Genomic DNA, 450,748 nt, shown 5'->3' with positions numbered 1-450,748 from the left:
CGCCGGCTACTATTCGACGTCGCGCGGGGAGATGCTGTCCTTCCCGTTCAACTCGTCGTCCTCGGTCATGTGGTACAACAAGGACGCCTTCCGCCGGGCGGGGCTCAACCCTGACCAGCCGCCGAAGACCTGGCCGGAAGTGTTCGAAGCGGCCAAGAAGCTGCGCGCCGCCGGCTATGACAAGTGCGGGTTCTCCTCGGCCTGGATCACCTGGCTGAACCTCGAGCAGTTCTCGCTCTGGCACAACGTGCCGCTCGCCACCCGCGCCAACGGCATCGACGGCTTCGACACAGAGCTGAAGTTCAACTCGCCGCTGCACGTGCGCCACCTGCAGAACCTCATCGACCTGCAGAAGGACAACACCTTCTCCTATTCGGGCCGCACCAACACGGGCGAGGGCCGCTTCACCTCCGGCGAGTGCCCGATCTTCCTGACCTCGTCGGGCTTCTACGGCAACGTCAAGGCGAACGCGAAGTTCGACTGGGCCAATGCGCCGATGCCCTATTATCCGGATGCGCCCGGCGCGCCGCAGAACTCGACGCTGGGCGGCGCCTCGCTCTGGGTCATGGGCGGCAAGCCGGCGGCGGAATATCGCGGCGTGGCCAAGTTCTTCGCCTTCCTGTCGCAGACCGACCGCCAGGCGAAGCTGCACACCGACTCCGGCTACCTGCCGATCACACAGGCCGCCTATGAGCAGGTGAAGGCCTCCGGCTTCTACCGCGAGAACCCCTATCTCGAGACGCCGATCCTGCAGCTCAACAACAAGCCGCCGACCGAGAATTCTCGCGGCCTGCGCCTCGGCAACATGGTGCAGATGCGCGACGTCTGGGCCGAGGAGATCGAGGCGGCGCTGGCCGGGCAGAAGAGCGCCCAGGCGGCGCTGGACGCAGCGGTCTCGCGCGGCAACGTGATGCTGCGCCAGTTCGAGCGCACCGTCACCCGCTGACCTCACCACACGTTCGGCACCGGGGCGGGCCCGACCCGCCCCGGTCCGTCTTTTTCGGGGAACCTGCATGGAAAAGCGCGTTGTCTTCGACGGCAAGCTGCTGCCCTACGCGCTTCTGATGCCGCAGCTCCTCATCACCATCGTCTTCTTCTACTGGCCCGCGGCGCAGGCGGTCTGGCAGTCCTTCTTCATCCAGGACGCCTTCGGCCTGACGATGCAGTTCGTCTGGTTCGAGAACTATCAGGTCCTGTTCGCCAATCCCGACTATTACCGCTCGATGCTGACGACGCTGGTCTTCTCCTGCCTCGTCACCTTCTTCTCGCTGTCGATCGCGCTGATGTTCGCGGTGCAGGCGGACAAGCAGATCAAGGCCGCCGGCGCCTACAAGACCTTCCTGATGTGGCCCTATGCGGTGGCTCCGGCGATCGCCGGCGTGCTCTGGCTCTTCATGTTCCAGCCCTCGCTCGGCCTGGTGGCGCAGGCGATCCGGGCGCTCGGCATCGACTGGAACCCGCAGCTCAACGGCGGCCACGCCATGACGCTGGTGGTGATGGCGGCGACGTGGAAGCAGATCAGCTACAACTTCCTCTTCTTCCTCGCCGGCCTGCAGTCGATCCCGAAGAGCGTCATCGAGGCGGCCGCCATCGACGGGGCGCGCCCGGCGCGGCGGTTCTGGACCATCATTTTCCCGCTGCTGTCGCCGACCACCTTCTTCCTGCTGGTCGTCAACATCGTCTACGTCTTCTTCGACACGTTCGGCATCATCGACTCGGTCACCGGCGGCGGCCCCGCCCAGGCGACGACGACGCTCGTCTACAAGGTCTTCTCCGACGGGCGCCTGGGCGGCGACCTCGGCGGATCGGCCGCGCAATCGGTCATCCTGATGATCCTCGTCATCGGGCTCACCGCCATCCAGTTCCGCTACATCGAGCGCAAGGTCCAGTACTGATGGTCGAGCGCAAGACGATCTTCTCGTTCCTGCCGCACGTGATCCTGCTCGCGGGCATCTTCATCGTCGCCTTCCCGGTCTATGTGGCCTTCGTCGCCTCGACCTGGGATCCGGCGACCATCTCCAACGGCCAGATGCCGCTGGTGCCGGGCCCGCATCTCCTGGAGAACTATTACCAGACGATCTTCGTCGGCACCGCGAAGTCCTCGCGCGAGCCGGTCGGCATGATGATGCTGAACAGCCTGATCATGGCGCTCACCATCGCCATCGGAAAGATCGCCATCTCGATCATCTCGGCCTTTGCCATCGTCTATTTCCGCTTTCCCTTCCGGATGACCGCCTTCTGGGTGATCTTCGTCACGCTGATGCTCCCCGTCGAGGTGCGCATCTATCCGACCTACAAGATCGTCGCCGATCTCGGCCTGCTCGACAGCTATCTCGGCCTGACCGTGCCGCTGATCGCCTCCGCGACGGCGACGCTGCTGTTCCGGCAGTTCTTCATGACCGTGCCCGACGAGCTGGTGGAGGCCTCGAAGATCGACGGCGCCAGCGCCATGCAGTTCTTCAAGGACACGCTGCTGCCGCTGTCGATCACCTCGATCGCGGCGCTGTTCGTCATCCAGTTCATCTACGGCTGGAACCAGTATCTGTGGCCGCTGCTGATCACCACCCGCGAGAGCATGCAGACCATCGTCATCGGCATCAAGAAGATGATCGTGACGCAGGACGCCCTGACGGAGTGGCAGATCGCCATGGCCACGGCGGTGCTCGCCATGCTGCCGCCGGTGCTGGTGGTGATCCTGATGCAGCGGCTCTTCGTCAAAGGCCTGGTCGAGACCGAGAAGTGAGGCAATTCCGATGAGCGAGGTCGTTCTCGACAAGGTCCGCAAGGTCTATGCCGGCGGGGTGGAGGCCGTGCGCGGCGTCGACATCCACGTGCCGGCCGGCGCCTTCTGCGTGCTGGTGGGACCGTCGGGCTGCGGCAAGTCCACGCTGCTGCGCATGATCGCGGGGCTGGAGACGATCACGTCGGGCGAGTGCCGCATCGGTCCGCGGCGGGTGAACGAGCTCGAGCCGGCCGAGCGCGACATCGCCATGGTGTTCCAGAACTACGCGCTCTATCCGCACATGAGCGTCTACGACAACATGGCCTATGGCCTCAGGAACCGCGGGACGCCCAAGCCGGAGATCGACGAGCGGGTGAAGGAAGCCGCGCGGATCCTCGAGATCACGCCCTTCCTCGACCGCAAGCCCAGGGCGCTCTCCGGCGGCCAGCGTCAGCGCGTCGCCATGGGCCGCGCCATCGTGCGCAAGCCGCAGGTCTTCCTGTTCGACGAGCCGCTCTCCAACCTCGACGCCAAGCTCCGCATCCAGATGCGCGTCGAGATCAAGAAGCTGCAGCGGGCGCTGGCCGTCACCTCGGTCTACGTCACCCACGACCAGCTCGAGGCGATGACCCTCGCCGATGTGCTCGTGGTGATGAACAAGGGCGAGGTGGAGCAGACCGGCGCGCCGCTCGATATCTACGAGACGCCGGCCTCGACCTTCGTGGCGAGCTTCATCGGCGCGCCGCCGATGAACCTCATCCCGGTGGCGGCGGGTGAGGCCGGGCCGAGGGCCGACGGGCTGACCGGCGGGCGGGGCCTCGCCATTCCGGCGGGGGGCGCGATCCTCGGTGTCAGGCCGGAGCACCTGATGGTGGTCACCGGCGCCGTGCCGGAGGATTCCCTCGGCATCACCTTCCCCGTCTCGGCGGTGGAGGCGGTGGGCGCCGAGACCTTCGTCTACGGCCCCATCGGGGGCACGGGGCAGGACATCATCGCCCGCCTGCCGGGCAAGGCGCTGCTGGCGCCGGGAACGCCCGTGTCGGTGGCGGCGAGTGCCGAGCACCTTCACCTCTTCGACCGGCAGACGGGCAAGCGCTTCGGGCCGTGAGGCCCGCGGCACGGCCGCGCACGGCCTCGCCGGCTCCGTCCTCCCCAACCTTGCGAGCGGGCGGAGCCGTCGCCATATTCGGGAAGCGCCGGAGGTTTCCGGCGCACCGGGTGCCTCCGGGGCCCGGCCGATGTCGCTCACACGAGGACTTCGCCCATGTCGCGCGTGCCATCCCTGTCGTCGCCGTTCCTGCTGGGTTTCGACCAGCTGGAAAGGGTGCTGGACCGGGTCACCAAGGGGGCCGAGGGCTATCCGCCCTACAATATCGAGCGGATCGCCGCATCGACCCAGGGGCCTGAACGCCTTCGCATCACCCTCGCCGTCGCCGGCTTCACCCGCCAGCAGCTCGAGGTGACGGTGGAGGAGAATCAGCTCCTCATCCGCGGCCGCCAGATGGACGATGCCGAAGGGCGCGACTTCATCCACCGCGGTATCGCGGCACGCCAGTTCCAGCGGGTCTTCGTTCTCGCCGACGGCATGGAGGTCATGGGAGCCGACCTGAAGAACGGGCTCCTCTCCGTCGATCTCGCCCGCCCCGAGCCCGAAAGGATCGTCCGGCGGATCGACATCGCGGCGCAGGACTGACCCCGGAAGGGTTCACCGCCCGCACCAACCTGCCTTCAAGGAGGTTAGACCCATGATCGACCGTTCCCCCATCACCCCGGAGCTCCTCGCCCAGCTCGGCGTCGCCAAGGTCGCCTATGTGAAGCCGATGCGCTCCGACGAGATCACCCGCATGTTCCCGCAGGCGCCGGCCCTGCCGCCGGGGCTCGACCTCTTCGCTCTCGTGTCGGCCGACGGCATGCCGATCATGGTCACGGACCGCCGCGAGGATGCGGTGGCGAATGCCTGGCAGAACGAACTGGAGACCGTCAGCCTGCACTGAGGCTCCGGCGGGGGCGGGCGGCGCGGCCGCCCGTCAGCCGCTGGCGGCCGAGCTCTCGCGCACCTGCCAGAAGCGCAGGACCCTGAGCGCGGTGTGGGTCGTCAGCTTGGCATAGCTCTCGCGCGCCTCTTCCAGCGCCGCGGGAGCAAGACCGCCGGAGCCCGGCCGGGTCTGCAGGATGGCGCGCAGCGTCGCCCAGGACAGGCCCGCGGCGCGGGCGAGGATCAGGATCGGGTCCGGCCGGTCGCCGACGAAGAGACGCTCCACCATGTCCAGCGGCACGCCGCAGAGGACCGAGAGGCTGCAGACGGTCTCGTCGAACTTGCCGGCCTCGGCATAGGCGCGCAGCTCGTTCTCGCCCAGGGCGCCGCGGCCGTGCTGGACGACGATCGCCCGGTGGATGGCGGTATAGTCCCGCGCGCCGTCGGCGGTGCCCACGGCGATGCGGTCGGCGACGCCGGCGAGGGCGCCGGAGAGCTGGACCTTCTCGCGCGCCGTCGTCGTGGCGACGAGGCGCTTGCGCACCTCCTCGCGGGCGGTGGAGAGGATGACGCGGAAGAGATAGGGCGGGATGTCCTTGCGCAGGCCCACGCATTCGGCCAGCAGGTCGTCGTCCTTCGACCGCTCCACCAGCGCGTCGTAGCCCTTGGTGGAGAAGCGGGCGCCCTCGTTGGCGGCCACCGACATGGCGACCCGCGAATCACCGCGCTCCACGAGGACGTCGGTCACCGTCTCGCCGACCGTCTTGCGGCCGGCGATGGCCAGCATGTGCTCCTGGCTCTTGGTGCGGGCGATGGCGGCGAGGGTGGTGTCGTCGAGCTGCGCCGACAGCATCAGGATGGGTCGGGCGACGTCGATCTCGTCGTCCTGCGCCAGACTGCGGATGATCGTCTTCGGGGCGCTCATCACCGGGGCCAGCCGCTCGGCGAGCTCCCGGCGGACCGCCTTCTCCATCGCGCTCGACAGACGCAGGATGACGTCGTCGAACAGTTCGATCTGCGCTTCGGTGTAGCGCTCGGCATCGCGAAGGAAGAGGTCCGTCACCCGGCGCAGCGTCTCGACGCGCCGGCCGCTGGTGCCGCGGGAGATCGCGTCTTCAAGTTCCTCGATGATGGAGGCCGACGGCATTTCCCGGTAATTCCCTCACAATACTTGCGAAATAGAGACGGGGGGATGGTATCGGCGGCGCCTTAAGAAGAGGTTGCGGGAAACGTACAGAAGCACGACTGTCGCTCGCGGAGCGGCTGGCGGACCCCTCCGGAAGGGCGGTTTCAGGGGGGTGTGAAAAACTTCGCCGGATGCGCTTGATGACCGGAAAGAAATGTGCAAAACACGCGCTCCTTGAGCGGCGAGCCCGCTCGAGCACCCGGCGGATGACCCACGATCCGCCTGTTCCCGCGGGGACAAACGGGGCCATAGCTCAGCTGGGAGAGCGCTTGCATGGCATGCAAGAGGTCGGCGGTTCGATCCCGCCTGGCTCCACCAAACACCCGCTGCTAACCTCTGACTGTCTTTGGTGGCGCAATCTCTGCGCCTTTCCGGGTGGTTAGCGCCCCGTTTGGGCATTCGAGCGAACCTGAGACGCCGGTCGGCGCCGTTTCGGCCTCTGCGCTCAAGCGTCTCAAGCACCAGATCGCGCCGCCCGGTGTCATCGTCATCGATGTCGAGACGGGCGACCTTCAGCTACCCGGAGCCGTCAATCCCGCCATGGCCGTCTATGCTCCGGCCAAGGCCAGGCTGGAGGCTCTCACCGAGAATGTCGAGGATCTTGCAGTCGATAGCATCCATTTGCGCGACCCGCTGCGGCAAGAGGAAGTGGCTCCTTCAGCGAGCAAGGGCAGTGCCGCGGCCTGCCAATATCACCATACCAGCCGCAACGGGGCTCCTTCCGCCGTGTCCGGCTTCCCGTCAGCGCTCCACCTCCAGCCCATCCGGCGTTCAGCGGCAAAGCCGATCGTTCCCGAGGGATATCGGCATCGGAGGTCTTCTCCACGGCGACGGCGACGACGACCCGTGCGGCTGTTTGGAGCCGCTCCAAGTTGCGCTGGGGCTCTTGCCGGAAAATGGCAGTTGAGACATAGATGCCGTCGCCCTTCGCCTGCCGTTCGACAGACGAATAGCCTAAGCCTGACTGACCCGCTGCGCATCGCGCAGCGGGTCTTTTTTCTTTATTCAAATATTTCTTGTTACATGGGCGAAAAATACGCAAAATGGGCGACTGTCATCCGTTTGCCACATCGGTATACACGAAGACAGCGGGCTTTCCTGCCGCACGGATCGCCCATGGTGCGCCAGTCCTGCCGATGGGCGGACTGCATCGGCTCCCCATACGGGAAGTGAATGGCGATATCGGGCCAGATGAATGCGCCGGCCTAACTTCAAGACACCCTGCCACAATGGTTATGCGACAATAATATCGCTGTCACACGGCGAGGTATGACTGCCGAAAACGTGATATGACTGCGAATTTCCGAATTATAATAGCTCAAAACTGATTATCATCTTTGTCGTCAGGATTGGAATCGGTCGTTCTGCCTGTTAAGCGCGGCTCAGGGCCCGTTCATCCTGCCGGCGCACGGCCCCGGTATCGCCCTCAGAATTCAAAGGTTCCGTTCCATGACACGCTTTGCCCGTTCCCTGACGGCCAGCACGGCCGTCGGGTTGATCGTCGCGGCAGGTTGCCTGCCCTCCCTCGCCCAGGACAGCGCCGGCGGCGCCACGTCCGAAATCGTCGTCGTCGGCCGCGGCGAAAGTGAAGGACCCGGCACGCCCGCCACCCAGGTGAACACCGAAAGGCTCAACCAGGAAGGCCGCGAGCGCCTCGACAACACGCTGAGGACCGTGCCCGGCGTCTTCACCCGCCAGAACGCCCAGCAGCCCGGCGTCGCGGTAAACATCCGCGGCTTCGAGGGATCGGGCCGCGTCAACATGACGATCGACGGCGTTCGCCAGAACTTCCGCTTCACCGGCCACGAGGCGGGAGGGTTCACCTATGTCGACCCCAATCTGCTGGCCGGCATCGACGTGGTGCGCGGCGAGGTGACGGGGGTCGGTGGCGGCGCCCTCGCCGGCCGGGTCAATTTCCGCACCCTCGACGTGCAGGACGTGGTCTTCGGCAACAAGAACTGGGGCGTGCTCAGCCGCTTCTCCATCGGCAGCAACGGTGCCGGCCTGTCGGAGATGATCTCGGGCGCCTATCAGGGTGCCAATGTCGGCGTCATCGGGGCGATCAGCAAGCGCAACTCGACCGACTACCGCAGCGGCGACGGCACGCGCGTCGCCAATTCCGGCCAGGACCTCGTCTCGGGCCTGTTCAAGACCAATCTCGCCTTCGGCGAGGGCCACACGCTGCAGCTCGGCGGGGTCGTCTACAACAACGACTTCTTCGCCAACTCCTACTTCCAGACGCTGCAGAACCAGACCTTCACGCTGAAATATCGCTACGACGCGCCGAGCCCGCTCGTCGATGTCAGGATCAACGCCCACTACAACAACCTGCGCATGCACTACACGGGATCGACCTCCGGGACCGGCTCGGCCCTCGGCCGCAAGATCCAGGACACCGGCCTCGGCTTCGACGTGTCCAACGTGGCGCTCTTCGACGTCGGGCCCGTCGGCATCCGCAACCAGACGGGCGTCGAATATTTCCACGACACCGTCACCGGCGACACGAGCGGCGTGAACCCGTCGAGCGGACGCAGCTCCGTCGGCGGCGTCTTCACCGACACGACGTTCCGCTATGGCATCGTCGATGTGGTCGCCGGCCTGCGCTACAATTTCTACACGCTGCGCGGCGAGGGCACGCTGCCGCCGCTCGGCAATTACAGCGTCGACCAGTCGCGCGGCAGCGTCGATCCCAAGCTGACCCTGGCGGTGAACGTGCTGCCCTGGCTGCAGCCCTATGTCACCTGGGGCCGCTCCATGCGGGCGCCCACCCTGCAGGAGACCATGCTGGGCGGCAGCCATCCGGGCGGAGCGACCGCCACCATGTATCCCAATCCCAACCTGGTGCCCGAGAAGTCACAGGGCTGGGAATTCGGCTTCAACATCCGCCGCGAGGGTCTCTTCACGGCGACCGACCGCTTCCGCGGCCGCGCCAACTATTATCTGAAGTCGATCGAGGATTACATCGTCGGCCAGTATCTGAGCACGGCGAGCCCGGCCGGCACCTATTACGTCAACGTGCCCGGCACCAGCCGCGTCCAGGGCATCGAGCTGGAGGCCGACTACGACGCCCGGGTGGTTTTCGCGCGGCTCGGCTATGCCTATGCGGACAGCAAGCTGCCTTCCCAGTTCGCCGGCCTCGGCGCCAGCCAGTACCTGCCCAAGCACACACTGACCGTCACCGCAGGCGCCCGGTTCCTCGACGAGCGGCTGACGGTCGGCGCCCAGTACAAATATGTCTCGGAGGGCCTCGTCGCCGGTTACAACGCCACCTTCACCGGCGGCGTCGCGGTGCAGGGAGGCACGCCCTACCATCTCGTCGACCTGTTCTCGACCTACAAGGTCAGCGAGCAGGTGGAGGTGTCGCTGAAGGTCAACAACCTGTTCAACGTCCAGTACACGCCCTTCCTCAACACGACGGGGGCAGGCCCTGGCCGGACCTTCCTGGCCTCCACGCAGGTCAGGTTCTGAACCAGCGGCGGCGGGTCTGAAAGGCCCGCCGCCCGCCGCAGGACTGGCCTGCCGGGCCTGCCGTCCCGGCCGGCCCGATCCAATGCTAAAGGCGGCGCATGGACGCCGCCCCATGACATCGATCCCCGACGCAGCGCCGGTCGCCGCGACCGCCCGGCCCGCCGAGCGCCTCCTGCTCGGGCAGGTGTCGCTCGCCCATCTGGTCAGCCACGTCCACATCATGACGGTGCCGGCCCTGCTGCCGCTGCTGCCCGGCCATTTCGGCTCGAGCTTCATCGAGATCGGCGCGGCGCTGACGCTGTTCAACCTGGTGTCGCTGGTGGTGCAGGCGCCGATGGGCTTCGTCAGCGACAGGCTCGGCGCCCGGCGGGTGCTGGTGGCCGGGCTGATCCTCGGGGGCCTGAGCTTCACCGGCCTCGCCATGGCGCCCGGTTACGGCATGCTGCTCGCGGCCATGGCGGCGGCGGGGCTCGCCAACGGCGTCTATCACCCGGCCAACTACGCCCTGCTCGCCCGCGGCATCGACGGCGCCCGCATGGGCAAGGCCTTCTCCCTTCATACCTTCGCTGGCTATCTCGGCACCGCGATCTCGCCGCCGCTCCTGCTCGGCGCGGCCGCCCTGTCTGGCGTCTCCGGGGCGTTCGCGGTGGCGGGGGCCCTGGGGCTCGGCATCGGCCTGCTGCTGCTGGTGACCGGTCGGGAGCCGCGGCAGGCGCCGCAGCCGCGCAAGGACGAGCCGGACGGCGCCGCGGCCCGGCCGCCGCGCGCACGCCTCCTCACCGGCACGGTTCTGGCGCTGACGGCGATGTTCGTGCTGCTCAACCTGTCCACCGGGGGCATCCAGTCCTTCTCCGCCTCGGCCCTGGTGATGGGCTACGGCATCGATCTCGCCGGCGCCAATGCGGCGCTGACGCTGTTCCTGTTCATGAGTGCAGGCGGCGTGCTGGCGGGAGGGACGCTCGCCGACCGCACCAGCCGGCACGGCCTGGTGGCGGCGGGCGCCTTCCTCGCCACGGCCGTCATCGCGACCGTCATGGCGCTCACAACCCCGTCGGTGCTGGTCGCGACCCTGCTCCTCGGCCTCGCCGGCTTCCTGTCGGGGATCATCACGCCCTCGCGCGACATGCTGGTGCGGGCGGCGGCCCCCAAGGGCGCCGAGGGCATCGTCTTCGGCATCGTCTCGACGGGGTTCAATATCGGCGGGCTCGTCGGCCCGCTGCTGTACGCGGCGCTGCTCGACCAGGGCCAACCGCGGGCGATCTTCGCAGCGGCGGCCGGGTTCATGGTGCTGACGGTCGTGTTGACGGTGATCCAGGACAGGCGGGCGCGCGGCTAGCCTGCCGGGGGCTCGGAATCCTTGGTGCCGGGCTTCGGGAACATGCCCGATCCCGGGGTCTTTTCGGGGTCGATCTGATCCTCACGTGCGTGGGGACCCTCCGGCGGTACCTTGGGCTTGTGGGTGCCGGGATCGATATGGGGCTTCTTCGGGTCCTGGGTCATGCTCATCAATGCGCGGTGCCCCCGCCGGTTCCGCGGATCGTCGGACGACTCGACGGCGCGCGCGGCTGCCGGCATGCTCGCGCGCCGCCTTCAGCCATCCTGCCCCGGCGCCATGAGGATCCTGCCCGTGAAACTCTTCTTCTCCCCCGCGTCCCCCTTCGTCCGGAAGGTCATGGTCTGCGCCATCGAGCGCGGCATCGACGGCCAGATCGAGAAGCTCGGCTCGGCCGCCCATCCGATCAACCAGGACGCCTCGATCAAGGCGCACAATCCGACCGGCAAGGTGCCGACGCTGGTGACCGACGACGGCACGGCGATCTACGACAGCCGCGTCATCTGCGAGTTCCTCGACTCGATCGGCGGCGCGCCGGGCCTCTTCCCCGCCTCCGGCGCCGAGCGCTGGAAGGCGCTGGTGCTGCAGTCGGCCGCGGATGAGATGCTGGATGCCGCCCTCCTCGCCCGCTACGAGACCGTGGCGCGCCCCGAGGCGCTGCGCTGGGCCGACTGGCACAAGGGCCAGATCACCAAGATCCACACGACCGTGAAGGCCTACTCCGACGAATGGATCGGCCATCTGGAGAGCCGCCTCGACATCGGCACCGTCGCGGCCGGCGTGTCGCTCGGCTACCTCGACTTCCGCTTCCCCGACATCGGCTGGCGCGACGGCAACGCGCGGCTCGCCGCCTGGTATCAGGGCTTCGCCGAGCGGCCCTCGATGAAGGCGACGCTGCCGGTGGGCTGAGGCGCGCGGGCCGGCTCAGGCGGGGGCGGCGCCGCCGCTCCGGCCGGGGGTCAGGGCCCTCAGGGCGTTGAGGATCACCGCGACGTCGATCACCTCCTGCATGACCGCGCCTTGAACCGGCGTGATCAGGCCGAAGGCCGCCGCCGTCATGCCCGCGACGGAGAGGCCGAGGCCGGCGACGACGCTCTGGAGGGCGATGGACCGCGAGCGGGCGGCGATCGCCAGCGCTTCCGCCAGCCGGTCGAGCTGGTCGACCAGCAGCACCACGTCCGCCGTCTCGGCGGCTGCGGCGGAGCCCGTGGCGCCCATGGCGACGCCGATCTCGGCCGCGGCGAGGGCGGGGGCGTCGTTGACCCCGTCGCCAACCATCATCACGGCGCCGAAGGCGCGCTCGGCGACGACGATGGCGACCTTGTCGCCGGGGGCGAGATCGGCGTGAATGGCGTCGACCGGCAGGTCGGCGGTCACCGCCTCGGCCACCGCCCGGCGGTCGCCGGTGGCGAGCACGATGCGGACGATGCCGAGGCCGCGCAGGCGGTGGAGCAGGTCGGCGGCGCCGGGTCTGAGCTCGTCCACCATGAGGAGGCCCCCGGCCAGCCGCCCGTCGACCGCCACGGCCACGACGATGCCGCGGTCCTTGCCCAGCATCCGCAGCGGGTCGGCATCGTCCCCGTCGGTGAGAGCGGTGACGAAGCCGACGCCGCCGACGGCGACCTCGCGCCCGTCGATGGTGGCGACGACGCCCTCGCCGGGGACCTCGCGGGCCTCCGACGGCACGGCCAGGCCGAGGCCCCGGGCCTCCGCGGCCGCGACCAGCGTGCGGGCGACGACGTGCTTGGACACCTGGTCGGCGGAGGCGGCGAGGCGGAGCAGTTCGCGGGGAGAGAGTCCGCCGAAGACGATTTCCGAGGTGATCTCGGCCTCGCCGCGGGTGAGGGTGCCGGTCTTGTCGAAGACGAGCACACGGACGCGTGCCAGAGCCTCCAGCGCCTTGCCGCCCTTGATGAGGATGCCCCGGGCAGCCGCCCGCGACAGGCCGGAGACGATGGCGACGGGCACGGCGAGGATGAGCGGGCAGGGCGTCGCGACGACGAGGACGGCGACGGCGCGCACGGGATCGCCCGACAGCAGCCAGGCGCCGCCCGCCATGGCGACGGCGAGGCCGAGGAAGGCGAGGGCGAAGCGGTCGGCGAGGCGGGCCATCGGCGCCTTCGAGCGCTGGGCGCCCTCCACCATGCGGACGATGCCGGCGAGGGTGCTGTCCTTCGCCACCCGGCCGGCGGTCATGTCGAAGGGGCCGCCGACATTGACCGTGCCGGACAGGACCGCCTCGCCGTCGCGCCGCTGGACGGGGACGGATTCACCGGTGATCGCCGCCTCGTCCAGGACGGCGAGGCCGCCTGTCACCGTGCCGTCGACGGCGACCACGTCGCCCTGGCGCACCAGCAGGCGGTCGCCGATCGCGACCTGCGCCAGATCGACCTCGGCGAGGCCGGCCGCCTGATAGCGCATGGCCGTGTGCGGGGCGCGCCCGAGGAGGGCCGCCATGTCGCGCCGGGCGCGACGCTCGGCGAAGGCTTCGAGGTTCTGCCCGCCGGCATACATGAGGGCGACGACGGCTGCAGCCAGGGTCTCGCCGACGAGGAGCGCGGCGGTCATGGAGAGGAAGGCGACGAGGTCGAGGCCCACCTCGCCGCGCCGGAGGCTGGTGACGATCTCGACGGCGAGGGCGAGGAGGACGACGAGGGTCGCGGCGCTCCAGAGCGCGCCGGAAACGGCGGGGTGGCCGAGCCAGCCGGCGAGGAGGCCGCCCGCGAGCCCTGCGGCCGGCACGACGGGCAGGAGCGCCTTGATCCGGTCCGCCGCCATCGAAGCCCTCCCGGCACGGCGCGCGGGGGGCACCGCCGTCGCGGCAGGACTAGCAGCGACGGCATCATTTTGGAATGATTCAGAACAAGCGCCGGCGACCGCGGGGCCGCCGGTGCGGACCCGGCGTCACTGGGGCCGGGCGAGCGGGCAGGCGCTCTCCGCCAGCGGCTGGATCATGTCGGCCGCGGCGATGGTGGAGCGAACGTGCAGCAGGTCCCAGGGGCCCTTGGATTCCGCCGGCGCCTTGACCTCGACCAGCAGCATGTCGCGCATCAGACGGCCGTCGGCGCGCAACTGGGCGTTGTTGGTCATGAAGTCCTGCACGGGCAGCTCCTTCATCTTGGCCATGACGCGGTCGCCGGCATCGGTGCCGGAGGCCTGCACGGACTTCAGGTAGTGCAGCACGGCGCTGTAGACGGCGGCCTGGGCATGGGTCGGCGGGCGGCCCATCTTCGCCTCGAAGCGGCGGGAGAAGGCGCGGCTCGCGTCGTCGCGGTCCCAGTAGTAGCCGGCGAGGAAGGTGGTGCCCTGGGCGATCTCGTTGCCGATGCCCTTAACGTTGACGAGGGTAAAGATCGGCACGGCGAGCTTCACGCCCTGGCGCATCAGGCCGAACTCGGAGGCCTGCTTGATGGCGTTGGTGGTGTCGGCGCCGGCATTGAGCAGGGCGAGAACCTGCATGTTGCCGCCGCCCTGCATCAGGAAGGAGGAGAAATCCATCGAGTTGAGCGGATGGCGCACGGCGCCGATCACCTCGCCGCCGCGGGCGCGCAGCGTCTCGGTCATGTCGCGCTGCATGGCGTGGCCGAAGGCATAGTCGGCGGTGAGCAGGAACCAGCGCTTGTGGCGGTCGCTCAGCAGGGCGGTGGCGAGGCCCTTGGCCAGGGCATAGGTGTCGTAGAGCCAGAGGGCGCTATTCGGCGTGCAGGACTTGCCGACGAGGTCGACATTGCCCGAGCCGACGTGGACCACGACCTTGTTCGACTGGCGGATCATGTCCTGGATCGCCAGCGACACCCCGGAATTGGCGATGTCGAAGAAGGCGTCGGCATTGTCGCCGTCGATCATGCGCTTCACCAGGGTGGCGGCGATGTCGACCTTGTTCTGGTGGTCGGCGCTCATCACCTGGATCGGCTTGCCGGCCACCGTCGGGCCGAAATCCTCCACCGCGAGTTCGGCGGCGACCACCGAGCCGCGGCCGGACGTGTCGCTGTAGGCGGAGGACTGGTCGTTGAGCACCACGAGGCGGACGGTGTCGTTCGAAATCTGGGCGGAGGCAGGCAAGGCTGCCGCCGCCAATAGGGCGGCGCCGGCGCAATGCCGGAACAACGTCTTCAACATCACGGGATCTCCTTGGATGTGGTCTCGGGGGCGGACGATCAGGCCTTGGCGGCGGCCGCCTTGTAGCGGTCGGCGAGGTGGCGCTTCACCAGCTTGCCGGTCGGCGTGCGCGGCAGTTCGGCGAGGAATTCGATGCTCTTCGGGCACTTGATGGCCGAGAGCCGCGACCGGCAGAAGACCTGGAGCTCGGCGGCGAGGTCCGGGCCGGCGAGGCTCATGTCGCGCGGCTGCACGACGGCCTTCACCTCTTCGCCCATCTCGGCGTTCGGGATGCCGAAGACGGCGACGTCGGCGACCGCCGGATGGAGGATCAGCACGTCCTCGGTCTCCTGCGGGTAGATGTTCACGCCGCCGGAGATGATCATGTAGGCCTTGCGGTCGGTGAGGTAGAGATAGCCCTCGGCGTCGACGAAGCCGATGTCGCCGAGGGTCGACCAGCCGCGGTCGTTGTGGGCGCCGGCCGTCTTCACCGGGTCGTTGTGATAGGCGAAGGCCGGGCCGTCGGCGAAATAGACCGCGCCGATCTCGCCCGTGGGCATTTCGGCACCGTCATCGCCGAGGATCTTCACCTTGCCGACGAAGGGGCGGCCGACGCTGCCGCGATGGCCGAGCCATTCGGCGGAGTTGATGACCGTGACGCCGTTGGCCTCGGTGCCGGCATAGTACTCGAGCAGGATCGGACCCCACCACGCGATCATCGCCTGCTTGACGTCCGGCGGGCAGGGGGCTGCCGCATGCACCGCGGCCTTGAGGGAGGAGACGTCGTAGCGGGCGCGAACCTCCTCGGGCAGCTTCAGCATGCGCACGAACATGGTCGGCACCAGCTGCGAATGGGTGACGCGATGGACCTCGACGAGGCGCAGGAACTCCTCCGCGTCGAACTTCTCCATGATGATGGAGGTGCCGCCGAGAGCGGCGACCATCATGTTGAAGCGCAGCGGAGCCGCGTGATAGAGCGGTGCCGGCGAGAGATAGACGCTGTCAGGCCCCATGCCGGACATGTCCTGGCAGAGGACCTTGAGCAGCGGGTTCAGCTTGTCGATGGGTTCCAGGGCGAAGGGCTTCTTCACCCCCTTCGGCCGTCCCGTCGTTCCCGAGGAATAGAGCATGTCCCAGCCGGCCGTCTCGTCGGCGATGGGCGTCTGCGGCATCCCTGCCCGCTCGGCGTCGAAGTCGCGGAAACCGGGGGCGGCACCGCCCGCCATGAAGAGCGCCAGGCCGGGCTCGCCGGCGAGCGGGGCGGCCTGGCCGGCCGTCTGCGACGTGACGATCAGGGCCCGGGCGCCGCAGTCGCGGACGATGTAGCCGATCTCGTCGGGCGTGAGGTAGCGGCTGATGGCGGTGTAGTAGATGCCTGCGCGCTGGGCGGCCCAGCACACCTCCATGAAGGGGATGCCGTTCTCCATAATGAGGGCGATGTGGTCGCCGGCCTTCAGCCCGAGCGAGCGCAGCAGATGGGCGCCCTGGTTGGAGCGGCGGTCCAGCGCGCCGTAGGTGATGGCATCGCCCGAGCCGGCCATGCGATAGGCGACCTTGTCGGGATGGGCTGCCGCATGGGCGCACGGATGGGTGGCGTACATGGACGCAAAGATCCTCTCGGGAGGTGGTTCCTCAAGCGGCAGCTTGGCGCTGCTCTTGGTGGCTGCGCCGCGGCGGGTCGATCCGCCGCGGCGGGGGCGTCAGAGCGCCTCGACGATGGTGACGTTGGCGATGCCGCCACCCTCGCACATGGTCTGCAGGCCGTAGCGCTTGCCGCGGGCCTTCAGCGCATGGATCAGCGTCGCCATCAGCTTGGTGCCGGAGGCGCCGAGCGGATGGCCGAGCGCGATGGCACCGCCGTTGACGTTGAGCTTCGACGGGTCGGCGCCGGTGTGGCGCAGCCAGGCGAGCGGCACCGGCGCGAAGGCCTCGTTCACTTCGTAGAGGTCGATGTCCTCCATCCGCATGCCGGCGCGCTTCAGGGCGCGGTCGGTGGCGGGAAGGGGCTCCTCCAGCATGATGACGGGGTCGCCGGCGGTGACCGTGAGGTTGTGGATGCGGGCGATCGGCTTCAGGCCGTGGGCCTTCACCGCGCGCTCGTTGGCGATGAGGACCCCTGAGGCGCCGTCGCAGATCTGGCTGGCGTTGGCGGCGGTGATGACGCCGCCCTCGACGAGCGTCTTCACGGAGCCGATGCCCTCCAGCGTCGCGTCGAAGCGGATGCCCTCGTCGCGCCGGTGCGGCTCGCCGTCGACGTCCACCGCGACGATCTCGCGGTCGAAGGCGCCGGCTTCGGTCGCGGCGATGGCGCGGCGATGGCTCTCCAGCGCGAAGCGGTCGAGCTCGTCGCGGGTGAAGCCGTATTTCTTCGCGATCATCTCGGCGCCGGTGAACTGGCTGAAGCCCTCGACACCGAAGCGCTGCTGGATGCGCTTGGAGAAGGGGCCCTCGCCGATGCCGGCCTTGGCGTAGAGGCCGGTGACCGAGCCCATGGGCACGCGGGTCATGCTCTCGACGCCGGCGGCGATGACGAGGTCCTGGGTGCCGGACATCACCGCCTGGGCGGCGAACTGCATGGCCTGCTGGGAGGAGCCGCACTGGCGGTCGATGCTGACCGCCGGCACGCTCTCGGGGAGCTTGGAGGCGAGCACCATGTTGCGGCCGATGTGGAAGGCCTGCTCGCCGCCCTGGCTGACGCAGCCGACCACGACGTCCTCGACGGCGGCGGGGTCGATGCCGGTGCGGTCGACAAGGGCGTTCAGCACCTCGCCGCCGAGATCGGCCGGGTGCCAGCCTGCGAGCTTGCCGCCGCGGCGGCCGCCTGCGGTCCTGACGGCTTCAACGATATAGGCCTCGGCCATTGTCGATCCTCCATGGGCGCCGGTTGTGGCGTCTTCATCCTGCCGCGTCAGCCGGCGCGTGCGTGTTTCCAATCGCGCTTGATCTTCTTCGCCAGCGACCATTTGTGCACTTCGGTCGGGCCGTCATAGATGCGGAAGGCGCGGACCTCGCGGAACACCTGTTCGACCATGGTGTCGCCGGAGACGCCCATTCCGCCCATGACCTGCACGCAGCGGTCGGCGATGCGCATCAGCGCCTCGGAGACGGCGACCTTGGCCATGGAGCTCTCGGCGGTGCCGAGCGAACCGCCGTCGAGGACGCCGGCGCACCAGTCGATCATCAGCTCGGCCTGTTTCAGGTCGATGAGGTTCTCGGCCAGCATGAAGCCGACGCCCTCGTGGTCGATCAGCGTCTTGCCGAAGGCCTCGCGGCGGCAGGCATAGTCGGTGGCGATCTCGTTGGCGCGGGTGCAGGCGCCGAGCCAGCGCATGCAATGCGACAGGCGGGCGGGCGACAGGCGCACCTGGGCATATTTGAAGCCGTCGCCGCTCGCCCCCAGCATCTGGTCGGCCGGCACGCGCAGATTGTCGATGGTGACGACGGCATGGCCGCCGGGCATGGAGGAATCGATGGTGTCCAGCACCCGCTCGAGGCGGATGGCGGGGTCCGGCAGGTCGACGAGGAACATGCAGGCGCCCTCGTCGGACTTGGCCATGACGATGCCGACCTTCGCGCCCTCGGCCCCGGTGATGAAGGCCTTGCGGCCGTTGATCACCCAGTGGTTGCCGTCGAGCCGGCAGGTGGTCTTCATCATCGAGGGATCGGAGCCGGCGCCGCCATCGAGGGCGGGCTCGGTCATGAAGAAGGCGGAGCGGGCGCGACCCTCGACCAGAGGCTTGAGGAAGCGCTCCTTCTGCGCGTCCGAGCCGACCTTGCCGAGGAGGTACATGTTGCCCTCGTCGGGAGCTGCGGTGTTGACCGCCGTCGGGCCGAGGATGGAGAGCCCCGAGCGGATCAGCACATAGGCCGTCTCCGCCTGGGTCAGGTGGTCGCCGTCGCCGAGGATGTGGGGGGTCAAAACGCCCGCGGCGCGCGCCTTGGCGCGCATTTCGTGGACGAGCTCCTCGGTCGGCCCGTGCGGGCCCTGCCGCGGATCCTTCTCGTAGGGCACGATCACGTCACGGACGAAGGCCTCGACCTTCGCCGCGATGGCCTTGGCCCGCGGCGTGGCGCCGGCGGGCTCGACGGCGGCATGGGCGCTCATTTCGGGCTCATGCGGATGGCGCCGTCGAGGCGGATGGTTTCGCCGTTCAGCATGGGGTTGGCGACGATGGCCTCGACCATCATGGCGTACTCGTCCGGGTGGCCGAGGCGCGAGGGGAAGGGCACCTGGGCGCCGAGGGAGTCCTGCGCCTCCTTCGGCAGCGACCCCATGAGCGGGGTGAGGAAGAGGCCCGGCGCGATGGTGACGACGCGGATGCCGAAGCGGGCGAGCTCGCGGGCGATCGGCAGGGTCATGCCGACGATGCCGCCCTTGGAGGCCGCATAGGCCGGCTGGCCGATCTGGCCGTCGAAGGCGGCGACGGACGCGGTGTTGACGATGACGCCGCGCTCCTCGCCGAGCGGGTCGGCGGTGTGCAGGCGGGCGGCGAACTTGGACAGCACGTTGAACGTGCCGAGGAGGTTCACCTGGATGATCTTGTTGAAGTCGGCGAGCGGCAGGGGCGAGCCGTCGCGCGCGATGACCTTGGCGGGCGGGCCGATGCCGGCGCAGTTGACGCAGATGCGCGCCTTGCCGTGCAGGCCCTCGGCCTCGGCGAGGGCGGCGTCGACGGCGGCCTCGTCGGTGACGTTGACCTTGACGAAGTGGCCACCGATCTCGGCGGCGAGCTTCTTCCCCAGATCCTCGTTGAGGTCGAAGATGGTGACCTTGGCGCCGGCCTTCGCCAGGCGCGTCGCCGTGGCGCCGCCGAGGCCCGAGGCTCCTCCCGTGATGATCGCTGCCGAACCCCGTGCGTCCATGGTGTCGTTCTCCCGCGCTTGCCGGTCAGGCCGGGCGTCGCGCCCTGATGTCTCGATGCGGCCCGCACCTTTGTCAGCGATGACCGCCGGGTCAATCGGCCGAGCGGGGGATGGCCGAAAGTCAGCGGCTCAGAAGTTGCAGCAAAGCGAGAATGACGACGACGGCGGTGAGGACCCAGCGGGCACCGGACCCGAGGAAGCCGATGCTGAGCGCGGCGCCGAAGGTTCCGATCGCGGCCACGCCGCCGATGATCGTGCTGTCCCGCGCCGAGGCCCCCTGCAGCGCGGCCAGCACCCAGCACAGCACGAAGGCGACGGGCGTCAGCACCAGCAGCACCTTCACGAGCCGCTTCTTCACCAGGGGATCGTCGAGGTCCTGGGCCATGGGACGATGGTGAACCCGCCGGCGCTCCCCGTCCAGCAGGTGGGCTGCTGCCATGACGGGGCTCGTGCCCATGCATGATGGTGCCGGCGGTGTTGACGTGGTGTTCACCATGACGCCGCGGCCGCCCTCACATCCGGGTGATGTTACCGCGGTGGCCTTGCCGCAGTGCAGCGGGTCGTTTACATGCGCCGCTGTATGTATTTTCGCTTGTCTGGCGATCCGCCCCGTCGGAGGGGCGGGGACTGGGGCCCCCACATGTCGTTCAATCGCTTTCTTGCCGTGTCCGCGATTCTCGTCGGCCTCGCCGCAGCCGCACCTGCCGGAGCCCAGGCTCCCGGCCAGGCACCGCCGCCGCCGGTCGGCATCGTCACGGTGACGGCGGGCCCGGTGCCGATCATCAGCGAATTGCCCGGCCGCATCGCGCCGACGCGCATCGCGCAGGTGCGCCCGCGTGTCTCCGGCATCGTCATCGCCCGGGTCTTCCAACAGGGCAGCCTGGTGAAGGAGGGCGACGTCCTCTACCGCATCGATCCCGAGCCGTTCCGCGTCGAGGTCGAGCGCTCGAAGGCGACGCTGCAGCGCGCTCAGGCGACGCGGCTGCTCGCCCAGCAGCAGAGCGACCGCGTCGAGCAGCTCCGCGAGCGCAACGTCGCCAGCCCGCAGCAGCTCGACAGCGCGGTGGCGACCCTCGCCCAGGCGGAGGCCGACGTCGCCAGCGCCCGCGCCGGCCTCGCCTCGGCCGAGCTCAACCTGAAATATGCCGACATCACCGCGCCGATCAGCGGCCGCATCGGCCGTGCCCTCATCACCGAGGGCGCCCTGGTGGCGGCCAACGGTGCCGAGGCGCTGGCGACCATCCAGCAGCTCGACCCGATCTATGCCGACTTCACCCAGTCGGCGACCGACCTCATCCGCCTGCGCCGCGCCATGCAGGCCGGCGCGGTGACGCCGGACAAGACGGACGAGGCCGCGGTGAAGCTGATCCTCGACGACGGCAGCCCCTATCCGCACACCGGCCGGCTGCTGTTCTCCGAGGCCACCGTCGACGCCGGCACCGGACAGGTGACGCTGCGCGGCGAGTTCCCCAATCCGAACGGCGACCTCCTGCCGGGCATGTATGTGCGCGTGCTGATCGAGCAGGGCATCCAGCAGAACGCCATCACCGTGCCGCAGCAGGCGATCCAGCGCGACACGGCGGGGCGTGCGCAGCTCTGGGTGGTGAAGGCCGACGATACGGCGGAGGTCCGCGTCGTGCGTACCTCGCGCGTGGTCGGCACCAATGCGGTGATCGACGACGGCCTCGCCCACGGCGACCGGGTCGTGGTGGACGGGTTCCAGCGCCTGCGCCCCGGCACCAAGGTGACCCCGCGGCCCTGGGCTCCGCCGGGCCAGGCGGCCCCCGGCGCCGCGCCGGCCTCCCGCTGAGGACCGCGCAATGCCGCAATTCTTCATCAACCGGCCCATCTTCGCCTGGGTCGTCGCCATCCTGATCATGCTCGGCGGCGTGCTCGCGATCCCGCAGCTCCCCATCGCCCAATATCCGGACGTCGCCCCGCCGCAGATCACCATCAACACGGCCTATCCAGGGGCCGCGCCGGAGGATGCCTATCAGGCGGTGACACGGCCCATCGAGGAAGAGCTCAACGGCATCGAAGGCCTCCTCTATTTCGAATCCGTCGCCGACACGACCGGCTCCATCCAGATCACCGTCACCTTCCGCCCCGGCACCAATGGCGCCGCCGCGGCGGTAGAGGTTCAGAACCGCGTGCGCCGGGTCGAGCCCCGCCTGCCCCGCTCCGTGAGCCAGCAGGGTGTGCAGGTCGACCAGGCCCGGTCGAACTTCCTGTTGGTGGTGACGCTGACCTCGACCGACGGCACGCTCGACGATATCGGCCTCGGCGACTACATGAGCCGCAACATCCTCGGCGAGATTCGCCGCGTGCCCGGCGTCGGCCGCGCCCAGCTCTTCGCCTCCGAACGGGCCATGCGGATCTGGCTCGATCCGGACAAGATGGTGGGCCTGAACCTCACCGCCGCCGACGTCACGGCCGCGGTGACGGCACAGAACGCGCAGGTCGCAGCCGGCTCCATCGGCGCCTTGCCGAACCCCATCAACCAGCAGGTCACCGCGACCGTCATGGTGAAGGGGCAGCTCGTCTCGCCCGATGAATTCGGCGCCATCGTGCTGCGCGCCAACCGCGACGGTTCGCTGGTGCGGCTGCGCGACGTCGCCCGCATCGAGGTCGGCGCCCAGGCCTACGCGACGTCGGCGCGCCTCAACGGCAAGCCGGCGGCGGCCATCGCGGTGCAGCTCTCGCCCACCGGCAATGCGCTCGCCACCGCCGAAGCTGTGAAGAAGCGGATGACCGAGCTGTCGACCAGCTTCCCGCCCGGCGTCGAGTTTGCGGTGCCCTACGACACCTCGCCCTTCGTCAAGGTGTCGATCGAGAAGGTGCTGCACACGCTGGCCGAGGCCATGGTGCTCGTCTTCCTGGTGATGTTCCTGTTCCTGCAGAACCTGCGCTACACGCTGATTCCGGCGATCGTGGTGCCGGTGGCCCTGCTCGGCACCTGCGCCGTGATGTACGCCACGGGCTTCTCCATCAACGTGCTCACCATGTTCGCCATGGTGCTCGCCATCGGCATTCTCGTCGACGATGCCATCGTGGTCGTGGAGAACGTCGAGCGCATCATGTCGGAGGAGGGGCTGTCGCCGAAGGAGGCGACCCGCAAGGCCATGGGCCAGATCACCGGCGCCGTCATCGGCATCACCGCCGTGCTGGTGTCGGTGTTCATTCCTCTCGCCTTCTTCCCCGGAGCGGTCGGCGTCATCTACAAGCAGTTCAGCCTGACCATGGTGGTGTCGATCCTGTTCTCGGCCTTCCTGGCACTGTCGCTGACGCCGGCGCTCGCCGCGACCTTCCTCAAGCCCGTCCAGGCCGGTCACCACCACGCCAAGCGCGGCTTCTTCGGCTGGTTCAACCGCGGCTTCGACAGGACGTCGCACGGCTATTCGGCCGTGGTCGGCCACCTGGTCCGCCGCGGCGGGCGCTACATGATCATCTATCTGGCGCTGCTGATCGGCCTCGGCTGGCTCTATGTGCGCCTGCCCACCTCGTTCCTGCCGAACGAGGATCAAGGCTACATCATCGTGAACTTCCAGGCGCCCTCGGACGCCACGGTCAACCGCACCATGGCGGCCATCGAGGCGGCCGAGAAGCACTTCATGGCCGAGCCGGGGGTCGCGCGCATCGTCACCGTGCGCGGCTTCTCATTCTTCGGCCAAGGCCAGAATGCTGCGCTCGCCTTCGTCACGCTCAAGGATTGGAGCGAGCGCGGACCGGCTCAGGCCGCCTCCGCCATCGCGCTGCGCGGGACGATCGCCCTGTCGCAACTGCGGGACGCCATCGTCTTCTCGCTATCGCCGCCGCCCATCCAGGGCCTCGGCAATTCCAACGGCTTCGCATTCCGCCTGCAGGCGCGCGGCGGCCAGACGCAGCAGCAACTGGCCGCCGCGCGTGACCAGCTCGTCGGCGCCGCCATGCGCAGTCCGAAGCTCGCCCAGGTCTTCGTCGAAGGCCTGCCGGACGCGGCCCAGATCGCCCTCATCATCGACCGCGAGAAGGCCAATACATTCGGCGTCACCTTCGCCGACATCAACGCCACGATCTCGACGACGCTGGGCTCGTCCTACGTCAACGACTTCCCCAATGCGGGCCGTCTCCAGCGTGTCCTCGTGCAGGGCGATACCGCCTCGCGCATGCAGATCGCGGACCTGTTGAACCTCAACGTGCGCAACTCCAACGGCGGCATGGTCCCGCTCTCGGCCTTCGCGCGCGCCGAATGGCAGCGCGGCCCCTCGCAGATCGTCGGCTACAACGGCTATCCCTCGGTGCGCATGTCGGGCGCGGCGGCGCCGGGCTTCTCGTCGGGCGACGCCATCGCCGAGATGCAGCGCCTCGCGGCCGACCTGCCGCCGGGCTTCGGCTACGAATGGACGGGCCAGTCGCTGCAGGAGATCCAGGCGGGCTCGCAGGCACCGCTCCTCATCGCGCTGTCCTGTATCCTCGTGTTCCTCTGTCTCGCCGCGCTCTACGAGAGCTGGTCGATCCCCATCTCGGTGCTGCTTGTGGTGCCGCTCGGCGTCATCGGCTCGGTGGCGGCGGTGACGCTGCGCGGCATGCCGAACGACGTCTATTTCATGGTCGGCCTCGTGGCGATCATCGGCCTGTCGGCGAAGAATGCCATCCTCATCATCGAGTTCGCCAAGGACCTGAGGGCGGAGGGCAAGGGCCTCCTCGAGGCGACGATCGAGGCGGCGCACCTGCGCTTCCGACCGATCATCATGACCTCGCTCGCCTTCGCGCTCGGCGTGCTGCCGCTCGCCATCGCCTCGGGCGCCAGCGCCGCGAGCCAGCAGGCGCTCGGCACGGGCGTGCTCGGCGGCATGATCTCGGCCACCGTGCTGGCGGTGTTCTTCGTGCCGGTCTTCTTCGTGGTGGTCACCCGCCTGATGGGCGGGCGCGACAAGCCTGCGCCCACGCCGGCGGCGCCGTCCGCGCCGGAACCGGGGCATTAGGGCCGATGGCCCGGCGCACCAAGGCGGAGGCGGAGGAGACGCGCCGCCGGCTCCTCGAAGTCGCCGAGCGTATCTTCCACGCCAAGGGGGTGGCGACGACCTCGCTGGAGGAGATCGCCAGCGAGGCGGGTGTGACGCGCGGCGCGGTGTACTGGCACTTCGCCAACAAGGCCGACCTGATCATGGCGCTGTTCGAGGACGCGCCGCTGATCCACGAGGACCTGCTGGCGCCGCAGGCGCTGGGCGACCATCCGGACCCCCTGGCGCTGGTGGAGCGGCTCGCGGTCGACGCCCTGACTCTGCTGGCCGCCGACGAGCGGCGCCAGCGCGTCTATACGATCCTGATGCTGTGCGAGTATCGCGACGACCTCGGCCCGGTCCTCCAGCGCAAGACCGAAACCATGGACAGGGCGCATGCCCAGTTCGCCGGCGCCTTCGCGGAGGCGGCGCGGCGCGGGTCCCTCGCGCCCGGCTGGACGTCCGAGGCGGCGGCCGCCACCTTCCACTGGCTGCTCCAGGGCATCATCGTCGACTGGCTGAAATATGGCCGGCGCTTCGACCTGGTGGCCCGCGGCACGGCGGCGATCGGAGCGCAGTTCAGCGCCTATCGCGGCGCTGCCGCGCCGGTCGCCGAAAGGGTCCGGCGGCCGGCGTGAGGAGCCGCGCCCGCGGCCGCCGTGAAGCGGCGCGCGGACGCTGCGAGGGTCAGGCGAGATCGAAGCGATCCGCGTTCATCACCTTGGTCCAGGCGGCGACGAAGTCCTTGACGAACTTCGCCTCGGTGTCGGACTGGCCGTAGACCTCGGCGAGGGCGCGCAGCTGCGAGTTCGAGCCGAAGACGAGATCGACGCGGGTCGCCGTCCACTTCACCGCGCCGGTCTTGCGGTCGCGGCCCTCGAAGGTGTCCTCCTCGGACGAGACCGGCCGCCAGACCGTGCCCATGTCGAGCAGGTTGACGAAGAAGTCGTTGGTCAACGCGCCCGGCCGGGTGGTGAAGACGCCGTGGGGGGAGCCGCCGACATTGCCGCCGATGACGCGCAGGCCGCCGACGAGCGCGGTCATTTCCGGCGCCGTCAGGGTGAGGAGCTGCGCCTTGTCGATGAGCAGTTCCTCCGCCGAGACGGTGAAGGCCGTCTTCTGGTAGTTGCGGAAGCCGTCGGCGAGGGGCTCGAGGACGTCGAAGGAGTCCGCGTCCGTCGCCTCCTGGCTGGCGTCGGTGCGACCGGGCGTGAAGGGCACCTCGACGGCATGACCCGCCGCTTTCGCCGCCTGCTCGATGGCGACGCCGCCGCCGAGCACGATCAGGTCGGCGAGCGAGACCTTCTTGCCGCCGGCAGCCGTGGCGTTGAAGGCCTGCTGGATGCCCTCCAGCACCGTCAACACCTTGGCGAGCTGGGCCGGCTGGTTGGCCTCCCAGTCCTTCTGCGGCGCGAGGCGGATGCGCGCGCCGTTGGCGCCGCCCCGCTTGTCCGAGCCGCGGAAGGTGGAGGCGGAGGCCCAGGCGGTCTGGACGAGCTCTGCCTGGCTGAGCCCGGAGGCGAGGATCTTCGCCTTGAGGGCGGCGATGTCGGCGGCGTCCACCAGCGGATGGTCGACGGAGGGCACCGGGTCCTGCCAGATCAGGTCCTCGGAGGGAACCTCGGGGCCGAGGTAGCGGACCTTCGGGCCCATGTCGCGGTGGGTCAGCTTGAACCAGGCGCGGGCGAAGGCGTTGGCGAACTGGTCGGGGTTCTGGTGGAACCGGCGCGAGATGGCCTCGTAGGTCGGGTCCATGCGCATGGCCATGTCGGCGGTCGACATCATGATCGGCACGCGCTTCGTGGCATCATGGGCGTCGGGCGCCATGTCCTTCTCGGCGAGGTTGCGGGCGTGCCACTGGTGGGCGCCGGCCGGGCTCTTCACCAGCTCCCACTCGTAGCCGAACAGGACGTCGAAATAGCCGTTGTCCCAACGGATCGGGTTGGAGGTCCAGGCGCCTTCGAGGCCGCTGGTGATGGTGTCGGCGCCCTTGCCCGAGCCGTGGCCGGAGATCCAGCCGAGGCCCTGCTCGGCGAGGGGGGCCGCCTCGGGTTCGGGGCCGACGAGGGCGGCGTCGCCCGCGCCGTGGGTCTTGCCGAAGGTGTGGCCGCCGGCGACGAGGGCGACGGTCTCCTCGTCGTTCATCGCCATGCGGCCGAAGGTCTCGCGGATGTCGCGGGCCGAGGCCAGGGGATCGGGACGGCCGTCCGGGCCCTCCGGGTTCACGTAGATGAGGCCCATCTGCACGGCGGCGAGCGGGTTCTCCAGCACGCGATCACCGGTGTAGCGGCTGTTGGCCTTGTCGGACCCTGCGAGCCACTCGGTCTCGGCGCCCCAGTAGATGTCCTCCTCGGGCTCCCAGATGTCCGCCCGGCCGCCGCCGAAGCCGAAGGTCCTGAAGCCCATGGATTCCAGCGCGGCATTGCCGGCGAGGATCATCAGGTCGGCCCAGGAGATGGCGTTGCCGTATTTCTGCTTGATGGGCCAGAGCAGGCGGCGGGCCTTGTCGAGATTGGCGTTGTCCGGCCAGCTGTTCAGCGGGGCGAAGCGCTGCGTGCCGGAGGAGGAGCCGCCGCGGCCGTCGCCGGTGCGGTAGGTGCCGGCGCTGTGCCAGGCCATGCGGATGAAGAAGGGGCCGTAATGGCCGTAGTCGGCCGGCCACCATTCCTGGCTGTCCGTCATCAGGGCGTAGAGGTCCTGCTTCAGCGCCTTGTAGTCGAGACGGCCGAAGGCGGCCTTGTAGTCGAACTCGGCGCCCATGGGGTCGGAGAGCGCGGAGTTCTGGTGGAGGATCCTGAGATTGAGCTGGTTCGGCCACCAGTCGCGGTTGGAGCGAATCGTGTTGTTCGTCGCCCCGTGCATGACCGGGCATTTGCCGCCGGCCTCGATGTTCATTCCGTCCATGGTGCTCTCCGATCGTCGGTCCGACCTGCCGCCCGTGCGGCGCGCCGTCGCCTGTGAACCCTGTCTGATGCCGCAGCCGGCCCTGACGACCGCGCCGACGCGCGCCCTCGATGGCCGCCGGGGGACGGCCACCGCTGGCCGCAGCGGGGTAGCCGCATCCGGCCGGCGACGCCCTGTTCTAGCGAAGGTATCTCATTAGACTAAGTTGAATTATCTGATTATGACAATAAGCTGAGATTATGATCAACATCACATTCAAGCAGCTGCGCTACGTCGACGCGCTGGCACGCCACGGCCACTTCGGCCGCGCCGCCGAGGCCTGCGCCATTTCCCAGCCCGCGCTCTCCATGCAGATCCGCGAGCTGGAGGAGGGGCTGGGGGCGGTGCTGTTCGAGCGGGGAGCCCGGCAGGTGCGGCTGACCTCCCTCGGCGAGGCTTTCGCGGCGCGCGCCCGTGACATCCTGCGCGCCGTCGACGAGCTGGGCGATCTGGCGCGGGCCTCGAAGGCGGGGCTGGTGGGGCGCCTTCGCATCGGCATCATCCCGACGGTCGCGCCCTATCTGCTGCCGGCGGTGATCGGCGATCTTAGCCGCAGCCACGCCGGGCTCGACCTCAGCGTGCGGGAGACGCAGACGCCAAAGCTCATCCAGGAGCTGACCGATGGCAAGCTCGACACCGCCATCGTCGCCCTGCCGGTCTCCGAGCCGTCGATGACCGAGGTGGCGCTGTTCCGCGAGGATTTCGTGCTGGTGCGCCCGCAGGGCGATTCGGCGGAGCCGGTGCCGAGCCCGGAAATGCTGCGCGAGATGCGGCTGCTGCTGCTCGAGGAGGGGCACTGTTTCCGCGACCAGGCGCTGTCCTTCTGCGGGTTGAGCACCACCAGGCCGAAGGAAATGCTCGACGGCAGCACCCTGTCGACGCTGGTGCAGATGGTTGGCGCCGGCGTCGGTGTGACGCTGATCCCCGATATGGCCGTGGCGGTGGAGACCCGCTCGGCCCCGGTCTCCGTCGCCCGCTTCGGCGAGCCGCGGCCGTCGCGGACCATCGGCATGATCTGGCGAGCGACCAGCCCTCTGTCCCGCCAATTGAGCGCCATCGCCGAGGTGGTGCGCCGCTCCGCCGAGACCATGCGGCGGATTCATGCGGGGCTCGGCCCGGGCGAGGCGCAGCAGGGAACGTTAAGGACCGCACCCTAGAACGGCTTGGTGTCAACGCTCGTTGAGGCCCCCCATGAGCTGTGCCGGCTGCCGCGACGGGCGCGCCTTCCCCCTCGCTTTCTCCATGGCCTTCCAGCCGATCGTCCATGCCGGAAGCGGCGAGGTCTTCGCCTATGAGGCGCTGGTGCGGGGGGCGGCGGGAGAGGGCGCTGCCACGGTTCTCGGCGCTGTCGATGCGGGCAACCGCTACGCCTTCGACCAGCAGTGCCGCGTCAAGGCCATCGAACTGGCCGCGGCAGGCGCACCGGCGTCGGCACGGCTCTCCATCAACTTCATGCCCAATGCCGTCTATGAGCCCCGCGCGTGCATCCGCCTGACCCTGGCGACGGCGGAGCGGGTCGGCTTTCCCCTCGACCGCATCATCTTCGAATTCACCGAGAACGAGCAGATGGATCCGATGCATGTCGCCGACATCGTCCGGACGTATCGGGACATCGGCTTCGCCACGGCGATCGACGATTTCGGCGCGGGTCATGCCGGGCTCGGCCTTCTGACCCGCTTCCAGCCGGACATCGTCAAGCTCGACATGAACCTCATCCGCGACATCGATACGGACGGCGCGAGGCGGATTCTGGTCCGGCATACGCTCGCCATGCTCGCCGACCTCGGCATCACCACCATCTGCGAAGGCGTGGAGACGCCGGGCGAGCTGGCGGCTCTGCGGGATCTCGGTGTGGACCTGATCCAGGGCTATGTGCTGGCCCGCCCGGCTTTCGAACGGTTCGAAGCGCCGCGCATGGCAGCCTAGCGCTCGCCGGCGGACGACCCGCACCGCCGCCGAGCATCGCACAAATTACCGATCTGCCCTGCTAGTTTCGCAGAGCAATTCCGGGCAATGGGGTCCGCCGTCCCTGCCGGAGCTTCACGAAGTCCGGCCGGCGCCCGACAGAGTCAACAAAGTCCGAACCGGCCGCGGCGGTTTTTACAGTCATAGAACGGCAATCCGTTTTCTCTGTAGCGGCCGCGGCGTTGACTATCCCCGAACTTGTCTTATTTGCCACGCCCTCTTGGGCATGGGTGCCGGATACGGGCGAGGGATACAGCAGGAGACCGTTTCTTTCTGAAAAGGAGCTGCGTCATGTCCTGTATATTCGTCGAATGTCTAAGCGGTTCCTCAAGGAAAACACGGGGACTTAACGTGTTTTCAAGCAATTTTGGTCTATCTGACCGGCGCATCTAGCGGGAGGCAAACAATGTTCGGAATGAAGTGGCTATCGGGCGGAGACGCCGCTGCGACCGTGGCGGCGCTTGATCGGTCGCAGGCGGTCATCGAGTTCAGGCCCGACGGCACGATCGTCACGGCCAACCGCAACTTCCTCGACGCGCTGGGCTATTCGCTCGCCGAGGTGCAGGGCAAGCATCACTCGATGTTCGTCGATGCCAAAGAGCGCGACAGCCAGGACTATCGTCGCTTCTGGGATGATCTCAGGGCCGGCAAGTTCCAGCAGGCCGAATACAAGCGTATCGGCAAAGGCGGCAAGGAGATCTGGATCCAGGCCACCTACAATCCGTTGCTCGACGCGTCCGGCAAGACCTACAAGGTGGTGAAATACGCCACCGACGTGACCGCCGAAAAGCTGAGGAACGCCGATATCGAAGGCCAGTTGGCCGCCATCGACCGGTCACAGGCGGTGATCGCCTTCGACCTGACCGGCAAGATCCTCACCGCGAACGACAATTTCCTGAACACGCTGGGCTACCGGCTGGACGAGGTCGTCGGCCAGCACCACCGGATCTTCGTGCACCAGGCCGAACGGGATACGCCCGCCTACCGCGACTTCTGGGCGATGCTGAACAAGGGCGAGTTTCAGACGGCGCAGTACAAACGCATCGCCAAGGGCGGCCGCGAGGTCTGGATCCAGGCCACCTACAACCCGATCTTCGACATGAACGGCAAACTGTTCAAGGTCGTGAAGTTCGCCACCGACATCACCGCCAAGGTGTTCGAGGACGAGCGCCGCAAGCAGGTCCAGGGGCAGATCGATACCGACCTGGAGTCCATCGGCGAGGCCGTGACCAGCGTCACCGGCGAGGCGACGGAAGCCGCCGCGGCCTCGACCCAGACCAGCGGCAACGTGCAGGCGGTCGCCGCCGGCGCCGAGGAGCTCGCCGCTTCGGTGAGCGAGATCAGCCGGCAGGTCACCCATTCCCGCGAGATCTCCGTTCAGGCGGTCGATCAGGCGCGCAAGACCAACGACATCGTCGCCGGCCTCTCGGTCGCCGCCCAGCGCATCGGCGACGTTGTGCAGCTCATCAACAACATCGCCGGCCAGACCAACCTGCTCGCGCTCAATGCCACGATCGAGGCGGCCCGCGCCGGCGAGGCCGGCAAGGGCTTCGCGGTGGTCGCCTCGGAGGTGAAGAGCCTCGCCAGCCAGACGGCCAAGGCGACCGACGAGATCAGCGCGCAGATCGCCTCGGTGCAGTCGTCGACGGAGGGCGCGGTCCAGGCAATCGGCGACATTTCCTCGACCATCTCGACCATCAGCGAGATCGCCACGGCCATCGCCACGGCGGTGGAGGAGCAGAGCGCGGTGACGGCCGAGATGTCGTCCAACATGCGCACGGCGGCCGAGGGCGTGACGGCGATTTCCCAGTCGATGGGCGCCATCGCCCGCTCGACGACGGATATCGACATGGCCGCCCGCAAGGTGCGCGAGGCCTCGCGCTCCATCGCGTGAGAGGGCGGCTCATCGAGGCCGCCGCCACGGCGCGCGGCCTTCCGGAATCTTCTCCAAACGGGGGCGGCCACGGCCGCCCCCGTCGCCGTTCGGGCGCCTGCCAAAGGAACGGCCGCCTCTCCCGTGGCGTTGGGTCGGCGACGCAGGGCGGCCGTGCGCGCCCGGCCTTTCCCCCAAACCGGAGACGAGACGATGTCCGACACCCGCCAGGCTTCCGAGCAGCAGCGCGCCATCCAGGCGCAAGTCGATGCACGGGATCGCGAGAGCGGCGGCGGGTCTTCCTCCTCCGCCGCCATGCAGGCAGGAGCGCGGCGCTATCCCGAGCCGCCCTTTCCCGAACAGCACCACGCCAAGCCCGGCCTCGAATCACGCATCGATCCCGCGCCGCTCTACGACGCTCCGTTCTGGAAGGGCTCGGGCAAGCTCGAGGGCAAAGTGGCGCTGATCACCGGTGGCGATTCCGGCATTGGACGGGCGGTGGCCGTGCTCTTCGCGCGCGAGGGGGCCGACGTCGCCGTGAGCTATCTCGACGAGCACGAGGACGCCGAGGCAACCAAGGCGGCGGTGGAGGCCGAGGGCCGGCGGTGCATCCTCCTGCCCGGCGACGTCAGCCAGCGCGCCGCCTGCCGCCAGGCGGTGGAGGAGACGGTGAGGCAGCTCGGCGGGCTCGACGTGCTGGTGAACAACGCCGCCTTCCAGATCCACACCACCGATTTCGAGGATCTGACGGAGGAGCATTTCGACACGACGTTGAAGACCAACCTCTACGGCTATTTCCACATGGCCCAGGAAGCGGTGGCGCACATGAAGCCGGGCTCGGCCATCATCAACACCGGTTCGATCACCGGCATCGACGGATCGAAGGAACTGATCGATTATTCGATGACCAAGGGTGGCATCCACGCCTTCACGCGCGCGCTGTCGGGCAACCTCATCGGCAAGGGCATCCGCGTCAACTGCGTGGCGCCGGGTCCGGTCTGGACTCCGCTCAACCCCTCCGACCGCCCGGCCGACAAGGTGGCGCAGTTCGGTGCCCAGACGACGATGAAGCGGCCGGCCCAACCGGAGGAGATCGCGCCGGCTTATGTCTTCCTCGCCTCGCCGCAGTGCTCCAGCTACATCACCGGCGAGATCCTGCCGATCATCGGCGGCTACTGACGGTGCCAGGGGCGCGGCGGCTCAGTCGGGGTCGCCGGGCCGCCACAGCCGGCCCTCCCGGGCCTTGAAATAGTACTGGCTGGCCGCGAGCCAGCCTTTCAGGGGGCGCAGCGGCAGGATGCAGGTGACGAGGCCGAAGGGCAGCGTCACCAGGAGGTGGGTGGTGAGCGACGCCTGATATTGCACCTCCAGCATGATCGCGAGGATCACCACCGGCAGGCAGCCGAACATCATGACGAAGAAGGCCGGGCCGTCGGCGGTGTCGACATAGGAGAAGTCGAGACCGCAGACGTCGCAGCGCGGCGCGATGGTGAGAAAGCCGGAAAAGAGATGACCGCGTCCGCAGCGCGGACACCGGCCGCGGACGCCCGTAGCGAACGGGCTCAGCCGGGGCCAGTCGCTCCCCTCCTGGGAGGGTTCCGCCATGGATTACCTGCGGAGGGCGAAGACATAGCCGACGAAGGCGGCGGCCATGATCGCCTGAAACGGTCGCGCGGCGACCTCGTCCTTGAGCACCTGCGTCAGCTCGCCGGCCCGCGAGGCCATGCGGTCGGTGTCGATGCCGACGGACTTGAGCTGAGAGGTCGCGCCCGCGTCCGTGGCGTTCCCGCCCCTGTCGGCGTTCGCGCCACTGTCGGCATTTCCGCGCATGTCGGGGGTGTCGCGCATATCGGGTGTGTCGATCATCGTCTCGCTCCTGGGTTCGTCAGGGAGAACGGCGGGCGGGGCTACCCGTTCCTAAGGCGGGGGCCGGACGGATAGGAACAGTCGGACCCGGCACAGGTTGGCCCTCCATCACCGGAGGACCCCCATGTCGCAGAACGATGACGAACGCCTGGACCAGTGGCTGCGCGATGCCCACGCCATGGAACAGCAGGCGGTGAAGATGCTCGACAGCATGGCCGGGCGGATCGAGAACTATCCCGAGCTCAAGGCACGCATCGCCCGCCATGCCGAGGAGACGCGCCTGCAGGCGGCGAGCCTTGAGGATTGCCTGAAGCGGCGGGGCAGCGACGTGTCGACGCTGAAGGACATGGCCGGCAAGTTCATGGGGATCGGCCAGGGCCTCAGCGGGCTCGTCGCCGGCGACGAAATCGTCAAGGGCTCGATGGCCGGCTACACCTTCGAGCACATGGAGATCGCCGCCTACAGGGTGCTGATCGCGACCGCCGAGCGCGCCGGCGACACCGAGACGCGCGATGCCTGCCAGGCCATCCTCCGTGAGGAGGAAGAGATGGCGGACTGGCTCGCGGACCATCTCGGACCGACGACGCTGCGCTATCTGGAGCGCGAGGCGAGCGGCCAGACCGCCAAGCACTGATCCCCCTGCTCTTCAGGCATGGAACAGCATCGACGACGGCCCGTTGGTGGCCGGACACAGGAGCTCCCGAATGAAGGCACTGACCTGGCACGGCAAAGGCGACATGCGCTGCGAGAGCGTTCCGGACCCGACGATCCAGGACGGTCGCGACGCCATCATCAAGGTCACCGCCTGCGCCATCTGCGGCTCCGATCTCCACATCTACGGCGGAATCATTCCGGAGATGCGCTCGGGCGACGTGATCGGCCACGAGACCATGGGTGAGGTGGTCGAGGTCGGCAAGGACAACAAGGCGCTGAAGGTCGGCGACCGCGTCGTCGTGCCCTTCACCATCTCATGCGGCGAGTGTTTCTTTTGCCGGCGAGGTTTCTTCTCCGGCTGCGAGCGCACCAATCCCGACGCCTCCAAGGCGGAGAAGCTGTGGGGCCATGCGCCCGGCGGCCTGTTCGGCTATTCGCATCTTCTCGGCGGCTATGCGGGCGGTCAGGCGGAATATCTGCGGGTGCCCTTCGCCGACGTCGGCCCCATCAAGGTGCCCGACCATCTCACCGACGAGCAGGTGCTGTTCCTCTCGGACATCTTCCCCACCGGCTTCATGGCGGCGGATTTCTGCAACATCCAGAACGGCGACACGATCGCCATCTGGGGCTGCGGCCCGGTCGGGCAGATGGCGATCCGCAGCGCCTTCCTGCTGGGGGCTGAGCGGGTGATCGCCGTGGACACGGTGCCGGAGCGGCTCGAGCTCGCCCGCGCCGCGGGGGCCATCACCATCGATTTCATGGACGAGGACGTCTACGAGCGAATTCAGGACCTCACCCGCGGCCGCGGCGCCGACGCCTGCATCGACGCGGTAGGAACCGAGGCCGAGACCATGGCGAGCTTCGATTCCATGCTGGACCGGGTCAAGGTCGCCACCTTCATGGGCACCGACCGGCCGCACGTGCTGCGCCAGGCGATCCACTGCTGCCGCAATTTCGGGACGGTGTCGATCGTCGGCGTCTACGGCGGCTTCCTCGACAAGATTCCCATGGGCTCGGCGATCAACCGCGGGCTCACCTTCCGGATGGCCCAGACGCCCGTGCAGCGCTACCTGCCGGACCTGCTGCGACGGATCGAGGAAGGGCAGATCGACCCGTCCTTCGTCATCACCCATCGCGGCACGCTGGAGGACGGACCCGAGCTCTACAAGACGTTCCGGGACAAGAAGGACGGCTGCATCAAGGTCGTGCTGAAGCCCTGAGGAGATCACCATGGCCCATCGCACTCTCGCCGTCGTCACCGGCGCCTCCTCCGGCATCGGGCTGGAACTGGCGCGGCTCGCCGCGGAGAACGCCTATGACCTCGTCCTCGCCGCCGACGAAAGCCTCGACACGGTGGCGGACGAGTTGCGCGGGACGGGGAGCGAGGTCGAGACGGTGGTGGGGGATCTCTCCACCATCGAGGGCGTAGACCGGCTCTGTGCGGCCGTGCGCAGCGGCGGCCGGGTGCCGGAGCTCCTGATGGCCAATGCCGGCCACGGTCTCGGCCACGCCTTCTTCGACCAGCCGGTGGCGGACTGGCGCCACGTGATCGACACCAACATCACCGGCACCATCTACCTGATCCAGCAGCTCGGACCCGAGATGTGCGCCCAGGGCAGCGGCCGGATCCTGATCACCGGATCCATCGCCGGCTTCATCCCCGGCACGTTCCAGGCGGTCTACAACGGCACCAAGGCCTTCATCGACTCCTTCTCCTTCGCCCTGCGCAACGAGATCAAGGACAGCGGCGTCACCGTGACCTGCCTGATGCCCGGCCCGACCGAAACCAACTTCTTCCGCCGGGCCGACCTGATGGACACCAAGGTGGGCCAGCAGGAGAAAGACGACCCGGCCTTCGTGGCGCGGGTGGGCTTCGACGCCATGATGAACGGCGAGGGCGACGTGGTGGCCGGCTGGAAGAACAAGCTGCAGAGCGCCATGGCCAACATCACGCCCGCCGGGCTTCTGGCCGAGCAGCACCGGCGCATGGCGGAACCGGGATCCGGCAAGCGCTGAGCGTCGGGATCGACAAAGGAACAACCGGTTTCCCGTCCGGTTGACGCTCGCATGCCGGAGCCGCCGGGCAGACATCGCCGCGATCCGCCATGCTCCCCGCGAGCCCTGCCGTGGGCCAGATGCAAGGGCCGCCCCGTGATGACGCCGGCCTTCCTCGACACCGGCCCGAGCGTGACGCAGTGAGACCGTCCCGTCGAGCGACGGCAGACTCGTCCTTAGCGGCCTCGGCGGCTGCGTCGCGACGCCTATCATGGACTCGGCCCATGTCGCGACTTCCGCCGCAGCGCCTTCTCGCTGGCGCGGCGTGACCATTCGAGGTTCGCGGACCGGAAAAGCCGGCTGTGGCAGCCGCCGGCGTTCCGGTCAGGGCACGGCGGGCATCTCCGCCACGGCGCCGTTCCAGGACCGGCCGGCGGCGCGGGCGCGGTCCTCGCGCGGCAGCTTCTCGTCGATGCGGCGGAAGGTGGCGAGCGCCTGCCCGACGACCTGGTCCATGTTGTAGTAGCGGTAGGTGGCGAGACGGCCGACGAACCAGACGTCAGGGGTCGCCCGCGCCAGGGCCTCGTAGAGGCCGTAGCGCTCCTGGTTCTCCGGCCGCGGCACCGGATAATAGGGATCGCCGTCGGCGGTCGGATATTCGTAGGTGATGGCCGTCTTCGCGTGCTCCTGGCCGGTCAGGTATTTGTACTCCGTGACGCGGGTGAAATCCTCGGTCTGCGGATAGTTCACCACCGCGACGTTCTGGTGGCGCGGCGTGTCCAGCGTCACATGGTCGAAGCGCAGGGACCGATAGGGCAGCCGGCCGAATCGGAAGTCGAAGAACTCGTCGATCTGGCCGCTATAGATCACCCGCCGGTGCGGGATCAGGTGGCGGATGTCCCGGTAGTCGGCCTGCACCATGACGGTGATGTTCGGGTGGGCAACCATCGCCTGGAACATGCGCGTGTAGCCGTGCTCCGGCATGACCTGGTGCTTGTCGGCGAAGTAGCGGTCGTCCGTGTCGGTGCGGGTGGGAACGCGGGCGGTCACGGATTTGTCGAGTTCGGAGGGGTCGAGGCCCCATTGCTTGCGGGTGTAGCCGCGGAAGAACTTCTCGTAGAGCTCGCGCCCCACCTTGCTGACCACCACGTCCTCGGAGGTCTCGATCCGTTCGGCCGGCTCGGCGCGCGCGGCGAGCCAGGCCTCCATCTCCTCGTCCGTGCCGAGCGACAGGCCGTAGAGCCGGTTGACGGTGGTGCGGTTGATCGGGATCGGCACGCGCTGCCCGTCGACCTCCGCCAGCACCCGGTGCGTGTAGTCCCGCCAGGTGGTGAACTGCGACAGATAGCTGAGGACCATGTCCGAATTGGTGTGGAAGATGTGGGGCCCGTATTCGTGGATGAGGAGCCCGTCCTCGTTGTAGCGGTCATAGGCGTTGCCGCCGATATGCGGCCGCCGGTCGACGATGAGGACGCGCTCGCCACGCTGGGTGGCGAGACGTTCGGCGAGGACGCAACCGGCGAAGCCGGCCCCCACCACAAGCCAATCAAACATGGGCGGTTTCCCCGACGAGGGTCGGGAGCGACCGGCCGCGAAGGCCCGTGGGCTGGCGCCGGGACTGGAGCGTACCCTGGATGAGACGCTGCATGCCGGCCCAGGTCCGGTTCCAGGACATGCCGGCGAGGTGCGCGTCCACGGCGGCGAGCCAGGAACCCCTCGGCCGGGCACGGAGCCGGTCGAGGCCATCGGCGAGGCCGGTTGCGTCGGAGACGATGTCGACGAGGCCGCGCTCGCCATAGGGAGAGATCACGTCGGCGATGGCGGTGGAGAGCACGGGAAGGCCGGCGGCGAGGAATTCGGGGGTCTTGGTGGGGCTGATGAAGCGGGTGGATTCGTTCAGCGCGAAGGGCATCAGGCCGACGTCCCAGCCGCCGAGATAGGCGGGAAGCTCGCGGTAGGACTTGCCGCCGAGCCAGTGGATGTTCGCGGCCCTCGGCAGGCTCGCCGGATCGATCTTCACTACAGGGCCGATCATCACGAACTGCCAGTCGGGCCGCAGCCGCGCCGTCTCGGCGACGAGGTCGAGATCCATGCGCTCGTCGATGACGCCGAAGAACCCGGCCCGCGGACCGCCGATGACAGCCTGGTCGGCGGGCTCAGCGGGCCTGCGGCGCGCCTGGTCGAAATGGGCGACGTCGATGCTCGACGGGAAGGGATGGACGTTGCGGTGGCGCCGCCGCTTGGCGGCATAGAGGCTCATGCCGCCGGTGAAGACCATGTCGGCGCGCGAGAAGAGTTCGGCCTCAAGGTCGAGGAGACGCGGCGGCGCGCCGCGGAAGGCGGAGAGTTCGTCCATGTTGTCGTAGACGACGACGTCGGCTTCCAGATCGCGGCTGAACGCCATGGCCATCGGGGTGTAATACCAGAGGATCCTTTGCCGGCTCGACGGCTGCAGGATCGGCTTCAGAAGGCCGGCGATGAGGGACGCCGCCGTATCCTCGTCGGAGGGGGGCAAGACCGGAACGAGGACGGTGACGCCTTCGGGGCGGCGGCTCGCCTGCAACTGCGGGCAGGCGCCGTCGTCGAAGAGCGGCTCCTCGATGAAGTATACGTCATGATCCAGCGCGGCACGCGACAGAAGATGCTGCGGGCGCTGGAAGACGAAATCCCACCGCAAGTGGGAAAAGCACACGAGCTGGGGGCGGCGATTGATGGCGTTCATGCGCAACCTTCACATTCACTACAGCTGATAACTGGGTGATCCGGTCGCGGGGCTGTGGTCCTCGGCCGTGGGGTGAACGGGGGGCGGGGCAGCGGAGTTCCTATTGATGGAAGCCCGCGGTCGAAGCGTCCGCCGGGCAGCCGCCCGCTCTGGTCGGCACCCCAAAAGGAACGGGTCGGCCAGGTTCTCGTTGTCGAGGGGTCCGTCGTTCCCTCCCGAAAGGCACTGGCCGCTTGGCAGACGCGCCCCTGTTCAAGAGCTTCTTCATGGCGGGGTTCGAATGTGCCACGCACCGACGCCGGGACGGCCGGAGGCTCGACCTCCTGGCCGCGACCGGCCACGACCGGCTGGCGGCGGGCGACTACCGGACGATGGCAGGCCTCGGGCTGCGGACCGTCCGCGACGGGCTGCGCTGGCACCTCATCGAACAGGCCCCGGGCGTCTACGACTGGTCCAGCGCCCTGCCGATGCTGCGCGCCGCGCGGGAGGCCGATGTCCAAGTGATCTGGGACCTCTTCCATTTCGGCTGGCCGGACGGGCTCGACATCTGGTCACCGGACTTCGTCGAGCGCTTCGCCCGGTTCTCGGCGGCCGCGGCCGAACTCGTGGTCGCCGAGAGCGACGGCATTCCGCTCTTCTGCGTGGCCAACGAGATGTCGTTCCTCGCCTGGGCGGGCGGTGATGTGGCGGCGATCAATCCCTGTGCCCGGCAGCGCGGCCGGCCGCTGAAGGAACAGCTCGTGCGGGCCGCGGTGGCGGCGATCGACGCGATCAGGGCGGTTCAGCCTTCAAGCCGGTTCCTCTCCGCGGAGCCTGCCATCCACATCCACAGCTATTCGCGCAGCGCCGCGGTGCGCCGGGCCGCGGAGACGTACCGCCTGGCCCAGTTCGAGGCCCTCGACATGATGGCCGGCCGCGTGGCGCCGGAACTCGGCGGTCGCGAAGACCTCGTCGACATCGTCGGGCTGAACTACTACCCGCGGAACCAGTGGCTGCACCGCAGCTCGACGCTCCCCCTCGGCCATCACGGCTACCGCCCCTTCTCCGAGATCCTGCAGGAGACATTCGCCCGCTACGGCCGCCCCATCATCATCGCCGAGACCGGGGCGGAGCGAAGCGCCCGGTCGTCCTGGCTGCACTATGTCTCATCCGAGGTGCGGCGGGCCCGGGCGGAGGGCGTGCCGGTGGAAGGCATCTGCCTCTATCCGGTGCTGGACTATCCCGGCTGGGACGACGGGCGGCTGTGCGAGACGGGCCTTCTCACCATGCCCGACGCGCGGGGCGAGCGGAGCTTGCACGCCGAGTTCGCCGAGGAGCTGGCGCACCAGCAGGCCCGCTTCGCCCAGCCTACGAGCCGGAGCGGGCGAGGGTGATCCAGGCGGGGGCGTGATCGCTCGCGCCCTCCTCGCCGCGCACCGCCCGGTCGACGCCGGCGCCGACGAGCCGCGGGGCGAGGGCCGGCGAGAGCAGGATGTGGTCGAGCCTCAGTCCGGCGTCGCGCGGCCAGCGGTTCCGCTTGTAGTCCCAGAACGTGTAGAGCGGAGCGTCTGGATGCAGTTTGCGGAGCGCGTCGGTCCAGCCCGCCTTCACCAGCCGGGCGAAGGCGGCGCGGCTCTCCGGCTGGAGCAGGGCATCGTCGTCCCAGGACCGAGTGGGATAGATGTCGGCGTCGGTGGGCACGACATTGTAGTCGCCAGCCAGCGCCACGGGATGGCCGGCCTTGCGCAGCCGCGCCGCATGGCGGCGCAGCCGCTCGAACCAGGCGAGCTTGTAGGCGAATTTCGGTCCCGGCTGCGGATTGCCGTTCGGCAGGTAGATGCAACCGACGAGGATGCCGCCCACCGCCGCCTCGATGTAGCGGCTCTGGTCGTCGTCCGCGTCGCCGGGGAGGCGGTCGGCGGTCTGCACCGGCACCGCGTCGCGGGCGAGGATGGCGACGCCGTTCCACGTCCGCTGCCCGCGCCAGACCGCGCCGTAGCCGGCCTCCTCCAGCGCTGATGCCGGAAAGCGGTCCTGCTCGGCCTTCAGCTCCTGGAGGCAGACGGCGTCCGGCCTTGCCGCCTCCAGCCACGCCAGGAGGTTGGGCAGGCGGCGGTTGACGCCGTTGATGTTGAAGGTGGCGAGCTTGAAGGTCTCGGTGTCGCCGGGCGCCGCCCGCCTGCCTCTCGCCATGGCTCCGCCCGGTTCCGACCCTCGCCCCGACCTCGACAACGCGTTGCCGCGGCCGCCGTTCCGGCCGGACCTCCGGCACTCATTGCCAGGCGGCGATGAGGGCGTCGGCGTCGGTCACCACGGCGACGTTCTGCAGGGCGTAGTTGACCGAGGCGGTGTGCCATTCGGCGTTCATGGTCGAACAGCAGTCCTCCGGCACCATCATGTAATAGCCCTTGTCGGCGCCGGTGCGGGCCGTGTGCTCGATGGACATGTTGGTCCAGGCGCCGGTGACGACGACGATGTCGCGGCCGAGCGCCTTGAGGACGGTTTCGAGCCGCGAGCCTTCCCAGGCGCTCATGCGCTGCTTCTCGACCACGTGGTCGCCGGCCACCGCCTCCAGTCCCGGCACAGGCGCCGCGCCCCAGGTGCCGCGCACCATGGCCTTGGCGTCGGCGAGGCCCTCGAAGAGCGGCGCGTTCATGGTCACGCCCGGGCAGCCCGCCTCGACGATGAACCAGACGTGGATGATCGGCACGCCCTTGGCCCGCGCCGCGGCGGCGAGGCGGGCGGCATTGGCGACGGCGTTCTGCTCGCGGCAATGGGCGGGCGAGCCGGAGGCGGCGAAGGCCCCGCCCTCCATCACCACGTCGTTCTGCATGTCCTGGACGATGACGGCGCAACGGCCGGGGTCGAGGACGTAGCCGGGGGCGCATTTCAGCGCGCCGTTGCGGGCGACCGATGCAGCGGCCTGCCCGCCCGGCTTCGCCGCGGTGCCCGATCGTCGGCCGCCTCCGGCTGCGATCATGTAGGGCTCGGCGCGCGGGCCGACCCTGGTCTCGACGGCATAGAGCGAATGGGTGGCGGTGAGGAACAGCGTGCGGAAATCGGGTCCTCCCCAGGTCAGGTTGCCGACGAGCTCGGGCACCCTGACCTTGCCGATGAGCTCGCCGCCGGGCGCATAGACCCAGACGCCGCCGGGCCCGCAGACCCAGACATTGCCCCTCGCGTCGCATTTCATGCCGTCGGGCACGCCGGGCTCGGAGGGGGAGGCGATGCCGGAGGCGAAGACGTGGCCGACCCCGAGCGAGCCGTTGGGCAGCACGTCGAAGACGCGGATGAGCTGCTGGACGGTGTCGTTGACGTAGAGCCGCTTCTCGTCGGGCGAGAAGCAGAGGCCGTTCGGCTGCTCGAACAGGTATCGGTCGACGAGCAGCTGCGGCGGGCCGCCGCCGGGGGCGATGCGATAGACGCCCTGGAAGCCGAGCTGGCGCGGGCGCTCGACGCCGTAGACCGGCATGCGGCCGTACCAGGGGTCGGAGAAATAGATGGCGCCGTCGGACTTCACGACGACGTCGTTGGGGCTGTTGAGCTCGCGGCCGTCGACATGGGAGGCGAGGACCTCGCGCCGTCCGTCCGGACGTTCGCGCACCAGCGTCGAGGTGGCATGTTCGCAGACGATCAGGTTGAGGTCCGCGTCATAGGTCATGCCGTTGCACTTGTTGGCGGGGCGCATGACCTCACGGATGCCCGTCCGGTCCCAGCGCCGGCGCACGTCCCCGGGCATGTCGGAGAACAGCAGGAACCCCTCCTTCGGATGCCAGATGGGCCCCTCGGTGAACTGGAATCCGGTGCCGAGCTGGCGCACCGGGGCCCAGGGGTCGATGAGGGTCTCGAAGGCCTGCGTGACGGCGACATGGGTGGTCATGGGCGATCTCGCTTGCGGGGGAACTCCGACGGGCGGGGCGTCTCAGGCGGGGAACCAGGACCGCGCCGGCAGGGACTGGGTCACCGGCCCCGGCACGGCCATGTCGAGGCGCGCCACGACCTGACCGGCCTCGACCTTGGCTGGTTTGTCGTGCACCGGCAGGAGGAAGCGGGAGGAGTTCAGCAGCTTTTTGATCGCCGCCTTCTCCTGGCGCTTGGTGGTGCCGTGGTTGCCGGTGACGCGGGGCTCGTCGGCGTGGATCTCGTGGTACGGATTGATGATCTGGTCGTTGAAGTCGTAGATGACGTCGCCGCAGATCGTCGCCCGGCCCTCGACCGTGTCCACATGCACGTTCATCGAACCCTCGGTATGGGCGCCGGCAGCCTCGAGATAGCAGCCGGGGAAGAGCTCGATCATGCCGGTGAGTTCCAGATCCTCGAGGCGCAGCGCGTGTTTCGTGTGCAGCCGGTCGATCAGGTGCTTGATGTCGGGCGCCGGATATTGCGGGTGCATCAGGCCGGAGACGGAGTATTCGAGTTCGCGGCGGTTGACGATCACCGTGGTGTTCATCGGGAAGAGTTCGTCCTTGCCGGCATGATCGATGTGCAGATGGGTGTGCGCGACATAGCGGACGTCGCCCATGCGCACGCCGTATTTCATCAGCTGGTTCTCGATCATGTTCTCGTGGAACTGGAGCCCGCGCATGCCCAGGCTCTCCATGATCTGGTTGTGCCGGTAGCCGGTATCGACGACGACCGGCCAGGGGCCGCCGAGGATCAGGAAGCCGTAGGTATAGGTGCGCTTGCGCTGGCCGCAGCCGCGGCCGAGCACCAGGAAGCTCGATTCCAGTTCGATGTCGCCGTAGTCGAGGACCTTGATCTCGAGTGGCATCGTTCCCTCCGAATGTGTCAGGCCAGCCGGTAGACCCGCTTGGCGGTTGCAGAAAAGACGGCGGCGCGGTCCCCCTGGGGAACGGCGGCCCGATGGGCGGCGAAGAGGTCGGCGTAGCTCGTCCAGAGCTTTTCGATCGGGAAGTTCGAGCCGAAGAGGCAGCGGTTGGCCCCGAACAGCGCCAGCGTCTCCCGGGCGACCATGGCGACGTGGGCGGCATCGTTGCGGCGCAGGAAGGTGCCGAGGCCGGAGAGCTTGCTGACGACGTTTGGCCGCTCGGCGAGCCGCGCCATGCCGGCGCGCCAGGCTGCGATGCCCTCCGGGGTCAGGTCCTCCAGCATCCCGGCATGCTGCAGCACGAAGGTCACGGCGGGACAGGCGTCGGCGAGTTCGGCCGCTCCCGCCATCTGGCCCGGGAAGACCTGGAGATCGAAGCTCCAGCCGTAGTCGGCGAGCCGTGCGACGTTGCTCTGGAGCAGGGGATCGCGGGCGAGGTCCGGCCCGGCGGCGAAACGGTAGAGCGGGTTCTCGTGCCAGTGGAGCTGCATGCGCACGCCGCGGACGCGGGCGTTGGCGGCGAGGGCGTCGAGCTGCGGTCGCGCATCCCCCGCCAGCATGTCGGCATAGGCAACGATGGCGATGGGAAAGCCGCTTTGGTCCGACGCCTCGGCCACGAAGGCCGCCTCATCGACATAGCGGTCGACCGGCCAGTTGGCCTGGACATAGACGGCGCCGGTCATGCCGGCCGAGGTCGCGTCGGCCACGTATTCAGCGATCGGATAGTCGCGTCGGATCGGCTCGTAGGGGCCGAAGATGCGCGGCTGCATGGGGCCGGTGAGCCAGGGCAGGTCCGCCTGCCGCCAGATGTGGAAATGGGCGTCGATCATGCGGCGCGCTCCCGGCCGAGTGACAGGACGTGGCGGCAGACGGCGGCGGTGGAGCCGCCGTTCGTCAGCGAGGCGAGAAGCGGCCGGATGGCGGCGAGGCCCTCGGTTTCCGGGCGATAGGCGCCATCCGCGGCGAGCGGCGAGAGCCAGTCGATGCGATGGGCGCGGGCGGCCAGCCGCCCCACCGCCTGGATCATGGCGCGGGGGTCGCCGCGCTCCAGCCCGTCGGAGAGGACGAGGACCACGGCGCCGCGGGCATAGCCGGCAAAGCGCGGCACGGCGAGGAAGGCCTGCAGCGCGTCGCCGATGCGGGTGCCGCCGTCCCAGTCGGCGACGAGATCGGCGGCGAGAGCGAGCGCCCGGGCGCGGTTGCGGCGCTTCAGCACGGTGGTGAGCCGCGTCAGCCGCGTGCCGAAGGTGAAGACCTCCACGCGCGGCGTCCCGTGCACCAGCGCATGGGCGAAGGCGAGATTGGCGTCGGTGCGTTGCTTCATCGAGCCGGAGACGTCGATGAGCAGCAGGACCGGCCGGACCCGCGTGTTCCGCCGCCAGCGCTTCAGCGCCATGACCTCGCCGTCGTTGCGGATGGCGGCCTTGAGGCTCGCCGCGAGGTCGAAGCCGGGTCCGCGCCGGGCGCTGCGGCGGCGATAGCCGCGGCGGCGTGGCAGGGCGTCTGGCAGGTCGCGGGCGAAGCGGCGGAGCGTCTCGCCCTCGTCGGGCGGGGTGAGGCGGCGCACGGCCAGGGCCTCCGCCGCCGTCGCCTCGCGGCCGGTCTCGTGGATCTCCTCGCCGATCAGGATCTCCTGATGGGCACCCTCCTCTTCGACCTTTATCTCGTCGTCCGGCTGGAACTCCTCGTCCTCGCCGGGTTCACCCGCCGCGCCGAGGAAATGGGCGTCGAAGAGAGCGTCGAAGGTCTCCCGTCGTTCGAGAGGCGGGGCGAGGGTGGCTGCGGCCGCGCGGCGCACGTGATCAATGGAGCGGGGACCGAGCAGGTCGACGGCGGCGAGGAAGGCGACGGTCTGCTCCGGCGCCACGGCGAAGCCGTTTGCGCGCAGCAGGCCGGCGAAGGCGACGAGGGGCCGTGTCGCGGCGGGGAGCCTTGGAAGGGCGGGCGGGGTCGTCATGCCGCCACCGCCCGGATGAAGGCGTCCATGCGCGGGCGCATCAGGGCGAGGTCCTCCTCGTCCTTCAGCGCCGTGCCGATGGAACGGCGGAACGCCTCCGGCCAGGGCGCGCCGGTGCGGGCGAGGGCGGTTGCCGCCTCCGCCCAGTCGACGGCCTCGGCGACGCCCGGCGGCTTGGTCAGCGGCTCCTGCCTGAGCAGGCCGACGGCGTGGACCACGGCGCGGGCCGTTCCCTCGGCCACGGCCGAGGCGCGCAGCATGATGATGGCCGCCTCCCGCGCCGGCTCGGGATAGGGAATGTAGTGATAGACGCAGCGTCGCCGCAGCGCCTCGTGCAGGTCGCGGGTGCGGTTGGAGGTGAGGACGACGACCGGCCGGTCGGCAGCCCTGAGCGTGCCGCGCTCGGGAATGGAGATCGAGAAGTCGGAGAGAAACTCCAGCAGGAAGGCCTCGAACTCGTGGTCCGAGCGATCGATCTCGTCGATCAGCAGCACGGTGGAGTCGGGGCGGCGCAGGGCGGCGAGCATCGGCCGCTCGATGAGGAAGTCATCGCGGTAGATGTCGACGCTCTCGCCCTCGCGGGCCTGGCGGATGGCGAGCATCTGGCGCGGATAGTTCCACTCGTAGAGGGCGGCGGAGGCATCGATCCCCTCGAAGCATTGCAGGCGGATGAGCTGCCGCCCGAGGATGCCGGCGAGGGCCTTGGCCGCCTCGGTCTTGCCGACGCCCGGTGCGCCCTCAAGCAGCAGCGGCTTACCGAGGGCGAGGGCGAGGAAGGCCGCCGTGGCGATGCCGTCGTCGGCGAGGTAGAGCGCCGAGCGCAGCGCCTCGGCCAGCGCCTCCGGGCTCGACAGGCCGGCGATGGGCGGTTGCAGCGCCATGGCGTCAGCCCCCGCCGCGGCGTGGCTGCGGCCGTGCGCCGCCATTGGCCTTGATGCCGCGCAGAATCTTCTCCGGCGTGATCGGCAGGTCGTTCACGCGCACGCCGACGGCGTTGTAGACGGCGTTGGCGATGGCCGGCAGCACCGGATTGGCGCACATCTCGCCGGGGCCCTTGCCGCCGAAGGGGCCGTCCGGCGCCGGCCGTTCGAGGATGGTCACGGAATAGGGCGCGATGTCGCCGGGACCCGGCATGAGATATTCGTTGAAGTCGCGCGGCCCGTGGCTGGGATCGGGATAGTAGGGCTCCGGCGTCTCGTAGAGGGCGTGGCTGATGCCCATCCAGGCGCCGCCGACGAGCTGCTGCTCGACCATCTTCGGGTTGATCGCCCGTCCCAGCTCATAGGCCGAGGCCATTTTCAGGACGGTGACCTCGCCGGTCTCGTCGTCCACTTCCACGTCGGCGACGAGGCTGGCATGGGCGAAGGCGGTGTTGGGGTTCATCTCTCCGGTCTGCGGATCGACGGTCGACAGCGGGATCAGGAAAATTCCGCGTCCGGCGATGGTCTTGCCCTGCTTGAACTGCGCCGCCTGGGCGGTGGCCTTGACGGTGATGGAGCGGGAGGGCGCTCCCTTCACGTGGATGTTGCCGCGCCCGTCGGTGACGAGGTCGCCGGCATTGACCTCGAGCTCCTCGGCCGCCGCCTCCAGGAGGACGCCGCGCGCCTCGCGGGCGGCGGCGATGACGGCATTACCCATGCGGTGGGTGCCGCGCGAGGCGAAGCTGCCCATGTCGTGGGGCCCGGTGTCGCTGTCGGCGGTGTCGACATAGACGTCCTCCATGGGCACGCCGAGCGTCTCGGCGGCCACCTGGCGGGTCACCTGCTTCATCCCCTGACCGAGGTCGATGGCGGAGAGGGCGACGGTGAACTTGCCGTCGGGATTGGAGTGGATCAGCGCCTGGCTCGGGTCGCCGCCGAGGTTCATGCCGATGGGATAGTTGACGGACGCCATGCCGCGTCCCCGGTGGCGGGCCATGTCAGCGCCTCCTCGTGCCGAAGACGGAGGAAAAGCGCACCGCGCCGTGCTGCGTCGGTGGCGCAGCCGGCGGTGGGGGCGCGGGAGGTGGCGGCGGGGGCGCAGCCTGGGCGGGCTGTGGGGCGGCCGCGGGCATCGGCTGGTAGGCCGGCTGGTAAGCGGGCGGGGCGCTCGGCGGCGTCGGCCGGTAGGGCTCGTATTGCGGGACGGCGGCCGGCGCCGGTCGGCTCTCGGCCGCCCCTTCCATGACCGGCTGCTTGGTCAGCGGAATGCGGGTGGTGCCCGCCGGCAACGTCTCGGTGGCGGGGCCGACACGCGTCTCCGGCCGGCCGATGCGGCCGTTGTCGTCGATGGGCGTCGCCGGGATCAGCGCCCGGGCGCCACCACCGCCGGTGAGCGAGGACTGGCGGCGCGCCTCGTCGGAAAGCGGCCAGCCTGTCTTCTCCGCGACGACCTGCACGCATTCGATCAGCGCGGTGTTCTTGGCCACGCGCCGGTGCGCCTTCATGTCGTCGTCGCGATAGGCGTTGAGAATGCGGAACTCCATCGGGTCCAGGCCGCAGGCCTCGGCGCCCTTGTCCATGTGGACCTCAAGGGCGAAGTCGACGGCGGTGATGCCGAAGCCGCGCATGGCGGTGGAGGGGCAGCGGTTCGTATAGGCGACGTAGACGTCGGCGCTGACGTTCGGGATCGTGTAGGGGCCGGGCAGGTGCGCCGTGCACTTGATGGCGGCGTAGCTCGACAGCCGCGTATAGGCGCCGGCGTCGAAATAGCTGCGGATGCGGCGGGCGGCGACGCGCCCGTCGCGCATGATGCCGTCCTTGATGTAGATGCGCTCGGCGCCGCGCGGCGAGCCGTAGAGCATCTCCTCCTCGCGATCGAGCACGTAGCGGACCGGCTGGCCGGTCATCATCGCACCGAGGATCGACAGGGGCTCGGTGAGGGAATCGACCTTGCCGCCGAAGCCGCCGCCGACCGTGCCGCCGACGAAGTGCAGGCGGTTGGATTCGAGGTCGAGAATCTTGGCGGCCGTGCCGAGGGAGAAGAACAGCCCCTGCGCGCAGGAATGGACGACGAAGCGGTCGTTCTGCTCGGGCGCGGCGATGGAGCCGTTGGTCTCCGTCGGCGCGTGCTCGATCGGCGACATCTGGTAGCGGTCCTCGACGATGAAATCGGCCGAGGCAAAGGCGCGCTCGACGTCGCCGAAGCGCAGCTTCGAATGGTCGTAGCGGTCGTGATATTCGAAGTAGTTGTGCGGGTAGGTCTCGTTGACGACGGGGGCGCCGGGCTTCAGCGCCTCCTCGACGTCGAAGACATGCGGCATCACCTCGTAGTCGACGCGCACCAGGGCCCGCGCAGCGAGGGCCTGGTGCTCGGTCTCGGCGATGATGGCGACGACGGGCTCGCCCTTGTAGGAGACCTTGCCGACCGCCAGCGTCGGCTCGTCGTCCTTGCCGAAATTGATGAGGCTGAGCAGCGTGTTCCTGTTCACCGGCACGTCGGCGCCGCGCAGGATGCGCTTGACGCCGGGCGCGCGCTCGGCCGCCGCCGTGTCGATGTGGCGGATGCGGGCGTGATGGTGCGGGCTGCGCACCACCTTGAGATGCAGCAGGCCCTCGAAGGCGTGATCGTCGAAGAAGGGCGAGCGGCCCGTCACGTGGCCCGGCATGTCCTGGCGCTGCGTGCCCTTGCCGACGACGTTGAGGTTGTCGTCCCGTTCGGCGGCGAAGAGGTCCTTGCGGAAGTCCAGCATGGTGCCCTCCTCAGGCGCGCCTGGCCTGCCCGGAGCGGGCGGCGGCCAGGATGGCCTCGATGATGGATTCGTAGCCGGTGCAGCGGCAGATGTTGCCGGAGATGCCGTCGATCACCTCCTCGCGCGTCGGGTTCGGGTTCTCGGCGAGGAGCGCCCGTGCCGCGGTGAGCATGCCCGGCGTGCAGAAGCCGCACTGGGCGGCGAAATGGTCCATGAAGGCCTGTTGCAGCGGGTGCAGCACCGGCCCGTCCGCCATGCCGGAGACCGTCTCCACGTGGCGGCCCTCGCAGGTCGCGGCGAGCGTCAGACAGGAGAGCTGCAGCTCGCCGTCGACCAGCACCGTACAGGTGCCGCAGGTGCCCTGGCCGCAGCCGTATTTGGGGCCGAAGTCGTTGAGCCCCCGGCGCAGCAGGGTGAGGAGATTGTCGGCGGGGCCGACGAAGGCGGCGCGCTCGGAGCCGTTCAGGCGGAACTGGACGGGGATCTTGGCCATGTCAGCCTCCTCATTCCTGGCCCGAGAGCAGCCGCGCCAGATGCACCGGCAGGACCTCGCGCCTGTACCATTCGCTGGCGATCGCGTCCGTCGCCGGGCGCGTGCCCTCCGCGGCCGCAGCGCGGGCGGCGGCGATGGTGGCAGTGTCCAGCGCCTTGCCTTCCACGGCGCGCTCGGCCGCCTTGGCGCGCATCGGTGTCGGGCCCATGGCGCCGAGGGCGATGCGGGCGCCGGTCACGCGGCCGCCCGACGTCGGCAGGAGGGCGGCGATGGACAGCACCGCCATGCCCTTCGGCTTGACGCGGCTGACCTTCCTGAAGCGGAAGTCGCCGGGGTTCTGCGGCAGGTTGACCTGCACCGCCACCACCAGGCCCTGGCTGCCGCGCGCACGGGCGGCGAGGAACTCCTCCAGCGGCACGGCCCGCGGGGCGCCGTAGCCCTGCATGACCATGACCTGAGCGTCGAGGGCGAGGAGCGCCACGGTGAAGTCGCCATAGGGCGTCTCGGCGAAGAGATTGCCGCCGACGGTCGCCATGGTGCGAACGGCGGGGCCGCCGATCGCCCGTGCCGGCGCGTGCAGGCAGGCGAGCTCCCGGCGCTTGAGCACGGCGGCCATGGTGACGCCGCCGCCGAGCTCGGCTCGGGCGCCGGAGAGGCTGATCTGCCGGTAGGCCGGGTCCGTGACACGCAGGATCAGCCCCTCGGTCAGGCGTCCCTCGTTGACCTCGCGCATGAGCAGCGTGCCCCCCGACAGGAGGCGGGAGCCGCGGTCGCCGGCCAGCACGCCGGCGGCTTCCGAGAGGGTGGAGGCGGTGCGGATTTCGATGGGCATGGTCAGGGCGCTCCACCCTGGAGTTCGGGGAGTTGGCGCACGGCGTCCATGCCGGCGGCATAGACGTCGTTGCCGACCTTCTCGGCCAGCTCCGCCTCGCGCCCGGGCGGCGTGGTGAAGCGGCTTTCCCAGTGCCAGAAGCTGCGGTTGCCGTCGGTCACCGGCAGGAGGCGCAGGTGGGCGACGTAGTTGAACAGCGGGATCGGCGTGTCGAGCAGGCAGTAGCTGTAGGCCATCTCGAGATCCGAGAGGGACAGGAGCTGCTCGCGCAGCTCGCTGCCGTCCTGGAGGGTGAAGCGGCGCACACAGCCGATCCTGTCGGAGGGATGGCCGCGCTCGATGGCGCTGGCGGCGACGATGGGGTGGTACTGGTCGTGCCCGTTGAAATCCCGCAGGACCGCCCAGAGGCGGTCCACCGGCGCGTCGATGATGGTGCTGCGGACGACCTTCGGCACGTCAGCCTCCGAAGGCGCGCTTGAGCGAGTCGAAACCCGCCTGGAAGACGTTGGCCCCGATGCCGCTGACGAGCTCCTGCTCCTTGTCGGGAGCGCAGTCGAACTCGGCCGACCATTCCAGGAAGGTGCGGTCCTGATCGGTGACCGGGGTCAGCCGAAGGGTCGCCACGTAGTTGGTGAGCGGCATGGGGCTGTCGAGGATCGAATAGGTGCAGAACATGTCGAAGTCCGACAGGCCGAGCAGCTTCTCGCGCAGCTTGTCGCCGTTGCGCAGCGAGAAGGCCCTGACGCAGCCCACCTTGTCGGCGGGCTCGCCGTTCTCGATGCGGCTCTCTGCCACCGGGGGGACCCAGTTGGGCAGGCCGTTGAAGTCGCGCACCCGGGACCAGACGCGGGCGGCGGGGGCATTGACGACGGTGGAGACGTAGACGCGGGCCATGATCCGTCTGCCTCACTTCTTCTCGCCGTCGTCTTTGGGCTTTGGCGGCTGGGCGTCCTTGGCGACGCGCTGCATGTCGGAGGCCTCACGCATGAGGCCGCCCATCTTGGCGAGATTGCCGCCCTCGATGCCGATCTCCTTCAGCACCTGATCGATCAGCGGTGCCTGGACGCGGTAGCGCAGCGCCGATTCGATGACCTCGTCGGTGGGGGTTCGGGAGGAGCCGCCGCCGCCCGCGCCGCCCATGCCCTGCAACCCGTCGACATGGAGGATGCGGATGCCCTCGATCTTCTCCATGGGCTTGACGCTCTCGCGCACGATGCCTTCGATCCGGTCGAGCAGGCGGCGGCGGAACAGGCCGTAACGGGCGCCGTCGGTGAGCAGGTTCTCCGCTTCGTAGAGAAGCTTCTGCGCCTCGGCGTCCACCGCCTTGCGCACCTTGTCGGCTTCGGCGGCGATGCGGACCTCTTCGGCTTCGCGCTCGGCGTTGATGACCTCGACGGTCTTGCGCCTCTTGGCGGCCTCGCTCTCCTTCACCGTCTGCACGAGCTCGGCGGCTTCCGTCGCCTTGGCACGGGCGATCTCGGCCTGGACGGCGGCGGCGCTCTCCTCCAGCGACTTCACATAGAGGGTGATCGCCTTGTCCATCGCGGCGTTCTCCACGTCGCGCTCGCGCTCGATCTCCAGCTTGCGCAGGTCGCGCTGGCGGCCGACGCGGGCCTCGTCCAGGCCGCGGTCTGAGGCGATACGGGCGCGCTCGACCTCTTCGTTGGAGGCGATCTGCGATTCCTGCAGCGCCTGGGCGCGCGCGATCTCGAGCTGCTCTATGGCCCGGCGGCGCTCCAGCCGGGCCGCCTCCAGCGCCTGTTCGCGGGCGACGTCGGCCTTCTCCACCTCCTGCTTGGCGACGATCTCCGTCTGGCGCAGGGCCTTGTCGGCATCGGTGCGTTCGGCCCGCTTGGCGGCCATGACGATGGCGCGGTCTTCCTCCGCCACCTCCACCGCCTTCTTCTGCTCGATCTGCAGCACCTCGCGGGCGCGGGAGGCGGCGATCCGTTCCTCCTCGATCTTCAGTTCGGCGGCGATGCGCTGGCGCTCGACCGCGTCGCGGCGCTGGATCTCGGCCGCCTCAAGCTGCTCGGTGCGCCGGATCTCGAGCTGGCGGGTGGCGAGCTCGGAGGCGATGCGCTCGGCCGCCGTCGCCTTCTCCTGGGCGATCCTCGAGGCCTCCGTCGCCTCGCGGGCGGCGATCTCCGCCTCCTCGATGGCGCGGTTGCGGGCGATCTCCAGCTTGCGCTTGCCCTCGTCGGAGGCCACGCGCTCGGCGGTGAGGGCGTTGTCCTGGGCGATGCGGGCCTTCTCGACCGCCTCGCGGGCGGCGATCTCGGCTTCGTCGAGGGCCTTGTTGCGGGCGATCTCGAGGTTCTTGATCTCCTTCTCGCGGTCGATCCGCTCGGCGCTGACCTGCGCCTCCTGGGCGATGCGCGAGCGCTCCACCGCCTCGCGGGCGGCGATCTCGGCCTGTTCGAGCGCCTTGGTCCGCTCGATCTCCTTCTGGCGGGTCTCGCGGTCGGAGGCGATGCGGGCGGCCTGGATGGCCTGCTCGTTGGCGATGCGCGCCTTCTCGATCTCCTCGCGTGCCGCGATCTCGGCGGCCTCCACCGCCTTGGTGCGGGCGATCTCCTGCTGGCGGATGTCGCGTTCGGAGGCGATGCGCGCCTCGCTGATGGCACGCTCGTTGGCGATGCGCGCCTTCTCGATCTCCTCGCGGGAGATGATCTGCGCCTGTTCGGCCTCGGTGTCGCGGGCGGCCCGCTCGCGGGCGATCTCTGTGCGCTGCATCGCGCGCTTGATCTCGATCTCGCGCTGCTGTTCGAGCCTTGCGGCCTCGCTCTCCCGCTCGATGTCGAGGGCCTGGCGCTCGGCCTCGAGGTTGCGGCTGCGGATCCGGATCATAGAGTCCTGCTCGATGTCGTTGCGGACCTTCCGCTTCTCCTCGATCTCCTCGATGATCCGCGTCAGGCCTTCCGCGTCGAACCGGTTGGACGGGTTGAAATATTGCAGGTCGGTCTGGTCGAGGTCGGTGATGGCGACCGACTCCAGCACGAGTCCGTTCTGGTCCAGGGCCTCGGCAGCGGCCTCCTTGACGCGCTGGACATAGATGCCGCGCTGCTCGTGCATCTCCTCCATCGACATTTCGGCGGCGACGGTGCGCAGCGCCGAGATGAACTTGCCGGAGAGAAGTGTGTTGAGCTGGTCCGGCTGGAGCGTGCGCCGGCCGAGCGTCGCCGCGGCGATGGCGACCGAGGGCCGGTCGGGCCGCACCCGCACGTAGAACTCGGCGTCGATGTCCACGCGCATGCGGTCGCGGGTGATCAGCGCCGTGTCCTTGGCCCGCGTCACCGCCATCTGCAGCACGTTCATGTTCACCGGCGTGACGTCGTGGATGATCGGCAGGACGAAGGCGCCGCCGTTGATCACCACGCGCTCGCCGAAGAGGCCGGTGCGGACGAAGGAGACCTCCTTGGAGGAGCGCCGGTACAGCCAGTTGACGAGATAGACGATGATCGCGATGGCGATCACGGCCACGATCAGCCAGAGGATGAGGGCTCCGATGAGCTGTCCCGTCATGGTATGGTCCTCCCGACGTTTCTTCTGTCCGCGTCGTCTGTCTGCTGTGCCGGCTCAGCGGCTGATCATCTTGAAGGCGCGGGTCTGGTCACGGATCGCCACCTCCACCGGCAGGCGCTCCATCGAGGAGGCGCCGTAGAAGCCGTGGCAGTGGCGGGTGTTCTTGAGGATGAAGTCGGCGTCTGCCGGTTCGGCCACCGGCCCGCCGTGGACGAGGATGATGGCGTCCGGCTTGACCGCCAGCGCCGCCGCCGCCCAGGCGTCGACCATGGCCGGGCAGTCGGCGAGCTTCAGCGCCGTCTCGGCACCGATGGAACCGCCGGTGGTGAGGCCGAGATGGCAGACGATGATGTCGGCGCCAGCGCCGGCCATCCGCCGGGCGTCCTCCTCGGAGAAGACGTAAGGGGTGGTCAGCAGGCCCTTGGCGTTGGCGAGCGCGACCATCTCGACCTCGAGGTCGTAGCCCATGCCGGTCTCTTCGAGATTGGCGCGGAAGACGCCGTCGATGAGGCCGACGGTCGGGAAATTTTGCACGCCGGAGAAGCCGATGCGCTTCACCTCGTCGAGGAAGGCGTCCATCTGGCGGAACGGATCGGTGGCGCAGACGCCGGCTATGACCGGCGTCTTCCTCACCACCGGCAGGACCTCGCCCGCCATCTCCATGACGATCTGGTTGGCGTCGCCATAGGGCATCAGGCCAGACAGCGAGCCGCGGCCGGCCATGCGGAAGCGGCCGGAATTGTAGATGACGATGAGGTCGATGCCGCCGGCCTCCTCGCATTTGGCCGAGAGGCCGGTGCCGGCGCCGCCGCCGACGATGGGCTCGCCGCGGGCGATCATGGCGCGGTAGCGGGCGAGGAGTTCGGACTTGTCGAAGCGCGCCATGTCAGGGCCTCCTGCGCGCGGCGCCGCGGCGGCCCTGGTGCAGCGCGAGGAATTCGCGCACCAGCGCCTGGGCGAAGGCGGGATCGTTGATGTGATGGGGCAGGCGGAGGAGCTGCCGGTTCGCGGTGGGGCGGATGGTGGCGGCCAGCGCCTCGAAGAGCGCCGCGTCGGCATCGGGATCGAAGAAGGGCTTGCCCGGCGCGTCGAGGGCGGAGACGCCGCCTTCCGGAATGAGAAACCGCACCGGCCCCTCCATCAGGTTGAGGCGCTCGCCGATCCAGCGGCCGATGCGGGCGTTCTCCTCGGGCGTGGTCCGCATCAGCGTGACCTGCGGGTTGTGCGGGTAGAGGTTGCGGCCGCGATAGTGCGCGGGGACCGTGTCGGGCGCTGCGAAATTGACCATGTCGAGGGCGCCGACCGAGCCGACATAGGGCAGCTTCGTCCGGATCACGGCGCCGAACCGGTCCTCGCTCGCCGGCAGGATGCCGCCCAGCAGCATGTCGCAGACTTCCGTCGTCGAGACGTCGATGACGCCCTGGAGCAGGCGGGAATCGACGAGCTTCTCCATGGAGCGCCCGCCCACCCCGGTGGCGTGGAACACCAGCGCCTCCCATTCGGGGTCGAGGAGCCGCGCCACCTGCTGGACGCAGGGGGTGGTGACGCCGAACATGGTGAGGCCGACGAGGGGCCGCTCCTGGGCGGTAGCCGGCCGCGCGGCCGCAAGATGCGCGGTCGCCAGATGCGCCTTGGCCATGGCCGCCATGGCATGGGCGGCATTGCCGAGCACCGCGCGCGAAATGCGGTTCAGGCCCTGAACGTCGGTGACCGAGTGCATCATGGTGATGTCGGCCGAGCCGACATACTCAGCGACATTGCCGGCCGCCATGGTGGAGACCATGAGCTTGGGGACCCCGACCGGCAGGACCTGCATGGCCGCGGTGGCGATGGCGGTGCCACCGGAGCCGCCGGCCGAGATCAGGCCGGCGACGCCCTGTTGGGCTCCGATCCAGGCGGCGAAGGCGTCGGTCATGGCGGCGACGGCGGCGCCGCGGTCGCCGGAGGCGAGGCCCGGCAGGCCGCGGGGCGAGGCGAGCGCCACCTCCTGCGGCGAGACGTCGGCGCCGTGGTTGCGGCCCTGGGTCGAGACGTCGACGAGGCGCGTGCGCAGGCCCGCCGCCTGGATGATGTCGCGGATGTAGCGGAGTTCCTCGCCCTTGGTGTCGAGCGTCCCGGCGATGACGACATGGGGCTCGCCGGGGCCGCGGGCCGCGAGGGCCGAGGTGTCGCCGATGCGCCGGCCGTCGATCGTCGCCAGGGTGGGCCTGGAGACGGTGCGCGCGGCGGCCTCGATCTGGGCGGCCGGCACGTCCTTCGACCAGCGCGTGGGGATGGCGGGATTGGCCACATAGACGCGGATCGGCCCCTCCGGAACGGGCGCCGGCGCGGCGGCGGATCCGGACGGGGCGTCTTCGGTGAAGGCGGGGTCCTCGTGGCCGTGGCGGCCGACGCCGAGCAGGCGCTGCTGGAGGTCGCGGTCGGCGGCCAGCGTCGCCGAGGCGATGACCCGGTTGATGCGGCCGTTGACCATGATCGCCACCGGGTCCGACATCTGGGTGGCGACGCCGATGTTCTGCTCGATGACGAGGATCGAAACGTCGCCCTCCGCCGCCAGGCGCACCAGCGTCTCCTCGACATGGGCGACGATGACCGGCGCCAGCCCTTCGGTCGGCTCGTCCATGATGAGGAGGCGCGGGTTCATCAGCAGGGCGCGGCTGATCGCCAGCATCTGCTGCTCGCCGCCGGAGAGCTGGGCGCCGCCATTGTTGCGCCGCTCGGCGAGACGCGGGAAGACCTCGTAGATGCGCTCCGGCGTCCACCGCCCCTTGGACCGCGCCATGAGCCTGAGGTGCTCGTGGACGGTGAGCGAGCGCCAGAGGCGGCGTCCCTGGGGGACGTAGCCGATGCCGAGCCGGGCGACGTCGGCCGGGGCGCGGCCGGCGATCTCCTCGCCCATGAAGCGGATCGAGCCGGAGGCGATCGGCACGAGGCCCATGATCGCCTTGCACATGGTCGTCTTGCCCATGCCGTTGCGGCCGACCACCGACAGCACGCCGGACTGCAGCGTCAGGTCGACGCCCTGCACGGCGTGGCTGCGGCCGTAGAAGACGTTGACGCCCTGCAATTGCAGGACCGGGGCGCCCGTCTTGGGCGGCACGGGGAAGCGCTCAGCCATGGCCGCCCCCCAGGTAGAGTTCCTGGACCTCCGGGTCGTCCTCGATCTCGCTGGGCCGGCCTTCCTTGAAGATGCGGCCGTTGTGCATCATCGTCACGCTCTCGACGACGCGCAGCGCCACGTCCATGTCGTGTTCGATGATGATGTAGCCGATATGGGCGGGGAGCGAGGTGAGGATGGCGACGAGGTCGCGGCGCTCGGTGGGCGACAGGCCGGCCGCCGGCTCGTCGAACAGGATGAAGCGCGGCGCACCCGACATGGCCAGGGCGATCTCGAGCTGGCGCTGCTGGCCATAGGCGAGTTCGCCCACGAGGCGGTCGCGCACGGCGGTGAGATGCACCGCCTCCACCAGCGTCTCCGCGGCATGGACGAGGGCGTCGTCGGCGCGCGGGCGCAGCAGCGAATAGCGGTTCCGCGAGACGCCGCGGCAGGCGAGGTAGACGTTGTCGATGACCGTCAGGCCGGCGAAGAGGGAGGAGATCTGGTAGGTGCGGCGAAGCCCCCGGCGGATCCGCTCGTAGGGGGGGAAGGCGGTGACGTCCTCGCCGAAGAAGCGGATGATGCCGGAGGTCGCGGGGAAATCGCCGGTAATGCAGTTGAACAGCGTCGTCTTGCCGGCGCCGTTGGAGCCGAGCACGGCCCGCCGCTCGCCGGGGCGCACCGACAGGGTCACGTCGGCGATGGCGGCGAGCGCCCCGAACATCTTGGTGATGCCGCGCAGCTCCAGGGCATTGCCGGTGTTCATCTGTACCGGGCGGTCGGCGGCTTCGGCGAGGGTCATCGCGGCACCCCCGTCAGGGGATCGACGCGGCGGGCGGTGCGGGCGCGCCAGCGGTCCCAGAGGCCGAGCACGCCGTCGGGAGAGAACAGGACGACCGCGAGGAAGCCGATGCCGATGATCAGCTTGAAGCGCTCGGCGGAGAAACCGAAGGCGCCGAGCACGTCGGGCGAGAAGACCTGCAGGATGACATAGATGAAGGCGCCGACGAAGGCGCCGAGCGGCCGGCGCATGCCGCCGATGACGGCGACGACGAGGACGTCGATGGCGGCCGGGATGCCGATGGTGCCAGGTGCGATCTGGGCGTTCTGCCAGACCAGCAGGATGCCGCCGGTGGAGGCGAAGACGCTGGCGAGCGCATGGGCGGCGACGCGGTGGGCGGTGACGTTGAAGCCGAGGGCGGCCATGCGGCGCGGGTTGTCGCGCACGCCCTGGAGGGCGAGGCCGAAGGGCGAGCGGGAGATGTAGACGACGGCGCCGTAGCACAGCGTCGCACAGCCGAGGCACAGGTAGTAGAACGGCACGGGATCGCGCCAGTTCACCCCGAAGAGCCGCGGCGGCAGGACGAGGTTGAAGCCGGAATAGCCGTTGAAGATCGTGTAGTTCTGGCGGGTGAAGTAGAAGAAGGCGGCGGCGATCGCGAGCGTGATCATGATCGTGTAGATGCCCTCCGTGCGGACCGCCAGGGCGCCGAAGAGGGTGGCGGCGATCGCCGCGACGAGGAAGGCGGCGGGCAGCACGATCCACCAGGCGAGGCCGAGGCTGATGGAGGTGGTGCCCGAGGGGCCGAGGATGGCCACCATGTAGCCGGCGAGACCGGCAATGCTCATCTGCAACAGGCTCACCATGCCGCCATAGCCGGCGAGGAAGGTGAGGCTCACGGCGATCATGCCGAGGATGAAGCTCCAGCCCATCACCTGGAAGAGCCAGAAATTGTTGGCGACCAGCGGCAGGGCGAGGAGGATGAAGGCGGTGATCCACCAACCCGCGGGGATGCGCTCGATCCAGGACCGGCCCGGCGCCGCGGCGGTGGTCATGCGCGCCCCGAGGGGGGCCTGGTCAGCCAGCGCCATCGCTCACCGCCCCGCGCCGAGAAGGCCCTGCGGCCGGAAGGCGAGCACCGCCGCCATGATGAGGAAGGTGAAGACCACCGAATAGGTCGGCGCGTAGACAAGCCCCATCTGCTCGGTGACGCCGATCACCGCCGCCCCGATGGCGGCGCCGACGATGGAGCCCATGCCGCCGACGATGACGACGACGAGACTGGCGAGGAGAAAGCGGGTGTCCTCGCCCGGCGACAGCGACTGGAACGTGCCGCCGACGATGCCGGCCATGCCGGCGAGGCCTGCGCCGAAGACGAAGACGGCGAGGAAGACGAGCTGGATGCGCACGCCCGACGCGGCCAGCATCTCGCGGTCGTCGACGCCGGCGCGGATCAGCATGCCGAGCGAGGTGCGGTTGAGCACCAGCCACATGGCGATGCCGATGACGATGGCCGCCACCAGGATCCAGACGCGCACCGAGGGATAGCGGATGAAGATGGCCTCGCCGCTGGTTGGATTGATGGAGGAGATGAGGGGCAGTTCCACCGGGCCGCGCAGGAAGGCGGGGGCCAGGGTGGTGTAGGACTGGCCGCCCCAGTACCAGAGCATCAGGTCGGCCAGCACCACCGACAGGCCGATGCTCACCAGGGTCTGGCGCAACTCCTCTCCCTCCATATGGGCGAAGATGAAGCGCTGCATGGCGAGGCCGACGAGGCCGACCACGACGAAGACGATGGGAAAGGCGAGCAGCCAGGATCCGGACCAGGTGGCGATTTCGTAGCCGAGATAGCCGCCGAGCAGGAACAGCGAACCGTGGGCGAGATTGACCGTGCGCATCAGCCCGAAGATCAGCGTGAAGCCGGAGGCGACGAGGAAATAGAGGGCGCCGAGGGTGATGCCGCCGAGCAGCGCGTTGAGGAACACGCGCTTGCGCCCGATCGCCGCCTCGAGCTCGGCCGGCCATGGCGCGACGACGAGCCAGAGGAAGGCCACCACCACGATCGCGATCACCAGAGCCCAGACAGGATGGTTCTTGGCGAATTTTTCCATCACACCCGTCGACACCCGAATTCCGCGGTCTCGTCCCCGCCCGTCAGGGGAAGGCTATGCCGACCGCGCGAGGCCGGCTTTACCGAGGGTCTTTTCTTTCGCGGCCCGCGCCGCCCCCTCACTGGGTGGCGTGGGCCATGACGCTGCGGCGATAGGTGCTGGGCGGGACGACCCCGTTGGCGATGAAGAAGCGCGAGAAGCTCGCCGGCGTCGAGAAGCCGAGGTCGAGGCCGATATCGGCCACCGTTTCCTTGCCCAGCGCCAGCCGCTCGATGGCGCGCTCCATCCTGAGCGCGTTGAGATAGATGGTCGGCGGCAGGCCGAGCTGTTCGCGGAAGAGCTTGAAGAAATGCGGCCGCGACAGGCCTGCGGCGCGCGACAGCCGCGCGAGGTCGATGGGCTCGCCCAGCGTCTCGTCGAGCAGACGCAGGGCGCGGCGGATGCGGAAGTCGCGCAGCGGGCGCTCCTGGCCGATGAAGTGCTGGCCTTCCGCGGTCCATTGCCAGGTCTGGTCGAACGAGGCCTGGGTCAGGGCGCTCAGGCGGTCCTCGAAACCTCCGTCGGTGCCGCCATGGGCGGAGAGGAGGTGCCCGGTATCGGTGACCAGCCGGGCGAGGCGATCGGTGACCTCGACCCCGACGCGTCCGAAGCGGAGGATTTCCGAGGCCTGGCGGCTCGCCTGCACGAACCAGCCCGGGCGGATGTAGAGGACGAGGACCAGCACGTTGTCGCGATGGTCGAGCGGCCGGTAGTAGTGCGGCTGCCAGGGGCTGATCGCGACCGCCTGGCCGGGCGACAGGGGATAGGGCCGGCCCTCCACCACCACTTCGGCCGGGGGGCCGAGAATGTGGAAGATGAGATGGCCTTCCCGATGCGCATGGGGCGCCATGGCCTTGTCCATCACGTAGAGGCAGACGCGACCAAACACGCCGTGCGCGACAGCGTGAGCAACACTCACAACGCTCCTCCCTGATGAACGGGCGTCTTTTCTTGTTTTCGTGTCGGTCTCTTCTTGACGAGCTTATCGCAGGCGACGGCGCAGGCAACGGGCGATTCGCCGCGTCGGCGCGCCGGGCCGCGCGGGCGGACAGGGCTTGCGGGTGCGGGGATCACCATGCGGCCTCCAGGATGCGTTCGCAGTCGCCGCGGGTGAGCAGGCGCGGATTGGCGAGGGATGCGGGATCGTCGGCCGCCCGTTCGGCGACGGCGGCGAAGCGGGCGGGGTCGGTCGCCGTCTCGCGCAGCGCCGCGGGCAGGCCGAGCACCCGCGCGAAGGCGGCGAGCTGGACCTCGAGCCCGGCCGCCCCGCGGCCCTGGCCCATCGTGTCGGACAGGGCGCCGTAGCGGGCGCCGACGGCGCGGGCGTTGAAGGCGACGAAGGCGGCGAGGACCGGCGCGTGGAGTTCGCCGGGGAGGGCGGCGTCGGCGAGGTCGTCCTCGAGCGGATGGGCGAGGGCGTCGACGCCGCCGGTGCCCTTCTCCATGGCGAGGCCGGCGGTGAGGGCCCCGGCCAGGGCCTCGCGCCGGGCTTCGGCATTGCCGGGGGCGGCGACGGCGACCGGCAGCCACCGCGCGAGGAGCCGCACGGCCTCCAGGGCGAGGCCGTCGGCGGGCGGATTGTAGGTCGGGCTGGCATAGGCCTCGATGGCGTGGACGAGGATCTCCATGCCGGCTGCCGCCAGCCTCCGTGGCGGCACCTGGGCGAGGGCGGTCGGATCGGCGATCACCCGGTCCGGGCGCGGGCAGGGGATCGGCTCGCCGTCGCGGGGGCGCACCTGGCGGCCGAGGCCGAGGTCGAACAGGTTCGCCGGCACGGCGATGACGGCGCAGGGCGCCCCGCGGCGGACGGAGGCCTCGGCGACCAGCCGCGCCTGACCGATGGCGGCGGCGCCGCCGACGGCGATGATGGTGGAGGCCTCGGCCCGCTGGAGCGCCGCGGCGACGCGCGCCACCTCGCCCCGCAACGGCGCTCCGCCGCCGACGGAACAGGTGGCGAGGCGGACGCGCGGCAGGGCATCCGCGACGCGGGCCAGGGTCTGGGCCGCGGCAGGTTCGGTGTCGATGAGCGCCAGCGCCTTGCCCAGGCGAGAAGCTTCCTCGGGCAGGGCGTCGTCGATGGCGCCATCGGCGAACTGGGTTCGCGTGAGATAGCCGATCAACGTCATGCGGGCCGCCTCGTCACCCCAGGGCCGAGGCCCCGGGACTTTCCGCACAGCGGGCGGCGGGGGCGGACGGCACGGGCCGGCCGCCCCCGGACGGTCGCGAGGGGTCAGCCGCCGGCGCGCAGCCTGGCGCAGTCGACCACGGTGCGGGACGGCAGCCCGAGGGCCCGGAACTGCTCGGCGGTCATGCCGAGGGTCTGGGTGACGTTGTCGGCGCGCCCGACCATCTTGCTGGTCAGGTTGCCGTCGGAGCCCTCGACCACCTCGGTGATGAACACGGTGCCGGTGGCCTGGCGGTTCTCGTTGAGGGTGATGCGGCCGATCGGGCTGTCGAGCTGCAGCTTGTTCAGGGCTTCCTTGAACCGCGCCTGACCGTTGCCCAGGTCGCCGCCCACCGCCTCGAGACCGCGGATGGCCGCGAGGGTCGCGACGTAGTAGCCGAGGCCGAAGAGCGAGGGCGTCGGGAAGCGCTGGTTGGCCGGGAAGGCGTCCTGGTAGAGCTTCACATAGGACTGCCAGGCCGGATCGGGGTTGTCGATGGCGAAGGGCCCCGAGGTCGGCGTGCCCGTGAGCACCTCCTTGGCGCGGCCGCGCGCGGTCAGCACCGTCTGGTCGGCCATGATGGTGCCGCCGATGAGGCGCGTACGCTCGCCGGCCTGCTGGTACTGGTTGAGGAAGTTGATGGCGTCGGTGCCGCCGAGCCCGAGATAGATGGCGTCGATGTTGTCGGGGAGCTGCGCGATGATGGCGCCGAAGTCCGACTGGCCGAGGGGCTGCCAGAAGCGCTGGACGATGTCGCCGCCCGCCTTGCAGTAGTCGACGGCGAAGCCCATGAAATTGGTGTAGCCGAAGGAATAGTCCGCGGCGATGGTGACGACGCGGCGCCAGTTCTTCTGCTTCACCACATAGCTGCCGAGGCCGTAGCCCCACTGCGCGCCGTCGAGGTTGAAGCGGTAGAAGTTCGGGGCGGGATCGACCCAGGTGGTCTCCAGCGCGCCGGAAATGCCGTTGATCACGACGTTGCCGGGAATGGTCTTGGCGAAGTCGCGCATGGCGATGCCTTCGGAGCCGGACAGCGGGCCGATGATGATGTCGACCTTGTCCTGCTCGATGAGCTTGCGGGCCATGCGGACGGTGGTGTCCGGACGGGTGTCGGTGGGCGCCACCACGGTCTCGATGCGGCGGCCGGCGATGGTGTTGTTCACCTGCCGGAGCGCGAGTTCGACATTGCGCACGCCGTCGGCGCCGCCGGCGGCGAAGGCGCCCTCGAGCGCGACGAGAATGCCGATCCTGATGGTGCCGCCACTCTGGGCCATGGCGGCGCCGGGCAGCATGAAGGCAAAGGCCGATACGACGGCGAGAACTGCTTTTCGCATTGAACATCCTCCCTGTTCGACGGCTCGTCTCGTCTGCGGATCGGGCCGCAGCCGGCGAGGTCTGAAGCGCGAACTGACCTGCCACGCCTTCCGGCGAGGCTGCGGCGCGGACCGTTTCCGGCCCATACCCAAGCGTCTTCTTTTCGCGTCAGGAGTGTAGCCGGGCGGCGAAAGAACCCCCGCGCCTGCCATCAAGGGCGGCCCGTCATGGCTCCGGAACCGACCGGGACGTGGCGCCCCCCCTTTTCGTGGCCCCGGCTTTGGTCATGGCGGCGATGCATGGCCGCGCGGTCCACCGAACACCTTGAATTGCCGGCGGCTTCGCGGCATTCGGTCGGCCAGATCGAAACGAGCAGGACGGCAGATGCGCGACGGCCTCTATCGCCTCAGGTTCCAGTCGGCGCGCGGCTGGGGATCCGGGGTTCTCTACATGGCCGGCGGCAGGGTCTGGGGCGGCGACGGCGTCATCTTCTACACGGGGGCGATCGCCGAGGCCGACGGCATGGTCGAACTGGTGGTGACCACCGAGCGTCACACGGCCAATCCGGCGGTGCAGACCATTTTCGGCGCCGACAACGGGCGGCTCGTCCTGCGCGGCGCCGCCGGCGAGGGGACCCTGCGCCTCGACGGATCGCCCGACGACGCGCCGGGGCTCCTCATCATGACGGAGATGACCTGGCTCACCGACTAGGCGAGGGCCTCGCCCTGCCGAGGAGGTGCAGCGTCGCGATGACCGCCACCGCCGAGAGGGCCGTCGAGATGGCGAAGAGCCAGCCGTAACCGATCCAGTCGGCGATGCGCCCGGACAATAGCGAACCCGCCAGATAGACGACGAGCTGGGCGCAGGCGAGGATGGTGAAGTCCGTTCCGGGTTGTTCGGAGGACGAGACGGCCATGAACAGGCTGTAGAGCGCAACGATCTCCATGTAGCGGATCAGCGTCTGGAATCCGGCTGCTCCGAACAGCGCTTCCTTTCCCGTGACGACGCCGAAGGCGTGGAGGGCGAAGAGCAGGAAGCAGAGGGTGCGCATGCCGCCGAGCAGGCTGAGAACGAAGGAGAGCCCGCGGGTGCGGATGATCCAGGCTGCGATGGCCGATCCCGCAAGGCCGGCGGTCGCCGCGGAGAGGCCGGAGAGATAGCCGATCTGGTTGAGCGGCACGCCGGCATCGACGAGATAGGGGCCTTCCATGGCCTTCACGAAGCCCTCGCTCGCCCGGTAGACGAGGGCGATCCAGAGGATCTGCCTCGCCTCGGGACGGCGCAGGAAGGCCATGATCGAGGGCCGCGGAGCGGGTGCCGCGCCGGCGGGCCCGTCGTCCTCGCGCATCATGAAGGCGGCGACCAGCGGCAGGGTGGAGACGGCGGCGATGGTCAGCAGCATCCACGTCCAGCCGACGTGGTGGTAGAGCACGAGACCGAGCGTGCCGCCGACCACCACCCCGAGCGCCACAGAGCCGCCCTGGATGGCGTTTCCGACGGCGCGGTCCTCTTCCGGCAGGTATTTGGCCGCATAGCCGTCGGTGGCGATGTCCTGGGTCGACAGGAGGAGCGAGGCCACCATGCCGATGGCGAGCACGGCGCGGACGTCGCGCACGTCGACCCAGAGCAGGGCCAGGATGGACAGGATGATGCCGGACTGGGTGATGATGACCCAGCTCGCCCGGTGGGCGCGCGCGACGGGGCGGATGCGGTCCACCCACGGCGCCCAGAGGAACTTCAGCACCAGCGGCAGGAACAGGATCGAGACATAGCCGATGGCGGTGCGCGAGACGCCCTGCTCGCGCATGATCGGCGGAATGGCGGCGGCGAAGAGATAGGAGGGGATGGCCTGCGCCACGTAGAGACCGGCGAGGACGGCGAAGAGGCGCATGCGGCCGGGGCGCGGGGCGGCAGCGGCGGGAACGGCTGTCATGGCTGGCTTCCCAGATAGGTGGCGAGGCGGCGACGGGCCGAGGTCTCGTCGGCCTCGAGCGTGACGGGAAAGGTCCAGAGTTTGCCGAAGGTGTCGGCCATGGCCTGCGTCGCGCCCGGACGCACGATGGCGAGGCCGCGGCAGACCTCGTTCATGTGCCGGCGCGTCGCCTTGAACCAGAGCGCCTGCTCGCGTTCGCCCTCGCGGCCGAGGGCACCCGCGCCGCCGAACACGGTCAGCAGCGCGAAGGGGCGCGTGATGGCCCCGATGCGGTGCAGCGCGTCGAGATAGGCGCGCTCGTCGCCCTCGGCGACCGGCGTCACGAAGCGCAGCGTCACGATGCCGTCCGCGCCGTCCTCGAGACTGACCATGGCCCGCCCCCCTCAGAAGCTGCGGCGGAAGCCGGCGGTCACGGTGCGGCCCCAGGCATAGCTCGTGAGGTTGCGCACGGAGGTGGCGGTGGGATTTTCGTAGAGCGCGTCGAACAGGTTGTTGACCGACAGGAAAGCCTGGCCGCCCGCCACCGGCGCGGAGACCGAGGCGTTCATCGTGAAGCCGGCGCGGATCGGATAGATCGTCCCGGCGATGTTGATGGGCTCGTTGCGGCCGGAGAAACCGACGCCCTCGAGGCGCACGGCGACGCCGTTCTCGAAGCGGTAGGTGCCGTAGAGCGTGCCGCGGAACGGGTTGGCGATGCGGTTGTTGGGCAGCGCGCTGTCGAGGCGGCCGTCCTTGTTGGAATCGTAGCGGCCCTCGCGCCAGGTGAAGTTGCCGCCGAGGGTCAGCGCTTCGGTCACCGCCATCTCGCCGGTGACCTCGACGCCGTAGATCATCTCCTTCTGCTGGGAGAGCTGATTGGTGACGGAATCGAAAGTCACCCCGTTCTCGGAGGTGGAGATGAAGCCGGCAATGCTGCCGCGGAAGGCGCCGATGCGGCCGCGGATGCCGAGCTCGTAATTGTTCACGAGCTGGGCGCGCGGAGCGATGCTGGCATAGCTGATGGTCGTCCCCACCGGCAGGCAGTTCGGCCGCGAGACGGGGCACGCATAGGCGGTGCTCAGGCCGGCGCGGCGGGTGAAGGCGCCGACGTCCGGCAGGGCGAAGCCCTGGGAAAAGCCGCCGTAGATGTCGATCGTCTCGGTCAGCTTGAAAGTGGCGCCGAGATTGTAGGTCGGCGCCGAATAGCGGAACCGGCCGCCGGTGACGTTCAGCGCCGGCAGGATATAGGCCAGCGACGGGCTGACGCCGTAATAGACGTCCGGGCGGATGAAGTCGGAGACGGTGAGGTCGAACTGCTCGTAGCGGATTCCGCCGCGGATGGTCAGGCGGTCGGTGACCGGAACCTGCAGCAGGGCGAAGCCGGCGAGGCCGGTCTGGGCGAGCGGCGTGAACACCGCGCGGCCGTCGGTCAGTTCCTGGGAGGTGTTGTCGCGGCTGACGTCGGCGCCCCAGGTCAGCTTCGCGCCCTGGCGCAGCATGTCGAGCGGCGTGTCGACCGTGGCGTTCAGGCCGTAGCGGCGCGAGTGCAGGGTGGTCTGGTTGAAGGCGCTGGTCGGCGAGGAGGGGTTGCCGGAATAGTAGACCAGACTGTTGTAGGGGTATGAATAGTCCGAATAATTGAAGCGCTTGTTGGTGTCGTTGTAGAAGGCGAGCAGCGACAGGCTGCCCAGCACGAAGCCCGAATCCGTATAGCGTGCCTGGAACGAGGCCGTCTTCTCCGAGACGCTGCGGCCGCTGTAGAGCGAGTTGAAGTTCGGCTGCGCATAAGTGCCGGAATAGAGCGTGTTGTACTGCGGATTCTGCTCCAGCCCGATCATCATCCCCTGGACCTCGAAGCGCCGGCCGGGGGTGAAGGTGTAGCCGAGGCGGCCGAAGAGATTGCCGCTCCAGTAGCGATCGCCGCCGCCTTGGCCCAGCATGGCGTCCGAGGGCAGTTCCCGCCCGGCTCCGTCATAGGTGCGGCCGGCCATGCGGCCGGTGCCGATGATGGTGTAGTCGAAACCGTTCTGCCCGCCGCGGATGCTCACCGATGTCTCGGGCGCCAGGGAGGCGGGGGCGTTGGCGGTGAAGGCGCGCAGCGCGGTGGAGACCGTCACCTCGGGCTTTCCCTCCACCGGCCGCCGCGTGATGAAATTGACCGTGCCGCCGGTGGCGCCGGCGCCGTAGAGGCTCGATGCGCCGGAGGCGACCTCGATGCGCTCGACGGCGTTCATGTCGATCATCGACAGGAGGCGGCTGACGTCGCGCAGGGGCGTGTTCATCGGCACGCCGTCGATCATCACCAGGAGGTCGCGGCCGCGAAAGCTCTCTGAGGCGCCCGAAATCGTCTCGGTGGAGGCGGAATAGCCGGGGATCAGCTTGGACAGGGCGGCGGCCGGGCTCGGCGAGAACTGCAGCTGCTGCTCGATCTCGGCCCGCTCGACCACCCGCACGGTGGTGGGCACCTGTTCAATCGGACGTTCCGCGCGCGTCGCCGTGACGGTGATCTCGGACAGCGCGATCGGTTCCTGCTGCGCCGTCGCGGTCGGTATCCAGGCGAGCGTTCCGACGGCTGCGGCGGCGAGGCTACGGGGCGAGAGACGGAGGGGGCGGGGGACTCGCATGGGTCTGCACTCATTCTGGCGAAGAGTGCCGAAAATGCACCGCAATCGCGGAGCGTCAATGCAGTGAAACCGTGCGAAACATACTATTGAGCCGTTCCAGATCGACATATTCTGGAATCGTTCGAAGTATATCTTGTTTAGAGTCTCTCGAAACTAAAACGGCCATCTGTTGAAATATTGTTATCCAAACGGCTGTTCATTGGCATTTTTATTCCAACTTCGACATGTGTGTTCCAGTGAATTCTCACTGTTGCTGAAAGGCAACGCCGTTGGGAATCCTCCGCGCTTACCCTGTGAGGACGTGTGACGGACAGCCCCGGCACTTACCCCGTCGGGTGCGGAAGGAGGGGCTCCGATGCCGTAAGCCCGGCGTCGCGGGGGGGAACCCGGGAGGCTGGGGCCTTCGCCGCGCTCGCCGCGACGCTGGTGATCAGAAGGGGCAAGGAAGGCTGGCGCACCCGGCACGATTCGAACGTGCGACCTTTGCCTTCGGAGGGCGATGGTAATAAGTTCCTGCCGGATGCCTGAAAGTGCCTGATTCAGCATAACCCATTGATAATGCGATGATTGGCGTTCCTTGCGACTTCTCGACATTCCCATTAGTTTCTCCGGCGTGGCTATTCGGTGGCTATTCAGCCGGATCACCACGGCAGAAAAAGGTAAGGTCATGCCGACGGCGAAGCTGAACAAGAGGACCGTCGATGCCATCCGGCCGGACGGTGCCAGGACCATATGGTTCGACACTGACCTCAAAGGGTTCGGTCTCAAGGTTGAGCCCTCTGGCGTGATGACTTGGCTCGTTGAGTACCGGGTCGGAATGGGCGGACGCGGCGCCGCAAAGCGAAGGCTCACACTCGGGAAGCTTGGAGCGCTTACACCAGACGAGGCCCGCCAACTCGCCAAGGATGCTTTGGCTCAGGTCCATGCAGGCGCCGACCCCGTTGCCGTCAAGGCAGAGCGGCGCGCCGCGCTCTCAATGGCTGATCTCTGCACGGCCTACCTAGCAGAAGCAGAGAAGGGAAACATAATCACTCGACGCGGGTCGGTGAAGAAGGCTTCGACCCTCGTCTCGGACCGGGGCCGGATCGTTCGTCACATCCTCCCGCTACTCGGGTCCAAGCCCGTTCGCGACGTGACCCGTTCGGACATTGAGCGATTTTTGCGAGACGTTGCCAACGGCAAGACCGCTACTAATGTAAAAACGGGAAAGCGGGGCCGCGCGATCGTCACCGGCGGCAAAGGCACCGCCACGCGGACCGTCCGGCTGCTTGGTGGGCTCTTCGCCTATGCAATCCAGCAGAAACTGCGGCAGGACAATCCCACCCACGGGGTTCGCAAGTTCGCCGACCAGCAGGGCGAGCGCTTCTTGTCCTCGGAAGAACTGGCCCGGTTGGGCGAAGCTCTCCGGCAAGCGACCGATGCCGGAGTGCCATGGAACGTGAAGCTGGACCGGCCGGGAGCGAAACACCTCCCCAAGGATGATGCCAGTCGGCGCAGCGTCATTAGCCCCCATGCGGCCGCGGCCATACGCCTACTGATCCTCACAGGTTGCCGTCTCGGCGAGGTGCTGAAGCTCCGCTGGTCAGAAGTTGATCTCGAGCGCGGGCTGCTCATGCTCCCGGACTCCAAAACGGGCCGTAAGGTTGTTGTTCTTGGCGCGCCAGCAGTGGAGGTGCTGTCCGCCATTCCAAGGATTGAAGGCTGTCCCTTTGTCATTGCGGGCGAGCAGCCCTTGAAGCCGAGGGCCGATCTGAAGCGGCCATGGTCGATGGTGCGTCGCGCAGCCGGACTCGATGGTGTCCGCCTGCATGACCTGCGGCATACATTTGCAAGCCACGGCGCAGCTGCGGGTATGGGACTCACGGTCGTTGGACGGCTTCTGGGCCATGCCGATGTGAAAACCACAAATCGGTACAGTCACCTTGACGCAGACCCGCTCCGGAGGGCGGCAAATGCGGTGGGCTCATCGTTGAGTGCTGCGATGGAGAGGCGGCCGGACACAGTTCTCAACAAGGCTGGTGGATGAGGCCGAACTGCAAACCGAAACCCAATCCGGATCACCCGCTGACTCAATGGTGTTTGAGGTGGTCAGCAATAACTTGGCTTAGAATGCCGATGGTCAATTCTGAAGCGCTTCTCCGCGCCCTTCCCGTGTCGGCCTTGGAACCAAACGTTGTAGCTCGCCTTTCCGGATGGGGCAGTGAGAATGATGAATGCGCGCCGAAAGGCGCCATCACTCTGCTCGAACCACCTTGCGGCCAGCGAGAGCCCTATCTCGACCCGGTCGAAGCCATCGAGGTGCTGCGAAAGCATGTCATCCCTCAACTGAACATCGGAGAAGCGCTCGGGGAATTGAGGGCCATCGTTTCAGCCGATCGATGCGTCTACTACCTTGATCATTTCTCGCCGGCCTCGCCGGGCTGCATCCGGATGAGCGATTTCGTGGCTTCACCATGGAGTGCGAGGTACCTGACCAGTGACACGGTAGGTTTTCTCCTGGCAGCGGCTGCTGAAGCGACCAAAACACCAATGTTTGAGGGTCCGGACAATGCAGGCAGCCCTTGGTCACTCGAGACCTTGCCAGACCCACCACCTCGGAAAGCCATGATGGAGTTCCTGCCGGGCGCTGCAGGCGGTCCGTGGTATTTCGACCTTGAATGGGATTGGTGGAAGGACGACTGGCGACAGGGGTTCAACCCGTTTGCCCAGTGGCGGGATGCAATCCGACCCGAAGCGGAGAAGCTTCAAAATGCGCTCGGCATGCCCGTCTATCGGTTCTCCGATCCCGGCTCCGAAGGCGGCGACGATGACGTCCATCGCTTCCTAGTCCTGCATTGGTGCTGCACGTACAGGCCCCGGTCGACCTATGTCCAGTATCTGCGAAGGTCCAGCGGGGCCCGGAGTGTCGAGGAGCTCAAGACCGCCCTTATCGATCCGGCAACCTATGCGCATGACTTCGAAATGAACAACACGTTCTTTGGGCTGGACGCCACCGGCGCGCTATCCATTCGATATCGGTGTCTCTGACCAGGAAATCGGCGAAGCTCCAGCATCGGGGCCCCATTGTCCTGCTCTTGCAGACTTCAGGAGAAGTCGACCTAGGCCGGGCTTCAACCCGCCCGAGGTTGTGCACACGGTAGCCGAGTGCTGTCAGTTGATAGGGTTGTGAAAGTCTGCTCCATTTCCGCCAAATGCGCCCATCGTCCGCTGAGACGATGGCGAGGCATCCGAGGGGGAAGCGTGAGCGAGCAGTTCTTCGAACGGCCGATACTGAGCTCGCCTTACGAGTATCCAGGCCGCCATTGGGAACTCGACGATGGCCAGCCGAGCCATTGTTGAGTACTTAGACAGGGCTGGCGACCCAGATATTTTGCGGCGAATTGAAGACAGCGATTAGGAATATTCGGCAGGCGAATTGCCTCACGCTTTCATCAGACAGGAAGATCTACAATGGCACTTGCGGTCGAGGAAGATATCCAGACGTCTGGCGCAACTTGGACAGTAGACCCGCGAGGACCCGGCTATATGCCGCTCTGTGGCGCTGCGATGTGGATTGCCACCAAGGGGTTGCTAGTCGAGGTCGACCCTTACGATGAGGCGGCAATCACAGCTGCTCTTGAGGAATTGGCAGACCAGATTTCATCCGGAGATATCAGGGTCGTGGGCTACCGTGATGGGAAGCCGGACCTGGTTCCGGCTCACCTGTTTTCCTGCCCGATTGCCTATCTGCCGAGCGCGGTCGGCGAGGAGCGAGCAGCGAGCGAACAGATGGTTCTGCGCTCCTGGGCCTACGACGATGATGCAATCTGGGCAGATGGCTTCGACGACAGCCTCGCCGACCGTTCACAGACTTACTGGGGTCTTCTGCGGGTTAATCGCGCGGACATTTTGAAGCTATGGCCTTTCGATGACATACGCCGAACTGAGGCCTTCGCCCTAACCCGGACTGGAGCGCCAGGGCGGCCGTCAGGGATGCATCTCGTTCTCGCGGAACACCAACGTCGGATGGCTTCAGGGGAAGCCCTTCGTGGACTCTCTGATGAGGCCAGTTGCCTCGCCGATTGGCTCGCTCGCACCTATCCGATGGTCCCCCAGCCAAGCACCAAGACGATCGCAAACAAGATTGGCCCTGCGCACCGCAAATACGAAAAGCCCCGAAAATAAAATATCGGGGCAATATCAGGCGTCTTTTTCGGGGCCGCTGTTCACCTCATTCCTTCCCCGTCCAAGCCGGGCGACCGGCAGGCAGATGGAGATGCGAATGGATACCCTCCGCAACACAGCGGTTCAGCCACGCTATTTGCGGCGTTCGGATGCCGCGGCCTATGTTCGTGCAACTTACGGCTTCCCCTGCTCGCGGCAGTGGCTCGCGAAGCTGGCTGTGGTCGGTGGCGGACCCGTCTTTCATAAGGCAGGACGTGTGCCGCTCTACGCTCCGGTCGATCTCGACTCGTGGGCCATGGTTCGAATTGGCCGCCCCCGTCTCTCCACCTCCGACATGTCTGGGGAGGGCTGAGCCATGGCTTCATACGCCAGCACGCTCATCCGTCCGACTCCGACTAGGCGACCCACTTTCGCGGTTGCGCGATCGCTGCCCACTCGCCTGAGGTCCTGATCATGGGAGCTCGACGCATCAATCCCAATCCCATCAGCCAGTATCGCAGCTACACGCGCGATGAACTCTGCTCGAAGCTGGACGTTAGCTACGGTACGATTCTGAACTGGGAGAAGGCTGGCCTGCCCGCCCTCGGCGGTTCGCCGCGGCTCTACCACGGGGCCGCTGTGGTCGCGTTCCTGAAGCAGCGCAACTCGTCCAAAAAGCGCAGATGCCCGGATGGAATGCTCTACTGCATTCCATGCCGTGATTTTCGCGAGCCCGCTGGCGCAATGGTGGAATTTCATCACCGGCCGCCAAAGCCAGGCTACCTCGAAGCGCTCTGTCCAGTCTGCAGTCGCATCATGCGCCGGCTCGCCCGGCGTGATCGCCTGCCTCTCATCATGCCAAACGTCGACATCCAATCTGGTGCTTCGCAATGACACAGCAGAGCGTCTCTCACTGCAGGATCAGTTTGTCGGATTCGGGACGCCCAAAGCCGAGGCTCGACAATGAGCAGCTGAAGCGGCAGTTTTTCGAATACATGGCTGAGGCTTTAGGCCGTGATCCCGCCACCGTTGACCGCGCCGCACAGGCGCTTGCACGCTTCGAGTGGCATACCGGCGGGGCCTCTTTCACGGCCTTCGACAAGGATCAGGCGATCAGCTTCAAGGCTGCGCTTTTGGCCGAGACAAATCAGCGAACCGGTGCACCGCTGGCGAAAAGCACGGTGCTGGCGACCCTGCATCCCGTGCGGGAGTTCTTCAGCTGGTTACCCGGCCTTCCCAGTTTTCGGTCGAAGATTGATCGGTCTGCAGCCGCCTATCTTACGCCTTCAAACAAAGACGTGACCCGGTCGCGATCGAGGCGAGAAAGAGCGGTGCCGTCGGTTGAGCAGATGGCCTTGGTTTTGGACACCATGCCTGCCACGACGCCGATCCAGCGCCGCGACCGAGCCGTCGTTGCCTTGGCGATCGCGACAGCCGCTCGTGCCGATGCGATCGCGACGCTGCGGATCAAGCATGTCGACCTTGCCAAAAACTGCATCATTCAAAGCAGCGACCAGGTTCGCACCAAATTTGGCAAAACCATCATCAGTTACCTCGTTGCGATCGTTCCCTCGGCGGGCGCCATTGTGCATGGCTGGTGCCGGGAGCTGATCCGCGACCACGGGTGGGGTCCGGACGATCCCTTGTTTCCCGCGCTTACCAACCGTTACGGCGACGATGGACTCTTCCAGCACGATGGCTTTGAGCGCCGCTGCTGGGCGACGAGCCAGTCAGTCCGGATCATCTTCGCACGTGCGTGCAAATCAGCTGGTCTGCCCTATTACAACCCGCATACGATGAGGGCGATGCAGGTCCGGTGGTTGCACAGCCTCAACCCGACCGAAGAAGAGCTGAAAGCCCTATCACAGAACCTGGGGCACGAAGACGTCGCGGTGACCCGGGTTCACTATGGGCGCTTGGAGCGCGATCACCAAGCCAAGTTGCTCACAACAATATGCATGCCGCGAGCCAAAAATGATCCTACGATTGCTCGTGACGCTCTCAAGGCGCTGGAAGCACTAAGCGATGTCTTTCGTAAACAGTTGAAATGACGATGGCCATGGACGCTGCGAATAATCACTGGTGAGAACTCTGCAGGGGGCCCTTTCGGGTAGAGATGTCGACCTGATTGCCCAACTAGCACGGCAGGAATTTGTGACCGCCTGGATGTTCGTTGCAGTCTGCTTTTGGGCCCATTGCGGAAATTGGCAACGTCCGGTTTCCGGCTGCCGTTGATGCCGTGAGCCGACGTTCCCTAGTTTGGCCACCGGGTAGCAACGAGCAAGGCTGGCTGTCTGCGGACCGGCAGCTATCGGCGTCCGGCAGAAGGGTTGTTGGCGCGTAAAGGCTAATTCCATTGACTAGGGTTTTTCACCGGCCCCCGTGCGGGACACCCATTTCGACGTGGGGCTTGATAGGAAATTCGGCGCGCCAAGTGAGGCCTTCACTTGCGGGCACGAGTTCGACCTGACCACCTGTTGCGGCCGCGAAGATCTGGGTCAGGAGCACCGAGCCGAAACCCGCTTTCCCTCCCCTGGAATATCTCGGTCCCCCCGCTTCTCGCCAGACGATCTGCAGAATGTCTGTTTGGGTCAGCTTCCAGGTGACGCTCACATAGCCGCTCGGGCAACTGAGCGCGCCGTATTTCAGTGCGTTGGTGCTCAATTCATGGGTCGCCAAAGCGATGTATGGCGCTACAAGGCCTGGAATATGCAGCTCGGGTCCCTCAATCGTCACCCCGGAGACATGCGCGAGTTGGCGCCTGAGGAGATCACCCAGCTCGACCTGGTTTTCCCCTGTCGCGATCAGCGCATCTTGGGCATGCGCAAGTGCCTGAAGGCGAGCCTCAATGCTGGAGACGAAATCCTTCGGCGCCCCACTCGCCTTGGCCGACTGCCGGACTATGGCTTGAACCACCGCGAAGACGTTTTTCACCCGGTGGCTAAGTTCTCGGGCAAGAACCTCCAGTTTCTGCTGGTTGAGCCGGTGCGAGGTCACGTCGAGGGCGCTTGCGACGACTCCGCGAGCTCCGTCGGGATGGAGGATCCGTGCCGTCTGGATGTGGAACCAGCGCGGGACTCCGTTGATCGACAGTAGGAGCTCCTCCGATTGAGGCGAGCCGGTCAGGGCTCGCCTCAACATCCCGTGGATCGGGCCTCCGACGTCGGCTCCCACCAGATCTTCGGGTGTTTTTCCGAGCACATCTGCCGGGAGGTTGTGAGCCCAGGTATATCGAAGCTCTTCGTCGTGTTCGGACATCGCGAGACCGGAAATACTGGTCGCGAGCTTAAGCCTCTCGTTGAGCCGTTGCTGATGCGACAATCCAACGGCAAGAGCCCGGTTAGTGGTTTCGAGTTCGGCCTCCGCAACTCTCAGATCGGTGAGGTCGTCGTTGACACCGATCATGCCGGTGAAGTGGCCGCTCCCGTCAAACGAGGGAACGGCCCGGGTGCGCAAGATCCTCACTGCGCCGTCGCAGCGCCGATACCGCCCTTCGCAGGAAAATCCCTTCTGCTGCGCCATGCCCTCGGAAAACGGTCCAAATACCTTTTCTCGATCAGCCTCAAGCAGGCTCGTCGCCCAATCGAAGGTCGCGCAGTCCTCGGGGTCCAAACCCCAGAACTCCCTCATCGCAGCATTGAGATAAACACATCGGCCGTTGACGTCGCCTCGCCAAAGCATGGCCGGCGAGCACTCGGCGAGAGCTGCAAGGGCATGATTATCCGTCAAGGTCGAACCTAGCTTCGTTGGCTTGCAGATTTGCGTCGGCGGTAACTCGGGAGTGGGCGAAAGGTTCATTTCGGCCCCCCTCGCATCGCGCAGGTTCGAGGGTTCGGTCCTGCTGAGGCCCATCCCCATCCTGGCTGTGCACCAGCCGCCTTACTCATCAGCATGAGGCGACCAGCTCATGCGTGAGTTGCTTTATGACTGGCACAAGAGAGCATAGCCCGTTGGTCCCTTTTGTCGGCGCCGGCCTGGCTGCGCACGCTGCGCAAGGAGCGGCTGAACGGGCCGGACGCGCTTTCCCTCGGCATCGGCGGCACCTGGTGCGCCGAGATCGGGCAGCGCATCTGGTCGATCGTCTGGCGCGGCCTCGACCAGCCACAAGCCATGCTGACCAGCCACGTGCTGCTGTTGTTCCTGATGCTCTCCTTCATGGGCGGGGTGCTGCACCTCACCGCCCGCGGTGCCGTCGACGGCTATGTGCCTCGGCACAACTGGATCATCCTCGGCATCACCATGGGGGTGGCGGCGTTCGTTGTGGTGGTGGTCTTCGCGCCCGGATTGCACGGACTGGCCGAGCAGCCATAGCAGCTCAGCATCCGGATTTTGAGGAGCGACGTTCGGAGCATTCTGCGGGGATGTTCTTGACCCCGTTTATCGTGTCGATCGCCTTCCGCAGCTGACGCTCTCGTCGATCGAGCGTCATTTGCGCCCGTCGGTCCATGGAGCCTACCGCGGCGAGAGCTGCCAGGATCATGGCGCGCAGTTCGGCGGCGGCCTCAACATCCCCGGGATTATCGAGGGCCTCTTCGACGCACGCTGAGAGTTTCGAAAGCCAGCGGCGGAAACGCTCACGCTCCGCCGGGGGAACAGTTTTCTGATGACCAGGCATGTCTACGCGCTACCAGAGCCTCGTTAACATCTGCCGAAAGGTCCGCGGGCAGACTGCGCCTTCCACCCAACGGGGCGCGCCATTGCATCACGAGTGGCGTTCCGCGACTTGTGCTGGCCCCAAAGCCGGAATGATTGGGGTCTGCATTGCCGGGGAAGGGATCAGTAGAGGCGGATATCCTGTCAGGCTGATGCATGCGGAGACAGTAGAGCGATTTCTCCCCTCCGCCTTGGAGATATAGAGATTGCGGTCCGCTGCCCGGACCAATTCACCCACGGTCGCTCCCGACGCTTGCGGGATGACGCAAGCTCCTCCAGCGCTAATTGTGACCACCCGGTGGGCAGCATTCCCCATGTGCGGTATCGCAAGCGCTTCGACAGAGGTACGAATTCGCTCCGCGACTGTCCCGGCGCCCTCTTCGTTCGTGTCGGCCAACAGGAGCGCAAACTCTTCACCGCCATAGCGCGCGGCAAGGTCACCCGGCCGCGCAGCATGGGCTTGGATGACAGCCGCAATCTGCTGCAGGCAGTGATCGCCAGCTTGGTGTCCATAGGTGTCATTGAAGGCCTTGAAGTGATCGGCGTCGATCAGAAGCATGGCCAGCGGCCGACCGTGTTGGCGTGCGAGAACAAGTTCGCGCTCTGCGCGATCATCGAGAAAGCGCCGATTGGCCAGGCCGGTCAGGCTGTCGAGGGTAGCCAGGCGGGAGAGGTGACCCTCGAGTTGCTTGTGCTCGGTCACGTCCCGCGAGACCGCAACGACGCCATCTATGCGGCCGGTCTCCGGGTCGCGGGTTACTGAGAGGGACGATTCCAGCCAAACGGTACCGCTGGTGCGGTGGCGGGTGCGGTAGGCGATCAGGGCCTCCAACCGCTCACCTTTCCGCATTTGCTCCACGACGGTTTCAACGGCGTTCCGGTCTTCCCTGTGGAGGCCTGCCAGCGCTTGTCCTCCGATCAGTTCATCGGGACCCCAGCCGAGGATGCGTAGGGAGGAGGGGGACACATAGGTGAGCCGGCCGTCAAACCCGATGCGCGTGACCATGTCGCTGGAAGCCTCTGCCAGGAGTCGGAAGTCTGCCTCCTGACAAGAAATGACCCTGAGTAGACGCTGGCGGGAGGCGAGTTCCCTCAGCATCAGTGCGCCTAGACCAGCTATGAGCAGCGTCAAGCCAAAGACCATGTTCATGCGCCACGATGCTTCAGAGCGCCATGGAGCGAGAACCTCATCCTTGCCGCGAGCGATAAGCATCAGGAGCGGCAAGCGCTCGCTCTTATGGTAAGAGCTGATCCGCTCTACGCCGTCGAGGACGCTCCGGAAGTGGACTGTCCCCGAATGGTTATTAGCCGCATGGCGCATAAACGGCGACCCGTTGAAATCACGCCCGATCACGTTGTCGTCGAACGGATAGCGGGCGACCAGAACTCCTGTTGAAGATAACAGAGAGAGCGAACCCGCGGATCCCACGTCGAATTTGGCAAAACCCCGTACGAAGTAGTCAACATCTAGAGTAGCGAGCACTACCCCGGCGAATGCGCCATCAGGACCGTCGACACGGCGCGAGACAGTTAGGATCCACTGACCTCCCGACCGGCTTCGGATCGGAGGCCCTAGAAACGGCGTCCGATCTGGGGTGGCGCGGTGGTGCCGGAAATAGTCCCGATCGGCATTGTTAAGGCCTTGAATGTCGACCTTTTCGGATGTGGCAACCCACGATCCGTCGGCAGCATAAACGAAGAGGCCCCGCACGCGCGGCAGGGTCGCCTTTCTCAGGTCGAGAAAGCTTTGCAGGCGGGCGACCGCCTTCGGGCCAACCCATCTGATTCCAGCCGGTGGACTATGCCGATCAGGGCAGTGTCCGCCAGTTCGATGCTTTCTTCGGCGTGCTGGAGGAGAGAGCGTGCGAGATTGCTGGCCTCGGATTCAGCCGTGCGGATCTCCGCGTTCCGCAATTGGGCTTCCCGGTAAAGCCCCAGCCCAATCAGGGCCGTGCAAAGCCCCACCAAGAGAGCCACTGCTGATGACGTCGTGATGCGCATACGCCGCCGTTCAGCGGTCGCTCTTTTGGTCGACATGATCCCTCCGGGACCAGCAACAATGATCGAGAGACCTTAAGGCTTGGTCATTTTCACGCTTCCGGATTACCCTCGGATCACTCATTGGTGCGCGATTCAGGGCCTCAAGGCTCGGTACTCGCAGCCGACGATCGGAACCTCCCGCGGTCGTCTGCATTGACTCGCAACTCGTGTGTGGAGTTGCGTCATGGTCTGGGCCGAGAGGTGGGCGGAGTTCTTCGCTCGGCATTCCGAGCAGCATCCCGGCGGCGTGATCGACCGGCTGCTCGGCGACCGGCAGAGGGCCAAGGGCAACGCTGAGAGCGTGTCGCAGGACACGCCGCCCCCGCCGCCGGCCGGGCACAATCGCGACTCTCCCGGTCGCATCGCCCGCATGCTGGCAGAGCGCCCGAGGCGCGGCCCATGAACTGGCGAACCCCTCTCGCCGAGCCGATCGCCCTTAGTGCCGGCGATCGCCAGTTCGTCACCCTGCGCGACGCCGCCGAGTTCCTCACCGAGCGCTACAGCAAGGCCCAGGGAGGTGTGCTCGCGGGCACGATCGAGGATCTGATCGTCGCCTCGGCCGACCCCACGCCGGAGCATGTCCGACGTGCGACGGACCAGTTCGCCCGCTTCCTCGCCGACGAGAACCTCGTCGTGGGCCGACCCGGCTCGACCGGCGGGGATCTTGAGCAGCGCACCCGCGACATGCTGGCCGGCCGTCGGTCGAAGGCGGGGCAGGCGAAGGTCGCCTGCGGCGTGAAGCGGCGGCGAAAACAGCCACGGTCGAGATAGCGCAGCCATCGGCTAAGTCGTGGAACCTCCCCAGAACCTGGAAGTTCTGACAGTCGAGACGCTGTCCCCGTCTTGCTCGGGTTCGCCCGTAGCACGCCCAAACTGCCCGCCGGCCCGCCCGACGCCGGCGGGTTTTTTGGGTTTCAGGGGGGTAGAGGCAGACCTCATAAGGCGGCGGCTGCCGGAACGCTGCGGCAATGGAACTGAGAATGCCGTGGAGATTGCTCATCCTGCTGGCATTGACCGCTGTTACGGCTTGCTTGACGATTTGGTGCCTCAGCGGCCCACACTCGTCATGACGCCCCTGATGCCCCGCTGTCGTTGCATCGCTTCCGCATCGCCTGCTCGATGAGGAGCTTTCGGACCGCTGATCGAGCTATTGCTTTGAGGGCATCGAATTCAAATGCCGTTCGGCCGTGCGCAGCCAAGACCGCATCCGCCATCGCCTGTGAATATTCAGGATCGTTGCCCGGGATGCGCTCCTCATCGCGCACTTGGGCAATCACCTGGCGCAGGACTTGAATTTCAGTAGCGTCGATAACGCCGACGAGCTTTGAGAACACCGACATCGCGGCCCCCTCGATATTGCGGCGGGAGCTCAGCTTGTCTCTCAGGCAGCGGCGCCGGTCGCGATGGCCGCTGATGGCTCGTCATAGCAGAGGACGTACCACAGGTCTGCCCCCACGACGCTACCACCCTGAGCACAAGTGCGAGAGGGGTTAGTCGTTCTTGGCACCAGTGGCGACCTAAGATGGTCCAGACGGTCAGCTCTCCGGCAACCGCAGAGCGCTCGTCACGCGGTCGAGATCCTCCCTAAACTTCGCCTGGTCGGCGACTTCTGCCACCGCCACAAGCTGCAGCTCGCAGGTTTGCAGGGCGAGGGCTCTGATCGTGTTGAGCATCCGCCACTTGTCGTCAGCATCCATCGGCCACTTTTCGATCTGCTGCGCCAGCGCGCCCAGCGCTGTCATGGCGTTTGTAACACTTTTGACCAAGGGGTGTGTCTCGCCGAGACGGGAGGGCGGACGATCAATAGGGAAGGCAATCACGTTTGAGGCCTGATCCACATCGCTCTCCCCGGCCCTGAGCCCGAGCCCGGCATCAACGGCTCGCGAGAGGATTAGCCTGGGATCTAACGGTTAAAGACCGTTAAATGGCTGGCCGCACGGACCAGCCGTCGGCACGTTCACTCCATTGCCTGCGACGTATTGATGCTTCCGCGGCGCGGGTCGTCCGCACAGCTGTACCATTGCGGTGGAACCCGGGGTATGCACACTCTCGGCCGTTCGAGCGGCTTACCGCTGTGGCGGGCTGCCGCGTCTGAGGGGCGGCGCCAATGCCATATTTCTCGAGCGATTTCTCAACCCCTGAACTTGAACTGATGAGGCGCGCAGCGGCCGACTGCGCCCGAACACTTGGCGTGGCAGGCGATGTCGAAAAAGAGCGCGACATCGCGCTTGCCATTCTCAGAGCCGCCAGCGCCGGCGAGCGGAGCCTCGATCAACTGATCGCGGCCGGCGTGGCCGCTATCAAATCGAATGGTCCATAGCCCTCGTCGGATCACGCCCGCCACCACCTACCGAGACGAGGGCCTCGGCCAGTCCGGCATCCGCTGCACCTGTCGACCGCCGCAGGCAGTGCACGCCGGCCGCCGCCCGGCGGAAGGAAACGGCTCGTCGTCCCTGGCTCGCAGCGCAATCCATGACACGACGGCGTGACGGCCGCAGCCGACGCACCAGAGCCTGGCACCGACAACGCCCAGCGCGCGCAACTGGCCCACGGTAGGCGGCGCAGTCGGCGGGGCCTTGGCCGCTTCGGTGGTCCGGATGACACGGGCCCCGTGGCGCAGCGTCACGATTCGGCCCGGCCGCTCCTTCACCGCGGCGTCATAGGCGGCGCCGGCGACGACGACGCTGCCGGCGACCGCCAGCGTCTCGGCCACCCTGTCACCCTCCCAGACCTCCACCTTGAACGGGTGGTCGACCTTTCCGCCCATCGCTCTGCCCTGACCTCGTGACCGGGCAGGCGGGGCGACGGCGCGCAAGCGACATCCACCGCGGGAACAGGCGGCAAGCCTCCCCCGCGTCGCCTGACCACGTTGCGTGAAAAGCGACCCGCCGCACGCACCGGTGCGCAGGCGGACGCTACAATGTTCCCTGAATGTTCTCAATGGTGCCTATGAATGAAGCCTTCGCGGCTTTCGACATCGAGGGCGTGGGCCTCGCCTACACGATCGCGAGCGGGGAGGCACGACGGCGAGGGAGAACATCGTCACGACGAAGGGGCTACGAAGGGAGGCGGCGACGATGGGATTGTTCGACTGGGCTGTCGGTTCAGCGCAATAATCCTCCAGCAAAAATTGCGCGCAACACTTCCTCAAATGTATTGTGAGGTATAATAATCCGCTTTCCTCACTAAGATACCGCCCTCCGTGACCGGGTTGCCACATAAGGCGGCATCGTGGCGAAGTCCTGTGTTTTGCCACAATTCAGAAACACGGCGTCGGAATCCTTGAGGTCTCGAAGCGTCCTTATTGATGGAGATCCCAATGAAGAAGATGCTTTTGACCAGCGCAGCTGTGCTGGCATTCGGGTGCAACGTTCAGGCGGCTGACCTCGGCGTCGCGCGAGGTCCGGCAGCGGCGATCGTAGCGCCCGCGTTCAACTGGACCGGTTTCTATTTCGGCGGCTACATTGGCGGCGCCTCCCGCCAGGCCCGCTTCACCGACATCGACGGCTACAATGCCGTTGGAAGCTGGAATGCTAATCGCACCAGTTTCCTGGGCGGCGTCACGCTCGGCTACAACTGGCAGTTCACCCCCAATGTACTGGTCGGCATCGAGGGTGAACTCGGCTACCTCGGCGGAGCGCGTCGGGCGGACCCGTTTTCGCCGGGCCTTGATACGGAAGGTCGGATTGCCGACAGCCTTTACGGGCTGATCACAGCACGTGTGGGTCTGACGGCCGACCGTGCTCTGTTCTACGTGAAAGGTGGTCTCGCGTTGGGCGGCGGCAGCGCCAGCGTTGTGGACTCCTGCGTGATTGGCGCGTGCGGTGGCGGCACCTACTCCGCTTCGTCCTCCAGCAACGTCGGCTGGACGATCGGCGGCGGCGTCGAGTACGCAGTCTCGGGCAACTGGACCGTCAAGGGCGAGTACAACTATATTCGCTTCAACAACCGGACGATGACCGACGGTGCCTTCCGCTTCGGTGTGAGCAACAATGATGCTCACCTGTTCAAGGTGGGTCTGAACTATCTGTTCGCCAGCGGTGGGGGCCGCTACTGACCCGCTGAAGTGCATGCGCAGTGCAGGAATTCTTCATGAACTGGGCCGCCTTCGGGCGGCCCTTTTTTTGCGCGCCCGTGCATTTGTGCAGCCCACGCAGGTCGACAGTTTCACTGATGTGCAATCTCTACAGCCTCACCAAGGGCCAGAAGGCCATCCTTGATATGGACCGATTCCGGAGGCCATGGTGGCCCTGGTCCGTGCCCTGCCTGCCGAACAGCAGTTCGGGGGCGCGGATGATGCTGAAGGGTGCCACGACCATCGAGCGCCGGCATCCGATGACCGCGGCCAGCCCTACCGCAAGGACGATGTCTAGCTTGACCGGTTCTTCGCCGCGGCCGGCGCCCTGTAACCCGATCACCACCGGCGGGAAGCGGCCGTGCAGTGGTCCGGCCACCGCAAGACGGAGTTCGGCGCAAACAGTGCGGGGAATCCAGAGCCGGCCCGCCCCCCGCCGGAGATGATGCGTAGCTCCAGGGACGGGCCGGCGGGCGTCCCCCCAACGCCTCTTCAGTGCAACTTGTCGGATGAAGCGCAAGTTCCCCCGGTCGCATAGAGCCGGCCCGCCTCGGGTGGGTGGGGTCGCTGGAAGAGAGGCGGGCCGGCTCTGGCGCAACCGTAAGGCCCGCCGCAATCCGACAGTACCGGAACGACCGAGTCGCACGACCTTACTGCGGTAGTCGTCCACAACACCCGAGGAAGCGACCCATCGACACGTCGAACCTTTTCTGCGGCGCCCGCGACTACAGCTCATACGGGCCACGAACGGGCCCGAGCCAACAAAACTGTGAAACTCAAGGAGAACCGATGTCGAACACCCGCTTCAAAAGCTTCACCCTCGCTGCCGTGCTCGCTCTGAGCCTCGGCTCCTCCCTCTCCGGCGCGATGGCTCAGAGCGCCGGTGGCGGCGGCGATGGCGGCGGCGGATCGATGGGCTATGATGCGCCGACGACCGCCCAGTCCAGCGTCCCCGGCTCGACCATTCCGCGCCAGGGACAGGTGCGCGACCAGAACACTTTCTGCGGCTTCGAGCTTCTGCGGGGCCACTACTGCCAGAGCCAACCGCGGCGCTGAGCTTTAGGATCATTCGTGAGGACGGCGCCTCGGGCGCCGTCTTTCGATGCACCTGCTCATCGTCTATCCAGCGCCTGCCACATCAACCTCCGGGAACGTCAGGTGGTAGCGCTGTGCTACGCCATCCCAAACGAACTGGGCGCGCGACAGGAAAGCGCGTCCGAGGATGACGCGAGTAGGTACCCGCTCATAGTCGCGAGCCAGGGACAGGACCTCGGCGTCGACGTTCAGCGCCCGGTTTCGACCGACATCCACGCAGACGCGCGCCAGGTAGCGAGACGCGTCGCGGATGAGGACGCCGGAAAACGTGCCTTCGAGTTTCTCCCCGAACCGCTCGCAAAGGCTGGGGTCCATCCGGATTCGAGCCACGCCCGTGTCGAGGAGACCCCAGACCCATTCGGAGATACCGCCATTGCCGCCACCGTAGTAGCCGACGTGAACCTTGATGCAGGGGAAGCCGGCGATGTGATCTGTGGTGGGTTTGCCGAGCGGATCCAGGAAGACGATGTTCACCCGCGCCATGCCGCCTCATCGGTGAAAATTAGAACGGTGCAATCGAATGGCCGGTCCGCCGCCCAGGGGGGTAAGGGTGACGAACCGGCTCCAGCGACCCTCAGCGGGGCCACCGGCCGAATGCTTGAAGATTCGCAGGGAGTCCGCGACCCTACGGGGGTAGTCATTCAGCCTTGCACGCAGTCAGACTGCGCAAGATGAATGGGAGCCGGCCCGCCACCCGGGGGGTGGGTGGAGGTGTGGTGACGGGCCGGCTGGCGCCTCGAAGAGCCGCCGCTGAGCCAGTACGCCAGCGCGGCTGTCACAGGTCGCCGCGACAAATGTCCGCACCTGTGGCCGTTCAAAGATCGAGGGAAGCCGAGACGCGGCGGTAGCGACGCGGCGGTGGCTCTGCCGGCTTCGGGCCTAAGCGACCAGCCAAGACTTCTTGAAGGACGAAAACACGGACGGCCGACGACAGATTGCCGTTGCGGCGCTTGTCGTCGATCGCCGTGAGAAGGTCGGAAAGAGTCATCTGCCTGGCATCTGCGATTTCGACAAAGGCATTCCAGAAATCGTCCTCGAGTGACACGGACGACTTCTGCCCCCCGATGATCGCCGAGCGCTTCTTCAGCGCGCTTGTCACTGGACCGGTTGCTTTGGTGACCACCGCTCATCTCCAAATGCCGGGCATCAGCCCGAAGTGAATGACCATTGCCGCCGCGGGCAAGAGCACGGCAGCGGCGATGAGGAGTGCATTTGCCTTCCTTTGCAGGAAGGAACGCCGCGGCATCGGTCGTCTCCGAATCGAGTGCCCCAACGTTAGCTGACCTCCCGTCACGCGCAACATCCGCGGTGGCATCCCACCGGCACCCCAATTCTGCAACCAGTCTCGAAAGTAAGAGCCATGATTGCTCTGCCGACCAAACACGCGTGGCTCGCGCGTGAGCCCGGGCCAAAGATGCTGCTGGAAGCTATCAGGCTGTTCGGCACCCGCGATTTCGTGGGACCACAGCACAACCCGGTCATTCTCGGCTGGGCGAAGGAGATCGGGCATCCCGACTACACGAGTGACGAGACCGCCTGGTGCGGGCTCTTCGTCGGCGTTTGCGCCCATCGTGCGGGCTGGGAGGCCCGGCCGAAGGGCAACGCCCTCTGGGCGCGCAATTGGGCGGCTGGGGCACCACGCGACCAAGGCAGCTGGGAGGTGATGCGCGCCGCACTCGCGGAGGCGAGCGCCATTTTAGGGGCGCGGGGCAACTTCGAACTTGAGGCGGATCTGGCGAAGATCACCCTCGCCGCGGCCCAATCTGGATGCTTCAAGAAGGCTGCCTCGTGGCTTTGGCAATCTCTGTGCCGCTGAAGCGACGGCAGAGCGAGCATCATCGATGAGCGGGGGGGACCGTCCGCTCGGCTCGTCGCACTGCTGCCGAAAGGGGCCGCGCCCTTCCCGCGGGCCCGGCGCGAGCCATGCCGGCGACTGCGGCGGCGGCCAGTCAGGATTGTCCTCATAGGTGAGTTATGCGGCTTTCAGGCGTCCAGAGCCTCGCGCCTGGCCGGCGACGCACTCGGCGATGCTATCCACGATCGCCATGCCCGATCCTGCTGCCGCACGGCTGGAGACTGCCGGATGGGAGAATCCTGAGCGGCCTGGCCGCAGAACATGGGGAAAGCTGTTGCCGGTGCCGAGCGGCCCTAGGGCGCGTTTCGAATTGGAATTTCCTGCATAGCCCGTGGGCGGCAGTGACATCGCCAACTCGACATCGACAGCTGGATACAACGTCAAAGCGCGGCAGAGAGGGTGTCGGTCGATAAGAGGTCGGGGAAGCACACCTGGTCCGAAGCGGAACTCTGAATACCACTCTGCGTTACGCCCAAGCCGCAAGTTGGTCGGCTAAATCGACAGGTGACTCCAATGTCTGACGGTAGCGGAATTCTCGGTGTCTTGGTCGGTGTGATGCTCGTGATCTTCATCGGAGCGGCGGTCCTTGCCGGCACGGGCCGCCTCGGAGGCGGTGGGCAGACCTTCACCATCAAGGTTCCTGACGGTCGCTAAACGGCAAGGGCGGAAACGGAACAGGAGGAAAACATGAACGGCATTATTTACCTGGTTGGTCTGGTCGTCGTCGTCATGGCGGTTCTTTCCCTTATTGGCTTGCGGTGAGGGTGCGATGACAACACTAACCACGAGCTCTATTGCGCCCCGCGTTTCGTCGGTTGATTGGGCGCCCGTATTCGCTGGGGCGATTGGGGCAGCTGCCCTCAGCCTCGTCTTTATCGCCTTCGGTGCGGCGATCGGGCTGACCCTGACGTCTCCATGGCCAGGATCCGGCATATCGCTCGTCGCGACGGGCATCTTCGTCATGTACTGGACCGCACTCGTCCAGATCCTGAGTTTCGCAATGGGCGGCTACATTGCGGGCCGGTTGCGACCTGCCACGCATCCCTCCGACGACGAGCGGCAGTTTCGCGATGGCGCTCACGGCTTTCTGGTCTGGAGCGTGGGCATTATCATGATGGCTCTGGTCACTGCATTCGGCGGTGGCGTCGCCGCGCGGTCCGCCAGCACGGTTGTGGCGGGCGCTGCAACCGGCGCGGGAGCCGCTGCAAGCCAAAGCGGCATTGGGCCGTCCAACTATGCCGCAGACCTTCTGCTGCGGCGGGGGGCTGGTGCAACGTCGGGCGACAGCGATCCGGCGTCTGATGCCGCTGTTCGGCAAGAAGTTGGCCGACTCTTCGCGTCCGTGGCCACCAACAGGGAACTTACGGTGAGGGACCGGGATTACCTTGCTGCGCTCGTCGAGCGTCGCGCTGGACTTCCTCCTGCCGAAGCTCGTCAGAGGGTCACCGAGGCCGTCAACGAATTGAGGACACTCGAGGCTCGGGCGCGGGAGCAGGCGGAGCGTGCGCGCAAGGCGACGGTGCTGACCGGGTTCACCGCAGCAGCCACTTTCCTGATCGGACTGGCTGCCGCATGCGCAGGCGCGACGTTTGGCGGTCGGCATCGTGACGAGAAGACCGCCTTCACCGTGCTGGGCAAACCATTCTGGTGATAGGACCGTCGGGCGATCAGCAGGTTTCCGAGTAAAGCGATCAAAACGCCCGTCGATCTATCGATCGGCGGGCGCTTCATTATGCGAACGTTCTGCCCGCTAAGGCCGTTCATGTTGCGGCCAGTCCGGCATCCGCTGCACCTGTCGCCCGCCACAGGCTTTGCAGGCGGGCCGCCGGCCCGCGGTAAGGAAGGGCTCCTCGTCCTTGGCCTTCAGGGCCTCCCAGGACAGGATGGCGTGACGGCCGCAGCCGATGCACCAGAGCCTGGCGCCGACAACGCCCAGCGCGCGCAACTGCCCCACGGTGGGCGGCGCAGTCCGCGCGGCCTTGGCCGGTTCGGTGGTCCGGATGACACGGGCCCCGTGGCGCAGCGTCACCACCTTGAACGGGTGGTCGACCTTTCCGCCCATACCGAGAGTCCTCGCCCTTACGCGGGACGCAACTTTGTTCTCTTTTCGTTCTCAACCTACTCTGAGGCGTGGCAAGGGCCAGGGGCAGCGGTTATCGTGCCCCGATGTGCAATCTCTACAGCCTGACCAAGGGCCAGAAGGCCATCCTCGATCTTGCGCGGGCGATGGTCGACCGCACCGGCAACCTGCCGCCCATGCCGGGCATCTTCCCCGACTATGCCGCGCCGATCGTGCGGGAGGGTGGGGAGGGGCGGGAACTCGCGCTGGCCCGCTGGGGCATGCCGTCGCCGATCTTCGCGCTGGAGGGGAAGACCGTCGACAAGGGCGTGACCAACGTCCGCAAGACCTCCTCGCCGCACTAGCGCCGCTGGCTCAAGCCGGAGAGTCGCTGCCTCGTGCCCTTCACCTCGTTCTCGGAGTTCAACAAGCCGGCCGGCGGCGACATCTGGTTCGCCTTCGACGAGAGCCGGCCGCTCGCCTTCTTCGCCGGGATCTGGACCACTTGGACAAGCGTAAGGAAGAGGGCGGAGGGGGAGGTGACGGCAGACCTCTATGCCTTCCTCACGACCGACCCCAATGCCGAGGTCGGCGCCATCCATCCCAAGGCCATGCCGGTGATCCTCACCACAGCCGAGGAGGCAGAGACTTGGCTTCGGGCGCCGTGGGACGAAGCGAAGGCGCTGCAGCGGCCCTTGCAGGACGGTGCTTTGGCGATCGTCGCCCGCGGCTAAAAGCGCGATGGACTGGTGGCTTAACCCCGGCCGATTGCTCCGCGTCTGTTACGACAGCCTAGACAGACGGCAGGAACACACCGCGAAAACCGCTAATGGCGACATTGTCTGCCCTGTTGAAACTGCACGCTTCGCGCGGTCCCTCCGGGCCCACCATTTCTACTTCCGACGCATTCAGGGCGACAGCAGTCGATGCTTGCTTTGCATTCATCTCGTTCGGAGCAATGAATTGCGTATTGCCGTTCAGGTGGGCGTGATGCTTCATGACCTCTCTTGCCCCCGAGAGTGAATCTATGGCCTGGCGAACCTGTCGTGCCGCGCTGTTGCTGTTCTTTCTTTCCGGCGCGGCCGAAGCCCGAACCCTCATCACCGTCTATACCGCCGCAGAGGCCGAGCACCTGGCGGTTGTCAAACAGGCGCTCGAAACCGACATCCCGGATGTCGAGATCCGATGGGTGAGGGGCTCCACCGGTCATCTGACGACCCGCCTGGTTGCGGAACGAAACGCCCCTGTTGCGGACCTCATTCTCGGGCTTTCGTCACAGAGCCTGGCGTTGCTGAAAGAGCAAAAGGCGCTTGAGCCCTTTCGACCGCAGGCAGCCGATCAGCTGCGGGCCGAATTTCTGGACCCGACGGAGCCCTACAGTTGGACAGGGATCGCCGCATTCGCAGTGGGAGCATGCTTCAACACCGAACGAGCGTCATTATTGGGGTTGGCTCGCCCGAGGTACTGGCGTGACTTGGCCGACCCCGCATACCGGGGGCGGATCGCGATGCCTCATCCCGCCTCGTCCGGCGTCGGGCTTCTGCTCGTAGCCACCTGGATCCAGCTGATGGGCGAAGATGAAGCGTGGATCTTCATGGAAGAGCTTCACAAGAATGTCGCCGTGTACACCGGGTCGGGTGACGCTCCCTGCATCCAGGCGGCGCGCGGCGAGCGCGTTCTCGGTGTGAGCTTCGACATGCGGGCGCTACGGGAAAAGTCCCAAGGCGCCCCTATCGAGCTTCTCCTGCCCGACGACGGGGTCGGCTGGGAGATGAGCGGCATGGCCCTCGTCGCGGGGCGACCGGCGGCGAAGTCGGAGGCAGCTCGGCGGGTCATCGAGTGGGCCAGTGGTCAGAGCGCGCACAGGCTGTTTGCCCGGTTCTTTGGTACCCTTGCTCGCAGCGATGTTTCGTCACCGCGGGAGTACCCGCTCGTACACCAACAGGTTCGTTCCCCAGATTCGCTCCGATGGGTGGCCGCCAACCGAGAACGATTGCTGGCGGAGTGGGAGCGCCGGTTCAGCTCCAGGCCGCAATGAGGCCGCCGCCGCGGTGACCCTGCCGCAGGCAACCTGCGTTCCAAGAGCCAGCCTCGGGCGCTAGCTGCCGGCAAACATTCGGAACCCCCGCCAGCCCTACCGCCCAGTCCGCATCCGTTTCGCCGCCATCTCGCCGATCATCACGCAGGTGAAGTGCAGGTTGGCGCGGCAGTCGGTGGGCATGACAGCGGCGTCGGCGACGCGCAGCGCTTCGAGGCCGTGGACCTTGAGGTCGGGATCGACCACGGCGGCGGCGTCGCCGACGGGTCCCACGCGGCAGTTGCCGGCGGCGTGAAGCGGTGACGGAAGTAGTTCTACGGACCGAACTCGGTATCCCGAACGCCCGCGGGCGCTGTGCGGCGACCGGCGGTACCGGACCCCGGAAGATCGGGTGTTTTTCCGACAATCCGGCCTAGCGAAGCCGCAGACGCGACCATCCTATCGGTCCGACGTAGGCCCATGTCGTAGTGATGAGCTATGACGATCGCCATTGCGCGCCTGACCTCGTCTTGGTCAGCCAATGCGCCCAACTTCGCGCAGGCCACTTTGAAGGCGTCGGCCATGGCGGAGACGTCATCAGGGAGATAGAGGCCGTCGGATGTGAAGTCCGGATCTCGCCTGCCCATCAGCACCTCCTTGTGCGAACAGCCTCCCTATACTCACTAAGCGACAGTGACATTTGAAAGACGGAAGTGGCAACACCTCATCCGGTTGAGCAGTTTACGGCCGTGAATGTCGGCTGTCGGCGCTAGGCGGCGGCAGGAACCCTAATGAATCCTGACTTTCTAAGCGCCGACTTCTTTCATTGGGCTTGAGCCCTCCGCCGGTCACGATGCGGTCAGCATGTTCCGCTAAATCATAGAAATGTTTCTGGGCATGGATTCTCCTCAACACGAGGCGTCGGCATCATCTTCAAATATGGCGATCCAACGCGTCAGGGTTGCTCCTGAAGCACTGGATCAGGGCTGAATGTCCGGTGAGCGCAGAGCGCTCATCACGCGGTCCAGGTCCGCCCGGAACTTCGCCGCGCCGGTGACTTCCGTCACCGCCACCAGCTGCAGCTCACAGGCTTGCAGGGCGAGACCCCTAATCGTGTGGAGGACGCGCATTTTGGCCTCGGGTTCCATCGGCCACTTCTCCACCTGCCGGGCAAGCTCGCCAAGGGAGGTAATGACCTCGCTAACGCTCTTCACCAACGGGTGAGTGTCGCCGGGTGCCGCAGTCTCTGGGTTGGTCGGGAAGGCGATAATATTGGTGGCGTCCACGTCGCCCTCCCATGGGCCGAGTCCGTACGAGCAGGGTCGAGTATAAACAGTTAATCGTTGTTGAATGATCAAGGTGGCGGCGGCGCGTGGAGCAAGACTGAAACAGACTCGGGGCATCTGTCCTTAGCAACTGTCTCGATCGGTCCAGTCCGTCGTTCACAATGCGCCGCATGCTTCTTGCCGCCGTGACCCTGACGGCCGTAGCCACAGCCCTGCTGTGGGCGGTCCCTGAGGTCGACTGGATTGGTATCCGGCTTCCTTGATAATCCTCGCCGAGGTGAAGCCTCAGCCCCTGAGATCATGCAGAGGCAGCGGCCGAGTGTGCCGCGACATTCGCAGCCCGAACGTCCGGCTTTAGGGTCGTCGAGCGCCCGCGAACCTCGCGCGACATCTGGCAGAAACAGGTGGGCACGAGAGCGGCACCACGACAAACGCTACGAGTGATCGCTCCCCTCATGATAGCTCTTTCTCGACGAACCTGCCTATCCGCCCTAGCGCTTGGTATTCCGACCACCTCGCGGGCTGCACAGGAGCGCGGCGGTGACGGTCCGCCAAACGATGCTGCGATGATCGCGCACCTGCATGCGCACCGCGTGCAATTTGAGGCCCTCGTCGCTATGGCGCATCAGGACACGGGTCTTGTCCGCATTGATGAGGATTGGACCGAGCCCGGCGATCTCTCATCGGTTGGCGTGCGGGGCGAGCGCTTGGCAGACTACCGCAGACGGTTTAAGGAGCTCGGCATACCGAGGGGCATCACCGTTCATGCTGACAACAAGCAAGTCGACTTTCTCGCCTATGCAAGAGGGTGGGGCCCAAGGGGCTTCAGTCGAAGCTATGTGTGGTCGGCGTCGGGAGAGTTTCCTGATGGCGAGATCGTGCCAGATCTAGACGTCATCCAAGCGTCCGGCCGCCGGCGCGTTTGGGCTTTTCGGCATGTAGACGGGCCCTGGTGGCTTCACCTGCGCAACGATTAGGGGGCGACGGGCTAGAGCGCGCGAACTCGTCACGCTCCTCTGTTCAATTTCAGCGCCTCTGCCATCGCCGCGGCTCGCCGCGCGGGCGCGATGGGCCAGGACCTTCCCGAGGGCCCGGAGCTAGCCACGCAGCCGAATGCCGGGGCGGCCAGTCTGGACTGTCCTCATAGGGGAGCCATGCAGCCTTCGGGGCGGCCAGGGCCTCGTGCTGGGTCGGCGCCATGCCGCCCGGCGTGAGGGTGCGGTCGCGCGCCACCGGCGGGACCCTGATTCCCCACACCCATCGCTCGCGAGGAAGGCCAAGCTGTTCCCAGCGGATCGTGCCGACGATCCGATTCCGGTGCCCTCGATCATCCGGTAGCGGTGTGTCCGGTTCTGCCCTGGGAAGTCCGGTGGATCTTTGAAGGCGATCGGCGGGCGCGGGTCTATGGCGGCAGGGTAGGCGGTGCGGTTCCGGGCTCAACCTCTGTTCTTCCCGTTGAAGAGACTATGTCGTTCTCGGCTGCGCCATCATGTGCCGTTTCGCTTCTTGGGGGTCCTGCACCTCCTGTGGGTCGGCGACCGGAAACGTGATCTGCGTCTCGAAGAGGTCTACGCTCTCGACCTGACGCACGTTGCCGGCAAGGTCCTGCACCATGGCTTTGATCATCCGGGTGCCGAACCCCGCGCCTGATCTCGCTCGGCTGCTATCGTTCGACCGCGCGTTGGTCACTGAGAGGGCGACCACATCTCCCTCGACCTGCAAGCTAAGCCCGATCATGGCGGCGTTCCCACCGTGCTTGGCGGCGTTGGTCAGTAGCTCGTTCACGATCAGCGCAAATGGCATCGCGCGCTGGGGGGAGATGAATCGCGACTGGCACTCAACGGTAATTTGCTCCTTCGACTGCAGAAGCGAGCGAGAAATTTCCTCGGCGATAGCGGCCGCCAACTCTCCGATATCGACTGCGTCGGTGCCGTTCAGCTCATGGAGGCGGCGGTAGGTCATGGCCACCGCCTGGACGCGGCTCGCCGCATCGCGCAGTTGGGCCCTGGTCTCCTCAGCGGTGGCGGAGCGTTCCTGGAGCCTCAAGACTGACTGTATGACCTGGAGACTGTTCATGACGCGGTGACTTAGTTCCCTCAGCAACATGTCCTTGCGCGAGAGCGCCGCCACAAGCTGGTCCGCAACCGAGTTGAAGGCGGCGGCGAGGTCGGCGAACTCTCCCTTGCCGATGACGGCGACGCGGGCCGTCAGATCTCCCTCCTTCATTCGCCGGGCTGCCCGCAGGGTGCGCCGCCAGGGCTTTCCAATGAGGTTGCGGGCAACCAGCCACGCGGTGCCGAAGGCGAGGGCAAGCGCCACGAGGGTGGCCAGGAGAGACCGGAGCGTAGCGGCGTTCAGGGGCGCGAAGGCTGCCGCCTTGTCCACGCCAATGCCGACGAAGAGACCCAGGGGCTCGGCGTTGAGTGGTGAATACCCGACGATGCGATGCACCCCATCCACTGACGACACGGCGTCATAATTCCCGGGTGTGGTAAACGACCGTAGCCGGTTCCAGCGACCGTCCTCGATCCTTTGCCCTACGAACCGCGCATAGTCGGGCTGGCGCATGATGATTGCCCCCTCGCCGTCGATGACGGTGATCACCTTACTCGCATTCCATTGGGGCAGGTCGTGGCGGCGGGCGATCACATCGAGGCTGACCGAGGCGAACACCACGCCGGCGAGGGTGCCGGCCGAATCGTCGTAAGGCACAGCCACATGAATGACGTGGCGAGCGGTCCGCCTGCCATAGGCGTATGCCCCCAGCGCGGGGCGTCTGGTCTCCATCGCCTTGCGAAAGTGGGGGCGGTCGGCAATGGGCGGAAGCAGTTCACCGGGCTGACGGTCGGACGCGCAGATCACATTGCCCTGCCGGTCGGTGGCGCCGATGGCGGCGAGAACCGGGTTCTGCGGCCTCACAAGGTCAAAAAGTTGGTCGCAGGAAATGACCCCAGTGCCCCGCACAACCGGGATAACCGAAAGGGTCAGCAGGAGGCTCTGGACCCCCTCAATCTGCCTTTGAAATTCGCTAGCGACATATGTCGCTTCTTCGACGAGATTGGTCCGTAGCTCCGCCTCGCGCAGGGCACGGTTGCTCCACTCGTTCCAGCTCCCGGCGGCGAGGAGCGGAACGAGCCCGACCACACCCATCGCGTACATGCGCCGACGCAGTGACATTCCCGGCCCGCTCAAAGCTCATGGCGAAGCAGCGGTGATAAGTCATAAATGTGTTCCCGTCGATCATCATGGAACTGAGCCGTCACATGAGCGTTGAGGTGCGTTCGAGGTTGCCACCATGGCCGCCAAAAGCCCGAGAAGACTGGTGATGACACAATCAGTTCCGCTTTTGGTGGTGGAGGACGAAGCCCTCCTCCTCCTGGACGTGCAGGATGGATTGGAAGGGGCGGGCTATGCCGTGTTGGGTGCGGCCAGCGGCCGAGAAGCGCTGGCGCTTATGGATATACATCTCGACAGCATCAGGGCCCTAGTCACCGACATTGACATAGGATCCGACAGCATCACCGGCTGGGACCTCGCGCAAAGGGCGCGCGAGGCCAAGCCGCATCTACCCGTGATCTATATGACCGGCGCCAGCGCTGACCAATGGACGTCGCGGGGGGTGCCGCACAGCGTCCTCCTGCACAAGCCATTCGCTTCCGCTCAGTTGATCACCGCAGTGTCTCAGTTGCTTAACAGCTCGACCGACATCGCCGCCGGCCCCGGGACCGAGTGACGGCGGGCGGCGGGCAAACGCGTCTCCCCCTAGCAGTGGGGATGAAGGGCTCAGCGCAGCGCTTGCGGCTCGTCACATTCACTGTAACCTTCGTTTAGCGGAAGCGAAGTGTTGGAGCATGCTGATATGGCAGAAGCAGATGGCGTGGACCCTGCTAACCGCTTGCCTGCCCCGGGGCTAACATCGCCACCTCAATCGGCGGAGTGACACTGCCGCGGGCGCGACTACTCCTCACCCTTGGAGGTGACTTTGGACGCGTCTCTAGCTCAGCAATCGCGCGCTTAAGGACGGAGCGTCGAGCCTCTCTTTGCCCCCACGCCGCAGCGAGCGAATACCCTAGCGGAAGTCGCCACCGCGATCACGAACCTTCGCGGCCACGCACCTTCAGCCGATGCCAGGTTCCAGTCTGGCTGGCATGCCGCTCTTTACCTCCTCTTGAGTGAGCTTCACCGTCTCAGTTAGGCGCTTCAAAAGGTGGTATGCGCGGCGGCGCTGCTCCTGGCCAGCAATCTCGCCCAAAACCGGCGGCTGGGAAGGAAGGTTCTAGCGACGAGAAAGCAGAGTCTGCTGTCAACCATCCCGACAAAGTGCTTGGTCATCCGGGTCCCATAAAGCAGCGGGAACCGCCGACGTGGATTGCGTTCGACCAGCGTTCAGCGTCTCCTTGGCCTCTCCCGGGCTGGAATCCTTGATCTTCGCGAGCCGCGTGAACCAGCGGCTTTGCGTTGCGAAACTCTGACTTCTGGCGACCGCGGGATATCGGGGTCGGTCAAGCACTTGGCCTTTGCTGAAGCCGTTGCGAAATTCGCCCGGTGGCTCCGGGTTAGAAGCTGCTGCGCCGCTGGAATTCCCGCGGACGTCTGCTTGCCGCCAGTCGTCGAAGGTCTGCTTTGGCGGCGCCAAGCGGACCCAACTGCAACAGCCGCCCCTGCAGTACCGCTCCCCTTTGCCTCCAAGGCCCTCCCAGCAGCAATGTAGCTGCGATCGGGTCTGGCGTTGAACTGTGCCAGCACTGCATCCTCGGCCGGGCGCTTGGCGTCGTCTTGCCGCATCATCGCGGCGATAGAGGGATCACCGGAGCCTCAACGCCGCCGTTGAAGGAGCAGCGGCCCGTAAGCGAGCGAGAACAATCCAAAGGCGCCGACCCAGGCGAGGCCGGCAAGCCCCATCAGCGGCAGGCTCGCCGGGGCCACCAGGGATGCTGCAATGCGCAGGAGGGCGGCGGCCAGCGCCAGGGCATAGATCACCACGGTCAAGGGCGGCGCCGTCAGCGCCTGCCCCGTGTGGCCGCGTGTGGCGCGGGTCATGACGGCGAGCGTCATCAGGCCGATCGCGCCCGTCGTCCAGGCATGCATGCCGGCCGAACGCAGCGGCACGTCCCCAATCAGCAGGCCCGCACCCAGGAGCGCGAAGCCAGCGGGCACGAAGACGAAACCGACATGCAGAACGGTCACCAGCGGTTCCGCCAGCGTGCGGTCACCGGCCCAGCGCATCAGCCGGGCCGCCTGGGCGGCACCCGCGAGCAGCATGGCGGCGCCGGCCAAGGGCTCGAGCACCGGCAGTCCTGCGGAGAGGATCCACAGGGCCAGCGCCGCGCCCGCAACCCCCATGGCAGCCATGTCGAAGCGGCCGAAGGGGACCGGCAGGCGCCCCGGATTTTCCCGCTTCAGCCAGTTGACCGTGAAGCTCGGGACGATCCGGCCGCCGACGATCATCACCAGCATGAGGATCGCCGCGACCGCAAGGCGATCGGCAAAGAGCGCATGGCCCTGACGGCCGATCTCGACGTGGAAGACCAGTTGCGCGGCGGCGAGCATGCCGACGCCGGCAAGCACCTTGAGGTTGCGGCGATTGCCGCTGGCGAGGATCTCGCGCGCGAGCGTCGCGAGCAGCGCCAGCGGGAAAGCGAGTGAGATCGCCGCCACCGCGGCGGGATGAAGATGGGCCGAATCGAGCACGACGAGACGTCCGGCGATCCACAGGGCGTAGAGCAGCATCAGCGGCCGTCCGACGACGGGAAGCCGCCCCGTCCAATTGGGAACGGCGGTGAGGAGAAAGCCCGCCACGACAGCCGGCACGAAGCCGAACAGCAGTTCGTGCTGGTGCCAGGCGACGGGTGGGAGGGCACCGGGAAGGGCGCCGAAGCCGAACAGCCAGGGCACCCAGGTGGCGACCAGCAGCGCCGCGAGCACCGCCGCCGACAGGAAGAACGGCCGGAAGCCGTAGCTGAAAAGGGCCGGGCCGTTCCAGGCGCGCCGTATTTCCATGGTCGTGGCCATCGGCTTCAACCTCTTCTATCGACCTGCCGCGACCGAGCAGCCACAGCATCCCTCCGGCTCGGCGGCGAAGGCGGCGAACGCCTGCCGGCGCACGGCGCTCTGGGGTTCGGCCGGGATGCCGGCACAGGTATCGATGGTTGCCAGTGCGTCGCGGGCCTGGATCGAGGCGACCGGCGGCTCCACCTCACGCAGCAGGCCGTCCTCCACGCCGTAGATCCAGCCGTGGACGTGGAGCGGCTGGCGGCGCTGCCAGGCCCCCTCGACGATGGGAGTCTGCGCGAGCCGGCGCAGCTGCATCTGCACATTGAGTTCGCAGAGACGGTCGAGGCGGGCCCGCGGTGTCAGCCCGTCGAACACGGCCTTGTGCTTGCGGTGGAGCATGACCAGCGGCTGCAGCCAGTGGTCGACCAGGGCCGAGCGGTCGTCGCCGAGTGCCCGGGCGACGCCGCCACAGCCGTAGTGGCCGCAGACGATGACATGGCCGACGGACAGCGTCTCCACCGCGAATTCCAGCACCGCCAGCAGGTTCATGTCGCTGGTGTGCACCATGTTGGCGATGTTGCGCTGGACGAAGACGGCGCCGGGGTCGAGGCCGAGAACGTCATTGGCCGTGACCCGGCTGTCGGAGCAGCCGATCCACATCAGCTCCGGCGACTGCTGTTCCGCCATGCGGACGAAATAGGTGGGATCGTCCCGTGTCTTGCGCTGGGCCCAGGCGACGTTGCGATCGAAGAGATGGTCGAGGACCACGTCAGCCTCCCGTGACGTGCATGCCGCGCGCCGTGGCCGGCCGCTGCCAGGCCTCGGCGAAGGCATGGCCGGCCGGCTTCGCGGCAATGGCGGCATCGATGGCGGCTTCGATCGCGCGACCGGTCGGGTCCAGCCGCAGCGGTGCCCTGAGGTCCACTCCCGCCTCATGGCCGAGGCAGGTCTCCAGCCGGCCTGTCGCGGTGATGCGGACGCGGTTGCAGGCCGCGCAGAAGTTGCAGCTCGTCGCCGCGATGAAGCCGAGACGGCGGCCGGTCTCCGCTACCTGCCAGTAGCGGGCCGGACCGCCGCTGCGGTGGAGGCTCGGCACCAGCGACCAGCGCTGGCCGAGCTTCTCGCGCACCTGGTCGAGCGGCAGGAACCGGTCGCTGCGACCATAGCCCTCCTCGCCGATCGGCATGACCTCGATGAAGGTGAGGTCCATGTCTTGGCGATGGGCGAAGGCGACGAGGACGTCGAGTTCGTCGTCGTTCACGCCGCCGAGCACCACCGTGTTGATCTTGACCGCCAGTCCGGCGGCGCGTGCCGCGGCGATCCCGTCGAGCGTATCGGCGATCCTGCCGCCGCGGGTGATGGCTGCGAAGCGGGTAGCGCAAAGACTGTCGAGGGAGACGTTGACCCGACGCACACCCGCGCGCACGAGCGCCTCCGCGTGATGGGCGAGCTGCGTCCCGTTGGTCGTCAGGGTGAGCTCGTCAAGGGCGCCGGAGACGAGATGGCGGCCGATCTCGTGCATGAGGTCGACTACGCCACGCCGGACCAGCGGCTCGCCGCCGGTGATGCGCAGCTTGCGCACGCCACGACGGATGAAGGTCGTCACCAGGCGTTGCATCTCCTCAAGGCTGAGCAGGTCGCGTTTCGGCACGAAGTCAGGTCGCTCCGCCATGCAGTAGAAGCAACGCAGGTCGCAGCGATCGGTCACCGAAAGGCGCAGATAGGTGACGGCGCGGCCGAAGCCGTCGACGAGCGGCCGCGGGGCATCGACGTGGGCCATCAGTGCCCCCCGCAAGTGCAGCCGCCGGTTCCCTCCGAGCAGCCGGCATCGAGGGCCCGGCGCATCAGGACGATACCCGGATCCTCGGCGCGGCCCATCTGGCCCATCAGCGTCGTCCATTCCTCGTCGCTGGCGGTGTCGGCGTAATGCGCCACGCATTCCGCCGCGAAGGCGCCGGTGGAAAGGCCAGCCGCGTCGGCCCTGACCGTGATGCGGGTGACGAGGGCGAGGTCGTCGACGGCCGCAAGCGCCGCATCCACGGTGAGGGGGTCGGCGAAGCGGGCGATCAGGTCTCCGAGCAGCATGGCTCTCTCCTCAATGGACGCGGTGCTGGTCCGCCCCGGCGAGGGCGATGCCGCGGATGTCGGCGGCCGAGATCAGGCGCGCGACGTACTGGGCCTGGGCGCGGTGGGCGGCGGCCGCACGGAGATAGTGAGCGATGCGGTCGTGCACGGCCTCGAAGGGCAGCGCCACGCCGTCGATGCGCCGTTCCAGCCGGATGACGTGGAAGCCGAACCGCGTCTCCACCGGCTCAAGGCTGATCGTTCCCGGCTCCATGGCGGCGAGCGCCGCCTCGAATTCCGGCACGGTGCTGCCTGGCTGGACCTGGCCGAGGGATCCGCCCTGCCCCGCCGACGGGCAGCGGGAATGTCGCCGCGCAAGGTCGCCGAAGGCGGCGGGGTTGTCGGCCAGCGTGTCGCAGAGGCTGGCCGCGAGCGCCTGCGCCGCCGGCCTGCCCTCCCCATCCCCCGGAGCGGCAGCGCAGAGAATGTGCGCCACCTCGCTGAGGCTCGCCGAGCGGAACCGCAACCGATGGGCGGCGAAATATCGGAAGCATTCCTCCTCGGTGGCGTCGGGAACGGTCACAGCGCTCTCGACGAGGGTGCGGACGGCCGCCTCCTCGTCGGTCTCCGTGCGCCCCTCGCCATCCGTTGCCGGCACGCCGGTGACGCCGCTCCGCCGGGCCTGCTGGGTCAGGAGTTCCTTCACCACCAGGGCGGTCGCCGCAGCCTGCCAAGCCTCGGCGGCCGGAAGGCCGGCATGGTTGCGCGCCTCGCGCAGGATGTCCTGCCGGCCGATGACGACGCCGTTGACGCTGACCGGCTGGCGCGGCGGGCGGGAGACGAGGGTATGGACGGGGGCGGTTGCGCTCATGGCGGAATCCTCGGGCGGCGGGTCAGCGGGAGGCAGCGGCGACGCGTCGGCGGTCGCGCGTGCGCACGATCTGGTAGCCGCGGCGGCCGAGGTACCAGACCGGCGCCGACCAGACGTGGACGAGCCGGGTGAAGGGGAAGAGGAGGAAGATCGTCAGGCCGAGGGCGATGTGCGCCTTGAAGATCGGGTGCACGTCGGCAATCGCCTGCGAGGCGCCCGGCTGAAGATAGGCGATGCCCTGGGCCCAGGTCATGAACTTCACCATCTCATGGCCATCGAGATGGCCGAGCGACAGCGGTATGGTCAGGAGACCCAGGCAGAGCTGGACGAAGAGGATGACGAGGATCGCCGTGTCGGCGAAGGACGAGGTCGAGCGGATCCGCGCGTCGAACAGCCGGCGGTGCAGCAGCAGCGACAGGCCGACGAAGCAGGCAATGCCGGCCACGCCGCCCGCCACGATGGCGAGAACCTGCTTGGCGCCATGCGATACGCCGATGGCGTCGAAGACCTGGATCGGCGTCAGCAGGCCGACGAGATGGCCGGCGAAGATGGCGAGGATGCCGAGGTGGAAGAGGTTCGAGCCCCAGCGTAGCTGGCGCTTGCGCAGTATCTGCGAGGACGAGGCCTTCCAGGTGTACTGCTCCCGGTCGAAGCGGATGAGGCTGCCGGCGAGGAACACGGTCAGGGCGAAATAGGGATACCATCCGAAGACGATGTAATTGAGCGTTGCGGCCATGGCGCGGGCTCCTTCAGGCGATGGGAAGGCGATTGTGGGTGACGACGGTGCGCACGCCGGCGGTTACGGGCGGCGGCATGCCCTCCGCCGGGCGGTTGGCGGCGCGCAGCTTGGCGCCGAGCGCGTCCTTGCCGCAGGCGGCCGTCGCCGCACCCGGGCCGAAGGTGACCTCCTCCTCCTGCCAGACGGCGTCGAGGGCCTCGAGATCGTCGGCCTCGATGCCGTCGTCGGCGACGATGGCGGCCATGTCCTCCGCCTTCGGCCGCGCCTTCGACAGCGCCACCATGGTACGGAACAGCCCGGCATAGGGCGAGGAGCGCTTCTCCAGGCGCTGCGCCAGCGTGATAAGGATGTGGACGGTCTCGCCGAGCAGGGAGACCGCCTCGCCGGCCGGGCGCAACGACAGATATTCGAGGAAGGCCGGGATGTAGTCCGGCAGTTCGCTGGTGTTGAGGTCGAAACCCGCCTCCTCGTAGAGCCGCTTGAGGTCGACCATGGCCTGGCCGCGGTCGCGGCTCTCGCCGTGCACATGCTCGAACAGGTGCAGCGAGAGCGAGCGGGTGCGGTCGAACAGGAACACGTAGCGCTCCTGCTGCTCCATGATGTCGCCGTCCGCCAGATCGGTGAGCAGCGGCTCGATCAGCCTGAGCGACGATGCGGGTACCAGCCCCTCCTTCGCCAGCACCGCCCGCATGGCGGGAATGGCGGCGATCATCTCCTGGACGGGATATGCGGCGAGCGCCGAGAGAACCTTGAACGTCTTCATCACGCGACCTCCATCGGATTCTTGGCCTTGGGCTTGCCGAAGAGGCCGGTCTTGCTGTCGCCGCCGGAGCAGCCGTTGCCGAAGGAGAAGCCGCAGGAGCCGCGCATGTCGTAGGCGTCCTCCGTCCATTCCCGGTGCGTGGTCGGAATGACGAAGCGGTCCTCGTAATTGGCGATGGCCATCACGTGGTACATGTCCTCGATCGCGGACCCGGTCATGCCGACGCGGGCTGCAATCGTCTCGTCGATGACGCCGTCGATGGTCTTGGCGCGCATGTAGGCGCGCATGGCGAGCATCCGCTCGAGACCGGTGACGATCGGCGCCTCCTTGCCGGCGGTCAGCAGGTTGGCGAGGTACTTCACCGGGATGCGCAGCGACTTCACGTCGGGCATGTCGCCGTCGATGCCGATCTTTCCGGCCTCCGCCGCCGACTGGATGGGCGAGAGGGGCGGCACGTACCAGACCATGGGCATGGTCCGGTATTCGGGATGAAGCGGGAAGGCGATCTTCCACTCGATCGCCATCTTCCAGACCGGCGAGCGCTTGGCCGCCTCCAGCCAGTTCTCGGGAATGCCCTGGCGGCGGGCCTCCTCGATGACCTTGGGATCGGCGGGATCGAGGAAGAGCTTCAGCTGCTCCTCGTAGAGGTCCTGCTCATTCGGCGCCGAGGCGGCCTTCTCGATGCCGTCGGCGTCATAGAGCACCACGCCGAGATAGCGGATGCGGCCGACGCAGGTCTCCGAGCAGACGGTCGGCTGCCCGACCTCGATGCGCGGATAGCAGAAGATGCACTTCTCCGACTTGCCGGTCTCCCAGTTGAAATAGATCTTCTTGTAGGGGCAGCCGGAGACGCACATGCGCCAGCCGCGGCACTTGTCCTGGTCGATCAGGACGATGCCGTCCTCGTCACGCTTGTAGATGGCGCCCGACGGGCAGGCGGCGACGCAGGTCGGGTTGAGGCAGTGCTCGCACAGCCTCGGCAGGTACATCATGAAGGTGTTCTCGAACTGGCCGTAGATCTCCTTCTCGACGCCCTCGAAGTTCCTGTCCTGCGAGCGCTTGGCGAATTCGCCGCCGAGGATCTCCTCCCAGTTCGGGCCCCACTCGATCTTCTCCATCCGCTCGCCGGTGATCAGCGAACGCGGGCGGGCGGTCGGGAAGGCCTCGAGCTCCGGCGCCTTCTGCAGGTGCTCGTAGTCGAAGGTGAAGGGCTCGTAATAGTCGTCGATCTCCGGCAGGTCCGGATTGGCGAAGATGTTGGCGAGAACCCGCCACTTCGAACCGATGCGCGGCTGGATCTTGCCGTTGGCCTTGCGCCTCCAGCCGCCCTTCCACCTGTCCTGGTTCTCCCAGTCCTTCGGGTAGCCGATGCCGGGCTTGGTCTCGACATTGTTAAACCAGGCGTATTCGACGCCTTCGCGGTTCGTCCAGACGTTCTTGCAGGTGACTGAACAGGTGTGACAGCCGATGCACTTGTCGAGGTTCAGCACCATCGCGATCTGAGCGCGGATCTTCATCTGGGTTCTCCTGTTCACTCGGCCGCGACGGCCGGGGCCGCGCCGTGGCGCGCCTTGGCCTCGTCGAAGGGGCGTTCGAGCCAGTCGACGTTCGCGAGCTTGCGGACGATGACGAATTCGTCGCGGTTGGTGCCGATGGTGCCGTAGTAGTTGAAGCCGTAGGCGAGCTGGGCATAGCCGCCGATCATGTGCGTCGGCTTCAGCACCGCCCTCGTCACCGAGTTGTGGATGCCGCCGCGGTTGCCGGTGGTCTCAGACCCCGGCACGTTCACGATCTTCTCCTGGGCATGGTACATGAACACCGTACCGGTCTTCATGCGCTGCGAGACCACGGCCCGCGCGACGAGGGCGCCGTTGGCGTTGAAGGCCTCGATCCAGTCGTTGTCGACGATGCCCGCCGAGGCGGCGTCCTCCTCCGACAGCCAGACGATCGGGCCGCCGCGGGAGAGCGTCAGCATCATCAGGTTGTCGGTATAGGTGGAGTGGATGCCCCACTTCTGGTGAGGGGTGATGAAGTTGAGCACCACCTGCTTCTGGCCGTTCGGCTTGAGGCCGATGACCGGCTTGGTCGCCTTGAGGTCGACCGGCGGCCGGTAGACGCAGAGCGCCTCCCCGAACGCCCGCATCCACAGGTGGTCCTGGTAGAGCTGCTGCCGCCCCGACAGGGTGCGCCACGGGATCAGTTCGTGGACGTTGGTGTAACCGGCGTTGTAGCAGACCTTCTCGCTCTCCAGGCCCGACCAGATCGGCGAGGAAATGATCTTGCGCGGCTGGGCGACCACGTCGCGGAAGCGGATCTTCTCGTCCTCCTTAGGTGTCGCGAGATGGGTGTGGTCGAGACCGGTGAAGCCGCCGAGCGAGCTCCAGGCCTTCACCGCCACCTCGCCATTGGTCTCCGGCGCCATCATCAGGATGACCTCCGTCGCATCGATGTCGGTCTCGATCTTCGCCAGGCCCTTCGTCGGCCCGTCACGATGTTCGCCGTTCAGCTCCTTCAGGAGCTGGACCTCGTGCTCGGTGTTCCAGGCCATGCCCTTGCCGCCATTGCCGACCTTGGCCATGAGCGGACCGAGCGAGGTGAAACGGGCGTAGAGGTTGGGATAGTCGCGCTCGACCACCGTCACGGCCGGCATGGTCCTGCCGGGGATCGGCTCGATCTCGCCCTTCTTCCAGTCCTTCACGTCGAAGGGCTGGGCAATCTCGCCGGGGCTGTCGTGCATGATCGGCGTCAGCACGACGTCCTTCTCGACGCCGAGCACCTCTGGCGCGACCCGTGAGAAGGTCCTCGCGATGCCCTTGTAGATCTCCCAGTCCGACCTGGACTCCCAGACCGGGTCCACCGCCGCGGTGAGCGGGTGGATGAACGGGTGCATGTCGGAGGTGTTGAGGTCGTTCTTCTCGTACCAGGTCGCGGTGGGCAGCACGATGTCGGAATAGACGCAGGTCGTGGACATGCGGAAGTCGAGGGTGACGAGGAGGTCGAGCTTTCCTTCCGGCGCCTCCTCGTGCCACTTCACCTCCTTCGGCTTCTTGCCGCCGAAGCCGCCGAGATCCTTGCCGAGCACGCCGTGGGTGGTGCCGAGCAGGTGCTTGAGGAAGTACTCGTGACCCTTGCCGGAGGATCCCAGCAGGTTGGAGCGCCAGACGAAGAGATTGCGCGGCCAGTTTCGCCGGTTGTCCGGGTCTTCCCACGCGAAGTTGAGCTCGCCGGTCTTCACCGCCTTCGCGACATAGTCCTTCACCTCCAGCCCGGCAGTCTCGGCCTTGGCCGCGATCTCCAGCGAGTTCTCCTGCAGGGTCGGGTAGGCCGGCAGCCAGCCCATGCGCACGGCGCGCACGTTGTAGTCGATGATGGCGCCGTCCCAGTCGCCCTTCGGCGCGGTCGGCGACAGGATCTCGTCGGGTGAGACGGTCTCGTAGCGCCACTGGTCGGTGTTGACGTAGAAGGCCGACGTCGAGTTCTGCTGGCGCGGCGGGCGCGCCCAGTCGAGGGCGAAGGCGAGCGGCGCCCAGCCCGATTGCGGCCGGAGCTTCTCCTGGCCGACATAATGCGACCAGCCGCCGCCGGACTGGCCGATGCAGCCGCACATGACCAGCATGTTGATCACGCCGCGGTAGTTCATGTCGGCGTGGTACCAGTGGTTCATCGCCGCGCCGATGATCACCATGGACCGGCCGCGGGTCTTCTCGGCGTTGCGGGCGAACTCGCGCGCCACCGTGATGATCTGGTCGCGCGGCACGCCGGTGATGCTCTCCGCCCAGGCCGGGGTGTAGGGACCGGTCTCGTCGTAAGAGGCGGGCGTGCTGTCGCCGACATAGCCGCGGTCGACGCCGTAATTGGCGAGCATGAGATCGTGGACGGTCGCCACCAGCGCCTCGCCGTCGGCGAGGGTGACGCGCTTCACCGGCACCTTGCGGGTAAGGATGGACTCATCCGTCGTCGAGGCGAAATGCTCGTGCGGGATGTTGCCGAAATAGGGGAAGGCGACGTCGGCGAATGCGCGGCCGGGGCCGTCGAGGGTGAGGCGGAGCCGCGTGGCATGGCCGCTGGAATCCTTCTCCTCCAGGTTCCACTTGCCCTTCTCGCCCCAGCGGAAGCCGACCGAGCCGTGCGGCACGCAGATCTCGCCGGTCGCCTCGTCGATGGCGACCGTCTTCCATTCGGGATTGTTGGTCTCGCCGAGCGCGCCCTGGAAGTCGGAGGCGCGGAGCTGGCGCTCGGGGACGAGGCGGCCGTCCTGCTCGACGAGGCGGACCAGCATCGGCATGTCCGAGTACTGGCGGACATAGTCGTGGAAATAGGCGGCCTGCCGCTCGACGTAGAACTCCTTGAGGATGACGTGGCCCATGGCCATGGCCAGCGCCGCGTCGGTGCCCTGCTTCACGGAGATCCACAGGTCGGCGAACTTGGACGCTTCCGAATAGTCGGGGCAGATGACCACCGACTTGGCGCCCCGATAGCGCGCCTCGGTGTAGAAGTGCGCGTCCGGCGTGCGGGTCTGCGGGACGTTGGAGCCCCACAGGATGAGGAAGCCGGAATTGTACCAGTCGGCCGATTCCGGCACGTCCGTCTGCTCCCCCCAGGTCTGCGGCGATGCCGGCGGCAGGTCGCAGTACCAGTCGTAGAAGGACATGCAGACGCCGCCGAGCAGCGACAGGTAGCGCGAGCCGGCCGCGTAGGAGACCATCGACATGGCCGGGATCGGCGAGAAGCCGTAGATGCGGTCGGGCCCGTAGGTCTTGGCCGTATAGGCATTGGCGGCGGCAACGATCTCGTTGGTCTCGTCCCAGCTCGAGCGCACGAAGCCGCCATGGCCGCGCTTGGAGGTGTAGCTCTTCCGCTTCTCGGGGTTCTCGACGATGGAGGCCCAGGCCGCCACCGGCGTCATGGTGGCCCGCGCCTCGCGCCAGAGCTTGGCTAGCCGCGAGCGGACCATCGGGTACTTCACCCGGTTGCCGGAATAGAGGTACCAGGAATAGGAGGCGCCGCGCGAACAGCCGCGGGGCTCGTGGTTGGGCAGTTCCGGCCGCGTACGCGGATAGTCGGTCTGCTGCGTCTCCCAGGTGACGATCCCGCCCTTGACGTAGATCTTCCAGGAGCAGGAGCCGGTGCAGTTGGCCCCGTGGGTGGAGCGGACAATCTTGTCGGACTGCCAGCGCTTGCGGTAGCCGTCCTCCCAGCCGCGGTCCTCCGCTGTGGTGATGCCGTGGCCCCCGGAGAACGAGCCCTGCGGGCGGCTGAAGAAGCTCAGTCGATCGAGAAAATGCGACATGGCCGGGTCTCCGGGACTTACTGCGCGGGCTGAAGGAGGGGAGCGGGGTCACGGCGCCGTTCGACGTCGTGGAGGACGCCGCCCTTGCGCGTGTAGACCGCCCAGGTGATGGCGATGCAGGTGAGGTAGAAGGCGAAGAACGCCCACAGCGCGCCGTTGACCGCGCCGGTCATGGCGATGGAGGTGCCGTAGGCCTTGGGGATGAAGAAGCCGCCATAGGCGCCGATGGCCGAGGAGAAGCCGATGATCGCGGCCGCCTCCATCTCCGCCTGGCGGGCGCGGGTCGGCTCGTTCACTCCCGGCATTAGCCGCGCCATGTCCTTGCGCATGATCGCTGGGATCATCTGGAAGGTGGAGGCATTGCCTATGCCGGTCAGGCAGAACAGCGCCATGAAGCTGGCGAAGAAGCCGAGGAAGGCGTCGGGCTGGTCCTTGATGGTGATGAAGTAGAGCACCGACAGGACCGCCACCGCCATGCCGGCGAAGACCCACAGGGTCACCCGACCACCACCCCACCGGTCCGAGACCCAGCCGGTGAGCGAGCGCGACATGGCGCCGACCAGCGGTCCGAGGAAGGCGAGCTGCAGGGCGTTGACGTCCGGGAACAGCGTCTTGGTCAGCAGCGGGAAGCCGGCGGAATAACCGATGAAGGAACCGAAGGTGCCGACATAGAGCCAGCACATGATCCAGTTGTGCCGGCGCTGGAAGATGACGGCCTGCTGAGCGAAGGAGGCCTTCATGCTGGCGAGATCGTCCATGCCGAACCAGGCGGCGATGGCCGAGGCGGCGATGAAGGGAACCCAGATGTAGCCGGCGTTCTGCAGGAACAGCCGCTCGCCGGTGGAGCCCACCTGCGCCTCGCCGCCGAGGGCGCCGAAGACGCCCGCGGTGATCACCAGAGGCACCACGAACTGCACGACGGAGACGCCGAGATTGCCGAGGCCGGCGTTCAGAGCGAGCGCATTGCCCTTCTCGGCCTTCGGGAAGAAGAAGGCGATATTGGCCATGGACGAGGCGAAATTCGCGCCGCCGAAGCCGCAGAGCAGGGCGAGGGCGAGGAAGATGACGTAGGGAGTGGTCGGGTTCTGCACCGCGAGGCCGATGCCGACCGCCGGGATCATCAGCGACCAGGTGGCGAGCGTCGTCCACAGCCGCCCGCCGAAGATCGGCGGCATGAAGCCGTAGACGATGCGCATGGTGGCGCCCGACAGGGCCGGCAGGGCGGCGAGCCAGAAAAGCTGGTCGGTCGTGAAGCGGAAACCGACCGCCGGCAACTTGGCGACGACCACCGACCAGACCATCCAGACGGCGAAGGCGAGCAGGAGGTTGGGGATGGAGATCCATAGGTTGCGGCGGGCAACCGCCCTGCCCTTCGCGGCCCAGTAGGCCGGATCCTCGGGCGCCCAGTCCTGGATGGCGCCGGAGGCGGCGAGCACGCCCTGCTGGGCCTTGCCGTGAACCGGCTGCATCTCGGGGAGTTCCGGCAGGCTCGCCCGCGGCACCCCCTGCTCGCGCGCCTCGCGCTCCATCGCCATGATGGCGAAGTGCATCCAGACGAGCGCCACGGCGGCGATGAGGAAGAGCAGCCAGAAGCAGCTCTGCCAGACGCCGGTGAGGTCGTTGAGCAGGCCGAAGACGATCGGCAGGACGAAGCCGCCGAGGCCGCCGATGAGGCCGACAATGCCGCCGACCGGGCCGACGCGGTTGGGATAGTAGACGGGGATGTGCTTGTAGACCGCCGCCTTGCCGAGGCTCATGAAGAAGCCGAGGACGAAGGCGATGACGATGAAGGCGACGAGGCCGATCTCGAGGTGGAAGGTGACGGTGCCGGTGGTGGTGCGCACCGCATAGTCGGCCGGCGGGTAGGACAGGAGGAAGGTGCAGACCACCGAGACCATGAAGGTCCAGTACATGACGGTGCGCGCGCCGAACTTGTCGGAGAGGTGGCCGCCATAGGCGCGGAAGATCGAGGCCGGGACCGAATAGGCGGCCCCCACCATGCCGGCGGTGGCGATGTCGAGGCCATAGACGCCGATGAGGTAGCGAGGCAGCCACAGCGCCAGCGCGACGAAGGCGCCGAAGACGAAGAAGTAGTAGAGGGCGAAGCGCCAGACCTGGACGTTCTTCAGCGGCTCGAGCAGGGCCGAGATCGGCTCAGGCTCGAGGCCGAGGGAGCGACGGCGCGCGAGATCCGGGTCGTCCTTCGTGCCGAGCCAGAACACGACGGTCATGACCGCGAGCGCGAGAGCCCAAATCACGGCGACGGTCCGCCAGCCATAGGCGATCATGACGAAGGGCGCGGCGAACTTGGTGACGGCGGCGCCGACATTGCCGGCGCCGAAAATGCCCAGCGCCGTCCCTTGCTTCTCCTTCGGGTACCACTTCGACACATAGGTGACGCCGACCGCGAAGGAGCCGCCGGCGATGCCGACGCCGAGCGCGGCGAGAAGGAAGGTCGGATAGTCGTACGCGAAGGTCAGCAGCAGCGTCGCCACCGCGGCCGCCAGCATGGTCGCCGCATAGACGATGCGGCCGCCATACTGATCGGCCCAGATGCCGAGGATCAGGCGGATGAGCGATCCGGTCAGGATTGGCGTGCCGACGAGGAGACCGAACTGGGTCTCGGTGAGCCCCAGGTCGCGTTTGATCTGGACGCCGATGATGGAAAAGATCGTCCAGACAGCGAAGCAGAGCGTGAAGGCGAGGGTCGACAGCCAGAGCGCACGGCTCTGGTCGGACCGGGATGGGGCTGACGCGATCGTCATGAGGGAAGCCTTGGGTGGCTGTGGCTGCGAAGCCGCGAGGAACGGCGTCACCCAAGTCCAAACGGCGTCACTCTGTATTGATTGAAATCAAGCACCCCGCCCATCGCACCAATAATGTGCCAGTATTGATGTCGCCGATATCCGACTTTGACAGAAACTTCTCCTGCAATTGATTGCTTTCGTCTTTCTGTTTGACATTTGTCAATTTCTAATGCAGAGGATGGCGGCGGAGACTCTGACATTGCGCGCTGAAGACATCCATACCGTGCGGTCCCTGCCGCTCTTCGCCGATATCAGCGAGTCGCAGTTCGGCGCGCTGATGGGCGCGGCTTTCCTGCAGCGCTTCCCAGCTCAGACCCAGCTCATCCACGAGGGCGACCAGGCCGATTTCCTGCACGTGATCGTGGAGGGCATGGTGGAGATGTTCTCCACCAGCAACGGCGAGGAGACGACTATCGGCTTCCTCGAGCCGGTCTCAACCTTCATTCTGGCGGCGGTGCTGGTGGAGAAGGTCTATCTGCAATCGGCCCGCACCCTTGAGCCGTCGCGTATCCTGATGATCCCCGCCCAGGCGATCCGCGACGTCTTCGCACGCGACCCCGCCTTCGCCGGCCCGGTCGTCCGCGAGCTCGCCGAGCGCTACCGCGAGGTTGTGCGCCAGCTCAAGAGCCAGAAGATGCAATCCGGGCTGGAGAGGCTCGCCGCCTGGCTGTTCGCCCGCGGGGAGCGCCGCGGCGACGTCATCGAGACCCGCATTCCATTCGAGAAGGCGAAGCTCGCAAGCTTCCTCGGCATGACCCGCGAGAGCCTGTCTCGCAGTTTCGCCTCGTTGGCCGATCATGGCGTGACGGTCAGGGGCCGGGTGATCTTCTGCAACAGGCCTGATGCCTTGGCGCGCCTCGCACGCACCGAGCACTCGACTCACGACCACTAGGCCAATTGCCAGCCAACACCGAAGGGGCGACGCCCCTCTGCACGGCACCAGCGCCGCCCGTGCCGACCAACGAGAACACGTCAATGGTGCAGATGGTTCGGTTGTTCTGCTCGCGAGGACCCATTGTCTGTTTCTCATTGGGCATTGCGCCGTTATCGGCCGCCGAAAGTCCGCTTCCGGCATCTGGCCAAACTTCCGCTTTGCAGGCGCAAAGCGGTCGATAGGGGCCAGGGATTTGGGGTGGCCTGGCAGTGGCACATGGCGACCCGACTCGTCTTCGGGGCGAGACTACTGGCGCCTCTATTGACCGCCAACAATGCCCGCTGACGCGGAGATGACCATCCGTTGCAAAGGCGCGCGAAGCAGGAAATGTAAGTCACCAGTGCGCGGCTGCTGCTCGCTGGGCGTAAGTAAGGCGAAAGCCCTCACGTGCTCATCGCGGCCTTGCGGAACAGCATGAAGATCTCACGCCCAGCCTCCTCAGCCGCCATCGAGCCGGCCTTCGAAAACCATTGAGGCATCCAGTTGTAGGCGCCAAATATCGCGTTCGAGAACAGGCGCGGGTTGCCAACGTTGATAGACCCGTCACGCAGACCGTCCGCAACGATCGAGCGGACCCTCAGCTCAAACTCCTTTTTCAGACCTCTCAGCTTTTTTCTATAGTTGGCATTGAGAGAGCGATCCGTGACGAGCGCCATGCAGACGCCGAAATCAGACAGGATGATCTCACAGTAGATGTGAAAGAAGACTTCGAGCCGGTCGATGGCAATCGCGTCCGGCTTGTCGATCGCCGCCAAGGCCGCATCGAGTTCGTCTAGGGCCAATTGCAGTATTTGATAAAGAATATCTTCCTTGCTGTCGATATAGTAATAGATAGTCGGTTTCGTGACATTAAGAGCGGCCGCGATTTTCTCGATGGTCGTCTGATGAAAGCCGTCATCCGCAAACATTCGCGCAGCCTGACTCAGGATCAGCCGCCGCTTGGCGTCGTGCAGACCATGCCGAAGGCCGGCATCTCTCCAATTTAACGCCGTGGCTCGCTTCTTACCCGAACCGCTCATCGTCTGCCTTCTTCCTTGGCGATTAAACGGACCCGTCTACCTCGCCTTCGGCCATCGTCCAACCGGCTGATTGACACTCTACCTTTTCGTAAGATTTAACCTACCCGCAAGTAGACAAACGACTGAGCGGCAGCCGCAAGCCGCGGGAGGAACCCATGCATCGTCGTCTTTTCATGAAGAGCAGCGCCGCCGCAGCACTGGCTGCAGGCTTGCCGGCCGCGCCGGCCTTGGCACAGGAGCCTGCCGACTTCCACATCGCGGCAGTCCTCGCCTTCTCCGGCGCCTACGGCATCATCGGTAAGGATATGCGCCAGGGCGTCGAGATCGCCGTGGCCGAGCGCCAGGGCCGGGTTCTGGGCAAGCCGATCCGCATCTCGTGGGAGGACGACGAGACGCGCCCTCAGCCCGCCGTCCAAAAGGCCACACGCCTGCTGGCGAACGGCGCGCAGATGATCTTCGGCGCAGTCGGTTCTGCCTCGACGCTCGCCCTCCAGAGCCTCGCTGACCAGCGCAAGGTGCCGCTGCTGGTCACGATTTCCGCGGACGACAAGATCACGCGCGTCGGCGGCTCCCGCTACACCTTCCGCACGTCGAACACGCTCGGCATGGAAATCCGCATGTGCGTGGAGTTTGCAAAAGCCCGCGGCCTCAAGAAGATCTACGGCGTGACAGCCGACTACCAAGCGACACGCGACGGCTGGGATCTCTTCCAGGCAGAGGCGAAGAAGGTCGGCATCGGCATCGTCGGCAACGACTATGCGCCCCTCGGTAACCGCGACTTCTCCGTCATCGTCGACAAGATGGCCAAGTCCGATGCCGACGGCATCGCGGTCATGATCACCGGCAATGACGCGGTCACCTTCCTCAAGCAGTCCGGTCAGGTCGGCCTGGGCAAGACCAAGGCCCAGTTTGGCCCCGTGCTCCAGGACGAGACTCTGGCAGCTGCGGTTGGTCCGGCCTCCGTCGGCGTCTTCTCGGGCGTGCGCTATCACTTTAGCGTCGACAACCCGGCCAATAAGAAATTCGTCGAGGCCTATCGCGCCAAGTACAACGAGTGGCCCTCCAGCTTCGCCGGCGAGGCCTATGACGGCATGAGCTGGTGGCTGGACGTGGTCGACGCCACCAAGAGCTGGGATCGGGAGAAATGGGTGGAAGCCTTCCGCACCAGCACCCGTGAGAACTCCGTCGAGGGCCGCAAGGTGATGCGCGCCTGTGACCAGCAGGCGGCGCAGGTCGGCCTGTGGGGCGAGGTGGTCGAGGGCCAGGCGCCCCTGCCACCCTTGACCATGAAGATCACCAACACCTTCGACGCGGCGAACCTCTTCGAGGCCTGCTGATGAGCTGGAGGCGGGTCGCCGGATCCGCCTCCTCGCCCCTTCCCTTCTGAAAGACGGGTGACACAGCCGTGTCCACGATCGTCATCGGCCTCAGTCTGAGCTTCCTCCTTTTCCTGCTGGCGGCAGGACTGACGCTCATTTTCGGCATGCTCGGGGTGATCAATTTCGCCCACGGCGCGCTCTACATGCTGGGCGCCTATGTGTGCTTTCAGATCGTCAACTGGACCGGTTCGTTCTGGATCGGTCTCCTGTTGGCGCCCATTGTCGTCGCGGCGCTCGGCGCGGCGATGGAGATGTCGGCGCTCAAGCCCGTCTATGAGCGGGACCACATCTACCAGCTGCTGCTGACCTTCGGCTTCATCCTCGTCATCGAGGAAGCCGTGAAGATCGTCTGGGGGCTCGACTACAAGCAGGTCCCGACACCAGATCTCTTCTCCCAGCCGGTCGCGCTGTTCGGCAGTCAGATCCCTTCCTACCGCCTTTTCATCATCGGCTTCGGCGCGACCGTCTCGCTGGCGCTTTTCCTGCTCCTGGAGCGCAGCCGCCTCGGCATGGTGATCCGCGCCGCCAGTTCCGACGCCGACATGGCGCAGACGCTCGGCATCGACGTTGCGAAAGTGCGCACGGCGGTGTTTGCCCTGGGAGCGGGCTTGGCCGCGCTCGGCGGCGTCGTCGCCGCGCCGCTGGTGCCGATCGAACTCGGCATGGGGTTCAGCGTCATCATCGACTGCTTCGTCGTGGTCATCATCGGCGGGCTCGGCAATATCCGCGGCGCCATTCTCGCAGCGCTCCTGCTCGGGATGGCAAGGGCCGCAGGATTCACCTACGCCCCCGAATGGGTCGAGCTCATCACCTTCGTCCTGCTGATCGCGACGCTGCTGACGCGCCCGGCCGGCTTCTTCAGCCGCAAGGGCCGCGCGGCATGACGACGTCCCATCTCGGCAGGCTGGCGATGGCTGCCATCATCGCTGCAATGATCCTCGTGCCCGTGATCCAGGCGAGCGAGGAGAGCCTCAACCTCGTCAGTCTCATCCTGATCTGGGCCCTGTTCGCCATCGGCTTCGATCTCATCTTCGGCATGGCGGGCATGCTGTCCTTCGGCCACGCGGCCCTTTTCGGTTCCGGCGGCTATGCTCTGACCCTGCTGGTCACCAAGGCCGGCGTCGGCTTCCTGCCCGCCCTAGGCGCGGCGGGCATCGTCGGGGCTATTATGGCTTTCGGCCTGAGCATCTTCGCGCTCCGCGTGTCCGGACTGTTCTTCTCGCTGCTGACGCTCGCCCTCGCCCAGCTCGTCTACATCCTGGCGAGCACCAAACTGCGGAACTATACCGGCGGCCTGGACGGCATCCCGGGCGTTCCCCGGCCGGAGCTGTTCGGCATCGATTTCTACAACAATCGCAACTTCTACTACTTCCTGATCGTGGTCTTCATCGTCGGCCTCGCGGTTATGGCGCTCCTGCGCGCCTCGCCGTTCGGCAAGGCCCTCAAAGCCGTGCAGGCGAACGACGTGCGCGCGGCCCAGATCGGCTACAACGTGCAGCGCCTTCGACAGTGCGGTTTCATGGTCTCCGGCTTCTATGCCGGCGTCAGCGGCGCTTTGCTCGCCTCGCTCATGTTCTACATCAGCCCGCAGATGCTGCACTGGACGACCTCCGGCGACGTTCTCATCATGACCGTGCTCGGCGGCAAGGGAACGCTGCTCGGCCCGATTCTCGGCGTCGCCGTCTTCGAGGTGCTCAAGGAGAAGCTGAGCCAGTACACCCAGCACTGGTACGGCATTCTCGGGCTGATCTTCATTCTCTGCACCATCTTCCTGCCGAACGGACTCGCAGGCCTGTTTGCCCGCAAGGCCGCCGGCCGTCCGGGGGATGCGCCATGAGCGAGGTTCGGGACGGGGCCTCAGCCGGTGGCCTGCGCTGCGAGAACATCCAGGTTGCTTTCGGCGGGCTGAAGGCCGTGGCCGGCGTCAGCTACGACTTCAAGCCCGGGCACCTCTACGGGCTGATCGGGCCGAACGGAGCCGGCAAGACCACGCTTATGAACGCCCTCTCCGGCCATGCGACTTTGTCGGGCGGGAGGGTCTTCCTCGACAACCGCGACATCACGCGGCTGTCGGTCCATGCACGGACGCGCGCCGGCCTCGGACGAAGCTTCCAGATCACGAAGATCTTCTCGGGAATGAGCGTTCTGGAAAACCTGCAGCTGGGGGCCTTCGCCAACCGCTATCGCGTGCAGCCATTCTGGATGCCATCGAGCCGCTTCCGGGACGTTCGCGAGGATGCCGAGAAGGTGCTCGAGCGAGTCGGCCTGACGAAGCTCGCCCACACCTCCGCCGACTATCTGTCGCATGGTGACCAGCGCGCGCTGGAGGTCGGCCTCACGCTGCTCAGCGACCCGCGGGTGCTTCTGCTCGATGAACCGCTTGCCGGTGTCGGCCATGAACGGCTCGACCAGGCCATCGATCTCATCCGCCGCATCGTCGCGGGACGGACCGTCCTCCTGATCGAGCACAACATGGACGTCGTGATGCAGGTCTCGCACGAGATCGTCGTGATGGTTCAGGGCCAGCTCCTCGCTTCGGGTTCCCCCGACGACGTGCGCGCCAATCCCGCGGTCCGTGCAGCCTATCTGGGAGAGGGCGAATGACCGCTTTCGCCCTTGAGAACTGCGACGTCTTCTATGGCAAGGCGCAGGCGCTCCACCACGTCTCCATCGACGTGGGCCGCGCAGAGGTCGTCTCCCTCATCGGCCGGAACGGCGCCGGAAAGAGCACCCTTCTGAAGGCCGCCATCGGTCTCAATGCTGTGCGCTCCGGCCGACGCCTGTTCGACGACCGCGACGTGACAGCGCTCAAGCCCCACGAGCTCGGACGCCTCGGCATCGCCTTCGTCCCCGAGAACCGGAGGATCTTTCCCAACCTGACGGTCGAGGAGAACTTGCGGATCGCGACCGTCATGGGCCGCACCGGCCCGTGGACGCTGGAGCGCATCTTCGGCCTGTTCCCCCGCCTCGAGGAGCGCGCAAGCCAGGGCGGAGATACACTCTCCGGTGGCGAGCAGCAGATGCTGGCCCTCGGCCGCGGTCTCCTGACCAATCCCGAGGTCCTGCTCCTCGACGAGCCGACCGAGGGCCTCGCGCCGCTGATCGTCGACCAGCTCGTCGAGGCCATCCGGGTGATCAACGCCGAAGGCATTGCGATCCTGCTGGTCGAGCAGAACCTGAAGGTTCCCCTCAAGCTGGCGCGGCGCCAGTTCGTCATCGACAACGGCCGGGTCGTCTGGTCCGGCACCACAGCCGAACTGCAGGCAGACCGGGCCCGCATCGAAACTCTCATCAGCGTCTAGGATCGGGCCATGGCCGACGTCTACATCATCGGGATCGGGATGACGCGCTTCGGGCGCTATCTGGACTCCCGGCTCGAGGCTATCGCGCGCCCGGCGGTCGAGGAGGCACTGAGCGATGCACGGATCGGGCGCGGTGACGTCCAGGCCGCCTTCTTCGCCAACACGGCGCAGGGCGTTGTCGAAGGCCAGCATCTCGTGCGCGGACAGCTCGTGCTGAGGGCCTTGGGCTTCGAGCACATTCCGGTCATGAACATCGAGAACGCCTGCGCCAGCGCATCGACGGCGCTCAACGCCGCCTTCGCCTTCATTGCCTCCGGCCAGGGCGATATCGCGCTGGCGCTGGGCGCTGAGAAGATGAACGCCGCCGATCGCGCCAAATCCTTCGCCATCTTCGACGGCGCCTGGGACGTCCACGACGTGGACGCCAGCGTGAGCCGCCTCGCGGCGCTCGGCAAGGATCTTCCCCTGCCGGCGGGCGCGGGCCAGAACAGCGGCAAGCGCAGTGTCTTCATGGACGTCTATGCGGCGCTCGCGCGCTACCATATGCACCGGTTCGGCACGACGCAGCGCGACATTGCCGAGGTGTCCGCCAAGAACCACCGCCATTCCGCTCTAAATCCGAAGGCGCAGTATCAGGACGCGATGACCGCCGACGACGTGCTGGCGGCGCGCGAGGTGTCCTGGCCTCTGACGCTGCCGATGTGCGCGCCGATCAGCGATGGCGCCGCCGCAGCCATCGTCTGTTCCGCGGCCAAGGCGCGCGAGCTCGGCGCCACGCGCGCCATCCGCATCGCCGCTTCGGTCATCGGCTCGGGCTCGGACCGCGAGGCAGACGACCTCGATCATCACCTGTGCCGCCTGGCCGCCAACAGGGCTTACGAGAGTGCCGGTGTCGGGCCGGCCGACATGTCGGTGGCGGAAGTCCATGACGCCAGCGCCTTCGCTGAGCTGCACCAGGCCGAGTTGCTCGGCTTCTCGGACATCGGTGACGGGGCCCGCCTCGTCAGGAACGGTGACACGGCACTCGGCGGGCGGATTCCGATCAATACGTCGGGCGGGCTGGAATCCCGCGGTCACCCCATCGGCGCGACCGGGCTTGCCCAGGTGTACGAGCTGGTCATGCAGCTCCGCGGCGAGGCCGGTCCGCGCCAGGTCGACGGTGCCCGCCACGCCATCGCCGAAAACGGCGGCGGCTTCCATCGCTACGAGGAAGCCACCGCCTGCATCACCATCCTCGAGCGTTGAGAGGAAGCCCATGCGTCTGATCGACTTCTTCGACCGCGGCGTGGCCCTGGACCCGACGCGTACCTGCCTGAAGGATGCGACCGTCTCCCGCAGCTATGGCGACGTTCAGCGGCGCAGCTACCGCATCGCCAACGCGCTGGCGGCGGCGGGCTTCGCGCCCGGCCAGAAGGCGGCGGTCTACAGCCCAAACGGAGCGGTCGCCTTCGAATGCATCCTCGGCATCGTCCGGGGTGCACAGGTCTGGGTGCCGATCAACGCCCGCAACACGGCCGGTGAAAACGCCTATATCCTCGACAATTGCGACGTCGAGGTCCTGTTCTACCACAGCGAATTCGAGGCCAACGTCGAGGTCTTCCGCAAGGACTGCCCGAAGATCCGCTCCTACGTCTGCATCGACCGGGCGGGCGCCGACGCGCCGTTCCTGGAGGACTGGATCGCCGAGGCTCCGGAAACCGATCCGGACATTCCCGAGGACCGGGACGCGACCATCTCCATCGTCTCGTCCGGAGGCACGACCGGACGGCCCAAGGGCGTCGTCTGGACCCATCTCGTCTGGGAGACGATGATCGCCAACTTCTTCACCGCCATGCCGGTCGGCAAGCCGCCGGTGCACCTGGTGGTGGCGCCCATGACCCATGCGGCAGGGATCGTCGGCATCATCCTTATGGCGGCGGGGGCCACGCAGGTGATCCTGCCGGGCTTCGACGCGGGCAAGGTGGTGACCGCCATCGAGACCGAGCGGGTCACCCATCTCTTCCTGCCGCCCACCGCCATCTATGTCCTGCTGGCCCACCCGGGCCTGAAGGACCATGACTTCTCCTCGCTGGACCATTTCATCTACGCCGCCGCGCCGATGTCGGTCGACAAGCTGAAGGAATGCCTGGACGTCTTCGGCCCGGTCATGACCCAGTCCTTCGGCCAGGCGGAGGCACCGATGCTCTGCACCTTCCTGTCTCCAGAGGACCATCTCGTCATCGGCGACCCGCAGAAGGAAAAGCGCCTGGCGAGCTGCGGGCGCCCCACCTTCATGACCCCGGTCGCCATCATGGACGATGACGGCAAGCTCATGCCGGCGGGCGAGCGTGGTGAGATCGTCGTGCGCGGCAATCTCGTCATGCCGGGCTACTACAAAAACCCGGATGCGACGAGGGAGGTCTCCGCTTTCGGCTGGCACCACACCGGCGACATCGGCTTCAGCGACGAAGACGGCTTCGTCTACATCGTCGACCGGAAGAAGGACATGATCATCTCGGGCGGCTTCAACGTCTATCCGAGCGAGATCGAGCAGGTCATCTGGGGCCATCCGGCCGTCCAGGATTGCGCCGTGATCGGCGTTCCCGACGACAAGTGGGGGGAGGCGGTCAAGGCCGTGATCGAGCTGAAGCCCGGAGCGAACATCACGGCCGACGAGATCATCGCGCTGTGCAAGACCAGGCTGGGCAGCGTCAAGGCTCCGAAGTCGGTCGAGTTCTGGGACAGCCTGCCGCGCAGCCCCGTGGGCAAGGTGCGCAAGAAGGACATTCGCGAGACCTTCTGGAAGGGGCGCGAGCGGGCCATCTAGAGCACCGCCGCGAACGGGAGACACCGATGAACATCGCCATGGTTCTCGCCAATGCAGCCAGGGCCTTCGCCGATCGCCCGGCGCTTTGCCGCGGCCGCGAAACGGTCCACAGCTACGGCGCCTTTCTCGCACGCAGCGCCTCGCTCGGCACGGCGCTCCGCCGCCGAGGTCTCAAGTCCGGGGCGAGGATCGGCGTGTTCCTGTCCAACCGTACAGAATATTTCGAGATCCTGTTCGGTGCCTGGTTCGCGGGACTGACGGTGGCGCCGATCAACGCCAAGCTGCATGCGAAGGAGCTCGCCTATATCCTCGACAATTGCGCTGCATCAGTGCTGTTCACCGACATTGAGGGGGGACTGTCGCAGCCGGGCGATGTGGTGGATGTCGACGGCGACGCCTATGCCACCATGGTCTCGACGCCACCCGACACGCTGCAGCCCGCCACCGCCGTCCCCGACGACATCGCCTGGCTTTTCTACACCAGCGGCACCACCGGATATCCAAAGGGCGCGATGCTGACCCATCGCAATCTCTACGCCATGACGCTGAGCTTCCTCGCGGACATCGGCCCGGTCGAGGAGACGGATGCCTCGCTGTACCCGGCGCCGCTCTCGCATGGCGCCGGCCTCCTGTCGCTGGCGCATATCGTGCGCGGCGCGGCCAATGTGGTGCCGGAGAGCGGCGGCTTTTCGCCCGATGAAATCGTCGACCTGATCAACCACTATCCCGGCTCCTCCTTCTTCGCCGCGCCCACCATGGTCAACCGGCTCGTCACGTCGCCGGCCATGGAAGACACGAAGGTGGAGAACCTCGACCACATCTTCTACGGCGGTGCGCCGATGTACCTCGAGGACCTGAAACGCGCGCTCGGCCTGCTTGGGCCCCGGCTCTGGCAGGCCTATGGCCAGGGGGAAGCGCCGTGCACCATCAGCTATCTGCCGCCGCACATGCATCTCGACACCGGTGACGGACGGCTCGACGCGCGGCTCTCGTCCGTCGGCATCCCGCGGACGGGTGTCGCCGTGCGCGTGGTCGATGCCGAGGGGCGTGACCTTGCCCCTGGCGAGGCCGGCGAGGTCATCGTCGCCGGCGACGTGGTCATGGCCGGCTACTGGAATAATGCCTCGGCAACGGCATCAGCGCTGCGCGACGGCTGGCTCTGGACCGGGGACGTCGGCACCTTTGATGCCCACGGCTTCCTGTCGCTCAAGGACCGCTCCAAGGACGTGATCATCTCGGGCGGCTCGAACATCTACCCGCGCGAGGTGGAGGAGGTTCTGCTTCGCCACCCTGCCATCACCGAGGTCAGCGTCATAGGCCGGCGTCATGCCGACTGGGGCGAGGAGGTGGTGGCCTTCGTTTCAGCCACCGATCCGGTGACGGCTGAGGAACTCGACGCCTTCTGCATCGACAACATGGCGCGGTTCAAGCGTCCCAAGATCTACCGGTTCCTGCCGAGCCTGCCGAAGAGCAACTACGGCAAGATCCTGAAGACCGAGCTGCGGGCCCTTCTCGCCAGTGAAACGGCTGCCTGAGCACAGCGCCGACAGAAAACAGGAGCGCGATATGACGACCATCGTTGCCGGCGTCGGCATGATCCCCTTCGCGAAGCCGGGCGCCTCCGCGCCCTATGACACCATGGGCGAGGAGGCGGTGAGGCTGGCGCTGAAGGATGCCGGCCTCGGCTACGAGGCGATCGAGCAGGCCTATGCCGGCTACGTCTACGGCGACTCCACCGCGGGCCAGAAGGTGCTCTACCGGGTAGGGATGACGGGCATCCCGATCGTCAACGTCAACAACAACTGTTCGACCGGCTCCACGGCGCTCTATCTCGCCCGCCAGGCCATCGAGAGCGGCGCGGCAGACTGCGTGCTGGCCGTGGGCTTCGAGCAGATGCGGCCCGGCGCGCTCGGCTCCATCTTCGAGGACCGCCCCTCCCCCTTTGAGGAGTTCGACAAGGTCACCGACGACCTGGTGGGACGCGAGGAGATCCCGCTGGCGATCCGCTACTTCTGCGGCGCCGGCAAGGAGCACATGGATCGCTACGGCACGCGCATGGAGACCTTCGCCAAGGTGCGTGCCAAGGCGAGCCGCCACGCTGCCAGGAATCCGCTGGCCCTGTTCCGCAAGGAGTTGACCGAAGGCGACGTGATGCAGGCCCCGGTCATCTGGGAGGGCGTCATGACCCGCTCCATGGCCTGCCCGCCGACCTGCGGCGCCGCCGCCGCCGTGCTGGTCTCGGAGAGCTTCGCCAGGAGGCACGGCATCGACACGACGGTGCGCATCCGGGCGCAGGCCATGACCACCGATCGGCCGAGCACGTTCGAGGCCTGTGACATGATGCGCGTGGTCGGCTTCGACATGGCGAAAGAGGCGGCACAGAAAGCCTATGCGGCGGCTGGGATCGGGCCGGAAGACATCAAGGTGGTCGAGCTGCACGACTGCTTCGCCCAGAACGAGCTGATCAGCTACGAGGCGCTGGGCCTGTGCGGCGAAGGAGAAGCGGAGAAGTTCGTCGTCGACGGCGACAACACCTATGGCGGCCGCTACGTCACGAATCCGTCTGGAGGCCTGCTCTCCAAAGGCCATCCGCTCGGTGCGACCGGCCTTGCCCAGTGCTACGAACTGACCCACCAGCTGCGCGGCACCGCCGATGCGCGACAGGTGGAGGGGGCAACCCTCGCCCTCCAGCACAATCTCGGCCTCGGCGGCGCCGCCGTCGTCACCATCTATGAAAAGGCCTAAGGAGATGGCGGCGATGGGAGAACGCCTGAAGGGCAAGATCGCCTTCGTCATGGGGGCGGGCTGCATCGGCGAGGGTTGGGGCAACGGCAAGGCGACGGCCGTGCTGTTCGCGCGCGAGGGCGCGACCGTCATCTGCGTCGACCGCGACCTGGCCTCGGCCGGGCGGACCGCCGCGATCATCGCCGAGGAAGGGGGCAAGGCCGCAGCCCTGCGGGCGGACATCACCTCGGCGGCCGACATCGATTCGGCAGTGAGCGACGTCATCGCCCGTCACGGTCGAATCGACATTCTCCAGAATAACGTGGGCATCGCCGAGCCCGGCGGCCCGGAGGCGATCGACGAAGCCAGCTGGGACCGGGTGATGGATGTGAACCTCAAAGGGTTCTTCCTCACCTGCAAGCGTGTATTGCCCGAGATGGTGCGGCAGGGTGGAGGGGCCATCGTGAACGTCTCGTCGGTCGCCTCGATCACCACCATCGCGGTGCCGATGATTTCGTACTATTCATCCAAGGCCGCTGTGAATCATTTCACCCGCGCTGTCGCAGTCGAGTACGCGCCGAAGGGCATCCGCTGCAATGCGGTGCTGCCGGGGCTCATGAATACGCCGATGATCGTCGAGCCGTACAGACACGTCTATGCATCGGTCGACGACATGATCGCCAAGCGTGATGCCATGGTGCCCATGGGCAAGATGGGAACGGCCTGGGACGTGGCTCACGCATCGCTTTTCCTGGCGTCAGACGAGGCGAAATATGTCTCCGGGGTCCTTTTGCCCGTGGATGGGGCGCTGACCTGTCAAACCCGATGAAGGACGCGGCAATCGCACAAGTGATCGGGTCGCATCGGAGGTGACAACGGCCCCGATCGCCGGCTCGGCCGATTGAAACGGAATGCCTGCATAAGATCCCGGAGCCAATGTCTGCTTTGCGGGCGCGAAGCTGACGACACCAATCCGCGACGCGGATTCAGGTCGTCATCTCAGCCGTGGCTATTCGGTGGCTATTTGACGCAATCGATCCTGGCACCGGCGTGTGTCGCAAGGAAAAATCGCCAGATCTTTGAAGGGGTAATTTGGCGCACCCGGCACGATTCGAACGTGCGACCTTTGCCTTCGGAGGGCAACGCTCTATCCAGCTGAGCTACGGGTGCATGCCGCGCGGCGCGCAGGACGTGTTTAGCGGATCGTCCGGCGCGCCGCAATCGCTTGATCGAGGGTGCTGGCGCGCTGGTGGGCCGGCCGAGACCGCCCCGGTTCAGCCATCCTGCCGCCGACCGCACTGCCCGTCCCTTGCAGCCGGAGGTCCCCCGCCGGCCGCGCTGCGCCCCTCAAACCGGATGCGACCGTCGGCAGGACCCGCACGTTCCTGCCGCCTCGGCGGTGACGCCGTCCGGTACGGCCCCCATTGTCGGGGGCCGGGCGCCCCGATAGAAGCGCGGGGTGGGGCAGGAAGACCCGCGACCGGGCGGGCTGAGGGGGCATGGCATGAAGCTTGTGGCGAAAGCGGCCCTGGCGGCGGCGCTGGCCGGGCTCGCGCTCGGCGGGACGGCGGAGCCGGCGCTCGCGGCGGCGGGGCTCGACGGGCGCGGCATGAGCCTCGCCTGGTGCCTGCCCTTTGCGGGTCTGCTCCTGTGCATCGCCACGGGCCCGGTCTTCTATCCTCACGTCTGGGAGCACCATTACGGCAAGATCGCCGCCTTCTGGGCGGCGCTGGTGGTGGTGCCGCTCCTCGCCGCCGTGCCGGCCGATCAGGTTCTGGGGGCGCTCACCTTCACCATGCTGGCGGAGTACCTGCCCTTCATCATCCTGATCTTCTCGCTCTACACCATTGCCGGCGGCATCCTCGTCACCGGCAACATCCACGGCGCGCCGGCGACCAACACCGCCATCCTCGCCATCGGCGCGGTGCTGGCGAGCTTCGTCGGCACCACCGGCGCCTCGATGATCATGATCCGGCCGATCATTCGCGCCAACGACGACCGGGTGCACAACGTGCACGTCGTGGTCTTCTTCATCTTCATCGTGTCGAACTGCGGCGGGGCACTGACCCCGCTCGGCGACCCGCCGCTCTTCGTCGGCTTCCTCAAGGGCGTCGACTTCTTCTGGACGACGCGGGCGCTGTTCATGGAGACGCTGATCGTTGTCGGCGCCCTTCTCGCCATCTTCTACGTCCTCGATGCCCGCCTCTATGCGAAGGAGGGCCGGGTGAAGCCGGACCCGACGCCGGATTCTCGCGTCGGGGTGAAGGGGCTCGCCATGCTCGGGCTGATCGCGGTGGTCGTCGCAGCCATCCTGCTGCGCGGCTACTGGAAGCCGGGGGTCTCGTTCAAACTCGCGGGCGTCGACTTCCCGCTGCAGGACATCGTCTCCAACGCCGTCATGCTCGCAGGCGGCCTCGCCTCGCTGAAGCTCGCCAACCCGATCTTCCGCGAGCAGAACGGTTTCTCCTGGGGGCCGGTGAAGGAGGTGGCCAAGCTCTTCGCCGGCATCTTCATCTGCATCATCCCGGTCATCGCCATCCTGGCGGCCGGACGCAACGGCGCCCTGGCGCCGCTGGTGGCCCTCGTCTCCAATCCCGACGGCAGCCCCAACAACGTCATGTATTTCTGGCTGACTGGCGCGCTCTCGTCCTTCCTCGACAATGCGCCGACCTATCTCGTCTTCTTCGAGCTCGCCGGCGGCGACCCGAAGGTGCTGATGGGGCCGCTCGCCACAACGCTCGCGGCCATCTCCACCGGGGCGGTGTATATGGGTGCCAACAGCTATATCGGGAATGCGCCCAACTTCATGGTCTATGCCATCGCCAAGGACATGGGCGTGAAGATGCCCTCCTTCTTCGGCTATATGGCCTGGTCGGTGGCGATCCTCATTCCCATCTTCATCCTCGTCACGCTGCTGTTCTTCATCCGCGGGGCGCCGCTCGCCGGCTGGTAGCGGCAGCCGCCGCATCGTCCGGAGATCCCGATCGCCATGATCCGCCTTCCGCTGCGCATCGCCGGTTTCCTCGTGATCGCCGCCGGCTTCGTGGCGCTGGTCATCGACGGCACGCGGTCGATCGCCGGGCAGAGGCTGATCGCCACCGACGTGTCGGAGGTCTGGCGCTCCGTCCATGCGGCGAGCCTCACACAGATCGAGGCCTGGCTGCGGGGCGCGGCGCCGGACTGGGTCTGGGACCCGGTCGCACTGGTGCTGCTCGGGCTGCCGGCCGCGGCGGTCGGCCTGGCGCTCGGCGCGCTGATGATGTGGCTCGGCCGCAGCCGCGAACCGCAGATCGGCGTCATCGGGCGGCGGTAGGACGCGGGCAGCCGTCACGCAGGCGTGTTGTGGATCGGCTGCAGAGGTCCCATGTTGGCCTCGCATGGTCCGCCGGGTAACGTCGGCCGGGCGGACTGCGAATGAGGGGCATCGAGGAGGTTTCCATGTTCGGATTCAGAAAGAAGCTCTCACTGCCCACCGCCGCCGAGGCCCTGCCCGGCCGCGCTACCCCGCTGCCGACGGCCGAGCGGCATTTCGTCAACGGCCGGCCGTTGAAGGGGCCCTATCCCGAGGGGATGGAGACGCTGGTCGTCGGCCTCGGCTGTTTCTGGGGCGCCGAGCGCAAGTTCTGGCAACTGCCCGGCGTCTTCGTGACGGCGGTCGGCTATGCCGGCGGCGTGACGCCCAACCCGACCTACGAGGAGGTCTGCTCCGGCCTCACCGGCCACAACGAGGTGGTGCTGGTCGTCTATGACCCGGCGCAGGTCTCCACCGAGCAGGTGCTGGCCACCTTCTGGGAGAGCCACGACCCGACCCAGGGCATGCGCCAGGGCAATGACGTGGGCACCCAGTACCGGTCGGGCATCTACACCTCGACCGAGGCGCAGCGCGCCGCGGCGGAGGCGTCCAAGGCGGCCTATGGCCGGGCGCTCGCGGCGAAGGGCTACGGCCCGATCACCACGGAGATCGTGCCGGTGCCGGCCTTCTATTTCGCCGAGGACTACCACCAGCAGTATCTGGCGAAGAACCCGCACGGCTATTGCGGGCTCGGCGGCACCGGCGTCTCCTGCCCGATCGGCACGGGGGTCGCGGCGTGAGGCCGGTCGCGGAGGCCCATGATCTGGCACTGGCGGCGGGGGCCCATGCCCGCGCCGCCGGACGCCTGCTCGCCTCCGAGAAGGATCAGGTGGCGGCGGTGCATCTCGCCCGCCGCCACATCAAGAGGGCTCGCAGCCTGCTGAGGGCGCTCCGGCCGCTGGCTCGCCCGGCGGTGGAGCGGGAGAACGGTTTCCTGCGCGCCTTCGCCCATACGCTGGCGCCGCTGCGCGACGCCCATGCGCTGGAGGAGGCGGCCCGCAGCGTCGGCGCCCGCGGCCACGGGAGCGCGCGCGGCGATCGGGTCGATCTCGCGGCCCTCGGCCAGGCGCTGCAGAAACAGGCGCGGGTGATCGGCCGGCTGGCCCCGAAAGACGCGCCCCGGCACTATCTCGCCAAGGCGGTGGCGCGGGCCTACGGCAAGGCGCGCAGGGCGTTCCGCGCCTACGAGCTGGAGCCAGGCGAGGAGCCGCTGCACGAGGCGCGCAAGCGCATCAAGGACTGCCTGCATCTCGTCGAGGCGCTGGACGAGGTCCGCCCGCGCGGCGCCCGGCCCAAGGCGGGCAAGCTCGACCGGCTGGGCGAGTTGATGGGCGCCATCCGCGACCTCGACCTGCTGGCGCGCCGGCTGGACGGCAGCGAGGGGGGGCGCGCCAAGCGGGCCCGTATCCAGGCCCGACATACCCGGCTGGAGCGCGAAGTGGCGCGCACCGGCGAGAAGACTTTCGCCGCCAAGCCCGCCGCGGTGGAGAAGAGCTGGCGCAAGGCGGGGCCATGACCTTTTTCGCCTGGCGGCCCATGACGGCGGCTGACCTGCCGGCGGTCGCCGCCATAGCGTCTGAGGTGCACCCCGACTTTCCCGAGGACGACGCGGTCTTCGCCGAGAGGCAGCGGCTGTTTCCGGCGGGGTGCCGGGTGCTGGCCGGGGCGGGGGGGCTCGCCGCCTATGTGGTCAGCCATCCGTGGGAGGCGGGGTCCTGCCCTCCGCTCAACACGCTTCTCGGGGCGCTGCCGCAGCCGGCCTCCACCTGGTACATCCACGACATCGCGCTCCTCCCCGCCACCCGTGGAACAGGAGCTGCGGGCGAGATCGTCGACACCCTGAAGGTTGAGGCGCTCGGTGCCGGGCTGCAAGAGTTGAGCCTGGTGGCAGTCAACGGTTCGGCCGGCTTCTGGCGGCGCATGGGCTTCGTCGAAACCGGCGGCGCGGGCGTCGCGTCCAAGCTCGCGAGCTACGGCTCCGGCGCCCGCTACATGATCTGCCGCCCCGGCTGAAGAATGCTGCGGCGCATCATCCCTTCCGCCACGGTGACATTGGCCGCATAATCTGCATCATGCCGCCTCCTCCGGAGCCTGCCGCGGCAGGTCCCGTCCCCGCAGGCCAGGGACCGCGTGCCGATGAGTTCCTTCCAGCTCTCCGACCTCGAGGCGATCGTCGCGCGGCGTGCCGAAGCGCCGCCCGCCGAGAGCTACACGGCCGCCTCGCTCGCCAAGGGGCCCTCCCACTGCGCCCGCAAATTCGGCGAGGAGGCGATCGAGGCGATCATCGCCGCGACCGAGGGCGACCATGGCGGGCTGGTGGCGGAGAGCGCCGACGTGCTCTTCCACCTCATGGTCGTATGGAAGGCGCGCGGCATCACTCTCGACGAGGTAATGGCCGAGCTCGCCCGCCGCACGTCCCAGTCGGGCCATGCCGAAAAGGCGTCGCGTCCGAAGACCTCCTGAATGAACGAGCGCCCGATGCCCGCAAGCCTCGCCGCCGCCGCCCTGGTCGAACCCCCCAACGGCAATCCCTCGCCCTACCGCGTCTTTTCGCGGGCCGAATGGGCCGAAAAGCGCGCCGACACGCCGATGACGCTGATGCCGGAGGAGGTGACCAAGCTGCGCTCCTTCACCGACCAGCTCTCCATCGAGGAGGTCGAGGCGATCTATCTGCCGATCTCGCGCCTGCTGTCGTTCTATGTCGCGGCGCAGCAGAAGCTCTCGCGCGCCTCGCAGTCCTTCCTCGGCGCGCGCGACGTGAAGATTCCCTTCGTCATCGGCGTCGCCGGCTCGGTGGCGGTCGGGAAGTCGACGACCTCGCGCGTCCTCCAGGCGCTGCTGTCGCGCTGGTCCAACACGCCGAAGGTCGACCTCGTCACCACCGACGGCTTCCTCTTCCCCAACGCCCATCTCGAGCGCGAGGGGCTGATGAAGAAGAAGGGGTTTCCGGAGAGCTACGACACCAAGGCGCTGCTGCGCTTCCTCGCGGCCGTGAAGGCCGGCGAGCGGCACGTCAGGGCGCCGGTCTATTCGCACCTCGTCTACGACGTGGTGCCGGGCGGCACGGTGGAGGTCGACCGTCCGGACATCCTCATCGTCGAGGGGCTGAACGTGCTGCAGACCGGCCGCGCCCCGCGCGAGGGCAAGGCCATTCCCTTCGTCTCGGACTATTTCGACTTCTCCATCTTCATCGACGCGGAGGAGGAGGTGCTGGAGCGCTGGTATCTCGACCGCTTCATGCGGCTGCGCGAGACGGCCTTCCGCGACCCGCAGAGCTATTTCCGCCGCTATGCCGAGAAGTCGGATTTCGAGGCGATGAAGACGGCGCTGGCGCTGTGGTACGGCATCAACCTCGTCAATCTGCGCGACAACATCCTGCCGACCCGCCACCGCGCCAAGCTGATCCTGAAGAAGGCGGACGACCACAAGATCGAGAGCGTCAGCCTCAGGCGGGTGTGAGCGGAGAGCGGTTCGGCCTTCAGCGCTGTGCTGTCGGTTGTCCCTCCCGAACCTCCGCCCGTCATGCCCGACCTCGTGCCGGGTATCCACGGCATCTGACCCTGGCGTCCGCGGTATATCGCTGCAGATCACAAGTGCGTCCTTCGAGGCTCGCCCTGGACGATGCTGCGCATCGGCAGGGGCTCGCACCTCAGGATGAGGAGGGTGGTGCGTGGCAGAACCTAGGCCGACACGGGATTCGGGCAGGCGCCCGTCATGCCGATCACCACCCTCCTCATCCTGAGGTGCGAGCGACAGCGAGCCTCGAAGGACGCACTGGCCTGCTGCAGGGCGTTTCGACTGCCGACTCCACCCCATTCCCCCTCCGGACGAGATGACAGCCCGGCCTGCCTCCGCTAGCTCTCCTCGCCAGCTCATCGCCCAACGAGGACCGTCCATGGCCAGCTACGAGACCATCATCGTCGAGACCCGCGGCAAGGTCGGGCTGATCACGCTCAACCGCCCCAAGGCCCTGAACGCGCTGAACAGCCAGCTCGTCGGTGAGGTCAATGCGGTCCTCGACGGCTTCGACAAGGACCCGGCCATCGGCTGCGTCGTCATCACCGGCTCGGAGAAGGCCTTCGCGGCCGGCGCGGACATCCTGGAGATGAAAGACAAGACCTATCCCGAGAGCTACCTCGAGGACTTCATCACCGCCTGGGACCGCGTCGCCCAGCGCCGCAAGCCGATCATCGCGGCGGTGGCGGGTTTCGCCCTCGGCGGCGGCTGCGAGCTCGCCATGATGTGCGACTTCATTCTCGCCGCGGACACGGCGAAGTTCGGCCAGCCGGAGATCAAACTGGGCGTCATGCCGGGCGCCGGCGGCACGCAGCGGCTCACCCGCTTCGTCGGCAAGTCCAAGGCGATGGAGATGTGCCTCACCGGCCGGATGATGGATGCGGCGGAAGCCGAACGTGTCGGCCTCGTCTCGCGGGTGGTGCCGGCGGCAGACCTCGTCGAGGAGGCGGTGAAGGTCGCCTCCCAGATTGCCGACATGTCCATGCCGACCGTCATGATGACCAAGGAATCGGTGAACCGCTCCTACGAGACGACCCTCGCCGAGGGCATCCGCTTCGAGCGGCGGGTGTTCCACGCCATGTTCGCCATGGCCGACCAGAAGGAAGGCATGGCCGCCTTCGCCGAGAAGCGGAAACCGGGTTTCAAGAACCGCTAAAACGGCATGGCTGCCGTCCATTCGGGGGGCGCGCAGGTGCCCTGCGACCGGGCGGGGTGCAAATCCCCGCCCGATGAGCGCCAATCAGGGCTCGGAACGAGGTCGTCCCCGGAGGTCCTGATCATGCCGGTATCGCTGGCCGACATCGCGACGGCACATGCCAGTCGCTACCTGCAGCAGCTCTGCAAGCACTGGAGCCACAAGTTCGCCGTCACCTTCGACGAGCGCTCGGGAACGGTGCCCTTCAGCGAGGAGGCGGCGCTGACCCTCTCCGCCAACGGCGACGTGCTCAGCCTCAAACTCGACGCCTCGGCCGACAGGTTGCCGACGCTGGAGGAGGTGGTGGCCGAGCATCTCAAGCGCTTCGCCTTCCGCGAGGAACTGCACATCGACTGGCAGCCGGTGGGCTAGAGCTTTCCGGACCCGAGGCTCTCGCGGCGGCGCAGCAATCTGTGGCAGCATGGCTGTGGCCGGGTGCGTGACCCGGACGAGGAGGCCTCCCCCATGACCTTCGTCACCGACATGCTGGCGACCGTCTCGCGCCGCAGCCGGGAGCTGATCGGCTGGAAACCGGCGGAGCTGCAGCCGCGCCGGGCGGCCGACGTTGTGGCGCTGGCGCGGGCCTTGCTGTCCCGCCGCGGTGAGGCGTCGGGCACGGCGCTGGCCCGCGATATCCTCGACGGCTACGCCACGCTCGATGCCGAGCAGCGCGTCGCGGTGCTCAGGGATTTCGCCGAGGTCTTCGGCGCCGACCGGGCGAAGCTCGAGGCGGCGATCACCGCCTATCAGGCCGATCCCACCCCGGCCGCCGCCGCCAGTCTCCACGCCGCCGCCGAGCCGCGCCGGCAGGAGCTCATCCGCCGGCTGAACCTGGCGCCGCGCGGCACCGCCGCGCTGGTGCGGATGCGCGATGACCTTCTTGCGGCCCTTCCCGCCCATGCCGATCTGAAGGTGCTGGACGACGATCTCGTCCACCTCTTCTCCTCCTGGTTCAATCGGGGGTTCCTGGTCGTGAAGCGCATCGACTGGTCGACGCCGGCCAACATCCTGGAAAAGATCATCCGCTACGAGGCGGTGCACGAGATCCGCGACTGGGACGACCTGCGCCGGCGCCTCGAGCCGGAGGACCGGCGCTGCTACGCCTTCTTCCATCCGCGCCTGGACGACGAACCGCTGATCTTCGTCGAGGTGGCGCTGACCGCCGAGATTCCCGCCGCCATCGGCCCGCTGATCGCCGAGGGCGGCACCCCGCTCGCCGCCGACGACGCCCGCGTCGCGGTCTTCTATTCCATCTCCAACTGCCAGACGGGCCTCGCCGGCATCTCCTTCGGCTCGCTGCTGATCAAGCAGGTGGTGGAGGAACTGAAGCGCGAACTGCCGAAGCTGACGACCTTCGTGACCCTGTCGCCGGTGCCGGGCTTCGCCAAATGGCTGGCCAAGGAACGCAGGACCGAGACCGGGTTCCTGCTGGAGGAGGAGCGCGATCTGCTGAACGCCCTCGACGAGCCGGACTGGCGGGCCGACCGGGCGCGGGTGACGAAGGTCGACCGGCTGCTGGCGCGCTGCGCGGCGCGCTATTTCCTCACCGCCAAGACCACCGGCAACCGGCCGCTCGACCCTGTGGCCCGGTTCCACCTCGGCAACGGCGCCAGGCTGGAGCGCATCAATGCCGGCGCCGACCTGTCGGAGGCGGGCCTTGCCCAGTCGCACGGGGTGATGGTCAACTATCTCTACGATCTCGGCCGCATCGAGGAGAACCACGAGGCCTATGCCGAGCGCCGGGAGATCGTGGCGAGCCCGCCCGTCCGCAAGCTGGCGGAGGCCCGGGCCTGACCTGTTACAGGGTTACCTGTCTCACCGACCTGTGTCTTGGTCGCCGCACCGGCCCTTCCTAGGCTCGCCGCAGATGCCGTCTCAACAAGGCATCGCGTCCCGGGAGGACACCATGACACCGACCCTGAAATTCGCCCTCGCCGGGGCCTGCCTCTCCGTCGTGATGGCGGGCCCCGCCGCGGCCCAGCAGGCCCCGATGGGCTTCTTCATCACCTCGGCGCCGCTCGACGGCGGCAATCTCGGCGGTCTCGCCGGGGCGGACCGGCACTGCCAGGCGCTCGCCGCCGCGGCGGGCGCCGGAAACCGCACCTGGCGGGCCTATCTGTCGACGCAAGGCGCCGGCGCGGTGAACGCCCGCGACCGGATCGGTTCCGGCCCCTGGGCCAACGCCCGCGGCGTGGTGATCGCGGCCTCCGTCGCCGAACTGCACGGCACCAACAACCTCACCAAGCAGACGGCGCTGACGGAGAAGGGCGAGGTGGTCAACGGGCGCGGCGACACGCCGAACCAGCACGACATCCTCACCGGCAGCCAGGCCGACGGCACCGCCTTCTCGGGCGAGGCCGACCGCACCTGCGGCAACTGGACGAAGAATGGCGAGGGCTCCGCCATGGTCGGCCATCACGACCGCATGGGGTTGAACACCGAGCCGCCGGCCCTGTCGTGGAACTCCTCGCACGGCTCGCGGGGCTGCGGGATGGAGGCCCTCCGCGCCACGGGCGGCAACGGCCGGTTCTACTGCTTCGCCGCGAACTGAGCGGGGGCCGTCCCGTCACGAGGGGGTGAGCGCTGCAACCGAAGCGGGGCCGGCGGTGTTACCCGCTGCAGTGACCGCAGCAGGAGCCCCCGCATGACCCTCGTCCCCTCACGCCGCGCCGTGCCGGCTCTTCTCGCCGGTGTGGCGGCCGGCCTCGTGCTGCCGGCTGCACCCGCGCTCGCCCAGGGCCTGCCGACGCGCGACGTCGCCTTCGGGCCGGATCCGCGCCAGCGGCTCGACATCTACCTGCCGCGCGGCGGCGCCTCGCGGCGTCCCGTGGTCTTCTTCATCTATGGCGGCTCCTGGTCGAGCGGGGCCAAGAGCACCTACGGCTTCGTCGGCGAGGCCTTCGCCGGGCGCGGCTACGTCACGGTCATCGCCGACTATCGCCTCGTCCCGGAGGTGCGGTTTCCGACCTTCATCGAGGACGGCGCGCGGGCGCTCGCCTTCGTGCGCGGCAGCATCGCCCGCTATGGCGGCGACCCCGGCCGCCTCTTCCTCGCCGGTCATTCGGCGGGGGCCTACAACGCCATGATGCTGGCGCTCGATCCGCGCTATCTCGCCCGCGCCGGCGTGCCGCGGCAGGCGGTGAGGGCTGCGGCAGGCCTGTCCGGCCCCTACGACTTCCTGCCGCTGGAGGGGCGGGTTACGCAGGCCGCCTTCGGCAATGTCCGCAATCCCGCCGAGACCCAGCCCATCAGCTTCGCCCGCCGGGGCGCGCCGCGCATCTTCCTCGGCACGGGCACGGCCGACACCACCGTCCTGCCGCGCAACACGGATGCTCTCGCGGCCCGACTTGGCACAGCCGGGGTGCCGGTCACGGTGCGCAAATACGAGGGCGTCGGTCATGCCGGCACGGTACTGGCGCTGGCGCCGCTGCTGCGCTGGTCGTCGTCGGTTCTCGACGACGTGACGGCATTCTTCGGGGCGTGAGGCGAAACGAGAAAGGGCGGCCCGAGGGCCGCCCTTTCCGATTCCTGAAGCCGTAGTGCCGTGAATCACTCCGCGGCGTCGCCCTCTTCGGCGGCGGCTTCCTTCTGCTTCTTCTCGAGGTCCTCGCCGGTCGCCTGGTCGACGACCTTCATGGACAGGCGGGTCTTGCCGCGATCGTCGAAGCCGAGCAGCTTCACCTTCACCTTGTCGCCCTCCTTGACCACGTCGGTGACCTTGCCGACGCGGTTGTTGGCGAGCTGCGAGATGTGGACAAGGCCGTCGCGCGAACCGAAGAAGTTCACGAAGGCGCCGAAGTCGACGACCTTCACCACGGTGCCCTCGTAGATCATGCCGAGCTCGGGCTCCTGCGTGATCGACTTGATCCAGTTTACGGCGGCGCGGATCTGCTCGCCGTTGGCCGAGGCCACCTTCACGGTGCCGTCGTCCTCGATGTTCACCTTGGCGCCGGTCTTCTCGACGATCTCGCGGATGACCTTGCCGCCGGTGCCGATCACTTCACGGATCTTGTCGGTGGGGATCTTGAAGCTCTCGATGCGCGGGGCGTGCTCGCCGAGCTCGGCGCGGGCCGAGGTGAGGGCCTTGGCCATCTCGCCGAGGATGTGCTCGCGACCGCCCTTGGCCTGGCCGAGGGCGACCTTCATGATCTCCTCGGTGATGCCGGCGATCTTGATGTCCATCTGCAGCGAGGTGATGCCCTCGGCGGTGCCGGCGACCTTGAAGTCCATGTCGCCGAGATGGTCCTCGTCGCCGAGGATGTCGGAGAGCACCGCGTAGCGCTCGCCCTCGAGGATCAGGCCCATGGCGATGCCCGCCACCGGACGCTTGATCGGCACGCCCGCATCCATCAGCGCCAGCGAGGCGCCGCAGACGGTGGCCATGGAGGAGGAGCCGTTCGACTCGGTGATCTCCGAGACGACGCGGATCGTGTAGGGGAACTCGTGGCGCTCGGGGAGCATCGGATGGACGGCGCGCCAGGCGAGCTTGCCGTGACCGACTTCGCGGCGGCCCGGGCGGCCCATGCGGCCGGCTTCACCCACCGAGAAGGGGGGGAAGTTGTAGTGCAGGAGGAAGTTCTCCTTGTAGGTGCCGGTCAGCGAGTCGATGAACTGCTCGTCCTCGGCGGTGCCGAGCGTGGTGACGACCATCGCCTGGGTCTCGCCGCGGGTGAACAGCGCCGAGCCGTGGGTGCGCGGCAGGATGCCGACCTCGGAGACGATCGGGCGCACCGTGACGAGGTCACGGCCGTCGATACGGCTGCCGGTGTCGAGGATGTTCCAGCGGACGACCTTGGCCTCGAGCTCCTTGAAGACGCCGGCCACGACCTGCTTGTCGTGCTTGCCCTCGCCCTCGCCGGCGAAAGCCTCGATCGCCTTCTTCTTCACCTCGCCGACGGCGCTGTAGCGGGCCGTCTTCTCGCGGATGGAATAGGCGGCGCGCAGGTCCTTCTCGACGAGGTCGAGCATGGCCTTCTCCAGCGCGGAGTGGTCCGGCGGGGTGAAGTCGCGCGGCTCCTTCGCGGCCTTGTCGGCCAGCGAGATGATGGCGTTGATGATCGGCTGGAAGTACTTGTGGCCGAACATGACGGCGCCGAGCATGATCTCCTCGGAGAGCTCCTGGGCCTCCGACTCGACCATCAGAACGGCGTCGGCGGTGCCGGCGACGACGAGGTCGAGCTTCGACTCCTTCATGTCGTCGACATAGGGGTTCAGCACGTATTCGCCGTCGATGTAGCCGACGCGGGCGGCGCCCACCGGGCCCATGAAGGGCACGCCCGACAGGGTCAGGGCGGCGGAGGCGGCGACCATGGCCAGCACGTCGGGATCGTTCTCCATGTCGTGGGAGAGCGTGGTGATGATGACCTGCGTCTCGTTCTTGTAGCCCTCGACGAAGAGGGGGCGGATCGGGCGGTCGATGAGGCGGGAGATCAGCGTCTCGCGCTCGGTCGGCTGGCCCTCGCGCTTGAAGTAGCCGCCGGGGATGCGGCCCGCGGCGAAATACTTCTCCTGGTAGTTGACGGTCAGCGGGAAGAAGTCGATGCCGGCCTTCGGCTCGTAGTTGGAGACGACGGTGGCGAGCACGGTGGTGTCGCCGTAGGTGGCGAGCACGGCGCCATGGGCCTGGCGGGCGACCTTGCCGGTCTCGAGCACGAGCTTGCGACCACCCCAGGTGATCTCCTCGCGATGGGTTTCGAACATCATACTTTCCTTTCTCGGACGGATCGGACGGCAGACGGCCATGCGCAAGACGGCGAGAGGCTCGATCTCAGGATCTAGCGATCCCGAGCCCCTTGCGATCCTGCCATGGCGGTCGACTGGTCCAGTGGATTGGCCTTGTTGGCACACAGGTCGCGCGGGTCGCGACCTGCATCGGGAAGACGGGCGCCCCTTTGACCGGGAGCCCGGAATGCGGCTCGGCCCCGCGCGGTGTCCGCCGGGGCCGGTCCGTTGAGGGTCAGCGGCGGATGCCGAGGCGCTCGATGAGCGACTTGTAACGCGCCTCGTCCTTGCCCTTGACGTAGTCGAGGAGCGAACGGCGGGCGGAAACCATCTTCAGCAGGCCACGACGGGAGTGGTTGTCCTTGGCGTGGGTCTTGAAGTGCTCGGTCAGGTTGGTGATGCGCTCGGTGAGGATGGCCACCTGGACCTCGGGCGAACCGGTGTCGCCGGCCTTGGTGGCGTATTCCTTGATGAGCTCGGCCTTGCGGGCGTCGGAAATCGACATCGGGTGTTCCTTCTGCGAAATGGACTTTGGGCGGCCGGCGCCGGGATGTCGTCCAGCGCGGTCGGATGGCCGTGGAGCGCAAGCGAGGCGCCGTGCACGGTCCGGCTTCCCTCGGGAGCCGAAGGCGCGGCTTATACACGAAAATGGCAGCAAGGGAAGCAGGCGACGACGTTCCCGTTTCATTCCCGGCGCGGCTGCGGCATGATCGGCCCATGTCCGGATTCGCCGCCGCATCCCTCGTCCCGCCGGCCGACGGCCGCCAGTCGCAGCGGGCGCTCGCCATCGCCCGCGGCACGACGCGGCTCCTCGCCGCCCTGGACTTCGCCGTGGTGCCGGAACTGGCGCTGCCGTCGGGCCGGCGCGCCGACCTCACCGCACTCTCCCGCAACGGCACCCTCTGGATCGTCGAGATCAAGTCCTCGGTGGAGGATTTCCGCGCCGACCGCAAATGGAGCGACTATCGCGCCCACGCCGACCGGGTGCTCTTCGCCGTGGCGCCGGACTTTCCCACCGGGCTGCTCCCGGAGGACGCCGGGCTCATCCTCGCCGATGCCCACGGCGCGGAACTCGTGCGCGAGGGGGATGCTGCGACGCTGCCGGCGCCGACCCGCAAGGTGATGATGCTGCGCTTCGCCCGTGCCGCGGCCGGCCGCATGACGCTGCTCTGCGACCCCGGGGTGCGGGGGCTGACGGACCTCTAGAGTCAGCGCGGGGCGCGCTTGGCGAGGATGCGCTGCAGCGTGCGGCGATGCATGCCGAGGCGGCGGGCGGTCTCGGAGACGTTGCGGCTGCACAGCTCGTAGATGCGCTGGATGTGCTCCCAGCGCACCCGGTCGGCCGACATCGGGTTCTCCGGCAGGTCGGCGGTCTTGCCGGCGACGGCGAGGAGGGCGGCGAAGACCTCGTCGGCATCGGCGGGCTTGGCGAGATAGTCGACGGCGCCGAGCTTCACCGCGGTGACGGCGGTGGCGATGTTGCCGTAGCCCGTGAGGATGACGCCACGGGCATCCGGGCGCGCCTCGTTGAGGGCGGAGATGACGTCGAGGCCGTTGCCGTCGCCGAGGCGCATATCCACCACGGCGAAGGCCGGCGGGCGGGCCGCGACGGCGGCGAGGCCATCGGCGACACTCTCGGCGGCGGTGACCTGGAAGCCGCGCGCCTCCATCGCCCGGCAGAGGCGCTGCAGGAAGGGCTTGTCGTCGTCGACCACGAGCAGCGTGCGGTCCGCGGGCAGGGCGGCCTGCGGCGTCTGCGCGGCGGACTCGGTGGGCAGCATCGGGTCTCTCCTGTCGGATAGCGGGTGGCGCAACGGCGATTTCAGCCGGATGTAGGGCTGCCGGGCCGTCACCTCAAGGCATGGGCGGCGGCTGGGCCCGCGACGAACCGCCGCTTCCCGCCGTTCCGAAGGCGCTGCGAGGCCAGGTCACCTCCACCACGGCGCCGGTCTCGAGACCCGGCCGGTTGCGGTAGACGATGCGCGCGCCGGAACGCTGTAGCAAGGTCTTGGCGATGAAGACGCCGAGGCCGAGGCCCGTCTTCTCCTCGCCCTGATCCTCGGCACGGTCGGCGCGCCGGCTGCGGCCCCGGCCCTTGCCGCGGCGGGTCAGATAAGGCTCGCCGACGCGATCGAGGATGTCGGGGGGAAGTCCCGGCCCGTCGTCGATGATGGTGACCGTCACCGTCTCGGAATCCCAGCGGGCGGCGATGACGACCGAGGACCGGGCGAAGTCGACGGCGTTCTCGACGATGTTGCCGAGGCCGTAGAGGAGGCCGGGATTGCGGGCGATGAGCGGCTCGCCCTCGCGCTTGTCCGGCAGGTCGACGGTGATGGCGATGCCGAAGAAGCGGTGGGGCTGCGCCACCTCCTCGATGAGCTGGGCGAGGGACATGGTGTCGAAGGGCGCGTCGCCGCTCGACAGGCTCTTCAGCTTGGCGAGGATGTCGCGGCAGCGCTGCACCTGTTCGCGCAGCAGCGTCATGTCCTCGCCGATCGGGCCGTCCTTGGGCAGGACGCCGGCGAGCTCCTTGGTGACCAGGGCGATGGTGGCGAGCGGCGTGCCGAGCTCGTGCGCAGCGGCGGCGGCGAGACCGTCGAGCTGGGAGAGATGCTGTTCGCGGGCGAGGACGAGTTCGGTTGCGGTCAGCGCCTCGGTGAGCTGGCGCTGCTCCTCCGCCACCTGCCAGACATAGAGGCCGATGAAGGAGAGGCAGATCAGCAGCGCGACATAGACGCCCACGAGATAGAGCGGCGGCAGCCTCAGGTCGTTCGTCCACTCCCAGGGCAGGGGCATGTGGATGTAGCCGACGAAGGTCGCGCAGGCGACGGTGAGGAGGCCGAGGAGCAGGGTGGTTCGCGGCGGCTGGGAGGTGGCGGAGATCAGCACCGGGCCGAGGAAGAGGAAGGAGAAGGGGTTCTCGAGGCCGCCGGTGAGATAGAGCAGGATGGCGAGCTGGATGATGTCCCAGGCCAGCGAGAAGCCCGCTTCCAGCGGCGACAGCCGGTGATTGGCCGGATAGCGCAGGCGCAGGGTGATGTTGATCCAGGCCGAGGCGGCGACGGCCAGAAGACAGAGGTCGAGCGGCAGGTCGGCGTTCAGCCCCCAGTAGACCGCGACGATGGCGGCGGTCTGGCCGACCACGGCGAACCAGCGCAGCCGGATCAGCGTCTCGAGGCGCAGGCTGCGCAGGGCCGGGGCCGTGTCGAACAGGGAGGGGAGCAGAGCATTCGCCATGCGCCGAAACTAGGCGGTCCCGCGGCCAAAGGCCATGGACGGGAGCGGCCAGCGGCGGCGTGCCGCGCCCCTCCTGCGGAACCCGGCACCGGCTCTCCCGTTAGGCTGGCGCATGGCCGCCCGCATCGCCCGCCTCCTCGTCCTGCCGCTGGTTCTCGGTCTCCTCTTCGCCGGCGCGCTGATCGCGTCGGGGCAGATCGTGCTGCCGCCGCGCTGGGATCCCTTCGCCCCCTTCGACCTCGCGGAGGAGCCGGGCTTCCTGACGCGCTTCAAGTTCGCCCGCGCCCGCGGCGACGGCGACCTCTGCCGCGCGGCGCTTGCCCGGAGTGGGATCGCCTTCGAGCGGGTGCCGGACCGCGCCACCGGGGAGGGCTGCGGCTTCACTGATGCCGGGCGGACCGCGACGGCCGGGGCGACACGCCTGTCCTCGCCGGTGGTGCTGACCTGCCGGGCGGCGCTCTCCCTCGCCATGGTCGAGCGCCACGCGCTGGGCGCGGCTGCCCGGACCCATCTCGGCGCGCCGGTGACCCGCGTCGAGCATCTCGGCACCTATGCCTGCCGCAACATCAACCACGCCGCCTCGGGCCGCCGCAGCCGCCACGCCACGGCCGACGCCATCGACATCTCCGGATTCCAGCTCGCCGACGGGCGGCGGCTGACGCTTACCGCCGACTGGTCGTCGGCCGAGCCGGGCCGGGCCGCCTTCCTGCGGGCGGTGCGGGACGCTGCCTGCCGCTGGTTCGACGTCACCCTGTCGCCGGATTACAACCCGCTGCACTACGACCATTTCCATCTGGACGTCGGCGGCGGGCGGGCCTGCCGCTAGTCCGCCTGCGCGAGGTCGGCCACCACGGCGTTGAGCACGGGGAAGCCCTCGGGCGTGACCTTCAGCCGGCCGCCGGGCAGGCGTCGGACGAAGCCCTCACCCTCCAGGAAGGCGATGCGGTCCGGGTCGAGCGGGCGGCCCGACAACGCCTCGTAGCGGGCGAGGTCGATGCCCTCGGCAAGGCGCAGCCCCATGACGAGGAATTCGTCGGCGTTCTCGATCTGCACGAGGTGCTCCTCGGAGACGATGCCCGAGCCCTGCTCCTCGACCCGCTTCAGCCAGGTCTCGGGGTGTTTCTCGGTGGCGGTGGCGATTCGGCCGTTGCCGAGGGTGAGGCGGCCGTGGGCGCCGGGGCCGGCGCCGACGAAGTCGCCGGAACGCCAGTAGATGAGGTTGTGGCGGCATTCGGCGCCGGGCCGCGCATGGTTGGAAATCTCGTAGGCGGGCAGGCCAGCCTCGGCACAGACGTCTTGCGTCAGGTCGTAGAGGACGCGACCCATGTCGTCGTCTGGCATGGCGAGCTTGCCGGCGCGGTGCAGCGCCTCGAACATGGTGCCGGGCTCGATGGTGAGCTGGTAGAGCGACAGGTGCTCGGCGGCCTCCGCGATGGCGCGGCGGAGTTCGGCTTCCCACCCCGCCTCGGTCTGGCCGGGACGGGCGTAGATGAGGTCGAAGGAATAGCGGTCGAAATGGCGGCGCGCGACGTCCACCGCGCGCAGCGCCTCGTCGGCGGAATGGGTGCGGCCGAGGCTCTTCAGGTCGGCGTCGTTCAGCGCCTGGACGCCGAGCGAGACGCGGTTGACGCCGGCGGCGCGGAAGCCGCGGAAGCGCTCCGCCTCGACGCTGGTGGGATTGGCCTCCAGCGTCACCTCGCAGTCGGGTGTGACCGTCCAGAGCCGCGCGAGGGCGTCGAGGATGGCGCCGACGGTCGCCGGTTCCATGAGCGAGGGCGTGCCGCCGCCGAGGAAGATGGAGGACACGGTGCGACCGGGGGTGCGCCGCGCTGCGGTGGCCAGTTCACGGCCGAAGGCGGCCACATAGCGCGCCTGATCGGGCGCGACGTGCCGCACATGGCTGTTGAAGTCGCAATAGGGGCACTTGGAGGCGCAGAAGGGCCAGTGGACGTAGATCCCGAAGCCGGGATCGTCCGGGCCCCCGGTGCCGGGCGGGGCGGTTGTCATCGGCCAGGGTCTCGACGCCGGGCGGAGGTCCGGCGGCTCAGGCCGTGAGGTAGCGGTCGCGGGGCCGGATGGCTAGGGGGCAGGAGCGTGGAGCTGCAGAACCGGAGTGCATCCTTCGAGGCTCCCACCGACGATGCTGGCGCATCGCCGGGGCTCGCACCTCAGGATGAGGATGATGGCGATGGGCACAACGGTGGCCTTGGCCGCGACGTCAGCGTGGCGGACGCCCCGGATGCAGCTCACGACCTCCCTCATCCTGAGGTGCGAGCGGCAGCGAGCCTCGAAGGACGCACTTCGCTGATGCAAGGCGCGCGGAATCCAGCCCTCAGTCGCCCGCCGGCTCGAGCGCCAGCCATTCGCGCACCCGCGTGTCGGGATCGTCGGCATTGGCGATGTCGGAGACGACGGCGATGGAATCGGCGCCGGCCGCATAGACGGAGGGGGCGCGCTCCAGCGTGATGCCGCCGATGGCGACCAGCGGGATGGCGCCGATGCGCTTCTTCCACACCCCGATGCGGTCGAGGCCCTGGGGGCCGAAGCGCATGGGCTTGATCGTCGTCGGATAGATCGGGCCGAGGGCGATATAGTCGGGACGATGGGCGAGGGCGGTTTCGAGCTCCGCCTCGTCATGGGTGGAAATGCCGAGCGTCAGTCCCGCCGCGCGGATCGCCGGGACATCGGCGGTGGCGAGATCTTCCTGGCCGAGATGGAGATGGCTGGCGCCGCCGACGATGGCGGCGCGCCAGTAGTCGTTGATGACGAGCCGAACCGGCGATCCCTGGACCGATTCGACCGCTTCCCCCACCAGTGCCGCCGCCTGGGCCTCGCCGAGATCCTTGACCCTGAGCTGAATCGTGCCGACTCCCAGCGCCGCCAGGTCCATGAGGGTGCGGATGCTGTCGACGACGGGGTAGAAGCGGTCGGGATAGGCGCGCGTCATGGCTGATGCTCCTGAAGGGGATGTGCGGCCTCGCGGGCCCCGGGGGCGGGCGGAGAGTGACCGCCGACCCGGCGAAGTCAAGGCGCCCGGCCGCTAGCCTATCCTGCGCCGCTCTTCCTCCATCACCCGTTCGGCCCGCGCCATCATCTCTCCGGCCTTGAGGCCGGCGGGGATCAGCGGCAGGCAGGACACGGTGATGGTGCCGCGACGCTTGAAGGGCCGGCCGACGCCCCAGAATCGGCCGGAATTGACGACGACGGGCAGGACGGGAACGTCGAGCCGGCCGTAGAGCAGTTCGACGCCACGCTTGAAATCGATGGGGGCGTCGGGGTCCTTGCGGGTGCCCTCGGGGAAGAGCAGGACGGGGCGGCCCTCGGCGAGAGCCGTCTTGGCGCCTTCCACCATGCGCCGAAGCGCCTGGGTGCCGGACTCGCGGTCGATGGTGATCATCGGGGAGCGGCGCAGGTACCAGCCGAAGACCGGGACCTTCAGCAGTTCCTCCTTGGCGACGATGGCCACGTCCGGAAACAGGCGGATGAAGGCGATGGTCTCCCAGGTGGACTGGTGGTTGCAGACGATCAGGCAGGGGCCGGCGGGGCGGTTGTCGCTGCCGATCTCCACATGGTCGAGGCCGATCACCGTGCGCAGCAGCCCCATGACGCCGGCGACCCAGAGCCGCGAGACGCCGCGCAGCCGCCTGCCGTCGGCCCAAGCGAGGGCCGGGATGAGTGCGCCGAACAGGGCGGTCCAACCGCCGAGAAGCAGGTCGAATGTCCTGGAACGGAGTGCGGTCATGATCTCCGATCGCAGCATCTGTGGCCAAGGCTCCGCGAGCCGGCCTGCGGGCGAGCCATAGGCCGTGTCTTCGCCCCTGTCACCCGCGGCGATCATCGCCGCCGATCGTGTCGACCTCATGGCGCGCGGCGCGATGCCCCCGCGATGATCCGAGGCGGTCAGGTGAGGCCATGCCAGAACGGTCTGCCCACAACGGGGGTCGAGGGCGAGGCGAAATCGCGCGGCCCCATGAGACCGGCGCCATAGCCGGTACGCCCGGCTTCGACGGCCAGGCGGAAGGCGGTGGCCATGGCGACGGGATCGGCGGCCTTCGCCACCGCCGTATTCAAGAGCACCGCGTCGAAACCCAGCTCCATCGCCTCGGCCGCATGGGACGGCGCGCCGAGGCCGGCATCGACCACAAGTGCGACATCCGGCAGGCGCTCGCGCATCAGCTTCAGGGCATCGGCATGGATGATGCCGCGGGCGCTGCCGATGGGCGCGGCCCAGGGCATGACCACCCGGCAGCCGGCATCGACGAGGCGCATGGCGACGCCGAGATCCTCGGTCGTGTAGGGGAAGACCTCGAAACCGTCGCGCATCAGGACGGTTGCGGCCTCGACCAGGCCGACGACATCCGGCTGCAGGGTTTCGTCGTCGGCGATGACCTCCAGCTTGATCCAGGGCGTGTCGAAGAGGTCGCGGGCGAGCTCAGCCGTGGTGACGGCCTCCTTGACGGAGCGGCAGCCTGCGGTGTTCGGCAGGACGGCGGCGCCGGTCTCGCGCACCAGATCCCAGAAGGCCGCGCCGGTCCGCCCGCCCGCGCTCTCGCGCCGGAGCGAAACGGTGACGATGCCCGCGCCGGAAGCGGCGATTGCCTTCTGCATGACGGCGGGCGAGGGGTAGAGCGCCGTGCCGATCATCATCCGCGAGGCGAAGCTGCGGCCGTAGAAGGTGACGGGATCGCGGGAGGAGGCGTGGTCCATGTCAGCCTCCCTGCCGGGGGCTGATGATCTCGACCGCGTCGCCGGCCGCCAGCGCCGCGCTGGCCCAGCGGCGGCGCGGCACGACCTCGAAATTCACGGCGACGGCCACATGCCCGCCGTCGAGGTCGCGCTCGCGCAGGAGCTCGGCGACGGTGGTGGCGGCGCTCTCGGTCGTCTCTCCGTTGACGGTCAGGACCATTGCATCACCTCGTTGTCGTGGATGCCGCGCGTGACATGGGCGACGGCGATTTCGGCGAGCGCCGGGGCGACCAGGAAGCCGTGCCGATAGAGCCCGTTGACGGTGAGCCTGCCGTCCGACACGACGATCCGCGGCAGGTTGTCCGCATAGGCCGGTCGAAGGGCCGATCCATGCTCGACGATGCGCGCCTCGGCGAAGGCCGGGTGCAGCGCATAGGCTGCCGACAGAAGCTCCAGCGCCGACCGGACGGATACGCCCTCGCTCTCGGTTTCGACCGTGGTCGCGCCGAGAAGGAAACGATGGCCGGCGCGCGGGATGACGTAGAGCGGCCAGCGCGGATGGAGGACGCGCACCGGCCGCGACAGGCTGATCGCCCCGGTCTCGACCAGCAGGGTCTCGCCCTTGACGCCGCGCAGGGGCTCCCGGTCGCGCGCCGCAAGTCCCCGGCAGTCCACGGTCAGGCCGGAAGCGGGCAGACAATCGCCGTCGGCTGCGCGGACGGTCACCCCGCGTTCGGCCAGCCGCCGCAGCAGGGCCTCCATGACCACGCGCGGCTCGACATGCCCTTCCCGCGGATAGAACAGCGCCTGCGGGAAGCGTCCGGCCAGGGCCGGCTCCAGGCCGGCGATGCCGTCGGCATCGAGCCGGCGGTGGTCCGTCGTCATGCGGGCGAAGCGGTCGAAATCGGCGCGGTCGCGCGGATGGGCGACGACGAGCGTGCCGTCGAAGGCCGCCTCGGGCACCGCCTGCCGCCAGAGGTCCAGCGAGCGGCGGCCGAGGCGCACGACCAGCTCCTCCGTCCCTTCCGCCTCGCACCACGGCGCGAGCATGCCGCCGGCCCAGCGGCTCGCAGACCTCGCCTGCGTTTCCCCGCCGCGCTCGTGCAGGGTGACGGCGAAGCCCGCCTCGGCGAAGCACAGGGCCTGCCAGAGCCCGGTAATGCCCGCTCCAATGATGTCGACGCGCCGCGCGGCGTCTTGTCCGTGCATCCCCATTCCTCCGCCGGCATGACCCGGATCAGGTTCAAGGGTCGCCGCGGATCGCGCAGCCTCTCAGCCCCCTCGTCGGGGCTCCCCTCGGGCGGGGTGGACTGTGGGCATTCGGACATGGATGTCAAGGCGCGAAGGTTTCTTCACCCTCCGGTCCAAATCGGCTAAGACCCGGCCCACTCGCGCGCCCGAACGCGAAGACGCCAAACGCGATCCCTCGAGGACCCGACCCGCCGGAGCCGCCATGTCGCATACCCCTCTCGACGCCCAGGACATCGGCCGCGTCCTCAACGAGGCGCTGCCCTACATGCAGAAATACGACGACGAGATCGTCGTGGTGAAATATGGCGGCCACGCCATGGGCGACGAGGGCGGCGCCCGGTCCTTCGCCCGCGACATCGTCATGCTGGAGCAGTCGGGCATCAATCCGGTGGTGGTGCACGGCGGCGGGCCGCAGATCGGCCAGATGCTCGCCAAACTCGGCATCAAGAGCGAGTTCGTCGACGGCCTGCGCGTCACCGACAAGCAGACGGTGGAGATCGTCGAGATGATCCTCGCCGGCTCGATCAACAAGCAGATCGTCGGCTTCATCAACGCCGCCGGCGGCAAGGCCATCGGCCTGTGCGGCAAGGACGGCGACATGGTGAAGGCGGCCAAGGTCAGCCGCGTCACCCGCGATCCGGATTCCAACATCGAGCGGGTCGTCGACCTCGGCTATGTCGGCGAACCCGACAAGGTCGACACCAAGGTGCTGGACACGGTTCTGGGCAAGGACCTCGTCCCGGTCCTGGCGCCGGTGGCGACCTCGGTCGAGGGCGACACCTACAACGTCAACGCCGACACCTTCGCGGGCGCCATCGCCGGCGCGCTGAAGGCCAAGCGTCTCCTTCTGCTCACCGACGTGCCCGGGGTCCTCGACAAGAACAAGAACCTCATCAAGTCGCTGTCGGTGGAGGATTGCCGCCGCCTGATCGCCGACGGCACGGCGACGGGGGGCATGATCCCGAAGATCGAGACCTGCATCTACGCCATCGAGCGCGGCGTCGAAGGCGTCGTGATCCTCGACGGCAAGACCCCGCACGCCGTCCTCGTGGAGCTTCTCACCGATGGCGGTGCCGGCACGCTCATCCATGCGTGAGGCTCTGGCGGGCCTCGTCGCGGCGTTCTGCGTCGTGGTGTGGCTCGCCGCCCCCGCCTCGGCCGAGACGCGCCTGTGCAATCGCACGAGTGTGGTGACGGAGGCGGCGATCGGTGTCGTCGTCGGCGATACGGCGGCGACGCGCGGCTGGTTCCGACTCGATCCGGGCCAGTGCCGGGCCATCCTGCAATCGGCCGAGGCTCCGGGCCGCCTGTTCCTGCATACCCGCCCCCTCGGTGAGGCGCCCGGCGCGAGCCTCGGCCAGCCGGAGCACGTGCAGCTGTGCATCGGCGAGGGCGACTTCCTCGTACCCGCTGCCCAGTCCTGTCGTCAGGCGAACACGCGCCTCGCCTCCTTCGTCGAGGTCAAGCCGACGGTGGTGGAGGGCATCGGCGTCCTGTTCCTGTCGGAGGAGGCCGATTACGACCTGCCGCAGGCGCGCAAGGCCGGTATCCAGCGCCTGCTCACCCGCATGGGCTACGACCCCGGCCCCATCGATGGGCTGGAGGGGCCGAAGACCGACGCGGCGCTGCGCGCCTTCCTCACCGACCTGAACCTGCCCGCCGACGCCGCCGTGCTCCCCGACATCTTCGACCGCCTGCTGGCGGCGCTGAGGGCTGGCGAGGGCCCCGGCTTCGCCTGGTGCAACGAGACGGGCCACCGGATCATGGCGGCGCTCGGTATCGAGGAGGGCCGGCAGATCGCGACGCGCGGCTGGTTCCGCATCGAACCCGGCGCCTGCCTGAAGCCGCCGCTGGAGGGCCAGCCGGCGCGGGTGCTCTCCTTCGCCGAGGCGGTCGATGCGGAAGGGCGCCCCGTGACGCGGGCGGGCGGCCCGCTCGTCTTCGGCGGCGATGTCCAGGCCTGTATCCGGACCAGCGAGTTCGAGATAACAGGGGCGGGCGATTGCGCCGCCCACGGCGGCACCGCGGTGGGCTTCGCCGCCATCACCTTCGACGGGCGCCGCCGCGCGTCCCTGCGTTTCCGGGAGCCCCGATGACCGACACCGCCAATATCCGCAAAGCCTTCTCCGCGGTGGAGGCCTGGATCTTCGACCTCGACAACACGCTCTACCCGGCGCACCTGTCGCTGTGGGAGCAGATCGACGGGCGGATCAAATCCTATGTGGCGAAGCTCCTCGACATCTCGATCGACGAGGCCTTCGTCCTGCAGAAGGACTATTACCGGCGCTACGGCACCTCCATGCGCGGGCTGATGATCGAGCACGGCATGAGCCCGGACGATTTCCTCAGCTATGTGCACGACATCGACCATTCGCCGCTGCAGGCGAACCCCGAGCTCGGCGCGGCGATCGCCGCCCTGCCGGGCCGCAAGTTCGTCTTCACCTCGGGCACCCACTCGCATGTCGCGGCCGTGACGCGCCGGCTCGGGATCGAGAACCATTTCGACGGCGTCTTCGACATCGTCGATGCGGGGCTCCTCCCGAAGCCGCACCGGGAGACCTACGAGAAGTTCCTCGCCGACCACGGGGTCGACCCGGCCCGCGCCGCCATGTTCGAGGACCTCGCGCGCAATCTCGAGGCGCCCCATGCGCTCGGCATGAAGACCGTGCTGGTGGTGCCGGAGCGCACCCGCGAGGTGTTCCGCGAGGCCTGGGAGTTCGAGGGGCGCGAGGACGACCACGTCGACTTCGTCACCGACGACCTGACCGCCTTCCTGGTGATGCTGCGGCTGTGAGGCGGGCCGCCTAGAACCTGCCACCGGTATCGAAGCCGTCGCCACCGCCGGACGTTCCGCCGCCAGACGATCCGCCACCGCCGCTCCAGCCACCGCCTGACGATCCGCCACTCCAGCCGCCGCCGGACGAGCCTCCACCCCAGGAACCGCCTCCGCCCCACGAGCCGCCGCCGCCCCAGGAACCGCCGCCGCCACCGCCCCAGGAGCCCTCGTCGGAGCGGCTGCTGCGCCGGCCCTGTTCCATGCGCGACCAGTAGTCGGCCCCGGTGATGACGCCGGTGACGAGGCCGCGCAACAGGGCGCCGACCACGTCGTTGGAGAAGACCGAGCCGTCGGCGTCGTAGCGGCGCTGGCGGAAGCCGGTGGCGACCTGCGACACCTCGGACCGGCGGCGCGAAAGTTCCGCCAGCTCGCCGCGCAGGCGCCGCAGGTCGAGCTCCGCGCGTTCCTGGGCGTCGCGCAGGCCGCGGATGCGGCCGACGATCGCCTCGTCGTCGGGGGCCGGCGTCTTCAGGGCTTCGGCATAGAGCCTCTCGATGTCCTCGCGCCGCAGGGTCTCGGCGAGCAGGGCCACAGCCTGGCGGAACCTGTCGTCCTCGCCACGCGCGAAGGCGGCGGCGCGGGAGTCGAGATCCCGGTGCCGGTCCTCGGCCGCGGCGCGGGCGGCGTCGAGTTCGGCGAGCCGGCCGCGGTAGCCGGCGACCTCGGCGTCGGCGGCGTCGCCACCGGTGCCGAGGAAGGCGCCCTTCTCCAGCGCCTTCACCTTCTCCACCGCATCCACCGCCAGGGCGGCGCTGCGGTTGGCATGTTCGCGCAGGCGCTTGGGGATTTCGGTCAGGCGGGCATAGTTCGGGCGGGCGTCGGCATAGCGGACGAGGCGGGCCACCCAGCCGTCGAGGAGGCGCGCCACGTTGCCCGCTTCATAGGCCTGGGTCGCGTAGCCGCGGCTCCACAGATACATGAACAGCGCATCGTCCTCATAAGGTTTGCGCTTCTCCTCCAGCTCCTGCTCGGCGAGGGCCGCCTTCTTCTCCGATTCCTGGGCGACACGGACGGCGTCGTCCGCCGAGGTCCTGGCGGCGCCGTAGTCGGGCCGGGCGGCGAGGCCGATCTGCGCCTCGTTCGCCACCGCGTCGCGGCGTTCCTCGGCCTCCTCCAGCCGGCGGGCGAAATCCTGCCGCTCGGCGGCGATGCGGGCGATCTCGGACTCGATCGCGGCGACGTCCTCGTCCAGTCGGTTGCGGTCGTTGAGGCGGAGCGCGAGAAGCGCGCGCACCTCGGTCGCCACCTGGGTCAGGCGACCGCCCAGCCCGCTCTCGGATTTCAGGCGGAAGGCGGCGAGGTCGCGGAAGCCCTCGGCCTCCGCGGCGCGCGCCTCGGCCTGGCTGCGGTTGGCCTGGTCCAGCCGCCGGTTGACCTCGTTCTCGGCCTGACGGATCTCGGCGAGGGCACCCTCGATGCCGCCGAGAGCGGAATGTCCGGGGATCATGCGATGCTCCTACCAGCTCGTGATGGCGCCGCCCGGCAGCGCCTCGCGCCAGGTCGGGTCGAGCTGGCCGCGCTGCTTGCGGCCGAGGATGGCGTTCTGGACGATGCCGTCGTCGCGCTTGTCGGCCTCGACGACGCGGTAGAGGCTCTCCGGCACGCGCACGCCCCACTGGGTGACGACCTTCGTCGAGCCGTCCTCCTCGGAGGTGATGGAGCGGGACATTGGCCGGCCATCGCGGCCGATGGCCTCGACGATGAGGTAATAGTTCATGGCGTTGGGATTGCGCCGCGGGCGTCGCCAGACGCCGGTGGACTGACCGGGCCGCGAGACGATGCGGACGTCATATTCGGTGCGGATGTCGTCGCGCAGCCGCTCGAGGTCGGCAACGGCGGCGCGCGCGGCCTCCGCCTTGCCGTCACGGGCGGCGATCCGCCCGTCGGAGGCGAGGGCGGCGACGCGGGTGCGCACCGCATCGGCGGTCGCCTCGCGGGTGATGTCGCCCGAGAGGCGCTCGATGGCGGCGGGAATGGTCTGGGTCAGCTCGACCTGCCGGGAATAGCCCTGCCAGGCGAGCGTGCCGGCGCCGATGGCGAGCGCCGCAACGGCGGCCAGCGCCCATTTGCCCCAACGGCCGCGGGTGACGTAGATCCGCGCCAGCTTCACCGACAGGCTTTCGCGCGGCGGCTTGTAGACGAAGCGCTCCTCGCGCAGGGCCTTGACGCCCTGGCGCAGGATCTCGTCGGGCACGTCGATGCCCTGGTTGCGGTAGATGACCCGCAGCCGCTCGATCAGGTCCTCCTCGCGGTCGCCCTCGGCGAGTTCGCGCTCGGTGATCTTGCGGTCGTGGCGCAGCGTGTCGACGACGTCCATGGCGAGCATGATGTCGTCGAGCTTGGCGGACTGCGCCTCGGCGGGGGGAGCGGCCGGAGGGGCGGCGACGGCGGTATCGGTCATCGGATGACCCTCCGGTCAGGATGCGAGAGGCGCGCGGTGGTCACGGGGGGCGAAGCCCTCACATGCCGAGGGCGGCACCCTTCTCGGCGAGGGCGGCGAGGCGCTTCTTGCCGTCCTCCACCGCGTCGCGGATCTCCCGCGAGTTTTCCGTCGAGAGCTTGCGCATCTCGTAGATGATCTCGCCCGACTTCTCCTGGAAGGAGACGACGCTCTCGACCAGCTTCTTCACGGCGTCGGCGCGGATGGTCGGGCCGTAGCCGGCGCGCAGCGCCTCCTCCTGCACCTTGTCGCCGATCTCGGAGAGGGTCTCGAGGGACTTCGACACGCCCTCCTTCATCTCGTTGAGCGTGCGGGTCGACTCGTGCAGGCCCTGCAGGCCGGTGAAGGAGGCCTTCAGCGCGGTCAGCACGGCGTCGTTGGTGGAGAAGAAGGAGATCGCCTGCGCATAGACCCGCTCCTTGGCGTTGGTCGTCTGCATCAGGCGGGCCATGATGACCTCGGACGTGTTGTAGCCGATGGTCAGATTGTCGGAGAGGTCCTTGGCGATCTGGAAGCGCTTCTCCTCGTCCTGCATCTCGCGCAGCTTGGTGTCGCGGATGAGTTCGAGGTTGGCGCGCTCGGCCGGCACCGTGCCGGTGTAGGCGGCCACCGCTTCCGAGGCGGCCTTCAGCTCGGCCTGCTTGGCCTGCAGCTTGTCGTTCGCCTTCTCCAGCACCTCGAGAGCCTGAACCTCGGCCTGCTTCAGCGCGCCGCGGAAGTCGCGGTAGGCGTCGAGGATGGTGACCTCGCGCTGGATCTGGTCCTTGGTGGCGCGGGCGACGTCGAGATAGGTCGTGCGGATGGCGTCGAAGCGGGTCGCGATGTCGCCGCGGCGCACCTTGGTCCAGACGTTCTCCAGCCGCTCGAAGGTGGAGAGCTTGCCGTCGGAGAGCTGCTCGACCATGCGCTTGGCGTCGTCGCGGATAGAGTTGAAGCCCTGGGTGATCTGCTCGTAGCGCTCACCCACCTCCATGCCGGCGACCTGATTGCGCACCACCTCGTTGAACACGCCGACCTGATTGAGGGTGCGGGCGATCATCGTCACCCGGTCCTGGTCGAGGTCGGAAATCTTCTGCAGCAGCGGGATGATCGGCTGCTCGTCGATCTTGGCCGGCATCAGCCCGAGGTCCCGGAGCACGCCGGTGGCGCGGTCGAGATACTGCATCGGCGAGGGCACGACGGTGGTGGTGGTCGTCGGCGTGGTGGTGGTGTTCATCGCTACGCTCTTGTGGCCAGAACCGGCCCGCCGCCGGCGCCGTCAATGTGGTGGCCACATGCCCCAAAGGCAAGACGGCGGCGGCGCCTCAGCGCCGGGCCATGCGCAGGATGGTGCCCGCCACCTGCTGCGCCATGCAGTCGTGACCGGCGGCGGTCAGGTGCAGGCCGTCGAAGGAGATGAGCCCGTTGAAGGCGCTGCGGTCGGAATTGGCGAGCTGGAACATCGCCTGGAAGCGGCGAACCACCGGCACGCCGGCGCGGGCGCCCTCGCTGGCGATGATGCCGGCGAATTCGGCGGTGCGCGTGCTTCCCTCGGCCCAGCGCGAATATTGCGGATCGACCAGCATGGCGTCGGCGCCGGCGGCGCGGATGGTGGCGAGACCTGCGGCGACGGTCCCGCGGAAGGACTCCGCCGAGACGCCGAAATTGGCGTCGTTGGTGCCGAGCTGCCAGACCACGAGGGTCGGCTTGTGCTGGGCGAGTTCGCGGGCGAGGCGGCCGGCCGCGCCCGAGGCGGTCTCACCGGAAACGCCGGAGACGACGACCTCGATGGTCTTGTCCTGCCAGCGGGCCTTGATCATCGGGCCGAGGCGATGGGCGAAGCCGGCGCCGCCGCTGCCGACCCCGGCCGTGGTCGAGGAGCCGATGGCGAGAATGCGCACGGGCTCCTGCGTCTTCAGCCGCGCGGAGGTGCGCGGCAGGGCGCCGCCGGGAGTCGCCTCCGCCAGGGCGGGGACAGTGCAGCGCGCGAGGGCTGAGGACGAGAAGGGGGTGAACGCGAGCGCCGCAGAGAGGGCGACGGCTGCGGCATGCGGAAGGCGAAGGGGGAGCATGCACGGTCCTCGGGATCGCTGGCGCCCTATGGATAGCGGAAGAAAACGGCTTTTTGCAACGCCTGCGCCGCCTCAGGCGCCGCGGTCGGGGCCGAGGACGAGGCGCGCCGCCAGCGGCAGCAGCAGCGCGATACCGACGAAGCGAACGATGTGGTGGGCGCCGACGAAGGCGGGATCCATGTCGAGGACGAAGGCGAGGATCGCCATGGCCTCGATGCCCCCCGGCGCATAGGCGAGGATGACCTTGCCGAGCGGCAGGCCGGCGATCCAGGCGACAGCCGCCGCCACGACCACGGTGACGGCGATACCGGCGAGGAAGGCGCCGACGGAGGCGCGCAGCAGGTGGCGCAGCTCAGCGAGCGAGGTGCCGGCGAAGCGGGCGGCGATGAGGACTCCGATGACGACGAAGCCGACGATCATCACCGGCTCCGGGATCAGCGCCGTGACGAGCCCGGTGCCGTGCAGGACCGCGCTCGCCAGCATGGCGCCGACGGTGGCGCCGCCCGGCACCTTAAGCCGCTCCATGGCGAGACCGAAGCCGGAGGAGACGGCGACGAGCAGCAGGAGTTCCGGCCAGGGGCCGAGCCCGGTCGCCGCGGCCGGCGCCTGCGTGCCGCCGATCCGCGCCAGCGACAGGAGACCCGGCAGCGCTGCCACCAGCAGGACGAGGCGGAAACTCTGGATGACCGCCACCTGGCGCGCATCGGCGCGCGAGGCCAGCGTCATGGCCATGACGTAGCTCAGCGCGCCGGGAATGGAGGCGAAGAAGGCGGTCTGGCGGTCCAGCCGCTCGACGCGGGCGAGATAGAGCGTGATGGCCGCGACGATGGCCGGCACCAGCACGGCGAGGCCCGCCATGGAGATGGGCCAGGACATCATCAGGCGGAGCGTCTGCGGCGTCACCGCCGAACCCATCACCGTGCCGAGCAGCAGGAAGGTGGCTGTGGCGACGGGGCCGGGGACCACCACCCTGGCGCCGCCGAGGGCGAGGACGGTGGCCACCACCAGCGAGCCCGACATCCAGGCGGCGGGCATGCCGAGGCGGTGGAAGGCATAGCCGCCCGCGGCGCCGACGAGGCAGGGCCAGACGAAGGTCTTCACGAGGTCGGGGAGACAAGCGAGGCGGGGCATGGCGCTCCGCTTCGCATGAAGCGGGCCGGCAGGCAAAGCCACGGGAGCATGCCTGCCGCTCCGCGGCGGCGCCTCAGCCCTTCAGCCGCAGCTCCAGGGCCTCGATGCGGTCCGCCTCGCCGGGCGGCTTGTCCCAGCGGATGCGCGATATGCGCGGGAAGCGCATGGCGATGCCGGACTTGTGGCGGGTGGAGCGCTGCAGCCCCTCGAAGGCGATTTCCAGCACCAGTCCCTCTCGCGCCGTATGGGTCACCTCGCGCACGGGGCCGAAGCGGTTGGTCGTGTGGTTGCGCACGAAGCGGTCGAGCTGGCCGAGCTCCTCGTCGGTGAAGCCGAAATAGGCCTTGCCGACGGGCACCAGTTCGTCGCCCTCGGCGCCGTCGCGCCAGACGCCGAAGGTGAAATCGGAATAGAAGCTCGAGCGCTTGCCGTGGCCCCGCTGGGCGTACATCAGCACGCAGTCGACCACCATGGGGTCGCGCTTCCACTTCCACCACGGGCCCTTGGGCCGGCCGGGCAGGTAGGGCGAATCACGCCGCTTGATCATCAGCCCCTCGATGGCCTCGGCGTCCTCGCCGGCATCCGCCGAGGACGGGTCGAGGCGGATGGCGGCGAGGCCCTCCCAGGTCTCGAAGGGCACGAGGGGCGAGATGTCGATGCGCGGATTCGCCATCTGCGACACCATCTGCTCGAGGATCGCCCGCCGGGCGGCGAAGGGCCGGTCGCGCAGATCCTCTCCCCCGGCGAAGAGCAGGTCGTAGGCGCGGATATGGGCAGGAAACTCGGCCAGCAGCGGCACCGTCACCTGTTTGCGGTTGAGGCGTTGCTGCAGGACGTTGAAGCTCTGCACGCGGTTCTCGCGCAGCACCAGCAGTTCGCCGTCGATGGCGCCGTCGAAGGCGAGGGTCTCGACGAGGTCGGGAAATGCACCGGATATGTCCTCGCCGGTGCGCGAATAGAGCCTGGCCACTCGGCGCCCGTCGGGGAGGGGGCCGGCGGCGGCCTGGACGCGGATGCCGTCCCATTTCCATTCGGCGGCGAAATCGGCGGGGTCCAGCTTGCCGAAATCGGCCTCCTCGATGCCGTGGGCGAGCATGGGTGGGCGGAAGGGGGCGGGGTCGACGCTCTCGGGGCGCTCGCCGCGGCCCTCGACCCAGGCGAAGAGGGATTCATAGGGCGGCGTCAGGCCGGGCCATACCAGCTCGATCTCGTCGGGGTCGCGGGGGCCGAGGGCGGCGACGGCGGTCTTGGCGAGGCGGGCCGAGACGCCGATGCGCAGCGAGCCGGTGATCAGCTTGAGCAGCGCCCAGCGGCCGGTCTCGTCGAGATGGTCGAGCCAGCCGGCGAGGAGTTTCGGCAGGGCGGTCTTCGACGTCGTGCCGAGGCCTGCGACCACCTCCGAGAGGGCCGGGGGCGGCGGGCGGTTGTGGCCGATGGGGGAGGGCGCGGGAACGTCTCCTAGGCGCTCCCCATCGGGCCCTCCGCTGGCGCTCGGGCCACCCTCCCCTCCGCTCCGCGGGGGGAGGGGATCCTCCGGCGTCGCGCCGGCATCGTCATGGGCTGCCGTCGCCCCGCTCGCCGCGAAAGGCGCATTCCCCTCCCCCCGCTCGCGGAGGGGAGGGGTCAGGGGTGGGGGGGCGTTGAGACCGGGCGCAGACTTCCCCCCACCCGGCCCTCCGCTGGCGCTCGGGCCACCCTCCCCGCCGCTCCGCGGGGGGAGGGGAGCCTCGGGCGTCGGCCACATCAGCGCCACCGTCTCCGAGAGGTCGCCGACATAGTCGTAGGACAGCGCGAAGAGCACCGGGTCCGTGCGCTCGGCGATGAGGCCGCGGATGAGCCCCGCCTTGGCGTTGCGGAACGTGAGCGCCCCGGTCATGGCGGCGAGGGCCCAGCCGCGCTCGGGATCGGGCGTGGTCCGGAAATAGTCGGTGATCAGCGCCAGCTTGGCGTTGCGGCGCGGTTCGTAGGCGAGGCGGTCGAGGAGGGCGGCGAAGCGGTTCATGCGACCGCCTCGGCGGCAGCGGCTTCACCCTCGCCCTCGTCGCCATAGCCCACCAGCCTTAGCGGCCGTGCCTTCAGCCCCTGCGTGCCGCACCAGTGGACGAGGGCGTCTTCCTGGCCGTGGGTGACCCAGATCTCGCCGGCACCGGTGTCGCGGATGGTCTGCTGCAACTCGTCCCAGTCGGAATGGTCGGAGACGATGAGCGGCAGTTCGATCCCGCCCTGCTTGGCGCGGGCGCGGATGCGCATCCAGCCCGAGGCGAAGGCGGTGACCGGATCGGGGAAACGCCGTGCCCAGAGGTCCTTCATGGCGCCGGGCGGGCAGATGACGACGGCGCCGCCGAGCGCCTTCTTGTCGGCCTCCTTGGCCAGACGCACGTCGCCGAGGTCGAAGCCCTCGGCCTGGTAGAAGCGCGTCAGCTTCTCCACCGCGCCATGGAGATAGATCGGCGCGTCCCAGCCGGCGGCGCGGATCAGCGCCATGACGCGCTGCGCCTTGCCGAGGGAATAGGCGCCGACGAGATGGGCACGGTCCGGGAACAGGCGGACGGAGGCGAGCAGCTTGTCCACCTCGGCCGCCGTGTCGGGATGGCGAAAGACCGGCAGGCCGAAGGTCGCCTCGGTGATGAAGACGTCGCAGGGCACAACCTCGAAGCGCTCGGCGGTGGGGTCGGCGGCGCGCTTGTAGTCGCCCGAGGCGACGATGGTGAGGCCGCGATGGCTGACCGCGATCTGGGCCGAGCCGAGAATGTGGCCGGCGGGGTGGAAGGCGAAGGTCACGCCGTTGATCGCGATGGGCTCGCCCCAGGCGGCGACCTGGGTCGTGCCGGCGAAATCCTCGCCGTAGCGGATCGCCATGATCTTCAGGGTGGCCTCGGTGGCCAGCACATGGTCGTGGCCGGCGCGGGCGTGGTCGGAATGGCCGTGGGTGATCAGCGCCCGCGGCACGGGCCGGACAGGGTCGATATGGACGTCCGCCGGCGGGCAGTAGAGGCCCCGCGGGGTCGGCTGGAGAAGGTCGTCTGGACGCATCGGGACCTTAGTCGGCATCGGCCGTCTTCACGAAAAGGGGATGGGGCCATCCGCTCGGCGCTTTTGCCTCGGGCCCCATCTTGGACTACATAAACGCCATGTCGACCGAGACGGTTCAGCAGCCTTCCTCCGAAACGCCGCGCCTGGCGCGCTGGGCGGCGGGGATCGGCGTCGCCGCGTTGATGGCGGCTTCCGGCGTGCTGTGGTGGACGCAGGGCTCCAAGGTGTTCCTCGACACGCTCGCCGCCGGCCTCGCCTGGTGTTTCTGAGACGTCCATGACCCAGACCAACAAGCCCGCATCCCCGCGCAAGGGCCCGCGCTCCGTGGCCCTCATCCTGTCGCTCGCCCTGCTGGTGGGCGGCCTCGGCGTGCTGGCGGCCGTCGTTCACTTCACCATGCCGCGCGGCGGCCAACTCGCCTCCAGCGCCTCGGCGATCGGCGGCGCCTTCAATCTCGTCGACCAGACGGGCAAGCCCTTCACCGAAAAGGACCTGCAGGGCAAGCCAAGCCTCGTCTTCTTCGGCTTCACCCACTGCCCGGACATCTGCCCGACCAAGCTGTTCGAGATCACCCAGCTCCTCGACACGCTGGGGGCCGATGCCGCGAAGGTGAACGTCGTCTTCGTCACGGTCGACCCCGCCCGCGACACCACCGAGCTGCTGTCGACCTATCTCGGCAGCTTCCACGCCTCCATTCGCGGCCTCACGGGCACCGAGGAGCAGGTGACCCAGGCGATGCGGGCCTATCGCGCCTATGGCCGCAAGGTGCCGCTGGACGGCGGCGGCTACACCATGGACCACACCACCTTCGTCTACCTGATGGACCGGCAGGGCCAGTTCGTCTCGACCTTCGACGTCGCCCGCGAGCCGGCCAAGGCCGCGGCGGACCTGCGCCGCTACCTCTGACGGCGGCGCCCGGTACCGTTCCCTCTTCGTTCGGCAGGGCCGCGCGAATCGCCTAGTCTCCTCCCATGTCCGATATCGTCCTCGTCGTCGGCGGCCGTGCGGTCACGGCCGGCGAACTCACCCTCTCCCTGATCGGCCTCGCCGTCCTGATGCTCGTCGTGCTGTTCGTGGCGCTGCGCCGGCAGGCGGCCGCCCGCGCCATGGAGGCGGAGCGCGCCGTGATCCACGCCCAGGAGATCGAGGAGCGGATGGGCGAGATGGCGCGCATCCAGGCCGAACTCACCGGCCGCCTCCAGGCCATGGCCGAAGGCTTGGGAGCCCGGCAGAACGACCTCGCCCGCCAGCTCGGCGACCGGCTCGACGGCATGTCGACCCGCATCGGCCAGTCGCTCGAGGGGCAGACGAAGACGACGATGGACAATCTCGGCAAGCTCAACGAGCGACTCGCCGTCATCGACAGCGCCCAGAAGAACATCACCGACCTTGCCGGACAGGTGGTGACGCTGAAGGACGTGCTCGCCAACAAGCAGGCGCGCGGCGCCTTCGGCCAGGGGCGGATGGAGGCGATCCTGTCGGACGGCCTGCCGCGCACCGGCTTCACCTTCCAGCCGACGCTCACCAACGGCAAGCGGCCTGACGCGGTGATCCGACTCGCCGGCGACAGCCGCGGCCTCGTGGTCGACGCCAAGTTCCCGCTGGAGGCGGTGACCATGTGGCGCGAGGCCCATGCCGAGGAGGTCAAGCGCCTGGCGGCGCAACGGCTCCGCCAGGACATCGCGGTCCACATCAAGGACATCGCGGACAAGTACCTGATCCCCGGCGAAACGCAGGACATGGCGCTGCTCTTCGTGCCGTCCGAGGGCATCTATGCCGACCTCAACGAGCATTTCGACGACGTGGTGCAGAAGGCCTTCCGGGCGCGGGTCATCATCGTCTCGCCCTCGCTGCTGATGCTGGCGGTGCAGGTGGTGCAGGGGCTCTTGAAGGACGAGCGGATGCGCGAGGAGGCCCGCGTCATCCAGAAGGAGGTGTCCCACCTCCTCGACGACGTGTCGCGGCTGACCGACCGGGTCCTCGCCCTGCAGAAGCATTTCGGCCAGGCGAACGAGGATCTGGGGCAGATCCTCACCTCGGCGGAGAAGATCGCCAAGCGCGGCGGGCGCATCGAGGCGCTGGAGTTCGACGAGGCGACCGCGCCGCCGCCACTCGCTAAGCTGCCGCTGAAGGGCTCCTCGCTCGCTGCGGAGTGAGGCTTTATCCCCAGATGAGGTTCGCCGCCAGCAGCGCGGCGATGATCCAGAGCGCCACCGTGGAGGAGCGGTTGCGGCGGGCCTCGGCCTCGCCGATGCCCCGCAGCGAATCGGGCGAGAGCACGAAGCCGTCCTTCGTCAGGTCGTCGATGCGCTCCGACAGCATGGCGGCGCGGCCAAGCAGGGCCGGGGCCTCGCCGACGATCCGGCCGACGAGCTTGGCGCCGGCACCCACCTCCTCGATGCGGCCGACCGGCCCGAGATTGCGGGTGATCCACTCGCGCACCACCGGCTCGGAGCTCGTCCAGATGTCGAGGCGGGGATCGAGCGAGCGGGCGACGCCCTCCACCACGACCATGGTCTTCTGCAGCAGGATCAGCTCGGTGCGTGTCTTCATGTCGAAGATGGCGGTGACCTCGAAGAGCAGCGACAGGAGCTTTGCCATCGAGATCTGGTCGGCGGTGCGCGAATGGATCGGCTCGCCGATGGCGCGGATGGCCTGGGCGAATTCGTCGACGGAATGGTGGCCGGGCACATAGCCGGCCTCGAAATGGACCTCGGCGACGCGGCGATACTGCTTGGTGATGAAGCCGAGCAGAATCTCCGCGAGGAAGCGCCGCTCCTTCGGGCCGATGCGGCCCATGATGCCGAAATCGACGGCGACGAGATTGCCGGCGCGGTCGGCGAAGAGGTTCCCCTGGTGCATGTCGGCATGGAAGAAGCCGTCGCGCAGGGCATGGCGCAGGAAGCTCTGGATGACGATCTGGCCGAGCGCCCGCGGGTCGATGCCGGCGGCGTCGAGCCCGGCGCGGTCGCCGACCTTCAGGCCGTCGATCCATTCGGTGGTGAGGACGTTGCGCCCCGTGCGGTTCCAGTCGACCGAGGGCACGCGGAAGCCGGGATCGTCGCGGGTCCGCTCCGCCATCTCGGAAGCGGCGGCGGCCTCGAGGCGCAGGTCGAGCTCGATGGCCATGGAGCGGGCGAGGGTGTCGACGATGCCGATCGGCTTCAGGCGACGCGATTCCGGCACCAGTTTCTCGGCGAGCCGCGCGGCGAAATAGTAGTCGGAGAGATCGGCGCGGAAACGGTCGGCCACGTGGGGCCGGAGGATCTTGACGGCGACGTCGCGCAGCACCTCGCCGTCGCGCACGCTCGCCTTGTGCACCTGGGCAATGGAGGCGGCGGCGATCGGCGGGCCGAAGCTCGCATAGGCCTCGGCGATGGGCATGCCGAGCGTCTCCACGACGATCTGCTCGGCGAGCTTCTGGTCGAAGGGCGGCACCTTGTCCTGGAGGCTCTCGAGATCGCGGGCGATCAGCGGCCCGACCACGTCGGGCCGGGTCGAGAGGAACTGGCCGAGCTTCACATAGGTTGGACCGAGGCGGGTGAGGGCGGCCGTCAGCCGGTCCGATCGCGTGCCCGTGCTGCGGCGCTCGACGAGGCGGGCGAGGCGCAGGCCGAGGCGCGCCGGCGGCGGCAGGGCTTCCGGGTCGACGAGGCCGAAGACGCCCTCGCGGGCGAAAACGAAGCCCGCCCGCGCCAGGCGGAGGAGATGGATGGTGCCGGCGATCACGGCGTCAGATCTTCCAGCCGCCGGAAAGGCAGGCGATGCCGCCGGTCATGGGCGTGACCTCGACGCGGGAGAATCCGGCCTTGGCGATCATGCCGGCGAAGACCTCGTCGCGGGGGAACTTGCGGATGGATTCGACGAGATACTGGTAGGGCTCGGCATCGCCGGTGACCATGCGGCCCATGGGCGGGATCACCGAGAAGGAATAGGCGTCGTAGATGCGGTCGAGGCCGGGGACGACGTCGGGCGAGAATTCCAGCACCAGGAGCCGCCCGCCGGGGCGCAGCACGCGGAAAGCCTCCTCCAGCGCCACCTGGATGCGCGGCACGTTGCGGATGCCGAAGGCGATGGTGTAGCCGTCGAAATGCGCGGAGGGGAAGGGCAGAGCCTCGGCATTGCCCTGGACGAATTCGACCCGGCTCGCGAGGCCGCGCTGGTCGGCGCGGGCGCGGCCGACCTTCAGCATCTCGCCGTTGATGTCACAGACGGTCGCCTCGGCGGAAGCGCCGGCACCCACCACCTTGAAGGCGACGTCGCCGGTGCCGCCGGCGACGTCGAGATGGCGGAAGGGACGCGCCTTGGGCACGCCGAGCCGCGTCACCATGACGTCCTTCCAGACCCGGTGCAGGCCCGCGGACATCAGGTCGTTCATCAGGTCGTAGCGACCCGCCACCTTGTGGAAGACGTCGTCCACCAGCTCCTGCTTGGCGTCGAGGTCGACGCGGCGGAAGCCGAAATCGGTCTGGGCGGTGGCTGCTGACATGGCCGGGTCCTGGGAATTTGGCCGGACCATAGCGGAACGATCCGGTGGGCGCTATGTGGGGTGCGAACCTCCCCGCCCAAGGCCCTGGCGCCATGCCCGAACTTCCCGAGGTCGAGACCGTCCGTCGCGGGCTCCAGCCCGTCATGGAGGGCGCGACCATCCTCTCCGCCGAGATCCGGCGCGCCGACCTGCGCTTTCCCTTTCCCGAGGGCTTCGCGGCCCGGCTCGCCGGCCGCACCGTCGCGAGCCTCGGCCGGCGGGCGAAATATCTCCTCGCCGACCTCGACGACGGCGCCGTGGTCATCATGCATCTCGGCATGTCCGGCTCGTTCCGGATCGCGCGCGAGGGGCCTGCGGGCCACGTGGTCGGCGATTTCCACCACGAGCGCTCGCGCGACGCCGCCCACGACCACGTGGTGCTCACGCTCTCCTCCGGCGCGACTGTGACCTACAACGACCCCCGCCGCTTCGGTTTCATGCTGATGAGCCCGCGGGAGGCGCTGGCCGAGCACCCCTTCTTCGCCCGGCTCGGCGTCGAGCCGACCGGCAACGACCTCTCCGCCGCCCATCTCGCCAAGGCCTTCCGGGGCAAGGCGGCGCCCCTGAAGGCCGCGCTTCTCGACCAGTCCATCGTCGCCGGCCTCGGCAACATCTATGTCTGCGAGGCGCTGCACCGGGCAGGGCTGTCGCCTCAGCGGGCCGCCGGAACCCTCGTCACCAAGGGCGGCGATGCGACCGTCCGGCTCGAGCGGCTGGTGCCGGTGATCCGCGAGGTCATCGCCGAGGCGATCGCGGCGGGCGGCTCCTCCTTGCGCGACCACGCCCAGCCCTCCGGCGAGCTCGGCTATTTCCAGCACAGCTTCCATGTCTACGATCGTGAAGGGGAGGCTTGCCGGCGGTGCGGCGAACAGCACAGAGTGCGGCGCATCGTGCAATCCGGCCGCTCCACCTTCTACTGCGCGGCCTGCCAGCGCTGAGGAACGAGACGCATGCTGAAGGTCTGGGGACGGAACAACTCCTCGAATGTGCAGAAGGTGATGTGGTGCATCGGCGAACTCGGCCTGCCGCATGAGCGGGTGGATGCCGGCCGCCAGTTCGGCATCGTCAACGAGCCCGCCTACAAGGCGAAGAACCCCAACGCCAAGGTCCCCACCGTCGAGGACGACGGGGTGGTGCTGTGGGAATCGAACGCCATCTGCCGCCATCTCGCCCGCAAGCACGGCCGACTGATGCCACGCGGCGAGGCCGACCAGGCGCGCGTCGACATGTGGATGGACTGGCAGCAGACCGAGCTCGGCCAGGGCGTCGGCCCGGTCTTCATCGGCCTGGTGCGCACGCCGGCCGAGCAGCGGGACATGGCCGCCATCGAGAAGGCGAAGCAGTCCGCCATCGCCTCCATGGCGATCCTCGACGCCGAGCTGGGCAACCATCTCTTCGTGGTCGGCAACACCTTCACGGTGGCGGACATCCCGATCGGCATCATGGTCTTCCGCTACAAGGCGCTGATCCCCGAGAGCCCGGCCTATGCGAATGTCGAGCGCTGGTACACGTCGATACAGGCGCGCCCCGCTTTCGCCCAGCACGTCTCCGCGATCCCGCTAAACTGAGGGGGTACGACCCCCTCGCGCACCCTCATGTCGCGCGGTCCACCGTGTCGCGTTGACTTTTCCGGATGGTGCGGCCTATAACCCGCGCCGACTTGGGAGCGGCTCGCGCCCGAGTGCTTGGCCCGTTCGACGGGCCAGCGCCTTTGCGAGCCGGTCCAATCCCCATTCGATCGTTTGAACCCGACCCGCGCGGAGACGTCCCGTGAAACGCACCTACCAGCCCTCGAAGCTCGTCCGCAAGCGCCGCCACGGCTTCCGTGCCCGCATGGCCACCAAGGGCGGCCAGCGCGTCCTCGCCGCCCGCCGCGCCCGCGGTCGCAAGCGCCTGTCCGCGTGATCTGCCACGGCCGCGATTTCGGCTGAGCCGAACGACGGGAGGGCGCGAATGACGAGTTCGACACCGCCCGCCCGTCTCGTTCGCCGGGCCGATTTCATCGCCTGCTCCAAGGGCCGCCGTGTCACAACGGCGGCTTTCGTGTTGCAGGAACGCACGCGCGGCGACGAGGCGCCGCCGCGCTTCGGCTTCACGGTCACCAACAAGACCGGGGGCGCGGTGGAGCGCAACCGGATGCGCCGCCGCCTGCGCGAGGTGGTGCGGCTCGGTGCCCACGACGGGGCGAGGCCCGGGTCGGACTATGTCTTGGTGCTCAACCGCAACGCGCTCGACCGGCCCTTCGACGTGCTGAAGACCGATCTCGCCGACGCGCTCCGGCGCGCAGCCGCCCCCCGCCCAGCCCGCTCCGCGGGCCGCCCCAATCCCTGATCACCGACGGACCGATGGCCGACAACCGCAACTACATTCTCGCGATCGTTCTTTCGATCCTCGTTCTGGTCGGCTGGCAGTATTTCGTCGGCATGCCGCAGGTCGAGCGCCAGCGGGAGGCGCAGCGCCAGCAGCAGCTCCAGCAACAGCAGCAGGCCGCCGGGCAGGCGCCCGCGACGACGCCGGCTCCGGGCACAACGCCCGCCCCCGGCGCGCCGCCGGCCCCGGGCCAGCCGGCCGCGACCCCCGGTTCAACCGCTCCGGCCGCGCCGGGCACCACCGCGCCCGTTGCGACCCAGGGCCTGAGCCGCGAGGCCGTCCTCGCCGCGACGCCGCGCATCGGCATCGAGACGCCGCGCCTCAGGGGCTCGATCAACCTCGCCGGCGGCCGGGTGGACGATCTCGTCCTGGCGACCTATCGCGAGACCATCCAGCGCAACAGCCCGAACGTCGTGCTCTTCGCCCCCGCCGGTTCGCCGATCGACGCCGTGCACCACAGGCACCCCTTCTACGCCGAGTTCGGCTACGTGGCGGGCGCCGGCCAGACCGCAGCGGTGCCGAATGCCCAGACGGTATGGACCCAGCAGGGCTCGGGCACGCTGACGCCCTCCACCCCCGTCACCATCACCTGGGACAACGGACAGGGCCTGACCTTCCGCCGCACCTTCGAGATCGACGCCAACTACATGATCACGGTGAAGGACGGCGTCACCAATTCCGGTGCTGCTCCCGTCACGCTGCATCCCTTCGGCCTCATCTCGCGCCACGGCCTGCCGCAGACCTCGGGCTACTACATCCTGCATGAGGGCCTGATCGGCGTGTTCGGCGACAAGGGGCTGCAGGAGGTCGGCTATTCGGCCATCGAGACCGCCCGCACCCAGAGCTTCAAGGCGCGCGGCGCCTGGCTCGGCATCACCGACAAGTACTGGGCGGCGGCGCTGATCCCGGACCAGACCGTCGAGACCGACTCGAGCTTCAAGTTCTTCCAGTCGGGCACGACCAAGTCGTTCCAGACCGACTTCCTCTCGCCCGCCGTCACCGTCGCGCCGGGCGCATCGTCCGAGACCACCACGCGCCTCTTCGCTGGCGCCAAGGAGGTCCGCCTCGTCGACGGCTATTCCGACGGGCTCAAGATCGACCGCTTCGACCGGCTGATCGACTGGGGCTGGTTCTATTTCATCACCAAGCCGCTCTTCGTGGTGATGGACTGGATCTTCATCCAGACCGGCAACTTCGGCATCGCCATCCTGCTCGTCACGCTGCTGATCAAGGCGCTGTTCTTCCCGCTCGCCAACAAGAGCTACGCGTCCATCACCATGATGAAGAAGGTGCAGCCGGAAATGATGGCGCTGCGCGAGCGCTATGCCGACGACAAGATGAAGCAGCAGCAGGAGCTGATGGCGCTCTACAAGCGGGAGAAGATCAATCCGCTGGCCGGCTGCTGGCCGATCATGATCCAGATCCCGGTGTTCTTCGCGCTCTACAAGGTGCTGTTCATCACCATCGAGATGCGGCATGCGCCCTTCTTCGGCTGGATCCAGGACCTCTCGGCGCCCGACCCGACCTCGATCTTCAACCTGTTCGGCCTGCTGCCCTTCGCCGTGCCCGCGTTCCTCCTGATCGGCGTCTGGCCGATTATCATGGGCATCACGATGTGGATCCAGATGCAGATGAACCCGGCCCCGACGGACCCGATCCAGGCCGCGTTCTTCAAGTGGATGCCGATCCTCTTCACCTTCATGCTGGCCTCGTTCCCCGCCGGCCTCGTCATCTACTGGGCCTGGAACAACCTCCTGTCGGTGCTCCAGCAGGGCCTGATCATGCGCAAGTACGGCGTGAAGATCGAACTGTGGGACAACATGCGCGCGATGTTCGGAGGCGGGCCGGCCAAGCCCGCCGGCTGACGCCATGACCGCCGACGCCATCGAGGCCGGGCGCAAGCTCTTCGCCCGGCCCTGGACCTTCTGGCGCGGCACGCCGGACATGAAGCACCTGCCCCCGATGTCGGGGGTGGAGATCGCCTTCGCCGGCCGCTCCAACGTCGGCAAGTCGAGCCTGATCAACGCGCTCGTCGGCCAGAACGCGCTCGCGCGCACGTCGAACACGCCGGGCCGCACCCAGGAGCTCAACTTCTTCCACGTGCCCTCGGACGAGGGACCGGGCCTCGGCCTCGTGGTCGTCGACATGCCCGGCTACGGCTTCGCCGCGGCGCCCGAGGCCAAGGTGAAGGCCTGGACCAAGGTCATCCACGACTATCTGCGGGGACGGCAGAACCTCGCCCGCGTCTATGTGCTCATCGACGCCCGGCACGGTATCAAGCCCGTGGACATCGAGGTGCTGGACGAGCTCGGCAAGTCGGCGGTGTCCTATCAGGTGGTGCTGACAAAGGCCGACCAGATCACTCTTCCCGCCCTCGAAAAGCTCATGGCGGCGACGCTGGATTTCCTCAAGACACGCGCCGCGGCCTTTCCGGAGGTGATCGCCACCTCCAGCCGCAAGGGCGAGGGCATTCCCGAGCTTCGCGCGGCCATCGCGCAGGTGGCGGCCGAGCGGGCCTGAGCGGGCGCCTGTCTTCCCCGAGAGCCGAACGCCTTTCGCCCGGCCTTCTCAAGCCGGCTCCCGGCCGATATTGTCCCCCCAGCCGGGAGACAATCCCGCGGCCAGCGCCCCCTGACGGGCGCGCCAGTCCACAAGCGCCAGGGAGGCGACGTGACCATTGCCGTGCACCTGAAGGGTGTTTCGGTCGCATACGCTTTGGCGGGCGGCGGAAAATACGAAGCGGTCCAGCCCGTCGATCTGTCGGTGCGCGACGGCGAGTTCGTCGCGCTGCTCGGGCCCACGGGCTGCGGCAAGTCGACCCTGCTCAACATCGCCGCCGGGCTGATGCCGCCCTCCTCCGGAACCTGCGAGATTTTCGGCGAGCGCCTCTCGGGCCTCTGCGGCAAGGCCGGCTATCTCTTCCAGCAGGACGCGCTGATGCCGTGGAAGACGGCGGAGGACAACGTCGCCATCGGCCTCGAGGTCGGCGGCGTCAGGCGCGCCGAGGCGCTGGAGCGGGCGCGGGCCATGCTCGCCGAGGTCGGGCTCGCCGCCTTCGGCGAGCGCTATCCGCACCAGCTCTCCGGCGGCCAGAAGAAGCGCGTGGCGCTCGCCCAGGTGCTGGTGCGCGAGCCGAAGATCCTGCTCATGGACGAGCCCTTCGGGCCGCTCGACGCACAGACCCGCCTGATCATGAGCGAATTGCTGCTCGACCTCTGGCAGCAGGACCGCAAGGCGGTGATGTTCGTCACCCACGACCTCGACGAGGCCATCGCCCTGTCGGACCGCGTGGTGGTGATGTCGGCTGGACCGAGCTCCCGCTTCATCGGGGAATTCGCCGTCGACCTGCCGCGGCCGCGCGACATCGCCGAGGTGCGGTCGGAGCCGGCCTTCCACCGCCTCCATTCCGAGATCTGGTCCTGTCTGCGCGACGAGGTGCGCAAGACCTACGGCCTCACCAACAAGGGAGCGGCCTGATGCCCATTTCCCGCGGAAAGCTCCTCGCCCTGCAGATCCTCGTCGCCGTCGCGGTCTTCCTCGCCTGGCACGTGGTCACTACCTGGTCGATCGTCGCCGACGTGAAGACCATGCGCTTCTTCTTCTCGACGCCGGTGGACGTGTTCAAGCGCGTCTTCACGATGTTCCTGGAGGGGTCGGTCTACCGCCACCTGTGGATCACGCTGGTGGAGACCATCCTCGCCTTCGTCATCGGCGCCAGCCTGGGCATCGTCATCGGCTTCTGGTTCGCGCGCAAACCCATCGTCGCCGCCGTCTTCGACCCCTATGTGAAGATGATGAACGCCCTGCCGCGCGTCGTGCTGGCGCCGATCTTCGCGCTGTGGTTCGGCCTCGGCATCTGGTCGAAGGTCTGGCTCGGCGTGACGCTGGTCTTCTTCATCGTCTTCTTCAACGTCTACCAGGGCGTGCGCGAGGTGCCGCAGGTCGTGCTGGCCAACGCCCGCATGCTCGGCATGAACGAGCGCCAGCTCCTGCGCCACGTCTACTGGCCGGCGGCGCTGGCCTGGGTCTTCTCCTCGCTGCACACCTCGGTCGGTTTCGCCGTGGTCGGCGCGGTGGTGGGCGAATATCTCGGCTCGGCGGCCGGCCTCGGCTACCTCATCCACCAGGCCGAGGGCGTCTTCGACGTCACCGGCGTCTTCGCCGGCATGGTGATCCTGATGGGCTTCGTGATGCTCATCGACGGCATCGTGACGCTGGTCGAGAAACCGCTGCTCGTCTGGAAGCCGGGCGAGACGCGGACCGTATGACCGACCGCGCCGGCAAGGGCGCGGCTAACACCACAAGGGAGGACGACATGACCACCATGGACCGCCGGCAGATGCTGTCGCTGATGGGCGCGGGCGCCAGCCTCGCCCTGCCGCTGCCCGCCTTCGCGCAGGGCGCGCTGGAGAAGAAGCAGGTGACGCTGGGCGTCGGCGGCAAGTCGCTGCTCTACTACCTGCCGCTGACGGTGGCCGAGCGGAAGGGCTTCTTCAAGGATTTCGGGCTCGAGATGACCATTAACGATTTCGCCGGCGGCGCCCGCTCGCTGCAGGCTCTGGTCGGCGGGTCGGTCGACATGGTGACCGGCGCCTATGAGCACACGCTGCGCATGCAGGCCAAGGGGCAGGACATCCGCTCCACCATCGAGCTGCTGCGCTTCCCGACAATCGTCGTGGCGGTGCGCAAGGCGGTGGCCGACAAGGTGAAGTCGGCGGCGGACTTCAAGGGCCTGAAGATCGGCGTCACCGCGCCAGGCTCCTCGACCTACATCACCGTGGTCCATGCCATGGCGAAGGTCGGGCTGAAGGCCACCGACGCGAGCTTCATCGGGGTGGGCGGCGGCGCCAGCGCGGTCGCGGCCATGAAGCGCGGCGAGATCGACGTGATCTCGCATCTCGACCCGGTCATCGCCAAGCTGGAGACCGACGGCGACGTGGTGACGCTCATCGACACCCGCACCGAGGCCGGCACCAAGGCGCTGTTCGGCGCCTCCAACCCGGCGGCTTGCCTCTATCTCCGCCAGGACTTCATCGAGAAGAACCCGAACACCACCCAGGCGGCGGTGAATGGCCTCTACAAGGCGCTGCGCTGGATCGACAAGGCGTCTCCCGCCGAGGTCGCCGACGCCGTGCCGGAGCAGTATCACCTCGGCGACAAGGCGCTCTACATCAAGGCCGTGCAGGCCTCGAAGGACGCCTATTCGAAGACCGGCGTGATGGCGCAGGACGGCATGAAGTCGGTCTTCGACATGCTGAAGGCGCTCGACAAGGAGATGGAGAGCGTCTCTGCCGACATCATCGGCAAGAGCTTCGAGCCGCGCTTCGCCCAGAAGGCGGGAACGACGGTGGGGTGAGAGGCCTTCCGACATTCGCGAAGCCTTGGGAGCCCCGGCGCGAGCGCCGGCACTTCTTGCTGTCGCGGCTCCTCAGACCCCCCACCCCTGACCCCTCCCCGCCGCAAGCGGGGGGAGGGGAATGGCGCCTCCTTGATCACCGCCGCGTCCTCGATGGCGCAGCCGCGAAGCTTGCTCCTTTCCCCTCCCCCCGCTTGCGGCGGGGAGGGGTCAGGGGTGGGGGGCGTCCTGTGTTTTAAACAGACGGCAGCTAGGGAGCGGCGCTCTTCTCCAGGGCCTAATGCGCCTCTTCCCAGTTCACCGCGGCGCGGGCATCCACCGCCAGCGGCACCTTGAGCTGCAGCGCCGGGTGCGTCGCCTCCTCCATCACCCGCTTGATGACGGGGAGCGTACGGTCGACCTGGTCGTCCGGCACCTCGAAGACCAGTTCGTCGTGCACCTGCAGCAGCATCAGCGCGTCGAGGCCGGCGGCCTCCAGGGCCGCGTCCATACGCGTCATGGCGCGGCGGATGATGTCGGCGGCCGAGCCCTGGATCGGGGCGTTGATGGCCTGCCGCTCGACGAAGGCGCGCTCCGACGGGTTGCCCGAGCGGATCGCCGGGAAATGGCAGCGCCGGCCGAAGATCGTCTCGACATAGCCGTGTTCTCGGACGAAGGCCTTGGTGGCGTCCATGTAGTCGCGGATGCCGGGGAAACGCTCGAAATAGCGCCTGATATAGGCGCCGGCCTCGTCGCGCGGGATGGAGAGCTGGTTGGCGAGGCCGAAGGCCGAGATGCCGTAGATGATGCCGAAGTTGATGGCCTTGGCCCGACGGCGCACCAGCGGGTCCATGCCCTGCACGGGCACGCCGAACATTTCCGAGGCCGTCATGGCGTGGATGTCGATGCCGTCGGCGAAGGCCTGCCGGAGCTGCGGGATATCGGCCATGTGGGCGAGGATGCGCAGCTCGATCTGCGAATAGTCGGCCGAGACGAGCTTGGCGCCCGGCGGGGCGATGAAGGCCGTGCGGATCTTGCGCCCCTCCTCGGTGCGGACAGGAATGTTCTGGATGTTCGGCTCGGAGGAGGAGAGCCGGCCTGTGGTCGTCGCCGCGAGGGCGAAGGAGGTGTGAACCCTGCCCGTCGTGGCGTTGATGTAGGTCGGCAGCGCGTCGGTATAGGTCGACTTGAGCTTCGTCACCGTGCGCCAGTCGATGATCTTGCGGGGCAGCGCGTGGCCCTCCTCCGCGAGGTCCTCCAGCACGCCGGCCGCGGTCGACCAGGCCCCCGTCTTGGTCTTCGTGCCGCCGGGCAGGCCCATTTTTCCGAACAGGATGTCGCCGAGCTGCTTGGGCGAGCCGGGGTTGAGCGGCTCGCCGGCGAGCTCCTGGATCTCGGCCTCGACGCGGGCTGCGACCTGCGCGAAATCGCCCGACAGGCGGGAGAGCACCTGCCGGTCGATGAGGATGCCGCGCCGCTCCATGCGGGCGAGCACATCGACGAGCGGGCGCTCCAGCGTCTCGTAGACCGTCGCCTTGGCCTCGGCGGCGAGACGGGGCTTGAGCACCCGCCAGAGCCGCAGCGTCACGTCGGCGTCCTCGGCGGCATAGGCGGTGGCGCGGTCGAGATCGACGCGATCGAAGGTGACGCGGCCCTTGCCGGTGCCGGTGACGGAATCGTAGCTGATGGCCTCGTGACCGAGATGTTTCAGCGACAGCGCGTCCATGCCGTTCTGGCCGCGGCCGGCATCGAGCGCATAGGACATCAGCATGGTGTCGTCGTAAGGGCCGAGGCCAAGGCCGTAGCGGGAGAGGACGAGCATGTCGAACTTGAGGTTCTGCCCGACCTTCAGCACGCCGGGATCCTCGGTGAGGCTCTTCAGCCGCTCGAGCGCCTCGCGCATCGGGACCTGCCCCTCGACGAGGCCGGAATCGAACAGGCCCGCCTCGCCGGCGCGGTGGGCCAGCGGCACGTAACAAGCCTCGTCCGGCCCATAGGCGAGGGAGAAGCCGACGAGGTCGGCCGACATGGGGTCCAGCGAATTGGTCTCGGTGTCGATGCCGACGACGCCCGCCTCCCGCGCGCCGGCGATGAAGGCGTCGAGCGCCTCCAGCGTCGTGATACAGCGGTAGCGCGTGCGGTCGATCGCGGAGGCGCGCAGCCGCTCGGCGGTGCGGGCGGCGAGGGTCTGCGGCGTCGGCGCTCCCGCATCCGCGGCGGCGGGCGGCGTGGCCTCCCCGCCCTCGGCCGCCACGGCGGCGGCGACGGCGGCCGGCTTCGGGCCTGCCGCGAGGGTCGGGTCGGGGTCGACCTTGGCCGGATCGACGCCGTAGAGTTCGCCGACCTTCTTGGTGATGGTGGTGAATTCCAGCGCCTTGAAGAAGGAAATCAGCCGGTGGCCGTCGGGCTTCACCAGGCCGGTCTCGTCGAGCGGCACCTCGACCTCGACGTTGCGAACGAGCTGGACGAGCTGCTTCGAGATGCGCACCTTCTCGATCACCGCGGGGTCGGTCAGGGTCTCCCGGCGTTTCGGCTGCTTGATCTCGCCGGCGCGGGCGAGCAGCGTGTCGAGGTCGCCGTATTCGGCGATGAGCTGGGCGGCCGTCTTGCGACCGATGCCGGGCGCGCCGGGCACGTTGTCGGAGGTGTCGCCTTCGAGCGACTGGATGTCGACGATCTTCTCCGGCGGCATGCCCTCCCAGTACTCGGTGACGTCGCCGATCTTGTCGGCCGGCACGTTCCAGCGCTCGAAGCGGTCGCCGTGGGTGAGCAGGCGCTCGGGACGATAGCCGGGCTTGCCCTTGATGCCGCTCTCGGGATCGTAGAAGGCGACGCAGGGGCGCACGAGCTGCATCAGGTCCTTGTCGGCGGAGATGATCAGCACGTCGGCGCCGCGCGAGCAGGCCATGTCGCAATAGGTGGCGATGAGGTCGTCGGCCTCGTAGCGGTCCTGCTCGATGGCGTGCAGGCCGAAGGCGCGGATGGCGGCGCGCATCAGCGGAAACTGCGGCACCAGGTCTTCCGGCGGCGGCGGGCGCTGCGCCTTGTAGAGCGGGTAGAGCTCCTTGCGGAAGGAGTTCTCGCTCTTGTCGAGGATCATGGCGAGGTGGGTCGGCTTCACGCCGAGGGCACCGTCCTCGACGAACTGCAGCACCTTGGTCGAGAACAGGCGCACGGCCCCGGTCGGCAGGCCGTCCGAGCGCGCATTGTACTTCCGGTCCTGGTTCATCGACTGGAAATAGGCGCGGAAGACGAAGGAGGACGCGTCGACGAGGAAGACGCGGTCGCCCTTGCCGACGGGGCGGTGGTGCTCGGTATGCATGAACTCGGGGCCTCTGCGGTGAGGCGCCATTATGGACGGGGACGCGGGCCGCGTCATGCCCCGCAGGCCCCTGCGGAAACCGCTGCTGACTCCCCGTGGAACATTGCTGCAACGTTGGGCGGTGCTGATGGCGCCGATCCCGTCAGAGCAAGGCGTCCCATGAACCCGCCCTTCCCCAACCGGCCCCTCGAGGTCAAGCTTCCGAAGCCGGAAAGCCGCCTCTCGGCCTTCTTCCTCTTTCTCGGCGCGATGGTGCTCGCCGGCGGCATCGGCTGGCTGGCGGTGCCCGGGCTCGTCGCCGACTGGCCTCTCGTCGGCAATGCCGAGCCGGCGACCCAGGCGCGATTCGTCAGCGGCCGCTGCAAGGGCAAACTCGTCCTCCACTTCTGCGACATCACCTACGAGAGGCGCGGGCCGGCCGGCACCGTGCGCGAGGAGAGCCACATCGGCTTCTTCGAGGTCCATGTCGGCTCGCGGTCGGTGCGGCTGATGCAGCAGAAGGGCGACCCTTCGCGGGTCTCCAGCGACATCGCGCTCGACATGTACTGGAACCGGGTCGCCACGGCGGGCCTGTTCATCCTCCTGTTCGGCGGCGGAGGCCTCGTCCTGTTCGGCCGGGCCATGCGCGGCAGGCCCGACCCGAACGCCCGCTTCCGCGCGCTGTCGGGGCGGTTGCTGCGCCCCGTCCTCGTCGATCTGCGGGGCGTCGAGAGCCAGGACAAGACGAGCTGGACCTGGGGCTTTCAGCCGCGTCGGAACGGTCCGGCCACGCCGCCGTCCTTTTCGCAGGCGCTGCCGGTCGGCACCTTTCCCTTCGTGCTCGACGGAGAGGCGCGGACGGCGCTCGCCGTGACCGACGCGGCGGGCGATCAGGTCATGCTGCTCGACATGCCGCTGTCGATCGTCGGCTTCACCGCGGAGGAGCGCGCCGCGCTCCTGGCCTGGCGCGAGGGTGTCGCGGCGGCGGGTCTCGCCGCCGCCTGAGGCCTCACCATGCGAGCACGCGGCGTCCGATGCCGGCACCGGCGCCAGCGAGCATGGCAATGGCGATCGAATACCAGGTGGCGACGAAGAGCGGCGAATCGTCGGTGCAGTGCAGGCCGTAGACGGTCGCCGCAATGGCGCCGGCGGCAAGGCCCGACAAGGCGCCGGCGAGCGTGGCGTCGCGCGGGGCCGCGGCCGTCATGGCGGTGAGGATGGCCGCGAGCGGCAGGGCGCCGAGGAGGGGAATGGCGATGAGGCAGACGCCCCAGTTCTTTCCCACGAGCCGGGTGGGCAGGGCGGAGGGAAGCTGGGTCGCGACCTCGTGGCCGATGCCGAAGATGACCAGCAGGACCGGGACGACCAGTACCGCCTTCGGCAGCGCGGCCTCGGGACGGGCGGCGGCCCTGACGAGGGCGATCGCGGCGATGGCGAGGGTCGCAACCAGCAGCATCTTCAGGTCGAAGAGCATGGTGCGGCTGGCGGCGAAGATGTCGGGCCGGATGCCGATGCTGGCCGTCAGCAGCGCGAAGGCCACCACGGCGCCGAGGGCGAGGGCGACGGCAAGACGGCCGTGCACGGACGGGCCGGTGCGCCTGGCGTCGCGGGACAGGGCGGAGATCAGGTCTTCGGTCTTCATGGCTCTCATATGCTCCCGCGGAGCATCTTTGCGAGGCCGGCGAGGCCCCGGTGAAGGGAAACACGGACGGCGCCCTCGCTCATCTGGAGCGCAGAGGCCGTTTCCTGCGTGTTGTGGCCGTCGACGAACATGGCGCGGATCACCGCCTTCTGGCCGGCGGGCAGGTTTTCGGCGAGCTTGACCACGTCGCGCGTGGCGATGCCCGGCTCGTCGGCAGGTGTTGCGATGACCTCGGCGAGGCTGTCGACGTCGACGTGCCCCGCCGTGCCGCGGCGGCGCAGGAAGTCGATCAGCTTGTGCTTCAGGATGGCGCGCACCCAGGGCACCAGCGGCTCGGTCGGAATCCAGCTGCTCCGCCGGGTATGGATCGCGATGAGCACGTCCTGCACGATGTCCTCCGCTTCGGCGGTCGAGCGTCCGGCCCGGGCGAGGCCGGAGCGGGCGAGGGTCCGCAGGAAGGGCGTCAGCTCGCGCAGCAGGCGCGCATAGGCGCCCTCGTCGCCGGCGAGCCCCGCCCGCATCCAGGCATTCCAGTCGTCGTTCCGGTCTTTCAACGGCGGGCCTATGGGATCGATACGCGGGAGAGCGGGCGGGTGTTACAGCGCCGTCCCATCGGCGACGGCGAGGCCGAGCCTGCCCTATCCGGCGGTGGTGCGCCACCGCCCGAATTCCGCGCTCCGTCTCAGGCCGGCGCGACGCCGCGGGTCATCCTGGCGAAGAGGAAGGTCGCCGCGGCGATGGCGAGGCCGATCAGGTCGGTGATGCCTTCCGGCACGATGAGCAGGATCGCCGCCGCCAGGAGCGGCGCACGCAGCGCCCAGCCGATGGGCCGTCCGAACCATCCCTCGGTTGCGCAGGCGAGCAGGATCACGCCGATCAGCGCCGTGGCGAGAACCGGCAGGATCTGCACGAGCGTGCCCTGGCCGAGCAGCAGCGGCGAATAGAAGAACATGAAGGGCACGATGAAGACCGCGAGGCCCATCTTCACCGAGATGAAGGCGGTCTTCCACGGGTCGGCCCTGGCGATGGCGGCGGCGGCGAAGGAGGCGAGCGCCACGGGGGGCGTGATGGCGGAGACCACCGCGAAGTAGAAGATGAACATGTGGGCGACCAGCGGCGCGACGCCGAGCCTCTGCAGCCCCGGTGCCAGCACCGCCGCACCGATGGCATAGGCGGCGGTGGTGGGCATGCCCATGCCGAGGATGAGCGCCACCACCATGGTGAAGAGCATGGCGAGAAGCACGTTCTCGCCGGCGAGCTGGAGGAGAAGCTGGGCGAAGCGGCCGCCGATGCCGGTGAGCGCGATGACGCCGACGATGATGCCGGCCGCGGCGCAGACCGAGATGAGCTGGAGCGAATCGCGGGCCGCCATGTTGAGCGCCTCGAGCGCGCGCTTCGGGCCCATGGCGTTCTGCCGGTCGAGCCAGCTCACCACGATGGCCGAGACGATGGCGAGGGAACCGGCGCGGAAGGCCGAGTAACCGGAGACCAGCAGCCAGACCATGATGACGAGGGGGGCGAAGAGATAGGCCTTCTTCAGGAGGCCGAGAAGCGGCGGCAGTTCGCTGCGCGGCAGGCCGTGCAGGCTGTGGAGCCGGGCGTGCAGCTCCACGTGTGCGAAACAGGCGACGTAGAAGAGGACGCAGGGGATGATCGCCGCATAGGCGATCTCGGAATAGGCGATGCCGGTGATCTCGGCCATGAGGAAGGCGCCGGCCCCGAGGATGGGCGGGGTGATCTGGCCGCCGGTCGATGAGGTGGCCTCCACCGCGCCCGCCGTGGCGCGGTCATAGCCGACGCGCCGCATCATCGGGATGGTGATGGCGCCGGAGGCCGCGACGTTGGCCACCGACGAGCCGGAAATGGCGCCGAAGAGCACGCCGGAGGCGATGGTCGCCTTGGCCGGACCGCCGCGCAGGTGGCCGAAGAGCGAGAGGGCCAGGTCGTTGAAATAGTCGCCCACCTTCGAGACCTGCAGGAAGGCGCCGAAGGCGACGAAGAGCACGATGAAGTTGGAGGAGGCCTCCGTCGTCGTGCCGAAGATGCCGAGGTCGGAGTAGATGTAGGCAAAGAAGCGCCCCCATTCGAAGCCGCGGTGGTTGAGCACGCCGGGAAGCCAGGGGCCGATGAAGACGTAGAGGATGAACAGCCCCGCGATGATCGGCAGGGCGAGGCCGGCGGTGCGGCGGGAGAATTCCAGCACGATCAGCGTGCCGACGAGGCCGACCCAGATGTCGAGCGGGTCGGGCAGGGCGCCGGCGCGGAACAGAAGCCCGTCGAGCTCCCAGTAGATATAGGCGCAGCACAGGATCGACAGGACGATCAGGATCCAGTCGTACCAGGGGATGCGGTCGGTGCGCGCGGCGGCGAAGGGCCGGTAGAGCGCGAAGCCGAGCACCGCCGCCCAGGCGACGTGGGTGGCGCGGAAGAGCAGCGCCTCCTGCGGAAAGAGGTTCAGCACGACGATGTGGTAGAGCGTGAAGCCGGCGGCGGCGATGACGAAGAGGTGCCGCTCGATGCCGGCGAGCGTGCGCTTCAGGCCGGCGAATTCCTCCTCCGACACCACGACGGGCTTGTCGTCGGCGTCGTCGATGCGCACTTCGGTTTTGGACATGCCGGTTCCCCCGCCCCTCACGCCATCCCTTCGCAGGACGGCACGGACCTGTTTCGGCGCCCCCCGTTATTTTGCGCGCGACCCCCGCCGCCCCTTGCGGGAGGGCGGCAGGGATCGCGCTCAGGGGGTCGCCTCGTGCCGGCTCAGCCGACCAGCTTGTCGGCTATGGTGATGCCCTTCTCGCGGTAATATTTCGCGGCGCCCGGATGGAACGGCAGGAAGGTGTTCTTGGAGACGTTCTGCGGGATCGTCTCGGCCGCCGCCGCGTGGCCCTTCACCATGGCCTCGTGGTTCTCGTGGACCGCCTTGACGATGGCATAGGCGAGGGAATCCGGGATCGCCTTGTTGGTGATGGCGAAGTTGAAGAGCCCGACGGTCTTCTGGTCCTCGGTCATCTGCTTGTAGGTGCCCTTCGGAATGGTGGAGGGCGAGAGCTCCGGCAGGGCGGCCTGCATCTTGGCGAGGTCGGCGTCGGAGAAGCCGAAGAAGACGACGTCTTGGGTGTTGGAGAGCTCGCTGTAGGCGGCGATGGGCAGGCCGGCGGCGAAGGCGAAGCAGTCGATCAGGCCGTCGCCGAGCTGGGAGCCCATGTCGGAGGCCTGGCCGTTGCGGATGGTGACGTTCTCCACGCCGAGGGCCTGGAACATCAGCGGGAAATAGGTGCCGGGCGTGCCGGCGCGCGGGCCGACGCCGACGCGCTTGCCGGCGAGCTGCTGGACGCTGGTGATGCCCGAGCGCTTCAGCACCGCGAAGTGGAAGGGCGTGTCGTACATGGGGAAGAGGGCGCGCACGTCCTGCATCTTGCGGCCGCGGGTCCATTCGCCCGTGCCGTTCCAGGCCTGCAGCGCGACGCCCATGGTGGTCATGCCGAGATCGATCCGCTTGTCCTGGACGAGCAGGATGTTCTGGTTCGGTCCCTGGGTCTGCTGGGTGTTGATCTGCAGGCCGATCTTCTCGCCGACGAGGCTCGCCCAGGCCTGGCCATAGACGAAATAGGTGCCGCCAACCGAGGCGGTGCCGAGGGTCACGTTGGCGGGCCAGCTCGGGTCCCGCGTCTGGGCGAGGGCGAGCGAGGACAGGGCCGGCAGGGCGGCGGCCGAGGCGAGGAGATGGCGGCGGGACAGGGTCATGGTGTTTCCTCCGGAAGGGTCTTGAGAGACGGCGGCCGTGATCGGCTCTTGGGCGGGCACTATAGGGGGCCGCCCCGCCGCGTCCAGCCGGACGCGTCCCGGAGGGCGCGGCCGCGGCGCTCGCCGCCCTGGGCGGGGCCGATGCGGAGCGGGCGACGCAGCGTCAGGAGGCATGGGGTCGATGCCGGTCTTTCAAGGGATTGCGAGGTAGGACCGCCGATCGTCAGAGGTCCGGCGGTCCGACCGCGCCTGCGCAAAAGGGTCGCAGGGATTCGTTAAGGTTAACAGTTTGTTTCCGGTTCGGTGGTTCGGTGGAGCGTGATCCATCGGGGGCGCGGGAGCGACATGAACGTCAACCTGAACGGGGCGTCGTCGGTCCTGCTGGTTCCGTCCGCCAGGGACGGCGGCCTCGCCGCCCGGAGCCGGCCAGAGCGGCCGCTCGCAACCCTCGGGCTGCCGCAAGACGTCGTCGACCGCCGCCGCGAGGGTGAAGGCACCCTTCTCCAGCTTCAGGCGGCACAGCGATCCATGGTCTCCGACCGCAAGGCGGCGGCCAAGCAGAAGCTCGACCAGGCCAAGGCGAGGCTGCAGATGCTCCGCATGTTCGCCGGCGATCCCAAGGCGATGGCGCGGCAGGCCAAGCAGATCGCCCAGGAGATCCGCGAGGCCGCCCGCGCCTATGGTGCCGCCGGCGCCGCAGAAGCCCCGGCGGAGCCAACCTCCTCCGAGACCAGCGCGGGCGGCGAGGCGGGAGCGGGCGGTGCGGGTGAGGCGACGGCGGGGCAGGCGGGCACCGAGACGCCGACGGACGCGGCGAAGGCGTCCGGATCGCAGGCCGGAGGCACCGGGACGGCGGCCGCAGCGGAAGATTCCCCCGGCGAAACCCGCCAGCCGACGGCCGAGGAGGAGCGCCAGAAGGCGGCCGACGCCTATCGCGCCGCCGCCCACGACATCGCCTCGCGCGGCGCGAAGAGCCAGGCGGAGCGGGAGGAGATCGAGCAGTTCAAGGACGCCGCGCGGCAGGCCCGCCAGCTCCTCGAGGAGGCGGCGCGCCGGCTCAAGCAGGAGGAGGCCGACCCGGCGGAAATCGAGGACATCGAGGCGGTCAGCCGCTCCATGACCCGAGCGGTGGAGGACCTGTCCGCGCCGGATGCGGCGGGGACAGTGCCCGCGGCGATCCCGATCCTCGACATGCTGGCCTGACCCGCCGGGCGCTCGTCCGGATCCCGCTGGCGGCCTCGCGCCCCGCCCGTTAGAGTCGGCACCCGTGACCGAGACCCCCCGCATGCCGCATCAGGCGCCCGATCCCGCACTGGCGGCGAAGACCCGCCTTCGCTGGCTGGACGACTCCGCCGCCAACGGCGAGCCTCCGGCCGAGGCCCTCGACCCGCCGCTCACCCCGGCCGAGGCCTTCTTCGTGCGCAACAACGGCGACATGCCCCCGGCGGTCGATGCCGGGCAGTGGCGCCTCGACATCACCGGCGAGGTCGAACGACCCCTTTCCTTCACCCTGCGGGAGTTGCGGGAGTCCTTCTCCGTCGTGTCGGTGACCGCCGTGATCGAATGCGCAGGCAACGGCCGCGCCTTCCTCGATCCGCCCGTCTCCGGCGCGCAGTGGCGCAACGGCGCCGTGGGCTGCGCGCGGTGGACGGGGGTCAGGATGCGGGACCTCCTGGAGAGAGCCGGCGTGAAGCCCTCCGCCGTCTATACCGGCCATCACAGCCCCGACCGCAGCCTGACGAGCCCGGACCGTCCGGCCTTGTCGCGCGGCATTCCCATCGCCAAGGCCATAGCCCCCGAGACGCTCGTCGCCTTCGCCATGAACGATGAGCCGCTGCCGCGGCTGCACGGGGGCCCGCTCCGGGTCGTCGTCCCCGGCTATCCCGGCTCCGCCTGGCAGAAATGGCTCGATCGCCTCGACGTCCGCGACCGCGAGCACGACGGTGAGAAGATGACCGGCACGGATTACCGGCTGCCGGCCCGGCCGGTGAGGCCGGGGGACGCGTTCGACGCTGCGTCCTTCGCGGTGATCACCGACATGCCGGTCAAGTCGCTGATCACCCGCCCTGCCGCAGGCTTCGTGGCGCCGGCGGCCGAAGCGCTGACGGTGGAGGGCTGGGCCTGGAGCGGCGCGACACCGGTCGCGGGGGTGCGGGTCTCAGCCGACGGCGGCGTCACGTGGACGCAGGCCGGGCTCGCCGCGCCCGGCGAGCCCTATGCCTGGCGGCGCTTTTCCGTGGTCCTGACGCTCGCCCGCGGCCCTGTCACCCTGATGGCGCAGGCCTTCGACGTTGCAGGGGCCTGCCAGCCGGTCGACCAGGGGCCCTGGAACCCCCGTGGCTATTGCAACAACGCGGTCCATCGGATCACCGGCCAGATGGCGTGACCGGCGAGCGGCCGAGGCTCTGCCGGAACCCACCCGTCGCGACGCGGCGCGGGCCAGGCCGGTCCCTCGCGGGTGCGAGACGTCCGATGCGGTCGGCGATTGCGCCGTCGGCGGGCCGCTTCATGCGTCCGGTTGACCTGCGTGAAACCTCTCGGCATCCGGCCGCCCCCACCGCGAGCACCGGCAGAACGGCGCTGCGTGCGCAGTCGACCTGCGGCCACCCGCCGCGGGAGCCGACGCCCTTCCGCACATCTCCCGATCTTGACGTTTACGTAAACGTGAGTTAGACGAAAGGCCAAGATGGCGCCGCTCCCCCGGCCGCCGTCCCGACCCGCCCCTCCGTCCCGGGAGCCCGATGCCGGTGAGTGCCATGGCCGATCAGGATCTCGCCCGAAACGGGGGCGTCACCCTCGCCGAACTCCTGGCGCGGACCGGCGCCTCCGCCGGCAAGGACACCTTCTCCATCCGCGAGATGACGCGCGAGTTCGGGGTCACCGCCCGCGCGCTGCGCTTCTACGAGGAGAAGGGCCTGCTGGCGCCGGAGCGGCAGGGCCAGGACCGCATCTATTCGCGCCGCGACCGCTCGCGCCTACGCCTCGTCCTGATGGGCAAGTGCGTCGGCTTCTCGCTCGAGGAGGTCAAGGCCATGCTCGACCTCTACGACCTCGGCGACGGCGGCGTCACACAGATGAAGGTGGCGCGGACCAAATATCGCGAGCAGATCGGCCGGCTCCAGGCGCAGAAGAGCGACATCGACACGGCCATCAACGAACTCGAACGGGCGATCACCGTCATCGACGGGCGGCTCGCCGGCATCGGCGCCTCGGCGTCGAAGGACTGATCCCGCCGCCCCCCGCGGCTTTGCGAAACCGGCGTCCGAACGGGCGTCCCCTCCCGGAGGAGATGAGACATGCCGATCTACAAGGCTCCCATCGAAGACACGATGTTCGTCCTCTACGACGTCCTGAAGCTGGACGGCTACGGCAACCTGCCGGGCTTTTCCGACGCGCCGCGCGACCTGGTCGAGGCGATCGTCAGCGAGGGCGCCAAGTTCTGCGAGGAGGTGCTGCAGCCCCTCAATGCGGTGGGCGACACGGTCGGCTGCCGCCGCAACGACGACGGCACGGTGACGACGCCGCCGGGCTTCAAAGAAGCCTACAAGCAGTATCAGGAGGGCGGCTGGATGGGCCTCGCCTTCTCGCCCGACTATGGTGGCCAGGGCCTGCCGGCGACCGTCAACACCGTCGTCGGCGAGTTCATGTCCTCCGCCAATCTCGCCTGGGGCATGTATCCGGGCCTGACCCAGGGCGCCATGGCGGCGCTCAACGTCCATGCCAGCGACGAGATCAAGCAGATCTACCTGCCGAAGATGACCTCCGGCGAGTGGACCGGTACCATGAACCTCACCGAGCCGCATTGCGGCACGGACCTCGGCATGCTGCGCACCAAGGCCGTGCCGAACGGCGACGGCTCCTACCGCCTCACCGGCCAGAAGATCTTCATCTCGGCCGGCGAGCACGACATGGCCGAGAACATCATCCACCTCGTCCTCGCCCGCATCGAAGGGGCGCCTGCCGGCACCAAGGGCATCTCGCTCTTCGTCGTGCCGAAGTTCCTGCCGACGCCCGACAACATGCCGGGTGAGCGCAACGGCGTCTCCTGCGGCAAGATCGAGGAGAAGATGGGCATCCACGGCAACGCCACCTGCGTCATGAACTACGACGAGGCCAAGGGCTGGCTCGTCGGCCAGGAGAACAAGGGCCTCAACGCCATGTTCGTCATGATGAACGAGGCGCGTCTGTCGGTCGGCGTCCAGGGCCTGTCGCAGTCGGAGGTCGCCTACCAGAACGCGGTCGCCTATGCGAAGGACCGCATCCAGGGCCGCTCGCTCTCCGGCCCCAAGGCGCCGGAGAAGGCCGCCGACCCGATCATCGTCCATCCCGACGTGCGCCGCACGCTGATGACGCTGCGTGCCGTCAACGAGGCCGGCCGCGCGCTCATCCTGTGGACCGCGCTGATGGCCGACGTCTCGCACCGCTCCGAGGACGCCGCCGAGCGGCAGAAGGCGGAGGACCATCTCGGCCTGATGACGCCCATCGTGAAGGGCGTGCTGACCGATCTCGGCTTCGACAACGCGGTCAAGGCCCAGCAGATGTACGGCGGCCACGGCTACATCACCGAATGGGGCATGGGCCAGTTCGTCCGCGACGCCCGCATCACCATGATCTACGAGGGCGCCAACGGCATCCAGGCGCTCGACCTCGTGGGACGCAAGCTCGCCGCCAACGGTGGCCGTGCCGTGATGAGCTTCTTCAACGAGGTCGGCACCTTCTGCTCGCAGAACAAGGACGACGCGGCAGTGGGCGCCTATGTCGGCTCGCTGTCCAAGGGCCTGAAGGACCTGCAGGCGGCCACCATGTGGTTCATGCAGAACGCCATGGCCAAGCCCGACAATGCGGGCGCCGGCTCGACGCCCTACATGCACATGTTCGGCCTCGTCGCCATGGGCTACATGTGGGCGAAGATGGCCAAGGTGGCCTCGGAGAAGCTCGCCGGGGACGCTGATGGCTCCGCCGACCGCATGAACGCCAAGCTGGTGACGGCGCGCTTCTTCTTCGAGCAGATGATGCCGGAGACGGGCGCCCATCTCGCCCGCATCCAGGCCGGCGCCGACTCGATGATGGCGCTCGCCGCCGACGCGTTCTGATGTTTCTGAACGCATCCGGGAGCCGGCGTGGCCGGCTCCCCCGTAAGGCCGTCTTCAGAGCCGCGCCGGTCGATGGTGTAACTGCACCCTCGAGCCTGAAGCGGCCGACGGAACATCTGGGAGACTGACATGAGCGCCCTCAACCTGCCGAAGCCCGCGTGGCGTACCGAAGAGCACGACATGCTCGCGGAGAGCGCGCGGGCCTTCCTCGCCAAGGAATTCGTGCCGAACCTCGACCGCTGGTCGGAAGAGGGCGTCATGGACCGCGACGCCTGGATCAAGGCGGCGGATGCGGGCCTGCTCTCCGCCTCGATCCCGGAGGAGTATGGCGGGGCCGGCGGCGACTACAGCCACGAGGCGGTCATCGCCCACGAGATCGCCATGGCCGGCGCGGATTCCTGGGGCTGGGCGATCCACGGGCCGATCGTCGCGCCCTACATCCTCCACTACGGCACCGAGGAGCAGAAGAAGGCCTGGCTGCCGAAGATGGTGACCGGCGAGCTCATCGCGGCGCTGGCCATGACCGAGCCGGGCGCCGGCTCCGACGTGCAGGGTATCCGCACCAAGGCCGAACGCTCCGGCAACGGCTGGGTGTTGAACGGCTCGAAGACCTTCATCACCAACGGCCAGCACGCCAACATGGTCGTGGTCGCCGCCAAGACCGACCCGTCGGCCGGTGCCAAGGGCACCTCGCTCTTCGTCGTCGAGACCGAGAATGCGCCGGGCTTCCGCCGCGGCCGCAAGCTGAAGAAGCTGGGCCTCGACTGGGCCGACACCTCCGAGCTGTTCTTCGACGACATGAAGCTGCCGGCCGAGGCGCTGCTCGGCCCGGAGCCGAACCAGGGCTTCTACCAGATGATGCGGGCCCTGCCACAGGAGCGCCTGACCATCGCGGGCGCCGCCGTCGGCATGATCGAGCGGGCGCTCACCCTGACCATCGACTACGTCAAGGAGCGCGGCGCCTTCGGCAAGAAGGTCATCGACTTCCAGAACACCCAGTTCGAACTCGCCGACATGAAGACCGAGGCGACGATCGCCAAGGTCTTCTACGAGACCTGCGTCGGGCTCCACATCGAGGGCAAGTGCGACACGGCCATGGCCTCCATGGCGAAGTACAAGCTCTCCGACCTGCAGAACACCATCGTCGACCGTTGTCTCCAGCTCTTCGGCGGCTACGGCTTCATGGACGAGTACCCGATCTCGCGGATGTACCGGGACGCGCGCATCCAGCGCATCTACGGCGGCACCAACGAGATCATGAAGATTCTCATCGCGCGCACGCTCTGACCCGAGCGGCGCAGGCCGGTCTCCGGCCTGCGCGCTGCGCCCAGCCATCAACCGGGGAGAGGAACCCGCCATGACCGACGTCTTCGTCTACGACCATGTCCGCACGCCGCGCGGCAAGGGCAAGTCCGACGGGGCCCTGCACGAGGTCACCGCCCTCGAGCTCGCCACCACGACCCTGCGCGCGCTCAGGGACCGCAACGGCCTCGACACCAGCCTCGTGGACGACGTCATCCTCGGCTGCGTCGATCCCGTCGGCGAGGCGGGCAGCGACATCGCCCGCGTCGCCGCCCTCAAGGCCGACTACGGCGACGTCGTCCCCGGCATTCAGATCAACCGCTTCTGCGCCTCCGGCCTCGACGCGGTGAACTTCGCCGCGGCGCAGGTCATGGCCGGCCAGCACGACCTGGTCGTCGGCGGCGGCGTGGAGAGCATGTCGCGCGTCGGCATGGGCGCCTCGGGCGGCGCCTGGCCGGTGGACCCGTCCATCGCGGTGAAGAGCTACTTCATGCCGCAGGGCATCTCGGCGGATCTCATCGCCACCAAGTACGGCTTCTCCCGCGACGACGTCGACGCCTATGCGGTGGAGAGCCAGAAGCGCGCCGCGAAGTCCTGGGAGGAGGGGCGCTTCAAGAATTCGGTCATCCCGGTGAAGGACATGAACGGCCTCACCATCCTCGACCGCGACGAGCACATGCGTCCCACGACCACGATGCAGTCGCTGGCGAGCCTCAACGCCTCCTTCGTCATGATGGGCGAGGCGGGCGGGTTCGACGCCGTGGCGATCCAGGCCCATCCCGAACTCGAGGGCGTCAACCACGTCCACCATGCCGGCAATTCCTCCGGCATCGTCGACGGCGCCGCCGCCGTGCTGCTCGGCTCGGCCGAGGCCGGCAAGGCCTCGGGTCTGAAGCCGCGCGCCCGCATCCGGGCCTTCGCCAACATCGGCTCGGAGCCTGCGCTGATGCTCACCGGCCCGGTGGACGTCACCAGGAAGCTGCTGAAGAAGGCCGGCATGTCGATCGGCGACATCGACCTGTTCGAGCTCAACGAGGCCTTCGCCTCGGTCGTGCTGCGCTACATGCAGGCGTTCGACATCCCGCACGACAAGATCAACGTCTGCGGCGGCGCCATCGCCATGGGCCATCCGCTCGGCGCCACCGGCGCCATGATCCTCGGCACGGTGCTCGACGAGCTGGAGCGCACCGGCAAGTCCACCGCCCTCGTGACGCTGTGCATCGGCGCCGGCATGGGCACCGCCACCATCATCGAGCGCGTGTGAGAGGAGAGACGACCATGGATCTCAAGAACTTCACCTGGTCCGTCGATTCGGACGGCATCGCCCTCCTGACCTGGGACATGCCGGGCAAGTCGATGAACGTCATCGACGAGTCGGTCGGCCACGACCTCAACGCCGCGGTGGACGCGGCCGTGGCCGATGCCGCCGTCAAGGGCGTCGTCATCACCTCCGGCAAGGACACCTTCTCGGGCGGCGCCGACCTCACCATGCTCGAGCGCCTCGGCCAGACCTTCAAGGACGCCATCAAGGCCAAGGGCCCCGAGGCGGCCATGGCCGATTTCTTCGAGCAGAGCCGCGCCTATTCGCTGGTGCTGCGCAAGATCGAGACCTGCGGCAAGCCCTTCGTCTGCGCCATCAACGGCATGTGCCTGGGCGGTGCCTTCGAGATCGCGCTCGCCTGCCACGCCCGCGTCGCCTCGGACAATCCGAAGCTGCGCGTCGGCCTGCCGGAGGTGAAGGTCGGCCTGTTCCCCGGCGCCGGCGGCACCCAGCGCGTGCCGCGCATGGCCGACATCCAGTCGGCGCTGCAGATGCTCCTGAAGGGCGACCAGCTCAAGGCCGACCGCGCCAAGGCGATGAACCTGATCGACGAGATCGTCCCCGCCGACAAGCTCATCGAAGCGGCCAAGGCGCGGCTCAAGGCCGGCGTCGACCCGGTGAAGCCCTGGGACAAGCCGAAGTTCAAGCTGCCCTCCGGTCCGGTCTATTCGGCCGGCGGCATGATGGTCTGGCCGCCCGCCAACGCCCTCTACCGCAAGGAGACCTACGACAATTATCCGGGCGCCCGCGCCATCATGAGCGCGGTCTACGAGGGCCTGCTCGTGCCGATGGACACGGCGCTGCGCATCGAGTCGCGCTATTTCGCCTCCGTCCTGCGCACCCCGCAGGCGCAGGCGATGATCCGCTCGCTCTTCGTCTCCATGGGCGCCCTCGGCAAGGGCCTGCGCCGTCCGGCCGGCGTGCCGGCGACGCAGCTGAAGAGCATCGGCGTCATCGGCGCCGGCTTCATGGGCGCCGGCATCGCCTATGTCTCGGCCCAGGCCGGCATGGACGTGGTGCTGATCGACCGCGACGTGGAGGCGGCCGAGAAGGGCAAGGCCTATTCGCACAAGCTGATGACCGACCAGGTCAACAAGGGCCGCGCCACCTCGGCCCAGCGCGAGGCGCTGCTCGCCAAGATCAAGGCGAGCGCCGACTATGCCGACCTGAAGGACGTCGACCTCGTCATCGAGGCGGTGTTCGAGGATCCGGCGGTGAAGGCCGACGTGATCAAGAAGGCGGAGGCCGCCATCCGGCCCGACGTCGTCTTCGCCTCCAACACCTCCACCCTGCCGATCACCGGACTCGCCAAGGCCTCGGTGCGGCCGGAGCAGTTCATCGGCATCCACTTCTTCTCGCCGGTCGACAAGATGATGCTGGTGGAGACGATTCTCGCCGAGAAGACCGGCGACAAGGCCCTCGCGGTCGCCCTCGACTACGTCAAGGCGATCAAGAAGACGCCGATCGTCGTCAACGACACCCGCGGCTTCTACGTGAACCGCTGCGTCGGCAACTACATCAAGGAAGCCCATCTGATGGTGATGGAGGGCGTGCCCACCGTCATGATCGACAATCTCGCCAAGCAGGCGGGCATGCCCGTGGGGCCGCTGACCCTCAACGACGAGGTGGCCATCGACCTCGGCCTGAAGATCCTGAAGGCCACCAAGGCGCAGGTCGGCACCCAGGCGGTGGACCCGCAGCAGGAGAAGCTGCTGACCTTCATGGTCGAGCAGGAGGGCCGCATCGGCAAGAAGGCCAAGAAGGGCTTCTACGACTATCCCGACACGGGCAAGAAGACGGCGTGGCAGGGGATCAAGGCCCTCGTCGGCACGCAGCAGGACCCGGACACGATCGACCGCCAGGAGATCATCGACCGGCTGCTGGTGACGACGGCGCTGGAGGCCTCGCGCTGCGTCGAGGAAGGGGTCGTCACCGATCCCCGCGAGGCGGATGTCGGCTCCATCCTCGGCTTCGGCTTCGCGCCCTGGTCGGGCGGCACGCTGAGCTACATCGACATGATCGGCACCAGGGCCTTCGTGAAGAAGTGCGACGCGCTGGCCGCCAAATACGGCGACCGCTTCACGCCCAACAAGCTGCTGCGCGAAATGGCGGACAAGGGCGAGACTTTCTACGGCCGCATGACGGCCAAGAAGGCCGCGGCCTGAGGCTTCCGATCATCGCATGAGACGAAGCGGGCGGTCCTTCGGGGCCGCCCGTTTGCGTTGGGGGCGTCACCGTCGTATTGCAGATCGCAGTACAATTCATTAGAGTTGGTCTGCTGGAGGATCGCGCCATGACCGCCAAGAGCGCCCGTAGCGACCACCCCATTTCGATGCGCCTGCCCGAGGCCGATATCGCGATGATCGACCGCGCCGCCGGGCTGCGCGGGAGAAGCCGTACGGATTTCGTGCGCGAGGCGGCTGTTCGTGCAGCCGAGGACGTGCTGATGGAACAGCACCTTATCCGCATGAGCCCCGAGGGCTTCACCGCTTTTCTGGCCGTGCTCGAGACGCCGGCCGCGCCCGTTCCGGAGATGGTTGATCTGGTGAAGAGGCGCGCTCCCTGGGAAGCAATCCCAGCTTCCGAAAGCTGAACCGTGGCCCTGTCGGCCCCGGAAATCCTCACGGCCGCCCACGACGTCGCCGCTTTTTCCTGCGGAAAGCCCGCACTCGACAATTGGATCAGAACGCGAGCCCTTTCCAACCAGGAGAAGGGCTTCACGGCCGTGCTGGTCGTCCATGAGGCCGGCCGGGTCGTCGGCTATTACGGCCTTGCCCCGACCGCGGTGATCCCCGGCACCATGCCGCGCTCCATCAGGACCGGACAGCCGCCTGACCCCGTGCCATGCCTGGTGCTGGGCCAACTCGCCACGGATCGCGCGTGGGCCGGCCGGGGAATCGGCACGGGCCTGCTCAAGCATGCGCTGTCCCGCTGCGTCGATGCGGCAACCCTCGTGGGCGGACGGGCGCTGCTGGTCCATGCGGTCGACGATGAGGCTGCCGATTTCTGGCGACGACGCGGCTTTCTTCCCTCCAGGGACGACCCATTCATCCTCTTTCGCAGCATCCCGGCCATCGCAGCCTCGCTCCGGGAGTGACCGCGGCACGCCCCATTCCCGCCAAAACGGTGGAAAGCCCGGTCGCCGCGACCTTTGGTGCACGGGCCACAGGCTTTCATGGCGTTGCACCATGAGAATACGTGTGCTACCGGACAGCCGACTTCGGGGGGAAGTCACATCGGCGACATTCCTCCGATGACCAATTTCCCAGTCGAGACAAAGGTTTGTTGCTGCCGGGCGAAAGCGGGGCAGCCAGCGGGACCCGAAGGCCTCGACACGTGAAGCGCGAGAGACGCGGTGGCTGGCGAAGACAAGACCGTTTCCGGCATGGCGGGGCGCTACGCCCTGGCCCTTTTCGAGCTGGCGAACGAGGCGGGGCAGCTTGATCAGGTCCAGGCCGATCTCGCCCGCTTCACCGCCATGATCGCCGATTCCGAAGACCTGCGTCGGCTGGTGAAGAGCCCGGTGTTCTCCTCCGAGGACCAGGCCAAGGCCGTCGGCGCCATCCTCGACAAGGCCGGCATCGGCGGCACCGCCGGCAACCTCATCAAGGTCGTCGCCGCCAACCGCCGCCTGTTCGCGGTGGAGAGCATCATCCGCGGCTACAACGCCATGGTGGCCAAGTCGCGCGGCGAGATCGTCGCCGAGGTCACCGTCGCCGAAGCTCTCTCGCCGACCCATTCCGCCTCCCTGTCCGCCGCCCTCAAGGACGTGCTGGGCAAGGAGCCGAAAATCGACGTGAAGGTGGACCCGGCCATCCTCGGCGGGCTGATCGTGAAGGTCGGCTCGCGGATGGTCGACACGTCCCTTCGCACCAAGCTCAACTCGATTAGAACCGCCATGAAAGAGGTCGGCTGATGGACATCCGCGCCGCTGAAATCTCTGCGATCCTCAAGGACCAGATCAAGAACTTCGGTCAGGAGGCGGAAGTCTCCGAGGTCGGCCAGGTGCTCTCCGTCGGTGACGGCATCGCCCGCGTCTACGGTCTCGACAACGTCCAGGCGGGCGAGATGGTCGAGTTCGACAACGGCATCCGCGGCATGGCCCTGAACCTCGAGACGGACAACGTCGGCATCGTGCTGTTCGGCGCCGACCGCGACATCAAGGAAGGCGACACCGTCAAGCGCACCGGCGCCATCGTCGACGTTCCCGTCGGCAAGGGCCTGCTCGGCCGCGTCGTCGACGCCCTCGGCAACCCGATCGACGGCAAGGGCCCGATCGAGAGCACCGAGCGCCGGCGCGTCGACGTCAAGGCTCCCGGCATCATTCCGCGCAAGTCGGTGCACGAGCCGATGGCGACGGGCCTGAAGTCGATCGACGCGCTGATCCCGATCGGCCGCGGCCAGCGCGAGCTGATCATCGGCGACCGCCAGACCGGCAAAACCGCCATCGCCCTCGACACCATCCTCAACCAGAAGCCGCTGAACGTCGCCGGCGCCGACGAGATGCAGAAGCTCTACTGCGTCTACGTCGCCATCGGCCAGAAGCGCTCCACGGTCGCCCAGTTCGTGAAGGCGCTCGAGGAGAACGGCGCGCTGGAGTACTCGATCGTCGTCGCCGCCACCGCCTCGGACCCGGCGCCGATGCAGTTCCTGGCGCCCTTCTCGGGCTGCGCCATGGGCGAGTTCTTCCGCGACAACGGCATGCATGCCGTCATCATCTACGACGACCTCTCCAAGCAGGCCGTCGCCTACCGCCAGATGTCGCTGCTGCTGCGCCGCCCGCCGGGCCGCGAGGCCTATCCGGGCGACGTGTTCTATCTCCACTCCCGCCTGCTCGAGCGCGCGGCGAAGATGGGCGACGACGCCGGCAAGGGTTCGCTGACGGCGCTGCCGGTCATCGAGACGCAGGCCAACGACGTGTCGGCCTACATCCCGACCAACGTCATCTCCATCACCGACGGCCAGATCTTCCTTGAGACCGACCTGTTCTTCCAGGGCATCCGCCCGGCGGTGAACGTCGGCCTCTCGGTGTCGCGCGTCGGCTCCTCGGCGCAGACCAAGGCGATGAAGAAGGTCGCCGGCAAGATCAAGGGCGAGCTCGCGCAGTATCGCGAGATGGCCGCCTTCGCCCAGTTCGGCTCGGACCTCGACGCGACGACCCAGCGCCTGCTCAACCGCGGTGCCCGTCTGACCGAGCTCCTCAAGCAGAACCAGTACTCGCCGCTGAAGATGGAAGAGCAAGTGGCGGTCATCTGGGCCGGCACCAACGGCTATCTCGACAAGCTGCCGCTCGGCCGCGTCAAGGCTTTCGAGGAGGGTCTCCTCGGCAAGCTGCGCTCGGAGGGCGCGGTCCTCGAGGCGATCCGCTCGTCGAAGGACCTGTCCGACGACACGGCCGCCAAGCTGAAGGCCACCGTCGAGAGCTTCGCGGCCTCGTTCAGCTGATCGGGGCGCGGTGAGCTACGTCAGCGACAGCCTGGGCCCGGGTGAGGAGATCATCCACGAAGCGACGATCCACTGGGTCGTCTACTTCTGGCCCATGGTCGCCGTCGTCGTCGGCCTCGCCGCAACCGTTCTGGTGTGGCCCTACGGGGCCGCGGTTCTGGGCCTGGCGTCGCTCTGGCTCCTGGTCGCCTGGTTCATGAGCCGGACGACCGAACTGGCGGTGACGTCGCGCAAGGTGGTGGCGAAGTGGGGCTTCATCGCCCGCTCCACCATCGAGCAGCGGCTCGAAAAGGTCGACTCGGTCGCCGTCGACCAGACTTTCCTCGGCCGCGTTCTCAATTTCGGGAACGTGACCGTGCATGGGACGGGCATCAACGCCACGCCCATCAAGATGATTGCGGATCCGCTGGCCTTCCGCCGCAAGGTGGAACAGGCCATCGAAGCCAGAAGGGACGTCGGCTGATGCCGAGCTTGAAGGATCTCAGGAACCGCATCGCCTCCGTGAAGGCGACGCAGAAGATCACCAAGGCCATGCAGATGGTGGCCGCGGCGAAGCTCAAGCGCGCCCAGACGGCCGCCGAGGCCGCCCGCCCCTATGCGGAGAAGATGGAAGCGGTGCTCGCCAACCTCACCGGCGCCGTGACCGGCTCCGACGCGCCGATGCTGCTCAGCGGCACGGGCAAGGACGACGTTCATCTGCTCGTCGTCGCCACCGCCGAGCGCGGCCTGTGCGGCGCCTTCAACACCTCCATCGTCCGCCTCGCCCGCGAGCGCGCCCTCGCCCTGCAGGCCGAGGGCAAGACGGTCAAGTTCTTCTGCGTCGGCCGCAAGGGCTATGACCTGATCCGCCGCCAGTTCGAGAAGCAGATCGTCGGCTACATCGAGTTCCGGGCGGTGAAGCAGCTTTCCTACGCCCAGGCGGAGGAGGTCGGCGCCCAGGTCCTGAAGCTCTTCGCCGAGGGCCAGTTCGACGTCGCCACCCTGTTCTTCTCGCGCTTCAAGTCTGTCATCTCGCAGATCCCGACGGCGCAGCAGATCATCCCGGCGCAGGTCGCGGGCGAAGCCGCCGCCGGCGCCGACAACGCTCCTTACGAGTTCGAGCCCGGCGAGGCCGAGATCCTGGCCGACCTGCTCCCCCGCAACGTGACCATCCAGATCTTCAAGGCGATCCTCGAGAACGCCGCGTCCGAGCAGGGCGCCCGCATGTCCTCGATGGACAATGCGACGCGCAACGCCGGCGAGATGATCAAGAAGCAGACGCTCAAGTACAACCGCGCGCGTCAGGCGATGATCACCAAGGAACTCATCGAAATCATCTCGGGCGCCGAGGCGCTCTGAGCTCACGACATCAAGCGAGGACCCCATTATGGCAAAGACTGCGACCAATGCGCCGGCGGGTACCGGCCGGATCAGCCAGGTCATCGGCGCCGTCGTCGACGTGCAGTTCGACGGCCACCTGCCGCAGATCCTGAACGCGCTCGAGACCAGCAACAACGGCAACCGCCTCGTCCTCGAGGTCGCCCAGCACCTCGGCGAGAACACGGTCCGCTGCATCGCCATGGACACGTCCGAGGGTCTGGTCCGCGGCCAGCAGGTCAAGGACACCGGCCTGCCGATCGCCGTTCCCGTCGGTGACGAGACGCTCGGCCGCATCCTCAACGTCGTCGGTGAGCCGATCGACGAGGCCGGCCCGGTGAAGACCTCGCTGACCCGCGCCATCCACCAGCCGGCCCCGACCTTCGCCGAGCAGGCGACGGAAGCCGAGATCCTGGTCACCGGCATCAAGGTCGTCGACCTCCTCGCCCCCTACGCCAAGGGCGGCAAGATCGGCCTGTTCGGCGGCGCCGGCGTGGGCAAGACCGTGCTCATCCAGGAGCTCATCAACAACGTCGCAAAGGCCCACGGCGGCTACTCCGTGTTCGCCGGCGTCGGCGAGCGCACCCGCGAGGGCAACGACCTCTATCACGAGTTCATCGAGTCCGGCGTCAACAAGAAGGGCGGTGGCGAAGGCTCCAAGTGCGCCCTCGTGTTCGGCCAGATGAACGAGCCGCCGGGCGCCCGCGCCCGCGTCGCCCTCTCGGGCCTGACCATCGCCGAGCATTTCCGCGACCAGGGCCAGGACGTGCTGTTCTTCGTCGACAACATCTTCCGCTTCACCCAGGCGGGCTCCGAGGTGTCGGCGCTTCTCGGCCGCATCCCCTCGGCGGTGGGCTACCAGCCGACGCTCGCCACCGACATGGGCGCCCTGCAGGAGCGCATCACCACCACGCAGAAGGGCTCGATCACCTCGGTGCAGGCGATCTACGTCCCCGCCGACGACCTCACCGACCCGGCGCCGGCCACGTCCTTCGCCCACCTCGACGCGACGACCGTTCTCAACCGCTCGATCGCCGAGAAGGGCATCTACCCGGCGGTGGACCCGCTCGACTCGACCTCGCGCATGCTCGATCCCCGCGTCATCGGCGAGGAGCACTACGCGGTGGCCCGCAAGGTCCAGCAGACCCTGCAGCGCTACAAGTCGCTGCAGGACATCATCGCGATCCTCGGCATGGACGAGCTCTCGGAAGAGGACAAGCTGACGGTGGCCCGCGCCCGCAAGGTCGAGCGCTTCCTGTCGCAGCCCTTCCACGTGGCCGAAGTCTTCACCGGCGCGCCGGGCAAGTTCGTCGACCTGAAGGACACCGTGAAGGGCTTCGGTGACCTCGTTGAGGGCAAGTACGACCATCTCCCCGAGGCCGCCTTCTACATGGTCGGCACCATCGAGGAGGCCGTCGAAAAGGGCCGCAAGCTCGCTGCCGAAGCGGCCTGATCGGCCTGACAGAGGGGATCGCACGACATGGCGACCTTCCATTTCGAACTGGTCTCGCCCGAGCGGCAGCTCTTCTCCGGAGCCGTCGAGCAGGTGGTGGTGCCGGGCTCGGAGGGTGACTTCGGCGTTCTCGCCGGTCACGCTCCCTTCGTCTCGACGCTGCGCCCGGGCATCCTGACCATCCACGGCGGCGGCCAGCCGAAGCGGCTCTACGTCCGCGGCGGCTTCGCCGAGGTCTCCTCCGGCGGCCTCACCGTGCTCGCCGAGCGCGCGACGCCCGTCGAGGACCTCCAGGTCGAGCAGATCGACCGGGAGATCCGCGAGGCGCAGGAGGATCTCGCCGACGCCAAGGACGACGCGCTGAAGATCAAGGCCTCGGAGCGGCTCGACCAGTTGCAGGGCGTCAAGGCGGCGCTGGGCACCATCGCCACCACGCACTGAGCCGCGTCTCGTTCCTCACTTTTGGCGAAGGCCGCCTCCGGGCGGCCTTTTGCGTTGGTGTGGCTTGCAACTGTGGTGGTGCGTGAAACCGTCGGGGGCAAACTGCATCGTCCGGCGGCGAGCCTCGAAGGACGCACTTCTGCGATGCAGCGGACCAGTGGGCGCAGCACCGGAACCTGCCTGAAGACCTACCACGGAGCGTCACGCTGGTCAAGGACAAAAATCCTATTCCGACTATTGCCAGCGTCCTGACCCTCAGCCGAGATCGGCGGTCTTGATCTTTTTCACCCCCAGCGCCGCCATATCGGCCCAGGCCTTGTCCAGCGAGCCGCCGAGGTCGATGGCGCGGCAGGCCTCCTCCACCACGAAGGTTTCGAGCCCCGCCTTGGCGGCATCCTGGGCCGTCCAGTTGACGCAGAAGTCGGTCGCGAGGCCGACGACGACGGCACGGGTGACGCCGCGCTCCTTGAGGTAGCCGCCGAGGCCGGTCGGGGTCTTCCGGTCGGCCTCGAGGAATCCGGAATAGCTGTCGACTTCCTTGCGGTAGCCCTTGCGGACGATGGTCTGGGCATGGGGGATGTCGAGAGCCTCGTGGAACTCAGCGCCGGCCGAATCCCAGGTGCAGTGGTCGGGCCAGAGCACCTGCGCGCCATAGGGCATCTGCACCACGTCGAAGGGCTTCTTGCCGGCATGGCTGGAGGCGAAGGAGGAATGGCCCTCGGGGTGCCAGTCCTGGGTGAAGACGACGTTCTGGAAGCGCTTGCCGATGGCGTTGCAGACGGCGACGATCTCGTCGCCCTTCGGCACCGCCAGCCGGCCGCCGGGGCAGAAGTCGTTCTGCACGTCGACGACGATCAGCGCGGTCTGCGCGTCGATGGCGGGCCGGCCCTGGGCCGCGGCACCGCGGGCGGCCGCTGCGGTGAACAGGGTGGCGCCGGCGATGGCGGCCCGGCGGTCGATGGAGAAACGGTCGGTGGCGAAGCGGTCGGTCATGGCAGCCTCCGTTGGGACGGGGCCGAGGCTACGCCGCTGCGCGGATTGTGCGATGCGGAAGAGTGCGGATGCCGGCGCGTCAGACCGGATGGGCGAAGGGCGCGAAGGCCTCGACGACCTTGTGATAGACGCCGCGCTTGAACGGGATGATCAGGCCGGGGGTCGCCGCCAGCGGCTCCCAGCGCCAGGCGTCGAATTCCGGCTTGTGGCCGCCGCCGGGATTGGCGACGTCGATCTCGCTCTCCACGCCATCGAAGCGGAAGGCGAACCACTTCTGGGTCTGGCCGCGGTACTTCCCCTTCCACGCCTGGCCGGCGACGTCCTGCGGCAGGTCGTAGGCGAACCATTCCGGCGCCTCGGCAAGGAGCGAGATCGAGCGGATGTTGGTCTCCTCGTAGAGTTCGCGCCGGGCGGTGGCGAGCGGGTCCTCGCCGGGGTCGATACCGCCCTGCGGCATCTGCCAGGCGTGGACGGCGTCGACATGTTCGGGCGCCGGGCCCTTGCGGCGGCCGACGAAGACGAGACCCTGGCGGTTGAACAGGGCGACGCCGACACAGGGCCGGTAGGGCAGGTCTTCGAAGCGGGGCATGGGGCAGATCCGGGGCGAGGGGGCCAGGTTAGCCGGACGGCTGGCGCCGCGCGACTCCGTTCGATACCGGGACGAGAACGAAGCCGCGCCCCTCCAGCGCACGGGCCCAGCGGGCGACCCGGTCGATGGTCACCGGCAGCGCCGATCCGACGCCGAGGGCGAAGCCGCGCTCGCGGGCCCTCGCCTCCAGCCGGGCGAGCTGGGCATCGACCTCGGTCGGGGTCGGCACGCGGTCGAGGTGGACGTCGCCGCGCACCACCGGCTGCTGCAGGGTCGTGGCGATCTGCGGGATGAGGCTGCGGGCGCTTGTGCCGTCGTCGACCATCATCAGGCCGCGGCGGTTGGCCTCGCGCAGGATCGGCGCCACGGCGCTCTCCGAGGCGGTGAACTTGGCGCCCATGTAGTTGACGAGGCCGGCATAGCCCTGGAACCGCGCCATCGACCAGTGCAGCCGCTCGGTGTTGCGCTCGGCGGAGAGCGTGGTCAGCAGCGTCTTGGGGCCGGGGTCGTTCTCCGGATAGTCCATCGGCTCCATGGGGATCTGCAGAAAGGCCTCGTGTCCCTCGGCCCGGGCCCTGGCGACGATGCGCTCAAGGTCGCTGGCATAGGGGGCGAAGGCGAAGGAGACGGCGCCGGGCAGCTTGGCCATCGCCTCCATCGTACTCTGCTGGCTGATGCCGAGCCCGCCGATCAGGACGGCGATGCGCGGCGCGGCGGCGTCGGCGCCGGCGGGCAGGCGGAAGGTGCGGGCATAGACGTCACGCGGCTTGGAGCCGTCGGGGGCGACGCGCGGCAGAACGCCGAGGGGCGTGCGCTCGCCGAGACGCGGGTCGAGGCCGGCGGAGGCTTCCGGCGTCGCCGGGGCGACGCGGACGGCGCGGGCGGCGCCCGACATGCCGTCGATGATGTTGATGGTGTTGCCGCCCTCGCCTTCGCCCGGCGTGGCGGCCGGGGCCGTGGGTGCGGGGGCCTGCGTCACCGGCTCGGCGGTCCGCGGCGGCGGCATGGCGATGGCGGTGACGACGCGCGGCTCGCCGCCGAGCGGATTGTGGATGAAGGCGATGGCGCCGGCGATGCCGAGGACGAGGGCGCCGACCACGCCGGCGGCGGTCGGCAGCAGCGGCAGGGCCGGCAGCCGCCGCTTCTTCTCCTGCTGGCTGTCCACCCCGAGCGGGGCGTTGAGATCGTCGGTCATGGCGCCTGCGCTGGCGCGGTCCGGATACCGCCCCTCTAGATCAGGCGGGAACCGTTAAACCGCGGTTAACCAAACCCGCGAAATGCCGGAGGACGGCGCCCGATCCGCTCGATTTTACCTGTTCGGGCCATCGTGCTAGGCAAGTCGGCCCGGGAGGAAACGATGTCCGCTGCTCACAGCGCGATCGGCGACGAGGCCAGCACCGAAGAGGTGATGCTGGAGATGGGCGGCCGCGCCAAGGCGGCGGCGCGCCGCCTCGCCCTTGCCACCCCGGCCCAGAAGAACGCCGCGCTGACCGCCATGGCCCAGGCGATCCGCGCCCGCACCGCCCTCATCTGCGAGGCCAATGCCGAGGACGTGGCGGCGGCCCGGCAGGAGGGGATGAGCGCCTCCTTCGTCGACCGGCTGGCGCTCGACCCGGCCCGTGTCGCGGCCATCGCCGCGGGCGTCGAGCTGGTGCGCGACCTCGCCGACCCCGTCGGCGCGGTGACGGAGGCCTGGGACCGGCCGAATGGTCTCAGGATTGAGCGGGTCCGCGTGCCGCTCGGGGTCATCGGCGTCATCTACGAGAGCCGCCCCAACGTCACGGTGGATGCCGCGGCGCTCTGCATCAAATCCGGCAACGCCGCCATCCTGCGCGGCGGCTCCGACAGCTTCCGCTCCTCCCGCGCCCTGCACCAGGCCATCGCCCTCGGGCTCGACCAGGCGGGCCTGCCGACGGCCGCCATCGGCCTCGTACCGACCCGCGACCGCGCCGCAGTGGGCTGCATGCTGCAGGGCCTCGGCGGCAATCTCGACGTCATCATTCCGCGCGGCGGCAGGAGCCTCGTCGCCCGCGTCCATGCCGAGGCGCGTGTGCCGGTCTTCGCCCATCTCGACGGCAACTGCCACGTCTACGTCCATGGCGCGGCGCCGCTCGCCATGGCGAAGGAGATCGTCCTCAACGCCAAGATGCGGCGCACCAGCGTCTGCGGGGCGGCGGAGACGCTGCTGGTGGACGAGGCCTGCGCCGGCACGCATCTGAGGCCCCTCGTCGCGGCCCTGCTCGACGCCGGTTGCGAGGTGCGCGGCGACAGCCTCACCCGCATCGTCGATCCGCGCGTCAGGCCGGCGAGCGAGGAGGACTGGAGCACCGAGTTCGGCGAGGCCATCATCGCCGTGAAGGTGGTCGGCGGCCTCGGCGAGGCCATCGCCCATGTCGAGCGCTACGGTTCGCACCATACCGACGCCATCGTCACCACCGACCAGGCGGCGGCCGACCGGTTCCTGGCGGAGGTCGACAGCGCCATCGTCCTGCACAACGCCTCCACCCAGTTCGCCGACGGCGGCGAGTTCGGCTTCGGTGCGGAGATCGGCATCGCCACGGGCCGCATGCATGCCCGCGGGCCGGTCGGCGTCGAGCAGCTGACGACCTTCAAATATCGCGTGCGCGGCACGGGACAGACCCGCCCGTGAGGCCTGCCGGCAGCCGCATCGCGCGCCGCCGGCCGCGCGCCGGGCTGCGCCTCGTCATGCCGCCGCACGCGCCCGGCATGAAGGTCGGCCTGTTCGGCGGCTCCTTCAACCCGCCGCACGAGGCGCACCGGCTGGTGGCGCTCACGGCGCTGAAGCGGCTGGGGCTCGATGCCGTCTGGTGGCTGGTCAGCCCCGGCAACCCGCTGAAGGTCGGCCACGGCCTCGCCCCTCTCGACGAGCGGATCGCGGCGGCCCGCCGGCTCGCCGGCCATCCGCGCATCCACGTCACCGGCATCGAGGCCGCTCTCGGCACCCGCTACACCTTCGACACCATCGCCCAGCTTAAGGCGCGCTGCCGCGGCGTGCGCTTCGTCTGGATCATGGGCGCCGACAACCTCGCCCAGTTCCATCTCTGGCAGAACTGGCGCGGCATCGCCGATCTCCTGCCGATCGCCGTGGTGGACCGGCCGGGCGCGAGCCTGAAGGCCGCCGCCGGCGTCGCGGCGCAGAGCCTCGCCCGCCACCGCCTCGGCGAGGGCGACGGACGACTCCTCGCCAAGGCCCCGCCGCCCGCCTGGATCTTCCTGCACGGCATCAAGTCGCCGCTGTCCTCGACGGCGCTGCGCGCAAAAATGCAAATTCACTCAAATTGACTCGATTGGCTTAGCCGCGGTTCAAGGCGGGCCGCCTAATGTCCCCCGCAGTGGAGACAGGGTGGGTGGCAAGTCGATGAACGGCCTCATCTCGAAAAAGGCGGAGCAGCTCTTGTCGAGCGTCGACGTGCTGATCGTCGACGACAACCAGTTCATGCGGAAGGTCGTGCGCAACATCCTGATGAACATCGGGATCAAGACCGTGCACGAGGCCGCCGACGGTCTCGCCGGCCTCGAGCACATCCGCGTCCATGCGCCCGACATCGTCATCCTCGATTGGGAAATGCCGATGCTCAACGGCGCGGAGATGCTGCGCATCGTGCGCAACCCCAAGAGCTTCCCGGTGCCGGACGTGCCGATCATCATGCTCACCTCGCATCTCGAGCGCTGGCGGGTGATGGAGGCGACGCGCCTCGGCGTCCACGAATTCGTCGCCAAGCCGATTTCCGGCAAGGCGCTGCTGGAGCGCATCATCTCCATCATCGTCAAGCCGCGGCCGATGGTCCAGATCGACGGCTATTACGGCCCCGAGCCGCGCAAGCTCCTGGTCGAGCCGCGCCTCAGGGCCCGCGGCATCGTGCCGCCCGCCAACGTCGCCTGACGGCGCAGGAGGGTCGCGGCCGCGCCTCTTGCCAGCCGCCGCCGATCCGGCTTCCCTGTCTCCTTCGAACCGTTCGAAGGAGCCTATCCATGACCGCCGCCAGCACCGCACCGGCCCATCCCGCCGGCCTGTCCATGATCGAGAAGCGGCGGATCGAGGCGGAGATCCTCAAGCACGTCTATGAGCAGCTGAAGGAGAGCCACGGCGTCGAGGTCGCGCGCTCCACCATCGGCGAGGCGGTTCGCCGCTCGGCGCTCGAACAGGCCGCGCGCTTCGCCGCCCAGTCGCCCGAGGGCCCCTCGCTGCAGGGGTTCATCGACATGCAGCCGCTGTGGACGGCGGAAGGCGCGCTCACCGTCGAGGAGATCGGGCGCACCGAGACCACCTATGCCTTCAACGTGGTGCGCTGCCGCTATTCGGAGATGTACAAGGCCATGGGTCTCGGCGAGATCGGCGCGCTGCTCTCCTGCCAGCGCGACGGCACCTTCTGCGAGGGCTACGACCCCAAGCTGAAGCTCGAGCGCACCCAGACCATCATGCAGGGTGCCTCGCATTGCGACTTCCGCTTCACCTACGAGGCCGACACGTCGGCGGCGTGAGGGGCATGAAAATAACCCTCAAGGGCGACGCATCGCCCGTGCCGCCACCGCTCGCCCTCACCCCCGGCGAGGCCGAAGGCCGAGGGAAGGGGGGCTAGGCCCGCCGGCTCCGGAACCCGGCCATGAGGCCCCGACCTGCAACCCCTGGATCCCCTTCCCCTCGCTTCGCTCGGCCGGGGATGACGGAGGAGTGCCCGGCATCCTTCCCACGCCGGTCAACGTTTCAGCGTGCTGGGAGGGGCGGTGCGTCTTGCCCACCACGGCGGCCACACACGCTGCCGCCATATCCGGGGTGGCGTCGAATCCGCGGCATCGCCATAAGGACCCCATGGCGGAGACGATTCAGGAGCCGGGGCGGCTGGCGGACGAGGGAGCGGCGACGCTGTGCGGCCGCGTCACCCGGCTGGCGCTGTCGCGCTTCCGTAGCTACCGCGCGGCGACGCTGGAGCCGGAGGGAAGGCTCGTCGCCCTCGTCGGCCAGAACGGCGCCGGCAAGACCAACATCCTCGAGGCCCTGTCCTTCCTGACGCCCGGTCGCGGCCTTCGCCGCGCCACTCTCGCCGAGGCGGCCTTCGACCAGGGCGACGGCGGCTGGGCGGTGAGCGCCGTGGTCGAGGGACCCTATGACGAGGCCCTGCTCGGCACCGGCATCGACGGCGGCGACCCGGACGTGCGCTCGCGACAGTGCCGCATCGACCGCGTGTCGGTGGGCTCGGCCACCGCCTTCGCCGATCATGTGCGGGTGGTCTGGCTCACCCCCGCCATGGACGGGCTGTTCCTCGGTTCGGCCGGCGAGCGGCGGCGCTTCCTCGACCGCCTGGTGCTGGCGGTGGATGCCGAGCACGGCAGCCGCGTCAATGCGCTGGAGCGGTCGCTGCGCTCGCGCAACCGGCTGCTGGAGGACCACGCCCCCGATCCCGCCTGGCTCGACGCGGTCGAGCACGAGACGGCGGAGCTTGCCGTGGCCGTGGCCGCGGCGCGGGCGGAGGCGGTGCGCCGCCTCGCCGGTCTGATCGCCGCCACCAAGGATCCGGCCTCGCCCTTTCCCTGGGCGCTGCTCGCCCTGGACGGCACGCTCGAGGCCGGCGTGCTGGAGCGGCCGGCGCTGGCGGTCGAGGACGACTATCGCACCGTGCTGCGCGACAACCGCCATCGCGACCGTGCCGCCGGCCGCACCACGATCGGCCCGCATCTCACCGACCTCCTCGCCGTGCACGGCCCCTCCGGCGCGCCGGCGGAGCGCTGCTCGACCGGCCAGCAGAAGGCGCTGCTCATCGGGCTGGTGCTGGCCCATGCCCGGCTGGTGGCGGAGATGGCGGGGTTCACCCCCGTCGTGCTGCTGGACGAGGTGGCGGCCCATCTCGACCCCGAACGGCGGGGAGCGCTCTACGACGCGCTGGAGGCGCTCGGCGCGCAGGTCTGGATGACGGGGGCCGACCCGCACGCCTTCGCCGGCCTCGGCGGACGCGCCGACCTCTTCACGGTGGCTGCCGGCACCGTCACCCGCGCCTGACGCTCCCTGAAACGACGATGCCCGCCACGGGGGCGGGCATTGGGTGCGTTCGGCGTTTGCGGCTCAATGCGTCGCGGCGGCTTCCTCGCGGCGCTTGCGCAGGACATAGCCGAGGATCAGGACGATCACCGCGCCGACGACGGCCGAGCCGTAATGCGCGATGGCGGTCGGCTTCAACCCGGCGGGATAGACCTGGCTGACGTCCACCGGGGTGACGAGGCCGGTGCCCCAGGCCAAGAGCTGGCGCAGCACGACGGGGTCGCTCAGCAGCATCTCGCCGGCGATCCAGCCGAGCAGGGCCGCGCCCGCCCAGACGAAGATCGGGAAGCGCTCGATGATGCCGAGGATCAGCGTCGAGCCGAAGATGATCAGCGGGATGGTGAGGGCGAGGCCGAAGATGAAGAGCCAGACGTTGCCGTGCGAGGCGGCGGCGATGGCGATGACGTTGTCGAGGCTCATGACGGCGTCGGCGATGGCGACCGTGCGCACGGCCTTCCAGAGATTGTCGCTCTCCTGGATGTTGCCGTGGTCGCCGCCCTCCTCGCCCACCACCAGCTTGGTGGCGATCCAGAACAGCAGGATGCCGCCGACCAGCTTCAGGAAGGGCACGGCGAGGAGATAGGTGATGATCAGCGCGAAGATGATGCGCAGGCCGACCGCCGCGCCGGCGCCCAGCAGGATGCCCCATTTGCGCTGCTTCTCGGGCAGGCCGCGGCAGGCCAGCGCGATGACGACCGCGTTGTCGCCGGAGAGCAGAAGGTCGATCCAGATGATCTGGAGAAGGCCGATCCAGAATTGATTGTCCATGCCGCGTCCGTCCGATGCGGCTGCCGCAGGGCAGCCGGGGGTGGTGCGACATATTACGTAATTGTGCAGATGTCAGCAGGCTTCTTCGAACTTTTTCCGCCGGCCCTCAGGCGGCCGCGGCAGCGCGCATCCTCCTGATCCCGTAGGCGAGGGCGATGACGATCACCGCGCCGACGACTTCGGCCGGCAGCTCGAGCCGGTGCACCGCCTCACCGCCGATCTGGCCGCGGACGAAGGGGTCGTTCAGCATCATGTCGCCGGCGAGCCAGCCGAGCAGACCGGCACCGGCCCAGACGAGGATCGGCAGGCGCTCCAGCATCTTCATGATGAGCGAGGCGCCGGCGACGATCAGCGGGATGGAGATGACGAGGCCGATGACCAGCATCGTCTTGCTGTCGCGCGCCACGGCGGCGATGGCGAGCACGTTGTCGAGGCTCATCACCGCGTCGGCGATGGCGACGGTGCGGACCGCGTGGAACAGCTTGTCGGAGGCCTGGACGTGGCCTTCGCCGTCGCCCTCGTCGGTGACCAGCTTCACCGCGATCCAGAACAGCAGCAGGCCACCAGCCAGGCGCAGGAAGGGCATGTCGAGCAGCGCCGCGACGAAGAGCGTGAAGACCACCCGCAGCGCGATGGCGACGCCGGCGCCGAGCACCATGCCGACCAGCCGCTGGCGCTCCGGCAGGCCGCGGCAGGCCAGGGCGATGACCACGGCATTGTCGCCGGAGAGAATGATGTTGATCCAGATGACCTGCAGAAGGCCGATCCAGGTCAGAGTCGAGAAATCCATCGCCGCGCCTTTGGTTTTCGGGCGCGAACCTAGGCGGTGTTCGGGGGCAGGGACATACGCATTTCTGGGTACGACCCTGCCGATATCGAGTGTTTTGCCGACGAAAACTACGTACGTGAAAGGCTATACGTACGTAGTTCTTGTGATGCCGCGGGTCAGGTCAACGCGTCGGCGATGGCCTTGCCGCAGGCGACCGTGTCGGCGGTGCCGCCGAGGTCGCGGGTTCGGTATTCCGGCGTCGCCAGAACCTGCTCGATGGCGCGGACGATGGCGGCGGCGGCCTCCGGTTCGCCGAGATGGTCGAGCATCATCGCCGCCGACCAGATCTGGCCGACCGGATTGGCGATGCCCTTCCCCGCGATGTCGGGGGCCGAGCCGTGGACCGGCTCGAACAGCGAGGGGAACTTGCGGTCCGGGTTGATGTTGCCCGAGGGCGCGATGCCGATGGTGCCGGTGCAGGCGGGTCCGAGGTCGGAGAGGATGTCGCCGAACAGGTTGGAGGCGACGACCACGTCGAAGCGGTCCGGGTTCAGCACGAAATGGGCGGTGAGGATGTCGATGTGGTACTGGTCGACGGCGACGTCGGGATAGGCCTTCTTCATCTCCGCGACGCGCTCGTCCCAATAGGGCATCGAGATCGAGATGCCGTTGGACTTGGTGGCGCTGGTGAGCTTCCGGCGCGGGCGCTTCATGGCCAGCTCGAAGGCGTATTTGAGGATGCGGTCGACGCCCACCCGCGTCATCACCGTCTCCTGCAGCACGATCTCGCGGTCGGTGCCGGGGAACATGCGGCCGCCGACGGAGGAGTACTCGCCCTCGGTGTTCTCGCGCACCACGAAGAAGTCGATGTCGCCGGGCTTGCGGTTCGCCAGCGGCGAGGGCACGCCCGGCATCAGCTTGACCGGGCGCAGGTTGACGTACTGGTCGAACTCGCGGCGCATCAGCAGCAGCGAGCCCCAGAGCGAGACGTGGTCGGGGATCTTGTCGGGCATGCCGACGGCGCCGAAGAAGATGGCGTCCGAGCCGCCGATCTTTGCCTTCCAGTCCTCCGGCATCATGCGGCCGTGCTTCTCGTAATAGGCCCAGGACGAGAAGTCGTGGTGGTCGAGGTCGACGGAGAAGCGGTACTTGGCGGCGGCGCGCTCCAGCACGCGCAGGCCCTCGGGCATGACCTCGGTGCCGATGCCGTCGCCGGGGATGACGGCGAGCTTGTAGGTGTTGGAACGGGCCATGGGAGTCTCCTCGGTGCTGCGGTGCCGTGTCGAAGGCGCGCCGCGCTGCTCACGTCATGCCCGGCCTTGTGCCGGGCATCCACGACTTTGTCTTGCGCCGTCGTGTGCCAGTCGTGGATGGCCGGGACAAGCCCGGCCATGACGCGACGAGGGACCGTTCCAGCCGTTGGAGGGCGGCATAGACGGGCTCCGCCTCGCGGACCAGAGCCCCTCCCGACGACCTGCTATTCGTTGTCGGCCTTGATGGCCGCGATCACCGCGTCCGTCACCTGGCGCGTCGTCGCCCGGCCGCCGAGGTCCGGCGTGTGCAGGGCCGTGTCGGCGGTGACGCGCTCGATGGCGCGCATCAGCCGGGCCGCCGCCTTCGGCTCGCCGAGGTGGTCGAGCATCATCGAGGCGGACCAGAAGGTGCCGACCGGATTGGCGACGCCCTTGCCCATGATGTCGAAGGCCGAGCCGTGAATGGGCTCGAACATGGAGGGAAACTCCCGCTCCGGATTGAGGTTCGCCGTCGGGGCGATCCCAAGCGAGCCGGCGAGCGCCGCCGCGAGGTCCGAGAGGATGTCGGCGTGCAGGTTGGTGGCCACCACCGTGTCGATCGTCTCGGGTTTGAGCGTCATGCGCATGGTCATGGCATCGACGATGGCCTTGTCCCAGGTCACGTCCGGGAATTCCTTGGCGACCTCCACCGCGATCTCGTCCCACATGACCATGGCGTAGCGCTGGGCGTTGGACTTTGTGACGACGGTGAGGAGCTTCCTCGGCCGCGACTGCGCCAGGCGGAAGGCGAAGCGCATGATGCGTGTGACTCCGGCGCGGGTCATCATCGACACGTCGGTGGCCGCCTCGATGGGCAGGCCCTGGTGGACCCGGCCGCCGACGCCGGCATATTCGCCCTCGGAATTCTCGCGGACGATGACCCAGTCGAGCTCCGGGCCGGAGACATGGCGCAGAGGCGAGGTGATGCCGGGCAGGACCCGCGTCGGCCGGACGTTGGCGTATTGGTCGAAGGGCTGGCAGATGGCGAGCCTCAGGCCCCAGAGCGTGATGTGGTCGGGAATGTCGGGGTGGCCGGCCGAGCCGAAGAGGATGGCGTCGTGCCCGCGGATCTGCTCCCGGCCGTCTTCCGGCATCATGCGGCCGTGCTTCTTGTAGTACGCGCCGCCCCAGTCGAAATGGTCGAAGGCGAGGCCGAAGCCGCCGTCGCGGGCGGCGAGCGCCTCCAGCACCTCGACGCCGGCCGAAACGACCTCGGTCCCGATGCCGTCGCCGGGAATGGTGGCGATGCGATAGCTCTTCATGAACACCCCTCCTGTTTCCCGCCCAATGCGCCGCCGGCGCCGCGCTGTCAACATTCCATTGCAGCTTCCATGGAAGATGTTATGGATGGGCGATGAGGATGCGATGACGGCAGGGATCGGAGCGACAGCGGACAGGCGCCCCTCGCGGGTCGACGACGCCTATGCCGCCATCAAGGCGGCGATCCGCGACGGCACCTTCGCGCCCGGCTACCAGGCCTCGGCCCAGGAGATGGCGCTGCGCCTCGGCGTCAGCCGCACGCCGGTCCACGAGGCGGTGTTGAAGCTGCAGGAGGAGGGCCTCGTCCGCATCCTTCCGAAGCGCGGCATCGTCATCTGCGCGCTCGCCCCCGACGACGTGCGCGAGATCTACGACGTGATGATCGCCATCGAGGGTCGGGCGGCCGAACTCGCCGCGGCCCTTCCTTCCGCCGAGCGCGCCGCCACGGTCGCGCGCCTTGAGGCTGCGAACGGGCTGATGGCGGAGGCCCTGGCCCGCGGCGACATGCGCGCCTGGGGCGAAGCCGACGACCTCTTCCACCGCGACCTCGTCGAGAGCGCCGCCAACGGGCGCATCATCCGCATCGCCCGCACGGTGGGCGACCAGATGCACCGCGCCCGCATGCTGACGTTGCACCTGCGCGGCAATCTCGGCGCCTCGTCCGGCGAGCACCAGGCCATCATCGCCGCCATCCGCGACGGCGACGGCCCTGCCGCGGACGCCGCGGCGCGGCGCCATCGCCAGCGTACGCAGGCCGAACTGCTGCCGCTCCTCGAAGCCTGGGGGCTCAGACATCTCTAGCGCCTGACCATCGACCAGAGCCGCGCCGGAAGCGGCCTCAACACCTGTGGAGGACACCCATGAAACGCATCATCTGCGGCCTGGCCGCGCTGGCGGCCGCCGTCTTCGCCGGCCCCGCCCATGCCGACACCTATCCGAGCCGGCAGATCACCCTGATCGTGCCCTTCGCGGCGGGCGGGCCCACCGACATCATCGCCCGCATCATGGCCGACCACATGGCGCGCACCCTCGGCCAGACGATCGTGGTCGAGAACGCCGCCGGCGCCGGCGGCACGACCGCCTCGACGCGCGTCGCCCGGGCGACGCCGGACGGCTACACGATCATGATGGGCAACCTCGGCACCCATTCGGCCTCGGTCGGTCTCTATCCGCGCCTCGCCTATGACCCGCGCACCGATTTCGAGCCGGTGATCAACGCGGCGGGTACGCCGATGCTGATATCCGCGCACAAGGATTTCCCGGCCAACACGCTGCAGGAAATGATCGCGCTGATCCGCGCCAACCCGACGCGCTTCAACTACGGCCATGGGGGCGTCGGCTCGACCTCGCACCTGACCTGCGTCTTCTTCCACCATCTCGTCGGTGCGCCGGTCCAGCATGTGCCGTTCCGCGGTTCGGGCCCCGCCATGGCGGCGCTGCTCGGCAAGCAGCTCGACTATGTCTGCGACCAGACGGTCGGCATCGTGCCGCAGCTCGCCAATCTCAAGACCTTCGTGGTGGCGACGCCGTCCCGCCTGCCGACGGCGCCCGACGTGCCGACCAGCGCCGAGGCCGGCCTGCCGGCCTTTCAGGCGGTCGGCTGGAACGCCGTCTTCGCGCCGAAGGGCACGCCGAAGGAGATCGTCGACCGGCTCAACGCCGCCGGCCGTGCGGCGCTGGCCGACGAGGGCGTGCGCAAGCGGCTGCTGGAGCTCGGCTGCGAGATTCCCGATGCGGCGGGGCAGACGCCGGAGGCCCTGCGCGCCCATGTCGCCGCGGAGGTCGACAAGTGGACGCCGGTGATCAAGGCCGCGGGGGTGACGGCCGGCAACTGAGAGCCTCGGAGCTGCGTGTGGCGCGTTCACCTCTCCTCGCCGGGGAGAGGTGAAGGGCGCCGGTTCTGTCAGGGAGAGGCGAAGCGGCGCCTCGCCGGTCGAGCCCCCGGGTGCGAGGCGCCTGCCTCACCCGAAGAACATCTCGAACTCCTCAGCCACCTCGTCGGGCAGTTCCTCGGCGAGGTAATGGCCGCCCGGCAGTGCCCGGCCGCTGACGTCCTTGGCACGCCGGCGCCAGAGGGCGAGGGCGTCGAAGCAGCTCTCGATGACGCCGTGCTTCCCCCACAGCACGCGCAGGGGGATTTCCAGCTTGCGGTCGCCGTCGGAGTCGTCGTGGGCGATGTCGATCCCGGCGGCGGCGCGATAATCCTCGCAACTCGCATGGATGACGGCAGGGTCGCGGAAGCAGCGCAGATATTCGGCGAGCGCCGCCGGCGCGAAGGGGGTCAGGCCCGCCGAACCAGACCCGCATTTCTTCAGCCAATAGGCGTCGGGATCGGCGCCGATCATGCGCTCGGGAAAGGGCGCCGGCGTGATCAGGAAGAACCAGTGCCAGTAGGCCCTGGCGAAGGCCTCGGTCGTGCCGCGATACATTTCCCGGGTCGGCGCGATGTCGAGGACGGCGAACTTCATCACGCGGTCGGCGTGGTCGAGAGCGAGGCGATGGGCGACGCGACCGCCGCGGTCGTGGCCGGCGAGGAAGAAGCGCTCGTGGCCGAGGGCGGTCATCACCTCCGCCATGTCCTGCGCCATGGCGCGCTTGGAATAGGGGGCGTGGTCCCCCGTCGTCTCCGGCTTGCCGCTGTCGCCGTAGCCGCGCAGGTCGGCGGCGACGACCGTGTAGCGCTCGGCGAGGCGCGGCGCGACCTTGTGCCAGAGCACATGGGTCTGCGGATAGCCGTGGAGGAGCAGGAGGGCAGGGCCGGAGCCGCCGGTGCGCAGGCGGATGGTGGTTCCGGAGGTCTTCACGTCCTCCATGCGGAACCCGGGGAAGAGAGCATCGTTCGTCCTATCGCCGCTCATCACATGGTCTCCTTGCCGGGGCCTTCCGCCGCGCTACCTGCTTCTATCCAAGTCGCGCGGAATTGAGTATGCGAAGTCGACAACCGGGCCCGTCGAAACCGGCGCCGGACCGACAAAGCCCCATTTCAGGAGGAGTCCCATGAACAGACGTCACCTCATCGCCGCCGGCGCCCTGGCCGCCCTGGCCGGCATCGCTCCCGCGGCGGCGCAGACCTATCCCACCCGGCCGATCACCATGATCATCCCCTTTGCCGCGGGTGGCCCGACCGACGTGGTGGGCCGCATCGTCGCCGAGGCCATGTCGAAGTCGCTCGGACAGACGGTGGTGATCGAGAACGTCGCCGGCGCCGGCGGCACCACGGGCTCCAACCGCCTCACCCAGCTGCAGCCGGACGGCTACTCGATCATGATCGGCCATACCGGCACCCATGCCGCCTCGGTCGCCCTCTATCCGAACCTGCGCTACAACCCGGTGTCGGACTTCGCCCAGATCGGCCTCGTCAACACCAACGCCATCCTGATCACCGCCAAGAAGGCGCTGCCCGCCAACACGCTCGCCGAATTCGTCACCTGGCTGAAGGCCAACGAGCGCACCGCCAACAACGCCCATGCCGGCATCGGCTCGGTCAGCCATACGACCTGCCTCCTCCTGCACGCGACCATTGGCGTGAGGCCGCAGAGCGTGCCCTATCGCGGCACGGGTCCCGCGATGAACGACCTCGTCGCCGGCCAGGTCGACTATCTCTGCGACCAGGTGGTGAACGTCGCCCCGCAGGTCCGTGCCGGGACGATCAAGGCCTTCGCCGTCGCCCAGGCCAGCCGCAACAGCGCCCTGCCGGACGTGCCGACGACCACGGAAGCGGGCCTGCCCGCCTACCAGGTGGTCGTGTGGAACGCGATGCTCGCCCCGAAGGGCACGCCGGAGCCTATCGTCGCCCGCCTCAACGAGGCGCTGCGCGCGGCCCTCGCCGACGCCAACGTGAAGGCGCGGCTCGCCGAGCTCGGCGCCGACCTGCCGGCCGACAACCTGGTCACCCCCGCGGGCCTGCGCTCCTTCCTCGAGGCGGAAATCGCCAAGTGGACGCCGGTCATCAAGGCGGCGGGCGTCACCGCCGGCAACTGATCCCGGCAGGGGCGGCGACGCCGCTCCTGTCGACCCTCTCGCAAGGCCCCGTCGCCCGCAAGGCGGCGGGGCCTTTGCCGTGGGAGGCCCCGAGGAGGCTTCAACGCGGCGCGGGCATGCGGCCGTCGAAGCGGCGCGACCATTCGGCGAGGATGCGGTCGCGGTTCTGCGCCATCCAGGAGAAGTCGTTGCGCAGCATGCGCTCCTCGGCGTGGGGCGGGTAGTTGGGAGGCCGGTTCGTCACGTCGCGATGGGCGACGACGGCGTAGAACTGGGCGTAGAGCTCGTTGGCGCGGCGGCTCGCCGCCCAGTCGGCGATGCGGCGGGCGGCATCCGCCTGGTCCTTCGGCCGGTCGCGGATCAGGGCGAAGGCCTCCATCTCCCAGCCGGCGCCGTCCTCCGGCACGACGACCTCGATGGGGGCGCCCATGCTCTTCTCGCGGGCGCCGCGCATGTCGAAGGAGAGGCCCACCACCCTCTCGCCGCGCGCCGCCTGCACGCAGGGCGCGCTGCCCGAATGGGTGTAGAGCGCCACGCTCTGGTGCAACTGTTCCATGAAGGCCCAGGCGGCCTCCTCGCCCATGATTTGGATCCAGCCGGCGACGAGCAGGAAGCCGGTGCCGGAGGAGGCGGGATGGGGCATGACGATGCGCTGGCGCAGGGAGGGATGGAGCAGGTCGCGCCAGCGCGACGGGACGGGGGCGCCGGCCTTGCGGGCCTCGTCGCGGTTGAAGCAGATGGCCGAGACATAGGCGTCCATGCCGGTCCAGCGGTGGCGGGTCGAGGAATCGCGGAAGGCCGGCTTGATCTCCTCGGCCTGGCGGGGCTTGTAGGGCTCCAGCATGTCGGCCGATGCGAAGAGCATCAGGCTGGTCGCGGCCAGGCCGAAGATCATGTCGGCCCGCGGGTTCGCCCGCTCGGCGAGGACACGGGCGGTGATGACGCCGGTGGAATCGCGCACCCACCTCACCTCGATGTCCGGCAGGTCTTTCTCGATCGCCTCCTTGAACACCGCGAGCTGGTCGGTTTCGACCGAGGTGTAGAGGGTGACGGAGGTCCGCGTCTGCGCCCGGGCATGGTCGCCGCCGCAACCGAGCGCCAGGGCGAGGGCGAGGCCGAACGCTGAACGGACGAAGGTCGTCGTCATCTCTCACCCCCTGCGGCTTCGGGCCTGCCGCCCCCGCGCGGCGCGGCGCCCGACAGTATCATTGTACAAGAACCGCCCGGAAATCGTTGACGTTGGTGTGTGACGGTCCTGTGACGACCAGGCCGTCGACGGCGGCGAAAAAGCCGAATCCGTCGTGGCGGTCGAGAAAAGCGCGGGGCGAGAGGCCCTGCGCCTCCGCGGCGGCGAGGATGTCCGGCGTCACCAGGGCGCCGGCATTGGCCTCGATGCCGTCGATGCCGTCGGTGTCGAGGGCGACGGCGTGGATGCGATTCCGCATCGCCGGCGGCAGCGGCTGGACGGCGGCGGCGAAGGCGAGGGCGAATTCGGAGTTGCGGCCGCCGCGTCCGATGGCGCGGTCCTTCGGCAGGGTCACCGTGGTCTCGCCCCCCGACAGGATGAGCAGCGGCGGGGCGAAGGGCAGGCCGTGGTCGAGCACCGAGCGGGCGAGGGCGGCGTGGACCTGCGCCACGTCGCGTGCCTCTCCCTCGATGGTGTCGCCGAGGATGAGGGTGGGCAGGCCCGCCGCCTCGGCGATGCGGGCGGCGGCGCGCAGGCTCTCCACGGGCCTCGCGATGAGGCGCACGTCGGCGCCCCTGACGAAGGCGGCATGGTCCGGCTTGACGCTCTCGCAGGCGGGGGTCGCGACGTGCGCCATCACCGCCTCCGGCAGCTCCATGCGGTAGCGGGCGACAATGGCGAGGGCCTCCTCGCGCGTCGTCGGGTCGGGCACGGTGGGGCCGGAGGCGATGACGGCGGGGTCGTCGCCCGGCACGTCTGATATGGCGATGGTGACCAGGCGCGCCGGATGGGCTGCCGCCGCCAGCCGGCCGCCGGCAATGGCCGAGACGTGTTTCCGCACGCAGTTCATGGCGGTGATGTCGGCCCCGGAGGCGAGGAGCGCGGCATTCACCGCCTTGAGGTCGTCGAGCGTCAGGTCGCCGCCGGGCAGGGCGAGGAGGGCCGACCCGCCGCCGGAGATGAGCGCGACGACGAGGTCGTCGGCGGTGAGGCCGTCGAGCCGGGCGAGGATGGCGCGGGTGGCGGCGAGACCCGCCGCGTCCGGCACCGGGTGGGAGGCCTCCAGCACCGTGATGCGCGAACAGGGCACGGCATGGCCGTAGCGGGTGACGACCGTGCCCTCGAGCGGCGCCGGCCAGAGCTTCTCGAAGGCGGCCGCCATGCTCGCCGCCGCCTTGCCGGCGCCGACGACGACGGTGCGGCCGGCGGGCGGGTCCGGCAGGTGGTCGGCCATGCGGTCGGGCAGGGCCGCGGCGATGGCGGCGCGGCCGAGCGAGAGGAGGAAGGCGCGGGGGTCGGAGCGGAAGGTCATGGGGAATGATTAGCGGTCGGAGCGAATTTCGTCATCCGTGGCCGCCCGCGCCTATCTGCTCTGAGGAAGGCTCACCCCTTACCCTCCCCGCTGCGCGGAGAGGGGGACTATGACCGCCGCGACCTTGCGGTTCCCCTCCCCCCGCTTGCGGCGGGGAGGGGTCAGGGGTGGGGGGCGTAGCAGGTTTCTCGCAGACGGCCCCCCACCCGGCCCTCCGCTGCCGCTCGGGCCACCCTCCCCGCCGCAAGCGGGGGGAGGGGATCCACAGGGCTCACGGCTTGCCTTGCTCGCGGTGCGGGGCCTCTCGTCATCATGCGCCGCCCCCTCCCACCCCCGTTCCGCCGGATTGCCGCTCCCCGCCGCCTCCCCTAAGACCGGACGACCACCGGAGGAAGCCCATGCTGTTCGAACTCACCGAGGAAGAGCTTCTCATCCGCGACACCGCGCGGAAGATGGCGGCGGAGATCGCCGCGCCGCTCGCCCCCGTCCTCGACCGCGGCGAGGGCCGGGCGCAGTTCCTCGAGAACCTCAAGGCCTTCGCGGAAGCCGGCTTCATGGCGGTGAACGTGAAGGGCGAATTCGGCGGCACGGAAGCCGGCACGGCAGCCTTTGCGCTCGCCATCGAGGAGCTCGGCTATGCCTGCGCCGCGACCGGCGTCACCGCCTCCGTCACCAACATGGTGGCCGAGGTCATCCAGGCGGTGGGCACGGAGGCGCAGAAGCGCGCCTATATCCCGAACATCGCCGACGGCACCTATCCCGCCGCCGGCTTCTGCCTGACCGAATCCGGCGCCGGCTCCGACCCCGCCGGCATGAAGACCCGCGCCCGCCGCGACGGCGCCGATTTCGTCCTCGACGGCGAGAAGATCTACATCACCTCCGCCGAATATGCCGGGCTCTTCGTCGTCTGGGCGGTGACCAATCCGGAGGCGCCGAAGGGCAAGGGCATTTCCTGCTTCCTCGTGGAAGCAGGCACGCCGGGCCTTTCCATCGGCAAGGCGGAAAGGAAGCTTGGCCAGCATGGCTCGGCCACCAACACGGTGCATTTCGATGGCTGCCGCGTGCCCGCCTCGGCGCTGATGGGCCGGCTCGACGACGGCTTCCGCATCGCGGTGGGGGAGCTCGCCGGCGGGCGCATCGGCGTCGCGGCGCTGTCGCTGGGCATCGCCCGCGCCGCCATGGACGCGGCGAAAACCTATGTGAAGGAGCGTCGGCAGTTCGGCCAGGCCATCGCCGACTTCCAGGGCATCCAGTGGATGGTGGCCGACCGCGAGACCGAGCTCGAGGCGGCGCGGCTCCTGATCCTCTCGGCGGCGGCGAAGAAGGACCGCGGCGAGCCCTTCGGCCGCGAGGCCTCCATGGCCAAGCTCTTCGCCTCGGAAGCGGCGGGGCGCGCCACCGACACGGCGCTGCAGCTGCACGGCGGCGCCGGCTATTGCGCCGACTATCCCGTGGAACGGCATGTGAGGGATGCGCGGATCACGCGCATCTACGAGGGGACGAGCGAGGTGCAGCGGCTTATCATCGCGCGGGACTCCTTCCGCCAATGAGGCCCGCATGAGCATCACCATCTACGGCATCGCCAAGTCGCGCGCGATCCGCAACCTCTGGGCCTGCGAGGAGCTGGGCCTCGCCTATACGCACGTGCCCGTGGTCTACGGTCCCATGGGGTCCCGCAAGCCCGACTTCCTCGCCATCAACCCCAACGGCCGGGTGCCGGCGGCGGACGTCGACGGCGTCATTCTGTGGGAATCGCTCGCCATCAACCTGCACCTCGCCCGCAAGGCCGGCGGCCCGCTCGCCCCGGAATCGGTGGACGAGGAGGGGCTCATGACCATGTGGTCCATGTGGGCGGTCACCGAGGTGGAGGCGGCGGCCCTCGCCCTCCTGCAGCACGAGACGGTGAAGCCCGAGGCCGAGCGCGACCCGGCGGTGGTGGCGAAGAGCACCGAGACGCTGAAGGCGCCGCTCGCCGTGCTGGAGGGCCATCTCGCCAGCCACGGCGGCCATCTCGTCGGCAACCGTTTCACCATCGCCGACCTGAACGTCGCGTGCTGCGTCTTCTACCTGCGCTTCTCGGGGCTCCTCGCCGACAAGCCGGCGATCAGGGGCTGGTACGAGGCGGCCATGGCGCGGCCCGCGGCGAAGAAGGCGTTTGCGCTCAGGGGGGATTGAGGCCCGCTCGTCCTTTGTTGACCGCGCGATGATGGTGCTCGCCCCCCACCCCTGACCCCTCCCCTCCGCAAGCGGGGGGAGGGGAACCGTGCCATCTTCCGTCCGCGACGCCTGGTCGTCGCCATCAGACGTCCCGCAATCCCCTCCCCCCGCTTGCGGAGGGGAGGGGTCAGGGGTGGGGGGCGCTCGAGGTGGCTGCCGCGGGTGAACCCATCATCCCCGCCACCCCCTCCCGCATTTCCGGCGCTTCCCGCCCCGCGTCGCTGCCGCTAAGGTCCGCGCCGAACCAGGCTGCGGGCGAACGCGGCCGGAAGCGATCCGAGGACCTCATCCATGCGCGCTGAAACCGTCACCCGCACCGGCGGCCAGATTCTGGTGGACCAGCTCGTCGCCCAGGGCTGCGACCACGTCTTCTGCGTGCCGGGCGAGAGCTATCTCGCGGTGCTCGACGCGCTGCACGACGCGAAGTCCGCCGTCACCATCTGCCGGCAGGAGGGCGGCGCCGCCATGATGGCGGAGGCCTATGGCAAGCTCACGGGCCGCCCGGGCATCTGCATGGTGACCCGCGGCCCCGGCGCCACCAACGCCTCGCCGGGCCTGCACATCGCCCAGCAGGATTCGACGCCGATGATCCTCTTCGTCGGCCAGATCGAGCGCGGCATGCGCGGCCGCGACGCCTTCCAGGAGATGGACTACACCCAGTTCTTCGGCGGCATGTGCAAGTGGGTCGCCGAGATCGACGACTGCGCCCGCATCCCCGAGATGATCGCCCGCGCCTATGCCACCGCCATGCAGGGCCGCCCGGGCCCGGTGGTGCTGGTGCTGCCCGAGGACATGCTGACCGAGAGCGCCGCGGTTCCGGATGCGCCCTATGTCGAGGCCGCCGAGACCTGGCCGGGCCTCACGGACATGGCGAAGTTCCAGAAGCTCTTGTGGGCGGCGAAGAAGCCGGTGCTTCTGCTCGGCGGCTCGCGCTGGTCGGAGAAGGCGGTGTCTTCGGTGACGCGCTTCGCCGAGCGCTTCGACCTGCCCGTCATCTGCCAGTTCCGCCGGCAGATGCTGTTCGACCACACCCATCCGAACTATGCCGGCGATCTCGGCCTCGGCGGCAATCCGGACATGCTGAAGCTGATCAAGGAGAGCGACCTCCTCATCGCGATCGGCGGCCGTCTCTCGGAGATCGCCTCGCAGAGCTACACGCTCCTCGACATTCCCCAGCCGCAGATGACCTTCGTCCACGTCCATCCGGGCGCGGAGGAGATCGGCCGCGTCTATCAGGCGCATCTGCCGATCCAGGCGAGCCCGACGGCCTTCGCCGCCTCGCTGGAGGGCGTCCAGCCGCCGCAGTCCATCGCCTGGGCCGGCGCGGCGAAAGCCGCCCACGAGAGCTATCTCGCCTGGACCGGCAATCCGGCGCGGCTCCCCGGCGCTTTCCAGTACGGTGAGGTCATGGCCTGGCTGCGCGACCGCCTGCCGGACGATGCCATCGTCTGCAACGGCGCCGGCAACTACGCCACCTGGGTTCATCGCTTCCTGCGCTTCCGGAAGTTCGGGTCGCAGCTCGCCCCGACCTCGGGCTCCATGGGCTACGGCACGCCGGCGGCGGTCGGCGCCAAGCGCATGTTCCCGGAGAAGACCGTCGTCGCCTTCGCCGGCGACGGCTGCTTCATGATGAACGGGCAGGAGTTCGCCACGGCCTGCCAGTACGACCTGCCCATCATCGTCGTGGTGGTCGACAACGGCATGTACGGCACGATCCGCATGCATCAGGAGCGCGACTATCCGACCCGGATCTCGGCGACGACGCTGAAGAACCCGGATTTCGCCGCGCTCGCCCGCGCCTATGGCGGCCACGGCGAGACGGTGCGCGAGACGGCGGAGTTCGCTCCCGCCTTCGAGCGGGCCCTGGCCTCGGGCAAGCCCGCCATCATCCACTGCTTCCTCGACCAGCAGGCAATCACCCCCACGACGACCATCGACGCCATCCGCGCCAAGGCGCTGGCGGGCAAGGCCTGAGCCATGGCGCGCCTCTCCACCGTCGACATCCTCGGCAAGCTCGTCGCCTTCGACACGACGAGCCGCAATTCCAACCTGCCGCTCCTCGACTGGGTGGAGGAGTATCTCTCGGGCTTCGGGATCACCGGCGAACGGGTCTATGACGAGACGGGGCAGAAGGCGAACCTCTGGGTCACGATCGGCCCGAAGGACGTGCCGGGCTACGTGCTCTCCGGCCATGTCGACGTGGTGCCGGTGGACGGGCAGGACTGGTCGACCGATCCCTTCACCCTCGTGGAGAAGGACGGGCGCTATTTCGGCCGCGGCACCTGCGACATGAAGGGCTTCGTCGCCTCGGCGCTGGCCGCCGTGCCGGCCATGGCGGCGGCGCCGCTGAAGAAGCCCATCCACCTCGCCATCTCCTATGACGAGGAGGTGGGCTGCCGCGGCGTGCGCACCCTGCTCGCCGTGCTGAAGGACCGCCCGCTGAAGCCCGAGGCCTGTTTCGTCGGCGAGCCGACCAACATGCAGGTGGTCATCGCCCACAAGACCGGGCGGCCGATGCGCGTCACGGTGCGCGGGCTCGAGGCGCATTCCTCCCTCAGGCCCCACGGCGTCAACGCCATCGAGGAGGCGGCCAAGCTCATCGTCAAGATCAACGAGATCGGCCAGAGGCTCGCCGCCCGCACCGATCTCGATCCGCTCTATTCCGTGCCGGTCTCCACGACCTCGGTCGGCGTCATCCGCGGCGGCACGGTGCGCAACATCGTCGCCGGCGAATGCGTCGTCGACTTCGACCTGCGCTGCGTCGCCGGCGACGACCCGCACGCCATCGTCGCGGAGATCGAGGCCTATGCCTACGAGGTGCTGGAGCCGCCGATGAAGGCGATCGCGCCGGAAGCCGGCTTTACCTTCCAGGAGCTGGCGCTGGTGCCGGGCCTCGACACGGCGGCGGACGCGCCCGTCACCGTGCTCGCCAAGCGCCTGGCGGGCCGCAACGACCACGCCAAGGTCGCCTACGGCACGGAGGCGGGGCTTTTCCAAGAGATCGGCATTCCCAGCGCCATCGTCGGGCCGGGCTCCATCGAGCAGGCCCACAAGCCGGACGAGTATGTGGAGGCGGCCGAGCTCGCCAAGGCCGACGCCTTCATGGAGCGGCTGATCGCCCATGCCGGCGGGGGTAATTGATCCGGATCAAGGCGCCGAAAAACCGCCGAAGACATGATGAGCCCACATCGTATCGGGCTCCATCCATTCGGGGGAACGGTGGAACCTGAGAAACCGGGCGGTCGCAGCGATGCGGCCGCCCGGCGCTTTTCGGGGCCTTTCGGCCCGTTTTTCTTGGACCTTCAGGCCCCGATGGGGTAGAGACCCGTCCCGCCCTTCCGGCGGCGAGCGGAAGACATGAAGTTCCTCGATCAGGCCAAGGTCTATGTGAAGGCGGGTGCCGGCGGTGCCGGTTCCGTGTCGTTCCATCGCGCCAAGTTCATCGAGTACGGCGGACCGGACGGCGGCGACGGCGGCCGCGGCGGCGACGTGGTGGTCGAATGCGTCGAGGGCCTCAACACGCTGATCGACTACCGCTACCAGCAGCATTTCAAGGCCAAGACCGGCATGCACGGCATGGGCCGCAACCGCGCGGGCGCGCGCGGCGCCGACGTGGTGCTGAAGGTGCCGGCGGGCACGCAGATCTTCGAGGAGGACGGCGAGACGCTGATCGCCGACATCACCACGGTCGGCCAGCGCTTCGTGCTGCTGGAGGGCGGCAACGGCGGCTTCGGCAACGCCCATTTCAAGAGCGCCACCAACCAGTCGCCGCGCTATGCCAATCCGGGCCAGCCGGCCAAGGAAGCGACCATCATCCTCCGGTTGAAGCTGATTGCCGATGCGGGCCTCGTCGGCATGCCGAACGCCGGCAAATCGACCTTCCTCGCCGCCACCACCTCGGCCAAGCCGAAGATCGCCGACTATCCCTTCACCACGCTGCATCCCGGCCTCGGGGTCGTGCGCGCGCGCGGCCGCGAATTCGTGCTCGCCGACATTCCCGGCCTCATCGAGGGCGCCCATGACGGCGTCGGACTCGGCGACCGCTTCCTCGGCCACGTCGAGCGCTGCCGGGTTCTCCTGCATCTCGTCGACGGCACGTGCGAGCATGCCGGCAAGGCCTACAAGATGGTGCGCAAGGAGATCGAGGCCTATGGCCACGGCCTCGCCGAGAAGCCGGAGATCGTGGCGCTGGCCAAGGTCGACGCGCTCGACCCGGAGACGCGCAAGGAGCAGATGGCGCGGCTGAAGCGGGCGGCGAAGAAGACGCCGCTGGCGTTGTCGGCGACCTCGGGCGAAGGCGTCGAACAGGCGCTCGTCTCCCTGCTCGCCATCATCGACGAGGCCCGTGCCGCCGAGCCGAAGCCGCCGGCGCCCGAGGACGACGTGCCGATGGAGACCGGCTGGCGGCCGTGAGGCGAGGGCTTCGCCGGGGTTGGACCATGGGAGTGCGTCCTCCCGAGGCGCGTCCGACAGCGAGGCTCGAAGGACGCGTTGCCAGATGCAGTCCGGAGCCCGCGGACGCTACCGTGAAAAATAGGATCAAAGTCCTTGACAGCGTAACGCTGCCGACCTATGCTTCGGGCAAGTTCGAGACGTGCGCCTCGTCCCCCGAAGGACCCCCCTTTTCCCGCCATGGTCAGCGACTAAAGTCTGCGCCCCACCGCATGGAGGCGCGCCATGGCCCACGACCGCCGGATCCAGACCCTCTTCGGCATCGACCTGCCCATCCTGCAGGCGCCGATGGCGGGGGCCCAGGGGTCGGCGATGGCGGTCGCGGTGTCGGAGGCGGGCGGCCTCGGCGCCCTGCCGGGCGCGCTCCTCGGGGTGGAGGCCATGCGCAAGGAACTCGCCCTGATCCGCCAGCGCACGACGAAGCCGATCAACCTCAACTTCTTCTGCCATAGCCCGCCCGCCCCGGACACGGCCCGAGAGCAGCGCTGGCGGGCGCGGCTCGCCCCCTACTATGCCGAGCTCGGCATCGACCCCGCCGCGCCGATCCCCGCCTCCAACCGCGCGCCCTTCGACGATGCCTTCTGCGCCGTGGTCGAGGAGTTCAGGCCGGAGGTCGTCAGCTTCCATTTCGGCCTTCCCGCCGCAGGCCTGCTCGACCGGGTCAAGGCGACGGGAGCGAAGGTCGTCTCCTCCGCCACCACGGCGGACGAGGCGCGATGGCTGGAGGATCACGGCGCCGACGCCATCGTCGCCCAGGGAGCCGAGGCGGGCGGCCATCGCGGCATCTTCCTCACCGAGGATCTCGCCAATCAGCCCGGCCTCTTCGCGCTGCTGCCGCAGGTGGTCGACGCGGTGGAGGTGCCGGTGATCGCCGCCGGCGGCATCGCCGATGCGCGTGGCATCGTCGCCGCCTTCGCGCTGGGGGCCTCGGCCGTGCAGATCGGCACGGCCTACCTCTTCACGCCGGAGGCGACCATCACGCCCATGCACCGGGAGGCGCTGCGCCAGGCCAAGGACGACGGCACGGCGCTGACCAATCTCTTCACCGGCCGCCCCGCCCGGGGGCTCGTCAACCGGCTGATGCGGGAGGCGGGGCCGATGTCCGCCGATGCGCCGGCCTTCCCGACGGCCGGGGGAGCGCTGATGCCGCTGAAGGCGAAGGCGGAGGCCGCCGGCAGCGCCGACTTCTCCTCGCTCTGGGCGGGACAGGCGGTTTCCCTCGGCCGCGAGATGGGAGCAGGCGACCTGACGCGGACGCTGTGGAGCGAGGCGCGGGAGCGGATGCGGTCCTGACCGGCCGCGCGGGTTGCTGGCGAAGATGCCGGCCCTGAACGTCGATTTTGCCCCTCACCCTTACCCTCTCCCCGCCGGCGGGGAGAGGGGGCTTTGACGATGCGGATGGTCCTCAACCGGTCGCGCTGGGGGCGTGGCAGAGGCAGGGCGCGTGACGCCCGCGCCCCCTCTCCCCGCTCGCGGGGAGAGGGCAGGGGTGAGGGGCTGTCGCCATTGCCGCCGAATGACCCGCCTACTCGTTGCCCATCGCCGATCGCGTGAACCGCTGGCGGATGCGCTGCAGCAGCATGTCGCGCACCTGGCGGTAGGCGTCGAGGCGCTGCTCGCGCGAGCCCTGCGCCAAAGTGGGGTCGGGGGTCGGCCAGTACTCGACGTCCATGTCGTTGGTGCGGGTGAGGTCGAGGGCCGTGTGGTGGGCGTCGGGGGCGAGGGTGACGACGAGGTCGAAATTCAACCCCTCCCACTCCTCCAGCTCTTCCAGCGTCTTCGGCTTGGTCTTGCGGGTGTCGATGCCGATCTCCTCCATGACGGCGTCGACGAAGGGGTCGTGCTCGCCCTTGTGGACCCCGGCGCTCTCGATGAAGACGCGGCTGCCGTGGTAGTGCTGCATGATCGCGGCGGCCATGGGCGAGCGCACCTGGTTCATGCCGCAGGCGAAGAGCACGGCCTGAGGGTTCTTGCGCCGATCCGAGACCACCTCAACCCTTCCAGTGCAGGACCGAGATCAGCGTGAACAGGCGCCGCGCGGTGTCGAAGTCGAAATCGAGCTTGTCCTTCAGCCGCTCCCGCAGGGTTTCCGAGCCCTCGTTGTGGAGGCCGCGGCGGGCCATGTCGATGGTCTCGATCTGCGCCGGGGTGGCGGTGCGGATGGCGTCGTAATAGCTGTCGCAGATCATGAAATAGTCCTTCACGATCCGCCGGAACGGCGTCAGCGACAGGATGTGCGTCACCACCTGCCGGCCGTCCTCGTGCTTGACGTCGAGGACCAGCTTACCATCGGCGAGCGAGATGTGGAGGGTGAAGGGGCCGGTCTCCACGCCGACCGGGCAGAAGCTGTTCTCCTCGATGAGGTCGTAGATGGCGACGGCCCGCTCGTGCTCGATGTCGGCGGAGGAGCGGCCGATCGAGGCCTCGTCGATGGAGACCGCCACCAGGCGCCGGCCCATGATCGCCGGGTCGCTGCGGTCCTTGGCCTCCCGATCGGTCATGGTGTGCTCATCCTCGCGAAGACAGTCAGGCGGAGTCGCCGAGATTGAGGCGGATGGAGACGGAACGGGCATGGGCGGCGAGCCCTTCCGCCTCGCCGAGGGCGATGGCGGCGGGACCGAGGGCGCGGAGCTGCTCGGGGCCGCATTTGAGAAGCGAGGTGCGCTTCATGAAATCGAGCACGCCGAGGCCCGAAGAGAAGCGGGCTGAGCGGGCGGTCGGCAGCACGTGGTTGGAGCCGCCGACATAGTCGCCAATGGCCTCGGGCGTGTGGCCGCCGAGGAAGATGGCGCCGGCATTGCGGATCCGCGCGGCGAGGCCCTCGGCATCGGCGGTGATGATCTCGAGGTGCTCGGCGGCGAGGCGATCGGCGAGCGGCACGGCCTCGTCGATGGTTCCGACCTCGATGATGGCGCCGTAGTCGCGCCAACTCGCACCGGCGATCTCGGCGCGGGGCAGGGTGGCGAGCTGGCGCTCCACCGCCGCCTCGACCGCTTCGGCGAGGCCCTGGTCGTCGGTGATGAGCAGCGACTGCGCCGCGGTGTCGTGCTCGGCCTGGGCGAGGAGGTCGGCGGCGATCCAGTCGGGATTGGCGGTACCGTCGGCGATGACCAGCACCTCGGAGGGACCGGCGATCATGTCGATGCCCACCCTCCCGAAGACCTGGCGCTTGGCAGCGGCGACATAGGCGTTGCCGGGGCCCATGATCTTGGCGACGGGGCGGATGGTCTCGGTGCCGTGGGCGAGGGCGAAGACGGCCTGGGCGCCGCCGACCCGATAGACCTCGTCGACGCCGGCGAGACGGGCGGCGGCGAGGACCAGCGGGTTCAAGGTGCCGCCGGGGGCCGGCACCACCATGACCACCCGCGGACAGCCGGCGACCTTGGCGGGAACGGCGTTCATCAGCACCGAGGAGGGGTAGGCCGCGGTGCCGCCCGGCACGTAGAGGCCGACGGCCTCGATGGCGGTCCAGCGATAGCCGAGCTCGACGCCGAGGGCGTCGGTGAAGCGATCGTCCCGAGGTTTCTGGCGGGCGTGATAGGCGCGGATGCGGTCGGAGGCGAGCCCGAGGGCGTCGAGGGTCGCCCGGTCGCAGGCGGCGACAGCCGCATCGATCTGCCCCTCGGTGACACGCAGAGTCGCGGGGGTGAGGATCAGCTTGTCGAATTTCGCCGTGTACTCGATGAGCGCGGCATCGCCGCGCTGGGCGACGTCCTGGCCGATGGCGCGGACGACGTCGTTCACCTCCTCCGACACCTCCCGCTTCATGGCGAGGAGGCCGGCGAAGCGGGATTCGAAGTCGACGGCGCTGGTCGAGAGGCGCAGGGGCATTGATGGGCCTTTCCGGTCGAGCGAGGCATGGGCGAGGCTCCGCGCCGCGTCAAGCCCCGCGTCCGCCGCCGGGCTGCAGGTCGCCGCCGAGGGGCTCTTGATCGCCCGCCGCCCCGTCGTCATGGTGCGGCGCCAGGAGACAGCCATGGATACCAATGCACAGCCGGGCGCCATGCCGGGCAACATTCCCGAGAACGCGCCGCAGCCGGCGGATTTCAAGCCGCTGGAATGGGCGAGGGACCTGTTGAGGACCATCCGCGCCGCCGCGCTCGGCACCATCGACCGCAATACCGGCCATCCGGTGACAACCCTGACGACGGTTGCGACCGACACCGACGGATCGCCGGTGATCCTCATCTCCAACCTGTCGAGTCACACCGCCAACCTGAAGGCGGACGGACGCGCCTCGGTTCTCCTCGCCCGCCATGGCAAGGGCGACCCGCTGGCCCATCCGCGCCTGACGGTGCTCGGCGCCTTCGAGCGGATCGAGGACGAGGCCGAGGTGAAGCGGCTGAAGGCGCGCTTCCTCGCCCGCAATCCCAAGGCGCAGATCTATGTCGATTTCCCCGACTTCAGCGTGTGGCGAATGGACGTCGCCGCGGGCCATCTCAACGGCGGCTTCGCCCGGGCGGCCGACATCGCAGGCAGGGACCTGCTCGTCGACGTGAGCGATGCGGCAGGGCTGATCGCCGCCGAGCCGGGCGCCATCGCCCACATGAACGCCGACCACGCCGATGCGGTGTCCGTCTATGCCACCGTGCTCGCCGGGGAGGAGCCGGGGCCGTGGAAGATGTCCGGCGCCGACCCCGAGGGCTTCGACCTCGTCGCCGGCGACCGGACGGCGCGGGTGCTGTTCCCGCGGCGGGTGACGACGGGTGAGGATCTGCACAAGGTGCTGGTGCAGATGGTGCGCGAGGCGCGGTCGAAGGCGGCGTGAGGGTTGCGGGAGGCGCCCCGAAAGCAGGCCTTTGAGCGAGCCGTATCGGCGCCCTACTGGCTCACCCACATGATCCGGGCCATCCAGGCGATGTCGGAGACCGGAAAGCTCCGGTCGCCGTGGTCCTGGTTGAGGGAGGTCAGCTCGATCGTCTTGTTCGTCTGGCGCTTCAGCTCCTTGGCCATGATCTCGCCTTCGGCGGTCTGCACCACCACCCGGTCGCCCCGGCGGATCGGCGCCGTCGGCGAGACGACGATGCGGTCGCCGTCGCGATAGACCGGCAGCATGGAATCGCCCTGGATCTCCAGCGCGTAGATCGCCTCCTCCGGCATGTCGGGGAAGGAGACCTCGTCCCAGCCGTTGCCTGCGGGAAAGCCGCCGGCGTCGAAATAGCCGCCCGCGCCGGCCTGGGCGAAGCCGAGTATGGGCAGCGGCCTTGTGCTCATCCTCGACCCTCCGACGAGCGAGACGAATTCGCCGAAGCTGGTGCCGGTGGCGTTGAGCGCCTTGGCGACGGATTCGGTGGAGGGCCAGCGCTCGCGACCATCCAGCATCACGCGCTTCGACTTGTTGAACGTGGTCGCGTCGAGCCCGGCGCGCTTGGCGAGGCCCGAGGCGGAAAGGCCGTTCGTCTCGGCGAGGCGGTCGATGGCGGCCCAGATATCGGCATGGGAGAACATGGCAAACTCCCGCGGGCCCGGCGGCACCGGGCCCGCGCATGAAAGCTGGAGGAACGTCGTCCGATTCTAGGATTATTGGCCTTTGTTCTTCCTGTCAATCTCCGCTAGGCTGCCGATTTGCTCCGCAGAGGCCGGTCGATGACCTCCATTATCTACAAGATCTCCCCCCGCACCGCGTGGCAGCAGGCCGAGAGCGCCGGCCGCTTCACCGGTGCCCCCGTCGACCTCGCCGACGGCTACATCCACTTCTCCACTGCCGCCCAGGTGCGGGAGACGGCGGCGAAACATTTCGCCGGCGCCGCCGATCTCGTCCTAGTCGCGGTGGATGCGGCGGCGCTGGGCGCGGATCTGGTCTGGGAACCCTCGCGCGGCGGCGCCCTCTTCCCGCACCTCTATGCCGATCTGCCGATGAGCGCCGTGCTCTGGGCGAAGCCGCTGCCGCTCGGCGCGGACGGCGTCCACCTCTTTCCCCCGCTGGCGGACTGAGCGCGGTTGACAGCGCCTGCCGCCTTGGCGAGCCTGTCGGTCACGCCGAGGGAGAGAAGCGATGTATCGCGCGCTGACGCGGGGCATCCAGGTCACGGTCACCCCGGAATTCATGCCGGAGCGCTCGGATCCGGACGAGGGCCAGTTTTTCTGGACCTATCACGTCGAGGTTCTCAACCTGTCGGGTGAGCGCGTCCAGCTCAGGGCACGCTACTGGCAGATCACCGACGAGCACGGCCGGATCCAGGAGGTGCGCGGCCCGGGCGTGGTCGGCGAACAGCCGGTCATCGAGCCGGGAGCCGCCTTCGAATACACGTCCGGCTGTCCGCTGACGACGCCGACCGGCATCATGGTCGGCCACTACCTGATGATCTCCGAGCGCAATGAGAGCTTCCAGGCCGAGATCCCCGCCTTTTCGCTCGACAGTCCCTTCGCCAACCGCACCGTCAACTGACGGTCAGGCCAAGGCCCTCACCAACTGGACGAGGGCGAGTCCGGCAACGAGGAAGCCGACCACCCCCATCAGCAGATGCGGCCTGAGCCGGCGGACGATATAGCCGCCGAAGGGCGCCGCCAGGGCGCCGCCGATCACCAGCGCCAGGATGTGGGACAGGTGGGTGGCGCCGAGCTCGATGAAGAAGGTCGTCGACACCGCCACCGTGACGAAGAACTCGGCCGCATTGACCGATCCGATCACCCGGCGGGGTGCATGGCCCGAGCCGATCAGCGTCGAGGTGACCATCGGCCCCCAGCCGCCGCCGCCGATGGCGTCGAGAAAGCCGCCGACGAGGCCGAGCGGGGCGGCATGGGCGGTCTTCGCATCGTCGCTGGTCGGGCTGAGGCGGAAGGCCTTCAGGAGGATGAGCAGGCCGAGCACCAGAAGATAGGCGGCGATGAAGGGGCGGATCGCCTTGCCGTCGATGTTCGACAGCACATAGGCGCCGAGCACGCCCCCGATGACGCCGGCAACGCTCAGCGTGAGGAACAGACGTCGGTCGATGTTGCGGAAGTAGAGGTGCGACAGGCCCGAGACGCCGGTGGTGAAGACCTCCGCCGTATGGGTCGCCGCGCTCGCCTGCGCCGGCGGCAGGCCGAGCGACAGCATGGCGGTCGTCGCGATCAGACCGAAGGCCATGCCGAGCGCTCCGTCCACGAGCTGGGCGAAGAAGCCGACGGCGATCAGCAGGGCAAACTCGAACGTCATGGCGGTGGGGGCCTCCGCGGCGTCCTGTCAGACAGCATGCATGACAGATGCCACGCCGCGGGTCGATTCACAGGGCCGTCAGGCCGCCGTCCACCACAAGGGCATGGCCGGTCATGAAACTGTTCTCGGGCGAGCAGATCCACAGCATGGCCTGGACAATCTCGTCGGCGGTCCCCGCGCGCCGCATCGGCATGGTCTGGACGAGGCGCGAGACCATCTCCTCCTGCGTGCGGCCGGGCTGGGCGAGAGACTCGGTGAGCATCGGCGTGTCCGCGAAGGCCGGGCAGATGGCGTTGATGCGGATGCCCTTGCGCGCCGTCTCGGCCGCGGTCGTCTTGGTGAGACCGATCACCGCGTGCTTGGCCGCCGCATAGGCGGCGAGCAGCGGCGCGCCGGTGACGCCGGCGACCGAGGCGGTGTTGAGGATGACGCCGCCGCCCTGCCGCTCCATCACCGGGATCTCAGCCTTCATGCCGTGAAAGACACCCATGACGTTGACGTCGAACATGCGGCGCATCACCGCCTCGTCGGTGTCGACAAGCTTCATGGTGCCGTGGGCAACGCCGGCATTGTTGAGCGCCACGTCGAGCCGGCCGAAGGCGTCGGTGCCGGCAGCGACGAGGGCGGCGACGGCATCGCCGCTTCCGACATCGGTGACGCGGGAGACGGCCTCGCCGCCCGTCGCCTCGACGAGCCGCGCCGTTTCGGCGAGGCCGGCCTCCTGGATGTCGCCGAGGACGAGCTTCGCGCCCTCCGCGGCGAAGCGCTCGGCGGCCCGCCGGCCAAAGCCGCTCGCCGCTCCGGTGATGAGGACGACCTTGCCCTCGTAGCGCCGCATCGCGGTCATCACGGCCCCTTCTCGATGACGTCTACGGCCATGCGCGCGAGGATCGGGATATTGTCCTTCACCTGCATGGCGCGCTCCGGGTTCGAGGCGTTGCCCGACAGAGCGCGCTTGAGGACGCCCTGCAGGATCGCCGCCATGCGGAACAGGCAGAAGGCGAGGTAGAAGTCCCAGTTGGGAATGCCGTCGATGCCCGTCCGCTCGCAATAGCGGGCGACGTACTCCTCCTCCGTCGGGATGCCGATCGCCTTGCGGTCGATGCCGGCGAGGCCGCGGAAGGAGCCGGCATGGGGCAGGCGCCAGTGCATGCACTGGTAGGCGATGTCGGCGAAGGGATGGCCGATGGTGGAGAGCTCCCAGTCGAGGACGGCGAGCAGCTCCGGCCGGTCCTTGGCGAAGATCATGTTGTCGATGCGGTAGTCGCCGTGGACGAGAGAGGAGCGCCCGTCGTCGGCCGGCAGGTTCTGCTCCAGCCAGGTGATGACCTGGTCGATGTCCGGCAGATGCTCGGTCTCGGAGGCGCGGTACTGCTCGGTCCAGCGAGACAACTGGCGCGAGAAGTAATTGCCGGGCCGGCCGAAATCGCCCAGCCCCACCGCCGCGGGATCGACCATGTGGAGGGCGGCCAGCGCGGCGTTCATCGTGTCGTAGATCGCGGTGCGGTCGGGCTGCGAGACCTCGGGGATGGCCGGGTCCCAGATGATCCGGCCGTCGACGAATTCCATCACGTAGAAGGCCGTGCCGATGACGCTCTCGTCCTCGCACAGCACGTGCATCTGCGGCACCGGCACGGGCGTTCCGCCGAGCGCCTTCATCACCCGGTATTCGCGGTCCACCGCATGGGCGGATTTCAGGAGCTGCCCCGGAGGCTTCTTGCGCAGCACGGCGCGGCCGCCGGCGTGGGTGAGCATGAAGGTCGGGTTGGACTGGCCTCCGGCGAATTTCTCGGCCTTGACCGGCCCGCGGAAGCCCGTCCAGTGGGCTTCCAGATAGGCGCCGAGCGCCGCTTCGTCGATGGTCATGGCAGACGTCGCCGCTGGCGTGGCCAAGGCAGAACTCCTCGCAATGCTGATCCGGCCGCCGGCGGCCGCTTGCCTGCCGCATGACGCGGCAGGCGAAGTCTGCCACGCCGCCGGCCCGCCCGTCCTCTCCGACGGACGGACGACGGCCGGCGTCGCGATCAGACGACCTCGAAGAGGCCGGCAGCTCCCATGCCGCCGCCGATGCACATGGTGACCACCACGTGCTTGGCACCGCGGCGCTTGCCCTCGATCAGCGCATGGCCGGTGAGGCGGGCGCCCGAGACGCCGTAGGGATGGCCGACAGCGATGGCGCCGCCGTTGACGTTGAGCCGGTCGTGCGGAATGCCGAGCGTGTCGCGGCAGTAGAGAACCTGCACGGCGAAGGCCTCGTTCAGCTCCCACAGGTCGATGTCCTCGACCTTCATGCCGGCGCGCTTGAGCAGCTTCGGCACGGCGAAGACCGGCCCGATGCCCATCTCGTCCGGCTCGCAGCCGGCCACCGCGAAGCCCTTGAAGATGCCGAGCGGGGTGAGGCCGCGCTTCTCGGCGAGCTTGGCCTCCATCACCACCGCCATGGAGGCGCCGTCGGAGAACTGGCTGGCATTGCCGGCGGAGATCACGCCGCCCTCGAGCGCCGGGCGGATCTTGGCGACGCCCTCATAGGTCGTGTCGGCGCGGATGCCCTCGTCGTCGGTGAGGGTGACCTCCTCCTCCCAGGTGCGCACGACCTCCTTCTTGTCGTTGATTTCCGACTTCAACATCTTGGTGGTGAAGGGAACGATCTCCTGGTCGAACTTGCGGCCCTGGCGGGCGGCGGCGGCGCGCCGCTGGCTCTCGACGCCGTATTCGTCCTGCCGCTCGCGCGAGATGCCGTAGCGCTTGGCCACCATCTCCGCCGTCTGCAGCATGGACCAGTAGATCTCCGGCTTCTTCGCCTTCAGCGCCGGGTCCTGGAAGTTCGACTTGTTCGCCTGGTTCTGAACCAGGGAGATCGATTCGACGCCGCCGGCGACGAAGATGTCCGCCTCGCCGGCGATGATGTTCTGCGCCGCCGTGGCGATGGTCTGCAGGCCCGACGAGCAGAACCGGTTGATCGTCATGCCCGAGGTGGTGATCGGGCAGCCGGCCGAGAGGGCGATCTGGCGCGCGATGTTGCCGCCGGTCGCGCCTTCCGGCGTGGCACAGCCGACGATCACGTCCTCCACTTCGCCCGGATCGATGCCGGCCCGCTCGATGGCGTGCTTCACCGCATGGCCACCCATGGCGGCGCCGTGGGTGTTGTTGAGCGCGCCCTTCCAGGACTTCGCCAGGCCCGTGCGGGCGGTGGATACGATGACGGCTTCACGCATGGGTCTCTCCTGACGTGGTCCTGAAAAGGGGGCGGCTCAGCCGCGGGGCGGCAGGGTGATGCCCTTGCCCGCCGCGGCCTTCATGGCGAATTTGGTCGTCTGTTCGAAGGCGCCCTGCAGCGCCTTCTGTCCGGCGGGGTTGGAAATGTCTTCGAAGCGGGCGGCGACCGTTTCCGGCGTGCGCTCGGCCTCGTCCAGCCAGATGCCGTCGGTCTCGTAGATGATGGTGCGGGCGAAGGCGCCTGCGCCGGCGCAGAGGATCGTCCGCGACGGGCCCTTCTCGCTGACGAGGAAGAGCACGCCGGGCGTGATCGATTCCGGCGTCAGAAGGGCGAGCGTCTCCGGCGACATCAGCTCTTCCGTCATGCGGGTGGCGGCGGTCGGTGCCAGCGTGTTGACGCGGATGTCGTTCTTCGCGCCCTCCTGATGCAGCACGTTCATCAGGCCGACCATGGCCGCCTTGGCTGCCCCGTAGTTGGACTGGCCGAAATTGCCGTAGAGGCCCGACGAGGACGAGGTGAAGACGATGCGGCCGTAGTTCTGGGCGCGCATGATGTCCCACACCGCCTTGGTGCAGTTGACCGTGCCCATCAGGTGAACGTCCACCACCGCCTCGAAATCGGCGAGCTCCATCTTGGTGAAGGTCTTGTCGCGCAGGATGCCGGCGTTGTTGATCAGGATGTCGATGCGGCCCCACGCGTCCATGGTCTTCTTCACCATGTCCTGCACCTGGGCGAAGTCGGCCACGTTGGCGCCGTGCGCCATGGCCTCGCCGCCGGCCGCCTTGATCTCGGCGACGACCTTCTCGGCCGCCTCCGAGGAGCCGCCGGTGCCGTCGCGGGCACCGCCGAAATCGACGATGACGACCTTGGCGCCGCGGGCGGCGAGCCCGAGGGCATGGGAGCGGCCGAGGCCGTTGCCGGCCCCGGTGACGATGGCGACGCGTCCGTCGAAGCGAATGGTCATGCGGTAGTCCTCAGTTCGTGAAGGCGAGCGTGACCCAGTCGGCGGCGAGCGCCGGCTTCTCGGCGCCCTCGATCTCGACGGTCACGGCATGAGTGAGCTGGTGCTGCTGGGCTGACTTGGAGTCCAGCGCCTTAAGCACGAAGCGGCCGCGGATGCGCGCGCCCGCCTTGACCGGGCTCATCATGCGCAGGCGGTCGAAGCCGTAATTGACGCCCATGGTGCGGCCGGCAATGTCCGGCAGCGCGTCATAGGCCATGGCGGAGAGCATGGAGACGGTGAGGAAGCCGTGGGCGATGGTGCCGCCGAAGGGCGTGGCCTTCGCCTTCTCCACGTCGATGTGGATGAACTGGTGGTCGTGGGTGAGATCGGCGAAGGCGTCGATGGCGCTCTGCGGCACGTCGAACCATTTCGACACGCCCACCTCCTGGCCGATGCGGCCCTTCAGCTCCTCGATGGTCACCTGTTCTGCCATGCTGTCCTCGTCTCGTCGTCTGGTCAGAAGCCGCGCGCCAATGCGACGCGGTCGGCGTGGAAATCGGCATCACCATAGAGCGTGGAGGCCACCTGCATCCGCTTCATGAAGAGGCCGATGTCGATGGCATCCGTCATGCCGATGCCGCCGTGCATCTGCACCGCCTCCTGGGCCGCGAGCCGCGCAACGGAAGAGGCCTTCGCCTTGGCGACGGAGACGGCGAGGGAGGCGCCGGCAGGATCGGCGTCGAGCGCCTGGAGGGCGGCGAGCACGGCGGATCTCGCGATCTCCACCTCGCAGAAGAGATGGGCGGCGCGGTGCTGCAGCGCCTGGAAGGCGCCGATGGTGCGGCCGAACTGCTTGCGCTCCTTCAGGTAGGCCATGGTGCGGGTAAAGCTCTCCTGGGCAGTGCCGGAGAGCTCGGCGGCGAGGCCCGCGCGTCCGGCGCCGAGCACCATTTCGAGCAGTTCGTGGCCGTCGTCGACTTCACCCACCACGTCGTCGGCCGTCACCTCGACGCCGTCGAAGGTGAGCTCGACGGCGCCGCGGGAATCGAGGGTCGACAGCCGCTCGCAGGCGAGGTTCCGGGCCTTGGCGTCGACCAGGAACAGGCTCAGCCCCTCCGCCTCGCCGGCGGCGCCGCCGGTACGCGCGGCGACCAGCACCGCATCGGCCGCCTGGCCGTCGACCACATAGGTCTTGGTGCCCGTGAGGCGGAAGCCGTTGCCGTGGCGCTCGGCCCGCATGGCGATGCCGGCGGGATCGTGCCGGCGGCCCTCGTCCACGGCCGTGGCGATCACCGCCTCGCCGGCGACGATGGCGGGGAGCCAGCGCTCCTTCTGGGCCGGCGATCCCGCCCGCGACAGGGCGGTGGCCGCCATCACGGCGGTCGACAGGAAGGGCGAGGCGGTGAGCGTGCGGCCCATCTCCTCACAGATGACGCCGGCGCCGACGTAGCCGAAGCCGAGGCCGCCGTGGTCCTCGGGCACGAGGACGCCGGTCCAGCCCATGTCGGCCATCTCGCGCCAAAGACCGCGGTCGAAGCCGTCGGCGATCTTCTCGTCGCGGATCTTGCGCAGCGCCGCCACCGGCGCCTTCTCGGAAACGAAGCCGCGGGCGGCGTCCTGCAGCATCACCTGGTCGTCGTTCAATACCAGCATGGCAGCCTCAGGCGGACGGCAGTTGCAGGAGGCGCTTGGCGACGATGTCGAGCATCACCTCCGACGTGCCGCCCTCGATGGAATTGGCCTTGGTGCGCAGCCAGCCGCGCGGCCGCTCGCCGTCATTGGTGCGGGCCCCCTCCCATTCGAGGCCCTCGTGGCCGGCGGCGCGCATCATCAGTTCGTAACGGCGCTTGTTGAGTTCCGTGCCGTAGTATTTCAACACGGAGGACTTGTCGCCGACGCCCTTGCCGCCGGAGGCAGCCTCGTCCTTGTAGCGCGTCATGGTCGCCGCGAAGGCGAGCGCGTCGACCTCTGCCCTGGCGGCATCCGCCCGCAGGAAGGGGTCGGCGAGTCGACCCTCGGCGTCCGTTCCGATCTCTGATGCCGCGACCTGTCCGGGCGAGCGCCCGCCGAGGAGACCACCGCCCCCGCCGCCGATCATCTCGCGCTCGTGGGTGAGCAGGTACTTGGCGATGTCCCAGCCGCGGTTCAGCGTGCCGACGAGGTTCGCCTTCGGCACCTTCACCCCGTCGAAGAAGGTCTCGCAGAAGGGCGACTTGCCGGAGATCAGGAGGATCGGCTTGGTCGAAACGCCCGGCCAGGTCATGTCGAAGAGGATGAAGGAGATGCCGAGGTGCTTCGGCGCGGAAAAATCCGTCCGCACCAGGCAGAAGATCATGTCGGCCTTGTCGGCATAGCTCGTCCAGATCTTCGACCCGGTGACGACGAAATGGTCGCCGCCGTCGTCGGCGCGGGTCTGGAGCGAGGCGAGGTCGGAGCCGGCATTGGGCTCGGAATAGCCCTGGCACCAGCGGATCTCGCCGCGGGCGATCCTCGGCAGGTGCTCCTTCTTCTGCTCCTCCGAGCCGAAGGCGAGGAGCGCCGGGCCCAGCATCCAGATGCCGAAGCTTTCCAGCGGCGAACGCGCGCCGATGGCCCGCATCTCCTCCTTCAGGACCTTCACCTCCTCGTGGGAGAGACCGCCGCCGCCGTACTCCTTCGGCCAGCCCGGCACGGTCCAGCCGCGCGCCGCCATGCGCGTGAGCCAGACCTTCTGCGCCTCGGACTTGAAGGTCCAGTTGCGGCCGCCCCAGCAGATGTCGTCGTCGCCGGCCACCGGCGTCCGCATCTCAAGGGGGCAGTTGGCGTCGAGCCACGCGCGTGTCTCGCGCCGGAAGGCGTCGAGGGCGTCCATGAACATCCTCCCGCGGCGACCTCGCGATGGGCGGGCCGCCGATCGTCGCATCGTTGACGGCCCCGCTCGCGCGAGGACATACTGCGGAGTATGTTCGCCAGTCCGGCCCTTGTCGAGCCCCCCGGCAGGCGCGGGGGCATTGCCGCATCTCCCCCTTCCGGCAGAGGGCGATCGGCGCTAACACCCGTGTCGGAGAACAATCGGACACCGCAAAGGTGCCGCTGGGAGGAAGCCGGCTGACATGCAGGCCACGGCCGCCAACGATCTCGTCTCACCCGACCGGCGCGAGGAGGTGCTCGCCGCCGCGGCCGAATGCTTCATGCGGAGGGGTTACGAGGCGACCTCGATGGACGACGTCGCCGACATGCTCGGCGCCACCAAGGGCCGCGTCTATCACCACTTCCGCTCGAAGCCGGAGCTCTTCTTCGAGGTCTTCCGCCGGGCGATCTTCATCCTCATCCGCGAGGCGGGCGTGCACGAGACCGGCCCCGGCACGGCGGCCGACAGGCTGCGGCGCATGTCGCGCGCCCACATCCTGTGCATGATGGAGACCCAGGCCTTCCAGCGGAACCTGACGCTGGGCGTCGATCTCTACCGCTTCGGGGAGACCAGCGACGAGCACCGGGCGACGCTGGAGGAGCTGATGGACCTGAGGCGCGGCTACGAGGACGCCTTCCGCCGCACCTTCGCGGCGGGGGCCGCCGACGGCTCGATGAAGCCGCTCGACCCCTCCCTCGCCATGCGCACCCTGCTCGGCGCCATCAACTGGGTGGCGGTCTGGTACTCGCCCCGCCCCGGCGAAACCCGCGCCCACCGCGAAACCCTGGCCGAGGAGATCGTCGCCCAGGTGCTCGGCGGGTATCTGGCCTAGGGATCGGCTGCGGGTCACCCCGCCTTCACGAACTCGCCCGACAGCGCCTTCCTAATCAGCGCGCGGGTCTCGTCGAGGCCGTAGAGCACGGCGAAGGAGCCGAAGCGCGGGCCCTTCTCCTGTCCAAGCAGCACCTTGTAGATGGCCGAGAACCATTCCGCCGAGACGCCCGGCTTTTCCGGCGTCGCACCCTTGGCCTTCAGGTCCTGGTAGCGCGGAATGGCGCGGCCGACGTCATAGACGGCGCCCTGCACGTCCTCGGCGCTGGCGTCCCTGGGCAGGGCCATGATGGCGGCCGAGAGCGCCTCCAGCGCCTCGCGCTCGACGTCGTCGGCCGCCTTGTAGACCTTGGTCGGCTTCACGAAGTCGTGGAAGTAGCGCACCGCATAGCCGGCGAGCTCGTCGAGCTTCGGGTTCTTCTCCGGCGAGGCGTCCGGCGCATAGCGGCGGATGAAGCCCCAGAGGACGCTCGTCTCCGGCGCGTTGGACACCGAGACGAGGTTCATCAGCATGGAGAAGGAGATCGGCACCTCCACCGCCGGCGGGGCGCCGGAATGGATGTGCCAGGCCGGGTTCATCAGCCGTGCCTTGTCGTCCTGCACGGGGAACTTCTCGACGAAGGTCAGGTAGTCGTCGACATTGCGCGGGATGACGTCGAAATAGAGCCGCTTGGCGCTCTTCGGGTTCTGGTACATGAAGAGCGACAGGCTCTCGGGCGAGGCATAGGCCAGCCAGTCCTCGATGGTGAGGCCGTTGCCCTTGGACTTCGAGATCTTCTGGCCGTTCTCGTCGAGGAAGAGCTCGTAGTTGAACCCTTCCGGCGGCGTGCCGCCGAGCGCGCGGCAGATCTTCCCCGACTGGGTGACGGAATCGATCAGGTCCTTGCCGGCCATCTCATAGTCGACGCCGAGCGCCGTCCAGCGCATGGCCCAGTCGGGCTTCCACTGCATCTTGGCGTGGCCGCCGGTGACCGGGGTTTCGTAGCGCTGGCCGGAGGCCGGGTCGCGCCAGACGATGGTGCCCTTCGAAACGTTGCGCTCCTCGACCGGTACCTGCATCACCACGCCCGATTCCGGGTGGATCGGCAGGAACGGCGAATAGGTGGCGCGGCGCTCCTCGCCGAGGGTGGGCAGCATGATCGCCTGGATGGCGTCGAAGCGCTCCAGCGCCGTCAGCAGGGTCTGGTCGAAGGCGCCCGAGCGGTACATGGCCGTCGAGGAGACGAATTCGTAGTCGAAGCCGAACTGGTCGAGGAAGCCGCGCAGGCGGGCGTTGTTGTGGGCGCCGAAACTGTCGTGGGTGCCGAAGGGGTCGGGCACGGCGGTGAGCGCGCGGCCGAGGTGCTGGGTCAGCAGCTCCTTGTTCGGCACGTTGTCCGGCACCTTCCTGAGGCCGTCGAGGTCGTCGGAGAAGGCGACGAGGCGCGTCGGCACCTTGTCCTCGGTGAGCAGGCGAAAGGCGTTGCGCACCATGGTGGTGCGGGCGACCTCGCCGAAGGTGCCGATATGCGGGAGCCCCGAGGGGCCGTAGCCGGTCTCGAAGACGATGGGGCCGGCCTTCGGCGCCTTCTCGAGGCGCGCCACGAGTTTCTTCGCTTCCTCGAACGGCCAGGCGGTGGAGACGCGGGCGGCCTCCAGGAGGGCAGGCGTGATCGACAGGGCGGGAAGCATGGCGGGGTCCGGACGGAGACAAGCGGAACGGTGGGTTGCAATAGGGCGGGGGGGCGGCGAGGTCAATGAACGCGCTGCTGCCGCGACGCCGGCCAGGCGCTCTGCTAAGCTCGCGCGATGACGCATCTCGTCCTCTTCGACACCGCGCTCGGCGCCGTCGGCCTCGCCTGGGGCGAGCGGGGGATCGTCGCGGTGCGCCTGCCGGCGGCGACGCCCGAGGCGACGCGGGCGAGCCTGATCGCCCACCACCCGGAGGCGCTGGATGGCGCGCCGCCACCCGCCATCCGCGCCGTGATCGACGGCATCGTCGCGCTCACCCGCGGCGAGCGGATCGACCTGTCGGCAGCGCCGCTTGACCGAGACGGCCTCGCCGACTTCCAGGCCCGGGTCACCGACGTGACGCTCGCCATTCCGCCCGGCGAGACGCTGACCTATGGCGAGGTCGCCCGCCGCATCGGCGAGCCGGGCGCGGCGCAGGCGGTGGGAAGGGCGCTCGGCGCCAATCCCTGGCCGATCATCGTGCCGTGCCACAGGGTGCTGGCGGCGAGCGGCAAGACCGGCGGCTTCTCGGCGCCGGGCGGCGTCACGACCAAGCTGAAGCTGCTCTCCATCGAGCGGGCGCGCACCTCGCCCGCGCCGACCCTCTTCGACGGGGACCCCGCCTTCGGTCTTTCGGCGCGTCCTAGCCGATGACGTGGCCGAGCGCCGCGCGGTTCGCCGCGAAGGCGCGGTCGTATTCGATGATCGCGGCCACATCGTCCCGCGCATCCTCGCCGTAGAGGCGGCCGATGAGATGGAGCGTCGCGTCGATGGCCAGCGACACGCCGCCGCCGGTGACGATGCCGCGGTCTTCGACGACGGCGGCGGTGACCGGCATCGCGCCTGAGGCCATCGTGCCGATCAGCGCGAGGGGCGCCAGCGGCTCGGCGCCCACCGCGCTGCGCCGCGTGGTGATCGTGTGACCGTCGAGCGCACCCGCTGCGGCGAGGATCAGCGCGCCGGTGCAGACGGAAGCGAGGCGGTCGGGTGCGATGGTCTTGAGGAAGGCGAGCATGGCCGCGTCCTTCACCTGCTCGCGCCAGCCCGGCCCGCCGGTGACGATGAAGACGTCGCAGGGAGGCGCGGTGTCGAAGCCCTCGTCGGCGATGATGGTCAGGCCACCCGCGAGGACCACCGGGCCGGGGTTCTCGGCAATGGTGAGGGAGGCGATGTTCGGCAGGATGCGGCTCGCCATGGAGACGACCCCGACGGTGCCGCCGATGTCGATGGGCTCGACACCGCCATAGACGATCACGCCGATCCTGGCGGCCGCTTGCCTGTCACGTGCCATTGCTTCGCCTTTCGCTGCTCTCCGCGAGCCATGCAACGGACGGGCCGCCGGACGCTGCCGCCGCAGGGCTCCGTGGCATGGCGGTTGCGAGACCTCGTGCGAGGACCGAGCCGCGATGACCGCGGCTGAGCCTGCCCCCGGAGGTTGCCGCATGAAACGCCGAGACGTGCTGAAGTCAACCGGTGCCGCCCTTCTGGCCGGTTCCGCCGTCGCCGCTCCCGCCATCGCCCAGTCCTTGCCGACGATCCGCTGGCGCGCGACATCGAGCTTCCCCAAGAGCCTCGACGTCACCTACGGGGCGGCCGAGCAGTTCTGCCGCCATGTCGGCGAGCTGACCGAAGGGCGCTTCACCATCCAGCAGTTCGCCGCGGGCGAGATCGTGCCCGGTCTGCAGGCACTCGATGCCGTCTCCAACGGCACGGTGGAGGCGGCCTATACCGGCATGCTCTTCTACGTGGGCAAGGACCCCACCTTCGCGCTCACCGCCTCGGTGCCCTTCCTGATGAACCCGCGCCAGCAGCACGCCTGGTACTATCACGGCGGCGGTCTCGCCATGACCAACGAGTTCTTCAAGAAGCACAACGTCTATGCGCTGCCCTGCGGCAATACGGGGATGCAGTGGGGCGGCTGGTTCCGCAAGGAGATCAAGACCGTCGCGGATCTCTCGGGCCTGAAGATGCGCATCGCCGGCCTCGCGGGCACGATCGCGGCGCGGGTCGGCGTGGTGCCGCAGCAGATCGCGCCGGGCGACATCTATCCCGCCCTCGAGCGCGGCACGATCGACGCGGTGGAATATATCGGCCCCTACGACGACGAGAAGCTCGGCTTCAACAAGGTGGCGCAGCGCTATTATGCGCCGGGCTGGCAGGAGGGCGGCACCGTGTTCCACGGCGTGTTCAACCTCGCCAAGTGGAACGAGCTGCCGCCGCTTTACAAGAAGGCGGTGGAGGTAGCGGCCCAGGCGGCGACCACCGACATGCTCGCCCACTACGACCAGAAGAACCCGGAGGCGCTGATCCGCCTGGTCGGCCAGGGCGTGCAGGTCTCGCTGTTTCCGCAGGAGGTGCTGGAGCGCCTCTACGCGGAGGCCGAGGCCTATTACAAGGAGATCACCGCCACCAACGCCGAATTCGCCAAGATCTTCAACCACCAGCGCGAATTCCAGCGGAAGGGGAACATCTATCACCAGGTGGCCGACTTCCAGTACGATCTGATGATGCTCAGGCTCCGGCGCGGCTGATGCCGCCCCGCCCCCCGACGGAGACGCGCCGATGACGATCCACACCCTGCCGGAGGCGGATGCCGCCTTCGATCCCGAGGCGGTGAGCTATGTCGGCTCCATCGCCGAGGTGCGCGCGCGCCACCCCGAGCCCATGTCGCGCGCCACCGACAAGGTCATCACCCGGTTGGACAAGCACTGCCGGGCGATCATCGCGCGCTCGACCTTCGTCATCGTCGGCACCCACGGGTCGAAGGGCGCCGACGTGTCGCCGCGCGGCGATCCCGCCGGCTTCGTGCGCGTGCTCGACGACCGCCACCTGCTGCTGCCCGACCGGATCGGCAACAACCGCTTCGATTCGCTCGAGAACATCTTCGAGACGGGGCTGGTCGGCATGCTCTTCGTGGTGCCGGGCATGGCCGAGGTATTGCGCGTCAACGGCCGCGCCCGCGTCACCGACGACGTCGCTTTGCTGGCGGGGTCCGTGGTGCAGGGGCGGCCGCCGAAGATCGGCGTGCTCGTCACCGTGGTGGAGGCTTATCTCCACTGCGCCAAGGCGGTGAATCGCGCCGCGCTGTGGGACGCCTCCCGCTACATCGATCGCAACGAGCTGCCGAGCTACGGCGCCATGCTGGTCGACCACTGCGAGGGGCTGACCCAGGAGGAGAGCGAGCGCCAGGGCGCCGAGATGGCGCGTCGCGGCATGTACTGAGCGGCCTCAGTAGATGCCGGCCGGAAAGGCTTTCAGGTAGAGCTCGGCATAGATGCCCTTCTCCCAGAGCCGCTGCAGGGCGTGGTTGATCGCGCGCCGCAACGGCTCGTTGCCGCGCCGCATGACGATGGCGAGACCCTCGCCGAAATAGCGGCTCTCGGTGAAGGCGCCGCCGAGGAAGCGGCAGCAGCCGGCGGAGGCCTCGCCGCCGAGCCAGAAGCCGCTCGCCGCACCGTCGGCGAAGAGCACGTCCACGTCGCGTTCCAGCAGGGCGCGGCGCGCCGCCTCGATGTCGGGATAGCTGCGCCGGGCGGAGAGACGGAAGAACTGGGCGACATAGGCCTCGTGCGCCGTGCCCTGGACCGTGGCGATGGAGCGTCCGGCCAAAGCCTCCGGCGTCGCCTCGGTCAGGCGCGTATCGCGGCGGATCAGGAAGCGGGCGGGGGTTTCGAGATAGCGATCCGACACCTCGTAGCGGCGGCGGATGTCGGGGCTGATGGCGAGGGAGGCGATGATCGCGTCGCCGGCATTGCGGTCGAGGCTCTCGGTCAAGAGGTCGAAGCGGCGGACCTGGATCGTGCAGGGAACGGCGAGTTCCTCGCAGATGGCGCGGGCGATGTCGACGTTGAAGCCGACGGGGCGGCCGTCCGGACCGGCGAAGTTGAAGGGCGGGAAGTCGTCCTCGGTGAGGAAGCGGATCTGCGGCACGCGGGTGAGGTCGACCCGCTCGCTGCGACGACGCGGGTCCCAGTAGCCTGGAATGGCGACCTGGGGCGCCGAGGTTCCCTCCGCTCCGGCCAGCGGGGCCTCAGCGCGCGCCGCCGGCAGGGCCAGAAGGACGGCCGCCACAACCAGGAAGAATGTTCTCGCGACCACGCACGCCATCCGGGTTCGTCCGACTGATGCCGGTTCCATGCCGCCTTATAGCCTGACGCAGGGGCGTCCGGGAGGGGCCGGGCGCGGGGATCGGACGGCCGGCATGCGGCTTGAGGACTATCGGGCGCGGTTCGCCGTGCGGCCGGCCGCGCGCCAGCCGGCGGCACCGCTTCCCGCCGAACGGCCTGGGCCGACCCGCGACCCGTGGCCCCGCCTCGTCGACGACCTGGTCGCGCCGCTGCACCGCCTCCGCGTGGACTATGTGGCGGGCCTCTGGGGCGTGACGCCGCTCGAGGCGGCGCTCGCCCTCGGCCTGACGACGCGGGAAGGGGTGGCGGCCGCCCTCGCGGCGAGGATCGGCGCCACGGTTCTGCCGTCGCCCCGGGAGCAGGGTCTCGCCGTCGCCGCCGATCCGGCATCCTGGCGGGAGGTGCTGGTCCGGGGGATGGTGGGGGTGGTGCGGCCGGCGGGAGGCCGGGCCTTGCTGGTCGCGCCGGAACCCGAGGAGGCGGAGCGCCTGGCGGCGCGGGGCCGGTTCCTCTCGCCGGATGGGCTGCCGCTCCTCGTCACCACGCCCGAGGCCTTCGCGCGCCTGATGCGGAGCTGGGCGGAGGATGCCTGGGTCGCCGGCGCCGTCTCGACCCTCGCCACCCGCGCGCCCCACCGGTCCGCCTCCGACCGGGCCCGGATGCGCCGCGCGGCCGGAACCGTCGTGGCGATGCTGGCGGCACTGTTCGCGGCACTCGCCTTCGGGCCGGCATGGCTCGCCCTGCTGGCGGGCGGCATGGTGGGCCTCTTCGTCGCCTGCTGGGTGCTCATCCGGGCGGGGTCGGCCATGGTGCGGCCGCAGCCCCTGCCGCGCGCGCCCGTCGCCGAGGCCGACCTGCCGCGCTACACGATCCTCTGCGCGCTCTATCGCGAGGCGCCGGCCGTGCCCGGCCTGCTCGCTGCGCTCCGCCGGCTCGACTATCCGCGCGCCCGGCTGGACATCCAGCTCGTGCTCGAGGCGGACGACCCCGAGACGCTCGCCGCCATCCGGGCGGCCCCGCCCGATCCGGCCGTGAACATCATCGTCGTTCCGCCCCGGGGGCCGAGGACCAAGCCCAAGGCCCTGATGATGGCGCTGCCCTTCGCGCGGGGCGACCTCGTCGTCGTCTACGACGCCGAGGACCGGCCGGGCCCGGGCCAGTTGCGCGAGGCGGCCGAGACCTTCGCCGCCGCGGATAACCGGCTCGGCTGTCTGCAGGCGCCGCTCGCCATCGCCGATTCGCGCGGCTCCATCCTGTCGCGCTTCTTCGCCGCGGAATATGCCGCGCTGTTCCTGGTCCTGCTGCCGGCCATGGCGCGGTGCGGCTGGCCCGTGCCGCTCGGCGGGACCTCCAACCATTTCCGTCGGCCGGCCCTCGACGAGAGCCTGGGATGGGACCCGTACAACGTCACCGAGGACGCGGATCTCGGCTTCCGCCTGGCCCGCGACGGCTGGCGCATCGGCACGATCGCGACGCCGACGCTGGAGGAGGCGCCTCCCGGCTTCGGCGCCTGGCTGCGGCAGCGCAGCCGCTGGTTCAAGGGCTGGATGCAGACCCTCTCGGTCCTCCTCCATCGCCCCGCAGGTCTCGCCCGTGAGCTCGGCTGGCCCGGCCTCGTGGTGCTGGCGGCCACCCTCGCCGGCTCGCTCGGCTCGGCCCTCGTGCATCTGACCTGCCTCGCCGGCTTCGCCGTCGCCTGGCTCGTGGGCGGTCCGCCGTCCTGGATGGGGCCGGGCGGCGCCGTCTTCCTCGTCGGCTATGGCGGCAGCATGGCCTACAAGGCCGCGGGGCTGTTGCGGGCCGGGCGGCCGGGTCTGCTGCCGTGGCTGCCGCTCCTGCCGCTCGTCTGGATCGCCATGGGCCTCGCGGCCCTGAAGGCCGTCGGCGATCTCTGGCACCGGCCCTTTCACTGGGAGAAGACCCCGCACGGCATCGGTCCCTGTGTGGGTGAGGCGGCCGGGGGGCCGGCTGTGGACGCGCTGCCGCAGGCGCTGGAGCGGATCGTCGCCCTCTCGGAAGCCGCCATGGCCAGCGGGCGGCACAGCCCGCGCGAGGTGGCGGCCGCGCTGCGCCGCCAATGCCTCCACTGGGGGCGGAAGGGCACCGCGTCGGCGCTCCTCGCCGTCGTGGAGGCCTATGGCCGCGAGGTCGAGGCCCGCGATCGCTCCCCCTGAGGTCTGCCGATCGGGGGACGCCGCGATGCCAGCCCGCGGCTTGTCACGCTCCGGTCTTTGGGGCGACAAGGGCGCCGTTGCAGGGCCTCGGGCGAAGGAGACGGTGGATGAGCGAACTGGACCAGCCGGTCACGGTGCGGCCCTCCGACCGTCACAGCGCCTTCCACCGCCTGATCGGCTGGGAGGTGGTGGAATGGACCGACGGGCGGGCGGTGATGACCTGCCCGGTGCGCGAGGAGTTCATGAACCGCGGCGGCGGCCTGCACGGCGGGCTGGTCGCCACTCTCATGGACTCGGCCGGCGGCTATGCCGCCCTCGGCGGCCCGCCGAAGGACCCGGAGGCCGTCGACGGCCGGGGCGTGACGCTCTCCCTGACGGTCAATTATCTCGGCACGGCGCGCGACGGCGTGCTGACCGTCACCGCCACCCGGACGGGCGGCGGGCGCAGCGTCGCCTTCGTCTCGATCCGCGTCGAGGACGACAAGGGCACCGTCATCGCCGACGGCGTGGGCACGTTCCGCAGGTTCTCCGGCGAGCGCTGAGGCCTATTCGACCGGGTCGAACTCGGCCGGCGCGAAGCGATAGCTCGTCGAGCAATATTCGCAGGTGACGGTGATGGCGCCGTCCTCGACCATGTCGCGCCGCTCGTCCGGCGTGAAGCTCGACACGATGCCGGAAATGCGGTCGCGCGAGCAGGTGCAGTGCTCCTTCACGTCCTGCGCCTCGAAGACGCGCACGCCGCGCTCGTGGAAGAGGCGGAACAGCAGCCGCTCCGGCGACAGCGTGCTGTCGACCAGTTCGTCGTCCTCGATCGTGTCGGTGAGGGCGCGCGCCTCGGCCCAGGCCTCGTGCGGCTCGGGGAGGATGGTGCCGTCCGGCGCGTCGCCGGGCGCGAGGTCGCGATGGGCCTCGCCGCCGGCCTGCGGCAGGTGCTGGACCATCAGCCCGCCGGCGCGCCAGGTGTGCTTCATGCCGCCGTCGCCGGGCACGTATTCCTCCGCCGCGGCGAGGCGGACGCGGGTGTCGATCTGCTCCGACTGGCGGAAATACTGGTCGGCGGCCTGTTCGAGGCCCTGGCCGTCGAGCGACACGATGCCCTGGTAGCGCTGCATGTCGCCGCCCTGGTCGATGGTCATGACGAGTTGGCCGGTGCCGAGCAGGGCGGCCGGCTCCGCCCGCCCGGCGGCGATCGCCGCATCGACCGCCTCGGCGTCGTAACGGGCGAGGGCGCGGACGCGGTCCGGCGTCGCGACGTCGACCACCACCATGCGGACGGGGCCGTCCGACTGGGTCTGGAGGATCAGCCGGCCGTCGAACTTCAGGCCCGAGCCGAGCAGCAGGGTGAGCGCGGTCGCTTCCGCGAGAACCCGGGCGACGGGGGCGGGATAGCCGTGGCGGTCGATCATGGTCGACACCGAACGGCCGAGGCGGATGACGCGGCCGCGCAGATCGATCTCGTCGACCTGGAAGGGCACGACGATGTCGTCTGCGCCGCCGGTGATATCAGGGATCATGGACATCGCGCCTATATGAAGGCTCGGGCGCGCAATTGCGAGAGGCGGCGCGGGAGATCAGGCCCGGCCCGGGCGTGTTTCACTTTGCCGTGAACGCCGCCGGGAGAAAGGCGAACAGGCTCAAGCCCTTGGGATCATGATACCGTTGCGCTGCGGTCACACATGCGGTCGAAACGTGACTTTTTGTTGCGCCGCATCGGTCGCCGCCATTGCGCAGCGCGGGACGATCACGCTCTATCGATAGGCCCCGTGCCGACGGTTCCGATCGCAGCGGCGCACGGTCACCGTCACGTTCATTCCATTCGCCAAGGTGCATTCATGCGGCGCTTCCTGCCCATCCTCGCCACAGCGGTCGCGCTGGCCCTTTCGGGCGCCGCCGCCACGGCCCAGACGGTCAATTTCGGCTATGGGGACCAGGTCATCTTCGATCCGGCCACCAACGCACCGATGCGCATCGCGCCGCGGACGGACGGCGGGCCGCGCCCCGGTGCCGGCGTCTCCGCCATCCCGCGCGAGACGGTGGCCTTCACCGGCCGCTACGCGCCGGGCACCATCGTCATCAACACCCAGGAGCGCCGCCTCTATCTGGTCCAGGCCGGCGGCACGGCGATCCGCTACGGCGTCGGCGTCGGCCGGCCCGGTTTCTCCTGGGGCGGCAACCAGACGATCACGCGCAAGGCGGAGTGGCCGGACTGGCGTCCGCCGGCCCAGATGCTGCGCCGCCGCCCCGATCTGCCGCGCTTCATGGCCGGCGGCCCGGACAATCCGCTCGGCGCGCGCGCCCTGTATCTGGGCTCCTCGCTCTACCGCATCCACGGCTCCAACGAGCCGCACACGATCGGCACCGCGGTGTCCTCGGGCTGCTTCCGCCTGACCAACGACGATGTCGTCGACCTCTACAGCCGGGTGCGGGTGGGCACGCGGGTCGTCGTCCTGCGCTGAGCGCGGCGACATCGAGGGTTTTGCAGGGGCCGGCGGAAACGCCGGCCCTTTCGCTTGTTTGATGGATCGGCTTCGCCTCGCCCCTCACCCTCACTCTCTCCACGAAGGCGGGGAGAGGGGTACGGGTGAGTGGCCATCCCGCGATCTTGCGGAAACGACGGCTGCGGCCCGACGCATCGCCGCCTCGGGTTGGCTTTGTCCGCGCGAACCCCCATTTTGGACGAGAACCGAATCGGAACATCCGAGGCCCATGACCGACCCCTCCGCCCCCCGCCAGCCCAGTCTCGCCGAGAGGGCCATGGCCGCGCGCGGCAACCAGGCGGCCGCGGGCTATCTCGCCGGCCTCAATCCCGAACAGCAGGCCGCGGTGGAAACGCTGGACGGGCCGGTGCTGGTGCTCGCCGGCGCCGGCACGGGCAAGACGCGGGTGCTGACCACCCGCATCGCCCATATCCTCAACCAGCGCCGCGCCTTTCCGTCGGAAATCCTCGCCGTCACCTTCACCAACAAGGCGGCGCGCGAGATGAAGGAGCGCATCGCCCATCTCGTCGGCGAGGCTGTGGAGGGCATGCCCTGGCTCGGGACCTTCCACGCGACGGGCGTGAAGATCCTGCGCCGCCATGCCGAGCTCGTCGGCCTGAAGCCCGGCTTCACCATTCTCGACACGGACGACCAGAACCGCCTCCTGAAGCAGCTCATCCAGGCCGAGGACATCGACGAGAAGCGCTGGCCGGCCCGCGTCCTCGCCTCCGCCATCGACGGCTGGAAGAACCGCGCGCTGACACCGGACAAGGTGCCGGCGGGGGAGGGTGCGGCCTATGCCAACGGCATGGGGCTGAAGCTCTACGCCGACTACCAGGCGCGGCTGAAGGTGCTCAACGCGGTCGATTTCGGCGACCTGCTGCTGGAAACCATCCGCCTGTTCCGCGAGAATCCGGGGGTGCTCGCCGAGTATCAGCGCAAGTTCAAGTTCATCCTCGTCGACGAGTATCAGGACACGAACGTCGCCCAGTATCTCTGGCTGCGCCTTCTGGCGCAGCGCCAGGAGGGGCGGCCGCAGAACATCTGCTGCGTCGGCGACGACGACCAGTCGATCTATGGCTGGCGCGGCGCCGAGGTCGACAACATCCTGCGCTTCGACAAGGACTTTCCCGGCGCGACCGTCATCCGGCTGGAGCGCAACTACCGCTCGACGGGCCATATCCTCGCCGCCGCCGCCCATCTCATCGCCCACAACGAGGGGCGGCTCGGCAAGACGCTGTTCACCGACGGCGAGGACGGGGCGAAGCCGACCCTGACCTCGGTCTGGGATTCGGAGGAGGAGGCGCGCTCCATCGGCGAGGAGCTGGAGCAGTTGCAGCGCCAGGGCCACCTTCTGAACGAGGCCGCCATCCTGGTGCGCGCCTCGTTCCAGATGCGCGAGTTCGAGGACCGCTTCATCACCATCGGCCTGCCCTACCGGGTCATCGGCGGACCGCGCTTCTACGAGCGGCTGGAGATCCGCGACGCGCTCGCCTATCTGCGCTGCGTCGCGCAGACCTCCGACGACCTCGCCTTCGAGCGCATCGTCAACACGCCGAAGCGCGGCCTCGGCGACGCGACGCTGCAGCAGCTCCACGACCACGCGCGCGCGCAGGGCGTGCCGCTGATGCAGGCGGCCCGCGTGCTCACCGAGACCGAGGAGATGAAGCCGAAGGCGCGGCGGGCGCTGAAGGACCTCATCGACAGTTTCGACCGCTGGGCTGGCCAGATCGAGGCCATGCCGCACGCCGAACTCGCCCAGCTCGTGCTGGACGAGAGCGGCTATACGGAGATGTGGCAGAAGGACAAGACGGCCGAGGGCGCCGGACGGCTCGAGAACCTCAAAGAGCTGGTGCGCTCCATGGAGGAGTTCGAGAACCTCGCGGGCTTCCTCGAACACATCGCCCTCGTCACCGAGGCGCGCGGCGAGGGCGAGACCGAGGATGCCGTCTCCATCATGACGCTGCACTCCGCCAAGGGCCTCGAATTCGAGACGGTGTTCCTCCCCGGATGGGAGGAGGGACTGTTTCCCCACCAGCGCTCCCTCGACGAGAACGGCCGGGCCGGCCTCGAAGAGGAGCGCCGCCTCGCCTATGTCGGCATCACCCGGGCGCGGCGGCGGGCGAAGATCTATTTCGCCGGCAACAGGCGCATCCACGGCCTGTGGCAGTCGACGGTGCCGAGCCGCTTCGTCAACGACCTGCCGCCCGACCATGTCGAGATTTCGGAAGGGCTCGGCACGTCCGGTTACGGCGGCATGGGCCGCGGCGGCTTCGGCCAGAGCCGCTTCGACAAGGTGGAAAGCTTCTCCTCCACCTATGCGACCCCCGGCTGGCAGCGGGCGCAGGCGCAGAAGTCGCTGAACGACGCGCAGGCCCGCTTCACCGGCCGCACCGGCAGCCAGGCCTTCGGCTCAACCTACGCGGAGGGGCGCGGCGGCTTCCAGGGCCGGCTCACCGACCGCTCGGGAAGCGGGCGCACCATCGAGGGAGAACTCGTCGCCAAGTCGACGGGCGAGCCCTCGCGCTACCAGCCCGGCGACCGGGTGTTCCACCTGAAGTTCGGCTATGGCGACGTGGTGTCGGCCGAGGGCAACAAGCTCACCGTGCAGTTCGACAAGGCCGGCGAGAAGAAGGTCGTGGACAGTTTCGTCCAGGCGGCGTGAGGGGATGAGTCCAGCCTCACTGTCTGCGTCATTGATCGGTACAATTAAGGTGTGAGAAACGGGGATAGTCTGGGGTTTGGGTGTAAAGAACGGCAATGCGGCTCCAGCGTGCTGGGCGAGGCATATTATTCGTGTCGAGCTCAACTGATTCGGATGCCGACGCCATGCTTCGCGACAGCCGGGACATCATCCGCCGCCTCGAACGTGAAGGCTATGTGCTGCGCGTCGTGAAGGGTTCTCACCACAAGTTCTTCCACGACGGCTTGCGCCGGATGGTCACCATCCCCCACCCGAAGCGAGACTTGCCGCTCGGAACGGTGTATTCCATCTATCGACAGGCGGGCTGGCCCCGCGAGCGGTAATTCGAACCTCGTATCCGCCATGCCGAGCTACATCGCCATCGTCCACAAGGATCCCGACAGCTGCTACGGCGTCCAGTTCCCGGACGTGCCCGGCGTCTTTTCCGCCGGGGACACGGTCGAGGAGCTGGTGGCGAACGCGGCAGAGGCGCTTGAGCTGGGAGCCGAGGACTGGGAAGAAACCCAAGGGGCGCCCTTCCCGCTTCCACGCACCATCGATCAGCTGCGAACCGACCCGGCATTCACCGAGGCGGCGGACGGCGGAATGCTGCTAATCGTCCCCTTCGATCCGCCTTCCCGCCGCGAGGCGGCCGAATAGGCCTACCGCGCCCTCTGCTGGATGACGCCGTACCAGCCGAGGCCGGCATAGGTCTCGTAGCCGGGCGTCAGGTGGAAGGCCGTGGTGGTGCCGGTGCCGTCGACGCTGAAGCCCGCCCTCTGGCCACCGGTGTCGAAGCGGATGGTCTCGCTGAGCACGCCGCGCCCGTCTGAACTGGCGATCACGCGCTTGCGGGCATCGACGAGCATGACCCGGCTGCGGCCTGCCTCTTCCTCCGAGAGCCGGACGCCCTGGACGATGGCGCGGGCCTGGGGCTCCCAGTCGAAATGGATGGCGAGGACGCCCAGCGGCATGCCGTGGGTGGCGCCGCCGGCGCGCACCGCCGTGGCATAGGTGGCGACCTCGGCGTCGTGCAGCAGGGGAGCGCGGGTCACGTCGGCGACGGCATAGTCGTCGCCCGTGGCGAGCCCCATGGACTTGGCGAACCATGGCTCGTTGCGGACCGACTGGCCCGCGACGGCGAAACGCTCCGGCCGGCCATTCGCCACGACCCGGCCTTCGCGGTCGCACAGCCAGATGTCGAGATAGACGGTGTAGGCGCCGAGGATGACCCCGAGGCGGCGCGAGGCATGGGACGCCCGCTCGGCGGAGGGCTCGGTCAGAGCCTCCACCACGGCGGAGTCGGTTGCCCACCAGCGCACGTCGCAGGTGCGCTCGTAGAGATTGCGGTCCATCAGCTCGATGGCGTTGAGGGCGAGGTCGACGAGGCGCTGGCCGGCGGCCTGGCTGCTCATCGCCAGCGTCATGGTTTCGAGGCCGTCCATCTGCCGGGCGAGTTCCGCCGAAAACCGTTCGGCGATGGCGCCGACGCGCGTCGATATCTCCCGGACCTCCGCCGCCACCACCGAGAAGCCGCGGCCGTTCTCGCCGGCCCGGGCCGACTCGATGAGGGCGTTGAGGGCGAGCATGCGCAGCCCGCCGGTGATCTTGTGGATCTCCTGGATTCGCGCTGCGGTCGTGCCCTTCACGTCACGGGTGGCGGCGAGGATCGTGTCGAGGGAAGGCGCCGCGTTGGCGGCGGTGGCGAGAGCGGTCATCGATAGGTCTCCTGGCACGGAAGGTCGGCTATCGACGTTAGCAATAGGTAAATTGACCTAAGGGAACCGATTCCGTAACATGTTGATACAGCGGCGCTTTCTGATTTGCATACAATTTGTGCAAAGAGGTTCATTCGCGAATTACCTTGCGGAAGATGTGTAGCGCCGGTTGTTGCATTCCGTGAGGCTGATGACATCGGCCCGGCGGGCAGGTATGACGCGCCATGCTCGAAGGACTGCATCCCGTGTCCCCCACCCATCTCATGCGCCTCGAGACCTCCGAGCGAGCGGCACGGAAGGTCGGCGACCTCATCGGCGAGATGTTCGATCCGGCCGAGACGGCGGTGGCCGCCTTCGAGGCGCCCGACGGCCAGCTCTGGCTCGTGGAGGTGTTCTTCCGCGACGCGCCTGACGAGGACCACGTCCGCGCGCTCGTGCGGGCCTCGGCCGGCGATGCGGTGGCGGCCTGCGTCACCTTCCACGCCATCGAGTCGCGCGACTGGGTGCGCACCTCGCTGGACGGGCTGAAGCCCGTTCAGGCCGGCCGCTTCACGGTCTTCGGCAGCCACGACCGCGACAAGGTCGCTCCCAACGCCATTCCCATCGAGATCGAGGCGGCGCTCGCCTTCGGCACCGGCCATCACGGGACGACGCTGGGCTGCCTGCGCGCCATCGACCGGCTCGCTAAGGCCGGCCGCGCCTTCCGGCCGCTCGACGTCGGCACCGGCACCGGCGTTCTCGCCATTGCCGCGGGGCTGCGCCACCGCGTGCCGGTGCTCGCCTCCGACATCGACCGGGTGTCGGTCGTCGCGGCGCATGAGAACGCCGTGCTCAACAAGGCGCGGGGCTACGTGCAGGTGATCCATGCGGCGGGCCTCAAGGACGCCCGCTTCCGCCGCGGCGCGCCCTACGACCTCATCCTCGCCAACATCCTGCCGCGACCGCTTGTGGGGCTGGCGACGGACCTCGTCCGGCTGGTCGCGCCCGGCGGCACGGTCGTCCTGTCGGGCATCATTCCGCCCCACGCCAATCTGGTGATCTCCGCCTATCGCGATCGAGGCCTGCACCTGGTCATGCGCGAGACGATCGAGGGCTGGGTGACGCTCACCATGCGCAGCGGGCGCTGAGGGGGCGCCCTCAACCCTTCTTCGTCTCGGCGGGTTTCTCCGCGACCGAACGGTCCGAACCCGCCCTGGAAGCGCCGGCGTCGCCCGGCCAGGGCTTTCCCGGATTCTGCAGTTCGAAGATCCGCCGCGCGGCCCGCTCGACGGCTGCCGCATCGTCCTTGTCGGCCATGATGGTCTCCTCGCCTCCCTGCGAACGGGGTGCCCGCTCGGCCGGTCCGGCAGCTTGCCCCGCCGAACCGCCGGTGATCAACTCCGCCGCCGTCAACCGGGTCCCTCCCATGCGTCTCGTCCGCGCCATCGTCAAATGGGCCACAGCTCTCGTCATGCTCGCCGTCGCCGGCGTGCTCGGGGTCGGCCTCTGGTACATCCGGGCGGTCGAGCCGCAGGTCTCCGGCACCGTCACCCTGCCGGGCTTCGAGAAGCCGGTGGAGATCGTCCGAGACGCCGAGGGCGTGCCGCACATCTTCGCCGCCAGCGAGCAGGACGCGACGGCGGCGCTCGGCTTCGTCCATGCGCAGGACCGACTGTGGCAGATGGAGATGAACCGGCGCATCGCCAACGGTCGGCTCGCCGAGATCGTCGGGGCGCCCGGGCTGGAGACGGACCGGTTCCTCCGCACCATCGGCATCCGCCGCTCGGCCGAGGCCATCTTCGCCAGTCTCGATCCGGAGACGCGGGTCTCGCTGGCGGCCTATGCGCGCGGCGTCAACGCCTACCTCACGACCCGCAGCGGGCCGCTGCCGCCGGAGTTCCAACTGCTGCGAGTGCCTTCTCCCGAGCCCTGGACGCCGGTCGATTCCATCGGCTGGTCGCTGATCATGGCGCTGGATCTCGGCGGCAACCTCAATGCCGAACTCAGCCGCCTGCAGCTCGCCCAGCGCGGCCTGTCGATGCGCCAGATCGGCGAGTTCCTGCCGGCCGCGCCCGGCGAGACCTATCCGGCTCTGCCGGACTACGGCGCGCTCTACCGCTCGCTCGGCGGCGAGACACGCCGCGCCGCGGCGCTCACCCGGCCCTTCGAAATCGGCATCGAGGGGGTCGGCTCCAACAACTGGGTGGTGTCCGGCGGGCGCTCCGAGACGGGCAAGCCGCTGCTCGCCAACGATCCGCATCTCGGCCTGTCGGCACCGGCGCTCTGGTATTTCGCGCGCATGACCTCGCCCGCCGGCACCGTCATCGGCGCCACCATGCCGGCTGTGCCGAGCGTCGTCCTCGGCCGCAACGACCGCATCGCCTGGGGCTTCACCAATACCGGCCCGGACGTGCAGGACCTCTTCATCGAACGGGTCGATCCCGCCGATCCCCTGCGCTACCAGACGCCGGACGGCTGGGCCCGCTTCGACACCGCGCGCGAGGTCATCGCCGTGCGGGGCGCGCCGGACGAGGTGTTGACCGTGCGCATCTCGCGCCACGGTCCGGTAATCTCGGACGGAGCCTCGCGCGGAGCCACCGTCGGTGCGCCGCCGGGCCATGCCCTCGCCCTGCAGTGGACGGCGCTGAGCCCGGACAATCTCACCGTCCAGGCCTTCGCCCGCATCAACAGGGCGCGCGACTGGCCGGAATTCCTCGCCGCCGTCCGCCACTACGACGCTCCGCAGCAGAACATGGTCTATGCCGACGTGGACGGGAACATCGGCTTCGTCGCCGCCGGGCGCGTGCCGGTGCGCAAGGCGGAGAACGATTTGAAGGGCCTGTTCCCGGCGCCGGGCTGGGACGCCCGCTACGACTGGGCGGGCTTCGTTCCCTTCGAGGAGCTGCCGCAGGAGTTCAACCCGGCGCGCGGCTTCCGCATCACCGCCAACGAGAAGATCACGCCGGAAGGCTATCCCCACCTCCTCACCTATGAATGGGCGACGCCGCATCGCGCCGACCGCATCGCCGAACTGCTGGGCGCGCGCGAGCGGCATTCGCCGGCGAGCTTCCGGCAGATGCAGGCGGACCACCGCTCGGCTGCGGTGCGGGAGATCCTGCCGCTGCTGCTCGCCGCCCATCCGAGCGGCGAGGAGGAGCGCCGTCGGCAGGTGCCGCAGCGGGTGGGGGAGGTCGTGGCGGCACTCGCCGGCTTCGACGGCACCATGGCGGTGGACCGGCCGGAGCCGCTGATCGTCACCGCCTGGCTGCGCGAGCTGACGCGCCTCGTCTATGCGGACGAACTCGGACCGAACCTCTTCCCCGTCCTGTGGGACCAGCGGCAGCAGTTCATGGTCGCCGTGCTCTCCGACACCAACGGGAAGGGCGCCTGGTGCCGCGGCGCGGAGGCGGCGGGCGAGCCCTCGACCTGTCCGGCGCTGGTCTCGCGGGCGCTCGATCTCGCGCTCGCCGACCTCGAGCGGCGCTTTGGGGCGGACTGGCGCGCCTGGCGCTGGGGCACGGCGCACGACGCGCGCTCCGAGCACCGGCCGTTCTCGCGGGTGCCGGCGCTCGCGGCCCTGTTCGACGTGCGGGTGCCGGTTCCCGGCGACACCTACACGGTGAACGTCAACCGCCACACCATCCGCAACGAGGCCGAGCCCTTCGTCTCCCGTCACTCGGCTTCGCTCAGGGCCATCTACGACATGGCCGATCCCGAGCGGTCGCTGTTCATGCATTCCACGGGACAGTCGGGCCTGCCGACATCGCGGCTCTACCGCAACCTCGCGGAACGCTGGGCCGCCGTGGAGTTTCTGCCGATGCGCACGCAGCGCAACGATATCGAGAAGGGCGCCATCGGCACGCTGACCATCACGCCGCGCTGAAGCGATCCGGGTACATTTGAAATGCAGGCGCGCCGCTGCCGAAACGCAGCGGAATACCGGCAGGGCTAGAAGCGCTCATCGCCTGCCGGAGAACGATCATGACGCGCTTGCCATCGCATGCCCGCCGCACCGCCCTCGCCGCCGCCGTCTGCGCGCTGATGGGAGCGGCCAGCCCGGCCCACGCCATCAATGCGGTCTGCGAGGTGCTGCCGACCTCCGACGGATTTGCGGCGCTGCGGGCGGGCCCTTCGACCGATGCCCGGCTCATCGCCCGCATGAAGACGGGCCACAGCGTCCATCTGCGCGCCCGCAACCAGGGCGAGGTGATCCGCTCCGGCCCCTGGACCCAGGTCATCTACTGGCCGAACGGCGAGCTCTACATCCCGAGCCAGCCGGAATTCCGCACCGGCCAGATCGGCTGGGTCGCCCAGCGCCTCATCGGCGACTGCGGTTAGGCCGCCGCCGCGCCCTTCGGATAGCGCGCGCTCGGCGTGCGCATGGTGACGAGCTCCTCGGCCGCCGTCGGGTGGACGGCCATGGTCGAGTCGAAGTCGGCCTTGGTGGCGCCCATCTTCACGGCGATCCCGGCGAGCTGGATCATCTCGCCGGCGTCGGGACCGCAGATGTGGACGCCGAGCACCTTGTCGGTCTCGCCGTCGACGACGAGCTTCATCAGCATGCGGGTGTCGCGGCCGGAGAGCGTGTGCTTCATCGGCCGGAAGGTCGCCTTGTAGATGTCCAGGGCGCAACCCGACAGCCGCGCCTGCTCCTCCGACAGGCCGACCGTTCCGATCTCCGGTTCGGAGAAGACGGCGGTCGGGATGATCGCGTGGTCGGCCGTCCAGCGCTTGCCGCCGAAGACCGTGTCGGCGAAGGCGTGACCCTCGCGGATCGCCACCGGCGTCAGGTTCACCTGGTCGGTGACGTCGCCCACCGCATAGATCGACGGCACGGAGGTGCGGCTCTCCTCGTCGACGATGACCTCGCCGTCGGCGCCGAGGGTGACGCCGGCCTCGGCGAGGCCGAGGCCGGCGGTATTGGGCTTGCGGCCGATGGCCATGAGCACCTGGTCGGCCTCGATCGGCGGGTGCCCGTTCTTGAACGCCACCTCGATGCCGCCGGCTGTTCTCTTCAGACCGGTGAAGACCTCGCCCATGACGAGGCGGATGCCCTTCTTCTGGTATTCGGCGGTGAGGTGGTCGCGCACGTCCTCGTCGAAGCCGCGCAGAATCTTGGAGCCGCGATAGACGAGGGTCACCTCCGAGCCGAGCCCGGCGAAGACGCCGGCGAACTCCACCGCAATGTAGCCGCCACCGGCGATGACGATGCGCTTCGGCTGCTCGGGCAGGTGGAACACCTCGTTCGAGGAGATGGCGAGCTCGCGGCCCGGCAGGGTCTCGTCGGTCGAGGGGCGGCCGCCGGTGGCGATGAGGATGGTTCGGGCGTTGACGGTGCGGCCGTCGGCGAGGCGCACGGCATTGTGTCCGGCGACGGTGGCCCGCTGGGCGACGATCTCGACGCCGGCCTTGACGAGATTGGCGCCGTAGATGCCCTCCAGGCGGCCGATCTCCTTGTCCTTGGCGGCGAGGAAGGTCGGCCAGTCGAAGGTGGCTGGCCCCACCGTCCAACCGAAGCCGGCGGCGTCCTCGAAATGCTCGTGGTACTGCGAGGCATAGACCATCAGCTTCTTCGGCACGCAGCCGCGGATCACGCAGGTGCCGCCCATCCGGTATTCCTCGGCCAGCATCACCTTGGCGCCGTGGGTCGCGGCGATCCGCGCGGCACGTACGCCACCCGAGCCGCCACCGATCACGAAGAGGTCGACGTCGAAGGTCATGGCGATCATCCCTGGCTGCTGTCCGGCGGCGCGCGCGCCGTCGAGATGGGTTGCCGCTAGCGCTTATCACAGGCGTCCCGGCACACAAATCCGCGAGGTGGCCGACCGCCGCTCGGAGGTGGCATCCGCAGTCCTCGCTATGGCGGCCGTGCCGCCGCAATGCGACAGTCGGCGCAACGTCTCGGGAGGACGACCATGACCGCATTGACCCGGCGCGAGGCCGTCGCCCTCGGCACCGCCATTCTCGCCACCGCCGCCGGCGGATCGGCCCGGGCCCAGGCGCCGGGCGAGGTGAAGATCATGGCGCCCGCCGCACCCGGCGGCGGCTGGGACCAGACGGCGCGCGTCATGCAGGGGGTGCTGACGTCGGAGCGCATCGTCCGCTCCGCCCAGGTGACCAACGTCGCCGGCGCCGGCGGGACCATCGGCATCGCCCAGTTCGTCAACGGCGCGCGTGGCGACCCGACGGCGCTGATGGTCTCGGGCTTCGTGATGGTCGGCGCCATCCTGATGAACAAGGCGCCCGTGACGCTCGACGCGGTGACGCCGATCGCGCGCCTCACGGGCGAATGGCAGGCTCTGGTCGTGGCGCAGAACTCGCCGATCAAGTCGGTGCAGGACCTCGCCGCCGCCCTGAAGGCGGACGTCGGCAAGGTCAGTTGGGGCGGCGGATCCGCCGGCGGCGTCGACCACATTACGGCGGCGATGTTCGCCGGGCTCGCGGGCGCCGACGGCTCCAAGGTGAACTACATCGCCCATTCCGGCGGCGGCGAGGCGCTGGCCGCCATCCTCTCGGGCCGCGTCACCGTCGGGGTCGGCGGCGGCAGCGAGTTCGAGCAGCACGTCAAGGGCCGCCGCATGCGCTGGATCGGCCTCACCGCGCCGCAGGGCACTGTGGGCCTGCCGGGGCCGACCCTCGCCGAGCAGGGCTTCAAACTGGAACTGCAGAACTGGCGCAGCGTCTTCGCCGCACCCGGCATCAGCGCGGCGCAGCGGGCGGGCCTCGCCGAAGTCGTGGAGAAGATGGCGAAGTCAAAGGCCTGGGCCGACCAGCTCGCCGCCAAGGGCTGGCAGGACACCTATCTCGCCGGGGAGGCCTTCGAGGGCTTCCTGAAGGAGGAGATCGCCCGGGTCTCGGGCGTGCTGCGCCAGCTCGGTCTGGTGGGCGCATGACGCCGGAAAACAGGTCCGCCGTCGACCGCCCGGTCGTCGCCGTCGGCCTCGGTCTCATGGCGGTCGCCGGCGTCGTCGTCTGGCAGTCCTGGGCCCTGCGCGCCAGCTTCGGCAACCAGACCCTCGGGCCACAGATGATGCCCTTCCTGGTCGGAGGGCTCCTCATGCTGTTCGGGGTTCTGACGATCCTCGCCGGGCTCCGCGGCGCGGCGCCGCCGCGCGAGGAAGCGGACTGGACGGCGGTCGCCTGGATCGCGGGTGGGCTCGCGGTGATGATCCTGCTCATCCGCACCGCCGGCTTCGTCCCCGCCTGCGCCATCCTCTTCGCCGCGACCGCCCGCGCCTTCGGTTCGCGCCGTCCGGCGGCCGATCTCGCCATCGGCGCGGCGATGGGCCTCGTCGTCTATCTCTTCTTCGTGCGCCTTCTCGGCCTCACCCTGCCCTCGGGCCTCACCGAAAGCTGGATCTGACCGGCATGGAAACCCTGGGCCTCCTCGGCAACGGCCTCGCCATCGCCGTCCAGCCGATGAACCTTCTCTTCGCGCTGATCGGGGTCATCCTCGGCACGGCCGTGGGCGTTCTGCCCGGCATCGGCCCCGCCATGACGGTGGCGCTGCTGCTGCCGATCACCTTCAAGATGGACCCGGCGGGCTCGCTCATCATGTTCGCCGGCATCTACTACGGCGGGATGTATGGCGGATCGACCACCTCCATCCTGCTCAACACGCCGGGGGAGAGCGCCTCGATCGTCACGGCGCTGGAGGGCAACAGGATGGCGAAGGCCGGCCGCGGCGGCCCGGCGCTCGCCACCGCCGCCATCGGCTCCTTCGTTGCGGGGACGATCGCCACCGCCCTGCTCACGGTCTTCGCGCCCTATCTCGCCGAGGTCGCCATCGCCTTCGGTCCGGAGGACTATTTCGCGCTGATGCTGGTGGCCTTCGTCACGGTCTCGGCGACCTTCGGCTCGTCGCGCCTGAGGGGCCTCACGTCGCTCGCGGTCGGACTCGCGCTCGGCCTCGTCGGCATCGACAAGCTGACCGGCCAGGCGCGGCTTGCCTTCGGCATCCCCGACCTCCTGGACGGGCTCGAGGTCACGACCGTGGCGGTCGCCATGTTCGCCGTCGGCGAGGCCATGGCGGTCGCCTCGCAGAAGGGCGCGGCGGCGGAAGGCCATGTCGAGGCGATCCGCGGGTCCCTGTGGATGACGAAGGAGGACTGGAAGCGCTCGTGGATGCCTTGGCTGCGCGGCACCGCCTTCGGCTTTCCCATCGGCGCGCTGCCGGCGGGCGGGGCGGAGGTGCCGACCTTCTTGTCCTATGCGACGGAGAAGCGGCTGTCGAAGCACCGGCAAGAGTTCGGCCACGGCGCCATCGAGGGCGTCGCCGGGCCCGAGGCGGCGAACAACGCCTCCGCCGCCGGCACGCTGGTGCCGCTGCTCACCCTTGGCATTCCCACGTCGGCGACGGCGGCGATCATGCTGGCGGGGTTTCAGCAGTACAATCTCCAGCCGGGGCCGCTGCTCTTCGTCACCTCGGCCGACGTGGTGTGGGGACTGATCGCCTCGCTGTTCATCGCCAACGCCATGCTGATCGTCCTCAACCTGCCGCTGGTCGGGCTGTGGGTGAAGCTGTTGTCGATCCCGCGGCCCTGGCTCTACGGCGGCATCCTGGTCTTCGCCGCGGTGGGCGTGTTGGCCGCCAAGGGATCGCTGGTGGAACTGACGCTGGTGCTGGTCCTCGGCCTTCTCGCCTTCGGCATGCGACGGTTCGACTATCCGATCGCGCCGGTGGTGGTCGGCATGATCCTCGGCCCCATGGCGGAAACGCAGCTCCGGCGGGCGCTGCAGATCGCGGGAGGCGATCCGATGGTGCTGCTGCAGAGCCCGATCGCGGCGAGCCTCCTCGCGGTTGCGGTCATCGCCCTGTTCGGGCCGCTGCTCTGGTCACGCCTCGGCTGGCGCATGAAGGCCGACGAGGACTGACCCGGCCCCAACGAAAAACGCGCCGGCCGGGGCCGACGCGTTTCGCATGACGTGGGACCGGGAGCCGGCCTGCCGCTCAGAGGCGGATGCCGCGCTTGGCGAATTCTTCGCGGAAGCGGGCGACGATGTCGCGGGTGACGACCTGGCTCCACTGCTGCGAGCGGCCGAAGGTCTCCTCCATGATGGAGGGGATGGTGCGCACCAGCTTCTGGCCGTCGGCGGACTGGTAGAAGGCCTGGATGCGGCGGAGCTCCTCCATCGTGAAGCGCTGGGCATAGGCGACGGCGATGCCCTGGATCAGCTCGTTCACGCGCGGCTGGAACTCGGCCTTGAGCTGGTCGCCGACCTCGTTGAACTGGCGGCCGAGGTCGGGATTGGTCGGCAGGAACAGCGACTTCGCCTGCTCGACGAAGGCCGGAATCACGTTCTCGAAGGAGGACGAGGCGCCGGAGAGTTCGACGACCTGGCGGGCGAGGGCGACCTGATCGGCCGGCGGCATGGGGGCCGCGGCGGGCGCCTGGGGAGCGGCCTGGGCGAGGGGAGCCGGCGGCCGCTGGGTCTGCGCCGTTGCGGCGGTGGCGATCAGGGCGCTGGCCGCGAGGGCTGCTGCGAACGAACGGGCGAACATCGGGATCACTCCTCGGGAAGTCTTGGGGCCGCGCCTGACGGAGACGGCTCGCTTGTCAGACACGTCCTACGACCTCTGCGCCGCCAGGGGAAGCGATGATCGCGAGAGACGCCAGACCAATGAACAGGCCGTGCTCGACCACACCGGGCACGGAGTGAAGGCGGGAGCCGAGCGTTGGAGGATCGGGAATCCGCGCGCAGGCCGCATCGAGGATCATGTGACCGCCGTCCGTGACGAAAACATGGCCGTCGGCCTTGCGGCGCAGGGAGAGGGGGGCGGGGCAGCCCGCCGCTTCGAGCACGCGGGCGACGGCGCGCTCCGTGGCGCCGAGGCCGAAGGCGTTGACCTCGATGGGCAGGGGAAAGCGGCCCAGCGCCTCGACGCGCTTGGAGGCATCGGCGATGACGATCATCCGCCCGGAGGCCGCGGCGACGATCTTCTCGCGCAGCAGCGCCCCGCCGCCGCCCTTGATGAGGTTGAGGGCCGGGTCGATCTCGTCGGCGCCATCGATGGTGATGTCGAGCTCCGGCGTCTCGTCGAGGGTGGTCAGCGGCACGCCGAGGCGCTCGGCCTGGGCGCGGGTCACCTCGGAGGTCGGCACGCCGACCACCTTCAGCCCCTCCTTCACCCGCTCGGCCAGCAGATCGACGAAGTGCTTGGCCGTCGAGCCGGTGCCGAGGCCGAGGCGCATGCCGTTCTCGACATAGGTGAGGGCCCGGGCGGCGGCGTCGCGCTTGAGGGCTTCGGGATCGGTCATGGCGAGAGGCCCTGGGTCTGGTCTTCCATGACGTCGCAGTAGCCCGCCCGCCGAGCGAGGTCCAGCCTCGGTTGCCATGCGCAGGTGAGGGGACGCGCCAAAGCCGGCGCGAGCGGATCTGTTAACCGCATTCCGATACCTTCGCATCACTCCTCTCCAGACGCATGCTGTTCATGATCGCCCGCATCCTCGCCGCCACGGCAGCCCTCGGCCTCGCTACGCTTCCCGCAGCCTCCCAGAGCCTCCCCGAAGCAGCCCGCGGCTGGACGGTGACGCTCGGGGGCACCGTCTCCGCCGTTCCGCTGTGGATGGGATCGAGCCGACTGGGGCCGACGATCATGCCCCGGCTGTCGCTCAGGGCGCCGGGGGCGAAGGAGCACTTCTCCTCCTTCGACGACGGCATCGCGCCCGCCCTGATCGATCTCGGCTGGCTGCGCGCCGGACCGAACGCCAGCATCGTGGGCGCGCGGCGGGCGGGCGACGACAGCCGGCTCGCCGGCCTCACCGATGTCGGCTTCACCATCGAGGCGGGCGCCTTCGCCGAACTCTTCCCCGTCGAGTGGCTACGCCTGCGCGCCGCGGTGCGGCACGGTATCGGCGGCCATGCCGCGCTCGTCGGCAATGCCGGAGCCGACGTCATCTGGCGTCCCGATTCCCGCTGGACCGTCTCTGCCGGTCCACGGACCTTCTTCGGCAGCGATCGCTACGCCTCGCGCTATTTCTCGGTCTCGGCGGCCGAGAGCCTCGCGTCGGGGCTCGCCGCCTACCAGGCGCACGGCGGGCTGATGAAATACGGCGCGGTGGCGCAAGTCGCCTACCGGTTCGACGGGGGCTGGACCGTCACCGGCTTTGCCGCCTACGATCGGCTGGCCGGCAGTGCCGCGGCGGGACCGCTGGTCACGCAACGCGGCAGCGCCAACCAACTCACGGTCGGCTCCAGCGTCACCTACTCCTTCACGCTCGGCCGGTAAGGGCGCTCAGAAGTCCACCACGTCCAGCTTCGGCACGGCGGTGGGGTTGAGCACGGTCATGTCGGGCGCAGGGACCGGCTCACCGGAATCGCGGAAGCGGTTGACGATGGGATAGCGCCGGTCGCGGCCGAAATTGCGGGCCGTGACCTTCACCCCGGGGGCCGCCTGCCGGCGCTTGTATTCGGCGATGTTCAGCAGCCGCTCGACCTTCTTGACGACCTCCAGGTCATAGCCCTCGGCGACGATGGAGGCGACGGAGGCTTCGCGCTCCACCAGCCGCTCCAGAATGGCGTCCAGGATGTCGTAGGGCGGCAGCGAGTCCTGGTCTTTCTGGTTCTCGCGCAGCTCCGCCGTCGGCGGCTTGACGATGATGTTGACCGGGATCACCTCGCCGTCGGGACCGAGGGCACCTGCCGGCTTCCAGCGGTTGCGCAGGGCCGAGAGGCGGAAGACCTCGGATTTGTAGAGATCCTTCACCGGGTTGTAGCCGCCGTTCATGTCGCCGTAGATGGTGGCATAGCCCACCGACATCTCGCTTTTGTTGCCGGTCGTCACCACCATGGCGCCGAACTTGTTGGAGATGGACATGAGGATGGTGCCGCGGGCGCGGCTCTGCAGGTTCTCTTCGGTGATGTCGCGGCTGGTGCCCTTGAAGAGGGGCGCGAGCGTCGCTTCCAGCCCCTCCACCGCGGCGGCGATGGGGACGACGTCGTAGCGCACGCCGAGGGCCTTTGCGCAGTCGAAAGCGTCCTTCAGCGAGTCCTCCGAGGTGTACCTGTAGGGCAGCATGACGCAATGGACGCGCTCGGCACCGAGGGCGTCCACGGCCATGGCGGCGCAGATGGCCGAATCGATGCCGCCGGACAGGCCGAGGACGACGCCGGGAAAGCGGTTCTTCTCCACATAGTCGCGCAGGCCGAGGACGCAGGCTGCGTAATTGGCCTCGTCGCCGACGTCATGGCCGTGGATCGGGCCGGAAAAGCGCCAGGTGCCGCCCTCCTTCGTGGCGCGTACGAAGGCGACGGTCTCGGCGAAGGCGGGAAGCTGCATGGCCAGCGACCGGTCGGCGTTGACGGCGAGCGAGGCGCCGTCGAACACCAGTTCGTCCTGGCCGCCGACCTGGTTGACGTAGAGCAGCGGCAGTCCGCTGTCGCCGATGCGCGCGACGATGGTGCTCATGCGCTCGTCATAGACGGTCTCGCGATAGGGCGAGCCGTTGGGCACGATCAGCATCTCCGCGCCGGTCTCCGACAGGGTCTCGACCACCTCCTCGCCCCAGATGTCCTCGCAGATGGGGACGCCGATGCGGATGCCGCGGACGTTGACCGGGCCGGGGAGGGGGCCGGGGGCAAAGACACGCTTCTCGTCGAAGACGGAGTAGTTCGGCAGGTCCACCTTGAAGCGGATGGCCTGGATGAGGCCGGCATCGGCATGGACGAGAGCGTTGTAGACACGGCCACCCTCGGCCCAAGGCGTGGTGATCAGCACGGCCGGCCCGCCGTCAGAAGTGTCGCGGGCCAGTGTTTCGGTCGCCTGCCGGCAGGCCGCCTGGAAGGCCGGCTTCAGCACCAGGTCCTCCGGCGGATAGCCGGAGATGAAGAGCTCCGAGAAGACGAGGAGGTCGGCACCCGCCGCCGCGGCGTCGGCACGCGCCGCCCGCGCCTTGGCGAGATTGCCCGCGACGTCCCCCATGACGGGGTTGAGCTGGGCCACGGCGATGAGCAGCGAGGAGGGCGTCTGTGTCATGAGCGAGATGTAACGCGCGGGCGGGGCGTTCTCAATGCGTCGGAGGCAGGGCCGGCCGGCGCCGGAGCGTTTCGTCCTGCATCCAGTTGCAAGCGGTTGCACTTAACCGGGCAGTAACCTTGATGATTCATGAATGGCTCCCATCGAGACCGGCTTCAGGCGGCCGGCGCTCACTGGGGAGGCCGGCATGACGGCGCGTTCGACACTCACGACGGCTGCGGCGGTTCTGGCGGCGACGCTGGCCATGACGGCCGCGGGCCGCGCCGCCGACATGGCGCTGCGCGGGTCGCTTCCCGCCTACGAGGACACCGGGCCGAACTGGACGGGCGTCTACGGCGGCGTTCACGGCGGCATCGGCAGCATGACGGCCGATACCCAGGCCATGGCGCGGCGCGAGGCCGAGCGGCTGCTCAACGGTCTCTACTACCTCAACCCCACCTCCGGCACTGCCGCGCCGGAATTCATCAACGTCGATCCGGTGCGCGGCACGCCCGTGATGTTCGGCGTCTTCGCCGGCTATCAGGCGCAGTTCGAGGACGCGGTGATCGGCTTCGAGGTCGATTACAGCCGCGTCGCCCGCGGCGGCGGCGGCTCGCGGTCCTGGACCCAGCCCTTCGCCGTCCTCTACACCCAGACCGGCTTCACCGACGCCTTCTCGCAGAGCACGACGGTGCGGGCGACCCTGACCGACTACTTCACCGCCCGCCTGCGCGCCGGCTGGGCCTATGGCCGTGTCATGCCCTATCTGACCGGCGGTCTCGCCATCGCCCGCGGCAACACATCCGTCTCCTACCAGGCCGGCTACGAGCGCATCGACACCGACGCGACGGATGCCGTGGACTGGACCCAGGCCTATGGTGACGTCGTCAACTCCACCCGCACCTCGAACGGCGTGATCGGCTTCGGCTTCGCGCTCGGCACGGGTGTCGAGGCGCTGATCACCAACAACATCTTCGCCCGTGCCGAATATCAGTACCTGCGCATTCCCTCGCTGGGCGGCGTGCCTGTGACCCTGCATGCGGTGCGCGCCGGCGTCGGCATCAAATACTGAGGCCCCGTCCCCTCGTGCAAAAAGGCCCGCCCCGGTGACCGGAGCGGGCCTTTTTCGTCGGGCGTGGCAGGCTGCACCTACTCGGCGGCCTCGCGCACTGCGGGGGCGCGGTTGAGCCGCTGGCGCTTCAGCATTTCCGCCACCTTGAACGATACCTCCAGCGCCTGTTCGGCATTGAGCCGCGGGTCGCAATAGGTGTGGTAGCGGTCGGACAGGTCGAGGTCGGTGATGGCCGCCCGCCCGCCGGTGCACTCCGTGACGTTCTTGCCGGTCATCTCCAGGTGGATGCCGCCGGCATAGGTGCCCTCCGCCTCGTGGATGGCGAAGAAGCGCTCGATCTCACCCATGACCAGGTCGAAGGGGCGCGTCTTGTAGCCGTTGGCGGCCTTGATCGTGTTGCCATGCATGGGGTCGCAGGACCAGACGACCGTCCGGCCCTCCTTCTCCACGGCGCGGATCAGGGCGGGCAGGTGCTTCTCCACCTTGTCGGCACCGAAACGGCAGATCAGCGTGATGCGGCCGGCCTTGTCCTCCGGGTTCAGCACGTCGATGAGCTTCAGCAGGCCGTCGGCGTCGAGGCTCGGACCGCACTTGAAGGCGATGGGATTCTTGATGCCGCGGAAGTACTCGACATGGGCATGGTCCGGCTGGCGGGTGCGGTCGCCGATCCACAGCATGTGACCGGAGGTGGCGTACCAGTCGCCACTCGTGGAATCGACGCGGGTCAGCGCCTCCTCGTAGCCGAGCAGCAGCGCCTCGTGGCTCGTATAGAGCTCCGTGGTGCGCATTTCCGGATGAGCCTCGGGGTCGATGCCGCAGGCCCGCATGAAGTCGAGGGCCTCCTCGATCCGCTCCGCCAGGTGGCGGTACTTGTCGTTGGCCGGCGTGTCCTTGACGAAGCCGAGCATCCACTTCATCGCGTTGTCGAGATTGGCATAGCCGCCATAGGCGAAGGCGCGCAGCAGATTGAGCGTCGCCGCCGACTGGCGGTAGGCCATGGCCTGGCGCATCGGATCCGGCTCGCGGGCCTCCGGCGTGAAGGTGATGTCGTTGATGATGTCGCCGCGATAGGAGGGCAGCGTCACGCCGTCGATGGTCTCGGTGTCGGCCGAGCGCGGCTTGGCGAACTGGCCGGCGACGCGGCCAACCTTCACCACCGGCATGCCGCCGGCATAGGTCATCACCACGGCCATCTGCAGGAAGGCGCGGAAGAAGTCGCGGATGTTGTCGGCGCCGTGCTCGGCGAAGCTCTCGGCACAATCGCCGCCCTGCAGCAGGAAGGCCTCGCCCTTTGCGACTTTCGCGAGGGCCTTCTTGAGGTTGCGCGCCTCACCCGCAAAAACGAGCGGCGGAAAGCCCGACAGGCGCTTCTCGACCTCCGACAGAGCCGCCTGGTCCTTGTAGACCGGCACCTGCAGAATCGGTTTCGACCGCCAGCTCGACGGGCTCCAACGCTCGCCCATGACTATCATCCTCTCGGCCAACCGCGCGAAAACGGCTCCGCGCGGAAAAGTGATCCCTCGCCCGGCAGCATGACCGCAAAAGGGCAGGGACCGGCGCTTATACACGACCGGAGGCCCCGGGGCGAGCCGGTCGAACGGGCGCGGCCACGGGGCGCCGCGTCACCACATTGCTTTGAGACTGCGCGACGGCCTGGCGCGTTGCTTTGGTTCCCGGCCTGCTGTACCCCGGATTCCGGCCCTGACACGAGGCGCGACATGACCTTCTCCCTGCGAAACGCCCTGATTTCGGCGGTTGCCGCATCGACGCTGATCCTCGCCCTGCCTGTGCGGGCACAGGCGCCCCATGCCATCGACGTCACCGTGGACGAGGCGGCCTGCCTCGCGGCTCCCGTGCCCGCCTGCACCGCCGAACTCGCGCTCAAGGCGGCTTCCGCCGAGCCGGAGGGCTGGGCGGCGACGGCGGCCTTCGAGGCCTTCCTGCAGAGCGATCCGGATCCGGCGGTCCGTGACCGCTGGATGGCGCGCTACGAGGCCTGGGCGAAGGTGGCGACGGTGGACGGCATCAAGGAGCGCATCGTTCCGGTGCGCGCCGAGCACCTCGCCCGCAAGGGCGATTTCGCCGGCGCCTATCGCGAGCTCGGGCTCGACCAGCCGCAGCCCTCGGCCCTGTCGGAGCCTTCGATCCTCATCCTCGACGAGGCGCGCGCCGGCCGCATCGCCGATGCCCTGCCGCGCATCGATCGGCTGGTGGAAAGCGACAGCCGTGACGAGCTGCGGCTCGAGATGCTGGAGGTCGCGCTGGCGCGCGAACCGGCCATCGCCGACACCGTGGCCGGCCAGATCAAGGACCGCTATTCGCGCCGCATGGCCCAGGCCCTCCAGGCGGGTGCGCGCGGCGACATGGCCATCGCCCGGTCCATCGACGAATGGGCGCGCGGCGCCCGCGCCAACCAGACCGCGCCCTTCGACGATCCCGACACCGCCCGCCGCGACAGCTGGGACATGGTGCTGCGCGGCGCCGTGGCCGCCGGCAATCTCGAAGGCTTCCGCAAGGCGCTGGCCGCCCGGCCGACCTTCAACTCGGCCGCGGATGCGGAGTCGGCGAGCCGCATCCTGCGCATCCTGATGCGCGAGGGCCGGGCGGACTGGATCCGCGCCTTCGGTCCGGCATTGAAACTGCCCGAGGACGAGACGGTGTCGGTGGACGAGGATATCGGCCCGATGCGCGCCCTGCCGGTGGACAAGCTGGTGGCGGTGGCGGAAGCCGCGGAAGCCACGGGGAGGGTGCGCGGCACCATCGTCGACACGGCGGTGGAAATGCTGGTGGCGCGCGGCGCGGTCGCCGAGGCCCGTGAGGTCTTCGCCCGGCTCGGCCGGATCGACGAGCTGAACCGCGTCACCTTCGACCAGGAGCGCATCGGCGTCGTCTTCGAGACGCTCTGGCGCGCCGTCGTCGGCCGAGGTCCGAAGGACGCCACCGACGCCATGGCGGCCCGCATCACCTCCGAGGGGGCGAAGGCCTATATCGCACGGGTGGCGGCCCTCGAGCAGCGGATGCGCGAGATCGCCGCCGGCAACAAGGGCGAGGAACCGGCCGACGACGAATGGGCCATCATGCTCGACATGGCGGTCGCCTCCGGGGATTCGGCGCTGATGACCAGGGTCGCGGCGGCGATGAAGGATCCGGGGCTGCGCTCCACCGCCTTCGTCCAGGTGACGAAGAACATGTGGGAGCGGGCGGCGCGGTAGACCCGCCGCCGCCCTCCAAGTCCGCGCCCGCCTATCCCTGCAGGCTCGCCCACATCTCGCGGTCGCGCTGGTCGGTCCAGACCACCGGCCAGTCGATGCCGCTGGCCTCGTCATAGGCGCGCGAGACGTTGAAGGGCAGGCAGTGCTCGTAGATGGCGAAGGACGCGAATTTCGGGTCCATGGCCGTGCGGCAGGCGTCGAAGGCCTGTTTCAGCGTCAGCCCCTTCGCGACGCTGTCCGAAACCGAGCCGTAGAGGGTCGACAGGAAGTCGCGCGTCAGCCGGATGCCGTCGGCCACCATCGCGGGTGTCGTGAGAGCGGCGCCGCGGCCCGGCACCACGGCTTTCGGCCCCAGCGCCTCGATGGCGTCGAGGGTCTTCGGCCAGTCCTTGAAATGGGCGTCGCCGCAATAGCAGGCGGAGTGATACTCGACGAGGTCGCCGGTGAAGGCGACGCCCGCATCCGGGACCCAGGCGACGGTGTCACCGGCGGTGTGGCCGCGGCCGAGGTGCATGAGCCTCACCTCGCGCCTGCCGAGCCAGACGGTCATCTCCCGCCCGAAGGTGACGTGCGGCCAGGTCAGCCCCGGCGGGATCGATTCGGCGCCGGGGAACAGGCGCGGGAACCGGCCGATCTCGCTCGCCTTGTCCTGCTCGCCACGCTCGACGATGAGGCCGCGGGTGGCGTCTGAGGCGATGATGGTGGCGCCCTCGTAGGCGGATGCGCCGAGCACGCGGACCGCGTGGTAATGCGACAGCAGCACGTAGCGGATCGGCTTGTCCGTGACCTCGCGCACGCGCGCGATGACGTCGGCCGCCATGGCGGGCGTCGCCTGGGCGTCGACCACCATGCAGGCATCGTCGCCGACGATGATGCCGGAATTGGGGTCGCCCTCGGCCGTATAGGCGTAAAGCCCCTTGCCGAGCTCGTCGAAGGAAATGGTCTTGGGGCCGAGATCGGCCGTGGATGCGAAGGACTTGGACATGGGAGGGACTCCTGCGGAGCGACGCGGGGCGCCGCTCAATCGTGGTGCTTGCGGACGATCTGGTCGATGGCGCCGAAGATGGAATGGCCGCCGGCATCCTTCATCTCGATGCGGACGGCGTCGCCGAAGCGCATGAAGGGCGTCCTCGGCGCGCCGTCGCGGATGGTCTCGACGGTGCGCATCTCGGCGATGCAGACATAGCCGAGGCCACCCTCGGCGATGGGCCGGCCGGGCCCGCCGTCGGCATCGCGGTTCGACACGGTGCCCGAGCCGATGATGGTGCCGGCGGTAAGGGCCCGCGTCTTCGCCGCGTGGGCGATGAGCGTGCCGAAGTCGAAGGTCATGTCGACGCCCGCCTGAGGGCGGCCGAATTGCTCGCCGTTGAAATAGGCGAGCAGCGGCAGGTGCAGCTTGCCCTCGACCCAGGCGGCGCCGAGCTCGTCCGGCGTCACGGCCACCGGCGAGAAGGCTGTGGAGGGCTTGGACTGGAAGAAGCCGAAGCCCTTGGCGAGTTCGGACGCGATGAGGTTTCGCAGGCTAACGTCGTTGGCGATCATGACGAGGCGGATGAGGCCGCGCGCCTCGTGGGGGGTGACCCCCATGGGCACGTCGCCGGTGATCACCGCCACTTCGCCCTCGAAGTCGATGCCGTGAGCCTCGTCCGGCAGGGTGATCGGGTCGCGCGGACCGAGGAAGGTGTCGGACCCGCCCTGGTACATGAGCGGGTCTGTCCAGAAGGACGGCATCATCTCGGCGCCCCGTGCCTGGCGCACGAGGGCCACGTGATTCACATAGGCCGAACCGTCGGCCCACTGATAGGCTCGCGGCAGGGGGCTGGCGCAGTCGTGTTCATGGAAGCGGAACGAGGGAACGGAGCCGTGCTCCAGCTGTTCGGCGAGGTCGACGAGGCGGGGGTGAAGCCGCTCCCAGTCGTCCAGCGCAGCCTGAAGCGTGGATACAACCGGAAAGGCATCGGTCGCCCGGGTCAGGTCTCTGGAAACGACGACGAGACGGCCGTCGCGGCCGTGCTTGAGGGAGGCGAGCTTCATGGCACTTCTTCCCGGAAATGGGTTCTCTGTCCGGACTTGGGTGGCCGGTCCGGCATCAAAGCCTGTTGCGGCGCGCTTGACCAGCGCCTTGCCGGAAGCCGCCACCCAAGCGGGTTGTCTTATCTTTGTCGCGTTGCGCTACGGTTCGCCAAGCGATACGCTCCGGACATGGACTGCAAGCGATTCCTCGTCCACGCCCTTTGCTGAATTGACGCTCTTCCACAGGAAGCACACATGGACGCCCGTCTAGCGGATAAGTCCTCTTTTTCAGACCCCAAGCTCGAGCTGGATTCGTTCCTGCCCTACAGGCTGAACGTCCTGGCCAACGTCGTCAGCCAGGCGCTCTCGGGCATCTATGCCGAGCGCTACGGCCTCGGCATCCCGGAATGGCGCGTCATCGCCACACTGGGACAGTTCGGCCAGGCGACCGCCAAGGACATCGGCGCGCACAGCCACATGCACAAGACCAAGGTCTCGCGCGCCGTGGCCAGCCTGACGCGGCGCCGGCTGGTCCAGCGTCGCATCAACCGGCAGGACCTGCGCGAGGCCTTCCTGTCGCTGACGCGCGAGGGGCAGGTGATCTACGGTGATCTCGTTCCGGTCGCGCAGCGTTTCGCCGCCGACCTCAGCGATGGATTCACCCCCCACGAGCGCGACCAGCTCGACCTCCTCCTCACCCGGCTGACCGAGCGCAGCCTGCGGATGCTGGATCGGGAGGACGAGCCGCAACCCGTCTCCGACTGAAGGCGCAGATCACAGGCTCCGGGCGAAGCCGGCTACGGCTGCATTGAAGGTGGCCGGCTGCTCGATGTGCGGCGCATGGCCCGCGGCGGCGATGATCTGCGCCCGCCCGCGCGGCGCGGCCGCTGCGATCCAGTCCGCGACGGCCGGGCTGTAGAGCTGGCTATGGGCCCCGGCGACGGCGAGGAGCGGCACGGGCAGCGCCGCGAGGGTGGCGCGGTGGTCGGCGCGAACCAGCGAGCGCCAGAGCGCCGCCATCACGGCGGGATCGCGCGCGGCGATCCGCTCCGTCGCCCCGGCCATGTGCGGCGAGGCCTCGTCGCTGCCGGCGGCGAACATGGCCCTGGCGATCCGCGGCGCGTAGAGCGGCCAGTCGCCCTCCATCCGGTCGGCCGCCTCAAGCGCTCCCGCGAGGTCCTGCCCGCCGGCGAGGCCGTGCGGCCAGTCCGGCGCGTTGACGACCTTCGGGCTCATGTCGACCATGACCAGGCCTGCGATGCGGCCGGTCCCGTGCCGGGCGAGATAGTCGAGGGCGACGATGGCGCCCATGGACCAGCCGACGAGAACCGCGGGGCTGCCGGAGATTCCTTCGATCAGGTCGGCGAGGGCGTCGGCGAGGCCGGCCATGGTCGCGGGCCGGGGCGCCAGCGGGGTGTCGCCGTGGCCGGGCTGGTCGGGCGCGACGACGCGGAAGCCGTCGCGGGCGAGGCTCTCCTGGGCGGCGAAGAAGGAACGGTCCACCGACCAGCCGTGGAGGAAGACGAGCGGGCGTCCCGCGCCGAGGTCGGTGAGGGCTGCACCTGGCGGGGCCGGCTCCCTCATCCGCGGTCTCCGGCGACGAGGCTGCGCAGGACGTGCTTCTGGATCTTGCCCGCCGCGGTGCGCGGGAAATCCTCGACGATGGTGATGTGGCGGGGAACCTTGTAGCCGGCCAGGCGGGCGCGGCAATGGGCGCGGATGTCGTCGACGGTGGCCGCCGTCCCCGGCCGCAGCAGGACCACGGCATGGCCGACCTCGCCCCAGGTGGCATCGGCGACGCCGATCACCGCGGCCTCGAGGATGGCCGGATGGGCGTGGAGCGCGCTCTCGACCTCGGCCGGATAGACGTTCTCCCCGCCCGAGATGAACATGTCCTTGATGCGGTCGACGACGTAGTAATAGCCGTCGGCGTCCTGCCGGCCGACATCGCCGGAGCGCAGCCAGCCGCCGGCCGCGAAGGCCCGCGCGGTCGCTTCCGGCTGATTGAAATAGCCGGGGGTGATGCCGGGGCCGCGGAACAGCAGTTCCCCCGCCTCCCCTGGCGCCACGTCCTCGTCCCTGAAATCGACGATGCGCACCTCGGCGAGGATCTGCGGCTTGCCGACCGAGCCGATCTTCGCCGCCGCATGGGCCTGATCCATGAGGAAGAGGGTCGGGCCCGTCTCGGTCATGCCCATACCGTTGCAGACGGTGACGCCGCGGGCGGCGAAGGCGCGCAGCAGCGGCTCCGAAATCGGGGCACCGCCGCATCCCCAGTGGCGGACGCGCGAAAAATCCGTCGTCTCGAAGGCGGGATGCAGGCTCAGGGCCTGGTAGACGGCGGGCACGCCGAAGAACAGCGAAAGCTGGCCGCGGCCGATGAGGTCGAAGACGGCGTCGGGTTCGAATTTCGGGATGATGCGGGATGTGCCGCCAGCGATGAAGAGCGGCAGGGCGTGGAGGTTGATCCCCGCCGTGTGGAACAGAGGGAGGTAGTTCAGGGTGTCGTCCCCGGCACCCATGCCGGTGGCCTGCTGGATGTTGACGGCATTGGCGAGGGCCATGCCCGGCGTCTGGATCACCGCCTTCGGCCGGCCGGTCGTGCCGGAGGTGTAGAGGAGGTACCAGATGCGGTCCGTCTCCCAGGGAGAGGGGGCGTCGGCCGCCGGGGCTGCCGCGGCGCGCTCGGCCTCGTAGCCGGCGAAGGAGAGCACCGGCACCAGTTCCGCCAGCTCGGTCGCGAGGGATGCGGTGGCGGAATCGGCGAGCAGGAGCTTTGCGCCGCAATCGGCGAGGATGGGGCGAAGCTCGGCCGGGGTGAGCCGCCAGTTGAGCGGGACGAGGACGAGCCCGGCCCGGGCGCAGGCGAAGAGCAGCTCGAAGAAAACCGCCCCGTTATGGCAGAGCACGGCGACCCGATCGCCGGGCTCCAGTCCGCGGCCTGCGAGGAAGACGGCGCCGCGGCCGACCCTGTCGTCCATCTCGGCGAAGGTCACGGCCGGGGCGCCCTGCACCTCCTCGAAGGCGATCGCGTCGGGGCTCAGTTCGGCGCGGCGGCGGCAGAGATCGGGGATCGTCTTCATCGGGTGACCTCGCGCTGCGGGCCCGGCGGGCGGCGTCAGGTCTTGGCGCCGCGCCCGGCGGCGCGCGGACCGATGCCGTGGGCGACGAAATCGTAGGCGGCTTCCGCCGCCGCATCGAGGGGGCCGTCCCGGTCATAGATGGCGTAGCGCCGGCCGACCATGTCCGTCACCCCCATGAGCGCCCAGGCGCGCACCTCGGCGTGTCCCGGTGCGATTTCGCCGCGGGATTCGGCTTCCTCGAGCCCGACGCGATAGCCGGCGGCGAATTCCTCGTAATAGGCGCGGTGGATGGCCGGATCGACGAACTGGGACTCCGCCACGACCCGGTAGAGGTTGGGGTTGTCGCGCACGAACTGCAGGAAGGCGCGGATGCCCAGACGCTCCGCCTGCATGCGGTCGCCGGCGCCGGCGGTCGCGAGGGTCAGGTGATGGCGCAGGCGCCGGCCCATGCGCAGGACCAGCTCGCGCAGCACCTCCTCCTTGGAGCGGAAGTAGAGATAGAACGTGCCCTGAGCGACGGCCGCTTCGGCGGTGATCGTCGCGATGGAGGCGTCGGAAAAGCCACGGGCGCCGATCTCGCGCTCGGCGGCGTCGAGAATCTTCTGGCGGGTGCGCTCGCCCCTCTGGGTCTTCGGCGCCGGCAGGGGCCCTGCCGGATGGAGGTTGCTCATGGCCTGTCCGTGGCGTTTTCCCGTCATCGGCCCGTCGCCCGAAGGCCTCAGACCGCTTCCCGCTTGACGCGTTTGTGGGACGAAGCTAGCGTCACATGAAACATGACTCAAGTGTCAGTTTGAGAATATGGATCAGGGAGGATCCCATGCTGAGGAAAACGCTGGCGGTGGCCGTCGCCTCGCTCGCAATGGCCGTGACGTCCTTCGCCGGGAGCGCCGCGGCACAGACCCGCGACGTCAAGATCTGCCTCATCGCCGGCCGCACCGGTCCGCTCGAGGCCTATGCGAAGCAGACCGAGGTCGGCTTCATGATGGGCCTCGAATATCTGACGCGGGGCACCAACACGGTGGCCGGCATGCGCATCCAGGTCCTCGTCAAGGACGACCAGCTGCGCCCTGATCGCGGCAAGGCCCTGCTGGAGGAGTGCTACAACGACGACGGTGCGGCCCTCGCCGTGGGCACGACCGGCTCGCCGGTTGCGCTCGCCATGCTGCCCGTCGCGGAAGAGGCCAAGAAGATCCTCATCGTCGAGCCGGCGGTGGCGGATTCGATCACCGGGCCGCGCTGGAACCGCTACATCTTCCGCACCGGCCGCTCGTCCTATCAGGATGCGCTGGCGGCCGCCGCCTCGATCCCCGAGAACGAGGACGTGTTCATCGGCATGATGGGCCTCGACACCGCCTTCGGACGTGACGGCGTTGCCGCCTACAAGGCAGCGCTCGCCGCCATCCGGCCGCGCGCTCGCATCGTCGCGGAGGAGTTCGCCGCCGGTAACACCGCCGACTTCACGCCCTTTGCGGAGCGCCTGTTCGCGGCGCTGAAGGATCGCCCCGGCAAGCGCATCATCGGCTTCATCTGGGCCGGCGCGCACCCGATGGCGAAATTCGTCGACATGAAGCCGGAGCGCTTCAACATCGCCCTCGCCCCCGGCGGCAACATCCTGCCCGCCATGAACGCCTGGAAGGCCTTCGCCGGCACCGAGGGCGGCATCTACTATTACTACGACTTCCCCCGGAACCCGCTGAACGACTGGCTCAAGGCCGAGTACCAGAAGCGCCACAACGCGCCGCCGGACTTCTTCGTGGCGGGCGGCTTCGCCGCGGCGGCCGTCGTGGTGGCCGCGCTCGAAAAGGCCGGCTCGACCGATACCGAGAAGCTGATCGCGGCGATGGAAGGCATGACCTTCCAGACGCCGAAGGGGCCGATGACCTTCCGCAAGGAGGACCATCAGGCGATGCAGGAGATGTATCACTTCCGCATCCGTCCCAACGGCCGCGACAACGACATGCTCGACCTGGTGCGGACCATTCCCGCCTCCGAGATGCCGCTGCCGATCACCAACGGACGGCGCACCAACTGACGAGACGGCCGCGGCCGGGGATCTCTCCGGCCGCGCCGCAGCCTGTCGGTGTCAGGCGACACTTCGGTCGTGCCGATGATTCCCGCCCTCACGGTCCGAACACTCTCGCCGACGTCTCCCGCCCGTCAGAAGTCCCATCGCCCCATGCCGCCCGTCCTCGAAACCCGTGACCTGACCATCCGCTTCGGCGGCCATGTCGCCGTCGACGGCGTCTCCTGCGCCTTCCATGCGGGGACGCTGACCGCCATCGTCGGGCCGAACGGGGCGGGTAAGACCACCTATTTCAACCTGATGTCCGGCCAGCTCGCGGCCACGTCCGGCCAGACCCTGCTCGACGGCGACGACATCTCCGCGCTCGGCGCAGCCGGCCGGGCGCAGCGCGGCATCGGCCGGGCCTTCCAGATCACCAACCTCTTTCCCAACCTGACGGTGGGGGAGAACGTGCGCCTCGCCGCGCAGGCGCGCGGGCGCGCGAAGGCGAGCCTCCTTTCCCTCTGGTCGAGCCACCGCGACTGGATCGCCAAGGCGGATCATTACCTGGAGGAGGTGAACCTCTCCGGCGTGCGCGACACGCTGGCCGCGGCCCTGCCGCACGGCGACAAGCGCAAGCTGGAGGTGGCCATCATGATGGCGCTGGAGCCACAGGTCTTCATGTTCGACGAGCCCACCGCGGGCATGAGCGTGGACGAGGTGCCGGTCATCCTCGACCTCATCCGCAAGCTGAAGGCGGACGGGACCAAGACCATCCTGCTGGTGGAGCACAAGATGGACGTGGTCCGCTCCCTCGCCGACCGCATCGTGGTGCTGCACAACGGCCGGCTCGTCGCCGACGGTGAGCCGGCCGAGGTCATCGCCTCGCCGGTGGTGCAGGAGGCCTATCTCGGCCAGGCGCCGAAGGCGGTGGAGGCGACCCATGGCTGAGCCGCTGCTCACCCTCGAGGGCGTCCACACCCATATCGGCCAGTACCACATCCTGCAGGGCGTTGATCTCGCCTTGCCGAAGGGTGGCATGACCGTGCTGCTCGGACGCAACGGCGCCGGCAAGACGACGACCCTGCGCACGATCATGGGCCTGTGGAAGCCCTCGCGCGGAACCGTCTCCTTCGCGGGCCGGCCGATCGGCGGCCTGCCGACGCCCGACATCGCGCAGGCCGGCATCGCCTATGTGCCGGAGACCATGGCCGTCTTCGCCGACCTGACGGTGGCGGAGAACATGGTGCTGGCGGCGCGCTCCGGGCCTGTCGATCCCGCCCGCCTGGACTGGATCTTCGGCCTGTTCCCGGCGCTGAAGAAGTTCTGGCAGTTCCCCGCCGGCGTCCTCTCCGGCGGGCAGAAGCAGATGCTCGCCATCGCCCGCGCCATCGCCGAACCGCGCACCCTCATCCTCATCGACGAGCCGACCAAGGGCATCGCGCCCGCCATCATCGAGGCGATGATCACCGCCTTCGCCGAACTGAAGCGCGAGACCACGATCCTGCTGGTGGAGCAGAACTTCCGCTTCGCCGCGAGCCTCGGCGACCACGTGGCGGTGATGGACGACGGCCGTATCGTCCACCGCGGTGCCATGGCCGATCTCGCCCGCGACGAGGCCCTGCAGCAGCGGCTGCTGGGGCTCTCCCTCGACACGCATCAGTGAGGCCTCCATGACCGCCGCACCCGCCCCGGCCTCCGCCTCCGACGCGCTTCCCGACATCCGGCACGACTACCTGCCGATCCTGCTCCCGGTGGCGCTTTCCGCCCTCGCGCTGCCCTTCGTCGGCAACCCGACGACCTGGGTGACGCTCACCGTGGCGGCGCTCGCCATGGGCATGATGATCTTCGTCATCGCCTCGGGCCTCACCCTTGTTTTCGGCCTGATGGACGTGCTGAACTTCGGCCACGGCGCCTTCATCGCAGTGGGCGCCTATATCGCCCTATCGGTTCTCGCCTTGCTGTCGGGATGGGTGCAGGCGGATTCGCTCCTCTGGAACCTGATGGCGCTGGGCCTCGCCGTCACCGTGGCGATGGTGGGCACTGGCCTCCTCGGTCTCGCCTTCGAGCGGGTGATCGTCCGGCCGGTCTACGGCCAGCACCTCAAGCAGATCCTCATCACCATGGGTGGCCTCATCGTCGCCGAGCAGCTCATCCACGTGATCTGGGGCGGCGACCAGAAGGCCATGGCGCTGCCGGCGGCGCTGCGCGGCGCGGTGGTGATCGGCGAGGTCGCCATCGAGCGCTTCCGCATCCTCACGGTGGCGGTCGGCATCGTCGTCTTCGCCGCCATGATCCTCGTCCTCAACCGCACGCGCATCGGCCTGCTGATCCGCGCGGGGGTCGAGAATCCGGAGATGGTGGAGGCGCTCGGCTATCGCATCCGCCGGCTCTTCGTCGGCGTCTTCGCCGTGGGGTCGGCGCTCGCCGGCCTCGGCGGGGTGCTCTGGGCGCTCTACCGCGAGACGCTGACGGCCGCCATCGGCGGCGACGTCATGGTGCTGGTCTTCATCGTCATCATCATCGGCGGCCTCGGATCGGTCGGCGGCTGCTTCATCGGCGCCATTCTGGTGGCGATGATGGCGAACTACACCGCCTTCCTGCTGCCGAAGGTGGCTCTCGCCTCCAACATCCTCCTGATGGTGGCGATCCTCATGTGGCGGCCGCAGGGACTCTATCCCGTGGCGAAGAGGTGAGGGCGATGCTGAACACGCTCCTGTCCGGCGACTATCCGCGCAGCCGCATCCTCACCGGCATCCTCGCCGCCATCGTCCTCGGCCTCGCCTTCGCGCCCTTCCTCTTCTCCGGTGCCGCGGCCATCAACACGGCGGCGAAGGTCTGCATCTTCATCGTGCTGGTGGCGAGTTACGACCTGCTGCTCGGCTATACGGGCATCGTCTCCTTCGCTCACACCATGTTCTTCGGCATCGGCGGATACGGGGTCGGCCTCGGCCTCTACGCCTTCGGCGCGAGCTGGGGCGTCCTCGCCCTCGGCATCCTTCTCGCCCTGGTGGTCGGCGTGGTGCTCGCCTTCCTCATCGGGCTCCTGTCGCTGCGCGTGCGGGCGATCTTCTACGCCATGATCACGCTCGCGGTCGCCTCCGCCTTCCTCATCCTCGCCACTCAGTTCTCCGAATATACGGGCGGCGAGGACGGCCGCTCCTTCTCCGTGCCGCAGGTCCTCAGGCCCGGCTACCGGCTGCTGGACCAGCCGGTCTTCGGCACGGTGATCAACGGACGCGTGCTCGCCTATTACCTCGTCTTCGCCATGGCGGTGACGTTGTTCCTGCTGGCGCTGAGGGTGGTCAACTCCCCCTTCGGCCGGGTGCTCCAGGCGATCCGCGAGAACGACATGCGCGCCGAGGCGCTCGGCTATCGCGTCGTCTACTACCGCACGGTCGCCAACTGCCTCGCCGCCGGCATGGCGGTGCTGGCGGGGGCCATGAGCGCGATCTGGCTCCGCTACACCGGCCCCGACACGACGCTCTCCTTCGCCATCATGCTCGACATCCTGCTGATGGTGGTGATCGGGGGCATGGGCACGCTCTACGGCGCGGTCATCGGCGCCACCCTGTTCATCGTCGCGCAGAACTATCTGCAGAAGCTGATGGCCACCGCCTCGACGGCGACGGAGGGGATCCCGCTGCTGCCGAAGCTGCTGCATCCCGACCGCTGGCTGCTGCTGCTCGGCCTTCTCTTCGTGCTCAGCGTCTATTTCTTCCCGACGGGCATCGTCGGGCGGCTGCGCGGCAAGTCGGGCTGAGCCTGACGTTATTCCGACGCCGGCCCGGAACCGGCGCGGCCCACAGGGGTTGTCCGGGCATCGCAAATCGAGGAGATCAGGCGATGAACTGGGACCGCGTCGAAGGCAACTGGAAGCAGCTCAAGGGCAACATCAAGGAGCAGTGGGGCAAGCTGACCGACGACGACCTGGACGTCATCGCCGGCCGCCGCGACCAGCTCGAGGGCAAGCTTCAGGAGCGCTACGGCTACGCCAAGGACCAGGCGAGCAGCGAGATCGACACCTGGTACAACAGCCGAAACTGGCTGCCCTGATCCAATCCTCACCGAGAAGTAGGCCTCTGGTCCACCGCCCGTGGCAGGAGCGCCCAAGCCCGTCAGGTCTTCCTGGCGGGCTTTCGTTTTTCACAGTGATGGTTTGTTAATCCAGCGGTCTTATGACACCACAAGGCACTTGACTGTCGGCTGAAAAGTGATAGATTTCCAAAATCATCAGCCGTTACAAACTAGGCACCATGACAAGCCGGCCCCGATTCACTGCCGACGAAACGCGTGAGCGCATCCTCGCCGTGGCCGAGGAGCATTTCCGCCGCGTCGGCTACGCCAAGACCGCCGTTGCGGACGTGGCCGGAGAGCTCGGGATGAGCCCGGCGAACGTCTACCGCTTCTTTCCCTCCAAGGCGGCCATCTGCGAGGAGATCGCGCGGCGGCTGCTGGACTCCTGCCACGACATCCTCAGGCAGATCGCCGCCGAGCGGACCGTTCCCGCCGAGGACCGTCTGGCGCGCATGGCCATGTCGCTGCACCAGTTCAACAAGGCCCAGTTCTTCGACGAGCGTCGGCTCTACGACATGGTGGAAGCCGCCATGACGGAGAATTGGCACGTCGTCAAAGGGCATCTGGAAGAACTCGTCGCCCTGTTCGCCGAGGTCATCCGCGACGGAATGGCGTCCGGCGCCTTCATCGTTCGCGACCCCGTCGAGGCGGCGCTGTCCTTCAAGCAGTGCCATGCCAGCGTCTTCCACCCGACCCTGATCGCCCATTGCGCTCATGACAGCGACCTCGACGAACAGACGAGCCGCCTGACGCAGTTCGCCATCCGCGCCCTGAAAGCCTGAGGACCAAGCCATGTCCCTTCCCGCCGGCTCCCGTATCCTCCCCCTCCTGGCCAGTGGCGTTCTGGCGCTGGCACTCGCCGCCTGCACCGACGGCAATGCCCGCACCGACGCCAAGGCCGAGGACACCCCGCCGCGCGCCGTCCGGGCGGAGACGGTGGTGTTCAAGCCGCGGGTGCGGGAGCGCACCTTCGTCGGCACCGTCCGGCCGCGGATCGAGAGCGATCTCGGCTTCCGCGTCGCCGGCAAGGTCTCCGAGCGCCTGGTCCAGCAGGGCCAGCGGGTCGTCCGGGGCCAGCCGCTCGCCCTTCTCGACGCGACCGATCTCAAGCTGCAGATGCAGCAGTCCGCAGCCGAACTCGAAGCGGCCGAGGTGAACCTCGCCGCGTCCGTGGCCCAGGACAAGCGCACCCAGGACCTGCGCGCCGCCGGCTGGGCCACCCAGGCGACCCTCGACACCCAGCTCGCCAAGACGGCCGACGCCCGCAGCCGCGTGGATCGTGCCAAGCGGGCCCTCGACCTCGCCGCCAACCAGCTCGCCTATGCGACGCTGGTCGCCGACAGCGACGGCATCGTGACCGCGACCCTGGTCGAGCCCGGCCAGGTGGTGCTCTCGGGAACCGCCATCGTCAGGCTCGCCCGCTCCGGCGAACGCGAGGCTGTCGTGGCCATTCCGGAGGCGCTGATCGAGGACGTGCGGCGCTCGTCTGCCGCCCGCGTCTCGCTCTGGTCGAACGCCGAGAAGACCTACTCTGCCACCCTGCGCGAACTCGCCGCCTCGGCCGACGTCGCCACCCGGACCTTCCAGGCCCGTTACACCATTCAGGACGCCGACGACGGCGTGGTCATCGGTATGACCGCGACCGTCACGGCTGGCGAGCCCGCGTCCGCCCGCGTGGCTCGCCTCCCCATCTCCGCGCTCTATTCCGACGGGCGCGGCACCTCGGTCTTCGTCGTCGACGAGGCGACCGGCAAGCTGACGCTGAAGCCGGTGACGGTCGCCGGCTACGACGGCCGCGACGTTCTTATCGCCGACGGGATCTCCGACGGCGAGAAGGTCGTGACGCTGGGCGTCCACAAGCTCGACCCCAGCCAGCGCGTGCGCATCGTCGAGGGGCGCTGAGCCCCGAGACCCGCCCGCCCGCCCGCCCGGCATCATCACTCGACCCGACCCTCCCGAGCGGAGCGACCACCCATGTCCGCCCACGACAGCCATGATCCGCATCTGACGAAGGGAAACTGGTCCTACTGGGCCGTGACCCACCGCTCGCTGGTGCTCTTCGCCATCCTCGTCCTCATCGCGAGCGGCGTGATCTCCTACATGCGGCTGGGACAAGCGGAGGATCCCTCCTTCACCATCAAGGTGGTGACGATCACCGTCGCCTGGCCGGGCGCCACCGCCCGCGAGATACAGGACCAGGTGGCCGAGCGGATCGAGAAGAAGCTGCAGGAGCTGCCCTATTTCGACCGGGCGCAGACCTATACCAAGTCCGGCTTCGCCGCGATCCAGATGACCTTCCGCGACAACACGCCGCCGCGCGACGTGCCGCAGCTCTTCTACCAGGTGCGCAAGAAGCTCGACGACCTGCAGTCCGACCTGCCGAGCGGCGTCGTCGGCCCGGCCGTCAACGACGAGTTCGGCGACGTCGATTCCGTGCTCTACACGCTGACCGGCGACGGGGCCTCCTATGCCGACCTGAAGGCCATCGCCGAGCGGCTGAAGAGCCACATGCTGCGCGTGCCCAACGTCACCAAGGTCAACATCTACGGCGCCCAGGACGAGCGCATCTTCGTCGAGTTCAGCCACGCCAAGCTCGCCACCCTCGGCGTCTCTTCCTCCACCATCTTCGAAAGCCTGCAGAAGCAGAACGCCGTCACCCCCGCCGGTACCATCGACACCGGCTCCGCCCGGATTCCGCTGCGCGTCACCGGCGCCCTCGACGGGGTCGAGGCGGTCGCCGCGATCCCCGTCGACGTCAACGGCCGCATCTTCCGGCTCGGCGACATCGCCACGATCTCCCGCGGCTATGTCGACCCGCCCACCTATCTGATCCGCCAGGAGGGTCAGCAGTCGGTGCTCGTCGGCATCGTGATGCAGAAGGGCGCCAACATCACCGCCCTCGGCGAGGAACTGGAAAAGGCGCGCGAAGCCTTCCGCGGACAGCTGCCGGTCGGTATCGAAATGGGTCAGATCGCCGACCAGCCGCATGTGGTGCGCGAGGCGGTGTCCGAGTTCAAGACCTCGTTCGTCGAGGCCCTGGTCATCGTCCTGTTCGTGTCCTTCGTCTCTCTCGGCCTGCGCACCGGCGTCATCGTCGCGCTGTCGGTGCCGCTGGTGCTCGCCGTCGTCTTCACCCTGATGTACCTGATCGGCATCGACCTGCACCGAATCTCCCTGGGCGCGCTGATCATCGCGCTCGGCCTGCTGGTCGACGACGCCATCATCGCGGTCGAGATGATGGTGGTGAAAATGGAGCAGGGCTGGGATCGCATCTCCGCGGCGGCCTACGCCTGGACCTCGACCGCCTTCCCGATGCTCACCGGCACCCTCGTCACCGCCATCGGTTTCCTGCCCGTGGGCCTGGCCAATTCGGCGACGGGTGAATATGCCGGCTCCATCTTCTGGGTGGTCGGGATGGCGCTGATCGTCTCTTGGTTCGTCGCCGTGCTGTTCACGCCCTATCTCGGCTACGTCCTGCTGCCCGATTTCCGCGCCATCGAGGAACGCAAGTATCAGCGGGCGGTGAAGCGCGCCGAGAAGCGCGGCAAGCCGATCCCGCCGAAGCCGGACCACACCGACGCACACGCCCTCTACAACACCCCGACCTACCAGATGCTGCGCCGCGCCGTGCGCTGGTCGGTGGACCACAAGATCGTCGTCGTCGTCACCACCATCGCGATCTTCGCCGGCTCGGTGGTCGCCTTCACCCGCGTGCAGCAGCAGTTCTTCCCGATCTCCGGCCGTCTGGAGCTCTTCTTCGAGATGCGCCAGCCGCAGGGCTCTTCGATCACCGCGTCGCTGGATACGGCCAAGCGCGCCGAGGCCCTGCTGAAGGGCGACGACGACATCCGCACCTACACGACCTATGTCGGTCAGGGCAGCCCGCGCTTCTGGCTCGGCCTGAATCCGCAGCTCCCGGATGAGTCCTTCTCGCAGATCGTCATCATGACGAAGAGCCTGGAAGCTCGCGAGCGGGTGAAGGCACGGCTCGAGAAGGCGGTGGCGGATGGCGCCCTGTCGGAGGCGCGGGTGCGCATCGACCGCTTCAGCTTTGGCCCGCCGGTCGGCTTCCCGGTGCAGTTCCGGGTCGTCGGCAACGAGCCGCAGGCGGTCCGCGACCTCGCGGTGAAGGTGCGCGAGATCATGCGCGCCAACAGCAACACCCGCGACCCCCATCTCGACTGGAACGAGCAGTCGCCCTCCGTCCGCCTCGTGGTCGACCAGGATCGCGCCCGCTCGCTCGGTCTCAACGTCCAGGACGTCGCGCAGACGCTGCAGACGCTCCTCTCCGGCGTCACCGTGACGACCATGCGCGACCGCACCGAAAAGGTGGAGATCGTCGCCCGCGCCGTGCCGAGCGAGCGCGTCGACCTCGGCCGCATCGGCGATCTCACCATCATCGCCCGCAGCGGCGTGCCGGTGCCGCTCGCCCAGGTCGCCCGCATGGAGTTCCACGAGGAGGATCCGATCCTCTGGCGGCGCAACCGCGAACTGTCGATCACCGTCCGTGCCGACGTCGCCGACGGTATCCAGCCGGCGGTTGTGTCCGGCCAGGTCGAGGAGTCGCTGAAGGAGCTCAAGGCCTCGCTGCCGCCCGGCCTGCGCATCGAGGTTGGCGGTTCGGTGGAGGAATCGGGCAGGGCCAACTCCTCGCTCGCCGCCCTCTACCCCGTCATGGCGCTGGGCATGCTGACCGTGCTGATGATCCAGCTCCAGTCCTTCTCGCGGCTGCTGCTGGTCTTCTCCACGGCGCCGCTGGGCCTCATCGGCGCCTCGCTCGCCCTCAACCTGCTCAACGCGCCCTTCGGCTTCGTCGCCCTGCTCGGCCTCATCGCGCTCGCCGGCATGATCATGCGCAACACGGTCATCCTGGTGCAGCAGATCGACGAGAACCGCGAGGCGGGCCTGTCGCTCTATGACGCCATCATCGAGGCGACCGTCCACCGCTCGCGCCCGGTCGTGCTCACCGCCATGGCGGCGATCCTGGCCATGGTGCCGCTGGCGCGCTCGCTGTTCTGGGGGCCCATGGCGATCACCATCGGCGGCGGCCTCTTCGCGGCCACTCTGCTCACCATCCTGTTCCTGCCGGCGCTCTACGCGCTGTGGTTCCGGGTCAGGAAGCCAGGTCCGGAGGAAGCGGCGGTAGTCGACGCCGCGACACCATCGTCGCCCGCCCTGCCGCTGGCGGCGGAATGAGGGGGCGCGGCCGCGGTCATTCCCCCGCCGCGGCCCGCATGGCTTTGATGTCGGCGAGCGAAGGCAGGCTCGCCTCGTTGCCGAGATGCTGGATGGAATGGGCGGAGGCCGCCCGCGCGAAGCGGAAATGCTCCTCCCAGGCGCCCTCTGGATCGGCGAGATAGGCATAGCAGTAGGCGCCATGGAAAATGTCGCCGGCGCCGTTGGTGTCGACCACCTTGGCGCGCGGCACCTTCAGCGCCGGCATCTCCCGCTTCTCGCCCTTGGCGTCGATCCAGACCATGCCTCGCTCGCCGAGCGTGACGGCGCCGATCCGGCAGCCGCGGGAGTTCAGATAGGTGAGCATCTCGCTAGGGGTGAGCTCCATTTGCTCGCAGAGGCGTTCGGCGACCACGGCGACGTCGATGAACTCGAGCAGTTCGCGGGTGTTGGAGCGCAGGCCGCCGCCGTCGAGCGAGGTGAGGATGCCCTTCTCGCGGCAGGCCTTCGCATAGGCGATGGCGGCGTCCGGCTGGTGGCCGTCGAGATGGAGCAGCCGGCAGCCGTCGAGATAGAGCGTCGGATAGGGGTGTAGATAGGCGTCGTCGCGGGCGCGGACGATCGCACGCTTGCCGTTGTTGGGGATGACGAAGGAGAGCGAGGAGCGCTTCACCGGCCGGGGATGCAGGTTCACCTCGTAGCGCGCGGCCATGTCGGAGAACATCCGGCCGAGCCAGTCGTTGGCGTGGGAGGTGAGGAGATCCGGCTTCACCCCCAGCTTGGCGCAGGCGAAGGCGGCGGTGACGGCATTGCCGCCGAAGGAGACCGAATAGTCCTTCGCGACCACCTTGTCGTCGCCGGTGGGAATGGTGTCCGCCAGAAGCGTGACGTCGATATAGGTCTGTCCGATGAAGAGTGCTTCCATTCCTGATCGTCCCAGCGCTTTCCGGCCAATCTGTGGTCGGGGACCAACCCTGGAGACCCCCTGCCGGTTTCGCGCGGGATGCAGCCCATCGGTGAGGCGAGCCTCCTAGAGGAAGTCCTCCCGCAGCGGCGTGAAGGTATCGACGAGCTCTCCCGCCTCCAGGGCGACGACGGAATGGACGACATCCGTCGGCACAATGAAGCTGTCGCCGGCGGAGAGGGTCGCGGTGCGCTCGCCGATGGTCACCGCGAAGCGGCCGCTGGCGACCAGCGTGCACTGGATGTGCGGGTGGTGATGGGGGGCGCCGACGGCGCCCGCCTCGAAGACGACGCGGACCATCATGACGCCGGCGTCATAGGTCAGGATCTTGCGCTTCACGCCGCCGCCGAGATCGGTCCAGGGTGACTCGGCGTCGTGGACGAAGATGTCCGTTCCCCGGCTCATCGCAGCACCCCCATCGGCACCATGTCCATGTCGGTGAAATCCTGGTTGTCGCCGCCCATGGCCCAGATGAAGGAATAGGCCGAGGTGCCGCAGCCGGAATGGATCGACCAGGGCGGCGAGATGATCGCCTGCTCGTTCGCCACCACAAGATGGCGCGTCTCCTCCGGTTCGCCCATGAGGTGGACGACGCGGGCGTCGGTGCCGAGCCCGAAATAGAGATAGGCCTCGCAGCGCCTGTCGTGGACGTGGCTCGGCATGGTGTTCCAGACGTTGCCGGGCTTCAGCGTCGTCAGGCCCATGACGAGCTGGCACGACTCGACGCGGCCGGGGATGATGTACTGCCTGAGGGTGCGGGTGTTGGCCTGCTCCTGGCCGCCCAGTTCGAGGGCATTGGCGTCGGCCTCCCGCACCAGGACGGTCCGGTGCCGGGCATGGGCGGGGGTCGAAAACAGGTAGAACTTTGCCGGCTCAGCGGCGTCGGCGGATTCGAAGCGGACGTCGCCGGTCCCCATGGCGACATAGAGCATGTCGCGCGGCGCGAGGTCGAAGGCCTCGCCGTCGCAGACGACGCGGCCGCGGCCGCCGACGTTGCAGACGCCGAGTTCACGCCGGGCGAGGAAAGTCGCCTGGCCCAGCGCCTTGTGGGTCTCGAGGGCGAGCGGGCCCGCGACGGGCATGGCGCCTCCGACGACGATGCGATCGACATGGCTGTAGGTGAGCTCGACCGCGTCCGGCCGGAACAGGGTCTCGACGAGGAAATGGGCGCGCAGCGCGGCGGTGTCGTAGTGCCTGGCGGCTTCAGGGTGGGAGGCCTGGCGGACGGCGAGGGACATGGCGAACCTTTCGGCGGACGGTCAGCGGAAGAGGGCGGGAAGCCAGAGCGAGAAGGCGGGCACGTAGGTGACCAGCAGCAGGACGAGCACGGAGGCGCCGTAGAAGGGCCAGATGGTCTTCATGCTCTCGCCGATCGACACCTTGCCGATGGCGCAGGCGACGAACTGGACGGACCCGACCGGCGGCGTATTGAGCCCGATCCCGGCATTCAGGATGAGGATGACACCGAAATGGATCGGGTCGACGCCGAAGGCCTTCACCACGGGCAGGAGGATGGGGGTTAGGATGATGATCATCGGCGCCATGTCCATGAAGGTGCCGAGGAAGAGAAGGACGACGTTGATCAGCAGCAGCATCATCACGGGGTCGTCGGTGATGCTCTTCATGAAGGCGACGGTCTGTGCCGGCACCTGGAGGAAGGCCATGAGCCAGCCGAAGGCCGCCGCCGTGCCGATGACGAGCAGCACCATGGCCGTGGTGCGCACGGCGCCCAGCGTCGCCTCGACGAAGTCGGTCCAGCTAAGCTGGCGATAGACGAAGACGGTGACGAAGAGGGCATAGACCACGGCAACGCAGGAGCTCTCGGTCGCCGTGAAGATGCCCGAGCGCACGCCGCCGAAGATGATGGCGATGAGGACGAGGCCAGGCGCCGCGACCACCAGGGCGCGGGCGACGCTCGCCCAGCCGGGGAAGGTTCCGGTGGGATAGCCGCGCCGGCGGGCGACGACATAGGCGGCGATCATCAGCGCGCCGGCGAGCATCAGGCCGGGGACGATGCCTGCGGTGAAGAGGTCGGCGATGGAGAGGTTTCCGCCCGCCGCCAGCGAATAGATGATCATGTTGTGGGACGGCGGGATCAGCAGCGCGATGATCGCCGCGTTGGCGGTGACGTTGACCGCGTAGTCGGCGTCATAGCCGCGCTTGACCATCTGCGGGATCATCAACCCGCCCACCGCCGAGGCATCGGCCACCGCCGACCCTGAAATGCCGCCGAACATGGTGGAGGTCAGCACGTTGACCTGGCCGAGGCCGCCGCGCAGGTGGCCGACCAGCGAGGCGGCGAAGGCGATCAGCCGCTCGGCGATGCCGCCGCGGATCATCAGGTCGCCGGAATAGATGAAGAAGGGGATCGCCATCATGGCGAAGGCGTTCATGCCCGAGTTCATCTGCTGGAAGATCACCAGCGGCGGCACGTCCATCCACAGGACCGTGGCCAGCGAGGCGACGCCCAGGCAGAAGGCGATCGGCATGCCGATGAGGAGCAGCAGCGCGAATGTGCCGAAGAGAATGGCGAGTTCCATGGCAGGGGTGCTTCCGCTCAAATCTCTTCGGGGCCGCGGGCGATGGGCAGCGCCATCTCATCGGTGCCGACGAGGACCATCAGGAGCCGTTCGAGCGAAAACAGCGCGATGAGGGCGCCGCCGGCGGCAATGGGCACGTAGTCCCAGCCCTGACTGATGCCGATCATCGGCGTCATGGCGCTCCAGGTCCCGGCGGCGAGTTGGGCGCCATAGCCGAACATGGCCAGCCCGAAGCCGATGAGCAGGATTTCCGTGACGATCTTCAGGAGGAAGCGCAGCGGCGGCGGCGAGGCGGCAAGGCCGATCTCGAAGCCGATGTGGCCGCGCTCGCGCACGCCGGTGGCCGAGCCGAGCAGAATGAACCAGCTCATCAGCAGGAGCACGGCGGGCTCGGTCCAGGTGGGCGTGTCGTTGAGGACGTAGCGCCCGAAAATGCTCCAGAAGACGAGGACGGTCATGGCCACCAGCCCCGCCCCGGCGATGAGGAGCGAGAGGCGGCTGAGAGCGGCCGTGACCGGCCGCATGCGGACGACGAGGGCGTGCATCGACAAGGCTTTCGCCTGAGAGGGATCAGGAGGGCGCCCGCCGCGCGGGGCGGCGGGCCTGGTCGCGGGTCGGCGAGGTCAGGTCACGGCCTGGATGCGCGCCACCAGTTCCTTCATCTTGGCGTCGGTGACGAAACGGTCGTAGACCGGCTTCATCGCGTCGATGAACGGCTGCTTCTCGACCGTATTGATGACGGCGCCGCCGGCGCGGACCTTCGCCTCCGAGGCCTTCTCGCGGGCGTCCCACAGCTCGCGCATCTTCGCCACCGACTCCTTGGCGGCGGCGCGGACCAGCGCCTGGTCGGCGGCGTTGAACTTGTCGAAGGAGCGCTTCGACATGACCAGCACCTCCGGGCTCAGCGAGTGCTCGGTGAGCGAGTAGTACTTGGCGACCTCGAAGTGGCGGGTCGATTCATAGCTCGGCCAGTTGTTCTCGGCGCCGTCGATGACGCCGGTCTGCAGGCTGGTGAAGACCTCGCCGAAGGGCATCGGCGTTGCGTTGGCGCCGAGCGCCTGGACGAGGGCGACGAACATGTCCGACTGCTGGACGCGGATCTTCATGCCGCGCATGTCCGCCGGCGTCGTGATGGCGCGCTTCGAATTGTAGAAGGAGCGCGAGCCGGAATCGTAGAAGGCGAGGCCGACGAGGCCGTGGGCGGTGAAGTCGCCGAGGATCTGGTCGCCCACCGCGCCGTCCATCACCTTCCGCATATGGGCGACGGAGCGGAAGATGAAGGGCAGCGAGGGGATGTTGGTGGAGGCGATCAGGTTGTTGAACGGCGCCATGTTGATGCGGTTCATGTCGATGACGCCGAACCGGGTCTGGTCGATCGTGTCCTTCTCCTGGCCGAGCTGGGCGGAGTGGAAGACGTTGATCTTGATGCGGCCGTTGGTGCGCTGCTCGAGGAGCTGGCCCATGAACTTGACGGCCTCGATGGTGGGATAGCCGTCGGGGTGGATGTCGGTCGATCGCAGGGTGACGGTGGCCTGGGCGGCTGCAGGGCGGCCGAGAACGGCGGGGCCGGCGACGAGGGCGCCGGCGGTGGACACGAAGGTGCGGCGTGTCAGCATGGAGATCCTCCCGGGTGGAAACGGTGTTCCCTTCTTGGCGGGGAACGTTTCGACCGGAGCCTTGCGAAATGCGGGCTTCCCGGTCGCGGCCAAGTCTAGTATGCACTTGTATGGAAGTTCAAGAGGAAACGGGGCGACCGTAACGATGACCATCGCACTCCTCGAAACATCCCCGCCGCGCATGCAGGAGAGCGCTGCCGCGCGGGTCGAGCGCGAATTGCGCGCCAGCATCATCGACCTGACCATCCGGCCGGGCGAGAGGCTGTCGGAATCGGAGATCGCCGAACGCTTCCAGGTGTCGCGTCAGCCGGTGCGGGAGGCCTTCATCGCGCTGATGCGGCAGGGCCTGGTGGACGTGCAGCCGCAGCGCGGCACGGTGGTCGTGAAGCTGTCGGTGCGGCGCATGCTGGACGCCCGCTTCATCCGCGAGGCAATCGAGGTCGCCATCGTGCGGCGGGCCTGCGAGCGGTTCGACGCCCACTACCGGGATCGCGCGGCTTCGCTGATCGAGGCGCAGGAGACGGCGGTGCGGGCGGGGGATCACCTCGCATTCCAGCGCCTCGACAGCCTGTTCCACATCACGCTTGCCGAAGGGGCGGATTGTGCGGAGGCCTGGAGCGCGGTGGAAATGCAGAAGGCGCATATGGACCGGGTCTGCGCCCTCACCCTGCATTCACCGGGGTCGATGGGTCCGCTCGTCGAGCAGCACCGCGCCATTCTCAACGCGGTCGAGGACGGGGATGCCGAGCGGGCGGTGGCGGCGATGAGCCATCACCTGTCCGAAATCCTGCGGGCGGTGGCGGGGCTGGATCTCGCCCATGCCGAGCTGTTCGAATAGCCGCGTCAGCGCCCGCCAGCGCGTTCGCGCGCGGGGTGGGACGCGCCGGGCGGCGGGGCGGGGATGGACGATCCCCAGGACCGCGGCGCCTGCGTCAGGGACGGCCGGCGGCGGCCGAAGAAGCGCTGGAACAAAGCGGCCGACCCGAGGATCAGGGCCAGGCCGATCAGCCAGGTGAGCCCGACGGCGGAGACGCCGAGGCCGTGCACGCGCGCGGCGATCCAGGCAAAGGTAAAGGGCTCGGGCGGAAAGCCGGGCACGGTGCCGTAGCTCGACGCCCCGGCGCCCACCGTGTCGACCACGGCATAGGCGACGAGGGAGAAGACCGACCAGAAGGCGGCGCCGACGAAGGCTCCCCACCAGACGATCCGTGTCATCGCGCCGTTCCTCCCCTGCAGGTCCCGTGAAAACGGTCGGCCTGCATGTGGGGTTCCCGCCGCCCTGCGCAAGGGCGAGGCGGCTAGCGGAACAGGCGGTCGAGGAAGCCGCTGCCCTGTTGCGGGCGCACAACGGCGCTGCGGTCCTCGGGCTCCGCCGGCCGCGGACGGCGCTGACCTCCGGGCTCGATCCTGGACATGGTCATGGGCTGGTCGATGGATTCGCCGGGCAGAATGCGGCCGGGGGCGTCGTAGGACCGCCAGTTGCCGGGCAGGTCGACGATCGGCTGGCCGCGATGGGCCTCGCCCATGACCTTGTTCCAGACGTCCACAGGCAGGGCGCCGCCGGTCAGGCGGCGGGTCGGCGTGCCGTCGTCGTTGCCCAGCCAGACGCCTGCGACGAAGCGTCCCGTGTAACCGACGAACCAGGCGTCGCGGAACTCCTGGCTGGTGCCGGTCTTACCCGCGACGATCCAGCCCGGCAGGCGGACGGTGCGGGCCGTGCCGGAGACCGTGGTCTGGTTCATCATCGCGTTCATCATGGCGACGTGGCGCGGCTCCACCACCTGGCCGTTGTTCATCGGCTGGCGCTGGAACAGGACGCGCCCGTTGGTGGTGCGGATGCGGGTGATGACGTGGGGAATGACGCCGGTGCCGCCGTTGGCGAAGGGGGCATAGGCGCCGACGAGCTCCAGCACGTTCACTTCCGACGTACCGAGGGCGATGGAGGGATTGGCGGCGAGAGCCGAGCCGATGCCGAGCTTCTGGGCCGTGCGCACCACGGCCCGCGGACCGACCTCCTGGCCGAGGCGGACGGCGACGGTGTTGAGCGAGGAGGCGAGCGCCGTCGTCAGGCTGACCTCGCCGCGATAGTCGCGGGTGTAGTTCTCCGGCCGCCAGCCGGAGACGGCGACGGGCGCGTCGTTGCGCATGGTGTCGGGGGTCAGGCCGCGCTCGAGCGCAGCGAGATAGACGAAGGGCTTGAAGGCGGAGCCGGGCTGTCGGCGGGCGGCGACGGCGCGGTTGAACTGGCTCTGGGCATAGTCGCGGCCGCCGACGAGGGCGCGCACGGCGCCGTCACGGTCGAGCACGACCACGGCGCCCTGGCCGACGTTGTAGCGCTGGCCGCCGCGGGTGAGGGCCTCGACGAGAGCCGCCTCGGCCGCCTGCTGCACCGGTCCGACGATGGTGGTCTCCACCATCAGGTCGGTCTCGACCTTGCCGACGTAGTCGTCGATGAGGTCCATGATCCAGTCGGCGACATAGTTGATCGAGCCGCCGGGGATGGCGCGGCTGGCCTGGGCCGGGTTGGAGCGGGCGGTGCGCGCCTGGGCCTCGGTGATGTAACCCTGCTCGGCCATGGCGGCGAGCACGAGCTGGGCGCGCGCCTGCGCGGCCTCCGGGTTGCGGGTCGGGGCGAGGCGGGACGGCGCCTTGACCAGACCCGCGATGACGGCGGCCTCCTGAAGCGTCAGGGCGGTGGCGGGCTTGTCGTAGTAGCGCCGCGCGGCGGCCTCGATGCCATAGGCGCCGGCGCCGAAATAGACCCGGTTCAGGTAGAGTTCGAGGATCTGGTCCTTGGAGTAGTTGTGCTCCAGCCAGAGGGCGAGCAGGGCCTCCTGCACCTTGCGGCCGAGGTTTCTGTCGGGGGTGAGGAACAGGTTCTTGGCGAGCTGCTGGCTCAGCGTTGAACCGCCCTGCTGGACGCCCCTGTTGGTGAGGTTGGTGACGACGGCGCGGGCGAGACCGACCACGTCGAGACCGAAATGGGAGTAGAATCGCCGGTCCTCGATGGCGATCAGGGCCTGGGAGACGTGTTTCGGCAGGCTCTTCAACTGGATCGCGGCACCGCCGGTGTCGCCGCGGTTGGCAAGTTCGGTGCCGTCGGCGGCGAGGATGGCGATGTTCGGCGGCCGCGGCGGCACTTCCAGCGTGTGGGTCGGCGGCAGATGGGCGGCGTACCAGGCGACGACGCCGGCGACGACGATCAGGCCCCAGATGGACAGGGTCGCGCCCCAGATCACCAGCGTGCCAAGGAAACCCCTCCGCTTGCGGCGGCGCGGCCTGTCGTCCCGGTCACGCCGGCCTGCGGGCTGGCGGCGGCCGCGGGCCGGCGGGTCCTCGTCCTCGGCGGCCTCGTGACGGCGGACCTTCGCGGGTTTGGGCGGCTTCGGCGGTTCGGCGACGCGCACCCAAGGACGGTCCTCGCGCGTGGCGCGCAGGTCCGCACCGCCGCGTCCCGTGCCGAAGCTCGGTTCGATCCGCTCGCCCTTGCCGCCTCTGCGCGCCATGCCCGCCCGATCCGTCCTCACATCTCCTGATGCCTCTCCTCAGGGGTAAAGCCGGCGCCATGAAGGGGGGGTTAAGGCGATTTTGCGGAGCGCCTTCATCGTTCGGCAGGGTTAACGGGAGCGTCGGGCTGGGTATCCACGGGTGCCCTGCCCAACGCCAATGCGTCCTTCGAGGCTCGGGCTTTGCCCTCGCACCTCAGGATGAGGATCGTGGTGGCCTGCATCAGCGTGCCGGGTAAGCATCGTCCGAATACGAGCCTCGAAGGACGCATTGTCGATGCGCAGAGTGTGCCTCGACGCCGGAAAGTGGGTCAGCGCCCGGCCTCCTCCTCCAGGACGCCGGTGAGCACCTTGCGGATGGCCGTCTGACGCTGGGCCGACTGGATCTTCGCGCCCATCAGGTCGGTGACGTAGAACACGTCCACGGCCCGCTCGCCGAAGGTCGCGACATAGGCGGAGGCGATGTTGAGGCTGTGTCGGGAGAGCGCCGAGGTCAGGTCGTGCAGCAGGCCCGGGCGGTCGAGGCCGGAGACCTCGATCACCGTGTAGCGCGTCGACCAGGTGTTGTTGATGGCGACGTCCGGCGCGATGCGGAAGGTGCGCGAGCGGTGGCGCGCCGGCGATTTCTTGGCGACCGCGGCCACGGCCTCGCCGACCTTCATCTCGCCGCGCAGCGCCTTCTCGATGGCGTCGGCGATGCGGCCGGCGCGGCGCTCCTCGTCCTCGTCACGGTCGAAGGCGCGGGTGATGGAGATGGTGTCCAGCGCCAGGCCGTCGGTGGTGGTGTAGATCTGCGCGCCGACGATGTTGGCGCCCGTCGCCGCGCAGGCCCCGGCGATGATGGACAGAAGGCGCGGATGGTCCGGCGCGAGCACGGTCAGGTGGATGACGCCCTGGCCGGGCACGAGCTCGATGCGAGTGGCGAGGGAGCGTCCCTCATCCTCCGCCTGCTTGAGGAAGCGGGCGTGCTCGATCTTGGTGGCGAGGTCGACCTTCAGCCAGTAGGCGGCGTAGTGGCGGCCGATATAGGTTTCCAGCGCATCGCCCGACAGCGCCGGCAGGCGCTCCGGCACGGCGCGGCGGAACTCCTCCTGGGCGATCTCGACGCGGCGCGAGCGGTTGACCTCGGAGAAGCCGCCGGTGACCACCGGCTCCGTCTCGTAATAGAGCGTCCGCAGGAGCTGGCTCTTCCAGCCGTTCCACACGCCGGGGCCCACCGCCATGATGTCGGCGGTGGTGAGGATGAGCATGAGCTTCATCCGCTCCAGCGACTGCACCACGTTGGCGAAGGTCTCGATCGTCTTGCGTTCGGCGAGGTCGCGAGACTGGGCGATGGTCGACATGACCAGATGCTGCTCGACCAGCCAGGCCACGGTCTCGGTCTCCAGCGCGTTGAGGCCGAAGCGCGGGCAGAGCTTGCGCGCGATCTTGGCGCCGGCGGTGGAATGGTCCTCCGGCCGGCCCTTGGCGATGTCGTGGAGGAAGAGCGCGACGTAGAGCAGGTCGCGGTTGCGCGGCTGGATCGTCTTGACGAGGTCGGCGGCGAGGCCGAGGCCCGGGTCGCCGCCGCGCTCGATCTGCTGGAGGATGCCGATGCAGCGCAGCAGGTGCTCGTCCACCGTGTAGTGGTGGTACATGTTGAACTGCATCATCGCGACGACGCGGCCGAAATCCGGCACGAAGCGGCCGAGCAGCCCCGCCTCGTTCATGCGGCGCAGGACGATCTCCGGCGTGTTGGCCGAGGTCAGGATCGACAGGAAGAGCTGGTTGGCGGCGGGGTCGTTGCGCAGCTTGTCGTCGACGAGCTTCAGCGAGCGCGTCAGCAGGCGGATGGCGTCCGGGTGGAAAGCGAGATTGTAGCGGTCCGCCAGCCAGAACATGCGGATGAGGTTGACGGGATCGCGGGCGAAGGCCTGGTCGTCGGCCACCGTGATGCGGTCGTGGTCGATCTGGAAGTCCGGGCTCTCCTTGAAGCCGCGGCGTGATTTCGGCCTGAGCCGGGCGATGAACCGGTCGAGGACCGGGGCCGGCTTCTCGTGCCGCTCCTCGAGCTCGGCGCAGAGGATGGCGGTGAGGTCACCGACGTCCTTGGCGATGAGAAAATAGTGCTTCATGAAGCGCTCGACATCGACCAGGCCGTTATGGCCGCGATAGCCGAGCCGCGGCGCCAGCTCCCGCTGCAGGTCGAAGGACAGACGCTCCTCGGAGCGGCCGGTGAGGAAGTGCAGGTGGCAGCGCACCGTCCACAGGAAGGTCTCGCAGCGGCGGAACATCTGCGCCTCGCGGCGGGTGAAGACCCCCTTCTTGGCGAGTTCCTCGTCGGTCTTCACCCGGTAGGCGTAGCGGGCGATCCAGAACAGGGTGTGGAGGTCGCGCAGGCCGCCCTTGCCGTCCTTGACGTTGGGCTCGACGAGATAGCGGGATTGGCCGGTCTTGCGGTGGCGCTCGTCGCGCTCGGCGAGCTTGGCGGCGACGAATTCGGGGACCGTGTCACGGACGACCTCGGCATCGAAGCGCTTCTCCAGTTCGCCGAAGAGCTGGGCGTCGCCGAGGATGTAGCGCGCCTCGAGCAGCGCGGTGCGGATGGTGAAGTCGGTGCGCGCCTGGCGGATGCACTCGTCGACGGACCGGGTGGCATGGCCGACCTTCAGGCCCATGTCCCAGAGGCAGTACAGCATGGCCTCGGCGACGCTCTCGCCCCAGGCGGTCTGCTTGTAGGGCAGCAGGAACAGGAGATCGATGTCCGAACCCGGCGCCAGCATGCCCCGGCCGTAGCCGCCGGTGGCGACGATGGCCATGCGCTCGCCGGAGGAGGGATTTTCCGAGGGGTAGAGCTGGTCCATGATCCAGCCGGAGAGGGCGCGGATCACCTCGTCCTGGAAATGCGACAACGCCTCGGCGCAGCCGCGCCCGTCGGAGGTGGCGATCAGGCGCTCCTCGGCGATCCGCCGGGCCTCGGCGAGGCGGCGCTTCAGCACCTGGACGACCTCGGCCCGCGCCTCGCCGGTCTTGCCGGCGGCGACCGCGATCGCCGCGAGGTCGGCGGCGAGCACGGCGGGCTCGACCAGGGGGCCGCGGTTGAGGGCCTGCCGCGCGGCGCGGGTTTGGGGAAGCGAGGAATCCATGGCGTGTCTTCAGTGACGCTCGATCGCGCGGACCATACGCGCAATGGCGGGGGGATGCGAGGCGCGCGGCGGCAAGGCGGGGGTGCCTAGAGGCCGGCCGCGCCGCCGTCGGCGCGCGGGTCGTGGGCCCCGGAGAGCGACATGTCGGTGTGCAGCGTCACGCCGCCGGCATGGCCCATCGTGTCGGACCAGCCCTCGTCGAGAAGGGCGGTCTGATGCCCCATGGAGCCGAGCCCGCGCACCAGGTCCTCGTCGAAGCGGTTCTCGAAGCGCAGGCTGGTGACGGAGGAGCCCCAGGTCCGGCCGAGCAGCCAGCGCGGCGCGTCGAGCGCTTCCTCCAGCGGCATGCCATGGCGGACGTGGCGCTCGAAGATCTGGGCCTGGGTCTGCGGCTGGCCCTCGCCTCCCATCGTGCCATAGGCGAAGACACGTCCGTCGGCGAGTTGCGCCATGGCCGGGTTCAGCGTGTGGAAGGGCCGGCGTCCCGGCTCCAGCGGGTTCAGGGCCTTGGGGTCGAGGACGAAGCTCGAGCCGCGGTTCTGCATGAGGAAGCCGGTGGATTTCGACACGCAGCCGGAGCCGAACTCCCAGTAGATCGACTGGATGTAGGAGACGACGCGCCCCTCCGAATCGGCGGCGCCCATCCAGATCGTGTCGCCGGGCGCCGCCCGGTGCGGCCAGGGCAGGGCGCGGTCGAGGGCGATGGCGCCGGCCTCCGCCCTGAGCGCCTCGGTGCGCAGGTGGTCGAGGGGATTGCCGTCGAGCCGGTCGTAATCGGTAACGAAGCGGTCGCGCACCAGGAAGGCGCGCTTCGTCGCCTCGACGATGCGATGGACAAAGGCCACCGTGTCCGGCCGCACCGGGCCGTGCAGGGCTTCCAGCTGGTCGAGGATGCCGAGGATCATCAGCGAGGCGAGACCCTGCGTCGGCGGCGGCATGTTGTGGAGCGTGCCGAGGGTATGGGCGAGGGACAGCGGCGCGCGCTCCACGGCGTAATAAGCCTGCAGGTCGGCGCGGGTGACGGGCGAGCCGATCTCCTCGAGGTCGCGGGCGAGCTCGCGGGCAATGTCGCCGCGATAGGCGTCCTGGAAACCGGAGCGGGCGAGGTGTTCCAGTGAATCGGCGAGCGCCGGCTGCCGCATCACAGCACCCTCGGCGGGCGGCTTGCCTTCGACGAGGAAGGTTTCTGCGAAGCCGGGGCAGTCCTTCAGCTCGTAAAGCTTGTCCACGGTGAGGCTGGCCTGCGAGCGGCTGACCCTGTAGCCCTCGCGCGCGGCGCGGATGGCGGGCTCCAGCATGACCGAGCGCGGCAGCGTGCCGCCCGAGGCCTTGGCCATGGCATTGGCGAGGCGCCAGCCACCGACGGCGCCGGGCACGGTGAGGGCTGCCAGCGGCCCGCGCGACGGGATCTCGTAATGGCCCTTGTCGAGGTAGGATTTCAGCGTCGCCCGCTCGCCGGCGAAGCCGCAGGCCTCGATGCCGTGCACGCGCCGGCTGGGCTGATGGATGAGCCAGAAGCCGTCGCCGCCGACATGGGTCATGTGCGGATAGACGGCGGCGATGGTGGCCGCCGCGGCGATCATCGCCTCGATGGCATTGCCACCCTCCGCGAGGATCTGGCGGCCGGCCTCGGCGGCGGCGGCGTGAGGCGCGGCGACGACGCCGCGCGCGAAGGGACCCTGAGCCATCTATGCACTCTCCATCGCGGCACGATAGACGATGCGGCCGGGACATTGAATCGGCAAAGGGACGGATCGCTCGGCAGGTGCGACGAGGCGTCAGATGGCCATGCTGCGGTGCAGGGCGTCGCGGTCCACCTCGCCCTTGAGGCCCTCCACGACCACGCGGCCGCGCTCCATCACGTAGAAGCGGTCGCCGAGCGCCTCGGCGAAGTCGAGATATTGCTCGACCAGCAAGATGCCGATGTCGCCCTTGCTGCGCAGATAGTCGATGGCGCGGCCGATGTCCTTGATGATCGAGGGCTGGATGCCCTCGGTCGGCTCGTCGAGCACGATCAGGCGCGGGCGGGTGACGAGAGCCCGGCCGATGGCGAGCTGCTGCTGCTGGCCGCCGGAGAGGTCGCCGCCGCGACGGCCGAGCATGTCCTTGAGCACGGGGAAGAGCGAGAAGATGTCGTCGGGAATGGTGCGGTCGGCGCGCTTCAGCGGCGCAAAGCCGGTCTCCAGGTTCTCCTTGACGGTGAGGAGGGGAAAGATCTCGCGCCCCTGCGGCACATAGGCGATGCCGCGCCGCGCCCGCTCGAAGGGCGGCATGCGGGTGATGTCGCGCCCCTCCCACAGGATCTCGCCGCCGGAGATCGGCTGGTGGCCGATGATGGCGCGCATCAGCGAGGTCTTGCCGACGCCGTTGCGGCCGAGGACGCAGGTGACCTTGCCCGGCTCGACCACGACCGAGACGTCGCGCAGCGCCTGGGCCGCGCCGTAGTGGAGGTCGACGTTCTTCACTTCAAGCATCGGAACCTCTGCCCGAAATCCCCTCCCCCCGCGGAGCGGAGGGGAGGGCTAGGGTGGGGGGTGTCGCAGGATGAGGCGCCAAGGCCCCCCACCCCTGACCCCTCCCCTCCGCAAGCGGGGGGAGGGGAATGGCGCGGGCCGCCTGCGCGAGCGTGGCTGCGGACACGACCCGCCGAGACGCTGCCGGACAGGAGGATCCACGGCGTTGCATCTCACCGCCCAAGATAGACCTCGATCACCCGCTCGTCGGAACTGACCTGGTCGAGGCTGCCCTCGGCCAGCACCGAGCCCTCGTGCAGGCAGGTGACCTTCACTCCGAGCTCGCGGATGAAGCCCATGTCGTGCTCGACCACCACGACCGAGTGGGTCCTGGCGATGTCCTTGAGGAGGTCGGCGGTGGCGCCGGTCTCGACGTCGGTCATGCCGGCCGCCGGCTCGTCGACGAGCAGGAGCTTGGGGTCCTGCGCCAGCAGCATGCCGATCTCCAGCCACTGCTTCTGGCCGTGGGAGAGATCGCCGGCGAGGCGCTTCCTGTGGTCGCCGAGACGGACGATGCCGAGGAGCTCGTCCACGCGCCGCCAGATCTCGGCGGAATGGCGCGAGAAGAGCGTGCCGAAGACGGTGCGGTCGGCCTTCACCGCCATCTCGATATTGTCCTCCACCGTGTGCATCTCGAAGACGGTGGGCTTCTGGAACTTGCGGCCGATGCCGAGATTGGCGATGGCCGTCTCGTCGAGCTTGGTCAGATCGACATGGCCGTCGAAGATGACGTCGCCGGTGTCCGGCTTGGTCTTGCCGGTGATGATGTCCATCATCGTGGTCTTGCCGGCGCCGTTGGGGCCGATGATGGCGCGCATCTCGCCCGGGGCGATGATCAGCGACAGGCTGTTGATGGCGCGGAAGCCGTCGAAGCTCACCGAGACGCCGTCGAGATAGAGCAGCGACTGGGTGACGATCTGCGGCCGCTCGATGGCCTGGACCGGGTCGGCGGGGAGCTGGGTTTCCATCGGGTCGATCAGCATGGGGCCCATCCTCATTCGGCCGGTTGGCCAGCCGGCGAGGCGGCCGGCGGCTGGCGGCGCTCGCCGCGGCGCTTCCACCAGTCGGTGAAGGTGCCGAGGATGCCCTTGGGCAGGAACAGGGTGACGAAGATGAAGAGGCCGCCGAGGGCGAAGAGCCAGCCTTGCGGGAAGGCGCCGGTGAACCAGCTCTTGGCGAAATTGACGAGGCCGGCGCCGAGCGCGGCGCCCACCAGCGTGCCCCGGCCGCCCACCGCCACCCAGACGATGGTCTCGATGGAGTTGGCAGGCGAGAATTCGCTGGGATTGATGATGCCGACCTGCGGCACGTAGAGCGCCCCGGCTATGCCCGCCATGATCGCCGAGACGGTCCAGACGAAGAGCTTGAAGTTCTCCACCCTGTAGCCGAGGAAGCGGGTGCGCGCCTCGGCGTCGCGGATGGCGATGAGGATCTTGCCGGCCTTCGAGGTGACGATGGCACGGGCGACGAGATAGCCCGTCATCAGGGCGAGGACGGAGAGCGAGAACAGCACCGCCCGCGTCACCTGGCTCTGGATGTTGAAGCCGAGGATGTCCTTGAAGTCGGTGAGGCCGTTGTTGCCGCCGAAGCCCATGTCGTTGCGAAAGAAGGCGAGCATGAGCGCGTAGGTGAGCGCCTGGGTGATGATGGAGAGATAGACGCCGGTGACGCGGGAGCGGAAGGCGAACCAGCCGAAGACGAAGGCGAGGAGGCCGGGAACGAGGGCCACCATCAGCATGGCGTAGGTGAAGGAGGAGAACCCCCACCACGTCACCGGCAACTGCGTCCAGTTCAGGAAGACCATGAAGTCCGGCAGGACAGGGTGCGAATAGACCCCGCGCGGGCCGATCTGTCGCATCAGGTACATGCCCATGGCATAGCCGCCGAGGGCGAAGAAGGCGCCGTGGCCGAGGGAGAGGATGCCGCAATAGCCCCAGACCAGATCCACCGCGAGGGCGAGGAGGGCATAGGTCATGTACTTGCCCCAGAGCCCCACCGCCGTGTTGGACACGTGGAACATGGAGCCAGGCGGCACGGCGAGGTTGAGCACCGGCACGAGGACGGCGGCGATGCCGAGCAGGACCAGGAAGACCCAGCCGGCGCGGTCGATCTTTTCGAAGAGGAACCGGGTGAGCATCATTCCACCGCCCGGCCCTTGAGGGCGAAGAGGCCCCTGGGACGCTTCTGGATGAACAGGATGATGAAGACGAGGAGCAGGATCTTGCCCAGCACCGCGCCGGCATAGGGTTCGAGGAACTTGTTGGCGATGCCGAGCGTCATGGCGCCGACAAGCGTGCCCCAGAGATTGCCGACCCCGCCGAAGACCACCACCATGAAGCTGTCGATGATGTAGCCCTGGCCGAGATTGGGCGAGACGTTGTCGATCTGGCTCAGCGCCACGCCGGCAAGGCCGGCGATGCCGGAGCCGAGGCCGAAGGTGAAGGCGTCGACCCAGTTGGTGCGAATGCCCATGGCGCCCGCCATGCGTCGGTTCTGCGTGACGGCGCGGGTCTGCAGGCCGAAGGGCGTGCGCTTCAGGAAGAGCAGCAGCGCGGCGAAGACCATGGCAGCGAAGATGATGATGGCGAGGCGGTTGGCGGTGATGGCGAGATGGCCGATCTCGAAGGAGCCGGACATCCAGGAGGGGGTCGTCACCTCGCGGTTGGTGGGCCCGAACCAGGAACGCACGGCCTGCTGGAGGACGAGGCTGACGCCCCAGGTGGCGAGCAGCGTCTCCAGCGCGCGGCCGTAGAGGTGGCGGATGATCAGCCGCTCGATGGCGACGCCGATGGCCCCGGCGACGAGGAAGGCCATGGGCAGGGCGATGAAGAGCGAGGCGTCCATGAGGCCCGGGGCGATGGCGCGGATGGTCTGCTGCACGACGAAGGTCGTGTAGGCGCCGATCATCACCATCTCGCCATGGGCCATGTTGATGACGCCCATAACGCCGAAGGTGATGGCGAGGCCGATGGCGGCGAGGAGAAGGACCGAACCGAGCGACAGCCCGTACCAGACGTTCTGAGCGGCCCCCCAGACCGCCAGGGTGCGGCGGATGCCGACCGCGGCGCTCTCGGCGGCCTCGCGCACCCGCGCCGGCGTGTCGGCGGGCAGCGAGCCGAGCATGGCGAGGGCGTCCTGGTCGCCGCGGCGTTGGATGATGCCGATGGCGGCGATGCGGTCGGCTTCCGCCGCCTGCGGATTGGCGACGAGGATGGCGGCGCGTGCCTCCTCCATCAGCGTCTTGATGCGGGCGTCGCGCTCCTGGCCGATGGCGGTCTCCAGCGCGGCGAGAGCCGTACCGTCGCGTGACTTGAACACGGCCTCGGCGGCGCTGGTGCGGCGGGCGGGGTCGGGGTGCAGAAGGGACAGGGCGCCGACGGCCGCGTCGATGGCGCGGCGGACGTTGTTGTTGAGCCGCACGGGCCGCGTGGTGCCGACGTCTGCGGCCGGCTCGCCGGTGGCGGCGGCGAGGAAGGACCCGTCGGGCCGGCGGATGAAGACGGTGCGGTCGGCCTGCCGATAGACGAGGCGGCCGTCGCGCAGCGCCTCGATGACGGGCGCGGCGCGGGGCGAGCCGGAGGTGGCGAGGCCGTTCACCGCGCCGACGATGTCGTTGAAGCTCTCGGTGGCGAAACGCTGGACGAGCGCGCCGGCGTCCTGGGCGGCCGCGGGACGGGCCAAGAGCATGAGGGTGGCGAAGACTGCCGAGACGAGGGCGAACTGCCAGTGGCGGCGGATGGTCTGGTTCAAGCTCGGCCCTCGTTCCGAAGCACTGCGGGGAAGGGAAGGCGCGTCGCGGACGACGCGCCCTCCGGTTCGTCAGGACGACAGGCTCAGCGCTGGGCGCCGCCGCAGCGTCCGGTGCGGACGTTGAAGTTGCCGCAACTCATCGGCGGACGGTGGTCGGCGATGAGATCGCGCGAGCCTTCGAGGTGGGGCGACCATTCCTGCGCCACCACGGTGCCCGGGGTCTGCCAGACCGTCTGGATCTGGCCGTTCTCCTGGATCTCGCCGATGAGGACCGGCTTGGTGATGTGGTGGTTCGGCATCATGGTGGAGATGCCGCCCGACAGGTTGGGCACGGCGATGCCGATCATGGCGCGGCGGACCGCGGTCGGATCGGTGGTGCCGGCGGCCTCGACCGCCTTCACCCACATGGCGAAGCCGATGACGTGGGCCTCCATCGGGTCGTTGGTCACGGCCCGCTCGTTCTTCTTGAAGGCGCGCCAGCGGGCGATGAAGTCGCGGTTGGCCGGGTTGTCTACGGACTGGAAGTAGTTCCAGGCGGCGAGGTGGCCGACGAGCGGCTTGGTGTCGATGCCGGCGAGCTCTTCCTCACCCACGGAGAAGGCGACGACCGGGATGTCGGTGGCCTTCACGCCCTGGTTGCCGAGCTCCTTGTAGAAGGGGACGTTGGCGTCGCCGTTGACGGTGGAGACCACGGCGGTCTTCACGCCGGTCGAGCCGAAGCGCTTGATGGCCGCGACGCGGGTCTGCCAGTCGGAATGACCGAAGGGGGTGTAGTTGACCGAGATGTCCTCGGCCTTGATGCCCTTGGAGAGGAGATAGGCCTCGAGGATGCGGTTGGTTGTGCGCGGATAGACGTAGTCCGTGCCCTCGAGCACGAAGCGCTTCACGCCCTCGGCGAGGAGATAGTCGATGGCCGGGATCGCCTGCTGGTTCGGGGCGGCGCCGGTGTAGAAGATGTTCGGCGAGGACTCCTCGCCCTCGTACTGCACGGGATAGAAGAGGATCGAGTTCAGCTCCTCGAACACCGGCAGGACCGACTTGCGCGACACAGAGGTCCAGCAGCCGAAGGTCACGGCGACCTTGTGCTGGGCGATGAGCTCGCGCGCCTTCTCGGCGAAGAGCGGCCAGTTCGAGGCCGGATCGACCACGACGGCTTCCAGCTTCTTGCCGAGGACGCCGCCGCGCTTGTTCTGCTCGTCGATGAGCATGAGCATCACGTCCTTCAGCGTCGTCTCGCTGATGGCCATGGTGCCCGAGAGCGAATGCAGGATGCCGACCTTGATCGTCTCCTGCGCCTTGGCCGGCGCGGCGAGGACGCCGGCTGCCATAGCGGCGCCGGCGACGAGGCCGAGCACTTTTGATTTGAGGTTCAACATGGAGAGTTCCCGTTACTGGTTCCGCCTCGGGCCTCGGCAGCCAGACCATTGCCCGATGGCCACAGACGTGTCGCAACGGGCGTGCCAGCGTCGGTTGCGATCACCAATCCTTTGACTCTGTTTCCGAATCCCCATGCCTGCTGCCGCAGGGGCAGGTTTGCGCGGCCACGCCGTCCCGGCCCGCCATGCAATACGCCTATTTGTTAGGCAACAAGCTCTGCCTCCGATTGCGGCAGAAGCACGGGGACGTGTTCTGCGCCCGATTCACGAACGGGAAGGAGTCGGCGCGCTAGTCTCAGGGCAGTGCGGCGCCGGCCGCGCATCGGGATTTGCCATGGTTCCGCCCGCCGCCGCCGCTGAGACACAGGCTCGCGAAGGGCTCGCCGTTCCGGCGAGCGAGACGCGCACGCGCCTGGTCGACATCGACACTGCCAAGGGAATCGGCATCGTCCTCGTCGTCCTCGGGCATGTCGTCTCGCAGCAGGTTCCCGCCGGCCACGACTGGTACCAGCAGCTCAAGACGGCGATCTATCTCTTCCACATGCCATTCTTCATGTATCTGAGCGGCTATGTGCTCGGCTATGCCGGCTTCGGAAAGCGGGAAGGGGCGGCAGAGTTCATCGCCCGCCGGGCCGACCGGCTGCTGCTGCCCTTCTTCGCCTTCGGGCTGATCATCATCGCAGGCAAGGTCGTCTTCTCGCAGATCGTCCACGTCGACAACACGCAGGACAGTCTCCTGGCCTATCTCGACGGGCTCTTCATCCATACGAGCCGCAGCCCGGCGACCTCGGTCTGGTATCTCTACGCCGCCTTCGTCTATGCGCTCCTCTTCCGCTTCGTGGTCGTGCCCTTCCCGCGGCTGCTGCCGGCACTCATCGCCATCGGGCTCGTGCTGACGCAGGCGGAAGTGGAGAGCCTCCTCTACGCCGACCGGGTTCTGCGCCACGCCGCCTTCTTCTTCATCGGCGTGTGGGTGGGCATGAGGCGGGAGGCGATGGCCGAACTGCTGGCGCGCCACGGCTGGCTGATCCTCGCCGCTTTCGCCGCGGCTCTCGCCCTGGCGCAAGTCCTGGCGGCGCCGCTGCTCGGCCTTGCCGTCGCGCTGCTGTCGATCCCGGCCCTGCACTTTGCGGCGACGCGGCTCGCCGCGGCCGGCGATCCGGTCTTCCTGTTCTTCGGCCGCTACACCATGGCCATCTATCTCTTCAACACGATCTGCATCGGCCTGGTGAAGGGCTTCGGCTTCGTCGTGGTGAAGTGGGACGGCAACGCCTTCTATGCCTATTTCATCGTCCTGACGCTCGCCGGCCTCTTCCTGCCGGTGCTGATCCGCCGCGTGGTGGAACGCGTCACGCCGCGGCTCGCCCGCTACATCACATAGGCGGCCCGGGCCGTCGCGACGCTTGCCATTGAGGCTTCGTTAACCATGATCGCGTCACCTGCCGGATGAGGTGAGCGCGGAGGACGAGATGAGCACGGGTCAGGCCGCGGTCGAGCCCGCTCCGGCGCAGCGGAGCTGGCGCGAGGCGGCGGGGGTCTATCTGCGCCGCGACGTGCTGGTCGTGCTGTTCCTCGGTTTCTCCGCCGGCCTGCCGCTGGCGCTGTCGGGGTCGACCCTGCTGGTCTGGATGGCCGAAAGCTCGGTGAACCTCTCCACCATCGGCCTCTTCGCCCTGGTCGGCACGCCCTACACGATCAAGTTCCTCTGGGCGCCCATCGTCGACGCCCTCGACATCCCCATCCTGTGCCGTCTGTTCGGCCGCCGCCGCGGCTGGCTCATCTTCAGCCAGATCATGCTGATGGCGGCGATCGTCTTCCTCGGCTTCCAGAACCCCGACGTCTCGCCCTTCATGATCGCGCTCGGGGCGGTGCTGGTGGCACTCGCCTCGGCGACGCAGGACATCGTCATCGACACTTACCGAGTCGAGAAGCTCGACGTGTCGGAACAGGCCGCCGGCGTCGGCGCCTATGTCGCCGCCTACCGGATCGGCATGCTCGTCTCGACGGCCGGAGCGCTGTTCATCGTCTCCTTCTTCGAGAAGGTGCAGGGCTTCGACAAGGCGACCGCCTGGACCTTCGGCTATGTCGTGATGGCGGCCTTCGTCGCCGTCGGGATGATCACGACGCTGGTCGCGCGGGAGCCGGCGCGGTCGGGTGAGGCGGCCAAGGTCCTCGCCGGCGAGAACCAGCTCGCCCGTGTCTGGAAGGCGGCGGTGGGCGCCTTCTCCGAATTCCTCACCCGCGACGCGGCGCTGGCGGTGCTCGCGTTCGTCATTCTGTTCAAGCTCTGCGACGCCTTCGTCGGGGCCATGACGGGCCCCTTCGTCATCCGCGGCATGGGCTATTCGCGCGAGGAATATGCGGCCATCGTCAAGGGTCTCGGGCTCGCCGCGACGCTGGCGGGCGGTTTCGCCGGCGGTTTCGTCGCGCGCGGCCTGGATCTCCGCAGCAGCATGTGGCTGGCGGCGCTGCTGCAGATGGGCTCGAACCTCGTCTTCGCGCTGCAGGCGGTGGTGCCGGCGAGCTACGGCATGCTGGCCTTCGTCATCGTCGCCGAGAATTTCACCGGTGCCATCGGCACGGTGATCTTCGTCGCCTATCTCTCCGCGCTGTGCCAATCGCCGCTGCACACGGCCACGCAATATGCGCTGCTCTCGGCGCTCTCGGCGGTGGGCCGCACCTATATCTCGGCGCCCGCCGGCTTCGTGGCGGCGCAGACCGGCTGGTTCTGGTTCTTCGTCCTGTCCTGCCTCACCGCCATTCCCAGCCTGATCCTGCTCTGGTGGCTGCAGAGCCGCGGCCATTTCGAGGCCCTGATCCGGCCGACGGGCAAGCTTTCGGCCGACGACTGATGCTTCCCCCCGCCTTCCGCTCCTCCGGCGACCTCCTCGCCGATCGGCGCTACGACTATGCCATGGCGGCGAAGGCCGACGGTGATCTCAACGCTGCCGCTGACCTCCTGGTGCAGGCGCTGGAGATCGCGCCGGGATGGGCGGCCGGCTGGTTCGCCCTCGGCGAGGTTGAGGCGGGTCGCGGCGCTGCCGAGGCGGCGGCGCAGGCCTACCGGCGGGCGCTCGCCATCGATCCCGCCGACACGCTCGGCGCGCGGCTGATGCTCGCCCGGCTCGGCATGGGCGATCCGGCGCAGGCGATGAGCTCCGCCTATGTCACCGCCCTCTACGAGGACTACGCGCCGCGCTTCGAGGAGGCGCTGCGCCGCCGCCTCTCCTATCGCGGGCCGGAAATGCTGCTCGACGCGGTGACGCGCGCCTGCGCGGCGTCGGGCCGGCCGCTGCGCTTCGCCACCATGCTGGATCTCGGCTGCGGCACCGGCCTCGCGGGAGAGGTCTTCGCCTCCGTCGCCGGCGCCATCGACGGTGTCGACCTGTCGGCGCGCATGGCGGATCAGGCGCGTCGCAGGAGTGCCTATCGCAGCGTGCAGGTCGGCGACCTCGGCGCCTTCCTCGCGGCCCGGGATGGCGCCACGGCCGATCTCGTCGTCGCCGCCGACGTCTTCATCTATTGCGCCGACATCGGGCCGATCCTCGCGGAGGCCAGGCGGGTGCTCACGCCCGGCGGGTTCTGTGCCTTCACGGTCGAAACCCATGGCGGAAACGGGGTCGCTCTCGGCGCCGCCCTGCGCTATGCCCACGGCGAAGACGCGGTGCGGGCGGCGCTGGCAACGGGCGGTCTGGAGCCGCTCGTCTTCGAGCCCGCGGCCATCCGCGAGGAGGCGGGCCGGCCCGTCCCCGGCGTCGCCGTGGTCGCGGCGAAGGGATGAGTCGTTGACCCCGACGCGATTGCCGGTCACAGCCTGTCGCCCATGAACTATCGCCACGCCTTCCACGCGGGAAACCCGGCCGACGTCGTCAAGCACGCGGTGCTCGCCTCCATCCTCGCGCACATGATGCAGAAGGAACCGCCGATCCGGGTCCTCGACACCCACGCGGGCATCGGGCGCTACGACCTCACCTCGGATGCCGCCGAGCGGACCGGCGAATGGGTGGAGGGCATCGGACGGCTGTGGGGCAAGGACCTTCCCGGCCCTCTGGCGGAATTCCTCGATCCCTATCTCGACGTGGTCGCGCGGCTCAATCCGGACGGGCGTCTGACGCGCTATCCCGGCAGCCCTGAGATCGCTCGGCTGATGACCCGGCCGACGGACGGGCTGACCTTCTGCGAGCTGCATCCGGAGGATTCGCGCACGCTGGCGGCGCTCTATGCGCGGGACAAGCGGGCGAAGGTCATCGAGATCGACGGCTGGCTGGCGCCCAAAGCCTTCCTGCCGCCCAAGGAGACGCGCGGGCTCATCCTCATCGATCCGCCCTTCGAGCGGCGCGGCGACTACGACCGCCTGGCGGAGGCCCTGGCGCAGGGCGTGCGCCGCTTCGCCACCGGGGTCTTCGTGCTCTGGTATCCGGTGAAGGACCCGGTGGAGGTGAAGCGCTTCCACCGGATGATCGCCGATCTCGCGATTCCGAAATGCCTCACCATCGAGGCGACCTGGCGCGTCGTCGACGGCCAGCGACTGTCGGGCGCCGGTCTCGTCACCGTCAATGCGCCCTACACGCTCGCGCCGACAATCCGCGCGGCCGGTCAGTTGCTGTGGAACGCCCTGAACGTTCCCGCGGGCCGGCTTCTTCTGTCCGGCGACGCGTCCTGATTCCAGCCTTACGGGTCGGTGCGCAGGTTCATCTGCTTCGCGGTGTCGACGACGAAGAGCGCGAGAGCCGCGCCGACGCCGAGACCGATGAGGATGATGGCCAAGTCTGCAATGCCGATGTCGATCATCATGACATACCCCTGAAGGCTCGGGTGACGGTCGTCATCCGCTGCACCGGCCGTCGGGAGGCCTGCGGCTGACGATCGAGGGGTATGGTTCCGTGATTTGTGCGTCGCAGCAATACTGTCGCGGCTATGCTGCAATGCAATAACAAGATGACTCTGCGGAACTCCCTAGCGCCTGCCGTCGCCCCCGGCGGCCAATGCCCGGAGCGCCGACTTGAAGTTTGGATGCAAGAGCTTAACGAAGAGTTCACCCTTCAGCTTCATGTTGCTGACCCTTTTGCACTCGCCGTAGAAGCTCCGCCCCATCGGCGAAAGGCCGCTCTCCTCGAAGGGGATCTCCGGCGGCGCCGGCACCCCCATCAACTCCGCCGCATAGGTGATGACGTCCTGGGGCGGTGAGGGCTCGTCGTCGGTGACGTTGACGATGCCGTCATGGCCGCGGGCGAAGCTCGCCAGCACCGCCTGGGCGATGTCATCGACATGGATGCGGTTGAACACCTGGCCCGGCTTGATGATTCGCCGCGCGGTGCCGCGGGCGAGGTTCACCAGTGCGTTCTGCCCCGGCCCGTAGATGCCGGAGAGCCGCAGGACGGCGACGGGCACTCCGTGCGCGGCGCCATAGGCTTGCCAGCCGCGCTCCGCCTCCAGCCGCTCGAAGCTGCGTGGGCTCGCCGGCCGCGGCTCGGTGGTCTCGTCGACCCAGCCGCCGGCATGGTCGCCATAGACGCCGACGGTGGAGAGATAGACGACGGCTTTCGGCGGATGGGCGGCGAGAGCCGGAGCGCAGGCTTTCAGGACCGGGTCGCCGGAGGTGTCGGGCGGGGCGGAGACGAGGATGTGGTCGGCGGTCGCGACCGCCCCTGCGAGCTGCTCCGACATGGCCGTGCCGTCGAAGGGCAGGACGGTGACGGCGCGACCCTCGACGGGCGCCGACGACAGCTCCGCCGCCCGGTCCGGTGAGCGGACCGTAGCGGTGATCCGGGTGATGCCGGGCGGGGCGGCGCGCACCACCGCACGGGAGGAATAGCCGAGGCCGAAAATGAGGAGATGCGTCATGGATGTGCTTGGCTGTTGGTGTCCGGGCGAAGCTTACGGACTCTGCCGCCATTCGGCGAGGACGTCTGGATCGCTCTCGCCGGCCGGCGGCCGGGCGGGCACCCTCGCCGGATCGAGCCGCCTCAGGGCCCAGATGGCGGCCCCGCGAACGACGGCTGCGGGGTCAGCCAGGCGATCGGCGGCGACGGGCGCGAGGGCGGGATCGCCGCTGTTGCCGATGGCGATCAGCACGTTGCGCACGAAGCGGTCGCGGCCGATGCGCTTCACCGGGCTCTTCGTGAACAGCGCGCGGAAGGCGGCGTCGTCGAGTTGCGCCAGTTCGGCGAGGGACGGGCGCTTCAGGTGCTCACGCGCCGCGAGCTTCATGTTGCGGCCGGTCTCGGCGAACTTGTTCCAGGGGCAGACGGCGAGGCAGTCGTCGCAGCCGTAGATGCGGTTGCCCATGGCCGCGCGGAATTCCCTGGGGATCGGCCCCTGGTGCTCGATGGTGAGGTAGCTGATGCAGCGCCGGGCATCGAGAGCGTAGGGACGCGGGAAGGCGTCGGTCGGGCAGGCCGACAGGCAGGCCGTGCAGGAGCCGCAATGGTCGCGCTCCGGGGTGTCGGGCGGGATGTCCAGCGTCGTCATGACGGCGCCGAGGAAGAGCCAGGAGCCGAAGTCGCGGGAGACGAGGTTGGTGTGCTTGCCCTGCCAGCCGAGGCCGGCGGCGGCGGCGAGCGGCTTTTCCATCAGCGGTGCGGTGTCGACGAAGACCTTGAGCTCGCAGCCCGTCTCCTCCACCAGCCAGCGTGCCAGAGCCTTCAGCCGCGCCTTGATGACCTCGTGATAGTCGTTGCCGCGGGCATAGACCGAGACGAGGCCGCGGTCGCGATCCGTGAGGCCGTCGAGTGGGTTCTCGTCCGGCCCGTAATTGACGCCCAGCATGACCAGCGAGCGCCCTTCCGGCCACATGGCGTTGGGATGGGAGCGCCGCTCCAGCGTCTCGGCCATCCAGGCCATGGAACCGTGACGGCCGGCCTCCACGGCCTCTGCGAGGCGCGGGCCGGCTTCGGCAATGGCGTCAGGCCGGGTGAAGCCGACGGCGTCGAAGCCTTCCGCCCTGGCCTGCGCCGTGATGGCGGCCCGGAGCGCGGCGGGGTCGCTCAGAAGTCGAGATCGGCGTAGCTCGCGCTCGGCTGCATGCCGACCACGCGGTCGTTCAGCAGGGTGCGGAAGGACGGCCGGGATTTCACCCGGGCGTACCAGTCCCTCGCCGCCGCGTCGTCGTTCCACGGAACCTCGCCCAGATAGTCCACCACCGACAGATGCGCGGCGGCCGCCAGATCGGCGTAACTCATGGAGGGGCCGGCGAGCCAGTCGTTGCGCGCCGCCAGCCAGCCCACATAGGCCAGATGATAGCGGATATTGGCCCGCGCGGCGCGCAGCGCCGTCGTGTTCGGCGCGCCGCCGCCGTACTCGGCCGGGATGAAGCGCTTGTCGATCTTCTCCTCGACCAGCGGCCCCGAGACCTCCTCGAAGAACTTGCCGTGGAACCAGCGCATCAGCCGCCGCACCTCGATGCGGTGGCCGATGGCCTCGGGCATGAGGCGGCGTCCGGGAGGAAGGCTGTCGGTATCGTCCAGCCAGCCCGCCACGCCGTCGGGACCGGGAACGGCGACGCCGTCGACGAGTTCCAGCACCGGCGTCGTACCCTCGGGATTGATCCTGAGGAAATCGGTGCGCCGCTCCCACGGCCTCTCCTCGACCAGCTCCGCCTCCAGCCCCCGTTCGGCGAGCACGAGGCGCACGAAGCGGGAATGCGGGCAGAAGTACCGATGGTGGAGGATCAGTCCCATGCGCTCCAGACCTGAAGGACCCAGGATGGCGGGCCCCGATATGGGTGTTCGATGACAATGCGGGAGGCGGGTGCATAGCGCCCCGGCGGCGGCGAAACAACCTTCGGATACACTGATCGGTCTTCACGATCCGTCATGGTTGACGGGGTGTGAACGCGGACGGGGCCTCGCCGTCTCAGCATTTTCACGGAGGCGCATGCTTAACCGGACATGAAGACAGTGGGGCCTAAGAGAGTGGCGAGGCCGGTGTTGCGGCCGCTTCGAGGCGACCGGGGTCACCATGGACATCGTCAATCTGGCCAAGGCGCTGGTCCTCGGCGTGGTGGAGGGGGCGACAGAGTTCATTCCGGTCTCCTCGACCGGCCATCTCATCCTCATCGGCCATTTCCTCGGCTTCCAGTCGACGGGCAAGACCTTCGAGGTGCTGATCCAGCTCGGCGCCATCCTCGCCATCCTGCTGGTCTATTTCTCGCGACTGCTCGGCGTCGTCCTGTGCCTGCCCACCGATGCCTGGGCGCGGCGTTTCGTCATTTCCGTCATCGTCGCCTTCCTGCCGGCGGCGGCCCTCGGCGCCGTGCTGCACAGCCGCATCAAGGCGATGTTCGAGCGACCGGACCTCGTCTGCGTCGCCCTCATCCTCGGCGGCATCGTGCTGCTCGTCGTCGACCGGCTGAAGCTCGAGGCGCGCGAGGACAACGCTTTCCGCTTCTCGCCCTGGCTCGCGTTCAAGATCGGCCTGTGCCAGTGCGCCGCCCTGTTTCCCGGCGTCTCGCGCTCGGGCGCGACCATCGTCGGCGCGCTGCTGATGGGCACGACCAAACGGGCCGCGGCCGAGTTCTCCTTCTTCCTCGCCATGCCGACCATGGCGGGGGCCTTCGCCTACGACCTCTACAAGAATCACAAGCTGCTGGACTTCTCCGACGTCACGACGATCGGCGTCGGCTTCGTCGCCGCCTTCGTCTCCGGTCTCTTCGTGGTGCGCTTCCTGCTCGACTACGTCAGCCGCCACGGCTTCACGCTCTTCGCGGTGTGGCGGATCGTCGTCGGCTCGGCGGGCCTCGTCGGGCTCTACCTGATGCGCTGAGGGCGGTCAGCCGACCGGCGCGGTGAACTGGCCCTGGCGGCGGAACCGCCAGAGATAGGTCGGCACCACGGCCTCCACCGATTGGGCATGGATGCCGAGCCCGTCCAGGGTCCGCCCTTCGACCTTGGCCGCCTCGCCGACGACGTTGTCGCTCTCGAGCAGCGTCACCTGGTCCTCGGTCAGGAGCGGCTTCGGCAGGAGCTGCAGGATCTTGGCCTGCAGGCGGGCGAGGCCGAAGGAGAGCGGCACGAGCAGGCGCTTGCGCTGGGTCGTCGCCAGCACGAAGTCCATCAGTTCGCGGAAGCTCTTCACGGCGGGACCGCCGAGCTCGTAGACCGCGCCGGGCTTCGCCTGGCCGTCGACGGCGGCCATCACGGCCTGGGCCACGTCGCCGACGAAGACGGGCTGGAATTTCGTCTCGCCGCCGCCGACGAGGGGCAGGACCGGCGACATCTGCGCCATGCCGGCGAAACGGTTGAAGAAGTCGTCCTCCGGGCCGAAGACGACGGAGGGCCGAAGGATCACCGCGTCCGGCACTTCCTTCAGCACGGCGGCCTCGCCGGCGGCCTTGGTGCGGGCGTAGAGCGACTTGCTCTCCGCATCGGCGCCGATGGCCGAGAGGTGAATGAGTCGGGCGCCTGCCTCGGCGGCCGCCCGGGCCACCATCGCGGCGCCGCGCGCCTGGACGGAATCGAACTTCTGCCGGCCGGTCTCGTAGAGAATGCCGACGCAGTTGATGACAATCTCGGAGCCGGCCACCGCCTGGCGCACCGAATCCGGATAGCGCAGGTTCGCCTGGACCGCGTGGATCTGGCCGACCATGCCGAGCGGCTGGAGGTGTCCGGCGAGATCCGGCCGGCGCACGGCGACGCGGATGCGGAAGCCGCGCCGGGCGAGGGCGCGGACGATGTGCCGCCCGACGAATCCCGAGCCGCCGAAGACGGTGACGAGCCGGTCGTAGGTCTGCATCGCGATAGCCTCTCGCAGTCACGGGGAACGCGCCGTGATTAGTGCATTTCAAAGGTGAGGTACAGGGGCCGCGCGGCGGGTGAGATGCGCGACCGGATCACGTCCACCAGGCGATGATCCCGGCCGCTGCGGCCCAGACCAGGGCATAGCGCAGGGTGCGGGCGAGACCGGTGATCAGTGCGGTGGGGAAGGCGGGATAGCGGGCCATGCCGGCGACGAGGGTGACGGGGTCGCCGATCACCGGCATCCAGCACAGGAGCAGGGCCGCCCAGCCCCAGCGGGTGAACAGCCGTGTGGCGCGGGCTAAGCTCGCCGGCGGCAGGCGGAAGCGCCGCATCCAGGCATGGCCGCGCTCGGTGTCGGCGCCGTGGGCGATCTGCGAGCCGATCCACCAGCTCGTCATGCCGCCGGCCGTGTTGGCGATGGCGGCGACGAGGAACAACGCCAGCGGGTCTGCCGTGCCCGCCGCCAGCAGGGCGACGAAGACCGCCTCTGACCCACCGGGCAGGAGGGTTGCGGCGGAAAAGGCGGCGAGCGCCATGGTGGTCAGCGTGGCGAGGTCGGCGACCACGGGGTGCTCCGGGTTAACCCTCGCCTCATGCCATGGAAGGGCGTGCTTGCACAGAGGCGCCGAGGGCCGTTTAATACGGCTCCGAAACGAGTTCCCCCGCGTCTTCCGGTTGCGTTCCCATGGCCGTCGCGTTGCGCCCGTCCCAGGCGATGAAGCTGATGCACGACGTGTCGCTGGCCCTGGTGCGCGACGGCGAGCCCGACCTGTCGTCGCGCCAGCTCGCCATCCTGCTGACCATCTATCTCGAGCCGCCTCCGCACCACGTGCGGGACCTTGCGAGAAAGCTCGGCGTCACCAAGCCGGTCATCACCCGCGCGCTGGACAGCATGGGCAAGCTCGAGCTCGTCTCGCGCCGCCGTGACGAGAACGACCGGCGAGACGTGGTCATCCAGCGAACTGTGAAGGGGGCGCTCGCGGTCGAGAGGCTGGGCGACCTCGTCGCCCAGCATGCCGGGCTGCTGCCCCCCTGAGCCGTTAACCGTCGCCGTGCTAGAACCGACGCCATGACATTCTCGCTGCCGCCCGTCTTCGACCGCCGCCTGACCCCCGCCCGTGCCGACCTGGCCGCCGCCCATCTGAAGGGACAGGTGGAGAGCGCCCGCTTCGTCGAGGGGCGCCCCATGCGCACCGACCTGCCGCTGGTGCCGCTCGCCCCCTCGCGGCTGATGAACGCGGCACGCGACAGCGAATTGCTGCTCGGCGAGGAGGTGACGGTCTATGACGAGGATGGCGGGTTCGCCTATGTCCAGTCAGACCGCGACGGCTATGTCGGCTATGCCATAGCCGGTGCCTTCCGGCCGCGCCGCCGGCCCGCCACGCACCGGGTGGCGGTTGCCCGCACCCATCTCTATCCGGGCCCGAGCATCAAGCTGCCGCCGACCTTTCCGATCCACCGCAACAGCCTGCTGACCATCGAGCGTGAGACGGCCGAGTTCGCCGTCACCGACACCGGGGGCCACGTCATCGCCGCCCATCTGGCGCCGGTCGAGCAGGTGGAGACTGACTTCGTCGCCGTGGCGGAGACCTATCTTGGAACGCCCTATCTGTGGGCCGGGCGCACCACGTTCGGCATCGACTGCTCCGGCCTCGTCCAGAGCGCCTTGGAGGCCTGCGGCATCGCCGTGCCGCGCGACACCGACATGCAGGAGAAGGCCGTCGGAGCGGCGGTTCCGTTCGCGGGCGATCCGGCGACGCTCGCCCGCGGCGACCTCGTCTTCTGGAAAGGCCATGTGGGCATCGTGTCGGGCCCGGACGAGCTCCTGCACGCCAACGGCCACCACATGATGGTGGTGAAGGAACCGCTGAGCGGCGCCATCGCCCGCATTCGCGACAAGTCCTACGGCGAGGTCACCGGCGTCCGGCGGCTGCAGGCTGTGGCCTAGGCGGCGGCGACGCCGGCACTGCAACCGCCGCGCGCGGGCTCAGGAGCGGGCGCGTGTCTCGGAGGGCAGTTCTCCGTACACCTCCTTGTAGCTCTTCGCGAAAAAGCCGAGGCTGTTGAAGCCGCACATCAAACCGATCTGCATGATCGGCAGGTCGGGACGCTGGATGATGGCGTTCCGGGCCTTCTCCAGGCGGACCTTGCGGATGTACTTTTGCGGCGTCATGCCGTGCTCGCGCATGAAGGACCGCCATACCGTCCGGCTGCTCTGCTCGGCGACACCGGCCAGAGCATCGAGCGTGATCGCTTGCCCATAATGACTGTCGATGTACTCGCCGATGCGGGGCCATGCGACCGCCGAGCAGCAGCGGCGCCTCGCCGAACTCGCCCTCGCCAGCCGCAAATTCCTCGTGCCGGCCCGCCAGGCGACCACGGTGATGACGGATATCCTGACGCGGCGCAGTGCGGCCTTCGCCCACGGCATCTCCGAAGTGGCGCTGTCGAAGGAGACCCTGCTCTGCATCGTCATGGGCTGTGCGATCATCGCGGGCCTCGGTACGGGCCTGCTCATCGGCCAGGTGGGAATCGCGCGGCCGATCCGGGCCGTCAACGAAACCCTGCAGGCTCTCGCCGGCGGCAGGTTCGACGTCGAGATCGCCGGCACGAAGCGCAGGGACGAGGTGGGCGACATCGCCAGGTCCGCCGAGGTTTTCCGGGCCAAGGGCCTGGAGGCCGCGAAGTTGAGGGCTGAACAGGATGAGGCTCAGGCCAGGGAGGAGCAGCGGCGCCGGGAGATCATGCTGCAGCTCGCCGACCGGTTCGAAGCCTCCGTCGGCGGGATCGTCGAGATGGTTTCGGCCGCCGCGACCGAGATGCAGGCGACCGCCACCCAGCTCTCGACCTCGGCCCAGGAAGCCTCGGTGAAGTCGACCTCCGTGGCGAGCGCCGCCGAGGAGGCCGGCACCAGCGTCACCGCCGTGGCGGGCTCGGCGGAGGAACTCGGCGCCTCGGTGCACGAAATCGCCCGTCAGGTCGAGCATTCCGCGACGCTGGCCCGCGGCGCCGTGAAGGAGGCCGACGCGACCGGGGGAATCGTCGCCGACCTGTCGCAGGGGGCGGCGCGGATCGGTGCCATCGTCGATCTGATCTCCACCATCGCCGGCCAGACGAACCTTCTCGCGCTGAACGCCACCATCGAGGCGGCGCGGGCCGGCGAGGCCGGCAGGGGCTTCGCTGTCGTCGCCCAGGAGGTGAAGGGGCTCGCAGAGCAGACCGCCAAGGCCACCAGCGAGATCGGCATGCAGGTCGTCGCCATCCAGGACACGACGAAGAAGGCGGTGGAAGCGATCGCGGGCATTACCGGAAGCATCCGCTCCATCGACCAGGCTTCCTCCTCCATCGCCGCGGCGGTCGAACAGCAGAACGCTGCGACGCGCGACATCGTCGGCTCGGTGAGTCAGGCCTCCACCGGCACCAACGAGGTCTCGTCCGCCATCACCTCGGTGGCGCAGGCAGCGGCCGAGACCGGCCAGGGGGCCGGTCAGGTTCTCGCGGCTTCTGCCGATCTCGCCCAGCAGGCGCAGCGGCTGTCGGCGGAGATGAAGCAGTTCCTGGCGACCGTCCGCGCAGCCTGACGGTCCGTTCCGTGCAACCAGCGCCGCATGGTCGGCGCGCCCCTTTTCTTCTCACGCCATCCCGGGTGAAACGATCATGACCGCGCAAACTCTTCGTCTGGTCACCGACGAGTTCCGAAACGATCCCGAAATCGGGGATTTCATGGGGGATCTCGCCTCGCTGCTCCTCATCATCCAGAGACTGCAGCGCGCCATCAGCCTCATCGAGATGCCGCAGCAGGCGGAGGTGCTGGCCCAGTTCTCGCAGGTGGCCCAGTCCTGCGCCAACGTCGCGCTCTGCTACCTGGGGGCGATGCGCGAACTCGCCGGCGAGCCGCAGTCACCCGTCGGCCGGGGCCCCGTCGCACCGCGGTGAGGCGTCCCTCGCGTCCGCGTCAGCCGCACACCGGCTTGTCGCAGTCGCGCACGGCGGCGACGATGCGCTCCATGACGGCGCGCCCGGGCCAGCCAATGACGGCGGTGCCGGCGACCAGCCACGAAGGCGTCGCGGCGAGGTTGCTTGCGTTGGCGAGGCGGACCGCCCGCGCCACGACCCGGCCGGTTTCCGTCCGGTCGGCCATCTCCTCCACCTTCGCCCGGTCGAGGCCCATATCCGCCGCGAGTTCCAGGGCGCGGCGGCCGTCGAGCACGCCGCGGGTCCGCATCGAGGCCTCGTGATAGGCGCGGGCCTTGTCCGTCCCGCCGAGAAGCTTCACGGCATATTCCACCCGCGCCGCCAGAACGGAGGGCAGGCCGAGGCTCGGCGCATTGATGACCGTGACGGCGAGCTCTCGGTCGCGGGCGATCATCTGCTTCATCTCGCCCACGGCCGTGCGGCAGTAGGGGCAGTTGGAATCGTAGACCTCGATCAGCGTCAGATCGGCCTGGCGCGCGCCGAAGGTGACGGCGTTCTCCAGGGCCATGATCTCGGTCTGTAGCTCGATGGGCACGCGGAAGTTCTGGATGGGGCGGCCGGCCTCGTCCTTGAGGGAATACCAGCCCTCCTGGGCGCCGAGCGGCCGCGGGCGGGCCATTCCCGCGAGCGCGAAGAGGCTGCCGACGGCGGCGTTGCGGCGGGTGAGGGCCATGCGTTCACTCCCGATGCGAAACGGCCGCACCATCGTGGCGCGGCCGTCGCGTGGACAATCAAGCCTGCGTGAGGGCAGGCTCGCGTGATGCATAATCGTCAGGCGGCCTTCACCGTCTCGATGAAGCGCGCCACCTCGCGCTGCAGGATCTCGCTCTCGCGGGAGAGGGACTGGGCCGAGCTGAGCACCTGGCTCGAGGCCGAACCGGTCTCGGCGGCGCCGCTATTGACGCTGGCGATGTTGCTGGCGACCTCGGCCGTGCCCTGGGCGGCTTCCTGAACGTTGCGGGATATCTCCTGCGTCGCCGCGCCCTGTTCCTCCACCGCGGCGGCGATGGCCGCGGCAATGCCGGCGAGATGATCGATGGTCGAGCCGATCTCCTTGATGGCCGACACCGAGTCCTGCGTCGCCGCCTGCATGGTGGCGATCTGGGCGCCGATCTCCTCGGTGGCCTTCGCCGTCTGGGTAGCGAGCTGCTTGACCTCGGAGGCGACGACCGCGAAGCCCTTGCCGGCCTCGCCAGCGCGGGCCGCCTCGATGGTGGCGTTGAGCGCGAGCAGGTTGGTCTGTTCGGCGATGGCGGTGATCAGCTTGACCACGTCGCCGATGCGGCCGGCGGCGAGGGAGAGTTCGGCGATGCGCTGGTCGGCCTTCTCGGCCTGCTTGACCGCCTCGCCGGACATGCGGCTCGATTCCTCCACCTGACGGCCGATCTCGCTGACCGAGCTCGCCATCTCCTCCGCGGCGCCGGCCACCGACTGGACGTTGGCCGAGGCCTCGTCGGAGGCGGAAGCGACCACGGTGGCGAGGCCCTGGGTGTTCTCGGCGGTCTTCGACAGGCTGGTGGCGGCCGCCTCCAGCTCGGCGGAGGCACGCGACACCGTCTGGACGATGCCGCCCACAGTGCTCTGGAAGGCGTCGGCGAGCTGGAGCATGGCGGCGCGGCGATCGGCGGCGCCGCGCGCCTCGATAGCGCCCTGCTCGGCCCTCAGCCGCTCGGCCTCGATCATGTTGTCCTTGAAGGTCTGCATGGCGCTGGCGAGGGCGCCGATCTCATCCTTGCGTGTGACGAAGCGGCTTTCCACGGTGGTGTCGCCGTCGGCGAGGCGCAGCATGGAGTCCTTGATCTCGGTCAGCGGGCCGATGACGCGGCGGGTCATGAGGACCAGCGCGGCGATGGCGAAGGCGAGGGCGAGGCCGAGGGCGCCGAGCTGCATGCCGAGGCTGCGGAAGGCGGCGGCGCGCGTCGCGTCCGAATGGGCGCGGGCCGTGTCCAGGGCCGCATCGGCGGCAGTCAGGATGGTGCCGAGCTTCGGCACCGCCATCAGCGACCACTGGTTGGCCGTGAAGGCGGGCTGCTGCTTGTTGATGAGGGCGGTCAGGGTGGCGAGACGCACCTTGGCGAATTCGGGGTCGAGAAAACCGCCGCGGGCCTGCTGGAGGGCGGTCGCAAAGCTCGGCGGCAGGGCGAGGCTTCCGGCGAGCTGCTCGACGGCGGCCCAGGCGGTCTCCATGCGCGTGGTCAGGACGGCGTAGCCGACCAGCGGGTTCTCGGGCAGCGGCAGGCCGGCGAGGGGGTTGGAGATGAACACCGAGGTGTCGCCGGCCGCCTGGCGGGCGATCCAGGCGTTCTGCTTGATCTCCATGAGCTGGTCGACGAAGGAATCGTCGAGCTTGATCAGCTTGGTCAACTCGCCGGAGAGGCGGTCCAGCAGGTTGATGGCGCCGTCGGTGAGGTTGAAATAGTCGTCGGCGATGCCGACGCGGCGCTGGCCCTTCGGCATGGCCATGGCGCGGGCGGTCTCGGCCTGCATCTCGTCGATGCGCTTGATCGTCTGGTCGAGCTGGGCGACCGCGGCGGCGGCGCCCGCGTATTCGATGGTGCGAAGGGTCGCGAGCGCCGACCGCAGCGCCGGCATCTCGGCCTCGCGATGGGGCGCGATGGTGCGCGGCACCGTCGGATGAACGTCGTCGAGGATCAGCGCGCGGCGGGAGTTCGACCTGTCGACCCGCAGGTTGTGCAGGGCGGTGAACATGTGGGTGGTGGTTTCGACCACGGCGGCGATGCGGGTGGACTTCTGGTAGCGGGTCCAGGACTCCCAGGCTCCGAGCGCCAGCTGCGCGATCAGCGCCACCGCGAAGACGGAGACGACGGCCCTGACGAGGCCGCTGAGGGTGAGACGATTGAACACGGGTGATCTCCGGAAGTCTTCGCAGGTGCGAGAACACCATCTCCGACCAGCGTAAAGGAAACCCTAAGCGCAGGCGGAAATTGGCCGAAAATCAGTGAAAAATCCGAGTCTTAATTGACCTTACGGAACCGTTGCTCAGTACCCGTGGGCGGGGTCGACGACGTTGACCAGCGGCTTGCCTTCCATATGGGCCGTGATCTGGGCGGCGACATAGGCGGCGATGGCCGGCGGCGAGGAGATCGCCGAATTGTGCGGCGTCACCGTGACGTGCGGATGCGACCAGAGGGGGCTGTCCTCGGGCAGCGGTTCGGTCTGGAACACGTCGAGGACCGCGGCGCCGAGCGTGCCGGTGTCGAGCGCCGCGAGGATGTCCGTCTCGTTCTGCAGGCCGCCGCGGCCGACATTGATCAGGACCGGCCCGCCGATGGCCTCCGCCTTTGGCAGTCGGGAAAAGAGCATTGCGTCGAGAATGCCCGCGGTATCGGCGGTCAGCGGCATCATGGCGACGAGGATGTCGGAGGCGGCGACGAGCGCGTCGAGGCCGTCGGCGCCGTGGTGCATGGCGACGCCCTCGACGGCCTTGGGGCGGCGGCTCCAGCCGGCGACCTGGAAGCCCATGGTCTTCAGCTTGGCGGCGGCGTCTTGGCCGAGCACGCCCATGCCGAGCAGGCCGACGCGGATGTCGCTCGCCTGCGGCTGGTCGCGCAGATCGATCCACTTGCGCTCGCGCTGGAAGCCGTCATAGACGCGCACCCGCCTGAGGGCCATGAGGCAGTGCATGACGACATATTCGGACATGCGGGTGGTGAGGTCAGGGTCGACGACTCGGACCACCGGCACGCCCTCGGGCAGGCGCTTGTCCTTGAACAGGTGGTCGACGCCGGCGCCGAGGGAGAAGATCGCGTCGAGCAGCGGCAGGTCGGCGAAGGTGCCCTCGGGCTGCTTCCAGGCCGCCGCATAACGGACGGCGCGGCGGTCGAAGATCTCGCCGGGCAGGACCACCTGCCAGCCGGGCAGCACCGCCTGGAAACGGGCGCGCCAGGGTTCGGGGTCCCAGGCGCCGATACCGAGAAGCAGGGTATTCACGTCGGCGGTCTCTCATGCGTTGTGGCGGCGAGGTCGAAGGCCGCCGCGAAAAGAGCCTTGGTGTAATCGTTCTCCGGCGCCTTGAACACCCGCTCCGCCGCACCGCTCTCCACCACCTTGCCGCCCTTCATGACGATGATGTCGTCGGCGAGGGCGGAGACGACCTTGAGGTCGTGGGAGATGAAGAGATAGGTCAGGTTCCGCTTGGCCTGGAGGTCGCGCAGCAGGTCGACGATCTGCGCCTGGACGATGCGGTCGAGGGCCGATGTCGGCTCGTCGAGCAGCACGAAGGTCGGCTCCAGTACCATGGCGCGGGCGATGGCGATGCGCTGGCGCTGGCCGCCGGAGAATTCGTGCGGATAGCGGTGGCGGCTCTCCGGATCGATGCCGACGTCGACCAGGGCCGCGACGACGCGCGCGTCGCGCTCCTCGGGGTCGAGCCCGGCATGGTGGATGGCGAGGCCCTCGGCGACGATCTCGGCCACCGACATGCGGGGCGACAGGGAGCCGTAGGGGTCCTGGAAGACCACCTGCATGAAGCGGCGGTTCGGCCGCATCGCCTTGAAGCCGAGACCCTGAATCGGTCGGCCCATGAAGACGATCGGTCCGTCGGAGGCGATGAGGCGGAGGAGTGCGAGGCCGAGCGTCGTCTTGCCCGAGCCCGATTCGCCGACGATGCCGAGGGTGTGCCCCTCGCGCACGGAGATCGAGATGCCGTCGACGGCCTTGATGTGGCCGACGGTGCGGCGGAGCAGGCCGCGCCGCACCGGGAACCAGACCTTGAGATCGTCGGCCTGCATGATGGTGCCGGCCTCCGCCCGGGTGGTGCGGGTGCGCCGCTGTGGCTCGGCCGCCATCAGCGCGGTCGTATAGGGATCCTGCGGCCGCTCGAAGATGTCGGCGACGGGGCCCTGCTCGACGATGCGGCCGCCCTTCATGACGCAGACCCGGTCGGCGATCCGCCGGACGATGCCGAGGTCGTGGGTGATGAAGAGGATCGCCATACCGAGTTCGCGTTGCAGGTCCTTCAGCAGGGCGAGGATCTGCGCCTGAACGGTGACGTCCAGCGCCGTGGTCGGTTCGTCGGCGATGAGCAGGTCCGGCTCGTTGGCGAGCGCCATGGCGATCATGACGCGCTGGCGCTGGCCGCCGGAGAGCTGGTGCGGATAGGCGTCGAGGCGCCCTGCCGGATCGGGGATGCCGACCTTGCCGAGGAGCTCGATGGTGCGGGCGCGGGCGTCGGCTGCCGTCATGCCCTTGTGGAGGATCAGCGTCTCGGCCACCTGCTGCCCGATGGTGTGCAGCGGATTGAGCGAGGTCATCGGCTCCTGAAAGATGATGGTGACGGCATTGCCGCGCACCCGCCGCATGGCGGCTTCGTCGGCGGCCAGAAGGTCCTCGCCTTTGAACAGGATGCGCCCGCTCGGGTGGGAGGCCGCGGGATAGGGCAGGAGCTTCATCACCGACAGGGCGGAGACGGATTTCCCCGAGCCGGATTCGCCGACGATGGCAACGGTTTCGCCGCGATGCACGTCGAAGGAGATGCGGTCGACGGCGAGCGAGACCTTGCCGCCCTGGCGAAAGGCGACGGACAGGTCCTGGACGGAGAGGAGGGGCGTGTCTGCGGTCATGGAGCTCATGTCAGGGGAGGGCCGCGAGAAAGCGATCGACGTCGAGCGGATCGTCGGGATTGACCAGCCTGACCGCCTTGGGGAGAGGAAGTTCGCGATCCGCCGAGACGAAGACGCTGCAAGCCGCTCGCATGCAGGCCGCGATGTGGATCGCATCCGGCAGTTTCAGGCGGGGGAACCGGGCGCGGGTGGCGGCCGCGGCCTCCAGGGTCGCAACGTCCATGGCGAGCATGGCTATCGGCCACCGCGGCGAAAGAATGTCGCGATAGGCGCCGGCAGTCTCGTCGTCGCCGCGGCGCAAGGGGTGCACCAGAACCTCGGCAACGGTGAGTTCGCTCGTGAGGCCCACCAGCCGCCCCTCCGCAATGCGATCGAACAGAGGCGTCAGGCGGTCGGTTCGCGGCCCCGTTCCCTCGACGATACCGATGAACGAATTGGCATCGAGATAGACGCGCTCCAGCCCCGGACCGGTCAAAGGGCGTCACCATCGCGAACGTGCCGGACATGGGCCACGATATCAGGCCAGTTGTCGAAACGCCGGTAGTCGAGATGGGCCAGTCTTGCCCGCAGCTCCGCGACCGAGGAGGGGCCGGATGCGGCCTCGCCCCCGTACTGCACGATCTCGACCGGGCGTGCAGGGTCGAGACCCGCCCGCAGATGCTCCGGCAGGTCGGCAACCGAGACGATCTTCCTGACGATCTCGTTCATTCCCGAAACCTATCACAGCCTCACGCGAAGGTCTTGCGGGGGTCGAAGGCGTCGCGCACCGCCTCGCCGACGAAGATGAGCAGCGAGAGCATGATCGCCAGCGTGCAGAAGCCGGTCAGCGCCAGCCAGGGCGCCTGGAGGTTGGACTTGCCCTGCTGCAGCAGTTCGCCGAGCGATGGCGATCCGACCGGCAGGCCGAAGCCGAGGAAATCGAGGGCGGTGAGCGTCATGACGCTGCCCGAGAGGACGAAGGGCATGAAGGTGATGGTCGCCACCATGGCGTTGGGCAGCAGGTGGCGGACCATGATGGTGGAGGAGGCGACGCCGAGCGCCCTCGCGGCGTTGACGTATTCGAAATTGCGGGCGCGCAGGAACTCGGCACGCACCACGGCCACCAGCGTTACCCAGGAGAAGAGCAGGAGGATGCCGAGGAGCACGAAGAAGCTCGGGGCCAGCACCGAGGATATGATGAGCAGCAGATAGAGCGAGGGGATGGCAGTCCAGATCTCGATGAAGCGTTGGAACAGGAGGTCGGTCCAGCCGCCGAAATAGCCCTGCACGGCGCCGGCGGCGATGCCGACCAGCGAGGAGACGATGGTAAGCGCGAGGCCGAAGAGCACCGAGATGCGGAAGCCATAGATGACGCGGGCCAGAACATCGCGGCCCTGGTCGTCGGTGCCGAGCCAGTTCCAGTTGCCCAGTTCGCAGTAGCTCGCGCCCTGCGGCCGTTCGCCCCGCGGCTTCGCCCGCGCCGCCGCGCAGTCGGGAAGCCTCCCGCGCTGGGCCCAGGTCGGCGCCGAGGGAAAGGGGGTCACCGGGTCCTTCACGGTGGAGGCGTAGTTGTGCCGGATCAGCGGCCAGAGCACGAAGGCCCGCTTCTCATCGAACTGGTCGAGCAGGAAGGGGTCCTTGTAGTCCGCCGGCGTCTCGAATTCGCCGCCGAGCTGCTTCTCCGAATAGTTCACCAGGGCAGGGAAGAAGGCCTGCCCTTCCATGCGGATGAAGAGCGGCCGGTCGTTGGCGATGAACTCGGCGAAGAGCGTCACCACGAAGAGCGCGAGGAACAGGCGCAGGCTCCACAGGCCCCGCTTGTTGGCGCGGAAATTGGCGAGGCGACGCTGGTTCAGCGGCGACAGGAACGGTCGCGGCGGGGCGGCGTCGGACCGGGCGAGGACGGCGGCATCCATGGCTCAGACCTCCCGCGCCTCGAAGTCGATGCGCGGATCGACCCAGGTGTACATGAGGTCCGAAATGAGGTTCACCACGAGGCCGACGAGCGAGAAGATGAAGAGCGTGGCGAAAACGACGGGATAGTCGCGGTTGAGCACGCTCTCGAAGCCGAGCAGGCCGAGCCCGTCGAGGGAGAAGATGGTCTCGATCAGCAGCGATCCGGTGAAGAAGGCGTGGACGAAGGCGCCGGGAAAGCCGGCGATGACGATGAGCATGGCGTTGCGGAAAACGTGGCCGTAGAGCACCTGGTGCTCGTCCAGCCCCTTGGCGCGCGCGGTCATCACATATTGCTTGCGGATCTCGTCGAGGAACGAGTTCTTGGTCAGCAGGGTCATGGTGGCGAAGGCGCCGAGCGCCATGGCGGTGAGCGGCAGGGCGAGGTGCCAGAGATAGTCGAGGACCTTCTGCCACGGCGTCAGTTCCGCCCAGTTGTCCGACCACAGGCCGCGCAAGGGGAACCAGTCGAGGAAGGAGCCACCGGCGAAGAGCACGATCAGCAGGATGGCGAAGAGGAAGCCGGGGATCGCATAGCCGATGATGATCACCGCCGAGGTCCAGACGTCGAAACGCGAGCCGTCCTTCATCGCCTTGCGGATGCCGAGCGGGATGGAGACGAGATAGGTCAGCAGCGTCAGCCACAGGCCGAGCGAGATGGAGACGGGCAGCTTCTCGCCGATGAGCTGCAGAACGGAGACGTCGCGGAAATAGCTCTTGCCGAAGTCGAAGCGGGCATAATTCCAGATCATCAGCAGGAAGCGCTCGTGGGCCGGCTTGTCGAAGCCGAACTGCTTCTCGAGCTGGGCGATGAACTGCGGGTCGAGCCCCTGTGCGCCGCGATAGGTGCTGTTGGCCGCCTCCGCCGCCGTTGCCTGGGCGGCGTCTGCCCCGCCCCCGGAGACGCGCTGCGTCGCCGAGACGTCGTTGCCGGTGAGCTGGGCGATGACGCGCTCCACCGGCCCGCCCGGCGCGAACTGCACCACGAGGAAGGAGATCAGCATGATCCCGAGAATGGTCGGGATCATGAGGAGGATGCGCCGGATGATGTAGGTCAGCATGGCTGCAGACTCGTGTCTGGCGAGTCCGCCGTCAATAGCGCCGTCAGGCGCCCTGGGCGTTCTGCTCGCAGAAGCGCAGGCGGTTGCCGAAGGGATCGTTGACCGTCACCTCCAGCCCCCAATCCTGCTGCTCGAGGCCTGGCCGGTTGTTGGCGTAGTTGCGCCCGATCAGCTCGGCGTGGAAGGCGCGGATTCCGCTCATCCGCACGAAGCAGGTCGCCCCTGGACTGGCGTCGCCATGGTGCTCGGAGAGATGGACCAGCAGCTCTCCGCGCGAGAGCTGCACGTAGAGCGGCGCGCCGGGATGGAAACGGTGCTCCCAGTCGACCGCCATGCCGAGGAAGCCGCAATAGAATTCGCGCGCCTTGGCCTCGTCGAAGGAGCGGATGACGGGGATGGCAGGCTTGATGGCGATGCCGGGAGGCTCTGCGGCGGGCGAGGGGGACGCGGCGTCGACCCGCGCCGACAGGGTGTTCCAGTCGGCGAGGCCGAACTGTTTCGCCACCAGTTCGAGGGCGAGGGCGTGGGGAATGTCGATCGACCGGGCGGAGAGCTCCTCGCGGAGCGACCTGGCCATGGCCTTGGCATCGCGGAACGAACGCATCGTTGCCGATCCTTCTGAGGGTTCAGGCGATGGGTGTCAGGGCTCGCATTGCTGACGCTTCGCCTGTCCGCGGAGGGATCGGGAAGAGCCTTCTCTCGTCGATACGTTCACCGGACCCGATGAGGGGCGCGAGCGGCAGGCCGTATCAGCCTAGCGCCTGTCTAGCGGCGCTCCGGGACGTGTGCAACAGCCGCCGCCGGGCACTTTGTGGCAGGTGACGCTGCCCACAACGCCAGACGTGGGTATTTGCAGGACAACGAAGCATGCGCCGTTAACGCGACCACCCCCCTCGGGCGAAAGGCGACGGTCGAGATCAGCGTCGCACGACACCCGTGATCCGGCGATTGCGATCTTCGTACACGCCGGTCTGCATGCACGATGCCCGATAGGTCTCACAGCGGGCGGTTGGTGCGTTCACGCGCGTATTGAACGATACGCACTCCTGAACGAGTTGCGAGCAGGTTTTGCCATTCGCCGGCCCCGAGGGGGTCGTGCCGGCGAAACCGCGGGTCCGCTGATAAGCATTGGGCCCGCCGGCAGCTTTACAAGCTTCAAGGTCACGCTGATGCCGGGGGTTAGTTGGATAGCTGCTCGACGGTGGTATGCCGAGCGCTTGCCAGCAGGCGTTGTGCACGCTCCGCTGATTGTTGAACGAGGATGTGGCAGTCTGGGCCTGGGACCCGACGCTTCCGATCGGTAGCGAAAGTGCCACCACAAAGCCAAATACTGCCCCGAACTTCATCTGATTGCCCCGTTGATACTGCTCATCGAACCATTATGGTGCTACCGGGGTCAACACCGGGGGGGGAGATATGGCCAGGCAAATGGTCACTGCTGCACTTCTGGCCGTTCTAATGCTGGGGATGGGACACGCTCCGGCCCTGGCGCAGGATCGCTCGGCCTGTACCCGTCAATGTGGCGGAAGGCCGGGTGGGGAGGCTGCCAATCCCCCGAGCGTGGTCGCATGTTTCCGCCGCTGCATGGGGGTGCAAGGGAACAGCGACAACACTGCCTCTCGACAGACACAGCCGCGACGCTGAACCCCGAAACTGTGATCTCCCGTGTCTGCCTGCGGGTAGGTCTCCAGAGATGCCTGGTTCGCTGAAGGCACTCATCCTGTGAACTCGACTATACCGCCTGGGCCGATCCTCCTGGAGCGTCGCCCCACAGGATGAGGAGATGAGGTGTGGCGCGTCGCGGGGGCGCCCCCGCCTTACCCCACCGCCAGCGTGCCGATCGCCATGGTCACCGCGGCTTGCGTGGGATCGATCACCGGAATGCCCAGCGCATCCTCCAGCGGCTTCCGGTGCCGGGCCATGCCGGCGCAGCCCATGACGATGGCGCCGGCGCCGTCGAGGTCCTTCAGCTCCCGCCCCACCGTGATCATGCGGGCGAGCGTGCCGTCCCCCGAGGCGGTCTCGGCCACCGACATTTCCAGCGGCCGTTCGCCCGCGAGGCGCTCCATCAGACCCATCTGGCGGAGGTAGCGGATGTGGCGGGGAATGGAGCGCGACTTGATGGCGATGACGCCGAAGCGGTCGGCGCGGGACAGGGCGGTCAGCACGCCGCATTCGGCGATGCCGAAGACCGGCCGGCTCGTCCCCTCGCGGGCGACGAAGAGGCCGGGGTCGGAATAGCAGGCGATGATGAAGGCGTCGGCGTCGTTGGTGGATTCCACCTTGCGGCGCAGCGGCAGGGTGACGCTCTCGACATGCTCCTGCGTCTCGACGCCGAAGGGCCCCTCGGCCAGCGTCTCGCAGACGATCTCCGGTCCGTCGGCATAGGTCAGCGGCTTCACGGCCTGGCGCAGGCCCTCGGTGACGGCCTCGTTGGAATTGGGGTTGATGACGAGGATACGGGGTCTGCGTGCCATGAGGTTCCGCTTCGGCTCTGGGTCGGTCTATTGTCGGGCCGGAAATTTCTCCCGTCCAGCCGGAGCACGACATGCCTGCCTCGCCCTTCGACCTCGTCATCCGCGGCGGAACCGTGGGGGCGGCGAGCGGACGCTACGCGGCCGATGTCGGCATCCGCGACGGCAAGGTGGCGGCGATCGGCCTCGGCCTGGGCGAGGGCGCGCGCGAGATCGACGCGACGGGCAAATTGGTCCTGCCCGGCGGCATCGACACCCATACCCATATCGAGCAGGTCTCGGCCGGCGGCCTCCTCAACGCCGACACCTTCGAGAGCGCCACGACCTCGGCGGCCTTCGGCGGCAATACCTCGGTCATCTCGTTTGCGGCCCAGCACCGCGGCAAGGACCTGCGCAAGGTGGTCGACGACTATTCCGTGCTGGCCGAGCGCGGGTCGCTGATCGACTACGCCTTCCACCTGATCGTCGCCAATCCCGACGAGAAGACCATCACCAAGGACCTGCCGGAGCTCATCGGCGAGGGCCACGCTTCGGTGAAGATCTTCATGACCTACGACCTCATCAAGGTCGACGACGAGCCGCTGCTGGACGTGCTCATGACCGCGCGGGAGAACCGCGCGCTGGTCTGCGTCCATGCCGAGAACCACGGCATGATCTCCTGGATGGGCAAGCGCCTCGTCAAGAAGGGTTATGTGGCGCCGAAATATCACGCCATCAGCCATCCCCGCGGCTCGGAGGCGGAGGCCTTCACGCGGCTGATCGCACTCTCGGAGCTGATCGACCAGCCGATCATGATCTTCCACGTCTCGACCGCGGAGGGCGCCAAGGTGGTGCGCGACGCGCGGGCGCAAGGCTTGAAGGTCTTCGCCGAGACCTGCCCGCAATATCTGTTCATGACGAAGCACGACCTCGACAAGCCCGGCATGGAGGGCGCCAAGTGGATGTGCTCGCCGCCGCCGCGAGAGAAGGAGGACCAGGACGCGCTGTGGCAGGCGCTGGCGCTGGGCGACCTTCAGACGGTAACCTCCGATCACGCGCCCTATCGCTTCGACGAGACCGGCAAGCTCTCCGCTGGCCCCAACGCCAATTTCAAGGCCATCGCCAACGGCCTTCCCGGCCTTGAGGTGCGCCTGCCACTGATGTTCGACGCCATGGTCTCACAGGGCCGGCCTGAATTCTCCGGCCGCGGCCTCGAGGCCTTCGTGAACCTGACGGCGACGCAGCCCGCCTCCATCTACAACTTGGCCGGCAAGGGCCAGATCGCGCCGGGTTTCGACGCCGACATCGCCATCTGGGACCCGCAGAAGTCCGTCACCATCACCGACGAACTCATGCACGACCTGACGGGCTACACGCCGTTTGCCGGCCGCACCGTGAAGGGCTGGCCGGAGACGGTGCTGGTGCGCGGGCGCGAGGTGGTTTCAAAAGGCACGCTCGCCGGCAAGCCGGGCGAGGGCCGCTGGATGAAGCGCACGGGCGGCTGGGCGGCGGAGCCGACGGGCAAGCTCACCGCCGACATGGACCCGGCGCGGAACTTCGGCGCGAAGGTGCTGTGAGCGCAGTCTGGACGCCCGAGCAGCAGATCAGGGTCAAGGTGCTCGGGCTGGCCCGGCGCGGCGCGCATATCCTCGTCGCCGAGGTCACAGGGGCGGACGGCCGGGTCACCGGTGTCCGGCCGCTCGGCGGCTCCATCGATTTCGGCGAGACCCGCGAAGAGGCCCTGCACCGCGAGTTTCGCGAGGAGCTGGGATGCGCCATCGCCATCCGCGGGCCATGGCACGCGCTGGAGAACCTGTTCGTGCACGAAGGGGCGGCCGGCCACGAGATGGTCTTCGTGGCCGAGATCGATCTTCTGGACGATGCGCTCTACGCGGCTGGACCGGTCAGCTTCACCGAGTCGAACGGCGAGACCTGCCGGGCCGGTTGGTACAGCCCGGCCGACCTCGCGGCCCGTGGATGGAACCTCTATCCGGTGGGGCTCGCCGAGATCCTGTGACGGCGCGGATGCCGGGAGGCGCGATCGCAGCGCTGCTCGAACGACGCACTCCGGCCATACAGGCTCGTGTCCGGCGGCCTCTCGCATCCCACCCTTGCCGACCCTCTCCCGCACCGCCACATTGGCGCCCATGACCCAGAGCACCGACAATCCCTTCTTCCGCCCCTGGACCACGCCGTTCGGGATCGCACCCTTCGGCGACATCCGCATCGACGATTATCGCCCCGCCTTCGAGAGGGCGCTGGCCGAACACCGGACCGAGGTCGACGCCATCGCCACCAACCCGGACGCCCCGAGCTTCGCCAACACGATCGATGCGCTGGAGACCGGCGGCCATGCGCTGGACAGGCTCTGCGGCGTCTTCTTCAACCTCGCCGGCTCCGACGCCACCGAGGCGATCCAGGCCATCCAGCGCGAGATGGCGCCGCTGCTGGCGCAGCATTCGAATGCCATCACCCTCGACGCCCGGCTCTTTGCGCGCGTCCGCGCGCTGTATGAGCGGCGGGACCAGCTCGGCCTGACGGGCGAGCAGCTTCGGGTGCTGGAAAAGACCTACAAGAATTTCGTCCGCGGCGGCGCGGCCCTGGACGAGGCCGGCAAGGCGCGGATGCGGCAGGTGACCGAGCGCCTCGCCACCCTGGGCACGGCCTTTTCGCAGAACGTGCTGAAGGACGAGGCGACGTGGACGCTCGACCTCTCCGAGGCCGACGTGGCGGGCCTGCCGGACTTCCTGAAGAGCGCGCTGGCCCAGGCCGCCAAGGATCGCGGCCGCGAGGGATACGTCATGACCCTCGGCCGCTCCATGGTCGAGCCCTTCCTGACATTGTCGCCGCGGCGCGACCTGCGCGAGACCATCTTCAAGGCCTGGGTGAAGCGCGGCGAAATGGGCGGTGAGACCGACAACCGCGCCATCGTCGCCGAGACGGTGAAACTCAGGGTCGAGCGGGCAAAGCTGCTGGGCTATCCGACCTTCGCCGCCTTCAAGCTCGACGAGACCATGGCCAAGACGCCGGACGCGGTCCGCACGCTGCTGGAGCGCGTGTGGAACCGCGCCGTGGTGCGGGCCGGCGAGGAGAAGGCCGATCTCGCCGCCGTCGCGCGCGAAGAGGGCATGAACGAGCCGATCCAGCCGTGGGACTGGCGCTTCTATGCGGAGAAGGTGCGCCAGAAGCGCTACGCCATCGATGAGGCCGCGCTCAAACCCTATTTCCAGCTCGACCGGATGATCGAGGCGGCCTTCGCGGTGGCGACGAAACTGTTCGGCGTCACCTTCCGCCGGCGCGACGACGTGCCGGTCTATCATCCCGACGTCAGGGCCTACGAGGTGCTGCGTGACGGGCAGCATGTGGGACTCTTCCTCGGCGATTATTTCGCCCGTCCCACCAAGCGCTCGGGGGCCTGGATGAGCGCCTTCCGCAGCCAGGAGAAGCTGTCCGGACCGGTGCGGCCGATCATCGTGAACGTGATGAATTTCGCGAAGCCCCCGGAGGGCCGGCCGGCGCTGCTCTCCTTCGACGATGCGCGCACGCTGTTCCACGAGTTCGGCCACGGGCTGCACGGCCTCCTCTCCGACGTCACTTATCCGCTGCTCTCCGGCACGTCGGTGGCGCGCGACTTCGTCGAGTTCCCGTCCCAGCTCTACGAACACTGGCTGGAGCGCCGCGAGGTGCTGTCGGACTTCGCCGTCCACGCCGAGACGGGCGAGGCGATGCCGCAGACGCTGATCGACAAGCTGATCGCCGCGCGCACCTTCAACCAGGGCTGCGCGACGGTGGAATATGTCTCCTCGGCCCTGGTCGACCTTGCCTTCCACTCGCTGGACACGGCGGCGGACATCGATCCCGTGGCCTTCGAGACGGAGGAACTCCGGCGCATCGGCATGCCGGAGGGGCTCGTCATGCGCCACCGCACGCCGCATTTCGCCCATGTCTTCTCGGGCGACGGCTATTCGGCCGGCTATTACAGCTACATGTGGTCGGAGGTGCTGGACGCCGACGGCTTCGCCGCCTTCGAGGAGGTGGGCGACCCCTTCGACCCGGTCCTCGCCAGGCGGCTCGGCGATTATGTCTATGCCGCCGGCAACAGCCGCGACCCGATGGAGGCCTATGTGGCCTTTCGCGGCCGCGAGCCGGACCCCGAGGCGCTGCTCGTCAAGAGGGGCCTGGCGACGGCGGCCTGAGCCGCCGGCCCGCTACTGCCGCATCTCGACGGCGCCGCCCAGCGGCGCTCCCCATTCGGCGGCGGTCTGGCGCACCCAGGAGACGTAGTCCTTCACCGGCACGAAGATCGGCGTCGAGGTGCATTCGCGCCCGGGGTCGGTGGTGCCGCCCTTGAGCACGCCGACCACGGTGAAGCTGCGGCCGATGCGGCGATAGACCGGACCGCCGGAATCCCCCACGCACATGCCGGGCCGCTGCTGGCCCTCCTCGCCGGTCAGGCCGGCGAAGCCGCGGCCGGGAACGCTCGGCTCGGAGGTGCGCATGAGGGCCTCGCGCAGCACGCCGTCGCGGGAGCGCGACCGCTCGGTGGAGCCGAAGCCGGCGATGATCAGCTCCTCGCCCGTCGTTCGGCCGCCGAACAAGGCGACGCCCCAGCCGCCGGAGGGCAGGGCGGCGGGTCGCGCATCGGCGCCGAAGGGGCGGGTCACCTGGATCAGCCCGACATCGTCGGAGGCGAAGCCGTGGCGGGGGTCGAAGCCTGGATGGGCGGCGGTGCGCTTCACCGCCACGGCGACCCGGCGGAAGGAGCGGTCGAGATAGCGCACGCGGTAACGGCCGCTGGCCGAGACGCAATGGGCGGCGGTGAGCACGAGGTCGGCGCCGACGATGGCGCCGGTGCAGATGCCTTCCGGCGTCTCGATGAGCACGGTGGACCGGCGCGTGCCGTTGGGGTCGCGTGCAGGCTCGCCGCGCATCACCGCGGCGGCTTCGCCGACGCCGGCCAGCACCGCCACCGCCACCGCCACGAGGGCGGCGAGGGCCCGTCCGGACCTTCCGATACCGAGCCGCACCATGAAACACCTCTTCAGGTCGCGCCCCCCGGCCGTCACGCCGGTCTGCCGAAGGCTTAACAGACCCCCGCGACGGGGCGGATGTCAATCGACGGCGGGCCCGGCGGGCCTCTTTTCCCGCGCTCCGCCTGCCTTTCGCGGGCTCGGGGGCCGGTGACGGGCCGCGGCCGGACATTGTGGCCTTGTGTTGTGACGGGCAAGGCGCGACAATTCGCGCAATGCGGCGCGCCAGAAGGCCGCACGACGAGGCAACACCGGGGTGAGCGGCGTGGACACCGCACTATCGAGCTATCGCATCGTCATCGCCGACGATCATCCCCTGTTCCGTGGGGCCTTGCGGGAGGCGGTCGCCGGGCTGCCGCGCCAGCTCTCCATCGCGGAGGCGGGGTCCTTCGCCGAGATGCAGGAGATCGTCGGTGCCGACCCGGACGTCGATCTCGTGCTCCTCGACCTGACCATGCCGGGCGTGAAGGGCTTTTCCGGGCTCATGTATCTCAGGGCCCAGCATCCCGGCGTGCCGGTGGTCATCGTCTCCGCCACCGAGGACGCGGAGGTCATCCGCCGCTGCTTCGAGTTCGGCGCCTCCGGCTTCATCCGCAAGACGCTCGGCACCGAGGAGATGCGCCAGGCGGTGCAGACGGTGCTCGACGGCGGCAGCTTCGTGCCCGCCGACGTGGATCTCTCCGCCAGCCGGGATTCGGAGAGCGCCAAGCTCGCCGCCCGCCTCGCGAGCCTCACCCCGCAGCAGGTGCGTGTGCTGATGATGCTGTCGGAGGGGCTGCTCAACAAGCAGATCGCCTACGAGCTCACGGTCTCGGAGGCGACGGTGAAGGCCCACGTGTCGGCCATCCTCACCAAGCTCGGCGTCGACAGCCGCACCCAGGCGGTCATCGCCGCCTCGAAGATCGCCGCCGAAGGCTGGCCTGGACAGGCGCTGAACGGGTAGGGGCGGCGACCTCCGCCGAAGAGCATGGCGAGGGGGCGCCCTTCCCGCTTGCCAGCGTCAGACAGTTGCTACCACACTGTCTCACCGCCCCGTTCGAGGGCGGATCCAAGACATTCGGGAGGATATGATGGCTGGCCTTCATTCCAGACGCGACGCCCTGTCTCTTGGCCTCGGCCTTGCCGCGACCGCGGCCCTGCCGGCGGGCTCCGCCCTCGCGCGGGCACCCAAGCTCAACAGCCAGGCGCCCTATTTCTACCGCTTCGGCTTCGGCGAGGCGGAGGTCTCGGTGGTCTCCGACGGACCGCTGCCGCTCGGTGATCCCTCCGAATCCTTCCTCGGCGTGCCGAAGGAGGAGATCCGCGCCATGCTGACGCGCAACTTCCTCAATCCCACCGCCGTGACGCTGGAGCAGAACATTCCGGTGGTGAATTTCGGCGACCGCCTCGTGCTGTTCGACACCGGCATGGGCACGTCGCAGGCCTTCGGGCCGACCACCGGGAGGCTGATCAAGTCGCTGGGCGAAGCGGGCATCCGCCCCGGCGACATCGACGCCATCTGCTGCTCGCACGCCCATATCGATCATGTCGGCGGCATCGTCGGCGCCGACGGCAAGCCGCTCTTCCCCAATGCGGAGGTGTGGCTGGCGCAGTCGGACTTCGACTTCTGGACCGACGAGGCCAAGCTCGGCTCGCCGCTCAAGGCCTTCGTCGAACATGCCCGCAAGAACCTCCTGCCGGTGCGCGACCGCATCAAGTTCTTCCGCGACGGCCAGGAGTTCATCCCCGGCGTGCAGGCCATCGCCGCCCCCGGCCATACGGTCGGCCACACGATCTTCATGATCTCCTCGGGCGGCAAGCAGTTCTGCTTCATGGGCGACCTCACCCATCACCAGATCCTGCTGCTGGAGAAGCCGCTGATGGAGTTCGCCTATGACAGCGACCCCAAGCAGTCGGCACAGACGCGCGTGAAGCTGCTCACCATGCTGGCGGAGAAGCAGGTGCCGGTGATGTCCTATCACTTCCCCTGGCCCGGCTTCGGCCATCTGGCGAAGGCCGGCGACGGCTTCCGCTACTTCGCCGAGCCGATGCAGATGGTGCGGTGAGGCTTGCTGCGGCGGGGGCGCGTGCGCTCCTCGCCGTCACAGCTCCCGCGCCTGGAAAGTGTTGCAGCTCGACACCTGACCGCTCCTGAGGCCCGTCATGAACCAGCGTTGGCGCTGGGCCGAGGAGCCGTGGGTGAAGCTGTCGGGCACCACATAGCCCTGCGAGCGGCGCTGCAGCATGTCGTCGCCGATGGCGGCGGCGGCCTGCATGGCCTGGCGCACGTCGGCCTCGTCGATGAAGCGGTACTGCTGCTGGGTGTGATAGGCCCAGACGCCGGCGAAGCAGTCGGCCTGCAGCTCGACCCGCACCTGAAGGGCGTTGCTCTCGCGCTCGTTGCCCGAGGCGCGCTGTGCCTGCTGCACGCGGGTGAGCACTCCCATCAGGTTCTGCACGTGATGGCCGACCTCGTGGGCGACGACATAGGCATAGGCGAAGCGGCAGGCATTGTCGCCGCCGGTGCAGCCGCGGAACTTCGTCGCCAGCTCGCGGAAGAACGAGGTGTCGAGGTACACCTTGTTGTCGTTCGGACAGTAGAAGGGGCCCATCTCCGACTGGGCGGCGCCGCAGCCCGAGCGGGTGCGGGCGTTGAACATGACGAGGCCCGGCGCCTGATAGCGGCGGCCCGCCTCCTGGAAGATCTTCTGCCAGGCATCCTCGGTGGAGCCGAGCACGGCGGCGACGAAATCGCCCATCTGGTCGGTCGGCCGGCCGCCCTGGCGCGAAGGCGCCTGCTGCTCGACCTGGCGCTGGCTGCCGCGGGTGACCGCCTCGTAGCCGCCGATCAGGACGGCCGGGTTGATGCCGGTGACATAGGAGATGAGGCCGACCACGATCATGCCGCCGATGCCGATGCCGGCGGGCCCGCCCGGAACGCCGCCGCCGCCGCCGCGACGATCTTCGATATTGTCGGAACGGCGCAGATCTTCCCAACGCATGGCGTCAACCCCTCACATGCGGCGATCATGCCGCTGCGGTCCGGGAGGTGCAACTCCCGGCGGGGACGCGGGTTTCACGCCGGCGGCAGTCTTTGCGGGACGCCGTGTTTACCAATCGGTGACGGAATATTTCTGCAGTCGAGCCTGCGACTTAAGTGTCCCTTTACTCTACCGGGCCACTCTCGCGGGGCGTTGCGACACGATTGTTTTGCGTACCGAGTGCCGCCTGATGCTGTTGACGTCGAACGGAACTGCCCGATCTGGTGACCGCGTACGGGCGGTCCGTTCGCCTTCGCTCGTCCCCGATCAGGGGCTCGGCCTCTCGGGCCGCATCATCCTGGGCGACTGCATCGCCGCGCTGAACGACCTGCCTGCGGCCTCCGTCGACATGGTCTTCGCCGACCCGCCCTACAATCTCCAGCTCCAGGGCGAGTTGCACCGCCCCGACGACAGCCGCGTCGACGCGGTGACCGACGACTGGGACCAGTTCGAGAGCTTCGCCGCTTACGACGCCTTCACGCGCGCCTGGCTCACGGCCGCGCGCCGGGTGCTGAAGCCGAACGGCTCGCTGTGGGTGATCGGCTCCTACCACAACATCTTCCGCGTCGGCACGGCGCTGCAGGACCTCGGCTTCTGGGTGCTGAACGACGTCATCTGGCGCAAGGCGAACCCGATGCCGAACTTCCGCGGCCGCCGGTTCACCAACGCCCACGAGACGCTGATCTGGGCCTCGCGCGACGCGAAGGCCCGCTACACCTTCAACTACGAGGCGCTGAAGGCCGGCAACGAGGACGTCCAGGTCCGTTCGGACTGGTTCATCCCGCTGTGCACCGGCGAGGAGCGCCTCAAGGACGATGCGGGCCGCAAGGTCCATCCGACGCAGAAACCCGAGGCGCTGATCGCCCGGGTGCTGCTGGCCTCGTCCAAGCCCGGGGACGTCGTCCTCGATCCTTTCTTCGGCTCCGGGACCACCGGGGCCGTTGCCAAGCGCCTCGGCCGCCGGTTCATCGGGATCGAACGCGATCCCGCCTATGCGAGAGCGGCCGAGGCGCGCATTTCATCCGTGGAGCCGCTGGCGGAGGCCTCGCTCGCCGCCTTCACCACCGCGCGGGAGGCGCCGCGCGTCGCCTTCGCCTCGCTGGTCGAGCGCGGCATGGTGGCGCCGGGAACGGTGCTGACCGACGAGAAGGGCCGTTTCCAGGCGGTGGTGCGTCCCGACGGCTCGCTGATGGCCGGGCCGCAGGTCGGCTCGATCCACAAGATCGGCGCTCTGGTCCAGGGCGCCCAGGCCTGCAACGGCTGGACCTTCTGGCACGTCAACGACAACGGCCGCCTGTCGCCGATCGACGCCCTGCGCGCCCGCATCCGCGAGGAGATGGGCGCCTCCTGACCCGGCGACCGGCTTGACCTGACGTCGATCAAGGCGGGCCCCTATATGGTCCTGCTAGATCGGCGTCCCGAACGGTCCGGAAGGCTGGCGATGAAACTGCGCTCCTGGTTGATCCTGCTGCTGATCGCGGCCGCCCTCGGCGGTGCCGTCTTCTGGCGCTACGGCCGCGGGGCCGAGATCCAGCTCCAGGCCGTCGGCCGCGGCACGGCAGCCGAGATCGTCTATGCGACGGGCATCGTCGAGCCGGTGCGCTGGGCCAAGATGGCCTCGATGGCGCGCGAGCGCATCGTCGCCCACTGTTCCTGCGAGGGCCGCACGGTGAAGGAGGGCGACATGCTCGCCCGCCTCGACGACCGGGAGGTGCGCGCCAATCTCGCCGAGCAGCATGCGCGCCTCGCCCTGGCCCAGCGCGAGGTGGACCGGGTGAGCCAACTGATACAGCGCGGCGTCGCCACCCAACAGGCCTACGACAAGGCCACCGCCGACCTCGCGCAGATGCGGGCGCTGGTGGCCGCCACCAACGAGCGGCTGGGCAACTACCAGATTCTCGCGCCGCGCGACGGCGTGGTGCTACGGCAGGACGGCGAGGTGGGCGAGATCGCCGACATCGGCCAGATCCTGTTCCGCGTCGGCGATCCGCGCCCGCTGCAGGTGACGGCGGACGTGGCCGAGGAGGACATCCCGCGCGTCCGGGTGGGGCAGACCGTGCTGCTGCGCACCGACGCCTTCAAGGACCGGCCGCTCGACGGCACCGTGCGCGACATCACGCCGATGGGCGACACGGCGACCAAGACCTTCCGGATCCGCATCGCGCTGCCCGACGACACGCCGCTGCATTTCGGCATGTCGGTTGAGGCCAACATCGTCACCCGCGAGGCGAAGGACGTGCTGCTGGTGCCGAACGAGGCGATCATCGGCGGCGCCGTCTTCACGGTCGATGCCGGCCGCGTCGTCCGCCGGCCGGTGGAGACCGGCATCCGCGGCACGCGGCTCACCGAGGTCCGCTCCGGCATCGCCGAGGGAGACCGCATCGCCGTGCCGGCCGAGGCGCGCTGGCGCGGCGGCGAGCGGGTGCGCACTGCGCCATGAACCTCGTCGTCGACATCGCCTGGACCCATATCGCCGCCCGCCTGCGCCAGACGGTGGTGGCGGTGCTCGGCGTCTCCATCGGCGTCGGCTTCTCCATCATGATGGCGGCGCTGATGCAGGGCTCGCAGGACGATTTCGTCCGCACCCTGGTCAACGCCATGCCGCATATCGCCATCAACGACGAGCGGCGCGAGGCACCGCGCCAGCCGGCGGAGGAGGCCTTCGACACCGCCCAGATCCGCGGCCTGACCCCGGCCACGCGGCGGCGCGGCATCAACAATCCGATCGCCACCATCGCGGCGCTGGAGAGCTGGGTGCCGGGCGCCGTGACGCCCTCGGTCCAGGCCCGCGGCATCCTGCGCTACGGCGGCAAGGACGTGACCTCGGTGATCGTCGGCATCGATCCCGCCCGCGAGCCGCGGGTGTCACAGCTCGTCAACCACCTCAGACAGGGCTCGCTCCCCGCCCTCTACCGCGCCACCAACGCCATCATCCTCGGTGACCGGCTGGCCGAGAAGCTCGGCGCGCGCCTGGGCTCCAACATCTCGATGTCTGCCGGCACGGGGAAGGTGATGACGGGGCAGGTGGTCGGCATCTTCCGCTCCGGCGTGCGGGCCGTGGACGAGGGCACGTCCTACGTGCTCATCAAGACCGCCCAGATCCTCGCCGAGCAGACCGGCCTCATCAACGAGATCCGTATACGCCTCAACGACCCGATGAACGCCAAGGCGGTGGCCGACCGGATCATCGCCGATACGGGGCTGAAGACCGTGTCCTGGCAGGAGGCCAACGAGGACCTCATGTCGGCCTTCGTCATCCGCAACATCATCATGTACACGGTGGTGGGCGCCATCCTGCTGGTCGCCTCCTTCGGCACCTACAACATCATCTCCACCATCACCTTCGAGAAGAGCCGCGACATCGCCATCATGAAGTCGCTGGGCCTGACGCAGGCGACCGTCCGGCGCATCTTCATCCTCGAAGGGCTCGCCATCGGCCTCGCCGGGGCGCTCGCCGGATCGGTGCTCGGATTCGTGCTGACGCAGGTCATGCTGTCCATCGAGATCAGGACCGGCTTCACAGACTCCACCCACCTGCCGCTCATCGTCGCGCCGCTGCACTATGCGATCGCCGGCGGCATCGCGCTGGCGTCCTCGGCCATCGCCGGCTTCTTCCCGGCGCGCAAGGCGGCGCGCGTCCATCCCGTCGAGATCATCCGGGGGGCGACATGACCGGGCCCCTCATCGAGACCCGCAAGGCGACGCGCATCCTGCCCGGCACCGTGCCGGTGACGCTGGTGGCCGACATCGATCTCCTCATCCACGACAGGCAGTTCGTCGCCATCACCGGCCCCTCCGGCTCCGGCAAGTCGTCGCTCCTCTATCTCCTCGGCCTGCTCGACGTGCCGACCTCGGGCGAGGTTCTGGTGAGGGGCGAGGACACCAGCCTGCTCGACGACGACGAGCGCGCCAGGATCCGGCTCGAGACGCTCGGCTTCATCTTCCAGTTCCACTTCCTGCTTCCCGAATTCACCACGACGCAGAACGTGATGCTGCCCATGAGGGCCGTTGGGAAGCTGTCGGCGCGGCAGATGAAGGAGCGGGCCGAGAGCCTGCTCTCATCGCTCGGGCTCGAGGACCATCTCGCCAAGCGGCCGGACCAGCTCTCGGGCGGCCAGCGCCAGCGGGTCGCCGTGGCGCGGGCGCTCGCCAACGATCCGCCGGTGATCCTCGCCGACGAGCCGACGGGGAGCCTCGATTCCAAATCTTCCGAGCAGGTGTTCCAGATCCTGCGCGACCTCGTCGACAAGGACGGGCGTTCCGTCGTCGCCGTCACGCACGCCATCGACCTTGCCGAGCGCATGGACCGCCGCGTCCACCTGGTGGACGGGCGCATCGTGTCCGACGAGATGCGGGCCGGCCTGCCCGTGCGGGAGCCTGCCTGAGCCCCGGCATGATGGCGCCACGGTTCGGCGCTAGTCGGGCGGCATCGAACAGGAGGTTTCCATGCGTCTCGCCCTCGTCTCCACCGCCGTCGTCGCGGCCGCGTTCCTCGTCGCGGCTCCGGGATCGCCCGGCATGGCTTCGGCGCAACAGCCGCCGCGGGCGACCGGTCCCTCCCAGCCCGCCTTCCAGGCGGCGATGCGGCACTGCCGGCGCGAGCTGCCGGTGGCGCGGCGCTTCATCGGCCTGCCGCGAGCGACGGTGGAGGCGCGCTATCGCGTCCCGCGGGGCCTCATCGTGCGCTACTGCGCCATCTGCACCCGCGACTTCCGGCCGAATCGCCTGAGCTTCGGGCTGGACGACCGCGGAATCGTGCGCGGCGCTTCCTGCGGCTGAGGCCTCAGCGGTAGAGCACCCCCGGCAGCCAGAGGGCGATGCCGGGGAAGGCATAGACCACGGCCATGCAGCCGACGACGATGAAGATGAAGGGCATCACACCGGAAAAGATCTGGTTGATGGTGACGTGCGGGGGCGCCACGCCCTTCAGATAGAAGGGTGCCATGGCCACGGGCGGCGACAGGAACGACGTCTGGATGTTCAGGGCGATGAGGATGCCGAAGAACAGCGGGTCGATCTTGAACGTCTCCAGCAGCGGCAGGAAGATCGGCACGAAGATGACGATGATCTCCGTCCATTCCAGCGGCCAGCCAAGGACGAAGATGATGACCTGGGCCAGAATCATGAACATGGTCGGCGACAGGTTGAGCATGGCGACGAAGGCCTTGATCGGCTCGTGCCCGCCGAGGATGGCGAAGATGGACGAGAAGATGAAGGAGCCGACGAAGAGCCAGCACACCATGGCCGAGGTGCGGGCGGTGAGGAACACCGATTCCTTCAGCTTGACGAAGCTGATGGAGCGATAGGCGGCGGCGAGCAGGACCGAACCCAGGGCGCCGACCGCCGCCGCCTCGGTGGGCGTCGCGATGCCGAAGAAGATGGCGCCGAGCACCGACATGATGAGCAGGGTCAGCGGGAAGAAGCTGCGCGCCAGTTCCTTGAAGACCGCCTTGCCGAGGACGAGCAGCAGCACGAGGCCGATGGCGCCCGCGCCGAGGATCACGTGCGGCAGCTTGTCGGGGACCGTGTAGTCGATCTCGCGCGGCGTCACGCCGGCCGGCGTGGTCATGACGCGGAACATGTTGAGCAGCCACTCCATGCCGTAGACCACGGCATAGGCGACGGGCACGGCTAGCAGGACGATGACGACGTATTTGACCAGCGCCATCTTGTCCTTGTCGAAGTCGAAGCCCAGCGGCATGCGCTGCTCCTTCGGCAGCTTCGGGGCGAGCGCCGGGTTCATCATGCAGCGGACGATGACGTAGAGGATGTAGAGGGTTGCGAGGAGCAGGCCGGGGAAGAAGGCGCCCGCATAGAGCTTGGGCACCGAGACGCCGGCCGTGGCGCCGTAAAGGATGAGCATGACGCTCGGCGGGATGAGGATGCCGAGGCAGCCGCCGGCGCAGACGACACCCGCCGACAGGCGCTCGTCGTAGCCGGCGCGCAGCATGGCGGGGAAGGCGAGGAGCCCCATCAGGGTGACCACCGCACCGACGATGCCGGTGGCGGTGGCGAAGATGGTGCAGGTGATGAGCGTCGTCACCGCCAGCGATCCCGGCAGGCCGCCGATGGCGAGCTGCACCGAGTTGAACAGCCGGTCGAGGATGTTCGCCCGCTCGATGATGTAGCCCATGAAGATGAAGAGCGGGATGGCGACCAGCACGTCGTTGGTCATCACCGAATAGGTGCGCTGGACCACCAGGGCGAAGACGATGTCGCCCTGGGCCGCGTAGCCGAACATGACCCCCAGCGCCATCAGCGTGAAGGCGATGGGGAAGCCGAGCATGATGAAGATGACGAAGAGGACGAGCATGAGCACGCCCAGCTCGGGATTTCCGATGGTGATGCCGAACATCAGGCGGCCCCTTTCGTCTTGGCCGCCTCGGCCTGTTCGAGGATGATCTTCTCGGTCTCCTCCACGTCGTGGAGGCGCGGCGGCCACTCGCCCGTGCGGATGCACAGGACGCAGCGCACCACTTCGGCGAGGCCCTGGACGACCATCAGGCCGCCGACGAGGGGGATGAGCGACTTGAAGGGGAAGACGTAGGGACCGTTCGGCGAGTTCGCCGAGCGCTCGAAGATGAACCAGGAGAAGTTGGCGAAGGTGAAGCCGGCGTAGCAGAGGGCGAGGATGCCGGGGAAGAAGAAGACGAAATAGAGGACGAGGTCGAGCTTCGCCTGAGTGCGGGGCGGCCATTCGCGGTAGAGGAAGTCGCCGCGGACATGGCCGTTGCGGGCCAGCGCATAGGGGCCCGCCAGCATGAAGAGCACGCCGTAGAGCATGTAGCTGACGTCGAAGGCCCACATGGTCGGGGCCTGCAGGATGTAGCGGGCGAAGACCTCGTAGCAGATGGCAAGGGTGAGAACGACGATGGACCAGGCGGCCGCCTTGCCGATGAGGGTGGAGACGTCGTCCACGGCCAGCAGCAGGGCCATCAGCCGGTCGGTGCCGGCGCGGCGCATCATCAGCCAGAGAACGGCCGCACAGACCAGCGCCCAGCTGCCGAGCAGCAAGGAGAGGAAGAGGGGATTGGGCGCCATCGGACATTCCAGGCGGGATCGGAAGGGTGGCGGTCGGACCGCCGGCGGCCGGAAGGCGGCGGTGGCCCGCCGCCTTCGCGTGCTGCGGATCAGGAGCCGCCGAAGAAGTGGGTGTAGGACATCTCACGCGAGGGCGTGTTGATGCGCTCGTAACCCACGGTGCGCTGGGCCCAGGCGCGCTGGCTGTCGATCACCTTCTTGAAGAAGGGATTCTCGGCCGAGAGCCGGGCGACGACCTTGTCCCATGCCTCGAGCTGGGCCTTCAGGATGGCGTCGGGCGTCTTGATGACGTTGACGCCGCGGCCGCGCAGGGCGGCGAGGTCCTTGGAGTAGCGGTCGAGCGCCTTCCAGTACATGTCGGAGGAGGCGGATTCGGCGGCGTATTTCAGGATCGCCTTCTGCTCGGCGCCCATGGCGTCGTACTTGGCCTTGTTGAAGATGACCTCGAAGGCCTCGGCCGACTGGTGGTAGCTCTGCAGCATGTAGGTCTTCGACACGTCGGCGAAGCCGAGGATCGAGTCCGAGCTCGGATTGTTGAACTCGGCGCCGTCGATGAGGCCGCGTTCGAGCGCCGGTACGATCTCGCCGCCGGCGAGGATGGTGACCGCCGAGCCGAGCTCGTTGAACAGGTCGGCGGCGAGGCCCACCGTCCGGTACTTGAGGCCACGCAGGTCGCTCGCCTGGGTGAGCTCGCGCTTGAACCAGCCGAGGGGCTGGCACGGCATGGGCCCGGTGAGGAAGCCGACGACGTTGACGCGGGTGATCTGGGTCAGCAGCTCGTTGTAGAGGTCGTAGCCGCCGCCGTAGTTCATCCAGCCGAGGAAGTTGTGGGCGTCCCAGCCATAGGCGGGCGGCGTGCCGAACAGCGAATAGGCCTTGTTCTTGCCGAACCAGTAGGCGGTGACGCCGTGGCCGCCGTCGAGAATGCCGGCATGGACGGCGTCCTGGAGCTGGAAGGCGGGCACGACGGCACCGGCCGCCAGCACTTCGAGGCGGAGCCGCCCGCCGGAAATGGCGTTCACGCGGGTGGCGTAGTCGTTGCAGAACTCGTGGAAGATGTCGCGCTGCGGCCAGGTCGACTGGAAGCGCAGCGTGACGGTCTGGGCGTTGGATACGGCGGGAGCGGCGACGGTGGCTGCCGCGGTGGCGCCGGCGAGCGCGAGAAAGCGACGGCGATCGGACTTCGGCGGTGCCGAAGCAGGGGTGTCAGTCATGGGGCGTCTCCTCTTGCGACGTCAGGCCCTTGTGAACGGGCTCGTTAATGTCGCTGGGAGAAGAGACTGATGCACTGCGTCGAAAGGTCAAGTGCAAGCTTCGCCGCAGTCGTCACCATCTTGTGTCGGGACTGAACAGGACTTTCTCCGTGCGGCCATGAACGCCCTGGGTCTCCGACTTTAGTCCAAAGCGGATCCCCTGAAGAGATGAGTCGCGCGGAGGGGCCGGCGGCACAACGAAAAGGGGCGCCTCGCGGCGCCCCTTCCTTAAGCTCTGAGCCTGGATGGCTGGATCAGAAATCCATGCCGCCTGCGCGCGCCGGGCCTGCCCGGCTCGCGCCTCGCCAAGAGATGGGCGGCACAACGAAAAGGGGCGCCTCGCGGCGCCCCTTCCTTAAGCTCTGAGCCTGGATGGCTGGATCAGAAGTCCATGCCGCCCATGCCGCCGCCGCCCGGCATGGCCGGAGCTGCGGATTCCTTCTTCGGCGACTCGGCGATCATCGCGCCCGTGGTGATGAGCAGCGAGGAGACCGAAGCGGCGTTCTGGAGAGCGGTGCGCACGACCTTCATCGGGTCGACGATGCCGGCGTCGAACATGTCGACATACTCTTCCGTCTGGGCGTTGAAGCCGAAGGTGGCCGACTTGTTCTCGAGCACCTTGCCGACGACGATCGAGCCCTCGACACCGGCGTTCTCGGCGATCTGGCGGATCGGAGCCTCGATGGCCTTGAGCACGATGTTGATGCCGGCCTGAACGTCGGCGTTGTCCGACTTCAGCTTGGCGACGGAGGCCTTGGCGCGGAGGAGAGCGATGCCGCCGCCGGGGACGATGCCCTCGAGGACAGCCGCGCGGGTCGCGTTGAGAGCGTCGTCGACGCGGTCCTTCTTCTCCTTCACCTCGACCTCGGTCGAGCCGCCGACCTTGATCACGGCGACGCCACCGGCGAGCTTCGCGAGGCGCTCCTGCAGCTTCTCCCGGTCGTAGTCCGAGGTGGTCTCCTCGATCTGCGCCTTGATCTGGCCGATGCGGGCCTCGATGTCCTTCTTCTTGCCGGCGCCGTCGACGACCGTCGTCTTCTCCTTCTCGATCAGCACCTTCTTGGCGCGGCCGAGCATGGCGAGGGTGACGTTCTCCAGCTTGATGCCGAGGTCTTCGGAGATGACCTGGCCGCCGGTGAGGATCGCGATGTCCTCCAGCATGGCCTTGCGGCGGTCACCGAAGCCCGGCGCCTTCACGGCGGCAACCTTGAGGCCGCCACGCAGCTTGTTGACGACGAGCGTGGCGAGAGCCTCGCCCTCGACGTCCTCGGCGACGATCACCAGCGGCTTGCCGGTCTGAACGACGGCCTCGAGAACCGGCAGCATGGCCTGGAGGCCGGCCAGCTTCTTCTCGTGGATCAGGATGTAGGCGTCCTCGAGGTCGGCCACCATCTTGTCGGCGTTGGTGATGAAGTAGGGCGAGAGGTAGCCGCGGTCGAACTGCATGCCCTCGACGATGTCCACCTCGGTGTCCAGCGACTTGGCTTCCTCGACGGTGATGACACCCTCGTTGCCGACCTTCTGCATGGCGTTGGCGATCATCTCGCCGATCAGCGCGTCGCCGTTGGCGGAGATGGTGCCGACCTGAGCGACCTCGGCCGAGGACTTCACCTTCTTGGCCGACTTCTCGAGCGCCTTCACGACCTCGAGGACGGCGATGTCGACGCCGCGCTTCAGGTCCATCGGGTTCATGCCGGCGGCGACGAACTTGGCGCCTTCCTTCACGATGGCCTGGGCGAGAACGGTGGCGGTGGTGGTGCCGTCGCCGCCGAGGTCGTTGGTCTTGGAGGCGACCTCACGGACCATCTGGGCGCCCATGTTCTCGAACTTGTCGGCGAGCTCGATCTCCTTGGCGACGGTGACGCCGTCCTTGGTGATGCGCGGGGCGCCGAAGCTCTTCTCGATGACGACGTTGCGACCCTTCGGGCCGAGCGTGACCTTCACGGCCTCGGCGAGGATGTCGACGCCGCGCAGCATCTTTTCGCGCGCGTCCTGGCCGAATTTCACGTCCTTGGCAGCCATTGTGGCTTACTCCTGTCGGAATGAATGAATGGGATGGAGGGAGCGGTTCGCGACTTACTTCGCGATCACGCCCATGATGTCGCTCTCCTTCATGATGAGGAGGTCGACACCGTCGATCTTCACTTCGGTGCCCGACCACTTGCCGAACAGCACCTTGTCGCCCTTCTTGACGTCCAGCGGGACCAGCTTGCCGGCCTCGTCGCGGCCGCCCGGGCCCACCGCCAGGATTTCACCCTCCTGCGGCTTCTCCTTGGCGGTATCCGGGATGATGATGCCACCCTTGGTCTTCTCTTCGCCCTCGAGGCGGCGGACGACCACGCGGTCGTGCAGCGGACGGAACTTCATGGATCTGGTGTCCCTGACATGAGCGGCCCCAGGGGCCGCGGAATTGTTTGGCGGCCCGTCGGCCGGGGCTGTTAGCACTCACCTGAAGTGACTGCTAATGCCCGCCGTGGAGATAGTCCGGGCGGTATCGGGAGTCAAGGACGCAGCGATCTATGGTTAAAACGGCCGACAAACCCCACATGCCTTGACGCCAGACCTCTCCCGCCGGATCGTGACACCATGACGACGGTGACCAGCCAGACTCCCAAGCCCATCCCCGCCGCCGGGGCCGCGCCCTGCGGCGCCCCGGACGAGGCGACGGTGAGCCGCATCGCCCGCTCCTGCATCTGCTACCAGACGCGGATGACGGCCCATGCGGTGACGCGCGCCTATAACCGCGCTCTCGCGCCGCTCGGACTGGAGGTCACGCAGTTCAACATTCTGGCGGCTCTCGCCGTGGCGAAGACCAATTCGGTGACGGCGCTGTCGGAAGCTCTCGCCCTCGACCGCACGACCATGACCCGGAACCTGAAGCGGCTCGAGGCGGCCGGGCTCGTGAGCGTCTCCACCGGCCAGGGACGGGCGGTGCGTCCGGCCCTCACCGAGGCCGGCGCGGCTCTGCTTTCGGCGGCGATCCCCCTGTGGGAATCCGAGCACGTGAAGATGGAGGAGGCGGTGGGGGCCGACGTCTGGGGCCGCACCCGGGACGGGCTCCGCGCCATCCGCCGGTCGGTGACGGACGGCCGCTGCGGCTGAATCACGCCGGGCAACGAGCTTCGTCGAACCGTTTGAGTGTTTCTTAAGTGCCGTTGGGTGAGGGTGCTTGCGGTAACGTGCTGCCGCCGGAGACCCGTTTGACGCCTTCCTCCTCCCTCACCCTCATTCGCGACGCCTGGGAGGGGTGGCGCAAGGACGTGCCCAACGAGCCGGCCGAGGAAGGGCGTATCCGCGCGGCGCAGATCCACGCTGTGGCGCGGTTCTCGCCCCTGACCATGGCGGCCAACTTTATCAACGCCGCCGTCGTCGTGTTCCTGGTACGCGAGGAGGCCAACCCCTTCGTACTCGCCGCCTGGTCGCTCACCATCCTGGCGGTGGTGGCGGTGACGACGCGCGCGTGGTTCCTGCGCCGCGGCCGCAAGCAGCGGCTCCGCGCCTCCGCCCGCGCGATCCGCCGGGCGACCTGGCATGCCGCCACCCTGGCGGCGCTCTGGGCCGCCGTCCCGGTCCTCTGGTTCGGAAGCGTCTCGGCCGAGGACCAGTTGGTCATCGCCTGCCTCGTCACCGGCATGATCTGCGCCGGCGGTTTCGCGCTCGCGACCATTCCCTCGGCCGCCTACGCCTATGTCGGCATCCTCTGCGCCGGATCGGTCGCCGCGCTGCTGGAGACCGGCAACGGTTACGTCATCTTTCTCACCCTGCTGCTGCTCGCCTATGCCTGGATCGTCGTGCAGAGCGTCGCCAATTCCTCGCGTCTGTTCAGCGAGCGGTTCCGGGCCGAGGCGAGTCTGAAGGAACGCGGCGAGATCATCGAGCTGCTGCTCAACGAGTTCGAGCAGCACGGATCGGACTGGCTGTTCGAAACCGATCCCGGATTTGCGGTCGTGCAGCACTCCCCGCGCTTCGGCGAGGTCGCGGGAGTTGCGGGTCAGTCGCTGGTGGGGCGCCGCATCGTCGAGATGGCCGATGAGGAGACCGGGCAGGCGTTGCGCCTCGCCATCGCGCGGCGGCAGCCGTTCCGTGACCTCGACATCCAGGTGGACGTCGCCGGCGAGCCGCGCTGGTGGTCGCTGACGGCCAAGCCCCTCTTCGACGAATCCGGCTGGCACCTCGGCTGGCGCGGCGTCGGCTCCGACATCACCGACCGCAAGGTCGCAAGCCAGAAGGTGGCCTGGATGGCCGCCACGGATCTGCTCACCGGCCTGCCGAACCGCGCCCGGTTCCGGGAACTCGCGGCGCTGCGTCTCGAGACGGCGCGGCGCAACGGCAGCAGTTTCGCCCTCGCCTGTCTCGACCTCGACCAGTTCAAGGCGGTGAACGACACGCTCGGCCATCCCATCGGGGACGCGCTGCTGATGGCGGTGTCCCGCGATCTCGGCGAGCTCGTCGATCAGGGCGTGGTCTTCGGGCGGTTCGGCGGCGACGAATTCGGCATGCTGGTGAGCGATTTCACCCGCCGCTCCGACGTGGTCGATCTCGCCCGGCGCATCATCGCGCGGATCAGCCGTTCCAGGACCATCGACGGGGCCCGCATCACGGTCGGCGCCAGCATGGGCATCGCCTTCGGACCCGGCGAGACCGACACGGTCGACGACCTCATCCGCAATGCCGATCTCGCGCTCTACCGCGCCAAGGACAGCGGCCGCGGCGTGGCTGCGGTCTTCGACGACAGGATGCACCGCGAGGCCGAGGAGCGGCGACTGCTGCAGGAAGACCTGCGCGCGGCCCTCGACGGCGACCAGCTTCGCCTCGCCTACCAGCCGATCATCGACATCCGCGCCGGCGCCATCGTCGGTTTCGAGGCGCTGCTGCGCTGGCAGCATCCCCAGCGCGGCTTGCTGTCGCCCGACGCCTTCGTGCCGATCGCCGAGGAATCCGGTCTCATCGAACCCATCGGCGCCTGGGTGCTGAAACGCGCCTGTCTCGACGCCGCAGCCTGGCCGAAGCCGATCCGGGTGGCGGTGAACATCTCCCCCGCCCAGTTCGGGTCGGCGACCCTGCTCAGCCACGTGGCCCAGGCGCTGGCGGTGAGCCATCTGCCGGCGGACCGGCTGGAGGTCGAGATCACCGAGGCCCTGTTCATGAACCAGATGGCGGAGAGCGGCCGCTTCCTCGCGGACATGCGCACGCTCGGCATCCGCATCGCGCTGGATGATTTCGGCACCGGCTTCTCCTCGCTCGGCTATCTCACCCGCTTTCCCATCCAGAAGCTCAAGATCGACCGGTCCTTCGTGTCGGGCCCCACCGATCCGGAAAACCGCAAGGCTGTGGTCGAGGCCATCGTCGGCATCGCGGTGAGCCTCGGATTCGTCACCACGGCCGAGGGCGTCGAAACGGCGGCGGACCTGGCATGGGTGCGCGATCTCGGCTGCGACCAGGCGCAGGGCTATTATTTCGCCAGGACCCTGTCGGCCGAGTCCGTGCCCGGCTTCATCGCCGGTTTCGCCGACGAATTCGGCGACGGTCTCGGTAGCCAGGCGGCGGCCTGATCGCCGCGCCGGCCCGTTGACCCGTCGGTCTCCCGATCATATCGTGCAGTTACACGATAGATCCTCGGAGACCGACATGACCGCCGCTGCCCCCGCTCCCACCCTCCGTTACGGTGTCGTCGACATGGCGGAGGCTACCGGCCAGGACGGCATCGACTTCCTCCGCGGCATGCTGGAGCAGCGCTATCCGGCGCCGCCCATCGCCCGGTCCATGGGCTTCATCCTGACCGAGGTGGCTCCGGGACTGGCGGTGTTCGAGGGGACGCCGACGGCCGACTTCTTCAATCCGCTGGGCACCATCCACGGCGGCTGGACCGCGACCATCCTCGACTCGGCGCTCGGCTGCTGCGTCCATACGCTGGTGAAGGCCGGTCAGGGCTATACGACGGTCGAGATGAAGGTGAATTACGTGCGGGCGCTGATGCCGGAGACCGGTCGCGTGCGTTGCGAGGGCAAGGTAGTCCATGCGGGATCGCGGATCGCGACATCCGAGGCCCGCCTGGTGGACGGCAAGGGCCGGCTCATCGCCCACGCGACCGAGACCTGCATGATCTTCGAGGCGCGGGTGTCGGCGGCCTCGTGAGGCCGCCACCGGTATCGTCCTCGTCATGCCTGGGCTCGTCCCGGGCATCCACGAATTCTTTGGCGCAGTGTTCAAGTCGTGGATGGCCGGCACAAGCCCGGCCATGACGCGACATCCGTCGAGAATTGGCGCCGCGTTCCGCCGGGGAGGATGCGGGTCGAGCCGTTCAGGCCCGCGACCGCCGCATGGCGGTGAGGCAGGCGAAGATGATCAGGGCGGCGCCGGCCCAGGTCGTCCAGGCCGGCACCTCCGAGAAGGCGAGGTAGCCGAGGCCGGCGCTCCAGATGAGGGCGGTATATTCGATGACGCCGAGCGGGCCGGCGGCGGCGTGCTTGAAGGCCCAGGCCATACAGAGGTGGCCGGCAAGGCCGAAGGCGCCGATGCCGAGGAAGATCCCCCATGACCGCGCCTCCGGCACCTCCCAGACGGCCCAGGCGAAGGGGGCGATGATGATGAGCGGAAACAGGTTCTGGAACAGGATGATGAGGCCGAAGGGATCGGTCTGGGCGCGCTTCCTGAGCAGGACCAGATTGGCGGCATAGGCCAGCGCCGACGACACCGCGGCGGCGATGCCGAGCACGCGGACGAGGTCGAACTCGCCGCCGCCGACCTTGCCGGCGACGATGATCGCCATGCCGACGAAGCCGACGAGAATGGCGATCAGCACCGGCTTCTGGATCGGCTCCTTGAGGATCAGCGAGGCGAGCACGGCGAGGAACAGCGGCGACAGGAAGGCGAGCGTGATGGCCTCGGCCAGCGGCAGGGTGGCGAGGGCGTAGAAGAACAGGAAGGCGGTGACGGCGACGAGCACGCCGCGCAGGAGATGGGCACGCACCATCTCGCCGCTCGGGGCCGGAGGTCGCGTCCACAGGAAGAAGGCGATCGCCCAGGGCATGCCGCAGGCATAGCGCATGAAGACGATCTGGGCCGTCGGGTGCGTGTTGGCGACGCCCTTGATCAGCGCGTCCATCACCGACAGCAGAAAGATGCCGAGGGCGGCGACGAGGAAGGGCGCGAAGCGGTGGCCGGCGAAGGTCGAGGGGGTCATGGCCACCACAGGGCGCGCGAGGCGTCGAAAAGGAGCTTGGTGCCGGCGAGGCCGACGAGGACATAGCAGAGGGTGAAGAGCTGCTGGCGGGGCAGGGCGTCGTGCAGGCGCCGGCCGACGAGGACGCCGACCGGGACGACGGGGGCGAGGGCCAGCGCCTTGACGAAGACGCCGGGCTCGCCGAGGCCGGAATAAACGTAGCCCGGCAGCTTGACCAGATTGCCGACGGTGAAGATGACGACGGTGGTGGCGGCATATTCCGTCTTGGTCAGGCCGCGCCGCAAGAGATACATGGCCATGGGCGGCCCGCCCGCATGGGCGATGTAGGTGGTAAAGCCGGCACCCGCCCCGGCCGCGCTCGCCAGCGGCGGCGAGACCGGGCGAGGCGTCACCGCCATGCCGCGGCGCAGGAAATAGTCGAGGGTGAAGGCGAGCGTGATCAGCGCGATGCCGAAGGCCACCCAGCGCCGGTCGACATATTCGAAGACGAGAAATCCGAGAAGGAGCCCGCCGAGGAAGCCGGGCATGATCCAGCCGAGATCGGGCTTGGACCAGGCGGTGCGTGGAAACGAGGCGAGGGCGAAGACGTCCATGAAGGCCACCAGCAGCGCCGTGACGATGGCCGCCTGGATCGGGTCCATGACGAGGGCCAGCAGCGGGATGCCGAGAATGGCGAGGCCGCCGCCGAAGGCGCCCTTGCCGAGCCCCATGAGGAAGGTGGCGAGGCCGCCGACGGCGTAGAAGGTCCAGTCTGCGGGAAAGCCTGCGAGGGTCATGGATGGGTACTCGGGGAGCCCTGCTCTAGCCGGCCAACGACGCGGCGCATAGGGCAGGCCATCCCTGCCATGGCAGTAGGGCGAAAGGCAAAAAAGAGCCGCCGCGGGGCACGCGGCGGCTCGAGGTTGTCCGGGAAGCGAACGCGAGGGGACGGCTTCTTCCCGGACAGGCTGTCGATCGTGACGGACGCTCTGGCGTCCTCACATGGAGGGAACGGTGCGCGACAGGGCGGCGCCGACATCGGGCACCAGCGGCGGACCGCTGAGCTGGCGCGTCGTGGCGATGCCGGGGCGGCGGCCCTGGCGCTCGCCGGCGCGGGCGGCGATCACCTGCGTGGGATCGCCGAAATAGCCGGCCGCCGTGGCGTCGCGAAGGTCGCTCCGCGTCAGGCCGAGATCATGGAGGGTGCGCTCGTCCATCTCGCAGAGGGCGGCATAGCCCTCGCGCGCCTCGCGCCAATTGCGGAAAGCCACGATCTGGCGGCGCACGACAGCGACCACCGAGAGGACGGCGGACGAAAGGGTGGCGGCGAACATCGGCATGGGGGCTCTCCTCGGCGGGTCGGACGTCGGCACGCCTGTCCCCTCGCCGGCGTCGGGTGACGCAAACGTCCGGGGTCTCTCACCCGGTCCTCGGGGGCATGTGCCGATGAGGACAGAGTGTCACAGGGCGATTGATCATTGAAGCGAATGTTTTTAATCTCTATCATCAGCGTTGATGATGTGACGTCTCGGGGGCGCACCAATGGCCATTCTTCTCGATATCGACCAGCTGCGCACCTTCATGGCCATAGCCGACACCGGCAGCTTCACCCGCGCGGCCGACGTGGTGTTCAAGACCCAGTCCGCCGTCTCCATGCAGATGAAGCGGCTCGAGGAGCGCATCGGCAAATCCCTGTTCGAGCGCGACGGCCGCGCCTCGCGCCTCACCGAGGACGGCGAGCGGCTGCTCGACTATGCCCGCCGCATCGTCAAGCTGAACCTCGAGGCGGTCTCCGCCTTCGCCACCGCCGAACTGACCGGCCGGGTGCGCCTCGGCGTTCCCGACGACTATGCCGACCGCTACCTGCCGGAGATCCTGGCGCGCTTCTCGCGCTCCAACCCGCGCGCCGAGGTCACCGTCATCTGCGAGCCGTCATCGATGCTCGCCGAGCGCATCCAGGCCAACGAGCTCGACATCGCCATCATCACCCACACGCCGCAGAAGGGGCCGGCCCTGGTCTTCCGCCGCGAACAGCTCCTGTGGGTCGCCTCCGCCCGCTCCTCCGTCCATTGCGATGATCCAGTGCCGCTCGCGGTGGGCCGGCCGACCTGCGACTGGCGCCGCGCCGCCACCGAGCGGCTGGAGGGGGCCGGGCGCTCCTACCGCATCCTCTATGCGAGTTGGAATGCCGCCGCCGTCGGAGCGGCGGTCATGGCGGGCCTCGCCGTCTCGGTTCTGCCGGAATCGGCGCTCCGTCCCGGCATGCGTGTGCTGCAGCCCTCCGACGGCTTCCCGGCGCTGCCCTCGGTCAGCGTCGCGCTGCTGCGCAACCCGCACGAAATGTCCCAGCTCGCCGAAGCGCTGGCCGATCACGTGGTGTCGAGCCTCGACAACCTGACGGAGCATGCTCAGGCGGCGGAATGAGCGGATGGCGAATAGGGAATAGGGAATAGGGAATAGGGAATAGGGAGTGGCGAGTGGTGGCCTCCGGGCCACTGGTGCCTCGTTCCGCACTCACGGGTCACTCATCACCACTCGCCACTCGCCTCAATACGCCTGTTCCTCGAACACCCTGTCCACCTGCCCCTGCCAGGGACCGAGATACTTCTCGATCAGCGCCTCGGCGGCGGTGCGGCCGTCGTCGACAATGGCCTGGATCGGGTCGAGGTAGCGTGTCTCGTCGCAGCCGTTCATGTCGAGACGGTCGCGGCGGCGCAGGCCGGTGCGGGCCAGGGTGAGCATCTCGCGGGCGAGTTCGCCCACCGTCAGGCCGCGGATCTCCGCCTTGAAGCCGAGCTTCGGAACGTCGTCACGCAGCTTCTGCCGTTCCTCCGCCGTCCAGTCCTTGACGAGATCGAAGGCCGCGTCCAGCACGCCGTCGTCATAGAGCAGGCCGACGAAGAGGGCGGGCAGCGCCACGATGCGGGAGAGGGGTCCTGAATCGGCGCCGCGCATCTCGAGGTAGCGCTTCAGCCGGACTTCCGGGAAGATGGTGCCGACATGGTTCACCCAGTCGGAGAGCACGGCCCGCTCGCCCGGCGCCGCCGGGTTCTTCCCCGCCAGGAGGTCGCGGAAGGACGAGCCGGCGACGTCGATATAGGTGTCGCCGCGCTTGATGAAATACATGGGAACGTCGAGGGCGTAATCGACATAGCGCTCGAAGCCCATGCCGTCCTCGAAGGCGAAGGGCAGCATGCCCGCGCGGTCGTTGTCGGTGTCGGTCCAGACCGCCGAGCGGAAGGAGAGGTAGCCGTTGAGCTTGCCCTCGGTGAAGGGCGAATTGGCGAAGATGGCGGTCGCCACCGGCTGCCAGGCGAGCGACACCCTGAGCTTCTTGACCATGTCGGCCTCGGACGCGAAGTCGAGGTTCGCCTGCACGGTCGAGGTCCGGTACATCATGTCGAGGCCGAGGCTACCGACCTTCGGCATGTAGCGCGTCATGATCTGGTAGCGCGACTTCGGCATCACCGGCGTCTCGGCGCGGGTCCATTTCGGGCTCATGCCGAGGCCGAGGAAGCCGATGCCCAGGGGGTCGGCGATCTCGCGCACCTGGGCGAAATGGGCGTGGGCCTCCATGCAGGTCTGGTGCAGCGTCTCCAGCGGCGCCCCCGACAGCTCGAACTGCCCGCCCGGCTCCAGCGAGATGGCGCCGCCGCCGGTGACGTCGGCGAGGCCGATGATGTTCTCGCCGTCGAGGATCGGCTCCCAGCCGAGAAGGCCTTCCATCCCTTCGAGGATGGCGCGGATCCCGCGCGGCCCCTCATAGGGCACCGGGCTGTTGTCCTTGCGGTAGAAGCCGAACTTCTCGTGCTCGGTCCCGACGCGGAACCTGTCCTTCGGTTTGACGCCCTTTTCGATCCAGGCGACCAGTTCGTCGCGGGATTCGATGGGCGTCAGGTCGACTGTATCGCGGGCCATGCAGGGGTCCTGATGCGGATGCGAAGGCGAGGGGCGGGAGCAAAGCACGCCGCCCCGGCCCGGCATAGTCCGGGGAGATAGCGCTCGACGGGCGGTTACGGAAGGGGCGGGGCCATCGTTACGCCCAGCTGCCGACACATTGCCGCCATGCCGGGGGCGCGGTCATCGGCGGTATTCCGCTGCATTTTCATCCGGTTGTCCCGGTTTTTCGCGGCGCATGGCGGCCGTGGAGGGGCGGGTGCGGCCCGCCATGCTATCCTGCCCCACGATTCGTCCGGAGGAGCCTCGTGTCCATGCGTTCGCCCTTTTCGATCCCGGCCGTCACCGCGCTCGCCCTCGTCGTCGCCGCGCCTGCCGCCGCCCAGACCCAGCAGGTCACCCCCACCCAGCAGGCGCCCGACCGGGTCGCCCCCGCTCCGGTGGGGCCGACGCCGACCGACATTTCCGCCGAGGCGCGCCGGGCGCAGGAAGCGGCCGCCGCCGGCCGTGCCGTGGAGGCCCTCGACGCCCTGGACGAGGCGGCCATCGCCATTGCCGAGAAGATGCCGCTGACCATCCGGCGCGCCACCTTCGTCGCCGAGGAGCCGCAGGGCTATGGCGTCTTCAACCCGCGGGATTCCACCAGTTTCGAGATCGGCCAGCCGCTCCTCGTCTATGCCGAGCTCGCCGGACAGGGCTGGCGGCGCTCCGGCGACATCTTCCGCACCGACCTGGTGCTCGATTTCGAGCTGCGCCGCGCCGACGGCCAGTCCCTGGTGGCCCAGCAGGCCTTCAATACGATCGCCACCGCCAGCCGCCGCCGCAACCGCGAGTTCTTCCTCTATGTGACCTATTCCTTCTCCGGTCTCGAACCCGGCGACTATGTGGTCCGCACCACCGTGCGGGACCGGGCCGGCAACAAGCAGACCGCCTTCGACCTCACCTTCGCGGTCCGCCGGTGAGGCTTGCCGGCCTCGTCGCGGCGAGCCTCGTCGCCGCCTGTCCGGCCCTGGCGCAGGACTTTCCCGGTTTTGCGCGGCAGGCGGCGGGCGGCGGCCACGCCGTCATGGAGGTGGCCCAGCCCCATCCCGTGCGTCTGCCGGGTGTCGTCACAACTCGCTTCGAGCTTCGCCCCGGCGAATGCGGTGCGCCCTGTCCGCCCGATACCGAGCGGGCGGAACTGGCCGAGCAGGGGCCGGGCCTTGCCCCCGGCACGGAAGCCTTCACCGCGCTCTCCCTCTTCATCCCGCGCGGTACGACGGCGACGCCGGGCCTCGTCGTGACACTCGCCCGGCTCGTCCAGGGCGAACAGGTGCTCCTCGCGCTGGAGTGGCGCGAGACCGGCCTCCTCGCCTCCGGCCCTGCCGTCGGCGGCGAGACGATGCTCGTCCCTGCGAGCGCCCTCACCCAACGCTGGCACGACGTGCTGATCGACCAGCGCTGGTCGGCGGGGGTCGACGGCCGGCTCGTCCTCTGGGTGAACGGCCAGCGCCTCGTCCAGCGCAGCGGCGCAAATGCCGTGGCGGGTGTTGCCGTGCGGCTCGTCCACGGCCTCTCCCGCGCGCCGGTCTCGGCCTGGACCGCCCGTTTCGGCGTCCGTACCCCGACCCAGGTGGTCTATTTCGCCCATGTGCGTCGCGACGCGGACCGGGGCGCGGTCGACATCGACCTGAGGGTGCGCTAGCAAGCCGCCTCGATACCTCCCGGAAGACCCCTATGTCCGATGCTCCGAAGAAGAAGGCCGCAGCGCTCGCCCGCCTGCCGCGCGGCTTCGTCGACCGCGACGCCGCCGAGATCGCCGGCGTCAACGCCATGCTGGACACCATCCGCAAGGTCTATGAGCTCTACGGCTTCGAGGCGGTGGAAACCCCGGCCGTCGAGTTCACCGATGCGCTGGGCAAGTTCCTGCCCGACCAGGACCGGCCCAACGAGGGCGTCTTCTCCTTTCAGGACGACGACGAGCAGTGGCTGAGCCTGCGCTACGACCTCACCGCGCCGCTCGCCCGCTATGTCGCCGAGCATTTCGACGCCCTGCCCAAGCCCTATCGCAGCTACCGGGCCGGCTATGTCTTCCGCAACGAGAAGCCGGGACCGGGCCGCTTCCGCCAGTTCATGCAGTTCGACGCCGACACGGTGGGCTCCGCCTCGCCGGCGGCGGATGCCGAGATCTGCATGATGGCGGCGGATACGATGGAGAAGCTCGGCATCGCCCGCGGCGACTATGTGGTGCGCGTCAACAACCGCAAAGTGCTCGACGGGGTGATGGAGGCCATCGGCCTCGGTGGAGACGAAAACGCGGGCCGCCGTCTGACGGTGCTGCGCGCCATCGACAAGCTCGACAAGTTCGGCCCTGAGGGCGTGAAGCTGCTGCTCGGCGCCGGCCGCAAGGACGATAGCGGCGATTTCACCAAGGGCGCGGGGTTGGATGGGCGCCAGATCGAGAAGGTGCTTTCCCTCTTCTCAATCCGCTCCAGATCGATCGCCATTGCCGAGTCCAATCCGGAGTACGCGGAGAACGTTCTGACGGAAGGCGCGAATTTCGCGAACGCGGCTCCCGATGCGGGCGTTCTTGCTATCCTTGCGAGCCTCGGCAGAGAGACTGAGATCGGCATGCAAGGATATGAAGAACTTCAGCAAGTTTGGGAATTGGTCCGCCAGTCAGGATATGGCGACGGACGTATAATTCTCGATCCCTCTGTCGTTCGTGGCCTCGAGTACTACACCGGCCCCGTCTACGAGGTGGAGCTGACCTTTCCCGTCACCAACGACGACGGCCAGGTCGTCCGCTTCGGTTCGGTCGCTGGCGGCGGGCGCTATGACGGGCTCGTCGCCCGCTTCCGCGGCGAGCAGGTGCCGGCCACCGGCTTCTCCATCGGTGTCTCGCGCCTCGCGGCGGCCCTCAAGTCCCTCGGAAAGCTCGGGGCGGAGAAGCCCGTCGGGCCCGTCGTCGTGCTCGTCATGGACCGCGACCAGATCGCCGAATATCAGGCGATGGTCTCCGAACTCCGCGGCGCCGGCATCCGCGCCGAGATGTATCTCGGCTCCTCCGGCATGAAGGCGCAGATGAAATATGCCGACCGCCGCAACGCCCCGGCCGTGATCATTCAGGGCTCGAACGAGCGCGAGGCCGGCGAGGTCATGATCAAGGACCTCGTCGCCGGCGCCGAGGCGGCCAAGACCATCACCGACAATGCCGAATGGCGCGCCTCGCGTCCGGCGCAGTTCGCGGCTAAGCGCGGCGAGCTGGTGGAGAAGATCCGCGAGCTGCTCGCGGGGCGGTGAAGTTTGGGCGGTTTGCCGCCTTGCATGACCGAAGTGCGTCCTTCGAGGCTCGCCGGCGGGCGCTTCTGACGCATCGCTGTCGCTCGCACCTCAGGATGAGGAGCGGGAGCTTTCCGCCTACCCCTCCCGCTTCCCATAGGTCGGAAGCGACCAGCCGTGCCGGATGGCGAGGCCGCGGATGGCGAAGACCACCGCGAAGCCGATGACATCGTCGAGGTCCGGCGAGACGAAGCGGTTGGCCAGGGCGAAGGCGACGGCGCCGGCGAGCGAGGCCGTGACATAGACGTCGCGCCGAAGCGCCAGCGGCACGTCGCCGGCGAGCATGTCGCGGATGATGCCGCCGAAGGTCGCGGTGACGACGCCGAGCAGCACGGCCGAGATGGCCGGCGCGCCGGCCTCCAGCGCCTTGGCGGTGCCGGTCACCGTGAACAGGGCGAGGCCGAGGGCGTCGGCCCAGAGGATGACGCGGGTGCGGCCCTCCCGCTCGAAGTGATGGGCGGAGACGAAGGCGGCGAGCGAGACCGCGGCGCAGATGATCACCACAGCCGGGTCGAGGATCCACGGCACCGGCCTGATGCCGAGCAGCACGTCGCGCAGGGTGCCGCCGCCGATGCCGGTGACGGTGCCGAGCAGGACGAAGCCGAAGGGGTCCATCTGCTTGCGCGCCGCCACCAAGGCGCCGGTGAGGGCGAAGACTGCGACCCCTGCCCATTCCAGCCAGGGCAGGAGCCCGGTCATGGGGTCAGGCGTCCTCGGAGGAGCCGGCCGGCGGGGCGGCCTTGGGCCCGCCGGTGGAGACGCCGACGAGGGCCGGGCGCAGCACGCGCTCGCCGATCACGAAGCCGGCCTGCACGGTCTGCACGACGGTGCCCTTCGGCACTTCGGCATTGGGGATCTCGAACATGGCCTGGTGCAGGTTCGGGTCGAACTTCTGCCCGTCGGGGGCGATCTTCTTCACGCCGTGCTTCTCCAGCGTCTTCAGCAGCTCGCGCTCAGTGAGGTCGATGCCCTCGACGAAGGCCTTCAGCGGTCCGTCGGCGGGGCGGGCCTCGTCGGGCAGGCTCTCGAAGGCGCGGCGCATGTTGTCGGCGACGTTCAGCATGTCGCGGGCAAAGGAGGTGACGCCGTAGGTGCGGGCGTCGGCCACCTCGCGTTCGGTGCGCTTCCTCAGGTTCTCCATCTCCGCCAGGGTGCGCAGCATGCGGTCCTTCATGTCGCGCGCCTCGGCCTGGGCGGCGGCGAGCAGGGCGGGGCCGGCATCGGCCAGCGTCTCCGCGGTCTCGGGTGCCTCGGCGGTCTGGTCGGCCTCGTCGATCGGCACTTCGTCGTGCCCGTTCTTCGGGTTGGTCATGGCATCTCGCCTGTGGTGCAAAAGGGTGGCCCGGATATCGAGCCTCCGGCGCCCAAAATCAAGGTTGAAGGCGGTCCGCGGTCAGGCGGCGGTGACGGCGGCGAGGATGTCGCGGCCGCTCATCGCCGTGCCCGGCCCGTGTCGCGAGACCAGCCGGATCATGGCGGCGTTGCGCGGCGCGGCGAGGCCATGGGCTTCCGCCAGCCGCACCACGGCGCCGCAGAGGTCGTCGATCTCGGTGGGGCGGCCGGCGGAACGGTCGTCGGCCATGGACGAGCGGGCGGTCGGCGCGATGGTCAGCATCGAGGCGGCGATGCGCGAGAAGGCGAAGGTCGGCAGGCGCAGGATGGTCGGGATGAGGCGCGGCGGGGCGGCGCCGATCCTCGCCGGGCGGATGCCGGCGGCCTTCATGACGGCTAAAGCCTCGTCCTGCAGGGCGGCGAGGGCGCGGCGGCAGTCGCGGTCCATCAGCTCGTCGCGTAGCGGCAGGCCGGAGAGGGCGTTGACCGGGTTGTTGAGGTTGAGGAGCAGCTTGCCCCATTGCACCGGCGCCATGTCGGCGACGAGGGTGAGCGGCAGGCCGGCGCGGCCGAAGAGCGGCGCCAGGGCGCGGGTCACCGCGTGGTCCTCGGCGTGAAGCGCGCCGGAGGTGGTCTGGCGGGCGACGATCCGGCCGCTCGCCTCGTGGTCGAGGGTGACGTTGAAGGGCACCATGGCTGCGAGGGGGAGGAGATGGGGCGCGGCTTCGCGGATGCGGCCGATGTTGTCGACGCCGTTCTGCAGGGAGAGGATCGGCGTGCCGGGGGGAAAGGCGGCGCCGGCTTCTGCCGCTGCCGCGGCGGTGGCGCCGCCCTTGGTGCAGAGGAGGAGGATCGGCCCGGCCGCGTCCCGGGCCGCGTGGGAGGCGGTCGGAGCGATGCGGAAGCGGTCGGGCGGCACGGGGACGGTCGCGCCGTCGAGCCCTGCGATGGCGAGGCCATGGGCCGCGAGATCGGCGGCGCGGCCGGCGCGGGCGACGAAGATCACATCGGCCCCCGCCGTGGCGAGGGCGCCGCCCACCCGGCATCCGATGGCGCCGGCTCCGATCACCACGAAGCGCTGCGCCATCGGGGCCTCCGTCAGGCGGTGAGCGCGGGGCGGGGCAGGCCTTCCCGCAGATGGGCCGCCACCAGGGTGTTCGCCATCAGGAGGGCGATGGTCATCGGCCCGACGCCGCCCGGCACCGGAGTGATGGCGGCGGCGTGGACGGCCGCCTCCTCGGTGGCGACGTCGCCGACGAGGCGCGTCTTGCCCTCGCCCTTCTCCGGGGCGGGAATGCGGTTGATGCCGACGTCGACGACGACGGCGCCGGGCTTCACCCAGTCGCCGCGGATCATCTCGGGCCGTCCCACCGCCGCCACCAGGATATCGGCGGTGCGGCAGAGGGCGGGCAGGTCGGCGGTCCGCGAATGGGCGATGGTGACGGTGGCGTCCCGCTGGAGCAGGAGCTGGGCGACCGGCTTGCCGACGATGTTCGAGCGGCCGACGACGACGGCGTGCTTGCCGGCGAGAGAGGGGCCGAGCACGTTCTCGATCAGGATTACCGACCCGGCCGGCGTGCAGGGGACGAGCGCCTTCTCCGCGGCACCGGAGCCGAGCAGGCCGACATTGATCGGGTGGAAGCCGTCGACGTCCTTGGCCGGATCGATGGCGAGGAGTACGCGGTCGGTGTCGATGCCCTTCGGCAGCGGCAATTGCACGAGGATGCCGTCGATTCCGGGATCGGCGTTGAGCTTGCCGACGAGGGCGAGGAGCTCCGCCTCGCCGGTCGTCACCGGCAGCGTGTGCTGCTCGGAGCGGAAGCCGGCGGCCTCCGCCTCGCGGCCCTTGTTGCGCACATAGACCTGGCTCGCCGGGTCCTCGCCCACCAGCACCACGGCGAGGCCGGGCGGACGCCCCTTCGCCGCGGCGAAGGTGGCGGCGCGGTTCTTCACGTCGGCCAGGACCCGGGCGGCGACGGCCCTGCCGTCGATGCGGAGGGCGGGCACGGGATCAGACCCGCATCGGCATGAGCACGTAGAGGGCGCCGGGTCCTGCGGGGTCGTGGATGAGGGTGGGCGAACCGGGATCGGCGAGCTTCAGCTCGATGGTGTCGCCGTCGATCTGGCTGGTGATGTCGAGCAGGTAGCGCGAGTTGAAGCCGATATCGATGCCGTCGGCCTCGTAGGAAACCTCGAGCTCTTCCGTCGCACTGCCCGAATCCGGGTTGGTCACCGACAGCGTCAGCCGGCTGTCGCCGGCGGAGAGCTTCACCGCCCGGCCGCGTTCGGAGGAGACGGTGGAGACGCGGTCGACGGCTGCGGCGAACTCGCCCTTCTCGACGGTGAGGATCTTGTCGTTGGCCAGCGGTATGACGCGGGCATAGTCGGGGAAGGTGCCGTCGATCAGCTTCGAGGTCAGCACCGTCTCGCCGAAGCGGAAGCGCACCTTGGCGGTGGAGAGTTCCACCGTGACGCTGGCGTCCGGCGTGTCGGCGAGGCGTTGCACCTCGGCCACCGTCTTGCGGGGCACGATGACGCCCGGCATGCCGGCGGCGCCGGCGGGCGCCTCGAACTCCACCTGGGCGAGGCGGTGGCCGTCGGTGGCGACGGCGCGGATCAGGCTCTGGCCGCCTTTCTCCACCACGTGGAGGAAGATGCCGTTGAGATAGTAGCGCGTCTCCTCGGTGGAGATGGCGAACTGCGTCTTGTCGATGAGGCGCTTCAGGTGGCCGGCGGGAAGCTGGAAGCTGTGCGACATGTCGCCTGCGGCGATGTCGGGGAAGTCGCTCTCGGGGATGGTCTGCAGGGTGAAGCGCGAGCGTCCCGCCTTGACGGCGAGGGTGCCCTTGTCGCCGATCATCTCGAGCTGGATCTGCGAGCCGTCCGGGAGCTTGCGGACGATGTCATAGATCATGTGCGCCGGTACTGTGGTGCCGCCGGCGGTCGCGACCTCGGCCGGCAGGGTCTCCACCACCTCGATGTCGAGATCGGTCGCCTTGAGGCGCAGCGAGGCGCCATCGGCCTTCATCAGCACGTTCGACAGGACCGGAATGGTGTTGCGGCGCTCGACGACCCGATGGACGTGGCCGAGGGATTTCAGGAGCTGGGCCCGCTCGACGGTGACCTTCATCAATGCTGCTCCAAACGACTCGAGGAGGCGCCGGCGATCCCGCGCCCGAAAACAAGGGGCGTCAGTCAACCCCGCGCCGCAACATGATGCAAGGGCAAGGCCAGCCGCCGTGGGTCTATCCACGGCCTTTTCCGCGACGGGCGCGGCTTCCCCGTGCCGAAAGGAGGAGTTCCGGCGGCCTTGCGCCTTGCGGTCCCCGATCCGGCACACGATCTCCAGGGCGGCGAGAGCCTTCGGCCACCTCCCGACGTCCCGACGGAGAGATCCCATGTCGACCACCCGCAGCCGGCTCGGCGCCGGACTTGCCGCCACCCTGATGCTCGGTGCTGCCCTCGTCCCCGCCGCGCCGCAGCCCGTCCGGGCCCAGTTCAACGACGGCGGCGGCCTCGGCGGCGGGCGCGGCGACATCGATTCCCGCAACAATCGCATGACGGTCTCCATCCGCGTCGTGACGGTGGGGACGTTCTGCGTCCGGGCGGTGGAGGCGGTCGGCTACGACCCGCGCCTCAACCAGCGCCTGTTCCGCATCGGCTTCGATTCCGGGCCCATGACCTCGGTCGGGGTCACGGCCTACGAGAACGCCTTCTCCAGCGCCCGCACCGAGGGCGACGCGGCCGCGGCGCTCGCCGCGGCCCAGCGGGACGCGCAGCCCTATCGCCGCGGCCCCGGCCAGTGCTGAGGATCGCCCGCCTCAATCGTTGAGGCGGCGCTTCAGGGCTTCCACTTCCTCGCTCAGCGCGGGATCCTGGCCCACCAGGCCCTCGATCTTGCGCACGGCGTGCAGCACAGTCGTGTGGTCGCGACCGCCGAAACGCCGGCCGATCTCCGGCAGCGAGCGCAGCGTCATGGTCTTGGCCAGATACATGGCGATCTGGCGCGGGCGGACCACGGTGGCAGTGCGCCGGGAGGACAGGATGTCCGAGCGGCTGACGTTGTAGTGCTGCGCCACGATCTTCTGGATGTCCTCGATCTTCACCCGCTTCGGCTCGGCGATGCGGACGAGGTCGCGGATGGAGCGCTCTGCCATCTCGATGGTCACAGGCTGGTTGGTGAGGCGGTTGGTGGCGATCAGCCGGTTGAAGGCGCCGTCGAGGTCGCGGCCGTTCTGGGTGACGTTCTTGGCGACGTAGCTCATCACTGTCGGCGGCACGTCGAAGCCGGGGTGCTGGGCCCGGGCATGGGCGAGCTTCTGTTTGAGGATGTCGAAGCGCAGGTTCTCGTCAAGCGCGCCGATCTCCACGGTCAGGCCGCCGGCGAGGCGGGATCGGACCCGCTCGTCGAGGTTCTCGAGGTCGGAGGGCGGACGGTCGCCGGCGACGACGATCTGCCGGCCGGCGTCGATGAGCGCGTTCAGCGTGTGGCAGAACTCGGCCTGGGTCTGTTTGCCCTGAAGGAACTGCAGGTCGTCGATGATCAGCAGGTCGATGTTGCGCAGCGCCTCCTTGAAGGCGATGGCCGTCTGGTTCTTCAGCGCAGCGACGAAGCCGAAGGTGAATTTCTCCGCCGTCAGATAGAGCACGCGCCGGCCGCCGGCCTGGGCCGTGCCGGCCACCGCCTGCAGGAGGTGCGTCTTGCCGAGGCCGACGCCGGCGTGGATGTAGAGCGGATTGAACAGCACCGCGTCGGTCGGCCGCGACTGCGCGACCTGGAGGGCCGCGGCGCGGGCGAGGGTATTCGAGCGGCCCTGCACGAAGGTCTCGAAGGTCAGGCGCGGGTCCAGCGGCGAGCCGCCGAGCGTGTTCTGCACCGCCGAGAGGTGGGTTCCGTCATGGCGCTGTGGCGCCGGGACGGGGGCGGCCGGACGCGCCGCCTCCTCGACCGGCCGGGGACGGGACACGGCGCGGGCGCCGGCGGCGGTGCGCACCATGATGTCGATGGCGACCGGCTGTCCGGCCTCCTCGGACCAGCGGGCGATGATGCGGTCCTTGTAGTGATGGTCGATCCAGCTCTTCAGGAAACGGGTCGGCACCGACAGACGGACCGCGTCGGTCTCCGCCAGGTCGATCTCGATGCTCTTGAACCAGCTCGAGAAGACGTCCTCGCCGAGCTCTGCGCGGAGGCGCCGGCCGACGCGCTCCCAGATCGCCCCTGCACGCATGGAATCGCTCATCGTATCGGTCTTGCCTTCGGTCGGTTCGCGGACACGTTCGGAAATGGCAAACACGATGGTCTCCAGTCAAAAAGTCCGGTGGGTCAAAACGGGGAGTGAGTACGCAGGATCACGCAGGAACGTGCGAAACGGCCACGCCTCAGGGCTGGACCCAGGGCAGGCCGGCGGCTTTCCAGCCGGCCTTGGTGCCGCGATGGCCCTCCTCGTCGTGAGGACCCTCGAAACCGCCGCTGACATTGTAGCAACGGGAATGGCCGGCGGCGGTCATGGCGATGGCGGCCGCCTTGGAGCGGACGCCCGACCGGCAGAGGAAATAGAGCGGAGCATCCTTGGGCGCGCCGCGCTCGGCCAGCCTGGCGACGAGCGTGGAGACGAAATCGGGATTCACGGCCATGCCGGGGAAGACCTGCCATTCGACGCGGATCGGCTCGCGACCGGTGGCCTTGAGGTCGGGTGCGCCGATATAGGCCCACTCGGCCGTGGTGCGGACGTCGACCAGCTGGGCGGCGGGGTCCTGCATCAGAGCCTGGAGGCTGTCCTCCGGTATGATGTCACCGGCGTAACCGGCCTCTTGCGCATGCGACATTGTCCGCCCGCACGGCCAGATGATGGCCGCACGCCTCAGTTGTCTCGAAGTTGTCCAGCTCAGAAGGGTGCCCCCGGCTGCAGTCGGTCGACCGCAATCCGAAATCTTCACCTCCGGCTCCCGTCCGAATACTGAAGCGGCTGAAGGAGTAAATTGGCCTCGACTGAGGCAAAACTCTCCCATGCCCGATGTTGCGGGCGCCGCGCGTCAGCTCTTCCATGAAGCCCGAGGTGGCCCCCCCGAGTGACCCGATTGATACACAGGGGCTCCGGACCCGGCAACGGATTTCCATTAATAAATGGTTAAGGCCGGTCGCTTGACTCCCCTCCGGATTTGGGTTTGCGGAGGCCGGCTTTTCAAGCCTCTGATGAATCGGCCAATTTCAAATCGGTCCCGAAGGCCTCCCCCCGGGGCGCGGTGCCGAAGGGGGTGCGCCGGGGGCCCGGCGCGGCGGGCGGCGGCCGCATTTCGCTTCCGGAACGATTACGTCCCCCGGCTAAGCAACTGGAATCAGAATTGTTTTCCTGACGTGCCTTTAGCCGGTTCAGGGTCGCTCTCCCTGCCGCGGAAGGGGCTCCGATAAAAAAAGGAGGTTGACGGCCTTCTGTTGCCGAATCGCAACGGCTCCCCGACGTCACTCCCCCGGACGCCACAACGAAAAAGCCCGGCACGAGGCCGGGCTTCTGGAACGGGTGGCGCGGCGTCCGGAGGCGCCGGCGGGCAGGGGCTCAGGCGCCGATCTTGGCGATGCGGGTCGCCAGGCGCGAGACCTTGCGGGAAGCGGTGTTCTTGTGGAGCACGCCCTTCTGCGCGGCGCGCATGATCTCGGGCTGGGCGGCCTGGAAGGCAGCCGAGGCCGCGGTCTTGTCGCCGGAGGCGATGGCGTCCTCCAGCTTGCGCAGGAAGGTGCGCATGCGCGAGCGGCGGGCCTGGTTGACTGCGGTGCGCCGCGCGATGACGCGGGCGGCCTTCTTCGCGGATGCCGTATTGGCCATGGGTCTTGTCCCGGCGGCTGGCCCCGGATGGCGGGGCACGAGAAAACGAGAGCGGCGGCACGGGGCCGCCACGGATCGGCGTGTATAGTCGCGTGGTTTCGGCGCGTCAACCGCACAACGGGCCCGTCTGCGAAATTCGCACGGGTCCGCCGGCGGCGCCGGGACTAGAAGATGTGTCCCGCCCCGAACATGCCCTGTCCAGCCGCTCCCGAGGCAAGATGACATCCAAGCCGCAGCGCAGTTTCGTCCTGGTCGCCCTCTGGATGGCGGGAACGTTGCTCTCCTTCTCGGCCATCGCCTTGTCCATCCGCGCCCTGCACGGAACGCTGACGGTCTTCGAGATCCTCGCCCTGCGCAACATCGGCGGCCTCGTCATCCTCGCGGCGATGATGGTGGCGGCACCCGATCCCGGTCAGCGCATCCGTCCGGAGAGCCCCTTCGTCCACGCCATGCGCAACACGATCCATTTCGGCGGCCAGGCGCTTTGGGCCTACGGGCTGACGGTGCTGCCGCTCGCCACCGTCTTCGCCATCGAGTTCACGACGCCCACCTGGGTCGCCATCTTCGCCGTGCTCTTCCTCGGCGAGCGGATGACGGCTGCCAGGGCGGCGGCGCTGGTGCTTGGCTTTGTCGGTGTTCTCGTGATCCTGCGGCCGGGCTTCGACAGTTTCCGCCCCGAGGCGCTGGCGGTGGCGGCGGCGGCGATCTGCTTCGGCGTGCAGCAGACCACCACCAAGTTCCTCACCGCGACCAATTCGACCTGGACCATCATGTTCTGGATGAACGTCATCCAGTTGCCGCTGAACCTCGGGGCCAACGTGGTGGTCGGCGAGCCCGCCTTCTTCCTCGGCAAGCTCGCGCTCTCCCAGTGGCTGCCGCTGCTGGGCATCGGCGTCTGCGGCTTTACCGCCCATTACTGCCTGACCAACGCCTTCCGGCACGGCGACGCCATCGTGGTGACGCCCATCGATTTCCTGCGCGTGCCGCTGATCGGCCTCATCGGCTGGCTGGTCTATGCCGAGCAGCCGGAGCCGGCCGTGCTTCTCGGCGCCGCCATCGTGGTGGCGGGGGTGCTGATCAACATCTACGCGGAATCGCGCACGCGCACGTGAGTCCTCTTCCCAAACCGTTTTCGCCAGCCCGTCTTCCAAGACCCGTTTCGGGACGCGGAGGTTAACGGCAGGAGCGGCGAGGGGGCCGCGCGGGCGGGCCGCGAAATCTCTCCGGATGCCTTAAAAAGGCGGAAAGCGGGCCGGGGCGAAAAGGGGAACGGCGGGCGGTCCGCGATTCGACATGCTCCGTTCCCGGCCCGTTGCGGAGGTTAACGGCGCCCCTCCCCGAGTGGCGGAGGGACTTCGCCCTTGCGCCGGCCCCCCCGGATCAGGTAGTCAGGAGCACCAGCGGCCGTCCGGCCGCGCTTGTCCGAGGACCGTCCGTGCCGATCGTCCGTGCGCCCGCACCGATCAGCCTTCGCGCTTTCAGCGCCACGCCCTCGCTGTCCCTCCTTCTGCTTATCCGCCCCTGAGCACCGGCAGGGCCACATGGCCTTGGCGCTCAGGGGACCACGCCACCGCAACCCGCAACCGGGGGCCTGCGAAGTGAGGCGCTGAACGCCGCCGCGGCCCGCAGCAAGGACGAGACCCATGACCACCACCACCCCGACGTCCGCCAAGGACCGCGTCGTCATCTTCGACACCACCCTGCGCGACGGTGAACAGTGCCCCGGCGCCACCATGACGCTGGAGGAGAAGCTCCAGGTCGCCGACGTCCTCGACGAGATGGGCGTCGACATCATCGAGGCCGGCTTCCCCATCGCCTCCATCGGCGACTTCGAGGCGGTGGTCGCGGTCGCCCAGCGGGTGAAGAACGCGGTGGTCACCGGCCTCGCGCGCGCCGGCATGAACGACATCGACCGCGCCGGCGAGGCGGTCCGCCATGCCCGCCGCCCGCGCATCCACACCTTCCTGTCGACCTCGCCGGTGCACATGAAGCACAAGCTGCAGAAGTCGCCCGACGAGGTGCTGGCAATGGTGGTGGCCTCCGTCACCCGCGCCCGCAACCTTGTCGACGACGTGGAATGGTCGGCCGAGGACGGCACCCGCACCGAGCACGACTTCCTCTGCCGCTGCGTGGAGGCGGCGATCAAGGCCGGCGCCACCACCATCAACATCCCCGACACGGTCGGCTACACCGCCCCGCACGAGTACAAGGCGCTGTTCGAGATGGTGCGCGCCCGCGTGCCGAACGCCGACAAGGCGGTGTTCTCGGTCCACTGCCACAACGACCTCGGCATGGCGGTGGCGAACTCCATCGCCGGCGTCGAGGGCGGCGCCCGGCAGATCGAGTGCACCATCAACGGCATCGGCGAGCGGGCCGGCAATGCGGCGCTGGAAGAGATCGTCATGGCGATCAAGACGCGCAACGACATCTTCCCCTATGAGACCGGCATTGACACCAAGATGCTGACGCGGGCCTCCAAGCTCGTGTCGACGGTCACCTCCTTCCCCGTCCAGTACAACAAGGCGATCGTCGGCCGGAACGCCTTTGCCCACGAGAGCGGCATCCACCAGGACGGCATGCTGAAGAACACCCAGACCTACGAGATCATGACGCCGGACTCGGTGGGCGTGAAATCGACCTCGCTGGTCATGGGCAAGCACTCGGGGCGCAACGCCTTCAAGGACAAGCTGAAGCACCTCGGCTACCAGCTCTCGGACAACCAGCTGGAAGACGCCTTCGTGCGCTTCAAGGAACTCGCCGACCGCAAGAAGGTGATCTACGACGAGGACATCGAGGCGCTGGTGGACGAGAAGATCGCCCACAGCCAGGACCGCATGAAGGTCATGTCGCTGCTGGTCGTGGCCGGCACGATGGGGCCGCAGGCGGCGACCCTGACCCTCGACCTCGACGGCGTCCACAAGACCGTCCAGGCCTCGGGCAACGGGCCGGTCGACGCGGTGTTCAACGCCATCAAGGCCATCGTGCCGCACGAGGCGGTGCTGGAACTCTATCAGGTCCATGCCGTTACCCAGGGGACGGATGCACAGGCGGAGGTTTCGGTGCGGCTTCAGGCGGACGGCAATACGTTCACCGGCAAGGGGGCGGACCCGGACACGCTGGTGTCCTCGGCCAAGGCCTATCTGTCGGCGCTGAACAAGCTGATCGCCAAGCGCGAGCGCCTGCATCCGCAGCACGGCACCGTCGCCGCGGAGTGAACACGACAGCATGCGCATCGGCATTGACCTCGGCGGCACCAAGATCGAGATTCTGGCCCTGGACGACCAGGGCCGGGAGCTGATGCGCCGCCGGGTGTCGACGCCGCGCCACGACTATGGCGCGATCGTCGCCGCCATTGCCGGGCTCGTCACCGGCGTCGAGGCCGAACTCGGCCAGACCGGGACGGTGGGGGTCGGGATTCCTGGCTCCCTGTCGCCCGCCACCGGCCTCATCAAGAACGCCAACACCACCGTGCTCATCGGTCACCCGCTCGACCGCGACCTCGCCGTGGCCCTCGGCCGCGAGGTGCGGCTCGAGAACGACGCCAATTGCTTCGCCCTGTCGGAAGCGGTGGACGGCGCGGCGGCCGGGGCCGGCGTGGTCTTCGGCCTGATCATCGGCACGGGTGCGGGCTCCGGCATCGTCATCGACGGCAAGGTGCTGCGCGGCCGCCATCTCATCGGCGGCGAGTTCGGCCACAACCCGCTCCCCTGGCCGAGCGTCGAGGAGGTGGTCGAGGCGCCCGCCTGTTACTGCGGCCAAAAGGGCTGCCTTGAGACCTGGGTCTCCGGCACCGGTTTCGCCGACGATTACCGGCGCGCCACGGGAGCGGCCGTGCCCGCCCCGGAGATCGTCGCCATGGCGGTTTCCGGTGACGGCATCGCCCGCGCCTCCTATGAGCGCTACATCTCGCGGCTCGCCCGCGGGCTTGCCCAGGTGGTCAACCTCATCGACCCCGACGTCATCGTGGTGGGGGGCGGCATGAGCAACGTCCCCTCCATCTATGACGACCTGCCGCCGGCCATGCGCGCCTACGTCTTCTCCGACGCCTGCACCACGCCCATCGTCAAGGCGGTGCACGGCGACTCCTCCGGCGTGCGTGGCGCCGCCTGGCTCTGGCCCGCCGCTAACCCTGCCGCGTGACGGCGCGGGCGGGTTGGCAAAAAAGTCAGCCGGCGTTCTGGACAGGGCCCCCGCCGTCTGGTAGTCACCCGGCTCCCGCGCGGCCCTCGGGTTCGCGGGCGTGGGTGATTAGCTCAGTTGGTAGAGCAGCTGACTCTTAATCAGCGGGTCGAAGGTTCGAGTCCTTCATCACCCACCATTTTCCCCCTTCACGACTTAGACTGTCCGCCCCGTGCTCCCGCCCGGGCGCGTTGACCTGTCCCCCCGCCGCCTGTTACTTCAGAAAATCCTGAAAATTCAGACGGGCGACCCATGAACCTACCGCCGCTCATCCAGGCCTTCGTGCTGCATTTCGGCGAGATGGGGTCGCGCTGGGGCATCAACCGCACGGTCGGCCAGGTCTATGCGGTGATCTTCCTCGCCAACCGGCCGGTCTGTGCCGACGATCTCGTCGATGCCGTCGGCGTCGCGCGCTCCAACGTCGCCATGGCGCTGAAGGAGCTGCAGAGCTGGGAGCTGATCCGGCTGAAGCACGTGCCCGGCGAGCGGCGCGACTTCTACACGACCCTCGACGACATCTGGGCCATCGTCCGCAAGCTGGTGGAGCAGCGGAAGCGCCGCGAGATCGACCCGACGCTGACCGTCTTGCGCGAACTGCTCATGCAGAGCCCCGCCTCGGAGGAGGAACGCTTTGCCCAGGAGCGGATGCAGGAGATGCACGGCGTCATCGAACTTCTCACCGGCTGGTACGACGATATCGAGCGGCTGGAGACGGAGCGGCTGGTGCAGCTCCTCTCGCTCGGCTCGAAAATCGTCAAGGCGCTGGAGTGGAAGGACAAGCTCTTCGTGGTCAAGGGCGGCCGCGGCCGCGGCAAGCGCGCCCGCGACGACGATCCCGGAGAGGTGGATTGAAGCATTGCCGGCACCGCAAGCGGCGAACCCCGCGGCCGGCGGCGCATGTTTCATCAATTGACCTGTCCGCGGAGCTGTGAATCAATCAGCCAATATTGATTCTCAGGGATTTTTTGCCCCATGCTTCTCAAGCCGTTGAACCCCGACAGCGGCGGCAGGATCGAGCACAGCATCGTTGCGACCTGGCCCGGTTTCGTCGCCAAGACGAGCCGTCGGAAGACGGACTACAGCATCAGCTATGCGAGCAACCCGTCCGAACACTACATCGCACTCCATCATTTCTCGCGACGCGAGGGTGAGACGCGGATCGACGGTCTTCCGGGCTCCTCCCTGACCGACCTGCGCGGCAAGCTCACCCAGATTCCCGCCGGCTGCGGCGCACAGGGCTGGACCGCCGGGGCCTCGAACGAGGGCCACGTGACGATGATGTTCTTCGATCCGGGGCAGCTCACCTCCGAGCTCGGCCGGATGTATTCGGCCTCATCCGTGCGGCCGAAGCTCTATTTCGAGGATCCGGACATCGCCGATGCCATGACGCGGCTCGACCGGGTGCTCTCCGAGGGCGACGGGCCGACCGATCTCTATGCGGAGTCCATCGGCCTGTTCATCGCCGCACGGGTGCTGGAACTGTCGCGGCTGGACCAGGCGCCGGAGCGGAATGCGGTGGGGTCGCGCTCGCGCATGGCGATCCTCGAGGACTATCTGCGCTCCCATGTCGGCAGCCAGGTTTCGATCGACGACCTGGCGCAGCTCGCCGGGCTCTCCCGCTTTCACCTGATCCGCTCGTTCCGCGACGCCTTCGGCGCCACGCCCTATCAGTATTTCCTGCGGCTGAGGATGAACGAGGCGCGGCGGCTCCTCACCGCCACGACGCTGCCTGTCGCCCAGGTGGCGACGAAGGTCGGCTTCTCCAGCAGCACCCAGTTCGTGAAGATGTTCCGGGCCATGGAAGGCGTGACGCCCGGCAGCCTGCGCCAGCGGTGAACGGCTTCAGCCGGACTGCCTGCCGACGGTGACGTCGCCCGCCGCGGGGCCGGGATGGCGGATCAGGCGGATGCGCTTGGCCAGCAGCAGCAGGGCGTGCCAGTGGATGGCCGCCGTGACCTTCAGCGTCAGCAGCGGATGGGTGACGAGCAGCCGCAGCAGCGCGCCGTCCGTCAGCTCCCGCCGGTTCCCGGCGAGCGAGGCGAAGAGCATCGGGCCTTCGCCGTCGCTGGCGGCGATGTGCAGCGCCACGTCGTCGCCCGGCGGCGCGAGGCGGAAGCGATAGGCCATGTCGCGCGTCAGGAAGGGCGAGACGTGGAAGGCCTTGGCACTGTCCTGGAGGATGGGGCGGGCGCCCCCCTCGGCGGCGATCAGGTAGGAATGGATCTCGCCGAAGGTGTTGTGCACCTCGTAGATCGTCGCGGCCAGCGCGCCGTCCGCCCGGTGGCAGAAGAAGACGCTGATCGGGTTGAAGCCGTAGCCGAGAACGCGCGGCATGGTGAGGAGCCGGATGGGCCCGCCACCGGTTTCGATGCCGGCCTCGGCGAGGCGCGCCTCGACCTGCGGCCGGAGCGGCCGCCCGGAGCGGTCGCCGTAATCGGCGGTGCGAAAGGAGAAGAGGTTGCGGCGGTCTCGCGAAAAGACCTTCAGCCGGCGGTGCAGATCGTCGATCTCGTCGAGGTCGAGCAGCATCCAGAACACGCGGTAGGCGAGGGCGTGCGGCCGCGGCCGGATGCGCCGGTGCTCCACCCGGCCCACATAGAGCGCCGAGGCGGGGGCGGTCACGCCACCTCCGTCAGCGGCAGGGCCTGCGGGAGGCGCACGATGCGGCCGGAATCGTCTGCGACCGACCAGGGCCGCCTGAGGCCGCCGAGATCCTCGGCGACGGCGAGGCCGGCCTGCAGCCCGTCCTCGTGGAAGCCGGCGCCGAAATGGGCGCCGCAATACCAGGTGTGGCGCTGGCCCTGCAGCGACCAAAGGCGCGACTGGGCGGCGATGGCGGCGCTGTCGAAGAGCGGATGCTCGTAGGTCTCGGTGCGCAGCACGGTCTCCTCCCGTGGCGGGCGCGGCGGATTGAGCGTCACGAAGAACTGCCTGTCCATGGGAAGGTGCTGCAGCCGGTTCATCCAGTAAGTGACGGCGCAGGGCTCGTCCGGCACGCGGCGGTCGCCGATGTGGTTCCAGCTCGACCAGGCGGCGCGGCGGCGGGGCATCAGAGCCTCGTCGGTGTGCAGGACCGCGACGTTGCGGCTGTAGCGGAAGGCGCCGAGCAGGGCGCGCTCCTCAGGCGACGGATCGGCCAGCATGGCGAGCGCCTCCTTCGCATGGGTCGCCACCACCACCTGGTCGAAGCGGCGGGACCAGCCGTCATCGCCGTCGAGGATGACGCCGTCGGCAAAGCGGCGGATGCGGGCCACCGGCATGTCCGGGCAGACCTCGCCGGAGAATGCCTCCATGAGCCTGCCCACATAGGCGCGGCTGCCGCCGGTCACGGTGCGCCAGGCCGGGCGGCCGGAGAGCTTCAAGAGGCCATGATTGTCGTGGAATCGGATGAAGGCGCTGGCGGGATAGGAGAGGATCTCGGCGCAGGGCGCGGACCAGATGGCACCGGCCATGGGCAGGAGGTGGTCGTCGCGGAAGGCGCGGCCGTAGCGGCCGGCCTTCAGATAGTCGCCGAGAGAGATCGGGTCGTTCTCCAGCTCCGCGGCGTCGCGGGTGGCGCTGCGGTAGAAGCGCAGCAGATCCTGCAGCATCGACCAGAAGCGCGGGCTGACGATGTTCCGCCGCTGGGCGAAGAGACCGGCAAGACCCGTTCCGGCATATTCGAGGCGGCCGCCGTCGAGGGAGACGGCGAAGGACATCTCGGTGGCGAGCGAGGGCACGCCGAGATGGTCGAGGAGGGCGCAGAAGTTCGGATAGGTCGCCTCGTTGAAGACGATGAAGCCGGTGTCGACGGCGACGTCCTGCCCCCGGGCGCCGGGGACCGTCACGGTGTTGGCGTGGCCGCCGAGCCGGCCGTCGCGCTCGTAGAGTGTCACGTCATGGGCCCGGGACAGGAGCCAGGCAGCGGACAGGCCGGATATGCCGCTCCCCACCACCGCGATACGCTGCCGACGCCCACCACCCGCTTGCATGCCGTATTCCTGACTGTGATGCCGTTATAGCTGTCCTACGCCGGGGCGGTCGCACCGGTTCATCGGAGCCCGTCTTGGCGCGATCTCGTCTCCCCACTGATCCGTTGCCGCAGAGGGGGCGTAGAGGGCGACATGATGGTTGCTCTTGCGATACATTCTGAAACGTCGGTCCCGCTCTCCCGCGGGCCGCGCAGACGTGCCGGTGCCGCCCTGATGGATGCCAATGCCCTGATCCAGTCGATTGCCCAATCGTCCGACAGGCAAGCGTTCGTCAAACTCTTCGACCATTTCGCGCCGCGGGTGAAAGCCCTGCTGATGCGCCAGGGAACGCCGGCGGATCTCGCCGAGGAACTGGCGCAGGAAACGCTGCTGATGGTCTGGCGCAAGGCGGCGCTGTTCGACCCCACCCGTGCGGGGGCCTCGACCTGGATCGCGGCGATCGCCCGCAATCTCAGGATCGACGCCGCCCGGCGCGAGAAGCGGTCGCGCCTGCCGGACGTGTTCGACATCCTTCAGGGTGAGGAGCCGGAGCAGCCGGACCAGGTCTTCGACGGGAGCGAACGCGACTCCCGTGTGAGGGCCGCCCTCACCTCCCTCTCCCCCGATCAGCTCCGAGTCGTCCAATTGGCATTCATGGAAGGTCTCAGTCATCAGGACGTGGCGAAACGCCTGTCCATCCCGCTCGGCACCGTCAAGTCGCGGCTGCGCCTGGCCATGGCACGCATGCGCGGCTCGCTGGAGGATCTGCGATGAGCATGTCCCATCGTCCGTCCGGGGAAACCCTCGCCGCCTTCGCCGCCGGCCGCCTCGACGAGGGGCTGGCCCTGGTGGTCGCCGCCCATGTCGAGATCAACCCGCGGACGCGGCAAGACCTCGCCGAGCTCGACGCGCTCTCGGGCGCCTTCCTCGACACGATCGAGCCCGAGCCCATGGGCGTCGACGCGCGCAGCCTGTCGATGGCGCTGCCGCACCGCGTGGAGGACGTGCCCGCGCGGCCAGCCGCGCCGCCGGATGCTGCGGGCCTCGCCGTGCTCGCCCCCTACGCGCTGGGACGCTGGCAAAGCGTCGGCCGCGGGGTCGCGCTGCGGCGCGTCGACGTGCCGAATTCCGAGGCGCGGGTGTTCATGCTGCGGGCGCAGCCGGGAACCCGGCTGCCGGCGCACCGCCACACCGGCGCGGAGTGGACGACGATCGTCGCCGGCGCCTACCAGCACGAATATGGCCGCTATGCCGCCGGCGATTTCGACGAGGCCGACGACCGCCACGCCCATACGCCGGTGGTCGATCCCAGGGAGGGGTGCACCTGCATCGTCGCCCTCACCGGCACCGTCCGGTTCGAGGGCATGATCGGCCGCCTGCTGCAGCCCTTCGTCCGCCTGTGACGGGGCTCTCCTTCCTCGCCGCCCTCGTCTTCATCGCCGCCGCCATGAGCGTGGTTATGGCGGGGGCCTGGCTGATCGAGAAGCGGACCGGCAATTCCGGCTGGATCGACGTCACCTGGACCTTCGGCGTCGGCGGCACGGCGCTCGCAGCCGCGCTGCTGCCCTTCGGCACGGGGCCGTGGGAGCGGCGCCTGCTCGTCGCCGCCATGGCGGCGGCCTGGGCGCTGAGGCTCGGCCTGCACATCGCCGGCCGCACCCGCGGCATCACCGACGACGCGCGCTACGCCAAGCTCAGGCAGGACTGGGGGCCGGACGCCTCCTGGCAGATGTTCCGCTTCCTGCAGATCCAGGCCGCAGCCAGCGTGCCGCTCGCTCTCGGGATCGTGCTCGCCGCCCACCGTCCCGCGTCTCTCGGCTGGCAGGATGGGCTGGGCCTTGCGGTCTTCGTCGCGGGCTGGGCGGGCGGCGCCGTCGCCGACCGGCAGCTCGCCGCCTTCGTCGCCGACAAGAACAAGCGCGGCCCCATTTGCGACGTCGGCCTGTGGCGCTATTCGCGCCATCCCAACTACTTCTTCGAATGCGTCCTCTGGGCCTCCTATGCGGTTATGGCGCTTGCCTGGAGCGGCCATCCCTTCGGCTGGGCCGCCCTGCTGGCGCCCGCCTTCATGACACTGCTGCTGACCCGCATCTCCGGAATTCCGCCGCTGGAGGAGCACATGCTGCGCAAGCACGGCGCCGCCTTCGCGGACTATCAGGCGCGCACCAGCGCCTTTATCCCCTGGCCGCCGGCCCAGACGAAAGGCTGAACGCGGTGTCCCTTCTCGCCGGCCTCATTGCCTGGGGCGAACGCGCCCCCGTCCCCGATGCTCTGACCCGCGCCGCCATCGCCTGGCTGGTCGGGCGGACCGACCGGAACCTCGCCACCCTCACGGCCGCCGACGAGGCGGCCTTCGCCGCCTCCATGGCGGACTTTCCCGTGGCGGTGCATACGGACACCGCCAATGCCCAGCATTACGAGCTGCCGCCGGACTTCTTCGTCCGGACCCTCGGCCCGCAGCGCAAATATTCGTGCTGCTACTACGACGCCCCCGAGAGCACCCTCGCTGAGGCTGAGACGCGGGCACTCGACCTCACCATGGATCATGCCGGCCTCGCCGACGGCCAGCGCATCCTGGAGCTCGGCTGCGGCTGGGGCTCGCTCTCCCTCGCCATGGCCCGCCGCTTCCCTCGCGCCTCGATCACCGCCGTGTCGAATTCGCACGGCCAGCGCCGCTTCATCGCGGCGGAGGCGGCGCGGCAGGGGCTCGGCAACCTCACCGTGGTCACCGCCGACATGAACGGCTTCGCCCCGCAGGGCCGCTTCGACCGCATCGTCTCGGTGGAGATGTTCGAGCACATGGCCAACTGGCGCGACCTGCTGGCGCGCGCCGCCGGGTGGCTGGAGGACGACGGTCGGATGTTCATCCACGTCTTCACCCACCGCACCGGCTCCTACCGCTTCGACAGTGCGGACAAGACCGACTGGATCGCCCAGCACTTCTTCACCGGCGGCCTGATGCCGAGCCACGGTCTGATCCGCCGCTTCGACGACCTCTTCACCGTCGAGGAGGAGTGGCGCTGGAGCGGCGCGCATTATCGGCGCACCGCCGAGGACTGGCTGGCGCTTTTCGACCAGCGGATCGACGAGATCGATCCGATCCTCGCCAGCGTCTACGGCAACGACCGGATGGCACTCTGGCGCCGGCGCTGGCGGCTGTTCTTCCTCGCCACCAGCGGCCTCTTCGGCCACGCCGGGGGCCAGAGCTGGGGCGTCAGCCACTACCGCCTGAAGCCGGTGCGCTGAGCCCCGCGCTCAGATCCAGCCGGCCGAGGCGAGGACGCGGAGAGCACCATAGGCGCCGCCGGCGACGATGGCCGTCGCCGCCGCGCCATAGACGACGTCGACCAGCGTGAGGGTGAGCGTCCAGACACGCAGGGTGGCGTAGTTCGTCAGGTCGTAGGTCGCATAGGCGAGAAGCCCGAGGAAGCCGCCGTTGACCAGCGCCGTCTGCAGCGAGCCGGCCGCGAAGGCCGGCAGCACGGCGAAATGGACGACGCCGACGGGGAAGAGGAAATAGAAGACGAGGGCAGGTGCCCAGCGCAGGTTGTCCAGCATCAGGCTGCCCAGCGTCGGCCGGTAGAGCAGCCGGCCCATGATCGAGAGCCAAACCGCGTCGAGAATGCCGAATACGATCAGCGCGGCCGCATAGGCCGAGAGAAATTGCATGGTCCGGATCCCCGATGAATGCAGAGGATACGCGGAAGGGTGCCGCCCGGTTCACGGGAGGCGTGTTGGAGGGGCGGCTTGAGGATATGGGCAATGGATGAGCGGGCTGGTGGAGCTAGGGGGATTCGAACCCCCGACCTCTGCAGTGCGATTGCAGCGCTCTCCCATCTGAGCTACAGCCCCGCCCGCGAGCGCGCCTTTTAGGGCGTGCCGGCATTCCGGTCAAGGCGTTCCACGCGCAGCAAAGCGGCTTTCGGCGGACGCGCCCGGACGCGAAGGGCGCCGCAGCCGGCGCCCTTCCTCATCTCACACATACTGCCCGTGGCAGTGCTTGAACTTCTTGCCCGAACCGCAGGGGCAGGGGTCGTTGCGGCCGACCTTGCCCCAGGTGGAAGGGTCGTTCGGATTGCGCTCGGCGGTCGGCGCGCCGCCGCCCTGCGCCTGGAACGATCCGCCGGAGGCGGCCCCCATCTGGGCGAACTCGTCCATGCCCGTCATCGGATCGATGTGATGCGCCGTCATGGGCGGCAGGTCCGGCATGGGCGGCGGCTCCTGCAGCTCGACGAGGGCGAGCTGTTGGGTCGTCATCTCGCGGAGCTTCGCCATCAACCCCTCGAAGAGCTGGAAGGCCTCGGACTTGAACTCGTTGAGCGGGTCGCGCTGGGCATAGCCGCGCAGGCCCACCACCTGGCGCAGGTGGTCGAGCTGGACGATGTGCTCGCGCCAGAGATGGTCGAGCACCTGCATCACCACCGCCTTCTCGATCTGGCGCATGATGTCGGGGCCGAAGCGGGCGGCCTTGGAGGCCATCATCTCGTCGGCGGCCTTGGTGATGCGCTCGATCACCTCCTCGTCGGCGATGCCCTCCTCCTTGGCCCATTCGTCGACGGGCAGGTCGAGGTTGAGGACGCGGTAGATCTCCTCGCGCAGAGTTGCGGTGTCCCACTGCTCGGCATAGGCGTCCGGCGGGATGTAGGCGTGGACCAGGGTCTCGATCACGCCATGGCGCATGTCCTGCGTCATGTCGGAGAGGTCCTGCTGGCTCATCAGCTCGATGCGCTGCTCGAAGATGACCTTGCGCTGGTCGTTGGCGACGTCGTCGTATTTGAGGACGTTCTTGCGCAGGTCGAAATTGCGGGCCTCGACCTTCTGCTGCGCCTTCTCCAGCGCCCGGTTGATCCAGGGATGGACGATGGCCTCGCCCTCCTTGAGGCCGAGCTTGGTCAGCATGCCCTCCATGCGGTCCGACCCGAAGATGCGCATCAGGTCGTCCTGAAGGGACAGGTAAAACTTGGAGCGGCCGGGATCGCCCTGGCGGCCGGAGCGGCCGCGGAGCTGGTTGTCGATGCGGCGGCTCTCGTGGCGCTCGGTGCCCATGATGTAGAGGCCGCCGGCGTTCAGGGCGCGCTGCTTGAGATCGGCGACCTGGCGGCGGATGGCCTCGGCCTTCTCCTGCTTCTCCGGCCCGTCCTCCATGCCGGCGAGCTCGACGGAGATGCGCATGTCGGCATTGCCGCCGAGCTGGATGTCCGTCCCGCGTCCCGCCATGTTGGTGGCGATGGTGATGGCGCCGGGCACGCCTGCCTGGGAGACGATAAAAGCCTCCTGCTCGTGATAGCGGGCGTTGAGCACGGCGAAGACGCGCTCGCCGGGCGTGCCCTGGTCGCCGTCGTAGAGCGGCGCGAAGGCGGCGGGATCGTCGAGGTCGACCTGCTTGAAGCCTGCCTGTTTCAGCATCTCGGCGAGGGTCTCGGACTTCTCGATGGAGGTGGTGCCGACGAGCACCGGCTGGCCCTTGGCGCGGGCAGCCTCCACCTCGGCGATGATCGCCTGGTACTTGTCCTGGACGGTCTTGTAGACCTCGTCGTCCTCGTCGAGGCGGGCGATGCCGCGGTTGGTCGGGATCTCGACCACCTGCAGCTTGTAGATGTCCATGAACTCGTCGGCCTCGGTGAGGGCCGTGCCGGTCATGCCGGCGAGCTTGCCGTACATGCGGAAATAGTTCTGGAAGGTGATGGAGGCGAGCGTCTGGTTCTCGGGCTGGACCTGGACGCGCTCCTTGGCCTCGAGGGCCTGGTGCAGGCCTTCCGAATAGCGGCGGCCCGGCATCATGCGGCCGGTGAACTCGTCGATGATGACCACCTCGCCGTTTCGGACGATGTAGTCCTTGTCGCGCTGGAACAGCTTGTGGGCCTTCAGCGCCTGGTTGACGTGGTGGACGGTGGAGACGTTCTCGACGTCGTAGAGGTCGCCCTTGACGTAGCCGGCCTCGACCAGAGCCTTCTCGATCTTCTCGTTGCCGCTCTCGGTGAGGGCCGCGGTGCGCTGCTTCTCGTCGACCTCGTAATCCTCCTTGTTCAGGGCGGGGATGAAGCGGTCGATGGTGGCGTAGAAATCGGAGCGGTCGTCGAGCGGGCCGGAGATGATGAGCGGCGTGCGCGCCTCGTCGATCAGGATGGAATCGACCTCGTCGACGATGGCGTAGAAGTGGCCGCGCTGGACCATCTCCTCCACCGTGTACTTCATGTTGTCGCGCAGGTAGTCGAAGCCGTATTCGTTGTTGGTGCCGTAGGTGATGTCGCAGGCATAGGCCTCGTGGCGCTGCTGGTCGTCCATGCCGTGGACGATGGTGCCGGTGGTCATGCCGAGGAAGCCGTAGACCTTGCCCATCCACTCGGCGTCGCGCTTGGCGAGATAGTCGTTGACGGTGACGACGTGGACGCCCTTGCCGGCGAGGGCGTTGAGATAGACGGCGAGGGTGGCGACGAGGGTCTTGCCCTCGCCGGTCTTCATCTCGGCGATGGCGCCCTCGTGGAGCACGATGCCGCCGATCAACTGAACGTCATAATGGCGCTGGCCGAGGACGCGCTTGGCCGCCTCACGGACGGTGGCGAAGGCGGGGACGAGCAGGTCGTCGAGGCTCTTGCCGGCGGCGAGCTGTGCCTTGAAGGCATCGGTGCGGGCGCGCAGGGCTTCGTCCGACAGCGCGGCGAGCTCAGGCTCCAGCGCGTTGATGGCATCGATCCGCGGACGGTATCCCTTGATGCGGCGATCGTTGCCGTTGCCGAAGATCCTGCGGGCGAGCGCGCCGAGCATGTGCGTTCCTTACACTTGGGCGGGGAGACAGAGGCATCGAAACGGTTGGTCGCACCGTGCGTTCCGATGGTTCACGCGAGCCCTTCAGCCCCGTCAGGCGGTGGCGGAGCGCCCCGTGCGCCCCATCCTCTGGTCCTGGCGGGATGTCGACGGACGCGCGGAATTCCGCAGCGGCCCGGCAACCCGCGACAGATATGGACGGTGCCAAGGGTTGTCAATTCAAGCCGAAACGGGCATTGCTGCGACAACCGGCGGGATCCGTCAGGAGTTGTGCACGCGTCCATCGCCCCCGTGCTTTCGCACCGCCTTCCTTCAAAGCGCCACACGTGCCCGTCAAGCACGCCTTCCCGTGACAAAAGGCTCGATCCTTCCATGACCGTCCGCTCGCTCCTGTCCCTCGCCGCCATGATGGTGGCGCTCGCCGGACCGCTGGCCGCCCAGACGCCGCCGGCCGCCACTCCGGCCCCGGCCCAGCCGGCGGCGCCGCCGGCGCTGCCGACCCCGGCCGACGGCATCCTCGCCCGCGTCCAGGGCGTCGAGATCCGCCAGGCCGACCTCGACGCGGCGGAGGAGGACATCGGCGGCCAGACGACCGCGCAGATGAGCCCGGAGCAGAAGCGCGAATATCTCCTCAGCTTCGTCATCGATCTGACGCTCGCCGCCAAGGCCGCCGAGCAGCGCAACGTCCAGGAGGGCGCCGACTTCGCCCGCAAGATGACCTACTACCGCAACAAGCTGCTGGTGGAGACCCTCCTCAACACCGAGACGCGCACGCGCGTGACGGAAGAGGAGATGCGCAAGATCTACGACGAGCAGCGCTCCCGCATCACGCCGGAAGACGAGGTTCGAGCCCGCCACATCCTGGTCGAGACCGAGGACGAGGCGAAAGCGCTGATCGCGCAGATCCGCGGCGGGGCCGATTTCGAGACGATCGCCAAGGAGAAGTCGAAGGATCCGGGCGGCGCCCGCAACGGCGGCGACCTCGGCTTCTTCACCAAGGGCCAGATGGTGCCGGAGTTCGCCGAGGCGGCCTTCGCCATGCAGGCCGGCCAGCTCTCGCAGGCCCCCGTCAAGTCGCAGTTCGGCTGGCACATCATTAAGGTCGAGGAGCGCCGCCAGCGGCAGATCCCGAGCTTCGAGCAGGTGCGTGGCCAGATCGAGGACTTCCTCACCCGCCGCGTCCAGGCCGATCTCGTGCAGAAGCTGAGGTCGGAGGCGCAGGTCGAGCGCTTCGTGCCCTCGCCGACGCGCCCCACGGCGCCGGGCGCTCCCGGCACGCCGGCCCCGGCGACGCCGCGCCCCTGAGCCACCTGTTCCGAGAAGACCCGGCGAGGCCGGCCGTTCCCACGGCCGGCCTTCGTCGTCGGGCGGCCGTCGAATGACGTCCCCGCGCATCACACCGTTTCTTAAGCGGCCTCCCTTATGGCTGGGAGACCGTGATCGGATCATCGTGCCGACGCGTGGTCGGAGACGTCCGCCTTGTCGGTGATGGGTTCGGAAGAAGCGCAGATGGGCCGCGGCGCCAAGACGCTGCTGTCGCCTGCCGGCATCGCCGCCCGCATCCGCTCCTTCCTCCTCGATCGCTCCGACCAGTCGATCGCCCAGCGGATGGCGGGCGCGGCCTTCCTGATCCGCGTGCTCAGCGCCGGCATCGCCTATGTGAGCCAGGTGCTGATGGCGCGCTGGATGGGCGGCTCGGAATTCGGCACCTATGTCTCCGTCTGGGTGTGGGTGCTACTCATCGGCCATTTCGCCAATGCCGGCCTCGCCTCCGCCGCGCAACGCTTCGTGCCCGAATATGCCGAGCGGGGGGACCATGAGGGGTTGCGCGGCTTCCTCGCCGGGGGGCGGCGCCTTGGCGTCGTCATCGCCACCCTGATCGCGGCAGCGGGGCTCGCCGTGCTGTGGCGCTTCGGCCATCTCTTCACCGGCGCGATGGTGATGCCGCTGGCGCTCGCCGCGCTCTGCCTGCCCATGTTCGTGCTGACCGACATCCAGGACGGCATCGCCCGCTCGTGGAACTGGACCGACCTCGCCCTCGGGCCGCCCTATCTGATTCGCCCCTTCATCCTGCTCGGCTGCATGGCCGGCGGCCACTTCGCCGGCTTCGAGAGCAATGCGGTGACGGCCATGGGCTGCGCGGTGGTGGCGACCTGGGCCGCCGCCGTCATCCAGTTCGTGCTGCTCAACCGTCGCATCGCCGGACGGGTCGAGGCGGGTCCGCAGCGGACCGAGACGCTGTTCTGGCTGAAGACGAGCCTGCCCATCTTCGTGGTGGAGACCTTCTATCTCGCCCTGACCTACACGGACGTGGTCCTGCTGAAGCAGTTGCGCGGGCCGGAGGAGGTCGCCGTCTATTGGGCGGCGGTGAAGACGCTGGCGCTCGTCGCCTTCGTCTACTTCGCCGTGGCGGCTGCGGCGGCCCACCGGTTCAGCGAGTATCACGTGGCCGGCGACAAGCAAAAGCTCGCCGACTTCCTGCGTGCCTCGATCCGCTGGACCTTCTTCCCCTCCCTGGCGGCGACGATCCTCATCCTCGCCCTCGGCAAGCCCTTCCTGATGATGTTCGGGCCCGACTACGTGAAAGGCTATCCGGCAATGTTCGTCGTGTCCGTGGGACTGCTGGCGCGGGCCGCGGCCGGCCCGGTCGAGCGCCTGCTCACCATGTCCGGCCACCAGACCGCCTGCGCGCTCATCTATGGCGGCGCCTTCGTCGCGGCCGTGGTCCTCTGCCTGCTGCTCATCCCGCCCTTCGGCATGATGGGCGCGGCGATCGCCACGGCGGCGGCGCTGACGCTCGAATCCGCCCTGCTGGTCTGGGTCACCACGGCGCGCCTCGGCCTGTCCGCCTCCTTCTGGATCAAGCCGGCTGCGGCATGATCGCGGCATCCGACAGCCTGGCCATCGCCGCCCCGCCGCTTCAGCCGGTGTCCGCGCCCGCCGGCCTCGGCGCGGTCGCCGCGTATTGGGTGCCGGCGGCGCGCTGGGAGGAAGCCCGGGCGGACTGGGACGAGCTCGCGGCTGCCGCGGCCGAGCCCAACGTCTTTCTCGCACCCGGCTTTGCCCTGGCGGCCCGCGGCGCCGTGGCGTCGGCGGGCCTCGGGGCGCTGCTGGTCACGCGCGACGGGCTCCTCATCGGCCTGGTGGCGGGACGGTTCCATCTTCTTCGGTCCGTGTTCAGCCTCTGGACCCATGACTACGCGCCCTACGGCATGCCGCTGGTGCGACCGGACGAAGCCGGCGCGGTGATCGGTGCCCTCGTCTCGTTTCTGGCGGACCAAGGGGTCGCCGCCCTCGAGACGCCACTCCTCGATGCGGGTCCGGTCGCCGATGCCCTCGAAGCGCTCGCCGCCTCGCACCCCACCTTCGTCCTCGACGCCCATCGTCGCGCCGTCCTGACCGAGGCGCCGCCCCCCCTGTCGAAGGAGCACCGGCGGCTCGCCCGCCGGCTCGGCGAACAGGGCCGGCTCGAAACCGTGTCCACCGCGACCGGCTACGCCCTCCCTGCGGCGGTCGACGCTTTCCTCACCCTCGAGGCCGAGGGGTGGAAGGGCCGCCGCGGCACGGCGCTGGCCGCAACGCCGGCGACGCGCGCCTTCTTCGAAGGGGCGGTGGCCGATCTCGTGCCGCGGGGCGCGGCACAGATCGACATGCTGCTGCTCGACGGCCGGCCCGTCGCGGCCGGGCTGGTCCTGACGGCGGGTGCGCGTGCCTGGTACCTCAAGACCGCCTATGACGAGGCCTTCGCGCGCTTCTCACCGGGGCTGCTCCTCTCCCGCGCCATCGGCGCTTCGGCCATCGCAGCCGAGGGCGTGCGGCTCGTCGATTCCTGTGCGATCCCCGGTCATCCCATGATCGAGCGCATCTGGCCGGGGCGCATGGAGCTGACGACACGCTTCATCGCCGTGGCGGAGGGGCGTGCAGGCGTCCGGTACCGCGCGGCGCTCGCCTGCCGCCGCGGCTTTGCCGCTGCCAAGGGCCTCGCAAAACGGCTGCTGCGCCGTTGACGTTTAGAGACGGTCGCGCAGCAGGCGCCGGATGATCTTGCCCGTCGTGGTCATCGGCAGTTCGTCGATGAACTCCACCTCGCGCGGGTAGGAATGGGCAGACATGCGCGTCCTGACGAAGTCGCGGATGTGGTAGGCGAGATCGGGCGACGGCTCGACGCCGTCCTTGAGCACGATGAAGGCCTTGACGATCTCGGTGCGCAACTCGTCGGGCTTGCCGACGGCAGCGGCGAGCGAGACGGCGGGATGCTTCAGCAGCGTGTCCTCGATCTCGCCGGGACCGATGCGGTAGCCGGCCGAGGTGATGACGTCGTCGTCGCGGCCGAAGAAATGGACGTAGCCCTCCTCGTCGCGCAGGCCCTGGTCGCCGGTCAGCATCCAGTCGCCGATGAACTTGTCGCGGGTCGCCTCGGGGCGTCCCCAATATTCGAGGAACATGACCGGGTCCGGCCGCTGCACGGCGATCTGGCCGCGCTCCCCCGCCGCGCAGAGCGAGCCGTCGTCGCGGATGACGCCCACCGTGTGGCCCGGCACCGGCTTGCCGATGGCGCCCGCCTTCGACACGCCGATGGCGGCCGAGGAGGCGAGGACCAGGTTGCATTCGGTCTGGCCGTAGAACTCGTTGATGGTCAGGCCGAGGGCGGCGCGGCCCCAGTCATAGGTCGGCGTGCCCAGCGCCTCGCCGCCGGAGGCGAGGGTGCGCAGCACGAGCCTGTGCCGCGCCCGCGGGTCGTCGATGGAGCGCAGCATGCGCAGCGCGGTGGGGGGGACGAAGGAGTTGCGCACCTCGAGCTCCGCCATCAGCGCGAAGGCCTCGTCCGCGTCGAACTTCTCGAACTTGTGGGCCACCACCGGGACGCCGAAATGGAGGGAGGGCAGAAGCACATTGAGGAGACCGCCGGCCCAGGCCCAGTCGGCCGGCGTCCACATGCGGTCGCCGGCCTGCGGAAAGAATTCGTGCGGCATCTCCACGCCCGGCAGATGACCGAGGAGCACCCGGTGGCCGTGCAGGGCCCCCTTGGGCTGGCCCGTGGTGCCCGAGGTGTAGATCATCATGGCGGGATCGTCGGCGGCGGTGTCCACCGCCGTGAAGGCGCCCGAGGCCTGCTCCAGCGAGCCATAGAAGCTGTCGACGCCGTCGGCCGCGCCGTCGACCGAGAGGACGACGGAGAGCTCGCCGAGCCCGTCGCGGATCTGGGCGAGCTTGGCCACCCCCTCGGCATTGGTGATGAGGGCGCGGACGCCGGCATTGGCGAGGCGGAAGGCGAGGGCGTCGATGCCGAAGAGCGCCGCCAGCGGCACGGCGATGGCGCCCATCTTGTAGATGGCGATATGGGCGATGGCGGCCGCGGCGCCTTGCGCGAGCACCAGGGCGACGCGATCGCCGCGCTTCACGCCCTTCGCCACCAGCACATTGGCGAGCCGGTTGGAGGCGTCCTCCAGCCGGCCATAGGTGACGGGCTCGACCCGCCCGTCCGGCTTCTTCCAGAGGATGGCGACGCGGTCAGGCTCGGCCAACGCCCAGCGGGTGCAGACGTCGGTGCCGATGTTGTAGCGGGCCGGGACCTGCCAGCGGAAATCGCGGACGAAGGCGTCGTAGTCGCGCAGGGGTGGGAGCATGGCGGGCCGTCTCACAAAGGGGGCGCGAAGCTGGCACAGATCGCCGCCGAGGTCATCAGCGGGGAAAGGGAGATGATGGCCAACGTCGCGATGGTGCCTCCGTCAGGCGGTTTTGCCAGCCGGGGCCCCCTCCGCGATGAAGGTGCGGACGAGCGGGAAAACCTTTTCCGGCGCATCACCATGGATCTCGTGACCGCACGCCTCCAGTCGCTCGAACTGAACCAGATGCGGCGGCAGGGAACGGGCGGTCGCCTCGATCAGGGAGATGGGTACGATCGGATCGTGCACTCCGCCGACGACGAGGGTCGGGCAGGTGATGTTCCGCAGGTCCGCATGGAAGTTGAAACGGCCATGTTCGTTGTTCGGGCCGTTGAAATGGAGGGCCACCTCGGTCCTCATGATCGCGTGGACGGGTGCTCTGGGTCGATCGCGCCGATGCCGGTACAGGGGGACGCAGCGCTCGATGTAGCGGGCGCGGCCCTCGCCAGTCGGGTGAATCCAGTAGCTCTCGGCCGTCGCGCGAGCCTCGTCTCCGCCGACGCGCCCGAATGTCTCGAATACCTGTTCGAAGTCGATCGCCGCCGCCGTGCTCAGAAGGATCAGCTTGCCGGGATGGTCGGGATAGCGCGTGGCGTAGGACTGGGCCACGAAGCCGCCGAACGAGAGACCGCAGACGATCGGCTTGACGAGACCCAGGGCATCACAGAGCCCTTTCACGTCATCGCCCCATTGCGTCAGGTTCCAGGTTGCGGGGTCCGAACCCTCGCTGCGCCCATTGCCCCGATGATCGTAGAAGACGACCTGAGCGACATCGCTCAGGGCGGAAAATGCGCTCTTGAAGGGCACGTGGTCAAAGCCCGGGCCTCCGTGCAGCATGACGAGGGCCGGCTTTTCTCGCACTCCCCGATCGTCGACGACGAGACCGGGATTGGCGACGTCGACGAACAATCGGACGCCGTTGACGAGCACATGCATCTGCGGCTCCTGGCCCCGTCGCCATCGCGTCGCAACCAGGACGGTCACGCCGCCTGCTTGGCCCCGTCCCCGACGATCCGCACGATGTCGGCCATGATCGTATTGAGCTGGAAATCCTTCGGCGTATAGACCGCCGCGACGCCAGCCTGCCGCAACACTGCCTCGTCCTCAGGGGGGATGATGCCGCCGACGATGACGGGGATGTCGTCGAGACCCTCGGCGCGCATGCGCTCCATCACCTCGGTGACGAGCGGAATGTGGCTGCCGGAGAGGATCGACAGGCCGACGACGTGGACGCCTTCCTCCAGCGCCGCGTTGACGATTTCGGCGGGGGTCAGGCGGATGCCCTCGTAGACCACCTCCATGCCGCAGTCTCGGGCGCGCACGGCGATCTGCTCGGCGCCGTTGGAATGGCCGTCGAGACCCGGCTTGCCGACGAGGAACTTGATGCGGCGGCCGAGGCTGCGCGAGACGTTCTCCACTTCGGCGCGGATGGGCGCGAGGTCGCCGGTCTCGGCGCGGGCGGCGCGACCGACGCCGGTGGGCGCGCGGTACTCGCCGAAGACCTCGCGCAGCACCTGGCCCCATTCGCCGGTGGTGACGCCGGCTTTCGCGGCGGCGATGGACGGCTCCATGACGTTGCGACCCTCGCTCGCGGCGGCGCGTAGCGCGGCGAGCGCCTTCTCCACGGCCTTGGCGTCGCGGGCGGCGCGCCAGGCCTTCAGGCTCTCGACCTGCTGCGCCTCCACGGCGGGATCGACCACCATGATCGAGCCTTCGCCCGTGGTGAGTGGCGAGGGTTCGGTCTCGGTGAAGCGGTTGACGCCGATGACCACCTGCTCGCCGCTCTCGATGGCCTCGAGGCGGCGGGTGTTGCTCTCGACGAGCTTCGATTTCATGTAGGGGACGGCGGCGATGGCCCCGCCCATCTCCTCGATGAGCTTCATCTCGGCGGTGGCCTCGGCCTTGAGCGTCTCCACCTTGGCGGCGACCGCCGGGTTGCCGTCGAAGAGATCGCCGAATTCGAGGAGGTCGGTCTCGTAGGCGAGGATCTGCTGGAGGCGCAGCGACCATTGCTGGTCCCAGGCGCGCGGCAGACCGAGCGCCTCGTTCCAGGCCGGAAGCTGCAGGGCGCGGCAGCGCGCCTTCTTCGAGATGGTCACCGCCAGCGCCTCGATGAGGATGCGGTAGACGTTGTTCTCCGGCTGCTGCTCGGTGAGGCCGAGCGAGTTCACCTGAACGCCGTAGCGGAACAGCTTGTGCTTGGGATCGGTGACGCCGTAGCGGGTCTCGACCAGCTCCTCCCAGAGCTCGACGAAGGCGCGCATCTTGCACATCTCGGTGACAAACCGCATGCCGGCGTTGACGAAGAACGAGATGTGGCCGACGACCTCGCCGAAGCCGCCCTCCGGCACCTCTCCGGAGGCCTTCACCGTATCGAGGATGGCGACGGCGTTGGCGAGCGAGAAGGCGAGCTCCTGCACCGGCGTCGCCCCCGCCTCCTGCAGGTGGTAGGAGCAGACGTTCATCGGGTTCCACTTCGGCATCTCGACCGTCGTGAAGAGGATGGTGTCCTTGGTGAGCCTGAGCGAGGGCTCCGGCGGGAAGACGTAGGTCCCGCGCGACAGATATTCCTTGAGGATGTCGTTCTGCGTCGTGCCGGCGAGCTTCGTGCGCGGCGCGCCGGTCTCGTCGGCGACCGCCACATAGAGCGCCAGCAGCCAGGCGGCGCAGGCGTTGATGGTCATCGAGGTGTTCATCTCGGCGAGCGGGATGCCGTCGAAAAGCGTGCGCATGTCCCCGAGATGGGAGACGGGAACGCCGACCTTGCCGACCTCGCCGCGGGCGAGGACGTGGTCGGCGTCATAGCCGGTCTGTGTCGGCAGGTCGAAGGCGACGGAGAGGCCGGTCTGCCCCTTGGCGAGATTGGCGCGATAGAGGGCGTTGGACTTCTCGGCCGTGGAGTGACCCGCATAGGTGCGGATCAGCCAGGGTTTGTCGCGCTTGTCGTTGTTGCGCACTGTCGCCTCCCGAGCGGGGTTCTTTGGCGATCATTCTGTGCCGTCATGCGACTTATTGCAATGCAGCGAAAGGGGCATGGCCCGGCCCACATCGAGGGGGCCGGGCCGCGTGGTCAGGCCCTGCGGATCAGGCCGACGATGACCAGCAGGATCACGGCACCGAGGGTTGCGCTGACGATGGCCGAGAGGATGCCGGCGCCGAGCGAGACCCCGAGCCGGGGGAAGAGCCAGGTGGCGATCAGGGCGCCGAGAATACCGATGACGATGTTGCCGACGAGTCCGAAGCCGAAGCCCTTGACGATGAGGCCGGCGAGCCAGCCGGCGATGGCGCCGATGAGTATCAGAACGAGCAGACTTTCGACGGGCATGATGCAATCCTCCTCAAGGCGCCGCAGCCGGCTTCCGGCCGGGCGCAAGACATCACGCGGATGCCGACGAGAGCCGGAACCGCGGAAGGGCAACGCGCGCACCGTCCTGCGGGTCCCCGTCCCCGGCGAAAAAATACCGTCGGCGGGAACAGGGTAGGGGCTGGCCCGTTGCGGTTGGGGGCCAGAGGATCGGTCGAAGGGGCGATAATGCCGCCTCCGGACCCGGCATTTCGCGCTTGCACATCCATGTTGCACTGCACATACTCGCCGCCTGAAGCGCCCCCTCGAGAAGGCGCCCGACACCCGAGGTAACACCAATGGCAGCCGTTGCTCCCACCCCCCAGTCGCGCCCCGTCAAGGATCTCTACGAGTTCGGCGAGGTGCCCCCGCTCGGCCACGTGCCCGCCACCATGTATGCCTGGGCGATCCGCAAGGACCGTCATGGTCCGCCGGAACAGTCCTTCAAGGTCGAGGTCGTGCCGACCTGGACGCTGGGCGAGGACGAGGTGCTGATCTACGTGATGGCCGGCGGCGTGAACTACAACGGCATCTGGGCCGGCCTCGGCCAGCCGATCTCGCCTCTCGACGGCCACAAGCATCCTTTCCACATCGCCGGGTCCGACGCTTCGGGCATCGTCTGGGCCGTGGGCGCCAAGGTGAAGCGCTGGAAGGTCGGCGACGAGGTCATCGTCCACTGCAACCAGGATGACGGCGACGACGAGGAGTGCAACGGCGGCGATCCGATGTTCTCGCCCTCGCAGCGCATTTGGGGCTATGAGACGCCGGATGGGTCCTTCGCCCAGTTCTGCCGCGTCCAGTCGCGCCAGCTCATGGAGAAGCCGAAGCACCTGCCCTGGGAGGAGGCCGCCTGCTACACGCTGACGCTGGCGACCGCCTATCGCATGCTGTTCGGCCATCCGCCGCACACGTTGAAGCCGGGCGACAACGTCCTCGTCTGGGGTGCCTCGGGCGGCCTCGGCGTCTTCGCCGTGCAGCTCGTCGCGGCGGCCGGCGCCAACGCCATCGGCGTGATCTCCGACGAGACCAAGCGCGACTACGTGCTGCAGCTCGGCGCCAAGGGCGTCATCAACCGCAAGGACTTCGCCTGCTGGGGCCAGATGCCGACGGTGAACTCGGACGAGTACAGCGTCTGGTTGAAGGAGGCCCGCAAGTTCGGCAAGGCGATCTGGGACATCACCGGCAAGAAGGACGTGGACATCGTTTTCGAGCATCCGGGCGAGGCGACCTTCCCGGTCTCCTGCCTCGTCGCCAAGCGCGGCGGCATGGTGGTGTTCTGCGCCGGCACCTCGGGCTTCAACATTACCTTCGACGCCCGCTACGTCTGGATGCGGCAGAAGCGCATCCAGGGCTCGCATTTCGCCCATCTGAAGCAGGCGGCAGCGGCCAACCAGTTCGTGCTCGACCGGCGCGTCGATCCCTGCATGAGCGAGCTCTTCCCCTGGGACAAAATCCCGGCGGCGCACGCGCTGATGCAGGCGAACAAGCACGCGCCGGGCAACATGGCCGTGCTGGTCAATTCGCCGCGTCCGGGCCTGCGCACGCTCGACGACGTCATCGAGGCGACGGGGGGCTGACGGGGGCTCAGGAAAGCCCGACGGTCATGGCGAGCGCCGCCATGACCGCGAGCAGAACCAGAACCGCCAGCCAGCGGCGGGGGGGCGACCGGAAGCGAAGGTCCATCGGTTCAACCGGGCTGCGGCCCGTCGTAGCCTTCGATGACGATGGCATCCATCTCGGCGCCGCCCTTCTGCTCGGCGCGGGCGGCCTGGTATTCCTCCGAGCGCCAGCAGGCGAGGGCCTGTTCGTAGCTCGGGAATTCAATGACGACGTTGCGCGAGCGGCTGGTTCCGACCAGCGTCTCGAACCGGCCGCCGCGGATGACGAAGCGCCCGCCGAACTTGGCGAAGGCGATGCCGTTCTTGGCGACGTAGTTCTTGTAGGATTCCGTGTCGTGGACATCGACGCGGGCGATCCAGTATCCCTTGGGCATGCTCTTCCTCCTCAGTGGGGCGCTACCATCCCGCCACTCATGCCCGCCGCGCAAGACGGGTGATCGGCGGAGCGGGTTGCGTCGTATCCCGGGTCATGGGAACAGGACGCCGTTCCCCCCGTTTCACCCGCGGATGCCGTCGTCGCATTCGGATGGGGAGGCCGCCATGCCGAAGCTCCTGCAGTTCCTTCTGGTCCACGCGGTCATCGGGTTCGGGATCGCCGGCTTCTTCGTCGCCTCCCTCATCGTCTTCGACATCGGCGGCTTCGCCACGCTCGCGTCCGGCTCCGACGTCGCGCCCCTCGCCGTCTCGGTGCTGACCTTCTTCCTAGGCCTCACCTTCGCCAGCGTGCAGATGGGCGCGGCGGTGATGCTGCTGCCGAAAGAGCACGATGCCGGCCCTCGAGGAGGCCATCGTCTGCCCGCGCCGGCAATGCCAGCCTACGCCACCGCGCGCGCCCGCCGCTGACGCCGCCACGGCCTCTTGCCGGCCCGCCCCTTCTCCTGTATACGCCCGGCTCTTCGGATCGACCGGCTGATCAGGGCTGCCGTGGCGATCCCGAAAGCTCACCATTGAGCCTTCAGAGGAACCCCGCCGGTTTCACGACCGGCAGTCGGGCGCCTCGCAACGAATGAAGAGAGCCAAATGCCCAAGATGAAGACGAAGTCGGGCGCCAAAAAGCGCTTCAAGATCACGGCGACCGGCAAGGTGATGTACACCCAGTCCGGCAAGCGCCACGGCATGATCAAGCGGTCGAACAAGCAGATCCGCGAGCATCGCGGCACCACTGCCATGTTCGAAACCGATGCCTACAACGTCAAGCGGTACTTCCTCCCGAACGGCTGATCGGCCCGGTTCGAGAAGCACCCCAACGAAATTGTAAGAGAGATCAGCCATGGCCCGCGTCAAAAGGGGCGTCACGTCCCACGCCAAGCACAAGAAAGTCCTCAAGGCCGCCTCCGGCTTCCGGGGCCGCCGCAAGAACACCATCCGCGCCGCGAAGGCTGCCGTCGACAAGTCGATGCAGTACGCCACGCGCGACCGCCGCAACAAGAAGCGCAACTTCCGCGCCCTCTGGATCCAGCGCATCAACGCCGCTGTCCGCGAGCACGGCCTGACCTATTCGCGCTTCATCGCCGGCCTCATCGGTGCCGGCATCGCCGTCGACCGCAAGGTCCTGTCCGACCTCGCCATCACGGCGCCGGACGGTTTTGCGGCCCTGGTCGAAAAGGCCAAGGGATCGCTGCCGGCGAACGCCTGACTTCTCACTCCTGAAGTCTGACAATTCGGCCCGCGCGACCCTCCCCGAGGGTGGCGCGGGCTTTTTCGTTCGCGGCTTGACGTGCCTTCCGCCGCCCGCCACACGATCCCAGCCCCATCATCCGTGACCAGAGCCATGACCGATCTCGCAACGCTCGAAAACGACCTGACGGCGCAGATCGCCGCCGCCGCCGACGAGGCGGCCCTGGAGGCCGTCAGGGTCGCCGCCCTCGGCAAGAAAGGCTCGCTCTCGGCCTTGCTCGCCACCCTCGGCCAGATGGCGCCCGAGGAGCGCAAGACGGCCGGCGCCGCCATCAACCAGGTGAAGGACCGCGTCACGGAGGCACTCAGCCAGCGCCGCGAGGTGCTGAAGAGCGCCGCGCTCGACGCCCGGCTCGCCGCCGAGACGGTCGACGTCACGCTGCCGGTGCGCGAGAGCCCGACGGAGACCGGCCGCATCCACCCGATCAGCCAGGTGATGGACGAGCTCACCGCCATCTTCGCCGACATGGGCTTCGCCATCGCCGAAGGGCCGGACATCGAGACGGACGACTATAACTTCACCAGGCTGAACTTTCCCGAGGGTCATCCGGCCCGCGAGATGCACGACACGTTCTTCTTCAATCCGAAGGCCGACGGCGAGCGCATGCTGCTGCGCACCCACACCTCCCCGGTGCAGGTGCGCACCATGCTGTCGAACAAGCCGCCGATCCGCGTCATCTGCCCGGGCCGCACCTATCGCTGCGACTCGGACCAGACGCACACGCCCATGTTCCACCAGGTCGAGGGCCTCGTCATCGACAAGGGCAGCCATATCGGCCACCTCAAGTGGATCCTCGAAGAGTTCTGCAAGGCCTTCTTCGAGGTCGACAGCGTGAAGATGCGCTTCCGCCCCTCGTTCTTCCCCTTCACCGAGCCCTCCATGGAGGTCGACATCCAGTGCAACCGCCAGGGCGGCGAGGTGCGCTTCGGCGAGGGCGAGGACTGGCTGGAAATCCTCGGCTGCGGGATGGTGCATCCCAACGTCATCCGCAATTGCGGCCTCGATCCGGACGTCTACCAGGGCTTCGCCTGGGGCATGGGGATCGACCGCATCGCCATGCTGAAATACGGCATCAACGACCTCCGGCAGTTCTTCGAGGCCGACGTGCGCTGGCTGAGCCACTACGGCTTCCGCCCGCTCGACCTGCCGTCGCTGGCCGGCGGCCTGTCGAGCTGAGGGAGACATCCGATGAAATTCACCCTCTCCTGGCTCAAGGACCATCTCGACACCGAGGCCTCCCTCGCCGAGATCACAGAGACGCTCACCCGCATCGGCCTCGAGGTCGAGGGGCTGGACGATCCCGGCGCCAAGCTGGCGGCCTTCACCATCGCCCATGTCATCTCGGCCGAGCAGCACCCCAATGCCGACCGGCTGCGTGTCTGCATGGTCGACACCGGCACGGGCGAGCCCGTTCAGGTCGTCTGCGGCGCGCCGAACGCCCGCACCGGCATGAAGTCGGTCTTCTCGCCCCCCGGCACCTTCATTCCCGGCAAGGGGATCACCCTCGGTGTCGGCACGATCCGCGGCGTCGAGAGCCGCGGCATGCTGTGCTCTGCCGCCGAGCTCGAACTCTCCGAGGACCATGACGGCATCATCGACCTGCCGGCGGACGCTCCTCTCGGCGCGCGCTATGTCGACTGGGCCCAACTCTCCGATCCGGTCATCGAGATCAACCTGACCCCGAACCGGCCGGACTGCACCTCCATCCACGGCATTGCGCGCGACCTCGCCGCCGCCGGTCTCGGCAAGCTGAAGACCGACGTCGTCCCGCAGGTGAAGGGCACCTTCCCCAACCCGCATAAGGTGGAACTCGCCTTCGCCAAGGGCGAGGAGAAGTACTGCCCGGCCTTCGCCCTGCGCCTGGTGCGCGGCGTCAAGAACGGCCCCTCGCCGGAGTGGATGCAGCGACGGCTGAAGGCCATCGGCCTCAGGCCGATCAATGCGCTGGTGGACATCACCAACTACGTGACCTTCGACCGCGGCCGGCCGCTCCACGTCTTCGACGCGAAGAAGGTTGCCGGCACGCTCGTCGTTCGCCGCTCGAAGGCGGGGGAGACCGTGCTCGGCCTCGACGGCCGCGTCTACGGCTTCACCGGCCACGAGACGGTGATCGCCGACGACAACGGCGTCGAATCCATCGCCGGCGTCATGGGCGGCGAGCATTCGGGCTGCGACGAGGGAACGACCGACGTGCTCATCGAGTCGGCCCTCTGGGACCCGATGGACATCGCCCGCACCGGGCGCAATCTCGGCATCGTCACCGATGCGCGCTACCGCTTCGAGCGCGGCGTCGATCCGAACTTCACGCTCTCCGGCGTCGAACTGGCGACGAAGCTGGTCATGGACCTGTGTGGCGGCGAGCCGTCGGAGGTGACGCTGGAAGGCGCCATTCCGGACACCGGCTTCATCATCAACTTCCCGCTCTCCGAGACCCGGCGGCTGACCGGACTCGACGTGACCGACCGCGAGCAGAAGCGCATTCTCGAAGCGCTCGGCTTCGACGTCTCGGGCAACGGGCCGATGGTGAAGGTCTCGCCCCCCTCCTGGCGTCCCGACATCCACGGCAAGGCGGACCTGACGGAAGAGGTGATGCGCATCGCCGGCGTCGACCGGGTGCCGTCCACCCCGCTCGACCGGGGCGGCACGGTGCCGAAGCCGGTGCTCACCCTCATCCAGAAGCGCACCCGCATGGCCAAGCGCACGCTCGCCGGCCGCGGTATGGTGGAGGCGGTGACCTGGAGCTTCATCTCCAAGGTTCAGGCCGAGCTGTTCGGCGGCGGGCAGCCGGCGCTGGCGCTGGCCAACCCCATCGCCTCCGACCTCTCCGACATGCGGCCGACCCTGCTCGTCGGCCTCGCCGCCGCGGCCCAGCGCAATTCCGATCGCGGCTATGGCGACGTCGCCCTGTTCGAGGTCGGACAGGTGTTCAAGGGCGACCGCCCCGAGGACCAGTTCATGGCGGCGACGGGTCTCCGCCGCGGCCTCGCCAAGCCGACCGGCACCGGACGGCACTGGCAGGGCACGGCTGCCGCCGACGTCTACGACATCAAGGCGGACGCCATGGCGGTGCTCGCCGCCGTCGGCGCGCCGATGGCAGGCATCCAGGTGGTGCAGGGCGGCCCTGCCTGGTTCCATCCCGGCCGCTCGGGCACGTTCCAGATGGGTCCGCAGACCGTGTTCGGGTCCTTCGGAGAGCTGCACCCGCGGGTGCTGGAAGCGCTCGACGTCAAGGGGCCGGTGCTGGCCTTCGAGATCCTGCTGGACAAGCTGCCGCCGCCGAAGGTCCGTCCAACCCGCACCAAGCCGCAGCTCGTGCTCTCGCCCTTCCAGCCGGTGGAGCGCGACTTCGCCTTCCTCGTCGACAGGACGGTGAAAGCGGGCGATCTCGTCAAGGCGGCCCAGGGCGTCGACAAGCAGCTGATCACCGGCGTGCAGGTCTTCGACGTCTACGAAGGCAAGGGCATCGACGAGGCGAAGAAGTCGGTCGGCATTGCGGTGACGCTGCAGCCGAAGGACAAGACGCTCACCGACGCCGAGATCGACGCCGTCGCCGCGAAGATCGTCGCCGAGGTGACGAAGAAGACCGGCGGCACGCTGCGGGCGTGAGGTCAGGGGCGGGCACCGTCGCGGATCAGCTTGTCCCGCGCCCGGCCTGGTGAACCCGGCTTTGCACTTCGCGAGTGCGTCCTTCGAGGCTCGTCCGGGACGATGCTGTCGCATCGCCCGGACTCGCACCTCAGGATGAGGACGTTGGAGATTTGCAGTTCGGCCAGTCAGTGGCCCGCTGCGCCCCCTGAGCATGCCCACGGTCTGCCAACCTCCACCTTCCTCATCCTGAGGTGCGAGCGGAGCGAGCCTCGAAGGACGCACTTCGGTGATGCAGCCCCGCGCCCTCAGACGATCTCGTCCGCCCTGAACACCCCCGCGAACCGGTCTGCCAAAGCCGCCAGTTCCGCCTCGTGCAGGCTCGCCGCGTCGATGACGCCGCCGGCCGGCGTCGGCAGGTCGCGGGTGGCGCAGGCGTCCGCCGCGATGGCCGTCTGGTAGCCGAGATCGAGGGCGGCGCGGGCGGTGGAGGAGACGCACATATGCGTCATGAAGCCGACGAGGATCAGCGGCGCCGAGGGCGCGCCGACGATCTCTGCGAGGTTGGTGCCGGAGAAGGAATTCGGCCGCGGCTTCTCCACCACCGCCTCGCCGGCGACGGGCGCCACGGCGTCGACGATGGCGCCGCGATGGGCCTCGCGGTCGAAGAGCGAGCCCTTGCCACCCTTGTGGGCGACGTGGACGATCTTGGCCCCGGCCTTGCGGGCACGGGCGAGGAGATCCGCCGCCTTGGCCACGGCGGGGCGGGAGCCGGGCAGGGCGATGGGGCCGTCGAGATACTCGTTCTGGATGTCGATGAGGACGAGGATGCTCTCGCCGAGCTTCGGCGGCACCGGCTTCCGGCCGGCGAGCTCCAGGAGGGTCTTGGGCTGGGTGGTCATGGCTTCGGGGGGCATGGGCGTCCTCGGATCGTTCTTGTCGGGGCGGCATCAAAGGGCCTGCTCCGGCCGGCGTAAACCATGGCGGGCGCGCCCCCTCCATGCGCGTGGCGCGCGGGGGTGACAGGCGGTATCGCGCGGCTCTAGCCTGTCGGAACGCTCGCGGCACAGGATTCCCATGCACCCGCTTCTTCGTCCGGCCGGCACCACCGGCGCCACGCCCGTCACATTCGTCACCCCCAGCACCTATCCGGACGCGAAGGCGAAACTGAAAGCCCCGCAACAGGCCTATCTCGACGCCGTCGGCTTCGAGCCGAAGGCGGGCAAGGCCGTCGTCGTCCCGGACGCCAAGGGCGCCGTGGCCACCGTGCTGTTCGGCATCGAGGCGGAGGGTGCCGCCCATCGCGATCCCCTGCTCGCCGGCAAGCTGCCGGGACAGATCCCGCCCGGTCTCTACCGCTTCGCCAACGATCCCGGCGACGCGGAGCGGGCGGCCTTCGCCTTCGTCACCGGCCAGTATCGCTTCACCCGCTACAAGAAGGCCTCGGCGAAGCCGGCCCTGCTGGTCGTGCCGGACGGCGTCGACGGCGCGGCGGTGAGCCAGGCCGCCGAGGCGACGGCGCTCGCCCGCGACCTCATCAACACGCCGGCCAACGATCTCGGGCCGGCGGAGCTGGAAGCGGCGATCCGCGACCTCGGCAAGCGCCACCGGGCCAAGGTGACCTCGGTCGTCGGCGAGGCGCTCCTGAAGCAGAACTTCCCGATGATCCACGCCGTGGGGGCCGCCTCGCCGCGCGAGCCGCGGCTCGTCGACCTCGTCTGGGGCAACGAGAAGCACCCGAAGGTGACCCTGGTCGGCAAGGGCGTGTGCTTCGACACCGGCGGGCTCGACCTGAAGCCCTCCTCCGCCATGCTCTTGATGAAGAAGGACATGGGCGGCGCGGCCGCGGCCATCGGCCTCGCCCACATGATCATGGCGGCGAAGCTCCCCGTCCGCCTGCGCCTGCTCGTTCCCGCGGTGGAGAACGCCGTCTCCGGCGCCGCCTTCCGCCCCGGTGACGTGTTCCCGACCCGCAAGGGCCTGACGGTGGAGATCGGCAATACCGACGCCGAGGGGCGGCTGGTCCTCTGCGACGCGCTGGCGCTCGCCGACGAGGAGGCGCCGGTGCTCCTCGCCGATTTCGCGACGCTGACGGGCGCGGCGCGGGTGGCGCTGGGGCCGGACCTGCCGCCGGTCTATACCCACGACGACGGGCTGGCGACGGAGCTGGCGGCCGCAGGCCTCGCGGTCGGCGATCCCGTCTGGCGGCTGCCGCTGTGGAAGCCCTATGCCGGCGGGCTCGACAGCAAGATCGCCGATCTCAACAACGTCACGACGGGCGGCTTCGCCGGCTCGATCACCGCCGCGCTCTATCTCGAGCGGTTCGTCGAGAAGGCGCAGAGCTGGCTGCATGCCGACGTCTATGGCTGGGTGCCGGCGGACAAGCCCGGACGGCCGCAGGGCGGCGAGATGCAGGCGGCGCGGGCGCTGTTCGCCGTGCTGAAGGCAAGGTTCGGGTGAGGTTCCACGGAGAACGCCGCCCGGCCTGACGCAGCGCGCCCCCACCTCTCCCTGGCGGGGAGAGGTGATTGGACCCCTGCCCGCCGCGAAGAGGTGAGCCGGAGCCCGCCGCGCCATTCCGCCATCCCTCCACCCACGCCTCCCCGTTCCCGCGCCTCGACAGGCCGGGGTTTGCTCCTCGCGGTCCCCGCGCCGCTCCATCGAGACGCGCGAGGGGTGAAGCGCCGTCAGGCGCGGAGGCGAAAAAGCCTCCGGGCCGGCGGGTCCCCCCGCAGGCCCGGACTTCGTGTGCCGAAGCCCGCCGGCTCGCGGGGATTCCGTTGGTAGCCCGGATCAAGCATCCGGGCTGACCCGAGGAAACGGACCCCACGCGAGCCGGCGCGCCTCACGGCGCTTCACCGCGGCATTTGTCGTTCACCGGGCCGCGCGTCCGGGGCGAGCGGGGCGGGAGGGCGGGACGCGATGCCCCGACAGCCTCCCGGGCCGAGAACCGTCGGGGGGCGGACCCTGCGACGGCCTCCGGCCTGGCCTCGAGGACGCGGTGTCCCGCATGCCCGAAGCCCCCCGGCAGGGAGGGTCGCGCCCGCCCGCCGGTCCTGCTCGCCCGCCTAGCGATGCTCCTCGCACAACGGTCACCCCCGGCGCGGATGCGCCCGCAGGGCCCGAAGGGGCGGTGTTCCCGGCGACGCCCTCGGCGCGCGGGCTGGTGAGGCCGCCCGCCAAGGGAACCGCCCCTCCGCCCCATCGCCCGCACCACCGGACGATGCCTCGATGAAGGCAGAAGGTGGGGGAAGCATGCGGCAGGTTCGCCAAATGGGGAGATGTTTCGCGCGGATTTTTTCGGGGGTGCGGGAAAGAGGCTGGGGATCAGCGGGTTGGGCGGAGGGCGACGCGGGAGGGGCGTGGACTTGTCCCCGGTGTCAGGGGCGCGACGCTGGGGCAACCCTCTCCCCCCGTGGGAGAGGGTGCCCGCGTCAGCGGGCGGGTGAGCGGGCGGATGCGCGGTGTACGGCAGGCCCCCTCATCCGGCGCATAGCATCGAGCGAACGCGAGATGCGGTCGCATCTCGCTATGCGGCGCCACCTTCTCCCACGAGGGGAGAAGGATCGCAGCCCCTGACGCGGAGGTGTCGTGACGGGCGCCGCTCCAAGGCGCGCGCAGGCAGCCATGGCTTCACCCCACCCTGCTTTCGCTCCGCTCAAGCGACCCTCCCCCTCCAGGGGAGGGTCAAGTGACCCCTTGGTCGGCCGGCGGGCGAAGTGTGCCGCCTACAGCCGTTCCAGCACGATCCGGCCCTCGTGCCACAGCAGCAGGCCCCATCGGGCAGCGCGGTTGATGATCCAGCAGTCGTCCAACTGCGGTGTTTCCGCATGGCGCGCTTCGGGCAACTGGTCCATGTCGAGCAGCTCGGGAATCAGATCCGGCAAGGCGGCCGTGTCGACGCCGATGATGATCACCGCGTCGGTGTTGGCCGTCCGCGCGCAGAACTCGACCCACCCCGACAGGTCTTCCGCGGCGATGATCTGGCGAAGCGCCTCGCGCGTCACGGATCCATGCGGCGGGCCGTAGCATAGGCCCTTCGCGTACCAGTCACCGGACTGGGGGAAGCGGCCGCCGAAACGTGCCAGTTCGCTCGCGTGGTCCGCGTCTGCCGCGATCGTGAACCGGTCGCACAGACCGGCCACGACAGGCGCGGTCCGGGCAAGGACCGAGGCGGTATCGACACGCTTCAGCCGGGCCAGGTTCTTCTGTTTGAGGACCTCCATCCGGGTCGATGCAGTACTGTCCCTGGACACGTTCCTCGGCTCCGGTTGTGCCATGCACCGGCAGCAAAGCGCCATCCGGTGCCCGCCGCAAGACGGCGGTGGACGCACTCCGTCCGACCCGATAATCGGCTCAGACGGGCCTCGCCCTCACCACTTACGGGTTGCGAATTGATCTCTCTCGCGGACATTCAGGACGACGATATCGCGGCGTTCAAGACGGAGCTCCAGGCAGCCTTCGCCCTGGCCGTCGTGGACGAGTACGGAGACCTGCCGGACGGGCCGATTCCGTCGGACGAAGTCCTCGACGGCGCCATCAGCGCCCCCGGAGCCGAGGTGCTGCGGATCCTTCGCGACGGGCGCAAGGTCGGTGGAGCCGTCGTCACGATCAACGACAACCATCACAACTCGCTCGACCTCTTCTTCGTGAACGTGGGGGAGCACGGCCTCGGGATCGGGCTGGAGGCATGGCGCGCCATCGAGCGCCGCTACCCCGATACGATCACGTGGCAGACGCACACGCCCTATTTCGAGAAGCGAAACATCCACTTCTACGTCAACAAGTGCGGTTTCAGGATCGTCGAGTTCTTCAACAAGCGCCACCCGAACCCCCATGAAGCGGACGAGGCGGACGACCTGCCGGGGGACGGTGATGCGTTCCAGTTCGAGAAGGTGATGAGGACGCTGCCCCCGGAGCACTAGGTTCCGCGCGTTGCCGACGCACTTGCCCTCGGGGGGCGCCGCCGTTTCCCGCCGCCTCACCCCTCCGCGGCGACCTCGCCCCTCTCGATCAGCATCTCGCGGATGAGCTTCTTCGGCACCTTGCCGTAGCCCGACTTCGGCAGTTCCTCCCAGACGAAGACCTGGCGGGGCATCTTGTAGCGGGAGAGCTTGCCGTCGAGATGCCTGAGGATGTCGCCCTCGGCGACGCTGGCGCCCGGCCGCTCCACCAGCACCGCGACGCCGGCCTCGCCCCAGCGCCGGTCGGGGACGCCGAGCACCGCCACCTCGGCCACCGCGGGATGGGTGAGGATCACCTCCTCGATCTCGCGCGGATAGACGTTGGAGCCACCGGAAATGTACATGTCGGAGGCCCGTCCCGTGATGTAGACATAGCCCTCCTTGTCCTTGTGGCCGAGGTCGCCGGTGCGGAAGAAGCCGTTGCGGAACGACTTGGCGTTGGCCTCCGGATTGTCGAAATAGCCGGCGAAGACGGCCGGGCCCGCGACGCAGATCTCCCCCGTCTGGAAGGGCGCGAGTTCGAGGCCGGCCTCGTCGAGGATGCGCACGTCCATGGCGGTGCGCGGGAAGCCGCAGGTGCCGATGCGGCCCTGCACGGCGTCGTCGATGTCGTGCTCGCGCGTGGGGAAGACGGTGATGTTGCCGGTGACTTCGCCGAGCCCGAAATACTGCACGATGCACTTGCCGAGGCGCGTCAGCGCCATCTGCTGGTCGGCGCGGTACATGGGCGAGCCGGCATAGATGACGTGCTTGAGGCTGGTGTGGTCGTGGCGGTCGGCGGCCTCGTGACCGGCGAGCATGGTGAGGATGGTGGGCACCGTGAACATGTTGGTGACCCGGTGCTCCTCGATCAGCCGGAACGCCTCCTCGCAGTCGAGCCGTTCGCTCGACAGGAGGATGGTGCGGGCGCCGCGCGCGACCTGGGTGAGCTGGTGGATGCCGGCGCCGTGGGAGAGCGGGGCGACGACCAGCGAGGCGTCGTGCTCGGTGGTGCCGGGCACGAGGTCGGCGAGATGGTTCGTCACCACGAAGCCCATCTGGCCGTGGGTGAGGACGGCGGCCTTGGGGCGGCCCGTGGTCCCTGAGGTGAAGAAGAACCAGCAGGGATCGTCGTAGTCGACGGCCGCCACCGGGCCGGGGGACCCATGCCGCTCGCCCTCGGCGATCAGCTCCTCCCAGTCGACGGCGGCGAAGGCCGCCTCGCCGATGGAGATGGTGAGGGCGAGGTCGGGGTCGCTCTCGGCCACGGCGGCCGCGTGGCCCTCGAAGATGGCCTCGCAGATCAGCGCCTTGGCCCGCGCCGCCGCGGCGATATAGGCGACCTCCTGATGGGTGTTGCGGAAATTGGTCGGCACCCAGATGGCGCCGATCGTCCAGACCGCGAACATGGCCTCGAACATGGCGTTGCCGTTGCGCGCCTGGCAGACGACGCGGTCGCCCTTGCCGATACCGCGGGCGCGCAGCGCCACCGCCGCCGCGTCCACCCGCGCCGCCATCTCGCCCCAGGTCCAGGTGCGGTCGCGCCAGACGAGCCCCGGCCGGTCGGCCAGGCGCCGGGCGGTGCCGTGCAGCAGGTCGGCAAGGTTCATCACCCGCCGGGACATGGGCGCGGGGATCATGGCGCCGTCGGCGGCGAGGCGGGGTCCGAGGGTATCGGGCATGGCAGGCGTTTCCGTTCCGTCTTTTGCGGAACGATAGCACCGGCGCGGGCGGAGTTAACTCCGCCGCACGGCAGGCCCGGCAACCCCGGTCAGGCGGCGTGGCGGTCGGCGGTGGCGCCGAAATGGCCGATGTAGCGCGGGTTGATGGCGCTCACCGGCAGGACGACCAGCACGTCGGTGGTGTTGAACTGGCGATCCACCACCGCGCCCTCGCCGATATAGGCGCCGAGGCGCAGATAGCCCTTCACCAGCGGCGGCAGGGCGTGGAGCGCCTTCCGGCCGTCCACGGCCTCGCGCGACAGGCGCCCCATCTCGACGTGGCGGGAGGGCAGGGCGCGGGCGGCCCAGGCGGCCGGGGCGCCGGCGTGATGATGGAGGAAGGAGAGTTCCAGCGACAGGGCGCGCGGATCGGTGCCCTCGAGGCTGGCGCAGCCGAACATGACGTCGACCCGGTGGGCGAGGACATAGGTCCAGATGCCGTGCCACAGCAGCTCGACCGTGCGCTTGTTGCGATAGGCGGGCAGGACGCAGGAGCGGCCGAGCTCGAGAAAGCGCTTGCCGCGGTGACGCTCCAGGAGGCCGGAGATGTCGAACTCGCTGGCGGTGTAGAAGCCGCCGTTGCGATCGGCCACCTCCTGCCGCAGCAGGCGGTAGGTGCCGACGATGGCGGGCCGCGGGGCGCCGAAGGGCGGCCGCTCGGTGACCGCGTGGTCGATGACGACGAGGTGGTCGCAGATGGCGTCGAAGGCGTCGATGTCGCGGCGGGCGAGGCGGGAGGGGCCGTCGGCGATGGCCTTCATCTCCTCGTAGAAGACGTGCCAGCGCAGCCGCTGGGCGCGGCGGACCTCGGCCGCGTTGGCGGCGAGCCGGACCTCCAGGCTGCCGATGCGGCCGAGCGTGCGCGGCAGGGCCACGGCGCCGGCGCGGGGGGAGAGGCCGCCATAGGCGCGCATCATGGGGATGATCTTGCGTCCCTGGTCGGCCCAGGCCGAGGGGCGGAAGTGGCTGGCAAGGCTGTTGCTGGTCCGGGCAACGGGATCGAGCATCGGAAGTCCCTCGTCCGGACCCTACCCGAATCGGCGGGACCGGCGTGAGACGACCTCGTGCCGCAGCTGGCCGACGGCGCGATGACGTCTCGACGACGGGACGGTGACGCGTGGTCGCCCTTAGTCGGCTATCTTCAGCTGCGGCGCGTTCGCGGCCTTGGCGTCCATGGCCTTGTGGGCCTCGCCGAGGGCGAAGAGATAGGCGTTGGTGGCGTCCATCATGCGGTTGGAGGCGTCGGCGAGTTCGGCGAGCACCCGGGACTTCTGCGCGTCCGAGATGGCGCTGGCCCGCACGGCATTGCCGAAGGCGGCGAAGCCCGTGGTGACGGTGCGCAGGATTTCCAGCTCCGACAGGCCGTTCGGGCGCTGCATGTTCTGGCTGACGGACACAAGCTTCACGGAAGGCCCCCTCGCTCTCCGCAACAAGCTGTCACGCCATGGTTAACGGGTGGTGAAGATGTACCGTCGCGCCGCCGTCAGATCGTCTGGTTGTAGGCACCGACTTCCGGGTTCTCGCGCAGCACCGTGTCGACCGCTGCGAACATGTCGCGCATGCGCTGCTCGGAGACCGGGCTCTCCACCACCACGACCAGTTCGGGCTTGTTCGACGAGGCGCGAACGAGACCCCAGGTGCCGTCGGGCGTGCCGACACGCACGCCGTTGACGGTGACCAGCGAGGTGATCGGCGCGCCCGCGACGGTGTCGCCCGCCGCCTTCATCGCCTCGAAGCGCTTCACCACCCGCTCGACCACCTCGTACTTCACTTCGTCGGCGCATTTCGGCGACATGGTGGGCGAGCCCCAGGTCTTCGGCACCTCGGCATAGAGCTCCGCCATGGACTTGGCCGGGTTGCGGTCGAGCATGTCGATGACGGCGATGGCGGTGACGAGACCGTCGTCGTAGCCGCGCCCGACCGGCGCGTTGAAAAAGAAGTGGCCGGACTTCTCGAAGCCGGCGAGGGCGTTGAGGTCGCGGACCCGGCGCTTGATGTAGGAGTGGCCCGTCTTCCAGTAGTCGGTCCTGGCGCCGAGACGCTTGAGCTCCGGGTCGGCGTCGAAGAGGCCGGTCGACTTCACGTCGACGACGAATTGTGAGGGGCCGTGCACCTTGCAGAGGTCGCGGGCGAGCATGACGCCGATCTTGTCGGCGAAGATCTCCTCGCCGTGGTTGTCGACCACGCCGCAGCGGTCGCCGTCGCCGTCGAAGCCTAGGCCGACGTCGGCGCCGTGCTCCTTCACCGCCACCGCCATGGCGTGGAGCATCTTCATGTCCTCGGGGTTGGGATTGTACCGGGGGAAGGAATGGTCGAGCTCGGCGTCGAGCGGGACCACCTCGACGCCGAGCGCCTCGAGGATCTGCGGCGCGAAGGCGCCGGCGGTGCCGTTGCCGCAGGCGGCGACAACCTTCAGCTTGCGGGTCACCTTCGGGCGGGTGGTGAGGTCGCGGATGTAGCGGGCGGCGAAATCCTCGACGAAACGATAGGAGCCGCCGCCGACGAGGTCGAAATCGGCGCCCAGCACGATCGTCTTCAGCGCGCCCATCTCGTCGGGGCCGAAGGTGACGGGACGCTGGGCGCCCATCTTCACGCCGGTCCAGCCGTTGTCGTTGTGGCTGGCGGTCACCATGGCGACGCAGGGCACGTCGAGTTCGAACTGGGCGAAATAGGCCATGGGCGACATGGCGAGGCCAATGTCGTGCACCTTGCAGCCCGCCGCCATCAGGCCGGTGACCAGCGCCATCTTGATGGAGGCGGAATAGCCGCGGAAATCGTGGCCGACGACGATCTCGCGCGTCACGCCCATGCGGCCGATCAGGGTGCCGAGGCCCATTCCGACGGCCTGCACGCCCATCAGGTTCAGCTCCTCGCCGAAAAACCAGCGGGCGTCGTATTCGCGGAAGCCCGTCGGCTTCACCATGGGCAGGGATTCGTAGGCGGCGGTGTTGGGCTTCAGGCTGGCCAGCGGCTTCGGAAACATGCGGAAGAGCGCCTCTGTCACGTCGGATGGGAGGGGGGCCTCCTGACGCTCTTCTAACCAGACGCGGCGGTTCTGGCCATCATGCCGTGTGTCAGGCGGCGTTCTCCGTGGGGGCCTGGCGGCCGACCGTCATCCGGACCTTGAGGAAGCGCATGGCGCGCTGGGCGTCGGCGGGGTTGATGGCCTCGTAGTCCTGGCGGGTGACGGTGGTCTCGCCGGCCTGACCGCTGCGCCTCTTGCGGGCGCGAAGGGCGAGGGTCGCTTCCAGGTGGGGATAGGCGATGTTCAGGGCCCGGAAGGCGAGAACGATGGTGTTGATCTCGCCCGCGGCCATCTGCTGGAAGACGAAGTTGCGGTCGAAGCGCAGGAAATGCGCCAGGACCTGCGACAGGTCGAGGAGCCGGCCACCGGCGAGCAGCGGGCCGAGGCCGTCGTCGAGGGTCATGGAGCCCGCCTCGACGGCGGCGATCACCCGTTCGGTGCTCCCGATATTGGCCTTGCGCTTGCGCAGCTCCTCGGTGATCAGCGCCTGGGCGCGGGCCCGCAGGCTGGCGACCGTGCCGGAGGTGTCGTCTCCTTCCGCCTCGGCGGAGACGCGGGCGCAGATCAGCCCGTTGAGCTGTTCCAGGACCGCGGGGGAGAGATCGCCGCGGTCGGCGAGGGCGAGACTGAGCTCATCGTCCTCGCGGGCGCGGGTGACGAGGCTGAGCATGCCCTGCTCGGAAAACTCGGCACCGGCATTGCCGGACACGGTGCGCAGCACGGTGTTGCTGCCGCGGTCGATCAGAACGTCGGTGACCCGCGCCGTCAGGCTCGCGCGGGTGGCGATCGCCTGAAGGTGCTCGTCGCTGCTCGCCTGGGCGAGGGCGACGATGTCGCCTTCGGTCAGCACGGGCGAGCGGGACAGGACGGGGCGGGCGACCTCGATGTCGGAGTCGGAGGCGAGTGCCAGCGCCAGGCTGTGCGGCACGCGCTCGCTGTCGCAGAGGGCGGTGCTGACCTGCGGCCGCTGGTGGGGCTGCAGCTTGCGCAGCACCGCGTTGGCGATCTCGGAGAAGAGATATTCCTCCGCCAGGGTGGGGCTGACGGTGCGGGACAGATAGAGATCCGCCACCCCCCGCAGCAGGGCGAGGCGCTTCTCGCTGTCCTTCTCGATGCCCAGGCGTCCGAGCTGCTCGATGAAGGCACTGGTCTCGTTGACGAGCGTGTCAGCCATGTTCGCCCTTTCGGCGGCGTCGATCGGCGCGGGTGCGACGGTACCGGTCCGCGCAGACGACAGCGGAACCCGTTCTCTCCGCACTATAGGCGGACAAGTGTAACCAAATGCCTGATTTGGGATGTGAAAAGCAATGAACAGCGCGAAAATCCGCACTTTTCGTCAAGCGAGGGCTCAGGCCGCCCGCTGGAGCGGCGGGGCGATGACATGCTGCGCCAGCGACCATGGCGCCTCGTCGAGCGTCATGACGCGGATCTCCGCCACGCACGCGAAGAGCTGGCGGACATGGTCCTCGATGGCGACCAGCGTCCCCGTTTCGCTGCGCAGGGTCAGCCGGTCGGTCACCACCTCGAGGACGTCGCCCTGGAGGCGGGCATAGATGACGGGCTCCTGCGCCATGGGGGTCCTCTCGCCGGCCATGGCGCGACGGGAGTCCGCCGCCGCGGGACCCTCGCCGCGGCAGCCGCGCCGGTGGTGGGATCAGGCACTCGCAGCCAGGCGCGGAGGGCCGCGCCTGTCGGTTTTCAGCGGGCGTCGTGGCGACGCTCGTCGTAGATGACGCGGACGAGGTCGGCGGCGTTGCGGGCGCCGAGCTTTTCCATGATGCGGGCGCGGTGCACCTCGATGGTGCGCGGACTGATGCCGAGGCTGCGGCCGGCTTCCTTGTTGGAGGCGCCGCGCACCAGTTCCTGCAGAACGTCGCGCTCGCGCGGGGTCAGCAGGCTCGCCCCGCCCGGGCCGAGGGCCGAGACGGGATCGGCCCGCTCCGCCGCGCGGCGGGCGTGTCCGGCAAGGGCGTCACCCACGTGCCGGAGGATGTGTTCGGCGTCGACCGGCTTTTCCACCAGGTCGGCCGCGCCCGCCCGGATCACCGCCACGGCCATGGGAATGTCGGCGCGGCCGGACATCATCACCACGGGCCCCTCGAAGCGGCGGAGCGAGATCTGGCGCAGAACCTCCACGCCGCCGACGCCGGGCAGGCAGACGTCGAGAAGGATGGCGTCGGGGTGGCGCTGCTGCATGGCGATGAACAGCGAGGCTGCATCGGCGAAAGCGGCGACGCGATAGCCGGCCTGTTCGAAGACGATGGAAAGACCCTCGCGCACCGGGGCATCGTCATCCACGATGAAGAGGTCGCCGCACCTGTCCGTGTCCGTCCGCATGACCGCCATCCCCCGCGGCTCGCTCGACCGAATTCACCGGGCGCGGAGCCCGACGTCGGGGCAGTGTCCGTTGCGCGGGGGTAAGGCCCTATGCGGCGTATTGACGCAGGGTCAGGTCAGCGCCCGCCGCGGGCGACGACCCGCTCGCGGTAGAGGAGATAGAGCCCGGATGCGATGACGATGGCGGCGCCGGCGAGGGTGTTGGCCGCGGGCACCTGGGCGAAGACGAGCCAGCCGAGGGCCGTCATCCAGACGATCTGCGTGTAGATGAAGGGCGCGAGGATACCCGGCGGCGCATAGCCGTGGGCGACGATGAGCAGCCAGTGGCCGAAAGCGCCGAAGGCGCCGATGGCGATCATGCCGGCGACCGCGCCCAGCGTCGGCGGTGTCGTCCAGATGAAGGGCACGAGAATGGTCGCCACCGCGGCGCCGAAGGCGACGGAATAGATGGATGTGGTGGCTGCGGAATCATGGCCGGCCAGCATGCGGGTCAGGATGTTGTAGAGCGCGTAGACCCAGGTGCCGGCGAAGGTGAGCAGCATGGCCCAGTGCAGGTCGGCGCTCCAGGGGCGGGTGACCACCAGCACGCCGAGGAAACCGACGATGACGGCGATCCAGCGGCGCATGCCGATCCACTCGCCCAGGAAGGGGCCCGACAGGATGGCGACGATGAAGGGCGTCGCGAACATGATGGAGACGGTCTGGTCGAGCTGCAGATATTGCAGCGCGATGAAGTTGAAGGCCGTCGACCCGAACAGCAGCGCCGACCGGATCGCCTGGATCCACGGGCGACGGGTGACGAAGACACCGGGATTGCGGATGGGATTGAAGATGATGAGGATCATCGCCAGGGCCGCCGTGTAGCGGGCCCACACCACCTGCATCGGGTCCATCTGCGTGCCGAGCCATTTGGCGAGCGCGTCGAGGCAGGCGAAACAGGCGAGCGCCGCGCACATGAGGCCGATGCCCTTGAGGCGCGCCCGGGCGGCGGCGGCGGCCCGGTTTTCCGCCGCGGCCTCGTCGCCCGCAGGGGGCGCCATCTGTCCATCTGTTGCCATCCGAGGAGCACTAGCCGATTTGAGCGGCCAGCGTCTCCTCCCACCCGCATGGGAGCCGTGCGGAGGGCTTGCGCGACGTGCCACCTCGGCCCTACACAGAACAGACGGGGCCGACGGCGGTCGCCCCGCGAGGCTGCTGCGGCGGCCCAAGCACCGCCTCCAGACCGCATCCGCGGTGGGAGGTCCTGCTATGTCGGCACCATCATTCTTCATCGGACCGGATGAACTCGCGGCTTTGCTCGGCGGTCCCTCATGGCCGCAGGTCATCGACGTCCGGGCAGCCGAGATCCGTGCCGTGCAGCCCGATCTGCCGGCATCACGGTGGTCCGACGATCCGTCGGGCGCGGCCATCGCGCAGATGATCGATCCGTCGCGCGCCGTGGTCGTGGCCTGCAAGGCCGGGCACAACCGCAGCCAGCGCGCCGCCGCCGAGCTTCGGGCGATCGGTATCGCCGCCAGGGTCCTCGAAGGCGGGTCGATGGCCTATGCCGCGGCCGGGTATCCCATGGTGCCCCGCCAGGCCGCCGATGTCTGGGGAGGCTATGGCCGAACATGGGTGACGCGGCGTCGTCCGAAGATCGACCGGGTCGCATGCCCCTGGCTGATCCGCCGTTTCATCGATCCCGGCGCCGTCATTTTCTTCGTCGAGCCGGACCAGGTGCTGGCGGTCGCGAAGGAGTCCGCCGGGATCGCCTTCGACACGCCCGGGGCGCCGATCGAGCATGACGGAGATCGCTGTTCCTTCGACACGCTTCTCGATGCCGTGGGGCTCGACGGGTTTCCGCCCTTGCAGTCCATGGCGACGATCATTCGCGCCGCCGATACCGGCGACCTCGGCTCCAGCCCGCAGGCGGCGGGCTTCCTTGCCGTCTCGCTCGGCCTGTCGGTGTTGTCGGGTGACGACGATGCCGCCATGCTTCGTCATGGGTTCGTCATGCTCGATGGGCTTTACGCTTGGGTGACGGGTGCTCGCACGGAAACCCACAACTGGACACATCGCTCATGACCGCCCTCGACCCGACCGCCACGGACCGGCCCGTCGCCGTGCCTTTCGCCGAAGCGCTCGCCGTCTGGGTGCGGGTCGGCCTTCTCTCCTTCGGCGGGGCGGCGGGGCAGATCGCCATGCTGCACACGATCATCGTCGAGGAGAAGAAATGGCTCGACGAGAAGCGCTTCCTTCATGCGCTGAACTACTGCACGCTGCTGCCGGGGCCCGAGGCCCAGCAACTCGCCACCTATATCGGCTGGCTGCTGCACGGGGTGCGCGGCGGCCTGACGGCGGGGCTGCTCTTCGTCCTGCCGGGGGCTCTCATCGTCCTCGCCATGTCGATGCTCTACGTCACCGCCCGCGGCCTGCCGGTGGTCGACGGCATCTTCTTCGGCATCAAGGCGGCCGTGCTGGTCATCGTCGTCCAGGCCGTGATCAAGATGGCGAAGCGGGTGGGCGACGCGCCGGTGCTGAAGGCGATCATGGCAGGCTCGCTCTTCGCCATCCTGCTCTTCCAGGTGCCCTATCCGCTGATCGTCCTCGCCGCGGCGGGGCTCGGCGCGCTGCTGCTGCCGCCGCCCGAGGAGGCGGCCCCCCCGGCGAGGCCGGCGCCCGGCCGCTATGCGGCGCTCCTCGGCAACACGCTCGTCTGGGGGGCGGTCTGGTGGGCGCCGGTCGCGCTCGCCGCGCTGCTTCTCGGGCCGGGGCACATCCTCACCCAGATCGGCATCTTCTTCTCGCAGCTCGCCGTCGTCACCTTCGGCGGCGCCTATGCGCTGCTGGTCTGGCTCGCCCAGGCGGCGGTCGAGCAGAAGGGCTGGGTCACGGCGGTGGAAATGGCCGACGGCCTCGGCCTCGCCGAGACCAAGCCCGGACCGACGATCCTGGTGACGCAGTTCGTCGGCTTCCTCGCCGCTTTCCGCGCGCCCGATCCCTTCTCGCCGATGGTTGCGGCCATTCTCGGCGCGGCGGTGACGACATGGGTGACCTTCGCGCCGTCCTTCCTGTTCATCTTCGCAGGCGCGCCCTTCGTCGAGGACCTCAGGCACAACCGCCTGCTCGCCGGCGCCCTCAAGGGCATCACCGCGGCGGTGGTCGGTGTCATCCTCTATCTCGCCATCTGGTTCGGCCTGCACGTGTTCTTCGGCGCGGTCGGCAGCTTCGCCTTCGGCCCGGTGCGGGTGCCGACCTTCGATCCCCTGGCGCTCGACTGGAAGGCGGCGGCCCTCGCCGTCATCGCCTTCGTCCTCGCCTTCCGCCTGAAGCTCGGCCTGCTGCCGCTGATCGCGGTGATGGCGGCGCTCGGCGTCGCGGTGAAGCTCACCCTCGGGTGAAGGCGCCTCGCCGCCGACACAGAAAAAGGCCGGCTTCGCGCCGGCCTTTTCCGTCATGAGTTTGGCGGGACGCCTGCCGTCACGAGCCGCCGGAGAAGGTGCGCGGAGCCGGGCTGACGACGCGGCCGCCGGCCTGGATGACGGCGAGGCCGCGCTGCGGCGTGCCGTCGGCGCGGAAGCGGAAGAGGCCGTCGACGCCGTTGAAGCCCGAAGAGTTGGTGAGGATGGTTTCGGAGAAGCGCTGCGAGCCCTGGGTGCGCACCAGGGCGGCGATCAGCGAGACCGAGTCGTAGGTAAGCGAGGCGATGCGCGCCGGGTCCTGGCCGAAACGGGCGCGATAGCGCTCGGAGAAGGAGCGGAAACCCGCCTCGTCGGGCGCGGCATAGAGGGCCGTCGGCGCGGCGCGGGCGGCGGCGGTGTTGCCGACCCAGGGGCCGACGCCGAGAACCTGGACGCGGCGGGTGTCGATGCCGGCGGTGGAGAGCGCCTGGATCGCCGCGCCATCATAGGGATCGGGGACGAAGATCGCGTCGATCTGGCCGGCGATGCCGGAGAGGCGCGAGGCCGCGGCGCCGATGCCGCTGGCCTCGAGCGGGAACTTCTCGATGGCGACCACGCGGCCGCCGGCGCGGCTGACGGCCTCCTGGAAGGCGCCCTGCACCACCTGGCCGAAGGCCGAGTCGGGGATGAAGGCGGCATAGGAGCGCTTGCCCGCCTGGGTGGCGTGCTGGACGATGCGGTCCACCGTGTTCTGCGGCGTGAAGCTCATGAGATAGACGCCGCGGGTGGCGACGCTGGTGTCGGTGGAATAGGCGATCATCGGCTTGCCGGCGGGGCGGGCCACCGCCGCCGCACCGCGGACGGATTCGGCGAGCAGCGGGCCGAGGATGAGCTCGGCGCCTTCCTGGATGGCAGCCTGAGCCGCCGCCTGGGCGCCGGCGGCGGTGCCGCCGTCGTCCTTGACGAGAATGGTGATGTCGGGGCCCTGGAACTCCGCGACCGCCATCTCCGCGGCGTTGCGCAGGACGGTGGCGGTGTTGCCGGCGGCGCCGCCCGCCGACAGCGGCAGCAGCAGGGCGACCTTCACGGAGCCGGTGCCGATGGTGGAGCCCGGTGCGGCGGGAGCCGTCGGAGCAGGACCGGCCGATGGGCCGGGGCCCTGGATGGCGGCGCCCGAACAGGCCGCCAGGGCCAGGGCCGCCGCGCCGACCAGAAGGCCGCGCAGGGTCGTGCCGCGCGCGAGTTCACCGCGCCGTGTCGCCGCTTCCGCCATGTCCGATCGCCTCCACATGCCCTGGATGCCCGCCCTGTGCACCGGAATAGCCGTGAGCGAGGGCCGAGGTCAAACCACAAGGGCGGCTTTTGCGTGGCTCTCCGGCAACAGGCGGGCCTGCGAGGCCTATGGCGGCGGGCATGGACGCGGGACGGGACCAGCGCCTATGGTCGCCGAAAGAGACCTGCCCATGACCGATATTCCCGCGCCGAAGCCGCCCGACCGGCACTATGTCCTCGGCGGGACACGCTTTCTCGCCCGGCCGCTGGAGCCGGGCCTGCACGTGGTCGCGACGCCCATCGGCAATCTGCGCGACATGACAGTGCGGGCCGTTGAGACGCTGGCGGCGGCGTCGCTCGTCGCCTGCGAGGACAGCCGCGTGACCCGCCGGCTCGTCGACCATTTCGGCCTGACCGCCAAACTCGTCCCCTATCACGAGCACAATGCCGCGGAGATGCGCCCGAAGCTGCTCGAGCGGCTCGCCGCCGGCGAATCGGTGGCGCTGGTTTCGGACGCGGGAACGCCGCTCGTCTCCGATCCCGGCTTCAAGCTGGTGGAGGCGGCGCGCGAGGCCGGCCACCGCGTCGTTCCCGTTCCGGGGCCCTCCGCCGTCATGGCGGCGCTGGTGGTGGCGGGGCTGCCGACCGACGCCTTCTTCTTCGCCGGCTTCCTGCCGCCGAAGACGACGGGGCGCCGGGCCCGGGCGAGCGCGCTCGCCGCGGTGCCGGGATCGCTGGTCTTCTTCGAGACGGGACCGCGCCTCGCCGCGTCGCTGGTCGATCTCGCGGCGGTGCTCGGCGACAGACCGGCGGCGGTGTGCCGGGAGCTCACCAAGCTGCACGAGGAGGTGCGGCGCGGCTCGCTCGCGGCCCTGGCCGACGCCTATGCCGGCGAGGCTGACCCGAAGGGGGAGATCGTGCTGGTGGTCGGGCCACCGGGCGAGGCGCCGCCGCCGGCGGAGACGGATATCGAGGCCCTGCTGCGCGCGGCGCTGGCCGAGAAATCGGTGAAGGACGCCGCGGCGGCGGTGGCGTCGGCCACCGGCCTGCCCCGACGCGACCTCTACCAGCGGGCGCTGCTGCTGGCGAAGGAGGAGGGGTGAGGCGGGAGGCCGATCCGCGGCGCTCGGCCGCCTGGGGCCGCGGGCGCATCGCCGAGACGGCCGCCCTCGTCCTGCTTCTCGCCAAAGGCTACCGCATCCTCGCCAGGCGCTGGCGGGCACCGGGCGCCGAAATCGACATCGTAGCCAGGCGCGGCGACACGGTCGTCTTCGTCGAGGTCAAGGCGCGGGGCTCGCTCGACCTCGCCACGCAGGCCCTGTCGGCGGGGCAGCGGCGCCGCATCACCCGCGCGGCCGAGGTATTCCTGGCGCGGCATCCCCGCCATGCGGGCGGAGAGCGGCGCTACGACCTCATGCTGGTATCGCACGGCGGCTGGCCGCGCCATATACAGGGGGCGTTCGACGCCGATGTCTGAAAGGAATGCCCGATGAGCCTCAAGGTCGCCGTCCAGACCGACCCGATGGAATCGATCAAGATCCGGGGCGATTCCGGCTTCGCCCTGATGCTGGAGGCGCAGCGGCGCGGCCACGAGGTCTTCTATTACCACCCCGACAGCCTGGCGATGCGCGACGGCGTGCCCTCGGCGCTCGCCTATCCGCTTGAGGTGCGCGACGTCGAGGGCGACCACTTCACCCTCGGCGAAGGCGCGCGCGTCGGCCTCGATACGTTCGACGTGATCCTCATGCGGCAGGATCCGCCCTTCGACCTGCACTACATCACCGCGACGCATTTCCTCGAGCGCGTCCATCCGAAGACGCTGGTGGTGAACGATCCGACCAGCGTGCGCAACGCGCCGGAGAAGATCTTCGTCACGCGGTTCCCGCAGCTCATGCCGAAGACGCTGGTGACGCGCGACTTCGACGAGATCCGCGCCTTCCGCAAGGAGATGGGCGACATCGTCATGAAGCCGCTCTACGGCCATGGCGGCGCCGGCGTGTTCCGCATCCGCGAGGGCGACGAGAATTTCGGCTCCTTCCTCGACACCTTCGCCGCGCTGACTCGCGAGCCCTGGGTGATCCAGCATTACCTGCCGGCCGTGCGCGACGGCGACAAGCGCATCATCCTCGTCGACGGCGTCTTCGCCGGCGCTGTCAACCGGGTGCCGGCCGCGGACGACCTGCGCTCCAACATGGTGCGCGGCGGCGCGGCGGAGACGACACAGCTCAGCGACCGCGAGCGCGAGATCTGCGAGACGATCGGGCCGGATTTGAAGGCACAGGGCATCATCCTCGCCGGCATCGACGTGATCGGCGGCAATCTCACCGAGATCAACGTGACCGCGCCGACGGGCATCCGCGCCATCCGCCGGCTGGGCGGACCGGACATCGCGGCGACCGTCTGGGAGGCGATCGAAAAGCGTCGCTGAAGGCGGCGGATCGCCCCATGCAGCCAATTGCCACAACGACCCCCGGGGGCCCCTTGTGGCAATCAGGCCGTTCATGCGCCGGGGGGCCGGCGCGCGGACGTCCGCGCCGCGCCCGTCCGGGCGAGGCCGCGGATCGGGAAAGAGAGGGAGCGGCGGGCCGGATGGGGGCTGAACAGATCGATCGTAAGGCCGGGGCTCCGCCGGAGCAGGCCCGATGAACCTCATCCTCGTGCCGCTCATTCCCCTCTTCGGGGCCCTGCTGCCGCCCCTCGTCGCCCGCTCCGGCCGCGACACGGCCATGGCCGTGACGCTCGCCGTCACGCTCACCAGCCTCGCCCTGATGCTGGTGGATGCGCCGGCGGTCTATCGCGGCGAAACGGTGCTTGCCGGCACCGCCTGGGTGCCGGAGATCGGCCTCTCCTTCCGCGTCTTCGCCGACGGGCTCGGCCTGTTCTTTGCCACGATGATCCTCGCCATCGGCGCGCTGATCATCGTCTATGCGCGCTACTATCTGAGCCGGCAGGATTCGATCGGCCGCTTCTACGCCTATCTGCTGCTCTTCCAGGGCGCGATGGTCGGCATCGTCCTGTCCGACAACATTCTCCTCATGCTGATCTTCTGGGAGCTGACGAGCCTCTCGTCCTTCCTCCTGATCGGCTTCTGGAGCCATGCGGCGGCCGGCCGGCAGGGCGCCCGCATGGCGCTGGTGGTCACCGGCGGGGGAGGGCTCCTCCTCACCGCGGGCATGCTGGTGCTCGGCCATGTCGGCGGCTCCTACGAGCTCAGTGTGCTCCTGACGCGCGGCGAGGTGATCAAGGCCTCGCCCCTCTATCCGCTGATCCTCGCCCTGGTGCTCGCCGGCGCCTTCACCAAGTCGGCCCAGTTCCCCTTCCACTTCTGGCTGCCGCACGCCATGGCGGCGCCCACGCCGGTCTCGGCCTATCTGCACTCGGCGACCATGGTGAAGGCCGGCGTCTTCCTGCTGGCGCGGCTGTGGCCGGTGCTCGCCGGCACCGAATTGTGGGTCGCCGTCGTCGCCCCGGTCGGCCTCGTCACCATGCTGGTGGGCGCCTGGATCGCCCTGTTCAAGGACGACCTGAAGGCCATCCTCGCCTATTCCACCGTCAGCCATCTCGGCCTGATGGTGATGCTGCTCGGCTTCGGCACCCCCTATGCGGCGGTGGCCTGCGTCTTCCACATCCTCAATCACGCGACCTTCAAGGCGGCGCTCTTCATGGCCGCCGGCATCGTCGACCACGAGGCCGGCACGCGCGACATCCGACGACTCGGCGGCCTCGCGAAACTGATGCCGGTGACGGCGGTGCTGGCCGGCATCGCCTCCGCCTCGATGGCCGGGCTGCCGCCGCTCAACGGCTTCCTGTCCAAGGAGATGATGCTGGAGGCGGCCGCGTCCGGGCCGCTGGGCGGCCTCGGCTGGCTGGTCCCGGTGGGAGCCACTCTCGCGGCGCTCGTCTCGGTCGCCTATTCGGTGCGGCTCGCGGTCGGCACCTTCGCCGGCCCGGTGCGCCACGACTATCCCCACCACCCCCACGATCCCGGCATCGGGATGTGGCTGCCGGTGGCGCTGCTGGTCGTGCTGGTCGTCGCCATCGGCCTGCTGCCGGCGCTGATCGCCGGGCCGATCGTGGCGCGCACCGCCCAGGCGGTCATCGGCGCGGCGCCGCTGCCCTACTACTCGCTGTCGCTCTGGCACGGCCTGACGCCGGCGCTGTTCATGAGCGTCGCGGCGGTCGTCGGAGGGCTCGTCGCCTTCCGCGGCCATGGGCTTCTGGCGCGCTGGCGCGCGCCCTGGCCGCGGCCGGAGGCGAAGGGGCTGTTCGACGCCGTCGTGGCCGCGGCGGTCTTCGCGTCCCGCTGGTTCACGCGCCGCGCCAATGTCGAATCCTTGCCCCGGACCCTGGCCATCGTCGCGGTGTCGGTTCTGGTCGTCGCCCTCTGGGCCTTCGCCCGCGGCGAGCACGGAGCCGGCGGGCGCGCCATGCTGCCCGTCCATCTCGTCGCCCTCGTCGCCTGGGCGGCGCTGATCGCCGCATCGGTTGTCGTGGTGCTGAAACACGGCAACCGGCTGCTGACGCTGATCCTGACCAGCGTCGTCGGGCTCATCGTCTCGCTCGCCTTCATCCAGTTCTCGGCGCCCGACCTGGCGCTGACCCAGATCTCGGTCGAGGTGGTCTCGACCATCTTGCTGCTGCTTGCCCTCAACCTCCTGCCCAAGACGACGCCGGCGGAGACCGAGACGCGCCGCAAGGTGCGCGACGGCGCGATCGCGGTGGCGGCCGGGGCCGGCGTCGCCGCGCTCGCCTTCGCCATCCTGACGCGCGACTTCACCACCATTTCCGACTATCACATCGCCCAGGCGAAGCCCGGCGGCGGCGGCACCAACGTGGTCAACGTCATCCTCGTCGATTTCCGCGGCTTCGACACCTTCGGCGAGATCATCGTGCTGGGGATCGCCGCGCTCGCCATCTTCGCGCTGCTCGACACCGCCCTGCGCGGGCCGGCGGCGCGGCGCCTCGCCGCCATGCGGCAGGGGCTGGAATCGGCCGAGGCCCACCCGCTGATCCTGGTGGTGGCGACACGGGCCATGCTGCCGCTGGCCTTCACGGTGGGCGTGTTCATCTTCCTGCGGGGCCACAACCAGCCCGGCGGCGGCTTCATCGCCGGACTGGTGATCGCCATCGCCTACATCATGCAATACATGGCCAGCGGCTATGCCTGGAGCCACCAGCGGGCGCGTTTCGACGCCCACACGCTGGTGGGCGCCGGCGTGGTGATCGCCGGTCTGACGGGCCTCGGCTCGCTCCTCTTCGGCCGGCCTTTCCTGACCAGTTCCTTCGGCTATTTCCACATTCCGCTGATCGGCGAGGTGGAACTCGCCACCGCCATGGCCTTCGACACCGGCGTGTTCCTCGCGGTGGTGGGCACGGTGCTGCTGGCGCTCGCCCAGATCTCGCGCATCGAGGCGCGCGCCGAGCGCAGCCCCGTGCCGGAGGGGCCGGTGGACATCAGGCTGTCGGCGCCCGGGCGGGGCGCTGCGGCCGGCGCGCGGGGGGAGGTCTGACATGGAAGTTCTCGTCGCATCCGGCATTGGACTTCTGACTGCCGTCGGCGTCTATCTGGTGCTGCGGCGCCAGACCTTCCCGGTGATCATCGGCACCGTGTTCCTCTCCTATGCGGTGAACCTGTTCCTCTTCGCCACCGGCCGCCTGACCATCAACCGCCCGCCGATTTATGCGAGCGGGGCGGCCGGCTATGCCGATCCGCTGCCGCAGGCCCTCGTGCTCACCGCCATCGTCATCTCCTTCGGCATGACCGCTCTGGTGGTGGTGCTGGCGCTGCGCGGCTTCCTGGAGACCGGCTCGGATTCGGTCGAGGGCGATCCCTCGGCCGTCGCGGGTGAGGACGCGACGGTGACGACAGACCTGGCGCGGCCGTGATGCAGACAGCCATGACCCACTGGATCGTCGTTCCCCTGGTTCTGCCGGCCGTGGTGGCGCCGCTTCTGATCCTCGCCAGCCGCCACAATCTCGCCGCCCAGAGGGTGATCTCCATCGCCGCGGCCGCCGCCCTGCTGGCGGTCGCCGTCGGCCTCTATGGGCTGGCGCAGGACGGCACGGTGCGGCCCTATCTCGTCGGCGCCTGGCCGGCGCCCTACGGCATCGTGCTCATCCTCGACCGGCTGTCGGCGACCATGGTGCTGCTCTTCGCCGTGCTGGCGCTGGCCATCGTGGTCTATGCCACGGCCGGATGGGACCTGCGCGGCCGGCACTTCCATCCGCTCTTCCAGTTCCAGGTGCTGGGCGTCAACGGCGCCTTCCTGACCGGCGACGTGTTCAACCTCTTCGTCTTCTTCGAGGTGATGCTGATCGCCTCCTACGGGCTGATGCTGCATGGCGGCGGGGCGCGGCGGCTGAAGGCGGGCTTCCGCTATGTCACGGTGAACCTCATCGGCTCGACGCTGTTCCTCTTCGCCGTCGGCACCATCTATGCGGTGACCGGCACGCTCAACATGGCGGACCTCGCGCGCAAGGTGGCCGCGGTGCCGGCGGGAGACACGGCGCTGCTCGGGGTCGGCGCCGTGATGCTGTTCCTCGTCTTCGCGCTGAAGGCCTCGGTGGCGCCGCTGCACGGCTGGCTGCCCACCGCCTATGCGGCGGCACCGGGCCTCTCGGCGGCCCTGTTCATGATCATGACCAAGGTCGGCGCCTACACGATCCTGAGGGTCTATACGCTGATCTTCGGGGCCGATGCCGGGGCGCTCGCCGGCATCGTCACGCCCTGGATGCTGCCGGCGGCGCTGGCGACCCTCGCGGTGGGGGCGATCGGCATGCTGGCGGCGCGCAGCCTCCTCGGCCTCGCCTGTTTCGCCGTCGTCTGGTCGATGGGCTCGCTGCTCGTCGCCTTCGGCCTGTTCGACACCGGGGGCATCGGCGCCGGGCTCTACTACGTCCTGCACTCGACGCTGGCGGGCGCGAGCCTGTTCCTCCTCGTCGACATGCTCGTGCCGCAGCGCGGGACAGCGGAGGACCGGCTGGTGCCGGCGCCGCTCGCCCATCCGGCGCTGCTGGCCGGCCTGTTCTTCGCCACCGCCGTCGCCATGGCCGGCCTGCCGCCGCTCTCCGGCTTCCTCGGCAAGCTGATGATCATGGAGGCGAGCCGCGGCAGCACCGCGGCCGTCTGGATCTGGGGCATGATCCTGGCGACGAGCCTCGTGGCGATCCTCGCCTTCGCCCGCGCCGGCAGCGTGGTGTTCTGGAAGCCGGCCAGGGGCGCGGCGCCCGCGGGCCCGGCGGCCGCGCCGCACGCGGCATCCTCGACAGCCGACGCGGCCGTGACACCCGCGATCGCGACACCGGCGCCGCACGCGGCATCCTCGACAGCCGACGCGGCCGTGACACACGCGATCGCGACACCGGCGCCGCACGCGGCATCCTCGACAGCCGACGCGGCCGTGACACCCGGGATGGCGACACCGGCGCCGCACGCGGTATCCTCGACGGCCGACGCACCGGAACTCCCCGCCGGGGTGGCGCCCGGCGAGGCTGCGGCGAAGCAGGGCGCGTCCGCGCCTGTTGCGCCGGGGCAGGGCACGACGGGGGAGGGGATGCCGAGCCAGGCGTCGTCCTCGCACGCCTCGTATGAGCGACCCGCGCGCGCACGCGTCCCGGCACCGCCGCGGCTGCAGCCGCTGCCGGTCGCGGTCCTGACGATCCTTCTCGGCGCCACGGTGGCGCTCACCGCCCTGGCCGGCCCGGTGCGGCGCGAGATGGGCCTGACGGCGGCGCAGACCCTCGACACCGGCGCCTATGTGCGTGCGGTGCTCGGCCCCGCGGCCACCGCCGCCGCAGGGAGGCCTTGATGGGCACGCGCCTCCTGCCGCAGCCGGCCCTCACGCTCGTCATCACCGGCGTGTGGATGGCGCTCGCCAATAGCGTCTCCCTCGGAAACGCCGTTCTCGGCCTCGCCCTCGGCCTCGCCGTGCCGCTGCTGACCCAGGCCTATTGGCCGGACCGGCCGCGGTTCCGCAAGCCCTGGCGGATCGTCGACTTCGCCCTGGTCGTGCTGTGGGACATCGTCGTCTCCAACATCCAGGTCGCCTGGCTCATCCTGTTTCGCCGCGGCGACAGCCTGCGCTCGCAGTTCATTCGCGTTCCGTTGGACCTCACCAATCCGGAGGCCATCACCATTCTCGCCGGCACCATCACCATGACGCCGGGCACGGTCAGCGCCGACCTGTCGGCCGACGGCACCGCCATCCTCGTCCATTGCCTGGAGACCGACGATCCCGAGGCCACGGTGACCGCCATCAAACAGCGCTACGAACGACGTCTCATGGAGATTTTCGCATGATCGCGACGGCCTGTCTGATCGCCCTCGCGGCGATTTCCCTCGCCCTCCTCCTCAACCTCTACCGCCTCGCCGTCGGCCCCCACGCGCTCGACCGCGTGCTGGCGCTCGACACCATGGTCATCAATGCGATCGGCCTCGTCGTCGTGCTCGGCATCTGGTTCGGGGTCACCATCTTCTTCGAGGCGGCCCTGCTCTTCGCCATGGTCGGCTTCCTGTCGACGGTGGCCTTCTGCAAGTACCTGCTGCGCGGCAACGTGATCGAGTGAGGCCGACATGACGGCGTGGATCGTGGATCTCCTGGTGACCGCACTCCTTCTCACGGGCAGCTTTTTCCTGCTCGTGGGCTCCTTCGGCCTCGCCAAGCTGCCGGACATGATGCGGCGGCTGCATGCGCCGACCAAGGCGACGACGCTCGGCATCGGCGCACTCCTGATCGCCTCGATGGTCTATTTCACCTTCGCCATGGGGATGCCCTCCTTCCACGAACTGATGATCACGCTGTTCCTGTTCATCACCGCCCCGGTCACGGCCCATCTCGTGGCCAAGGCCTACATCCTCAGACACCCGGACCTGCGGCCTCACCTGCCGGACGTGCGGGCGAGTGGCGGCTGGGCAACCCTCGGGACGACGACCGCGGATACACGGCGCGGGGACGACTGACTGCCCCGATGGCTCCCGAAGCGGTGCCGCACGACGGCTTCGCGACGTTGCCTGCCTGCGAACAAAAATGGAACATCCGTATGTTCCCGGATTGTTCCGGTGCGGCTTTCGTGCAGGATGGCTGCGGGGGGTGGGCCATGGTGCAACGCGTCGCGACGGTGGCATTCGAGGGCATCGAGGCCAAGCCCGTGGACGTGCAGGTCCATGTCCTCTCCGGTCAGATCGTCTTCAACATCGTCGGCCTGCCCGACAAGGCGGTGAGCGAGGCGCGCGAGCGTGTCCGTTCCGCCCTGGTGGCGTCCGGGCTGGCGCTGCCGGGGAAGCGGATCACCGTCAATCTGGCGCCGGCGGACCTGCCGAAGGAGGGTTCGCATTTCGACCTGCCCATCGCGCTGGGCCTGATGGCGGCCATCGGTGCCATTCCGCCCGATGCACTGGGCGGCTTCGTGGTGCTGGGCGAGCTCGCGCTCGACGGCCGGATCACGCCGGTGGCGGGGGTGCTGCCGGCGGCGATGGCGGCCAACGCCCTCGGGCTCGGCATCATCTGCCCCGCCGCCTGCGGCCCCGAGGCCGCCTGGGCCGGGGAGGACGTGGAGGTGCTGGCGCCGGACAATCTTGTGCAGCTCGCCAACCATTTCCGCGGCACGCAGGTCCTCTCCCGGCCGATGCCGGGGATCCGGACCGTGGATGCGCCGCTCGCCGACCTGCGGGACATCAAGGGTCAGGAGAGCGCCAAGCGTGCGCTCGAGATCGCGGCGGCGGGAGGCCACGCGCTGCTGATGAACGGGCCGCCGGGTTCGGGAAAGTCCATGCTCGCCAGCCGCATGCCCTCCATCCTGCCGCCGTTGACGGCCGCGGAGCTGCTGGAGGTCTCGATGATCCATTCGGTGGCCGGGGAGCTGGAAGGCGGCCAGCTGACGACGCGCCGGCCCTTCCGCAATCCCCACCATTCCGCCTCGATGGCGGCCCTGATCGGCGGTGGGCTTCGGGTGCGCCCGGGCGAGGTGTCGCTCGCCCATCACGGGGTGCTGTTCCTCGACGAACTGCCGGAATTCCAGCCCCATGTCCTCGACGGCCTGCGCCAGCCGATCGAATCGGGCGAGGCGGTCATCGCCAGGGCGAACCAGCGCGTCAGTTTTCCCGCCCGGTTCCAGCTCGTCGCGGCGATGAATCCGTGCCGCTGCGGCAAGGCCACCGAGCCGGGATTCGCCTGCCCCCGCATGCCCAATCCGCGCTGCATGGCCGATTACCAGGCGAAGATTTCCGGGCCTCTCATCGATCGGATGGACATGGTGATCGAGGTGCCCGCCGTCGCCGCCGCCGACCTCATCCTGCCGGCGCCGGCGGAGGGCAGCAACGAGATCGGCCTCAGGGTTGCTGCGGCGCGGCGGGTCCAGGCTCTCCGCTACGAGAGCCAGGGGCTGCCGGTGCGGCTGAACGCCCATGCGCCGCCGGCCGTGCTCGACGAGGTGGCTGCGCCCGACGCCGCCGGGCTCGCGCTGCTCCGGGACGCTGCGGAGGCGCTGCGCCTCACGGCCCGCGGCTATCACCGGGTGCTGAAGCTCGCCCGAACCATCGCCGATCTCGACGCCAGCGCCGCCGTCCGCCGCGTCCATCTTGCGGAGGCCATCAGCTATCGCGGCGCCACCGATGCCCTGCGCGCCGCCGCCTGACCTCAGGTCCAGGCGGAGCCACCGCGGTCGCCGCACCGTCCCGGGCCGCCGCGGCGCCACCGATGCCCTGCGCGCCGCAGCCTGACCTCAGGTTCCCGCGGAGCCACCGCGGTCGCCGCACCGTCCCGGGCCGCCGCGGCGCCACCGATGTCCTGCGCGCCGCAGCCTGACCTCAGGTCCCTGCGGAGCCACCGCGGTCGCCGCACCGTCTCGGACCGCCGCGGCGCCACCGATGCCCTGCGCGCCGCCGCCTGACCTCAGGTCCCGGCGGGGCCACCGCGATCGCCGCACCGTCCCGCGCGGCGACGGCCGCCGACTGCGCAGGGATTGAGGCGCCGCGCCTGCCCGCCCCTCCCGCGCCGCGGCGGCACCCGGCCTCGCGCCGCCTGCGGTAACACCCCGTCAACCCTGTCGGCCTAGAGTCGTGCCGGCTTGGCCGGGTGGCGCGTGGAGACTTGCCGTGGATGCTTTCGCCCTCGTCGCGGGTGGTGCGGCAGCGCTCGGCGTCGCCTTCGCGGCGGCCCTGTTTCACCTGCTCCATGCCCGCCGCGCCCTGCTGCGCAAGACGGCGGCGCTGGAGGACACGGTCGAGACCCTGACGGACCGGGTCTTCGAACTCGCCGAGAGCGAGGAGCGCCACCGCGGCCTGATCGACGCCCAGGGCGACCTGATCGTCCGGCGCGACGCCGACGGCATCATCACCTTCGCCAACCGCGCCTTCGGGGACCTCGTCGGCGCGCCTGCGGCGGAGCTCGTCGGCCGCGGCGACACGCCCCTGGTGGTCGACCGCTCCGACGAGCGGCGAGAGCCCGACGGATCGCGCAGCATCGACGAGCTCGTCGCCACCCCCACCGGCCGGCGCTGGATCGCATGGCGTCACCATGCCGTCCTCGACGGCGACGGGCGTCCGGAGGAGCTGCAGTCGGTCGGCCGCGACGTCACCGACCGCAAGGCGGCCGAGGCGGCGCTGGCCGCGTCGCGGGCACGGGCGGAGAGCGCCAACGCGGCGAAGTCCCGCTTCCTCGCCACGGTGAGCCACGAGATCCGCACGCCGCTCAACGGCATTCTCGGCATGGCGGATCTCCTGCTCGACACCGGCCTGTCGCCGGAGCAGCGGACCTATGCCGAGGCGGTCAAGGGTTCGGGCGAGACGCTGCTGGCGCTGATCGACGAGATCCTCGACTTCTCCAAGATTGAGGCGGGCCGCCTCGATCTCGACGAGGCGCCCTTCGACCTCCTGCCGATCATCGAGGGCGCGGCGGAACTGCTCGGGCCGCGGGCCCAGGCCAAGGGGCTCGACGTCGCCACCGCCGTCGCGCCGGACGTCCCCTCGCGGCTCGTGGGGGACGCTACCCGGCTGCGCCAGGTCCTGCTCAATCTCGCGGGCAATGCGGTCAAGTTCACCGAGGCGGGCGGGGTCACCATCGCCGCGGCACGCGAGGCCGACCAGTTGATCCTCACCGTGGCCGATACCGGCCCGGGCATCGCTCCCGCCGACGTGGAGCGCATCTTCGGCGAGTTCGAGCAGGGCGAGACGACCTTCTCCCGCCGCCACGCAGGCACGGGCCTCGGCCTTGCCATCTCGCGTCGCATCGTCGCCCTCATGGGCGGCACCCTCTCCGTCGCCACGGCGCCCGGTGCCGGCGCCACCTTCACGGTGCGTCTGCCCATGACGCTGGCCTCCGGCGCCGTCGAGCCGGAGGAGCGGCTGCCGGGGCTCTCCGTGCTCGTCGTCTCGCCGTCGCCGATCGAGCGGGAGGCGCTGACGCGGCGGTTGTCGGCGCGCGGCGCCGACGCGGCGGCCTGCAGCGATCCCGAGGGGGTTCCCGCCGATACCCGCTACGACACGGCGATCATCGATCACCGGCTGGGCGACGACGGTGTCGCCACGGTCCTCGACGCCCTGAAGGACCGGGTCCGGCGCACGGTGCTGCTGGTGCGCCCGGCAGAGCGTCCGGCGATCGCCGCCTGGCGCGAGAAGGGGATCGGCGGCTGGCTGGTGTCCCCGGTGCGGGAAGCCTCGCTCGTCATGCAGATGCGGGCGCAGGGCGAAGTTCCCGCCGAAGGGGCGCCGGAGGCGGAGGGTGCGGCGGACGACGTCCCGTCGGCGGCCGGCGGCCCCTCGCTGACCATCCTCGTCGCCGAGGACAACGCCATCAACGCCCTGCTCTGCCGCAAACTCGTCGAGAAGCTCGGCCACCGGCCGGTCTGGGTGACCGACGGCCGCGCCGCCGCCGCCACCGCCCTCGACCCCCAGGCCGGAATCGACCTCGTGCTGATGGACATGCAGATGCCGGACTACGACGGCCTGTCGGCCGCCAAACTCATCCGCGCCGGCGAGGGCGAGGGTCGGCGGCTGCCGATCGTCGCGCTCACCGCCAATGCCTTCGCCGAGGACAGGGCCGCGGCCATCGCCGCCGGCATGGATTCCTTCCTGACGAAGCCGCTCGACCGCGATCGCCTCGCCGAGGCCATCGACCGCTACGTGGCGGTCACCACGACAGGCCGCGGGCCTGCAGAGCGAGGGACAGCGAAGGGGCGTCGGTGAAGAGCACGGCATCCATGCCGACGGCGCGCGCGCCCTCGACGTTGCGCTGCGAGTCGTCGATGAACAGGCAATCGCCGGGGCGAAGCCCGAATCCCTCGCAGAGCCGGGCATAGATGCGCGGGTCGGGCTTGTTGATGCCCACATCGCCGGAGAGGACGAGACCGGAGAACCGCCCCAGGAACGGGTGAGAGGGAAGCGTCCGGTCGAAGAGCTCGCGCGAGAAGTTCGAGATGCCGTAGACCGGTCCACGCGCCGCCAGTCCCTCGAATATGGCCCGCGTGCCGTCCACCTCGCCGGGGATCGCCTCGAGCCAGTCCTCGTAGAAGGCGGCGAAGACGGGACCGTGGTGGGGATAGCGCGCCGCATGGTCGGCCACCCCCTCGGCCACGGGGCGCCCGGCATCCTGGTGCGCATGCCACTCCATGAAACCGACCTCGGCCATGAAGGCCTCCAGCGCCGCGGTCTCGGGAAAATGCCGGGCCAGGGCGCCCTTCGGGTCCCACCGCAGCAGAACCTGACCGATATCGAAGACGGGTATGGGGGAGGGACCGGACATGGAGGCCTTTTGGCAAGACGGTGTGACGGCGGTGTAACAGTTGAACCGCGCAATAATCGTCCATCAGTAACGAACTGATAACGCGCAAACCCGACAATCCCTGACACATGACGTAGGGTCCGCAAGGCATGGCCGGGACGAAGAGAACGACGCGGAGCCACGGAGTGCGGCAGGATGCCGTATCTTCAGCACGCGAGGCCGCGCTGCTCAAGCGGGCGATGGCCATCGCCCGCATGGGCTACTGGCGCTCGGCCGGCCCTGACCATCCGACGCTGTGGATATCCCCGGAACTCTCCGACATGTACGGCCTCGCGACGCGCGACGGCTTTCTGCCCGTCGCGGAGATCCGCGCCCGCTTTCTCGGCACCGCGCCGGAGGAACTGCTGCGGGGCCTCGCCTGCTGCTGGAAGGACGGAACGCCCTATTCGGTCCATGCCCAGTATCTCCACCCCCTCGGGCAGACCATCGACTTCGCGGTGCACGGCGAGGCGGAACGCGACGCCTCCGGCGCCATCACCGGCATATCGGGCATCGTGCGCGACATTTCGGAGGAGCAGGCGGCCCTGCGCTCCGTCACCGAGAGCGAGCAGCGCCTCTCCGACTTCATCGGCACGGCCTCCGACTGGTGCTGGCAGACCGGCCCCGACCACCGCTTCCTGCCCCTCGCCCTGCCGAGCGAGCGGAACTCGGCGATCCGCACCATCGCAGCCGGCGGGGTGGCCCGCTGGGAACTGCCCGTCGTGCCGGAGCACCGCGAGGCCATGGAGCGCCATCGCGCCGACATGGAGAACCATCGCCCGTTCCGCGACTTCGTCTATACGCTGATCGGGCCCGGCGGCGAGAAGGCGACGATCCGGTCCAGCGGCAAGCCCGTCTTCGACGAGCAGGGCACCTTCCAAGGCTATCGCGGCACGGCGAGCAACGTCACGGACCTGCGGGTCGCCGAAGACCTGCTGGTCCGCCGCACCGCCGCCCTGGCCGAGGCGCATCGCCTGGGCCGGATGGGATCCTGGCACTACCGGCTGGGCTGCGACACAGTCGCCTGGAGCGAGGAGCTCTTCGCGCTCACCGGCTACGACCCCGCGACCTTCGACCTGCGCCACGAGGCGGTCCTGGCCCATTTCGAGCCGGCCGACGCCGAAAAGCTCGTGGCGTTGCAGAAACAGGTGTTGAAGACCGGTGGCGCCGCCACGGCCGATCTCCGGTTCCGGTGCGCCGACGGCCGGGTGGGCGATTTCGCCCTCAACTGCAAGGCCGAACTGGCGGACGGCAAGGTCGTCGGCCTGATCGGCACGGTTCAGGACATCAGCGAACGCAAGCTGGCGCAGCGCCAGCTCGAGGAACTCGCCTTCACCGACTCGCTCACCGGGCTCGCCAACCGCACGCAGTTCAAGCGCTCGCTCACCAGCATGGTGGGGCGAGCCCTGCTGGAGGACAGGTTCGGTGCGCTGCTGCTCATCGACCTCGACCGCTTCAAGGAGGTGAACGATTCGCTCGGCCATGCCGCCGGTGACGAACTGCTGTGCCGGGTGGCCGGCCTGCTGCGGCACGAACTCGGCGGCGAGGCCTTCATCGCCAGGCTGGGGGGCGACGAATTCGCCGTGCTGGTCGAGCGACCCAGCATCCGCGACGACATGCGGGAGCTGGCCGAGCACCTCATCGCCCGGCTGTCGGGACCCATCGACCTCGCCAACGGCGAGGCCTTCGTCGGCGCCACGGTCGGCATCGCCAAGCTGCCGGAGGACGCCGCGACGACCGAGCTGGCGATGCGCAACGCCGATCTCGCCCTCTGCATGGCCAAGGAGACGGGGCGCGGCCGTTGCATGGTGTTCGAACCGGCCTATGCGGAAGCGGTGGAGCAGCGTCTGCTCCTGGCCCGGGACCTGCGCCACGCCATCGAGGAGAACGAACTCCACGCCCAGTATCAGCCGCAGGTGGAGCTCGCCACCGGCCGGGTCGTCGGGTTCGAGGCCCTGCTGCGCTGGACCCACAGGGAGCGCGGGCCGATCTCGCCCGCCGTGTTCATTCCGGTGGCCGAGAGTTCGGGAATCATCGTCGACCTCGGGCTGTGGATCCTGCGGGAGGCCTGCCGGCAGGGCCGCGACTGGCTCGATCAGGGGCTGCCGCCGCGCACCATCGCCGTGAACGTCTCGCCGGCCCAGTTCTGGAACATGGATTTCGAGACGGCGGTCTCGGCGGTGCTGGCGGAGACGGGTCTGCCGCCCAATCTTCTGTGCCTCGAGCTGACCGAGAGCCTCTTCGTCGACCAGAGCGAGCACCAGATCAGCCGGACGCTCGGTGCCCTGTCCGGGCTCGGCGTTCGCCTGGCTCTGGACGATTTCGGCTCGGGCTATTCCTCGCTGGGCTATCTCACGCGGCTGCCCTTCGACCGGCTCAAGGTCGACAGGTCCTTCGTGGACGGCGTGTCCACCCAGCCCGAGAAGCGCAAGCTCCTGGGCGGCATCATCGCCCTCTCCCGCGGTCTCGGCATGTCGGTCGTGGCAGAGGGGGCCGAGCGGGCCGCCGAAGTCGACGTCCTCCGCGACCTCGGCTGCGACGTGGTGCAGGGCTATGTCTATTCGCGCCCCGTGGCGCCGGACAAGGCGCCGGTGGTGGCCGACGCGATCGAGCGGACGCCGCTGGTCGAGTGGGGCCCGCGGCCGATCCGGGCGGAGCGCGGTCCCCCTGCGCTCGCCGTGCTGATGGGCTGAGGAGCCTCCTCAGCCGCCGATATTGTAGGCCGCCAGCGCCGCCATGTTGACGAGGTCGGAATCGCGCGCGCCGAGCGGCACGATCTGCACCGGCTTGTCGAGGCCCACCAGCAGCGGACCGATGACGGTGGCGCCGCCCAGCTCCTGCATCATCTTGGTGGAGATGGAGGCGGAGTGGAAGGCCGGCATGACCAGGACGTTGGCCGGGCCGGTGAGGCGGCAGAACGGATAGGCCTGCATCAGCTCCGGATTGAGGGCGACGTCGGCGGACATCTCGCCGTCGTACTCGAAGTCGACCCGGCGCTGGTCGAGGATCTTCACCGCCTCTATGACCTTCTCGGACCGCTCGCCCTTGGGCTGGCCGAAGGTGGAGAAGGCGAGGAGGGCCACCCGCGGCTCGGTGCCGAGGCGGCGCGCCGCATGGGCGGCCTCGATGGCGATCTCGGCGAGGTCGGCGGCGGACGGCATCTCGGTGATGGCGGTGTCGGCGACCAGCACCGTGCGCCCGCGCGAGAGCACGATGGACACGCCGATGAGCCGGTGGCCGGGCTTCACGTCGATGACGCGCCGCACCTCCTCGAGGGCGGAGGAATAGTTGCGGGTGACGCCGGTGACCATGCCGTCGGCGTCGCCCGCCTCCACCATGGCGGCGCCGAAGACGTTGCGGTCCTGGTTCACCATGCGCTGGCAGTCGCGGTAGAGGTAGCCCTCGCGCTGCAGCCGCTCGTAGAGCTGGCTGGCATAGTCGGCATTGCGGGTGGAGAGCCGGGCATTGGCGATCTCGATGCCGTCCTTCAGCTCGATGCCGGCGGCCTGGGCGGTGGCGCGCACCCGGTCCTCGCGGCCGACGAGGATGGCCGTGCCGAGGCCCTGGTTGACGAAGCTCTGGGCGGCGCGGATCACCTGCTCCTCCTCGCCCTCGGCGAAGACGACGCGGCGCGGCGTGCGGCGGGCACGTTCGAAGATGCGGGCGAGGACGCCGGCGACGGGGTTGAGGCGGGCGGTGAGCTGGGCCTTGTAGCCGGCCATGTCGACGATGGGCCGGCGGGCGACGCCGGTCTCCATGGCGGCCTGGGCGACGGCAGTCGGCACGGCGATCATCAGGCGCGGGTCGAAAGGCACGGGGATGATGTATTCCGGCCCGTATTTCGGCCGGCCGCCGCCATAGGCCGCCGCCACATCGTCCGGAACGTCCTCGCGCGCGAGGGCGGCGAGCGCATTCGCGGCGGCGATCTTCATCTCCATGTTGATCTGCGTGGCGCGCACGTCGAGGGCGCCGCGGAACAGGAAGGGGAAGCCGAGGACGTTGTTGACCTGGTTGGGATAGTCGGAGCGGCCGGTGGCGACGATGGCGTCGGAGCGCACCGCATGGACCTCCTCCGGCGTGATCTCCGGGTCCGGATTGGCCATGGCGAAGATGATCGGCTTCGGCGCCATGGACATGACCATCTCGGGGGTGAGGGCGCCCTTCACGGACAGGCCGAAGAAGACGTCGGCGCCCTTCACCGCCTCTGCGAGGGTGCGCGCGTCGGTCGTCACGGCGTGGCCGGACTTCCACTGGTTCATGCCCTCGGTCCGGCCGCGCCAGATCGTGCCCTTGGTGTCGCACAGAATGACGTTCTCGGGCGTGAAGCCCATGGCCTTGAGGAGTTCGACGCAGGCGATGCCGGCGGCACCGGCGCCGTTGACGACGAGGCGCGTGGTCTTGATGTCGCGGCCGGTGAGATCCATGGCGTTGATGAGGCCGGCGGCGGCGATGATGGCGGTGCCGTGCTGGTCGTCATGGAACACCGGGATGTCCATGAGCTCCTGCAGGCGCTGCTCGATGATGAAGCACTCGGGCGCCTTGATGTCCTCGAGGTTGATGCCGCCGAAGGAGGGGCCGAGATAGCGCACCGCCTCGATGATCTTGTCGGGGTCCTCGGTGTCGAGTTCGAGGTCGATGGAATCGACGTCGGCGAAGCGTTTGAAGAGGACGGCCTTGCCCTCCATCACCGGCTTGGAGGCGAGCGCACCGAGATTGCCGAGGCCGAGAATGGCGGTGCCGTTGGTGATCACCGCCACCATGTTGCCGCGGGTGGTGTAGTCGAAGGCGCGGGCCGGGTCCTCGGCGATGGCCAGCACAGGCACGGCGACGCCTGGCGAATAGGCGAGCGAGAGGTCGCGCTGCGTCGCCATCGGCTTGGTCGGGACGATTTCCAGCTTGCCGGGCTTGCCGACCTGGTGGAAGGCCAGCGCCTCCTGGTCCGTGATGGTCGGGCGGTTGCGTCGGCCGGTCGTGTTGTCGGTCGCCATGGCGGGTTCTTCTTGCAGCGTTCCTCGGAGGGGAGGGGGACCATAGGGTGCGTCCACCGGGACGGCAACGGGCCGTGAGGCGGAGAGGGGCTGCGCCCCGTCAGGCCGCCTGTCCCGCCGCCCAGCCCGACGACCAGGCCCACTGGAAATTGTAGCCGCCGAGCCAGCCGGTGACGTCCACCGCCTCGCCGACGAAGAAGAGGCCCGGCACGGCCTTCGCGGCCATGGTCTGCTGGTCGAGGCCGGCCGTGTCGACGCCGCCGAGGGTCACCTCCGCCGTGCGCCAGCCCTCGGTGCCCTCGGGGCGGATGCGCCAGGCGCTCACCGCCTGATCGATGCGGGCGAGCACCTTGTCGGAGCAGTCGGCGAGATTGCCGGTGATCCCCTCGGCCTCGACGATCGCCTGGGCGAGGCGCTTGGGGAGGATTTCGGCGAGGACGGTCTGCACCGCCTGGCGCCCGTGGCGGGCGCGGGCGGCGCGCAGGCCCTCGAGCACGTTCACGCCGGGGGCGAGGGACACGACGATATCCTCGCCGTCGCGCCAGTAACTGGAAATCTGCAGCACGGCGGGCCCCGACAGGCCGCGATGGGTGAAGAGCACGGCCTCGCGGAAGCGCGTCTTGCCGTGGCCGACCTCGGCCTCCTCCACCGCGATGCCGGCGAGGGGCGAGAGGCGGGCCAGCATGGCGGGGCCGAAGGTCAGCGGCACGAGGGCCGGCCGGGGCGGGACGACGGCGAGGCCGAAGCGCTCCGCGATGTCGTAGGCGAGGCCCGTGGCGCCCATCTTCGGAATGGACTTGCCGCCGGAGGCGACGACGAGCGAGGTGCAACGCACGTCCCGGCCCGACAGCCTGACGTCGAAACCCTCCTCGGTGCGGACGATGTCGTCGATGGCCGTGGACAGGCGAAGGACGGCGCCGGCGCGCTCCATCTCCTCCGTCAGCATGGCGATGATCTGCTTCGCCGAGCCGTCGCAGAAGAGCTGGCCCAGCGTCTTCTCGTGCCAGGCGATGCGGTGGCGGTCGACCAGGGCGATGAAGTCGTGCTGGGTGTAGCGGGCGAGCGCCGAAATGGCGAAGCGCGGGTTCTGCGACAGGAAGTTCTTCGGGGAGCAGCCGAGATTGGTGAAGTTGCAGCGCCCGCCGCCGGAGATGCGGATCTTCTCGCCCGGCGCGTCGGCGTGATCGACGACGAGGACGGAGCGCCCCCGCTTGCCCGCCTCGACGGCGCACATCATGCCGGCGGCGCCGGCCCCGATGACCAGGACGTCGACGGAGGGCGTGCGTATCACTCGGGGCGGGTCCGCCCGGCCGGCGGCGTCTCGTCGCGCTTGAGGTAGGGATAGCGGTCGGCGAATTCGCCCGTATAGCCGAGGTTGCGTGCGGTGGGTGACCGCGTCAGCGTCTTCTTGTCGACGATGCGGGTGCCGAGCACGCGGTCGGCGATGGCGCTGGTGATGCCGAAATTGCGGTTCTCGTCGACATAGTGGTGCAGGGCGTGCTCCTGCCGGCGCGCGGTGAAATAGCGCGAGCGCATGTCGCCATCCATGTGGCAGGCGAAATGGACGATCTCGTAGAAGGCGAAGAGGGCGAAGGCGATGGCCATCACGGGCGCGATCGGCCGGAGGCCGACGAGCCAGGAGAGGCCCGCCACCACCGACACGAGAAGCACGACGCTCGCCGGGTGGGCGAGGATCACCCGCGTGTCCTTGGGGTCCATGTGGTGGGCGTAGTGGACACGGTTCCAGAACTGCGCGGTGGGCGAGGTGCGGGCGAGGTCGAGCCAGTGCAGGACGTATTTGTGGGTGACGAACTCGACGGCCGGCAGAAGGGCAATGCCGATGAGCGCCGAGGCCAGCGTCCACAGGATGCCGGCCGTGACGACGGAATAGACGAAGAAGACGGCGGCGAGCGCTGAATAGAGCAGGACGGCGCCGCGGGCGTCGGGGTGGCGCAGCACGGCGAACGCGTCGGCGGCCAGCGCCCGGATTTCCTGGGTCAGGGTCATGGGGTGCGTCTCGGATGGGGATCAGCGGCGGCGGCCCCGGTATCCTCCTCTAACCCATCGATCGTGGCGAGGGGAAGGCACTCCGCCGTGATCGGCCGCCGCGACGACGGCATGCCGAACGGCGGATGGCGGAAGGGCCGGCGAGCGGAGACGATGGCCTATCGACGCACGAGCCTCCGAGACCGATGACCAGCCCCCTGCCGACCGACGCCGAAGCTTTCGACCGCCTGATGGGCGCGCGCCATTCCTGCCGGGCCTTCCTGCCCGAGCCGATCCCGCGGGAGACGATCGAGGCGATCCTTTCGACCGCCCAGAAGACCGCCTCCTGGAACAACACCCAACCCTGGCAGGTGGTGATCGCCAGCGGTGCCGCGGTGGAGCGGTTCCGCGCGCTGATGCTCCAGCTCGCGTCCAGCGGGGCCGAGCCGACGAGCGACTTTCCCTTCCCGCGCGAATATCGCGGCGTGCTGCTGGAGCGGCGCCGGGCCTGCGGCTTCCAGCTCTACGACGCGGTCGGCGTACAGCGCGGCGACAAGGCCGCCTATGCCCGGCAGAGCTTGCGAAACTTCGCGCTGTTCGACGCGCCGCACGTGGCCATCGTCACCACCGACGAGGCGCTCGGCGCCTACGGGGCGCTCGACTGCGGCGCCTATGTCAGCAACTTCATGACGGCGGCCACCGCCCATGGGGTCGCCACCATCGCCCAGGCGGCGCTGGCGGTTCATGCGGGCGCCATCCGCACGCATTTCGGGATTGCCGAGGAGCAGCGCGTCGTCTGCGGCATCTCCTTCGGCCGGGCCGACACCGCGGCCCCCGTCAACGGCTACCGCACGGTGCGCGCGGGTCTGGCTGAGGTCGTGCGCTGGGAGGAGTGAGCCGTCCGGCGAACGGAAACGGGCGCCGGAGGGATGCTCCGGCGCCCGTGCTGTCGTCGGGAGGCGTCGCTTACTGCGTGCGCAGCAGCGGGCACTGGCTCTGGGCCACCGGCGTGAAGGCCTGGTCGCCGGGCACGCGCTGGACGATCTTGAGGAGATCCTCCGGATTCTGCATCTCGGCCGGAGCCTTGGCCTCGGCGTAGAGGACCTCGCGCATCAGGCGGCCGTCGGCGCGGATGCGGGCGCCGCGGGTGAAGACGTCCTCCACCGGCATCTCGCGCATCTTGGCGAGCACCGGGCCGGTCTCGATCGTGCCTGCCGCAGCGACGGCGCGCAGATAGTGCCGCACGGCGCTGTAGACGTTGGCCTGGGGGTCCGTCGGCAGGCGGCCGACCTCGCGCTTGAAGCGGTCGGCGAAGGCGCGCGTCTCGGCGTTCTCGCCCCAGTAGTAGGAGAGCACGACGGGCATGCCCTGGGTCGCCTGGGCGCCCACCGCCTGGATGTCCACCGTGGTCATGGAGAAGGGCACGTAGCGCTGGCCGGCGGCGCGGATGCCGAACTCGTCGGCCTGCTTGACCGAGTTGATCATGTCGGAGCCGCCGCCGATGAAGCCGATGTTCTTGGCGCCCGAGGCCTGGGCGCGCAGGAGGAAGGACGAGAAGTCGGCGGTGCCGAGCGGGAAGCGAACCGCGCCGAGGACCTTTCCGCCGGCGGCCTCGATCATCTTGGTCGCGTCGGCCTCGATGCCGTGGCCGGCGGCGTAGTCGACGGTGAGGAAGTACCAGGTGTTGCCACCGGTGGCGTGGGCGCCCTTCACGGTGAGGTTGGAGACGACGTAGCCGTCATTGGCCCACTGCATGCCGTGGGTGGAGCATTGGGCGCCACCGATGAGGCTGGACGAGGCCATGGAGACGACGAGCAGCCGGTCCTTGTCCTGCGCCACCTTCTGGATGGCGAGGGCGACGCCGGAGGAATAGATGTCGAAGATCGCCCGGACACCCTGGACGTCGTACCACTCGCGCGCGAGCGCGGAGCCGAGGTCCGGCTTGTGCTGGTGGTCGGCGGAGAGCACCTCGACCGGGCGGCCGAGGACGGTGCCGCCGAGCTCCTGCACCGCCATGCGGGCGGCGGCGACGGAGCCCGGACCGGTGATGGCGGAATAGGGGCCGCCCATGTCGTTGAGAATGCCGATGCGGATGGGGCCGCCCTGCTGGGCGCCGGCGGGCGCCGCGAGCGGCAGGGACAGGATCGCGGCCGCGAGGGCGAATGCGGCGGGCCTCAGGCCTTTGCCGGACAGGAATGTCATGGGTGTCCTCCTTGCCGGCCGTGCCGGCTATCGTTGATCGTTGGCCCCGATGGTCGGGGAAATGTCAGAGCAGGGCTTTCAGCTGCTCCTTCTTGACCTTGCCGGTCTCGGTCATCGGCAGGGCATCGACGAAGCGGATTTCGGGGCGCTTGTAGGAGGACATCATCGTGCCCACCCAGTCGGCGAAGGCCGTCTGGCCGGCGGGGTTGCGCTGGTCCTCCGGCAGCCAGACGAAGGCGACGGGAACCTCGCCCTTGGCCTCGTCCGGCCGGCCGATGACGCCGGAGCCGAGGAGGCCGGGATACTGGCCGAGGATCGCCTCGAGCTCGCCGGGGAAGACGCTCATGCCGTTGACCTTGAGCATCTCCTTGCGGCGCCCGAGGAAGTGCAGGATGCCGTCCTCGTCGTAGAGGCCGATGTCGCCGGTGTGGAACCAGCCGGCGCGGAACACCTCGCCGTTGGCCTCCGGGCGGTTCCAGTAGCCCTTGAAGAGCGAGGGCGAGCGGATGCAGATCTCGCCCTCCTCGCCGAGGGGCTTGAGCGCGCCGGTCTCGAAGTCGCAGATCTTGAACTCGGTGCCGGGAACGGGAAAGCCGACGAAGACCGGCTGGGAGTTGAGGTCGAAATCGTCCGCGTCCAGCCCGTAGTTCATGGTGTCGCAGGTGTGGGTCTCGGTCATGCCCCAGGCGACCTCGCGGATGGTCGAGCCCGTCACCTCGCGCCAGCGGCGGCGCAGGTCGGGGTTCAGCTTCTTGACGAAGGAGACGCCGCCGGTGCGTTCGAGGCTGGTGAGGTCGTAGTTCGGCAGGTCCGGGTGGTCGAGGATGTCGACGGCGCCGTCGACCAGGAAGCTCGCATGGGTGACGCGGAAGCGGTCGATCGCCGCCATGGAGGCGACGGGATCCCAGCGGTTGAGGAGGACGCAGGTGCAGCCGGCGAAGATGGGGAAGATGACGCCGAAGACCTCGCCGGCGACCCAGAAGACCGGCAGGTAGCAGAGATAGGTCGAGTCCTTCGTCGTGCCGAGGGAGAAGGGCACGGTGGTGGCCGCCGTGTAGACCATGTCCCCTTGCGTGTGGATGCAGCCCTTGGGCATGCCGGTGGTGCCGCCGGTATAGTTGAGGGCGGCGATGTCGTCGGGGGAGACCGGCTCTGGCGGCGTGAAGGGGCCGGTGAAGGCGGCGAGCGCGGCCATCATGTCGATGGTGCCATCGGGCACGCATTTCGGCACCGACAGGGAGGCCGGAGCGGGGATGGCGGGAACGGCCGGCGCGGCCTCGGCGAGCGAGGTGACGATGACGTGCTTCACGCTCGTCTTCGGCAGGACTTCGGCGACGGTGTCCCAGAGCTGATCGAGGGCGAGCAGGACGGTGGCGCCGGTGTCGGTGAGCTCGTAGGCGAGCTCCGGCGCCTTGAACATCGGGTTCACCGGCACGTGGACCGCGCCGAGCTTGAGGATGCCGTAGAAGGCGACGAGGAATTGCGGGCAGTTGGACAGGAAGACCGCGACGCGGTCGCCCTTCCGAACGCCGAGCGAGTGCAGGAGCTGCGCGAAGGCGTCGCTCCGGCGGTGGAGCTCGGCGAAAGTGGTGATGGCGCCGTAGAAGTTCACCGCCGCCTTGTCCGGCTGGACCCCGGCCCAGCGGGCGAGGTGCTCGGTCAGCAGCACGGGCCCGAAGGGATATTGCGGCTCGCGCGGCAAGTCCTTCGGCCAGCGGCGATCCTGCACCGCCGACACCATGGCGAGATAGGCCTTCTCGTCCAAGCGATCCTCCACCGCAGGTTTTTTTCGTTGGAGGTCAGGCTGACGCCGTCAGGCCATAAAATCAATAGCCCTATTGATTGTTGCGGGTGGTGGGCCCATCCGTCTCCCGACGGATGTCAGGAGGCCGCGGCGCCGGTCGACCCGCCAGGCGGGACGGTGGGGCGCGCCAGCAGGCCGTTGAACAGGATGTCGACGATGGTGTCGGCGAAGGAGCGGATGCGGTCCGGCGCGGTGAGGTCGACGGCGTACATGTCCTCGACGATGGCGTGGAGGGCGAAGCTGAGCGAGGCGGCCGAGGTGATGGCGTTGGTGACGTCGTGGATCGGGCGGCGCGGAATGGCGCCGGCGTCCATGGCCTCGCGCAGCGCCTGGTCGAAGACGCCGAAGCCGGGGGCGAGATAGGTCTCCACCAGCCAGGCGAGCCGCGGGCTGCGGGTGGTGCCCTCGTGGACGACGATGCGGACATAGTCGGGGTTCTCGGCATTGGCCTCGACGAGGCGGCGGATCAGCACCTTCAGCTTCTCCACCGGATCGAGCCCGGCGAGGTCGCGGGCCGTGGCGCGGAACAGGCGGCCGCGCTGGCGCATCAGCCGGCGCATCGCCTCCTCCCACAGCTTCGACTTCGAGCCGAAATGGTAGTGCACCATGGACTGGGTGAGGCCGGCCGCCTCGGCGATCTGGCCGGTGGTGACCGTCTCGAATCCGTGGCGGGCGAAGAGGGCGATGGAGGCGTCGAGGAGCAGGTCGCGGGTGGGATCGCGGCCCTCGCGCTCGGCGAGCTTCGGACGACCGGGCGGTCGGCGGCGCGGCGCGCGCGTGGCGGGGGTCGGGGCGGCCCTCTTGTCGGCGCTGGTCATGGATGCTGGACTGCAGCCTCGGTGGTTGCACGGGAGGCCGGATGCTATCAGCCGGACGGACGAGCACAATAATTATTTAGTCTATTGATTTTGACCGCCGGGCCCCTCAGCATCGGACTGCGAGGGGCCGCCTCAGGCCCTCGACGGCCCAAAGACCCCCGGAACGGGGCATGACGGGAGGAAACGCGATGACCGTCGGCGGTGTGCCCGACCGAGACAGCTGCGTTCTGTCGAACCTCATCGACCGCCACGCGGCGGCGACGCCCGACAAGGCTTTCGTCGTGCTGCCGGACGGCGGCGCGGTCAGCTACGCGCGGCTGCGCGCGGAGGTGCGCGCCATGGCGCGGGCGCTGCAGGACCTCGGCGTGCAGCAGGGCGAGCACGTGCTCGTCTGGATGCCGAACGGCCTCGACGTGCTGCGGGTCTGGTTCGCCATCAACTATGCCGGCGCCGTCTATGTGCCGATCAACACGGCCTATCGCGGCGGCATTCTCGAACACGTGGTGCGCAATTCCGGCGCCCGCCTGATGATCGCCCATGGCGGGCTCGCCGGCCGCCTCGCCGACATCGATCGCTCGGCGCTGGAGCGCGTCGTGGTGCTGGGCGGCGAGCGCCCCGACGTTCCCGGCCTCGACGTGCTCGGCGCCGAGGCGCTCGCCAGCGACGGCGAGGTGAAGCCGCTTTCCCGTCCCGTCGAGGCCTGGGACACCCAGTCCATCATCTACACCTCGGGCACGACCGGCCCGTCGAAGGGCGTCCTGTCCTCCTATGCCCATCTCCACGCCATGGGCACCTCGCTCGCCGCCGAGCGCGACGGCACGCCCTTCGTCGGCGCCGACGACCGCTTCATGGTCAACCTGCCGATGTTCCATGTCGGCGGTACGGCCCCGACCTATGCCATGCTCGCCTGCGGTGGCTCGATCAGCCTGCTCGACGCCTTCGAGACCTCCACCTTCTGGCAAACCGTCGAGGCGACCGGCACGACGGCGGTGATCCTGCTCGGCGTCATGGCCTCCTTCCTGATGAAGGAGCCGGTGCGGCCGGGCGAGCGCGACACGCCGCTCGCCAATGTCATCATCATCCCGCTCGGGGCGGAGGGCGTCGCCTTCCGCGAGCGCTTCGGCATGACGACGCGCACGCTCTTCAACATGAGCGAGGTGTCCTGCCCGCTCATCGCCGAGCCGAACCCGACCGTCGTCGCCACCTGCGGCAAGCCCCGCAAGGGGGTGCAACTCCGCCTGGTCGATGCCCACGACGTGGAGGTGGCGCCGGGCGAGATCGGCGAGCTCGTCATCCGCACCGACGCGCCCTGGGCGCTGAACCACGGCTACAACGCGAATCCGGAGGCCACGGCCGCCGCCTGGCGCAACGGCTGGTTCCACACGGGCGATGCCTTCCGCACCGATGCCGACGGCAACTACTTCTTCGTCGACCGTTTCAAGGACGCCATCCGCCGGCGCGGCGAGAACGTCTCGTCCTTCGAGGTGGAGCTGGAGGTGGCGGCCCATCCGGCGGTGCGCGAGGCGGCGGCGGTGGCGGTGCCGAGCGAATTCGGTGAGGACGACATCCTGGTTGCGGTGTCGCTCGCCGAGGGGCAGAGCCTCGACCCGGCGGACCTCATCGCCTTCCTTAAGCCCCGCATGGCCCATTTCATGGTGCCGCGCTATGTGCGCATCGTTGACGACCTGCCGAAGACGCCGACCCGCAAGGTCGAGAAATATCTCGTCCGCCAGTCCGGCCTCACCCCCGATACCTGGGACCGCGAGGCTGCCGGCATCTCCATTCGGCGCGAGAAACTGGCCGGCTGAGGCCGCGCCCCTTCCTTCCAGAAGCGAAAGCTCCGCATGTTCCAGAAAGTGCTGATCGCCAACCGTGGCGAGGTCTCCATCCGGGTGGCGCGGGCGCTGGCCGATCTCGGCATCGCCTCGGTGGCGGTCTATTCCTCCGACGACAAGGCCTCGCTGCACGTGGTGCGCGCCGACGCGGCCGTCGCGCTGCCGGGCGCGGGTGCCGCCGCCTATCTCGACATCGCCGCGGTTGTCGCGGCGGCGGTGGAGGCGGGTTGCGAAGCGGTGCATCCCGGCTACGGCTTCCTGTCGGAGAATGCGGATTTCGCCCGGGCCTGTGCGGCGGCCGGCCTGACCTTCATCGGCCCCGCGCCGGAGACCCTCGCCCTGTTCGGCGACAAGGCCGCCGCCCGCCGGCTGGCGGCGGAGGTCGGCGTGCCGCTGGCCGAGGGCACCTCTGGCGCGACGACGCTTGCCGAGGCCGAGGCCTTCATGGCGTCCCTCGGCGGCCGGCCGGTCATGGTCAAGGCGCTCGCCGGCGGCGGCGGCCGCGGCATGCGCGTCGTCGACGACGCGTCCGGCCTCGCGGACGCCTTTCTCCGCGCGGGATCGGAGGCGAAGGCCGCCTTCGGCTCCGACGCGCTCTATGTCGAGGAACTGATCCGGCCGGCGAAACACGTAGAGGTGCAGATCCTCGGCGATGCGGGCGGTGCGGTGATGCATTTGCTCGAGCGGGAATGCAGCCTGCAGCGTCGCCATCAGAAACTCATCGAGATCGCTCCCGCGCCGGGTCTCGGCCCCGCATTGCGCGAGGCGATCTTCGCCGCGGCGGTGTCGCTCGCCCGCGCCGCGCAGGTGCGCACGCTGACGACGGTGGAATTCCTCGTCGACGAGGCCGCCGGCCGCTTCGTCTTCATGGAGGCCAATCCGCGCCTTCAGGTGGAGCACACGGTGACCGAGGAGATCACTGGCGTCGATCTCGTCCAGACGCAGATCCGCCTCGCGGCGGGCGAGACGCTGGCCGCTCTCGGCCTGTCGCAGGAGAGGGTGAGCGCCCGCGGCACGGCGGTGCAGCTGCGCGTCAACATGGAGCGCATGGCCGCCGACGGCAGCGCTACCCCGACCGGCGGCACGCTCGCCGCCTTCGATCCGCCGGGAGGGCCGGGTATCCGCGTCGAGACCTTCGCCCATGCCGGCTATCGCACGGTGACGAGCTTCGACTCGCTGCTCGCCAAGGTCATCGCCCACGCACCGTCCGGCGACTGGCGCGCCGCGGCAGCCAAGGCCTTCCGGGCGCTGGCCGAGTTCCGCATCGAGGGCGTCGAGACCAATCTTTCCGTGCTGCAGGCCCTGCTGGCGGACGATGACGTGCTGGCGGCTCGGGTCGACACCGCCTACGTCGAAAGGAACGCGGCGCGGCTGATCGCGACGCCGCGGGTGACGCGGTTCGCGGCGGGGGCCGCGGGGCCCGCCATGGCGAAGCTCGCAGCCTCCCGCCCCGAGGGCACCGAGCCGGTGGCGGCACCGATGAGCGGGCGCATCGTCTCCATCGACGTCGCCGAGGGCGAGGCGGTGGCCGCGGGCCGGCAGGTCGCCGTCATCGAGGCGATGAAGATGGAGCACGTGGTGCTGGCGGAACGCGCCGGCATCGTCCGCGCCCTGCCGCTGAAGGCCGGAGATCAGGCCGATGCCGGCGAGGCGCTGGCCTTCCTCGAACCCGCCGACATCGCCGCCGAGGCCGGGGAGACCGGGGCGGGGGATGCCCACGGGGCCATCCGTGCCGATCTCGCCGAAGTCCTCGACATGCACGACGCGCTCCAGGACCATCGCCGCCCGAAGGCCGTGGCGCGGCGGCGCAAGACCGGCCAGCGCACGGCGCGCGAGAACATCGCCGACCTCTGCGACGACGGCAGTTTCATGGAATACGGCGCCCTGGCGCTGGCGGCCCAGCGCCGCCGCCGCAGCCTCGAGGAGCTGCGCGAGATGAGCCCGGCAGACGGGCTGATCTGCGGCGTCGGCACGGTCAATGCCGGCCTGTTCGGCGAGGAGGCCGCCCGCTGCATGGCGATGACCTACGACTACACGGTCTTCGCCGGCACCCAGGGCTTCATGAACCACAAGAAGATGGACCGGATGTTCCGCCTGGCGGAGGAGCAGCGCCTGCCCATCGTCGTCTTCGCCGAGGGCGGGGGAGGGCGGCCGGGCGAGACCGACTACATGGGCGTCGCCGGGCTCGACGTGCCGACCTTCCGCATGCTCGCCGGCCACAGCGGGCGGGCGCCGACGGTCGCCATCGTCTCCGGCCGCTGCTTCGCCGGCAACGCCGCGGTCGCCGGCTGCTGCGACGTCATCATCGCCACCGAGAACGCCAATCTCGGCATGGGCGGCCCCGCCATGATCGAGGGCGGGGGCCTCGGCGTCTTCACGCCCGAGGAGGTCGGGCCGATGGCGGTACAGGTGCCGAACGGCGTGGTCGACCTGCTGGTGAAGGACGAGGCGGAGGCGGTGGCTGCGGCCAAGCGCTACCTCGCCTATTTCCAGGGGCCGGTGGCGGAGTGGACCGCCGCCGATCAGGAACGGCTGCGCGCCGCCATCCCGGAAAACCGGCTGCGTGCCTACGACATCCGCGCGGTGATCGACCTCCTCGCCGACGCGGGCTCGGTGATGGAACTGAGGGCCGCCCACGGCGTCGGCATGATCACCGCCCTGATCCGGGTCGAGGGCCGGCCGATGGGGCTCATCGCGAACAATCCGCGACACCTCGGCGGCGCCATCGACGCCGAGGGCGCCGAGAAGGGCGCCCGCTTCCTCGAACTCTGCGAGGGCTACGGCCTGCCGGTCCTCTCCCTCTGCGACACGCCCGGCTTCATGGTGGGGCCGCCGGCGGAGGAGACGGCGCTGGTGCGGCGGGTTTCGCGGCTGTTCCTGTCGGGGGCGACGCTCACCGTGCCGCTGATGACCATCGTGCTGCGCAAGGGCTACGGGCTCGGCGCCCAGGCCATGGCGGCGGGCTCGTTCCAGGCGCCGGTCTTCATCGTCTCCTGGCCCACCGGCGAGTTCGGCGGCATGGGCCTCGAAGGGGCCGTCAGGCTCGCCTACCGCAACGAACTCGCCGCCATCGCCGACCCGGCCGAGCGCGAGGCGACCTACCAGCGCCACGTCGCCGAGCTCTACCAGAAGGGCAAGGCGGTCAACATGGCGGCCTTCCTGGAGATCGACGGCGTCATCGACCCGGCGGAATCCCGCCACTGGATCATGCGGGCGCTGAAGTCGGCGGCGCCGGTCGAGAAGGGCCCGGCCAAGCGCCGGCCCTTCATCGCACCGCGCTAGCCGTCAGAACGCGACGCCCGCCGCGTCCTCGTCGGTGATCTTCAGCGTGTCGCCGACGGCGATGCGCCCGCCCTGGGCGACGGCGCAATAGATGCCGCAGTCGGCATGGCCGTAGCTGCGCATCAGCACGGCGGGGATCATCAGGTCGCGCACGGCGGTGGCCGGGTTGACGGTCGTCGCGGCGCAGCGCTCGGTGCGCTTCAGGCCACGCAGGGCGGCGCCGCCGAGGGTGATGCGCTTGCCGACCCAGTCGAACTCGGAGAAGGCCGGCACGCCGTCGATGTAGATGTTGGCACGGAAGCGGATGGGATCGATGGACATGCCCGTCTCCGTCTCCAGCGCGCGGACGCTGGCGAGGTTGATGATCGAGACGAAGCCGGAGCGCGAATCCATGAAGCGGAAGCCGGGCGGGCCCTCCAGCACCTTCGGCGCGCCGGCGAGCTCCTTGGCGAGGAACATGCGGAAGAAGTCCTCGATCGCGGCGCGGCCCTCCGGCGTCCGCAGATCGCCGCGGGCGACCTCGACCTCGTCGGTGACGATGGAGAGGGTGTGGCCGGCATCGTCGTAGCGCGTCTTCAGCTTCGCCAGCGCGGCCTGGCGGGCGAGGACGAGGAATTTCTGCTTCGGCTGGTGTTCGGGGTTCGCCGGGTCGAAGCCGGAGGGGCCGTTCTCCACGGCGAAAAGGCGGTCGCCGGGGAAATGGGCGCCGCCGGCCAGGGCGGCCTCGGTCAGCGGCTCGGCGGAGAGGCCCTTCACGGGATAGCGGTAGAGGGCGGTGATGCGGGCGGGGGCTGTGTCGGTCATGGCGGGAAGTGAGGCATAGCCTCCGCCGGGGTCAAGCGACGAAGACGCGGCTCAACCTTGCAAACACCGGCCGTCATCCCCGGCGAGCCCGCAGAGCGAGGGGCCGTGCGGGTGAGGGGGCGGCGCCGTTGCCGTGTCCGATCGTGTTCCCCGCCGGCGGTCCATGCCGGCCCGTTTGACCCGCCTCAAAAAGTCCGCCGCCCGCTCTTCTCACGGCCGCGTGAGGCCCCCATATCCGCGGCAAGCCGGTGCCTTCGGGGCCGGCAATCCAACGGTCGGACGTTTTCTTTCGGGCTCAGCGGAGACGAGAGGGACGGGCAAGGGAGTGACCTTTCATGAACATCGAGAAATACACCGAGCGCTCGCGGGGCTTCATCCAGTCGGCACAATCGCTGGCGCTGCGCGAGGGCCATCAGCAGTTCCTCCCCGAGCACCTCCTGAAGGTGCTGCTGGACGACACGGAGGGCCTCGCCGCCGGTCTCATCCGCCAGGCGGGCGGCCAGCCGCAGCTGGCGCTTCAGAAGACCGAGGAGGCGCTGAAGAAGATTCCGAAGGTGCAGGGCTCGGGAGCCGGCCAGGTCTATCTCGGCCAGGGGCTCGCCCGCGTCTTCGACACGGCCGAGAAGGCGGCCGAGAAGTACGGCGACAGCTTCGTCGCCGCCGAGCGGCTGCTGCTCGCGCTGGCGCTGGAGAAGGACACCGAGGCCGGCAAGGCGCTGGCCGCCGCCGGCGTCAACCCGCAGGCGCTGAATGCGGCCATCGAGGGCCTGCGCAAGGGCCGCAAGGCGGATTCGGCCTCCGCCGAGAACGCCTATGACGCGCTGAAGAAATATGCCCGCGACCTGACCCAGGCCGCCCGCGAGGGCAAGCTCGACCCGGTCATCGGCCGCGACGAGGAGATCCGCCGCACCATCCAGGTGCTGTCGCGGCGGACCAAGAACAATCCCGTGCTGATCGGCGAGCCCGGCGTCGGCAAGACGGCCATCGTGGAGGGCCTCGCGCTCCGCGTCGTCGACGGCGACGTGCCGGAGAGCCTGAAGGACAAGGCGATCCTCTCCCTCGACATGGGCTCGCTGATCGCCGGGGCGAAATATCGCGGCGAGTTCGAGGAGCGGCTGAAGGCCGTGCTGTCCGAGGTGACGTCCTCCGACGGCGGCATCGTGCTGTTCATCGACGAGATGCATACCCTCGTCGGCGCCGGCAAGGCGGACGGGGCGATGGACGCCTCGAACCTGCTCAAGCCCGCGCTCGCCCGCGGCGAGCTGCACTGCATCGGCGCGACGACGCTCGACGAGTATCGCAAGCACGTGGAGAAGGACCAGGCGCTCGCCCGCCGGTTCCAGCCGGTGTTCGTCGGCGAGCCGACGGTGGAGGACACGGTCTCGATCCTGCGCGGCCTCAAGGAGAAGTACGAACAGCACCACCAGGTGCGCATCACCGATTCGGCCATCGTCGCCGCGGCGACGCTGTCGAACCGCTACATCACCGACCGCTTCCTCCCCGACAAGGCCATCGACCTCGTCGACGAGGCTTCGGCGCGGCTGCGCATGCAGGTGGATTCCAAGCCCGAGGAACTGGACGAGCTCGACCGCCGCGTCATCCAGCTCAAGATCGAGCAGGAGGCGCTGAAGAAGGAGAGCGACACCGCCTCCCGCGACCGGCTGAAGCGGCTGGAGACGGACCTCGCCTCGCTCGAGGCGCAGTCCGCCGAGATGACCGCCCGCTGGAAGGCGGAGAAGGACAGCCTCGGACGTGCCGCCGAGATCAAGAAGCAGCTCGACGAGGCGCGCACGGCCCTCGCCAACGCCCAGCGCAAGGGCGACTGGGCGAAGGCGGGCGAGCTCTCCTACGGCACCATTCCGGGGCTGGAGAAGGAGCTGGCTTCGGTCGAGCAGCAGAACGAGCAGGCCATGGTGGAGGAGGCGGTCACCGCCGACCACGTCGCCCAGGTCGTCTCGCGCTGGACGGGCGTGCCCGTCGACAAGATGCTGGAGGGCGAGAAGGACAAGCTCCTGCGCATGGAGGACGAGATCGCCCGCCGCGTCGTCGGCCAGGGCGAGGCTGTGAAGGCCGTCTCGACCGCGGTGCGTCGCGCCCGCGCTGGCCTGCAGGACCCGAACCGGCCGATCGGCTCGTTCATGTTCCTCGGCCCCACCGGCGTCGGCAAGACCGAGCTGACCAAGGCGCTGGCCGAATTCCTGTTCGACGACGAGACCGCCATGGTCCGCCTCGACATGTCGGAATATATGGAGAAGCACTCGGTCTCCCGTCTCATCGGCGCGCCCCCCGGCTATGTCGGCTACGACGAGGGTGGGGCGCTGACGGAAGCGGTGCGGCGCCGGCCCTATCAGGTCGTGCTGTTCGACGAGATCGAGAAGGCGCACCCGGATGTGTTCAACGTGCTCCTGCAGGTGCTCGACGACGGGCGGCTGACGGACGGACAGGGCCGGACCGTCGACTTCCGCAACGTGCTGATCATCATGACCTCGAATCTCGGCTCGGAGCTCCTGGTCATGCAGGGCGAGAACGAGGAGGTGGATGCGGTGCGCGACGGCGTCATGTCGATCGTGCGCGGGCACTTCCGCCCCGAATTCCTCAACCGCGTCGACGAGATCATCCTCTTCGGCCGGCTGAAGCGGGAGCAGATGACCACCATCGTCGACATCCAGCTGAAGCGCCTGCAGAAGCTGCTCGACGAGCGCAAGATCGTCCTCGACCTCGACCCCGCCGCCAAGGCCTGGCTCGCCGACAAGGGATACGACCCCGCCTATGGCGCGCGCCCGCTGAAGCGCGTGATCCAGAAATACGTCCAGGATCCGCTGGCCGAGAAGATCCTCGGCGGCACCATCAAGGACGGCGACAGGGTCGGCGCCTCGGCCGCGGGCGATCGGCTGGTCTTCGAGCCGGCCGGCCAGGCGATGGCCGCCGAGTAACTACCGGCTGCACCGCATCGGGAATACAACCCTCTTGCCAGGCCGCCCGTTCGGATGTCCGATCGGGCGGCCTCGTGCTGTGGAGGGATGGGAATGGCTGACCCGACGCCGGTCGATAAGCAGCAGGAGAAGGCGGTTCCGCCGCCGGCGCCGCGCACAGCAGTCCTCGTGTTCCACGGCATCGGCGACCAGCGCCCGATGGAGACCATGCTGGGCGTGGCGAATGCCGTCCTGGGCGAGCCGGAGGATGCCGGCGCCATCGGCCGCTGGATCAAGCCCTATGTCGGCAAGGACGGCTTCTTCGACCTCAAGTCCGTGTCGACCAAGGCGATCGGCGGCGAGGGCCGGCGCTACGACTTCTTCGAGCTCTACTGGGCGGACCAGATGTCGGGAACCCGCCTCGTCGCCGTGCTGCTGTGGCTCTGCGACCTCGCCAAGCGCGATCGCAGCGCCCTGCCGCGCGACGCCACCTGGCTGTGGTATGCCGTTGTCGGCCTGATGACCGGGGCGATGATGGCCACGGTGCATCTCGCCTGGGTGATCGGCCTTACCCTGACCGGTACTTCGACAGCAGCCTTGCAGCAGCGTGCCGTCGAAGCGGCCGAGCCGGTCGCCGCCGCCTTTCTCGTCCTCGGCGCCGTCGCTTCGGTGGTCGCCGGGTTCTGTCTTGCCAAGGGGGTGCCGGCGGCGCTCGCCGTCTTCGCCGCGTTCGCGGTCCTCGCCTTCGTCGGGTACTGGAACGGCATCGTCCTCCTGACCCTCGTCCCGGTCCTGGCCGGCCTCTTCATCTTCCTCGGAACCCGCGCTGCCATCGGCGGCATGCTCGTCGTGGCGGGAGTGGCGCTCGGCATCGTTCTCTGGGGACCGTTCCTGTCGCTGACCGTCGGCATCCGTGCCGCAAGCGGCTCCGTCGTCGATGTCCAGACCGCCTTCGACCTCATATTCCTGACTGTGATGTTCAAGGCTGCCGCGCCTTGGCTCCTCGGCTTCCTGGCGCTGTTCCTCGCACTCGCGGCGATCTTTCTGGTGCCCTATGTCGGCGACTGCGCCCGCTACCTGCGCGACGCGCCGGACAACATCGAGGCGCGCAACCGTATTCGCCAACTGGGACTGGAGGTGCTGACGGATCTGCACCAGCGCCGGTCCGGCGGCCGGCCGCGCTACGACCGCATCGTCGTCGTCTCGCACAGCCTCGGCACCGTCATCGCCTACGACGTGCTGCGCGCCTTCTTCGTTAAGCAGATGTCGAGCCTGCAGCTGACGGACATGACGGCCGCAGCCCTCCGTCCGATCGACACCATGCCCGACGATGCCCTGCGCAAGACCACCTTCCGCCTCGCCGAGACTGACAGCGGCCTGACCTGGGAGCCGGAGAGCGGCCCGCGCGCGGGAACGGCGCTCACCTATCAGGCGGTGGTCCGCTGGGCCTTCGAGGTGTTCTGTCGCGAACAGCGGACAGGCTTTGCCAATGGCCTGACGGCCTCGCCGTGGCGCATCAGCGATTTCGTCACGCTGGGCAGCCCGCTCACTCTCGCCGCGCTGCTCTTGACCGATGACGGTGACCCGAAGACCCTGGGGAAGAAGGTAAAGCTCCGCGAATTCCCGGTGGCACCGCCGGCCGAGAGCCCCGGTGAGAAGGGCCGTGTCCTGTTTCGCGAGGGCAGTGCAGACGACAGGCACGTGCCGGACGTGCCTGAGCGCCTGCAGCATTCGGCGATGTTCGCACTGACCTGCTGGACCAATCTCTATTTTTCACAGCGCTTCGTCGTGAAGGGCGATTTCATCGGCGGGCCGATCAACGACAAGCTCTCCCCGGGGACGGTGAACGTGCCGCTGCGGACCACCCTCCTCGGCGGCTACTTCAACCACACCCATTACTGGAAGCGCGAACCGGGCAGGAAAGCCGAGACCGAGCACATCCGCGCGCTCGCCCTCGCAGTCCTCGGCGAGCCGGCCTTCCGCAGGGTGATCGCCGCGCGGGCTTCTCAGGCAGGAGTCCAGCAGGGAGAAAAGAAGTGAGGGATACGGACTATGCGAAGGAACTTGCGAGAGCGGATATTGGCGGTCACCGCATCGAGAGGCTTCTGATCAAATCGAAGAACGAAGAGGAAATCCGATTTTCCTGGTGGACGAATGGACGAATGGCCAACCGTCCATTGGACTTGTCCGAGGCCGGATTGCTGCCGCTGATGAAGGAGGCCATCCGGGAGCGGGTATTTTCGGACGCCTTTCTGCGCGATCTGCATTCCGCTCTCTATGATTGCCGACCGGTGCGCGCAGCGACGGATTGAGTGCCTTGCTTGCCGCCGAAGGCTCTGCGCCCTAGAAGTCCCCGCATGACCCAGATCGCCCCCATCCATGTCGTCGGCGGCGGCCTCGCCGGATCCGAGGCCGCCTGGCAGATCGCCGAGGCCGGCGTGCCCGTGGTGCTGCACGAGATGCGCCCGGTGCGCGGCACGGAGGCCCACAAGACCGAGGGCCTCGCCGAGCTCGTCTGCTCCAATTCCTTCCGGTCGGACGACGCCGAGACCAACGCCGTCGGCCTGCTGCATGCGGAGATGCGGCGTATGGGCTCGCTCATCATGCGCATGGGCGACGCCCATCAGGTGCCGGCGGGCGGCGCGCTCGCCGTCGACCGCGACGGCTTCTCGCAGGCGGTCACCGCGGCGCTCGAGGCCCATCCTCTCGTCACCATCGTGCGGGAGGAGGTCGCCGGCCTGCCGCCGGCGGACTGGGACAGCGTGATCATCGCAACGGGTCCGCTGACGTCTCCCGCGCTCGCCGCCGCCGTCGGGGGGCTCACGGGCGAGAAGGAGCTCGCCTTCTTCGACGCCATCGCGCCGATCGTCCATTTCGACTCCATCGACATGGACAAGGCCTGGTTCCAGTCGCGCTACGACAAGGCGGGGCCCGGCGGCACCGGCGCCGACTACATCAACTGCCCGCTGGACAGGGACCAGTACGAGGCCTTCATCGACGCGCTGCTGGCGGCGGAGAAGACCGAGTTCAAGGAGTGGGAGGGCACGCCCTATTTCGACGGCTGCCTGCCCATCGAGGTGATGGCCGAGCGCGGCCGCGAGACGCTGCGCTGGGGGCCGATGAAGCCGGTGGGCCTCACGAACAAGCACAATCCGACGGTCAAGGCCTATGCCGTCGTCCAGCTCCGCCAGGACAACAAGCTCGGCACGCTGTTCAACATGACCGGCTTCCAGACCAAGCTGAAATATGGCGAGCAGGCCGCGATCTTCCGCATGATCCCCGGTCTGGAAAAGGCCGAGTTCGCCCGGCTCGGCGGCATCCACCGCAACACTTATCTCAATTCGCCGAAGGTGCTGGACGAGACGCTGCGCCTCAAGGCCGAGCCGCGGCTGCGCTTCGCCGGCCAGATCACGGGATGCGAGGGCTATGTGGAGAGCGCCGCCATCGGCGGCATGGTCGGCCGCTTTGCGGCGGCCGAGCGGCTGGGGCTGGCTCCGGCCCTGCCGCCGGCGACGACCGCCCACGGCGCGCTGATCAACCACATCACCGGCGGGCACGTGGTGACCATCGACGAGGGGCCGCGCTCGTTCCAGCCGATGAACGTCAATTTCGGCCTGTTCCCGCCGGTCTCCGGCGTGCCGACCAAGGGGCCGGACGGCCAGCGGCTGAAGGGCTCGGCCAAGAGCCAGGCGCGCAAGAGGGTGCTAAGCGCGCGGGCGCTGGCCGATTTCGACGCCTGGCTCGGCGGCGCCGCGCGCATCGCCGCGGAATAGGCCTCAGCGCCCGGTCTGCGCCGTGACGCGGGTTTCGGCGCGGTCGCGGGTCATCAGGTTGTCGATGCGCTCGCGCTCGGTACGGAAGGCGGCGAGCGTCGGC

General features: G+C 68.7%; 411 protein-coding genes, 4 tRNA genes, 2 pseudogenes and 1 riboswitch (2 of these 418 running past the window's edge). Of the genes and pseudogenes, 210 read left to right on the top strand and 207 right to left on the bottom strand.

Going from position 1 to position 450,748, the window contains the following annotated elements; genetic code table 11:
• The 6 genes from ugpB to C6569_RS16280 all read left to right on the top strand — a co-directional run.
• Window positions 1–946, top strand: partial view of a sn-glycerol-3-phosphate ABC transporter substrate-binding protein UgpB gene (gene ugpB / locus C6569_RS16305; RefSeq protein WP_106749832.1) — the 3' portion only. It extends 377 nt beyond the left edge of the window; the window shows 946 of its 1,323 coding nt (coding positions 378–1,323); its start codon lies beyond the left edge, outside the window; the stop codon is at window positions 944–946.
• Between the two features lie 67 nt (window positions 947–1,013).
• Window positions 1,014–1,895 carry a sn-glycerol-3-phosphate ABC transporter permease UgpA gene (ugpA, locus tag C6569_RS16300; protein ID WP_106749831.1) on the top strand — a complete coding sequence of 294 codons (882 nt, stop codon included), beginning with the start codon at window positions 1,014–1,016 and terminating at the stop codon, window positions 1,893–1,895.
• On the top strand, window positions 1,895–2,743 hold the full coding sequence (ugpE, locus tag C6569_RS16295) for a sn-glycerol-3-phosphate ABC transporter permease UgpE (RefSeq protein ID WP_106749830.1): 849 nt from the start codon (window positions 1,895–1,897) through the stop codon (window positions 2,741–2,743). The genes ugpA and ugpE overlap by 1 nt, the downstream gene beginning before the upstream one ends.
• 10 nt (window positions 2,744–2,753) lie before the next feature.
• Window positions 2,754–3,830 carry a sn-glycerol-3-phosphate import ATP-binding protein UgpC gene (locus tag C6569_RS16290; RefSeq protein WP_106749829.1) on the top strand — a complete coding sequence of 359 codons (1,077 nt, stop codon included), beginning with the start codon at window positions 2,754–2,756 and terminating at the stop codon, window positions 3,828–3,830.
• A 156-nt stretch (window positions 3,831–3,986) separates the two neighbouring features.
• Entirely contained in the window at window positions 3,987–4,415 is a 429-nt protein-coding gene (locus C6569_RS16285; RefSeq protein ID WP_106749828.1) for an Hsp20 family protein, read from the top strand.
• Window positions 4,416–4,467: 52 nt separating this feature from the next.
• Window positions 4,468–4,716 carry a BQ00720 family protein gene (locus C6569_RS16280; protein ID WP_106749827.1) on the top strand — a complete coding sequence of 83 codons (249 nt, stop codon included), beginning with the start codon at window positions 4,468–4,470 and terminating at the stop codon, window positions 4,714–4,716.
• 33 nt (window positions 4,717–4,749) lie between these two features.
• Here the strand turns inward: C6569_RS16280 and C6569_RS16275 are convergent, their stop codons facing one another.
• Complete coding sequence (locus C6569_RS16275; RefSeq protein ID WP_106749826.1) at window positions 4,750–5,844, bottom strand: DUF2336 domain-containing protein; 1,095 nt, start codon at window positions 5,842–5,844, stop codon at window positions 4,750–4,752.
• 281 nt (window positions 5,845–6,125) lie between these two features.
• On the opposite strand from C6569_RS16275, the gene C6569_RS16270 reads away from it, so the two are divergent.
• The 3 genes from C6569_RS16270 (at window position 6,126) to C6569_RS16260 (ending at window position 10,687) form a co-directional block, all read left to right on the top strand.
• Window positions 6,126–6,201, top strand: a tRNA-Ala gene (locus tag C6569_RS16270).
• A 1,131-nt stretch (window positions 6,202–7,332) separates the two neighbouring features.
• The gene (locus C6569_RS16265) at window positions 7,333–9,351 is read left to right on the top strand and encodes a TonB-dependent receptor domain-containing protein (protein ID WP_106749825.1); all 2,019 of its coding nucleotides are present in this window, start codon (window positions 7,333–7,335) and stop codon (window positions 9,349–9,351) included.
• Between the two features lie 112 nt (window positions 9,352–9,463).
• Window positions 9,464–10,687, top strand: a complete 1,224-nt coding sequence (locus C6569_RS16260; RefSeq protein ID WP_106749824.1) for an MFS transporter — start codon at window positions 9,464–9,466, stop codon at window positions 10,685–10,687.
• Here the strand turns inward: C6569_RS16260 and C6569_RS22000 are convergent.
• Complete coding sequence (locus tag C6569_RS22000) at window positions 10,684–10,857, bottom strand: hypothetical protein (protein ID WP_181313789.1); 174 nt, start codon at window positions 10,855–10,857, stop codon at window positions 10,684–10,686. The genes C6569_RS16260 and C6569_RS22000 overlap by 4 nt on opposite strands.
• A 121-nt stretch (window positions 10,858–10,978) precedes the next feature.
• Between C6569_RS22000 and C6569_RS16255 the strand changes: the two genes are divergently transcribed.
• Window positions 10,979–11,593: a glutathione S-transferase gene (locus C6569_RS16255; protein WP_106751094.1), complete on the top strand. Its 615-nt coding sequence runs from the start codon at window positions 10,979–10,981 to the stop codon at window positions 11,591–11,593.
• Window positions 11,594–11,608: 15 nt separating this feature from the next.
• Here C6569_RS16255 and C6569_RS16250 read toward each other — a convergent pair whose 3' ends face one another.
• From C6569_RS16250 to C6569_RS16220, 7 genes are all read right to left on the bottom strand, one after another.
• Window positions 11,609–13,462, bottom strand: a complete 1,854-nt coding sequence (locus C6569_RS16250) for a heavy metal translocating P-type ATPase (protein ID WP_106749823.1) — start codon at window positions 13,460–13,462, stop codon at window positions 11,609–11,611.
• Window positions 13,463–13,588: 126 nt separating this feature from the next.
• The gene (locus C6569_RS16245; RefSeq protein WP_106749822.1) at window positions 13,589–14,803 is read right to left on the bottom strand and encodes an ABC transporter substrate-binding protein; all 1,215 of its coding nucleotides are present in this window, start codon (window positions 14,801–14,803) and stop codon (window positions 13,589–13,591) included.
• Between the two features lie 38 nt (window positions 14,804–14,841).
• Window positions 14,842–16,383 (bottom strand): acyl-CoA synthetase, encoded by a 1,542-nt coding sequence (locus C6569_RS16240; protein ID WP_106749821.1) that lies wholly within the window; start codon window positions 16,381–16,383, stop codon window positions 14,842–14,844.
• 99 nt (window positions 16,384–16,482) lie between these two features.
• Window positions 16,483–17,643 carry an acetyl-CoA C-acetyltransferase gene (locus C6569_RS16235; protein ID WP_106749820.1) on the bottom strand — a complete coding sequence of 387 codons (1,161 nt, stop codon included), beginning with the start codon at window positions 17,641–17,643 and terminating at the stop codon, window positions 16,483–16,485.
• Window positions 17,644–17,690: 47 nt separating this feature from the next.
• Complete coding sequence (locus tag C6569_RS16230; RefSeq protein ID WP_106749819.1) at window positions 17,691–18,887, bottom strand: acyl-CoA dehydrogenase family protein; 1,197 nt, start codon at window positions 18,885–18,887, stop codon at window positions 17,691–17,693.
• Window positions 18,884–19,645, bottom strand: a complete 762-nt coding sequence (locus C6569_RS16225) for an SDR family NAD(P)-dependent oxidoreductase (protein ID WP_106749818.1) — start codon at window positions 19,643–19,645, stop codon at window positions 18,884–18,886. Before C6569_RS16225 ends, C6569_RS16230 begins: the two co-directional genes overlap by 4 nt.
• 121 nt (window positions 19,646–19,766) lie before the next feature.
• Window positions 19,767–20,084, bottom strand: coding sequence for a hypothetical protein (locus tag C6569_RS16220; RefSeq protein WP_146144828.1), 318 nt, complete (start codon window positions 20,082–20,084; stop codon window positions 19,767–19,769).
• A gap of 201 nt (window positions 20,085–20,285) precedes the next feature.
• On the opposite strand from C6569_RS16220, the gene C6569_RS16215 reads away from it, so the two are divergent.
• Genes C6569_RS16215 through C6569_RS16205 form a run of 3 tightly spaced genes read left to right on the top strand, consistent with a single transcriptional unit; the run spans window position 20,286 to window position 25,265 of the window.
• The gene (locus C6569_RS16215; protein ID WP_106749816.1) at window positions 20,286–21,455 is read left to right on the top strand and encodes an efflux RND transporter periplasmic adaptor subunit; all 1,170 of its coding nucleotides are present in this window, start codon (window positions 20,286–20,288) and stop codon (window positions 21,453–21,455) included.
• A gap of 10 nt (window positions 21,456–21,465) precedes the next feature.
• Window positions 21,466–24,609 carry an efflux RND transporter permease subunit gene (locus C6569_RS16210; RefSeq protein ID WP_106749815.1) on the top strand — a complete coding sequence of 1,048 codons (3,144 nt, stop codon included), beginning with the start codon at window positions 21,466–21,468 and terminating at the stop codon, window positions 24,607–24,609.
• A gap of 5 nt (window positions 24,610–24,614) precedes the next feature.
• Window positions 24,615–25,265, top strand: a complete 651-nt coding sequence (locus C6569_RS16205; RefSeq protein ID WP_106749814.1) for a TetR family transcriptional regulator — start codon at window positions 24,615–24,617, stop codon at window positions 25,263–25,265.
• Window positions 25,266–25,314: 49 nt separating this feature from the next.
• Here the strand turns inward: C6569_RS16205 and katG are convergent, their stop codons facing one another.
• The gene (katG, locus tag C6569_RS16200) at window positions 25,315–27,531 is read right to left on the bottom strand and encodes a catalase/peroxidase HPI (RefSeq protein WP_106749813.1); all 2,217 of its coding nucleotides are present in this window, start codon (window positions 27,529–27,531) and stop codon (window positions 25,315–25,317) included.
• A gap of 239 nt (window positions 27,532–27,770) precedes the next feature.
• Here katG and C6569_RS16195 point away from each other — a divergent pair, with 239 nt between their 5' ends.
• The 4 genes from C6569_RS16195 to C6569_RS16180 all read left to right on the top strand — a co-directional run bounded on the left by C6569_RS16195 (window position 27,771) and on the right by C6569_RS16180 (window position 32,587).
• Window positions 27,771–28,727, top strand: coding sequence for a LysR substrate-binding domain-containing protein (locus tag C6569_RS16195; protein WP_106749812.1), 957 nt, complete (start codon window positions 27,771–27,773; stop codon window positions 28,725–28,727).
• A 34-nt stretch (window positions 28,728–28,761) separates the two neighbouring features.
• Window positions 28,762–29,496, top strand: a complete 735-nt coding sequence (locus tag C6569_RS16190) for an EAL domain-containing protein (RefSeq protein WP_106749811.1) — start codon at window positions 28,762–28,764, stop codon at window positions 29,494–29,496.
• Between the two features lie 454 nt (window positions 29,497–29,950).
• A complete protein-coding gene (locus C6569_RS16185) occupies window positions 29,951–31,429 on the top strand; it encodes a methyl-accepting chemotaxis protein (protein ID WP_425440721.1) in 1,479 nt (492 codons plus the stop codon).
• Window positions 31,430–31,621: 192 nt separating this feature from the next.
• Window positions 31,622–32,587, top strand: a complete 966-nt coding sequence (locus C6569_RS16180) for an SDR family oxidoreductase (protein ID WP_106749809.1) — start codon at window positions 31,622–31,624, stop codon at window positions 32,585–32,587.
• 21 nt (window positions 32,588–32,608) lie between these two features.
• Here the strand turns inward: C6569_RS16180 and C6569_RS16175 are convergent, their stop codons facing one another.
• Together C6569_RS16175 and C6569_RS16170 are read right to left on the bottom strand one after the other, a co-directional pair.
• The gene (locus C6569_RS16175) at window positions 32,609–33,013 is read right to left on the bottom strand and encodes a DUF983 domain-containing protein (protein WP_106749808.1); all 405 of its coding nucleotides are present in this window, start codon (window positions 33,011–33,013) and stop codon (window positions 32,609–32,611) included.
• A 3-nt stretch (window positions 33,014–33,016) separates the two neighbouring features.
• On the bottom strand, window positions 33,017–33,274 hold the full coding sequence (locus C6569_RS16170; RefSeq protein WP_106749807.1) for a hypothetical protein: 258 nt from the start codon (window positions 33,272–33,274) through the stop codon (window positions 33,017–33,019).
• 124 nt (window positions 33,275–33,398) lie between these two features.
• Here C6569_RS16170 and C6569_RS16165 point away from each other — a divergent pair, with 124 nt between their 5' ends.
• The 3 genes from C6569_RS16165 (at window position 33,399) to C6569_RS16155 (ending at window position 35,944) form a co-directional block, all read left to right on the top strand.
• Window positions 33,399–33,908 (top strand): ferritin-like domain-containing protein, encoded by a 510-nt coding sequence (locus tag C6569_RS16165; RefSeq protein ID WP_106749806.1) that lies wholly within the window; start codon window positions 33,399–33,401, stop codon window positions 33,906–33,908.
• 70 nt (window positions 33,909–33,978) lie between these two features.
• The gene (locus C6569_RS16160; RefSeq protein ID WP_106749805.1) at window positions 33,979–35,148 is read left to right on the top strand and encodes a zinc-dependent alcohol dehydrogenase; all 1,170 of its coding nucleotides are present in this window, start codon (window positions 33,979–33,981) and stop codon (window positions 35,146–35,148) included.
• Between the two features lie 10 nt (window positions 35,149–35,158).
• A complete protein-coding gene (locus C6569_RS16155) occupies window positions 35,159–35,944 on the top strand; it encodes an SDR family NAD(P)-dependent oxidoreductase (protein ID WP_106749804.1) in 786 nt (261 codons plus the stop codon).
• Window positions 35,945–36,307: 363 nt separating this feature from the next.
• On the opposite strand, the gene glf is transcribed toward C6569_RS16155, so the two are convergent.
• Window positions 36,308–37,477, bottom strand: coding sequence for a UDP-galactopyranose mutase (gene glf / locus C6569_RS16150; protein WP_106749803.1), 1,170 nt, complete (start codon window positions 37,475–37,477; stop codon window positions 36,308–36,310).
• A complete protein-coding gene (locus C6569_RS16145; protein WP_106749802.1) occupies window positions 37,470–38,645 on the bottom strand; it encodes a glycosyltransferase family 1 protein in 1,176 nt (391 codons plus the stop codon). The genes glf and C6569_RS16145 overlap by 8 nt, the downstream gene beginning before the upstream one ends.
• 233 nt (window positions 38,646–38,878) lie before the next feature.
• Between C6569_RS16145 and C6569_RS16140 the strand changes: the two genes are divergently transcribed.
• Entirely contained in the window at window positions 38,879–40,018 is a 1,140-nt protein-coding gene (locus tag C6569_RS16140) for a beta-glucosidase (RefSeq protein WP_245898127.1), read from the top strand.
• Here the strand turns inward: C6569_RS16140 and C6569_RS16135 are convergent.
• The 21 genes from C6569_RS16135 to C6569_RS16035 all read right to left on the bottom strand — a co-directional run bounded on the left by C6569_RS16135 (window position 39,993) and on the right by C6569_RS16035 (window position 63,456).
• Window positions 39,993–40,817, bottom strand: a complete 825-nt coding sequence (locus tag C6569_RS16135; RefSeq protein ID WP_106749801.1) for an exodeoxyribonuclease III — start codon at window positions 40,815–40,817, stop codon at window positions 39,993–39,995. The genes C6569_RS16140 and C6569_RS16135 overlap by 26 nt on opposite strands.
• Window positions 40,818–40,896: 79 nt before the next feature.
• Window positions 40,897–42,504: an isochorismatase family protein gene (locus tag C6569_RS16130; RefSeq protein ID WP_106749800.1), complete on the bottom strand. Its 1,608-nt coding sequence runs from the start codon at window positions 42,502–42,504 to the stop codon at window positions 40,897–40,899.
• A 42-nt stretch (window positions 42,505–42,546) separates the two neighbouring features.
• Entirely contained in the window at window positions 42,547–43,395 is an 849-nt protein-coding gene (locus tag C6569_RS16125; protein ID WP_106749799.1) for an MBL fold metallo-hydrolase, read from the bottom strand.
• 17 nt (window positions 43,396–43,412) lie between these two features.
• Complete coding sequence (locus C6569_RS16120) at window positions 43,413–44,282, bottom strand: amidohydrolase family protein (RefSeq protein ID WP_106749798.1); 870 nt, start codon at window positions 44,280–44,282, stop codon at window positions 43,413–43,415.
• Window positions 44,279–45,409, bottom strand: a complete 1,131-nt coding sequence (locus C6569_RS16115; protein WP_106749797.1) for a VWA domain-containing protein — start codon at window positions 45,407–45,409, stop codon at window positions 44,279–44,281. The genes C6569_RS16120 and C6569_RS16115 overlap by 4 nt, the downstream gene beginning before the upstream one ends.
• On the bottom strand, window positions 45,406–46,290 hold the full coding sequence (locus tag C6569_RS16110; RefSeq protein WP_106751092.1) for an AAA family ATPase: 885 nt from the start codon (window positions 46,288–46,290) through the stop codon (window positions 45,406–45,408). The genes C6569_RS16115 and C6569_RS16110 overlap by 4 nt, the downstream gene beginning before the upstream one ends.
• Before the next feature lie 4 nt (window positions 46,291–46,294).
• Window positions 46,295–47,326, bottom strand: coding sequence for a xanthine dehydrogenase family protein molybdopterin-binding subunit (locus tag C6569_RS16105; RefSeq protein ID WP_106749796.1), 1,032 nt, complete (start codon window positions 47,324–47,326; stop codon window positions 46,295–46,297).
• Between the two features lies 1 nt (window position 47,327).
• Complete coding sequence (locus tag C6569_RS16100; RefSeq protein WP_106749795.1) at window positions 47,328–49,079, bottom strand: xanthine dehydrogenase family protein molybdopterin-binding subunit; 1,752 nt, start codon at window positions 49,077–49,079, stop codon at window positions 47,328–47,330.
• Between the two features lie 10 nt (window positions 49,080–49,089).
• The gene (locus C6569_RS16095; protein WP_106749794.1) at window positions 49,090–49,572 is read right to left on the bottom strand and encodes a (2Fe-2S)-binding protein; all 483 of its coding nucleotides are present in this window, start codon (window positions 49,570–49,572) and stop codon (window positions 49,090–49,092) included.
• 10 nt (window positions 49,573–49,582) lie between these two features.
• Complete coding sequence (locus C6569_RS16090; protein ID WP_106749793.1) at window positions 49,583–50,404, bottom strand: FAD binding domain-containing protein; 822 nt, start codon at window positions 50,402–50,404, stop codon at window positions 49,583–49,585.
• A 2-nt stretch (window positions 50,405–50,406) separates the two neighbouring features.
• Window positions 50,407–50,859 carry an SRPBCC family protein gene (locus C6569_RS16085; protein ID WP_106749792.1) on the bottom strand — a complete coding sequence of 151 codons (453 nt, stop codon included), beginning with the start codon at window positions 50,857–50,859 and terminating at the stop codon, window positions 50,407–50,409.
• Between the two features lies 1 nt (window position 50,860).
• The gene (locus C6569_RS16080) at window positions 50,861–51,298 is read right to left on the bottom strand and encodes an SRPBCC family protein (RefSeq protein WP_106749791.1); all 438 of its coding nucleotides are present in this window, start codon (window positions 51,296–51,298) and stop codon (window positions 50,861–50,863) included.
• Between the two features lie 12 nt (window positions 51,299–51,310).
• Window positions 51,311–53,929 carry a flotillin family protein gene (locus C6569_RS16075; protein WP_106749790.1) on the bottom strand — a complete coding sequence of 873 codons (2,619 nt, stop codon included), beginning with the start codon at window positions 53,927–53,929 and terminating at the stop codon, window positions 51,311–51,313.
• 54 nt (window positions 53,930–53,983) lie between these two features.
• The gene (locus tag C6569_RS16070; protein ID WP_106749789.1) at window positions 53,984–54,814 is read right to left on the bottom strand and encodes a phosphoenolpyruvate hydrolase family protein; all 831 of its coding nucleotides are present in this window, start codon (window positions 54,812–54,814) and stop codon (window positions 53,984–53,986) included.
• 1 nt (window position 54,815) lies between these two features.
• Window positions 54,816–57,047 (bottom strand): ABC transporter permease, encoded by a 2,232-nt coding sequence (locus C6569_RS16065; RefSeq protein WP_106749788.1) that lies wholly within the window; start codon window positions 57,045–57,047, stop codon window positions 54,816–54,818.
• Window positions 57,040–57,828 carry an ABC transporter ATP-binding protein gene (locus C6569_RS16060; protein WP_181313788.1) on the bottom strand — a complete coding sequence of 263 codons (789 nt, stop codon included), beginning with the start codon at window positions 57,826–57,828 and terminating at the stop codon, window positions 57,040–57,042. The genes C6569_RS16065 and C6569_RS16060 overlap by 8 nt, the downstream gene beginning before the upstream one ends.
• A complete protein-coding gene (locus C6569_RS16055) occupies window positions 57,825–58,898 on the bottom strand; it encodes a branched-chain amino acid ABC transporter permease (RefSeq protein ID WP_106749787.1) in 1,074 nt (357 codons plus the stop codon). Before C6569_RS16055 ends, C6569_RS16060 begins: the two co-directional genes overlap by 4 nt.
• Before the next feature lie 3 nt (window positions 58,899–58,901).
• Window positions 58,902–59,918, bottom strand: coding sequence for a branched-chain amino acid ABC transporter permease (locus C6569_RS16050; protein WP_106749786.1), 1,017 nt, complete (start codon window positions 59,916–59,918; stop codon window positions 58,902–58,904).
• Between the two features lie 118 nt (window positions 59,919–60,036).
• Window positions 60,037–60,807 carry an AraC family transcriptional regulator gene (locus C6569_RS16045; RefSeq protein WP_181313787.1) on the bottom strand — a complete coding sequence of 257 codons (771 nt, stop codon included), beginning with the start codon at window positions 60,805–60,807 and terminating at the stop codon, window positions 60,037–60,039.
• 220 nt (window positions 60,808–61,027) lie between these two features.
• On the bottom strand, window positions 61,028–62,083 hold the full coding sequence (locus C6569_RS16040) for an iron-containing alcohol dehydrogenase (RefSeq protein WP_106749784.1): 1,056 nt from the start codon (window positions 62,081–62,083) through the stop codon (window positions 61,028–61,030).
• Window positions 62,084–62,187: 104 nt separating this feature from the next.
• Window positions 62,188–63,456 carry an ABC transporter substrate-binding protein gene (locus tag C6569_RS16035; protein ID WP_106749783.1) on the bottom strand — a complete coding sequence of 423 codons (1,269 nt, stop codon included), beginning with the start codon at window positions 63,454–63,456 and terminating at the stop codon, window positions 62,188–62,190.
• 364 nt (window positions 63,457–63,820) lie between these two features.
• On the opposite strand from C6569_RS16035, the gene C6569_RS16030 reads away from it, so the two are divergent.
• Window positions 63,821–64,147, top strand: a complete 327-nt coding sequence (locus tag C6569_RS16030; protein WP_106749782.1) for a GrlR family regulatory protein — start codon at window positions 63,821–63,823, stop codon at window positions 64,145–64,147.
• Here C6569_RS16030 and C6569_RS16025 read toward each other — a convergent pair.
• The 3 genes from C6569_RS16025 to C6569_RS16015 are packed head-to-tail and all read right to left on the bottom strand — an operon-like array spanning window position 64,137 to window position 67,972.
• The gene (locus C6569_RS16025) at window positions 64,137–65,369 is read right to left on the bottom strand and encodes an MFS transporter (RefSeq protein WP_106749781.1); all 1,233 of its coding nucleotides are present in this window, start codon (window positions 65,367–65,369) and stop codon (window positions 64,137–64,139) included. The genes C6569_RS16030 and C6569_RS16025 overlap by 11 nt on opposite strands.
• Window positions 65,366–65,740: a hypothetical protein gene (locus tag C6569_RS16020; protein WP_106749780.1), complete on the bottom strand. Its 375-nt coding sequence runs from the start codon at window positions 65,738–65,740 to the stop codon at window positions 65,366–65,368. Before C6569_RS16020 ends, C6569_RS16025 begins: the two co-directional genes overlap by 4 nt.
• A 12-nt stretch (window positions 65,741–65,752) precedes the next feature.
• Window positions 65,753–67,972: a TonB-dependent receptor gene (locus C6569_RS16015; RefSeq protein WP_106749779.1), complete on the bottom strand. Its 2,220-nt coding sequence runs from the start codon at window positions 67,970–67,972 to the stop codon at window positions 65,753–65,755.
• Window positions 67,973–68,549: 577 nt separating this feature from the next.
• Between C6569_RS16015 and C6569_RS16010 the strand changes: the two genes are divergently transcribed.
• The 5 genes from C6569_RS16010 to C6569_RS15995 all read left to right on the top strand — a co-directional run bounded on the left by C6569_RS16010 (window position 68,550) and on the right by C6569_RS15995 (window position 74,166).
• Window positions 68,550–69,998 (top strand): tyrosine-type recombinase/integrase, encoded by a 1,449-nt coding sequence (locus C6569_RS16010; RefSeq protein WP_245898126.1) that lies wholly within the window; start codon window positions 68,550–68,552, stop codon window positions 69,996–69,998.
• Between the two features lie 83 nt (window positions 69,999–70,081).
• A complete protein-coding gene (locus C6569_RS21785) occupies window positions 70,082–70,999 on the top strand; it encodes a hypothetical protein (protein WP_146144827.1) in 918 nt (305 codons plus the stop codon).
• Between the two features lie 423 nt (window positions 71,000–71,422).
• Window positions 71,423–72,136 (top strand): hypothetical protein, encoded by a 714-nt coding sequence (locus C6569_RS21780; protein WP_146144826.1) that lies wholly within the window; start codon window positions 71,423–71,425, stop codon window positions 72,134–72,136.
• Between the two features lie 453 nt (window positions 72,137–72,589).
• Window positions 72,590–73,009 (top strand): helix-turn-helix domain-containing protein, encoded by a 420-nt coding sequence (locus C6569_RS21775; protein ID WP_146144825.1) that lies wholly within the window; start codon window positions 72,590–72,592, stop codon window positions 73,007–73,009.
• The gene (locus C6569_RS15995; protein WP_106749775.1) at window positions 73,006–74,166 is read left to right on the top strand and encodes a site-specific integrase; all 1,161 of its coding nucleotides are present in this window, start codon (window positions 73,006–73,008) and stop codon (window positions 74,164–74,166) included. The genes C6569_RS21775 and C6569_RS15995 overlap by 4 nt, the downstream gene beginning before the upstream one ends.
• Window positions 74,167–74,485: 319 nt before the next feature.
• Here the strand turns inward: C6569_RS15995 and C6569_RS15990 are convergent, their stop codons facing one another.
• Window positions 74,486–75,913 carry a PAS domain-containing sensor histidine kinase gene (locus C6569_RS15990; protein ID WP_181313786.1) on the bottom strand — a complete coding sequence of 476 codons (1,428 nt, stop codon included), beginning with the start codon at window positions 75,911–75,913 and terminating at the stop codon, window positions 74,486–74,488.
• Window positions 75,914–76,075: 162 nt separating this feature from the next.
• Between C6569_RS15990 and C6569_RS15985 the strand changes: the two genes are divergently transcribed.
• On the top strand, window positions 76,076–76,426 hold the full coding sequence (locus C6569_RS15985) for a hypothetical protein (protein WP_106749773.1): 351 nt from the start codon (window positions 76,076–76,078) through the stop codon (window positions 76,424–76,426).
• 391 nt (window positions 76,427–76,817) lie between these two features.
• Here C6569_RS15985 and C6569_RS15980 read toward each other — a convergent pair whose 3' ends face one another.
• Both C6569_RS15980 and C6569_RS15975 read right to left on the bottom strand, forming a co-directional pair.
• Entirely contained in the window at window positions 76,818–78,479 is a 1,662-nt protein-coding gene (locus C6569_RS15980; protein WP_106749772.1) for a sensor domain-containing diguanylate cyclase, read from the bottom strand.
• Between the two features lie 20 nt (window positions 78,480–78,499).
• Window positions 78,500–78,805 carry a hypothetical protein gene (locus C6569_RS15975; protein WP_146144824.1) on the bottom strand — a complete coding sequence of 102 codons (306 nt, stop codon included), beginning with the start codon at window positions 78,803–78,805 and terminating at the stop codon, window positions 78,500–78,502.
• A gap of 187 nt (window positions 78,806–78,992) precedes the next feature.
• Here C6569_RS15975 and C6569_RS15970 point away from each other — a divergent pair, with 187 nt between their 5' ends.
• Window positions 78,993–79,211, top strand: coding sequence for a hypothetical protein (locus C6569_RS15970; protein ID WP_106749770.1), 219 nt, complete (start codon window positions 78,993–78,995; stop codon window positions 79,209–79,211).
• Complete coding sequence (locus C6569_RS15965) at window positions 79,208–79,579, top strand: hypothetical protein (RefSeq protein ID WP_106749769.1); 372 nt, start codon at window positions 79,208–79,210, stop codon at window positions 79,577–79,579. The genes C6569_RS15970 and C6569_RS15965 overlap by 4 nt, the downstream gene beginning before the upstream one ends.
• 293 nt (window positions 79,580–79,872) lie before the next feature.
• Here C6569_RS15965 and C6569_RS21770 read toward each other — a convergent pair whose 3' ends face one another.
• Both C6569_RS21770 and C6569_RS15960 read right to left on the bottom strand, forming a co-directional pair.
• Window positions 79,873–80,148, bottom strand: coding sequence for a hypothetical protein (locus C6569_RS21770; RefSeq protein ID WP_146144823.1), 276 nt, complete (start codon window positions 80,146–80,148; stop codon window positions 79,873–79,875).
• A 195-nt stretch (window positions 80,149–80,343) separates the two neighbouring features.
• Window positions 80,344–80,646, bottom strand: coding sequence for a hypothetical protein (locus C6569_RS15960; RefSeq protein WP_146144822.1), 303 nt, complete (start codon window positions 80,644–80,646; stop codon window positions 80,344–80,346).
• Window positions 80,647–80,915: 269 nt separating this feature from the next.
• Between C6569_RS15960 and C6569_RS21995 the strand changes: the two genes are divergently transcribed.
• A complete protein-coding gene (locus C6569_RS21995) occupies window positions 80,916–81,128 on the top strand; it encodes a hypothetical protein (RefSeq protein ID WP_181313785.1) in 213 nt (70 codons plus the stop codon).
• 27 nt (window positions 81,129–81,155) lie between these two features.
• Here the strand turns inward: C6569_RS21995 and C6569_RS15955 are convergent, their stop codons facing one another.
• Entirely contained in the window at window positions 81,156–81,575 is a 420-nt protein-coding gene (locus tag C6569_RS15955) for a hypothetical protein (protein WP_106749767.1), read from the bottom strand.
• A gap of 552 nt (window positions 81,576–82,127) precedes the next feature.
• On the opposite strand from C6569_RS15955, the gene C6569_RS15950 reads away from it, so the two are divergent.
• Both C6569_RS15950 and C6569_RS15940 read left to right on the top strand, forming a co-directional pair.
• Window positions 82,128–82,865: an outer membrane protein gene (locus tag C6569_RS15950; RefSeq protein WP_181313784.1), complete on the top strand. Its 738-nt coding sequence runs from the start codon at window positions 82,128–82,130 to the stop codon at window positions 82,863–82,865.
• Between the two features lie 807 nt (window positions 82,866–83,672).
• Window positions 83,673–83,939, top strand: coding sequence for a hypothetical protein (locus C6569_RS15940; RefSeq protein WP_106749764.1), 267 nt, complete (start codon window positions 83,673–83,675; stop codon window positions 83,937–83,939).
• 63 nt (window positions 83,940–84,002) lie between these two features.
• Here the strand turns inward: C6569_RS15940 and C6569_RS15935 are convergent, their stop codons facing one another.
• Window positions 84,003–84,461, bottom strand: a complete 459-nt coding sequence (locus C6569_RS15935; protein ID WP_106749763.1) for a hypothetical protein — start codon at window positions 84,459–84,461, stop codon at window positions 84,003–84,005.
• A 331-nt stretch (window positions 84,462–84,792) separates the two neighbouring features.
• Window positions 84,793–85,101, bottom strand: coding sequence for a ribbon-helix-helix domain-containing protein (locus C6569_RS15930; RefSeq protein ID WP_245898125.1), 309 nt, complete (start codon window positions 85,099–85,101; stop codon window positions 84,793–84,795).
• Between the two features lie 237 nt (window positions 85,102–85,338).
• Between C6569_RS15930 and C6569_RS15925 the strand changes: the two genes are divergently transcribed.
• A complete protein-coding gene (locus tag C6569_RS15925) occupies window positions 85,339–85,794 on the top strand; it encodes a C40 family peptidase (RefSeq protein WP_146144821.1) in 456 nt (151 codons plus the stop codon).
• Between the two features lie 531 nt (window positions 85,795–86,325).
• Here C6569_RS15925 and C6569_RS21765 read toward each other — a convergent pair.
• Window positions 86,326–86,796, bottom strand: a complete 471-nt coding sequence (locus C6569_RS21765) for a hypothetical protein (protein WP_146144820.1) — start codon at window positions 86,794–86,796, stop codon at window positions 86,326–86,328.
• Here C6569_RS21765 and C6569_RS15920 point away from each other — a divergent pair.
• Window positions 86,795–87,484, top strand: coding sequence for a P-loop NTPase family protein (locus C6569_RS15920; protein WP_146144819.1), 690 nt, complete (start codon window positions 86,795–86,797; stop codon window positions 87,482–87,484). The genes C6569_RS21765 and C6569_RS15920 overlap by 2 nt on opposite strands.
• A gap of 99 nt (window positions 87,485–87,583) precedes the next feature.
• On the opposite strand, the gene C6569_RS15915 is transcribed toward C6569_RS15920, so the two are convergent.
• Window positions 87,584–87,895, bottom strand: a complete 312-nt coding sequence (locus tag C6569_RS15915; RefSeq protein WP_106749759.1) for a hypothetical protein — start codon at window positions 87,893–87,895, stop codon at window positions 87,584–87,586.
• A gap of 104 nt (window positions 87,896–87,999) precedes the next feature.
• On the opposite strand from C6569_RS15915, the pseudogene C6569_RS15910 reads away from it, so the two are divergent.
• Window positions 88,000–88,626: pseudogene (locus tag C6569_RS15910) on the top strand (SOS response-associated peptidase).
• Window positions 88,627–88,684: 58 nt separating this feature from the next.
• On the opposite strand, the gene C6569_RS21760 reads toward C6569_RS15910, so the two are convergent.
• Window positions 88,685–88,891: a hypothetical protein gene (locus C6569_RS21760; RefSeq protein ID WP_146144818.1), complete on the bottom strand. Its 207-nt coding sequence runs from the start codon at window positions 88,889–88,891 to the stop codon at window positions 88,685–88,687.
• Window positions 88,892–88,919: 28 nt separating this feature from the next.
• On the opposite strand from C6569_RS21760, the gene C6569_RS15905 reads away from it, so the two are divergent.
• Complete coding sequence (locus C6569_RS15905) at window positions 88,920–89,930, top strand: extracellular solute-binding protein (protein ID WP_181313783.1); 1,011 nt, start codon at window positions 88,920–88,922, stop codon at window positions 89,928–89,930.
• A gap of 96 nt (window positions 89,931–90,026) precedes the next feature.
• On the opposite strand, the gene C6569_RS15900 is transcribed toward C6569_RS15905, so the two are convergent.
• The 3 genes from C6569_RS15900 to C6569_RS15880 form a co-directional block, all read right to left on the bottom strand.
• The gene (locus tag C6569_RS15900) at window positions 90,027–90,203 is read right to left on the bottom strand and encodes a GMC oxidoreductase (protein WP_106749757.1); all 177 of its coding nucleotides are present in this window, start codon (window positions 90,201–90,203) and stop codon (window positions 90,027–90,029) included.
• A 686-nt stretch (window positions 90,204–90,889) separates the two neighbouring features.
• Window positions 90,890–91,195 (bottom strand): hypothetical protein, encoded by a 306-nt coding sequence (locus tag C6569_RS15890; protein ID WP_106749755.1) that lies wholly within the window; start codon window positions 91,193–91,195, stop codon window positions 90,890–90,892.
• Between the two features lie 1,464 nt (window positions 91,196–92,659).
• Window positions 92,660–94,354, bottom strand: a complete 1,695-nt coding sequence (locus C6569_RS15880) for a sensor histidine kinase (protein ID WP_181313782.1) — start codon at window positions 94,352–94,354, stop codon at window positions 92,660–92,662.
• Window positions 94,355–94,490: 136 nt separating this feature from the next.
• On the opposite strand from C6569_RS15880, the gene C6569_RS15875 reads away from it, so the two are divergent.
• A complete protein-coding gene (locus C6569_RS15875; RefSeq protein WP_245898124.1) occupies window positions 94,491–94,928 on the top strand; it encodes a response regulator in 438 nt (145 codons plus the stop codon).
• 1,082 nt (window positions 94,929–96,010) lie between these two features.
• On the opposite strand, the gene C6569_RS15870 is transcribed toward C6569_RS15875, so the two are convergent.
• The 10 genes and pseudogenes from C6569_RS15870 to C6569_RS15825 all read right to left on the bottom strand — a co-directional run bounded on the left by C6569_RS15870 (window position 96,011) and on the right by C6569_RS15825 (window position 109,681).
• Window positions 96,011–97,207, bottom strand: coding sequence for an NnrS family protein (locus tag C6569_RS15870; protein ID WP_106749751.1), 1,197 nt, complete (start codon window positions 97,205–97,207; stop codon window positions 96,011–96,013).
• Between the two features lie 180 nt (window positions 97,208–97,387).
• Window positions 97,388–97,876, bottom strand: a pseudogene (locus C6569_RS15865) (carbonic anhydrase); the annotation flags it as partial.
• An 82-nt stretch (window positions 97,877–97,958) separates the two neighbouring features.
• Window positions 97,959–98,969: a GTP 3',8-cyclase MoaA gene (moaA, locus tag C6569_RS15860; RefSeq protein ID WP_106749749.1), complete on the bottom strand. Its 1,011-nt coding sequence runs from the start codon at window positions 98,967–98,969 to the stop codon at window positions 97,959–97,961.
• Window positions 98,969–99,274, bottom strand: a complete 306-nt coding sequence (locus C6569_RS15855) for a hypothetical protein (protein WP_106749748.1) — start codon at window positions 99,272–99,274, stop codon at window positions 98,969–98,971. The genes moaA and C6569_RS15855 overlap by 1 nt, the downstream gene beginning before the upstream one ends.
• A 10-nt stretch (window positions 99,275–99,284) precedes the next feature.
• Window positions 99,285–100,124: a peptidylprolyl isomerase gene (locus C6569_RS15850; protein WP_106749747.1), complete on the bottom strand. Its 840-nt coding sequence runs from the start codon at window positions 100,122–100,124 to the stop codon at window positions 99,285–99,287.
• A 22-nt stretch (window positions 100,125–100,146) separates the two neighbouring features.
• Window positions 100,147–100,860, bottom strand: a complete 714-nt coding sequence (gene narI, locus C6569_RS15845; protein ID WP_106749746.1) for a respiratory nitrate reductase subunit gamma — start codon at window positions 100,858–100,860, stop codon at window positions 100,147–100,149.
• A 13-nt stretch (window positions 100,861–100,873) separates the two neighbouring features.
• The gene (narJ, locus tag C6569_RS15840) at window positions 100,874–101,626 is read right to left on the bottom strand and encodes a nitrate reductase molybdenum cofactor assembly chaperone (RefSeq protein WP_106749745.1); all 753 of its coding nucleotides are present in this window, start codon (window positions 101,624–101,626) and stop codon (window positions 100,874–100,876) included.
• Window positions 101,626–103,143: a nitrate reductase subunit beta gene (narH, locus tag C6569_RS15835; RefSeq protein WP_106749744.1), complete on the bottom strand. Its 1,518-nt coding sequence runs from the start codon at window positions 103,141–103,143 to the stop codon at window positions 101,626–101,628. Before narH ends, narJ begins: the two co-directional genes overlap by 1 nt.
• 14 nt (window positions 103,144–103,157) lie before the next feature.
• The gene (locus C6569_RS15830) at window positions 103,158–106,916 is read right to left on the bottom strand and encodes a nitrate reductase subunit alpha (protein WP_106749743.1); all 3,759 of its coding nucleotides are present in this window, start codon (window positions 106,914–106,916) and stop codon (window positions 103,158–103,160) included.
• Between the two features lie 17 nt (window positions 106,917–106,933).
• Window positions 106,934–109,681 (bottom strand): nitrate/nitrite transporter, encoded by a 2,748-nt coding sequence (locus tag C6569_RS15825; RefSeq protein WP_106749742.1) that lies wholly within the window; start codon window positions 109,679–109,681, stop codon window positions 106,934–106,936.
• 241 nt (window positions 109,682–109,922) lie between these two features.
• Between C6569_RS15825 and C6569_RS15820 the strand changes: the two genes are divergently transcribed.
• Window positions 109,923–110,615 carry a cyclic nucleotide-binding domain-containing protein gene (locus C6569_RS15820; protein WP_181313781.1) on the top strand — a complete coding sequence of 231 codons (693 nt, stop codon included), beginning with the start codon at window positions 109,923–109,925 and terminating at the stop codon, window positions 110,613–110,615.
• Between the two features lie 425 nt (window positions 110,616–111,040).
• On the opposite strand, the gene C6569_RS15815 is transcribed toward C6569_RS15820, so the two are convergent.
• Window positions 111,041–111,676, bottom strand: coding sequence for a TetR/AcrR family transcriptional regulator (locus C6569_RS15815; protein ID WP_106749740.1), 636 nt, complete (start codon window positions 111,674–111,676; stop codon window positions 111,041–111,043).
• Between the two features lie 155 nt (window positions 111,677–111,831).
• Here C6569_RS15815 and C6569_RS15810 point away from each other — a divergent pair, with 155 nt between their 5' ends.
• The 10 genes from C6569_RS15810 (at window position 111,832) to C6569_RS15765 (ending at window position 122,716) form a co-directional block, all read left to right on the top strand.
• The gene (locus tag C6569_RS15810) at window positions 111,832–113,013 is read left to right on the top strand and encodes an ABC transporter substrate-binding protein (RefSeq protein ID WP_106749739.1); all 1,182 of its coding nucleotides are present in this window, start codon (window positions 111,832–111,834) and stop codon (window positions 113,011–113,013) included.
• Between the two features lie 68 nt (window positions 113,014–113,081).
• Window positions 113,082–113,939 (top strand): branched-chain amino acid ABC transporter permease, encoded by an 858-nt coding sequence (locus C6569_RS15805; protein WP_106749738.1) that lies wholly within the window; start codon window positions 113,082–113,084, stop codon window positions 113,937–113,939.
• Window positions 113,936–114,892, top strand: a complete 957-nt coding sequence (locus tag C6569_RS15800) for a branched-chain amino acid ABC transporter permease (protein ID WP_106749737.1) — start codon at window positions 113,936–113,938, stop codon at window positions 114,890–114,892. Before C6569_RS15805 ends, C6569_RS15800 begins: the two co-directional genes overlap by 4 nt.
• Window positions 114,889–115,659 (top strand): ABC transporter ATP-binding protein, encoded by a 771-nt coding sequence (locus C6569_RS15795; protein WP_106749736.1) that lies wholly within the window; start codon window positions 114,889–114,891, stop codon window positions 115,657–115,659. The genes C6569_RS15800 and C6569_RS15795 overlap by 4 nt, the downstream gene beginning before the upstream one ends.
• Window positions 115,656–116,357 carry an ABC transporter ATP-binding protein gene (locus C6569_RS15790; protein ID WP_106749735.1) on the top strand — a complete coding sequence of 234 codons (702 nt, stop codon included), beginning with the start codon at window positions 115,656–115,658 and terminating at the stop codon, window positions 116,355–116,357. Before C6569_RS15795 ends, C6569_RS15790 begins: the two co-directional genes overlap by 4 nt.
• Before the next feature lie 9 nt (window positions 116,358–116,366).
• Window positions 116,367–117,602, top strand: coding sequence for a thiolase family protein (locus C6569_RS15785; protein ID WP_106749734.1), 1,236 nt, complete (start codon window positions 116,367–116,369; stop codon window positions 117,600–117,602).
• A 10-nt stretch (window positions 117,603–117,612) separates the two neighbouring features.
• Complete coding sequence (locus C6569_RS15780) at window positions 117,613–119,163, top strand: AMP-binding protein (protein ID WP_106749733.1); 1,551 nt, start codon at window positions 117,613–117,615, stop codon at window positions 119,161–119,163.
• A 26-nt stretch (window positions 119,164–119,189) separates the two neighbouring features.
• Window positions 119,190–120,698 carry a class I adenylate-forming enzyme family protein gene (locus tag C6569_RS15775; RefSeq protein WP_106749732.1) on the top strand — a complete coding sequence of 503 codons (1,509 nt, stop codon included), beginning with the start codon at window positions 119,190–119,192 and terminating at the stop codon, window positions 120,696–120,698.
• 31 nt (window positions 120,699–120,729) lie between these two features.
• Complete coding sequence (locus C6569_RS15770; RefSeq protein WP_106749731.1) at window positions 120,730–121,908, top strand: lipid-transfer protein; 1,179 nt, start codon at window positions 120,730–120,732, stop codon at window positions 121,906–121,908.
• Between the two features lie 13 nt (window positions 121,909–121,921).
• Window positions 121,922–122,716 (top strand): SDR family NAD(P)-dependent oxidoreductase, encoded by a 795-nt coding sequence (locus C6569_RS15765; RefSeq protein WP_106749730.1) that lies wholly within the window; start codon window positions 121,922–121,924, stop codon window positions 122,714–122,716.
• Between the two features lie 264 nt (window positions 122,717–122,980).
• Here C6569_RS15765 and C6569_RS15760 read toward each other — a convergent pair.
• Window positions 122,981–123,057 (bottom strand) — tRNA-Arg (locus C6569_RS15760).
• 334 nt (window positions 123,058–123,391) lie between these two features.
• Between C6569_RS15760 and C6569_RS15755 the strand changes: the two genes are divergently transcribed.
• The 12 genes from C6569_RS15755 (at window position 123,392) to C6569_RS15700 (ending at window position 133,434) form a co-directional block, all read left to right on the top strand.
• Window positions 123,392–124,840, top strand: coding sequence for a sodium:proton antiporter (locus tag C6569_RS15755; RefSeq protein ID WP_106749729.1), 1,449 nt, complete (start codon window positions 123,392–123,394; stop codon window positions 124,838–124,840).
• 36 nt (window positions 124,841–124,876) lie between these two features.
• The gene (locus C6569_RS15750; protein WP_106749728.1) at window positions 124,877–125,200 is read left to right on the top strand and encodes a PetM family of cytochrome b6f complex subunit 7; all 324 of its coding nucleotides are present in this window, start codon (window positions 124,877–124,879) and stop codon (window positions 125,198–125,200) included.
• A gap of 125 nt (window positions 125,201–125,325) precedes the next feature.
• Window positions 125,326–125,979, top strand: a complete 654-nt coding sequence (gene msrA / locus C6569_RS15745) for a peptide-methionine (S)-S-oxide reductase MsrA (RefSeq protein WP_106751090.1) — start codon at window positions 125,326–125,328, stop codon at window positions 125,977–125,979.
• Window positions 125,976–126,755, top strand: coding sequence for a CHAD domain-containing protein (locus C6569_RS15740; RefSeq protein ID WP_181313780.1), 780 nt, complete (start codon window positions 125,976–125,978; stop codon window positions 126,753–126,755). Before msrA ends, C6569_RS15740 begins: the two co-directional genes overlap by 4 nt.
• Window positions 126,752–127,252, top strand: coding sequence for a GNAT family N-acetyltransferase (locus tag C6569_RS15735; protein WP_106749726.1), 501 nt, complete (start codon window positions 126,752–126,754; stop codon window positions 127,250–127,252). Before C6569_RS15740 ends, C6569_RS15735 begins: the two co-directional genes overlap by 4 nt.
• 123 nt (window positions 127,253–127,375) lie before the next feature.
• Window positions 127,376–127,702 (top strand): phosphoribosyl-ATP diphosphatase, encoded by a 327-nt coding sequence (locus C6569_RS15730; RefSeq protein WP_106749725.1) that lies wholly within the window; start codon window positions 127,376–127,378, stop codon window positions 127,700–127,702.
• Window positions 127,703–127,717: 15 nt separating this feature from the next.
• The gene (gene coaA, locus C6569_RS15725) at window positions 127,718–128,698 is read left to right on the top strand and encodes a type I pantothenate kinase (protein WP_245898352.1); all 981 of its coding nucleotides are present in this window, start codon (window positions 127,718–127,720) and stop codon (window positions 128,696–128,698) included.
• Between the two features lie 436 nt (window positions 128,699–129,134).
• Window positions 129,135–129,911 (top strand): enoyl-CoA hydratase, encoded by a 777-nt coding sequence (locus tag C6569_RS15720; RefSeq protein ID WP_106749723.1) that lies wholly within the window; start codon window positions 129,135–129,137, stop codon window positions 129,909–129,911.
• A 123-nt stretch (window positions 129,912–130,034) separates the two neighbouring features.
• On the top strand, window positions 130,035–130,322 hold the full coding sequence (locus C6569_RS15715; RefSeq protein ID WP_106749722.1) for a DUF2218 domain-containing protein: 288 nt from the start codon (window positions 130,035–130,037) through the stop codon (window positions 130,320–130,322).
• A gap of 93 nt (window positions 130,323–130,415) precedes the next feature.
• Window positions 130,416–131,744: a malonyl-CoA decarboxylase gene (locus tag C6569_RS15710; RefSeq protein WP_106749721.1), complete on the top strand. Its 1,329-nt coding sequence runs from the start codon at window positions 130,416–130,418 to the stop codon at window positions 131,742–131,744.
• A 112-nt stretch (window positions 131,745–131,856) separates the two neighbouring features.
• Window positions 131,857–132,501: a hypothetical protein gene (locus C6569_RS15705; protein ID WP_106749720.1), complete on the top strand. Its 645-nt coding sequence runs from the start codon at window positions 131,857–131,859 to the stop codon at window positions 132,499–132,501.
• 93 nt (window positions 132,502–132,594) lie between these two features.
• A complete protein-coding gene (locus C6569_RS15700) occupies window positions 132,595–133,434 on the top strand; it encodes an alpha/beta hydrolase (RefSeq protein ID WP_106749719.1) in 840 nt (279 codons plus the stop codon).
• Window positions 133,435–133,499: 65 nt separating this feature from the next.
• On the opposite strand, the gene pnp is transcribed toward C6569_RS15700, so the two are convergent.
• Window positions 133,500–135,650, bottom strand: coding sequence for a polyribonucleotide nucleotidyltransferase (gene pnp, locus C6569_RS15695; RefSeq protein WP_106749718.1), 2,151 nt, complete (start codon window positions 135,648–135,650; stop codon window positions 133,500–133,502).
• Between the two features lie 256 nt (window positions 135,651–135,906).
• Complete coding sequence (gene rpsO / locus C6569_RS15690) at window positions 135,907–136,176, bottom strand: 30S ribosomal protein S15 (protein ID WP_106749717.1); 270 nt, start codon at window positions 136,174–136,176, stop codon at window positions 135,907–135,909.
• Window positions 136,177–136,388: 212 nt separating this feature from the next.
• Between rpsO and C6569_RS15685 the strand changes: the two genes are divergently transcribed.
• Window positions 136,389–136,877: an MmcB family DNA repair protein gene (locus tag C6569_RS15685; RefSeq protein ID WP_106749716.1), complete on the top strand. Its 489-nt coding sequence runs from the start codon at window positions 136,389–136,391 to the stop codon at window positions 136,875–136,877.
• Window positions 136,878–136,879: 2 nt separating this feature from the next.
• On the opposite strand, the gene C6569_RS15680 is transcribed toward C6569_RS15685, so the two are convergent.
• A complete protein-coding gene (locus C6569_RS15680) occupies window positions 136,880–137,452 on the bottom strand; it encodes an ActR/PrrA/RegA family redox response regulator transcription factor (RefSeq protein ID WP_106749715.1) in 573 nt (190 codons plus the stop codon).
• Window positions 137,453–137,525: 73 nt separating this feature from the next.
• The gene (locus C6569_RS15675) at window positions 137,526–138,908 is read right to left on the bottom strand and encodes an ActS/PrrB/RegB family redox-sensitive histidine kinase (RefSeq protein ID WP_106749714.1); all 1,383 of its coding nucleotides are present in this window, start codon (window positions 138,906–138,908) and stop codon (window positions 137,526–137,528) included.
• 112 nt (window positions 138,909–139,020) lie between these two features.
• Between C6569_RS15675 and C6569_RS15670 the strand changes: the two genes are divergently transcribed.
• On the top strand, window positions 139,021–139,734 hold the full coding sequence (locus tag C6569_RS15670; protein WP_106749713.1) for an extensin-like domain-containing protein: 714 nt from the start codon (window positions 139,021–139,023) through the stop codon (window positions 139,732–139,734).
• Here C6569_RS15670 and hemW read toward each other — a convergent pair.
• From hemW to C6569_RS15640, 6 genes are all read right to left on the bottom strand, one after another.
• Complete coding sequence (gene hemW / locus C6569_RS15665) at window positions 139,731–140,915, bottom strand: radical SAM family heme chaperone HemW (RefSeq protein ID WP_106749712.1); 1,185 nt, start codon at window positions 140,913–140,915, stop codon at window positions 139,731–139,733. The genes C6569_RS15670 and hemW overlap by 4 nt on opposite strands.
• 325 nt (window positions 140,916–141,240) lie before the next feature.
• The gene (locus tag C6569_RS15660; protein WP_106749711.1) at window positions 141,241–141,855 is read right to left on the bottom strand and encodes a thiamine phosphate synthase; all 615 of its coding nucleotides are present in this window, start codon (window positions 141,853–141,855) and stop codon (window positions 141,241–141,243) included.
• Window positions 141,856–141,948: 93 nt separating this feature from the next.
• Entirely contained in the window at window positions 141,949–142,650 is a 702-nt protein-coding gene (locus tag C6569_RS15655) for a lysophospholipid acyltransferase family protein (RefSeq protein WP_106751089.1), read from the bottom strand.
• Between the two features lie 158 nt (window positions 142,651–142,808).
• A complete protein-coding gene (locus tag C6569_RS15650; protein ID WP_106749710.1) occupies window positions 142,809–143,615 on the bottom strand; it encodes a thiazole synthase in 807 nt (268 codons plus the stop codon).
• A gap of 1 nt (window position 143,616) precedes the next feature.
• A complete protein-coding gene (gene thiS / locus C6569_RS15645) occupies window positions 143,617–143,814 on the bottom strand; it encodes a sulfur carrier protein ThiS (protein WP_106749709.1) in 198 nt (65 codons plus the stop codon).
• Window positions 143,805–144,803 carry an FAD-dependent oxidoreductase gene (locus C6569_RS15640; RefSeq protein WP_106749708.1) on the bottom strand — a complete coding sequence of 333 codons (999 nt, stop codon included), beginning with the start codon at window positions 144,801–144,803 and terminating at the stop codon, window positions 143,805–143,807. The genes thiS and C6569_RS15640 overlap by 10 nt, the downstream gene beginning before the upstream one ends.
• Window positions 144,792–144,901: riboswitch (TPP riboswitch) on the bottom strand. (Overlaps the previous gene by 12 nt.)
• 146 nt (window positions 144,902–145,047) lie before the next feature.
• On the opposite strand from C6569_RS15640, the gene argB reads away from it, so the two are divergent.
• Genes argB through C6569_RS15625 form a run of 3 tightly spaced genes read left to right on the top strand, consistent with a single transcriptional unit; the run spans window position 145,048 to window position 147,639 of the window.
• The gene (argB, locus tag C6569_RS15635; RefSeq protein ID WP_106749707.1) at window positions 145,048–145,941 is read left to right on the top strand and encodes an acetylglutamate kinase; all 894 of its coding nucleotides are present in this window, start codon (window positions 145,048–145,050) and stop codon (window positions 145,939–145,941) included.
• Window positions 145,934–146,941, top strand: coding sequence for a DUF1036 domain-containing protein (locus tag C6569_RS15630; protein ID WP_181313778.1), 1,008 nt, complete (start codon window positions 145,934–145,936; stop codon window positions 146,939–146,941). The genes argB and C6569_RS15630 overlap by 8 nt, the downstream gene beginning before the upstream one ends.
• The gene (locus C6569_RS15625) at window positions 146,938–147,639 is read left to right on the top strand and encodes a pyrimidine 5'-nucleotidase (RefSeq protein WP_106749705.1); all 702 of its coding nucleotides are present in this window, start codon (window positions 146,938–146,940) and stop codon (window positions 147,637–147,639) included. Before C6569_RS15630 ends, C6569_RS15625 begins: the two co-directional genes overlap by 4 nt.
• Window positions 147,640–147,649: 10 nt before the next feature.
• On the opposite strand, the gene C6569_RS21990 is transcribed toward C6569_RS15625, so the two are convergent.
• The 7 genes from C6569_RS21990 to C6569_RS15590 form a co-directional block, all read right to left on the bottom strand.
• Complete coding sequence (locus tag C6569_RS21990) at window positions 147,650–149,128, bottom strand: hypothetical protein (RefSeq protein ID WP_181313777.1); 1,479 nt, start codon at window positions 149,126–149,128, stop codon at window positions 147,650–147,652.
• A gap of 9 nt (window positions 149,129–149,137) precedes the next feature.
• Window positions 149,138–150,082 (bottom strand): DUF6384 family protein, encoded by a 945-nt coding sequence (locus tag C6569_RS15615; protein ID WP_245898122.1) that lies wholly within the window; start codon window positions 150,080–150,082, stop codon window positions 149,138–149,140.
• A 58-nt stretch (window positions 150,083–150,140) separates the two neighbouring features.
• Complete coding sequence (locus C6569_RS15610) at window positions 150,141–151,337, bottom strand: cell surface protein (RefSeq protein WP_106749704.1); 1,197 nt, start codon at window positions 151,335–151,337, stop codon at window positions 150,141–150,143.
• A gap of 88 nt (window positions 151,338–151,425) precedes the next feature.
• Window positions 151,426–152,172, bottom strand: a complete 747-nt coding sequence (locus C6569_RS15605; RefSeq protein ID WP_106749703.1) for an SGNH/GDSL hydrolase family protein — start codon at window positions 152,170–152,172, stop codon at window positions 151,426–151,428.
• 72 nt (window positions 152,173–152,244) lie between these two features.
• Window positions 152,245–153,303 (bottom strand): AbrB family transcriptional regulator, encoded by a 1,059-nt coding sequence (locus C6569_RS15600; RefSeq protein WP_106749702.1) that lies wholly within the window; start codon window positions 153,301–153,303, stop codon window positions 152,245–152,247.
• A 73-nt stretch (window positions 153,304–153,376) separates the two neighbouring features.
• The gene (locus C6569_RS15595) at window positions 153,377–155,305 is read right to left on the bottom strand and encodes a cisplatin damage response ATP-dependent DNA ligase (RefSeq protein ID WP_106749701.1); all 1,929 of its coding nucleotides are present in this window, start codon (window positions 155,303–155,305) and stop codon (window positions 153,377–153,379) included.
• Window positions 155,302–156,336: a ligase-associated DNA damage response exonuclease gene (locus tag C6569_RS15590; RefSeq protein ID WP_106749700.1), complete on the bottom strand. Its 1,035-nt coding sequence runs from the start codon at window positions 156,334–156,336 to the stop codon at window positions 155,302–155,304. Before C6569_RS15590 ends, C6569_RS15595 begins: the two co-directional genes overlap by 4 nt.
• Window positions 156,337–156,416: 80 nt before the next feature.
• Here C6569_RS15590 and C6569_RS21755 point away from each other — a divergent pair, with 80 nt between their 5' ends.
• The 3 genes from C6569_RS21755 (at window position 156,417) to C6569_RS15580 (ending at window position 158,492) form a co-directional block, all read left to right on the top strand.
• Window positions 156,417–156,605 (top strand): hypothetical protein, encoded by a 189-nt coding sequence (locus tag C6569_RS21755; protein ID WP_146144817.1) that lies wholly within the window; start codon window positions 156,417–156,419, stop codon window positions 156,603–156,605.
• Window positions 156,606–156,612: 7 nt separating this feature from the next.
• A complete protein-coding gene (locus C6569_RS15585) occupies window positions 156,613–157,242 on the top strand; it encodes an SCO family protein (protein ID WP_106749699.1) in 630 nt (209 codons plus the stop codon).
• Between the two features lie 65 nt (window positions 157,243–157,307).
• Entirely contained in the window at window positions 157,308–158,492 is a 1,185-nt protein-coding gene (locus C6569_RS15580; RefSeq protein ID WP_106749698.1) for a DNA recombination protein RmuC, read from the top strand.
• 4 nt (window positions 158,493–158,496) lie between these two features.
• On the opposite strand, the gene ubiB is transcribed toward C6569_RS15580, so the two are convergent.
• Together ubiB and ubiE are read right to left on the bottom strand one after the other, a co-directional pair.
• Entirely contained in the window at window positions 158,497–160,065 is a 1,569-nt protein-coding gene (gene ubiB, locus C6569_RS15575) for a 2-polyprenylphenol 6-hydroxylase (RefSeq protein WP_181313776.1), read from the bottom strand.
• A 4-nt stretch (window positions 160,066–160,069) separates the two neighbouring features.
• On the bottom strand, window positions 160,070–160,855 hold the full coding sequence (gene ubiE, locus C6569_RS15570; RefSeq protein WP_483878522.1) for a bifunctional demethylmenaquinone methyltransferase/2-methoxy-6-polyprenyl-1,4-benzoquinol methylase UbiE: 786 nt from the start codon (window positions 160,853–160,855) through the stop codon (window positions 160,070–160,072).
• A 62-nt stretch (window positions 160,856–160,917) separates the two neighbouring features.
• Here ubiE and mutM point away from each other — a divergent pair, with 62 nt between their 5' ends.
• The 9 genes from mutM to C6569_RS15525 all read left to right on the top strand — a co-directional run bounded on the left by mutM (window position 160,918) and on the right by C6569_RS15525 (window position 168,590).
• Window positions 160,918–161,802, top strand: coding sequence for a bifunctional DNA-formamidopyrimidine glycosylase/DNA-(apurinic or apyrimidinic site) lyase (mutM, locus tag C6569_RS15565; protein ID WP_106749696.1), 885 nt, complete (start codon window positions 160,918–160,920; stop codon window positions 161,800–161,802).
• A gap of 12 nt (window positions 161,803–161,814) precedes the next feature.
• Entirely contained in the window at window positions 161,815–162,432 is a 618-nt protein-coding gene (locus C6569_RS15560) for a glutathione S-transferase family protein (RefSeq protein ID WP_106749695.1), read from the top strand.
• Between the two features lie 202 nt (window positions 162,433–162,634).
• Entirely contained in the window at window positions 162,635–162,769 is a 135-nt protein-coding gene (gene rpmH / locus C6569_RS15555) for a 50S ribosomal protein L34 (protein ID WP_038305233.1), read from the top strand.
• A 48-nt stretch (window positions 162,770–162,817) separates the two neighbouring features.
• Window positions 162,818–163,195 carry a ribonuclease P protein component gene (gene rnpA / locus C6569_RS15550; RefSeq protein WP_106749694.1) on the top strand — a complete coding sequence of 126 codons (378 nt, stop codon included), beginning with the start codon at window positions 162,818–162,820 and terminating at the stop codon, window positions 163,193–163,195.
• 14 nt (window positions 163,196–163,209) lie between these two features.
• Window positions 163,210–165,099, top strand: coding sequence for a membrane protein insertase YidC (yidC, locus tag C6569_RS15545; RefSeq protein WP_106749693.1), 1,890 nt, complete (start codon window positions 163,210–163,212; stop codon window positions 165,097–165,099).
• A gap of 4 nt (window positions 165,100–165,103) precedes the next feature.
• Window positions 165,104–165,754 carry a ribosome biogenesis GTP-binding protein YihA/YsxC gene (gene yihA / locus C6569_RS15540; RefSeq protein ID WP_106749692.1) on the top strand — a complete coding sequence of 217 codons (651 nt, stop codon included), beginning with the start codon at window positions 165,104–165,106 and terminating at the stop codon, window positions 165,752–165,754.
• Window positions 165,755–165,904: 150 nt separating this feature from the next.
• Window positions 165,905–166,711 (top strand): ABC transporter ATP-binding protein, encoded by an 807-nt coding sequence (locus tag C6569_RS15535; protein ID WP_425440679.1) that lies wholly within the window; start codon window positions 165,905–165,907, stop codon window positions 166,709–166,711.
• 5 nt (window positions 166,712–166,716) lie between these two features.
• The gene (locus C6569_RS15530) at window positions 166,717–167,502 is read left to right on the top strand and encodes an ABC transporter permease (protein ID WP_106751086.1); all 786 of its coding nucleotides are present in this window, start codon (window positions 166,717–166,719) and stop codon (window positions 167,500–167,502) included.
• 56 nt (window positions 167,503–167,558) lie between these two features.
• Window positions 167,559–168,590 carry an ABC transporter substrate-binding protein gene (locus C6569_RS15525; protein ID WP_106751085.1) on the top strand — a complete coding sequence of 344 codons (1,032 nt, stop codon included), beginning with the start codon at window positions 167,559–167,561 and terminating at the stop codon, window positions 168,588–168,590.
• 277 nt (window positions 168,591–168,867) lie between these two features.
• Here the strand turns inward: C6569_RS15525 and polA are convergent, their stop codons facing one another.
• Complete coding sequence (gene polA, locus C6569_RS15520) at window positions 168,868–171,891, bottom strand: DNA polymerase I (RefSeq protein WP_106749690.1); 3,024 nt, start codon at window positions 171,889–171,891, stop codon at window positions 168,868–168,870.
• Window positions 171,892–172,050: 159 nt separating this feature from the next.
• On the opposite strand from polA, the gene C6569_RS15515 reads away from it, so the two are divergent.
• Window positions 172,051–172,875 carry a hypothetical protein gene (locus tag C6569_RS15515; RefSeq protein ID WP_106749689.1) on the top strand — a complete coding sequence of 275 codons (825 nt, stop codon included), beginning with the start codon at window positions 172,051–172,053 and terminating at the stop codon, window positions 172,873–172,875.
• Between the two features lie 4 nt (window positions 172,876–172,879).
• On the opposite strand, the gene C6569_RS15510 is transcribed toward C6569_RS15515, so the two are convergent.
• From C6569_RS15510 to C6569_RS15495, 4 genes are all read right to left on the bottom strand, one after another.
• The gene (locus tag C6569_RS15510) at window positions 172,880–173,512 is read right to left on the bottom strand and encodes an NrsF family protein (protein WP_181313775.1); all 633 of its coding nucleotides are present in this window, start codon (window positions 173,510–173,512) and stop codon (window positions 172,880–172,882) included.
• A gap of 5 nt (window positions 173,513–173,517) precedes the next feature.
• Complete coding sequence (locus tag C6569_RS15505; protein WP_146144816.1) at window positions 173,518–174,066, bottom strand: sigma-70 family RNA polymerase sigma factor; 549 nt, start codon at window positions 174,064–174,066, stop codon at window positions 173,518–173,520.
• A gap of 128 nt (window positions 174,067–174,194) precedes the next feature.
• Window positions 174,195–176,126, bottom strand: coding sequence for a TRAP transporter permease (locus C6569_RS15500; RefSeq protein WP_106749686.1), 1,932 nt, complete (start codon window positions 176,124–176,126; stop codon window positions 174,195–174,197).
• A gap of 143 nt (window positions 176,127–176,269) precedes the next feature.
• The gene (locus C6569_RS15495; RefSeq protein WP_106749685.1) at window positions 176,270–177,256 is read right to left on the bottom strand and encodes a TAXI family TRAP transporter solute-binding subunit; all 987 of its coding nucleotides are present in this window, start codon (window positions 177,254–177,256) and stop codon (window positions 176,270–176,272) included.
• A gap of 345 nt (window positions 177,257–177,601) precedes the next feature.
• On the opposite strand from C6569_RS15495, the gene C6569_RS15490 reads away from it, so the two are divergent.
• From C6569_RS15490 to C6569_RS15420, 15 genes are all read left to right on the top strand, one after another.
• The gene (locus C6569_RS15490) at window positions 177,602–178,459 is read left to right on the top strand and encodes a hypothetical protein (RefSeq protein ID WP_106749684.1); all 858 of its coding nucleotides are present in this window, start codon (window positions 177,602–177,604) and stop codon (window positions 178,457–178,459) included.
• A 64-nt stretch (window positions 178,460–178,523) separates the two neighbouring features.
• A complete protein-coding gene (locus tag C6569_RS15485; protein WP_181313774.1) occupies window positions 178,524–179,642 on the top strand; it encodes a sulfite oxidase in 1,119 nt (372 codons plus the stop codon).
• Window positions 179,643–180,012: 370 nt separating this feature from the next.
• Entirely contained in the window at window positions 180,013–180,483 is a 471-nt protein-coding gene (locus C6569_RS15480) for a MerR family transcriptional regulator (RefSeq protein ID WP_106751084.1), read from the top strand.
• Window positions 180,484–180,552: 69 nt separating this feature from the next.
• Entirely contained in the window at window positions 180,553–182,349 is a 1,797-nt protein-coding gene (locus tag C6569_RS15475; protein WP_106749682.1) for an acyl-CoA dehydrogenase C-terminal domain-containing protein, read from the top strand.
• A gap of 129 nt (window positions 182,350–182,478) precedes the next feature.
• Window positions 182,479–183,636 carry an acyl-CoA dehydrogenase family protein gene (locus tag C6569_RS15470; RefSeq protein ID WP_106749681.1) on the top strand — a complete coding sequence of 386 codons (1,158 nt, stop codon included), beginning with the start codon at window positions 182,479–182,481 and terminating at the stop codon, window positions 183,634–183,636.
• A gap of 70 nt (window positions 183,637–183,706) precedes the next feature.
• On the top strand, window positions 183,707–184,915 hold the full coding sequence (locus tag C6569_RS15465; protein ID WP_106749680.1) for an acetyl-CoA C-acetyltransferase: 1,209 nt from the start codon (window positions 183,707–183,709) through the stop codon (window positions 184,913–184,915).
• A gap of 14 nt (window positions 184,916–184,929) precedes the next feature.
• Window positions 184,930–187,137, top strand: a complete 2,208-nt coding sequence (locus C6569_RS15460) for an FAD-dependent oxidoreductase (RefSeq protein WP_106749679.1) — start codon at window positions 184,930–184,932, stop codon at window positions 187,135–187,137.
• 128 nt (window positions 187,138–187,265) lie between these two features.
• Window positions 187,266–187,565: a type II toxin-antitoxin system TacA family antitoxin gene (locus C6569_RS15455; RefSeq protein ID WP_106749678.1), complete on the top strand. Its 300-nt coding sequence runs from the start codon at window positions 187,266–187,268 to the stop codon at window positions 187,563–187,565.
• A 3-nt stretch (window positions 187,566–187,568) separates the two neighbouring features.
• Window positions 187,569–188,069 (top strand): GNAT family N-acetyltransferase, encoded by a 501-nt coding sequence (locus C6569_RS15450; protein WP_106749677.1) that lies wholly within the window; start codon window positions 187,569–187,571, stop codon window positions 188,067–188,069.
• Between the two features lie 258 nt (window positions 188,070–188,327).
• A complete protein-coding gene (locus tag C6569_RS15445; protein WP_106749676.1) occupies window positions 188,328–188,888 on the top strand; it encodes a F0F1 ATP synthase subunit delta in 561 nt (186 codons plus the stop codon).
• A complete protein-coding gene (gene atpA, locus C6569_RS15440; RefSeq protein ID WP_106749675.1) occupies window positions 188,888–190,417 on the top strand; it encodes a F0F1 ATP synthase subunit alpha in 1,530 nt (509 codons plus the stop codon). Before C6569_RS15445 ends, atpA begins: the two co-directional genes overlap by 1 nt.
• A 10-nt stretch (window positions 190,418–190,427) precedes the next feature.
• A complete protein-coding gene (locus C6569_RS15435; RefSeq protein WP_245898121.1) occupies window positions 190,428–190,880 on the top strand; it encodes a PH domain-containing protein in 453 nt (150 codons plus the stop codon).
• Complete coding sequence (locus C6569_RS15430; protein WP_106749674.1) at window positions 190,880–191,755, top strand: F0F1 ATP synthase subunit gamma; 876 nt, start codon at window positions 190,880–190,882, stop codon at window positions 191,753–191,755. The genes C6569_RS15435 and C6569_RS15430 overlap by 1 nt, the downstream gene beginning before the upstream one ends.
• Before the next feature lie 28 nt (window positions 191,756–191,783).
• A complete protein-coding gene (gene atpD, locus C6569_RS15425; RefSeq protein ID WP_106749673.1) occupies window positions 191,784–193,226 on the top strand; it encodes a F0F1 ATP synthase subunit beta in 1,443 nt (480 codons plus the stop codon).
• A 27-nt stretch (window positions 193,227–193,253) separates the two neighbouring features.
• Window positions 193,254–193,667 (top strand): F0F1 ATP synthase subunit epsilon, encoded by a 414-nt coding sequence (locus tag C6569_RS15420; protein ID WP_106749672.1) that lies wholly within the window; start codon window positions 193,254–193,256, stop codon window positions 193,665–193,667.
• 255 nt (window positions 193,668–193,922) lie between these two features.
• On the opposite strand, the gene pncA is transcribed toward C6569_RS15420, so the two are convergent.
• From pncA to C6569_RS15405, 3 genes are all read right to left on the bottom strand, one after another.
• The gene (pncA, locus tag C6569_RS15415) at window positions 193,923–194,660 is read right to left on the bottom strand and encodes a bifunctional nicotinamidase/pyrazinamidase (protein ID WP_106749671.1); all 738 of its coding nucleotides are present in this window, start codon (window positions 194,658–194,660) and stop codon (window positions 193,923–193,925) included.
• A 79-nt stretch (window positions 194,661–194,739) separates the two neighbouring features.
• The gene (locus C6569_RS15410) at window positions 194,740–195,249 is read right to left on the bottom strand and encodes an RNA pyrophosphohydrolase (RefSeq protein ID WP_106749670.1); all 510 of its coding nucleotides are present in this window, start codon (window positions 195,247–195,249) and stop codon (window positions 194,740–194,742) included.
• 28 nt (window positions 195,250–195,277) lie between these two features.
• On the bottom strand, window positions 195,278–196,444 hold the full coding sequence (locus C6569_RS15405) for a divergent polysaccharide deacetylase family protein (RefSeq protein WP_106749669.1): 1,167 nt from the start codon (window positions 196,442–196,444) through the stop codon (window positions 195,278–195,280).
• Window positions 196,445–196,606: 162 nt separating this feature from the next.
• On the opposite strand from C6569_RS15405, the gene C6569_RS15400 reads away from it, so the two are divergent.
• The 5 genes from C6569_RS15400 (at window position 196,607) to recF (ending at window position 201,265) form a co-directional block, all read left to right on the top strand.
• Window positions 196,607–197,899 carry a glutamate-5-semialdehyde dehydrogenase gene (locus tag C6569_RS15400; RefSeq protein WP_106749668.1) on the top strand — a complete coding sequence of 431 codons (1,293 nt, stop codon included), beginning with the start codon at window positions 196,607–196,609 and terminating at the stop codon, window positions 197,897–197,899.
• A gap of 56 nt (window positions 197,900–197,955) precedes the next feature.
• The gene (locus tag C6569_RS15395; RefSeq protein ID WP_106751082.1) at window positions 197,956–198,552 is read left to right on the top strand and encodes a nicotinate-nucleotide adenylyltransferase; all 597 of its coding nucleotides are present in this window, start codon (window positions 197,956–197,958) and stop codon (window positions 198,550–198,552) included.
• 61 nt (window positions 198,553–198,613) lie between these two features.
• Window positions 198,614–199,153 carry a response regulator gene (locus C6569_RS15390; RefSeq protein WP_146144815.1) on the top strand — a complete coding sequence of 180 codons (540 nt, stop codon included), beginning with the start codon at window positions 198,614–198,616 and terminating at the stop codon, window positions 199,151–199,153.
• An 89-nt stretch (window positions 199,154–199,242) separates the two neighbouring features.
• On the top strand, window positions 199,243–199,752 hold the full coding sequence (locus C6569_RS15385) for an L-2-amino-thiazoline-4-carboxylic acid hydrolase (RefSeq protein WP_106749666.1): 510 nt from the start codon (window positions 199,243–199,245) through the stop codon (window positions 199,750–199,752).
• A gap of 328 nt (window positions 199,753–200,080) precedes the next feature.
• Window positions 200,081–201,265 carry a DNA replication/repair protein RecF gene (gene recF, locus C6569_RS15380; protein ID WP_106749665.1) on the top strand — a complete coding sequence of 395 codons (1,185 nt, stop codon included), beginning with the start codon at window positions 200,081–200,083 and terminating at the stop codon, window positions 201,263–201,265.
• Between the two features lie 63 nt (window positions 201,266–201,328).
• On the opposite strand, the gene C6569_RS15375 is transcribed toward recF, so the two are convergent.
• The 4 genes from C6569_RS15375 to C6569_RS15360 all read right to left on the bottom strand — a co-directional run bounded on the left by C6569_RS15375 (window position 201,329) and on the right by C6569_RS15360 (window position 205,395).
• Window positions 201,329–202,072 (bottom strand): TerC family protein, encoded by a 744-nt coding sequence (locus C6569_RS15375; RefSeq protein WP_106749664.1) that lies wholly within the window; start codon window positions 202,070–202,072, stop codon window positions 201,329–201,331.
• A 106-nt stretch (window positions 202,073–202,178) separates the two neighbouring features.
• Window positions 202,179–202,862 carry a TerC family protein gene (locus C6569_RS15370; RefSeq protein WP_106749663.1) on the bottom strand — a complete coding sequence of 228 codons (684 nt, stop codon included), beginning with the start codon at window positions 202,860–202,862 and terminating at the stop codon, window positions 202,179–202,181.
• A gap of 155 nt (window positions 202,863–203,017) precedes the next feature.
• Window positions 203,018–204,094 carry a tartrate dehydrogenase gene (locus tag C6569_RS15365; protein WP_106749662.1) on the bottom strand — a complete coding sequence of 359 codons (1,077 nt, stop codon included), beginning with the start codon at window positions 204,092–204,094 and terminating at the stop codon, window positions 203,018–203,020.
• A 224-nt stretch (window positions 204,095–204,318) separates the two neighbouring features.
• A complete protein-coding gene (locus tag C6569_RS15360) occupies window positions 204,319–205,395 on the bottom strand; it encodes a tartrate dehydrogenase (protein WP_106749661.1) in 1,077 nt (358 codons plus the stop codon).
• A 103-nt stretch (window positions 205,396–205,498) separates the two neighbouring features.
• On the opposite strand from C6569_RS15360, the gene C6569_RS15355 reads away from it, so the two are divergent.
• On the top strand, window positions 205,499–206,194 hold the full coding sequence (locus tag C6569_RS15355; protein WP_106751081.1) for a GntR family transcriptional regulator: 696 nt from the start codon (window positions 205,499–205,501) through the stop codon (window positions 206,192–206,194).
• 59 nt (window positions 206,195–206,253) lie between these two features.
• Window positions 206,254–207,228, top strand: coding sequence for a tripartite tricarboxylate transporter substrate-binding protein (locus tag C6569_RS15350; RefSeq protein WP_106749660.1), 975 nt, complete (start codon window positions 206,254–206,256; stop codon window positions 207,226–207,228).
• A 126-nt stretch (window positions 207,229–207,354) separates the two neighbouring features.
• Here the strand turns inward: C6569_RS15350 and C6569_RS15345 are convergent, their stop codons facing one another.
• A complete protein-coding gene (locus tag C6569_RS15345) occupies window positions 207,355–208,251 on the bottom strand; it encodes an alpha/beta fold hydrolase (protein WP_181313773.1) in 897 nt (298 codons plus the stop codon).
• Between the two features lie 139 nt (window positions 208,252–208,390).
• Here C6569_RS15345 and C6569_RS15340 point away from each other — a divergent pair, with 139 nt between their 5' ends.
• Window positions 208,391–209,374: a tripartite tricarboxylate transporter substrate-binding protein gene (locus C6569_RS15340; protein WP_106749659.1), complete on the top strand. Its 984-nt coding sequence runs from the start codon at window positions 208,391–208,393 to the stop codon at window positions 209,372–209,374.
• 100 nt (window positions 209,375–209,474) lie between these two features.
• Here the strand turns inward: C6569_RS15340 and C6569_RS15335 are convergent, their stop codons facing one another.
• The gene (locus C6569_RS15335; protein WP_106749658.1) at window positions 209,475–210,521 is read right to left on the bottom strand and encodes a putative 2-aminoethylphosphonate ABC transporter substrate-binding protein; all 1,047 of its coding nucleotides are present in this window, start codon (window positions 210,519–210,521) and stop codon (window positions 209,475–209,477) included.
• 58 nt (window positions 210,522–210,579) lie between these two features.
• Entirely contained in the window at window positions 210,580–211,872 is a 1,293-nt protein-coding gene (locus C6569_RS15330; protein ID WP_106749657.1) for a glycerate kinase type-2 family protein, read from the bottom strand.
• Between the two features lie 398 nt (window positions 211,873–212,270).
• On the opposite strand from C6569_RS15330, the gene C6569_RS15325 reads away from it, so the two are divergent.
• From C6569_RS15325 to C6569_RS15300, 6 genes are all read left to right on the top strand, one after another.
• Window positions 212,271–213,422 (top strand): acyl-CoA dehydrogenase family protein, encoded by a 1,152-nt coding sequence (locus tag C6569_RS15325; protein WP_106749656.1) that lies wholly within the window; start codon window positions 212,271–212,273, stop codon window positions 213,420–213,422.
• 7 nt (window positions 213,423–213,429) lie between these two features.
• On the top strand, window positions 213,430–214,047 hold the full coding sequence (locus tag C6569_RS15320; protein ID WP_106749655.1) for a glutathione S-transferase family protein: 618 nt from the start codon (window positions 213,430–213,432) through the stop codon (window positions 214,045–214,047).
• 333 nt (window positions 214,048–214,380) lie between these two features.
• Entirely contained in the window at window positions 214,381–216,063 is a 1,683-nt protein-coding gene (locus tag C6569_RS15315; protein WP_106749654.1) for a thiamine pyrophosphate-binding protein, read from the top strand.
• Between the two features lie 3 nt (window positions 216,064–216,066).
• Window positions 216,067–217,230 carry an acetylornithine deacetylase gene (gene argE, locus C6569_RS15310; protein WP_106749653.1) on the top strand — a complete coding sequence of 388 codons (1,164 nt, stop codon included), beginning with the start codon at window positions 216,067–216,069 and terminating at the stop codon, window positions 217,228–217,230.
• A 216-nt stretch (window positions 217,231–217,446) separates the two neighbouring features.
• Window positions 217,447–218,502, top strand: coding sequence for a GTPase ObgE (gene obgE, locus C6569_RS15305; RefSeq protein ID WP_106749652.1), 1,056 nt, complete (start codon window positions 217,447–217,449; stop codon window positions 218,500–218,502).
• 264 nt (window positions 218,503–218,766) lie between these two features.
• Window positions 218,767–219,834: an NAD(P)H-dependent flavin oxidoreductase gene (locus tag C6569_RS15300; protein ID WP_106749651.1), complete on the top strand. Its 1,068-nt coding sequence runs from the start codon at window positions 218,767–218,769 to the stop codon at window positions 219,832–219,834.
• Between the two features lie 232 nt (window positions 219,835–220,066).
• Here the strand turns inward: C6569_RS15300 and C6569_RS15295 are convergent, their stop codons facing one another.
• The 3 genes from C6569_RS15295 to hisD form a co-directional block, all read right to left on the bottom strand.
• A complete protein-coding gene (locus tag C6569_RS15295; protein ID WP_245898349.1) occupies window positions 220,067–220,480 on the bottom strand; it encodes an arsenate-mycothiol transferase ArsC in 414 nt (137 codons plus the stop codon).
• A gap of 52 nt (window positions 220,481–220,532) precedes the next feature.
• Window positions 220,533–221,000 (bottom strand): UPF0262 family protein, encoded by a 468-nt coding sequence (locus C6569_RS15290; RefSeq protein ID WP_245898348.1) that lies wholly within the window; start codon window positions 220,998–221,000, stop codon window positions 220,533–220,535.
• Window positions 221,001–221,067: 67 nt separating this feature from the next.
• Window positions 221,068–222,372, bottom strand: a complete 1,305-nt coding sequence (hisD, locus tag C6569_RS15285; protein WP_106749649.1) for a histidinol dehydrogenase — start codon at window positions 222,370–222,372, stop codon at window positions 221,068–221,070.
• A 145-nt stretch (window positions 222,373–222,517) separates the two neighbouring features.
• Between hisD and C6569_RS15280 the strand changes: the two genes are divergently transcribed.
• Window positions 222,518–223,309, top strand: a complete 792-nt coding sequence (locus C6569_RS15280) for a HugZ family pyridoxamine 5'-phosphate oxidase (protein WP_245898120.1) — start codon at window positions 222,518–222,520, stop codon at window positions 223,307–223,309.
• Between the two features lie 53 nt (window positions 223,310–223,362).
• On the opposite strand, the gene C6569_RS15275 is transcribed toward C6569_RS15280, so the two are convergent.
• Window positions 223,363–223,989: a S24 family peptidase gene (locus C6569_RS15275; protein ID WP_106749648.1), complete on the bottom strand. Its 627-nt coding sequence runs from the start codon at window positions 223,987–223,989 to the stop codon at window positions 223,363–223,365.
• 138 nt (window positions 223,990–224,127) lie between these two features.
• On the opposite strand from C6569_RS15275, the gene C6569_RS15270 reads away from it, so the two are divergent.
• Together C6569_RS15270 and apaG are read left to right on the top strand one after the other, a co-directional pair.
• Window positions 224,128–224,475, top strand: coding sequence for a DUF952 domain-containing protein (locus C6569_RS15270; RefSeq protein WP_106749647.1), 348 nt, complete (start codon window positions 224,128–224,130; stop codon window positions 224,473–224,475).
• Window positions 224,476–224,536: 61 nt separating this feature from the next.
• Entirely contained in the window at window positions 224,537–224,929 is a 393-nt protein-coding gene (apaG, locus tag C6569_RS15265; protein WP_106749646.1) for a Co2+/Mg2+ efflux protein ApaG, read from the top strand.
• A gap of 3 nt (window positions 224,930–224,932) precedes the next feature.
• On the opposite strand, the gene C6569_RS15260 is transcribed toward apaG, so the two are convergent.
• The 8 genes from C6569_RS15260 to C6569_RS15225 form a co-directional block, all read right to left on the bottom strand.
• Window positions 224,933–225,679 carry a sulfite exporter TauE/SafE family protein gene (locus tag C6569_RS15260; protein WP_106749645.1) on the bottom strand — a complete coding sequence of 249 codons (747 nt, stop codon included), beginning with the start codon at window positions 225,677–225,679 and terminating at the stop codon, window positions 224,933–224,935.
• A 67-nt stretch (window positions 225,680–225,746) separates the two neighbouring features.
• Window positions 225,747–226,526: an SDR family NAD(P)-dependent oxidoreductase gene (locus tag C6569_RS15255; RefSeq protein ID WP_245898119.1), complete on the bottom strand. Its 780-nt coding sequence runs from the start codon at window positions 226,524–226,526 to the stop codon at window positions 225,747–225,749.
• On the bottom strand, window positions 226,526–227,545 hold the full coding sequence (locus C6569_RS15250; RefSeq protein WP_106749644.1) for a phosphotransferase: 1,020 nt from the start codon (window positions 227,543–227,545) through the stop codon (window positions 226,526–226,528). Before C6569_RS15250 ends, C6569_RS15255 begins: the two co-directional genes overlap by 1 nt.
• Before the next feature lie 158 nt (window positions 227,546–227,703).
• Complete coding sequence (locus C6569_RS15245; RefSeq protein WP_106749643.1) at window positions 227,704–228,894, bottom strand: acetyl-CoA C-acyltransferase; 1,191 nt, start codon at window positions 228,892–228,894, stop codon at window positions 227,704–227,706.
• 36 nt (window positions 228,895–228,930) lie between these two features.
• A complete protein-coding gene (locus tag C6569_RS15240; protein WP_106749642.1) occupies window positions 228,931–229,860 on the bottom strand; it encodes an SDR family NAD(P)-dependent oxidoreductase in 930 nt (309 codons plus the stop codon).
• Window positions 229,861–229,870: 10 nt separating this feature from the next.
• Window positions 229,871–230,332, bottom strand: coding sequence for a MaoC family dehydratase (locus tag C6569_RS15235; protein WP_106749641.1), 462 nt, complete (start codon window positions 230,330–230,332; stop codon window positions 229,871–229,873).
• A 23-nt stretch (window positions 230,333–230,355) separates the two neighbouring features.
• Window positions 230,356–231,492 (bottom strand): acyl-CoA dehydrogenase family protein, encoded by a 1,137-nt coding sequence (locus tag C6569_RS15230; protein ID WP_245898118.1) that lies wholly within the window; start codon window positions 231,490–231,492, stop codon window positions 230,356–230,358.
• Window positions 231,493–231,499: 7 nt separating this feature from the next.
• The gene (locus tag C6569_RS15225; RefSeq protein ID WP_106749640.1) at window positions 231,500–232,690 is read right to left on the bottom strand and encodes an acyl-CoA dehydrogenase family protein; all 1,191 of its coding nucleotides are present in this window, start codon (window positions 232,688–232,690) and stop codon (window positions 231,500–231,502) included.
• 241 nt (window positions 232,691–232,931) lie between these two features.
• On the opposite strand from C6569_RS15225, the gene C6569_RS15220 reads away from it, so the two are divergent.
• Window positions 232,932–233,561: a TetR/AcrR family transcriptional regulator gene (locus tag C6569_RS15220; RefSeq protein WP_106749639.1), complete on the top strand. Its 630-nt coding sequence runs from the start codon at window positions 232,932–232,934 to the stop codon at window positions 233,559–233,561.
• 14 nt (window positions 233,562–233,575) lie between these two features.
• Here C6569_RS15220 and C6569_RS15215 read toward each other — a convergent pair whose 3' ends face one another.
• A complete protein-coding gene (locus tag C6569_RS15215) occupies window positions 233,576–235,231 on the bottom strand; it encodes a lysine--tRNA ligase (RefSeq protein ID WP_106749638.1) in 1,656 nt (551 codons plus the stop codon).
• 117 nt (window positions 235,232–235,348) lie between these two features.
• Here C6569_RS15215 and C6569_RS15210 point away from each other — a divergent pair, with 117 nt between their 5' ends.
• Window positions 235,349–235,924, top strand: coding sequence for a methylated-DNA--[protein]-cysteine S-methyltransferase (locus C6569_RS15210; RefSeq protein ID WP_106749637.1), 576 nt, complete (start codon window positions 235,349–235,351; stop codon window positions 235,922–235,924).
• Here the strand turns inward: C6569_RS15210 and C6569_RS15205 are convergent.
• Window positions 235,914–236,561: a DJ-1/PfpI family protein gene (locus C6569_RS15205; RefSeq protein WP_106749636.1), complete on the bottom strand. Its 648-nt coding sequence runs from the start codon at window positions 236,559–236,561 to the stop codon at window positions 235,914–235,916. The two genes, C6569_RS15210 and C6569_RS15205, sit on opposite strands and share 11 nt — an antisense overlap.
• Before the next feature lie 151 nt (window positions 236,562–236,712).
• Between C6569_RS15205 and C6569_RS15200 the strand changes: the two genes are divergently transcribed.
• On the top strand, window positions 236,713–237,801 hold the full coding sequence (locus C6569_RS15200; protein ID WP_106749635.1) for a TRAP transporter substrate-binding protein: 1,089 nt from the start codon (window positions 236,713–236,715) through the stop codon (window positions 237,799–237,801).
• Between the two features lie 31 nt (window positions 237,802–237,832).
• Window positions 237,833–238,492, top strand: coding sequence for an MSMEG_1061 family FMN-dependent PPOX-type flavoprotein (locus tag C6569_RS15195; RefSeq protein WP_106749634.1), 660 nt, complete (start codon window positions 237,833–237,835; stop codon window positions 238,490–238,492).
• A gap of 6 nt (window positions 238,493–238,498) precedes the next feature.
• Here the strand turns inward: C6569_RS15195 and C6569_RS15190 are convergent, their stop codons facing one another.
• Complete coding sequence (locus C6569_RS15190) at window positions 238,499–239,377, bottom strand: transporter substrate-binding domain-containing protein (RefSeq protein WP_245898117.1); 879 nt, start codon at window positions 239,375–239,377, stop codon at window positions 238,499–238,501.
• Between the two features lie 94 nt (window positions 239,378–239,471).
• On the opposite strand from C6569_RS15190, the gene C6569_RS15185 reads away from it, so the two are divergent.
• Window positions 239,472–241,571 carry a glycosyltransferase family 2 protein gene (locus C6569_RS15185; RefSeq protein ID WP_181313771.1) on the top strand — a complete coding sequence of 700 codons (2,100 nt, stop codon included), beginning with the start codon at window positions 239,472–239,474 and terminating at the stop codon, window positions 241,569–241,571.
• Window positions 241,572–241,678: 107 nt separating this feature from the next.
• Complete coding sequence (locus tag C6569_RS15180) at window positions 241,679–242,113, top strand: PaaI family thioesterase (RefSeq protein WP_181313770.1); 435 nt, start codon at window positions 241,679–241,681, stop codon at window positions 242,111–242,113.
• Between the two features lie 3 nt (window positions 242,114–242,116).
• Here the strand turns inward: C6569_RS15180 and C6569_RS15175 are convergent, their stop codons facing one another.
• Window positions 242,117–243,085 (bottom strand): Hsp33 family molecular chaperone, encoded by a 969-nt coding sequence (locus C6569_RS15175; RefSeq protein ID WP_245898116.1) that lies wholly within the window; start codon window positions 243,083–243,085, stop codon window positions 242,117–242,119.
• A 318-nt stretch (window positions 243,086–243,403) separates the two neighbouring features.
• On the opposite strand from C6569_RS15175, the gene C6569_RS15170 reads away from it, so the two are divergent.
• From C6569_RS15170 to C6569_RS15155, 4 genes are all read left to right on the top strand, one after another.
• Window positions 243,404–244,027 (top strand): L,D-transpeptidase, encoded by a 624-nt coding sequence (locus tag C6569_RS15170; protein WP_106749629.1) that lies wholly within the window; start codon window positions 243,404–243,406, stop codon window positions 244,025–244,027.
• Between the two features lie 250 nt (window positions 244,028–244,277).
• Window positions 244,278–246,713, top strand: a complete 2,436-nt coding sequence (locus C6569_RS15165; RefSeq protein ID WP_106749628.1) for an ATP-dependent helicase — start codon at window positions 244,278–244,280, stop codon at window positions 246,711–246,713.
• A 164-nt stretch (window positions 246,714–246,877) separates the two neighbouring features.
• A complete protein-coding gene (locus C6569_RS15160; protein WP_106751075.1) occupies window positions 246,878–247,075 on the top strand; it encodes a type II toxin-antitoxin system HicA family toxin in 198 nt (65 codons plus the stop codon).
• A gap of 19 nt (window positions 247,076–247,094) precedes the next feature.
• Window positions 247,095–247,391 (top strand): type II toxin-antitoxin system HicB family antitoxin, encoded by a 297-nt coding sequence (locus tag C6569_RS15155; protein WP_106749627.1) that lies wholly within the window; start codon window positions 247,095–247,097, stop codon window positions 247,389–247,391.
• A 2-nt stretch (window positions 247,392–247,393) separates the two neighbouring features.
• Here the strand turns inward: C6569_RS15155 and C6569_RS22435 are convergent, their stop codons facing one another.
• A complete protein-coding gene (locus C6569_RS22435; protein ID WP_106749626.1) occupies window positions 247,394–248,449 on the bottom strand; it encodes a methyl-accepting chemotaxis protein in 1,056 nt (351 codons plus the stop codon).
• Window positions 248,450–248,673: 224 nt separating this feature from the next.
• On the opposite strand from C6569_RS22435, the gene C6569_RS15145 reads away from it, so the two are divergent.
• Window positions 248,674–249,576, top strand: a complete 903-nt coding sequence (locus C6569_RS15145) for a 50S ribosomal protein L11 methyltransferase (protein ID WP_106749625.1) — start codon at window positions 248,674–248,676, stop codon at window positions 249,574–249,576.
• Between the two features lie 10 nt (window positions 249,577–249,586).
• On the opposite strand, the gene C6569_RS21985 is transcribed toward C6569_RS15145, so the two are convergent.
• Window positions 249,587–249,745, bottom strand: coding sequence for a hypothetical protein (locus C6569_RS21985; RefSeq protein WP_181313769.1), 159 nt, complete (start codon window positions 249,743–249,745; stop codon window positions 249,587–249,589).
• Window positions 249,746–249,854: 109 nt separating this feature from the next.
• Between C6569_RS21985 and C6569_RS15140 the strand changes: the two genes are divergently transcribed.
• Window positions 249,855–252,311 carry a penicillin acylase family protein gene (locus C6569_RS15140; protein WP_106751074.1) on the top strand — a complete coding sequence of 819 codons (2,457 nt, stop codon included), beginning with the start codon at window positions 249,855–249,857 and terminating at the stop codon, window positions 252,309–252,311.
• Window positions 252,312–252,409: 98 nt separating this feature from the next.
• A complete protein-coding gene (locus C6569_RS15135; protein WP_106749624.1) occupies window positions 252,410–252,766 on the top strand; it encodes an SH3 domain-containing protein in 357 nt (118 codons plus the stop codon).
• On the opposite strand, the gene gor is transcribed toward C6569_RS15135, so the two are convergent.
• Window positions 252,763–254,148, bottom strand: a complete 1,386-nt coding sequence (gene gor / locus C6569_RS15130; RefSeq protein ID WP_106751073.1) for a glutathione-disulfide reductase — start codon at window positions 254,146–254,148, stop codon at window positions 252,763–252,765. The genes C6569_RS15135 and gor overlap by 4 nt on opposite strands.
• A gap of 195 nt (window positions 254,149–254,343) precedes the next feature.
• Between gor and C6569_RS15125 the strand changes: the two genes are divergently transcribed.
• Genes C6569_RS15125 through C6569_RS15115 form a run of 3 tightly spaced genes read left to right on the top strand, consistent with a single transcriptional unit; the run spans window position 254,344 to window position 257,302 of the window.
• Entirely contained in the window at window positions 254,344–255,321 is a 978-nt protein-coding gene (locus tag C6569_RS15125) for a Bug family tripartite tricarboxylate transporter substrate binding protein (RefSeq protein WP_106749623.1), read from the top strand.
• Window positions 255,318–255,791, top strand: a complete 474-nt coding sequence (locus tag C6569_RS15120) for a tripartite tricarboxylate transporter TctB family protein (RefSeq protein ID WP_106749622.1) — start codon at window positions 255,318–255,320, stop codon at window positions 255,789–255,791. The genes C6569_RS15125 and C6569_RS15120 overlap by 4 nt, the downstream gene beginning before the upstream one ends.
• Before the next feature lie 5 nt (window positions 255,792–255,796).
• Entirely contained in the window at window positions 255,797–257,302 is a 1,506-nt protein-coding gene (locus C6569_RS15115) for a tripartite tricarboxylate transporter permease (protein ID WP_106749621.1), read from the top strand.
• Between the two features lie 76 nt (window positions 257,303–257,378).
• On the opposite strand, the gene C6569_RS15110 is transcribed toward C6569_RS15115, so the two are convergent.
• Window positions 257,379–257,930, bottom strand: a complete 552-nt coding sequence (locus tag C6569_RS15110) for a DUF2059 domain-containing protein (RefSeq protein WP_106749620.1) — start codon at window positions 257,928–257,930, stop codon at window positions 257,379–257,381.
• A 55-nt stretch (window positions 257,931–257,985) separates the two neighbouring features.
• Window positions 257,986–258,687, bottom strand: a complete 702-nt coding sequence (rpiA, locus tag C6569_RS15105) for a ribose-5-phosphate isomerase RpiA (RefSeq protein ID WP_106749619.1) — start codon at window positions 258,685–258,687, stop codon at window positions 257,986–257,988.
• Window positions 258,688–258,860: 173 nt separating this feature from the next.
• Between rpiA and C6569_RS15100 the strand changes: the two genes are divergently transcribed.
• Window positions 258,861–259,658 carry a MipA/OmpV family protein gene (locus C6569_RS15100; RefSeq protein WP_181313768.1) on the top strand — a complete coding sequence of 266 codons (798 nt, stop codon included), beginning with the start codon at window positions 258,861–258,863 and terminating at the stop codon, window positions 259,656–259,658.
• 6 nt (window positions 259,659–259,664) lie between these two features.
• Here the strand turns inward: C6569_RS15100 and C6569_RS15095 are convergent, their stop codons facing one another.
• Window positions 259,665–261,404, bottom strand: coding sequence for an NAD+ synthase (locus C6569_RS15095; RefSeq protein ID WP_106749617.1), 1,740 nt, complete (start codon window positions 261,402–261,404; stop codon window positions 259,665–259,667).
• A 133-nt stretch (window positions 261,405–261,537) separates the two neighbouring features.
• Between C6569_RS15095 and C6569_RS15090 the strand changes: the two genes are divergently transcribed.
• Window positions 261,538–262,455, top strand: a complete 918-nt coding sequence (locus C6569_RS15090) for an outer membrane protein (RefSeq protein WP_106749616.1) — start codon at window positions 261,538–261,540, stop codon at window positions 262,453–262,455.
• Between the two features lie 77 nt (window positions 262,456–262,532).
• On the opposite strand, the gene C6569_RS15085 is transcribed toward C6569_RS15090, so the two are convergent.
• Window positions 262,533–263,918: a class II 3-deoxy-7-phosphoheptulonate synthase gene (locus tag C6569_RS15085; protein ID WP_106749615.1), complete on the bottom strand. Its 1,386-nt coding sequence runs from the start codon at window positions 263,916–263,918 to the stop codon at window positions 262,533–262,535.
• Window positions 263,919–264,173: 255 nt separating this feature from the next.
• Here C6569_RS15085 and C6569_RS15080 point away from each other — a divergent pair, with 255 nt between their 5' ends.
• Window positions 264,174–265,667, top strand: coding sequence for a hypothetical protein (locus C6569_RS15080; protein WP_106749614.1), 1,494 nt, complete (start codon window positions 264,174–264,176; stop codon window positions 265,665–265,667).
• Between the two features lie 31 nt (window positions 265,668–265,698).
• On the opposite strand, the gene C6569_RS15075 is transcribed toward C6569_RS15080, so the two are convergent.
• Both C6569_RS15075 and C6569_RS15070 read right to left on the bottom strand, forming a co-directional pair.
• Entirely contained in the window at window positions 265,699–266,652 is a 954-nt protein-coding gene (locus tag C6569_RS15075; protein ID WP_106749613.1) for an MBL fold metallo-hydrolase, read from the bottom strand.
• A gap of 35 nt (window positions 266,653–266,687) precedes the next feature.
• Entirely contained in the window at window positions 266,688–267,701 is a 1,014-nt protein-coding gene (locus C6569_RS15070; RefSeq protein ID WP_106749612.1) for a fumarylacetoacetate hydrolase family protein, read from the bottom strand.
• Window positions 267,702–267,935: 234 nt separating this feature from the next.
• Between C6569_RS15070 and C6569_RS15065 the strand changes: the two genes are divergently transcribed.
• On the top strand, window positions 267,936–268,445 hold the full coding sequence (locus C6569_RS15065; protein WP_106749611.1) for a MarR family winged helix-turn-helix transcriptional regulator: 510 nt from the start codon (window positions 267,936–267,938) through the stop codon (window positions 268,443–268,445).
• 9 nt (window positions 268,446–268,454) lie between these two features.
• On the opposite strand, the gene C6569_RS15060 is transcribed toward C6569_RS15065, so the two are convergent.
• The 3 genes from C6569_RS15060 to C6569_RS15050 are packed head-to-tail and all read right to left on the bottom strand — an operon-like array spanning window position 268,455 to window position 271,434.
• A complete protein-coding gene (locus C6569_RS15060; RefSeq protein WP_106749610.1) occupies window positions 268,455–269,264 on the bottom strand; it encodes an alpha/beta fold hydrolase in 810 nt (269 codons plus the stop codon).
• Window positions 269,261–270,763, bottom strand: coding sequence for an acyl-CoA synthetase (locus C6569_RS15055; RefSeq protein ID WP_106749609.1), 1,503 nt, complete (start codon window positions 270,761–270,763; stop codon window positions 269,261–269,263). The genes C6569_RS15060 and C6569_RS15055 overlap by 4 nt, the downstream gene beginning before the upstream one ends.
• A gap of 35 nt (window positions 270,764–270,798) precedes the next feature.
• Window positions 270,799–271,434, bottom strand: a complete 636-nt coding sequence (locus C6569_RS15050; RefSeq protein ID WP_106749608.1) for a TetR/AcrR family transcriptional regulator — start codon at window positions 271,432–271,434, stop codon at window positions 270,799–270,801.
• Window positions 271,435–271,583: 149 nt separating this feature from the next.
• Here C6569_RS15050 and C6569_RS15045 point away from each other — a divergent pair, with 149 nt between their 5' ends.
• The 9 genes from C6569_RS15045 (at window position 271,584) to C6569_RS15005 (ending at window position 282,038) form a co-directional block, all read left to right on the top strand.
• Entirely contained in the window at window positions 271,584–272,795 is a 1,212-nt protein-coding gene (locus C6569_RS15045) for a substrate-binding domain-containing protein (protein WP_106751072.1), read from the top strand.
• Between the two features lie 144 nt (window positions 272,796–272,939).
• The gene (locus tag C6569_RS15040) at window positions 272,940–273,716 is read left to right on the top strand and encodes an ABC transporter ATP-binding protein (RefSeq protein ID WP_106749607.1); all 777 of its coding nucleotides are present in this window, start codon (window positions 272,940–272,942) and stop codon (window positions 273,714–273,716) included.
• Window positions 273,709–274,431 (top strand): ABC transporter ATP-binding protein, encoded by a 723-nt coding sequence (locus C6569_RS15035; protein ID WP_106749606.1) that lies wholly within the window; start codon window positions 273,709–273,711, stop codon window positions 274,429–274,431. Before C6569_RS15040 ends, C6569_RS15035 begins: the two co-directional genes overlap by 8 nt.
• A gap of 7 nt (window positions 274,432–274,438) precedes the next feature.
• Window positions 274,439–275,461, top strand: a complete 1,023-nt coding sequence (locus C6569_RS15030; RefSeq protein ID WP_106749605.1) for a branched-chain amino acid ABC transporter permease — start codon at window positions 274,439–274,441, stop codon at window positions 275,459–275,461.
• 5 nt (window positions 275,462–275,466) lie between these two features.
• Window positions 275,467–276,528, top strand: coding sequence for a branched-chain amino acid ABC transporter permease (locus tag C6569_RS15025; RefSeq protein WP_181313766.1), 1,062 nt, complete (start codon window positions 275,467–275,469; stop codon window positions 276,526–276,528).
• 83 nt (window positions 276,529–276,611) lie between these two features.
• Window positions 276,612–276,821, top strand: a complete 210-nt coding sequence (locus C6569_RS15020) for a CsbD family protein (protein ID WP_106749604.1) — start codon at window positions 276,612–276,614, stop codon at window positions 276,819–276,821.
• A 200-nt stretch (window positions 276,822–277,021) separates the two neighbouring features.
• Entirely contained in the window at window positions 277,022–277,624 is a 603-nt protein-coding gene (locus C6569_RS15015; RefSeq protein ID WP_106749603.1) for a TetR/AcrR family transcriptional regulator, read from the top strand.
• Between the two features lie 10 nt (window positions 277,625–277,634).
• Window positions 277,635–278,744 carry an efflux RND transporter periplasmic adaptor subunit gene (locus C6569_RS15010; protein WP_106749602.1) on the top strand — a complete coding sequence of 370 codons (1,110 nt, stop codon included), beginning with the start codon at window positions 277,635–277,637 and terminating at the stop codon, window positions 278,742–278,744.
• Between the two features lie 102 nt (window positions 278,745–278,846).
• Entirely contained in the window at window positions 278,847–282,038 is a 3,192-nt protein-coding gene (locus C6569_RS15005; RefSeq protein WP_106751070.1) for an efflux RND transporter permease subunit, read from the top strand.
• A gap of 16 nt (window positions 282,039–282,054) precedes the next feature.
• Here C6569_RS15005 and C6569_RS15000 read toward each other — a convergent pair whose 3' ends face one another.
• The 6 genes from C6569_RS15000 to C6569_RS14975 form a co-directional block, all read right to left on the bottom strand.
• Window positions 282,055–282,942, bottom strand: coding sequence for a sugar kinase (locus C6569_RS15000; protein ID WP_106749601.1), 888 nt, complete (start codon window positions 282,940–282,942; stop codon window positions 282,055–282,057).
• A gap of 105 nt (window positions 282,943–283,047) precedes the next feature.
• Window positions 283,048–283,386, bottom strand: coding sequence for a cupin domain-containing protein (locus tag C6569_RS14995; RefSeq protein ID WP_106749600.1), 339 nt, complete (start codon window positions 283,384–283,386; stop codon window positions 283,048–283,050).
• Window positions 283,383–284,219 (bottom strand): 5-dehydro-4-deoxy-D-glucuronate isomerase, encoded by an 837-nt coding sequence (gene kduI / locus C6569_RS14990; RefSeq protein ID WP_106749599.1) that lies wholly within the window; start codon window positions 284,217–284,219, stop codon window positions 283,383–283,385. Before kduI ends, C6569_RS14995 begins: the two co-directional genes overlap by 4 nt.
• 21 nt (window positions 284,220–284,240) lie before the next feature.
• Complete coding sequence (locus C6569_RS14985; protein ID WP_106749598.1) at window positions 284,241–285,521, bottom strand: TRAP transporter large permease; 1,281 nt, start codon at window positions 285,519–285,521, stop codon at window positions 284,241–284,243.
• A 17-nt stretch (window positions 285,522–285,538) separates the two neighbouring features.
• On the bottom strand, window positions 285,539–286,066 hold the full coding sequence (locus C6569_RS14980) for a TRAP transporter small permease (protein ID WP_106749597.1): 528 nt from the start codon (window positions 286,064–286,066) through the stop codon (window positions 285,539–285,541).
• Window positions 286,067–286,144: 78 nt separating this feature from the next.
• On the bottom strand, window positions 286,145–287,137 hold the full coding sequence (locus tag C6569_RS14975; RefSeq protein ID WP_106749596.1) for a TRAP transporter substrate-binding protein: 993 nt from the start codon (window positions 287,135–287,137) through the stop codon (window positions 286,145–286,147).
• Between the two features lie 145 nt (window positions 287,138–287,282).
• Between C6569_RS14975 and C6569_RS14970 the strand changes: the two genes are divergently transcribed.
• On the top strand, window positions 287,283–287,975 hold the full coding sequence (locus C6569_RS14970; RefSeq protein WP_181313765.1) for a GntR family transcriptional regulator: 693 nt from the start codon (window positions 287,283–287,285) through the stop codon (window positions 287,973–287,975).
• Window positions 287,976–287,980: 5 nt separating this feature from the next.
• Here C6569_RS14970 and C6569_RS14965 read toward each other — a convergent pair whose 3' ends face one another.
• The 9 genes from C6569_RS14965 to urtA form a co-directional block, all read right to left on the bottom strand.
• Window positions 287,981–288,352, bottom strand: a complete 372-nt coding sequence (locus tag C6569_RS14965) for a hypothetical protein (RefSeq protein WP_106749595.1) — start codon at window positions 288,350–288,352, stop codon at window positions 287,981–287,983.
• A gap of 83 nt (window positions 288,353–288,435) precedes the next feature.
• Entirely contained in the window at window positions 288,436–290,643 is a 2,208-nt protein-coding gene (locus C6569_RS14960) for a transglycosylase domain-containing protein (protein WP_106749594.1), read from the bottom strand.
• Window positions 290,644–290,954: 311 nt separating this feature from the next.
• Entirely contained in the window at window positions 290,955–293,768 is a 2,814-nt protein-coding gene (locus C6569_RS14955; RefSeq protein ID WP_106749593.1) for a [protein-PII] uridylyltransferase, read from the bottom strand.
• 86 nt (window positions 293,769–293,854) lie between these two features.
• The gene (locus tag C6569_RS14950; protein ID WP_106749592.1) at window positions 293,855–295,456 is read right to left on the bottom strand and encodes a gamma-glutamyltransferase family protein; all 1,602 of its coding nucleotides are present in this window, start codon (window positions 295,454–295,456) and stop codon (window positions 293,855–293,857) included.
• A gap of 90 nt (window positions 295,457–295,546) precedes the next feature.
• A complete protein-coding gene (gene urtE / locus C6569_RS14945; protein ID WP_106749591.1) occupies window positions 295,547–296,242 on the bottom strand; it encodes an urea ABC transporter ATP-binding subunit UrtE in 696 nt (231 codons plus the stop codon).
• 212 nt (window positions 296,243–296,454) lie between these two features.
• Window positions 296,455–297,249: an urea ABC transporter ATP-binding protein UrtD gene (urtD, locus tag C6569_RS14940; RefSeq protein ID WP_106751068.1), complete on the bottom strand. Its 795-nt coding sequence runs from the start codon at window positions 297,247–297,249 to the stop codon at window positions 296,455–296,457.
• A 26-nt stretch (window positions 297,250–297,275) separates the two neighbouring features.
• Complete coding sequence (urtC, locus tag C6569_RS14935; RefSeq protein ID WP_106749590.1) at window positions 297,276–298,418, bottom strand: urea ABC transporter permease subunit UrtC; 1,143 nt, start codon at window positions 298,416–298,418, stop codon at window positions 297,276–297,278.
• On the bottom strand, window positions 298,418–299,968 hold the full coding sequence (urtB, locus tag C6569_RS14930) for an urea ABC transporter permease subunit UrtB (RefSeq protein ID WP_106751067.1): 1,551 nt from the start codon (window positions 299,966–299,968) through the stop codon (window positions 298,418–298,420). The genes urtC and urtB overlap by 1 nt, the downstream gene beginning before the upstream one ends.
• A 146-nt stretch (window positions 299,969–300,114) precedes the next feature.
• Complete coding sequence (gene urtA / locus C6569_RS14925; protein ID WP_215905830.1) at window positions 300,115–301,359, bottom strand: urea ABC transporter substrate-binding protein; 1,245 nt, start codon at window positions 301,357–301,359, stop codon at window positions 300,115–300,117.
• 382 nt (window positions 301,360–301,741) lie between these two features.
• Here urtA and C6569_RS14920 point away from each other — a divergent pair, with 382 nt between their 5' ends.
• The 4 genes from C6569_RS14920 to C6569_RS14905 all read left to right on the top strand — a co-directional run bounded on the left by C6569_RS14920 (window position 301,742) and on the right by C6569_RS14905 (window position 306,070).
• Window positions 301,742–302,788, top strand: coding sequence for an acyltransferase family protein (locus tag C6569_RS14920; RefSeq protein ID WP_181313764.1), 1,047 nt, complete (start codon window positions 301,742–301,744; stop codon window positions 302,786–302,788).
• 88 nt (window positions 302,789–302,876) lie between these two features.
• Window positions 302,877–304,259, top strand: a complete 1,383-nt coding sequence (locus tag C6569_RS14915; RefSeq protein WP_425440678.1) for an AmpG family muropeptide MFS transporter — start codon at window positions 302,877–302,879, stop codon at window positions 304,257–304,259.
• Window positions 304,259–305,188, top strand: coding sequence for a class I SAM-dependent DNA methyltransferase (locus C6569_RS14910; RefSeq protein WP_106749586.1), 930 nt, complete (start codon window positions 304,259–304,261; stop codon window positions 305,186–305,188). Before C6569_RS14915 ends, C6569_RS14910 begins: the two co-directional genes overlap by 1 nt.
• A gap of 42 nt (window positions 305,189–305,230) precedes the next feature.
• Entirely contained in the window at window positions 305,231–306,070 is an 840-nt protein-coding gene (locus C6569_RS14905; RefSeq protein ID WP_106749585.1) for a 23S rRNA (adenine(2030)-N(6))-methyltransferase RlmJ, read from the top strand.
• Window positions 306,071–306,078: 8 nt separating this feature from the next.
• Here the strand turns inward: C6569_RS14905 and C6569_RS22430 are convergent, their stop codons facing one another.
• The 4 genes from C6569_RS22430 to C6569_RS14890 form a co-directional block, all read right to left on the bottom strand.
• A complete protein-coding gene (locus tag C6569_RS22430) occupies window positions 306,079–306,201 on the bottom strand; it encodes a hypothetical protein (RefSeq protein WP_281260364.1) in 123 nt (40 codons plus the stop codon).
• A gap of 162 nt (window positions 306,202–306,363) precedes the next feature.
• Entirely contained in the window at window positions 306,364–307,251 is an 888-nt protein-coding gene (locus C6569_RS14900) for an SDR family oxidoreductase (protein ID WP_106749584.1), read from the bottom strand.
• Between the two features lie 33 nt (window positions 307,252–307,284).
• The gene (gene queG, locus C6569_RS14895; protein ID WP_106751066.1) at window positions 307,285–308,397 is read right to left on the bottom strand and encodes a tRNA epoxyqueuosine(34) reductase QueG; all 1,113 of its coding nucleotides are present in this window, start codon (window positions 308,395–308,397) and stop codon (window positions 307,285–307,287) included.
• A complete protein-coding gene (locus tag C6569_RS14890) occupies window positions 308,394–309,086 on the bottom strand; it encodes a glutathione S-transferase family protein (RefSeq protein WP_106749583.1) in 693 nt (230 codons plus the stop codon). The genes queG and C6569_RS14890 overlap by 4 nt, the downstream gene beginning before the upstream one ends.
• Window positions 309,087–309,366: 280 nt before the next feature.
• Here C6569_RS14890 and C6569_RS14885 point away from each other — a divergent pair, with 280 nt between their 5' ends.
• Window positions 309,367–310,170, top strand: a complete 804-nt coding sequence (locus C6569_RS14885; RefSeq protein ID WP_106749582.1) for an undecaprenyl-diphosphate phosphatase — start codon at window positions 309,367–309,369, stop codon at window positions 310,168–310,170.
• A gap of 6 nt (window positions 310,171–310,176) precedes the next feature.
• On the opposite strand, the gene C6569_RS14880 is transcribed toward C6569_RS14885, so the two are convergent.
• A complete protein-coding gene (locus tag C6569_RS14880) occupies window positions 310,177–311,139 on the bottom strand; it encodes a complex I NDUFA9 subunit family protein (protein ID WP_106749581.1) in 963 nt (320 codons plus the stop codon).
• A gap of 97 nt (window positions 311,140–311,236) precedes the next feature.
• Window positions 311,237–311,710 (bottom strand): YqaA family protein, encoded by a 474-nt coding sequence (locus tag C6569_RS14875; protein ID WP_215905757.1) that lies wholly within the window; start codon window positions 311,708–311,710, stop codon window positions 311,237–311,239.
• Window positions 311,711–311,829: 119 nt separating this feature from the next.
• On the opposite strand from C6569_RS14875, the gene C6569_RS14870 reads away from it, so the two are divergent.
• The gene (locus C6569_RS14870) at window positions 311,830–312,180 is read left to right on the top strand and encodes a MarR family transcriptional regulator (RefSeq protein WP_106749580.1); all 351 of its coding nucleotides are present in this window, start codon (window positions 311,830–311,832) and stop codon (window positions 312,178–312,180) included.
• Window positions 312,181–312,213: 33 nt separating this feature from the next.
• A complete protein-coding gene (locus C6569_RS14865) occupies window positions 312,214–313,092 on the top strand; it encodes a C40 family peptidase (RefSeq protein WP_106749579.1) in 879 nt (292 codons plus the stop codon).
• Window positions 313,093–313,131: 39 nt separating this feature from the next.
• Here the strand turns inward: C6569_RS14865 and C6569_RS22505 are convergent, their stop codons facing one another.
• Complete coding sequence (locus tag C6569_RS22505; protein ID WP_245898114.1) at window positions 313,132–313,332, bottom strand: helix-turn-helix domain-containing protein; 201 nt, start codon at window positions 313,330–313,332, stop codon at window positions 313,132–313,134.
• A gap of 85 nt (window positions 313,333–313,417) precedes the next feature.
• On the opposite strand from C6569_RS22505, the gene C6569_RS14855 reads away from it, so the two are divergent.
• The gene (locus tag C6569_RS14855; protein ID WP_106749578.1) at window positions 313,418–314,725 is read left to right on the top strand and encodes a methyl-accepting chemotaxis protein; all 1,308 of its coding nucleotides are present in this window, start codon (window positions 313,418–313,420) and stop codon (window positions 314,723–314,725) included.
• 76 nt (window positions 314,726–314,801) lie between these two features.
• Window positions 314,802–315,080 (top strand): hypothetical protein, encoded by a 279-nt coding sequence (locus C6569_RS14850; protein WP_106749577.1) that lies wholly within the window; start codon window positions 314,802–314,804, stop codon window positions 315,078–315,080.
• Window positions 315,081–315,099: 19 nt separating this feature from the next.
• Here C6569_RS14850 and C6569_RS14845 read toward each other — a convergent pair whose 3' ends face one another.
• The 10 genes from C6569_RS14845 to C6569_RS14800 form a co-directional block, all read right to left on the bottom strand.
• Window positions 315,100–315,792 carry a DsbA family protein gene (locus C6569_RS14845; protein WP_181313762.1) on the bottom strand — a complete coding sequence of 231 codons (693 nt, stop codon included), beginning with the start codon at window positions 315,790–315,792 and terminating at the stop codon, window positions 315,100–315,102.
• 98 nt (window positions 315,793–315,890) lie between these two features.
• Window positions 315,891–317,984, bottom strand: coding sequence for a methyl-accepting chemotaxis protein (locus C6569_RS14840; protein WP_106749575.1), 2,094 nt, complete (start codon window positions 317,982–317,984; stop codon window positions 315,891–315,893).
• Window positions 317,985–318,119: 135 nt separating this feature from the next.
• Window positions 318,120–319,070, bottom strand: coding sequence for a 2-hydroxyacid dehydrogenase (locus C6569_RS14835; protein WP_106749574.1), 951 nt, complete (start codon window positions 319,068–319,070; stop codon window positions 318,120–318,122).
• Window positions 319,067–320,710 carry an ABC transporter ATP-binding protein gene (locus C6569_RS14830; protein ID WP_425440677.1) on the bottom strand — a complete coding sequence of 548 codons (1,644 nt, stop codon included), beginning with the start codon at window positions 320,708–320,710 and terminating at the stop codon, window positions 319,067–319,069. Before C6569_RS14830 ends, C6569_RS14835 begins: the two co-directional genes overlap by 4 nt.
• A 1-nt stretch (window position 320,711) precedes the next feature.
• Window positions 320,712–321,176 carry a type II toxin-antitoxin system VapC family toxin gene (locus tag C6569_RS14825; protein ID WP_106749572.1) on the bottom strand — a complete coding sequence of 155 codons (465 nt, stop codon included), beginning with the start codon at window positions 321,174–321,176 and terminating at the stop codon, window positions 320,712–320,714.
• Entirely contained in the window at window positions 321,173–321,409 is a 237-nt protein-coding gene (locus tag C6569_RS14820) for a hypothetical protein (protein ID WP_106749571.1), read from the bottom strand. The genes C6569_RS14825 and C6569_RS14820 overlap by 4 nt, the downstream gene beginning before the upstream one ends.
• Window positions 321,410–321,429: 20 nt before the next feature.
• Window positions 321,430–322,596, bottom strand: coding sequence for an ABC transporter permease (locus C6569_RS14815; RefSeq protein ID WP_106749570.1), 1,167 nt, complete (start codon window positions 322,594–322,596; stop codon window positions 321,430–321,432).
• A 3-nt stretch (window positions 322,597–322,599) separates the two neighbouring features.
• Entirely contained in the window at window positions 322,600–323,694 is a 1,095-nt protein-coding gene (locus C6569_RS14810) for a microcin C ABC transporter permease YejB (protein ID WP_106749569.1), read from the bottom strand.
• A gap of 43 nt (window positions 323,695–323,737) precedes the next feature.
• A complete protein-coding gene (locus tag C6569_RS14805; RefSeq protein WP_106749568.1) occupies window positions 323,738–324,298 on the bottom strand; it encodes a glyoxalase superfamily protein in 561 nt (186 codons plus the stop codon).
• Between the two features lie 1,213 nt (window positions 324,299–325,511).
• Complete coding sequence (locus tag C6569_RS14800) at window positions 325,512–326,171, bottom strand: aspartate/glutamate racemase family protein (protein ID WP_106749567.1); 660 nt, start codon at window positions 326,169–326,171, stop codon at window positions 325,512–325,514.
• 71 nt (window positions 326,172–326,242) lie between these two features.
• On the opposite strand from C6569_RS14800, the gene hydA reads away from it, so the two are divergent.
• The 3 genes from hydA (at window position 326,243) to C6569_RS14785 (ending at window position 330,343) form a co-directional block, all read left to right on the top strand.
• Window positions 326,243–327,724 carry a dihydropyrimidinase gene (gene hydA, locus C6569_RS14795; RefSeq protein ID WP_106749566.1) on the top strand — a complete coding sequence of 494 codons (1,482 nt, stop codon included), beginning with the start codon at window positions 326,243–326,245 and terminating at the stop codon, window positions 327,722–327,724.
• Window positions 327,721–328,164, top strand: a complete 444-nt coding sequence (locus C6569_RS14790; RefSeq protein WP_106749565.1) for an NUDIX hydrolase — start codon at window positions 327,721–327,723, stop codon at window positions 328,162–328,164. The genes hydA and C6569_RS14790 overlap by 4 nt, the downstream gene beginning before the upstream one ends.
• Before the next feature lie 130 nt (window positions 328,165–328,294).
• Window positions 328,295–330,343 (top strand): M3 family metallopeptidase, encoded by a 2,049-nt coding sequence (locus C6569_RS14785; protein ID WP_106749564.1) that lies wholly within the window; start codon window positions 328,295–328,297, stop codon window positions 330,341–330,343.
• A 12-nt stretch (window positions 330,344–330,355) separates the two neighbouring features.
• Here the strand turns inward: C6569_RS14785 and C6569_RS14780 are convergent, their stop codons facing one another.
• Window positions 330,356–331,177, bottom strand: a complete 822-nt coding sequence (locus C6569_RS14780) for a S1 family peptidase (RefSeq protein ID WP_106749563.1) — start codon at window positions 331,175–331,177, stop codon at window positions 330,356–330,358.
• Window positions 331,178–331,442: 265 nt separating this feature from the next.
• On the opposite strand from C6569_RS14780, the gene C6569_RS14775 reads away from it, so the two are divergent.
• The gene (locus tag C6569_RS14775) at window positions 331,443–332,120 is read left to right on the top strand and encodes a response regulator (RefSeq protein ID WP_106751063.1); all 678 of its coding nucleotides are present in this window, start codon (window positions 331,443–331,445) and stop codon (window positions 332,118–332,120) included.
• 127 nt (window positions 332,121–332,247) lie between these two features.
• Window positions 332,248–333,222: an MBL fold metallo-hydrolase gene (locus tag C6569_RS14770; protein ID WP_106751062.1), complete on the top strand. Its 975-nt coding sequence runs from the start codon at window positions 332,248–332,250 to the stop codon at window positions 333,220–333,222.
• Window positions 333,223–333,258: 36 nt separating this feature from the next.
• Here the strand turns inward: C6569_RS14770 and ypfJ are convergent, their stop codons facing one another.
• Entirely contained in the window at window positions 333,259–334,158 is a 900-nt protein-coding gene (gene ypfJ, locus C6569_RS14765; RefSeq protein ID WP_106749562.1) for a KPN_02809 family neutral zinc metallopeptidase, read from the bottom strand.
• Between the two features lie 229 nt (window positions 334,159–334,387).
• Here ypfJ and C6569_RS14760 point away from each other — a divergent pair, with 229 nt between their 5' ends.
• The 5 genes from C6569_RS14760 to C6569_RS14740 all read left to right on the top strand — a co-directional run bounded on the left by C6569_RS14760 (window position 334,388) and on the right by C6569_RS14740 (window position 338,976).
• Window positions 334,388–335,548, top strand: coding sequence for a site-specific DNA-methyltransferase (locus C6569_RS14760; RefSeq protein ID WP_106749561.1), 1,161 nt, complete (start codon window positions 334,388–334,390; stop codon window positions 335,546–335,548).
• A gap of 90 nt (window positions 335,549–335,638) precedes the next feature.
• A complete protein-coding gene (locus tag C6569_RS14755) occupies window positions 335,639–336,637 on the top strand; it encodes an efflux RND transporter periplasmic adaptor subunit (protein ID WP_106749560.1) in 999 nt (332 codons plus the stop codon).
• The gene (locus tag C6569_RS14750) at window positions 336,634–337,869 is read left to right on the top strand and encodes an ABC transporter permease (protein WP_106749559.1); all 1,236 of its coding nucleotides are present in this window, start codon (window positions 336,634–336,636) and stop codon (window positions 337,867–337,869) included. The genes C6569_RS14755 and C6569_RS14750 overlap by 4 nt, the downstream gene beginning before the upstream one ends.
• Window positions 337,866–338,582: an ABC transporter ATP-binding protein gene (locus C6569_RS14745; RefSeq protein WP_106749558.1), complete on the top strand. Its 717-nt coding sequence runs from the start codon at window positions 337,866–337,868 to the stop codon at window positions 338,580–338,582. Before C6569_RS14750 ends, C6569_RS14745 begins: the two co-directional genes overlap by 4 nt.
• A gap of 61 nt (window positions 338,583–338,643) precedes the next feature.
• Window positions 338,644–338,976 (top strand): hypothetical protein, encoded by a 333-nt coding sequence (locus C6569_RS14740; protein WP_106749557.1) that lies wholly within the window; start codon window positions 338,644–338,646, stop codon window positions 338,974–338,976.
• A gap of 4 nt (window positions 338,977–338,980) precedes the next feature.
• On the opposite strand, the gene C6569_RS14735 is transcribed toward C6569_RS14740, so the two are convergent.
• The 5 genes from C6569_RS14735 to groES all read right to left on the bottom strand — a co-directional run bounded on the left by C6569_RS14735 (window position 338,981) and on the right by groES (window position 344,858).
• Window positions 338,981–340,537: a TRAP transporter large permease gene (locus C6569_RS14735; protein WP_425440720.1), complete on the bottom strand. Its 1,557-nt coding sequence runs from the start codon at window positions 340,535–340,537 to the stop codon at window positions 338,981–338,983.
• A gap of 14 nt (window positions 340,538–340,551) precedes the next feature.
• Entirely contained in the window at window positions 340,552–341,238 is a 687-nt protein-coding gene (locus tag C6569_RS14730) for a TRAP transporter small permease subunit (RefSeq protein ID WP_245898113.1), read from the bottom strand.
• 89 nt (window positions 341,239–341,327) lie between these two features.
• Window positions 341,328–342,452 (bottom strand): TRAP transporter substrate-binding protein, encoded by a 1,125-nt coding sequence (locus C6569_RS14725; protein ID WP_106749555.1) that lies wholly within the window; start codon window positions 342,450–342,452, stop codon window positions 341,328–341,330.
• Window positions 342,453–342,872: 420 nt separating this feature from the next.
• Window positions 342,873–344,513, bottom strand: a complete 1,641-nt coding sequence (gene groL / locus C6569_RS14720) for a chaperonin GroEL (RefSeq protein WP_106749554.1) — start codon at window positions 344,511–344,513, stop codon at window positions 342,873–342,875.
• Between the two features lie 54 nt (window positions 344,514–344,567).
• Window positions 344,568–344,858, bottom strand: a complete 291-nt coding sequence (groES, locus tag C6569_RS14715) for a co-chaperone GroES (protein ID WP_106749553.1) — start codon at window positions 344,856–344,858, stop codon at window positions 344,568–344,570.
• A 219-nt stretch (window positions 344,859–345,077) separates the two neighbouring features.
• Between groES and C6569_RS14710 the strand changes: the two genes are divergently transcribed.
• The 3 genes from C6569_RS14710 to C6569_RS14700 all read left to right on the top strand — a co-directional run bounded on the left by C6569_RS14710 (window position 345,078) and on the right by C6569_RS14700 (window position 348,626).
• Window positions 345,078–345,593, top strand: a complete 516-nt coding sequence (locus C6569_RS14710) for a MarR family winged helix-turn-helix transcriptional regulator (protein WP_106749552.1) — start codon at window positions 345,078–345,080, stop codon at window positions 345,591–345,593.
• A 98-nt stretch (window positions 345,594–345,691) separates the two neighbouring features.
• Window positions 345,692–348,043, top strand: a complete 2,352-nt coding sequence (locus C6569_RS14705; protein WP_106749551.1) for a putative bifunctional diguanylate cyclase/phosphodiesterase — start codon at window positions 345,692–345,694, stop codon at window positions 348,041–348,043.
• Between the two features lie 76 nt (window positions 348,044–348,119).
• Window positions 348,120–348,626 (top strand): PaaI family thioesterase, encoded by a 507-nt coding sequence (locus C6569_RS14700; RefSeq protein ID WP_106749550.1) that lies wholly within the window; start codon window positions 348,120–348,122, stop codon window positions 348,624–348,626.
• A 166-nt stretch (window positions 348,627–348,792) separates the two neighbouring features.
• Here C6569_RS14700 and C6569_RS14695 read toward each other — a convergent pair whose 3' ends face one another.
• The 3 genes from C6569_RS14695 to C6569_RS14685 form a co-directional block, all read right to left on the bottom strand.
• Window positions 348,793–349,674 carry a DMT family transporter gene (locus C6569_RS14695; RefSeq protein ID WP_146144814.1) on the bottom strand — a complete coding sequence of 294 codons (882 nt, stop codon included), beginning with the start codon at window positions 349,672–349,674 and terminating at the stop codon, window positions 348,793–348,795.
• Window positions 349,671–350,450 carry a sulfite exporter TauE/SafE family protein gene (locus C6569_RS14690; protein ID WP_106749548.1) on the bottom strand — a complete coding sequence of 260 codons (780 nt, stop codon included), beginning with the start codon at window positions 350,448–350,450 and terminating at the stop codon, window positions 349,671–349,673. Before C6569_RS14690 ends, C6569_RS14695 begins: the two co-directional genes overlap by 4 nt.
• Before the next feature lie 201 nt (window positions 350,451–350,651).
• Window positions 350,652–350,993 (bottom strand): DUF1127 domain-containing protein, encoded by a 342-nt coding sequence (locus C6569_RS14685; RefSeq protein WP_106749547.1) that lies wholly within the window; start codon window positions 350,991–350,993, stop codon window positions 350,652–350,654.
• 202 nt (window positions 350,994–351,195) lie between these two features.
• On the opposite strand from C6569_RS14685, the gene C6569_RS14680 reads away from it, so the two are divergent.
• The gene (locus C6569_RS14680; protein WP_106749546.1) at window positions 351,196–352,077 is read left to right on the top strand and encodes a LysR substrate-binding domain-containing protein; all 882 of its coding nucleotides are present in this window, start codon (window positions 351,196–351,198) and stop codon (window positions 352,075–352,077) included.
• A 123-nt stretch (window positions 352,078–352,200) separates the two neighbouring features.
• On the opposite strand, the gene C6569_RS14675 is transcribed toward C6569_RS14680, so the two are convergent.
• Window positions 352,201–353,571 (bottom strand): glutamate--cysteine ligase, encoded by a 1,371-nt coding sequence (locus C6569_RS14675; protein ID WP_106749545.1) that lies wholly within the window; start codon window positions 353,569–353,571, stop codon window positions 352,201–352,203.
• 293 nt (window positions 353,572–353,864) lie between these two features.
• Here C6569_RS14675 and C6569_RS14670 point away from each other — a divergent pair, with 293 nt between their 5' ends.
• The 3 genes from C6569_RS14670 to hisS are packed head-to-tail and all read left to right on the top strand — an operon-like array spanning window position 353,865 to window position 356,832.
• Window positions 353,865–354,512 (top strand): hypothetical protein, encoded by a 648-nt coding sequence (locus C6569_RS14670; protein WP_106749544.1) that lies wholly within the window; start codon window positions 353,865–353,867, stop codon window positions 354,510–354,512.
• Window positions 354,509–355,234: a polysaccharide lyase family protein gene (locus C6569_RS14665; protein WP_106749543.1), complete on the top strand. Its 726-nt coding sequence runs from the start codon at window positions 354,509–354,511 to the stop codon at window positions 355,232–355,234. The genes C6569_RS14670 and C6569_RS14665 overlap by 4 nt, the downstream gene beginning before the upstream one ends.
• Before the next feature lie 32 nt (window positions 355,235–355,266).
• On the top strand, window positions 355,267–356,832 hold the full coding sequence (hisS, locus tag C6569_RS14660; RefSeq protein WP_106749542.1) for a histidine--tRNA ligase: 1,566 nt from the start codon (window positions 355,267–355,269) through the stop codon (window positions 356,830–356,832).
• A 117-nt stretch (window positions 356,833–356,949) separates the two neighbouring features.
• Here the strand turns inward: hisS and C6569_RS14655 are convergent, their stop codons facing one another.
• The 5 genes from C6569_RS14655 to dnaN all read right to left on the bottom strand — a co-directional run bounded on the left by C6569_RS14655 (window position 356,950) and on the right by dnaN (window position 361,333).
• Window positions 356,950–357,570 (bottom strand): trimeric intracellular cation channel family protein, encoded by a 621-nt coding sequence (locus C6569_RS14655; protein ID WP_106749541.1) that lies wholly within the window; start codon window positions 357,568–357,570, stop codon window positions 356,950–356,952.
• Window positions 357,571–357,574: 4 nt separating this feature from the next.
• A complete protein-coding gene (gene grpE / locus C6569_RS14650) occupies window positions 357,575–358,183 on the bottom strand; it encodes a nucleotide exchange factor GrpE (protein ID WP_106749540.1) in 609 nt (202 codons plus the stop codon).
• Between the two features lie 81 nt (window positions 358,184–358,264).
• Window positions 358,265–359,290 (bottom strand): 2-dehydropantoate 2-reductase, encoded by a 1,026-nt coding sequence (locus C6569_RS14645; protein ID WP_106749539.1) that lies wholly within the window; start codon window positions 359,288–359,290, stop codon window positions 358,265–358,267.
• Window positions 359,291–359,301: 11 nt separating this feature from the next.
• Entirely contained in the window at window positions 359,302–360,210 is a 909-nt protein-coding gene (folD, locus tag C6569_RS14640; protein ID WP_106749538.1) for a bifunctional methylenetetrahydrofolate dehydrogenase/methenyltetrahydrofolate cyclohydrolase FolD, read from the bottom strand.
• Between the two features lie 4 nt (window positions 360,211–360,214).
• A complete protein-coding gene (dnaN, locus tag C6569_RS14635; protein ID WP_106751060.1) occupies window positions 360,215–361,333 on the bottom strand; it encodes a DNA polymerase III subunit beta in 1,119 nt (372 codons plus the stop codon).
• A 268-nt stretch (window positions 361,334–361,601) separates the two neighbouring features.
• Here dnaN and C6569_RS14630 point away from each other — a divergent pair, with 268 nt between their 5' ends.
• Window positions 361,602–362,012: a hypothetical protein gene (locus tag C6569_RS14630; RefSeq protein ID WP_106749537.1), complete on the top strand. Its 411-nt coding sequence runs from the start codon at window positions 361,602–361,604 to the stop codon at window positions 362,010–362,012.
• A gap of 12 nt (window positions 362,013–362,024) precedes the next feature.
• On the opposite strand, the gene dnaA is transcribed toward C6569_RS14630, so the two are convergent.
• The 3 genes from dnaA to rpsT all read right to left on the bottom strand — a co-directional run bounded on the left by dnaA (window position 362,025) and on the right by rpsT (window position 365,024).
• Complete coding sequence (gene dnaA, locus C6569_RS14625) at window positions 362,025–363,431, bottom strand: chromosomal replication initiator protein DnaA (RefSeq protein ID WP_425440719.1); 1,407 nt, start codon at window positions 363,429–363,431, stop codon at window positions 362,025–362,027.
• Between the two features lie 151 nt (window positions 363,432–363,582).
• A complete protein-coding gene (locus C6569_RS14620) occupies window positions 363,583–363,963 on the bottom strand; it encodes a rhodanese-like domain-containing protein (RefSeq protein WP_245898112.1) in 381 nt (126 codons plus the stop codon).
• 794 nt (window positions 363,964–364,757) lie between these two features.
• On the bottom strand, window positions 364,758–365,024 hold the full coding sequence (gene rpsT, locus C6569_RS14615; protein ID WP_106751058.1) for a 30S ribosomal protein S20: 267 nt from the start codon (window positions 365,022–365,024) through the stop codon (window positions 364,758–364,760).
• A 218-nt stretch (window positions 365,025–365,242) separates the two neighbouring features.
• On the opposite strand from rpsT, the gene C6569_RS14610 reads away from it, so the two are divergent.
• From C6569_RS14610 to C6569_RS14585, 6 genes are all read left to right on the top strand, one after another.
• Window positions 365,243–366,136: a DMT family transporter gene (locus tag C6569_RS14610; RefSeq protein WP_181313761.1), complete on the top strand. Its 894-nt coding sequence runs from the start codon at window positions 365,243–365,245 to the stop codon at window positions 366,134–366,136.
• Between the two features lie 531 nt (window positions 366,137–366,667).
• Window positions 366,668–368,239: a 2-isopropylmalate synthase gene (locus C6569_RS14605; RefSeq protein WP_106749534.1), complete on the top strand. Its 1,572-nt coding sequence runs from the start codon at window positions 366,668–366,670 to the stop codon at window positions 368,237–368,239.
• Window positions 368,240–368,249: 10 nt separating this feature from the next.
• A complete protein-coding gene (locus C6569_RS14600; protein WP_106749533.1) occupies window positions 368,250–369,164 on the top strand; it encodes an ROK family protein in 915 nt (304 codons plus the stop codon).
• A gap of 102 nt (window positions 369,165–369,266) precedes the next feature.
• Window positions 369,267–369,342: transfer RNA gene (locus C6569_RS14595), tRNA-Lys, on the top strand.
• A gap of 113 nt (window positions 369,343–369,455) precedes the next feature.
• Window positions 369,456–370,055, top strand: a complete 600-nt coding sequence (locus tag C6569_RS14590) for a GbsR/MarR family transcriptional regulator (RefSeq protein WP_106749532.1) — start codon at window positions 369,456–369,458, stop codon at window positions 370,053–370,055.
• A 120-nt stretch (window positions 370,056–370,175) separates the two neighbouring features.
• Window positions 370,176–371,039 carry a helix-turn-helix domain-containing protein gene (locus tag C6569_RS14585; RefSeq protein WP_106749531.1) on the top strand — a complete coding sequence of 288 codons (864 nt, stop codon included), beginning with the start codon at window positions 370,176–370,178 and terminating at the stop codon, window positions 371,037–371,039.
• Window positions 371,040–371,045: 6 nt separating this feature from the next.
• On the opposite strand, the gene C6569_RS14580 is transcribed toward C6569_RS14585, so the two are convergent.
• Both C6569_RS14580 and C6569_RS14575 read right to left on the bottom strand, forming a co-directional pair.
• On the bottom strand, window positions 371,046–371,825 hold the full coding sequence (locus C6569_RS14580) for a DUF1365 domain-containing protein (protein ID WP_106749530.1): 780 nt from the start codon (window positions 371,823–371,825) through the stop codon (window positions 371,046–371,048).
• Window positions 371,822–373,174 (bottom strand): NAD(P)/FAD-dependent oxidoreductase, encoded by a 1,353-nt coding sequence (locus C6569_RS14575; RefSeq protein WP_106749529.1) that lies wholly within the window; start codon window positions 373,172–373,174, stop codon window positions 371,822–371,824. The genes C6569_RS14580 and C6569_RS14575 overlap by 4 nt, the downstream gene beginning before the upstream one ends.
• A 213-nt stretch (window positions 373,175–373,387) precedes the next feature.
• On the opposite strand from C6569_RS14575, the gene C6569_RS14570 reads away from it, so the two are divergent.
• From C6569_RS14570 to C6569_RS14555, 4 genes are read left to right on the top strand one after another with little or no spacing between them, the layout of a single operon-like run.
• A complete protein-coding gene (locus C6569_RS14570) occupies window positions 373,388–373,927 on the top strand; it encodes a sigma-70 family RNA polymerase sigma factor (RefSeq protein ID WP_215905754.1) in 540 nt (179 codons plus the stop codon).
• A gap of 2 nt (window positions 373,928–373,929) precedes the next feature.
• Window positions 373,930–374,556, top strand: coding sequence for a ChrR family anti-sigma-E factor (locus C6569_RS14565; RefSeq protein ID WP_181313760.1), 627 nt, complete (start codon window positions 373,930–373,932; stop codon window positions 374,554–374,556).
• Window positions 374,553–375,362 carry a DUF1295 domain-containing protein gene (locus C6569_RS14560; RefSeq protein ID WP_106749527.1) on the top strand — a complete coding sequence of 270 codons (810 nt, stop codon included), beginning with the start codon at window positions 374,553–374,555 and terminating at the stop codon, window positions 375,360–375,362. Before C6569_RS14565 ends, C6569_RS14560 begins: the two co-directional genes overlap by 4 nt.
• 5 nt (window positions 375,363–375,367) lie before the next feature.
• Window positions 375,368–376,399 carry an SAM-dependent methyltransferase gene (locus tag C6569_RS14555; RefSeq protein ID WP_181313759.1) on the top strand — a complete coding sequence of 344 codons (1,032 nt, stop codon included), beginning with the start codon at window positions 375,368–375,370 and terminating at the stop codon, window positions 376,397–376,399.
• Window positions 376,400–376,408: 9 nt separating this feature from the next.
• On the opposite strand, the gene C6569_RS14550 is transcribed toward C6569_RS14555, so the two are convergent.
• The 3 genes from C6569_RS14550 to secA form a co-directional block, all read right to left on the bottom strand.
• On the bottom strand, window positions 376,409–376,822 hold the full coding sequence (locus C6569_RS14550; protein ID WP_106749526.1) for a DUF2177 family protein: 414 nt from the start codon (window positions 376,820–376,822) through the stop codon (window positions 376,409–376,411).
• Window positions 376,823–376,929: 107 nt separating this feature from the next.
• Window positions 376,930–377,005 (bottom strand) — tRNA-Ala (locus C6569_RS14545).
• A gap of 123 nt (window positions 377,006–377,128) precedes the next feature.
• On the bottom strand, window positions 377,129–379,918 hold the full coding sequence (gene secA, locus C6569_RS14540; protein WP_106749525.1) for a preprotein translocase subunit SecA: 2,790 nt from the start codon (window positions 379,916–379,918) through the stop codon (window positions 377,129–377,131).
• Between the two features lie 372 nt (window positions 379,919–380,290).
• Between secA and C6569_RS14535 the strand changes: the two genes are divergently transcribed.
• The 3 genes from C6569_RS14535 to C6569_RS14525 all read left to right on the top strand — a co-directional run bounded on the left by C6569_RS14535 (window position 380,291) and on the right by C6569_RS14525 (window position 383,925).
• Window positions 380,291–381,223, top strand: a complete 933-nt coding sequence (locus C6569_RS14535; RefSeq protein WP_106749524.1) for a peptidylprolyl isomerase — start codon at window positions 380,291–380,293, stop codon at window positions 381,221–381,223.
• A 183-nt stretch (window positions 381,224–381,406) separates the two neighbouring features.
• On the top strand, window positions 381,407–382,798 hold the full coding sequence (locus tag C6569_RS14530; RefSeq protein ID WP_245898347.1) for a lipopolysaccharide biosynthesis protein: 1,392 nt from the start codon (window positions 381,407–381,409) through the stop codon (window positions 382,796–382,798).
• Window positions 382,795–383,925: a GNAT family N-acetyltransferase gene (locus tag C6569_RS14525; RefSeq protein ID WP_106749522.1), complete on the top strand. Its 1,131-nt coding sequence runs from the start codon at window positions 382,795–382,797 to the stop codon at window positions 383,923–383,925. The genes C6569_RS14530 and C6569_RS14525 overlap by 4 nt, the downstream gene beginning before the upstream one ends.
• Before the next feature lie 3 nt (window positions 383,926–383,928).
• Here C6569_RS14525 and C6569_RS14520 read toward each other — a convergent pair whose 3' ends face one another.
• The 4 genes from C6569_RS14520 to C6569_RS14505 form a co-directional block, all read right to left on the bottom strand.
• Window positions 383,929–385,545, bottom strand: coding sequence for an AMP-binding protein (locus C6569_RS14520; protein WP_106749521.1), 1,617 nt, complete (start codon window positions 385,543–385,545; stop codon window positions 383,929–383,931).
• Window positions 385,546–385,647: 102 nt separating this feature from the next.
• Window positions 385,648–386,520, bottom strand: a complete 873-nt coding sequence (locus C6569_RS14515) for an alpha/beta fold hydrolase (RefSeq protein WP_106749520.1) — start codon at window positions 386,518–386,520, stop codon at window positions 385,648–385,650.
• 44 nt (window positions 386,521–386,564) lie between these two features.
• Window positions 386,565–388,541 (bottom strand): protein meaA, encoded by a 1,977-nt coding sequence (locus tag C6569_RS14510; protein ID WP_106749519.1) that lies wholly within the window; start codon window positions 388,539–388,541, stop codon window positions 386,565–386,567.
• Window positions 388,542–388,654: 113 nt separating this feature from the next.
• A complete protein-coding gene (locus C6569_RS14505; RefSeq protein ID WP_106749518.1) occupies window positions 388,655–388,909 on the bottom strand; it encodes a GlsB/YeaQ/YmgE family stress response membrane protein in 255 nt (84 codons plus the stop codon).
• A 317-nt stretch (window positions 388,910–389,226) separates the two neighbouring features.
• Between C6569_RS14505 and ccrA the strand changes: the two genes are divergently transcribed.
• Window positions 389,227–390,504: a crotonyl-CoA carboxylase/reductase gene (gene ccrA / locus C6569_RS14500; RefSeq protein WP_106749517.1), complete on the top strand. Its 1,278-nt coding sequence runs from the start codon at window positions 389,227–389,229 to the stop codon at window positions 390,502–390,504.
• A 110-nt stretch (window positions 390,505–390,614) separates the two neighbouring features.
• Here ccrA and C6569_RS14495 read toward each other — a convergent pair whose 3' ends face one another.
• Window positions 390,615–390,920 (bottom strand): DUF1330 domain-containing protein, encoded by a 306-nt coding sequence (locus tag C6569_RS14495; RefSeq protein WP_106749516.1) that lies wholly within the window; start codon window positions 390,918–390,920, stop codon window positions 390,615–390,617.
• Between the two features lie 166 nt (window positions 390,921–391,086).
• Between C6569_RS14495 and C6569_RS14490 the strand changes: the two genes are divergently transcribed.
• The 5 genes from C6569_RS14490 (at window position 391,087) to pheT (ending at window position 395,830) form a co-directional block, all read left to right on the top strand.
• The gene (locus C6569_RS14490) at window positions 391,087–391,389 is read left to right on the top strand and encodes a hypothetical protein (RefSeq protein ID WP_106749515.1); all 303 of its coding nucleotides are present in this window, start codon (window positions 391,087–391,089) and stop codon (window positions 391,387–391,389) included.
• 177 nt (window positions 391,390–391,566) lie between these two features.
• A complete protein-coding gene (gene rpmI, locus C6569_RS14485; protein ID WP_106749514.1) occupies window positions 391,567–391,767 on the top strand; it encodes a 50S ribosomal protein L35 in 201 nt (66 codons plus the stop codon).
• A gap of 49 nt (window positions 391,768–391,816) precedes the next feature.
• Window positions 391,817–392,182 (top strand): 50S ribosomal protein L20, encoded by a 366-nt coding sequence (gene rplT, locus C6569_RS14480; RefSeq protein WP_106749513.1) that lies wholly within the window; start codon window positions 391,817–391,819, stop codon window positions 392,180–392,182.
• 135 nt (window positions 392,183–392,317) lie between these two features.
• Window positions 392,318–393,400, top strand: a complete 1,083-nt coding sequence (gene pheS / locus C6569_RS14475) for a phenylalanine--tRNA ligase subunit alpha (RefSeq protein WP_106749512.1) — start codon at window positions 392,318–392,320, stop codon at window positions 393,398–393,400.
• A gap of 12 nt (window positions 393,401–393,412) precedes the next feature.
• Window positions 393,413–395,830 carry a phenylalanine--tRNA ligase subunit beta gene (gene pheT, locus C6569_RS14470; RefSeq protein WP_106749511.1) on the top strand — a complete coding sequence of 806 codons (2,418 nt, stop codon included), beginning with the start codon at window positions 393,413–393,415 and terminating at the stop codon, window positions 395,828–395,830.
• Between the two features lie 287 nt (window positions 395,831–396,117).
• On the opposite strand, the gene C6569_RS14465 is transcribed toward pheT, so the two are convergent.
• Window positions 396,118–396,726 (bottom strand): cysteine hydrolase family protein, encoded by a 609-nt coding sequence (locus C6569_RS14465; protein ID WP_245898111.1) that lies wholly within the window; start codon window positions 396,724–396,726, stop codon window positions 396,118–396,120.
• A gap of 160 nt (window positions 396,727–396,886) precedes the next feature.
• Here C6569_RS14465 and C6569_RS14460 point away from each other — a divergent pair, with 160 nt between their 5' ends.
• On the top strand, window positions 396,887–398,269 hold the full coding sequence (locus C6569_RS14460) for a leucyl aminopeptidase family protein (protein WP_106749510.1): 1,383 nt from the start codon (window positions 396,887–396,889) through the stop codon (window positions 398,267–398,269).
• 1,268 nt (window positions 398,270–399,537) lie between these two features.
• Here the strand turns inward: C6569_RS14460 and C6569_RS14455 are convergent.
• On the bottom strand, window positions 399,538–400,065 hold the full coding sequence (locus C6569_RS14455; RefSeq protein WP_146144813.1) for a hypothetical protein: 528 nt from the start codon (window positions 400,063–400,065) through the stop codon (window positions 399,538–399,540).
• A gap of 138 nt (window positions 400,066–400,203) precedes the next feature.
• On the opposite strand from C6569_RS14455, the gene C6569_RS14450 reads away from it, so the two are divergent.
• Window positions 400,204–400,734, top strand: a complete 531-nt coding sequence (locus tag C6569_RS14450) for a GNAT family N-acetyltransferase (RefSeq protein WP_106749508.1) — start codon at window positions 400,204–400,206, stop codon at window positions 400,732–400,734.
• Between the two features lie 56 nt (window positions 400,735–400,790).
• Here C6569_RS14450 and C6569_RS14445 read toward each other — a convergent pair whose 3' ends face one another.
• From C6569_RS14445 to C6569_RS14410, 8 genes are all read right to left on the bottom strand, one after another.
• Window positions 400,791–402,434 (bottom strand): acyl-CoA synthetase, encoded by a 1,644-nt coding sequence (locus tag C6569_RS14445; protein ID WP_245898110.1) that lies wholly within the window; start codon window positions 402,432–402,434, stop codon window positions 400,791–400,793.
• Between the two features lie 89 nt (window positions 402,435–402,523).
• Window positions 402,524–403,390, bottom strand: coding sequence for a l-ornithine N(alpha)-acyltransferase (olsB, locus tag C6569_RS14440; RefSeq protein WP_245898346.1), 867 nt, complete (start codon window positions 403,388–403,390; stop codon window positions 402,524–402,526).
• A 210-nt stretch (window positions 403,391–403,600) separates the two neighbouring features.
• The gene (locus C6569_RS14435) at window positions 403,601–403,879 is read right to left on the bottom strand and encodes a hypothetical protein (RefSeq protein ID WP_146144812.1); all 279 of its coding nucleotides are present in this window, start codon (window positions 403,877–403,879) and stop codon (window positions 403,601–403,603) included.
• 77 nt (window positions 403,880–403,956) lie between these two features.
• On the bottom strand, window positions 403,957–405,456 hold the full coding sequence (locus tag C6569_RS14430; protein WP_106751053.1) for a phosphomannomutase/phosphoglucomutase: 1,500 nt from the start codon (window positions 405,454–405,456) through the stop codon (window positions 403,957–403,959).
• A gap of 91 nt (window positions 405,457–405,547) precedes the next feature.
• Complete coding sequence (locus C6569_RS14425; protein ID WP_106749505.1) at window positions 405,548–406,672, bottom strand: DUF2336 domain-containing protein; 1,125 nt, start codon at window positions 406,670–406,672, stop codon at window positions 405,548–405,550.
• 174 nt (window positions 406,673–406,846) lie between these two features.
• The gene (locus C6569_RS14420) at window positions 406,847–407,071 is read right to left on the bottom strand and encodes a hypothetical protein (protein WP_106749504.1); all 225 of its coding nucleotides are present in this window, start codon (window positions 407,069–407,071) and stop codon (window positions 406,847–406,849) included.
• 125 nt (window positions 407,072–407,196) lie between these two features.
• Window positions 407,197–407,835 (bottom strand): response regulator transcription factor, encoded by a 639-nt coding sequence (locus C6569_RS14415; RefSeq protein ID WP_106751052.1) that lies wholly within the window; start codon window positions 407,833–407,835, stop codon window positions 407,197–407,199.
• Between the two features lie 116 nt (window positions 407,836–407,951).
• Entirely contained in the window at window positions 407,952–408,875 is a 924-nt protein-coding gene (locus tag C6569_RS14410; protein WP_245898109.1) for a DMT family transporter, read from the bottom strand.
• 208 nt (window positions 408,876–409,083) lie between these two features.
• On the opposite strand from C6569_RS14410, the gene C6569_RS14405 reads away from it, so the two are divergent.
• Both C6569_RS14405 and chrA read left to right on the top strand, forming a co-directional pair.
• A complete protein-coding gene (locus C6569_RS14405) occupies window positions 409,084–409,899 on the top strand; it encodes a chromate resistance protein ChrB domain-containing protein (RefSeq protein WP_106749502.1) in 816 nt (271 codons plus the stop codon).
• Window positions 409,896–411,215, top strand: a complete 1,320-nt coding sequence (gene chrA, locus C6569_RS14400; protein ID WP_106749501.1) for a chromate efflux transporter — start codon at window positions 409,896–409,898, stop codon at window positions 411,213–411,215. The genes C6569_RS14405 and chrA overlap by 4 nt, the downstream gene beginning before the upstream one ends.
• A gap of 79 nt (window positions 411,216–411,294) precedes the next feature.
• Here chrA and C6569_RS14395 read toward each other — a convergent pair whose 3' ends face one another.
• Window positions 411,295–412,506, bottom strand: a complete 1,212-nt coding sequence (locus C6569_RS14395; protein WP_245898108.1) for a penicillin-binding protein activator — start codon at window positions 412,504–412,506, stop codon at window positions 411,295–411,297.
• A gap of 172 nt (window positions 412,507–412,678) precedes the next feature.
• Here C6569_RS14395 and rsmI point away from each other — a divergent pair, with 172 nt between their 5' ends.
• The 11 genes from rsmI to C6569_RS14340 all read left to right on the top strand — a co-directional run bounded on the left by rsmI (window position 412,679) and on the right by C6569_RS14340 (window position 425,667).
• Complete coding sequence (rsmI, locus tag C6569_RS14390) at window positions 412,679–413,590, top strand: 16S rRNA (cytidine(1402)-2'-O)-methyltransferase (RefSeq protein WP_181313758.1); 912 nt, start codon at window positions 412,679–412,681, stop codon at window positions 413,588–413,590.
• On the top strand, window positions 413,587–413,964 hold the full coding sequence (locus C6569_RS14385) for a YraN family protein (protein WP_106749498.1): 378 nt from the start codon (window positions 413,587–413,589) through the stop codon (window positions 413,962–413,964). Before rsmI ends, C6569_RS14385 begins: the two co-directional genes overlap by 4 nt.
• A gap of 12 nt (window positions 413,965–413,976) precedes the next feature.
• A complete protein-coding gene (gene gshB / locus C6569_RS14380; protein ID WP_106749497.1) occupies window positions 413,977–414,915 on the top strand; it encodes a glutathione synthase in 939 nt (312 codons plus the stop codon).
• Window positions 414,916–415,129: 214 nt separating this feature from the next.
• Window positions 415,130–417,997, top strand: coding sequence for a monovalent cation/H+ antiporter subunit A (locus C6569_RS14375; RefSeq protein ID WP_106749496.1), 2,868 nt, complete (start codon window positions 415,130–415,132; stop codon window positions 417,995–417,997).
• Between the two features lies 1 nt (window position 417,998).
• Window positions 417,999–418,373 carry a Na+/H+ antiporter subunit C gene (locus tag C6569_RS14370; protein WP_106749495.1) on the top strand — a complete coding sequence of 125 codons (375 nt, stop codon included), beginning with the start codon at window positions 417,999–418,001 and terminating at the stop codon, window positions 418,371–418,373.
• An 11-nt stretch (window positions 418,374–418,384) separates the two neighbouring features.
• Window positions 418,385–420,295 (top strand): monovalent cation/H+ antiporter subunit D, encoded by a 1,911-nt coding sequence (locus C6569_RS14365; protein WP_342750231.1) that lies wholly within the window; start codon window positions 418,385–418,387, stop codon window positions 420,293–420,295.
• Window positions 420,295–420,786, top strand: a complete 492-nt coding sequence (locus tag C6569_RS14360; RefSeq protein ID WP_106749494.1) for a Na+/H+ antiporter subunit E — start codon at window positions 420,295–420,297, stop codon at window positions 420,784–420,786. Before C6569_RS14365 ends, C6569_RS14360 begins: the two co-directional genes overlap by 1 nt.
• A complete protein-coding gene (locus C6569_RS14355) occupies window positions 420,783–421,052 on the top strand; it encodes a K+/H+ antiporter subunit F (protein ID WP_106749493.1) in 270 nt (89 codons plus the stop codon). The genes C6569_RS14360 and C6569_RS14355 overlap by 4 nt, the downstream gene beginning before the upstream one ends.
• A gap of 34 nt (window positions 421,053–421,086) precedes the next feature.
• Complete coding sequence (locus C6569_RS14350; protein WP_425440676.1) at window positions 421,087–421,446, top strand: Na+/H+ antiporter subunit G; 360 nt, start codon at window positions 421,087–421,089, stop codon at window positions 421,444–421,446.
• A gap of 137 nt (window positions 421,447–421,583) precedes the next feature.
• The gene (locus tag C6569_RS14345) at window positions 421,584–423,119 is read left to right on the top strand and encodes a YifB family Mg chelatase-like AAA ATPase (protein ID WP_106749491.1); all 1,536 of its coding nucleotides are present in this window, start codon (window positions 421,584–421,586) and stop codon (window positions 423,117–423,119) included.
• Between the two features lie 460 nt (window positions 423,120–423,579).
• Entirely contained in the window at window positions 423,580–425,667 is a 2,088-nt protein-coding gene (locus tag C6569_RS14340) for a PAS domain-containing hybrid sensor histidine kinase/response regulator (protein WP_181313757.1), read from the top strand.
• Here C6569_RS14340 and C6569_RS14335 read toward each other — a convergent pair.
• Entirely contained in the window at window positions 425,612–426,223 is a 612-nt protein-coding gene (locus tag C6569_RS14335; protein WP_106749489.1) for an HAD family hydrolase, read from the bottom strand. The genes C6569_RS14340 and C6569_RS14335 overlap by 56 nt on opposite strands.
• Before the next feature lie 164 nt (window positions 426,224–426,387).
• On the opposite strand from C6569_RS14335, the gene C6569_RS14330 reads away from it, so the two are divergent.
• Entirely contained in the window at window positions 426,388–428,934 is a 2,547-nt protein-coding gene (locus C6569_RS14330; protein WP_245898107.1) for a sensor domain-containing protein, read from the top strand.
• Window positions 428,935–428,943: 9 nt separating this feature from the next.
• Here C6569_RS14330 and C6569_RS14325 read toward each other — a convergent pair whose 3' ends face one another.
• From C6569_RS14325 to C6569_RS14315, 3 genes are all read right to left on the bottom strand, one after another.
• Window positions 428,944–431,229 carry an NADP-dependent malic enzyme gene (locus C6569_RS14325; RefSeq protein WP_106749488.1) on the bottom strand — a complete coding sequence of 762 codons (2,286 nt, stop codon included), beginning with the start codon at window positions 431,227–431,229 and terminating at the stop codon, window positions 428,944–428,946.
• A 100-nt stretch (window positions 431,230–431,329) separates the two neighbouring features.
• Window positions 431,330–432,466, bottom strand: coding sequence for a BaiN/RdsA family NAD(P)/FAD-dependent oxidoreductase (locus C6569_RS14320; RefSeq protein WP_245898345.1), 1,137 nt, complete (start codon window positions 432,464–432,466; stop codon window positions 431,330–431,332).
• Window positions 432,467–432,516: 50 nt separating this feature from the next.
• Window positions 432,517–433,236, bottom strand: a complete 720-nt coding sequence (locus C6569_RS14315) for a sterol desaturase family protein (RefSeq protein WP_106749486.1) — start codon at window positions 433,234–433,236, stop codon at window positions 432,517–432,519.
• A gap of 185 nt (window positions 433,237–433,421) precedes the next feature.
• Between C6569_RS14315 and C6569_RS14310 the strand changes: the two genes are divergently transcribed.
• Window positions 433,422–434,111, top strand: coding sequence for a nitroreductase (locus C6569_RS14310; RefSeq protein ID WP_245898106.1), 690 nt, complete (start codon window positions 433,422–433,424; stop codon window positions 434,109–434,111).
• A 70-nt stretch (window positions 434,112–434,181) separates the two neighbouring features.
• Here C6569_RS14310 and C6569_RS14305 read toward each other — a convergent pair whose 3' ends face one another.
• The 3 genes from C6569_RS14305 to C6569_RS14295 form a co-directional block, all read right to left on the bottom strand.
• The gene (locus C6569_RS14305) at window positions 434,182–435,417 is read right to left on the bottom strand and encodes an ABC transporter substrate-binding protein (protein ID WP_106749485.1); all 1,236 of its coding nucleotides are present in this window, start codon (window positions 435,415–435,417) and stop codon (window positions 434,182–434,184) included.
• Window positions 435,418–435,481: 64 nt separating this feature from the next.
• Window positions 435,482–437,182, bottom strand: a complete 1,701-nt coding sequence (locus C6569_RS14300; RefSeq protein WP_342750230.1) for an AMP-binding protein — start codon at window positions 437,180–437,182, stop codon at window positions 435,482–435,484.
• Window positions 437,183–437,298: 116 nt separating this feature from the next.
• Entirely contained in the window at window positions 437,299–438,039 is a 741-nt protein-coding gene (locus C6569_RS14295) for a TetR/AcrR family transcriptional regulator (protein WP_106749483.1), read from the bottom strand.
• Window positions 438,040–438,227: 188 nt separating this feature from the next.
• On the opposite strand from C6569_RS14295, the gene C6569_RS14290 reads away from it, so the two are divergent.
• Both C6569_RS14290 and C6569_RS14285 read left to right on the top strand, forming a co-directional pair.
• The gene (locus tag C6569_RS14290) at window positions 438,228–439,847 is read left to right on the top strand and encodes an AMP-binding protein (RefSeq protein ID WP_106749482.1); all 1,620 of its coding nucleotides are present in this window, start codon (window positions 438,228–438,230) and stop codon (window positions 439,845–439,847) included.
• Window positions 439,848–439,883: 36 nt separating this feature from the next.
• Window positions 439,884–443,156: an acetyl-CoA carboxylase family protein gene (locus tag C6569_RS14285; protein WP_106749481.1), complete on the top strand. Its 3,273-nt coding sequence runs from the start codon at window positions 439,884–439,886 to the stop codon at window positions 443,154–443,156.
• A 3-nt stretch (window positions 443,157–443,159) separates the two neighbouring features.
• On the opposite strand, the gene C6569_RS14280 is transcribed toward C6569_RS14285, so the two are convergent.
• Window positions 443,160–443,960, bottom strand: a complete 801-nt coding sequence (locus C6569_RS14280) for an MOSC domain-containing protein (protein WP_106749480.1) — start codon at window positions 443,958–443,960, stop codon at window positions 443,160–443,162.
• A 335-nt stretch (window positions 443,961–444,295) separates the two neighbouring features.
• On the opposite strand from C6569_RS14280, the gene clpB reads away from it, so the two are divergent.
• The 4 genes from clpB to trmFO all read left to right on the top strand — a co-directional run bounded on the left by clpB (window position 444,296) and on the right by trmFO (window position 450,645).
• The gene (clpB, locus tag C6569_RS14275) at window positions 444,296–446,893 is read left to right on the top strand and encodes an ATP-dependent chaperone ClpB (RefSeq protein WP_106749479.1); all 2,598 of its coding nucleotides are present in this window, start codon (window positions 444,296–444,298) and stop codon (window positions 446,891–446,893) included.
• A 93-nt stretch (window positions 446,894–446,986) separates the two neighbouring features.
• Complete coding sequence (locus tag C6569_RS14270) at window positions 446,987–448,912, top strand: hypothetical protein (protein WP_106749478.1); 1,926 nt, start codon at window positions 446,987–446,989, stop codon at window positions 448,910–448,912.
• Window positions 448,909–449,184, top strand: a complete 276-nt coding sequence (locus tag C6569_RS21750; protein WP_146144811.1) for a hypothetical protein — start codon at window positions 448,909–448,911, stop codon at window positions 449,182–449,184. The genes C6569_RS14270 and C6569_RS21750 overlap by 4 nt, the downstream gene beginning before the upstream one ends.
• Window positions 449,185–449,229: 45 nt before the next feature.
• Window positions 449,230–450,645 carry a methylenetetrahydrofolate--tRNA-(uracil(54)-C(5))-methyltransferase (FADH(2)-oxidizing) TrmFO gene (gene trmFO, locus C6569_RS14265; protein WP_106749477.1) on the top strand — a complete coding sequence of 472 codons (1,416 nt, stop codon included), beginning with the start codon at window positions 449,230–449,232 and terminating at the stop codon, window positions 450,643–450,645.
• Window positions 450,646–450,648: 3 nt separating this feature from the next.
• Here trmFO and C6569_RS14260 read toward each other — a convergent pair whose 3' ends face one another.
• On the bottom strand, window positions 450,649–450,748 hold the 3' end of the coding sequence (locus tag C6569_RS14260; RefSeq protein WP_106749476.1) for a M23 family metallopeptidase. Its footprint extends 1,838 nt past the window's final position; the window shows 100 of its 1,938 coding nt (coding positions 1,839–1,938); its start codon lies off the right edge, out of view; its stop codon occupies window positions 450,649–450,651.

Source organism: Phreatobacter cathodiphilus (assembly GCF_003008515.1).
GTDB classification, from domain to species: Bacteria; Pseudomonadota; Alphaproteobacteria; order Rhizobiales; family Phreatobacteraceae; genus Phreatobacter; species Phreatobacter cathodiphilus.
This window is presented reverse-complemented; position numbering and strand designations above follow the sequence as displayed.

Excerpts from the sequence above, each read along its gene's own strand:
- ugpA (WP_106749831.1), top strand. The coding sequence starts at position 1,014 with ATGGAAAAGCGCGTTGTCTTCGACGGCAAGCTGCTGCCCTACGCGCTT.
- ugpE (WP_106749830.1), top strand. The coding sequence starts at position 1,895 with ATGGTCGAGCGCAAGACGATCTTCTCGTTCCTGCCGCACGTGATCCTG.
- C6569_RS16290 (WP_106749829.1), top strand. The coding sequence starts at position 2,754 with ATGAGCGAGGTCGTTCTCGACAAGGTCCGCAAGGTCTATGCCGGCGGG.
- C6569_RS16285 (WP_106749828.1), top strand. The coding sequence starts at position 3,987 with ATGTCGCGCGTGCCATCCCTGTCGTCGCCGTTCCTGCTGGGTTTCGAC.
- C6569_RS16280 (WP_106749827.1), top strand. The coding sequence starts at position 4,468 with ATGATCGACCGTTCCCCCATCACCCCGGAGCTCCTCGCCCAGCTCGGC.
- C6569_RS16275 (WP_106749826.1), bottom strand. The coding sequence starts at position 5,844 with ATGCCGTCGGCCTCCATCATCGAGGAACTTGAAGACGCGATCTCCCGC.
- C6569_RS16265 (WP_106749825.1), top strand. The coding sequence starts at position 7,333 with ATGACACGCTTTGCCCGTTCCCTGACGGCCAGCACGGCCGTCGGGTTG.
- C6569_RS16260 (WP_106749824.1), top strand. The coding sequence starts at position 9,464 with ATGACATCGATCCCCGACGCAGCGCCGGTCGCCGCGACCGCCCGGCCC.
- C6569_RS22000 (WP_181313789.1), bottom strand. The coding sequence starts at position 10,857 with ATGAGCATGACCCAGGACCCGAAGAAGCCCCATATCGATCCCGGCACC.
- C6569_RS16250 (WP_106749823.1), bottom strand. The coding sequence starts at position 13,462 with ATGGCGGCGGACCGGATCAAGGCGCTCCTGCCCGTCGTGCCGGCCGCA.
- C6569_RS16245 (WP_106749822.1), bottom strand. The coding sequence starts at position 14,803 with ATGTTGAAGACGTTGTTCCGGCATTGCGCCGGCGCCGCCCTATTGGCG.
- C6569_RS16240 (WP_106749821.1), bottom strand. The coding sequence starts at position 16,383 with ATGTACGCCACCCATCCGTGCGCCCATGCGGCAGCCCATCCCGACAAG.
- C6569_RS16235 (WP_106749820.1), bottom strand. The coding sequence starts at position 17,643 with ATGGCCGAGGCCTATATCGTTGAAGCCGTCAGGACCGCAGGCGGCCGC.
- C6569_RS16230 (WP_106749819.1), bottom strand. The coding sequence starts at position 18,887 with ATGAGCGCCCATGCCGCCGTCGAGCCCGCCGGCGCCACGCCGCGGGCC.
- C6569_RS16225 (WP_106749818.1), bottom strand. The coding sequence starts at position 19,645 with ATGGACGCACGGGGTTCGGCAGCGATCATCACGGGAGGAGCCTCGGGC.
- C6569_RS16220 (WP_146144828.1), bottom strand. The coding sequence starts at position 20,084 with ATGGCAGCAGCCCACCTGCTGGACGGGGAGCGCCGGCGGGTTCACCAT.
- C6569_RS16215 (WP_106749816.1), top strand. The coding sequence starts at position 20,286 with ATGTCGTTCAATCGCTTTCTTGCCGTGTCCGCGATTCTCGTCGGCCTC.
- C6569_RS16210 (WP_106749815.1), top strand. The coding sequence starts at position 21,466 with ATGCCGCAATTCTTCATCAACCGGCCCATCTTCGCCTGGGTCGTCGCC.
- C6569_RS16205 (WP_106749814.1), top strand. The coding sequence starts at position 24,615 with ATGGCCCGGCGCACCAAGGCGGAGGCGGAGGAGACGCGCCGCCGGCTC.
- katG (WP_106749813.1), bottom strand. The coding sequence starts at position 27,531 with ATGGACGGAATGAACATCGAGGCCGGCGGCAAATGCCCGGTCATGCAC.
- C6569_RS16195 (WP_106749812.1), top strand. The coding sequence starts at position 27,771 with ATGATCAACATCACATTCAAGCAGCTGCGCTACGTCGACGCGCTGGCA.
- C6569_RS16190 (WP_106749811.1), top strand. The coding sequence starts at position 28,762 with ATGAGCTGTGCCGGCTGCCGCGACGGGCGCGCCTTCCCCCTCGCTTTC.
- C6569_RS16185 (WP_425440721.1), top strand. The coding sequence starts at position 29,951 with ATGAAGTGGCTATCGGGCGGAGACGCCGCTGCGACCGTGGCGGCGCTT.
- C6569_RS16180 (WP_106749809.1), top strand. The coding sequence starts at position 31,622 with ATGTCCGACACCCGCCAGGCTTCCGAGCAGCAGCGCGCCATCCAGGCG.
- C6569_RS16175 (WP_106749808.1), bottom strand. The coding sequence starts at position 33,013 with ATGGCGGAACCCTCCCAGGAGGGGAGCGACTGGCCCCGGCTGAGCCCG.
- C6569_RS16170 (WP_106749807.1), bottom strand. The coding sequence starts at position 33,274 with ATGATCGACACACCCGATATGCGCGACACCCCCGACATGCGCGGAAAT.
- C6569_RS16165 (WP_106749806.1), top strand. The coding sequence starts at position 33,399 with ATGTCGCAGAACGATGACGAACGCCTGGACCAGTGGCTGCGCGATGCC.
- C6569_RS16160 (WP_106749805.1), top strand. The coding sequence starts at position 33,979 with ATGAAGGCACTGACCTGGCACGGCAAAGGCGACATGCGCTGCGAGAGC.
- C6569_RS16155 (WP_106749804.1), top strand. The coding sequence starts at position 35,159 with ATGGCCCATCGCACTCTCGCCGTCGTCACCGGCGCCTCCTCCGGCATC.
- glf (WP_106749803.1), bottom strand. The coding sequence starts at position 37,477 with ATGTTTGATTGGCTTGTGGTGGGGGCCGGCTTCGCCGGTTGCGTCCTC.
- C6569_RS16145 (WP_106749802.1), bottom strand. The coding sequence starts at position 38,645 with ATGAACGCCATCAATCGCCGCCCCCAGCTCGTGTGCTTTTCCCACTTG.
- C6569_RS16135 (WP_106749801.1), bottom strand. The coding sequence starts at position 40,817 with ATGGCGAGAGGCAGGCGGGCGGCGCCCGGCGACACCGAGACCTTCAAG.
- C6569_RS16130 (WP_106749800.1), bottom strand. The coding sequence starts at position 42,504 with ATGACCACCCATGTCGCCGTCACGCAGGCCTTCGAGACCCTCATCGAC.
- C6569_RS16125 (WP_106749799.1), bottom strand. The coding sequence starts at position 43,395 with ATGCCACTCGAGATCAAGGTCCTCGACTACGGCGACATCGAACTGGAA.
- C6569_RS16120 (WP_106749798.1), bottom strand. The coding sequence starts at position 44,282 with ATGATCGACGCCCATTTCCACATCTGGCGGCAGGCGGACCTGCCCTGG.
- C6569_RS16115 (WP_106749797.1), bottom strand. The coding sequence starts at position 45,409 with ATGACGACCCCGCCCGCCCTTCCAAGGCTCCCCGCCGCGACACGGCCC.
- C6569_RS16110 (WP_106751092.1), bottom strand. The coding sequence starts at position 46,290 with ATGGCGCTGCAACCGCCCATCGCCGGCCTGTCGAGCCCGGAGGCGCTG.
- C6569_RS16105 (WP_106749796.1), bottom strand. The coding sequence starts at position 47,326 with ATGGCCCGCCACCGGGGACGCGGCATGGCGTCCGTCAACTATCCCATC.
- C6569_RS16100 (WP_106749795.1), bottom strand. The coding sequence starts at position 49,079 with ATGCTGGACTTCCGCAAGGACCTCTTCGCCGCCGAACGGGACGACAAC.
- C6569_RS16095 (WP_106749794.1), bottom strand. The coding sequence starts at position 49,572 with ATGGCCAAGATCCCCGTCCAGTTCCGCCTGAACGGCTCCGAGCGCGCC.
- C6569_RS16090 (WP_106749793.1), bottom strand. The coding sequence starts at position 50,404 with ATGCCCATCGAAATCCGCACCGCCTCCACCCTCTCGGAAGCCGCCGGC.
- C6569_RS16080 (WP_106749791.1), bottom strand. The coding sequence starts at position 51,298 with ATGGCCCGCGTCTACGTCTCCACCGTCGTCAATGCCCCCGCCGCCCGC.
- C6569_RS16075 (WP_106749790.1), bottom strand. The coding sequence starts at position 53,929 with ATGACGGGACAGCTCATCGGAGCCCTCATCCTCTGGCTGATCGTGGCC.
- C6569_RS16070 (WP_106749789.1), bottom strand. The coding sequence starts at position 54,814 with ATGGCGCGCTTCGACAAGTCCGAACTCCTCGCCCGCTACCGCGCCATG.
- C6569_RS16065 (WP_106749788.1), bottom strand. The coding sequence starts at position 57,047 with ATGGCTGAGCGCTTCCCCGTGCCGCCCAAGACGGGCGCCCCGGTCCTG.
- C6569_RS16060 (WP_181313788.1), bottom strand. The coding sequence starts at position 57,828 with ATGACCCTCGCCGAAGCCGCCGACCGCCCGGTACAGATGAACACCGGC.
- C6569_RS16055 (WP_106749787.1), bottom strand. The coding sequence starts at position 58,898 with ATGGCGCTGGCTGACCAGGCCCCCCTCGGGGCGCGCATGACCACCGCC.
- C6569_RS16050 (WP_106749786.1), bottom strand. The coding sequence starts at position 59,918 with ATGGAAAAATTCGCCAAGAACCATCCTGTCTGGGCTCTGGTGATCGCG.
- C6569_RS16045 (WP_181313787.1), bottom strand. The coding sequence starts at position 60,807 with ATGGCGCCCCATGCGCATCGGGAAGGCCATCTCATCTTCCACATTCTC.
- C6569_RS16040 (WP_106749784.1), bottom strand. The coding sequence starts at position 62,083 with ATGACGTTGATCGGCTATCTCACGCGAACCCAGTTCGCCGATGGCGCC.
- C6569_RS16035 (WP_106749783.1), bottom strand. The coding sequence starts at position 63,456 with ATGCGAAAAGCAGTTCTCGCCGTCGTATCGGCCTTTGCCTTCATGCTG.
- C6569_RS16030 (WP_106749782.1), top strand. The coding sequence starts at position 63,821 with ATGCGCGACGGCCTCTATCGCCTCAGGTTCCAGTCGGCGCGCGGCTGG.
- C6569_RS16025 (WP_106749781.1), bottom strand. The coding sequence starts at position 65,369 with ATGACAGCCGTTCCCGCCGCTGCCGCCCCGCGCCCCGGCCGCATGCGC.
- C6569_RS16020 (WP_106749780.1), bottom strand. The coding sequence starts at position 65,740 with ATGGTCAGTCTCGAGGACGGCGCGGACGGCATCGTGACGCTGCGCTTC.
- C6569_RS16015 (WP_106749779.1), bottom strand. The coding sequence starts at position 67,972 with ATGCGAGTCCCCCGCCCCCTCCGTCTCTCGCCCCGTAGCCTCGCCGCC.
- C6569_RS21785 (WP_146144827.1), top strand. The coding sequence starts at position 70,082 with ATGCCGATGGTCAATTCTGAAGCGCTTCTCCGCGCCCTTCCCGTGTCG.
- C6569_RS21780 (WP_146144826.1), top strand. The coding sequence starts at position 71,423 with ATGGCACTTGCGGTCGAGGAAGATATCCAGACGTCTGGCGCAACTTGG.
- C6569_RS21775 (WP_146144825.1), top strand. The coding sequence starts at position 72,590 with ATGGGAGCTCGACGCATCAATCCCAATCCCATCAGCCAGTATCGCAGC.
- C6569_RS15995 (WP_106749775.1), top strand. The coding sequence starts at position 73,006 with ATGACACAGCAGAGCGTCTCTCACTGCAGGATCAGTTTGTCGGATTCG.
- C6569_RS15990 (WP_181313786.1), bottom strand. The coding sequence starts at position 75,913 with ATGAACCTTTCGCCCACTCCCGAGTTACCGCCGACGCAAATCTGCAAG.
- C6569_RS15975 (WP_146144824.1), bottom strand. The coding sequence starts at position 78,805 with ATGTCGACCAAAAGAGCGACCGCTGAACGGCGGCGTATGCGCATCACG.
- C6569_RS15970 (WP_106749770.1), top strand. The coding sequence starts at position 78,993 with ATGGTCTGGGCCGAGAGGTGGGCGGAGTTCTTCGCTCGGCATTCCGAG.
- C6569_RS15965 (WP_106749769.1), top strand. The coding sequence starts at position 79,208 with ATGAACTGGCGAACCCCTCTCGCCGAGCCGATCGCCCTTAGTGCCGGC.
- C6569_RS21770 (WP_146144823.1), bottom strand. The coding sequence starts at position 80,148 with ATGTCGGTGTTCTCAAAGCTCGTCGGCGTTATCGACGCTACTGAAATT.
- C6569_RS21995 (WP_181313785.1), top strand. The coding sequence starts at position 80,916 with ATGCCATATTTCTCGAGCGATTTCTCAACCCCTGAACTTGAACTGATG.
- C6569_RS15955 (WP_106749767.1), bottom strand. The coding sequence starts at position 81,575 with ATGGGCGGAAAGGTCGACCACCCGTTCAAGGTGGAGGTCTGGGAGGGT.
- C6569_RS15950 (WP_181313784.1), top strand. The coding sequence starts at position 82,128 with ATGAAGAAGATGCTTTTGACCAGCGCAGCTGTGCTGGCATTCGGGTGC.
- C6569_RS15940 (WP_106749764.1), top strand. The coding sequence starts at position 83,673 with ATGTCGAACACCCGCTTCAAAAGCTTCACCCTCGCTGCCGTGCTCGCT.
- C6569_RS15935 (WP_106749763.1), bottom strand. The coding sequence starts at position 84,461 with ATGGCGCGGGTGAACATCGTCTTCCTGGATCCGCTCGGCAAACCCACC.
- C6569_RS15925 (WP_146144821.1), top strand. The coding sequence starts at position 85,339 with ATGATTGCTCTGCCGACCAAACACGCGTGGCTCGCGCGTGAGCCCGGG.
- C6569_RS15920 (WP_146144819.1), top strand. The coding sequence starts at position 86,795 with ATGTACTGGACCGCACTCGTCCAGATCCTGAGTTTCGCAATGGGCGGC.
- C6569_RS21765 (WP_146144820.1), bottom strand. The coding sequence starts at position 86,796 with ATGACGAAGATGCCCGTCGCGACGAGCGATATGCCGGATCCTGGCCAT.
- C6569_RS15915 (WP_106749759.1), bottom strand. The coding sequence starts at position 87,895 with ATGGGCGGAAAGGTCGACCACCCGTTCAAGGTGGTGACGCTGCGCCAC.
- C6569_RS21760 (WP_146144818.1), bottom strand. The coding sequence starts at position 88,891 with ATGAAGCATCACGCCCACCTGAACGGCAATACGCAATTCATTGCTCCG.
- C6569_RS15905 (WP_181313783.1), top strand. The coding sequence starts at position 88,920 with ATGGCCTGGCGAACCTGTCGTGCCGCGCTGTTGCTGTTCTTTCTTTCC.
- C6569_RS15880 (WP_181313782.1), bottom strand. The coding sequence starts at position 94,354 with ATGTACGCGATGGGTGTGGTCGGGCTCGTTCCGCTCCTCGCCGCCGGG.
- C6569_RS15875 (WP_245898124.1), top strand. The coding sequence starts at position 94,491 with ATGGCCGCCAAAAGCCCGAGAAGACTGGTGATGACACAATCAGTTCCG.
- C6569_RS15870 (WP_106749751.1), bottom strand. The coding sequence starts at position 97,207 with ATGGCCACGACCATGGAAATACGGCGCGCCTGGAACGGCCCGGCCCTT.
- moaA (WP_106749749.1), bottom strand. The coding sequence starts at position 98,969 with ATGGCCCACGTCGATGCCCCGCGGCCGCTCGTCGACGGCTTCGGCCGC.
- C6569_RS15855 (WP_106749748.1), bottom strand. The coding sequence starts at position 99,274 with ATGCTGCTCGGAGACCTGATCGCCCGCTTCGCCGACCCCCTCACCGTG.
- C6569_RS15850 (WP_106749747.1), bottom strand. The coding sequence starts at position 100,124 with ATGAGCGCAACCGCCCCCGTCCATACCCTCGTCTCCCGCCCGCCGCGC.
- narI (WP_106749746.1), bottom strand. The coding sequence starts at position 100,860 with ATGGCCGCAACGCTCAATTACATCGTCTTCGGATGGTATCCCTATTTC.
- narJ (WP_106749745.1), bottom strand. The coding sequence starts at position 101,626 with ATGAAGACGTTCAAGGTTCTCTCGGCGCTCGCCGCATATCCCGTCCAG.
- narH (WP_106749744.1), bottom strand. The coding sequence starts at position 103,143 with ATGAAGATCCGCGCTCAGATCGCGATGGTGCTGAACCTCGACAAGTGC.
- C6569_RS15830 (WP_106749743.1), bottom strand. The coding sequence starts at position 106,916 with ATGTCGCATTTTCTCGATCGACTGAGCTTCTTCAGCCGCCCGCAGGGC.
- C6569_RS15825 (WP_106749742.1), bottom strand. The coding sequence starts at position 109,681 with ATGACGATCGCGTCAGCCCCATCCCGGTCCGACCAGAGCCGTGCGCTC.
- C6569_RS15815 (WP_106749740.1), bottom strand. The coding sequence starts at position 111,676 with ATGAGCGGTTCGGGTAAGAAGCGAGCCACGGCGTTAAATTGGAGAGAT.
- C6569_RS15810 (WP_106749739.1), top strand. The coding sequence starts at position 111,832 with ATGCATCGTCGTCTTTTCATGAAGAGCAGCGCCGCCGCAGCACTGGCT.
- C6569_RS15800 (WP_106749737.1), top strand. The coding sequence starts at position 113,936 with ATGACGACGTCCCATCTCGGCAGGCTGGCGATGGCTGCCATCATCGCT.
- C6569_RS15795 (WP_106749736.1), top strand. The coding sequence starts at position 114,889 with ATGAGCGAGGTTCGGGACGGGGCCTCAGCCGGTGGCCTGCGCTGCGAG.
- C6569_RS15790 (WP_106749735.1), top strand. The coding sequence starts at position 115,656 with ATGACCGCTTTCGCCCTTGAGAACTGCGACGTCTTCTATGGCAAGGCG.
- C6569_RS15785 (WP_106749734.1), top strand. The coding sequence starts at position 116,367 with ATGGCCGACGTCTACATCATCGGGATCGGGATGACGCGCTTCGGGCGC.
- C6569_RS15780 (WP_106749733.1), top strand. The coding sequence starts at position 117,613 with ATGCGTCTGATCGACTTCTTCGACCGCGGCGTGGCCCTGGACCCGACG.
- C6569_RS15775 (WP_106749732.1), top strand. The coding sequence starts at position 119,190 with ATGAACATCGCCATGGTTCTCGCCAATGCAGCCAGGGCCTTCGCCGAT.
- C6569_RS15770 (WP_106749731.1), top strand. The coding sequence starts at position 120,730 with ATGACGACCATCGTTGCCGGCGTCGGCATGATCCCCTTCGCGAAGCCG.
- C6569_RS15765 (WP_106749730.1), top strand. The coding sequence starts at position 121,922 with ATGGGAGAACGCCTGAAGGGCAAGATCGCCTTCGTCATGGGGGCGGGC.
- C6569_RS15755 (WP_106749729.1), top strand. The coding sequence starts at position 123,392 with ATGAAGCTTGTGGCGAAAGCGGCCCTGGCGGCGGCGCTGGCCGGGCTC.
- C6569_RS15750 (WP_106749728.1), top strand. The coding sequence starts at position 124,877 with ATGATCCGCCTTCCGCTGCGCATCGCCGGTTTCCTCGTGATCGCCGCC.
- msrA (WP_106751090.1), top strand. The coding sequence starts at position 125,326 with ATGTTCGGATTCAGAAAGAAGCTCTCACTGCCCACCGCCGCCGAGGCC.
- C6569_RS15735 (WP_106749726.1), top strand. The coding sequence starts at position 126,752 with ATGACCTTTTTCGCCTGGCGGCCCATGACGGCGGCTGACCTGCCGGCG.
- C6569_RS15730 (WP_106749725.1), top strand. The coding sequence starts at position 127,376 with ATGAGTTCCTTCCAGCTCTCCGACCTCGAGGCGATCGTCGCGCGGCGT.
- coaA (WP_245898352.1), top strand. The coding sequence starts at position 127,718 with ATGCCCGCAAGCCTCGCCGCCGCCGCCCTGGTCGAACCCCCCAACGGC.
- C6569_RS15720 (WP_106749723.1), top strand. The coding sequence starts at position 129,135 with ATGGCCAGCTACGAGACCATCATCGTCGAGACCCGCGGCAAGGTCGGG.
- C6569_RS15715 (WP_106749722.1), top strand. The coding sequence starts at position 130,035 with ATGCCGGTATCGCTGGCCGACATCGCGACGGCACATGCCAGTCGCTAC.
- C6569_RS15710 (WP_106749721.1), top strand. The coding sequence starts at position 130,416 with ATGACCTTCGTCACCGACATGCTGGCGACCGTCTCGCGCCGCAGCCGG.
- C6569_RS15705 (WP_106749720.1), top strand. The coding sequence starts at position 131,857 with ATGACACCGACCCTGAAATTCGCCCTCGCCGGGGCCTGCCTCTCCGTC.
- C6569_RS15700 (WP_106749719.1), top strand. The coding sequence starts at position 132,595 with ATGACCCTCGTCCCCTCACGCCGCGCCGTGCCGGCTCTTCTCGCCGGT.
- pnp (WP_106749718.1), bottom strand. The coding sequence starts at position 135,650 with ATGTTCGAAACCCATCGCGAGGAGATCACCTGGGGTGGTCGCAAGCTC.
- rpsO (WP_106749717.1), bottom strand. The coding sequence starts at position 136,176 with ATGTCGATTTCCGACGCCCGCAAGGCCGAGCTCATCAAGGAATACGCC.
- C6569_RS15685 (WP_106749716.1), top strand. The coding sequence starts at position 136,389 with ATGTCCGGATTCGCCGCCGCATCCCTCGTCCCGCCGGCCGACGGCCGC.
- C6569_RS15680 (WP_106749715.1), bottom strand. The coding sequence starts at position 137,452 with ATGCTGCCCACCGAGTCCGCCGCGCAGACGCCGCAGGCCGCCCTGCCC.
- C6569_RS15675 (WP_106749714.1), bottom strand. The coding sequence starts at position 138,908 with ATGGCGAATGCTCTGCTCCCCTCCCTGTTCGACACGGCCCCGGCCCTG.
- C6569_RS15670 (WP_106749713.1), top strand. The coding sequence starts at position 139,021 with ATGGCCGCCCGCATCGCCCGCCTCCTCGTCCTGCCGCTGGTTCTCGGT.
- hemW (WP_106749712.1), bottom strand. The coding sequence starts at position 140,915 with ATGACAACCGCCCCGCCCGGCACCGGGGGCCCGGACGATCCCGGCTTC.
- C6569_RS15660 (WP_106749711.1), bottom strand. The coding sequence starts at position 141,855 with ATGACGCGCGCCTATCCCGACCGCTTCTACCCCGTCGTCGACAGCATC.
- C6569_RS15655 (WP_106751089.1), bottom strand. The coding sequence starts at position 142,650 with ATGACCGCACTCCGTTCCAGGACATTCGACCTGCTTCTCGGCGGTTGG.
- C6569_RS15650 (WP_106749710.1), bottom strand. The coding sequence starts at position 143,615 with ATGGACCACGCCTCCTCCCGCGATCCCGTCACCTTCTACGGCCGCAGC.
- thiS (WP_106749709.1), bottom strand. The coding sequence starts at position 143,814 with ATGGTCCTGACCGTCAACGGAGAGACGACCGAGAGCGCCGCCACCACC.
- C6569_RS15640 (WP_106749708.1), bottom strand. The coding sequence starts at position 144,803 with ATGCACGGACAAGACGCCGCGCGGCGCGTCGACATCATTGGAGCGGGC.
- argB (WP_106749707.1), top strand. The coding sequence starts at position 145,048 with ATGTCGCATACCCCTCTCGACGCCCAGGACATCGGCCGCGTCCTCAAC.
- C6569_RS15630 (WP_181313778.1), top strand. The coding sequence starts at position 145,934 with ATGCGTGAGGCTCTGGCGGGCCTCGTCGCGGCGTTCTGCGTCGTGGTG.
- C6569_RS15625 (WP_106749705.1), top strand. The coding sequence starts at position 146,938 with ATGACCGACACCGCCAATATCCGCAAAGCCTTCTCCGCGGTGGAGGCC.
- C6569_RS21990 (WP_181313777.1), bottom strand. The coding sequence starts at position 149,128 with ATGATCCCCGGACATTCCGCTCTCGGCGGCATCGAGGGTGCCCTCGCC.
- C6569_RS15615 (WP_245898122.1), bottom strand. The coding sequence starts at position 150,082 with ATGACCGATACCGCCGTCGCCGCCCCTCCGGCCGCTCCCCCCGCCGAG.
- C6569_RS15610 (WP_106749704.1), bottom strand. The coding sequence starts at position 151,337 with ATGAACACCACCACCACGCCGACGACCACCACCACCGTCGTGCCCTCG.
- C6569_RS15605 (WP_106749703.1), bottom strand. The coding sequence starts at position 152,172 with ATGCTCCCCCTTCGCCTTCCGCATGCCGCAGCCGTCGCCCTCTCTGCG.
- C6569_RS15600 (WP_106749702.1), bottom strand. The coding sequence starts at position 153,303 with ATGCCCCGCCTCGCTTGTCTCCCCGACCTCGTGAAGACCTTCGTCTGG.
- C6569_RS15595 (WP_106749701.1), bottom strand. The coding sequence starts at position 155,305 with ATGAACCGCTTCGCCGCCCTCCTCGACCGCCTCGCCTACGAACCGCGC.
- C6569_RS15590 (WP_106749700.1), bottom strand. The coding sequence starts at position 156,336 with ATGCGTCCAGACGACCTTCTCCAGCCGACCCCGCGGGGCCTCTACTGC.
- C6569_RS15585 (WP_106749699.1), top strand. The coding sequence starts at position 156,613 with ATGACCCAGACCAACAAGCCCGCATCCCCGCGCAAGGGCCCGCGCTCC.
- C6569_RS15580 (WP_106749698.1), top strand. The coding sequence starts at position 157,308 with ATGTCCGATATCGTCCTCGTCGTCGGCGGCCGTGCGGTCACGGCCGGC.
- ubiE (WP_483878522.1), bottom strand. The coding sequence starts at position 160,855 with ATGGTCCGGCCAAATTCCCAGGACCCGGCCATGTCAGCAGCCACCGCC.
- mutM (WP_106749696.1), top strand. The coding sequence starts at position 160,918 with ATGCCCGAACTTCCCGAGGTCGAGACCGTCCGTCGCGGGCTCCAGCCC.
- C6569_RS15560 (WP_106749695.1), top strand. The coding sequence starts at position 161,815 with ATGCTGAAGGTCTGGGGACGGAACAACTCCTCGAATGTGCAGAAGGTG.
- rnpA (WP_106749694.1), top strand. The coding sequence starts at position 162,818 with ATGACGAGTTCGACACCGCCCGCCCGTCTCGTTCGCCGGGCCGATTTC.
- yidC (WP_106749693.1), top strand. The coding sequence starts at position 163,210 with ATGGCCGACAACCGCAACTACATTCTCGCGATCGTTCTTTCGATCCTC.
- yihA (WP_106749692.1), top strand. The coding sequence starts at position 165,104 with ATGACCGCCGACGCCATCGAGGCCGGGCGCAAGCTCTTCGCCCGGCCC.
- C6569_RS15525 (WP_106751085.1), top strand. The coding sequence starts at position 167,559 with ATGGACCGCCGGCAGATGCTGTCGCTGATGGGCGCGGGCGCCAGCCTC.
- polA (WP_106749690.1), bottom strand. The coding sequence starts at position 171,891 with ATGCATACCGAGCACCACCGCCCCGTCGGCAAGGGCGACCGCGTCTTC.
- C6569_RS15515 (WP_106749689.1), top strand. The coding sequence starts at position 172,051 with ATGAACCCGCCCTTCCCCAACCGGCCCCTCGAGGTCAAGCTTCCGAAG.
- C6569_RS15510 (WP_181313775.1), bottom strand. The coding sequence starts at position 173,512 with ATGAAGACCGAAGACCTGATCTCCGCCCTGTCCCGCGACGCCAGGCGC.
- C6569_RS15500 (WP_106749686.1), bottom strand. The coding sequence starts at position 176,126 with ATGTCCAAAACCGAAGTGCGCATCGACGACGCCGACGACAAGCCCGTC.
- C6569_RS15495 (WP_106749685.1), bottom strand. The coding sequence starts at position 177,256 with ATGACCCTGTCCCGCCGCCATCTCCTCGCCTCGGCCGCCGCCCTGCCG.
- C6569_RS15490 (WP_106749684.1), top strand. The coding sequence starts at position 177,602 with ATGAACGTCAACCTGAACGGGGCGTCGTCGGTCCTGCTGGTTCCGTCC.
- C6569_RS15480 (WP_106751084.1), top strand. The coding sequence starts at position 180,013 with ATGGCCGATCAGGATCTCGCCCGAAACGGGGGCGTCACCCTCGCCGAA.
- C6569_RS15475 (WP_106749682.1), top strand. The coding sequence starts at position 180,553 with ATGCCGATCTACAAGGCTCCCATCGAAGACACGATGTTCGTCCTCTAC.
- C6569_RS15470 (WP_106749681.1), top strand. The coding sequence starts at position 182,479 with ATGAGCGCCCTCAACCTGCCGAAGCCCGCGTGGCGTACCGAAGAGCAC.
- C6569_RS15465 (WP_106749680.1), top strand. The coding sequence starts at position 183,707 with ATGACCGACGTCTTCGTCTACGACCATGTCCGCACGCCGCGCGGCAAG.
- C6569_RS15460 (WP_106749679.1), top strand. The coding sequence starts at position 184,930 with ATGGATCTCAAGAACTTCACCTGGTCCGTCGATTCGGACGGCATCGCC.
- C6569_RS15455 (WP_106749678.1), top strand. The coding sequence starts at position 187,266 with ATGACCGCCAAGAGCGCCCGTAGCGACCACCCCATTTCGATGCGCCTG.
- atpA (WP_106749675.1), top strand. The coding sequence starts at position 188,888 with ATGGACATCCGCGCCGCTGAAATCTCTGCGATCCTCAAGGACCAGATC.
- C6569_RS15430 (WP_106749674.1), top strand. The coding sequence starts at position 190,880 with ATGCCGAGCTTGAAGGATCTCAGGAACCGCATCGCCTCCGTGAAGGCG.
- atpD (WP_106749673.1), top strand. The coding sequence starts at position 191,784 with ATGGCAAAGACTGCGACCAATGCGCCGGCGGGTACCGGCCGGATCAGC.
- C6569_RS15420 (WP_106749672.1), top strand. The coding sequence starts at position 193,254 with ATGGCGACCTTCCATTTCGAACTGGTCTCGCCCGAGCGGCAGCTCTTC.
- pncA (WP_106749671.1), bottom strand. The coding sequence starts at position 194,660 with ATGACCGACCGCTTCGCCACCGACCGTTTCTCCATCGACCGCCGGGCC.
- C6569_RS15410 (WP_106749670.1), bottom strand. The coding sequence starts at position 195,249 with ATGCCCCGCTTCGAAGACCTGCCCTACCGGCCCTGTGTCGGCGTCGCC.
- C6569_RS15405 (WP_106749669.1), bottom strand. The coding sequence starts at position 196,444 with ATGACCGACGATCTCAACGCCCCGCTCGGGGTGGACAGCCAGCAGGAG.
- C6569_RS15400 (WP_106749668.1), top strand. The coding sequence starts at position 196,607 with ATGTCCGCTGCTCACAGCGCGATCGGCGACGAGGCCAGCACCGAAGAG.
- C6569_RS15395 (WP_106751082.1), top strand. The coding sequence starts at position 197,956 with ATGCCGCCGCACGCGCCCGGCATGAAGGTCGGCCTGTTCGGCGGCTCC.
- C6569_RS15385 (WP_106749666.1), top strand. The coding sequence starts at position 199,243 with ATGACCGCCGCCAGCACCGCACCGGCCCATCCCGCCGGCCTGTCCATG.
- recF (WP_106749665.1), top strand. The coding sequence starts at position 200,081 with ATGGCGGAGACGATTCAGGAGCCGGGGCGGCTGGCGGACGAGGGAGCG.
- C6569_RS15375 (WP_106749664.1), bottom strand. The coding sequence starts at position 202,072 with ATGGACAATCAATTCTGGATCGGCCTTCTCCAGATCATCTGGATCGAC.
- C6569_RS15370 (WP_106749663.1), bottom strand. The coding sequence starts at position 202,862 with ATGGATTTCTCGACTCTGACCTGGATCGGCCTTCTGCAGGTCATCTGG.
- C6569_RS15365 (WP_106749662.1), bottom strand. The coding sequence starts at position 204,094 with ATGGCCCGTTCCAACACCTACAAGCTCGCCGTCATCCCCGGCGACGGC.
- C6569_RS15360 (WP_106749661.1), bottom strand. The coding sequence starts at position 205,395 with ATGAAGAGCTATCGCATCGCCACCATTCCCGGCGACGGCATCGGGACC.
- C6569_RS15355 (WP_106751081.1), top strand. The coding sequence starts at position 205,499 with ATGACGGCAGGGATCGGAGCGACAGCGGACAGGCGCCCCTCGCGGGTC.
- C6569_RS15350 (WP_106749660.1), top strand. The coding sequence starts at position 206,254 with ATGAAACGCATCATCTGCGGCCTGGCCGCGCTGGCGGCCGCCGTCTTC.
- C6569_RS15345 (WP_181313773.1), bottom strand. The coding sequence starts at position 208,251 with ATGAGCGGCGATAGGACGAACGATGCTCTCTTCCCCGGGTTCCGCATG.
- C6569_RS15340 (WP_106749659.1), top strand. The coding sequence starts at position 208,391 with ATGAACAGACGTCACCTCATCGCCGCCGGCGCCCTGGCCGCCCTGGCC.
- C6569_RS15335 (WP_106749658.1), bottom strand. The coding sequence starts at position 210,521 with ATGACGACGACCTTCGTCCGTTCAGCGTTCGGCCTCGCCCTCGCCCTG.
- C6569_RS15330 (WP_106749657.1), bottom strand. The coding sequence starts at position 211,872 with ATGACCTTCCGCTCCGACCCCCGCGCCTTCCTCCTCTCGCTCGGCCGC.
- C6569_RS15325 (WP_106749656.1), top strand. The coding sequence starts at position 212,271 with ATGCTGTTCGAACTCACCGAGGAAGAGCTTCTCATCCGCGACACCGCG.
- C6569_RS15320 (WP_106749655.1), top strand. The coding sequence starts at position 213,430 with ATGAGCATCACCATCTACGGCATCGCCAAGTCGCGCGCGATCCGCAAC.
- C6569_RS15315 (WP_106749654.1), top strand. The coding sequence starts at position 214,381 with ATGCGCGCTGAAACCGTCACCCGCACCGGCGGCCAGATTCTGGTGGAC.
- argE (WP_106749653.1), top strand. The coding sequence starts at position 216,067 with ATGGCGCGCCTCTCCACCGTCGACATCCTCGGCAAGCTCGTCGCCTTC.
- obgE (WP_106749652.1), top strand. The coding sequence starts at position 217,447 with ATGAAGTTCCTCGATCAGGCCAAGGTCTATGTGAAGGCGGGTGCCGGC.
- C6569_RS15300 (WP_106749651.1), top strand. The coding sequence starts at position 218,767 with ATGGCCCACGACCGCCGGATCCAGACCCTCTTCGGCATCGACCTGCCC.
- C6569_RS15295 (WP_245898349.1), bottom strand. The coding sequence starts at position 220,480 with ATGAACCAGGTGCGCTCGCCCATGGCCGCCGCGATCATGCAGCACTAC.
- C6569_RS15290 (WP_245898348.1), bottom strand. The coding sequence starts at position 221,000 with ATGGGCCGGCGCCTGGTGGCGGTCTCCATCGACGAGGCCTCGATCGGC.
- hisD (WP_106749649.1), bottom strand. The coding sequence starts at position 222,372 with ATGCCCCTGCGCCTCTCGACCAGCGCCGTCGACTTCGAATCCCGCTTC.
- C6569_RS15280 (WP_245898120.1), top strand. The coding sequence starts at position 222,518 with ATGGATACCAATGCACAGCCGGGCGCCATGCCGGGCAACATTCCCGAG.
- C6569_RS15275 (WP_106749648.1), bottom strand. The coding sequence starts at position 223,989 with ATGTTCTCCCATGCCGATATCTGGGCCGCCATCGACCGCCTCGCCGAG.
- C6569_RS15270 (WP_106749647.1), top strand. The coding sequence starts at position 224,128 with ATGACCTCCATTATCTACAAGATCTCCCCCCGCACCGCGTGGCAGCAG.
- apaG (WP_106749646.1), top strand. The coding sequence starts at position 224,537 with ATGTATCGCGCGCTGACGCGGGGCATCCAGGTCACGGTCACCCCGGAA.
- C6569_RS15260 (WP_106749645.1), bottom strand. The coding sequence starts at position 225,679 with ATGACGTTCGAGTTTGCCCTGCTGATCGCCGTCGGCTTCTTCGCCCAG.
- C6569_RS15255 (WP_245898119.1), bottom strand. The coding sequence starts at position 226,526 with ATGACCGCGATGCGGCGCTACGAGGGCAAGGTCGTCCTCATCACCGGA.
- C6569_RS15250 (WP_106749644.1), bottom strand. The coding sequence starts at position 227,545 with ATGACCATCGACGAAGCGGCGCTCGGCGCCTATCTGGAAGCCCACTGG.
- C6569_RS15245 (WP_106749643.1), bottom strand. The coding sequence starts at position 228,894 with ATGCGTGAAGCCGTCATCGTATCCACCGCCCGCACGGGCCTGGCGAAG.
- C6569_RS15240 (WP_106749642.1), bottom strand. The coding sequence starts at position 229,860 with ATGACCATTCGCTTCGACGGACGCGTCGCCATCGTCACCGGGGCCGGC.
- C6569_RS15235 (WP_106749641.1), bottom strand. The coding sequence starts at position 230,332 with ATGGCAGAACAGGTGACCATCGAGGAGCTGAAGGGCCGCATCGGCCAG.
- C6569_RS15230 (WP_245898118.1), bottom strand. The coding sequence starts at position 231,492 with ATGCTGGTATTGAACGACGACCAGGTGATGCTGCAGGACGCCGCCCGC.
- C6569_RS15225 (WP_106749640.1), bottom strand. The coding sequence starts at position 232,690 with ATGGACGCCCTCGACGCCTTCCGGCGCGAGACACGCGCGTGGCTCGAC.
- C6569_RS15220 (WP_106749639.1), top strand. The coding sequence starts at position 232,932 with ATGCAGGCCACGGCCGCCAACGATCTCGTCTCACCCGACCGGCGCGAG.
- C6569_RS15215 (WP_106749638.1), bottom strand. The coding sequence starts at position 235,231 with ATGCTTCCCGCCCTGTCGATCACGCCTGCCCTCCTGGAGGCCGCCCGC.
- C6569_RS15210 (WP_106749637.1), top strand. The coding sequence starts at position 235,349 with ATGACGCATCTCGTCCTCTTCGACACCGCGCTCGGCGCCGTCGGCCTC.
- C6569_RS15205 (WP_106749636.1), bottom strand. The coding sequence starts at position 236,561 with ATGGCACGTGACAGGCAAGCGGCCGCCAGGATCGGCGTGATCGTCTAT.
- C6569_RS15200 (WP_106749635.1), top strand. The coding sequence starts at position 236,713 with ATGAAACGCCGAGACGTGCTGAAGTCAACCGGTGCCGCCCTTCTGGCC.
- C6569_RS15195 (WP_106749634.1), top strand. The coding sequence starts at position 237,833 with ATGACGATCCACACCCTGCCGGAGGCGGATGCCGCCTTCGATCCCGAG.
- C6569_RS15190 (WP_245898117.1), bottom strand. The coding sequence starts at position 239,377 with ATGGCGTGCGTGGTCGCGAGAACATTCTTCCTGGTTGTGGCGGCCGTC.
- C6569_RS15185 (WP_181313771.1), top strand. The coding sequence starts at position 239,472 with ATGCGGCTTGAGGACTATCGGGCGCGGTTCGCCGTGCGGCCGGCCGCG.
- C6569_RS15180 (WP_181313770.1), top strand. The coding sequence starts at position 241,679 with ATGAGCGAACTGGACCAGCCGGTCACGGTGCGGCCCTCCGACCGTCAC.
- C6569_RS15175 (WP_245898116.1), bottom strand. The coding sequence starts at position 243,085 with ATGATCCCTGATATCACCGGCGGCGCAGACGACATCGTCGTGCCCTTC.
- C6569_RS15170 (WP_106749629.1), top strand. The coding sequence starts at position 243,404 with ATGCGGCGCTTCCTGCCCATCCTCGCCACAGCGGTCGCGCTGGCCCTT.
- C6569_RS15165 (WP_106749628.1), top strand. The coding sequence starts at position 244,278 with ATGACCGACCCCTCCGCCCCCCGCCAGCCCAGTCTCGCCGAGAGGGCC.
- C6569_RS15160 (WP_106751075.1), top strand. The coding sequence starts at position 246,878 with ATGCTTCGCGACAGCCGGGACATCATCCGCCGCCTCGAACGTGAAGGC.
- C6569_RS15155 (WP_106749627.1), top strand. The coding sequence starts at position 247,095 with ATGCCGAGCTACATCGCCATCGTCCACAAGGATCCCGACAGCTGCTAC.
- C6569_RS22435 (WP_106749626.1), bottom strand. The coding sequence starts at position 248,449 with ATGACCGCTCTCGCCACCGCCGCCAACGCGGCGCCTTCCCTCGACACG.
- C6569_RS15145 (WP_106749625.1), top strand. The coding sequence starts at position 248,674 with ATGCTCGAAGGACTGCATCCCGTGTCCCCCACCCATCTCATGCGCCTC.
- C6569_RS21985 (WP_181313769.1), bottom strand. The coding sequence starts at position 249,745 with ATGGCCGACAAGGACGATGCGGCAGCCGTCGAGCGGGCCGCGCGGCGG.
- C6569_RS15140 (WP_106751074.1), top strand. The coding sequence starts at position 249,855 with ATGCGTCTCGTCCGCGCCATCGTCAAATGGGCCACAGCTCTCGTCATG.
- C6569_RS15135 (WP_106749624.1), top strand. The coding sequence starts at position 252,410 with ATGACGCGCTTGCCATCGCATGCCCGCCGCACCGCCCTCGCCGCCGCC.
- gor (WP_106751073.1), bottom strand. The coding sequence starts at position 254,148 with ATGACCTTCGACGTCGACCTCTTCGTGATCGGTGGCGGCTCGGGTGGC.
- C6569_RS15125 (WP_106749623.1), top strand. The coding sequence starts at position 254,344 with ATGACCGCATTGACCCGGCGCGAGGCCGTCGCCCTCGGCACCGCCATT.
- C6569_RS15120 (WP_106749622.1), top strand. The coding sequence starts at position 255,318 with ATGACGCCGGAAAACAGGTCCGCCGTCGACCGCCCGGTCGTCGCCGTC.
- C6569_RS15115 (WP_106749621.1), top strand. The coding sequence starts at position 255,797 with ATGGAAACCCTGGGCCTCCTCGGCAACGGCCTCGCCATCGCCGTCCAG.
- C6569_RS15110 (WP_106749620.1), bottom strand. The coding sequence starts at position 257,930 with ATGTTCGCCCGTTCGTTCGCAGCAGCCCTCGCGGCCAGCGCCCTGATC.
- rpiA (WP_106749619.1), bottom strand. The coding sequence starts at position 258,687 with ATGACCGATCCCGAAGCCCTCAAGCGCGACGCCGCCGCCCGGGCCCTC.
- C6569_RS15100 (WP_181313768.1), top strand. The coding sequence starts at position 258,861 with ATGATCGCCCGCATCCTCGCCGCCACGGCAGCCCTCGGCCTCGCTACG.
- C6569_RS15095 (WP_106749617.1), bottom strand. The coding sequence starts at position 261,404 with ATGACACAGACGCCCTCCTCGCTGCTCATCGCCGTGGCCCAGCTCAAC.
- C6569_RS15090 (WP_106749616.1), top strand. The coding sequence starts at position 261,538 with ATGGCTCCCATCGAGACCGGCTTCAGGCGGCCGGCGCTCACTGGGGAG.
- C6569_RS15085 (WP_106749615.1), bottom strand. The coding sequence starts at position 263,918 with ATGGGCGAGCGTTGGAGCCCGTCGAGCTGGCGGTCGAAACCGATTCTG.
- C6569_RS15080 (WP_106749614.1), top strand. The coding sequence starts at position 264,174 with ATGACCTTCTCCCTGCGAAACGCCCTGATTTCGGCGGTTGCCGCATCG.
- C6569_RS15075 (WP_106749613.1), bottom strand. The coding sequence starts at position 266,652 with ATGTCCAAGTCCTTCGCATCCACGGCCGATCTCGGCCCCAAGACCATT.
- C6569_RS15070 (WP_106749612.1), bottom strand. The coding sequence starts at position 267,701 with ATGAAGCTCGCCTCCCTCAAGCACGGCCGCGACGGCCGTCTCGTCGTC.
- C6569_RS15065 (WP_106749611.1), top strand. The coding sequence starts at position 267,936 with ATGGACGCCCGTCTAGCGGATAAGTCCTCTTTTTCAGACCCCAAGCTC.
- C6569_RS15060 (WP_106749610.1), bottom strand. The coding sequence starts at position 269,264 with ATGAGGGAGCCGGCCCCGCCAGGTGCAGCCCTCACCGACCTCGGCGCG.
- C6569_RS15055 (WP_106749609.1), bottom strand. The coding sequence starts at position 270,763 with ATGAAGACGATCCCCGATCTCTGCCGCCGCCGCGCCGAACTGAGCCCC.
- C6569_RS15050 (WP_106749608.1), bottom strand. The coding sequence starts at position 271,434 with ATGAGCAACCTCCATCCGGCAGGGCCCCTGCCGGCGCCGAAGACCCAG.
- C6569_RS15040 (WP_106749607.1), top strand. The coding sequence starts at position 272,940 with ATGCCGCCCGTCCTCGAAACCCGTGACCTGACCATCCGCTTCGGCGGC.
- C6569_RS15035 (WP_106749606.1), top strand. The coding sequence starts at position 273,709 with ATGGCTGAGCCGCTGCTCACCCTCGAGGGCGTCCACACCCATATCGGC.
- C6569_RS15030 (WP_106749605.1), top strand. The coding sequence starts at position 274,439 with ATGACCGCCGCACCCGCCCCGGCCTCCGCCTCCGACGCGCTTCCCGAC.
- C6569_RS15025 (WP_181313766.1), top strand. The coding sequence starts at position 275,467 with ATGCTGAACACGCTCCTGTCCGGCGACTATCCGCGCAGCCGCATCCTC.
- C6569_RS15020 (WP_106749604.1), top strand. The coding sequence starts at position 276,612 with ATGAACTGGGACCGCGTCGAAGGCAACTGGAAGCAGCTCAAGGGCAAC.
- C6569_RS15015 (WP_106749603.1), top strand. The coding sequence starts at position 277,022 with ATGACAAGCCGGCCCCGATTCACTGCCGACGAAACGCGTGAGCGCATC.
- C6569_RS15010 (WP_106749602.1), top strand. The coding sequence starts at position 277,635 with ATGTCCCTTCCCGCCGGCTCCCGTATCCTCCCCCTCCTGGCCAGTGGC.
- C6569_RS15000 (WP_106749601.1), bottom strand. The coding sequence starts at position 282,942 with ATGGAAGCACTCTTCATCGGACAGACCTATATCGACGTCACGCTTCTG.
- C6569_RS14995 (WP_106749600.1), bottom strand. The coding sequence starts at position 283,386 with ATGAGCCGGGGAACGGACATCTTCGTCCACGACGCCGAGTCACCCTGG.
- kduI (WP_106749599.1), bottom strand. The coding sequence starts at position 284,219 with ATGTCCCTCGCCGTCCGCCAGGCCTCCCACCCTGAAGCCGCCAGGCAC.
- C6569_RS14985 (WP_106749598.1), bottom strand. The coding sequence starts at position 285,521 with ATGGAACTCGCCATTCTCTTCGGCACATTCGCGCTGCTGCTCCTCATC.
- C6569_RS14980 (WP_106749597.1), bottom strand. The coding sequence starts at position 286,066 with ATGCACGCCCTCGTCGTCCGCATGCGGCCGGTCACGGCCGCTCTCAGC.
- C6569_RS14975 (WP_106749596.1), bottom strand. The coding sequence starts at position 287,137 with ATGCTGACACGCCGCACCTTCGTGTCCACCGCCGGCGCCCTCGTCGCC.
- C6569_RS14970 (WP_181313765.1), top strand. The coding sequence starts at position 287,283 with ATGACCATCGCACTCCTCGAAACATCCCCGCCGCGCATGCAGGAGAGC.
- C6569_RS14965 (WP_106749595.1), bottom strand. The coding sequence starts at position 288,352 with ATGACACGGATCGTCTGGTGGGGAGCCTTCGTCGGCGCCGCCTTCTGG.
- C6569_RS14960 (WP_106749594.1), bottom strand. The coding sequence starts at position 290,643 with ATGGCGCGCAGAGGCGGCAAGGGCGAGCGGATCGAACCGAGCTTCGGC.
- C6569_RS14955 (WP_106749593.1), bottom strand. The coding sequence starts at position 293,768 with ATGGATTCCTCGCTTCCCCAAACCCGCGCCGCGCGGCAGGCCCTCAAC.
- C6569_RS14950 (WP_106749592.1), bottom strand. The coding sequence starts at position 295,456 with ATGGCTCAGGGTCCCTTCGCGCGCGGCGTCGTCGCCGCGCCTCACGCC.
- urtE (WP_106749591.1), bottom strand. The coding sequence starts at position 296,242 with ATGCTTGAAGTGAAGAACGTCGACCTCCACTACGGCGCGGCCCAGGCG.
- urtD (WP_106751068.1), bottom strand. The coding sequence starts at position 297,249 with ATGGAAACCCAGCTCCCCGCCGACCCGGTCCAGGCCATCGAGCGGCCG.
- urtC (WP_106749590.1), bottom strand. The coding sequence starts at position 298,418 with ATGCTCACCCGGTTCCTCTTCGAAAAGATCGACCGCGCCGGCTGGGTC.
- urtB (WP_106751067.1), bottom strand. The coding sequence starts at position 299,968 with ATGCTCTTGGCCCGTCCCGCGGCCGCCCAGGACGCCGGCGCGCTCGTC.
- urtA (WP_215905830.1), bottom strand. The coding sequence starts at position 301,359 with ATGGCAGCCGGCGTCCTCGCCGCGCCGGCCAAGGCGCAGGAGACGATC.
- C6569_RS14920 (WP_181313764.1), top strand. The coding sequence starts at position 301,742 with ATGGTTCCGCCCGCCGCCGCCGCTGAGACACAGGCTCGCGAAGGGCTC.
- C6569_RS14915 (WP_425440678.1), top strand. The coding sequence starts at position 302,877 with ATGAGCACGGGTCAGGCCGCGGTCGAGCCCGCTCCGGCGCAGCGGAGC.
- C6569_RS14910 (WP_106749586.1), top strand. The coding sequence starts at position 304,259 with ATGCTTCCCCCCGCCTTCCGCTCCTCCGGCGACCTCCTCGCCGATCGG.
- C6569_RS14905 (WP_106749585.1), top strand. The coding sequence starts at position 305,231 with ATGAACTATCGCCACGCCTTCCACGCGGGAAACCCGGCCGACGTCGTC.
- C6569_RS22430 (WP_281260364.1), bottom strand. The coding sequence starts at position 306,201 with ATGATGATCGACATCGGCATTGCAGACTTGGCCATCATCCTCATCGGT.
- C6569_RS14900 (WP_106749584.1), bottom strand. The coding sequence starts at position 307,251 with ATGACGCATCTCCTCATTTTCGGCCTCGGCTATTCCTCCCGTGCGGTG.
- C6569_RS14890 (WP_106749583.1), bottom strand. The coding sequence starts at position 309,086 with ATGGGACTGATCCTCCACCATCGGTACTTCTGCCCGCATTCCCGCTTC.
- C6569_RS14885 (WP_106749582.1), top strand. The coding sequence starts at position 309,367 with ATGGACATCGTCAATCTGGCCAAGGCGCTGGTCCTCGGCGTGGTGGAG.
- C6569_RS14880 (WP_106749581.1), bottom strand. The coding sequence starts at position 311,139 with ATGCAGACCTACGACCGGCTCGTCACCGTCTTCGGCGGCTCGGGATTC.
- C6569_RS14870 (WP_106749580.1), top strand. The coding sequence starts at position 311,830 with ATGGCCGTCGCGTTGCGCCCGTCCCAGGCGATGAAGCTGATGCACGAC.
- C6569_RS14865 (WP_106749579.1), top strand. The coding sequence starts at position 312,214 with ATGACATTCTCGCTGCCGCCCGTCTTCGACCGCCGCCTGACCCCCGCC.
- C6569_RS22505 (WP_245898114.1), bottom strand. The coding sequence starts at position 313,332 with ATGCGCGAGCACGGCATGACGCCGCAAAAGTACATCCGCAAGGTCCGC.
- C6569_RS14855 (WP_106749578.1), top strand. The coding sequence starts at position 313,418 with ATGTACTCGCCGATGCGGGGCCATGCGACCGCCGAGCAGCAGCGGCGC.
- C6569_RS14850 (WP_106749577.1), top strand. The coding sequence starts at position 314,802 with ATGACCGCGCAAACTCTTCGTCTGGTCACCGACGAGTTCCGAAACGAT.
- C6569_RS14845 (WP_181313762.1), bottom strand. The coding sequence starts at position 315,792 with ATGGCCCTCACCCGCCGCAACGCCGCCGTCGGCAGCCTCTTCGCGCTC.
- C6569_RS14830 (WP_425440677.1), bottom strand. The coding sequence starts at position 320,710 with ATGAGCTCCATGACCGCAGACACGCCCCTCCTCTCCGTCCAGGACCTG.
- C6569_RS14820 (WP_106749571.1), bottom strand. The coding sequence starts at position 321,409 with ATGAACGAGATCGTCAGGAAGATCGTCTCGGTTGCCGACCTGCCGGAG.
- C6569_RS14815 (WP_106749570.1), bottom strand. The coding sequence starts at position 322,596 with ATGGATGCCGCCGTCCTCGCCCGGTCCGACGCCGCCCCGCCGCGACCG.
- C6569_RS14810 (WP_106749569.1), bottom strand. The coding sequence starts at position 323,694 with ATGCTGACCTACATCATCCGGCGCATCCTCCTCATGATCCCGACCATT.
- C6569_RS14805 (WP_106749568.1), bottom strand. The coding sequence starts at position 324,298 with ATGCGTTCGTTCCGCGATGCCAAGGCCATGGCCAGGTCGCTCCGCGAG.
- C6569_RS14800 (WP_106749567.1), bottom strand. The coding sequence starts at position 326,171 with ATGGCACGCAGACCCCGTATCCTCGTCATCAACCCCAATTCCAACGAG.
- hydA (WP_106749566.1), top strand. The coding sequence starts at position 326,243 with ATGCCTGCCTCGCCCTTCGACCTCGTCATCCGCGGCGGAACCGTGGGG.
- C6569_RS14785 (WP_106749564.1), top strand. The coding sequence starts at position 328,295 with ATGACCCAGAGCACCGACAATCCCTTCTTCCGCCCCTGGACCACGCCG.
- C6569_RS14780 (WP_106749563.1), bottom strand. The coding sequence starts at position 331,177 with ATGGTGCGGCTCGGTATCGGAAGGTCCGGACGGGCCCTCGCCGCCCTC.
- C6569_RS14770 (WP_106751062.1), top strand. The coding sequence starts at position 332,248 with ATGGCTGGCCTTCATTCCAGACGCGACGCCCTGTCTCTTGGCCTCGGC.
- ypfJ (WP_106749562.1), bottom strand. The coding sequence starts at position 334,158 with ATGCGTTGGGAAGATCTGCGCCGTTCCGACAATATCGAAGATCGTCGC.
- C6569_RS14760 (WP_106749561.1), top strand. The coding sequence starts at position 334,388 with ATGCTGTTGACGTCGAACGGAACTGCCCGATCTGGTGACCGCGTACGG.
- C6569_RS14755 (WP_106749560.1), top strand. The coding sequence starts at position 335,639 with ATGAAACTGCGCTCCTGGTTGATCCTGCTGCTGATCGCGGCCGCCCTC.
- C6569_RS14750 (WP_106749559.1), top strand. The coding sequence starts at position 336,634 with ATGAACCTCGTCGTCGACATCGCCTGGACCCATATCGCCGCCCGCCTG.
- C6569_RS14745 (WP_106749558.1), top strand. The coding sequence starts at position 337,866 with ATGACCGGGCCCCTCATCGAGACCCGCAAGGCGACGCGCATCCTGCCC.
- C6569_RS14740 (WP_106749557.1), top strand. The coding sequence starts at position 338,644 with ATGCGTCTCGCCCTCGTCTCCACCGCCGTCGTCGCGGCCGCGTTCCTC.
- C6569_RS14730 (WP_245898113.1), bottom strand. The coding sequence starts at position 341,238 with ATGGCGCCCAATCCCCTCTTCCTCTCCTTGCTGCTCGGCAGCTGGGCG.
- C6569_RS14725 (WP_106749555.1), bottom strand. The coding sequence starts at position 342,452 with ATGACTGACACCCCTGCTTCGGCACCGCCGAAGTCCGATCGCCGTCGC.
- groL (WP_106749554.1), bottom strand. The coding sequence starts at position 344,513 with ATGGCTGCCAAGGACGTGAAATTCGGCCAGGACGCGCGCGAAAAGATG.
- groES (WP_106749553.1), bottom strand. The coding sequence starts at position 344,858 with ATGAAGTTCCGTCCGCTGCACGACCGCGTGGTCGTCCGCCGCCTCGAG.
- C6569_RS14710 (WP_106749552.1), top strand. The coding sequence starts at position 345,078 with ATGACGACGGTGACCAGCCAGACTCCCAAGCCCATCCCCGCCGCCGGG.
- C6569_RS14700 (WP_106749550.1), top strand. The coding sequence starts at position 348,120 with ATGACCGCCGCTGCCCCCGCTCCCACCCTCCGTTACGGTGTCGTCGAC.
- C6569_RS14695 (WP_146144814.1), bottom strand. The coding sequence starts at position 349,674 with ATGACCCCCTCGACCTTCGCCGGCCACCGCTTCGCGCCCTTCCTCGTC.
- C6569_RS14690 (WP_106749548.1), bottom strand. The coding sequence starts at position 350,450 with ATGACCCTCGCAGGCTTTCCCGCAGACTGGACCTTCTACGCCGTCGGC.
- C6569_RS14685 (WP_106749547.1), bottom strand. The coding sequence starts at position 350,993 with ATGCCGATGTTCGCCGCCACCCTTTCGTCCGCCGTCCTCTCGGTGGTC.
- C6569_RS14680 (WP_106749546.1), top strand. The coding sequence starts at position 351,196 with ATGGCCATTCTTCTCGATATCGACCAGCTGCGCACCTTCATGGCCATA.
- C6569_RS14675 (WP_106749545.1), bottom strand. The coding sequence starts at position 353,571 with ATGGCCCGCGATACAGTCGACCTGACGCCCATCGAATCCCGCGACGAA.
- C6569_RS14670 (WP_106749544.1), top strand. The coding sequence starts at position 353,865 with ATGCGTTCGCCCTTTTCGATCCCGGCCGTCACCGCGCTCGCCCTCGTC.
- hisS (WP_106749542.1), top strand. The coding sequence starts at position 355,267 with ATGTCCGATGCTCCGAAGAAGAAGGCCGCAGCGCTCGCCCGCCTGCCG.
- C6569_RS14655 (WP_106749541.1), bottom strand. The coding sequence starts at position 357,570 with ATGACCGGGCTCCTGCCCTGGCTGGAATGGGCAGGGGTCGCAGTCTTC.
- grpE (WP_106749540.1), bottom strand. The coding sequence starts at position 358,183 with ATGACCAACCCGAAGAACGGGCACGACGAAGTGCCGATCGACGAGGCC.
- C6569_RS14645 (WP_106749539.1), bottom strand. The coding sequence starts at position 359,290 with ATGGCGCAGCGCTTCGTGGTGATCGGAGCCGGCGCCATCGGATGCCGG.
- dnaN (WP_106751060.1), bottom strand. The coding sequence starts at position 361,333 with ATGAAGGTCACCGTCGAGCGGGCCCAGCTCCTGAAATCCCTCGGCCAC.
- C6569_RS14630 (WP_106749537.1), top strand. The coding sequence starts at position 361,602 with ATGTCGACCACCCGCAGCCGGCTCGGCGCCGGACTTGCCGCCACCCTG.
- dnaA (WP_425440719.1), bottom strand. The coding sequence starts at position 363,431 with ATGCGTGCAGGGGCGATCTGGGAGCGCGTCGGCCGGCGCCTCCGCGCA.
- C6569_RS14620 (WP_245898112.1), bottom strand. The coding sequence starts at position 363,963 with ATGCAGGACCCCGCCGCCCAGCTGGTCGACGTCCGCACCACGGCCGAG.
- rpsT (WP_106751058.1), bottom strand. The coding sequence starts at position 365,024 with ATGGCCAATACGGCATCCGCGAAGAAGGCCGCCCGCGTCATCGCGCGG.
- C6569_RS14610 (WP_181313761.1), top strand. The coding sequence starts at position 365,243 with ATGACATCCAAGCCGCAGCGCAGTTTCGTCCTGGTCGCCCTCTGGATG.
- C6569_RS14605 (WP_106749534.1), top strand. The coding sequence starts at position 366,668 with ATGACCACCACCACCCCGACGTCCGCCAAGGACCGCGTCGTCATCTTC.
- C6569_RS14600 (WP_106749533.1), top strand. The coding sequence starts at position 368,250 with ATGCGCATCGGCATTGACCTCGGCGGCACCAAGATCGAGATTCTGGCC.
- C6569_RS14590 (WP_106749532.1), top strand. The coding sequence starts at position 369,456 with ATGAACCTACCGCCGCTCATCCAGGCCTTCGTGCTGCATTTCGGCGAG.
- C6569_RS14585 (WP_106749531.1), top strand. The coding sequence starts at position 370,176 with ATGCTTCTCAAGCCGTTGAACCCCGACAGCGGCGGCAGGATCGAGCAC.
- C6569_RS14575 (WP_106749529.1), bottom strand. The coding sequence starts at position 373,174 with ATGCAAGCGGGTGGTGGGCGTCGGCAGCGTATCGCGGTGGTGGGGAGC.
- C6569_RS14570 (WP_215905754.1), top strand. The coding sequence starts at position 373,388 with ATGGATGCCAATGCCCTGATCCAGTCGATTGCCCAATCGTCCGACAGG.
- C6569_RS14565 (WP_181313760.1), top strand. The coding sequence starts at position 373,930 with ATGTCCCATCGTCCGTCCGGGGAAACCCTCGCCGCCTTCGCCGCCGGC.
- C6569_RS14550 (WP_106749526.1), bottom strand. The coding sequence starts at position 376,822 with ATGCAATTTCTCTCGGCCTATGCGGCCGCGCTGATCGTATTCGGCATT.
- secA (WP_106749525.1), bottom strand. The coding sequence starts at position 379,918 with ATGCTCGGCGCGCTCGCCCGCAGGATCTTCGGCAACGGCAACGATCGC.
- C6569_RS14535 (WP_106749524.1), top strand. The coding sequence starts at position 380,291 with ATGACCGTCCGCTCGCTCCTGTCCCTCGCCGCCATGATGGTGGCGCTC.
- C6569_RS14530 (WP_245898347.1), top strand. The coding sequence starts at position 381,407 with ATGGGTTCGGAAGAAGCGCAGATGGGCCGCGGCGCCAAGACGCTGCTG.
- C6569_RS14525 (WP_106749522.1), top strand. The coding sequence starts at position 382,795 with ATGATCGCGGCATCCGACAGCCTGGCCATCGCCGCCCCGCCGCTTCAG.
- C6569_RS14520 (WP_106749521.1), bottom strand. The coding sequence starts at position 385,545 with ATGCTCCCACCCCTGCGCGACTACGACGCCTTCGTCCGCGATTTCCGC.
- C6569_RS14515 (WP_106749520.1), bottom strand. The coding sequence starts at position 386,520 with ATGCATGTGCTCGTCAACGGCGTCCGATTGTTCGTCGACGTCGCCAAT.
- C6569_RS14505 (WP_106749518.1), bottom strand. The coding sequence starts at position 388,909 with ATGCCCGTCGAAAGTCTGCTCGTTCTGATACTCATCGGCGCCATCGCC.
- ccrA (WP_106749517.1), top strand. The coding sequence starts at position 389,227 with ATGGCAGCCGTTGCTCCCACCCCCCAGTCGCGCCCCGTCAAGGATCTC.
- C6569_RS14495 (WP_106749516.1), bottom strand. The coding sequence starts at position 390,920 with ATGCCCAAGGGATACTGGATCGCCCGCGTCGATGTCCACGACACGGAA.
- C6569_RS14490 (WP_106749515.1), top strand. The coding sequence starts at position 391,087 with ATGCCGAAGCTCCTGCAGTTCCTTCTGGTCCACGCGGTCATCGGGTTC.
- rpmI (WP_106749514.1), top strand. The coding sequence starts at position 391,567 with ATGCCCAAGATGAAGACGAAGTCGGGCGCCAAAAAGCGCTTCAAGATC.
- rplT (WP_106749513.1), top strand. The coding sequence starts at position 391,817 with ATGGCCCGCGTCAAAAGGGGCGTCACGTCCCACGCCAAGCACAAGAAA.
- pheS (WP_106749512.1), top strand. The coding sequence starts at position 392,318 with ATGACCGATCTCGCAACGCTCGAAAACGACCTGACGGCGCAGATCGCC.
- pheT (WP_106749511.1), top strand. The coding sequence starts at position 393,413 with ATGAAATTCACCCTCTCCTGGCTCAAGGACCATCTCGACACCGAGGCC.
- C6569_RS14465 (WP_245898111.1), bottom strand. The coding sequence starts at position 396,726 with ATGCCCCCCGAAGCCATGACCACCCAGCCCAAGACCCTCCTGGAGCTC.
- C6569_RS14460 (WP_106749510.1), top strand. The coding sequence starts at position 396,887 with ATGCACCCGCTTCTTCGTCCGGCCGGCACCACCGGCGCCACGCCCGTC.
- C6569_RS14445 (WP_245898110.1), bottom strand. The coding sequence starts at position 402,434 with ATGCCCGATACCCTCGGACCCCGCCTCGCCGCCGACGGCGCCATGATC.
- olsB (WP_245898346.1), bottom strand. The coding sequence starts at position 403,390 with ATGATGCGCGCCTATGGCGGCCTCTCCCCCCGCGCCGGCGCCGTGGCC.
- C6569_RS14430 (WP_106751053.1), bottom strand. The coding sequence starts at position 405,456 with ATGTTTCCGAAGCCGCTGGCCAGCCTGAAGCCCAACACCGCCGCCTAC.
- C6569_RS14425 (WP_106749505.1), bottom strand. The coding sequence starts at position 406,672 with ATGGCTGACACGCTCGTCAACGAGACCAGTGCCTTCATCGAGCAGCTC.
- C6569_RS14420 (WP_106749504.1), bottom strand. The coding sequence starts at position 407,071 with ATGGCGCAGGAGCCCGTCATCTATGCCCGCCTCCAGGGCGACGTCCTC.
- C6569_RS14415 (WP_106751052.1), bottom strand. The coding sequence starts at position 407,835 with ATGCGGACGGACACGGACAGGTGCGGCGACCTCTTCATCGTGGATGAC.
- C6569_RS14410 (WP_245898109.1), bottom strand. The coding sequence starts at position 408,875 with ATGGCGCCCCCTGCGGGCGACGAGGCCGCGGCGGAAAACCGGGCCGCC.
- C6569_RS14405 (WP_106749502.1), top strand. The coding sequence starts at position 409,084 with ATGTCGGCACCATCATTCTTCATCGGACCGGATGAACTCGCGGCTTTG.
- chrA (WP_106749501.1), top strand. The coding sequence starts at position 409,896 with ATGACCGCCCTCGACCCGACCGCCACGGACCGGCCCGTCGCCGTGCCT.
- C6569_RS14395 (WP_245898108.1), bottom strand. The coding sequence starts at position 412,506 with ATGTGGAGGCGATCGGACATGGCGGAAGCGGCGACACGGCGCGGTGAA.
- rsmI (WP_181313758.1), top strand. The coding sequence starts at position 412,679 with ATGACCGATATTCCCGCGCCGAAGCCGCCCGACCGGCACTATGTCCTC.
- gshB (WP_106749497.1), top strand. The coding sequence starts at position 413,977 with ATGAGCCTCAAGGTCGCCGTCCAGACCGACCCGATGGAATCGATCAAG.
- C6569_RS14375 (WP_106749496.1), top strand. The coding sequence starts at position 415,130 with ATGAACCTCATCCTCGTGCCGCTCATTCCCCTCTTCGGGGCCCTGCTG.
- C6569_RS14370 (WP_106749495.1), top strand. The coding sequence starts at position 417,999 with ATGGAAGTTCTCGTCGCATCCGGCATTGGACTTCTGACTGCCGTCGGC.
- C6569_RS14365 (WP_342750231.1), top strand. The coding sequence starts at position 418,385 with ATGACCCACTGGATCGTCGTTCCCCTGGTTCTGCCGGCCGTGGTGGCG.
- C6569_RS14360 (WP_106749494.1), top strand. The coding sequence starts at position 420,295 with ATGGGCACGCGCCTCCTGCCGCAGCCGGCCCTCACGCTCGTCATCACC.
- C6569_RS14355 (WP_106749493.1), top strand. The coding sequence starts at position 420,783 with ATGATCGCGACGGCCTGTCTGATCGCCCTCGCGGCGATTTCCCTCGCC.
- C6569_RS14345 (WP_106749491.1), top strand. The coding sequence starts at position 421,584 with ATGGTGCAACGCGTCGCGACGGTGGCATTCGAGGGCATCGAGGCCAAG.
- C6569_RS14335 (WP_106749489.1), bottom strand. The coding sequence starts at position 426,223 with ATGTCCGGTCCCTCCCCCATACCCGTCTTCGATATCGGTCAGGTTCTG.
- C6569_RS14325 (WP_106749488.1), bottom strand. The coding sequence starts at position 431,229 with ATGGCGACCGACAACACGACCGGCCGACGCAACCGCCCGACCATCACG.
- C6569_RS14320 (WP_245898345.1), bottom strand. The coding sequence starts at position 432,466 with ATGATGTGCGCCGTCGAGGCGGGCAAGCGGGGGCGCTCCGTCCTCGTC.
- C6569_RS14315 (WP_106749486.1), bottom strand. The coding sequence starts at position 433,236 with ATGACCCTGACCCAGGAAATCCGGGCGCTGGCCGCCGACGCGTTCGCC.
- C6569_RS14310 (WP_245898106.1), top strand. The coding sequence starts at position 433,422 with ATGACCAGCCCCCTGCCGACCGACGCCGAAGCTTTCGACCGCCTGATG.
- C6569_RS14305 (WP_106749485.1), bottom strand. The coding sequence starts at position 435,417 with ATGACATTCCTGTCCGGCAAAGGCCTGAGGCCCGCCGCATTCGCCCTC.
- C6569_RS14295 (WP_106749483.1), bottom strand. The coding sequence starts at position 438,039 with ATGACCAGCGCCGACAAGAGGGCCGCCCCGACCCCCGCCACGCGCGCG.
- C6569_RS14290 (WP_106749482.1), top strand. The coding sequence starts at position 438,228 with ATGACCGTCGGCGGTGTGCCCGACCGAGACAGCTGCGTTCTGTCGAAC.
- C6569_RS14285 (WP_106749481.1), top strand. The coding sequence starts at position 439,884 with ATGTTCCAGAAAGTGCTGATCGCCAACCGTGGCGAGGTCTCCATCCGG.
- C6569_RS14280 (WP_106749480.1), bottom strand. The coding sequence starts at position 443,960 with ATGACCGACACAGCCCCCGCCCGCATCACCGCCCTCTACCGCTATCCC.
- clpB (WP_106749479.1), top strand. The coding sequence starts at position 444,296 with ATGAACATCGAGAAATACACCGAGCGCTCGCGGGGCTTCATCCAGTCG.
- C6569_RS14270 (WP_106749478.1), top strand. The coding sequence starts at position 446,987 with ATGGCTGACCCGACGCCGGTCGATAAGCAGCAGGAGAAGGCGGTTCCG.
- trmFO (WP_106749477.1), top strand. The coding sequence starts at position 449,230 with ATGACCCAGATCGCCCCCATCCATGTCGTCGGCGGCGGCCTCGCCGGA.